Source organism: Mycobacterium sp. NGS16 (assembly GCF_059813225.1).
The window spans coordinates 112270-573642 of record NZ_JCALEE010000002.1; the positions used below are offsets into that span (position 1 = coordinate 112270).

Annotated in this window: 399 protein-coding genes, 7 tRNA genes, 8 pseudogenes and 1 riboswitch (2 of these 415 cut by a window edge); of the genes and pseudogenes, 198 read left to right on the plus strand and 216 right to left on the minus strand. The window is 68.5% G+C overall.

Annotated elements, in window-relative coordinates; all coding sequences use genetic code 11:
- The 3 genes from AC5Y4Q_RS06305 to AC5Y4Q_RS06315 form a co-directional block, all read right to left on the minus strand.
- Positions 1-279 carry the 5' end (the start) of a DNA polymerase domain-containing protein gene (locus AC5Y4Q_RS06305; RefSeq protein ID WP_499958417.1) on the minus strand. It extends 738 nt beyond the left edge of the window, so the window shows 279 of its 1017 coding nt (coding positions 1-279); it begins with the start codon at positions 277-279; its stop codon lies beyond the left edge, outside the window.
- Between the two features lies 1 nt (position 280).
- The gene (locus AC5Y4Q_RS06310; RefSeq protein WP_499958419.1) at positions 281-1315 is read right to left on the minus strand and encodes an ATP-dependent DNA ligase; all 1035 of its coding nucleotides are present in this window, start codon (positions 1313-1315) and stop codon (positions 281-283) included.
- Positions 1316-1486: 171 nt separating this feature from the next.
- Positions 1487-2404 (minus strand): haloalkane dehalogenase, encoded by a 918-nt coding sequence (locus tag AC5Y4Q_RS06315; RefSeq protein ID WP_065018852.1) that lies wholly within the window; start codon positions 2402-2404, stop codon positions 1487-1489.
- Positions 2405-2480: 76 nt separating this feature from the next.
- Here AC5Y4Q_RS06315 and AC5Y4Q_RS06320 point away from each other — a divergent pair, with 76 nt between their 5' ends.
- The 3 genes from AC5Y4Q_RS06320 to AC5Y4Q_RS06330 are packed head-to-tail and all read left to right on the plus strand — an operon-like array spanning position 2481 to position 4902.
- Entirely contained in the window at positions 2481-2897 is a 417-nt protein-coding gene (locus AC5Y4Q_RS06320; protein ID WP_125225923.1) for a DUF302 domain-containing protein, read from the plus strand.
- Between the two features lie 12 nt (positions 2898-2909).
- A complete protein-coding gene (locus AC5Y4Q_RS06325) occupies positions 2910-3047 on the plus strand; it encodes a DUF8730 family Cys-rich protein (protein ID WP_165604277.1) in 138 nt (45 codons plus the stop codon).
- A 22-nt stretch (positions 3048-3069) separates the two neighbouring features.
- Complete coding sequence (locus AC5Y4Q_RS06330; protein ID WP_185746738.1) at positions 3070-4902, plus strand: fatty acyl-AMP ligase; 1833 nt, start codon at positions 3070-3072, stop codon at positions 4900-4902.
- Here the strand turns inward: AC5Y4Q_RS06330 and AC5Y4Q_RS06335 are convergent.
- Together AC5Y4Q_RS06335 and AC5Y4Q_RS06340 are read right to left on the minus strand one after the other, a co-directional pair.
- Positions 4899-5372 (minus strand): NUDIX hydrolase, encoded by a 474-nt coding sequence (locus tag AC5Y4Q_RS06335; RefSeq protein WP_064919841.1) that lies wholly within the window; start codon positions 5370-5372, stop codon positions 4899-4901. The genes AC5Y4Q_RS06330 and AC5Y4Q_RS06335 overlap by 4 nt on opposite strands.
- A 3-nt stretch (positions 5373-5375) precedes the next feature.
- Positions 5376-6734: a WS/DGAT/MGAT family O-acyltransferase gene (locus AC5Y4Q_RS06340; RefSeq protein WP_065018850.1), complete on the minus strand. Its 1359-nt coding sequence runs from the start codon at positions 6732-6734 to the stop codon at positions 5376-5378.
- Between the two features lie 82 nt (positions 6735-6816).
- On the opposite strand from AC5Y4Q_RS06340, the gene AC5Y4Q_RS06345 reads away from it, so the two are divergent.
- From AC5Y4Q_RS06345 to AC5Y4Q_RS06355, 3 genes are all read left to right on the plus strand, one after another.
- Positions 6817-7515 (plus strand): Rv3717 family N-acetylmuramoyl-L-alanine amidase, encoded by a 699-nt coding sequence (locus AC5Y4Q_RS06345; RefSeq protein WP_234786318.1) that lies wholly within the window; start codon positions 6817-6819, stop codon positions 7513-7515.
- On the plus strand, positions 7515-8972 hold the full coding sequence (locus AC5Y4Q_RS06350; protein WP_499958423.1) for a neutral zinc metallopeptidase: 1458 nt from the start codon (positions 7515-7517) through the stop codon (positions 8970-8972). Before AC5Y4Q_RS06345 ends, AC5Y4Q_RS06350 begins: the two co-directional genes overlap by 1 nt.
- 265 nt (positions 8973-9237) lie before the next feature.
- Positions 9238-9543 (plus strand): DUF4333 domain-containing protein, encoded by a 306-nt coding sequence (locus AC5Y4Q_RS06355; protein ID WP_499958425.1) that lies wholly within the window; start codon positions 9238-9240, stop codon positions 9541-9543.
- 82 nt (positions 9544-9625) lie between these two features.
- Here the strand turns inward: AC5Y4Q_RS06355 and AC5Y4Q_RS06360 are convergent.
- The 3 genes from AC5Y4Q_RS06360 to AC5Y4Q_RS06370 form a co-directional block, all read right to left on the minus strand.
- Positions 9626-9716, minus strand: a tRNA-Ser gene (locus AC5Y4Q_RS06360).
- Positions 9717-9745: 29 nt separating this feature from the next.
- The gene (locus AC5Y4Q_RS06365; protein WP_499958427.1) at positions 9746-10213 is read right to left on the minus strand and encodes a nucleoside deaminase; all 468 of its coding nucleotides are present in this window, start codon (positions 10211-10213) and stop codon (positions 9746-9748) included.
- Positions 10210-10731, minus strand: a complete 522-nt coding sequence (locus tag AC5Y4Q_RS06370) for a tRNA adenosine deaminase-associated protein (protein WP_064924190.1) — start codon at positions 10729-10731, stop codon at positions 10210-10212. The genes AC5Y4Q_RS06365 and AC5Y4Q_RS06370 overlap by 4 nt, the downstream gene beginning before the upstream one ends.
- Positions 10732-10815: 84 nt before the next feature.
- Here AC5Y4Q_RS06370 and AC5Y4Q_RS06375 point away from each other — a divergent pair, with 84 nt between their 5' ends.
- Complete coding sequence (locus AC5Y4Q_RS06375; protein WP_065019148.1) at positions 10816-11757, plus strand: prephenate dehydrogenase; 942 nt, start codon at positions 10816-10818, stop codon at positions 11755-11757.
- On the opposite strand, the gene AC5Y4Q_RS06380 is transcribed toward AC5Y4Q_RS06375, so the two are convergent.
- Complete coding sequence (locus tag AC5Y4Q_RS06380) at positions 11723-12313, minus strand: putative glycolipid-binding domain-containing protein (RefSeq protein WP_065019147.1); 591 nt, start codon at positions 12311-12313, stop codon at positions 11723-11725. The genes AC5Y4Q_RS06375 and AC5Y4Q_RS06380 overlap by 35 nt on opposite strands.
- A gap of 106 nt (positions 12314-12419) precedes the next feature.
- On the opposite strand from AC5Y4Q_RS06380, the gene AC5Y4Q_RS06385 reads away from it, so the two are divergent.
- Positions 12420-12743 carry a LapA family protein gene (locus AC5Y4Q_RS06385; RefSeq protein ID WP_064919905.1) on the plus strand — a complete coding sequence of 108 codons (324 nt, stop codon included), beginning with the start codon at positions 12420-12422 and terminating at the stop codon, positions 12741-12743.
- A 9-nt stretch (positions 12744-12752) separates the two neighbouring features.
- Here AC5Y4Q_RS06385 and AC5Y4Q_RS06390 read toward each other — a convergent pair whose 3' ends face one another.
- The 6 genes from AC5Y4Q_RS06390 to AC5Y4Q_RS06415 are packed head-to-tail and all read right to left on the minus strand — an operon-like array spanning position 12753 to position 17872.
- Positions 12753-13394: a histidine phosphatase family protein gene (locus tag AC5Y4Q_RS06390; protein ID WP_064919904.1), complete on the minus strand. Its 642-nt coding sequence runs from the start codon at positions 13392-13394 to the stop codon at positions 12753-12755.
- A gap of 33 nt (positions 13395-13427) precedes the next feature.
- On the minus strand, positions 13428-15296 hold the full coding sequence (locus AC5Y4Q_RS06395; RefSeq protein WP_065019146.1) for an alkyl/aryl-sulfatase: 1869 nt from the start codon (positions 15294-15296) through the stop codon (positions 13428-13430).
- Positions 15297-15345: 49 nt separating this feature from the next.
- On the minus strand, positions 15346-15483 hold the full coding sequence (locus tag AC5Y4Q_RS06400) for a hypothetical protein (RefSeq protein WP_165604324.1): 138 nt from the start codon (positions 15481-15483) through the stop codon (positions 15346-15348).
- A 6-nt stretch (positions 15484-15489) separates the two neighbouring features.
- Positions 15490-15654, minus strand: coding sequence for a hypothetical protein (locus AC5Y4Q_RS06405; RefSeq protein WP_165604323.1), 165 nt, complete (start codon positions 15652-15654; stop codon positions 15490-15492).
- A 39-nt stretch (positions 15655-15693) separates the two neighbouring features.
- Positions 15694-17190 carry a sensor histidine kinase gene (locus AC5Y4Q_RS06410; protein ID WP_065019145.1) on the minus strand — a complete coding sequence of 499 codons (1497 nt, stop codon included), beginning with the start codon at positions 17188-17190 and terminating at the stop codon, positions 15694-15696.
- Positions 17168-17872 carry a response regulator transcription factor gene (locus tag AC5Y4Q_RS06415; protein ID WP_064919901.1) on the minus strand — a complete coding sequence of 235 codons (705 nt, stop codon included), beginning with the start codon at positions 17870-17872 and terminating at the stop codon, positions 17168-17170. Before AC5Y4Q_RS06415 ends, AC5Y4Q_RS06410 begins: the two co-directional genes overlap by 23 nt.
- Positions 17873-17987: 115 nt before the next feature.
- Here AC5Y4Q_RS06415 and AC5Y4Q_RS06420 point away from each other — a divergent pair, with 115 nt between their 5' ends.
- The 7 genes from AC5Y4Q_RS06420 to AC5Y4Q_RS06450 all read left to right on the plus strand — a co-directional run bounded on the left by AC5Y4Q_RS06420 (position 17988) and on the right by AC5Y4Q_RS06450 (position 23432).
- Positions 17988-18332 carry a nuclear transport factor 2 family protein gene (locus tag AC5Y4Q_RS06420; protein ID WP_064919900.1) on the plus strand — a complete coding sequence of 115 codons (345 nt, stop codon included), beginning with the start codon at positions 17988-17990 and terminating at the stop codon, positions 18330-18332.
- Between the two features lie 7 nt (positions 18333-18339).
- Complete coding sequence (locus AC5Y4Q_RS06425; RefSeq protein WP_125225890.1) at positions 18340-19359, plus strand: phosphotransferase family protein; 1020 nt, start codon at positions 18340-18342, stop codon at positions 19357-19359.
- Between the two features lie 3 nt (positions 19360-19362).
- Positions 19363-20793 (plus strand): amidohydrolase, encoded by a 1431-nt coding sequence (locus tag AC5Y4Q_RS06430; protein WP_499958432.1) that lies wholly within the window; start codon positions 19363-19365, stop codon positions 20791-20793.
- Between the two features lie 77 nt (positions 20794-20870).
- Positions 20871-21179 carry a hypothetical protein gene (locus AC5Y4Q_RS06435; RefSeq protein WP_064919898.1) on the plus strand — a complete coding sequence of 103 codons (309 nt, stop codon included), beginning with the start codon at positions 20871-20873 and terminating at the stop codon, positions 21177-21179.
- A 28-nt stretch (positions 21180-21207) separates the two neighbouring features.
- Complete coding sequence (locus AC5Y4Q_RS06440; RefSeq protein ID WP_064919897.1) at positions 21208-21963, plus strand: hypothetical protein; 756 nt, start codon at positions 21208-21210, stop codon at positions 21961-21963.
- A gap of 9 nt (positions 21964-21972) precedes the next feature.
- On the plus strand, positions 21973-22710 hold the full coding sequence (locus AC5Y4Q_RS06445; protein ID WP_064919896.1) for a hypothetical protein: 738 nt from the start codon (positions 21973-21975) through the stop codon (positions 22708-22710).
- Positions 22707-23432: a hypothetical protein gene (locus AC5Y4Q_RS06450; protein ID WP_065019144.1), complete on the plus strand. Its 726-nt coding sequence runs from the start codon at positions 22707-22709 to the stop codon at positions 23430-23432. Before AC5Y4Q_RS06445 ends, AC5Y4Q_RS06450 begins: the two co-directional genes overlap by 4 nt.
- A gap of 85 nt (positions 23433-23517) precedes the next feature.
- Here AC5Y4Q_RS06450 and AC5Y4Q_RS06455 read toward each other — a convergent pair.
- Together AC5Y4Q_RS06455 and AC5Y4Q_RS06460 are read right to left on the minus strand one after the other, a co-directional pair.
- Positions 23518-23590, minus strand: a tRNA-Arg gene (locus tag AC5Y4Q_RS06455).
- Between the two features lie 40 nt (positions 23591-23630).
- Positions 23631-23721 (minus strand) — tRNA-Ser (locus AC5Y4Q_RS06460).
- 88 nt (positions 23722-23809) lie between these two features.
- Between AC5Y4Q_RS06460 and hisC the strand changes: the two genes are divergently transcribed.
- From hisC to AC5Y4Q_RS06480, 4 genes are all read left to right on the plus strand, one after another.
- Positions 23810-24856: a histidinol-phosphate transaminase gene (gene hisC / locus AC5Y4Q_RS06465; protein ID WP_065019173.1), complete on the plus strand. Its 1047-nt coding sequence runs from the start codon at positions 23810-23812 to the stop codon at positions 24854-24856.
- 11 nt (positions 24857-24867) lie between these two features.
- Positions 24868-25281, plus strand: a complete 414-nt coding sequence (locus AC5Y4Q_RS06470; protein ID WP_064919894.1) for an SRPBCC family protein — start codon at positions 24868-24870, stop codon at positions 25279-25281.
- An 88-nt stretch (positions 25282-25369) separates the two neighbouring features.
- The gene (locus tag AC5Y4Q_RS06475; RefSeq protein WP_064919893.1) at positions 25370-25849 is read left to right on the plus strand and encodes a DUF4334 domain-containing protein; all 480 of its coding nucleotides are present in this window, start codon (positions 25370-25372) and stop codon (positions 25847-25849) included.
- Positions 25850-25879: 30 nt separating this feature from the next.
- On the plus strand, positions 25880-26068 hold the full coding sequence (locus AC5Y4Q_RS06480; protein ID WP_064919892.1) for a hypothetical protein: 189 nt from the start codon (positions 25880-25882) through the stop codon (positions 26066-26068).
- Here AC5Y4Q_RS06480 and AC5Y4Q_RS06485 read toward each other — a convergent pair.
- Together AC5Y4Q_RS06485 and AC5Y4Q_RS06490 are read right to left on the minus strand one after the other, a co-directional pair.
- Entirely contained in the window at positions 26065-26979 is a 915-nt protein-coding gene (locus AC5Y4Q_RS06485; RefSeq protein WP_065019143.1) for a TerC family protein, read from the minus strand. The genes AC5Y4Q_RS06480 and AC5Y4Q_RS06485 overlap by 4 nt on opposite strands.
- Positions 26980-27035: 56 nt before the next feature.
- Positions 27036-27611, minus strand: coding sequence for a TIGR03086 family metal-binding protein (locus AC5Y4Q_RS06490; protein WP_065019142.1), 576 nt, complete (start codon positions 27609-27611; stop codon positions 27036-27038).
- A gap of 22 nt (positions 27612-27633) precedes the next feature.
- Between AC5Y4Q_RS06490 and AC5Y4Q_RS06495 the strand changes: the two genes are divergently transcribed.
- From AC5Y4Q_RS06495 to lipE, 4 genes are read left to right on the plus strand one after another with little or no spacing between them, the layout of a single operon-like run.
- Positions 27634-28458 (plus strand): crotonase/enoyl-CoA hydratase family protein, encoded by an 825-nt coding sequence (locus tag AC5Y4Q_RS06495; RefSeq protein WP_065019141.1) that lies wholly within the window; start codon positions 27634-27636, stop codon positions 28456-28458.
- Positions 28458-28781, plus strand: a complete 324-nt coding sequence (locus AC5Y4Q_RS06500) for a DMT family transporter (RefSeq protein ID WP_065019140.1) — start codon at positions 28458-28460, stop codon at positions 28779-28781. The genes AC5Y4Q_RS06495 and AC5Y4Q_RS06500 overlap by 1 nt, the downstream gene beginning before the upstream one ends.
- The gene (locus AC5Y4Q_RS06505; RefSeq protein ID WP_064919887.1) at positions 28778-29650 is read left to right on the plus strand and encodes an acyl-CoA thioesterase; all 873 of its coding nucleotides are present in this window, start codon (positions 28778-28780) and stop codon (positions 29648-29650) included. Before AC5Y4Q_RS06500 ends, AC5Y4Q_RS06505 begins: the two co-directional genes overlap by 4 nt.
- A 14-nt stretch (positions 29651-29664) precedes the next feature.
- Positions 29665-30906, plus strand: a complete 1242-nt coding sequence (gene lipE, locus AC5Y4Q_RS06510) for a lipase LipE (RefSeq protein ID WP_064919909.1) — start codon at positions 29665-29667, stop codon at positions 30904-30906.
- A gap of 65 nt (positions 30907-30971) precedes the next feature.
- Here lipE and AC5Y4Q_RS06515 read toward each other — a convergent pair whose 3' ends face one another.
- The 8 genes from AC5Y4Q_RS06515 to AC5Y4Q_RS06550 form a co-directional block, all read right to left on the minus strand.
- Positions 30972-35198: a PGRS repeat-containing protein gene (locus AC5Y4Q_RS06515; RefSeq protein WP_499958437.1), complete on the minus strand. Its 4227-nt coding sequence runs from the start codon at positions 35196-35198 to the stop codon at positions 30972-30974.
- Positions 35199-35257: 59 nt separating this feature from the next.
- A complete protein-coding gene (gjpA, locus tag AC5Y4Q_RS06520; protein WP_065019138.1) occupies positions 35258-36406 on the minus strand; it encodes an outer membrane porin GjpA in 1149 nt (382 codons plus the stop codon).
- A 587-nt stretch (positions 36407-36993) separates the two neighbouring features.
- On the minus strand, positions 36994-37620 hold the full coding sequence (locus tag AC5Y4Q_RS06525; RefSeq protein ID WP_342707963.1) for a MarR family winged helix-turn-helix transcriptional regulator: 627 nt from the start codon (positions 37618-37620) through the stop codon (positions 36994-36996).
- A 230-nt stretch (positions 37621-37850) separates the two neighbouring features.
- Positions 37851-38369, minus strand: a complete 519-nt coding sequence (locus AC5Y4Q_RS06530; RefSeq protein ID WP_064919883.1) for a MarR family winged helix-turn-helix transcriptional regulator — start codon at positions 38367-38369, stop codon at positions 37851-37853.
- A 202-nt stretch (positions 38370-38571) separates the two neighbouring features.
- A tRNA-Ser gene (locus AC5Y4Q_RS06535) sits at positions 38572-38658 on the minus strand.
- 99 nt (positions 38659-38757) lie between these two features.
- Positions 38758-41193, minus strand: coding sequence for a PGRS repeat-containing protein (locus AC5Y4Q_RS06540; RefSeq protein ID WP_064919882.1), 2436 nt, complete (start codon positions 41191-41193; stop codon positions 38758-38760).
- A gap of 129 nt (positions 41194-41322) precedes the next feature.
- A complete protein-coding gene (gene gjpA, locus AC5Y4Q_RS06545) occupies positions 41323-42417 on the minus strand; it encodes an outer membrane porin GjpA (RefSeq protein WP_064919881.1) in 1095 nt (364 codons plus the stop codon).
- A 449-nt stretch (positions 42418-42866) separates the two neighbouring features.
- The gene (locus tag AC5Y4Q_RS06550; RefSeq protein ID WP_165604321.1) at positions 42867-43874 is read right to left on the minus strand and encodes a MarR family transcriptional regulator; all 1008 of its coding nucleotides are present in this window, start codon (positions 43872-43874) and stop codon (positions 42867-42869) included.
- 43 nt (positions 43875-43917) lie between these two features.
- Here AC5Y4Q_RS06550 and AC5Y4Q_RS06555 point away from each other — a divergent pair, with 43 nt between their 5' ends.
- Complete coding sequence (locus tag AC5Y4Q_RS06555; protein ID WP_064919907.1) at positions 43918-44886, plus strand: NAD(P)H-quinone oxidoreductase; 969 nt, start codon at positions 43918-43920, stop codon at positions 44884-44886.
- Positions 44887-45068: 182 nt separating this feature from the next.
- On the plus strand, positions 45069-45683 hold the full coding sequence (locus AC5Y4Q_RS06560; protein WP_234786437.1) for a GNAT family N-acetyltransferase: 615 nt from the start codon (positions 45069-45071) through the stop codon (positions 45681-45683).
- Between the two features lie 123 nt (positions 45684-45806).
- On the opposite strand, the gene AC5Y4Q_RS06565 is transcribed toward AC5Y4Q_RS06560, so the two are convergent.
- Together AC5Y4Q_RS06565 and AC5Y4Q_RS06570 are read right to left on the minus strand one after the other, a co-directional pair.
- The gene (locus AC5Y4Q_RS06565) at positions 45807-53204 is read right to left on the minus strand and encodes a PE family protein (protein ID WP_499958749.1); all 7398 of its coding nucleotides are present in this window, start codon (positions 53202-53204) and stop codon (positions 45807-45809) included.
- Positions 53205-53729: 525 nt separating this feature from the next.
- Positions 53730-54851 (minus strand): annotated as a pseudogene (locus AC5Y4Q_RS06570) (PGRS repeat-containing protein); the annotation flags it as partial.
- A gap of 351 nt (positions 54852-55202) precedes the next feature.
- Here AC5Y4Q_RS06570 and AC5Y4Q_RS06575 point away from each other — a divergent pair.
- The gene (locus tag AC5Y4Q_RS06575; RefSeq protein WP_234786580.1) at positions 55203-55820 is read left to right on the plus strand and encodes a GNAT family N-acetyltransferase; all 618 of its coding nucleotides are present in this window, start codon (positions 55203-55205) and stop codon (positions 55818-55820) included.
- A 26-nt stretch (positions 55821-55846) separates the two neighbouring features.
- Here AC5Y4Q_RS06575 and AC5Y4Q_RS06580 read toward each other — a convergent pair whose 3' ends face one another.
- From AC5Y4Q_RS06580 to AC5Y4Q_RS06605, 6 genes and pseudogenes are all read right to left on the minus strand, one after another.
- Positions 55847-63196, minus strand: a complete 7350-nt coding sequence (locus AC5Y4Q_RS06580; protein WP_499958751.1) for a PE family protein — start codon at positions 63194-63196, stop codon at positions 55847-55849.
- A 21-nt stretch (positions 63197-63217) separates the two neighbouring features.
- Positions 63218-64870: pseudogene (locus tag AC5Y4Q_RS06585) on the minus strand (PGRS repeat-containing protein); the annotation flags it as partial.
- A 470-nt stretch (positions 64871-65340) separates the two neighbouring features.
- Positions 65341-67725, minus strand: a complete 2385-nt coding sequence (locus AC5Y4Q_RS06590; protein ID WP_064922416.1) for a hypothetical protein — start codon at positions 67723-67725, stop codon at positions 65341-65343.
- 67 nt (positions 67726-67792) lie between these two features.
- The gene (locus tag AC5Y4Q_RS06595; protein ID WP_499958442.1) at positions 67793-70114 is read right to left on the minus strand and encodes a hypothetical protein; all 2322 of its coding nucleotides are present in this window, start codon (positions 70112-70114) and stop codon (positions 67793-67795) included.
- A gap of 396 nt (positions 70115-70510) precedes the next feature.
- On the minus strand, positions 70511-72379 hold the full coding sequence (locus AC5Y4Q_RS06600) for a fatty acyl-AMP ligase (protein ID WP_234786526.1): 1869 nt from the start codon (positions 72377-72379) through the stop codon (positions 70511-70513).
- 339 nt (positions 72380-72718) lie between these two features.
- Entirely contained in the window at positions 72719-73915 is a 1197-nt protein-coding gene (locus tag AC5Y4Q_RS06605; RefSeq protein WP_064924442.1) for a cysteine desulfurase-like protein, read from the minus strand.
- Positions 73916-74043: 128 nt separating this feature from the next.
- On the opposite strand from AC5Y4Q_RS06605, the gene AC5Y4Q_RS06610 reads away from it, so the two are divergent.
- From AC5Y4Q_RS06610 to AC5Y4Q_RS06635, 6 genes are all read left to right on the plus strand, one after another.
- Entirely contained in the window at positions 74044-75990 is a 1947-nt protein-coding gene (locus tag AC5Y4Q_RS06610) for a DUF6541 family protein (protein WP_499958753.1), read from the plus strand.
- Positions 75932-76510 (plus strand): bacterial proteasome activator family protein, encoded by a 579-nt coding sequence (locus tag AC5Y4Q_RS06615; protein ID WP_109535791.1) that lies wholly within the window; start codon positions 75932-75934, stop codon positions 76508-76510. The genes AC5Y4Q_RS06610 and AC5Y4Q_RS06615 overlap by 59 nt, the downstream gene beginning before the upstream one ends.
- Before the next feature lie 5 nt (positions 76511-76515).
- Positions 76516-77325: a galactan export ABC transporter ATP-binding subunit Wzt/RfbE gene (gene wzt / locus AC5Y4Q_RS06620; protein ID WP_064924440.1), complete on the plus strand. Its 810-nt coding sequence runs from the start codon at positions 76516-76518 to the stop codon at positions 77323-77325.
- Positions 77322-78230 carry a galactofuranosyltransferase GlfT1 gene (gene glfT1 / locus AC5Y4Q_RS06625; protein WP_064924439.1) on the plus strand — a complete coding sequence of 303 codons (909 nt, stop codon included), beginning with the start codon at positions 77322-77324 and terminating at the stop codon, positions 78228-78230. Before wzt ends, glfT1 begins: the two co-directional genes overlap by 4 nt.
- Positions 78227-79057 carry a galactan export ABC transporter permease subunit Wzm/RfbD gene (gene wzm / locus AC5Y4Q_RS06630; protein ID WP_064924438.1) on the plus strand — a complete coding sequence of 277 codons (831 nt, stop codon included), beginning with the start codon at positions 78227-78229 and terminating at the stop codon, positions 79055-79057. The genes glfT1 and wzm overlap by 4 nt, the downstream gene beginning before the upstream one ends.
- 373 nt (positions 79058-79430) lie before the next feature.
- A complete protein-coding gene (locus AC5Y4Q_RS06635) occupies positions 79431-79847 on the plus strand; it encodes a GtrA family protein (RefSeq protein WP_064924437.1) in 417 nt (138 codons plus the stop codon).
- Here AC5Y4Q_RS06635 and AC5Y4Q_RS06640 read toward each other — a convergent pair.
- The 6 genes from AC5Y4Q_RS06640 to AC5Y4Q_RS06665 form a co-directional block, all read right to left on the minus strand.
- Positions 79804-80793 (minus strand): fatty acid desaturase, encoded by a 990-nt coding sequence (locus AC5Y4Q_RS06640; RefSeq protein ID WP_125225885.1) that lies wholly within the window; start codon positions 80791-80793, stop codon positions 79804-79806. The two genes, AC5Y4Q_RS06635 and AC5Y4Q_RS06640, sit on opposite strands and share 44 nt — an antisense overlap.
- 173 nt (positions 80794-80966) lie before the next feature.
- The gene (locus tag AC5Y4Q_RS06645; protein ID WP_065019041.1) at positions 80967-86444 is read right to left on the minus strand and encodes a beta strand repeat-containing protein; all 5478 of its coding nucleotides are present in this window, start codon (positions 86442-86444) and stop codon (positions 80967-80969) included.
- Positions 86445-86560: 116 nt separating this feature from the next.
- Positions 86561-86992, minus strand: a complete 432-nt coding sequence (locus tag AC5Y4Q_RS06650) for a hypothetical protein (protein WP_131809636.1) — start codon at positions 86990-86992, stop codon at positions 86561-86563.
- Between the two features lie 48 nt (positions 86993-87040).
- The gene (locus AC5Y4Q_RS06655; protein WP_499958448.1) at positions 87041-88936 is read right to left on the minus strand and encodes a PE family protein; all 1896 of its coding nucleotides are present in this window, start codon (positions 88934-88936) and stop codon (positions 87041-87043) included.
- Positions 88937-89399: 463 nt separating this feature from the next.
- A complete protein-coding gene (locus AC5Y4Q_RS06660; RefSeq protein WP_499958450.1) occupies positions 89400-95627 on the minus strand; it encodes a beta strand repeat-containing protein in 6228 nt (2075 codons plus the stop codon).
- A gap of 948 nt (positions 95628-96575) precedes the next feature.
- Positions 96576-97133 carry a hypothetical protein gene (locus AC5Y4Q_RS06665; protein WP_234786371.1) on the minus strand — a complete coding sequence of 186 codons (558 nt, stop codon included), beginning with the start codon at positions 97131-97133 and terminating at the stop codon, positions 96576-96578.
- Positions 97134-97211: 78 nt separating this feature from the next.
- Between AC5Y4Q_RS06665 and dprE1 the strand changes: the two genes are divergently transcribed.
- The 3 genes from dprE1 to AC5Y4Q_RS06680 all read left to right on the plus strand — a co-directional run bounded on the left by dprE1 (position 97212) and on the right by AC5Y4Q_RS06680 (position 101421).
- Complete coding sequence (gene dprE1 / locus AC5Y4Q_RS06670) at positions 97212-98594, plus strand: decaprenylphosphoryl-beta-D-ribose oxidase (protein ID WP_499958452.1); 1383 nt, start codon at positions 97212-97214, stop codon at positions 98592-98594.
- The gene (dprE2, locus tag AC5Y4Q_RS06675) at positions 98595-99359 is read left to right on the plus strand and encodes a decaprenylphospho-beta-D-erythro-pentofuranosid-2-ulose 2-reductase (RefSeq protein WP_499958453.1); all 765 of its coding nucleotides are present in this window, start codon (positions 98595-98597) and stop codon (positions 99357-99359) included.
- A gap of 199 nt (positions 99360-99558) precedes the next feature.
- Entirely contained in the window at positions 99559-101421 is a 1863-nt protein-coding gene (locus AC5Y4Q_RS06680; protein ID WP_499958455.1) for a galactan 5-O-arabinofuranosyltransferase, read from the plus strand.
- On the opposite strand, the gene AC5Y4Q_RS06685 is transcribed toward AC5Y4Q_RS06680, so the two are convergent.
- Complete coding sequence (locus AC5Y4Q_RS06685; RefSeq protein WP_499958456.1) at positions 101375-102070, minus strand: alpha/beta hydrolase family protein; 696 nt, start codon at positions 102068-102070, stop codon at positions 101375-101377. The genes AC5Y4Q_RS06680 and AC5Y4Q_RS06685 overlap by 47 nt on opposite strands.
- 38 nt (positions 102071-102108) lie before the next feature.
- On the opposite strand from AC5Y4Q_RS06685, the gene AC5Y4Q_RS06690 reads away from it, so the two are divergent.
- The 4 genes from AC5Y4Q_RS06690 to AC5Y4Q_RS06705 all read left to right on the plus strand — a co-directional run bounded on the left by AC5Y4Q_RS06690 (position 102109) and on the right by AC5Y4Q_RS06705 (position 112327).
- On the plus strand, positions 102109-105327 hold the full coding sequence (locus tag AC5Y4Q_RS06690) for an arabinosyltransferase domain-containing protein (RefSeq protein ID WP_109535790.1): 3219 nt from the start codon (positions 102109-102111) through the stop codon (positions 105325-105327).
- Between the two features lie 135 nt (positions 105328-105462).
- Positions 105463-105780, plus strand: coding sequence for a hypothetical protein (locus AC5Y4Q_RS06695; protein WP_499958457.1), 318 nt, complete (start codon positions 105463-105465; stop codon positions 105778-105780).
- A 125-nt stretch (positions 105781-105905) separates the two neighbouring features.
- Entirely contained in the window at positions 105906-109172 is a 3267-nt protein-coding gene (locus AC5Y4Q_RS06700; RefSeq protein ID WP_499958458.1) for an arabinosyltransferase domain-containing protein, read from the plus strand.
- On the plus strand, positions 109169-112327 hold the full coding sequence (locus tag AC5Y4Q_RS06705; RefSeq protein WP_125225069.1) for an arabinosyltransferase domain-containing protein: 3159 nt from the start codon (positions 109169-109171) through the stop codon (positions 112325-112327). Before AC5Y4Q_RS06700 ends, AC5Y4Q_RS06705 begins: the two co-directional genes overlap by 4 nt.
- A gap of 32 nt (positions 112328-112359) precedes the next feature.
- On the opposite strand, the gene AC5Y4Q_RS06710 is transcribed toward AC5Y4Q_RS06705, so the two are convergent.
- Entirely contained in the window at positions 112360-112659 is a 300-nt protein-coding gene (locus AC5Y4Q_RS06710) for a cytochrome C oxidase subunit IV family protein (RefSeq protein WP_499958460.1), read from the minus strand.
- Between the two features lie 22 nt (positions 112660-112681).
- Between AC5Y4Q_RS06710 and AC5Y4Q_RS06715 the strand changes: the two are divergent.
- A pseudogene (locus AC5Y4Q_RS06715) lies at positions 112682-112897 on the plus strand (TetR/AcrR family transcriptional regulator); the annotation flags it as partial.
- Here the strand turns inward: AC5Y4Q_RS06715 and AC5Y4Q_RS06720 are convergent.
- The 13 genes from AC5Y4Q_RS06720 to glf form a co-directional block, all read right to left on the minus strand.
- Positions 112887-114425 (minus strand): MFS transporter, encoded by a 1539-nt coding sequence (locus AC5Y4Q_RS06720; protein WP_499958461.1) that lies wholly within the window; start codon positions 114423-114425, stop codon positions 112887-112889. The pseudogene AC5Y4Q_RS06715 and the gene AC5Y4Q_RS06720 overlap by 11 nt on opposite strands.
- Positions 114426-114670: 245 nt before the next feature.
- Positions 114671-115912, minus strand: a complete 1242-nt coding sequence (locus AC5Y4Q_RS06725) for a PE-PPE domain-containing protein (RefSeq protein WP_125225067.1) — start codon at positions 115910-115912, stop codon at positions 114671-114673.
- Positions 115913-116122: 210 nt separating this feature from the next.
- Positions 116123-117676, minus strand: coding sequence for an acyl-CoA carboxylase subunit beta (locus AC5Y4Q_RS06730; protein WP_064922654.1), 1554 nt, complete (start codon positions 117674-117676; stop codon positions 116123-116125).
- Positions 117673-123003: a polyketide synthase Pks13 gene (gene pks13 / locus AC5Y4Q_RS06735; protein ID WP_165604378.1), complete on the minus strand. Its 5331-nt coding sequence runs from the start codon at positions 123001-123003 to the stop codon at positions 117673-117675. The genes AC5Y4Q_RS06730 and pks13 overlap by 4 nt, the downstream gene beginning before the upstream one ends.
- Positions 123004-123026: 23 nt before the next feature.
- A complete protein-coding gene (gene fadD32 / locus AC5Y4Q_RS06740) occupies positions 123027-124940 on the minus strand; it encodes a long-chain-fatty-acid--AMP ligase FadD32 (protein ID WP_064922656.1) in 1914 nt (637 codons plus the stop codon).
- A gap of 314 nt (positions 124941-125254) precedes the next feature.
- Positions 125255-126244, minus strand: a complete 990-nt coding sequence (gene culp6, locus AC5Y4Q_RS06745) for a carboxylesterase Culp6 (protein ID WP_419179727.1) — start codon at positions 126242-126244, stop codon at positions 125255-125257.
- A gap of 193 nt (positions 126245-126437) precedes the next feature.
- Positions 126438-127331: an esterase family protein gene (locus AC5Y4Q_RS06750; RefSeq protein ID WP_064922689.1), complete on the minus strand. Its 894-nt coding sequence runs from the start codon at positions 127329-127331 to the stop codon at positions 126438-126440.
- Positions 127332-127495: 164 nt separating this feature from the next.
- Positions 127496-128479, minus strand: a complete 984-nt coding sequence (locus AC5Y4Q_RS06755) for an esterase family protein (protein WP_064922658.1) — start codon at positions 128477-128479, stop codon at positions 127496-127498.
- A gap of 300 nt (positions 128480-128779) precedes the next feature.
- Positions 128780-130789 (minus strand): terminal beta-(1->2)-arabinofuranosyltransferase, encoded by a 2010-nt coding sequence (gene aftB, locus AC5Y4Q_RS06760; RefSeq protein WP_064922659.1) that lies wholly within the window; start codon positions 130787-130789, stop codon positions 128780-128782.
- The gene (locus tag AC5Y4Q_RS06765; protein WP_064922660.1) at positions 130767-131678 is read right to left on the minus strand and encodes a decaprenyl-phosphate phosphoribosyltransferase; all 912 of its coding nucleotides are present in this window, start codon (positions 131676-131678) and stop codon (positions 130767-130769) included. The genes aftB and AC5Y4Q_RS06765 overlap by 23 nt, the downstream gene beginning before the upstream one ends.
- Positions 131671-132207 (minus strand): phosphatase PAP2 family protein, encoded by a 537-nt coding sequence (locus AC5Y4Q_RS06770; RefSeq protein WP_064922661.1) that lies wholly within the window; start codon positions 132205-132207, stop codon positions 131671-131673. Before AC5Y4Q_RS06770 ends, AC5Y4Q_RS06765 begins: the two co-directional genes overlap by 8 nt.
- The gene (locus AC5Y4Q_RS06775) at positions 132200-134083 is read right to left on the minus strand and encodes a glycosyltransferase (protein WP_064922662.1); all 1884 of its coding nucleotides are present in this window, start codon (positions 134081-134083) and stop codon (positions 132200-132202) included. The genes AC5Y4Q_RS06770 and AC5Y4Q_RS06775 overlap by 8 nt, the downstream gene beginning before the upstream one ends.
- Positions 134080-135291: a UDP-galactopyranose mutase gene (gene glf, locus AC5Y4Q_RS06780; RefSeq protein ID WP_499958756.1), complete on the minus strand. Its 1212-nt coding sequence runs from the start codon at positions 135289-135291 to the stop codon at positions 134080-134082. Before glf ends, AC5Y4Q_RS06775 begins: the two co-directional genes overlap by 4 nt.
- A 329-nt stretch (positions 135292-135620) precedes the next feature.
- On the opposite strand from glf, the gene AC5Y4Q_RS06785 reads away from it, so the two are divergent.
- Positions 135621-136493 carry a hypothetical protein gene (locus AC5Y4Q_RS06785; protein WP_064922664.1) on the plus strand — a complete coding sequence of 291 codons (873 nt, stop codon included), beginning with the start codon at positions 135621-135623 and terminating at the stop codon, positions 136491-136493.
- A gap of 153 nt (positions 136494-136646) precedes the next feature.
- Positions 136647-138338 (plus strand): N-acetylmuramoyl-L-alanine amidase, encoded by a 1692-nt coding sequence (locus AC5Y4Q_RS06790; RefSeq protein WP_185746621.1) that lies wholly within the window; start codon positions 136647-136649, stop codon positions 138336-138338.
- A 60-nt stretch (positions 138339-138398) separates the two neighbouring features.
- Here AC5Y4Q_RS06790 and AC5Y4Q_RS06795 read toward each other — a convergent pair whose 3' ends face one another.
- The 4 genes from AC5Y4Q_RS06795 to AC5Y4Q_RS06810 are packed head-to-tail and all read right to left on the minus strand — an operon-like array spanning position 138399 to position 141585.
- Entirely contained in the window at positions 138399-139220 is an 822-nt protein-coding gene (locus AC5Y4Q_RS06795) for an HAD family hydrolase (RefSeq protein ID WP_125225062.1), read from the minus strand.
- The gene (locus AC5Y4Q_RS06800) at positions 139220-140014 is read right to left on the minus strand and encodes a lysophospholipid acyltransferase family protein (RefSeq protein ID WP_064922667.1); all 795 of its coding nucleotides are present in this window, start codon (positions 140012-140014) and stop codon (positions 139220-139222) included. The genes AC5Y4Q_RS06795 and AC5Y4Q_RS06800 overlap by 1 nt, the downstream gene beginning before the upstream one ends.
- Before the next feature lie 2 nt (positions 140015-140016).
- Positions 140017-140790, minus strand: coding sequence for a lysophospholipid acyltransferase family protein (locus AC5Y4Q_RS06805; protein ID WP_064922668.1), 774 nt, complete (start codon positions 140788-140790; stop codon positions 140017-140019).
- A 6-nt stretch (positions 140791-140796) separates the two neighbouring features.
- Entirely contained in the window at positions 140797-141585 is a 789-nt protein-coding gene (locus AC5Y4Q_RS06810; protein ID WP_064922669.1) for a lysophospholipid acyltransferase family protein, read from the minus strand.
- 81 nt (positions 141586-141666) lie between these two features.
- Here AC5Y4Q_RS06810 and AC5Y4Q_RS06815 point away from each other — a divergent pair, with 81 nt between their 5' ends.
- The 4 genes from AC5Y4Q_RS06815 (at position 141667) to AC5Y4Q_RS06830 (ending at position 146137) form a co-directional block, all read left to right on the plus strand.
- Positions 141667-143238, plus strand: a complete 1572-nt coding sequence (locus tag AC5Y4Q_RS06815; protein ID WP_064922670.1) for an MBL fold metallo-hydrolase — start codon at positions 141667-141669, stop codon at positions 143236-143238.
- Positions 143235-143561, plus strand: a complete 327-nt coding sequence (locus tag AC5Y4Q_RS06820) for a hypothetical protein (RefSeq protein ID WP_064922671.1) — start codon at positions 143235-143237, stop codon at positions 143559-143561. Before AC5Y4Q_RS06815 ends, AC5Y4Q_RS06820 begins: the two co-directional genes overlap by 4 nt.
- Before the next feature lie 70 nt (positions 143562-143631).
- On the plus strand, positions 143632-145611 hold the full coding sequence (locus AC5Y4Q_RS06825; protein WP_499958469.1) for a putative alpha/beta hydrolase: 1980 nt from the start codon (positions 143632-143634) through the stop codon (positions 145609-145611).
- A gap of 61 nt (positions 145612-145672) precedes the next feature.
- On the plus strand, positions 145673-146137 hold the full coding sequence (locus AC5Y4Q_RS06830) for a lipoprotein LppJ family protein (RefSeq protein ID WP_125225058.1): 465 nt from the start codon (positions 145673-145675) through the stop codon (positions 146135-146137).
- 1 nt (position 146138) lies between these two features.
- Here AC5Y4Q_RS06830 and AC5Y4Q_RS06835 read toward each other — a convergent pair whose 3' ends face one another.
- On the minus strand, positions 146139-147713 hold the full coding sequence (locus AC5Y4Q_RS06835; RefSeq protein ID WP_499958471.1) for a phytoene desaturase family protein: 1575 nt from the start codon (positions 147711-147713) through the stop codon (positions 146139-146141).
- A gap of 67 nt (positions 147714-147780) precedes the next feature.
- Positions 147781-148422: a TetR/AcrR family transcriptional regulator gene (locus tag AC5Y4Q_RS06840; RefSeq protein ID WP_499958473.1), complete on the minus strand. Its 642-nt coding sequence runs from the start codon at positions 148420-148422 to the stop codon at positions 147781-147783.
- A gap of 83 nt (positions 148423-148505) precedes the next feature.
- Here AC5Y4Q_RS06840 and AC5Y4Q_RS06845 point away from each other — a divergent pair, with 83 nt between their 5' ends.
- The gene (locus tag AC5Y4Q_RS06845; protein ID WP_499958475.1) at positions 148506-149000 is read left to right on the plus strand and encodes a DUF2834 domain-containing protein; all 495 of its coding nucleotides are present in this window, start codon (positions 148506-148508) and stop codon (positions 148998-149000) included.
- A gap of 56 nt (positions 149001-149056) precedes the next feature.
- Positions 149057-149617 (plus strand): TetR/AcrR family transcriptional regulator, encoded by a 561-nt coding sequence (locus AC5Y4Q_RS06850; RefSeq protein WP_064922680.1) that lies wholly within the window; start codon positions 149057-149059, stop codon positions 149615-149617.
- Between the two features lie 7 nt (positions 149618-149624).
- Here AC5Y4Q_RS06850 and AC5Y4Q_RS06855 read toward each other — a convergent pair whose 3' ends face one another.
- Together AC5Y4Q_RS06855 and AC5Y4Q_RS06860 are read right to left on the minus strand one after the other, a co-directional pair.
- Complete coding sequence (locus AC5Y4Q_RS06855) at positions 149625-152522, minus strand: MMPL/RND family transporter (RefSeq protein WP_499958477.1); 2898 nt, start codon at positions 152520-152522, stop codon at positions 149625-149627.
- Positions 152519-152944 carry an MmpS family transport accessory protein gene (locus AC5Y4Q_RS06860; protein WP_064922683.1) on the minus strand — a complete coding sequence of 142 codons (426 nt, stop codon included), beginning with the start codon at positions 152942-152944 and terminating at the stop codon, positions 152519-152521. The genes AC5Y4Q_RS06855 and AC5Y4Q_RS06860 overlap by 4 nt, the downstream gene beginning before the upstream one ends.
- A 240-nt stretch (positions 152945-153184) precedes the next feature.
- Between AC5Y4Q_RS06860 and AC5Y4Q_RS06865 the strand changes: the two genes are divergently transcribed.
- A complete protein-coding gene (locus tag AC5Y4Q_RS06865) occupies positions 153185-153742 on the plus strand; it encodes a TetR/AcrR family transcriptional regulator (protein WP_064922685.1) in 558 nt (185 codons plus the stop codon).
- A 9-nt stretch (positions 153743-153751) separates the two neighbouring features.
- Here AC5Y4Q_RS06865 and serS read toward each other — a convergent pair whose 3' ends face one another.
- Positions 153752-155005, minus strand: coding sequence for a serine--tRNA ligase (serS, locus tag AC5Y4Q_RS06870; protein ID WP_064922687.1), 1254 nt, complete (start codon positions 155003-155005; stop codon positions 153752-153754).
- 82 nt (positions 155006-155087) lie between these two features.
- On the opposite strand from serS, the gene AC5Y4Q_RS06875 reads away from it, so the two are divergent.
- Genes AC5Y4Q_RS06875 through AC5Y4Q_RS06885 form a run of 3 tightly spaced genes read left to right on the plus strand, consistent with a single transcriptional unit; the run spans position 155088 to position 156792 of the window.
- On the plus strand, positions 155088-156197 hold the full coding sequence (locus AC5Y4Q_RS06875; RefSeq protein ID WP_328589406.1) for a septum formation family protein: 1110 nt from the start codon (positions 155088-155090) through the stop codon (positions 156195-156197).
- Complete coding sequence (locus AC5Y4Q_RS06880; protein WP_065019440.1) at positions 156194-156544, plus strand: metallopeptidase family protein; 351 nt, start codon at positions 156194-156196, stop codon at positions 156542-156544. Before AC5Y4Q_RS06875 ends, AC5Y4Q_RS06880 begins: the two co-directional genes overlap by 4 nt.
- 59 nt (positions 156545-156603) lie before the next feature.
- On the plus strand, positions 156604-156792 hold the full coding sequence (locus AC5Y4Q_RS06885) for a hypothetical protein (protein WP_064923686.1): 189 nt from the start codon (positions 156604-156606) through the stop codon (positions 156790-156792).
- A gap of 7 nt (positions 156793-156799) precedes the next feature.
- Here AC5Y4Q_RS06885 and AC5Y4Q_RS06890 read toward each other — a convergent pair whose 3' ends face one another.
- Positions 156800-157489, minus strand: coding sequence for a histidine phosphatase family protein (locus AC5Y4Q_RS06890; protein ID WP_125225056.1), 690 nt, complete (start codon positions 157487-157489; stop codon positions 156800-156802).
- Positions 157486-158361 carry a prephenate dehydratase gene (gene pheA / locus AC5Y4Q_RS06895; RefSeq protein ID WP_064923688.1) on the minus strand — a complete coding sequence of 292 codons (876 nt, stop codon included), beginning with the start codon at positions 158359-158361 and terminating at the stop codon, positions 157486-157488. Before pheA ends, AC5Y4Q_RS06890 begins: the two co-directional genes overlap by 4 nt.
- A gap of 149 nt (positions 158362-158510) precedes the next feature.
- Between pheA and AC5Y4Q_RS06900 the strand changes: the two genes are divergently transcribed.
- Positions 158511-159341, plus strand: coding sequence for a DUF2470 domain-containing protein (locus tag AC5Y4Q_RS06900; RefSeq protein WP_125225055.1), 831 nt, complete (start codon positions 158511-158513; stop codon positions 159339-159341).
- Between the two features lie 22 nt (positions 159342-159363).
- Positions 159364-160116, plus strand: a complete 753-nt coding sequence (locus AC5Y4Q_RS06905; RefSeq protein WP_064923692.1) for a CPBP family intramembrane glutamic endopeptidase — start codon at positions 159364-159366, stop codon at positions 160114-160116.
- 5 nt (positions 160117-160121) lie between these two features.
- Here the strand turns inward: AC5Y4Q_RS06905 and AC5Y4Q_RS06910 are convergent, their stop codons facing one another.
- Positions 160122-162452 (minus strand): cellulase family glycosylhydrolase, encoded by a 2331-nt coding sequence (locus AC5Y4Q_RS06910; RefSeq protein WP_499958482.1) that lies wholly within the window; start codon positions 162450-162452, stop codon positions 160122-160124.
- Between the two features lie 115 nt (positions 162453-162567).
- The gene (locus tag AC5Y4Q_RS06915) at positions 162568-163281 is read right to left on the minus strand and encodes a DUF1275 family protein (RefSeq protein WP_235663963.1); all 714 of its coding nucleotides are present in this window, start codon (positions 163279-163281) and stop codon (positions 162568-162570) included.
- Between the two features lie 359 nt (positions 163282-163640).
- Here AC5Y4Q_RS06915 and AC5Y4Q_RS06920 point away from each other — a divergent pair, with 359 nt between their 5' ends.
- Positions 163641-164792 carry an LCP family protein gene (locus AC5Y4Q_RS06920; RefSeq protein ID WP_125225607.1) on the plus strand — a complete coding sequence of 384 codons (1152 nt, stop codon included), beginning with the start codon at positions 163641-163643 and terminating at the stop codon, positions 164790-164792.
- Positions 164793-164933: 141 nt separating this feature from the next.
- The gene (locus AC5Y4Q_RS06925; protein WP_125225606.1) at positions 164934-165473 is read left to right on the plus strand and encodes a ferritin; all 540 of its coding nucleotides are present in this window, start codon (positions 164934-164936) and stop codon (positions 165471-165473) included.
- Positions 165474-165494: 21 nt separating this feature from the next.
- On the opposite strand, the gene AC5Y4Q_RS06930 is transcribed toward AC5Y4Q_RS06925, so the two are convergent.
- Together AC5Y4Q_RS06930 and AC5Y4Q_RS06935 are read right to left on the minus strand one after the other, a co-directional pair.
- Positions 165495-166310, minus strand: coding sequence for a glycerophosphodiester phosphodiesterase (locus tag AC5Y4Q_RS06930; protein ID WP_064923698.1), 816 nt, complete (start codon positions 166308-166310; stop codon positions 165495-165497).
- Positions 166311-166314: 4 nt separating this feature from the next.
- Entirely contained in the window at positions 166315-167403 is a 1089-nt protein-coding gene (locus AC5Y4Q_RS06935; RefSeq protein WP_064923699.1) for a DUF4328 domain-containing protein, read from the minus strand.
- A 479-nt stretch (positions 167404-167882) separates the two neighbouring features.
- On the opposite strand from AC5Y4Q_RS06935, the gene AC5Y4Q_RS06940 reads away from it, so the two are divergent.
- The 11 genes from AC5Y4Q_RS06940 (at position 167883) to AC5Y4Q_RS06990 (ending at position 175101) form a co-directional block, all read left to right on the plus strand.
- A complete protein-coding gene (locus AC5Y4Q_RS06940; RefSeq protein WP_165604377.1) occupies positions 167883-168041 on the plus strand; it encodes a hypothetical protein in 159 nt (52 codons plus the stop codon).
- Between the two features lie 182 nt (positions 168042-168223).
- Positions 168224-168844 carry a superoxide dismutase gene (locus AC5Y4Q_RS06945; RefSeq protein WP_046282829.1) on the plus strand — a complete coding sequence of 207 codons (621 nt, stop codon included), beginning with the start codon at positions 168224-168226 and terminating at the stop codon, positions 168842-168844.
- Between the two features lie 187 nt (positions 168845-169031).
- Positions 169032-169568, plus strand: a complete 537-nt coding sequence (locus AC5Y4Q_RS06950; RefSeq protein ID WP_064923700.1) for a hypothetical protein — start codon at positions 169032-169034, stop codon at positions 169566-169568.
- 122 nt (positions 169569-169690) lie between these two features.
- Positions 169691-170380, plus strand: a complete 690-nt coding sequence (locus tag AC5Y4Q_RS06955) for a TMEM165/GDT1 family protein (RefSeq protein WP_499958486.1) — start codon at positions 169691-169693, stop codon at positions 170378-170380.
- A 338-nt stretch (positions 170381-170718) separates the two neighbouring features.
- Positions 170719-171117 carry a helix-turn-helix transcriptional regulator gene (locus tag AC5Y4Q_RS06960; RefSeq protein WP_064923702.1) on the plus strand — a complete coding sequence of 133 codons (399 nt, stop codon included), beginning with the start codon at positions 170719-170721 and terminating at the stop codon, positions 171115-171117.
- Positions 171118-171182: 65 nt separating this feature from the next.
- Positions 171183-171842 carry a DUF6474 family protein gene (locus tag AC5Y4Q_RS06965; RefSeq protein WP_064923703.1) on the plus strand — a complete coding sequence of 220 codons (660 nt, stop codon included), beginning with the start codon at positions 171183-171185 and terminating at the stop codon, positions 171840-171842.
- A gap of 167 nt (positions 171843-172009) precedes the next feature.
- The gene (locus AC5Y4Q_RS06970; RefSeq protein ID WP_082952736.1) at positions 172010-172681 is read left to right on the plus strand and encodes a YcnI family copper-binding membrane protein; all 672 of its coding nucleotides are present in this window, start codon (positions 172010-172012) and stop codon (positions 172679-172681) included.
- Positions 172678-173223 carry a copper resistance CopC family protein gene (locus AC5Y4Q_RS06975; protein WP_125225604.1) on the plus strand — a complete coding sequence of 182 codons (546 nt, stop codon included), beginning with the start codon at positions 172678-172680 and terminating at the stop codon, positions 173221-173223. The genes AC5Y4Q_RS06970 and AC5Y4Q_RS06975 overlap by 4 nt, the downstream gene beginning before the upstream one ends.
- A gap of 178 nt (positions 173224-173401) precedes the next feature.
- The gene (locus AC5Y4Q_RS06980) at positions 173402-173905 is read left to right on the plus strand and encodes an Rv3852 family protein (protein ID WP_499958758.1); all 504 of its coding nucleotides are present in this window, start codon (positions 173402-173404) and stop codon (positions 173903-173905) included.
- A 6-nt stretch (positions 173906-173911) separates the two neighbouring features.
- The gene (gene rraA / locus AC5Y4Q_RS06985; protein WP_064920540.1) at positions 173912-174385 is read left to right on the plus strand and encodes a ribonuclease E activity regulator RraA; all 474 of its coding nucleotides are present in this window, start codon (positions 173912-173914) and stop codon (positions 174383-174385) included.
- Positions 174386-174390: 5 nt separating this feature from the next.
- Entirely contained in the window at positions 174391-175101 is a 711-nt protein-coding gene (locus tag AC5Y4Q_RS06990) for a YggS family pyridoxal phosphate-dependent enzyme (RefSeq protein ID WP_499958491.1), read from the plus strand.
- A gap of 28 nt (positions 175102-175129) precedes the next feature.
- Here AC5Y4Q_RS06990 and AC5Y4Q_RS06995 read toward each other — a convergent pair whose 3' ends face one another.
- Complete coding sequence (locus AC5Y4Q_RS06995) at positions 175130-176599, minus strand: flavin-containing monooxygenase (RefSeq protein WP_064920538.1); 1470 nt, start codon at positions 176597-176599, stop codon at positions 175130-175132.
- A gap of 76 nt (positions 176600-176675) precedes the next feature.
- On the opposite strand from AC5Y4Q_RS06995, the gene AC5Y4Q_RS07000 reads away from it, so the two are divergent.
- Positions 176676-177311, plus strand: coding sequence for a TetR/AcrR family transcriptional regulator (locus tag AC5Y4Q_RS07000; protein WP_064920537.1), 636 nt, complete (start codon positions 176676-176678; stop codon positions 177309-177311).
- A gap of 11 nt (positions 177312-177322) precedes the next feature.
- Here AC5Y4Q_RS07000 and AC5Y4Q_RS07005 read toward each other — a convergent pair whose 3' ends face one another.
- Positions 177323-177748, minus strand: coding sequence for a hypothetical protein (locus AC5Y4Q_RS07005; RefSeq protein WP_499958760.1), 426 nt, complete (start codon positions 177746-177748; stop codon positions 177323-177325).
- A gap of 110 nt (positions 177749-177858) precedes the next feature.
- On the opposite strand from AC5Y4Q_RS07005, the gene AC5Y4Q_RS07010 reads away from it, so the two are divergent.
- Positions 177859-178734: an LLM class F420-dependent oxidoreductase gene (locus AC5Y4Q_RS07010; protein ID WP_064920536.1), complete on the plus strand. Its 876-nt coding sequence runs from the start codon at positions 177859-177861 to the stop codon at positions 178732-178734.
- Between the two features lie 373 nt (positions 178735-179107).
- Here the strand turns inward: AC5Y4Q_RS07010 and AC5Y4Q_RS07015 are convergent, their stop codons facing one another.
- Both AC5Y4Q_RS07015 and gltB read right to left on the minus strand, forming a co-directional pair.
- Positions 179108-180559, minus strand: a complete 1452-nt coding sequence (locus AC5Y4Q_RS07015; RefSeq protein WP_499958494.1) for a glutamate synthase subunit beta — start codon at positions 180557-180559, stop codon at positions 179108-179110.
- Positions 180552-185165 carry a glutamate synthase large subunit gene (gene gltB / locus AC5Y4Q_RS07020; protein WP_499958762.1) on the minus strand — a complete coding sequence of 1538 codons (4614 nt, stop codon included), beginning with the start codon at positions 185163-185165 and terminating at the stop codon, positions 180552-180554. The genes AC5Y4Q_RS07015 and gltB overlap by 8 nt, the downstream gene beginning before the upstream one ends.
- A 261-nt stretch (positions 185166-185426) precedes the next feature.
- Here gltB and glnA point away from each other — a divergent pair, with 261 nt between their 5' ends.
- On the plus strand, positions 185427-186851 hold the full coding sequence (gene glnA / locus AC5Y4Q_RS07025; RefSeq protein WP_064920533.1) for a type I glutamate--ammonia ligase: 1425 nt from the start codon (positions 185427-185429) through the stop codon (positions 186849-186851).
- Between the two features lie 139 nt (positions 186852-186990).
- The gene (locus tag AC5Y4Q_RS07030) at positions 186991-188007 is read left to right on the plus strand and encodes a MinD/ParA family ATP-binding protein (RefSeq protein ID WP_499958764.1); all 1017 of its coding nucleotides are present in this window, start codon (positions 186991-186993) and stop codon (positions 188005-188007) included.
- Here the strand turns inward: AC5Y4Q_RS07030 and AC5Y4Q_RS07035 are convergent.
- Together AC5Y4Q_RS07035 and AC5Y4Q_RS07040 are read right to left on the minus strand one after the other, a co-directional pair.
- Complete coding sequence (locus tag AC5Y4Q_RS07035; RefSeq protein WP_064920532.1) at positions 187995-188450, minus strand: MaoC family dehydratase; 456 nt, start codon at positions 188448-188450, stop codon at positions 187995-187997. The genes AC5Y4Q_RS07030 and AC5Y4Q_RS07035 overlap by 13 nt on opposite strands.
- A gap of 18 nt (positions 188451-188468) precedes the next feature.
- A complete protein-coding gene (locus AC5Y4Q_RS07040; RefSeq protein WP_125225599.1) occupies positions 188469-189671 on the minus strand; it encodes a CoA transferase in 1203 nt (400 codons plus the stop codon).
- 202 nt (positions 189672-189873) lie between these two features.
- Between AC5Y4Q_RS07040 and AC5Y4Q_RS07045 the strand changes: the two genes are divergently transcribed.
- On the plus strand, positions 189874-190866 hold the full coding sequence (locus AC5Y4Q_RS07045; protein WP_064920530.1) for an esterase family protein: 993 nt from the start codon (positions 189874-189876) through the stop codon (positions 190864-190866).
- Positions 190867-190949: 83 nt separating this feature from the next.
- On the opposite strand, the gene AC5Y4Q_RS07050 is transcribed toward AC5Y4Q_RS07045, so the two are convergent.
- Both AC5Y4Q_RS07050 and AC5Y4Q_RS07055 read right to left on the minus strand, forming a co-directional pair.
- The gene (locus AC5Y4Q_RS07050) at positions 190950-191630 is read right to left on the minus strand and encodes a YoaK family protein (protein ID WP_064920529.1); all 681 of its coding nucleotides are present in this window, start codon (positions 191628-191630) and stop codon (positions 190950-190952) included.
- A 36-nt stretch (positions 191631-191666) separates the two neighbouring features.
- The gene (locus AC5Y4Q_RS07055; RefSeq protein WP_064920528.1) at positions 191667-192713 is read right to left on the minus strand and encodes a S1C family serine protease; all 1047 of its coding nucleotides are present in this window, start codon (positions 192711-192713) and stop codon (positions 191667-191669) included.
- Between the two features lie 129 nt (positions 192714-192842).
- Between AC5Y4Q_RS07055 and AC5Y4Q_RS07060 the strand changes: the two genes are divergently transcribed.
- The 5 genes from AC5Y4Q_RS07060 to AC5Y4Q_RS07080 all read left to right on the plus strand — a co-directional run bounded on the left by AC5Y4Q_RS07060 (position 192843) and on the right by AC5Y4Q_RS07080 (position 197638).
- Positions 192843-193250: a TIGR03668 family PPOX class F420-dependent oxidoreductase gene (locus AC5Y4Q_RS07060; protein WP_064920527.1), complete on the plus strand. Its 408-nt coding sequence runs from the start codon at positions 192843-192845 to the stop codon at positions 193248-193250.
- A gap of 26 nt (positions 193251-193276) precedes the next feature.
- Positions 193277-194086 (plus strand): HugZ family pyridoxamine 5'-phosphate oxidase, encoded by an 810-nt coding sequence (locus AC5Y4Q_RS07065; protein ID WP_064920526.1) that lies wholly within the window; start codon positions 193277-193279, stop codon positions 194084-194086.
- 129 nt (positions 194087-194215) lie between these two features.
- Complete coding sequence (locus AC5Y4Q_RS07070; protein WP_064920525.1) at positions 194216-196318, plus strand: elongation factor G-like protein EF-G2; 2103 nt, start codon at positions 194216-194218, stop codon at positions 196316-196318.
- 28 nt (positions 196319-196346) lie between these two features.
- Complete coding sequence (locus tag AC5Y4Q_RS07075) at positions 196347-196829, plus strand: hypothetical protein (RefSeq protein WP_064920524.1); 483 nt, start codon at positions 196347-196349, stop codon at positions 196827-196829.
- Positions 196830-196867: 38 nt separating this feature from the next.
- Positions 196868-197638 carry a L,D-transpeptidase gene (locus AC5Y4Q_RS07080; RefSeq protein ID WP_064920546.1) on the plus strand — a complete coding sequence of 257 codons (771 nt, stop codon included), beginning with the start codon at positions 196868-196870 and terminating at the stop codon, positions 197636-197638.
- A 10-nt stretch (positions 197639-197648) separates the two neighbouring features.
- Here AC5Y4Q_RS07080 and AC5Y4Q_RS07085 read toward each other — a convergent pair whose 3' ends face one another.
- The 4 genes from AC5Y4Q_RS07085 to AC5Y4Q_RS07100 all read right to left on the minus strand — a co-directional run bounded on the left by AC5Y4Q_RS07085 (position 197649) and on the right by AC5Y4Q_RS07100 (position 204814).
- On the minus strand, positions 197649-197825 hold the full coding sequence (locus AC5Y4Q_RS07085) for a hypothetical protein (protein WP_165604367.1): 177 nt from the start codon (positions 197823-197825) through the stop codon (positions 197649-197651).
- 311 nt (positions 197826-198136) lie between these two features.
- Positions 198137-201658, minus strand: a complete 3522-nt coding sequence (gene car / locus AC5Y4Q_RS07090; RefSeq protein ID WP_064920522.1) for a carboxylic acid reductase — start codon at positions 201656-201658, stop codon at positions 198137-198139.
- Between the two features lie 157 nt (positions 201659-201815).
- Entirely contained in the window at positions 201816-203873 is a 2058-nt protein-coding gene (locus tag AC5Y4Q_RS07095) for an SGNH/GDSL hydrolase family protein (protein ID WP_109535581.1), read from the minus strand.
- A gap of 146 nt (positions 203874-204019) precedes the next feature.
- Positions 204020-204814, minus strand: a complete 795-nt coding sequence (locus AC5Y4Q_RS07100; protein WP_125225596.1) for a rhomboid family intramembrane serine protease — start codon at positions 204812-204814, stop codon at positions 204020-204022.
- Positions 204815-204854: 40 nt separating this feature from the next.
- Between AC5Y4Q_RS07100 and AC5Y4Q_RS07105 the strand changes: the two genes are divergently transcribed.
- The gene (locus AC5Y4Q_RS07105) at positions 204855-205496 is read left to right on the plus strand and encodes a class I SAM-dependent methyltransferase (RefSeq protein WP_125225595.1); all 642 of its coding nucleotides are present in this window, start codon (positions 204855-204857) and stop codon (positions 205494-205496) included.
- A 29-nt stretch (positions 205497-205525) separates the two neighbouring features.
- Positions 205526-205975, plus strand: coding sequence for an Rv1352/Rv1906c domain-containing protein (locus AC5Y4Q_RS07110; RefSeq protein WP_064920519.1), 450 nt, complete (start codon positions 205526-205528; stop codon positions 205973-205975).
- Positions 205976-206022: 47 nt separating this feature from the next.
- Here AC5Y4Q_RS07110 and AC5Y4Q_RS07115 read toward each other — a convergent pair whose 3' ends face one another.
- The 4 genes from AC5Y4Q_RS07115 to AC5Y4Q_RS07130 form a co-directional block, all read right to left on the minus strand.
- Positions 206023-206376 (minus strand): DUF732 domain-containing protein, encoded by a 354-nt coding sequence (locus tag AC5Y4Q_RS07115; protein WP_064920518.1) that lies wholly within the window; start codon positions 206374-206376, stop codon positions 206023-206025.
- The gene (locus AC5Y4Q_RS07120; protein ID WP_499958766.1) at positions 206373-207680 is read right to left on the minus strand and encodes a PPE family protein; all 1308 of its coding nucleotides are present in this window, start codon (positions 207678-207680) and stop codon (positions 206373-206375) included. The genes AC5Y4Q_RS07115 and AC5Y4Q_RS07120 overlap by 4 nt, the downstream gene beginning before the upstream one ends.
- Positions 207680-208957, minus strand: coding sequence for a PPE family protein (locus AC5Y4Q_RS07125; RefSeq protein WP_064920516.1), 1278 nt, complete (start codon positions 208955-208957; stop codon positions 207680-207682). The genes AC5Y4Q_RS07120 and AC5Y4Q_RS07125 overlap by 1 nt, the downstream gene beginning before the upstream one ends.
- A 194-nt stretch (positions 208958-209151) precedes the next feature.
- A complete protein-coding gene (locus AC5Y4Q_RS07130; protein WP_235663936.1) occupies positions 209152-209940 on the minus strand; it encodes a TetR/AcrR family transcriptional regulator in 789 nt (262 codons plus the stop codon).
- A gap of 123 nt (positions 209941-210063) precedes the next feature.
- Between AC5Y4Q_RS07130 and AC5Y4Q_RS07135 the strand changes: the two genes are divergently transcribed.
- The 4 genes from AC5Y4Q_RS07135 (at position 210064) to AC5Y4Q_RS07150 (ending at position 215604) form a co-directional block, all read left to right on the plus strand.
- A complete protein-coding gene (locus AC5Y4Q_RS07135; RefSeq protein WP_125225203.1) occupies positions 210064-210501 on the plus strand; it encodes an MmpS family transport accessory protein in 438 nt (145 codons plus the stop codon).
- Positions 210498-213443 (plus strand): MMPL/RND family transporter, encoded by a 2946-nt coding sequence (locus tag AC5Y4Q_RS07140; protein ID WP_125225204.1) that lies wholly within the window; start codon positions 210498-210500, stop codon positions 213441-213443. The genes AC5Y4Q_RS07135 and AC5Y4Q_RS07140 overlap by 4 nt, the downstream gene beginning before the upstream one ends.
- A gap of 84 nt (positions 213444-213527) precedes the next feature.
- The gene (locus tag AC5Y4Q_RS07145; RefSeq protein ID WP_082952489.1) at positions 213528-214940 is read left to right on the plus strand and encodes an FAD-dependent oxidoreductase; all 1413 of its coding nucleotides are present in this window, start codon (positions 213528-213530) and stop codon (positions 214938-214940) included.
- On the plus strand, positions 214933-215604 hold the full coding sequence (locus AC5Y4Q_RS07150) for a maleylpyruvate isomerase family mycothiol-dependent enzyme (RefSeq protein WP_064920513.1): 672 nt from the start codon (positions 214933-214935) through the stop codon (positions 215602-215604). The genes AC5Y4Q_RS07145 and AC5Y4Q_RS07150 overlap by 8 nt, the downstream gene beginning before the upstream one ends.
- A gap of 2 nt (positions 215605-215606) precedes the next feature.
- On the opposite strand, the gene AC5Y4Q_RS07155 is transcribed toward AC5Y4Q_RS07150, so the two are convergent.
- The 3 genes from AC5Y4Q_RS07155 to AC5Y4Q_RS07165 are packed head-to-tail and all read right to left on the minus strand — an operon-like array spanning position 215607 to position 218574.
- Positions 215607-216227 carry a hypothetical protein gene (locus AC5Y4Q_RS07155; RefSeq protein ID WP_125225205.1) on the minus strand — a complete coding sequence of 207 codons (621 nt, stop codon included), beginning with the start codon at positions 216225-216227 and terminating at the stop codon, positions 215607-215609.
- 28 nt (positions 216228-216255) lie between these two features.
- The gene (locus AC5Y4Q_RS07160) at positions 216256-217098 is read right to left on the minus strand and encodes an LLM class flavin-dependent oxidoreductase (protein WP_125225206.1); all 843 of its coding nucleotides are present in this window, start codon (positions 217096-217098) and stop codon (positions 216256-216258) included.
- Positions 217099-217116: 18 nt separating this feature from the next.
- Complete coding sequence (locus AC5Y4Q_RS07165; RefSeq protein WP_125225207.1) at positions 217117-218574, minus strand: aldehyde dehydrogenase family protein; 1458 nt, start codon at positions 218572-218574, stop codon at positions 217117-217119.
- A gap of 246 nt (positions 218575-218820) precedes the next feature.
- Here AC5Y4Q_RS07165 and AC5Y4Q_RS07170 point away from each other — a divergent pair, with 246 nt between their 5' ends.
- Positions 218821-219450, plus strand: coding sequence for a TetR/AcrR family transcriptional regulator (locus AC5Y4Q_RS07170; protein ID WP_064920509.1), 630 nt, complete (start codon positions 218821-218823; stop codon positions 219448-219450).
- On the opposite strand, the gene AC5Y4Q_RS07175 is transcribed toward AC5Y4Q_RS07170, so the two are convergent.
- A complete protein-coding gene (locus AC5Y4Q_RS07175; protein WP_065019387.1) occupies positions 219410-220354 on the minus strand; it encodes an oxidoreductase in 945 nt (314 codons plus the stop codon). The genes AC5Y4Q_RS07170 and AC5Y4Q_RS07175 overlap by 41 nt on opposite strands.
- A 50-nt stretch (positions 220355-220404) precedes the next feature.
- On the opposite strand from AC5Y4Q_RS07175, the gene AC5Y4Q_RS07180 reads away from it, so the two are divergent.
- Complete coding sequence (locus tag AC5Y4Q_RS07180; RefSeq protein WP_065019388.1) at positions 220405-221631, plus strand: cytochrome P450; 1227 nt, start codon at positions 220405-220407, stop codon at positions 221629-221631.
- 81 nt (positions 221632-221712) lie between these two features.
- Here the strand turns inward: AC5Y4Q_RS07180 and AC5Y4Q_RS07185 are convergent, their stop codons facing one another.
- Entirely contained in the window at positions 221713-222216 is a 504-nt protein-coding gene (locus tag AC5Y4Q_RS07185) for an SRPBCC family protein (protein ID WP_065019389.1), read from the minus strand.
- 27 nt (positions 222217-222243) lie between these two features.
- Positions 222244-224007, minus strand: a complete 1764-nt coding sequence (locus AC5Y4Q_RS07190) for an N-acyl-D-amino-acid deacylase family protein (RefSeq protein ID WP_064920505.1) — start codon at positions 224005-224007, stop codon at positions 222244-222246.
- A gap of 83 nt (positions 224008-224090) precedes the next feature.
- Here AC5Y4Q_RS07190 and AC5Y4Q_RS07195 point away from each other — a divergent pair, with 83 nt between their 5' ends.
- Entirely contained in the window at positions 224091-224684 is a 594-nt protein-coding gene (locus AC5Y4Q_RS07195) for a TetR/AcrR family transcriptional regulator (protein WP_065019390.1), read from the plus strand.
- Between the two features lie 153 nt (positions 224685-224837).
- On the opposite strand, the gene AC5Y4Q_RS07200 is transcribed toward AC5Y4Q_RS07195, so the two are convergent.
- Positions 224838-225197 carry an Rv2640c family ArsR-like transcriptional regulator gene (locus AC5Y4Q_RS07200; protein ID WP_064920503.1) on the minus strand — a complete coding sequence of 120 codons (360 nt, stop codon included), beginning with the start codon at positions 225195-225197 and terminating at the stop codon, positions 224838-224840.
- 101 nt (positions 225198-225298) lie between these two features.
- On the opposite strand from AC5Y4Q_RS07200, the gene AC5Y4Q_RS07205 reads away from it, so the two are divergent.
- Both AC5Y4Q_RS07205 and arsB read left to right on the plus strand, forming a co-directional pair.
- Entirely contained in the window at positions 225299-225769 is a 471-nt protein-coding gene (locus AC5Y4Q_RS07205) for an ArsI/CadI family heavy metal resistance metalloenzyme (protein WP_064920502.1), read from the plus strand.
- Between the two features lie 30 nt (positions 225770-225799).
- Positions 225800-226870, plus strand: a pseudogene (gene arsB / locus AC5Y4Q_RS07210) (ACR3 family arsenite efflux transporter); the annotation flags it as partial.
- Positions 226871-227037: 167 nt separating this feature from the next.
- Here arsB and AC5Y4Q_RS07215 read toward each other — a convergent pair.
- From AC5Y4Q_RS07215 to AC5Y4Q_RS07225, 3 genes are read right to left on the minus strand one after another with little or no spacing between them, the layout of a single operon-like run.
- A complete protein-coding gene (locus AC5Y4Q_RS07215; protein ID WP_082956806.1) occupies positions 227038-229833 on the minus strand; it encodes an MMPL/RND family transporter in 2796 nt (931 codons plus the stop codon).
- A gap of 26 nt (positions 229834-229859) precedes the next feature.
- Complete coding sequence (locus AC5Y4Q_RS07220; RefSeq protein WP_064920499.1) at positions 229860-230303, minus strand: MmpS family transport accessory protein; 444 nt, start codon at positions 230301-230303, stop codon at positions 229860-229862.
- Complete coding sequence (locus AC5Y4Q_RS07225; RefSeq protein WP_125225209.1) at positions 230300-230770, minus strand: hypothetical protein; 471 nt, start codon at positions 230768-230770, stop codon at positions 230300-230302. Before AC5Y4Q_RS07225 ends, AC5Y4Q_RS07220 begins: the two co-directional genes overlap by 4 nt.
- Positions 230771-230895: 125 nt before the next feature.
- On the opposite strand from AC5Y4Q_RS07225, the gene AC5Y4Q_RS07230 reads away from it, so the two are divergent.
- Complete coding sequence (locus AC5Y4Q_RS07230) at positions 230896-231465, plus strand: TetR/AcrR family transcriptional regulator (RefSeq protein ID WP_082952488.1); 570 nt, start codon at positions 230896-230898, stop codon at positions 231463-231465.
- 96 nt (positions 231466-231561) lie between these two features.
- Positions 231562-232743 (plus strand): acyl-CoA dehydrogenase family protein, encoded by a 1182-nt coding sequence (locus AC5Y4Q_RS07235; RefSeq protein ID WP_065019396.1) that lies wholly within the window; start codon positions 231562-231564, stop codon positions 232741-232743.
- 10 nt (positions 232744-232753) lie between these two features.
- Here AC5Y4Q_RS07235 and AC5Y4Q_RS07240 read toward each other — a convergent pair whose 3' ends face one another.
- From AC5Y4Q_RS07240 to AC5Y4Q_RS07260, 5 genes are read right to left on the minus strand one after another with little or no spacing between them, the layout of a single operon-like run.
- Positions 232754-234022 (minus strand): amidohydrolase family protein, encoded by a 1269-nt coding sequence (locus AC5Y4Q_RS07240; protein WP_125225210.1) that lies wholly within the window; start codon positions 234020-234022, stop codon positions 232754-232756.
- Between the two features lie 7 nt (positions 234023-234029).
- Positions 234030-235358 carry an amidohydrolase family protein gene (locus tag AC5Y4Q_RS07245; RefSeq protein ID WP_419179732.1) on the minus strand — a complete coding sequence of 443 codons (1329 nt, stop codon included), beginning with the start codon at positions 235356-235358 and terminating at the stop codon, positions 234030-234032.
- A complete protein-coding gene (locus AC5Y4Q_RS07250; protein ID WP_125225211.1) occupies positions 235312-236526 on the minus strand; it encodes an amidohydrolase family protein in 1215 nt (404 codons plus the stop codon). The genes AC5Y4Q_RS07245 and AC5Y4Q_RS07250 overlap by 47 nt, the downstream gene beginning before the upstream one ends.
- Before the next feature lie 4 nt (positions 236527-236530).
- Positions 236531-237334: an acetoacetate decarboxylase family protein gene (locus AC5Y4Q_RS07255; protein WP_125225212.1), complete on the minus strand. Its 804-nt coding sequence runs from the start codon at positions 237332-237334 to the stop codon at positions 236531-236533.
- A complete protein-coding gene (locus AC5Y4Q_RS07260; RefSeq protein ID WP_185746646.1) occupies positions 237331-238266 on the minus strand; it encodes an SDR family NAD(P)-dependent oxidoreductase in 936 nt (311 codons plus the stop codon). The genes AC5Y4Q_RS07255 and AC5Y4Q_RS07260 overlap by 4 nt, the downstream gene beginning before the upstream one ends.
- Before the next feature lie 75 nt (positions 238267-238341).
- Between AC5Y4Q_RS07260 and AC5Y4Q_RS07265 the strand changes: the two genes are divergently transcribed.
- Complete coding sequence (locus AC5Y4Q_RS07265) at positions 238342-239232, plus strand: IclR family transcriptional regulator (RefSeq protein ID WP_125225214.1); 891 nt, start codon at positions 238342-238344, stop codon at positions 239230-239232.
- 1 nt (position 239233) lies between these two features.
- On the opposite strand, the gene AC5Y4Q_RS07270 is transcribed toward AC5Y4Q_RS07265, so the two are convergent.
- Positions 239234-239986, minus strand: coding sequence for an SCO6745 family protein (locus AC5Y4Q_RS07270; protein ID WP_125225215.1), 753 nt, complete (start codon positions 239984-239986; stop codon positions 239234-239236).
- A 138-nt stretch (positions 239987-240124) separates the two neighbouring features.
- Between AC5Y4Q_RS07270 and AC5Y4Q_RS07275 the strand changes: the two genes are divergently transcribed.
- From AC5Y4Q_RS07275 to AC5Y4Q_RS07295, 5 genes are read left to right on the plus strand one after another with little or no spacing between them, the layout of a single operon-like run.
- The gene (locus AC5Y4Q_RS07275; RefSeq protein WP_125225216.1) at positions 240125-241609 is read left to right on the plus strand and encodes a cytochrome ubiquinol oxidase subunit I; all 1485 of its coding nucleotides are present in this window, start codon (positions 240125-240127) and stop codon (positions 241607-241609) included.
- A gap of 20 nt (positions 241610-241629) precedes the next feature.
- On the plus strand, positions 241630-242682 hold the full coding sequence (gene cydB, locus AC5Y4Q_RS07280) for a cytochrome d ubiquinol oxidase subunit II (RefSeq protein ID WP_064920488.1): 1053 nt from the start codon (positions 241630-241632) through the stop codon (positions 242680-242682).
- A 56-nt stretch (positions 242683-242738) separates the two neighbouring features.
- Complete coding sequence (cydD, locus tag AC5Y4Q_RS07285) at positions 242739-244352, plus strand: thiol reductant ABC exporter subunit CydD (RefSeq protein ID WP_065019403.1); 1614 nt, start codon at positions 242739-242741, stop codon at positions 244350-244352.
- Positions 244339-245985, plus strand: a complete 1647-nt coding sequence (gene cydC / locus AC5Y4Q_RS07290) for a thiol reductant ABC exporter subunit CydC (RefSeq protein ID WP_125225217.1) — start codon at positions 244339-244341, stop codon at positions 245983-245985. Before cydD ends, cydC begins: the two co-directional genes overlap by 14 nt.
- Before the next feature lie 52 nt (positions 245986-246037).
- Positions 246038-247066 carry a fused (3R)-hydroxyacyl-ACP dehydratase subunits HadA/HadB gene (locus AC5Y4Q_RS07295; RefSeq protein WP_065019405.1) on the plus strand — a complete coding sequence of 343 codons (1029 nt, stop codon included), beginning with the start codon at positions 246038-246040 and terminating at the stop codon, positions 247064-247066.
- Here the strand turns inward: AC5Y4Q_RS07295 and AC5Y4Q_RS07300 are convergent.
- Positions 246993-247634, minus strand: a complete 642-nt coding sequence (locus AC5Y4Q_RS07300; protein ID WP_064920484.1) for a TetR family transcriptional regulator — start codon at positions 247632-247634, stop codon at positions 246993-246995. The two genes, AC5Y4Q_RS07295 and AC5Y4Q_RS07300, sit on opposite strands and share 74 nt — an antisense overlap.
- Positions 247635-247690: 56 nt before the next feature.
- Between AC5Y4Q_RS07300 and AC5Y4Q_RS07305 the strand changes: the two genes are divergently transcribed.
- Together AC5Y4Q_RS07305 and AC5Y4Q_RS07310 are read left to right on the plus strand one after the other, a co-directional pair.
- Positions 247691-248185, plus strand: a complete 495-nt coding sequence (locus AC5Y4Q_RS07305) for a hypothetical protein (protein ID WP_064920483.1) — start codon at positions 247691-247693, stop codon at positions 248183-248185.
- A complete protein-coding gene (locus AC5Y4Q_RS07310) occupies positions 248182-249054 on the plus strand; it encodes an alpha/beta fold hydrolase (protein ID WP_065019406.1) in 873 nt (290 codons plus the stop codon). The genes AC5Y4Q_RS07305 and AC5Y4Q_RS07310 overlap by 4 nt, the downstream gene beginning before the upstream one ends.
- Here the strand turns inward: AC5Y4Q_RS07310 and AC5Y4Q_RS07315 are convergent.
- Together AC5Y4Q_RS07315 and AC5Y4Q_RS07320 are read right to left on the minus strand one after the other, a co-directional pair.
- Positions 249014-249526, minus strand: a complete 513-nt coding sequence (locus AC5Y4Q_RS07315; RefSeq protein WP_064920481.1) for a nuclear transport factor 2 family protein — start codon at positions 249524-249526, stop codon at positions 249014-249016. The two genes, AC5Y4Q_RS07310 and AC5Y4Q_RS07315, sit on opposite strands and share 41 nt — an antisense overlap.
- Positions 249519-250388, minus strand: coding sequence for an LLM class F420-dependent oxidoreductase (locus AC5Y4Q_RS07320; RefSeq protein WP_065019407.1), 870 nt, complete (start codon positions 250386-250388; stop codon positions 249519-249521). Before AC5Y4Q_RS07320 ends, AC5Y4Q_RS07315 begins: the two co-directional genes overlap by 8 nt.
- Before the next feature lie 112 nt (positions 250389-250500).
- Between AC5Y4Q_RS07320 and AC5Y4Q_RS07325 the strand changes: the two genes are divergently transcribed.
- The 4 genes from AC5Y4Q_RS07325 (at position 250501) to AC5Y4Q_RS07340 (ending at position 254197) form a co-directional block, all read left to right on the plus strand.
- On the plus strand, positions 250501-251343 hold the full coding sequence (locus AC5Y4Q_RS07325; RefSeq protein WP_064920542.1) for an SDR family NAD(P)-dependent oxidoreductase: 843 nt from the start codon (positions 250501-250503) through the stop codon (positions 251341-251343).
- Entirely contained in the window at positions 251324-251938 is a 615-nt protein-coding gene (locus tag AC5Y4Q_RS07330; RefSeq protein WP_065019408.1) for a TetR/AcrR family transcriptional regulator, read from the plus strand. Before AC5Y4Q_RS07325 ends, AC5Y4Q_RS07330 begins: the two co-directional genes overlap by 20 nt.
- 278 nt (positions 251939-252216) lie before the next feature.
- A riboswitch (M-box (ykoK) riboswitch) is annotated at positions 252217-252389 on the plus strand.
- 282 nt (positions 252390-252671) lie between these two features.
- Entirely contained in the window at positions 252672-252971 is a 300-nt protein-coding gene (locus AC5Y4Q_RS07335; protein ID WP_064920478.1) for a PE family protein, read from the plus strand.
- 14 nt (positions 252972-252985) lie between these two features.
- Complete coding sequence (locus AC5Y4Q_RS07340; RefSeq protein WP_065019409.1) at positions 252986-254197, plus strand: PPE family protein; 1212 nt, start codon at positions 252986-252988, stop codon at positions 254195-254197.
- Positions 254198-254228: 31 nt separating this feature from the next.
- Here the strand turns inward: AC5Y4Q_RS07340 and AC5Y4Q_RS07345 are convergent, their stop codons facing one another.
- The 7 genes from AC5Y4Q_RS07345 to AC5Y4Q_RS07375 form a co-directional block, all read right to left on the minus strand.
- On the minus strand, positions 254229-254924 hold the full coding sequence (locus AC5Y4Q_RS07345; protein ID WP_234786534.1) for a DUF1906 domain-containing protein: 696 nt from the start codon (positions 254922-254924) through the stop codon (positions 254229-254231).
- Between the two features lie 107 nt (positions 254925-255031).
- The gene (locus tag AC5Y4Q_RS07350) at positions 255032-255622 is read right to left on the minus strand and encodes an HD domain-containing protein (protein ID WP_065019411.1); all 591 of its coding nucleotides are present in this window, start codon (positions 255620-255622) and stop codon (positions 255032-255034) included.
- A gap of 30 nt (positions 255623-255652) precedes the next feature.
- Positions 255653-256576: an LLM class F420-dependent oxidoreductase gene (locus AC5Y4Q_RS07355; protein ID WP_064920474.1), complete on the minus strand. Its 924-nt coding sequence runs from the start codon at positions 256574-256576 to the stop codon at positions 255653-255655.
- Positions 256577-256587: 11 nt separating this feature from the next.
- Complete coding sequence (locus AC5Y4Q_RS07360; RefSeq protein ID WP_065019412.1) at positions 256588-257412, minus strand: SDR family NAD(P)-dependent oxidoreductase; 825 nt, start codon at positions 257410-257412, stop codon at positions 256588-256590.
- 34 nt (positions 257413-257446) lie between these two features.
- Positions 257447-258844: an aldehyde dehydrogenase family protein gene (locus AC5Y4Q_RS07365; protein ID WP_065019413.1), complete on the minus strand. Its 1398-nt coding sequence runs from the start codon at positions 258842-258844 to the stop codon at positions 257447-257449.
- Positions 258841-259461 (minus strand): VOC family protein, encoded by a 621-nt coding sequence (locus AC5Y4Q_RS07370; protein WP_065019414.1) that lies wholly within the window; start codon positions 259459-259461, stop codon positions 258841-258843. Before AC5Y4Q_RS07370 ends, AC5Y4Q_RS07365 begins: the two co-directional genes overlap by 4 nt.
- A complete protein-coding gene (locus AC5Y4Q_RS07375) occupies positions 259458-260426 on the minus strand; it encodes an acyl-CoA thioesterase (protein WP_065019415.1) in 969 nt (322 codons plus the stop codon). The genes AC5Y4Q_RS07370 and AC5Y4Q_RS07375 overlap by 4 nt, the downstream gene beginning before the upstream one ends.
- A 101-nt stretch (positions 260427-260527) precedes the next feature.
- Here AC5Y4Q_RS07375 and AC5Y4Q_RS07380 point away from each other — a divergent pair, with 101 nt between their 5' ends.
- On the plus strand, positions 260528-261181 hold the full coding sequence (locus tag AC5Y4Q_RS07380) for a TetR/AcrR family transcriptional regulator (RefSeq protein WP_065019416.1): 654 nt from the start codon (positions 260528-260530) through the stop codon (positions 261179-261181).
- A gap of 9 nt (positions 261182-261190) precedes the next feature.
- Here the strand turns inward: AC5Y4Q_RS07380 and AC5Y4Q_RS07385 are convergent.
- From AC5Y4Q_RS07385 to AC5Y4Q_RS07400, 4 genes and pseudogenes are all read right to left on the minus strand, one after another.
- Positions 261191-261630 (minus strand): annotated as a pseudogene (locus AC5Y4Q_RS07385) (nitroreductase family deazaflavin-dependent oxidoreductase).
- A gap of 53 nt (positions 261631-261683) precedes the next feature.
- Positions 261684-263132 (minus strand): NAD-dependent epimerase/dehydratase family protein, encoded by a 1449-nt coding sequence (locus AC5Y4Q_RS07390; protein ID WP_065019417.1) that lies wholly within the window; start codon positions 263130-263132, stop codon positions 261684-261686.
- A 36-nt stretch (positions 263133-263168) separates the two neighbouring features.
- Positions 263169-263606 (minus strand): nuclear transport factor 2 family protein, encoded by a 438-nt coding sequence (locus tag AC5Y4Q_RS07395; protein ID WP_065019418.1) that lies wholly within the window; start codon positions 263604-263606, stop codon positions 263169-263171.
- Between the two features lie 163 nt (positions 263607-263769).
- Positions 263770-263940: pseudogene (locus AC5Y4Q_RS07400) on the minus strand (cytochrome P450); the annotation flags it as partial.
- A 558-nt stretch (positions 263941-264498) separates the two neighbouring features.
- Between AC5Y4Q_RS07400 and AC5Y4Q_RS07405 the strand changes: the two are divergent.
- The 3 genes from AC5Y4Q_RS07405 to AC5Y4Q_RS07415 all read left to right on the plus strand — a co-directional run bounded on the left by AC5Y4Q_RS07405 (position 264499) and on the right by AC5Y4Q_RS07415 (position 266544).
- Positions 264499-264663 carry a hypothetical protein gene (locus AC5Y4Q_RS07405; RefSeq protein WP_499958519.1) on the plus strand — a complete coding sequence of 55 codons (165 nt, stop codon included), beginning with the start codon at positions 264499-264501 and terminating at the stop codon, positions 264661-264663.
- A 292-nt stretch (positions 264664-264955) separates the two neighbouring features.
- Positions 264956-265561: a TetR/AcrR family transcriptional regulator gene (locus AC5Y4Q_RS07410; RefSeq protein WP_234786532.1), complete on the plus strand. Its 606-nt coding sequence runs from the start codon at positions 264956-264958 to the stop codon at positions 265559-265561.
- Between the two features lie 275 nt (positions 265562-265836).
- The gene (locus AC5Y4Q_RS07415; protein WP_082956805.1) at positions 265837-266544 is read left to right on the plus strand and encodes a TetR/AcrR family transcriptional regulator; all 708 of its coding nucleotides are present in this window, start codon (positions 265837-265839) and stop codon (positions 266542-266544) included.
- Here the strand turns inward: AC5Y4Q_RS07415 and dmpG are convergent.
- From dmpG to AC5Y4Q_RS07465, 10 genes are read right to left on the minus strand one after another with little or no spacing between them, the layout of a single operon-like run.
- Positions 266532-267575 (minus strand): 4-hydroxy-2-oxovalerate aldolase, encoded by a 1044-nt coding sequence (gene dmpG, locus AC5Y4Q_RS07420; RefSeq protein WP_499958522.1) that lies wholly within the window; start codon positions 267573-267575, stop codon positions 266532-266534. The two genes, AC5Y4Q_RS07415 and dmpG, sit on opposite strands and share 13 nt — an antisense overlap.
- A gap of 5 nt (positions 267576-267580) precedes the next feature.
- Positions 267581-268510 carry an acetaldehyde dehydrogenase (acetylating) gene (locus AC5Y4Q_RS07425; protein WP_499958524.1) on the minus strand — a complete coding sequence of 310 codons (930 nt, stop codon included), beginning with the start codon at positions 268508-268510 and terminating at the stop codon, positions 267581-267583.
- Between the two features lie 53 nt (positions 268511-268563).
- Positions 268564-269415, minus strand: coding sequence for an SDR family oxidoreductase (locus tag AC5Y4Q_RS07430; protein WP_082956728.1), 852 nt, complete (start codon positions 269413-269415; stop codon positions 268564-268566).
- A 40-nt stretch (positions 269416-269455) separates the two neighbouring features.
- Complete coding sequence (locus AC5Y4Q_RS07435) at positions 269456-270214, minus strand: hypothetical protein (RefSeq protein WP_234786341.1); 759 nt, start codon at positions 270212-270214, stop codon at positions 269456-269458.
- Between the two features lie 14 nt (positions 270215-270228).
- Entirely contained in the window at positions 270229-270795 is a 567-nt protein-coding gene (locus AC5Y4Q_RS07440) for a nuclear transport factor 2 family protein (RefSeq protein ID WP_499958527.1), read from the minus strand.
- On the minus strand, positions 270792-271673 hold the full coding sequence (locus tag AC5Y4Q_RS07445) for an LLM class F420-dependent oxidoreductase (RefSeq protein WP_065018927.1): 882 nt from the start codon (positions 271671-271673) through the stop codon (positions 270792-270794). The genes AC5Y4Q_RS07440 and AC5Y4Q_RS07445 overlap by 4 nt, the downstream gene beginning before the upstream one ends.
- 1 nt (position 271674) lies before the next feature.
- Positions 271675-272469 carry an SDR family NAD(P)-dependent oxidoreductase gene (locus AC5Y4Q_RS07450; RefSeq protein WP_065018928.1) on the minus strand — a complete coding sequence of 265 codons (795 nt, stop codon included), beginning with the start codon at positions 272467-272469 and terminating at the stop codon, positions 271675-271677.
- 3 nt (positions 272470-272472) lie between these two features.
- Positions 272473-273318 carry a mycofactocin-coupled SDR family oxidoreductase gene (locus AC5Y4Q_RS07455; protein ID WP_065018929.1) on the minus strand — a complete coding sequence of 282 codons (846 nt, stop codon included), beginning with the start codon at positions 273316-273318 and terminating at the stop codon, positions 272473-272475.
- On the minus strand, positions 273315-274112 hold the full coding sequence (locus AC5Y4Q_RS07460; protein WP_125225534.1) for a mycofactocin-coupled SDR family oxidoreductase: 798 nt from the start codon (positions 274110-274112) through the stop codon (positions 273315-273317). The genes AC5Y4Q_RS07455 and AC5Y4Q_RS07460 overlap by 4 nt, the downstream gene beginning before the upstream one ends.
- Entirely contained in the window at positions 274112-275686 is a 1575-nt protein-coding gene (locus tag AC5Y4Q_RS07465) for a flavin-containing monooxygenase (protein WP_185746677.1), read from the minus strand. The genes AC5Y4Q_RS07460 and AC5Y4Q_RS07465 overlap by 1 nt, the downstream gene beginning before the upstream one ends.
- 167 nt (positions 275687-275853) lie before the next feature.
- Here AC5Y4Q_RS07465 and AC5Y4Q_RS07470 point away from each other — a divergent pair, with 167 nt between their 5' ends.
- The 6 genes from AC5Y4Q_RS07470 (at position 275854) to lipP1 (ending at position 282570) form a co-directional block, all read left to right on the plus strand.
- Entirely contained in the window at positions 275854-276915 is a 1062-nt protein-coding gene (locus tag AC5Y4Q_RS07470; RefSeq protein ID WP_125225532.1) for a ferredoxin--NADP reductase, read from the plus strand.
- A gap of 72 nt (positions 276916-276987) precedes the next feature.
- Positions 276988-278169 carry an acyl-CoA dehydrogenase family protein gene (locus AC5Y4Q_RS07475; RefSeq protein WP_065018958.1) on the plus strand — a complete coding sequence of 394 codons (1182 nt, stop codon included), beginning with the start codon at positions 276988-276990 and terminating at the stop codon, positions 278167-278169.
- Between the two features lie 11 nt (positions 278170-278180).
- Entirely contained in the window at positions 278181-279089 is a 909-nt protein-coding gene (bphC, locus tag AC5Y4Q_RS07480; protein WP_125225531.1) for a biphenyl-2,3-diol 1,2-dioxygenase, read from the plus strand.
- Positions 279086-280546: an FAD-dependent oxidoreductase gene (locus AC5Y4Q_RS07485; protein WP_125225530.1), complete on the plus strand. Its 1461-nt coding sequence runs from the start codon at positions 279086-279088 to the stop codon at positions 280544-280546. The genes bphC and AC5Y4Q_RS07485 overlap by 4 nt, the downstream gene beginning before the upstream one ends.
- Positions 280547-280729: 183 nt before the next feature.
- Complete coding sequence (locus AC5Y4Q_RS07490) at positions 280730-281611, plus strand: IclR family transcriptional regulator (protein ID WP_065018961.1); 882 nt, start codon at positions 280730-280732, stop codon at positions 281609-281611.
- Positions 281608-282570, plus strand: a complete 963-nt coding sequence (lipP1, locus tag AC5Y4Q_RS07495) for a LipP1 family hormone-sensitive lipase (protein WP_125225529.1) — start codon at positions 281608-281610, stop codon at positions 282568-282570. Before AC5Y4Q_RS07490 ends, lipP1 begins: the two co-directional genes overlap by 4 nt.
- Here the strand turns inward: lipP1 and AC5Y4Q_RS07500 are convergent.
- Positions 282521-283762, minus strand: a complete 1242-nt coding sequence (locus AC5Y4Q_RS07500; RefSeq protein WP_499958532.1) for an NADH:flavin oxidoreductase — start codon at positions 283760-283762, stop codon at positions 282521-282523. The two genes, lipP1 and AC5Y4Q_RS07500, sit on opposite strands and share 50 nt — an antisense overlap.
- 102 nt (positions 283763-283864) lie before the next feature.
- Here AC5Y4Q_RS07500 and AC5Y4Q_RS07505 point away from each other — a divergent pair, with 102 nt between their 5' ends.
- Both AC5Y4Q_RS07505 and AC5Y4Q_RS07510 read left to right on the plus strand, forming a co-directional pair.
- Positions 283865-284224, plus strand: coding sequence for a hypothetical protein (locus tag AC5Y4Q_RS07505; protein ID WP_499958534.1), 360 nt, complete (start codon positions 283865-283867; stop codon positions 284222-284224).
- On the plus strand, positions 284217-284849 hold the full coding sequence (locus tag AC5Y4Q_RS07510) for a Dabb family protein (protein ID WP_125225527.1): 633 nt from the start codon (positions 284217-284219) through the stop codon (positions 284847-284849). The genes AC5Y4Q_RS07505 and AC5Y4Q_RS07510 overlap by 8 nt, the downstream gene beginning before the upstream one ends.
- A 21-nt stretch (positions 284850-284870) precedes the next feature.
- On the opposite strand, the gene AC5Y4Q_RS07515 is transcribed toward AC5Y4Q_RS07510, so the two are convergent.
- Together AC5Y4Q_RS07515 and AC5Y4Q_RS07520 are read right to left on the minus strand one after the other, a co-directional pair.
- Positions 284871-285758 carry an SDR family NAD(P)-dependent oxidoreductase gene (locus AC5Y4Q_RS07515; RefSeq protein WP_125225526.1) on the minus strand — a complete coding sequence of 296 codons (888 nt, stop codon included), beginning with the start codon at positions 285756-285758 and terminating at the stop codon, positions 284871-284873.
- Complete coding sequence (locus AC5Y4Q_RS07520; RefSeq protein WP_499958537.1) at positions 285755-287677, minus strand: NAD(P)-binding domain-containing protein; 1923 nt, start codon at positions 287675-287677, stop codon at positions 285755-285757. The genes AC5Y4Q_RS07515 and AC5Y4Q_RS07520 overlap by 4 nt, the downstream gene beginning before the upstream one ends.
- A 118-nt stretch (positions 287678-287795) precedes the next feature.
- Between AC5Y4Q_RS07520 and AC5Y4Q_RS07525 the strand changes: the two genes are divergently transcribed.
- The 10 genes from AC5Y4Q_RS07525 to AC5Y4Q_RS07570 all read left to right on the plus strand — a co-directional run bounded on the left by AC5Y4Q_RS07525 (position 287796) and on the right by AC5Y4Q_RS07570 (position 298850).
- Positions 287796-289379, plus strand: coding sequence for an acyl-CoA synthetase (locus AC5Y4Q_RS07525; RefSeq protein WP_185746675.1), 1584 nt, complete (start codon positions 287796-287798; stop codon positions 289377-289379).
- A 168-nt stretch (positions 289380-289547) separates the two neighbouring features.
- Entirely contained in the window at positions 289548-290666 is a 1119-nt protein-coding gene (locus AC5Y4Q_RS07530; protein ID WP_499958539.1) for a zinc-binding dehydrogenase, read from the plus strand.
- Positions 290667-290689: 23 nt separating this feature from the next.
- Positions 290690-292111, plus strand: a complete 1422-nt coding sequence (locus AC5Y4Q_RS07535) for an aldehyde dehydrogenase family protein (protein WP_065019013.1) — start codon at positions 290690-290692, stop codon at positions 292109-292111.
- A gap of 64 nt (positions 292112-292175) precedes the next feature.
- Positions 292176-292961, plus strand: coding sequence for a crotonase/enoyl-CoA hydratase family protein (locus tag AC5Y4Q_RS07540; RefSeq protein WP_125225524.1), 786 nt, complete (start codon positions 292176-292178; stop codon positions 292959-292961).
- Positions 292961-294112, plus strand: coding sequence for an acyl-CoA dehydrogenase family protein (locus AC5Y4Q_RS07545; protein ID WP_125225523.1), 1152 nt, complete (start codon positions 292961-292963; stop codon positions 294110-294112). Before AC5Y4Q_RS07540 ends, AC5Y4Q_RS07545 begins: the two co-directional genes overlap by 1 nt.
- Positions 294109-295146, plus strand: a complete 1038-nt coding sequence (locus AC5Y4Q_RS07550) for an acyl-CoA dehydrogenase family protein (protein ID WP_065018971.1) — start codon at positions 294109-294111, stop codon at positions 295144-295146. Before AC5Y4Q_RS07545 ends, AC5Y4Q_RS07550 begins: the two co-directional genes overlap by 4 nt.
- Before the next feature lie 122 nt (positions 295147-295268).
- Positions 295269-295775 carry a nuclear transport factor 2 family protein gene (locus AC5Y4Q_RS07555; RefSeq protein WP_125225522.1) on the plus strand — a complete coding sequence of 169 codons (507 nt, stop codon included), beginning with the start codon at positions 295269-295271 and terminating at the stop codon, positions 295773-295775.
- 3 nt (positions 295776-295778) lie between these two features.
- Positions 295779-296663: an SDR family NAD(P)-dependent oxidoreductase gene (locus AC5Y4Q_RS07560; RefSeq protein WP_235663955.1), complete on the plus strand. Its 885-nt coding sequence runs from the start codon at positions 295779-295781 to the stop codon at positions 296661-296663.
- A gap of 10 nt (positions 296664-296673) precedes the next feature.
- Complete coding sequence (locus AC5Y4Q_RS07565) at positions 296674-297630, plus strand: alpha/beta hydrolase (protein WP_065018973.1); 957 nt, start codon at positions 296674-296676, stop codon at positions 297628-297630.
- Between the two features lie 143 nt (positions 297631-297773).
- Positions 297774-298850, plus strand: a complete 1077-nt coding sequence (locus AC5Y4Q_RS07570; protein ID WP_065018974.1) for a hypothetical protein — start codon at positions 297774-297776, stop codon at positions 298848-298850.
- Between the two features lie 66 nt (positions 298851-298916).
- Here AC5Y4Q_RS07570 and AC5Y4Q_RS07575 read toward each other — a convergent pair whose 3' ends face one another.
- A complete protein-coding gene (locus AC5Y4Q_RS07575; RefSeq protein ID WP_065018975.1) occupies positions 298917-299201 on the minus strand; it encodes a hypothetical protein in 285 nt (94 codons plus the stop codon).
- A complete protein-coding gene (locus AC5Y4Q_RS07580) occupies positions 299185-300360 on the minus strand; it encodes a 3-ketosteroid-9-alpha-monooxygenase, oxygenase component (protein ID WP_125225521.1) in 1176 nt (391 codons plus the stop codon). The genes AC5Y4Q_RS07575 and AC5Y4Q_RS07580 overlap by 17 nt, the downstream gene beginning before the upstream one ends.
- 135 nt (positions 300361-300495) lie before the next feature.
- Here AC5Y4Q_RS07580 and AC5Y4Q_RS07585 point away from each other — a divergent pair, with 135 nt between their 5' ends.
- On the plus strand, positions 300496-302175 hold the full coding sequence (locus AC5Y4Q_RS07585; protein WP_125225520.1) for a 3-ketosteroid-delta-1-dehydrogenase: 1680 nt from the start codon (positions 300496-300498) through the stop codon (positions 302173-302175).
- Positions 302176-302191: 16 nt separating this feature from the next.
- Here the strand turns inward: AC5Y4Q_RS07585 and AC5Y4Q_RS07590 are convergent, their stop codons facing one another.
- Positions 302192-302860 (minus strand): PadR family transcriptional regulator, encoded by a 669-nt coding sequence (locus AC5Y4Q_RS07590; RefSeq protein WP_065018977.1) that lies wholly within the window; start codon positions 302858-302860, stop codon positions 302192-302194.
- Between the two features lie 130 nt (positions 302861-302990).
- Between AC5Y4Q_RS07590 and AC5Y4Q_RS07595 the strand changes: the two genes are divergently transcribed.
- From AC5Y4Q_RS07595 to AC5Y4Q_RS07605, 3 genes are read left to right on the plus strand one after another with little or no spacing between them, the layout of a single operon-like run.
- A complete protein-coding gene (locus AC5Y4Q_RS07595) occupies positions 302991-303518 on the plus strand; it encodes a flavin reductase family protein (RefSeq protein ID WP_125225519.1) in 528 nt (175 codons plus the stop codon).
- Positions 303511-305052: an FAD-binding protein gene (locus AC5Y4Q_RS07600; RefSeq protein ID WP_185746674.1), complete on the plus strand. Its 1542-nt coding sequence runs from the start codon at positions 303511-303513 to the stop codon at positions 305050-305052. Before AC5Y4Q_RS07595 ends, AC5Y4Q_RS07600 begins: the two co-directional genes overlap by 8 nt.
- Entirely contained in the window at positions 305049-305660 is a 612-nt protein-coding gene (locus AC5Y4Q_RS07605) for a PaaI family thioesterase (protein WP_125225517.1), read from the plus strand. The genes AC5Y4Q_RS07600 and AC5Y4Q_RS07605 overlap by 4 nt, the downstream gene beginning before the upstream one ends.
- A gap of 11 nt (positions 305661-305671) precedes the next feature.
- Here AC5Y4Q_RS07605 and AC5Y4Q_RS07610 read toward each other — a convergent pair whose 3' ends face one another.
- Genes AC5Y4Q_RS07610 through AC5Y4Q_RS07630 form a run of 5 tightly spaced genes read right to left on the minus strand, consistent with a single transcriptional unit; the run spans position 305672 to position 310369 of the window.
- Positions 305672-306049, minus strand: coding sequence for a nuclear transport factor 2 family protein (locus tag AC5Y4Q_RS07610; RefSeq protein WP_125225516.1), 378 nt, complete (start codon positions 306047-306049; stop codon positions 305672-305674).
- 29 nt (positions 306050-306078) lie between these two features.
- The gene (locus AC5Y4Q_RS07615; protein ID WP_125225515.1) at positions 306079-307089 is read right to left on the minus strand and encodes a zinc-dependent alcohol dehydrogenase; all 1011 of its coding nucleotides are present in this window, start codon (positions 307087-307089) and stop codon (positions 306079-306081) included.
- Positions 307090-307128: 39 nt separating this feature from the next.
- Positions 307129-307878 (minus strand): SDR family NAD(P)-dependent oxidoreductase, encoded by a 750-nt coding sequence (locus tag AC5Y4Q_RS07620; RefSeq protein WP_125225514.1) that lies wholly within the window; start codon positions 307876-307878, stop codon positions 307129-307131.
- A complete protein-coding gene (locus AC5Y4Q_RS07625) occupies positions 307875-309119 on the minus strand; it encodes an alkyl sulfatase dimerization domain-containing protein (protein WP_499958543.1) in 1245 nt (414 codons plus the stop codon). Before AC5Y4Q_RS07625 ends, AC5Y4Q_RS07620 begins: the two co-directional genes overlap by 4 nt.
- A complete protein-coding gene (locus AC5Y4Q_RS07630) occupies positions 309116-310369 on the minus strand; it encodes a sulfotransferase family protein (RefSeq protein ID WP_065018984.1) in 1254 nt (417 codons plus the stop codon). Before AC5Y4Q_RS07630 ends, AC5Y4Q_RS07625 begins: the two co-directional genes overlap by 4 nt.
- 49 nt (positions 310370-310418) lie before the next feature.
- Between AC5Y4Q_RS07630 and AC5Y4Q_RS07635 the strand changes: the two genes are divergently transcribed.
- Entirely contained in the window at positions 310419-311324 is a 906-nt protein-coding gene (locus tag AC5Y4Q_RS07635) for a helix-turn-helix domain-containing protein (protein ID WP_065018985.1), read from the plus strand.
- A 45-nt stretch (positions 311325-311369) separates the two neighbouring features.
- Here AC5Y4Q_RS07635 and AC5Y4Q_RS07640 read toward each other — a convergent pair whose 3' ends face one another.
- The 4 genes from AC5Y4Q_RS07640 to AC5Y4Q_RS07655 all read right to left on the minus strand — a co-directional run bounded on the left by AC5Y4Q_RS07640 (position 311370) and on the right by AC5Y4Q_RS07655 (position 313573).
- The gene (locus AC5Y4Q_RS07640) at positions 311370-311969 is read right to left on the minus strand and encodes a hypothetical protein (RefSeq protein ID WP_499958545.1); all 600 of its coding nucleotides are present in this window, start codon (positions 311967-311969) and stop codon (positions 311370-311372) included.
- Positions 311966-312655, minus strand: a complete 690-nt coding sequence (locus tag AC5Y4Q_RS07645) for an Rv1363c family protein (RefSeq protein ID WP_125225512.1) — start codon at positions 312653-312655, stop codon at positions 311966-311968. Before AC5Y4Q_RS07645 ends, AC5Y4Q_RS07640 begins: the two co-directional genes overlap by 4 nt.
- A gap of 122 nt (positions 312656-312777) precedes the next feature.
- Complete coding sequence (locus AC5Y4Q_RS07650; RefSeq protein WP_234786359.1) at positions 312778-313167, minus strand: Rv2576c family protein; 390 nt, start codon at positions 313165-313167, stop codon at positions 312778-312780.
- A 10-nt stretch (positions 313168-313177) separates the two neighbouring features.
- Positions 313178-313573 (minus strand): hypothetical protein, encoded by a 396-nt coding sequence (locus AC5Y4Q_RS07655; protein WP_499958547.1) that lies wholly within the window; start codon positions 313571-313573, stop codon positions 313178-313180.
- Positions 313574-313709: 136 nt separating this feature from the next.
- Between AC5Y4Q_RS07655 and AC5Y4Q_RS07660 the strand changes: the two genes are divergently transcribed.
- Positions 313710-314222 (plus strand): Rv2253/PknI dimerization domain-containing protein, encoded by a 513-nt coding sequence (locus AC5Y4Q_RS07660; protein ID WP_125225510.1) that lies wholly within the window; start codon positions 313710-313712, stop codon positions 314220-314222.
- Between the two features lie 16 nt (positions 314223-314238).
- Here AC5Y4Q_RS07660 and AC5Y4Q_RS07665 read toward each other — a convergent pair whose 3' ends face one another.
- Genes AC5Y4Q_RS07665 through AC5Y4Q_RS07700 form a run of 8 tightly spaced genes read right to left on the minus strand, consistent with a single transcriptional unit; the run spans position 314239 to position 323453 of the window.
- Positions 314239-315801 carry an MCE family protein gene (locus AC5Y4Q_RS07665; protein WP_499958549.1) on the minus strand — a complete coding sequence of 521 codons (1563 nt, stop codon included), beginning with the start codon at positions 315799-315801 and terminating at the stop codon, positions 314239-314241.
- On the minus strand, positions 315801-317012 hold the full coding sequence (locus AC5Y4Q_RS07670) for an MCE family protein (RefSeq protein ID WP_065018990.1): 1212 nt from the start codon (positions 317010-317012) through the stop codon (positions 315801-315803). Before AC5Y4Q_RS07670 ends, AC5Y4Q_RS07665 begins: the two co-directional genes overlap by 1 nt.
- 2 nt (positions 317013-317014) lie before the next feature.
- Positions 317015-318466 carry an MCE family protein gene (locus tag AC5Y4Q_RS07675; RefSeq protein ID WP_499958771.1) on the minus strand — a complete coding sequence of 484 codons (1452 nt, stop codon included), beginning with the start codon at positions 318464-318466 and terminating at the stop codon, positions 317015-317017.
- Positions 318466-319548: an MCE family protein gene (locus AC5Y4Q_RS07680; RefSeq protein WP_065018992.1), complete on the minus strand. Its 1083-nt coding sequence runs from the start codon at positions 319546-319548 to the stop codon at positions 318466-318468. Before AC5Y4Q_RS07680 ends, AC5Y4Q_RS07675 begins: the two co-directional genes overlap by 1 nt.
- Positions 319548-320579 carry an MCE family protein gene (locus AC5Y4Q_RS07685; protein WP_065018993.1) on the minus strand — a complete coding sequence of 344 codons (1032 nt, stop codon included), beginning with the start codon at positions 320577-320579 and terminating at the stop codon, positions 319548-319550. The genes AC5Y4Q_RS07680 and AC5Y4Q_RS07685 overlap by 1 nt, the downstream gene beginning before the upstream one ends.
- Complete coding sequence (locus AC5Y4Q_RS07690) at positions 320576-321763, minus strand: MCE family protein (protein WP_065018994.1); 1188 nt, start codon at positions 321761-321763, stop codon at positions 320576-320578. The genes AC5Y4Q_RS07685 and AC5Y4Q_RS07690 overlap by 4 nt, the downstream gene beginning before the upstream one ends.
- A gap of 15 nt (positions 321764-321778) precedes the next feature.
- Positions 321779-322627, minus strand: coding sequence for an MlaE family ABC transporter permease (locus AC5Y4Q_RS07695; protein WP_499958552.1), 849 nt, complete (start codon positions 322625-322627; stop codon positions 321779-321781).
- Positions 322628-322640: 13 nt separating this feature from the next.
- A complete protein-coding gene (locus AC5Y4Q_RS07700) occupies positions 322641-323453 on the minus strand; it encodes an MlaE family ABC transporter permease (protein WP_065018996.1) in 813 nt (270 codons plus the stop codon).
- A 252-nt stretch (positions 323454-323705) separates the two neighbouring features.
- Between AC5Y4Q_RS07700 and AC5Y4Q_RS07705 the strand changes: the two genes are divergently transcribed.
- The 3 genes from AC5Y4Q_RS07705 (at position 323706) to AC5Y4Q_RS07715 (ending at position 327285) form a co-directional block, all read left to right on the plus strand.
- A complete protein-coding gene (locus AC5Y4Q_RS07705; RefSeq protein WP_125225103.1) occupies positions 323706-324479 on the plus strand; it encodes an SDR family NAD(P)-dependent oxidoreductase in 774 nt (257 codons plus the stop codon).
- A 51-nt stretch (positions 324480-324530) separates the two neighbouring features.
- Complete coding sequence (locus tag AC5Y4Q_RS07710) at positions 324531-324983, plus strand: hypothetical protein (protein WP_125225079.1); 453 nt, start codon at positions 324531-324533, stop codon at positions 324981-324983.
- A 151-nt stretch (positions 324984-325134) separates the two neighbouring features.
- A complete protein-coding gene (locus AC5Y4Q_RS07715; protein WP_082956738.1) occupies positions 325135-327285 on the plus strand; it encodes a cellulase family glycosylhydrolase in 2151 nt (716 codons plus the stop codon).
- Here AC5Y4Q_RS07715 and AC5Y4Q_RS07720 read toward each other — a convergent pair.
- Positions 327263-328183: a carotenoid biosynthesis protein gene (locus AC5Y4Q_RS07720; protein WP_499958555.1), complete on the minus strand. Its 921-nt coding sequence runs from the start codon at positions 328181-328183 to the stop codon at positions 327263-327265. The genes AC5Y4Q_RS07715 and AC5Y4Q_RS07720 overlap by 23 nt on opposite strands.
- Before the next feature lie 36 nt (positions 328184-328219).
- On the opposite strand from AC5Y4Q_RS07720, the gene AC5Y4Q_RS07725 reads away from it, so the two are divergent.
- Both AC5Y4Q_RS07725 and AC5Y4Q_RS07730 read left to right on the plus strand, forming a co-directional pair.
- Complete coding sequence (locus AC5Y4Q_RS07725) at positions 328220-329020, plus strand: DUF1906 domain-containing protein (RefSeq protein WP_064920468.1); 801 nt, start codon at positions 328220-328222, stop codon at positions 329018-329020.
- 246 nt (positions 329021-329266) lie between these two features.
- Positions 329267-330901 carry an FAD-binding protein gene (locus tag AC5Y4Q_RS07730; RefSeq protein ID WP_499958557.1) on the plus strand — a complete coding sequence of 545 codons (1635 nt, stop codon included), beginning with the start codon at positions 329267-329269 and terminating at the stop codon, positions 330899-330901.
- Between the two features lie 36 nt (positions 330902-330937).
- Here AC5Y4Q_RS07730 and AC5Y4Q_RS07735 read toward each other — a convergent pair whose 3' ends face one another.
- Positions 330938-333115, minus strand: coding sequence for a cellulase family glycosylhydrolase (locus AC5Y4Q_RS07735; RefSeq protein WP_499958559.1), 2178 nt, complete (start codon positions 333113-333115; stop codon positions 330938-330940).
- 143 nt (positions 333116-333258) lie between these two features.
- Here AC5Y4Q_RS07735 and AC5Y4Q_RS07740 point away from each other — a divergent pair.
- A pseudogene (locus AC5Y4Q_RS07740) lies at positions 333259-333351 on the plus strand (DUF1906 domain-containing protein); the annotation flags it as partial.
- Positions 333352-333705: 354 nt separating this feature from the next.
- Here the strand turns inward: AC5Y4Q_RS07740 and msrA are convergent.
- From msrA to AC5Y4Q_RS07800, 12 genes and pseudogenes are all read right to left on the minus strand, one after another.
- Positions 333706-334224, minus strand: coding sequence for a peptide-methionine (S)-S-oxide reductase MsrA (msrA, locus tag AC5Y4Q_RS07745; protein ID WP_109535662.1), 519 nt, complete (start codon positions 334222-334224; stop codon positions 333706-333708).
- Complete coding sequence (gene msrB / locus AC5Y4Q_RS07750; protein ID WP_064921846.1) at positions 334221-334712, minus strand: peptide-methionine (R)-S-oxide reductase MsrB; 492 nt, start codon at positions 334710-334712, stop codon at positions 334221-334223. Before msrB ends, msrA begins: the two co-directional genes overlap by 4 nt.
- A gap of 43 nt (positions 334713-334755) precedes the next feature.
- Positions 334756-335526 carry an SDR family NAD(P)-dependent oxidoreductase gene (locus AC5Y4Q_RS07755; RefSeq protein ID WP_499958562.1) on the minus strand — a complete coding sequence of 257 codons (771 nt, stop codon included), beginning with the start codon at positions 335524-335526 and terminating at the stop codon, positions 334756-334758.
- A 197-nt stretch (positions 335527-335723) separates the two neighbouring features.
- Entirely contained in the window at positions 335724-336134 is a 411-nt protein-coding gene (locus tag AC5Y4Q_RS07760; RefSeq protein WP_064921844.1) for a cupin domain-containing protein, read from the minus strand.
- A gap of 46 nt (positions 336135-336180) precedes the next feature.
- Complete coding sequence (locus AC5Y4Q_RS07765) at positions 336181-336939, minus strand: SDR family oxidoreductase (RefSeq protein WP_064921843.1); 759 nt, start codon at positions 336937-336939, stop codon at positions 336181-336183.
- A 70-nt stretch (positions 336940-337009) separates the two neighbouring features.
- Positions 337010-337540, minus strand: a complete 531-nt coding sequence (locus AC5Y4Q_RS07770) for a cupin domain-containing protein (protein WP_235663919.1) — start codon at positions 337538-337540, stop codon at positions 337010-337012.
- A gap of 16 nt (positions 337541-337556) precedes the next feature.
- Positions 337557-337826 (minus strand): annotated as a pseudogene (locus AC5Y4Q_RS07775) (SDR family NAD(P)-dependent oxidoreductase); the annotation flags it as partial.
- Positions 337827-337988: 162 nt separating this feature from the next.
- Positions 337989-339398 carry a dihydrolipoyl dehydrogenase gene (gene lpdA, locus AC5Y4Q_RS07780; protein WP_125225084.1) on the minus strand — a complete coding sequence of 470 codons (1410 nt, stop codon included), beginning with the start codon at positions 339396-339398 and terminating at the stop codon, positions 337989-337991.
- Positions 339395-339889, minus strand: coding sequence for a YkgB family protein (locus AC5Y4Q_RS07785; protein ID WP_065019020.1), 495 nt, complete (start codon positions 339887-339889; stop codon positions 339395-339397). The genes lpdA and AC5Y4Q_RS07785 overlap by 4 nt, the downstream gene beginning before the upstream one ends.
- 146 nt (positions 339890-340035) lie before the next feature.
- Positions 340036-340491 carry a DUF5709 domain-containing protein gene (locus tag AC5Y4Q_RS07790; protein ID WP_065019008.1) on the minus strand — a complete coding sequence of 152 codons (456 nt, stop codon included), beginning with the start codon at positions 340489-340491 and terminating at the stop codon, positions 340036-340038.
- A gap of 168 nt (positions 340492-340659) precedes the next feature.
- Positions 340660-343047 carry a LuxR family transcriptional regulator gene (locus AC5Y4Q_RS07795; protein WP_125225085.1) on the minus strand — a complete coding sequence of 796 codons (2388 nt, stop codon included), beginning with the start codon at positions 343045-343047 and terminating at the stop codon, positions 340660-340662.
- A gap of 227 nt (positions 343048-343274) precedes the next feature.
- Positions 343275-346040 carry an ATP-binding protein gene (locus tag AC5Y4Q_RS07800; RefSeq protein WP_125225086.1) on the minus strand — a complete coding sequence of 922 codons (2766 nt, stop codon included), beginning with the start codon at positions 346038-346040 and terminating at the stop codon, positions 343275-343277.
- A gap of 285 nt (positions 346041-346325) precedes the next feature.
- On the opposite strand from AC5Y4Q_RS07800, the gene AC5Y4Q_RS07805 reads away from it, so the two are divergent.
- The 6 genes from AC5Y4Q_RS07805 to AC5Y4Q_RS07830 all read left to right on the plus strand — a co-directional run bounded on the left by AC5Y4Q_RS07805 (position 346326) and on the right by AC5Y4Q_RS07830 (position 350852).
- Positions 346326-347795 carry an MFS transporter gene (locus AC5Y4Q_RS07805; RefSeq protein WP_125225087.1) on the plus strand — a complete coding sequence of 490 codons (1470 nt, stop codon included), beginning with the start codon at positions 346326-346328 and terminating at the stop codon, positions 347793-347795.
- 183 nt (positions 347796-347978) lie between these two features.
- Positions 347979-348899, plus strand: coding sequence for an NADP-dependent oxidoreductase (locus AC5Y4Q_RS07810; protein WP_064921834.1), 921 nt, complete (start codon positions 347979-347981; stop codon positions 348897-348899).
- Positions 348900-348945: 46 nt separating this feature from the next.
- Positions 348946-349380, plus strand: coding sequence for a cupin domain-containing protein (locus AC5Y4Q_RS07815; protein ID WP_064921833.1), 435 nt, complete (start codon positions 348946-348948; stop codon positions 349378-349380).
- A 42-nt stretch (positions 349381-349422) separates the two neighbouring features.
- The gene (locus AC5Y4Q_RS07820; RefSeq protein ID WP_125225088.1) at positions 349423-349812 is read left to right on the plus strand and encodes a Rid family hydrolase; all 390 of its coding nucleotides are present in this window, start codon (positions 349423-349425) and stop codon (positions 349810-349812) included.
- A 62-nt stretch (positions 349813-349874) separates the two neighbouring features.
- Positions 349875-350480, plus strand: coding sequence for a nitroreductase family protein (locus AC5Y4Q_RS07825; RefSeq protein ID WP_235663920.1), 606 nt, complete (start codon positions 349875-349877; stop codon positions 350478-350480).
- Positions 350481-350606: 126 nt separating this feature from the next.
- Positions 350607-350852: a DUF8691 family protein gene (locus AC5Y4Q_RS07830; RefSeq protein ID WP_125225105.1), complete on the plus strand. Its 246-nt coding sequence runs from the start codon at positions 350607-350609 to the stop codon at positions 350850-350852.
- A 140-nt stretch (positions 350853-350992) separates the two neighbouring features.
- Here AC5Y4Q_RS07830 and AC5Y4Q_RS07835 read toward each other — a convergent pair whose 3' ends face one another.
- Both AC5Y4Q_RS07835 and AC5Y4Q_RS07840 read right to left on the minus strand, forming a co-directional pair.
- Positions 350993-351403, minus strand: a complete 411-nt coding sequence (locus tag AC5Y4Q_RS07835) for a DUF4267 domain-containing protein (RefSeq protein ID WP_064921830.1) — start codon at positions 351401-351403, stop codon at positions 350993-350995.
- Positions 351404-351439: 36 nt separating this feature from the next.
- The gene (locus tag AC5Y4Q_RS07840; RefSeq protein WP_125225090.1) at positions 351440-352159 is read right to left on the minus strand and encodes an NUDIX hydrolase; all 720 of its coding nucleotides are present in this window, start codon (positions 352157-352159) and stop codon (positions 351440-351442) included.
- A gap of 141 nt (positions 352160-352300) precedes the next feature.
- Between AC5Y4Q_RS07840 and AC5Y4Q_RS07845 the strand changes: the two genes are divergently transcribed.
- On the plus strand, positions 352301-353212 hold the full coding sequence (locus AC5Y4Q_RS07845; RefSeq protein ID WP_125225091.1) for an MBL fold metallo-hydrolase: 912 nt from the start codon (positions 352301-352303) through the stop codon (positions 353210-353212).
- Between the two features lie 341 nt (positions 353213-353553).
- On the opposite strand, the gene AC5Y4Q_RS07850 is transcribed toward AC5Y4Q_RS07845, so the two are convergent.
- On the minus strand, positions 353554-353682 hold the full coding sequence (locus tag AC5Y4Q_RS07850; protein WP_268966990.1) for a hypothetical protein: 129 nt from the start codon (positions 353680-353682) through the stop codon (positions 353554-353556).
- A gap of 131 nt (positions 353683-353813) precedes the next feature.
- Here AC5Y4Q_RS07850 and AC5Y4Q_RS07855 point away from each other — a divergent pair, with 131 nt between their 5' ends.
- Both AC5Y4Q_RS07855 and AC5Y4Q_RS07860 read left to right on the plus strand, forming a co-directional pair.
- Complete coding sequence (locus AC5Y4Q_RS07855) at positions 353814-355313, plus strand: bifunctional phosphatase PAP2/diacylglycerol kinase family protein (protein ID WP_064921850.1); 1500 nt, start codon at positions 353814-353816, stop codon at positions 355311-355313.
- Positions 355310-356404 carry an NAD(P)/FAD-dependent oxidoreductase gene (locus tag AC5Y4Q_RS07860; protein WP_185746626.1) on the plus strand — a complete coding sequence of 365 codons (1095 nt, stop codon included), beginning with the start codon at positions 355310-355312 and terminating at the stop codon, positions 356402-356404. Before AC5Y4Q_RS07855 ends, AC5Y4Q_RS07860 begins: the two co-directional genes overlap by 4 nt.
- Before the next feature lie 4 nt (positions 356405-356408).
- On the opposite strand, the gene AC5Y4Q_RS07865 is transcribed toward AC5Y4Q_RS07860, so the two are convergent.
- The 4 genes from AC5Y4Q_RS07865 to AC5Y4Q_RS07880 form a co-directional block, all read right to left on the minus strand.
- Positions 356409-357788: an acyl-CoA dehydrogenase family protein gene (locus AC5Y4Q_RS07865; protein WP_125225092.1), complete on the minus strand. Its 1380-nt coding sequence runs from the start codon at positions 357786-357788 to the stop codon at positions 356409-356411.
- Between the two features lie 101 nt (positions 357789-357889).
- Positions 357890-358375, minus strand: coding sequence for an SRPBCC family protein (locus tag AC5Y4Q_RS07870; protein WP_064921826.1), 486 nt, complete (start codon positions 358373-358375; stop codon positions 357890-357892).
- 3 nt (positions 358376-358378) lie between these two features.
- The gene (locus AC5Y4Q_RS07875; RefSeq protein WP_064921825.1) at positions 358379-358720 is read right to left on the minus strand and encodes an ArsR/SmtB family transcription factor; all 342 of its coding nucleotides are present in this window, start codon (positions 358718-358720) and stop codon (positions 358379-358381) included.
- A 39-nt stretch (positions 358721-358759) separates the two neighbouring features.
- Complete coding sequence (locus tag AC5Y4Q_RS07880; protein ID WP_125225093.1) at positions 358760-359740, minus strand: PE-PPE domain-containing protein; 981 nt, start codon at positions 359738-359740, stop codon at positions 358760-358762.
- A 213-nt stretch (positions 359741-359953) separates the two neighbouring features.
- Here AC5Y4Q_RS07880 and AC5Y4Q_RS07885 point away from each other — a divergent pair, with 213 nt between their 5' ends.
- Positions 359954-360931: a PE-PPE domain-containing protein gene (locus AC5Y4Q_RS07885; RefSeq protein WP_125225107.1), complete on the plus strand. Its 978-nt coding sequence runs from the start codon at positions 359954-359956 to the stop codon at positions 360929-360931.
- Positions 360932-360955: 24 nt separating this feature from the next.
- On the opposite strand, the gene AC5Y4Q_RS07890 is transcribed toward AC5Y4Q_RS07885, so the two are convergent.
- Entirely contained in the window at positions 360956-361378 is a 423-nt protein-coding gene (locus tag AC5Y4Q_RS07890; RefSeq protein WP_064921219.1) for a type II toxin-antitoxin system VapC family toxin, read from the minus strand.
- The gene (locus AC5Y4Q_RS07895; RefSeq protein ID WP_064921218.1) at positions 361362-361607 is read right to left on the minus strand and encodes an AbrB/MazE/SpoVT family DNA-binding domain-containing protein; all 246 of its coding nucleotides are present in this window, start codon (positions 361605-361607) and stop codon (positions 361362-361364) included. The genes AC5Y4Q_RS07890 and AC5Y4Q_RS07895 overlap by 17 nt, the downstream gene beginning before the upstream one ends.
- A 94-nt stretch (positions 361608-361701) precedes the next feature.
- Between AC5Y4Q_RS07895 and AC5Y4Q_RS07900 the strand changes: the two genes are divergently transcribed.
- Together AC5Y4Q_RS07900 and AC5Y4Q_RS07905 are read left to right on the plus strand one after the other, a co-directional pair.
- On the plus strand, positions 361702-363222 hold the full coding sequence (locus tag AC5Y4Q_RS07900) for a serine hydrolase domain-containing protein (RefSeq protein ID WP_235663922.1): 1521 nt from the start codon (positions 361702-361704) through the stop codon (positions 363220-363222).
- Positions 363223-363278: 56 nt separating this feature from the next.
- A complete protein-coding gene (locus AC5Y4Q_RS07905) occupies positions 363279-364307 on the plus strand; it encodes a CobW family GTP-binding protein (RefSeq protein WP_125225094.1) in 1029 nt (342 codons plus the stop codon).
- Between the two features lie 12 nt (positions 364308-364319).
- On the opposite strand, the gene AC5Y4Q_RS07910 is transcribed toward AC5Y4Q_RS07905, so the two are convergent.
- The 4 genes from AC5Y4Q_RS07910 to AC5Y4Q_RS07925 all read right to left on the minus strand — a co-directional run bounded on the left by AC5Y4Q_RS07910 (position 364320) and on the right by AC5Y4Q_RS07925 (position 368162).
- Entirely contained in the window at positions 364320-365447 is a 1128-nt protein-coding gene (locus tag AC5Y4Q_RS07910; protein ID WP_064921215.1) for a mechanosensitive ion channel family protein, read from the minus strand.
- Positions 365448-365592: 145 nt separating this feature from the next.
- Positions 365593-366537, minus strand: coding sequence for an alpha/beta fold hydrolase (locus tag AC5Y4Q_RS07915; RefSeq protein ID WP_235663923.1), 945 nt, complete (start codon positions 366535-366537; stop codon positions 365593-365595).
- 307 nt (positions 366538-366844) lie between these two features.
- Positions 366845-367471, minus strand: a complete 627-nt coding sequence (locus tag AC5Y4Q_RS07920; protein ID WP_499958574.1) for a hypothetical protein — start codon at positions 367469-367471, stop codon at positions 366845-366847.
- 91 nt (positions 367472-367562) lie between these two features.
- Complete coding sequence (locus AC5Y4Q_RS07925) at positions 367563-368162, minus strand: TetR/AcrR family transcriptional regulator (RefSeq protein WP_082952568.1); 600 nt, start codon at positions 368160-368162, stop codon at positions 367563-367565.
- Between the two features lie 69 nt (positions 368163-368231).
- Between AC5Y4Q_RS07925 and AC5Y4Q_RS07930 the strand changes: the two genes are divergently transcribed.
- From AC5Y4Q_RS07930 to AC5Y4Q_RS07960, 7 genes are all read left to right on the plus strand, one after another.
- Positions 368232-370433 carry a molybdopterin-dependent oxidoreductase gene (locus tag AC5Y4Q_RS07930; protein ID WP_125225095.1) on the plus strand — a complete coding sequence of 734 codons (2202 nt, stop codon included), beginning with the start codon at positions 368232-368234 and terminating at the stop codon, positions 370431-370433.
- Positions 370434-370444: 11 nt separating this feature from the next.
- Positions 370445-371389, plus strand: a complete 945-nt coding sequence (locus AC5Y4Q_RS07935) for an NADP-dependent oxidoreductase (RefSeq protein WP_185746627.1) — start codon at positions 370445-370447, stop codon at positions 371387-371389.
- Positions 371390-371395: 6 nt separating this feature from the next.
- Positions 371396-372370, plus strand: coding sequence for an LLM class flavin-dependent oxidoreductase (locus tag AC5Y4Q_RS07940; RefSeq protein WP_064921210.1), 975 nt, complete (start codon positions 371396-371398; stop codon positions 372368-372370).
- Entirely contained in the window at positions 372357-373004 is a 648-nt protein-coding gene (locus tag AC5Y4Q_RS07945) for a maleylpyruvate isomerase family mycothiol-dependent enzyme (protein WP_125225096.1), read from the plus strand. The genes AC5Y4Q_RS07940 and AC5Y4Q_RS07945 overlap by 14 nt, the downstream gene beginning before the upstream one ends.
- 187 nt (positions 373005-373191) lie before the next feature.
- Positions 373192-374151: a TNT domain-containing protein gene (locus AC5Y4Q_RS07950; protein ID WP_125225097.1), complete on the plus strand. Its 960-nt coding sequence runs from the start codon at positions 373192-373194 to the stop codon at positions 374149-374151.
- A 253-nt stretch (positions 374152-374404) separates the two neighbouring features.
- Positions 374405-374677 carry a type II toxin-antitoxin system Phd/YefM family antitoxin gene (locus tag AC5Y4Q_RS07955; protein ID WP_125225098.1) on the plus strand — a complete coding sequence of 91 codons (273 nt, stop codon included), beginning with the start codon at positions 374405-374407 and terminating at the stop codon, positions 374675-374677.
- On the plus strand, positions 374674-375081 hold the full coding sequence (locus AC5Y4Q_RS07960; RefSeq protein ID WP_125225099.1) for a type II toxin-antitoxin system VapC family toxin: 408 nt from the start codon (positions 374674-374676) through the stop codon (positions 375079-375081). The genes AC5Y4Q_RS07955 and AC5Y4Q_RS07960 overlap by 4 nt, the downstream gene beginning before the upstream one ends.
- 305 nt (positions 375082-375386) lie before the next feature.
- Here the strand turns inward: AC5Y4Q_RS07960 and dnaB are convergent, their stop codons facing one another.
- The 5 genes from dnaB to rpsF form a co-directional block, all read right to left on the minus strand.
- A complete protein-coding gene (dnaB, locus tag AC5Y4Q_RS07965) occupies positions 375387-376763 on the minus strand; it encodes a replicative DNA helicase (RefSeq protein ID WP_064921205.1) in 1377 nt (458 codons plus the stop codon).
- Positions 376764-377247: 484 nt separating this feature from the next.
- Positions 377248-377706 carry a 50S ribosomal protein L9 gene (rplI, locus tag AC5Y4Q_RS07970; protein WP_064921204.1) on the minus strand — a complete coding sequence of 153 codons (459 nt, stop codon included), beginning with the start codon at positions 377704-377706 and terminating at the stop codon, positions 377248-377250.
- 31 nt (positions 377707-377737) lie between these two features.
- Positions 377738-377992, minus strand: a complete 255-nt coding sequence (gene rpsR / locus AC5Y4Q_RS07975) for a 30S ribosomal protein S18 (protein WP_019736050.1) — start codon at positions 377990-377992, stop codon at positions 377738-377740.
- Between the two features lie 33 nt (positions 377993-378025).
- Positions 378026-378532: a single-stranded DNA-binding protein gene (locus AC5Y4Q_RS07980; RefSeq protein WP_064921225.1), complete on the minus strand. Its 507-nt coding sequence runs from the start codon at positions 378530-378532 to the stop codon at positions 378026-378028.
- Between the two features lie 76 nt (positions 378533-378608).
- Complete coding sequence (rpsF, locus tag AC5Y4Q_RS07985; protein ID WP_064921203.1) at positions 378609-378899, minus strand: 30S ribosomal protein S6; 291 nt, start codon at positions 378897-378899, stop codon at positions 378609-378611.
- A gap of 206 nt (positions 378900-379105) precedes the next feature.
- On the opposite strand from rpsF, the gene AC5Y4Q_RS07990 reads away from it, so the two are divergent.
- Entirely contained in the window at positions 379106-379753 is a 648-nt protein-coding gene (locus AC5Y4Q_RS07990) for a sensor domain-containing protein (protein ID WP_064921202.1), read from the plus strand.
- Between the two features lie 13 nt (positions 379754-379766).
- Here the strand turns inward: AC5Y4Q_RS07990 and AC5Y4Q_RS07995 are convergent, their stop codons facing one another.
- From AC5Y4Q_RS07995 to AC5Y4Q_RS08020, 6 genes are all read right to left on the minus strand, one after another.
- On the minus strand, positions 379767-380564 hold the full coding sequence (locus AC5Y4Q_RS07995) for a sensor domain-containing protein (RefSeq protein WP_125225100.1): 798 nt from the start codon (positions 380562-380564) through the stop codon (positions 379767-379769).
- A 34-nt stretch (positions 380565-380598) separates the two neighbouring features.
- The gene (locus tag AC5Y4Q_RS08000; protein ID WP_185746629.1) at positions 380599-381324 is read right to left on the minus strand and encodes a sensor domain-containing protein; all 726 of its coding nucleotides are present in this window, start codon (positions 381322-381324) and stop codon (positions 380599-380601) included.
- Between the two features lie 92 nt (positions 381325-381416).
- On the minus strand, positions 381417-383009 hold the full coding sequence (locus tag AC5Y4Q_RS08005; RefSeq protein WP_125225101.1) for a glycosyltransferase family 87 protein: 1593 nt from the start codon (positions 383007-383009) through the stop codon (positions 381417-381419).
- Positions 383006-385228 carry a transglycosylase domain-containing protein gene (locus tag AC5Y4Q_RS08010; protein ID WP_499958581.1) on the minus strand — a complete coding sequence of 741 codons (2223 nt, stop codon included), beginning with the start codon at positions 385226-385228 and terminating at the stop codon, positions 383006-383008. The genes AC5Y4Q_RS08005 and AC5Y4Q_RS08010 overlap by 4 nt, the downstream gene beginning before the upstream one ends.
- Positions 385229-385380: 152 nt before the next feature.
- Positions 385381-387942 carry a transglycosylase domain-containing protein gene (locus tag AC5Y4Q_RS08015; RefSeq protein WP_419179720.1) on the minus strand — a complete coding sequence of 854 codons (2562 nt, stop codon included), beginning with the start codon at positions 387940-387942 and terminating at the stop codon, positions 385381-385383.
- On the minus strand, positions 387860-388285 hold the full coding sequence (locus AC5Y4Q_RS08020) for a DUF5318 domain-containing protein (RefSeq protein WP_064921198.1): 426 nt from the start codon (positions 388283-388285) through the stop codon (positions 387860-387862). The genes AC5Y4Q_RS08015 and AC5Y4Q_RS08020 overlap by 83 nt, the downstream gene beginning before the upstream one ends.
- A gap of 112 nt (positions 388286-388397) precedes the next feature.
- Here AC5Y4Q_RS08020 and AC5Y4Q_RS08025 point away from each other — a divergent pair, with 112 nt between their 5' ends.
- From AC5Y4Q_RS08025 to AC5Y4Q_RS08065, 9 genes are all read left to right on the plus strand, one after another.
- A complete protein-coding gene (locus AC5Y4Q_RS08025) occupies positions 388398-389240 on the plus strand; it encodes a DUF1707 SHOCT-like domain-containing protein (protein WP_125224939.1) in 843 nt (280 codons plus the stop codon).
- 174 nt (positions 389241-389414) lie between these two features.
- Positions 389415-389957 (plus strand): PadR family transcriptional regulator, encoded by a 543-nt coding sequence (locus AC5Y4Q_RS08030; protein WP_064921196.1) that lies wholly within the window; start codon positions 389415-389417, stop codon positions 389955-389957.
- A gap of 76 nt (positions 389958-390033) precedes the next feature.
- A complete protein-coding gene (locus AC5Y4Q_RS08035) occupies positions 390034-391125 on the plus strand; it encodes an inositol-3-phosphate synthase (RefSeq protein WP_125224940.1) in 1092 nt (363 codons plus the stop codon).
- Between the two features lie 70 nt (positions 391126-391195).
- Positions 391196-392080: an Rv0045c family esterase gene (locus tag AC5Y4Q_RS08040; protein ID WP_064921194.1), complete on the plus strand. Its 885-nt coding sequence runs from the start codon at positions 391196-391198 to the stop codon at positions 392078-392080.
- Positions 392081-392111: 31 nt separating this feature from the next.
- Complete coding sequence (locus AC5Y4Q_RS08045) at positions 392112-392909, plus strand: LLM class F420-dependent oxidoreductase (RefSeq protein WP_125224941.1); 798 nt, start codon at positions 392112-392114, stop codon at positions 392907-392909.
- Positions 392910-393066: 157 nt separating this feature from the next.
- Entirely contained in the window at positions 393067-394734 is a 1668-nt protein-coding gene (locus tag AC5Y4Q_RS08050; protein ID WP_234786335.1) for an ABC transporter substrate-binding protein/permease, read from the plus strand.
- Positions 394731-395477 carry an amino acid ABC transporter ATP-binding protein gene (locus AC5Y4Q_RS08055; RefSeq protein ID WP_064921192.1) on the plus strand — a complete coding sequence of 249 codons (747 nt, stop codon included), beginning with the start codon at positions 394731-394733 and terminating at the stop codon, positions 395475-395477. Before AC5Y4Q_RS08050 ends, AC5Y4Q_RS08055 begins: the two co-directional genes overlap by 4 nt.
- A 57-nt stretch (positions 395478-395534) precedes the next feature.
- On the plus strand, positions 395535-396056 hold the full coding sequence (locus AC5Y4Q_RS08060) for a MarR family winged helix-turn-helix transcriptional regulator (protein WP_064921191.1): 522 nt from the start codon (positions 395535-395537) through the stop codon (positions 396054-396056).
- The gene (locus tag AC5Y4Q_RS08065; protein WP_064921190.1) at positions 396056-396721 is read left to right on the plus strand and encodes an SDR family oxidoreductase; all 666 of its coding nucleotides are present in this window, start codon (positions 396056-396058) and stop codon (positions 396719-396721) included. Before AC5Y4Q_RS08060 ends, AC5Y4Q_RS08065 begins: the two co-directional genes overlap by 1 nt.
- Before the next feature lie 46 nt (positions 396722-396767).
- Here AC5Y4Q_RS08065 and AC5Y4Q_RS08070 read toward each other — a convergent pair whose 3' ends face one another.
- Both AC5Y4Q_RS08070 and AC5Y4Q_RS08075 read right to left on the minus strand, forming a co-directional pair.
- Entirely contained in the window at positions 396768-397415 is a 648-nt protein-coding gene (locus AC5Y4Q_RS08070) for a sensor domain-containing protein (RefSeq protein WP_185746609.1), read from the minus strand.
- A 66-nt stretch (positions 397416-397481) separates the two neighbouring features.
- The gene (locus AC5Y4Q_RS08075; protein WP_064921188.1) at positions 397482-398144 is read right to left on the minus strand and encodes a sensor domain-containing protein; all 663 of its coding nucleotides are present in this window, start codon (positions 398142-398144) and stop codon (positions 397482-397484) included.
- A gap of 158 nt (positions 398145-398302) precedes the next feature.
- Here AC5Y4Q_RS08075 and AC5Y4Q_RS08080 point away from each other — a divergent pair, with 158 nt between their 5' ends.
- Genes AC5Y4Q_RS08080 through AC5Y4Q_RS08100 form a run of 5 tightly spaced genes read left to right on the plus strand, consistent with a single transcriptional unit; the run spans position 398303 to position 401769 of the window.
- Positions 398303-399016, plus strand: a complete 714-nt coding sequence (locus AC5Y4Q_RS08080; protein WP_125224942.1) for a sensor domain-containing protein — start codon at positions 398303-398305, stop codon at positions 399014-399016.
- Entirely contained in the window at positions 399013-399822 is an 810-nt protein-coding gene (locus tag AC5Y4Q_RS08085) for a sensor domain-containing protein (protein WP_064921186.1), read from the plus strand. The genes AC5Y4Q_RS08080 and AC5Y4Q_RS08085 overlap by 4 nt, the downstream gene beginning before the upstream one ends.
- 19 nt (positions 399823-399841) lie before the next feature.
- Complete coding sequence (locus tag AC5Y4Q_RS08090; protein ID WP_499958589.1) at positions 399842-400537, plus strand: sensor domain-containing protein; 696 nt, start codon at positions 399842-399844, stop codon at positions 400535-400537.
- A 27-nt stretch (positions 400538-400564) separates the two neighbouring features.
- A complete protein-coding gene (locus AC5Y4Q_RS08095) occupies positions 400565-401182 on the plus strand; it encodes a hypothetical protein (RefSeq protein WP_064921184.1) in 618 nt (205 codons plus the stop codon).
- A gap of 8 nt (positions 401183-401190) precedes the next feature.
- Positions 401191-401769, plus strand: coding sequence for a hypothetical protein (locus AC5Y4Q_RS08100; protein ID WP_125224944.1), 579 nt, complete (start codon positions 401191-401193; stop codon positions 401767-401769).
- Positions 401770-402017: 248 nt separating this feature from the next.
- Here the strand turns inward: AC5Y4Q_RS08100 and AC5Y4Q_RS08105 are convergent, their stop codons facing one another.
- Complete coding sequence (locus AC5Y4Q_RS08105) at positions 402018-403511, minus strand: hypothetical protein (protein ID WP_499958592.1); 1494 nt, start codon at positions 403509-403511, stop codon at positions 402018-402020.
- A 5-nt stretch (positions 403512-403516) separates the two neighbouring features.
- Positions 403517-406393, minus strand: a complete 2877-nt coding sequence (gene leuS, locus AC5Y4Q_RS08110; RefSeq protein ID WP_065019422.1) for a leucine--tRNA ligase — start codon at positions 406391-406393, stop codon at positions 403517-403519.
- Between the two features lie 185 nt (positions 406394-406578).
- Here leuS and AC5Y4Q_RS08115 point away from each other — a divergent pair, with 185 nt between their 5' ends.
- Together AC5Y4Q_RS08115 and AC5Y4Q_RS08120 are read left to right on the plus strand one after the other, a co-directional pair.
- Positions 406579-407457, plus strand: a complete 879-nt coding sequence (locus tag AC5Y4Q_RS08115; protein ID WP_499958594.1) for an LpqN/LpqT family lipoprotein — start codon at positions 406579-406581, stop codon at positions 407455-407457.
- Positions 407458-407485: 28 nt separating this feature from the next.
- Entirely contained in the window at positions 407486-407923 is a 438-nt protein-coding gene (locus tag AC5Y4Q_RS08120) for a hypothetical protein (RefSeq protein ID WP_064921179.1), read from the plus strand.
- Positions 407924-407941: 18 nt separating this feature from the next.
- Here AC5Y4Q_RS08120 and AC5Y4Q_RS08125 read toward each other — a convergent pair whose 3' ends face one another.
- Positions 407942-408547, minus strand: a complete 606-nt coding sequence (locus tag AC5Y4Q_RS08125; RefSeq protein ID WP_064921178.1) for a YqgE/AlgH family protein — start codon at positions 408545-408547, stop codon at positions 407942-407944.
- Positions 408548-408677: 130 nt separating this feature from the next.
- Here AC5Y4Q_RS08125 and AC5Y4Q_RS08130 point away from each other — a divergent pair, with 130 nt between their 5' ends.
- Together AC5Y4Q_RS08130 and AC5Y4Q_RS08135 are read left to right on the plus strand one after the other, a co-directional pair.
- On the plus strand, positions 408678-409985 hold the full coding sequence (locus AC5Y4Q_RS08130; protein ID WP_109535628.1) for an MFS transporter: 1308 nt from the start codon (positions 408678-408680) through the stop codon (positions 409983-409985).
- Entirely contained in the window at positions 409972-410745 is a 774-nt protein-coding gene (locus AC5Y4Q_RS08135) for a TIGR03084 family metal-binding protein (protein WP_064921176.1), read from the plus strand. The genes AC5Y4Q_RS08130 and AC5Y4Q_RS08135 overlap by 14 nt, the downstream gene beginning before the upstream one ends.
- A gap of 165 nt (positions 410746-410910) precedes the next feature.
- Here the strand turns inward: AC5Y4Q_RS08135 and AC5Y4Q_RS08140 are convergent, their stop codons facing one another.
- The 3 genes from AC5Y4Q_RS08140 to AC5Y4Q_RS08150 form a co-directional block, all read right to left on the minus strand.
- A complete protein-coding gene (locus tag AC5Y4Q_RS08140; RefSeq protein WP_064921175.1) occupies positions 410911-411777 on the minus strand; it encodes a PE-PPE domain-containing protein in 867 nt (288 codons plus the stop codon).
- Between the two features lie 325 nt (positions 411778-412102).
- Complete coding sequence (locus tag AC5Y4Q_RS08145; protein WP_064921174.1) at positions 412103-412642, minus strand: hypothetical protein; 540 nt, start codon at positions 412640-412642, stop codon at positions 412103-412105.
- A 25-nt stretch (positions 412643-412667) separates the two neighbouring features.
- Positions 412668-414110, minus strand: coding sequence for a CCA tRNA nucleotidyltransferase (locus AC5Y4Q_RS08150; RefSeq protein ID WP_064921173.1), 1443 nt, complete (start codon positions 414108-414110; stop codon positions 412668-412670).
- A 139-nt stretch (positions 414111-414249) separates the two neighbouring features.
- Between AC5Y4Q_RS08150 and AC5Y4Q_RS08155 the strand changes: the two genes are divergently transcribed.
- The 8 genes from AC5Y4Q_RS08155 to AC5Y4Q_RS08190 all read left to right on the plus strand — a co-directional run bounded on the left by AC5Y4Q_RS08155 (position 414250) and on the right by AC5Y4Q_RS08190 (position 424823).
- Positions 414250-415014, plus strand: a complete 765-nt coding sequence (locus tag AC5Y4Q_RS08155; protein ID WP_235663904.1) for an NUDIX hydrolase — start codon at positions 414250-414252, stop codon at positions 415012-415014.
- Between the two features lie 98 nt (positions 415015-415112).
- Positions 415113-417422 (plus strand): hypothetical protein, encoded by a 2310-nt coding sequence (locus AC5Y4Q_RS08160; protein ID WP_082952567.1) that lies wholly within the window; start codon positions 415113-415115, stop codon positions 417420-417422.
- A complete protein-coding gene (gene murJ, locus AC5Y4Q_RS08165) occupies positions 417419-420817 on the plus strand; it encodes a murein biosynthesis integral membrane protein MurJ (protein WP_499958599.1) in 3399 nt (1132 codons plus the stop codon). Before AC5Y4Q_RS08160 ends, murJ begins: the two co-directional genes overlap by 4 nt.
- Before the next feature lie 87 nt (positions 420818-420904).
- Positions 420905-421513, plus strand: a complete 609-nt coding sequence (sigM, locus tag AC5Y4Q_RS08170) for an RNA polymerase sigma factor SigM (RefSeq protein WP_064921171.1) — start codon at positions 420905-420907, stop codon at positions 421511-421513.
- A 32-nt stretch (positions 421514-421545) separates the two neighbouring features.
- Positions 421546-422049, plus strand: coding sequence for an RsmA family anti-sigma factor (locus AC5Y4Q_RS08175; protein WP_064921170.1), 504 nt, complete (start codon positions 421546-421548; stop codon positions 422047-422049).
- 73 nt (positions 422050-422122) lie between these two features.
- Positions 422123-423124 (plus strand): thioredoxin-disulfide reductase, encoded by a 1002-nt coding sequence (gene trxB, locus AC5Y4Q_RS08180; protein ID WP_064921169.1) that lies wholly within the window; start codon positions 422123-422125, stop codon positions 423122-423124.
- On the plus strand, positions 423121-423456 hold the full coding sequence (gene trxA / locus AC5Y4Q_RS08185) for a thioredoxin (RefSeq protein WP_064921168.1): 336 nt from the start codon (positions 423121-423123) through the stop codon (positions 423454-423456). Before trxB ends, trxA begins: the two co-directional genes overlap by 4 nt.
- Positions 423457-423602: 146 nt before the next feature.
- Positions 423603-424823, plus strand: a complete 1221-nt coding sequence (locus AC5Y4Q_RS08190; protein WP_064921167.1) for an N-acetylmuramoyl-L-alanine amidase — start codon at positions 423603-423605, stop codon at positions 424821-424823.
- Between the two features lie 52 nt (positions 424824-424875).
- On the opposite strand, the gene AC5Y4Q_RS08195 is transcribed toward AC5Y4Q_RS08190, so the two are convergent.
- From AC5Y4Q_RS08195 to rpmH, 9 genes are all read right to left on the minus strand, one after another.
- On the minus strand, positions 424876-425670 hold the full coding sequence (locus AC5Y4Q_RS08195; RefSeq protein ID WP_125224956.1) for an acetyltransferase: 795 nt from the start codon (positions 425668-425670) through the stop codon (positions 424876-424878).
- 226 nt (positions 425671-425896) lie between these two features.
- Positions 425897-426919 (minus strand): ParB/RepB/Spo0J family partition protein, encoded by a 1023-nt coding sequence (locus AC5Y4Q_RS08200; protein ID WP_064920004.1) that lies wholly within the window; start codon positions 426917-426919, stop codon positions 425897-425899.
- A 31-nt stretch (positions 426920-426950) separates the two neighbouring features.
- Positions 426951-427946, minus strand: a complete 996-nt coding sequence (locus AC5Y4Q_RS08205) for a ParA family protein (RefSeq protein ID WP_082952449.1) — start codon at positions 427944-427946, stop codon at positions 426951-426953.
- Positions 427943-428674 carry a 16S rRNA (guanine(527)-N(7))-methyltransferase RsmG gene (gene rsmG / locus AC5Y4Q_RS08210; protein WP_499958604.1) on the minus strand — a complete coding sequence of 244 codons (732 nt, stop codon included), beginning with the start codon at positions 428672-428674 and terminating at the stop codon, positions 427943-427945. The genes AC5Y4Q_RS08205 and rsmG overlap by 4 nt, the downstream gene beginning before the upstream one ends.
- Positions 428675-428737: 63 nt before the next feature.
- Entirely contained in the window at positions 428738-429283 is a 546-nt protein-coding gene (locus AC5Y4Q_RS08215) for a Jag family protein (protein ID WP_499958606.1), read from the minus strand.
- Between the two features lie 55 nt (positions 429284-429338).
- A complete protein-coding gene (gene yidC / locus AC5Y4Q_RS08220) occupies positions 429339-430382 on the minus strand; it encodes a membrane protein insertase YidC (RefSeq protein WP_499958777.1) in 1044 nt (347 codons plus the stop codon).
- A gap of 43 nt (positions 430383-430425) precedes the next feature.
- Complete coding sequence (gene yidD, locus AC5Y4Q_RS08225) at positions 430426-430761, minus strand: membrane protein insertion efficiency factor YidD (RefSeq protein ID WP_109535552.1); 336 nt, start codon at positions 430759-430761, stop codon at positions 430426-430428.
- Entirely contained in the window at positions 430740-431117 is a 378-nt protein-coding gene (rnpA, locus tag AC5Y4Q_RS08230; protein WP_064920000.1) for a ribonuclease P protein component, read from the minus strand. The genes yidD and rnpA overlap by 22 nt, the downstream gene beginning before the upstream one ends.
- A 17-nt stretch (positions 431118-431134) precedes the next feature.
- Positions 431135-431278: a 50S ribosomal protein L34 gene (rpmH, locus tag AC5Y4Q_RS08235; protein WP_019735309.1), complete on the minus strand. Its 144-nt coding sequence runs from the start codon at positions 431276-431278 to the stop codon at positions 431135-431137.
- 626 nt (positions 431279-431904) lie between these two features.
- Between rpmH and dnaA the strand changes: the two genes are divergently transcribed.
- The 9 genes from dnaA to AC5Y4Q_RS08280 all read left to right on the plus strand — a co-directional run bounded on the left by dnaA (position 431905) and on the right by AC5Y4Q_RS08280 (position 443364).
- Positions 431905-433377, plus strand: a complete 1473-nt coding sequence (gene dnaA, locus AC5Y4Q_RS08240) for a chromosomal replication initiator protein DnaA (protein ID WP_064919999.1) — start codon at positions 431905-431907, stop codon at positions 433375-433377.
- 528 nt (positions 433378-433905) lie between these two features.
- Positions 433906-435102, plus strand: a complete 1197-nt coding sequence (gene dnaN / locus AC5Y4Q_RS08245; RefSeq protein ID WP_064919998.1) for a DNA polymerase III subunit beta — start codon at positions 433906-433908, stop codon at positions 435100-435102.
- Between the two features lie 36 nt (positions 435103-435138).
- Positions 435139-436299 carry a DNA replication/repair protein RecF gene (gene recF, locus AC5Y4Q_RS08250; RefSeq protein ID WP_064919997.1) on the plus strand — a complete coding sequence of 387 codons (1161 nt, stop codon included), beginning with the start codon at positions 435139-435141 and terminating at the stop codon, positions 436297-436299.
- The gene (locus tag AC5Y4Q_RS08255) at positions 436296-436853 is read left to right on the plus strand and encodes a DUF721 family protein (protein ID WP_064919996.1); all 558 of its coding nucleotides are present in this window, start codon (positions 436296-436298) and stop codon (positions 436851-436853) included. The genes recF and AC5Y4Q_RS08255 overlap by 4 nt, the downstream gene beginning before the upstream one ends.
- A 244-nt stretch (positions 436854-437097) precedes the next feature.
- Positions 437098-439113 (plus strand): DNA topoisomerase (ATP-hydrolyzing) subunit B, encoded by a 2016-nt coding sequence (gyrB, locus tag AC5Y4Q_RS08260; RefSeq protein WP_064919995.1) that lies wholly within the window; start codon positions 437098-437100, stop codon positions 439111-439113.
- Positions 439114-439164: 51 nt separating this feature from the next.
- Entirely contained in the window at positions 439165-442245 is a 3081-nt protein-coding gene (gene gyrA, locus AC5Y4Q_RS08265) for an intein-containing DNA gyrase subunit A (protein WP_064919994.1), read from the plus strand.
- A gap of 55 nt (positions 442246-442300) precedes the next feature.
- A complete protein-coding gene (locus AC5Y4Q_RS08270; RefSeq protein ID WP_064919993.1) occupies positions 442301-443134 on the plus strand; it encodes a DUF3566 domain-containing protein in 834 nt (277 codons plus the stop codon).
- A 71-nt stretch (positions 443135-443205) separates the two neighbouring features.
- A tRNA-Ile gene (locus AC5Y4Q_RS08275) sits at positions 443206-443279 on the plus strand.
- A 12-nt stretch (positions 443280-443291) separates the two neighbouring features.
- Positions 443292-443364, plus strand: a tRNA-Ala gene (locus AC5Y4Q_RS08280).
- 8 nt (positions 443365-443372) lie between these two features.
- On the opposite strand, the gene cwsA is transcribed toward AC5Y4Q_RS08280, so the two are convergent.
- Positions 443373-443798 carry a cell wall synthesis protein CwsA gene (gene cwsA, locus AC5Y4Q_RS08285; protein ID WP_064921854.1) on the minus strand — a complete coding sequence of 142 codons (426 nt, stop codon included), beginning with the start codon at positions 443796-443798 and terminating at the stop codon, positions 443373-443375.
- A 40-nt stretch (positions 443799-443838) separates the two neighbouring features.
- Here cwsA and AC5Y4Q_RS08290 point away from each other — a divergent pair, with 40 nt between their 5' ends.
- A complete protein-coding gene (locus AC5Y4Q_RS08290) occupies positions 443839-444387 on the plus strand; it encodes a peptidylprolyl isomerase (protein WP_499958611.1) in 549 nt (182 codons plus the stop codon).
- 8 nt (positions 444388-444395) lie between these two features.
- Here the strand turns inward: AC5Y4Q_RS08290 and AC5Y4Q_RS08295 are convergent, their stop codons facing one another.
- Both AC5Y4Q_RS08295 and crgA read right to left on the minus strand, forming a co-directional pair.
- On the minus strand, positions 444396-444803 hold the full coding sequence (locus tag AC5Y4Q_RS08295; protein WP_064921856.1) for a PH domain-containing protein: 408 nt from the start codon (positions 444801-444803) through the stop codon (positions 444396-444398).
- A 164-nt stretch (positions 444804-444967) separates the two neighbouring features.
- Complete coding sequence (crgA, locus tag AC5Y4Q_RS08300; RefSeq protein WP_064921857.1) at positions 444968-445249, minus strand: cell division protein CrgA; 282 nt, start codon at positions 445247-445249, stop codon at positions 444968-444970.
- A 93-nt stretch (positions 445250-445342) separates the two neighbouring features.
- On the opposite strand from crgA, the gene AC5Y4Q_RS08305 reads away from it, so the two are divergent.
- Positions 445343-446092 (plus strand): DUF881 domain-containing protein, encoded by a 750-nt coding sequence (locus AC5Y4Q_RS08305; protein WP_064921858.1) that lies wholly within the window; start codon positions 445343-445345, stop codon positions 446090-446092.
- A 19-nt stretch (positions 446093-446111) separates the two neighbouring features.
- Complete coding sequence (locus tag AC5Y4Q_RS08310) at positions 446112-446801, plus strand: aminodeoxychorismate/anthranilate synthase component II (protein ID WP_064921874.1); 690 nt, start codon at positions 446112-446114, stop codon at positions 446799-446801.
- Between the two features lie 33 nt (positions 446802-446834).
- Here AC5Y4Q_RS08310 and pknB read toward each other — a convergent pair whose 3' ends face one another.
- From pknB to AC5Y4Q_RS08345, 7 genes are all read right to left on the minus strand, one after another.
- A complete protein-coding gene (pknB, locus tag AC5Y4Q_RS08315) occupies positions 446835-448709 on the minus strand; it encodes a Stk1 family PASTA domain-containing Ser/Thr kinase (RefSeq protein ID WP_064921859.1) in 1875 nt (624 codons plus the stop codon).
- Positions 448706-449938, minus strand: a complete 1233-nt coding sequence (locus tag AC5Y4Q_RS08320; protein WP_064921860.1) for a protein kinase domain-containing protein — start codon at positions 449936-449938, stop codon at positions 448706-448708. Before AC5Y4Q_RS08320 ends, pknB begins: the two co-directional genes overlap by 4 nt.
- The gene (gene pbpA, locus AC5Y4Q_RS08325) at positions 449935-451413 is read right to left on the minus strand and encodes a D,D-transpeptidase PbpA (RefSeq protein ID WP_064921861.1); all 1479 of its coding nucleotides are present in this window, start codon (positions 451411-451413) and stop codon (positions 449935-449937) included. The genes AC5Y4Q_RS08320 and pbpA overlap by 4 nt, the downstream gene beginning before the upstream one ends.
- Positions 451410-452819, minus strand: a complete 1410-nt coding sequence (locus AC5Y4Q_RS08330; protein WP_125224964.1) for an FtsW/RodA/SpoVE family cell cycle protein — start codon at positions 452817-452819, stop codon at positions 451410-451412. Before AC5Y4Q_RS08330 ends, pbpA begins: the two co-directional genes overlap by 4 nt.
- 59 nt (positions 452820-452878) lie before the next feature.
- Positions 452879-454345 (minus strand): PP2C family protein-serine/threonine phosphatase, encoded by a 1467-nt coding sequence (locus AC5Y4Q_RS08335; RefSeq protein ID WP_125224959.1) that lies wholly within the window; start codon positions 454343-454345, stop codon positions 452879-452881.
- A complete protein-coding gene (locus tag AC5Y4Q_RS08340; protein ID WP_064921863.1) occupies positions 454342-454809 on the minus strand; it encodes an FHA domain-containing protein FhaB/FipA in 468 nt (155 codons plus the stop codon). Before AC5Y4Q_RS08340 ends, AC5Y4Q_RS08335 begins: the two co-directional genes overlap by 4 nt.
- 145 nt (positions 454810-454954) lie before the next feature.
- Positions 454955-456502 (minus strand): FHA domain-containing protein, encoded by a 1548-nt coding sequence (locus AC5Y4Q_RS08345; protein ID WP_499958616.1) that lies wholly within the window; start codon positions 456500-456502, stop codon positions 454955-454957.
- Positions 456503-456752: 250 nt separating this feature from the next.
- On the opposite strand from AC5Y4Q_RS08345, the gene AC5Y4Q_RS08350 reads away from it, so the two are divergent.
- Positions 456753-456835 (plus strand) — tRNA-Leu (locus tag AC5Y4Q_RS08350).
- Between the two features lie 93 nt (positions 456836-456928).
- Here AC5Y4Q_RS08350 and AC5Y4Q_RS08355 read toward each other — a convergent pair.
- A complete protein-coding gene (locus AC5Y4Q_RS08355; RefSeq protein ID WP_064921865.1) occupies positions 456929-457543 on the minus strand; it encodes a TetR/AcrR family transcriptional regulator in 615 nt (204 codons plus the stop codon).
- Between the two features lie 127 nt (positions 457544-457670).
- Between AC5Y4Q_RS08355 and AC5Y4Q_RS08360 the strand changes: the two genes are divergently transcribed.
- The 3 genes in view from AC5Y4Q_RS08360 to fadD1 are tightly spaced (at most 9 nt apart) and all read left to right on the plus strand, a layout consistent with a single transcriptional unit that may run on beyond the window.
- Positions 457671-459035, plus strand: coding sequence for a flavin-containing monooxygenase (locus AC5Y4Q_RS08360; RefSeq protein ID WP_064921866.1), 1365 nt, complete (start codon positions 457671-457673; stop codon positions 459033-459035).
- The gene (locus tag AC5Y4Q_RS08365; protein WP_064921867.1) at positions 459032-459952 is read left to right on the plus strand and encodes an alpha/beta hydrolase; all 921 of its coding nucleotides are present in this window, start codon (positions 459032-459034) and stop codon (positions 459950-459952) included. Before AC5Y4Q_RS08360 ends, AC5Y4Q_RS08365 begins: the two co-directional genes overlap by 4 nt.
- Positions 459953-459961: 9 nt before the next feature.
- Positions 459962-461373, plus strand: the 5' portion of a protein-coding gene (gene fadD1 / locus AC5Y4Q_RS08370) for a fatty-acid--CoA ligase FadD1 (RefSeq protein ID WP_499958620.1). Its footprint extends 193 nt past the window's final position; the window shows 1412 of its 1605 coding nt (coding positions 1-1412); its start codon is at positions 459962-459964; its stop codon lies off the right edge, out of view.

Below are 461373 nucleotides of genomic sequence, written 5' to 3' on the forward strand. Positions count from 1 at the left end.
GGACGGAAACGTCACCCGGCAGGACGCCAGATCGTCGGGATGCCCACGCGGCAGCCGCTTCTGGTAGACCTCGGCACCTTCGATGCCGTCCGGGAACCGCTGCAGGTGGGTGGGCCGGTCGGTCAGCGTCGGCAACAACGGCCCGCTGGCCACCGCCAGGTAGTAGTCGGCCAGCGCTCGCTTGGTGCCGGCCGAGCCGAGCCGGGGAAAGTACACCTTGTCGCCGCTGGTGAACCGGACGGCCGTGCCGTCGACGTCCAACTCCTCGGCCGTTCCCATGTCAGGACTCCAGCACGTCGGCGAGTTCGTAGTTGAGCGGGACGTCGAGCTGGTCGAAGGTGCAACTGGCCGGGTCGCGGTCGGGGCGCCACCGCAGCAGCTTCACGGTGTGGCGGAAGCGGTCGCCCTCCATCTGGTCGTAGGCGACCTCGGCGACGCGCTCCGGGCGGATCGGGACCCACTGTTTGTCGGCCGCCGAGTTCCACCGGCTCGCCTCGCCCTCGCGGACGTCGCCGAGGCGCAGGGGTTCCAGCTCTTCCAGCAGGGCCAGCCGGTCGGCGTCGGTGAACGACGCCGCGCCGCCGACCATGGCCAGCTCGCCGTCGGGGCGGTACAGGCCCAGCAGCAGCGAGCCGATGCCGGCGCCGCTCTTGTGGATGCGGTAGCCCATGACCACGCAGTCGGCGTCGCGGCGGTGTTTGACCTTGACCATCTCGCGCTTGCCGGGCAGATATGGACCGTCGGTGCGCTTGGCCACCACCCCGTCGAGCCCGGCACCCTCGAATGTGGTGAGCCAGTGCATGGCCTGCTCGGGGTCGGCGGTGGCGCGGGTGACGTGACAACTGGGGCCACCGGTGATCAGCTCTGCCAGCGCCTCCCGACGCACCTGGAACGGCTCGGTGAGCAACGATGCATCTCCGGTGGCCAGCGCGTCGAAGCCGATGAACTGCGCCGGGGTCTGCTCGGCCAGCATCCGCACCCGGCTCTGCGCGGGATGGATCCGCTGGCTCAGCGACTCCCAGTCCAGCCGGGTGCGTCCGCCGATCTGCCGCGGCACGACCACCTCCCCGTCGAGGACGCAGCGCGGGGCGACCTCGGCGCGTAGCGCGTCCAGCAGTTCCGGAAAGTAGCGGCCCAGTGGTTTGCCGTTGCGCGATTGCAGCAGCACGTCGTCGCCGTCGCGAAAGACGATGGCGCGAAAGCCGTCCCATTTGGGTTCGTAGGACCAACAACCGGACTCCTCCGGAACCTTGGCAGCCGCTTTGGCGAGCATCGGATCCACCGGAGGTGTGACGGGCAGGTCCATGGTGTCCATGATGGATGCTGCGGCCCCATCTGTCACAGACGCCACGGCCGGCGGGAGATGTGTGTGTTGCCCGGCTTTGCGCGACAACACGTGTTAGGTCGCGTGTGCGCGGGGGTGTTGTCGCTCGTAGCCGGGCAACTCGCCGTATGGTCCCGGCGCCGGCTGGTCTGCGCCGGCCGCTCAGCGGCGCAGGAACTCCACGATGTGGCGGGCCAACTCCTCGCCGGCGTCCTCCTGCAGAAAGTGGCCGGCGTCGTGGATCACCGGGTGCGCCCGACCGTGGGCACCGGCCATCTCGCGCTGAAAGATCGGGGCCATCGCGCCGGTGATCGGGTCGCCGTCACTGAACGCGACCAGCATGGGAATCTGCGAGGCGCACAGCGTGGCCCACGCCGCCCGGTTGGCCGGGGCGGCGGGATCCTCGGGGGTGGTCGGGATCAGCGACGGCATGGTCCGCGGACCGACGCAATAGCTGTCGTCGGGAAACGGCGCGTCGTACCCGGCCCGCACCGCTTCGCCCATTGGCTTGCGGCACCCGGACTGCACGAACCATCCGACGTCGATCGTCGGTGCCGTCTGGATCGCTTCCCGGAAGCGCCACCAGATCTGCGGCATCGGGATGTCCCCGGTGGGCAGGCCGGTGTTGGCCACGACGACCCGGCTGAACCGATCCGGGTTCTCGGCGACCAGCCGCAGCCCGATCAGCCCGCCCCAGTCCTGGCCGACCATGGTCACCCGCTGCAGGCCCAAGACGTCGAACGCCAGCGCCCGCATCCACTCGACATGGCGGGCATAGGTGTGGTCCTGCGCGCGCGTCGGCTTGTCCGAGCGACCGAATCCGACCAGGTCCGGGCAGATGACCCGGTGGCCGGCCTCGACCAGAATCGGGATCATCTTGCGGTACAGATACGACCACGACGGCTCGCCGTGCAGCATCAGGATCGGGTCGGCATCTTCGGGACCGTCCTGCACCCAGGCCACCCGCAGCGTGCCGCCGGGCTCGTCCTCGTCCAGGTCATCGAGGTCGCAGAACCGGGGCGGGTAACCGAAATCGGGGAGGTTGACGAACCTGTCGTCGGGGGTACGCAGGGTCTGCATGAGGTGACGATACCGCGTTGGTATATACCCGCCGGGGTATCCGGTAGACTGCAGGCACGACAATAAAGGAGGCCTCATGTCCGTTGCGATGAGTACCGCGGTGCCCGGCGTCGACTTCGACACGGTAACCGCGAAGACGCGAGAGTTGCTGAAGGACAACGGTTTCGGTGTACTGACCGAGATCGACATGCAGGCGACACTGCGCGCCAAGCTCGGCGAGGAGATGGAGCGCTACCTGATCCTTGGCGCCTGTAACCCGCCGTTGGCGCACCGCGCGGTGACAGCCGACAAGCGCATCGGTGTGCTGCTGCCGTGCAACGTCGTGGTCCGCGAAGACCCGCAACACCGCGAGACGGTGCTCGTCGAGGCGATGAACCCCCAGCTGATGGCCCAAGTCGTCGACAATCCCGCGCTGGCACCGATCGCCGACGAGGTAACCGAGAAGATCCGCACCGTCATCGATACCCTGGCTGTTGCGTTGCGCACCGCCTGAAAGGATTCGCTGATGTGCTACCCCGTACCGTGCCGGGTTTGCGGCAAGACCACCTGGGACGGCTGCGGCGAGCACATCGCCGACGTCCGCGCGCAGGTGCCGCCCGAGCAGTGGTGCGAGGGGCACCCGGAGGCCAGACGCCACCCCTGAGCGAACCGATTATGGTGTGTGGATGCCGGAGCAGTCCACACCACCAGTGCCCAGCCTGGTGGAGTTGCTGCGGCTGCAGGCCGACCGGTTCGGCGACAAGATCGCGTTCAGTTTCGCCCCCGACGGTAAGAAGGTCACCGCCCGCCTGAGCTACCGGGAGCTCGACACCAAGGCGCGCGCCATTGCGTCCGCTCTGCAACATCAGGGCGCGGCCGGGCAGCGGGTGCTGGTGATCTGCCGCCCGGGTCTGGACAGCATCGCCAGCCTGTTCGGCTGCTTCTACGCCGGCGCTGTTGCGGTGCCGGTGGACACCCCGCTGGCCCGGCTGAAGCTGGTCGCCCCCGATGCGCAGGCCGCCTTCGCGGTCGCGACCTCCGACACCCGGACCCAGCTGCAGGCGCTGGCCGCCGACGTGCCCGGCATGTCGACCCTGCAATGGTGTGCCAGCGACCGGGCCGGCGACCCCGATGACTGGACACCGCCCGACGCCGATCCGAGCGCCACCGCCCTGCTCCAATACACCTCCGGCTCAACGAAATCGCCCAAGGGTGTCGTGCTGACACACGACAACCTCATGCACAATCTGGAGGCCATCCGGCGAGCGTGGCGCGGCGACGAGAACGCCAAGAGCGTCTACTTCCTGCCGCAGCAGCACGACATGGGACTCATCGGCGGCGTGCTGGAGATGATCTATGTCGGCTGCAGCACCGTGTTGATGTCGCCGATCGCCTTCTTCCAGCGCCCCCTGCTGTGGCTGGAAGCGATGTCGGCGCACCGCGCCACCACGACAGCAGCTCCCAACGCCGCATACCGGCTGTGTGTCAAACACAGCACCGCCGCCCAGCGTGCGGCGTTGGATCTGTCGCGCTGGTCCACCGCCGCCATCAGTTCCGAGCAGGTGCACGCGTCGACGATGCAGGAGTTCGCCGAGGCGTTCGCCCCGGCGGGGTTCCGGCTGCAGGCGTTTCGCCCGGCCTATGGGTTGGCCGAGGCCACGCTCTTGGTCTCCGGAGACTCCGGTCCTGCCGTCGCCGGCGTCCGGTACGTCGACCGCGACGCACTGGCCCAGAATCGGGCCGTCGACGTCACTGCCGATGCCACGGCCGTCCCCCTGGTCAGCTGCGGTCCACCGGTATACGGCCAGCGGGTCGTGATCGTCGATCCGGAGACCCGCCGCCAACTCGGACCCGACGAGGTCGGTGAGATCTGGGTGTCCGGGCCCAGCGTGGCGCAGGGCTACTGGGCACGCCCGAAAGAGAACGCGCACACCTTCGCAGGCTTCCTCGCCGGCACCGGCGAAGGCCCGTTCCTGCGCACCGGGGACCTGGGTTTCCTATGCCGGGGCGAGGTATTCGTCACCGGGCGGTGGAGCGACCTGCTCACCCTGCACGACAGCAACTACTACCCGAACAACATCGAACCGACGGTGCAGGCGTGCCATCCGGCGTTGCTGGCAGACCGCGGCGCGGTCTTCGCGGTGCAATCGAAGCCGAACGCCGACAGCCACCTGGTTGTCGTGCAGGAAGTCGACCATCAGCACCGGGTCACCGAGCCGGAATTCGCCGGCATCATCGACGGGATCCGGGCGGCGGTCAGCGAGCAGCACGGCCTTGAGGCGCACGATGTGTTGCTGGTACCGGCGATGCGGCTGCCCACCACCTCGAGCGGCAAGATCCGGCGGGGCGAATGCCGGCAGCAATTCCTCGACGGCAACCTGGAGGCGCTGGCCGAATGGCATGCCCCGGCGGTGCCGGTCGAGCGCACGCCGAACGCGACGGGCGCCGGCGCGCTGGCCCGGATGATCGTGGGCGGGCTGGCGCAGCTGCAGCAGCAACGCAACACCCCGCCGACTTAGGGCCTGGTCTTCAGGTACTCCGCCAGCCGGTCCAGCACGGGCCGCTGCCCGGCCAGCAGCTTGATCCGCGCCTGCTCCAGGGCGAACCAGCCGACCCGGTCCACCTCGGGAAACTCCTGCCGTTTTCCCGACCGCGGCGGCCACTCCAGTTCGAAGGTGTTGCTGCGGGCGTCGGTGACGTCGAGGTCGCCGTGCACGGCGAACACCGTGACCAGCTTTCCGCCCGCCTGTCGCACCACACCGAGATCCAGGCGCTCGCCGTCAGGCGGATCCAGGCCGATCTCCTCGACGAATTCCCGTCGCGCGGTGAGCCACGGGTCCTCGCCGTCGGGTTGCTCGCCCTTGGGGATCGACCACGCCCCGTCGTCCTTGCGCGCCCAGAACGGGCCGCCAGGATGGACGATCAGCACCTCGACGGCGTCGTCGGCGCCCGACCGGTACAGCAATAACCCGGCGCTGCGCTTGGCCACGACTCACACACCCACAGCGCGTTCCAGGTCTTCCAGCGAGGTGTCCAGGTGCCCCAGCAGGCGCTGCAGGTGCGGAACCGAGCGACGGCAGCCGACCAGCCCGAAGTCGAGATTGCCGGCGTTGCTGACCACGGTCATGTTCAGCGCCTGCCCGTCCAGGGCGATAGACAGCGGGTAGTTGCCGTCCAGGCGCGCGCCGCGCCAGTACAGCGGCTCGGCCGGGCCGGGGACGTTGGAGATGACGATGTTGAACGGCGGAGGCGCCGCCGACACGAAGCCCGGAATCGCCGCCAGGGCCAACGGCGCCATGTTGGCCGCCGATAGGGCCAGCGCCTGGGCGCGGGGCAACTCGGAAAACACCTTCTTGTTACGGCACATCGACTCACTGATGGTCTCCAGCCGCTGCGCCGGATCCTTCAGGTCGGTGGCCAGATTGCACAAGATGGTGCCGACCATGTTGCCGCCGGAATCGGCGTCGGCTTCGTTGCGCAGGCTCACCGGAACCATCGCCACCAGCGGATGCTCCGGCAGGGCGTGTTGTTCCTCCAGGTAGGCCCGCAGCGCCCCGGCGCACATCGCCAGCACCACATCGTTGACGGTCACCCCGGCGGCCCGCTTGATCGCAATGACGCGCTCCACCGGCCAGGACTGCGCCGCGCACCGGCGCGCACCGCCGATCTTGACGTTGAACATGGTGCGCGGCGCTTCGAACGGCAGGGTCAGCTGTTGTTCGAGCAGGGCGGCACGTGCCAGCTTCACCGTCGAAGGGCCCAGGGCCGCAACGCCTTTGACCATTCCGGTCAGCTCTCGCAACCGGGACGGCGCAGCGGGACGCGGCCGCGACGGCGGCGCCAGCGACCACGGGGTGCGCAGTTCGGCCTCGCGCGGGTCGATCGACAAGGTGCGGCGCAGCAGCCGCAGCAGCGAGACACCGTCGATCAAGCTGTGGTGGATCTTGACGTACACCGCGAATCGGCCGTCGCTAAGACCCTCCACCAGGTGCGCCTCCCACAGCGGGCGGTGCCGATCGAGCAGGCTGCCGTGCAGCAGCGACGTCAACTCCAGCAGGTCGCGTACCCGGCCCGGAACCGGCAGCGCCGAACGGCGCATGTGGTACTCGATGTCGACCTCGTCGTCGAAGGCCCACCCCACACTTGCGATTCCGCCCAACAGGGTGGCCGGGCGTTTCCGGAACGCGGGCTGCAGATCACGGGCGCCCAGCAAGCCCTGGTAGATCTCGCCGACGAATTCCAGACCGGCGCCCTCCGGCGGCTCGAAGAGCATCAGGCCGCCGACATGCATGGGGTGCTCGCGGGTTTCGGCCAGCAGGAAGACCGAATCGGTCGGCGACATCAGCTGCATCGATCCATTACACCCCGGCCGGCCCCCGCATGCTTGCTAGTCTTTGGCGGTGCGTCGCCGGACCATTGTCTGTGTCGCCTTCATCGCGTGCTTCGGGGCGACGACCACCGGTGCGCCCACCGCATCCGCCGACGCCGATGTCGCCGGCAAGACGGTGTTTCTGGATCCGGGACACAGCGGCGCCAACGATTCCTCGATATCCCGGCAGGTGCCCAACGGACGCGGCGGCACCAAGCCGTGTCAGACCAGCGGAACCAGCGCCGACGACGGCTACCCCGAGCACAGCCTGAACTGGGATGTGACCAACCGGATCCGCGCGGCCCTGGACCAGCTGGGCGTGCACACCGAACTCTCCCGGGCCGACGACACCTCGGTGGGCCCGTGCATCGATGCGCGGGCCGCCGCCGCCAACGCCGCTCGCCCGGATGCCATCGTGTCGATCCACGCCGACGGCGGGCCGGTGTCGGGCCGCGGCTTTCACGTCAACTACTCCACCCCGCCGCTCAACGACGCCCAGTCCGGGCCGGCGGTGCGGCTGGCCGGTGCCATCCGGGACTCGCTGGCGGCCGCGGGCATCCCCGAATCCAGCTACCTCGGCGCCGACGGGCTCTACGGCCGGGCGGATCTGGCCGGGCTGAACCTGGCTGAGTACCCCGCTGTGCTGGTCGAACTGGGCAACATGCGCAACGCCGATGACGCGGCGTTGCTGGGCAGCCCCGATGGGCGTGCCCGCTACGCCGCGGCCGTCACCAACGGGATCGTCGCGTTTCTGAGCAGGTGATGATGTCGGGTGTCGGCGTAACCGCCAGAACGCTTTTCGGTGTGGCCTGCCTGCTGCTGGCGTTGGCGGGCTGCGCGGACAGCACCCCGACGGTGGTGGCCGGGCGTGCGATGGCAATGCTGTATGACCCGGGCCGAGTCGGGGGTTTGCCGGTTTCGGAAGGCCCCAGCGGCCCACGGGGCGACCCGCCGCCAGTGACCCCGCGGGTGGTCAACAGCGACGGCGGACAGATCGACCGGTTGTCGCTGCTGGCGATCGACGACATCGAGGACTTCTGGGCCCAGCACTATGGGCAGTCGCTGAGCGGACACTTCACGCCGGTGTCGACGCTGATGTCGTATTCGTCCACCGACCCGAACGGCCCTCCGGTGTGCGGTGGCGACGTCTACCACCTGCCGAACGCGATGTACTGCCGGCGGATGGACACCATGGCATGGGATCGGGCCAAGTTCTTGCCGACCGCCCGAAAGTACTTCGGCGACATGGCAATCAACGGCACCCTGGCCCACGAGTACGGGCATGCCCTGCAACACATGGCCGGCATCGTCCACCCGTTTACCCGAACCCTGGTGCGCGAACAACAAGCCGACTGCTTCGCCGGGGTGTATCTGCAGTGGGTGGCCGCCGGCAACTCGTCGCGCACCCAGTTGAGCACCGCCGACGGACTCAACCATGTGCTGGCCGGGCTGATCGTGATCCGCGACCCGGTGTCGACTTCCGACAATCCGATATCGATCTCCGACGAGCACGGCACCGCCCTGGATCGGGTCGGCGCGTTCCAGACCGGCTTCGACGGCGGCGCCGAGATGTGCGCCAAGATCGACACGGGCGAGATCCGCAAGCGCCGCGGGAATCTACCGCGCTCGCTGTTCGATTCGGAGAACCCGCAGAGCGACCTGACCATCGACGCGCAGGTGTTGGCGACGCTGATGGAGCAACTGGGGCAGATCTTCGGCTTGTCCCGTCCGCCGGCGCTGGCCACGTCGGGCAAGTGCCCCAGCGGCCACCACCCCGACCCGGTGGCCTACTGCCCGGAGACCAACACCGTCGTCGTCGACCTGGCCGGCCTGCAGGACATGAGCGCACCGACGGATCAATCGACACTGGGCATGCCCCAAGGCGACAACACCGGGCTGTCGGCCGTGACGTCACGGTATGCGCTAGCGGTGCAAGCCGAACGCGAGGTCGGACTGGAGTCGGCAACAGCGGCGCTGCGCACGGCGTGTCTGACCGGGGTGGCCCAGCGTCAGATGGCAGAGCCGATGACGTTGTCATCCGGCCCGGGCCTGATGCTGGCCGGCGGTGACCTCGACGAAGCGGTCACCGGGCTGCTGATGAACGGCGTGGTCGCCAGCGACGTCGACGACAACACCGTGCCGGCCGGGTTCACCCGGATCCTGGCGTTCCGCTCCGGACTGCACGGCGATATCGACGGCTGCTTCGAGCGGTTCCCGTGATCGAGGTGCCATGAACCGTCGACCCGAACCTCCCGAGCCGCCCGAGCGCCGGACCACGCCGATCCCCCGCCGGTCACAGCCGCCGCGGGCACCGCAGCCGCCCCGCCGGCCTCCGCCACGTGCCGAGCAACCCTGGTACCTGGAATTCCGGCGCCCACCTGGCCCGCAGCCGCCCCGCCCGCAGCCGCCCCGGCCGGCTCCTGCTCCCCCGCGACCACCCGCCCCGCAGCGTCCGTCGAACCGGACGGTGCTGATCGGCGCGGGCGTGACCGGGCTGCTCGCGGTGGCGCTGCTGGTGATCTCGGTGCTGCGCGGCGTGGTCGGCGGCTCCGGACCGGTGCAACTCGACGTCGGCCGCGCCCAGGACGGTGTGCGCTCGGTGCTCACCGATCCGATCAACGGCTACGGGCGCGACGACGTGAGCCCCGTGCGCTGCAACAACGGGGTCAACCCGACGGTGCGCAAAGGAGGCACCTTCACCTGCGCGGTCACCGTCGACGGCGCCCAGCGCCAGGTGCTGGTGGAGTTCACCGACGACGCCGGGACGTATGCCGTCGACCGGCCGCGGTGATGGGCAAGACGTCCAGTGTGCGGTTTCATACGCCGACCCCGGCGGGTCGCGTACGAAACCGCACACTCGGCGCGATTTCACATGGCGGTGGCGGAGGGATTTGAACCCTCGGTGGGGGGTTACCCCACACACGCTTTCGAGGCGTGCTCCTTAGGCCGCTCGGACACGCCACCGCGGGACAGCCTACCCAACGACCGTGCCGTCAGCCCAATCGCTGGCGGGCGAAGAACTCCCCCAGTGGTGCAGCACACTCGGCGGCCAGCACCCCACCACGCACCTCGGGGCGGTGGTTGAGCCGGCGGTCGCGCACCACGTCCCACAGCGAGCCGACCGCCCCGGTCTTGGGCTCGAAGGCCCCGAACACCAGCCGCGCCACCCGGGCGGCCACCAGCGCGCCGGCGCACATGGTGCACGGCTCCAGGGTGACGGCCAACGTGGCGCCGGTCAGCCGCCAGCCGTCGCCGAGCACCGCGGCCGCATCGCGGAGCGCCAGCATCTCGGCGTGCGCGGTCGGGTCGGCGAGGGCTTCGCGGGCATTGGCGGCCGAGGCCAGCACGGTGCCGTCCGCGGCAACCACCACCGCCCCCACCGGAATATCGCGGGAGCCGGCCTGCCGGGCAGCCGCCAACGCCGCGCGGATCAGCTCCTCGTCGGTGGATAGGCCGGTCACCGCTTGCGTCGCGGCAGGGCCGCCGAGAGCTGCTCGTCGAACCCCATCTCGGCGGCGATCCGGTGCAGTTGCTCATCGACGGCCAGATCGGACTCGTCGAGAATGACGCCGAGCACCGCGGCGGGCAGCCCGATATCGGACAGCAGGCCCAGATCGCCCTCTTCGAACGGCTCGGAGTCCTCCAGGTCCTCGGCGTCGATGTCGGCGTCGAGCTCGTCGAGCACCTCGTCGGCGATGTCGTAGTCGAGTGCGGCCGTCGCATCCGAGAGCAGCAGCCGGGTGCCGGCCGGCCCCGGCCGGACGATCACGAAGAATTCGTCGTCGACGTTGAGCAGACCGAAAACCGCGCCGGCGCTGCGCAACTCACGCAGTTCCGTCTCGGCGATCGACAGACTGGTCAGTGCCGCGGCACGCATCGACGTGCAACGCCACTTGCCGTCTTCACGCACAACAGCCACCCCGAAGCCGTCCAGCGTGTCCGCCGGCCGGCCCTGTGCGGACGCGCCCTGTGCTCCCATGGCCGCCTACGGTAGTCGCCGTTCACGCCCTTGACCAGCGTGTGCCAACCTGGACAGGTGGTGGCAGGTGCAGGGAAAACTCCGGTGTGCGTCTTGGGGCTCGGCCTGATCGGCGGTTCGGTGCTGCGGGCCGCCGCAGCAGCCGGCCGGGTGGCCTTCGGCTACAACCGGTCCGCGGACGGGGTGAAGGCCGCCGTCGCCGACGGGTTCGACGCGACCACCGACCTGGAGGCGGCATTGACCCGCGCCGCGGAGACCGGTGCGCTGATCGTGCTGGCCGTCCCGGTGCCGGCGTTGTCGATGCTGCTCGACCACATCCGCCGACTGGCACCGCAGTGCCCGTTGACCGACGTCACCAGCGTCAAGCAGCCGGTGCTCGACAGCATCACCGCCGCCGGACTGCAGGCCCGGTTCGTCGGCGGCCACCCCATGGCCGGTACCGCGCACTCCGGCTGGCCCGCCGGGCACGCCGGGCTGTTCCAGGGAGCACCGTGGGTGATCAGCGTCGACGACCACGTGGACCCGACGGTGTTCGCAACGGTGCTGGAGCTGATCCTGGACTGCGGCTCGGTGGCGGTGCCGGCGCGCTCCGAGGAGCACGACGCGGCCGCGGCCGCAATCTCGCACCTGCCGCACCTGCTGGCCGAAGCGCTGGCTGTCACCGCCGCGGACGTGCCGCTGGCGTTCGCGCTGGCCGCCGGATCGTTCCGGGACGGCACCCGGGTCGCCGGGACGGCGCCGGAGCTGGTCCGGGCGATGTGCGAGGCCAACTGGCTGCAACTGTTGCCGGTGCTGGAGCGCGCCATCGCGCTGCTGGCCGACGCGCGGGATTCGCTGTCGGCCGCCGATTCGGTGGCCGAGCTGGTCAACCATGGGCACGCCGCTCGCACCCGCTACGACAGCTTCCCGCGCCACGAGATCGTCACCGTGGTCGTCGGCGAGAACGACTGGCGCCGCGACCTGGCCGCCGCCGGCCGGGCCGGCGGGGTGATCAGATCCGCGCTGCCAACCCGGGATAGTCGATGACGAACCCGTCGTCGTCCACGGTGATGGTGGTGCCTTCGGGGTCGGTGCCCGGGGTGATGGCCCGGATACCGGTCTCGGTGCTGCCGTAGCTGGCGGTCGCTGCGACCACCGTCATCTCCGGCAGCCACAGGTAGACCGTCGGCACGGTGACCGTGGCCGTCCGCTCATGCAGCCCGGCTCGCCGGATCGCCAGCGTGTTAAAAAACGGACTGAACACCACGTCGACGTCCAGCGCCCCGTCGTAGCCGGCACGGGACTGCCCGCGGGCATCGGTGATCAGCCACATGTTCTCTTCGTCGCGGGCGATCACCAGCTGGCGGTCGCGTTCGGCCACCGTGACGGTCAGCCCCAGCCGCTTGGTGGCCCCGGACTCGTCGGTCTGCAGGTCGTAGTAGGCGCTGAACGCCGGGTGGGTGTCGGTGGCCGCCGCCACGATCCGGCCGTTGGCCTTGATCCGGTTGCCGGACAGCTGCACCCGCACCGATTCCATCCGGGGGGCGTCGGGCGCCCGCCAGGTCAGGATCGCCGGCCACGAGCCGGACGGGACTGCGCTCACCGGACCACCGTAAGCGACCGGTCGGCGATCCGCAGCTTCATAACCCGACGGCAGAAACTGACCAGAACGCGTTTATAACCCGCAGCGAAGCGGCAAGATGGCACTCATGAGCAGCGATCCCAACGTGCCAGCCGACCCGTCGCATGGCCAACCCGGTGCGCCGCCGCCAGGGATGCCGTTCACTCGCGCCGGCGCGCTGTGGAGCGCGCTGATCGCCGGTTTTGTGGTGCTGATCGTGCTGTTGGTGTTCGTCACCCAGAACACCGGACCGGTCGACCTGACGTTTTTGGGGTGGACGTGGAGCCTGCCGCTGGGCGTGGCGATCCTGCTGGCGGCCGTCAGCGGGGGGCTGATCACCGCGTTGGCCGGCACCGCGCGGATCTTCCAGCTGCGGCGCGCCGCCAAGAGAACGCTGGCCGCGCGCCGCTAACCGGCCGGTCTAGCCCGCCGCGTCGGCGGCGTCGTTACCGGGCAACCGCGATTGGTTACGCGGCAACAGATCCCAGACATGCTCGGTGCCGTTGGTCGAGGCCACCGCAGCCTGCCCGGAGCGGGAATACAGCAACCGCGTGACTGACACATAATCGATGGGAAACGACAGCAGCCGCGGGGTGCCCAGAATCTGGTGCAGCACCACATTGATCACGCCGCCGTGGCTGAACACCGCCACGGTGTCGTCGGCGTCGGCGGCGGCCACCACATCAGCGACGGCCGCGGCCACCCGCGCACAGAAGGCGGCTTCGTCGACGTCGGCGGGCAGGTGCCCCTGCGCCATCCGGGCCCAGTCCTGCGGCCGCTCGGTGCGCAGCTGCTCGACGGGCAGATAGCCGGCCAGGTCACGGTCGTATTCGGCGAACCGCTCGTCGATGTCGATGGTCAGGTTGCGCTTGCCCGCCAGCGGTTCGGCGGTCTGTACCGCCCGGCGCTGCGGGCTGCTGACCAGCCGGGTGATCGGGTACCGCGCCAACGCGTCGGGCAGGCGCAGTGCCTGCTGGTGGCCGGTCTCACTCAACTCGGGGTCTGAGCCCTGGCCGTACTCGCTGCGCAGCGGCAACGCGTGGCGGATAAGCAGCAACTGCACGCTGCCACCCTAAGGGGCGCATCCGGCCCCGCGTCACGGGGTGACGATGTTGAAAGCCGGGTCGGCGGTGTCGAGTACGGCCCGCAGTTTCGCCCACGCTGTCGGGTCGCCGGTAATCTCCGGTGCGCCCTCCCCCAGCAGCGCCCCCAGCAGCGCCAGCTTGGTGGCCGCCGTGACGGTGGCATCCGCACTGTCGGGGGCGGCCGGCGCTTTGCGGTGAACCAGCACGCCGTTGCGCAGGGTGAGGCGGTAGTTGACGCCGGTGTCGGCGAACGAGACGTCCAGGGCCACGTCCAGGTCCCAGGCGCGGGGCCCGTTCACCCGGATGGCCAGGCTGTCGAAGAGCTGCTCGGGGCTGAGCTGCGACAGCAGCGCCATCGAGGTGACCTGCCCGGCGGTGCCGAACACCCCGCTGCGCAATTCGGTGGCACCGGACAGGAAGAAGTTGCGCCAGGTGGCGTTCTCCGAGCCGTAGGCCAGCTGCTCAAGGGTGTCGGCGTAGAGCCGGCGCGCCCCGGCGTGCTCGGGTTCAGCGAACACCGCATGGTCGAGCAGTGTTGCCGCCCACCGGAAATCGCCGCCCTTGAACGCTTCGGCCGCCAGGTCGACGACGCGGTCCACCCCGCCCAGGGCCGCGGTGTAACGGGTGGCCAGCGCCTCCGGTGGGTGCGGCCAGAGCCGGGCCGGGTTGCCGTCGAACCAGCCCAGGTAGCGCTGGTAGACGGCCTTGACGTTGTGGCTCACCGAACCGTAATAGCCGCGGGCGTGCCAGGCGCTTTCCAGCGCCGGGGGCAGCTGGAACTGTTCGGCGATCTCGGTCCCGGTGTAGCCCTGGTTCAGCAGCCGCAGCGTCTGATCGTGCAGATAGGCATACAGATCGCGTTGCAGCGCAAGGTATTCCGCGATCCGCTCGGTACCCCACATCGGCCAATGGTGCGAGGCGAAGACGACGTCGGAGCGGCCGGCGAAGGTGTCGATGGCCTCGGTGAGGTAGCCCGCCCAGGCGCGCGGGTCGCGGACCAGCGCGCCGCGCAGCGTCAGCAGGTTGTGGTGGGTGTGGGTGGCGTTCTCGGCCATGCACAGCGCCCGGAATTGCGGAAAGTAGAAATGCATCTCGGCCGGGGCTTCGGAGCCGGGCGCCATCTGGAACTCGATCTGCACCCCGTCGACGACGCGGGTCTCACCGGTGCGGCAGATGGTGTCGGTCGGGACGATGACGGCCACCTCTCCGGTCGAGGTGTTCTGGCCCAGGCCGCAGCCGACCTGTCCGTACGGGCCTCGCGCCAGCGTGGTGCCGTACATGTAGCTGGCGCGGCGCAGCATCGCGGTGCCGGCGTAGACGTTCTCGGCCACCACATGGTCGATGAAGCCCTCGGGGGCGAGGATGGCGACCCGGCCGGCGTCGACGTCGGCCTGCGAGGTGACGCCCAGCACGCCGCCGAAATGGTCGACGTGGCTGTGGGTATAAATAACCGCGCTGACCGCACGATTCCCGCGGTGTTGGCGGTACAGCGCCAGGGCGGCGGCGGCGACCTCGGTGGAGATCAGCGGATCGATGACGATGACGCCGCTGTCGCCCTCGACGAAGGTGATGTTGGAGATGTCGAAGCCGCGGACCTGGTAGATGCCTGCGACGACTTCGTAGAGCCCCTGTTTGGCCGCCAGCTGGGACTGCCGCCACAGCGCTGGATGCACCGAGGTCGGGGCGTCACCGGCCAAGAAGCCGTAGCTGTCGTTGTCCCACACCACCCGGCCGTCGGCGGCGGTGATGACACACGGCGCCAGCGCGGCAATGAAACCGCGGTCGGCGTCCTCGAAATCCGTTGTGTCCCCGAAGGGCAGGGTCTTGCGGTGTGCACTGTGGGCGGCCTCGACTGCCGCGCTGACCGGTCGGTGCTCCATGGCGATCAGACTGCCACCGATCCGCGCGGCGCGGTGGCAGTCGCCGCGCTCAGTGGCGCCGCCGGGTCAGGGCACCCAGGGCGTCGCGCAGCCGCGTCCACAAAGACGGGGGCTTGACCCGGTCGTGCGTCTCCTGCGCCTCGTGGGCGTAATCGGCAATGGATTCGTCGCCTTCTTCAGCACGCATGAGCGCTCACTCCTCCGGTGGGTCTTCGGGCACCAGCCGCTCCGGCGTCTCTTCGGGCGCCAATCGTTCCGGCGGGTCCTCGGGTACCAGTCGTTCCGGCGGGTCCTCGGGAACCCGCCGGTGGGGTGGTTCTTCCGGTGTTCCCGGTTCGGGTGGCATTTCGGGATTCATCCATGTCGCCTACCCCGCACCCGGGGGAAGGCAAACGCGCTAGATGGGCAGGCGGACGGCGAACTCGGTGTGGCCGGGCCTGCTGGTCACCGCGATCGTGCCGCGATGGGCCCGGACCACCGCCGACGCGATCGCCAGCCCGAGCCCGGTGCTGCCGCCCTTACGGGACCTGGAGGTGTCACCGCGGACGAACCGCTCGAAGATCTCCGGTTGGAACTCCTCTGGAATGCCCGGGCCGTCGTCGGTCACCGTCAGCACCGCCTCGGCGCCCTCGACACTCAATCGGGTCCGCACCACCGTTCCCGCGCCGGTGTGCACCCGGGCATTGGTGAGCAGGTTGGTCAGCACCTGATGCAACCGGGCGGCGTCGCCGGGCACCGTCACCGGCTCCTCGGGCAGGTCAAGCTGCCACTGGTGGTCGGGCCCGCCGACGTGGGCGTCGCTGACCGCGTCGACCGCCAGCCGCGACAGGTCCACCGGCTCGTGCTCCAGCGGCCGGCCGGAATCCAGCCGGGCCAACAACAGCAAATCCTCGACCAGGTGCGTCATCCGCTCGGTCTCGGACTGCACGCGGCTCAGCGCGTGCGACACGGCTTCGCTGTCATGCGGAACGCGTTGGGCCAGTTCGGTGTAACCGCGGATCGCGGTCAGCGGAGTACGCAACTCATGGCTGGCGTCGGCGACGAACTGACGCACCCGGGTCTCGCTGGCCTGCCGGGTCGACAGCGCGGCGGCGATGTGGTCGAGCATCCGGTTGACCGCGGCGCCCAATTGGCCGACCTCGGTGCGGGGGCTGGTGTCGGATTCGGCGACCCGCACCGGCAGTGTCGCCTCCCCCCGGTCCAACGGCAGGCCGGCGACCTCGCCGGCGGTCTGCGCAACGCGGCGCAGCGGGGCCAGCGCCCGCCGGGTGACGACACTGCCGGCGGTGGCCGCGGCGGCCACCGCGACCAAGGTGACCAGCCCGAAGATGAGTAGGACCCGCACCATGGTGGCGTCCACGGCAGCCAACGGCAGCCCGGTGATGATGATCTCCTCACCGTGGCGGGCGGGGGTCGCGACCAGCCGGTAGCGGCCGACACCGTCCAGACGCCGGGTGACCGGTGCCGGTTCGGCGGCGACGCCGACCAATTGCGTTGTCGCCGAAGGACTCAGCCCCTCACGCAGGCCGGAGGTGCCCAGACAGCCCGCGTCGATCATCGGGCCCGAGCCGTCCATCACCGCACCGACCATGCCGACCGGCTGACCGGGGGCGTCGAGAAAGTCCGGCCCCGGGCCTGGCCGGGGGCGATGGCGGCGGTGCCATGCCGGTGGCGGGGGCTGGCCGTGCAGCCGCGCCGAACGGCGGGCGGCGTCGTAGAGCTGATGGTCGAGTTGGCTGACCAGGTACTGATACAAGGCCAGCTCGGTCACCGCGCCGATGCCCAGGCAGGCCACCGTCAGCAGCGCGATCTGACCGGCCAGCAACCGCGCCCGCAGCGACCAGGGCCGTCGAGCACCGGCTCGCAACGATTTACACGGTCGGTTTGAGCACATAACCGGCGCCGCGCAACGTGTGGATCATCGGTTCCCGGCCGTTGTCGATCTTCTTGCGCAGGTAGGAGATGTACAACTCGACGATGTTGGCCCGACCGCCGAAGTCGTAGTCCCACACCCGGTCCAGGATCTGCGCCTTGGACAGCACCCGTTTGGCGTTGTGCATCAGGTAGCGCAGCAGCTCGAATTCGGTGGAGGTCAACGTGATCGGGTCGCCGCCGCGGGTGACCTCATGGGAGTCCTCGTCCAGAACCAGGTCGCCCACCACGATCTGCGCTCCGGCCTCGGCGGTGCTCACACCGGTGCGGCGCAGCAGCGCCCGCAGTCGCAACACCACCTCTTCGATGCTGAACGGTTTGGTGACGTAGTCGTCGCCGCCGGCGGTCAATCCGGCGATGCGGTCCTCCAGCGCATCCTTGGCGGTCAAGAACAGCACCGGCAGCCGCGGGTTGACCTCGCGCAGCTTGCGCAGCACATCCAGCCCGCTCATGTCCGGCAGCATCACGTCGAGCACCACCACGTCGGGACGTTCGGCCTTCGCGGCGGCGATCGCCGAGGCGCCGTCGCCCGCGGTCGCAGTGGTCCAGCCCTCGTAGCGCAGCGCCATCGACACCATCTCGGCCAGCACCGTCTCGTCGTCGACCACCAGCACCGTGATCGGCTTGCCGTCGGCACGCGCCATCACGACACGTTCCACCGATCCCCGTGGCGCAGTCATCGCATTCCAGTATGTCCAACCCCTTGTGCCATCGGTGTATCGACGCTATGGACGCGCTGTGAACCGTTATCGTCACGTCATGGCCCGTACACCACAGGAGATCTTCGACCACCACCTGCACGCTTTGGTCGCCCGCGACGTCGACGACCTGCTCACCGACTACACCGACGACTCGGTGCTGATCACCGCCGCCGGCGTCGCGGAGGGCCGCGACGGCATCCGGGCCGCGTTCAGTCAGTTATCCGACGCGCTGGCCTCTGCGGTGTTCGACATCAAGTCGAAGACCTACCACGGCGATGTCCTACTGCTGGAGTGGACGCTCGACTCGCCGGGGTTCCAGGTCGACGGGGTGGACACCTTCGTGTTCGGCGCCGACTCGATCCGGGTGCAGACCATCTCCCAGCTGGTACGCCCCAAGGGCTGAGCACCGCATGCAGCTCGAACCGGTCGCGCAGTGGATGTCTGAGCGGCGCCTCGGCGACGGTCCGCTGGAGGACGTCACCGAATTGTCCGGCGGAACCCAGAACGTCATGCTGCGGTTCACCCGGTCTGGCCGCAGCTATGTGTTGCGCCGTGGGCCACTGCATCTGCGCCCGCGCAGCAACGAGGTGATGCTGCGGGAGACCCGGGTGCTGGCCGCACTGGCCGACACCGACGTGCCGCACCCGCGGTTGATCGCGGTCTGCGACGACCCGGCGGTGCTCGGTGACGCGGTGTTCTACCTCATGGAGCCGATCGACGGGTTCAACGCCGGTGAGGAACTTCCCGAGCTGCACGCCGGCGACCCGGCGATCCGGCACCAGATGGGCCTGTCGATGGCCGACGCGCTGGCCCGCCTCGGCGCCGTCGACCACGTCGCGGTGGGGCTGGCAGACTACGGCAAGCCGGACGGATTCCTGGAACGCCAAGTGCCGCGCTGGCTTTCGGAGCTGGACTCCTACCGCCAGTTCGAGAACTACCCGGGTCCCGAGCTGCCCGGCATCGACGAGGTCGCCTCGTGGCTGCAGCGCAACGTGCCGAAATCCTGGCAGCCGGGCATCCTGCACGGCGACTACCACGTGGCCAACGTGATGTTCTCCCGCAGCGGGCCGCAGGTGGCGGCGATCCTGGACTGGGAGATGTCGACGATCGGCGATCCGCTGCTGGACCTGGGCTGGCTGTTGGCGACCTGGCGCCAAGACGACGGATCCAGCGTGTTCAGCCACACCCTGACCGGCATGGACGGCCTGGCTTCGACCGGTGAGCTGTTGGAGCGCTACGCCGCGGGCAGCTCCCGCGACCTGTCGCAGATCGGCTGGTACACGGTTTTGGCCTGCTTCAAATTGGGCATCGTGATCGAAGGCACGCTGGCCCGGGCGTCGGCGGGCAAGGCGCAGAAGGAAGTCGGCGACCAGCTGCACGATGCGGCGGTGTGGCTGTTCCAACGCGCGCGAACGTTGACGGAGGGCTAGGCGATGACCGAGCACCGCGGTTCAGCGAGGCTCGACGGAGGAGAGGCGAAGCTGGGACCGCGGCATGAACACCGCGGTTCAGCGAGGCTCGACGGAGGAGAGGCGAAGCTGGGACCGCGGCATGAACACCGCGGTTCAGCGAGCCTCGACGGAGGAGAGGCGAAGCTGGGACCGCGGCATGAACACCGCGATGAAGTCGAGGCGATCGTCGCCGACGACACGCCCCGGCTGATCGAGGTGTTCAAGGATCTGCACCGCAACCCCGAACTGGGCTTCGCCGAGGTGCGCACCGCGCGGATCGTCGCGCAGGCACTCACCGATCTCGGGTTCACCGTGACGACCGGGACCGGCGGCACCGGGGTGGTGGCGATCCTGGAGCGCGGCCAGGGCCCGGTGGTGATGTACCGGGCCGACATGGATGCGCTGCCGGTGCGCGAGGCAACCGGCCTGGACTATGCAAGCACCGTGCAGGTCACCAACGACGACGGCAGCCAGACACCGGTCGCGCACGTCTGTGGCCACGACGCCCACGTCACCTGGATGCTCGGGATGGCCAAGGTACTCGCGCAGACCACCTGGTCGGGCACCGCGGTGCTCATCGGCCAACCTGCCGAAGAGCCGATCTCCGGCGCCCAGGCGATGGTCGACGACGGGCTCTACGCCGTTGCCCCACGGCCGGATTCATTCGTCGCCATGCACACCGCGCCGGTGCCGGTGGGCATGGTGGCCGCCGCCGGCGGTGAGCGGATGGCCGGCACTGACCAGCTCGAGATCACCTTCCACGGCGTCGGCGGGCACGGCTCGCTGCCCCAGCTGGCCAAGGACCCGGTGCTGATGGCCGCCCAGGCCGTGGTGGGTTTCCAGAGCATCATCAGCCGCAGCATCGCCCCGCACGAGAGCGCGGTGCTGACCGTCGGCTCGGTGCAGGCCGGCTCGACCTACAACGTGATCCCGGACCGGGCCCGGCTATTGGTGAACCTGCGCTGGTACAGCTCCCAGGTGCGCGACCAGCTGCTCACCGGAATCCGGGCGATCAGCGAGGGCATCGCCCGCGGCTTCGGCCTGCCCGACGAGCTGATGCCGGTCATCACGATGGGCGGCGGCTCCACCCCCCTGGTCAACGACGCCGGCCTGACCGCCCGGCTGGCCGAGACGCTGCGCGGTGTGCTCGGCGAGCACAACGTCATCACCGATCTTCCGGCGGTCACCGCGTCGGAAGACTGTCACCTACTCAAAGGCCCGCATCACGACGTGCCATTGGCTTACCTGATGGTCGGCGTGGCCGATCCGCAGGTGTACGCCGATGCCGCTGCATGCGGCAAAATGTTCCCTTACTCGCCGCACTCGCCGGATTACGTCGTCGACCTCGCCGCAATCGCGGTGGGCACCCGGATTGCGAGCCGGGCGATGCTGGAGCTGTTGTCTGTAGGGTGATTCGGCGGGCGATTTTCGCACCGTCGTTATTGCCGAATAGTTGTGTGGTCTACGAAGCGGAGCTAAGGTTTATTGCTGTGGACGATCGTCACAAAGACCCCACCGTCGTGCTGCCTTACCTCGTCGGCAGGCCGCTCGGAGCCACCGAGGTCTACGAGGCATTCGGATACCGCAAGTCGGCCTACTACAAGGCGGCCCACGAGGGCCGGCTGATCAGTGCCGACAATCTGATCCGGGTCGCCCGGTACTTCGGGTTGAACCCGGTTGATTTGCAGGTCCGGTTCGGATTGATTGAGCACGAAGCGGTCGCGGAATACCTGGAATCGTCGTCGCGGCCGCTGCGCATCGGAGATCTCAAGGCGGATCTGGACAAACCGCCGGTCTAAGCGGACCTGCGGGAAGTACCGTCGACGCATGACGTCGGCCTGCATCGGCGCCACCGTGCTCGTGGCGCTCTACAGCTTGTGGGTGCGCCGCGATACATGGTGGTCGCGCTGGGAGATCGGCATCACCCTCGCCATCGCGCTGGAGGCCTGTGCGCTGGTGCTGATGTCGCCGTGGGCGGCCGAGACGATCGGGCCGTGGGTGCAGCGCGCCACCCGGATGTGGAACCTGCAGCAACTGGCCGGCCACATCTGCTTCGTGATCGCGATCGCGGCCAACATCTATCACGTGCTGCCGCGCCTGGCCGACTTCGACCGGATCCGGCCGTGGTACCGCAGGCATGTGGAGTGGCCGGTGCGCGTCGGCGTGGTCGCGCTGGTAGCAGTCTTCATTACCGCCGACGCCGGCTACCGCCCGGACGGTTTCTCGACCAGTGGCGGCGGCGGCGCGTGGGCGAGCGTGTACTGGGTGTTGTTCTGCGGTTTGCTGATCTTCCTGTCCAGCTACGCGACCCGGCTGCTGCTGCTGGTGCGCTCCGATCCCCGCGCCAAGGAGACCGTCGAGCTCTACACCGCCTCGTCGGCGTTTGCGTTAGCGGCGTTGGTGGCACAGTTGAGCACCACCTGGACCAGAACCGACGTGAGTTCGCTGGTCTGGTTGTGCGGGTGCGTGTCGGTGGCGATCTTCGCCTACGGCTCGGCCCGGTCCTGGCAAGCGAAAGCGGCGTGGTTCGCCTCGGGCGGTCGATCGGTCAAGGAGCCCAACCCGCCGCAAGCGCTGTCTTGAGAGCGCGCCATGACGTCGGTACTCATCGTTGCCACCCTGGCGCTGATCGCCTACAGCTCGTGGATTCGCCGCGACACCTGGTGGTCGCGCTGGGAGGCCGCCGCCTCACTGGCACTGGTGCTGGAAGCCGGTGCGCTGCTGTTGATGTCGCCGTGGGGCGCTACCGCAATCGGCCCGATCCTGCGCCGCGGGCTGGGAGTGTGGAACGTGCAGCAGATGCTCGGCCACCTGTGCCTGATCGCGGCCGTCGTGGCGAACATCTACCACATGCTGGTGCGCCTCGCTGATCCCGCACAGGTGCGCTCGATCATGCGCCGCCATCTGACTGTCCCGGTATGGCTCGGCGTCGCGCTGATGGTGCCGTCCTATCTGCTCGCCGACCAGGAGTACCGCCTGGACCTGTTCGCTGCCGCACACACCGATTCCTGGCTGATCGCCTATGAGGTGGTGGGCTGCGCCGTGCTGCTCTACCTCAGCGCCTACGTCAGCCGGCTGATGCTGACGCTGCGAGAGGATCCGCGGGCCAAATCGACCATCGACCTGTACCTGGTGTCGATGACGTTCGCCTCCGCCGGCTGTCTGATCGTGATCGGCTCGGCGTGGGTTGAGGGCGGTGCTGCCAGCCCGGCGATCTGGACGTGCATCTGCCTGTCGGTGGGGACCTTCGCCTACGGGTCGGCGCGATCCTGGCAGGCGAAGAGCGCATGGTTCACCTCGGGGGGCGGCACGGCGATCGGTGCGCAATGACATCGGTATTCATCACCGCCACCCTCGCGGTGATCCTCTACAGCCTGTGGGTACGCCGCGACACCTGGTGGTCGCGCTGGGAGGCCGCCGCCACTTTCGCGATCGCGATGGAGGGCTGTTCCCTGGTGCTGCTGTCGCCGTGGGCCGGCGCCGAACTCAGCCCCGTGCTGCACCAGTGGCTGGGAATGTGGAATGTCCAGCATCTGCTCGGCGGCCTGTGTCTGATCGTGGCGGTGATCGCGAACATCTATCACATGCTGGTGCGGCTGGCCGATCCCGATCAGGTGCGCCCGCTCATGCGCAAACACCTACAGCTGCCGGTGGGGCTGGCCGTCGTGGTGTTGCTGGCCAGCTTCGTCAAGATCGAACGCGGCCATGAGCCCGATATGTTCGCCAGCCTGACCGGCGATGGGTGGCTGACCGCCTACGAGGTGGCCGCGTGCGGCATCGTGCTCTACCTCAGCGGCTACGTCGGTCGGCTGATGCTGGCCCTGCGGCACGATCCGCGGGCCAGGACGACGGTCAACCTGTATCTGGCGTCGATGCTGTTGACGGTGGTGGCCTGCCTGATCGCGATCATCTCGATCTGGAGGGGCGGCTACGCCGGGCCGGCGATCTGGGCCTGCATCTGCCTGTCCGTGACGATTTTCGCCTACGGGCTGGCCCGGTCCTGGCAGGCCAAGCAGGCTTGGTTCTCGCCGGATGCGTCGGCGCCACGGTGAACTCGGCCGGTTGACTCTGCGCCCACGGCGTAACCCACTCGCACTTTCCCGCCCTAGGCGCAGAGTGAACGCCGAAATTCTTTTGTGCGCCCGAAGGGATTCGAACCCCCAACCTTCTGATCCGTAGTCAGATGCTCTATCCGTTGAGCTACGGGCGCCGGTCTTCAGTTGTACTGCTCGGACGAGCAAGCTCGACCGTGGCGGAGGCGAGAGGATTTGAACCTCCGGTCCCCGGTAAGAGGACAACTCATTAGCAGTGAGTCCCATTCGGCCGCTCTGGCACGCCTCCTCGAACTCGTTGAGGGTACCGGATCAATGCCCCGGCTTCGAAACCGCGGGTTCATGCGGCGGCCACCGGCGCACATATGCTGTGGTCCGTGACCGCCCGCCTGCGCCCGGAGATCGCCGCATTGCCGGCCTACGTCGAGGGCAAGACGGTGCCGGGCTCGATCAAGCTGGCCAGCAACGAGACGGTGCTGCCGCCGCTGCCCAGCGTCGTCAAGGCCGTCGAGAAAGCCCTGGCCGGGACCAACCGCTACCCGGACAACGGCTACGCCGCGCTGCGGGCCCGGCTGGCCGAACACGTCGGATTCGCCCCGGAGCATGTCGCCGCGGGCGCCGGGTCGGTGAGCCTGTGCCAACAGTTGATCCAGATCAGCACCGGCGCGGGTGAGGAGGTGGTGTTCGGCTGGCGCAGCTTCGAGATCTACCCGCTGCAGGTGCGCACCGCCGGCGGCGTGCCGGTGCAGGTGCCGTTGCGTGAGCACACCTACGACCTGGACGCGATGCTGGCCGCCATCACCGACCGCACCCGGCTGATCTTCGTCTGCAACCCGAACAATCCGACCTCGACCGTCGTCGACCCCGACGCGCTGGCCCGGTTCGTGGCCGCGGTGCCGCCGCACATCCTGGTCGCCATCGACGAGGCCTATGTCGAGTACATCCGCGACGGCATGGTGCCCGACAGTCTGGGACTGGCCCGCAAATACCCGAACGTGGTTGTGCTGCGGACGTTTTCGAAAGCCTACGGGCTGGCTGGGCTGCGGTTGGGCTATGCGGTCGGAGACCCGGAGATCATCACCGCACTGGGCAAGGTCTACGTGCCGTTCACGGTGTCGTCCGTGGCGCAGGTCGCCGGGATCGCCTCACTGGACGCCGCCGACGAGCTGCTGGCCCGCACCGATGCGGTGGTCGCTGAACGGGTCCGGGTCGGCGCGGCGCTGCGGGAGGCCGGGTTCGAGTTGCCGGATTCGCAGGCCAACTTCGTGTGGCTGCCGCTGGCCGAGCGCACCGCTGACTTCGTGGCCGCGGCTGCGGAGGCCCGCATCGTGGTGCGCCCGTACGGCGCCGACGGGGTGCGGGTGACCATCGGCGCGCCGGAGGAAAACGACGCGCTGTTACGGTTCGCTCAGGCGTACCGCTGAGGAGGAACTCTATGCACGCGACCGCTACCGCCACCGTCGCCGCGCCCGCGGCCCGGGTGTGGGCGGTGCTCTCGGACTACGAGGGCATGTCCGCCTGGGCGCCCGGCCTGCAGATCACCCTGGCCCGGCCCGGCTCCCCCGAGCCCAATGGTGTCGGCGCCCAGCGTCGTATCAAGGCGGTGCCGGGGATGGCGCCGCTGGTTGAGGAGATCATCGCGTTCGAGCCGGATCAGCGGCTGAGCTACCGGGGCGTCTCGGGCATCCCGTTTCGCAACTATGTCGGCGATGTGGTGCTGCGGCCGTCGGGATCGGGCACCGAGATCAGCTACACCATCAGCGCCGACAATCCGCTGCCGGGGGTGGCCGCGGTGCTGGCCAACGTGCTGCTGTTCGGTCTCAAGCGGGCCGTGAAGAAGGCCGGGTGAGTCCATACCACCGCCGAGCGTGAAGTTGGCTTCACGTTCGACCGCGAGCGTGAAGTTGGCTTCACGTTCGGCAAAGAAAGGCAGGCACATGAGCGACGAACTGGCCCGCAAGACGTTCACCGCGCTCAAACAGCGCACCGACACCATCGCCGACGCCGAGCTCGACGAGTTCTGGGCGACGCTGCCCCCGGCCACCGTCGAGGGCATGATCGGCGAGTGGCGCGGCGGTGAGTTCGTCACCGGCCACAAGATGAACGGGCTGCTGGAGAAGGCGCGCTGGTTCGGCAAGACGTTCAACTCGGTCACCGACGTGCAGCCGCTGGTCTGCCTCGACGAGAACGGCAACAAGTTCTCCAACACCCGCCTCGGCAAGGGCGAGGCCAGTCTGTGGGCCGAGGAGTTCCGCGGCGAGGTGGTGGCCACCATGGTCTACGACGGCCAGCCCACCCACGACCACTTCAAGCGCGTCGACGACGACACCGTGATCGGCATCATGAACGGCAAGGGCGTGCTCGATAACGGCCGCTACTTCTACTTCTACCTGGAGCGGGTGGAGCGCCACGCTTAAGCGCGGCAAACGGCGGGAACCCTGCCACGCATGTCTACCTACCGAGTGCTGGACCCCCACGGCGACGTCGTGGCCACCAAAGACATCGCCAGTGCCGAAGACGCGCACGCCTGGTTCGTCGACGTCAAGGCCGATAACTCCGAACTGGGGTGGCGGATGGAGGTCGATCTCGACGGCCAGTGGCGGTTCTTCGACGACACCGAAGGCGACCGCGCTTAAGCCACTGGAACCCGCTCGCGTTCACTCTGGGCGGCCTCCTTGGAACCGCTGCGCAATGAGGCGACCACGGTGACCACCAGCACGCCGATGATCACCAGCAGCGACGGGCCCGTGCCGACCTCGATGACGCCGACGCCGTCTTCGTGCAGCGCGTGCAGGATCAGCTTCACCCCGATGAATCCGAGGATCGCCGCCAGGCCGTAGGACAGGTAGACCAGCCGGTCGAGCAGGCCGTCGATCAAGAAGTACAGCTGGCGCAGGCCCAGCAGGGAGAACGCCGTCGCGGTGAACACGATGTAGGTGTTCTGGGTGAGACCGAAGATCGCCGGGATCGAGTCGAGGGCGAACAGCACGTCGGTGCCGGCGATCGCGGTCATCACCACCAGCATCGGGGCCGCGACGACCTTCTTCGCCAGCCGGACGACGCCATCGGCGGCGAGGTGGGACGCTTCCCCGCGGGGAGCCTTGAACATGTTGCGGGCCGTCAACAGCAGGATCAGCCCGAAGAAGTAGAAGACCCAGGAGAACGTGTTGATCAGCGCCGCGCCGAGAAAGATGAAGCCGGTCCGGGCGGCCAAGGCAAGGGTGATGCCGAACAGCAGCACCTTCTGCTGATCCTCGCGCGGCACCCGGAAGCTGGCCATGATGACCAAGAAGACGAACAGGTTGTCCACCGAGAGCGCCTTCTCGGTGACGTAGCCGGCGAAGTACTCCGAGCCGGCGTCGGCCCCGCCGAACACGAGCATGCCGACCCCGAACAGCACCGCGACGCCGACGTAGGCGCCGGACCAGACCGCGGCTTCCTTCAGCGTCGGCACGTGCGGCTCGCGGACGTGGAAGACGAAGTCGAAAACCACCAGCCCGGCCAGGCCGACGACCGTCAGCCCCCATACCCAACCGGCAATGTCCATGTGCCACCCACGGTAGGCGGCCTAGGCAAAGCCGGATTGGCGTGCAGGTTGCGGGGCTATGACCGCCCGGTGAATGCGATCAACCGCTGCAGGGCCGGCGCGGAGTCGGGCACCGCGACGGGCTCGTCGAATCCCGCCCGGACCCGGCCCTCCGGCGTGATGATCGCCTGCGCCAGGCCCAACACATACTCGGCCAGCGGTTCGGGCACCTGCATGGTGCGGCTGGTCGCCGTCGCATAGTCCCAGGCGTGCACCAGGAATTCGACCGCCAGAATGCCCGCAGCCACCCTCGCCGGGAACTCATTCGAGCCGATGGTGACGGTGCCGTCCAGGCCACGGCCGTGCCAGGCGTCCAGCGCGGGCCGGGCCGCGGCGATGACCTGCCGTTCCGGCGACTCGGTGGCCTCGCGGGCCGGAAACTGCGCGCCGGCCGCGCCGCCGAGGAGGGTGATGGAGCCCAGCAGATGCTCGGTCAGCTGCGCGACGTCGAATTCCGAGCACGGCGTCGGATTGGACAGTTCGTCACTGCCGATGTGGTGCAGCACCTGCGCCAGCACCGCAAGGGTGGCTTCGGCACCCGCCAGCTCGTCGGTGGGGGGCGCGTCGGGACCGGGTCGCAGATCATGGGCCATGTTCCCAGGCTACGGTTCACCTATGACAGAGTCGTATGAATCCGTCACCGTCGAGATCAAAGACCACGTCGCCCAGGTGACCCTGATCGGCCCGGGCAAGGGCAACGCGATGGGTCCGGCGTTCTGGTCGGAGCTGCCGCAGGTGTTCGCCGCGCTCGACGCCGACCGCGACGTGCGAGCGATCGTGCTGACCGGCTCCGGCAAGAACTTCAGCTACGGGCTGGATCTGGCCGCGATGGGCGGGACGATGACGCCGATGCTGGCCGAGGGGGCGCTGGCCCGGCCGCGGGCGGACTTCCACCGCGAACTGCAGCGCATGCAGGGTGCGATCACCGCGGTCGCCGACTGCCGGACCCCGACCATCGCGGCGATTCAGGGCTGGTGCATCGGCGGTGGCGTCGACCTGATTTCGGCGGTCGACATCCGCTACGCGTCGGCCGACGCCAAGTTCAGCGTGCGCGAGGTCAAGCTGGCCATCGTCGCCGACGTCGGCAGCCTGGCCCGGCTGCCACTGATCCTGTCCGACGGGCACCTGCGCGAGCTGGCGCTGACCGGCAAGGACATCGACGCCGCCCGGGCGGAGAAGATCGGCCTGGTCAACGACGTTTATACCGACGCCGAGGCCTGCCTGGCCGCCGCGCACGCCACCGCCGCCGAAATCGCCGCCAACCCGCCGCTGACCGTGGCCGGGGTCAAGGACGTGCTCGACGAGCAGCGCACCGACCGGGTGGCGGCCAGCCTGCGCTACGTCGCGGCGTGGAACTCGGCGTTTTTGGCGTCCAAGGACCTGCTGGAGGGCATCGGCGCCATCATGGGCAAGCGCACGCCGAAGTTCACCGGCGAGTGATGGCCTGGCTCCTGCTGTTCGGAGCGATCGGCTTCGAGGTAGCCGGGACGCTGTCGATGCGCGCCTCCGACGGCTTCAGCCGATGGCAGTGGGCGATCCCGGTGGCCGTCGGCTACCTGGTGTCGTTCGTGTTGCTGGCTTTGGTGTTGAAGCGCGGCATGCCGGTCGGGGTGGCCTACGGGGTGTGGTCGGGCGTCGGGGTGGCCCTGACCGCGGCGCTGGCCCGGTTTTTCTTCGCCGACCCGTTCACGCCGGTGATGGCCGGCGGGGTGGTGCTGATCGGCGCCGGGGTGTACCTGCTGGAGTACGGGGCGCACGCGTGACGGCCTTCCGGCAGCCGGGCTTGGCCGACCTGGTCGCCACCCTCGACGTCGAGCGTGTCGACGACGAGCACTTCGTCGCCACCCAACTGGACAACCCACACCATCACATCGTCGGCGGGCACATCGCGGGCCAGGCGCTGATGGCGGCCAGCCGCACCGCCCCGGGCCGCAGCCCGCACAGCATGCACGTCTACTACGTGCGGGCCGGGGATGCCCGCCGCCCCGTCGACCTGCACGTGGATGTGGCCCGCGACGGCGGCACGCTGTCGACGCGGCAGGTCACCGCCCGCCAGGACGGTGAGATCCTGCTGGAAGTGCTCTCGTCGTTCAGTGCGGAGGTCGACGCGCCGGAGTACCAGCAGCCGATGCCCGAGGTGCCCGACCCGGATTCGCTGCCGCCGGTGCAAGACCAACTCGCCGACTACGCCGACGAGCTGGACGGCTACTGGGTGCAGCCGCACCCGTTCGAGCAGCGCTACATCGACCCGCACCCGCGGGCGGCCCTTGAGCTCGGCGAGTCGTCGCCGCGGATCCGGTTGTGGTGGAAGCCTTCTCAAGCAGTGCCTGCTGACGCTGCGTTGCACAGTGCGCTTTTGACCTATCTGTCCGGCACCAAGATGGTCGAGACGGCGGTGGCCATGCGCCGGGGCACCCCGGCCAGCGCGTTCAACGCGCTGATCGATCACGCACTGTGGTTTCAGCGGCCCGTGGACCTGTCGGATTGGGTGCTGTCCGACCAGTTCTCGCCCAGCGGTGTCGCCGGGCGCGGGCTGGCGACATCCACGATGTACAACCGGGCGGGGCAGCTGGTCTGCGTCGCGACCCAGGAACTCTATTTCGGCCGGGGCAAGGGCAGGGAGCGGCGGTGAAGATTCCCGAGATCTTGACACCCGATGGGCGGATCCGGGTTCCGGCCGACCTGGACGCGGTGACGGCGGTCGGCGAGGAGGATCATTCCGGTATCGATCCTGTTGCGGTGGAACGGATCTGGCAGGCCGCGCGGCACTGGTATTCGGCCGGTATGCACCCGGCGATCCAGCTGTGCCTGCGCCACAACGGCCGCGTCGTGCTCAACCGCGCGATCGGGCACGGGTGGGGCAATGCGCCCACCGATCCCGCCGACGCCGAGAAGGTGGCGGTGCGCATCGACACCCCGTTCTGCGCGTACTCGGCGGCCAAGGCGATCACCTCCACCGTGGTGCACATGCTCGTCGAGCGCGGCTGCTTCTCACTGGATGACCGGGTGGCAGACTATCTGCCCGGCTACGGCCGGTACGGCAAGGGGCGCACCACGATTCGTCAGGTGCTGACGCACAGTGCCGGGGTGCCGTTCGCCACCGGGCCGCGGCCGGACGTGACACGGGTCGACGACAGCGAGTACACCCGGCAGCAGTTGGCGAACCTGCGCGCGATCTACCCACCGGGGTGGGCGCACATGTACCACGCGCTGACCTGGGGACCCTTGATGCGCGAGATCGTCTCAGCGGCCACCGGGCGGCAGATCCGGGACATCCTCGCTGAAGAGATTCTCGATCCGCTGGGCTTCCGGTGGACGAATTTCGGTGTGGCCCAAGAGGACGTCGCGCTGGTGGCGCCCAGTCACGCCACCGGCCAGCCGCTGCCCGGGCCGGTGGCTGCGGTGTTTCGCCGGGCGATCGGCGGCACCATGCACGAGATCATTCCGTTCACCAACACCCCGCTGTATCTGACCAGCGTCATCCCGTCGTCGAACACCATCTCGACGGCGTTCGAGCTGTCTAAGTTCGCCGAGATCTGGCGCCGCGGAGGCGAACTCGATGGCGTGCGGGTGGTCTCGCCGGAGACCATGGCCGCCGCAACAGCGCAGTGCCGGCGGCTGCGCCCGGATGTGGCCACCGGCTTGGTGCCGTTGCGCTGGGGCACCGGCTACATGCTGGGCTCGGAGCGGTTCGGCCCCTTCGGCCGTGGTGCACCATCGGCGTTCGGACATCTGGGACTGGTCAACGTCGCGATCTGGGCGGACCCGGCGCGGGGGCTGGCCGCCGGGCTGATCTCCAGCGGCAAGCCCGGTCGCGATCCGGAGGCCAAGCGCTACGCCGCGCTGATGGACACCATCGCCGCGGAGCTGCCCCGCTCCGTGCGGTGACACTGCACTCAGGGCGCAAAAGTGCGAGTGGGTTGCGCCCTGAGTGCAGTGTGAACGGGGTGCTGTCAGCCGGGGAGGCCGTTGTTGCCGTTGGCCCCGTTGGCGCCGTTGCTGCCGGGGCTGGCGCCGGGACCACCGGCGGCACCGCCGGTCCCGCCGGTGCCGCCGGTACCGCGAGTGCCGCCTGCGCCACCGGGGGTGCCGCCGTTGCCGCCGTTACCACCCTTGCCGCCGGCCGGTCCGTTGCCGCCGTTGCCGTTGGCGCCGTCGTTCCCGCTGGTGCTGTCGCCGCCGGTGCCACCCTTACCACCGGTACCGCTGTTGCCGCCGTCGCCGCCGTTGCCGCCAGCCTGGCCGACACCGGCGTTGACGCCGCCCTTGCCACCGGTGCCACCGGTGCCGCCCGCGCCGCCGGCACCACCGACACCGCCCTTGCCGCCATCGCCGGTTACCGACGTGCCGCCGGTACCACCGACACCACCGTTGCCGCCGTTGCCGCCATCGGTTGCGTCGCCGCCGGCCGTGGTGGTTCCCGCGGTTCCGGCCGTGCCCGCTCGGCCGGCGCCACCGCTCCCGCCGGTCCCGCCGTTGCCGCCGTTGCCGCTGGTCGAGGCGCCACCGGTGCCACCGTTACCGCCGTTGCCACCGGTGCCGGCAGGCCCGCCACTGGCAGGGACGCCGCTCATCCCGCCGGCGCCACCGTTGCCGCCGTTGCCGCCGTTACCGCTGCCGGAGATACCGCCGGAGCCGCCGTCGCCGCCGTTACCGGAGGCCCCGCCGCTGGTTCCGATACCACCGGAACCACCGTTGCCACCGTTGCCACCGTTGCCGTCGAGACCGCCGTTGATGCCGGCACCGCCGGCGCCACCGGCGCCACCGTCGCCACCGCGCAGGCCGTTCCCGGCGGCATTGACCCCACCGGTGCCACCGGCCCCACCGGCGCCACCGGCGCCGGCAAGTCCATCGGCGCCGGTGCCGGAGGCACCTCCCGAACCGCCCTTTCCGCCGTTTCCGCCGTCGCCACCAGCGGTTCCGGACGCAGCGCCATTGAGACCGGCGCCGCCGGTGCCACCGACGCCACCGTTACCGCCGGTGCCGCTGCCGGAGGTACCACCGTTACCGGCGTTTCCGCCATTGCCGGCCGATCCGCCGATGACTCCGGCACCGCCGGCACCGCCGGCGCCACCGACGCCACCATTACCGGTGCCGGAGGTGCCACCGGTGCCACCGTTGCCACCGTCACCGGAGTCCCCGCCGTTGGTTCCGACGCCGCCGGCTCCACCGGCGCCACCGACGCCACCGGTGCCGTCCAGGCCACCGTTGACGCCGGCCCCGCCGGCACCACCGTTGCCGCCGTTGCCACCGTTCAGGCCGTTGCCGTCGGCGTCGACGCCGCCCACGCCGCCGGCACCGCCGGCACCACCGACGCCGGCGGCGCCCCAGGTGCCGCTGGTGGATGCCCCGCCGGTACCGCCCTTACCGCCATTGCCGCCGTCCCCGCCGACGGTCCCGGTGACGGTGTCGCTTCCGACCACACCCGCATGGCCGGCGCCACCGGCGCCGCCCACGCCGCCGGCACCACCGGCGCCGCTGCCAGAGGTCCCGCCGGCGCCACCAGCGCCACCGTTACCGGAGGACCCGCCGTTGACGCCGACGCCACCGGCGCCGCCGGCGCCACCCGCGCCACCGGCGCCGTCGAGTGCGTCGGTGCCCGCGGTCCCGTTGGTGCCGCTGGTGCTGATGCCACCGGCCCCGCCGTGGCCTCCGGTTCCACCAGCGCCGCCCTTACCGCCGTTGCCGCCGTCAAGGCCATTGCCGTTGGCATCGACACCGCCGACGCCGCCCTTACCGCCGACGCCACCGCTTCCGCCGACGCTGCCGTTGCCGCCGGCGCCACCGTTACCGGTGACCGCGCTGCCGCCGGCGCCGCCGTTTCCGCCGTTGCCGCCGTTGCCGGCGTCGTAGCCGTCGCCACCGGCCGCCCGTGGGTGCGGAATTCCCGCGGTCCCGGCACTCGCGGAGCCGCCGAAGAGGCCGGCATTGCCGCCGTTTCCGCCGTTACCGGTACCGGTCGCCGCGCCGCCGTTTCCACCGTCTCCGGCATTGCCGCCCGTGACGCCACCGCCACCGAAGCCACCGGTCCCGCCGTTACCGCCGTTGACCGCGCCGGCCCCGGTGCCGCCGGTGCCACCGGTGCCGCCGTTACCGCCGGGGCCCGGCGGGAAGCTGCCGCCCGCCGAGGAGCCCCCGTTTCCGGCGTTGCCGCCGTTGCCGGCATGGCTGGCGCCGAAGGGGTTGTTGGGGTTGGTGGCGCCAGCACTGTTGCCACCGGTACCGCCGTCGCCCCCGTCGCCGCCGGCCAGCTGCCCGCTGCCACCGGAGCCACCGTTGCCGCCGGTCCCACCGGACGCGGTGCCGTCGCCACCGGATCCGCCGTTACCGCCGACGCCGGCGAAGCCACCGCCCGACGACAGGCCCGCCGCGGCGGCGCCGCCGGTGCCGCCGGCACCGCCGTTACCGCCGGTGCTGATGACGCCGGCGCCAACCGCCCCGTCGGCGCCGTTTCCGCCGTCACCACCGACCCCGGCGATGCCGTTGGCCTTGGCGCCGCCGCCTGTTCCGCCGTTGCCACCGTTGCCGCCCTTGCTGAAGACGGTGCCGTCCCCGGACTTCCAGCCGGTGCTCTGCGCGCCGTCGGCGCCGGTGCCACCGTTCCCGCCGCTGCTGAAGGTGCCGGCACCACCGTTGCCGCCGTTGCCTCCGTTGCCGCCGACGTAGGTACCGGTGCCAGCCGCGCCGCCATCGCCGCCCTGACCACCCCAGCCGTTGACACCGCCCAGGACGAGCGGGACGTTGCCGCCGACCCCGCCGTTGCCGCCGTTGCCGCCGTTGCCGCCGATGGTCTGGACGGTGTTGTCGTCGGTCGCGGCGTCACCGGCGGCGCCACCGGCGCCGCCGCTACCGCCGTGGCCGTCTTCGGCGGTGTTGTTGCCGCCATTACCCCCGTTGCCACCGTTGCCGCCGTGGAGTGCACCGAACCCACCGGCGCCGCCATCGGCACCGTTGCCGCCCACGCCGCCGACGCCGACCCCGGCCCCGCCGTTGCCGCCGGCGCCGCCGGCCCCACCGGTCAGGCCGGCACCGCCATTGCCGGCCGCCCCACCGTTACCGCCCAGAGGTCCGGCGCCGCCGGTGCCACCGGTACCGCCGGCACCGCCGTTGCCGAGGTAGTCCCCGTTGGCGTCCTTGAAAGCGTCCCCGCCGTCGGTCCCGGCCGCCCCGGTGCCACCGACCCCGGCCGCACCGGCGCTTCCGTAGGAACCGTCGAACTTTTCGCCGCCCGCGCCGCCGGCGCCGCCAGCGGCACCCGCGCCGCCGTTGGCACCGTTGAGGTGCGCTGCGATGCCGTCGTCGACGCCGTTGGCGGAGGTGCCGGTGCCACCGGCGGCGCCGCCGGCCCCACCGTTGCCGCCATTGCCGTAGAGGAAGCCGCTACGGCCGCCGGCACCACCGGCCCCACCGGTGCCGCCGGTGCCGCCGATGCCGGTACCGCCGTTGGCGTAGCTGCCGTTGGCGCCCGCGGTGCCATTGCCGCCGGCGCCGCCGTTGCCGCCGTTGCCAAAGAACCAGCCGACCGCGTCGCCACCGTTGCCGCCGGCACCGCCGCTGCCGCTCACACCGACACCCATACCGCCGGCACCACCGTCACCGCCGATGCCCATGAAGGAGCCGCCGGCACCGCCGTTGCCGCCCGCACCGGTCTCGAAGCCGTCACCGCCGGCACCGCCGTTGCCGAACCATCCTGCGGCACCGCCGTTTCCGCCGGCCAGCGCCGCGTCATTGCTGTCCCAGCCGGCACCGCCGTCACCGAACCACAGACCGCCGTCGCCGCCATCGGGGTTCTCGGCCGTCCCGGCCGCGCCGTCGCCGATCAAGAACAGCCCGGAGGACTCATTGATCCATCCGTTGACCAGCTCACCGAGATCGCTGTTGATCCAAGCCTCCACACCGAGGTGGATCGGTTGGTAGAACCATTGGTCGATAATGCTGGTCATGTCGAATTGGCTGCTGTCGGCGGCCAGTGGGGTATCTACCGATGCGGCGGGGCCGAACAGGTCCATCAGCCAGTCCATCCCGTCGTCGGCCTGCGCCGACGGAAGGCCCGCCAGCGGCATCATTCCGAACGCCAAGAAGGCGGTGGCCGCACCACCGGCACCGATCGCCCGCCTGTGACGCGATTGACCGGCCTGCTGATGACCGCGGCGCCGGGTGCTGCTGTGACGACGACTCATTGAGGAACACCTTTCATCAGATGTAAAACCTTGGGGTAGTGGAGTTTTGGAGAGGCGGGTCAGCCGAAGATGCCGTTGAGCAGGTCCTGCAGCCCGCTGAACGCGTCGGTGGCCTGTGCGCTCAGTCCGCCGTCGTCAAGGAAGTCGTCCGGGATGGTGGGCAGCTCGACACCGACCCCGGGCGGCGTCACAACAACGGGGCCCTTACCGTCCCAGCCCGAGCCCAGCAGCGCCCCGACGATCTGTCCCCATGCCTGCATGGCGCCGATCGGGCCAACGCCCACGCCGTCCACCGCGATCTTGCCGAGAACCGGGACACCCACCATCTCCAGTCCGAGCGAGTTGAAGATGGAGCCGCCCACCGCGGGAACAGCGGCCTCGATTTCGCCGCCGGCGCCGAGCACCTGATAGGGGCCGACGGTCACCGCGCCCGGGCTGAGCAGGCCACCGAAGGCCACCTCCAAGTGGTCCAGGCTCATGCCGTTCGGGAGGAACCCCGCGTCATTGATCATCGGCAGGATCGAGTCGAGGTTGAGCGTGGCGCCGTTGAGGAAGCCGCCGTAGGTCGCGGCGAGGACTTCGTTGAAGCTGTCGCCGTCGTTGATGCTGTTCATCATGGCGATCCAGGGGCTGATGCCCGGCCCCAGCGAACCCATGATGATTCCGGACAGCGGTGAAGCCAGGAAGTTGAGAACCTGCGACACCATGTCCTTGTCCACGTCGGGCGGCAGAAAGCCCGGGACCTGACCGAACAGGAAGAGATGGCCCGTCGGGGCCGAGCCCCCGTTGAGGGTGTGGTGACTGACGATGTCCGAAGTCGCCTTGTCGACGTCCCCCAGCAGCGTGTAGCCGTCGCGCACCGCCACCCAGTGCTCCTGGATCGCCGTGTTGATGGCGGCGAGCGTGCTGCTGCTCGGGTCGTCCAGGAACTGCTGCGCGTAACCCATGACGTTGGCGTACAGCTGCTGGAACGCCACTTCGGGCGCCAGCATGTAGTTGTTGAGCAGGGTCGTGGCGTTGGCGGAGGCGGTGTTGAACACGTCCACCCACGGGTCGGCCAGCTCAGGCAGGCCCCCACCCGCGGTGAGCGCGACGTCAACGACCGTGGGGACCGCGGGCGCCGGCGACACTACCGGTGTGGCCGCGATCAGGCCGGTCCCGGCGATGACGACACCGGCCGTGGCGTAGGGGCGAAGAATGGCGTGCAAGGGGGACTCCTTCAGTCTTGTGACTCAGCACACGAAAAGTAACTGAGGCGAACCTGAAAAACACGTCGCTGACGGGTCAGTTCTCGAAACTGTGCCGCCGCCTACTTCTTCGGCAATGTGACCACTGCGGCAAATCCGCAGGTAATGCGGATCGCTCGCGGCGACAGCAAATGATTCCCGAAGGCCGGATGGTTCGACTGGAAATTACCGGGCGGTAGTAACTGGAACACGTTCATCCCGCCGGATTTCGCGTCTCGTCGGCGCGTAATTGCCGCTGAACTGGGGATGTAGTGGCGGTAGACCACCGCCCTGCGAGGATTTCGGAAACAGGTGTCAAGTATTGAAATCGCAGCGCGCCCGCTGATACGGGCAAACTATCGATAACCGCGGGAACCCGGGCTACCCGGGCCCGAAGATGCACTCCTCGCCGTGGATCGACCGGCTTAAGGGGAGGAACATCGGATGCTGGGATGGATGGCAGTGCGAACGTACTGAGAAACTCGCAGGATTTTGCCAGCCATGTCCCAGCCGTGAGCCGGGCGACGCGTGCGGCGGCACCGCCGGCCGTGAAGCCAGGGCAGGCGCGCTCAGCGGTGCCCGGGCTTGGCCGGGAGACCTGCTGCCTTCAACGACGTGTTGATCTGATCGCAGCTGGCGCCGAGGGCGAGCATCTGTTGTCGAGACATCCGATTCACGTAGAGCAACCGAACCTGCTGGGCGTAAGTCTTGGTGGCCTCCCTGACCCGCATCCGTCCATCGGGAGTGATCTCGGCCAGCACTCCCCGACCATCTCCGGGGCTGCGAACGCGGTGGAGGAGCCCGCGGACTTCCAGGCGGCCGGTCAGCCAGGTCACCCGACTGCGCAACAGCATCAACTCCTCGGCCAGTTCGCTCATCCGGGCAGACCCGTTGTCAGATTTGGTCAGAAAGTCCAGCAACCGGAGTTCGAACAGATTGAGCCGGTGCTGTTCCATCAGGTGCCGGTTCAGCACGGCCAACAGGCCCATCGACGCCTCGACAAACTGCTGCCATGTTTCTTGCTCGACGTCATCGAGGCCCGGCAGCCGAATCATCGACGGCTCAATACCTGTCCGCTCCACGCCGGGCGACGGTACCGAACGAGATCCCGCAGCGGTTGCGGAAATCGACGTGGCAGCAACGCTTTCCGCAAAGATCTGGCGTAACTCCGAGGGGGCCGCAAACTTGTGGAACACTCGTCAGCGCTGCTGACGGTGCCTGGCGTCGCCGTCCCCGCAAATAATCCAAAGTATCCTGGTTAATTCAACCGGAAAATAACTCCTGGGTAACTTTCTTCCAATCTGGTCCTAGCGCATTCCGCAGCGTAACCGACGCCCCGGGACCCGCGGTTCATTACTGCACCGAGGTGTTGTGAAGCCGGGTCTTCGTTAACCACCGACAGCACGGCCCGCGGGCTGGGCAAGGTCTATCCCAACGCCTCGGGGATCGGCGAGGCAGAGCTGTCCGGCTTCAGCCCGGAGGTGATCCGTCGGCAGTTCTCTTCAAGGGTAGAAAGCTGCCGCCGCGACAACGAGCCGATGAGATGGGTCCGGACACCGTGGGCGTAGCTGTGGCTGGCCACCGCCACCACCTGCCGGCCCTCGTCGGTGATCCTGGCCACCACGCCGCGCCGATCCAGAGAATTCGGCTCGCGGTGTACGAACTGGCGTTCCTCCAACCGCTTGATCCGCTTGGTCATGTGATGCGGGTTGGCGGCCAACGCCTCAGCCAGGTCACCCATGCGTGCGGTGCCGTCGGCGGATCTGGCCAGGATGTCCAACACTCGTATGTCGATCACTGAGAGCTGATGCGCCCCTGCGAGCTGCCGGTCCATCGCGGTGTGAAACCGCAGTGCGGCATCCAAGAAGTGCTGCCAGGACTTGCGTTCGGCGATGTCCAATCCAGGCAGGTCACTGGCGGTACGACGACGGTAAGGACGCTGCATGCCGTCATGCTAATCGAGCCCCGCTGGCCGACTGGGTTCCGTTTTGTCGGAAATTTTTCGCGTCGGGTTGTCCCGTTCGAGGGCAATGGTTGTCGCCGGGAGCCGGGCACTACGGCGCACAGTTCCGGCACGCTAGCCACGGCAGCGCACCCGACCAAAGACCGGGGTGATCTGTCACCGATGACGCGACTCATCACAACGGCGGTGGCGGAGGGATTTGAACCCCCGGACGGTTTTAGCCGTCTCTCGCTTTCAAGGCGAGTGCATTAGGCCGCTCTGCCACGCCACCGCGGGAATCGTACCTTGGCCATGCCGGTGCACCCGAACTGTCGCAAACTCGTACGCATACGGGCGTTTTGGTGCGAGTTTGCGACTGCTCGTGGCCGATTCAGCCGGGCTGCCCACTGCCGCCGTCGGTACCGGGCTGACCCGGCGGGGTGCCGGTGCCCGCCACGCCGCCGGCGCCGCCTGCTCCGGCCGCCCCGGCTGCGCCGTGCGCCCCGCTGGTGCCGCTGGTGCTGGTGCCGCCCGCGCCGCCGGCCGCGCCGTTGCCGCCGGTGCCGCCGTCGCCACCGTTGCCGCCGGGCAGGGTGTTGCCCTCGGCATCGGTGCCGCCGTTGCCGCCGCGGCTGCCGGCGCCTCCGGTGCCGCCCTTGCCGCCGGCACCGCCGTTCCCGCCGTTGCCGTCGACTGCGCTGCCGCCGGCGCCGCCTTGGCCTCCATTGCCTGCGACGCCACCGTCGTGGCCGTTGCCGCCGGGTGCGTGTGCGGGATTGGTTGCCGGCGCGCCCGTGTAGCCGGTTCCGCCGACGCCGCCGTTACCGCCATTGCCGGCGTCGACGCTCCCGAGGGCACTACCACCGGTCCCGCCGGACCCGCCCTCGCCGCCGACGCCGACGGTGCCGGTGCCACCCATGCCGCCGTCGCCGCCGTCGCCGGCGTGGCTGGGGCCGGTGCCATAGGGGTTGTTGGCGGGCATCATGACGCCGCCGCTGTCGCCGCCGGTGCCGCCGGCACCGCCGTCGCCCGCAGTGCCGCCCGACCCACTACCGCCGAGTAGGACCATGCCCGCGCCGCCACTGCCACCGGTGCCGCCATTGCCGCCCGATGCCGTGCCGCTTCCGCCGTTGCCGCCTACACCGCCGGTACCGGCGTTGCCGCCGCCGTACGCGGTGCCGCCGGCGCCGCCGCTGCCGCCGTTGCCACCCACGCTGATGACACCCGGCCCGGTCGCCCCGGCACCGCCGTTGCCGCCGCTGCCACCGGCCGCAGCATCACCGGCGTAAGAACCACCGCCGGACGAGCCGCTACCGCCGTTACCGCCGTGGCTCCAGATGGTTCCGGTTCCGTCGTCCCAGCCGGTGCTGTCGCCGCCGTTGCCACCGCGGCCGCCGGCCCCGCCGGTGGCACCCGATCCGGCACCGAAGAAGCTGTCACCACCATTACCGCCGGCATAGGTTCCGGCACCGCCGTCCCCACTGTCGCCGCTGGCCCCACCGACCCCCGTTTGGCTGCTTCCGCCCATACCGCCACCGCCGCCGTCGCCGCCAATGGTCTTGACGGTGTTGTCGCCGGTAGCCCCATTGCCTCCAGCGCCACCATTACCGCCCGCACCACCGGCACCGTCTTGGGATGGAGCGCCCCAGCCGCCCCAGCCGCCGTTTCCGCCAGTGCCCGCGGTGGCATCTCCGCCGGCTCCGGCATTTCCGCCGGCGCCGCCGGTGTTGTTGCCGGCGGACTGGCCGCCGTTTCCGCCCCAGCCGCCGGCGCCACCGTTGAGGCCGTTGCCGCCGTGGCCACCAAGGCCGCCGTTGCCGCCGACGTTGCCGTTGCCGGCGATCCCGCCGTCGCTGCCGGAACCACCGTTGCCCAGGTAGTGGCCATTCACGTCTTGGTAGGCGTCGCCGCCGTTACCAGCGTCGCCACCGTCGCCGCCGTTGCCGAGCTGCCCGACGTGCCCGTACATGGGGCTGGTGTAGATGGAGGAGCCGCGCCCGCCGGCCGCACCGCCGGCGCCGCCACCCCAGGACCAGCCACCGTTCCCGCCGTCGACGTGATCGACGGTGCCGGTGGCGCCGTCGCCCCCCTTACCGCCGGCTCCGGCGTTGCCACCGTTGCCGCCGTTGCCGAACATGAAGCTGCTGCGCCCACCGGCGCCGCCGTTGCCGCCGTAACCGCCGGCTATGCCGTTGCCGTCGCCGCCGTTGGCGAATGTTCCTGCGGCGCCGGCCAGCCCATCGGCCCCGTTACCGCCGATCCCGCCGTTGCCGAAGAACCACCCCGACGCGTTGCCGCCGTCGCCGCCGTTGCCGCCAGCAACAGCAGGATCCAGGGCTATCCCACCGTTGCCGCCGGCGCCGCCGTTGCCCATCCAGATCCCGCCGGCCCCACCGTCGCCGCCGTTCGCGCCCGCGCCACCATCACCGCCGGCGCCACCGTCGCCGAACCAGCCAGCCGCATTGCCGCCAGCGCCGCCGGCTACGCCGGCTTCAGTGCTGTCCCAACCGTTTCCACCGTCGCCAAACCACAAGCCGCCGTTGCCGCCATCGGGATTCTCGGCGGTGCCGTCGATCCCATCCCCGATCAGGTATTGACCCGCAGCGGTGTTGATCCAGCCGTTGACCATCGACCCGAAATCACTGTTGATCCAGGCCTCCATCGAGGCGTGAATCGGGTCGTAGAACCACTGATCGATCATCGAGGTCCAGTCGAAGGCGCCCGCATCGGCCGGGCCAGCGGCCAGCCACGCCGAGGAATCGAAAAGATCAGCAAACCAATCGAATTCATCAGCCTGGGCCGGCGGTGCCGCGGTCAGTGGCGCCATTCCGATAGTCAGGAAAGCGCCCACGGTACTGGCGAAGCCGATCGCTCGCTGGTGACGGCGGCTGGTGTGGTGACGAATCATGTTGTGGGTTGCCTCTCTAAGCAACTAAGGGGACAGGGTTTTGGGAGATCAGAGGCCGAGCAGGTCGCCGAGCCAGCCGAACGCGTCGGTCGCGGCGCCGCTGCCGCCGTCGTCGAGGGCATCAGTAGGCAGCAGCGGCAGACCGGCGCCGGCCAGCGGCGGGGTCACCACCACCGCGCCCTTGCCATCCCAACCCGACCCCAACAACGCGCCGACGGTTTGGCCCCAGGCCTGCCACGCGGCGATCGGCCCGATGCCGGCGCTGTTGAGGTCGAGGGTGCCCAGGACTGGCACGCCGCTGAATTCGATGCCCACGCTTTGGAAGATCGATCCGCCGACCGCGGGCACCGAGGCGGCGACCTCACCGCCGGGACCAAGAACCTGATACGGGCCCACCGCGACGGCACCCGGGGACAGCAGCCCGCCGAAGGCGATGTCGAGGTGGTCCATGTTCATCCCGGCCGGGAAGTATCCGGACTCGTTGATCATCGGCAACAACGCATCCAGATTCAGGGTGGCGCCGTTAAGGGTGGCCCCCCACATATTGGCCAGGGTGTCGCCGAAACTGTCGTGGTCGGTGATGCTGTTGTACAACGCGATCCACGGGCTGATCGCCGGGCCGAGCATGCCCATCAGGACCGCGCTGGCCGGGGAGCCCAGGTAGTCGATGATCGGCATGATCATCGACTTGTCCACATCGGCCGGGATATAGCCCGCCACCTGACCGAACATCAGCTGATGGGTGCCATCCATGGTGTGGTTGAGCACGGTGGCGTGGGTGGCGTCGGTCTCGTTCTGCAGCGCCCAGCCCGAGATCACCGCGTTGAGATGCGTCTGAATCTCCTCGTTGACCGCATTGGTCGAACCCGATGGGTCATTGGCCAACTGGTCCCAGTAGTCCAGCTGGTTGGCCCAGAACTGCTGCATGCCGACCCCAGGCGCCAGGTACCAGTTGTTCAACAGGCTGGTCATGTTGGCCGAGGCGGCATTGAGCACGTCATCCCACGCACTGGTCAACGCCACCGCCCGGGATTGGACGTCACGCAGCGCGGGCAGCGGCGCGGACAGCGGGGTAACCGCGACGAGACTGGCTCCGACCAGTGCCACACCAGCGGTGGCGTAGGGGCGAATGGTGGCGTGCAAGGGGAACTCCTCGACAGGTGAATGTGGTGACGCTCTGAACAGCGCTGAACGTAACTAAGCGGGGGCTGAGTGTCTCTAATCGAACGTTGTTATTCGCGAACACGTTTGGTGGCGCGATCGTCTGTACGTCCGGCTGGCCCCCGCGAATGCCCACGTCAGCGCCGTAATTGGGGCAGCCGATGTAACGGCGGGACCACGCGGAAACTACTTCAAGTGGTAACTACTCGCGGGTAACCGGTTCCGGTTGCCCCCCAGGCGAAGCAGCGACCGATGATGCAGCAAATAATGAGAACGGTTCTCGTAGAAATCATCGCGCCGCGCCGGCCGTGGCCTGGGACGAACGGTGAATACCGTTGGCGCACAGTGCTTGTCATGTCAACGGGCGGAGCGGGCGATGGGGCATCTGACAGCCGTGGAGCGCCTTGCGCCGCCGCCTTCCGGCGAACGGGTCAGGCCGGGCGCCCTGCCCCGGATTTCAGCGGAACACTGATCCGGCGACACGCGTCGCCGAGGGCGATCGCCTGCGGGCGCGACATCGGATCCAAGTACATCCTGCGAATCTCCTTGGCGTAGCAGGCAAGCGCAGACCCCAATCGTGCCCGCCCCGGAGCGGTGATCCCGGCGACCACACGGCGCCGATCGCCCTGCCCCGGTCCTCGGCGCACCAGGTCATCGGATTCCAGCCGGGCGATGTGCTGGGTGACGCCACTGGGCGTCAGCGCGAACGCCTCGCCCAACGTGCTCATCGGCACGGCGCCGCCCGGCGATTTGGCGATTCGGTCCAGCAACAGCACGTCGATCAACGCGAGCCGATGGGCGGCATGCAGGCGGTCATGCATCGCCGGAAACAGCGCCTCCGCCGATTCGAGGAACTCGTGCCAACACCGCTTACCCGCATCGTCGACCCCCGGCATGTAGCAGCTCGGGGCCTCCGGAAAGGTCTGATCGGATGCGACGACGCCATGTTGCCGATCCGGGGCGCTCAGGGCTTGCCTGATGCGCCAACAGTTCTCCGCGATCGTATTCATCTGCCGGGCCGACAGTGGACCGAGCAGGTGGGTCGCCACACCTCGCGTGTAGCTGATTCGCGCCCGGTCGACCATGGCGCGGCCGTCATCGGTGACGAGCGCGACCACCCCGCGCCGGTCCTGCGGGTCTCCTTCACGCTGCACCAGCCCGCGCGCCTCCAGGCGGTCGATCCGCTTGGTCATCTGGCGCCGGGTCGCCGCCAACGCGCCGGCCAGATCGCCCATCCGACCCGATCCGTCGGCGGACTTGGTCAAGATGTCCAGCACCCGCAGGTCGATCACCGACAACTGATGCTCCGCGTTGAGCAACCGGTTCAGCAGCGCATCGAAGCGCAGCACGGCATCCAAATAGTGTTGCCAGGCTTGTCGTTCGGCGAGGTCCAAGCCGGGCAGGTCACTCCCGGTCCGGGGGCGTTCGCGGCGCTGCACAGCGTCATGCTAAGCGATTCCGGCTGGTAGTAGCGTGTTCGGCATGCGTGCCATCGTCGCTGAGTCCCCCGAGGTGTTGTCCTGGCAAGAGGTCGCCGACGTGCGGCCAGCGGCCGGCGAGGTGCTGATCCGGGTCGCCGCGGCCGGGGTGAACCGGGCCGACCTGCTACAGGCGGCCGGCAAGTATCCGCCCCCGCCGGGGGCCAGTGACACCATCGGGTTGGAGGTCTCTGGGGTGGTCGCCGCCGTCGGCGATGGGGTATCCGATTGGGTTGTCGGGCAAGAGGTTTGCGCGTTGCTGGCCGGCGGAGGCTACGCGGAGTACGTCGCGGTGCCGGCCCCGCAGGTGCTGCCGATTCCAGGCGGCGTGGACCTGGTCGATGCCGCCGGCCTGCCGGAGGTGGCCTGCACGGTGTGGTCGAATCTGGTACAAACGGCGGGGCTGACCGAGGGACAACAGCTGCTGGTGCACGGCGGGGCGAGCGGGGTGGGCAGCCACGCCATTCAAGTGGCCCGACAGCTCGGGGCGTGGGTGGCCGTCACCGCCGGCTCGGAGGCCAAGCTGGCGTTCTGCCGCGAGCTGGGCGCCGACGTCACCATCAACTATCACGACGAAGACTTCGTCGCGAGGATCCGCGAGGCCGGCGGCGCCGACGTGATCCTGGACATCATGGGCGCGGCCTACCTGGACCGCAATATCGACGCGCTGGCCGATGACGGGCGCCTGATCGTCATCGGAATGCAGGGCGGGGTCAAAGCCGAAGTGAACTTGGGCAAGCTGATCGGCAAACGCGCCGGAGTGATCGGCACCGCCTTGCGCGGCCGGCCGGTGGAGGGCCCGCACGGTAAGGGCGCCGTCGTGGCCGCGGTGACCGGCAAGGTGTGGCCGATGCTCGCCGACGGCCGGATCAAGCCGGTGATCGGCGCGCGGGTGCCCATCGAGCAGGTCGGCGAGGCGCACCGGCTGCTGTCCTCGGGTGAGGTGACCGGCAAGGTTGTGCTGACGCTCTAGCGTCGAATGTGCGGGGTGTCATTTCGACCGGGATTGCGGAGCCGATACCGGTAGGTCAACGTAGCATCAGTGGCGAACCCATTGGCGACGGCGCTGCCGTCAACGGATTCCCAGGAGGCACTTGCCATGGCTACCGAAACCGCTTCGGCTACACCGAGTTCCGGTGCACGATGAGTTCACTCATGCCGCGGCAACGGCCCGACGTCACTGACGAGGTTCGCACGGTTCCGCCGCCCCCGCTGCCGGTACTGGCAGAGCCGTACAGCATCCGCTTCGCAGACCCGGCCGGCGACGCCGAGATGATCTCCGAATGGATGAACCGGCCGCACCTGGAAGCAACGTGGGACTACGCTTATCCGGCCGACGAATGGCGGCGCCACTTGGAGATCCAATTCGAAGGCAGCTACTCGCGTCCCTACGTCTACAGCGTCGACGGGCGGCCGCTGGGATACATGGAATTGTTCCGCGCCGCACAGGACGACATCTCTACCGTGTACGACGCCCATCCCTACGACGTGGGGTTGCACGGCGCCATGGCTGACCCCGACATGGTTGAAAAAGGCCACGGGGCGAACATCTTTGGCCCGTTGGTCTCCAGCATCTTCCGGGCTGAACCGCAGTGCCGACGGATCATCGGAGATGCTCACGCCGCCGGCTCGTATGGACGTCGGTTCTGGGAGCGGCGGGGTGGGGTTTTCCTCGGCGAACACTACATGGCCAAGTGGGATCAGCAGATCGCGCTGTTCGCCTGGCCGAGAGACCCCCAGGACGTTCCGGCCTATCGCCGTACGTCGTAGCGCGGCCGACGGGACATTTCCGCACGCCCACGGCAACGTCTGTGAACGGGCGAGGGCCCGGCCCGACACACTCGTCGGTCCGGGCCCTCGCTCGTTTGCGGGAAGTCCCTGCGGCGCAGGCCCTTACGGGGCCCCCGTACCGCCGGCGCCGCCGGCGCCGCCAGTACCGACGGTGCTACCGCTGGAATTGCCGCCCGGGACACCGGCCGTGCCTGGCGACCCGAGGACGCCGTCGCCATTGGCACCACCGGCACCACCGTTGCCGCCGTTGCCGCCCCGGCCGGCAAAGCCGGCCTTGCTGGGCTTGCTGGCACCGTTGGAGCCCTTGCCACCGGCACCGCCCTGACCGCCGGAGCCGCCCTGACCATGGGTGCCGTCGGTGTTGACGCCGCCCTGACCGCCGGTGCCGCCGGTGCCGCCGTTGCCGCCGGCACCACCAGCGCCACCGCCACCGGTGCCCTGGCCGACGAGGCCGTTGTAACCGGCGCCACCGGCGCCGCCCGCGCCGCCGACCCCGGCGTTACCGCCCAGGCCGCCCTTGCCGGCCACACCGCCGGCGCCGTGCGCACCGGACTGACCGTCACCCAGCGCAACACCACCGGCGCCGCCCTGGCCGGCGTTGCCGCCGACACCACCGTCGCCGCCCTGGCCGCCCTCACCGCCGGTACCGCCTTGGCGCCCGGGCAAGCCGAGGGAGCCAGCACCACCGGTACCGCCGACGCCGCCGTTGCCGCCAGTGCCGCCCTTACCGCCGGCACCACCGTTGCCGCCGAGGCCGCCCTGGCCGCCGTCGCCGGAGACGGTGCCGCCGGCACCACCGACACCGCCGGTGCCGCCGGCGCCACCGGCGAACCCGGTGGCACCCTTGGCGCCATTGCCGCCGGTCCCGCCCGCCATGACCTGGCCCTGCGGGTCCTTGGGCGCATTGACGCCGGCCGCGCCGTTTGCGCCGACCGAGGTGTTCGCCCCGGCTGCCCCGCCGCTACCGGCGTTGCCGCCGTTGCCGCCGGTGCCGTGCTGGGCGGCCGCACCGCCGTTGCCGCCGTTGCCGCCGGCCGCGCCGGCGCCGTTGGCGGCATTGGTTCCGGAGGTGCCGGCGGCGCCGTTGCCGCCGTTACCACCGGCGCCGCCGTTACCGAACTCGCCGGTGGCATTGCCGCCGACGCCGCCGTTGCCGCCGGCCTGCGCGAGGCCGCTGCCCAGCGTCACACCGTTGCCGCCGTTGCCGCCGGTGCCACCGACGGCGATCGCGCCGCCGGCACCGGTGGCGCCACTGTCGGCCTGGGTGACGCCGTCGCCGGCGAGACCGCCGGCCCCGGCCGCGCCGCCGGCACCCGCGGTGCTGCTGCTATTGCCGCCGCGGCCGCCGCTTCCGGCAATGGCATTGGTGCCGCCACCGGCGCCGTCGCCGCCGCGGCCGCCGACACCGGCGTTGCCGCCTGCGCCGCCGTCGCCGCCATGGCCGCCGTCACCGTCGGCACCGTTGTTGCCGACGTTGGCCACACCGCCGGCGCCACCCGTACCACCGGTACCGCCGGCCCCGCCGTTACCGGCCGCGCCGGTGGCGTCACCGCCGTTGCCGCCGTTGGCGCCGCTGCCGGCCGCCGCGTTGGCTCCCGCGGTGCCGTTGGCGGCATTACCGCCGACACCACCGGCACCACCGAGACCGCCCTTGCCGCCGGCACCGCCGTCGCCGGAGACGGTGCCGCCGGCACCACCCTGGCCGCCGTTACCGCCGGCGGCGCCGGCCGCGCCGTCGGTGCCGTTGCCGGAGGCGTCGGTGGTTCCGGCCAAGCCGGCCGCACCGGCCCCACCGTCACCGCCGGCGCCACCGTGGCCGATCGTCCCGGCCGCGCCGCCGGAACCACCGTTGCCGCCGGCCTGGCTCACGCCACCCACGATCTGACCGTTGCCACCGGCGCCGCCGTCGCCGCCGGCGCCGCCGAGTATGGCGCCGTCCTGGCCGTTTCCGGCCGCAACACCGGCACCGCTGAGACCGCCGGCACCACCCTGGCCGGCCGTGCCCGCCGTGCCGCCGTGGCCGCCGTTACCGCCGTTACCGGCGGTGTCGTTGGCGCCGCCGCCGGCCCCGGCACCGCCATTGCCGCCATTGGCGCCGTCACCGGTGTTGCCGCCGGCACCACCGATACCGCCGGCCCCGGACACCCCGGCGTTGCCGTTGAGGGCTTCACCGCCGGCCCCGCCGTTACCACCGTGGCCACCGGCGCCACCGTTGCCGTTGGTGCTGGTGGCGTCGCCACCGTTGCCGCCGTTGCCGCCGCTGTTGGCCGCGGCATTGGCACCGTCGGCGGCGTTGACGCCGGCACCGCCGTGGCCACCGGCTCCACCGGTACCACCGACACCGCCGGCGCCACCGTTACCCGAGGTGGTACCGCCGGCGCCGCCCTGGCCGCCGTTACCGCCGTTACCGCCCGCGGTGCCGTGGGTGCCGTCGCCGGAACCATCGGTGATTCCGTTGAGACCGGCCGAACCGACGCCGCCGTCACCGCCCGCGCCCCCGTTGCCGATCGCGCCGGCGTTACCGCCCTGGCCGCCGACACCACCGTCTTGAGCGGTGCCGTCCGCCAAGGCCTGGCCGTGACCGCCGTTACCGCCGGCGCCGCCGTCGCCGCCCGCGCCGTTGCTACCGCCCTGGCCGTTGGCAGCCTGGGCGCCACCCTGGCCGGTACCGCCGGCCCCGCCGGCACCGCCCAGACTGCGGTCGCCGCCGGTGCCACCGACACCACCGTTACCGGCGGCGGCTCCGGTGCCGCCGTTGCCGCCATTGCCGCCGGCGCCACCGTTGCCGGCATTGCCGGCGTTGCCGCCCGCACCGCCGACACCACCGGCACCGTGGGCGGCATCGCCACCCAGGCCACCGGCGCCGCCAGCGGCTGCGTTGCCGCCCAGACCTCCGTTGCCGCCGCTGCTTCCCGCGGCCCCGAGGACGCCGTCGCCACCGTTGCCGCCGCTGCCGCCGTTACCACCGGCACCACCGGCTCCCGCGGCGCCTGACGTGGTGCCACCGGCACCACCGTTGCCGCCGGCACCGCCGACACCACCGCTGCCGCCGGTGGTTCCGTTGCCGTCGCCGCCGGTCACGCCGATCACGCCGTTACCGCCGTGGCCACCGGCACCACCGACGCCACCGGTGCCGATCGCACCGGCCGCGCCACCGTTACCGCCGTAACCACCGGCCTGGCCGGTCATCCCGTCGGCCAGGAGCGCGCCATTGCCCCCGGCGCCACCGGCGCCACCATTGCCACCGCCCGCGGCCGCGCCGGCCGCGCCGTCGTTGCGGTAGGTGACGCCGTCACCGTTCAGGCCGCCCTTGCCGCCGGCCCCGGCGGTGCCACGGTCGCCACCGGCACCACCATTGCCGCCGTGCCCGGCCGTGTCGTCGGCGCCCCCGCCGGCACCGGCCCCGCCGCGGCCGCCGTTGCCGGCGTCTCCGCCTGCCCCACCGGTGCCGCCGATACCACCGGAGCCGTTGAGGCCGGCGGTGCCGTGGGTGGCGCTGCCGCCCTGGCCGCCGTTACCGCCGTTACCGCCGATACCACCGTTACCGCCGTTGCCGCCGTCGGTGCCATCGCCGCCGTTGCCGCCGCTGCCGGCCGCCGCGTCGGCCCCGGCCAGACCCTGCACGCCGGAGCCGCCCGCACCACCGTTGCCGCCGGCCCCGCCGACACCGCCCTGACCGCCGTTACCGGAGATCGAGCCGCCCTTGCCGCCGCTGCCGGCGTTACCACCGGCGGCGCCGTTGCCCCCGGTGCCGCCGTTGGCGGTAGCCGTCGATCCCACCGCTCCGGCTGCGCCGGCGCCGCCGTTGCCGCCCGCACCACCGTTGCCGATCGTTCCGGCGTCACCGCCGTGACCGCCCGCGCCGCCGGCCTGCGCCGTGCCGTCCCCGAGGAGCACGCCGTTGCCGCCCTTACCGCCGGCGCCACCGTTGCCGCCGGTCGCGGCGGTACCGGCGTGCCCGCCGGCCGCCTGGCTGGTGTGACCGGCGTTCCAGCCGCCTGCGCCGGCCGTGCCCGCGGCGCCGCGATTGCCGCCGTCGCCGCCGTTGCCGCCGGAGCCCGCGACCGCACCGGTGCCGCCGCCGGTACCGTCGGCGCCGCGGCCGCCGTTTCCGGCGTTTCCGGCGTTGCCGGCGTTGCCACCGACCCCGCCGGCTCCGTCCGCGCCCGCGCTGCCGTGGCTGGCGGTGCCACCGGCACCCCCGTCGCCACCTACACCGCCGTTACCGCCGATGCCGCCATTGCCACCGTCGGTTCCGTCGGCGCCGGATGCGCCGCTCCCGGGAGTGACCGGGGTGCCGCCGATGCCGTCCGCGCCGTGGCCGGCGTTCCCACCGGCACCACCGGCGCCGCCTTGACCGCCCGCGCCACCGTTGCCGGACTCGGTTCCGCCGGCACCGCCCACACCGCCGACGCCGCCGGCGCCGCCGTGGGTGCCGTCGGTGCCGTTGCCGTCCGCGCCGGTGACCCCGGCTATGCCGGCCGCACCGGCTCCACCGGTTCCACCGACACCACCGTTGCCGGCCGATGCCGCGTTGCCGCCGGCGCCGCCGGCACCACCGCCCTGGCCGGTGTCGGTGCCGCTGATCACGCCGGCGCCGAGCCCGCCGTTGCCGCCGGCGCCACCATCGCTGCCGAGACCGGCGGCGCCGTCGTTGCCGGCCACGCCGTCTGCATCCGTGCCGGTGCCGCCGAGGCCCGCGACGCCGGCCGCGGCGCCGTCGGCACCGTTACCGCCCGCGCCACCGGCGCCCGCGTTGCTGCCGCCGCCACCGCCGAGGCCCGTACCGCCAGCCCCTGCCGCACCACCGGCGCCACCATCGCCGGCGTCACCGCCGGCCCCGCCGATGCCGGCCCCGGCCGCACCGCCCTGGCCACCGTTACCGCCCGCGCCGCCCGCGCCGGCGTTGCCGCCATTACCGCCCGCGGTGTCCGCCACGGTCGCGTCCGCGCCCGCGCCGCCGGCGCCGCCCTTACCACCGGCCCCGCCGTTGCCGCCGGCGCCACCGTTACCGGAGGTGGCGCCACCGAGGCCACCGGCGCCGCCGTCGCCGCCGGCACCGCCGACCGCGCCGGCGGTGCCGTTGCCGTCAGCGCCGGTAATGCCGTCGACGGTCGCACCGATACCGCCGCTACCACCGGTACCACCGTTGCCAACCGATGCCGCGTTGCCGCCGGCACCACCGTTGCCGCCGCCTTGGCCGGTGTTGGTTCCGTCGTCGATCAGACCCGCGCCGGCGCCGCCCTGGCCACCGGCGCCGCCATCGCTGGCGACGCCGTCCTGGCCGGCGAGACCGTCGGCGCCGTTAGTGGTGCCCGCTCCACCGGTCCCGACGGTGCCGGCCAGGCCACCGTCGGCGCCGTCACCGCCGTTACCGCCGTTACCGGCGGTCTCGCCGCCGCCGCCACCCAGTCCCTTGCCGCCGGTGCCGGCGACGCCGCCGTTGCCGCCGTAGCCGGAGTTGCCGCCGGCGCCGCCCGTGCCGTTGGTTGCCGCGCCGCCCTGGCCACCGTTGCCGCCCACGCCGCCGGCTCCGGCGTTGCCGCCGTTGCCACCGTCGGTGTCGGCGGCCGTGGCGTCCGCGCCGGCTCCGCCGTTACCACCGTTACCGCCGATACCGCCGACGCCGCCCGCCCCACCGTCACCGGAGACGGTGCCACCGGCGCCGCCCTGGCCGCCGACGCCACCGGCACCGCCGACGTACCCGTTGGTGCCGTTGCCGTCGGTGTCGGTGAAGCCGTGGTTGGTTGCACCGGTGCCACCGGTACCACCGACACCGCCGTTTCCGACTGCGCCGGCGTTGCCGCCCTGGCCACCGGCGCCGCCGCCCTGCCCGATGTCGGTGTTGAGGATGAAGCCGTAGCCGTCGCCGCCGCGACCGCCGTCGGCGCCGTCGGCGTTGGTGCCGGCGCTGCCCGCAGCACCGTCGGCGCCCGGGCTGGCGCCGTTGCCCCCGACCCCGGCGTTGCCTGCCGCGCCACCGACGGCGCCGTCGCCGCCGTTGCCGCCGCTACCGGCATTGGCGCCACCGCCGCCGCCCGCGCCCTGACCGCCTTCGGCTGCGGTGCCGGCATTGCCGCCGTTGCCTGCCGCGCCGCCGGTTCCGCCGGTCCCGTGGACCGCCGTCCCGCCGGCACCACCGTCGCCGCCCGCGCCGCCGGCACCGGCGCCGCCACCGTTGCCGCCGGCGGTGTCGAAGTTGTCGGCTTGCAGGGCCGCGCCACCGTTACCCCCGGCGCCACCGTGCCCACCGGCACCACCGTCGCCGCCGTTGCCGGAGTTCGTGCCGCCGGCGCCACCCTGGCCACCGTTACCGCCCGCCGAGCCGGCCCCACCGGTCGTGCCGTTGAGGCCGACGGTGGTGCCGTCGACTCCCGCGACGCCGTTGCCGCCGGCACCGCCGACGCCACCATCGCCATCGTTGCCCGCGGCGCCACCGGCACCGCCGTTGCCGCCCGCCTGGGGGATGTTGCCCGCGAGGAGCTCACCGTCGCCGCCGCGGCCGCCAGCGCCGCCGTGACCGCCGGCGCCCTCCGCGCCGGTCGCACCGTCGTCGGCCTGGGCGGTGTTGTCCGCGTTCCAGCCACCGGCACCGCCGGCCCCGGCCGTGCCGCGGTTACCACCCTGACCGCCCTGGCCGCCGGATCCTGCCGTGGCGTTATTGCCACCGCCCGCGCCGTCGCCGCCGCGCCCGCCGTTGCCGGCGTCTCCGGCCGCACCGCCGATGCCGCCTTGGCCACCGAGACCGTCGGCGCCGGCGTTGCCTGCGGAGGCGGTGCCCCCGGCGCCGCCCTGGCCGCCGACGCCACCTTGACCACCATCGCCGCCGTGGCCGCCGCCGACACCGGTGCCGCCGTCGCCGCCGCTACCGGCCGCCGCATCGGTGCCCGCCTGGCCGTCGAGGCCGCCGCCGCCGGCCCCACCGGTGCCGCCTACGCCGCCCGCGCCACCGGCGCCGCCGTTGCCCGAGGTGGTGCCGCCCGCACCACCGGTACCGCCGGCCCCACCGGCGCCACCGGTGCCGCCCGCGGTGCCGTTACCGCTGATGTTGGTGTAGCCGTTCTCGCCGGTGGCGCCTTGGCCGCCGGTGCCGCCGGTGCCGCCGTTGCCGACCGCGCCGGCATCCCCGCCGTCGCCGCCGCGGCCACCGGCCTGCACGGTGCCATCACCGAGGACCTCGCCCTTGCCGCCGACGCCGCCGTTGCCACCGTTGCCGCCTGTGCCGTCGGCACCCGTGGCACCCGAAGCCGCTTGCGAATCACCGCTGGAGCCACCGGCGCCACCGGCCCCGCCGGTTCCGACCGCACCGCCGGCACCACCCTTGCCACCGGCGCCGGCCTGCGCGGCGCTGCCACCGCCGGCACCGGCACCGCCGTTGCCGCCGTTGCCCGCGTTGCCGCCCGCGCCACCGTCGCCACCGATGCCACCGGCACCGTGCGCACCGGCGATGCCGTGCGCCGACGCGCCACCAACACCACCGTTACCGCCGGCACCGCCCACGCCGCCGGTACCACCGGTGCTGTTCGCATCACCACCGTCTGTGCCGTCTGCGCCGCTGCCGGCGATGGCATCCGCGCCTGTGACGCCGTCGGCGCCGGCACCACCGACACCCCCGGTGCCACCGCGGCCCCCGGCCCCACCGGCGCCACCGTTGCCGGCCAGGGAACCACCGGCACCCCCGGCGCCACCCACACCACCGTTGCCACCGGCGAGACCCGTGCTGCCGTTGCCGGTGTTGTCGGTGTGCCCGGCAACCCCGGCCGCGCCGTCACCACCGTTGCCACCGGCGCCACCGTTGCCCAGGTTGCCGCCGTCTCCCCCAGCACCACCGGCACCGCCGGCAGCGCCGGCAATCGTGGCAGTAAAGCCGTCGCCGCCGCGGCCGCCGTTACCACCACCGGTAGCCGCCGCACCCCCAGCACCCGCGCTGCCGTTGGTGACACCCTGGCCACCATTGCCACCAGCACCGGCCACACCCGCATCACCACCACGGCCACCAGCACCACCATCGACATAGGTGCCATCACCATCAGCACCATCACCACCATCGCCACCCTGGCCCGCAGCACCACCAATACCACCATCACCACCGCGACCAGACACCCCCGCCGCACCCAACAAGCCCCCGGCACCACCAGCACCGCCATTGCCGCCATGACCGGCCGCACCACCATTGCCACCATCACCAGCAACACCACCAGCAGCACCCGGCGCAGTGGCATCCACCCCATCGCCACCTACACCACCATTGCCACCGTTGCCGCCCTGACCGCCGGCACCACCCTGGCCACCGGAACCGATCAGCCACGAACCCTTACCGCCGGCACCACCATTGCCACCATTGCCCCCGGCCTGACCCACCGCGCCGTCTAACCCGGCAAGACCAGCAGCACCGGCCGCCCCGACCGCACCATCACCACCGACGCCACCATTGCCACCCACCCCATACATCAACCCAAGACCAGCACCACCAGCACCACCCTGGCCGCCGGCACCACCATCGACACCAGCGCCACCAGCACCACCGGCACCACCAACACCCATCCACCAGCCACCAGCACCACCAGCGCCGCCATCACCCCCATCAAGACCCGCACCACCGGCGCCGCCATCGCCGAACATCCCCGCCGCACCACCAACACCACCGACGCCATCAGCCGAGGTGCCACCAGCACCACCATCGCCGAACCACAACCCACCAGCACCACCAGCAGCCTGCGCCAACGTGCCGCCATCAATCCCATCCGCACCATTGCCGATCAGGATCTGACCAAACCCGAACGTCGCATTGATAAACGAATTGACCTCAGCACCAAACGGACTCAAAATCCACTGCTGCCCCAAATCATGCAACGGCTGATAAAACAACGACCCAAACCAGTCATCAGCAGCCGCCGACCCCGGCAACGAAGCCACCGACGCATCAAACGACAACCCCACACTGGCCAACAACGGCTCCCACGACGCCGCATCAAACAACGCCTCCCACGACGACGCCTGACTCAAATCCCCCAACGCCGACGCCAAATCCGCACCCAGAAAATCAACAACCCAATCCAACTCATCAGCAGCCGCCACCGGCGCCACCACCACCGGCGCCACCCCAAACGCCAAAAACGCCCCCACCGCACTAGAGGCAGCGGCCACCCGGCGGCGCCGGCGGCCAACCGCGCCAGTGAGACCGCGACGCCCTCTGCCGTGCTGCTTGTCAGTCATGTGGGACTCCCTATTCTGCGACGAACCCATGTCAGTGTTGTTGTCTCGGTTTATGTTTGGCGGTTATCGGCGCCGGCATCTGGGCACCGCTGAAGAAAGGTCTGTTGCCTGTTCGAGCCTTTTCCGGGCGGCACTTCGACGCTGACACCCGCCAGGGGACGTGGCATCATTGGCAAACCCATTGACGACGGCGCTGCCGTCGACGGCATTCCTGGAGGCACTTGTGATGGTTACCGAAACCGGTTCGGTTACAACGGATTCGGTTGCGCTATGACGGCGCGAATGGCACGGCAACGTGTTGATGTGCCCGACGAGGTCTGCGCGGTTCCCGCCCCGCCGCTGCCGGTATTCCCGGAGCCGTACAGCGTGCGCTTCGCCGACCCGGACGGCGATGCCGAGATGATCTCCGAGTGGATGAACCGGCCGCACCTGGCCGAAACCTGGCACTACAACTACCCGGCGGACCAGTGGAGCCAGCACCTGGCCAACCAATTCGCGGGCAACTACTCGCGCCCGTACGTGTGGCTCCTCGATGGGCGACCGTTCGGATACATGGAGCTGTTCCGCGCCGCGCAGGACGAGGTGTCGACCGTCTACGACGCCGACCCCTACGACATCGGATTGCACGGCGCCATGGCCGATCTCGACATGGTCGAGCAGGGTCACGGGGCGATCATGTTCCGCGGATTCGTGGAGAGCGTCTTCGAGATCGAACCGCAGTGCCGACGGGTGATCGGCGACACCTTCGCCGGCGAGGGCTCCTACGGGCGCCGGTTCTGGGAGCGGCGCGGCGGGGTGTTCCTCGGCGAGCACTACGTGCCGAAGTGGGACCAGCGCATCGCGCTGTTCGCCTGGCCGAGAACGCCCGACGACGTTCCGGCCTACCGCCAAGAGGCCTGACGCCGGTCGCCAGGGGCGGCGGATCATCATGATCCGCCGCCCTTGCCACCGGCACCACCGGCGCCGCCCTGGCCGGGTGTGGCGTTGTCGGTACCGCTGGCGGCGCCGCCTGCGGAGCCGGTGCCGCCGGGGAGACCGGCCTGGCCGGTGCCGCTCGTCCCGCCTTGACCGCCGGTACCGCCTTGACCGCCAGCACCGCCGGACCATCCGTTCTTGCCGGTGCTCCCGTTTCCGCCGATGCCGCCCTTGCCGCCGTTGCCGCCGTCGCCGCCCTTGCCCACCGCGCCGTCGGCACCGTCAGCGCCCACCGTGCCGCTGCCGTTGCGAACTGCGCCGCCGGCACCGCCCTCGCCGCCGGCGCCTCCGGAGCCGCCGGCCCCACCGGTGCCGCCGGTCCCGCCGGCACCGGCGGTGTTGCCCTTGGAGCCGGCGCCACCGGTCCCGCCAGTGCCGCCCGCGCCGCCCTTGCCGCCGTCGGCGCCGGCACCGCCCTGGCCGCCGGCACCGCCGTTTCCGGAGATGGTGCCGCTAGCCCCGCCGGCGCCACCCGCTCCGCCGGAACCGCTGGCTTTGCCGGCCGTACCGGCACCGCCCGTGCCGCCAGGCGCCTTGGAGGCGCCGGTGCTACCGGTGCCACCAGCGGTGCCATCCGCACCCTTACCGCCGGCACCGCCCCGGCCGCCACTGCCGCCGTCGCCATTGAGCGCGGCGTCACCGCCCTTGCCGCCAGCACCGCCGGACTGCCCGGTGCCATCCGCGAGCTGCCCGCCGTTGCCGCCGTTGCCGCCGGCGCCGCCGTTGCCGTTGGCGCCGGCCGCCCCGGCGGACCCGCCGGCCGCCTGCGCGGAGTGGTCGGCGTTCCAGCCGCCGGTCCCGGCCGTGCCCGCGGTTCCCGCAGTGCTGGAGCTGTTACCGCCGTTGCCGCCCGATCCCGCGACGGCGTTGGCACCGCCACCGGCACCGTCGCCGCCGCGGCCGCCGTCACCGGCGTTACCGGCGTTACCACCGTTGCCGCCGGCGCCGCCGGCACCGTTGGCGCCCGCGGTGCCATGGGCGGAGCTGCCGCCGAAGCCGCCGTTGCCGCCATTACCGCCAGCCGCGCCGTTGCCGGCTGTGCCGGTGGCGTCGCCGCCGTCGGTGCCGTTGCCGCCGCTGCCCGCGGCCGCGTTGACGCCGGCCGTGCCGTCGGCCGCGTCACCGCCGTGACCGCCGCGGCCGCCCGCGCCCCCGACGCCGCCGGCGCCGCCGTTGCCGGCCTGGCTGCCGCCGGCGCCGCCGTCACCGCCCTGACCGCCGTTACCGCCGATGACGCCGTTGGTGCCGTCCCCGGATGCTTCGGTGATGCCGTCGGCACCTGCCGCGCCCGCGCCACCGTCGCCGCCGCGGCCACCGCTACCGACCGCGCCGGCAGCGCCGGCGTTTCCGCCGTTACCGCCGTGCTGCGCAAAACCGTCACCGAGCATCACGCCGGCGCCGCCCTTACCGCCGTCACCGCCGTTGCCGGTGGCGGCGTTGCCGTCGGCCCCGGACCCGCCGTTGGCCGCGATCAGCCCGTTGCCGCTCACGCCGCCATGGCCGCCGGCACCACCGGTGCCGGCGTAGCCGCCGTTACCGCCGTTACCGCCGTTACCCGCGGTGTGGTCGGTGCCGCCGCCGGCACCCGCGCCACCATTGCCGCCGCGCCCGGCGTCGCCGCCGGCGCCGCCCTGACCACCTTGGCCGCCGGCGCCCGCGCTGCCCTGGGTTCCGTTGGTCGCGGTGCCTCCGAGGGCACCCGCTCCGCCGTGGCCGCCGGCGCCGCCGTTACCGCTGACGCCCGCGTCGCCGCCGTCCTGGCCGTCGCCGCCGCTGCCGGCAACCGCGTTCTGCCCATCGGTCCCTTGCGCGACGCCACCGATGCCGCCGGTACCACCCGCTCCGCCGCGACCGCCAGCGCCACCGTTACCGGCGAGGCTGCCGCCGGCACCGCCGACGCCGCCGTTGCCGCCCATGCCGCCGGTGGCCCCGTCGGTGCCGTTGCCGCTGGCGTCGATGATCCCGTTTGCGCCGGTCGCCCCGGCCCCGCCGTTCCCGCCGGCGCCACCGTCGCCGATCGTTCCGGCCGCGCCGCCCTGGCCACCGTTACCGCCGGCCTGCGACGAGCCGTCCGCGAGCACCTGACCGGTGCCGCCGTTGCCGGCCGCACCGCCGTTGCCACCGGTTCCGCCGGCACCGTCGGAGCCGTGTGCCGCCGGGCCACCCTGACCGATCCCGCCGGCACCTCCGAGGCCGGCCGCTGCGCGGTCACCACCGTGGCCGCCGTCGCCCCCGGAGCCGGCGATGGCGTTGTTGCCGCCGCCCGAGCCGTTGCCACCGGTGCCGCCGTTGCCCGCGTTGCCGGCATTGCCGCCGTTACCGCCGGCCCCTGCGATGCCGTGCGCGGCGTTGCCGCCCGCGCCGCCGGCCGCGCCCGCACCGGCATTGCCGCCGGCGCCGCCGTTGCCGCCGCCGCCACCGCCGGTGCCCACGGCGCCGTTCCCCCCGTTACCGCCACTGCCGCCGTTACCGCCGGTGCCGCCGGCACCGCCGTTGCCGGAGAGGGAGCCGCCGGCCCCGCCGTTGCCGCCCCGGCCGCCGGCGGTGCCCGTACCTCCGTCGGTGCCGTTTCCGTCAGCGCCGGTGACTCCGGCCGCCCCGATAGTTCCGTTGCCGCCGTTGCCGCCCGCGCCGCCGTTGCCGACGTTTCCACCGTCGCCACCGTTGCCGGCTTTGCCGCCCGCTTGGGTCGTTCCGGCTTGCGCGTTGCCACCGTTGCCGCCGGCGCCGCCGTTGCCGCCGTGCGCGGCCGCGGCACCGTCGGTGCCGTCTGCTCGCTGGGTGCCGTCGCCGTTGAGGCCGCCGGTGCCGCCGTTGCCGGCCGCGCCGATGTTGCCGCCGGTGCCGCCGTTGCCGCCGGATCCGGCCACGCTGTTGACCCCGCCGCCTGCGCCATGGCCACCGCGACCGCCATCGGCGCCGGTTCCGGCGTTCCCGCCGTTGCCGCCGACGGTCCCCAGACCGTTGCTGCCGGCGATGCCGTTGGTGGCGGTGCCACCGGCGCCGCCGTTGCCGCCGTTGCCGCCATTGCCGCCATTGCCGCCGTTACCGCCGGCGCCACCGTTGCTACCGACGCCGCCGGTGCCGGCCACCGCATCGATGCCGGCCTTGCCCTGGGCACCGTTGCCGCCGTTACCGCCGTTGCCTGCCGCGCCGGCACCGCCGCCAGCGCCGCCGTTACCGGCGATGGAGCCGCCCTTGCCGCCCGCGCCGCCGTCGCCGCCTGATCCGCCGGATTGACCGTCCTGCCCGTTGACCTGGCCGAGCGTCGTGCCGTTGGCGCCGTTGCCGCCGACACTGCCGGCCCCGCCGGCGCCACCGGCACCACCGTTGCCGTAGGTGCCGGCGTCACCGCCGGCCCCGCCGTAACCGCCGCTCTGGGGGTTGCCGCTGGCCAGCACCTGGCCGTTGCCGCCACGGCCGCCGGCGCCGCCGTTGCCGCCGGTGGCCGAACCGCCGTTGCCGCCGTTGACGGCCTGGTGGCCGTCACCGCTCAGGCCGCCCTTACCGCCGAGGCCGATCGCGCCCCGGTCGCCGCCGGTGCCACCGTTGCCGCCATGTCCGGCAACGGCATTCGTGCCGCCGCCGGCGCCGTTGGCACCGTTGCCGCCGTTACCGGCGTTGCCCGCCGCGCCGCCCTGGCCGCCGGCCCCACCGGCGCCGGCCGCACCGTCGTTGCCGAGCGTGGCGGTTCCGCCGACACCGCCCTGGCCGCCCTGGCCGCCGTTACCGCCGCTGCCGCCGTCGCCGCCGTAACCACCGTCGGCGCCGGACGCGCCGCTGCCGAAGGCTGCGTTGGTGGCGTGGGCACCGTTTGCGCCGTGACCGCCGCGGCCGCCGACGCCGCCGGCGCCACCCTGGCCGCCGGCACCGGCATCGCCCGATTCGCTGCCGCCGTCACCGCCCTTGCCGCCGTTGCCGCCCGCGCCGCCGGAGCTGCCGCTGGTGCCGCTGCCGCCGTTGCCGTTGGCATCGACCACGCCGTCGACGCCGGCCTGGCCGGCCGAGCCGGTACCGCCATTGCCGCCCGCGCCACCGGTGCCGATCGGACCGGCCGCCCCGCCGTTGCCGCCGTCGCCGCCGGCCTGGGCGGAACCGTCCGCCCGGATCAGGCCCACGCCGCCGTGACCGCCGGCACCGCCGTTGCCGCCGATTGCCGCCGCGCCGGCCGCACCGTCCTCGGCCTGCTCGGTGTGGCTGGCGTTCCAGCCACCGGCACCGGCGCTGGCGCCCGCCTCGCCGCGGACACCGCCCTGGCCGCCGTTGCCACCGGCTCCGGCCGTGGCTCCAGCGCCTCCGCCGGCGCCGTTACCGCCCTGGCCGCCGTTACCGGCGTTGCCCGCGTTGCCCGCGTTGCCGCCGACACCGCCGGCGCCTTCGGCACCCGCCGCGCCGTTGGTGGCGCTGCCGCCGGCACCACCGTCACCACCCTGGCCGCCGCTGCCGCCGGATCCACCGTTGCCGCCGTTGCCGCCGTCGATTCCGTTGGCGCCGCTGCCCGCGACGGCATTGGCGCCGTTGGTTCCGTCGGCGCCGTGACCGCCGTGGCCACCGTCGCCGGCCGCGCCACCGTTACCGCCCGCACCACCGTCGCCGGAGGTCGTGCCGCCGGCGCCACCCGCGCCACCGGCACCGCCGTTGCCACCGTCGGCGCCGTCGGTGCCGTTGCCGTCACCGCCGGTGATGCCGTTCACCGTCGCACCGACGCCACCGTTGCCGCCGGCACCACCGTTGCCGACCGATGCGGCGGCACCGCCGGCGCCGCCGGACCCACCGGCCTGGCCGGTGTTGGTACCGCCGATCAGACCGACGCCCGCACCACCCTGGCCGCCGGCACCGCCGTCGCTGCCGATGCCGGCGTTACCGGCCGCACCCGCGGCGCCGGCCTGCGTGCCGTTGCCGCCCACGCCGGAGACGCCCGCAATGCCGCCGTCGGCGCCGTTACCACCGGCACCGCCCGCGCCCGCGCTGGCGCCACCGCCGCCGCCGAGACCCTTACCGCCCGCGCCGGCCGTTCCCGCGTCGCCACCGCTGCCGGCGTTGCCGCCGGCGCCGCCGGCGCCGTTGTTGGCCACACCGCCGGCGCCACCGGTACCGCCCTGGCCACCGGCCCCGGCAGCGCCGCCGTTGCCACCCGCGGCGTCGGCGACCGTTGCGTCCGCGCCGGCACCACCGGCGCCGCCGTTGCCGCCGTTGCCGGCGTTACCGCCCTTGCCGCCGTCACCGGAGATGGTGCCGCCGGCACCACCGCTGCCACCGTTGCCGCCGGCACCACCGACTGCGCCCGCGGTGCCGTTGCCGTCGCCACCGGTGCTGCCAGCGACGGTCGCACCGATGCCGCCGTTACCACCGGCACCACCGTTACCGATCGATGCCGCGTTGCCGCCGGCGCCGCCGGCGCCACCGGCCTGCCCGGTCACACCGTCGCTGGCCAGACCGAGACCGGCGCCGCCGTCACCACCGGCCGCGCCCGCACTGCTGAGCCCGGCCTGGCCGGCTCCGCCGTCAGCCCCCTGGGAGGCGCCGGCACCGCCAGCCCCGACGCTGCCGGCCGCGCCGCCGTCGGCACCGTTGCCGCCGCTGCCCCCGGCACCGGCCGCGTCCAGGCCGCCGCCGCCAAGTCCGTGACCACCGGCGGCCGCGATGCCGGCAGCACCACCGTTGCCGGCGTCACCACCGGCGCCACCGGTCCCGTGGGCCGCGGTGCCGCCGGCGCCACCGTCGCCGCCCGCGCCACCGGCACCCGCGCTGCCGCCGTTGCCGCCCGCGGCGCCGGCCACCGTGGCATCGTCGGCGGCGCCGCCGTTACCGCCGGCCGCGCCACTGCCGCCGGCACCACCGGCGCCACCATCGCCGGAGTTGGAACCGCCGGCGCCGCCCTGCCCACCGGCACCGCCGGCGCCACCGGTCCCTCCGGTCGTGCCATCGCCGCCGACGGTGCTTCCGTCGGCGCCTCGGGCACCGGCTCCACCGGCTCCACCGGCACCGCCGTTGCCGTCGGTCGCGGCGCTGCCGCCCTGGCCACCGGCACCGCCGGCCTGCCCGGTCAACCCGTCACTGGCCAAGCCGAGACCGGCACCGCCATTACCGCCGGCCGCGCCGTCGCTGCTCAGCCCCGCCTGACCTGCACCGCCGTCGGCACCCTGGCCGATGCCGACTCCGCCGGTACCGACGTTGCCGGCCGCGCCGCCGTCGGCGCCGTTACCACCGCTGCCCCCGGCACCGGCCGCATCCAGACCGCCGCCGCCAAGGCCGTGACCACCGGCGGAGGCCAGCCCGGCTGCGCCACCGTTGCCGGCGTCACCGCCCACACCACCGGTGCCGTGGGCCGCGGTGCCGCCGGCGCCACCGTCGCCGCCCGCGCCACCGGCACCGGCGCTGCCGCCATTACCGCCGGCATCACCCGCCACCGTCGCATCCTCGGCGGCGCCACCGTTACCACCGCGGCCGCCCTGGCCGCCGGCACCGCCGGTGCCGCCGTCGCCGGAGTTCGAACCGCCGGCACCACCTGCACCGCCCGCGCCACCGGCACCGGCCTTGCCACCGGCGGTACCGCTACCGGTGTTGTCGGTGCTGCCGTCCGTGCCGTCCGCGCCGCGACCGCCGGCGCCGCCGGTGCCGCCGTTGCCGTCGGTGGCCGCGTTGCCGCCCTGGCCGCCGGTGCCACCGGCCTGACCGGTGAGGCCATCGCTGGCCACGCCGACACCGTCGCCGCCGGCGCCCCCGGTGCCGCCGGTGCTGCCGGCCCCGACATTGCCCACGGCGCCGGACGCGCCACCATCCGTGCCGGCGCCGGCGTTACCGGCGGAACCGCCATCGGCGCCGTCACCGCCCTGGCCACCGGCACCGGCCGCATCCAAGCCACCGCCGCCGAGCCCGCGGCCACCTGCGGCAGCCTGGCCCGCCGCGCCACCATCGCCCGCGGCGCCGCCGGCACCACCGACGCCGTTCGTGGCGGTACCGCCGGCGCCACCGTCGCCACCGATACCGCCGGCACCGGCGCTACCGCCGTTGCCACCGGTGCCGCCGGCAACGGTCGCGTCGTCCGCCGCGCCGCCGTTACCGCCGGTGCCGCCTACGCCGCCCGCGCCACCGGCGCCGCCGTTGCCCGAGGTGGTGCCGCCCGCACCACCGGTACCGCCGGCCCCACCGGCGCCACCGGTGCCGCCCGCGGTGCCGTCGCCATTGGCATCGGTTTCACCGTGAACCCCGGTGGCGCCTTGGCCGCCGGTGCCGCCGGTGCCGCCGTTGCCGACCGCGCCGGCATCCCCGCCGTCGCCGCCGCGGCCACCGGCCTGCACGGTGCCATCACCGAGGACCTCGCCCTTGCCGCCGGCGCCGCCGTTGCCACCGTTGCCGCCGCCACCGACCGCGCCCGTGGCGCCCGAGGCGGCCTGGGTGGCGCCGCTGAAGCCTCCGGCGCCGCCGGCGCCACCGACACCGGCAACAGCGTCGGTCGCATTACCGCCCCGGCCGCCGGCGCCGGCTGCAGCTTCGGTACCACCGCCGGCACCGGCACCGCCGTTGCCGCCGTTGCCCGCGTTGCCGCCGGCGCCACCGTCGCCACCGATGCCACCGGCACCGTGCGCACCGGCGATGCCGTGCGCCGACGCGCCACCAACACCACCGTTACCGCCGACGCCACCGACACCACCGGCGCCACCGATGCTGTTCGCATCACCACCGACGCCACCGTCATCACCACTGCCGGCGATGGCATCCGCGCCTGTGACGCCGTCGGCGCCGGCCCCGCCGACACCCCCGGTGCCACCGCGGCCCCCGGCCCCACCAGCGCCACCGTTGCCGGCCAGGGAACCAGCGGCACCCCCGGCGCCACCCACACCACCGTTGCCACCGGCCAGGCCGGTAGTGCCATTGCCACTGACATCGGTGTGCCCGGCCAGACCGGCCGCGCCGTCACCACCGTTGCCACCGGCGCCACCGTTGCCCAGGTTGCCGCCGTCTCCCCCAGCACCACCGGCCCCACCGGTGGTACCAGGGGTGACGGCGTCGAAGCCGTCGCCGCCGCGGCCGCCGTTACCACCACCGGTCGCCGCCGCACCCCCAGCACCCGCGCTGCCGTTGGTGACACCCTGGCCACCATTGCCACCAGCACCGGCCACACCCGCATCACCACCACGGCCACCAGCACCACCATCGACATAGGTGCCATCACCATCAGCACCATCACCACCATCGCCACCCTGGCCCGCAGCACCACCAATACCACCATCACCACCGCGACCAGACACCCCCGCCGCACCCAACAAGCCCCCGGCACCACCAGCACCGCCATTGCCGCCATGACCGGCCGCACCACCATTGCCACCATCACCAGCAACACCACCAGCAGCACCCGGCGCAGTGGCATCCACCCCATCGCCACCTACACCACCATTGCCACCGTTGCCGCCCTGACCGCCGGCACCACCCTGGCCACCGGAACCGATCAGCCACGAACCCTTACCGCCGGCACCACCATTGCCACCATTGCCCCCGGCCTGACCCACCGCGCCGTCTAACCCGGCAAGACCAGCAGCACCGGCCGCCCCGACCGCACCATCACCACCGACGCCACCATTGCCACCCACCCCATACATCAACCCAAGACCAGCACCACCAGCACCACCCTGGCCGCCGGCACCACCATCGACACCAGCGCCACCAGCACCACCGGCACCACCAACACCCATCCACCAGCCACCAGCACCACCAGCGCCGCCATCACCCCCATCAAGACCCGCACCACCGGCGCCGCCATCGCCGAACATCCCCGCCGCACCACCAACACCACCGACGCCATCAGCCGAGGTGCCACCAGCACCACCATCGCCGAACCACAACCCACCAGCACCACCAGCAGCCTGCGCCAACGTGCCGCCATCAATCCCATCCGCACCATTGCCGATCAGGATCTGACCAAACCCGAACGTCGCATTGATAAACGAATTGACCTCAGCACCAAACGGACTCAAAATCCACTGCTGCCCCAAATCATGCAACGGCTGATAAAACAACGACCCAAACCAGTCATCAGCAGCCGCCGACCCCGGCAACGAAGCCACCGACGCATCAAACGACAACCCCACACTGGCCAACAACGGCTCCCACGACGCCGCATCAAACAACGCCTCCCACGACGACGCCTGACTCAAATCCCCCAACGCCGACGCCAAATCCGCACCCAGAAAATCAACAACCCAATCCAACTCATCAGCAGCCGCCACCGGCGCCACCACCACCGGCGCCACCCCAAACGCCAAAAACGCCCCCAACGCACTAGAGGCACCCAGCAGTCGCCGGCGCTGCTGCCGACCCCGCCGACCGTTGCCCGAAGTGTTACGCCGTACCGCCATTTGGGATTTCCTATCTGTGCTGGCCCACAGTTGTGCTAGCTCTGGTTGTCGTTTCAGTTCTCATACAGCGGGTTGATTCAGCAGCAGGGTCAGCCGAAGAAGCCCAACGCCTCGGCGATCTGTTGCGGAATGTCGTTGAGCCACTGGGGGATCAGACCGTAGAAGTCGGCGTTGATATCGACCAGACCCAGATCCGACAGGCCGAGCCCGCTGAGCAGGTTCTCGATCGTGGTGGTACCCAAGCCCAAATCGGTGAGCAGCGAGTTGATCGTCACGCCACCGAGGCCGAGATTGGCGACGATGGTGTCCAGATCGTTGCTGTCCAGTCCCAGCCAGCCCAGCAGCGTTCCCAGCGTCGGGTCGCCGAGAACGCTGGTCATCAGGTCGGTGATGAAGGTGTCCAGGTGCACCTCGTCGAGACCGAGACCACCCAGCATGCTGCCGATCGAGACCCCGCCCAGGAGATCGTTGATGACCTCGTCGAGGTGCCTGGTGTTCATGCCCAGATCGCTGAGCAGACCAGCAATCGAGATGCCGCTCAAGCCGATTCGGTCGATGAACATGTCCAGGTCGATGTTGTTCAGGCCGAGAGCGCTCAGCATCGACGCGATGTTGAGGTTGTCCAGGCCGAGGCTGTCGATCAGGTTCTCCAGGCCGATGCTGCCCATCCCCCAGCTCTCGAACAGGGAGAGCAGCGTGGTGTCGCTCAGCCCCAGCCCTTCGAGGATGCGGTCCATGAGGTCCGTCAGGGTCGGGTTGAAGCCGATGTCGGTGAAGAACTGCTCCAGCGTGACGTTGCCGGTCAGGTTGGCCAGGCCGTTGAACAGGGTCTCCAACTGGTAGTTGGACAGACCGACCGCCTGGACCATCTGGCTTACCGTGGCGTCGTAGAGGTGCAGGTTGGACAGGGTCTGACCAACGGTGTTGGTGCCCAACAGCGCGTTGAGCGTCGGGTTGCCGATCTTCTCGATCAGGCTGGCGTTCTCCGGTGACAGGGTGGCCAGCGGTGTGTCGCCGATGCCGGCGATCGTCATCAGCTGGGTGAACTTGATGTCGGTCAGCGGGGTGAGCGGATCGATGCCCAACGTGTTCACCCCGACCGGCATGGCCGACAGCACCTGGCCCAGGGTCTGGTTGCCGTAGTCGCCGATGAAGTCGTTGAAGGTGGTGCCGGGCGGGAACATCGAACTCAGCAGCGCCAGCAGGCCGGTGTTGCCGGTGATGTCCGGGCCCAGGAACCCGTTGTTGAGCAGGTCCAGCAGGGTGTCGTCGCCCATCTCGCCGAACAGGCCGCCGAGCGCGCTGCCCAGCGTCATGCTGCCCAGGCCCAGTTGCTCGAAGAAGTCGGTCAGCGGGGGGTTGCCCACCATGTCGGTCAGCAGGCCGCCGACGGTCCAGCTCGGGTCGACCAGGCTGGCTAGGGATTCGGTGCCCGAAGCGCCGAGCAGGTCCTTGATCAGCCCTCCGACCGACTGGTCGTCGCCGCCGACGAGTTGCAGGATCAACTCGGAGAGCGTGGGATTGCCGATGTCGGTCGAGTTGAGCAGGGCGATCAGCAGGCTGGCGATCGAGTCGTCCGGGCTGATGCCGCCGATGTCGGTCAGCAGCTGAGCGATGGTGGGGTTGCCGATGCCGGCCTCGTTGAACAACCCGATGAGCAGGTTGGACAGCGACTCGGTGCCGATCCCGAAACTGTTGAGCAGGTCCACCGGCGTCATGTGACCGAAGCCGACCTGGTCGAGGAGGTCGATGATCAGGGTGTCCAGCGGGGTGTCGCCGATGCCGATCTCGCTGAGCAGGCCGGTGAGCGTCTCGTTGCCCATCCCGCTGGCGTCGACGATGGTGCCGATGTCGATGTTGATGCCGAGCGGCTGACCCGCGGTGAGCAGGCCGTTGAACAGCGGGATGCTGAAGCCGCCGATGTCGAAGGTGTCGTGGCCGTTGAGGAAGGCGTCCAGCAGGATCGCCGGCGCACCGAACAGCGCGGAGAGCGCCGCCATGGGGTCCTCGAAGTTGAAGATCTGGCCCATCAGATCTTGCATGGCGTTGAAAAGCGTTATCCACGGGCCCATTCCGGCGAGCATCGAGCTCAGCCAGGTGGGCAGCTGCACGCTGATGTCCGCCGGGAACGGCAGCAGCTGCGCGTCGATGGTGGGCAGCGGGTTGGTGAAGATGTTGATGACGTCCGGGATACCGGCCAGGGCCTGCTGCGGGTTGGTGAAGATGTGCTCCAGCAGCCCCCACATGTCGACGGAGTTCTGGTTCAGCGCCTGCAGGTTGGCCGCGGTGTGGTTGAACAGGTCGGTGTACGGCGAGAAGAAGTCACCCCCCGCGGTCAGCTCGACGGCCCGCTGCTCGACGACCGCAAGGCTGTGCAGCCGCGGCAGCTGCGACGCCACCGGCGGAACCGCGACCAGGCCCACCCCGACGATGGCCAGGCCGGTGGTGACGTATGGACGAAGCGCTTGCTGCATGTTGCCCTCCCGGACGGACGTTCCGAAGTTGCTAGGCCGGCCAGGCCGCTCACGCCGCTCGAGTCGCTTAAGCACCGAGCACCGCCGCGATCTGGTTCGGCAGGCCGTCGAGGAAGTAGGCCATCGAGCCGAAGAATTCTTCGATCTGGGCGTTGATCACCGTGAGATCGCCCAGACCCATTGACGCGAGTAACTCGTTGACGGTCTGGGTGCCGAAGTCGCCGAGCAGCGAACTGACCGTCGACGTACCGAACAACGAGTCGATCAGCTCGTTGAGCGTCTGATCGCCCAGGCCCAGATCGATGAGCCCGTCGTGCAGGGTCATGTCGCCGAAGAACTGGTCGAACAGGTCGCCCAGGGACTGCCCACCGATGCCGAACTGGTTGAGCATGTCGTTGAGGCTCTGGCCGCCCAGCGCTTGGCGGATGATGTCGTCGAGGTGCATGCTGCCCAGACCGCCGTCGTCGAGCGCCCCGGCCACGGTGGTGTTGCCGAGCAACTGATCGAGCAGCTCACTCAGGTGCTGGTCGCCGATGCCCGCCTGGTTGAGCAGGTCGACGATGGTCTGGCCGGAGGGGACCAGCTGGTTGATCAGGTCGGCCAGGGTGGTGTTGCCCATGACCCCGAGCAGCTCCGACAGCGGCTGGTCGGGCATGTTCGCCAGCACCAGGTCATTGAGGGTCATATCGGCGAAGCCGGATTGAGCGAGCATGTCGGCCAAGGTCATCGAGAAGTTGGCCTGGATCATCTGGGCCAGTGTTTGGGTGCCCATCTCACCGAGCAGCTCGCTCAGCGGCGAGTTGAGCATGCCTTGCTGGTCGAGGATCGAGCCGATGGTCTGGCCACCCAGCGCGGAGATCAGTGTGGTGTCGCCGCCCTTGTCCAGCGGGGTGCCGCCGGTGGCGGCGATGAAGTCGTTGATCGTGAGGTTCCCGATGATCCCCATCTGGTTGAGGTTGCCGAACACGGTGCCCAGCGACAGATTGGTGATGCCCAGGAGGTCGGTGAAGTCCTTGACCGTGACGTTGGCGAAGCCGGCCGCGTCCAGGACGTCGATCATCGACGTGTTGCCGGCGTCGCCGAGGATGCTGACGAAAAGCTGGCCCATGTCGGCGTCGGCCAGGCCGGCCTGACTGATCAGGTCCATCATCGATTGGTTGCCCAGGCCTAGGCCGTTGAGCAGCGAGGTGATCACCTCGTGGCTGGTCAGGTCGCCGCCGCCCAGGGCGTCGAGCAGCGACGCCGGGGTCTGGCCGCCCAGGCCCAGCGCGTCGACGGCGGTGATCAGCAAGCCGTTCAGCGTCAGGTCGTCGGCGCCGATCTGGGCGAGCAGTCCGCTGACCGTCGGGTCACCGATGCCCAGCGCGTTGAACACGTGCATGCCGAGGTCGGCGAGCTTGAGGTCGGCCACGCCCAGGTCACCGGCGATACCGGTGATGGTCGGGTTGTCGAAGCCCAGCGCGTGGGTCAGGTCGATGACGAGGTCGGCCACCTTGACGTCACCGATGCCCAGCTGGTCCATGATGTCGGTGATGGTGGGGTTGCCGATCCCGACGGCGTCGAGCACGGTCGACAACACGCTGGAGATCTGCTGGTCGCCGAGCCCGAGGGTGTCGAGCACGTCGACAGGCGTCTGGTTGCCCAGACCCAAGCTGTCCAGCAGCCCGGTCAGCATGCCGGCCACCGAGATGGTGCCGATCCCGGTCTGGTCGAGCAGGCCGGCTACGGTCTGGTCACCGATCTTCAGGCCGTCGACGACGTCACTGGCGCTCAGGTCGATTTCCAGGTTGTGGCCGGGGACCAGGATTCCGTTCCAGGCGGGGATGTGGATGCCGAGCACGTCCAGGGTGTCGGTGCCGTTGAGGTAGGCGTTGAGCAAGACCGCCGGGGCGGTGAAGATGGCCGCGAACGGGTCCATCGGGTTGGTCGGGTTGAAGATCTGCTCGTTGATCTCGTGCCAGGCGTTGTTCACGGCGACCATCGGGCCGATCAGGCCCATCCCGAGGGTCAGCAGCGGCGAGAGCATCACCATGATCGGGTCACTGCCACTGATCTGCGGCATCGGATTGGTCAGGAAGTCGATTACTTCCGGCAACTTCGACAGCGACGACGGATCGGTGAGGATCTGCATGATCAGGTTGCCCCAGCCGTTGTCCGACCCCATCGCCGCCAGGTTGGTGGCGGTGTTGTTGAACAGGTCGACATAGGGCTGGAAGAAGTCCGGGCCGGCGGTGAGCGCCACCGGACGGTGCTGGACGTCGGGCAGGGCCTCGCGGACCTCGGCCTGCGGCTTGAGCACGGCCGTCGGAACGGCCGCATTGACTGCGACGAGCGTGGCGCCCGCAATGACGACGCCGGGCGTGACGTACGGGCGAAGCGCCAGCTGCATCATGTTCTCCTACGGAAACTGACCATGGACGTTGCTGAACTTTACATGAGTTTTTGACTTTGTCGACGCCGATTTTTTCTCATGAAAAATCGCCCAGGATCGCCAAGAAATCGCACGTGAGGCGATATACGTCCGGCACAGCGGACATCTGTAGCCCTATCACACCGATGCTTCCGGCCGGGCCGAAATCGATTTCTTAGCTTTTGTTAATCGCGATTCGGAGAGGGACGGCCAACGTCGGGCGACATGAGGTCCGCGACCGACCTTGCCGAGCCCGCGGCAGCACCAGGTCGAGCCTCAGCTGACAAGGTGTTCGGCGTGGCCCCGCGACAGCGGGGCCGGCTACCCGTGCGAGGCGGGGGCCTGCGCAGCGGCGGCGCTCCCCGTGGCCGAAGGTCAGCCTTGCCGGTCCCCTGCCGACCTGCGCCGCTGCGCCAATCCGGTCGCGGCGAGCCGTACCAGGCTGCCGACCAGCGCACTCTTGACGTCGGGTGTGTCGTCTTGCGGGATTGGCGCCTGCCACTGCGCCAGCGGCACCAGCTCGCCAGCGAGGTACTGATCGCGGCATGCGCTGCGCTGGATCTTGCCGCTGGTGGTCGTCGGTATCCGCATCGGCTTGAGCAGCACCACGGTCTGCGCCTCGATCCCGTGGTGCGTGCGGATCGCCTCCCGGGCCGCCTCGATCAGGTCGTTGGGGTCGACACCGGCAGCATCGTGGTGGTGTACCTCCTGCACCACGACCAGGTGCTCGGGGGCGTTGCGCTTGGTCGGCAACTGGAACGCCGCGCCGCGGCCGGGCAGCAGCGCCGGGTGGCAGTCCTGCACGGTCATCTCGATGTCGTTGGGGTAGTGGCGATAGCCGCCGATCGACATCAGGTCCTTGCAGCGGCCGGTGACATACAGCTCGCCACCGCGGAAGAAGCCCAGGTCGCCGCTGCGCAGATACGGGCCCTCCCCGGTGCCGGCCAGCCGGGCGTTGAAGGCGTGCTCGGTCTCCTCCGGCCGTCCCCAGTAGCCCACGCCGACGCTGGGCCCGGCCACCCAGATCTCGCCCACCTCATCGGGGCCGCAGCGCAGCCTGGTCTCCGGATCGACGATCAGGACGTCCTGGCCGCCTTGCCGGCTGCCACAGCCCACCAGCGGCACCGCGCTCTCGGCGGCGGCGTCGTTGCCGTCCACCTCGACCACCCGGTCCTCGGCGAGCGCGGCGCGGTCGATGTGCCGGATCACCGGCACCGCGGAGTTCGAGACACCCGAGACGCCCAGGGTCGCCTCGGCCAGGCCATAGGCCGGGCGGAATGCCTCGGGCCGGAAACCGGCGGGGGCGAACGCCTCGCTGAAGGCCCGCAGGGTGGCCGGGCGGACCGGCTCCGCGCCGACCACGGCGATCGACCAGTTCGACAGATCCAGTGCCGCGCGTTCCTCTGGCGTGCTGCGTTTGACGCAGGCCTCGTAGGCGAAGTTGGGGGCGGCACTGATCACCGCCTGGTAGCGCGACATCGCCTGCAGCCAGCGCATCGGGCGCATCAGGAAGGCGCTTGGTGACATCAGCACCGTGGTGCGGCCGCCGTAGAGCGTGCCCAGGATGCCGCCGACGAAGCCCATGTCGTGGTACTGCGGCAGCCACGACACCCCGCTGACCGGACTGGAGAACACCGGATCGTCGGAGCGGGGATCCCAGGCCTGACGGATGATCTCCAGGTTGTGCACGTAGTTGCGGTGGGTGAGCACGCAGCCTTTCGGCACGCCGGTGGAACCCGACGTGTACTGGATCATCGCGACGGTGTCTTCGTCGACGTCTTGGCGCACCCAGGTCGCGCCGTCGCCTTCGACCTCGTCCATCGCCAGCCAGGTCACGTCACCGTCGGTCAGCCCGGCCACCGCCGCTTTCATCTTGGCCTGGGTCTTGGCCGTCGCCAGCGCGAACCGGGCCTGCACTTGGGGGACGACGGTCTCGACCCGCCGGATCGGCCAGTGCTCGTCGACCGGAACGGCGACGGCGCCGGCGTAGAAGCAGCCGAATAACCCGGCGATGCTGTCCACGCCGGGGCGGCACAGCACCAGCACCCGCTCACCGGCGGCGCCGCGGCGCTGCAGGCTCGAGGCGATCGCGCGGGCCCGCTCGTCGAGTTCGCGGTAGCTGATCCGGGCCTGTTCGTCATCCCCTTCCGGGCAGAAGATGAACGCCGGCGTGTCCTGATGACGTGCGGACTGCTGTTCCAGCAGCTCCACCAGGGTGTCCGGGGTGGTCGCGGGTGTCGTCAACTCTGCCAACGTCTGACCTGTCTCTGCGGGGAATCGCCCACAGCGTAGCGGCGATCGCACGGCGGCGGAGCCGGTCGATGCGGGCCGCCGCCGAATCCAGCCGGTGGGACAACGCAGCCGGAACCATAGGGTGATGTGCCCGCCTTCGAGCGACAACGACCGTTATGTAAAGCGCCCGGGCGCTGATTGGCCTGACATAACGAGGGTTGTCGCTCGAAGGCGGGCAATCGCCACATCCCGCCTCCCCCGTTATTGGTGGGGCGCAAGGGATTCAGCGGGGCGCCCGGTTACCGTGGGGCCTGAGGGATTTCCGGTGCGGCGAACGAGATTCGAGGACCGTCAGCCCAGCGACGCCAGCGCACGCACCAACTGGTCGACCTCCGAGGCCGTCGAGTAGTGGCTCAACCCGACCGTGACCGCTCCCCCGATGTCGTTGACCCCGATCACGTCGAGCACCCGCGACCCGGCGTTGGCGATCGCCAACACCCCGTTGTCGGCCAGCCGCTGCACCACCCGCTCGGCCGGCACGTTGCGCACCGCAAAGCTGACCACCGGAATGCGGACGTCGGGTTGACCGATCAGCATCACCAGCGGCAGCGACCGCAGCGACCCGAGCAGATAGTCGAACAGCCGGTTCAGATACTGACCGGCCGACTGCATGGAGATCGCCAGCCGCTCGGGCCGGCTGCCCCGGGCGGATTCGTCGAGCGAGGCCAGATATTCGACGCTGGCCACCACCCCGGCCAGCAGGCCGAACTGGTGCAGGCCTACTTCCAGGCGTGCCGGGCCCACGGCGTGCGGGTTCAACGACACCGACCCGAACGTGTCGATCAGCGCCGGGTCGCGGAAGACCAGCGCACCGATCGGCGGGCCACCCCAGCAGGCCGCGTTGAGCGCCACCACGTCGGCCTCGATGTCGTTGATGTCGAGCAGCTGGTACGGCGCCGCCGCGCAGTGGTCGACCACGGCCACCCCGCCGACGTCGTGCACCAATTTGGTGACCGGCCGCAGGTCGGTGACGGTGCCCAGCACCCCCGACGCCGAAGTGACGGCCACCAGCCGGGTTGATCCGGTGATCAGGTTCTCCCACTGCCAGCTCGGCAGCTCCCCGGTCTCGATGTCCACCTCGGCCCATTTGAGCTTGGCCCCGTAGCGGTTGGCGGCGCGCACCCAGGGCGCGATGTTGGCCTCGTCATCGAGGCGGCTGACCACCGTCTCGTAGCCCAGGCTCACCCGCGACGACGCCGCATCGGCCAGCGCGCTGAGCAGCACCGCCCGGTCGGGCCCCAGCACCACCCCCGCGGGATCCCCGCCGACCAGGTCGGCCACCGCCTGGCGCGCCGCGACCAGCACCGCGGCGCTACGCCGGGCCGCCGGGTGCGGGCCCCCCGCCGTCGCCAACGAGCCCCGGAAGGCGGTCGAGACCGTGGTCGCCACCGAGTCCGGGATCAACATGCCCGTAGGCGCGTCGAAGTGCACCCAGCCGCCACCGAGCGTCGGGTGCAGTCCGCGCACCCGGGCGACGTCGAAGGCCATGTCAGCCACCTTAGAACTTCTCAAGATCGGGTGATCGGTGAAAGTATCGGATAACCGGATAGCTCCCCCGCAGCGCTGAGCCGTGTCACCTTGGCAGACATACTAGTGCAGTGCTTCTCGGGTTCGGAATGGTTGCCGCGCTGCTGCTGCTGGTCCTACCGGGGGCACTCGTCGCCGCCGGCGCACGGCTGACCTGGCCACTGGCGATCACGGTCGGCCCGGCGCTGACCTATGGGCTGGTCGGCCTGGCCATCGTGCCATTCGGTGCATGGGGAATCCCGTGGAATGCCGGCACCGCCCTGGCCACCCTGGTGGTGGTCGGCGCCTTGGTGGCCGGCCTGGCCCGAGGCGTTCGGGGGTTGCTGGACCGTCGTCCCGGCATCCATGTGGCCGCGCCGTCGACCGCCGTCGGGCCCACCCTCACGGTGGCGGCCGGAGTGTTGCTGGGCATGCTGCTGATCGGGTGGGCGGCGGTGCGGGGGCTGCCGAATTGGCAGAGCATTCCCAGCACCTGGGACGCGGTCTGGCACGCCAACACCGTCCGCTTCATCCTCGACACCGGCCAGGCCTCCCCCACCCACGCCGGGGAACTGCGCAACGTCGAAACCCACGCCCCGCTCTACTACCCGTCGGCGTTTCACGCACTCACCGCGGTGCTGTGCCAGCTGACCGGTGCAGCACCCACCACCGGCTACACCCTGGCCGGGCTGGCCGCCTCGGTGTGGCTGTTCCCGATCAGCGCCGCGCTGCTCACCTGGAATCTGCTGCAGCGCGTCGCGAGCACCGCGCTGACCGCACTGTCGGCGGCGACCGCCGCGGCGCTGTCGGCATCCTTCACCGCGCTGCCCTACGTCGAATTCGGTACCGCGGCCATGCCCAACCTGGTGGCCTACGGGCTGGTGGTGCCGGCATTCGCGCTGACCACCGCGGTGCGCACCATGCGTGACCGCATCGGCGTCGCGGTGCTGGCGCTGGTCGGGGTGTTCTCGGTGCACCTGACCGGGGGCGTGGTCACGGTCTTGCTGCTGACGGCCTGGTGGCTGTGCCCGAAGGACGGGGCGCTGTGGAACCCGTTGCGCGGCAAGCGCCGTGACACCCTGGCCCTGGCGGCCGTCCTGATCCCGACCGGTCTGCTGCTGTTGCCGCAGCTGCTGAGCGTGCGCAAGCAGGCCGACATCATCGCCGGGCACTCGTTTCTGACCCACGAGGGCCGCAAGTCCGGACTGCGCGACGCGCTGCTGCTGCACACCCGCCACCTCAACGACTTCGGAATCCAGTACACCCTGGTCGGCCTGTGCGTGGTCGGGGCGGTGCTGCTGATCGCGAAGAAGGTGTACTGGCCGCTGGCGTTGTGGGCGGTGCTGGTGGTCGGGGTGGTGCAGTCCTCCGCGCCGCTGGGCGGCCCGGTGGGCGAGGTGGTGGGCGCGTTCACCGACCTGTTCTACAGCGACCCGCGCCGGATCATGGCGGCGATGACGTTGCTGCTGGTCCCGATGGCCGGGATCGGGCTGGCGTGGCTGGTCGCGCTGGTGGTCAAGCCGGCACCGGGGCGTTCCCGAAGCGTGCTGACCGGGGTACTGCTGACCGCGACGACGGTCGGGCTGGCCTGGCATTACCTGCCGCGGCACGCGTTTTTGTTCGGCGACAAGTACGACTCGGTGATGATCGACAAGCGCGATCTGGAGGCGTTCGCCTATCTGGCCGCGCTGCCCGGGGCCCGCGACACCGTGATCGGCAACGCCAACGTCGACGGCAGCGCCTGGATGTACGCCGTGGCCGGCCTGCACCCGCTGTGGACGCACTACGACTACCCGCAGCAGCAGGGCCCCGGGCCGCAGCGGTTCATTTTCTGGGCCTACGCCGACGACGCCGACACCGATCCGCGGGTCGCGCAGGCCGTGCGTTCTTTGGGTATCCGGTATGTGCTGATCAGCAGTCCGACGGTGCGCGGGTTCCCCCTGCCCGACGGGCTACTGTCTCTGGAGATATCGCGGTCCTGGACCAGGATCTACGACAATGGCGGGGCGAGCATCTACGAATGGCAGGGAGGCGGTGGCGGTGAGCACCGGCAATAACGACGAAGATGGTGTCGAGATCATCAGCGGCGCGGACCCGCGACTGCTTTCGGCCGGGGCGTCGGGCGGCACCGGCTCCGACGACGAGCAGTCACTGACCGACCTGATCGAGCAGCCCGCCAAGGTGATGCGGATCGGCACCATGATCAAGCAGCTGCTCGAGGAGGTGCGCTCCGCCCCACTGGACGACGCCAGCCGGGTGCGGTTGCGTGAGGTGCACGCCGCTTCGATCCGTGAGCTCGAAGATGGGCTGGCCCCGGAGCTGCGCGAGGAACTGGACCGGCTTACGCTGCCGCTGCGCGAGGACGCCGCCCCGTCCGACGCCGAGCTGCGGATCGCCCAGGCCCAGCTGGTCGGCTGGCTCGAAGGGCTGTTCCACGGCATCCAGACCGCGCTGTTCGCCCAGCAGATGGCCGCCCGCGCGCAACTGGAGCAGATGCGCCACGGCGCACTGCCGCCCGGTGCCACCGCCGGCGGGCACAGCGGGCAGGGCCACACCGGCTCAGGCCAATACCTGTAGTCACGTTGTCCGCCACCGATCCACGCATCGAGACCCGGGACGCCTGGGTCGAGTTCCCCATCTTCGACGCCAAGTCGCGGTCGTTGAAGAAGGCGTTCCTCGGCAAGGCCGGCGGGGCGATCGGACGCAACAACTCCAACGTGGTGGTGGTCGAGGCGCTGCGCGACATCACCATGTCGCTGTCGCTCGGCGACCGGGTGGGGCTGGTCGGACACAACGGCGCCGGCAAATCGACACTGCTGCGGCTGCTTTCGGGTATCTACGAGCCGACCCGGGGTTCGGCGAGCGTGGTCGGGCGGGTGGCGCCGGTGTTCGACCTGGGCGTGGGCATGGACCCGGAGATCTCCGGCTACGAGAACATCATCATCCGTGGGCTGTTCCTCGGGCAGACCCGCAAACAGATGACCGCCAAGGTCGACGAGATCGCCGAATTCACCGAGCTGGGCGACTATCTGGCAATGCCGCTGCGCACCTACTCCACCGGCATGCGGGTGCGGCTGGCGATGGGGGTGGTCACCAGCATCGACCCGGAGATCCTGCTGCTGGATGAGGGCATCGGCGCGGTGGACGCCGAGTTCTTGAAGAAGGCCCAGACCCGGTTGCAGAAGCTGGTGGAGCGCTCCGGAATCCTGGTGTTCGCCAGCCACTCCAACGAGTTCCTCGCCCGGCTGTGCAAGACCGCGATGTGGATCGACCACGGCACCATCAAGATGACCGGCGGCATCGAGGAAGTGGTCGGCGCCTACGAGGGGCCCGACGCCGCCCGGCACGTGCGCGAAGTACTCGCCGAGACCCAGGCCGGGGACAAGGCGTGACCCAAACCGTCTATGCGGTCGTCGTCACCCACCGCCGCGTCGACCAGCTAGCCGAGTCACTGAAGGCGCTGGTGACCCAGAGCCGGCCACCGGACCACGTGATCGTCGTCGACAACGACAACGACCCCGCGGTAGCCGATCTGGTGGCCAGCCAACCGGTGGCGTGCACCTACCTTGGATCGCAGCGAAACCTCGGCGGCGCAGGCGGTTTCGCGCTGGGCATGCTGCACGCCCTGGCGTCCGGCGCCGACTGGGTGTGGCTGGCCGATGATGACGGGCGACCGGCCGATTCCGGTGTGCTGTCGGCGCTGCTGGCCTGCGCCGCCAAACATCACCTGGCGGAGGTGTCGCCGATGGTCTGCAACATCGACGACCCGTCCCGGCTGGCGTTCCCGCTACGGCGCGGGTTGGTGTGGCGCCGCGAGGTCAGCGAATTGCGCAGTGGCGCAACCCAGGATCTGCTGCCCGGCATCGCGTCGCTGTTCAACGGGGCGCTGTTCACCGCCGATGCGCTGGATGCGGTGGGGGTGCCGGACCTGCGGTTGTTCATGCGCGGCGACGAGGTGGAGGTACACCGTCGGCTGGTGCGCTCCGGTCTGGCGTTCGGGACGTGCCTGAACGCGGCCTACCTGCACCCGTGCGGGTCGGCGGAGTTCAAGCCGATCCTGGCCGGGCGGATGCACACCCAGTACCCCGACGATGCGGCCAAACGCTATTTCACCTACCGCAACCGCGGCTACCTGATGTCCCAGCCCGGCATGCGCCGGCTGTTGATCCAGGAATGGCTGCGGTTCGGCTGGTTTTTCCTGGTGTCGCGCCGCGACCCGGCCGGGTTGCTCGAGTGGGTCCGGCTACGTCGGCTGGGACGCCGGGAGCAGTTCGCCAAACCCAAGGGGCAGCAATGAGTTTCACCGATGTGGCCGCGGAGTCCAAGAGTTTCGCGCGGGCCCGTGCCGATCTCGTGGACGGGTTCCGCCGCCACGAGCTGTGGCTGCACCTGGGCTGGCAGGACATCAAGCAGCGCTACCGGCGCAGTGTGCTCGGGCCGTTCTGGATCACCATCGGCACCGCTACCACCGCGGTGGCGATGGGCGGGTTGTACTCCAAGCTGTTTCATCTCGACCTGGCGGTGCACCTGCCGTACGTGACGCTGGGGCTGATCGTGTGGAACCTGCTCAACGCCGCCATCCTGGAGGGCGCTGATGTGTTCGTCGCCAATGAGGGGCTGATCAAGCAGTTGCCGACACCGCTGTCGGTGCACGTCTACCGGCTGGTGTGGCGGCAGATGATCCTGTTCGCCCACAACATCGTCATCTATGTGCCGATCGCCCTGATCTTCCCGAAGCCCTGGTCGTGGGCGGATCTTTCGGTGATCCCGGCGCTGGCGCTGATCGCGTTGAACTGCGTGTGGGTGTCGCTGTGCTTCGGGATTCTCGCCACCCGCTACCGCGATATCTCGCCGCTGCTGTTCTCGGTGGTGCAGCTGCTTTTTCTGATGACGCCGATCATCTGGAACTACGACACGCTGCGCGCCCAGGGTGCGTCCCGGTGGACGGCGGTGGTGGAGTTCAACCCGCTGATGCATTACCTGGACCTGGTGCGGCTGCCGTTGCTGGGCGCGCATCAGCCGCTGCGGCACTGGGCGGTGGTGTTGGTGTTGACCGTGGCCGGTTGGGCGGTGGCGGCGATGGTGCTGCGCCAGTTCCGGGCGCGAGTGGCCTACTGGGTGTAGCGGTCGCGTTCTGAGCGCAGCGGTCTCCTTCCTCGAGCCACACCAGTCACTTGGGCACCGTCGCGGGACCATGCGGGTGTTGCCGAATCGGATAGCGCCGGCGATAGCAGGGTGCTCGGCGGATGAATTCGGACGGCGCAGATCCCCGGCTACGGCGCCGTCGCTATCACAGGCGCTATCCGATTCGACAACATCTGTAGGTCGACTTGCCGGTGCGGAAGTGACGCATGTGGCAGGGGGCACGAGGCGGGCCGCGGAGGTCGGAATCACGAATCGGGCCGCGGAGGTCGCATGAGCGGGATGCGCAGCGCGATCGCCTCGGCTCGGCGATGACGGCGGGCATGGCGTTCGGCGGAGGACTTAAGCTTCCCGGGTGACCGAGACTGCTTCGCCGAACACGGGCCTGCCGTTATCGACACAGGTGTGGCGCTTTCTGGTCACCGGTGCGATCTCGGCTGTGGTGGACTTCGGGCTATACCTGCTGCTGTATCTGGGCGCAGGCGTCAAGGTCGACCTGGCCAAAGCGGTCAGTTTCGTCGCCGGGACCATCACCGCGTACCTGATCAACCGACGCTGGACGTTTCAGTCCTCGGCGCACACCGGGCGGTTCGTCGCGGTGATGGCGCTTTATGCGTTGACCTTCGGCGTGCAGGTGGGGATCAACCACCTGGTGCTGGACCTGCTGGATTATCAGCGCTGGGCACTGCCGGTGGCGTTCGTGGCCGCGCAGGGCACCGCGACCGTCATCAACTTCGTCGTGCAGCGGACGGTGATCTTCCGGGCGCGCTGAGCACAGATCTGGCCGCATTCCATTCCCGGTACTGTTCGGGGGTCAGTTCTCGGCCGAAGACGGTTGCAATGGCTGGATCCCGGTCCAGGTAGGCGTCCTCGTTACCCCGCCAGGCCTGCGCGTACCGATAGAACGGCAACCAGGGGTGCAGGTGGTGCACCAGGTGATAGGTCTGAGACAGCATGATCGGGATCAGCAACCCTTCCATACCGACCCGGTTTCGGGTGGCACGGTAGCGATTCTCCTGCTGGGTGTGCTCCAGCCCGTGGTGCGGCAACCAATCGAACCACCAGCCCAGGATCACCATGCCGATGCGCTGCGGGATCAGCACGACGGTCGCGAGGAGCCAGAAGTGCCCGGTGATGACCGCGGTGCCGATTGCCGCGACCGTCACCGAGAACACCACCGCTGTTTCGGCGACCTCGGTCAGCGGACGACGCCGGGACTGCTGCAGCCGCCGCTTCAGCTGCCGGCAGTACCAGATGGCATAGAAGACATCCATCAGCGCCCAGCGGAACGGCAGCTGCCAGGCCGGCGCGTGGGTGGCGAACATGTCCGGGTCGTTGTCGCCGTCGTTTGCGTTGCGGTGGTGCTGCAGGTGGACGTAGCTGAACGCCGGCAGCGAAAACGCCGGCGCGACAAAGAGCCAGGCCGCCCGCCCGACCACCGAATTCACCCAGCCCGCCAACGAAAGCGAGCGGTGCAGCGCGTCGTGGGCCACCATGAACATCGCGTAGACCACCGCGGTGTTGACCGCGATGGTGAGCCACATCGGAGCGTGATGGCCCACGGCCGCGGTTGTCGAAAGCACAAAGATGATCAGGGCGCCCGCCCCCAACGCGAGCGTGGGCCAGGCAAAGGCCGGTATCGACTCGACGGGGCGCGGGTGTCGTTGGCGTACAACGGTTTTCGACGACGCATGATCCATCGCCTCGAGCGGTGGCATGGGCCTCCTCAAATAGGCGACGATGCGAGCACGGGATAACCTATGGCAGATAACAGGTTACGCGGTTCCGGAACTAACCTTTCCGCACGCGCACCCGACGTTCGGTCAAGAAGTCATCACGGTTTCGCATCGGCCGCCCAGCGCCGAAAGGCGCTGGGCGGTACCGATTTCCACTACGGCGTGGCCGGGCTGTTCGCGCCGTTGTCACCGCTCGCGACCGTGCCGTTCGTCTGGGTGCCGCCGGTGTTGACGATGTTGCCGTCGGTGCCGTTGCCGCCGGTGTTGCCGACCCCGGTGCCAGTGCCGCCGTGGCCGCCGGTGGCGGTGCCGTTGGTGGCCGTGGAGGGGACGGCGGGGTCGGCGCCGTTGTTGCCGAAGGCGTCGAGCCGGCTCGACCCGCCGAGACCGCCGGCGCCGCCGTCCAGGCCGTCACCACCGTTACCGCCGGTCGACGTTCCGTTGGCCAGGTTGTCCGAGTCACCGCCGGTGGCGATGCTGGCCTTGCCGCCGTTGCCGCCGGTGCCGGCGTTACCGTCGGCATCGGTCGTGGCGTTGCCGCCGTTACCGCCGTGCGCGGTGCCGCTGGCGGTGCCGCCGGGACCACCCAGCGATCCGGTCACCTTGGAGCTCTGGATATCCGAGCTTCCACCGTTACCGCCGTGACTGCCCGCGCCGCTGGCGTTACCGCCGTCACCGCCGGTGGAGGTGCCGTAGGAGTTGCCGCCCGCAGCACTGGCCTGCCCGAGTTCGCCGGACTCCAACTCGCCCCAGCCGCCTTTGCCGCCGACGCCACCGTTGGTACCGGAGCCGCCGTTGCCGCCCTGGGCCACCGCGTCGTTCCCGCCGCCGCCGATCGATCCGCCGGCATTGTCGACGACCAGGTAGCCCGCGCCGCCGTCGCCACCGGTGCCGTTGTCACCGAGACCACCGGTGCCGCCGGTAGCGCTACCGGTGATGGTGCTGTCCGCACCGGTCGCCGAAGCAATGGCCTCGCCGCCCGTGCCGCCGGTTCCGGCGTTGACGCCGGCGCCGCCGTCGCCGCCGGTGACCTCGGTACCGGTGATCGAGCTACCCGCGTTCGCATTGACGTAGCCGATCGCGCCGTTACCGCCGACACTGCCCTCGCCGGTTCCGTCGCCGCCGTTGCCGCCCTGCGCGGTGTTGTCGGTCCCGGTCGCGTTGTCGCCGAAGACGTTGATCTGGCCACCCATTCCGTTGCCGCCGGTGCCGCCGGCGAGCCCGTCGCCGCCGCTACCGCCGTGAGCGGTGCCCGACGCCTCGGCGCCGTTGCCGCCGGACAGGATGCTGCCGTAGCTGCCGTTGCCGCCGGTGCCGCCGCCGGTGGCGTTGCCGCCGTTACCGCCGTGGGCGGTGCCGTGCGAGGTGCCGCCACTGCCGCCGCCCTCGGCGCGAGCGCTCTGAATGTCGCCGTTGCCGCCGTGACCACCGGTGCTGCCCGCGCCGTCGGCGCTGCCGCCGTCACCGCCGGTGGCAGTGCCGTACGAGGTGCCGCCGGTGCCGGTCGCGCCGGCGTCCTGACCGGCCTCGAGTTCACCGAAGCCGGCCGTACCGCCGTGGCCGCCGTTGGTGGCGGCGCCACCGGTGCCGCCGACGGCGGTGGCGCTGGCGGGGTCGCCGCCGTTGCCGATGGTGCCGCCGGCCTGGTCGACCACCAGGTAGCCGGCGCCGCCGTCGCCGCCGATGCTGCCGGTGCCGTCGCCGGTGCCGCCGGCGCCGCCGGTGGCCGTCCCGGTGATGGTGCTGCCGGCCCCGTGGGCTTCGGCCGCAGCCGCACCGCCGCTACCGCCGGTGCCGGAGTTGCTGCCCGCGCCGCCGACGCCGCCGGTGACGGTGGCCTGGTCGATGACGGCGCCGTCGGCGGCCGTGATGGCGGCCGTGCCACCAGCGCCGCCGTTGCCACCGGTGGTGCCGACGCCGGCGTTGCCGCCGGTTGCGTGGCTGTTGGTGATCGCGCTGCCGGCGCCGGTGGCGGTCAGGCTTGCTGCGCCACCGTCGGCGGTTGCGCTGGCGTCACCACCGGTCACCGAGCTGTGCGAGATGCTGCCGCCGTTACCGACGTTGACTGTGGCGCCGCCGCCGACGTGATCGCCGACGTTCTGGCCGCTTTGAACGGCGACGTCGGAGACGGCACCGCCACCGTTGTTGATCAGCGTGTTGTTGGCGCCGTCCTGGCCGTTCACACCGTTGGCGCCGCCGTTGGTGGCGTTACCGCCGGCGACGTTGGCGCCGTCGATGGTGCTGCCGTCGCCGTCGGCCTGGATGCCGGCGTAGCCACCGGTGCCGCCCTGACCGCCGACGCCCGTCAGGCTGCCCGCGCCACCGTCGCCACCGTTGCCGCCGGTCGCGGTGCTGTTGGTGACGGTCCCACCGTTGGTCTGCTGGATGATGGCGCCACCGCCGCCACCACCGCCGCCACCGCCCTGGCCGGCGGTTGTGCCGTCAGCGGCAGCACCGGTGCCGCCGTTGCCGCCGGTGCCGCCGGTCACGGTGTTGCTGTCGTCGCCGCCGTTGATGGCGCCGCCGTTGGCGCCGGCACCACCGTCGCCGCCGTTACCGGCGGTGCCAGTTCCGGCGTTGCCGTCGCTGTCCACGACCACCGCGCCACCGTTGCCACCGGCGCCGCCGTGGCCACCGGTGAAGCTGCCGGTGCCGCCGTCGCCACCGGTGCCACCGTCGCCGGCGGTGCCGTTGACCGTTGCGCCACCGTTACCGCCGGTGCCGCCGGAGCCGCCGGTGCTCAACACCGGGTTGTTCGCGTCGTCACCGGCGGGTGCGCCGGTGCCGCCGTGGCCGCCCTTACCGCCGGAGCCGGCCGCGCCGTTCTCCGAGGAACCACCGACGCCGCCGTTACCGCCGTGGCCGCCGGCGAAGGTGGCGTCCGGGCTGGATTCCTGGTCCGCAGCACCGGTGGTGTTACCACCGGCGCCACCGTCACCACCGTTGCCGGCGGTGTCGTCGCCGGTCGCATTGGCACCGGCACCACCCTGGCCGCCGTAGCCGCCGTGGCCGGAGCCGTCACCACCGGCGCCACCGGTACCACCGTTGCCGCCGATGCCGTTGCCGCCGTCGGCCTTCGAAGTCACCGCGCCACCGGTACCGCCGTTGCCACCGGTGCCGCCGTAGACGCCTTGGCCACCGGCACCACCGGCGCCGCCGGTGCCGGCCGCGTAGCCGGAGCCGCCGCTGCCGCCGTTACCACCGGAGCCGCCCACCCCGGTCGCGTTGTCGTGCGCCGGGCTCAAGCCGTTGCCGATGAAGTTGCCCTCGGCGTCGGTGGCCGCGTTTCCGCCGACACCACCGGCGCCGCCGTCACCGCCATCACCGAGCCGGCCGAGGTTTCCGTCGGACCCGTTGGTGTGGCCGTCGCCACCGCCGGTGCCGCCCTGGCCGACCACCGCACCGGCCGCGCCGCCGTCGCCGCCGTTGCCGCCGACGCCACCGGCGCCAAGCGGGTTGGACAGGGTGTTGTCGGTCGCCCCGTTGGCGCCCTTGCCACCGGCACCGCCGACACCACCCTTGCCGCCGTTGCCGGTGTCGCCACCGTTGCCGCCGTTGCCGTTGGTCGCATTACCGCCGTTGCCGCCGGCGCCGCCTACGCCGCCATTACCGGCGTTGCCACCGGCTCCGCCGGCCACCGTCGGGTCTGTCGAGTCGGCACCGGTACCACCGGTGCCGCCGATGCCGCCAACACCGCCGGCGCCACCGTTACCGCCGTTGCCCGACACCGAGCCTCCGGCACCACCGGTACCACCCGTGCCACCGGCACCCCCGGCGAAGCCGTCGCCGCCGGCGCCGTTACCGCCATTGTCGAAGCTGCCGGCCGCGCCCTCGCCACCTTGCGAGCCGGCACCGCCGGCACCACCGTTACCGCCGTTGCCGTGGTCGCCGCCGGCGCCACCGTTGCCACCATTACCACCGGCCACCCCGGTGCCGTCCGCGTTGAGCCCGTTGCCGGCACCACCGGTACCGCCGTTGCCGCCGTTGCCCGAGACCGTGGCCGGCAGCGTGCCGTCGGCACCGTCGGCGCCCGCGTTGCCCGGCGTACCGCTGAAGAGCAGCCCGGCGGCGGAGCCGGCCGCGCCACCCTTACCGCCGGCACCGACCGTGCCGAGGTTGCCGCCGTTACCGCCGGCACCGCCGTTGCCGCCGCCGACCAAGCCGGTCGGGGCCGCGTCGGCGCGGGCCGCCACTCCGGCGGTACCGGCCGCCCCGGCACCACCGCCGGAACCGCCATTGCCTCCGTCGCCGCCGTTGCCGGCCAGACCGGAACCGCCACCGGCACCACCGGCACCGCCGTTGCCCGCCGCACCCGCGGTGTGAATACCGAAGAAACCACCGGCGCCACCGTTACCGCCGGCGCCGCCCACGCCCCCGGCGCCACCGGATCCGGCGTTGCCGCCGTTGCCGCCCGCACCGCCGTCTCCGCCGGGACCGGTCGGGTCCGCGGCCGCGCGGATGAGGTCGGCGGTGCCGCCGCCCACCGGCTGGGTGTTGTCGTTGCCGTCGCCGCCGGTACCGCCGTCACCACCGTTGCCGCCGACGCCACCGTTACCACCGGCGCCACCGGTACCACCGGCACCGGACGTGCCGAACAGACCGGCCGCGCCGCCGTTACCACCGACACCACCGGCACCACCGGCGAAGCCATCCCCACCGTCGGTGCCGTCGGTGCCGTTGACGCCGGCCGCGCCGTCACCACTGCCCGGGAAGCTCAAGCCGTCCAGGCCGCGGTCGCCGTTCGTCCCGGCGGCACCGTTACCGCCGGCACCACCGGTGCCGCCATTGCCGCCGTTGCCGAACAGGAAGCCACCGGTACCACCATTACCGCCGGCCAGGCCGGCCCCGCCGACCGCGGCCACCCCGTCGGCGCCGAACGCGCCCGCGCCGCCGTTGCCGCCGTTACCCAACAACCAACCGCCGGCGCCGCCGTCACCACCGATCAGGCCGAGGCCGTCGCCGCTGCCACCGGCGCCACCGTCGCCGAGCATGCCGGCGGCACCACCGTCGAGGTCGATCGAGCTGGCGTTGGCGAACGAGTAGGTGCCGTTCTCAACGTCGGCCAGCGTGATCACATCACCGTCAGCGTCGGTCAGCGCCGAGCCGTCCGCGCCGATCAGGTCGCCGTCGGCGTTGACGAAGCTGCCGCTACCGCCGTCACCGAACAGGAACCCACCCGCGGTGGCGGCGTGGTAGATCAGGTCGCCGTCGTCGCCGAAGCTGACGTAGGCGTTGGCGCCGTTGGCCAAGACACCGTCGAGGGTGAACCCGCTGCTGATCAACATCTCGCCGAGGCTGTGCAGCGGCTGGTAGATCACCATGTTGATCGAGTTGGCGACCAAGTCATCCAGCCACTGCAGCGGGTCGACCATCTGGCCATCCGCCGAGCCGGGCAGGTCCCCACCGAACAGGGCGCTCCAGTCGGTGACTGACGATTCCAGCGCCGAGGAGTCGAACCACGTCGATGCCTGGCCGAACAAGGCGTCGAACATCTCGTCGAACCCGTCGGCGCGCGCCGGCGCGGCCGTCAGCGGCGTCATCCCGAAGGCGAGGAAAGCTCCGACCGCACTTGTGGCGCCCAGCGCGCGGCCGGCCCGGCGCTTGTTCTTCCCGAAGTAATTCTTCGTCGACATGATTTCTCCTTGAGGCGGGGGGGTCCTACGAGCAGTTGACGGAGATGCAAAAGACTTATTTCGACTTAAGGTAACAGAACCTACGTCGAACATGAAGCCTTATCCGAACATCCCTTTCAGCGCCAGTCGCCTTGCCGGTCGGGCCTCTCACCAGCGATATCGTCCGAGATTTGCCGGGTAATTTTTTGGGAGTCGGCGCCACACGCCGGGTTTTGGAAACCTGATAGGCAGTCGATTGATCGCTTATGTAGCTCGGTTATTTTCTTTGCTGACCACCTGAGCCGACCGGTTGGTTGATTCGCCAGGGCAGGCTGAAAAGCACCGGCAGCGACGGTTTTCGCGGTCCCACCGGTATGGGTACCGCCTCCCGCCGTCAGGCGGCCGGCGAATTTACTGCCGGCGGACTTCTCCAGCACGGCGATCCCGCCGCGCGGCTGGTCGCGCGGCGGCGGGGCCACGACGTCGTTCCGTGAGTTGCCGGCGAGATAGTTAACGTTCCGCATTTGCGGGACATCGCTGACCTGCCATGAGGTCAGGCCGAACGGCAACGGTCCCCTGCCACCCCTCGTGGGGCAGGGGACCGTCGCGAGGTCTGCCTAGGGCGCCGGTATGCCGGGTTGGCCGGGCTGCCCGGGCGGCGTGCCGTGGGTGCTGCCCACGCCCGCAGCACCGCCCACGCCGCCGTCGGTTCCGTTGCCGCCGTTGCCGCCGTTGCCGCCGGCCCCCTGCTGCTGGGCGCCGTTCCCGCCGTAGCCACCGTCACCGCCTTGGCCGCCGTTGCCCCCGCCGACGCCGCCAACGCCCTTGCCGCCGTTGCCGCCGGTTCCGCCGGTTCCGCCGCTGCCGCCGGTGGGGTCTGGGGACTGCGGGGTGGCCTGGCCTCCGGTGCCGCCCTGGCCACCGTCGCCGCCGGTGCCGTTGGCGCCCCGGTGGGCACCGTTTCCGGTGCCGGTGCCGGCAGTGCTGTTCCCGGTCCCCCCTTCGCCGGCGTTGCCGCCGTCGCCGCCCTTGGCGCCGGTAGTGCCGTTGGCGGCCGCACCGGTGGCGCCCTGCGCGGAGACACCCGCGGTTCCGCCCTCACCACCGGTCCCGCCGTTTCCGCCGGCACCGCCGTCGGTCGGATTGTCGCCGACGCCGCCGTTGCCCCCGACGCCGCCATGACCGCCGAGGCCCCCGACGCCGCCTTGTGCTCCGGCGGTCTTCTCGGCGTTATTGCCGGAACTGCCGTGGCCCCCGTGCCCGCCGGTACCGCCGTCACCGGCGTTGCCGCCATTGGTGGCGTGGGCACCGCTGCCACCGGCACCGCCGTTGCCTCCGCTGCCGCCGACGCCGCCGGCGCCGCCGTTCTGCAGGGCGGTGTCCTGGCCCCAGCCGCCACGTCCGCCGTCGCCTCCGTTGCCCCCGTCGCCCGCGTTGCCGGCGTCGCCCGCGTTGCCGGCGTGGCCGATGAGTGAGGAGCCGGCGGCACCACCGTTGCCGGCGGCGCCACCGGTGCCGCCGCTGCCGCCGTGCCCGCCGGCCTGGGCGTCGGGACCGCTCGGGTGCGGGATCGGCGGATGACCAGGCGGCTGCGTCCGCCCGTCAGCACCCCAGGCGCCGTTGCCGCCATCGCCGCCGACGGCGCCATTGCCGCCGTGACCGCCGTTACCGCCGGTGCCGTCCACGAGGCCACTGGCACCGCCGGCGCCACCGTTTCCACCGGCGCCACCGTCGGTGCCGTCGCCGCCGGCCTTGCCGTAATTGACCGGGGTGTTGTATTCGTCGCCGTAGCTGATGCCGTCGGCGCCCCTCATGCCGTCGCCGCCGGCGCCGCCCGCGCCGCCGTTGCCGTAGAGCATGCCCCCCATACCGCCGGCACCGCCGTTGCCGCCGCTGTCGCCCGGATCGGTTGCGTCAGCACCCGCACCGCCGTTGCCGCCGTTGCCGAACAGCCAACCGCCGGCGCCACCTGCACCGCCGTTGCCGCCGTCGTCGCCGTCGCCACCGGTACCGCCGTAGCCGAACAAGCCGGCGGCGCCGCCCGCGAGGCCGTTCCCGTTGTCATCCACTCCGCCGGCCGCGCCGTCACCGAAGAGCAATCCGCCATCGTGGAGATTGCCGAGGCCCAGCCACGCCAGTGGTGCATCGTTGGTTCCGTCCCAGCCGGCGTCGCCGTTGCCGATCAGGTTGCGGCCGAACAGGTCCACCCACGGCTGGTTGATACCGGCGATCAGGGCCGCGTTGTCGGTGTCGGCCAGCCAGGCTTCCAGGTCGGTATGCAGGTGGGTGAAGACGGCCATGGCGTCATCGCCGTTGAGGAAGCTGATGTCGCCGGAAGCCGTCCCGAACAGATCGGTGTTGAGGAGCTCGAATAGCGCATCGAGGCCGTCCAGGTCGGCGTGCGCCGCGGGCGCGCCGGCCAGCGGCGTCATCCCCACGGCCAGAAAGGCTGCGGCGGCGCTGCCGGCGACCAGCGTGCGCCGAGGGCGTCCGCGACCAGATCGATGGGCCATCCCCCCGCGACGCTGAACAAACATGGCGCCCTCCCCCAAATTGCTAAAGCGCTCGATGAAAAACTCTCATCGATCGCTCACGTTAATCACGATTCCGGTGGCGTCAACCCTGTATCACGACCTTTCGCTAGCCGCGGGCGCCGACACTGCGAGGTAAGTCGAGTTATGCATTTGCCCAGGTCAGTGGCTTTGATGTGCTAATCACCGGCTCTTAGCTGCCACATCAGCGGACCGGGCCGATGCCGACGGTAGTGAACACTGAGCCCCGCCGTTACCTCCGGACCCGAAAATTCTCAGGAAAGCCTGTCCGACGATCCGGTAGCGGCGGCAACTTGTGTCACTCCTGCACCTGCCGTGGGTGATATGGGTGAAGTCGAATCGGATATCACCGCCGATAGCGCTCGTCGGAATGCCACCGCGGCCCGGTCGCAAGGCCGGGCCGCGGGTGGGTTGGCGGATTGGGTTAAGGGTTGTTGGCGCCGTTGGGGCCGATAACCGTTTGATCGCTATTCGGGTTAGGCCACCCCTGGTTGGTTTGTCCGTTATTGACCGCGTAGACATCGGCCTCGGTGCCGTTGCCGCCGGTGTGACCTGGTCCGCCCAGCCCGCCGCTTCCGCCGACGACCGTGTTGTCGTTAGCGGTCGGGTGGTCGCTGGCGCTCCCGGTGTTGGTGAGCGCGGCCCCGATGTTGCCGTCGGCGCCCTTGCCGCCGGTGCCGCCGCCGGTGCCCTTACCGCCGTCGCCGCCGGTCGCGCTGCCTCCGGTAGATGTGGTGTTCTCGCCCAGTGCGGTAACCCGGCTGTAGCCGGCGTTGCCGCCTTGGCCGCCGTCTCCTTCGCCACCGGTGCCACCCTTAGAGATGCCGCTGGCCAGAGCGTTTTCGCCACCGGCAGCAATACTTGCCTTGCCGCCGTTACCGCCGTGGCCGCCGTTGCTGGCGCTGCCACCATCGCCGCCGGTCGACGTACCATGGGCCGTCCCGCCCGGGCCGCCGAGGCTCGGGTCACCGAAGCCGCTCGTGGTCTTGGCACTCTCGATATCCGAGCTTCCGCCGTTGCCACCGACGCTGTTCGCGCCCGTGGCGTCACCACCGGCACCGCCGGTGGACTGACCGTAGGAGTTGCCGCCCGCGGCGTCGGACTCGAGTTCACCCCACGACCCATTGCCACCCCGGCCACCGTCGGTACCGGCACCACCGGCACCGCCGACCGCCGTGGCGGTGTTCCCGCCGCCGCCGATGCTGCCGCCCGCGCTGTCGACGATCAGCTGGCCGCTGCCGCCTTCGCCGCCGGTCCCGTTGTCGCCCAGCCCGCCGACCCCGCCGGTGGCGCTCGCCCCGGTGATGGTGCTGCCGGCCCCGGTCGCCGCGGCCAGGCCGAACCCGCCGAGGCCGCCTTGTCCGCCGTCGGTGCCGGCACCGCCCACACCGCCCTTCACGGTGGTGTCGGTGATGTGGGCGCCGTTGATCGCGGTGAGGCCGGCCCAGCCGCCCTGGCCCCCGGTGCCGCCGTTGGCGTCGCCGACGCCGGCATTGCCACCGGTGACGTGGCTATCGGTGACGATGCTGCCCGACCCGACGGTGGTGATATCCGCGGTACCACCGGAATTGGTGTCGCTGCCTTGCCCACCGGCGGCAGAGCTACCCGAGATCCCACCGCCGTTGGTCGCATTCAGGGACGCGGCGCCGCCATCGCCGCCGACACCAGCGTTACCGCCGGTGATGCTGCTGCCACCGACGAAGCTGTCGTCCCCATTGAGGGTGATGGTGGCAGCACCGCCGGCACCGCCGTCGGTCGCATTGCCACCGACGGCATTGGTGTCGACGACAGTGCCCCCGTGGACGAGGAAGTTGCTGGCGCCGCCGCCGTGGCCGGTGGCGCCGTCGCCACCGGTGGCGGTGCCGCCGTTGATGGTGGTGCCGGTGCCAATGGCCTGCAAGGAGCCCCGTCCGCCTGCGCCGCCGTCGACGCCGTTCTGGCCTGTACCGCCGGTGCCGCCGGCAGCGGTACCGGAGGCATGGCTTCCGACGCCCTGGGCCTGGATCCAGCCGGTCGAGCCGGCGCCGCCCTTGTTGCCGACGCCGATGCCGTTGCCGGCGTTGCCGCCCTGAGCGGTACCGCTGGCCGTGGCGCCGTTGGCGGTGGCGGCCACCTGGCCGGTGCCGGCCGCGCTGGCGTCGCCGCCGGTGCCGCCGTTGATACCGTCGCCACCGTTGGCGCCGACCGCGGTGCCGCTGGCGTTGGCTCCCAGGCCGTTGGAGAGGACTACTCCGAAGGCGCCCTTTCCTCCGATGCTGTTGTCCCCGGTGGCGTCGCCGCCATTGCCGCCGGTGGCTTCGCCCGAAGCCGTGCCGCCAAAGGCGTTGAGGCTGTAGCCGGCTTGGATCTCGCCGTCATTGCCGTCGCCACCCTTGGCATTGGCCCCGGTGGCGTCACCACCGTTGCCGCCGGTGCCCGTGCCACTGGCAGTGCCGCCGGTGGTGCCGTGTGCGTTGGCGTTCACGTCACCTTGGCCGCCGGCGCCGCCGACGCCGCCGTTGGTTCCGTCGCCGCCCTGGCCGCCGATGCCGGTGCCGTGCGCCGAGCCGTTGGTGCCGACGACGAAGATGGCACCCGTGCCGCCGGCACCGCCGGTCCCGTTGTCGCCGGCACCGCCAGCACCACCGTGCGCCTCGCCTCCGGCCGCGTTGCCGGCGCCGTCGGCGGTCACAAATCCAAGCCCGCCCGCGCCGCCGGTACCACCGTGGCTGCCATCACCGCCGGTGCCACCTGTCACCGTCGCGGTGTCAACGGCACCGCCGTTGGTTGCCGAGGCGGCGGCGTTACCACCGGCGCCGCCGGTGCCCGCCCCGTTGGCGCTCAGTCCCGATCCCGCTGCGCCACCGGTTACGTGGGTGTTGGTCACGGTGCTGTTTGGCCCGTCGGCAGTCACGGTCGCCGAACCGCCGGCAGCAGTGTCGCTGCCGTCGTTGCCGGTCGCAGAACTGTTGGTGATGGTGCCGCCGTTGCTGGCCGCCACCGTGCCGGCACCGCCACTGCCACCGCTGCCGCCGTTACCACCGGCCGCCGAGCCGTTGGTGATGGTGCTGCTCGTACCGACATTGGCGGTGACGTTGGCCGCACCACCAGAGGCGCCGTGTACGCCTGCCCCCGCGGCGCCGCCGTCGCCGCCGGTGCTGTGCGCCCCGGTGATGGTGTTGCCGGCGCCCGCAGTGATGTAGCCAAGATTGCCGCCACCGCCGACCGCACCGGCACCGGTACCGGCACCGCCGTCGCCGCCCTGCGCGGTGCCGTCGGCCTTGGCATTGGCACCGAACGCGTTGACCTGACCGCTCAGAGCGTCACCACCGGTGCCACCGGCCAGGCCGTCACCGCCGTTGCCGCCGGTGCCGGTGCCGGAAGCCTCCGCGTCCGCACCACCGGACAAGATGCTGCCGTAGCTGCCCTTACCGCCGTGGCCGCCGCCGGTCGCGTCCCCGCCGTTTCCGCCCTGTGCGGTGCCGTGCGAGGTGCCGCCTGTGCTTCCGCCTTCGGCACGAGCGCTCTGGATGTCGCCGTTGCCGCCGTGGCCGCCGGTGCTGCCGGTGCCGTCGGCGGTACCACCGTTCCCGCCGGTGGCGCTGCCGTACGAGGTGCCGCCGCTGCCACCGTCATTGGCGTTGCCGGTCTCCAGCTCACCGAAGCCGGCGGTACCGCCGTGACCGCCATTGGTGGCGTCACCACCGATGCCGCCCTGGGCCGCTGCGGCATTGCCGTCCCCGCCGATGGTGCCGCCGGCGTGGTCGACCACCAGGTAGCCGGCACCGCCGTCACCGCCGATGCTGCCCGCGCCGTCGCCGCTACCAGCGGCGCCGCCGGTGGCTGCACCCGTGATGGTGCTGCCGGCACCGATCGCTGAAGCAGCGCCGGCACCACCGATACCGCCGGTGCCGCCGTTGCTGCCCGCACCGCCGATAGCTCCCTGCACCTTGGTGTCACTGATGACAGCACCCTGGCTGGCGTTGATAGCTGCCGCGCCACCTGCGCCGCCGGTGCCACCGTTGCTGCCGGAACCACCCGCACCGCCGGTCGCACCATCGGTGCCGGTCGCAGTGCCGCCGTTGGTCGCCAGGACCGTCGCGTCGCCACCGGCGCCGCCGGTCCCGTCGTCGCCCGCACCACCGGCCCCACCGGTCGCGTCGCCCTTAGCGGTGGCCGTTCCGCTGTTGCCGGTGCCGACGGCTTCGATCCAGCCCCTGCCGCCGTCACCGCCAGTTCCGCCGTTGGTGGCGTCACCGCCCGCGCTGCCGATTCCGGTGCCGCTGCCGCTGCCACCGTTCAGGCCGATGACCGAGCCGCTGCCACCAGCGCCGCCTTGGCTGTTGGCGCCGGTGCCGGTGCCGCCGGCCCCACCGGTGGCGGTGCCGTCAGCGCTGGCATTGGGTGTCGGGGCGGGGCCGCTGGGCGTGATCTGGCCGTAGCCGGCGTCGACGATGCCTTCGCCGCCGTTGCCGCCGGCACCACCGTCGACGCCGTCACCGCCGGCCCCGCCGGTCCCGGTACCGGTCGCGGTGGTGTTGTCGCCGACCGCCTCGACATAACCGATGCCGCCGGCACCACCTGTGCCGCCGTTGATTCCGTCACCACCGGCGCCGCCGATAGCGGTGGCGTCGTGCGCGACGCTGTTGGTGGTGCCGAATCCGCCGAGGATCTCAGCCAGGCCGCCGTCACCACCGGTGCCGCCGTTGGTGCCACCATTGCCGCCGCTGCCGCCGGTGGCGGTGCCGTCAGCCTTGCTGCCGGTACCGAACGCGGAGATGTTGCCCTGACCGCCGGTGCCGCCGTGCCCACCGGCCGCGGTGGCGGTACCGGCGCCACCCGCACCGCCGTCGCCGCCCGTGGCGGTACCGGTTGCGGTGGCGTCACCGTCGTCGAAGACGCTGCCGCCGCCACCGCCGCCGCCACCGCCACCGCCGTAGCCCGGCCCGGTGGCATCCGCTTGGCCGCCGGCCCCGCCGGCGCCGCCGCTGCCGCCGACCCCACCGGTGCCTTCGCTGGCGCCATCACCACCAGCACCGCCGGCACCACCATTGCCGTTGGCGCTGCCATGGGTTCCCGCACCACCCATACCGCCGGTGCCGCCGATGCCGCCCGCCTGGGCGTCGCCGTAGGCGTCGTAAGTGCCCTTGCCGTCACCACCTCGACCGCCCTGGCCGCCCTCGCCACCGGCAGAGGATCCGGCCGTGCCGCTGGCAGCCGTGCCATTACCGTCGCCGTTCGCCCCGCCGGCGCCACCGGCTCCGGCCGTGCCGCCCTGACCGCCGGCCCCGCCGTCGCCACCATTTCCGGCAGCCTCATTGGTGCCGCCGCCGGCACCCTTGCCTCCGGCGCCACCGACGCCGCCCTTGGCGTCACCGCCGGCACCGCCCTGGCCGCCGGCTCCGGCGGTCGCGGTGGTGCCGTTCGTCGAGGTGCCGGCAGCGCCACCCTTACCGCCCGCACCGCCGTCACCGGCGACACCGCCATTGCCGCCGACACCGCCGTTGCCCCCGGCCGCACCACTGCCGTCAACAGCGTCCTGGCCCACATTCCCGGTCACACCGTTGGCGTTGCCACCGGCACCGCCGACGCCACCCTCGCCACCGTTGCCGCCCGTGGCTCCCGCGCCGGTCGCGCCCGCGCTGCCGAGCCAGCCACCGGCACCGCCCGCACCACCCGTGCCGGCGTCGCCGCCCGCGCCGCCCTCGCCACCTTTGCCGCCGTCGGTCGCAGCAGCAGACGCGGTCATGTCGGAGCCGGCGGCGCCTTCCCCACCGGCGCCCCCCTCGCCGCCGTTACCAGCCGCGCCGCCCTTGCCGCCGGCGCCGAACAGCATCGAGCCCTTACCGCCGGCACCACCGTTACCGCCCGCGCCGCCAGCTTTGCCGTTGCCGCCGTTGCCATCACCGCCGTTGGCGAAGCTGCCGGCAGCACCGGCCGCACCCATGGCCCCGTCGCCACCGTTACCGCCGGCCCCCGCGGTGCTGAAGAAGCCCCACTGGGCGGCGTCACCACCGGCACCACCGGCGCCGCCGTCGCGACCCGCGGTAATCGCCGCGCCACCGTCACCACCTGCGCCACCGTGGCTGAACCAGGAGAACGGTCCGGCCGCACCACCGTCGCCACCGTCCCCACCGTCGTAGCCGTCACCACCGGCACCACCGTCGCCGCCGAATAGACCGCCCTGGCCGCCGTTACCACCGTCGATGGGATCGGCGCTCGGGCCCGTGCCGTCGGCGTCCCAGCCCGCGCCACCGTTGCCGAAGATCCACCCACCGGGGCCGCCGTCCGGGTGCGCCTCGGTGCCCGGCGCGCCGTTACCGAACGGCTTCAGCCAGTCGATCTGGTTCCAGTCGAACGCGGCGGCAGAACCCGGCAGGTCGGCGACGGCCGAGCCGGCGGCATTCAAGTTGAGGTCGGCCAGCACCGCATCCCACGTGCTCTGACTGCCGAGGCCGTCGAAGAAGGTCGACCAGCTGGCTGGGTCCAAGACCACCTCCCAGGCGGCCTGATCACCCCAATTGGTACCGAGGTTGGTGACGGCGTCACCCAGACTCTGACCGAGCAGGTCGACGAGGACGTCATCGAAGTCGGCGCTCGCCGCCGGGGCGGCCGCCAACGGGGCCATCCCGAATGCGAGGAAGGCACCAACCGCGCTACTGGCACCGATCACCCGGCTACGGCGACGACCTTTGGATCCACGTTGACCCTGACGAGACATGGCAGCTTCCCCTTAGCTTGCACATAACGGCGGCATAACGAGCCCTGTGGGGAGTTAGGTTAACGGCTATTCTGATCGCGTCAACCCCAGTGCAAAAAGGTGGAACCGTGCAGGTTACCGATTGGTAATGGGCGTTAACATGGGATTATAGCGGTGAATCCACGCCGTCGGCCCGCCAAAATTTCTTAGAAAAGTTCTGGACTCTCAGAAAAATTCCTCCTGTCCCAACCCTCACCTGGGCAGGCCCTGGCGTGACCCGCTGACGGGGAAGCCCAGGTCAGCGAGGCGTGCGATCCCTCCGCGGTTCGGCGCCCCAGACTGTCGACCGCGCCCAGCGGTCGCAGCGGGCGTCGTCGAGCGACGACCGGTCGGCGAAAAAGCTGCGGCTCCGTCAATTTAGTGCACCTGTGGTGGACTAAACCTTCAAAAGGCATTCGGTCTGACAGGCAGCGCGTTGGATGTCTGCCATTGGCCGCGTAACCGTAAGAATTCGGCTCGGCATTAACTTGGCGCAGGAACGCTTCTTGCCGGTTATCCGTAATCGCGCTCGGCGCGCCTAACGTCTGCCGCCTCGTCGACGCTGTACGTGAGCAGCATGGATCCGTGTCATGGCCGGCGCGGGGCACCACCGCTTGACCGCTCTGCATATTCGTCCAGGCTGTCGAACCTTCTCCCCCGGTTGTTGACAGCTAGTCGGCTAACCACAACCCAGGCCGGCGAGGGCGCGCTGCGGATGACCCCGGCGCCGCAACGCAGCCGGTGGCGGAAAACGTACCGTTGTCCACCAGGCAGTGCCCAGGCTGACCGCCTCCGGCGGACGCGCTTCTCCGCCCCGGCCCGCAAAACGGTTCAGCACCGGCTGCGCCATGCGCAACCGGTGCTGAACCGGAGAACGGGCTACTACGACTGGCAGAGGTTGTCGAGCACGTCGATCTCGCCGCGCAGCTGGTCACGCAGCGGCTGCTGCACCGCGTCGTCAGGCGAGTGCCCGGCCAGGTAGTTGATGCTCAGTGCCTCCAGGGTGTCGGCCATGTCGCCGACGGCCTTGGCCAGATCGGCCGGGACGGCCGGGTTGGCTTCCAGGCGCTGGTGCAGGAACGCACCGCCGGCGAACAGCGACAGCCGGGCATTGGTGCCCACCGCCAGGTCACCGGCCAGGTCGCCAGGAACCGGGTTCTGCAGGTTGGTGTTGAACTGGGTGCCTTGGCGCACGACGGCCTGTGCGTCGCAGATCTTGCCCTTGGCTTCGTCGCGCTGGTCGCCGGAGAACTTCTGACTCGTCGACGGGTGGAACCACCCGAAGATGGCTAACACGATGCCGAGCACGGCCAAGGCCAAAGCGGCGATCGTCGGCACCGACAGGCCCTGCGAAGAAGTGGAAGATTTCGGAAAACCCGCGGTCTTGGGCTTGGTGGGCTTGGTCGATGACGGCGAATCAGTGGGGGGAGTCTCAGGCATTGCGCGATCGTAACGGTAGTCACCCGAATAGTCACGCGAAACCGGGCAGCGGCGCGTTGGGCGGTACCCTCATGTGCGATGTTCAGCACTGAGCTGCCGACCACCGCGCGGCGACTGACCGGTTGGGGCCGCACCGCGCCGAGTGTGGCGCAGGTGCTGTCGACCCCGGATGTCGAGGTCATCGCCAAGGCCGTGGCGCGGGCGTCCGATGACGGGAGCCGGGGCGTGATCGCCCGCGGGCTGGGCCGTTCTTATGGCGACAACGCCCAGAACGGCGGCGGCCTGGTGATCGATATGACCGCGCTGAACCGGATCCATTCGATCTCTTCGGATCGCGGCGTCGTCGACGTCGACGGTGGGGTGAGCCTGGATCAGTTGATGAAGGCGGCGTTGCCCTTCGGGTTGTGGGTGCCGGTGCTGCCCGGGACTCGCCAGGTCACCATCGGTGGAGCGATCGCCTGCGACATTCACGGCAAGAACCACCACAGTGAAGGCAGCTTCGGCAACCACGTGGTGTCGATGGAGTTGCTGACCGCCGACGGGTCGGTGCGGCACCTGACGCCAGCCGGCCCCGAGGCCGAGCTGTTCTGGGCCACCGTCGGCGGCAACGGCCTGACCGGAATCATCCTGCGCGCCACGATCGCCATGACGCCGACCGAGACGGCGTATTTCATCAACGACGGCGACAACACCGCCACCCTTGACGAGACCATCGCCTTCCACAGCGACGGCAGCGAGGCCGACTACACCTATTCCAGTGCGTGGTTCGACGCCATCAGCCCGCCGCCGAAGCTGGGCCGCGCCACCATCACCCGCGGGCGCCTAGCGCTGCGCGACGAACTGCCGGCCAAGCTCGCCAAAAACCCGCTGAAGTTCGACGCACCGCAATTGATGACGGTGCCCGATGTCTTCCCCAACGGGTTGATGAACAAGTTGAGCCTGAGCGCCATCGGTGAGCTGTACTACCGTCGCGGCGGCCACTATCGCGGCAAGGTGCAGAACCTGACGCAGTTCTATCACCCGCTGGATCTGCTCGGTGAGTGGAACCGCGGCTACGGTCCGGCCGGCTTCGCGCAGTACCAGTTCCTGGTGCCCACCGAGGCCGTCGAGGAGTTCAAGAGCATCATCATCGACATCCAAGCCAGCGGGCACTACTCGGCGCTGAACGTGTTCAAGCTGTTCGGACCGGGAAACCAGGCGCCGCTGAGCTTCCCGATGCCCGGCTGGAACGTCTGCCTGGACTTCCCGATGAAGCCCGGCCTCAACACGCTGCTCAATGAGCTCGACCGCCGGGTGCTCGAGTTCGGCGGGCGCCTCTACACCGCCAAGGATTCCCGCACGACTGCGGAGATGTTCCACGCCATGTACCCCCGCATCGACGAATGGATCGCGATGCGCCGCAAGGTCGATCCCGACGGGATTTTCGCCTCGGACATGGCCCGACGTTTGGAGCTGCTGTAGATGGTGCTTGACGCCACCGGAAATCCCCAGTCCATCCTGCTGCTGGGCGGCACGTCTGAGATCGGGCTGGCGATCTGTGCACGCTACCTGCGCAACGCCTCGGCGAGCGTGGTGCTGGCCTGCCTGCCCGGTGATCCCGGGCGGGACGGCGCGGTGGCGGCGATGGAGGCCGCCGGCGCCAAGTCGGTGCAGGTGATCGACTTCGACGCCCTCGACACCGGGTCGCATCCGGCGATGATCGAGAAGGCGTTCAGTGCCGGCGACATCGATGTCGCGATCGTCGCGTTCGGCATGGACGCCGACCCCGAGGAGCTCTGGCACAACCAGGCCAAAGCCGTGCAGGTCGCCGAGATCAATTACACCGCAGGGGTTTCGGTGGGTGTCCTGCTGGCGAACAAGATGGGCGCCCAGGGCTTCGGGCAGATCATCGTGATGAGCTCGGTGGCCGGTGAACGGGTGCGCCGGACCAACTTCGTCTACGGCTCCACCAAGGCCGGGCTCGACGGCTTCTACCTCGGCTTGGGTGAGGCACTGCGGGACGACGGGGTGCGGGTGCTGGTGATCCGGCCCGGACAGGTCCGCACCCGGTTCTCCGCGCACGTCAAGGAAGCGCCGTTGACCGTCGACAAGGAGGACGTCGCCGAGCTGGCGGTGACCGCCGCCGCCAAGGGCAAGGAATTGGTTTGGGCGCCAGGGGCTTTCCGCTACGTCATGATGGTGCTGCGGCACGTCCCGCGGGTGATCTTCCGCCGGCTGCCCATCTGATCCCGGTCGCCTTCCCTATGCCGAGCACCCCGCACCGCCGCCCCCCATCGAGTGTGCGTCTTGGCACGAAATCACCGGGATCTCGCGCCCAAACCGCACGCTCGGCGCGCTGCCACCCCCAGGCCGCCACCCGTTGTCGCTCAAAGGCGGGCAACGGCCACACCTCCTCCGCCGCCGCCGACTCGATGGGCCGCCGCTGATGCGCACGGCGCTGGCCACCGTCGGGCAGATGGTCCTGGCGAGCCTCATCGCCGTCGTCGTCGCAGTGGTCGCCCTGGTGGCGATCGCCCGGGTGCAGTGGCCGGCCTACCCGTCGTCGAACCAACTGCACGCGCTGACCACCGTCGGGCAGGTCGGTAGCCTGGCCGGGCTGGCCTGCGCCGCGTGGCTGTGGCGACGGGGGCGCCGCGCGCTGGGCTGGCTGGCGGCGGTGGCGTTCACCAGCGCGTTCTCGGTGGTGACGCTGGCGATGCCGCTGGGCGCCACCAAGCTCTACCTGTTCGGGATCTCGGTGGACCAGCAGTTCCGCACCGAATACCTCACCCGGATGGCCGACAGCCCGGCGTTGGCCGACATGACCTACCGCGGGCTGCCGCCGTTCTACCCGCCGGGCTGGTTCTGGCTGGGCGGGCGGGCCGCGGCGCTGACCGGGCTGCCGGCTTGGGAGATGTACAAGCCGTGGGCGATCACCTCGATCGCCGTGGCAGTCGCGGTCGCGCTGGTGCTGTGGAACAAGATGATCCGCTTCGAGTACGCGCTGCTCGTCACGATCGCGGGCGCAGCGGTGACGCTGGCCTACAGCTCGCCGGAGCCCTACGCGGCGATGATCACCGTGCTGCTTCCGCCGGTGCTGATCCTGGCCTGGTCGGGCCTGCGCGCCGGCGGCGCCAACGGCTGGGGGGCGGTCGCCGGAGCCGGCCTCTTCCTCGGCTTCGCCGCCACCTTCTACACCCTGCTGGTGGCCTACAGCGCGTTCACCGTGACGCTGATGGCGCTGGTGCTGGCCGGGCTCAACGCCCGCAACGGCATCAAAGCCGCACTCAACCCCCTGGCCAGGCTCACCGTGATCGGGGTGCTCGCGGTGGCCATCGCCTCGATCACCTGGACGCCGTACCTGCTGCGCACCCGGCATCACCCGGTCAGCGATACCGGCAGCGCCCGGCATTACCTGCCCGGCGACGGCGCCGAGCTGAGCTTCCCGATGCTGCAGTTCACCCTGCTCGGAGCGCTGTGCCTGCTAGGCACGCTGTGGCTGGTGGCCCGGGCCGGCAAGTCAACCCGGGCGGGGGCGCTGGCGATCGGGGTCGTGGGGGTCTACGCCTGGTCCATGCTGTCGATGTTGTCGACGCTGGCGCGCACCACGCTGCTGAGTTTCCGGCTGCAGCCGACGCTGACGGTGCTGCTGGCCACCGCCGGGGTGTTCGGCTTCGTCGAGGGCGCCCGGGCACTCGGCCGGGCCGCGACCGGTTGGCACACCATCGTGTATCCGGTCGCCACTGCGGTGGGGCTGGCGGGGGCGCTGGCGTTCAGCCAGGACATCCCCGAAGTGTTGCGGCCCGACATCACCGTCGCCTACACCGACACCGACGGGCACGGCGAACGCGGCGACCGGCGCCCGCCCGGAGCGGCGAAGTACTACGAGGCCGTCGACGCTGCCATCACCAAGGCCACCGGCAAGCCCCGGGACGAGACCGTGGTGCTCACCGCCGACTACAGCTTCCTGTCCTTTTATCCCTATTGGGGTTTCCAGGGCCTGACGAGCCACTACGCCAACCCGCTGGCGCAATTCTCCGCGCGGGCCGCCGCGATCGAGGCCTGGTCGAAGTTGGAGACCACCGAACAGTTCACCCGCGCGCTCGACGACCTGCCGTGGCCGGCGCCGACGGTGTTTCTGATGCGCCCCGGATCGGGGAACACGTACACGCTGCGGCTGGCCAAGGACGTCTACCCCAACCACCCCAACGTGCGCCGCTACACCGTCGACCTCGCTGCCGAGCTGTTCGACGGGCCGGCGTTCAGCGTGGAGAAGATCGGTCCGTTTGTGCTGGCGGTGCGGCGGTGATCCGGTTCGCCACCTCGGCGGCAACCGTCAACGTATGGCGGTCGGTAGCGGCCGCATAGCGGTCGGTCTCGGGGTCGTAGGTGGCCCCGGCGATCGAACCGTGATCGGCGGACAGCTCGCCCAACTGCACCGGCCACCGGTGGTGTGCCAGGGCGGCGGCGAACTCGCGGCTGGCCGTCACCGGAACGACGTCGTCGGATGTGCCGTGCAGCAACGTGATCGGGCAGCGCCGATCGCCCGGCAGCCCGGCCGCCGGGGCCTTGCCGCTGATCGGGTCGGGCACCATGAACGCGCCGGCAAGGCAGACCACGTGGGAGAAGCTGACGCCGTACCGGCTCGCGTGAATCGCCAGCCCTGCCGCCGCGGCGCCGCCCATCGACCAGCCCACCAGAACCAGGCCGTCGGCGTCGGCAGCCCGTTCGCGCGCGAACTGCACCGAGCGCAGCAGATCTGCGCGCCCGCCGTCGTCGTTGTGGGAATTCCAGTCCGGCACCAGCACATGCAAGCCGTGACCGGCCACCAGTTCGGCGAGCGGCCGGACCGCCGAGCGGGCGTCGGGCTGCTTGCCGTGCCACAGCAGAGCGGCCCGACGGCAACGCTCACCGAACACATCGACCAGCCGGCCGGGGGCGTACTCGAGTGTCTCCACCATGCAAGTCTGCCCGGCCGACACACCAGGCGGCGCCGCTGAGGCCACCGATAGCATCTAGGTCCGTGACCGATACGCGCGCCGACTTCCGGATCGCTCGGGCCGTCGCCGTCGTCGCCGGCGTACTGGGCACCTTGCTGGCGATCCTCACCCCGCTGTTGCCGGTCAAGCAGACCACCGCCGAGCTGAACTGGCCGCAGCACGGCGCGTTGACCAGCGTGCAGGCACCGCTGATCAGCTATGTGGCCACCGACTTGGATATCACCGTGCCGTGCCAGGCCGCGGCCGGACTCACCAAGACCAAGACCGTGCTGCTGTCCACGGTGCCCAAACAGGCGCCCAAGGCCGTCGACCGCGGACTGCTCATCGAACGCGTCAACGATGACCTGGTTCTGGTGGTCCGCAACGTGCCGGTGGTGGTGGCACCGCTGTCGGCGGTGCTCGGCCCGGACTGCCAGAAGCTGACGTTCACCGCGCACGCCGACCGGGTCACCGCCGAGTTCGTCGGCCTCAAATACGGGCCCAACGCCGAACACCCCGGCTCGCCGCTGAAAGGCACCCGCAGCGGCTATGACTTCCGGCCGCAGATCGTCGGCGTCTACACCGACCTGGACGGGCCGGCACCGGACGGGCTGGACTTCACCGCCACCGTCGACACCCGCTACTCCAGCGCCCCGACCCCACTCAAGCTGGCCGCGATGATCCTCGGGGTGGCGCTGACCGTCATCGCGCTGATCGCCCTGCACATCCTGGACACCGCCGACGGCACCCGGCACCGCCGTTTCCTGCCGGCCCGCTGGTGGTCGATGTCGCCACTGGACGCCCTGGTCACATGCGTGCTGGTGTGGTGGCACTTCGTCGGCGCCAACACCAGCGACGACGGCTACATCCTGACCATGGCGCGGATCTCCGAGCACGCCGGCTACATGGCCAACTTCTACCGCTGGTTCGGCACCCCCGAGGCGCCGTTCGGCTGGTACTACGACCTGCTGGCGGTATGGGCGCACGTCTCGACCACCAGCATCTGGATGCGGCTGCCCACCCTGGGTATGGCGCTGGCCTGCTGGTGGCTGATCAGCCGCGAGGTGATCCCGCGACTGGGTCACGCCGTCAAGCACAGCAGCGCGGCGGCCTGGACCGCGGCGGGGCTGTTCCTGGCGTTCTGGCTGCCGCTGAACAACGGGCTGCGCCCCGAGCCGATCATCGCGCTGGGCATCCTGGCGACCTGGTGCTCGGTGGAACGGGCGGTGGCCACCAGCCGGCTGCTGCCGCTGGCGATCGCCTGCATCATCGGTGCGCTGACACTGTTCTCCGGGCCAACGGGCATCGCCTCCATCGGTGCGCTGCTGGTGGCGATCGGGCCGCTGCGCACCATCTTGCACCGGCGCTCGGCGCAGTTCGGGCTGGCGCCGCTGCTGGCGCCGATCGCCGCCGCGGTCTCCATCACCGCGATCGTGATCTTCCGCGACCAGACCCTGGCCGGGGAGATCGAGGCCAGCACGCTGAAGTCCGCAGTCGGGCCCAGCCTGGCCTGGTTCGAGGAGCACGTCCGCTACGAGCGGCTGTTCCTGGCTACCCCGGACGGGTCGGTGGCGCGCCGCTTCCCCGTGCTGGCGCTCGGTGTGGCCCTGGTGGTGAGCGTGGCGATGGCGTTACGCAAGGGGCGGATTCCCGGCACCGCGGCCGGGCCGAGCCGGCGCATCATCGGGATCACCATCATCTCGTTCATCGCGATGATGTTCACCCCCACCAAGTGGACGCACCACTTCGGGGTGTTCGCCGGGCTGGCCGGGTCCCTGGGCGCGCTGGCCGCCGTCGCGGTGGGTGCCGCGGCGATGCACTCGCGGCGCAACCGGACGCTGTTCGCCGCGCTGGTGCTGTTCATCACCGCGCTGTCGTTCGCCAGCGTCAACGGCTGGTGGTACGTCTCCAACTTCGGGGTGCCGTGGTCGAACGCGTTCCCCAAGTGGCATCTGGCGTTCGCCACCATGGGGGTGGGGCTGACGGTGCTGGCCCTGCTGGTGGCGGCCTGGTTCCATTTCGTCAACGGCGAAGACCGGCCACCGCGCTTTCCTGCGCTGTCCGGCTATCCGCTGGCGATCGCCTCCTGGGTGCTGATCCTGTTCGAAGTGGTGTCGCTGACGGCGTCGATGCTCGGCCAGTACCCGGCGTGGACGGTGGGCCGGTCCAACCTGGACGCCCTGACCGGCAAGACCTGCGGGCTGGCCGACGATGTGCTGGTCGAGCAGGACCCCAACGCCGGAATGCTCACCCCGGTCGATACCCCGGTAGCCGACGCCCTGGGCGCGACGTTCTCGACCGGGTTCGGTCCCAACGGAATCCCCGCCGACGTCACCGCCGACCAGGTGATCGGCCCGCCTGGACTGGGCCGGCTCGCCGACGACGACGCGGAACCCACCGGCGAGAACACCGGTGAGGCCGGCACCGAGGGCGGCGTGAGCGCGGCCGAGGGGATCAACGGGTCCCGGGCCCGGCTGCCCTACAAGCTCGACCCGGCCCGGGTGCCGGTGCTGGGTAGCTGGCGCCCCGGCATTCAAGTGCCGGCACTGCTGCGCTCGGCGTGGTACCGGCTGCCCACCGACCGGGCCAACGCCGGGCCGCTGCTGGTAGTGGCGGCCGCCGGCCGCTTCGACCGGGGCGAGGTCACCGCGCAGTGGGCCACCGAGTCCGGCGCCGCGAACGACAAGCCGGGCGGCACCATCGAATTCGGTGACATCGGCGCGGTGCCGGCGTGGCGCAACCTGCGCGCGCCGCTGTCCGCGATCCCGCCCGAGGCCACCCGGATCCGGTTGGTGGTCCGCGACGACGACCTGGCGCCCCAGCACTGGATCGCGGTGACCCCGCCGCGCGTTCCGCAGCTGAGTAGCCTGCAGCAGGTGGTCGGCTCTTCGGATCCGGTGCTGTTGGACTGGCTGGTCGGGCTGGCGTTCCCCTGCCAGCGCCCGTTCGGGCACCGCAACGGGGTGACCGAGGTGCCCAAGTGGCGGATCCTGCCGGACCGGTTCGGCGCCGAGGCGAACTCGCCGGTGATGGACAACAACGGGGGCGGCCCGCTGGGCATCACCGAACTGCTGGTGCGCGCGACCACGGTGCCCAGCTATCTGGCCGACGACTGGTTCCGCGACTGGGGAGCCCTGCAGCAGCTGACGCCGTACTACAAGGCGACGCCGGCTGAGCTGGAGCTGGGCACGGCCGTCCGGTCCGGGTGGTGGAGCCCCGCGCCACTGCGGCACTGATCTCCACCACCCGTTTCACCTCTTCCGCCATCCGCCTCACTTTCCCCACCCGCCACCGGACCAGGGATATGTGGCAGTTGCCCGCCTTTGAGCGACAACTCGCGTTATGTCAGCCCGTGGTGACAGGGTCCGGTCATGACGAACGCGATAACACTGCGCGGCATTGAACTGCGCTACGTATTGACCCATTACCTGCATCACCACGGGCCGGCCGACATCACCGAACTGGCCGCGGAACTGGACTCTCGCGGCTTCGCCGTCCAGGGGCGCCCGTCGAAGGCGATCTCGGACGCCCTGCGCTGGGAACGCGAACACGGCCGGGTGTTCCGGGCCGGCCGGGGCCGATACCGGCCGGCATCCATGCCGCGCAGCACCGAGTACCGGATCCACCGGCGGGTGATGGCGCTGCGGGCTCAGGCCGCGGGACAGGGCCCCCGCCACAAGCTGACATAACGTGAGTTGTCGCTCAAAGGCGGGCAACAATCACATATCTCCGGCTGGCGGCAGGGCAACGAGGACGGCCTCCCCGCGGGGCGGGGTCCCGGCTTCGCGGCTCCCGTCGCATAACATCGAGGCTCGTGTCCTCCCCCCACGACCGGCCCAATTATCGGATCGCCCGGCTGATCGCGGTGGTCGCAGGCATCACCGGCATATTGCTGTGCGGCATCACCCCACTGCTCCCGGTCAAGCAGACCACCGCCACCATCGCCTGGCCGCAGGGCGTCGACGCCGACGGCCATATCACCGACGTCACCGCTCCCCTGGTGTCCGGCGCCCCTAAAGGCCTCGACATCACCATCCCCTGCTCGGCCATCGCCACCCTGCCGGACAAGGGCGGCCTGGTGCTGTCCACCGTGCCGGCCGGCGGCGTCGACGCCACCGCACACGGTCTGTTCGTGCGGGCCAACAAGACCGCCGTGTTCGCCGCCTACCGCGACCACGTGGCCGCGGCCGCCCCCCGCGACAAGCTCGCCGACTGCGCCCAACTGCACCTGTGGGCCAACGCCGGCGAGGTCGGCGCGGAGTTCGTCGGCATCCCCGGCGCGGCCGGCACCCTGCCGCCGGAGAACAAGCCGCAGATCGGGGGCCTCTTCACGGAGCTGAAAGTCGGCCCGCAGCCCGGCTTGAGCGCCCACATCGCCGTCGACACCCGGTTCATCACCAACCCCACCATGCTCAAGACCGCCGTGATGGCGCTCGGCCTGATCGCGGTGCTGGCGTCGATCCTGGCCCTGGCGGAGCTGGACCGCCGGCACACCCACCGGGCCCCGCGCAGCTGGCGGCATTGGCTCAAGGCCAATCCCATCACCTGGCTGGCCGACATCGGTGTGCTGGCCACCCTGGCGCTGTGGCACGTCATCGGCGCCATCTCCAGCGATGACGGCTACAACCTGACGATGGCCCGCAACGTCGCGCACGCCGGCTACGTCGCCAACTACTACCGGTTCTTCGGCGCCAGCGAGGCCCCGTTCGACTGGTATCCCGCACTGCTGGGCCAGTTGAGCCAGATCAGCACCGCCGGGGTGTGGATGCGCCTGCCGGCGACCGCCGCCGGGATGGCCTGCTGGCTGATCATCAGCCGGGCGATCCTGCCCCGGCTGGGCCGGCTGTCCGGCAACCGGGTCGCGGTGTTCACCGCCGCGATGATGTTCGCCGCGGCCTGGCTGCCGTTCAACAACGGCCTGCGCCCGGAGCCGCTGATCGCGCTGGGCACCCTGGTGGTCTGGATGCTGGTCGAGCGCACCATCGCCACCCGCCGGCTGGTGCCGACGGCCTGCGCGGTCGTGGTGGCCGTCTTCACCGTCACCCTGGCCCCGCACGGGCTGATCGCGCTGGCCCCGCTGCTGACCGGCTCCCGCAAGATCGAAGCGGTGATCCGCACGCGCCGGGGCACCGACGGGCTGGCCGCTCCGTTGGCGGCGCTGGCCGCGGCGGCCTCGGTGATCGCCGTGGTGGTGTGCCGGTCGCAGACCCTGGCCGCCGTCGCCGAGTCGGCCCGGATCAAATACGTCGTCGGGCCGACCATCGCGTGGTACCAGGAGTTCCTGCGCTACTACTTCCTGACCGTCGAGGAGAACGTCGACGCCTCACTGACCCGCCGCTTCGCCGTGCTGGTGCTGCTGTTCTGCATGTTCGCCATGCTGGTGGTGCTGCTGCGGCGCGGCCGGATCACCGGGGTGGCCAGCGGGCCGGCCTGGCGGCTGATCGGGTCGACGGCGGTGGGCCTGCTGCTGTTGACGTTCACCCCGACCAAGTGGGCGGTGCAGTTCGGCGCGTTCGCCGGGCTGGCCGGGGCGCTGGCCGCGGTCACCGCGTTCACCTTCGCCCGGGTCGGCCTGCACAGCCGACGCAACATGACGCTCTACGTCACGGCGCTGCTTTTCCTGGTGGCCTGGGCGACCTCCGGGGTCAACGGCTGGTTCTACGTCGGCGGCTACGGGGTGCCGTGGTTCGACATCCCGCCGGTGATCGCGAGCCGGCCGGTGACGTCGATGTTCCTGGCGGCTTCGATCGCCACCGGGCTGCTGGCCGGCTGGCAGCACTTCCGGTTGGACTACGCCGGGCACACCGAGGTCACACCGAACCGGCGCAACCGGATCCTGGCCTCGACACCGCTGTTGGTCGTCGCGAGCCTGATGGTGCTGCTGATGGTCGGTTCGATGGCCAAGGCCGCGGCTGGCCGCTACCCGGCCTACACCACCGCCCGGGCCAATGCCGAAGCCCTGACGTCGGGCCTGTCCTCGTGCGGCATGGCCGACGACGTGCTGGCCGAACCGGACACCAATGCCGGTCTCCTGCAACCGGTCCCGGGCCAGACCTACGGTGAGCTCGGCCCGCTCGGCGGCGCCGACCCGTACGGGTTCACCCCTAACGCCGTCGACGACGACCTGACTTCACTGGCGGTGATCGCCAAACCCGGCGTGCCCAACGCCGACGCCTCACCGAACAAGCCCAGCGCCAACCAGAGCGACGCGGCGGGCACCGCCGGCGGCCGGCTGCCCGACGACGCCCCGGCCGGGGTGAACGGCTCCCGGGTGGCGCTGCCGTTCGGCCTGGACCCGGCGGTCACCCCGGTGCTCGGGTCCTACCAGGAGCAGGTGGCCGCGCACGCCACCTCGGTCTGGTACCGGCTGCCGGAACCGTCGAAAGACCGGGCGCCCATTGTCGTGGTCAGCGCCGCCGGGGCCATCTGGTCGCACGGCGAGGACGGCAAGCTCGACTACGGCCAGCCGCTCAAACTGGAGTGGGGTATCAGCGCGCCCGACGGCACCGTGAAGGCCCAGGGCGAGGTGGAGCCAATCGACATCGGGCCGCAGAACTCCTGGCGCAACCTGCGTTTCCCGCTGGCCTGGGCGCCGCCGGGCACCGACGTGGTCCGCATCGTCGCCAACGACCCGAACCTGTCCACCGAGCAGTGGATCGCCTTCACCCCGCCGCGGGTCCCGGTGGTCAAGACCATCGGCGAGTTGATGGGCTCGCAGACCCCGGTGCTGATGGACATCGCCGTAGCGGCGAACTTCCCCTGCCAGCGGCCGTTCACCGAACACCTGGGCGTCGCCGAACTCCCGGAGTACCGGATCATGCCGGATCACAAGCAGACCGCGGCGTCGTCGAACCTGTGGCAGTCGGCCGAGGACGGCGGGCCGTTCATGATCACCCAGGCGATGCTGTGGACGACCACCGTCCCGACCTATCTGCGCGACGACTGGTATCGCGACTGGGGGGCGGTGGAGGCCTACCACCGGTTGATCCCGGCCAAGACCGCGCCTGATGCACACGTCGAGCAGGGCACCATGACCGTCACCGGCTGGAGCCGGCCCGGACCGATTCGAGCACTGCCATGAGTATTCGCACCACGCGCCTGGTAGCGATCATCGCCGGCCTGGTCGGCTTCCTGCTGTCGGTGGCCACCCCGCTGCTGCCGGTGGTGCAGACCACCGCGACGCTGAACTGGCCGCAGCATGGGCAGCTGAACAGCGTTACCGCGCCGCTGATTTCGCAGACCCCGATCAGCATGTCGGTGAAGGCGCCGTGCGCACTGGTGCGCGAGCTGCCCGCGGAGGGCGGGACGCTGCTGTCCACCGCCCCGGCCAAGGGCAAGGACGCCGCGCTCAACGGGCTGTTCATCAGCGTCACCGAGAAGCGGGTCGACGTCACCGACCGCAACGTGGTGCTGGCCACCGCGCCGCGGGCCAAGGTGGAAGGCCCCGGATGTACCGACATCGAGGTCACCTCCTCGCACGCCGGAACGTTCGCCACCATCGGCGGGATCACCCAGCGCTACGGCTGGCCCGACCCCAACCTGCGCCCGCAGATCGTCGGGGTGTTCACCGATCTGGCCGGTCCCGCACCGGCCGGCCTGGAGCTGACCGCCGACATCGACACCCGGTTCTCCACCAAGCCGACGGCGCTCAAGCGCGCGGCGATCTACGCGGCGATCCTCGCCACGGTGGTCGCGGTGCTGGCGCTGTGGCGCCTCGACCGGCTCGACGGGCGGCGGATGCACCGGCTGATCCCGGCCCGCTGGCGGTTCTTCTCCACTGCCGACGTCGCGGTGGTGCTCGGGTTCGTGGTCTGGTACGTGATCGGCGCGAACTCCTCCGACGACGGCTACATCCTCGGTATGGCCCGGGTGGCCGACCACGCCGGCTACATGAGCAACTACTTCCGCTGGTTCGGCAGCCCCGAGGACCCCTTTGGCTGGTACTACAACCTGCTGGCGTTGATGACGCACGTCTCCGATGCCAGCATCTGGATCCGGTTGCCGGATCTGGTCGCCGGGCTGGTGTGCTGGCTGCTGCTTTCCCGCGAGGTGCTGCCGCGGTTCGGTCCGGCGGTGGCGGCCAGTAAGCCCGCACTGTGGGCGGCCGGGATGGTGCTGCTGGCGGCGTGGATGCCGTTCAACAACGGCCTGCGGCCCGAGGGCATCATCGCGGTCGGCTCGTTGATCACCTACGTGCTGGTGGAGCGGGCGATCATCTCCAGCCGGCTCACCCCGGCCGCGTTGGCGATCATCTGCGCGGCCTTCACCCTGGGCATCCAGCCGACCGGGCTGATCGCGGTGGCCGCCCTGCTGGCCGGTGGCCGGCCACTATTGCGGATTCTGGTGGGCCGCCACCGTGTTCACGGCACGTGGCCACTGGTGGCGCCGCTGCTGGCGGCTGGCGCGGTGATCCTGACCGTGGTCTTCGCCGACCAGACGATCCGGGCGGTGTTGGAAGCCACCAGGGTTCGCACCGCGATCGGCCCGAGTCAGGCCTGGTACACCGAGAACCTGCGCTACTACTACCTGATTCTGCCCACCGTCGACGGCTCTCTGTCGCGGCGGTTCGGGTTCCTGATCTGCGCGCTGTGCCTGTTCACCGCGATGTTCATCATGTTGCGCCGCAAGCGGATCGCCGGGGTGGCCAGCGGCCCGGTGTGGCGGCTGATGGGGGTCATCTTGGCGACGATGTTCTCGCTGATGTTCGCCCCCACCAAATGGGTGCACCACTTCGGGCTGTTCGCCGCGGTGGCCGGGGCGATGGCCGCGCTGACCACCGTGCTGGTATCCCGGCAGGTGGTGCGCTGGTCGCGCAACCGGATGGCGTTCGCGGCAGCGGTGCTGTTCCTGCTGGCCCTGTGCTTCGCCACCACCAACGGCTGGTGGTACGTCTCGAGCTACGGGGTGCCGTTCAACGCCGACATGCCGCGGATCGGTGGAATCACCGTCAGCACAATCTTCTTCGCATTGTTCGCCATCACCGCCGGGTGGGCGGCGTGGCTGCACTTCGCGCCCCGGGACCGCGGCGAGGGCCGGGTGGCGCGGGCGCTGACCGCCGCACCGGTTCCGGTCGCGGCCGGGTTCATGGTGTGTGTGTTCGTGGCCTCGATGGTGGCCGGCATCATCCGCGAATACCCGAGCTACTCCAACGGTCTGGCCAACGTGCGCGCCTTCGTCGGCGGCTGCGGGCAGGCCGACAACGTGCTGGTCGAACCGGACCCCAACGACGGCGCGCTGACGCCGCTGCCGGGTATGTACGGCGAGCTCGGGCCGCTGGGCGGCAGCGATCCGGTCGGGTTCAGCGCCAACGGGGTGCCGGAGAAGATCGTGGCCGAGTCGCTGCGGATGTCGATCACCCAGCCGGGCACCGACTACGACTGGGATGCCCCGAAGAAGCTGACGACGCCGGGCATTAATGGTTCCAGGGTCCCTCTCCCTTACGGGCTGGACCCGGCCCGGATTCCGCTGGCCGGCAGCTACAGCACCGACGGCCAGCAGGAAGCCAAGCTGACCTCCGCCTGGTATGCGCTGCCCCCGGCCGACGATGCCCACCCGCTGCTGGCGGTGACCGCGGCGGGCACGATCGCCGGCAACAGCGTGCTGAAGGGCTACACCACCGGCCAGCAGGTGCAGTTGGAGTACGGGCTGCCCGGTCCCGACGGCGCCGTCGTGCCCGGCGGGCGCCTGGTGCCTTACGACCTGTTCGGCGAATGGCCGCGGATGTGGCGCAACCTGCGCTATCCGCGAGCGCAGATCCCCGCCGACGCCGTCGCGGTTCGCATTGTGGCTTCTGACAAGTCGCTGAACCCGCGGGACTGGATCGCGTTCACGCCGCCGCGGCTGCCCGAGGTCAAGACCATTCAGGAGTACATCGGCTCCGACCAGCCGGTGCTGCTGGACTGGGCGGTGGGCCTGGCGTTCCCGTGTCAGCACCCGATGCTGCACGCCAACGGTGTCACCGAGGTGCCCAAGTACCGGATCACCCCGGACTACAACGCCAAGAAGCAGGACACCGACACCTGGCAGGACGGGGTCAACGGCGGGCTGCTGGGCATCTCCGACATGCTGCTGCGGGCGCACGTGATGGCCACCTACCTCAACCATGACTGGGGCCGGGACTGGGGCTCGCTGCGCAAGTTCGACGAGGTCACGCCGGCCTCGCCCGCGGAGCTGGAGCTGGGCAGTGCGACCCGCAGCGGCTGGTGGTCGCCCGGGGAGATTCGCATCAAGGCCTGACCCCGCGCCGTGGGCTCGCGACCCCTGGCGGCTCAGAACAGGTAGATCACGAAGGTCGTCGCGATCAAGGCGGCCAGCCAGCCGTCGGTGGCACGTCTGAGCCAGGGCGGCGCGGTATGGATTTCCATGAAGTGGCCGATGATCATGCGCGACTTGACGAATGTCAGCGCCAGCACCAGCGCGGTGACCGGCACGTTGGCTTGCGCGACATGGGTGATGTGCGCTGGCGCCAGCGGCCAGGATCCGATGGTGATCGCCACCAGCACGAGCCAGACCCGGGTCAACGACCGCTCGGTCTCATGCCGATGTTGGCGGTAGCCGAAGACCGTCATGCTCACCTCATCACGGCCCACGCACCCGGTGATCGTGGCGGTCATCGAGGAACTGGAGCGGGCCCGCGACCGCGGCGAGATCCCGGCCGAGGTCGACGTCATGCACAACGGCATCTCGTTTCTGGTCGGGCTGTACGCCTTGCTCATCACGATCCCCGAGGCCAAGGAGGTCCGGGCCCCGGTGATCGAGGAATACCTGACCACCTACCTCTATGGCATGCGGGTGATCAGACCCTGATCCGGGGGCCGCTGACACCGGCGAGTTGCGGGACACCGCGATAGCCGGCGGGCGTGCGCTGCTGTGGCCGGAGGTACTTGTCTACGGCCCATACCCCACCGATCAGCGCGTTTCGGTTCACCCAGCCCGGCCGCTCCGCGGTCAGGGCGGACAGCTCCCGCTCGAGGTCGCCCTGCTCACCGGGAATTCCGGTGCCGCGCAGCGAGTATCCGACTGTCTCCGGCAGGAACCGCAGCGCCACCAAGCCGATCAAGGCGGCGAATACCAGGTAGGCGGCCGGGAACAACTGCCACCCGGTGCGCTCGATGACGGTGTCGGCTACCACCGGCGCGGTGCCGCCGAACACCGCCACCGCCGCGTTGTCGGCGATCGCGAAGCCGGCATAGCGCACCTGGGTGGGGAACAGCGCCGGGAAGGTCGCGGCCACCGTCGCCAGCGGCGCCGCGAACAGCGCACTCAGGACGGTGAAACCTGTGATTGCCCAACCGAATCCCTGCCCCATCAGCCAGTACATCGGCACGGCCAGCACAGCGAATCCGAGCAGCGAGCCGCGCCACAGTGGCTTGCGCCCGATCCGGTCCGACCAGGCGCCGGCAAACGGGATGCAGGCCATCATCGCCAGTTCGCCGATCAGCACCACCGTGGTTCGGCTGCGCTCGTCGAGTCCGGCCGAGGCGTGCAGGTAGGTCGGCTGGTAGGTGACCAGGGTGTAGTCGATGATGTTGAGCACGACGAGCAACGCGAATGTCACGGCGATCGGCCGGGTGTAGTTGGTCAGCAGATCCACCAGGCGATCCCACGCCGAACCGGTGATCTCGTCGCAGGCGACGCACTCGGCGAAGACCGGCGTCTCTTCCATGCGGCTGCGCAACGCCAGGCCCACCACTCCCAGCGGCAGGGCGAGCAGGAACGGGATCCGCCAGCCCCAGGCCACCATCTGCTCGTGGCTGAGCATCGCTTCCAGAGCAAGCACGACCGCGCTGCCGACGACGAACCCGCCGACCGCCCCGAACTCCAGGAAGCTGCCGTAGGTTCCGCGTTTGGCGTCGGGTGCGCTTTCGGCCATAAAGGTTGCGGCGCCGCCGTATTCGCCGCCGGTGGAGAACCCCTGCACCACGCGCAGTGCGATCAGCAGTCCGGGCGCCCACCAGCCGGCGGTGGCGTAGGTGGGCAACACGCCGATCAGGGTGGTCGCCACCGCGATCAGCGCAATGGTGGCGACCAGCACAGTCTTTCGCCCGAACCGGTCCCCGATCGGGCCCCAGATCATGCCGCCCAGCGGACGCAACACGAAGGAGACCGCGAAACCGAGCATGGTGCCGAGGTTGCCGAGCGCGCCCGGAAAGAACGCGCCGGTGAGGTAGGTCGCCACGACGGCGTAGACGCCGTAGTCATACCACTCGGTGGCGTTGCCGACCGCGGACGCCATAATCGCCTTGCGCAGCACCCGGTTACGTTCATCAGCGACGCTGCGGCGCTTTGCCCCGGCCGGCGCCGGCGGCCGCGGCGCCGGCAACAGTAGGCTCATCGCTGCCCGTCGCTAAGACACACGCCGTCCCCCTCATCACACCACCAGAGTTCCTCTGGGCGATCCGCGCAGCGGGGAACCACGTTGCGGCCCGTTCATCTGGAACCTCGGCGTTCGGCCCTGCATGGGATCGCCTGGGGGAAACGATAATTGGTTTGAGGCGGAAGTTGCGCATGTTGCTGAAGCGTTACGCAACACTTACCTGCCCGAGACCGGGTATTGGGCGCGTCTCGCGCGGCGGTGCCCTAGGACGGGACCGCGAAAAGACCGCCCACGAGCGAGGACCACATCATGTTGGTCAACCCGGCGAGCAGGTCTGCCACCGACGTGTCGTCCGAGCCCGCGAGGCCCGCAGCGAATCCCGCGTCCAGCAGGCCTGCCAGCGCGGGGTTGTCGACCAGCGCCGGGATGGCAAAGATGTCGTAGGTCGCCGGGTCCATCACGTCGGCGACGAAGGCATCCCAGCCGGTCTGCGCCGCCTTGGCAAGCGCGTCGGAGACCTCCGCCCAGTCCATGTCCGGCCCGTCCACCGACACCGGCGTCGGCACGTCGGGCGGGCCGTCATTCCAGCCGTGATCGATGTTGCCGTAGCCCAGATTCACCAGGATCCGCATGGTGGGTTCCATCAGGTCATAGAGCGGCTGACCGATCACCGGCACGAACAACAGCGGCCACAGCAGCGGCAGATACTCGCTGGGGATCATGTAGGAGTTGATCAGGCTGTCGGGGCTGGACTCCAGCAGCGTCGCCTCCGCGAGCTGCTCGGGCGTCAGGCCGAGGTACGCGATGTGCTGGGTGGCCAGGCCCATGATGGCGTTCATGCTGGACAGCAAGTTCATCGGATAGCGCGGGAAGTCGGCGTAGCCGTCGTACTCCAGGGTGTAGATGTCGGTGGGGTACAGGTCATTTGGCGTCGGATGACCTAACGTGACCCCGCCCTGCTCCAAGGAGTCGAAGATGCCCGGCATATTGGCGAAGCCCACCAGCATGCCGCCGTTGGGATACGCCGAATCGCCGATCAGCACGAAATGCACGGCTGAACTCGGCACGCCGGCGTCATTGAGCTGCTGCATCGCCAGCGTCGTCAGGGCAGCGCTTTGGGAGTAGCCGAAGACCGTCACCGGATGCTCGGCGTCGGCCTGCCCGTCGGCGAGCAGCCCCTGCACCCGGTCGACCAGGATCTGGGCTCCCTCGGCCAGCGACTTGTCCAGGTTGTAGGGCGACGCGGGTGTGGTCAGCACCTCGAGTTCGCCGGCGAAGCCGCGGGGCTGCAGAAAGAGCGCATCGACGGTGTCGGCGTACTGCTGGCTCGGCGTCGGGATCATGCTGGGGCCCATGATCAGCGCGATGTTCGACCCGGCGAGTGAATCGGTGGCGGTCAGCGCAATGCCGGCAGGCGCCACGGCCGCCGGCGCCGACACCGGTATTCCGATGAGACCGGCGGCCAGCGCGACGGTGCCTAAGGCAGCTCGCGGCGCATCAAACATCCAGACTTCCTCGTTGAGGTCTCACGTCCGCGCGGACACGGGCCGCTGTCGGAATGGATGATTTCAATCACACTCTGTTATGTCAAATTTAGCTTCGCCGGGCGGCGATTCGGCCACTGACCAGGCGTTTTTTCAGACCGTCAAAACGGCAGACTATGCTAAACTGAGCGTTAACTTAAGGCGCGACCGGCGCGAGCATCCGCGCCGGCTCTAAATCGGGAGCAGCCCGTGCTTGCGCTGCACCTTCCGGGTGTTCTGCTTGTCGACGAGCAATCGCAGCGACTTGCGCAGCAGCAGCCGGGTCTCGTGCGGCTGGATTACGCCGTCGATGTAGCCCCGCTCGGCGGCCACCCACGGAATCGCCATGTTCTCGTTGTAGCCGGCGATGAAGTCCGCCTTGATCTTCTGCACCTCGGGCGCGGTCGGATCCGGGAAGCGCTTCACCAGAAGCTGAGCCGCGCCTTCGGCCCCGATCACGGTGATCCGGGCGGTCGGCCAGGCGAAGTTGAGGTCGGCGGAGAGCTGCTTGGAGCCCATCACCGCATACGCCCCACCATAGGACTTCCGGATGGTGATGGTCACCTTCGGCACGTCGGCCTCCACCACCGCGTTGAGGAACCGGCCGCCGCGCTTGATGATCCCGCCCTTCTCCTGCTCCACACCCGGCAGGAACCCGGGAGTGTCGACGACGAAGACCAGCGGCAGGTTGTAGGAGTCACAGAACCGGATGAAGCCTGCCGACTTGTCCGACGCCTCGTTGTCGATGGCACCGGACATGTACATCGGCTGGTTGGCAATCACCCCGACCGGGTGCCCGTCGACACGGGCGAACGCGGTGATCATCGCCTGCCCGCGTTGCTGACCGACCTCGAAGATGTCACCGTCGTCGAAGATCCGCAGCAAGATCTCGTGCATGTCGTAGGCGGTGTTGTCGGAGTCGGGAACGATCGAGTCCAGTTCCAAGTCGTGCGGGGTGATCTCCGGCTCCAGGCCCGGGTTGATGATCGGTGGATCGTCAAAGGTGTTGGCTGGCAGGAACGACAGATAGTCGCGGACGTATTGGAAGGCCGCGGCCTCACTCTCGACCACCTGGTGGATATTGCCGTACCGGGCCTGCGCGTCAGCGCCGCCGAGCTCGTCGAGGGTGACGTCCTCGCCGGTGACGTCCTTGATGACGTCCGGGCCGGTGACGAACATGTAGCCCTGGTCGCGCACCGCTACCACCAGGTCGGTCTGGATCGGCGAATATACCGCTCCCCCAGCACATTTGCCCAGGATGATGGAGATCTCCGGTACCAGGCCGCGCAGCAGTTCGTGACGACGCCCCAGCTCGGCGTACCAGGCCAGCGAGGTCACCGCGTCCTGGATGCGGGCACCGGCCGAGTCGTTGATGCCGATCATCGGGCAGCCGGTCTTGGCGGCCCACTCCATCAGCGCAGCCACCTTGCGGCCGAACATCTCCCCGACCGAACCCTGGAACACGGTCTGGTCGTGGCTGAACACGCAGACCGGACGGCCGTTGATTCGGCCGTGGCCGGTGACCACGCCGTCGCCGTAGAGCGCGTTCGGGTCGCCGGGGGTCTTGCACAGCGCCCCGATCTCCATGAAGCTGCCCGGGTCCACCAGCGCGTTGATGCGGGCGCGGGCGCTCGGGATGCCCTTCTTCTCCCGCTTGGCGACGGCCTTCTCACCGCCGGGTTCCTTTGCCAGCTCCAGTTTCTCGCGGAGCTCGGCCAGCAGTTCGGCGGTGGTCTTGTTGCTCACTGCTCTCCCTGAATGCGGTTGATGGCTTCACTCATGTGTGCACCCACTTTGGCAATGTACGGCTCGTCGATGGCTTGGATGTGCTCGCCCCCGATCGGCACGATCTCGAGATCGGAGATGTATTCGCCCCAGCCGCCGTCGGGCTTGCGGGTCGCGTACGCGGGCTCGAAAACGATGGCGTCATCGTGGTAGCGGTCGGCCATGTAGAGGGTGACGTGCCCGTCGTAGGGCTGGATCTCGATGGTGTCCAGCGCCCGGTTATCCAGGTACGACGTGCGCTGGTGTTCGATGATCCCGCCCGGGATCTGCACACCGCTCTGCGCGACGACGTCGAGGACGAACTTGACCTGGCCCTCGTCGTCGAGCTTCTCCAGCTCCTCGTAGGGGATCTCGGGAACCTCGACGTTGAAGGTGCGCTCGGCGAACCGGGCGTAGCGGTCCCAGCGCGCGCGCATGCCCTCTTTGCTCTGGTCGATCGGCTCGCCCGGCAGCACCAGGTCGATCAGCCCGACGTAGCGCACGTCAGCACCGGCCCGCTTGAGCCCGATCGCACACGCGTAGGCCAGCGCCCCACCCAGCGACCAGCCGGCCAGCAGGAACGGCCCATTGCCGCCCAGTTCCAGCAGCTTGGGCAGGTACTCGGCGGCGCGCTCCTCGATGGAACCCTCCACCCGCTCGATGCCGTAGACCGGCAGGTCGGCGGGCAGGCGCTTCATCAGCGGTTCGTAGACCACGGTGGAGCCGCCCGCCGGGTGGAAGACGAACAGCGGAACCTGGTCCGAGCCTTCGGGTTTGGCCCGCAGCGTGCGGACGAAACCGTCCACCACACCCTCTTCGAGGTGGTCACGCACGACGGTCGCCAAGCCCTCGATGGTGGTGGCCGACTTGACGTCGTCGACGGTGATGGTGCCCTCGGCCCGCTCGGACAGCCGCGCGGCGACCTGCTCGGCCACTGCGTCGTCGAGTGCGGGCAGCTCGTTGAAGATGCCACCGGGCGACTTGCCGGTGACGATCGCCCAGGTCGCGAACGTGACCCGCTCGGCGGCGTCCCGCGGCGGCACGTCGGCACCGAGCGCCTCGGTCACCGCCTCCTGGGTGAGCACCTTGGCGGCCGCAGCGGCAGCTGTCGCCTTGGACGGGCCAGATGGGCCGGACGGGTCGGTGGGCGGGGGCGGCACCGCGGGACCGGCCGGGTTCGTCGGCGGCGGCGGGATCGGGATATCCGAAACCGGGGGTGCCGCTTGGGTTTCCGGCTCGGCCTGCGGATCCGGCGCGGGCGCAGCGACGGTGGCCTGGGTGGCGCCCGAGATCAACGCGGCCTGCTCAGCGGCGATCTCCTCAGGCGTCATGGTCTTCTGGTGTTCGTGCAGCGCCTGGACCTCGTCGCGGTGCTCGACCGCGTACTTGATCATCTCCGCGACGTTGTAGAGATTGGCGTCGCGGACCGCGGTCAGCTGGATCGGCGGCATGTCGAAGTCGTATTCGACCCGGTTCTTGATCCGCACCGCCATCAGCGAATCCAGGCCCAGCTCGATCAGCGGCACCTCCCAGGGCAAGTCTTCGGGCTCGTAACCCATTGCGCCGCCGACGATCGCGCCCAACCGGTCGGCGATGGTCTCACCCGAATCCGGTGACCACTTGGCGAAACCGGCCCCCAGGTTCGCGCCCTGGGTCAGGTTGTCGTGCAGGATCGCCGCATCGTCAGTATCCTCGGCCTCCGGACCGACCGGCGCCGCAACGGTTTCGGTTGTCACCGCGGTGCCGGCACCTACTGCCACCGGCAAAACCCCAGCCGCACCGCCACGCGAAACCAGGGCGTCGTAGACCAGCGTGAACGATTCGCCGATGCGGGAGTGCACCTGCACGGCCGCCCCACCCGGGTGCCGGGTCAGCGTCGTCACCAACCGGGACCCCTCGGCCGGCACCGCACGCTGCTCGGAGGCCACCAGCGTGGCGTCCGGAAGCACCGCCGCCGCAGCCGATTTCACCAGCGCAGCCAGGTCCACCTCCGGACCACGCGCGGCGTATTCGAAGACGTGCCGGCCGTCCGGGGTGCAGATGTGCGAACCGGGCATGACGCCGGTGGCGTCGCCGGAGAAGTGGGCGTCGAGCCAGTGCGGCTTGCGCTTGAACCGCGTCGGCGGGATGTTGGCGAACTCCGCCGGGCTGACCGGCCCGTCGGCGCGCCGCGGGAACAGCGTGCGCATGTCCAGGTCGTGGCCGTGGACGTAGAGCTGGGCCATCGCCATCGTCATGGAGTCGACTTCATCGGCCTTGCGGGCCAGCGTGGCGATCAGCTGCGCGTCCGGCAGCCCCGCGTCGGCGGTGGTCAGCCCCACCTGCATCAGTGCCACCGGGTTGGGCGCCAGCTCCAGGAAGGTGGTGTAGCCGTTGTCGACGGCGTTGCGCACCCCATGGGTGAAGTACACCGAGTGGCGCAGCCCCTTCTTCCAGTAGTCCACGTCATGGATCGGCTCGGCGCCGGGACGGATGTAGCTGCCCTCATGCACGGTGGAGAAGTAGCCGCAGGTCAGCGGCATCGGCTCGATGCCCTGCAGATCCGCGGTGAATTCGCCGAGCAGCGGGTCCATCTGCGCGGTGTGGCTGGCGCCCTTGGTCTGGAACTTGCGGGCGAAGCGGCCCTCGGCCTCGGCGCGGGCGATGATCGCGTCGACCTGCTCGGGCGGTCCGCCGATCACGGTCTGGGTGGGCGCGGCGTAGACGCAGACCTCCAGGTCGGGGAAGTCGGCGAACACGCCTCTGATCTCCTCGGCGGAGTACTCCACCAGCGCCATCAGCCGGATGTACTCGCCGAACAGCATCGCCTCGCCCTCGCCCATCAGCCGGGCGCGCGGCACGATGATCCGGACGGTGTCGCGCAGCGACAGCCCGCCGGCGAAGTAGGCCGCGCCCGGCTCGCCCAGCGATTGGCCGATCATCGCCGCCGGCGTGGCGCCGTGCGCGCGAAGCAGCTCACCGAGCGCGATCTGGATCGCGAAGATCACCAGCTGGACCGCTTCGATCGGGTACTCGACGGTGTCGCCGGTGTAGTCCACCGCGTCGTCGAGGATCATCTCCAGAATCGAAATGCCGCGCTCGTCCTGAATCAGCGCGTCGACGCGTCCGATCCACTCGGCGAAAATCGGATCGCGCAGGTAGAGCTCCTTGCCCATCTTGCGGTGCTGCGCACCGAATCCGGCGAGCACCCACACCGGCCCGTTGGTCACCGGGCCGTCGGCGGAGTAGATGTTGGGCTTCGACTTGCCCTCGGCGACCGCCCGCAGACCGGCGACGGCCTCATCGTGATCGTGGGCCAGCACCACGGCGCGAGACCGGCCGTGGTTGCGCCGGGACAGCGCCCGGCCGATCGACTCCAGCGGGGTGGCGCGCCCTTCCTCGCTGTCGATCCAGTCGGCCAACTCGGCGGCGGCGGCTTTCTTGCGGGACGTCAGGAAGGCCGAGATCGCCAAGGGAATCAGCGGTTTGGCGGGCTCGCGGGCGGCCAGCTCGGCCAGCGCGGCCTCCTTGAGCCGCACCGCCTCCTCGGTCAGGCCGGGCAGCTCGTATTCCTCGTCGCCGGTCGCGGCCGGCTCGTCGTGGATGAACTCGCCGTACTCATCGAAGCGGGGCGCCTCGTGCTCGAGCACCGGATCGGCAACCTCTTCGGCGGCAGGCTCTTTCGGCTCCGGCTCCTTTTCGATCACGTCACGCGGCAGGACCTCGCGCACCACCAGGTGGGCGTTCGCCCCGCCGAAGCCGAAGCCGGAAACCCCGGCCACCGCGTAGCCGCCGTAGCGCGGCCAGTCGGTGACGGTATCGGCGACCTTGAGGCGGGTGGCGTTGAAGTCGATATAGGGGTTGGGGCCGGCGTAATTGATCGACGGCGGGATCTTGTCGTGCTGCAACGCAAGCACGATCTTGGCCAAGCTGGCCGCCCCAGCCGCCGATTCCAGGTGCCCCACATTGGATTTCACCGCGCCCAGCAATGCCGGCTTGTCCGCGGCGCGGCCCCGTCCCACCACCCGGCCCAGCGCCTCAGCCTCGATCGGGTCACCCAGGATGGTGCCGGTACCGTGCGCCTCGATGTAGTCGACGGTGCGTGGGTCGATGCCGGCGTTCTTGTAAGCCTTGCGCAGCACGGCCTCCTGCGCGTCCGGGTTGGGCGCCAGCAGTCCGTTGGAGCGGCCGTCGTGGTTGACCGCCGACCCGGCGATCACCGCGAGGATCTGGTCGCCGTCGCGGCGCGCGTCGTCGACCCGCTTGAGCACCAGCACACCGCCACCCTCGGCGCGCGAGTAGCCGTCGGCGTCCGACGAGAACGACTTGATCCGCCCGTCGGCGGCCAGCACCCCGCCCACCTCGTCGAAACCGACCGTCACCAGCGGAGTGACCAGCGCATTGACACCGCCGGCCACCACCACGTCGGCCTCGCCGTTGCGCAGCGCCTGCACGCCCTGGTGCACCGCCACCAGCGACGACGAGCAGGCGGTGTCGACGGTCACCGACGGCCCGCGGAAGTCATAGAAGTAGGACACCCGGTTGGCGATGATCGAGCTGGAGTTGCCGGTGATGGCGTACGGGTGGGTGATGCTCGGGTCGGACAGTGCCAGGTTCTGGTAGTCGGCGTTGGACGAGCCCATGTAGACCCCGACCGCTTCGCCGCGCAGCGCCGAGGCTGGGATGCGGGCGTGTTCCAGTGCCTCCCAGGTCAATTCGAGCGCCATCCGCTGCTGCGGGTCGATGTTGTCGGCTTCCATCTTCGACAGCGCGAAGAACTCGGCGTCGAAACCCTTGATGTCGGACAGGTAGCCGCCGCGGGTGCGGGCCTTGCCGACCCGCTCGGCGATCCGCGGCTCCTCCAGGAACTCGCTCCAACGGCCCTCCGGCAGGTCGGTGATCGCGTCGAAGCCCGCCAGCAGCTTGGCCCAGGTCTCCTCCGGGGTGTTCATGTCGCCCGGGAAGCGGGTGGCCAGACCGACCACGGCGATGTCGGCGACATCGTCCTCCCGCGACCAGTCCTCGTCGCCGGAGTGGTCAACGACCACCGGCTCGCCCTCGATGATCACCGTGGCCAGCGCCTCGATCGTCGGGTGCCGGAACGCCACCGTGGCCGACAGCGTCACACCGGTGTAGTCCTCGATGTCAGAGGCCATCGCCACCGCGTCACGCGAGGACAACCCCAGCTCGATCAGCGGGGCGGTCTCGTTGATCTTCTCCGGCGACTGCGCGGTGGCATTGGCCACCCAGTTGCGCAGCCAGGCCCGCATGTCGGCGACGGTCAGGTCGGTGCGGCTGGTGCCGCGCAGGATTGCGTCATCGCCGGTCATCTGCGGTGCCTCACTCATCGGACTTAAGCCTGGTCGGGGAAGGAGTTCGGTGCGGTGGTGCCGCCGCGCAGGCTGCCGTCGAGGTAGGCGGCCCGGCAGGCGCGCCGGCCGATCTTGCCGCTCGAGGTGCGCGGCACGGTGCCCGCCGACACCAGCAGTACGTCACGCACGGTTACGCCGTGGCGCACCGCGATGGCCGCCCGGATGTCGTCGGCGATGGGCTGGTACTCCAGCTTGTGGGCGCCCGGGGCGCGCTCGGCGACGATCACCAACTGCTCTGAGGTGTCCTCCGGGTCGAACTTCAGCCCGGAGTGCGGGTTGTCGAACGCCGACTGCGGCAGCTGGTTGGCCGGCACCGAGAACGCCGCGATGTAGCCGGCCCGCAGCGCCCGGCTGGCCTCCTGCGCGGAGTACTCCAGGTCCTGCGGATAGTGGTTGCGGCCGTCGACGATCACCAGGTCCTTGACCCGGCCGGTGATGTAGAGGTCGTCCTTGTAGTAGGCGCCGTAGTCGCCGGTGCGCACCCAGAAGCCGTCCTCGTCGGAGCCCTCGGCGCGCGACGGGCTGGTCCGCGACTTCAGCACGTTGCGGAAGGTGTCGGTGGTCTCGTTGTCCCGGTTCCAGTAGCCCGAACCCATGTTGTTGCCCTGCAACCAGATCTCACCGATCTGGCCGTCGGGCAGCTCGGCACCGGTCTCGTAGTCGACGATCACCGCCCATTGGTCGACGCTCACCCGGCCGGCCGAGGCCTGCGCGACCGCGTTGGGCGCGTCGGCGGGCACCTCGATGAACCGGTTGCCGTTGTTGAGCTGCTCGCGGTCGACGTAGATGATCCGCGGGCCCTCGTCGGGCGGGGTGGTTGACACGAACAGGGTGGCCTCGGCCAGCCCGTAGGACGGCTTGATCGCCTCCGGACGGAAACCGAACGGCGCGAACGCTTCATTGAACTTGCGCACCGAGGCCGCCGACACCGGCTCGCTGCCGTTGAGGATCGCCCGGACGTTGGACAGGTCCAGCGGCGGGTCGCCCTCCTTGGGCAGGCCGCGGGCCGCGGCGTGCTCGAAGGCGAAGTTCGGGGCCACCGAGAAGCACTCGCCGGTCTCGCCCTCCTTGCGCGACATCTCCTTGATCCACCGGTAGGGCCGGCGGACGAACGCGGCCGGGGTCATGAAGGTGAACTGCTGACCCAACACACACGACAGCAGGATCGTGACCAAGCCCATGTCGTGGAAGAACGGCAGCCAGGTGACGCCGCGGTCACCCTCGCGCCCCTTGAGAGCGTCCAGCAACTGCACGACGTTGGTGGGCAAGTTCAGATGGGTGATCTTCACCCCGGTCGGGGTGCGGGTGGAGCCGGAGGTGTACTGCAGGTAGGCGATCGTGTCCCGGTCGGGTTCGGGCATCACCCAGGTCGAGCCCACCTCGTTGGGCACCGCGTCGACGGCGATGACGCGCGGGCGGGCGTTGGCCGGGCGGCTGCGGAAGAACTTGCGCACCCCCTCGGCGGAGTCGCTGGTGGTCAGCACCGCCGATGGGGTGCAGTCATCGAGCACCGCGTGCAGCCGGCCCACGTGACCGGGTTCGCCCGGGTCGAACAGCGGCACCGCGATCCGGCCGGAGTACATGATCCCGAAGAACGACACCAGGTAGTCCAGGTTCTGCGAGCACAGGATCGCCACTCGGTCGCCGGGCTCGGTGACCTGCTGCAACCGGGCCGCCACCGCGCGGTTGCGGGCACCGAAGTCCGCCCAGGAGATGTCGCGGGCCAGGCCGTCCCGCTCGGTGGAGTAGTCCAGGAACCGGTAGGCCAGTTTCTCCCCGCGCAGCGCAGCCCAGCGCTCGACGGTCCGCACCAGGTTGGCGTTGTCGGGGAACCGGATCTTGCCGTCTTTGATGAACGGGTTGTGGTAGGCGGCCTGTGCTGGTGCCGGGGCCATGCAAAATCTCCTGTCGCGAACATACGTTCTCATCGGCTGCCGGGCGCGGCCGGCCACGTGGTGTGGTCCGTCACGCGGGCCCGGGACCTCACAGATCGTAGCGGGATCCCGATCCCCTCGACCCGCGCTGCCGGCCCCGCGGCCACGAGCCGCACGCTCTTAAATTCTTCTTAATGTTAGAGGTCGGTGCCGCCCGTGCCAAATCAAACGGTACCGCGTGTGACGGCCATCGCTGGGTCACGCGACGGTTCCAGCTTCGCCTCTCCTTCGTCGAGCCTCGCTGAACCGCCGGGGGTCACGCGACGGTTCCAGCTTCAGCCGTGTGGCGGATGCGGCGCGTTGTCCACGAGGCCACGCGCCCAGTTCAGCGTCCACTCGGTCGCGGACTCACCGTCGGAGCTCCAGACGTCGGTGGTGCCGTACAGCGCATGCACCGGCTGGCCGGCCCCGCCCGCCAGCGTCTCCAGGGTGGCGGGCAGCTTGCCGATGCTGAACGCCTCTTGCGGTGCGGCACAGATCAAGTCCCCGCGGGCGCAGATCTCGTAGGTGCGCTGGTCGAGGTCACCGAAACCGCCTTCGCGGGCACCGGTCATGGTCAGCCCCATGCCGGACAGGATCGGCAGTTCGTGCAACGTCACCTCGGCGCCCTGACCCGGCGGGGTCGGCGGCACGTTGATCCCACTGCCCGGGCCTTCCTGGCGGCGGCCGTCGGCGATCAGCGTCACGCCCAGCACCAGGTCCTCGTCGACCGGGCCGCGTCCGTTGCCGATGTCGCTGGCGACATCACCGGCGATCACCGCACCCTGCGAGAAGCCGATCAGCACGTAGCTGGTCAGCGGGCAGCGCTCGTTCATCTCGGTGATCGCCTTGATGGTCGCCCGGGTGCCCTCGGCGCGACTGTCGTTGTAGCTCATCTGCTTATCGGCCGACAGCGGATTGTGGAACTGCGCGGTGTAGGGAACCGTGTAGGTCTGCACCCGGGACGCGTCGAACTGCTCGGCGATCGGGCGGGTGACGGTCAGGAGCAGCGCCCGAGGGAACTGGGTGGGGTTCAGCGGGTCGTCGGTGGGCGAGGTCTCCCAGGTGCCGGGCACCGACACCAACTGCACGTCCGGGCAGCTGGCGTCCTGATAAGCCGGGCGCGGCTTCTTGACCCGCGGCGGCACCGAGCCGCTCGGCGGCACCCCCTCCGACGGCGGCTCGGCGATCGGCGGCGAACCCGGGTGACGAATCCAGATCACCAGCACCACCGCGACGAGCGCCACCGCCAGCGCCATCGCACCGGCCGCCACCCACGCCAGCATGCGGCGACGGTTGCGGAGCGATTTCGGCGCGGATTTGCGAGGGGATTTGCGCGGTGATTTCGCGGGCTTCTTGTTGGCCATAGCGCCTCTCACGGTACAGACCGGTCGCGTTGGCCCGTGACGGCCATTGACTCAGCGTCCAGGGCGTGCGCGACTCGCACTTTTGCGCCGTGAGCGCAGACTCAAGGCAGAATCAGCGGATCGCGCCGACGATGTCGCCGGACATCGCGCCCAGCTGCGAGGCCCACGACCCCCAGCCGTTGTCACCGGCCGAGAAGTCGAAATGCCCGTTTTTGCCACGCACCTGGCGGTACTGCATGTTGAAGAACCGGCCGCTGCCGGCCGCCTCGGCCGGGTCGCCGATCATCGCGGCCGGGTTGGAGGCACCCCCCAGCGGGCTGTAGATCCAGACCCGGGTGTTGTTCTGCGCCAGCAGCGTGGCGTGCACGGTCGGGTCGTGCCACTTCCAGCGGCCCAGCTGGGGTGCCCCCCACATGCCGTAGGGGTCGACGCCGCCGAAGTTCTCCAAGCCGGCGCTGATCACCCCGCTCTCGGTGGTGTTGGACGGGCCGAGGAAGCCCGACATCGATCCGGCGAAGCCGAACCGGTCGGGGTGGAAGGTGGCCAGCGCCAGCGCTCCGTAGCCGCCCTGGGCCGCGCCGACCACGGCGTGGCCTCCCGGCGCCAGCCCCCGGTTGGCCGCGAGCCAATCCGGCAGCTCCGTGGACAAGAAGGTGTCCCACTGCTTGCTGCCGTCTTGCTCCCAGTTGGTGTACATGCTGTAGGCCCCACCGGCGGGTGCGACCACCGAAATGCCCTTGCCGGCCAAGGTGTTCATCGCGTTGCCGGCGGTCACCCAGTTGCTCACCTCGGGGTGGGCGTCGAAGGCATCGAGCAGATACACCGCGTGGGGTCCCTGGTTGAGGAAGGCCACCGGGATGTCGCGGCCCATCGACGGCGACGGCACCATCAGGTTCTCGAACTGTGCGGCATGCGCGGTCGCGCCGACGATCACGCCACCGCCCCACATGCCCAGAGTCAGCACGGCCACCCACAGCGTCCGCAGCAACTTCGACAGTCCGCTCATATCCACCTCGCTCGTCGGCACAGCTTCGTGATGATCCACCCGCGGGTCGCGCGCCCCGACCACGCAAGGTAGTCAATCACACGGGGCTCGCAGCCAGGCCGGAAACTACCGACGGCGGCGACCCATCGGGGTCGCCGCCGTCGGCGGTGCGTTTCGGTGCGGGACTACTCGCCCGAGCTGCTGCTCTCGCCGCTGTTCGGCGAAGCGCCCAGGTGGCTCTGCAGGTCCGGCTTCATGGCCTGCAGCTGCTGACCCCAGTACTCCCAGCTGTGCGTGCCGTACTCCGGGAAGTTGAAGATCGCGTTGTTGCCACCGGCTGCCAGGTAGAGCTCCTGGAACTTCTTGTTCGCGCCGATCATGAAGTTCTGCTCCAGGAAGACGGCCGGGATGTTGTCGCCGCCGAGCTCGTTGGCCTTGCCGTTGCCGCAGAACACCCACAGCCGGGTGTTGTTGGCCACCAGCTTGTCGACGTTGACCGTCGGGTCGTTGCGCAGCCATGCCGGGTCGTTGTCGTCGCCCCACATGTCGTTCTTCTTGTAGCCGCCCGCGTCGCCCATCGACAGGCCGATCCAGCCCTTGCCGGTGGACGGGTTGAGGTAGCCCGACAGCGAGCCGGCGTAGGTGAACTGGTTGGGGTGGTAGATGGCCAGCGTCAGCGCCGACGAACCAGCCATCGACAGGCCGACGGCGGCGTTGCGGGTCTGGCTCACGCCGTACTCCGAGGCGAGGTAGGCCGGGAGCTCACTGGTGAGGAAGGTCTCCCACTTGTAGGTCTGGCAGCCGACCTTGCCGCAAGCCGGCTTGTACCAGTCGCTGTAGAAGCTGGACTGGCCGCCGACCGGCATGATCACCGAGATGCCGGAGTTCAGGTACCACTCGAACGCCGGGGTGTTGATGTCCCAGCCGTTGAAGTCGTCCTGCGCCCGCATGCCGTCGAGCAGGTACAGGCCCGGGGAGCCCTGGCCACCGCTCTGGAACTGGACCTTGATGTCGCGGCCCATGGACGACGAAGGCACCTGCAGGTACTCGACCGGCAGTCCCGGCCGGGAGAAGGCGTTTGCCTCCGCGGTGTCGCCGACGACACCGACCAACCCCGCCAGCAGGGCCGCGCCGGCGGCGCCGACCATCAACCTGTCAAGCAGCTTCATTCTGGACATCCTCATTCGTCTTGTTGCCGTGCTCTGAGTGGGTGGCCCGAGTCGGACCAAATCTGCGCGCGCGAGTGCGGCAGTGCCGGTGTAGTCAACCACAGAAAGCGGCCACGGATCTCTTACGGTTCTGGCACGCGACCGGTGAATCGGCCCGAACCGGTCTTTTCCGTGCCCGGCGCGCTGCGCTCGGGAGGCCATTGCAGCCGGTGAGACCGGACGCGGCCGGTAGCTGCGACGGGCAGAACATGACGTCGATCACATTTTCGGCCGGGGACGTTCGCTGGCGGTTGGGCGCCGTCACGGGACGTCGGGCGGCATCCCGGTATAGGGCGGGCGGGTCGGTTCGGGCACGGCCAGGCCGCATCGGATCAGTTCGTCGCGCGGCACCCGGTCGATCCGGTACCGGGTGTAGCTCGCCGAATGCAGCACGTTGGACAGGAACCGGCGTGGGCCCATCGGCGCGCGCACCGATCCCAGCACCGCCGCGGTATCGGGGCAGCGCAGGGCGGCCTCTGCCTGGGCGATCCAGTCCTGATCCAGGTAGCCCGGGATCAGCGGATACCACTTGGCCCACGGGCCGTCGGCCACCACCCAGTCCCGGAACAGGTCCTTGTCGTGGCCGATCCGGCCGTGTTCGAGCCGTTCGGTATGCGCCGCAATCGGATTGGCCAATCCGATCTGGTCGAGCAGCCGGACGTCGAGGCCGGTGTTCATGCCCAGCATGCCCAGGTTGGTGAAGAAGACGGTGTGCGGTCCGCCGTCATCGGGATGCTCGGGGACGCCGATCCCCGGTGGCGGCGGCAGGATGACCGGGACGACGTCCCACTGGTCATAGTTGCCCGAGGGCAGCAGCAGCGCGCCGTCGGGGGTGGCCGCGATCGTGGTCAGCACCGCGCGCATCCGCGGGTAACCGAGGTAGTCGGCGGCGGTCAGCGGGTGGGCGTGGCCGGTGGCCTGCGAGTAGAACCGGCGCTCGTCGACGATGCCGGAGTAGGTGACCCGGGTCGCGTCGTAGCCCATTCCCGGGGAGTTGGCCGCCCACAACGCCCAGCCGGCCACGGCCAGCCACAGCAGGCCCACCGCGCCGCTGAGCGGGTAACCGGCCTCCCGGTGAAAGCGCGCCCCGTCGGGCAGCTGGACCGGGATGACGGCCACCGGGGCCAGCAGGCAGAACAGCGGTGCCAGCAGCACCCGGCCGTGCATGAAGTCGCCGCCCTGGCGAATCCAGTAGGCGCCCTGCAGCACACCGCTGAGTACGAAGAAGCAGACCACCGCACCCGGGCTCTGCACCAGCCGGGCCCAGGTGCCGACGCCGCGGGGCACCGGGCGGCGGGGACGGTAGCGCACTGCGGCGCCCACCCACAGCGCCGCACCCAGCGCCGTCAACAGCACTGCGGGCACCCACAATGCGTAGGGCGCGTTGAAGTTCGCCAGGTAGATCATCCCTTGCGACCACTTGTCGCCGGCGGCGTCCTTGGCCAGCGCGGTGCCCGGCACCAGCAGCGCGTAGTAGCCCATCCGGAAGATCTGGTAGGCCACCGGCAGTGCGCCGCCGGCCACCAGGATCAGCGCCCGGGGTCGCCAGTCCCGCGCCGCGATCAGCAGCATGATCAGCACGCCGCCGCCGATCAGCGCCAGCTCGGGGCGCACCAGCACGCTGCAGCCCGCCACGAACGCCAGCGCGGCGGTGAATCGCGTTCCGCGGGCTCGGGATCGGGGCATCCGCAGCGCCTGCGACCAGCAGACCAGCATCCACCACAACAGCCCCAGGTAAGCCAGCACCAGCCCGCTCTCCAGCCCGGAGGTGGCGAAGTCCCGGGCGGGCGGCACCGCGATGTAGACCAGTGCCCCGGCCGGCAGCAGCAGCGCGCGGCGGCCCTGCAGCCCCGGCGCGTACAGCCGGGTGGCGCCGAACATCAGCAGCGCCACCCCGGCCAGGCTGAGCGCCAGCGCGAACGTCAGAGCTACGTACTCCATGCGCACCGGCCCGCCCAGCCAGCTGCCGACATACATCAGGTAGGTCCATGCCGTGGAGGTGTTGGCCTCCACCCGTTCGCCGGCGTTGAAGACCGGCCCGTTGCCGGCCAACAGGTTTCGCACGGTGCGCAGCACGATCAGTCCGTCATCGGAGATCCAGCGCCGCCGCCACGCGCCGATGCCGAACAGCAGCAACACGATGGCCACCCCGGCCCACGAACTCAGCCGCACCGACGTGCTGTAGGCGACCGCCGGCCAGCCCAGCGGCCGGACCCGGGGGTCCGGCGATCCGCCGAGCGCCGACCGGCTAACCGAAAGCGACGGCAGCACCGATGGTTCCGATCCAGGCCAACGCCATCAACTGCAGCACCCGGTCGCGCCGCAGGATGTCCTCGGGCTCACCGGCCATGCCACCGTCGACGTCGACCGCATACCGCAGGATCGCGATCGTGATCGGGATGATCGACACCGCGTACCAGGAACCCGACCCGCTGTCGCGCTCGAAGGCGAACAGGCTGTAGCAGACCAACATCGCGGTGGCCGAGGCCGTCCACACGAAACGCAGGTAGGTGCCGGTGTAGCTCTCCAACGATTTGCGGATCTTGGCGCCGGTCTGCTCGGCGAGCTGCAGTTCGGCGTAGCGTTTACCGGCCACCATGAACAGTGACCCGAATGCCATCACCAACAAAAACCACTGCGACAGGTAGATGCTGGTGGCTGCGCCCCCGGCGATGGCCCGCAGCAGATACGCCGACGACACGATGCAGATATCCAGCACCGCTTGGTGTTTGAGCCCGAAGCAGTAGGCCAGTTGCATGGCGAGGTAGATCGCCATCACCAGCGCCAGATTGGGGCTGAGCCACCAAGACACGGCCAGCGAGGCCACGCCCAGCACGATCGCCAGGCCGTAGGCCAGCGGCTCGGGGACCACTCCGGCCGCGATCGGCCGGAACCGCTTGGTGGGGTGCGCCCGGTCGGCTTCCACATCGCGTGCGTCGTTGACCAGGTAGATCGCCGAGGCCGCCAGCGAGAACACCACGAAGGCGATCAATACCTTGAACGCCAGGTCGGCGTAGTCGTAGTGCACACCGCGGCCCAGCGCGCCCAGGGGCGCCGCCACCACCAGCACGTTCTTCACCCACTGGCGGGGCCGCATCGCCTTGATGGCTCCGGTGACCAGGTTGGCCGGCGGGCCCGCCACCCGGGTGTCCTCACTCATAGCGCGACTCCATCCGTTGCACGGCTGCGGCGACCGCGGCTCCCACCAGCACGCCGGTGGCGACATCGCTGGGGTAGTGCACCCCCAGCACCATGCGCGACAACGCCATCGGCGGCACCAGCACCGCCGGCAGCGCCCACCCGCGCAGGCCGGCCGCCCGTCCCACCAGCACCGCCGCGGCGGTGGTGGAGGTGGCGTGCGCGGAGGGGAAGCTCAGCCGGCTGGGCGTGGCGACATTGACCGCGATCGCCGGGTGGTGCGGCCGTTCGCGGCGCACCAGCCGCTTGATCACCACCGCGGCTGCGTGCGCGGCGAAGGCCCCCGCGCCGGCGGCCAGCCAGGCCCGGCGCCGACGCGGCTGCGCCAGCGCACCGAGCGCCGACACCGCCAGCCAGCCCAGGCTGTGCTCCCCGAAGTGCGACAACGTCCGCGCCGTCGGTAGCACGCCGCTGCGGCCGGTGAGCGCGGACTGCACGGCGACCAGCACGGCGTCCTCACCGTGCGGCGGGCCGACCGCCGGTTCAGTCATGGCTCTCCAACAGGACCGTCTCCCATTGCTGTTTGCTGGCCAGCTGCGGCAGGGCCCGGCGGTAGGCCCGGCGCAGGTCGTCGAAGCGGCGGCCCAGCTGGTACTGGCGGCGCAGCGACTCGCGCAGCAGGGCGAACATCTTCTCCCGGTCGCGCTGACGGTAGACCACGCCACGTCCGTCGGCGGTGGTGACGGTGACGCCGTCCTGGGTGCACAGCAGAAACCACCGGGCGTCCTGAGTGGGCACGTTGAGCTGCGGGCGCTGATGGTGCTCGGCCGCGGTGGCCTTGAGATTGTGAGCGATGCCGCGGGCCAGCCGGTAACCGATCGACAGCGGCTGCACCGGCGGGTGCATCGGCCTGCGGCGCTGCGACGGGGCGGGCAGCTGGCTGGCCGCCGGCAGCACCACCGCGTCGGGATAGTTCTTGCGCAACGCGTGGACGTCCGGCAGCGCCGACTCCAGGATCGAGAAGATGTGCTCGGGGCCGGCCATGAAGTCGTCCAGCGCCTTGTTCTGCACGGCGACCGTCGAATACTCCAGGCAGGCAAGGTGTTTCAACGTCGCCTTGAGGTGGCTGCGGATCAGACCGGAGATCTTGCCGTCCCAGTGCAGCGCAGCCACCATCAACCGGTTGCGCAGGTGGAAGTAGGCCTGCCAGTCGATCGCGTCGTCCTTGTCGCTCCAGGCCATGTGCCAGATCGCCGCGCCCGGCAGGGTGACCGTGGGGTAGCCGTGCTTGCCGGCCCGCAGCCCGTACTCGGCGTCGTCCCACTTGATGAACGACGGCACCGGCTGGCCAACCTCCTCGGCGACGGCGCGCGGGATCATGCACATCCACCAGCCGTTGAAGTCGACGTCGATGCGCCGGTGCAGCTCGGGGCTTTCGGCCAGCGACTTTTCGGCGAAGTTGTGGTCGTACTCGGTGTGCGGGGCGTTGGTCCACATGAACACGTCGGGGTCGACGACCTCGCCCATGACGTGCAGGTGCGACGGCTCCTGCAGGTTGAGCATGTGCCCACCGACCAGAGTGGGTGTCTTGGCGAACCGGCTCAGGGCGAGTGCCCGCAGGATCGAGTCCGGTTCGATGCGGATGTCGTCGTCCATGAACAGGATCTGTTCGCAGCCGGTGTTTTTCAGCGCCTCATACATCACCCGGCTATAGCCGCCGGAGCCGCCGAGGTTGGGCTGGTCGTGGACCGACAGCCGGTCGCCCAGGGCGGCGGCCGCCGCGGGAAAGCCCGGATGGTCACGCACTTTGCGGGTGCCCTGGTCCGGGACGATCACCGCGCTGATCACCTCGTCGACGCACGTGTCGGAGGTGAGCGCGGTCAGCGCGTTGACGCAGTCCTCGGGCCGGTTGAACGTGGGGATCCCAACGGCGACGTCAGCGCGCCCGGGCGCTTCGGTCGGCGCGTACCAGCCACCGCCGATCAATGTGACCGCGGTGTCGGTGGTGATGTCGAACCAGATCCAGCCGCCGTCCTCGAAGGGCTGCAGGCCGACCTCGAACTCGATGATCGCCGGGGTGCCACTGCCGTCAAAGGGCTTGCCGTCCACCGCGATCCGCGCACCGGTCGCCTTGGAGCGGTAGACATCCACGCGACCGGACCCGGTGAGCTCCAGGCGCAGCACCACCGACTCCACCGTCGACCAGCGGCGCCAGTAGGAGGCCGGGAAGGCGTTGAAGTACGTCGCGAACGACACCTCCGACTCCTCGCCGATCTCCAGGCTGGTGCGGGTGAGCGGATGCGCCCGGCGGCTGTTGGTCTCCGACTCCTCGATGTAGAGCTTGCGGACGTCCAGCGGCTCACCGTGGCGTGGCAGGATGATTCGCGAAAGTCGGCTCACCGCACGCGAACTCGTGGCCTTGGTCATCGGTTGTTTTCCCTGTTGTTCTCGTGCAGCGCAACACCGTCGGCGAGGTGCGGCGCCAGGATGTTGTCGTACATGCTCAGCGCACTGGCGATGGCCATGTGCATGTCCAGATATTGATAGGTGCCCAGCCGCCCGCCGAAGAGCACCTTCGCCGACTCCATCTCGGCCTTGGCCAGCCGGCGGTAGGCCTCGACCATGGCACGGTCGTCGGGGGTGTTGATGGGGTAGTACGGCTCGTCATCGTCACGCGCGAATCGACCGTATTCGCGCATGATCACCGTCTTGTCGGTCGGATAGGACCGTTCCGGGTGGAAGTGCCGGAATTCGTGGATGCGGGTGTAGGGCACGTCGGCGTCGTTGTAGTTCATCACCGGGGTGCCCTGGAAATCCCCGGTCGGCAGCACCTCGACCTCGAAGTCCAGGGTGCGCCAGCCGAGCCGGCCTTCGGCGTAGTCGAAGTAACGGTCCAGCGGTCCGGTATAGACCACCGGCGCGTCGGGGCTGGCCGCCCGCAGTTCCTGGCGGACGTCGAACCAGTCGGTCTCCAGGCGGACCTCGATGTTGTCGTGCGCCGCCATGTTCTCCAGCCACGCGGTGTAGCCGTCGACCGGCAGCCCCTCGTAGGTGTCGTTGAAGTAGCGGTTGTCGAAGGTGTAGCGCACCGGCAGCCGGGTGATGTTGGCCGCGGGCAGCTCGGTGGGGTCGGTCTCCCACTGCTTGGCGGTGTAGTGCTTGACGAATGCTTCGTAGAGCGGGCGGCCGATCAGGCTGATCGCCTTTTCCTCGAAGTTCTTCGCCTCCTTGGTGTCGACCTCGGCGGCCTGCTCGGCGATCAGCGCCCGGGCCTCGTCCGGGGTGAAGTAGCGGCCGAAGAACTGCGACACCAGGCCCAGTCCCATCGGGAACTGGTAGGCCTGCCCGTTGTGCATGGCGAAGACCCGGTGCTGGTAGCCGGTGAAGTCGGTGAACTGCCGCACGTAGTCCCAGACCCGCTTATTAGAGGTATGGAACAGGTGGGCGCCGTATTTGTGGACCTCGATGCCGGTCTGGGGCTCGGCCTCGGAGTAGGCGTTGCCGCCGATGTGGTGGCGCTTCTCGACGACGAGGACACGCTTGCCGAGCTGCGTGGCTGCGCGCTCGGCGATGGTCAGGCCGAAGAATCCAGAACCCACAACGAAGAGGTCAAAACGAGCGGTCATCGGCGCCAAGGGTATCTGAACAGCGGCCGCGAGCAGCGTCGGCGCCCCGCCGCCTGCCCCGTCCGGTCGGCCCCGCCGCCGGCCGGGCCGCCGCGTGCCGCGCCGCCCGGACCGCGAGATTGCGCTCACGCAGGCAAAACGCCCCGATCGCCTGCACCAGGGCGATCTCGGCGCGCAGCCGGGGCCTCCGCACTGCGGGAAAGCGCTGGTCGCAGTTTCCTCACGATTCGATCTCGTCACTCTATTCACAAGAGTCACACGCGTACCGTCGACCGGGTAGGCAGTAAACGCCCGTGCGGCTCCCCGGGCCCAGGGCAAAACATATTGAGGAGACTTCCGTGCCGAACCGCCGTCGACGCAGGCTCTCGACCACCATGAGCGCAGTCGCCGCCCTGGCGGTCGCGAGTCCGTTTGCAGTTGTCGCTGTATCCGAGCTGGCGGCCCGCGCCAACGCACCGCAGCACCACGACTTCGTTGCGGCCGCATCGGTGGCCGACCTGCCCAATGAGCTGATCTCGGCCCTGTCGCAGGGCCTGTCCCAGTTCGGAGTGAACCTTCCGCCGGTGCCCGGCTTCGGGGGCGGGACGGGTTCGTTGACCTCGCCGGGGATGTACCCCGCCTCGCCGGGGATGTACCCGGCGTCGCCGGGCCTGACCTCGCCCGGCCTGACGCCGGGGCTGACCTCGCCCGGCCTGACGCCCGGGCTGACCTCGCCGGGGCTGACCGACCCGTCGCTGACCACCCCGTCACTGTCGACGCCGCCGGTGGGCACCCCCGGGGTGACCACCTCCGGCCTGACCTCGCCGGGGCTGACCACGCCGTCGCTGGGCACGCCCGGGCTGACCTCACCGGGTCTGACCACGCCGTCGCTGTCCGACTCGTCGCTGACCAGCCCCGGGCTCACCAGCCCCGGTCTGACCAGCCCGGACACCGGCCTGCTGGGTGCCGGCGACATGCCGCTCACCTCTCCGGTGGGCCTGGACCCGGGTCTCGACGGCACCTACCCGATCCTCGGCGACCCCTCGCTGGGCATGCCGGAGAGCAGTGGGAGCGGCGGCGTCGTCAGCGACCTGATGAGTGCGGCCAACCAGCTGGGTGCCGGACAGGCCATCGATCTGCTCAAGGGTGTGGTGATCCCGTCCATCGCGCAGGCCGCGCAAGGTGCCGCGCCGGCCGCCGCGGCCGCACCCGCCCCGCTGCCGGCCCCCTGATCCCAAGGAGACCTGTTTCCCTAACGGCACCGCAGAGTCAGCCCGCCCAGCCGGGCACCCGTGAGACTCTGCGGTGCCGTTAACAATGGGGCCGCTCGACAAGGCCGCGTGTCGCATCACTAACAACACAAGGCACATACGTAACATCAGCACGTGCCAACCCGTCGTCCGCCGCCGACGATCAAGCTGACCGCCACCGTCGCGACCGTGCTGATCCTGCCGTGGGCGGTGGCCGATGGACCGGGATCTCAGCCGGCTGTCATCTCAAAGACGCCGAGCGCCGCCGCCACCAAGCTGAACCACCAACCACTGCCCGATCTGGAACCGGGGACCACCGTCCGTGAGCTCACCCAGGACGAGCCGTTCACCATGGTCGCGCTCACCGGTGCCGACTTGAGCGGCACCACGGCAAAGATTCGCGCCCAACGCGCCGACGGGTCGTGGGGGCCCTGGTACGCCACCGCCCATGAGGCCGCCGACCATGGCCCGGCGGTCGATCACGCGCCCGCCCCGGGCCCGCAGGGCACCGAGCCGGTATTCGTCGGCCGCACCACCGCGGTGCAGATCGCGGTCACCCGGCCGGCCCGCGCTGCGAAAGCACACCCCGAACCGGCGGCCCCGGCAACGCCGAAGCCCAAATCCGGTGCCGCACAGCCCAAGCCCGATCTCGGCTACATCCCGGCCACCGCCGAACAGCCGTTCGCGCAGAACATCTCCGCGGTGTTGATCACCCCACCGAAAGCCCCGGTCGATGCCCAGTGGTCGCCGCCGAGCGCGGTGCTGGCACCGGGACAGCCGCCCAACATCATCCCGCGCAGCCAGTGGGGTGCCGGTGCGCGCGGCCGGTGCGGCAAACCGGTGGAGAGCGGCCCGGTCCAGGCGGCGGTGGTGCATCACACCGCGGGCTCCAACGACTACTCCCCCGAGGACTCCGCGGCGATCATCCGGGCCATCTACGCCTACCACACCCGCACCCTGGGCTGGTGCGACATCGGCTACAACGCGCTGGTGGACAAGTACGGCCAGGTGTTCGAGGGCCGAGCCGGCGGCGTCACCAAGGGCATCGTGGGCAGCCATGCCGGCGGGTTCAACAAGAACACCTGGGGGGTGTCAATGATCGGCACCTTCGACGACGCCCCTCCCCCACCGATTCAGCTCGAGACCGTCGGCCGGTTGCTGGGCTGGCGACTCGGGTTGGACCGCACCGACCCGCGGGGCACCGCGCAGCTGACCTCCGGCGGCGGCTCGTCCACCCACTTTCCCCGCGGCTCGGCGCTGACACTGCCGGCGATCATCGGCCACCGCGACCTCGACGCGACCGAGTGCCCCGGTGAACAGGGCTACGTCGCTCTCAACGAGATCCGCGAGATCGCGGCCCGCTTCGGCGACCCGCCCGGTCCTGAGGACCTCGCCAGGACGATGCAGGGCGGCGCCATCCACACCCGCTGGCTGGAGCTGGGCGGCGCCGACGGCCTGCTCGGCGCCGTCACCTCGCCGGAGGCGATCGGCGCGGGTTCCACCAAGTACGCCACCTTCGAGCACGGCGCGGTGTACTGGTCACCGGAGACCGGCGCCCAGCCGGTCACCGGGGCGATCTACGACGCCTGGGCGTCGCTGGGCTACGAGCGCGGCATGCTGGGGCTGCCCACCAGCGGCGAGATCCCCGAACCGGAGTGGATCGGCCAGAACTTCCAGCACGGCACGCTGAACTACCACCGGGCCAGTGGCAGCGTCATCCGGGTCATCGACGGCAACGCCGAAGAGCTGCCGCCACCGCCGCCGGAGGGCCCGCCGGTGCAGTTGGAGCGCTTCTCCCGGGTGGTCGATCCGTTCCCGGTCGGCTAGCCCCGTTGACTCTGCGGCCAGGGCGGAAAAGCGCGAGAAGACCCCGCCCTCAGCGCAGAGTCAACGCGCAAAAATGCGTTCCAGCACCCGCGCCAGTCCGTCATCGGTGTTGGGCGCGGTGATCTCGGCGGCGGCGGCCAGCACCTCCGGATGCGCATTGCCCATCGCCACGCCGTGCCCCGCCGCCAGCAACATCGGCAGGTCGTTGGGCATGTCGCCGAAGGCCACCACCTGCTCGACGCCGATGCCCAGCGGCGCGATCAGCTCCTCGATGCCGGTGGCCTTGGTGATACCGGCCGGCACCACCTCGACCAGGCCGTTGTTGGTGGAGTAGGTCAGCTCCGCGGCGCTGCCGATATGCGGCGCCAACTGGGCCGCCATGTCGGCGCTGGCCGCCCCCGCCTTGCGGATCAGCAGCTTGATCGCCGGCTGCGACAGCAGGTCCTCTTTCGAAACCTCAGTGTTGTCCGGATTGAGCCAGGCGTGTTCGTAGCCCGGTGAACTGACGAATTGCGGCGTCGCCGCGTCGTGTGCGCGCTCGCCGATGCGTTCCACCGCCAGGCCGGCGCCGGGGATGATGCGGCCGACGACCTCGGCCAGCTTGACCAGGCTGTCGGCCGACAACGTGCGCGCCGAGATCACCCGGTCGGTGTCGGGGTCATAGATGACCGCGCCGTTGGCGCACACCGCCATCGGGGCGAACCCGAGCGCGTCGACGACCGGCGGGATCCAGCGTGGTGGGCGCCCGGTCGCCAGGACGAAGCCGGATCCAGCTTCAATGGCGGCGTGCACCGCCGCCCGGGTGCGGGCGGTGATGTTCTCGGTGTCGTCGAGCAGGGTGCCGTCGACGTCGCTGGCAATCAGCGCGGGGAGATCGTGCATCAATGCCGACTCAGACCGGCCAGCGCGCGCCGAAGCCGGCCACCGTTGCCCTGCTCCAGCCGTTTGCGATCGCGTTCGGCGAGCTCGGCTTCGCGCATCGCCAGGGCTTCGGCCATGGTGGGGGCGCTGCCGCCGAGCCGGCGCGGCACCCAGTAGGCGCCGGCCGGGTGCGGGTACTCCAGTTGCGCCTGTTCGAGCATTGCGGCCATGGTGTCACGCAGCTCGGCGGTGGCCGCCACGATGTCGTCGGAGACGTCTATCGGCCGGCCGATCTTCACCAGCACCGGAACGTGGTTGCGCCACAGCTGCTTGGGGTGATCTTTGGTCCATACCCGCTGAATACCCCAGACGATGACCGGGATGATCGGGACACCGGCGGCGTGGGCCATCCGGGCGGCGCCGGTCTTGAACTCGCGCAGTTCGAAGCTGCGGCTGATGGTGGCCTCGGGGTGCAGGCCGACCAGCTCGCCCTCGCGCAGCCGCTGGACAGCCACGTCGTAGGCACCGGCCCCGGCGGAGCGGTCGACCGGGATCAGCTTGATGTGCTTGATCACGTAGTTGATCACCGGCACCTCGGTCATCTCGGCCTTGATCATGAACCGCAGCCGGCGGTGCCGCCGCAGCGCCGCGATCGAGGCCGGATACCAGTCCAGGTAGCTGGTGTGGTTGAGGGTCAGCACCGCCCCGCCGCGTTCGGGGATGTTCTCCAGGCCCTCGAAGGTCGGGTGGGGCCCGTTGGCCTTCGCCAGCGCCGGGATCACGATCTCCAAAGTGCGGAAGAGGGGTTCAGCCATGCTCACTGCTCCATGCTCGAGGGGTCCGGCCGGCCACCCGCGCCCCTACGCGCCCGCTGGGCCAGTTCCCGTTCGTCGAGAACCCTGGCCTCCTCCGGGGTGGGTGCGGCGCCGCCCATGCGTCGCGGCACCCAGTACTGGCCTGCCGGGTGCGGATATTCCTGCTGGACCGCGGCCAGCATCGGCGCCATCTGCGCACGCAGCGCGGCGCTGAGCGTCGCGGCGTCGCCGGCCGGCGTCAGCGGCGGGCCCGCCAGCACGGTGATCGGCATCCTGCTGCCGATCAACCGGGCCCTCGGGTGGTCTTTGGTCCACAGCCGGTGGGCGCCCCAGACGATCAGTGGGACGATCGGCACCTGCGCCTCGATGGCCATCCGGGCGGCGCCGGACTTGAATTCCTTGAGCTCGAAGCTGCGGCTGATGGTGGCCTCGGGGTAGACGCCGACCACCTCCCCGGAGCGCAGCGCGGCCACCGCATGCCGGTAGGCATCGGATCCGGCGCCGCGATCCACCGGGATGGTGCCGGTGTGGTTGATCAGAAAGTTCACCACCCGGACCTGCTGCATCTCGGCTTTGATCATGAATCGCATCCGCCGGCCCCGGCGATAGACCGCCAGCGCCGCCGGCAAGAAGTCGACGTAGCCGGTGTGATTGATTGCGATCACCGCGCCGCCCTCGGCCGGGATGTGCTCCAGCCCGCCGAAATCGATGCGGGCGCCGGTGACCTTCACCGCGGTCACCGCTGCCAGCTCCAGCGCACGAAAAACCGGCTGCATGCAGGCTTACTCCGCAGCACCCGTCGCGCTCGGCGGCTGCTGGTGCCGGGCCGCTCGTTCCTCGGCCTTGCGGGCGGCCTCTTCGGCGTCGAGCCGCAGCGCCTCGGCCGGGGTGGGCGCACCGCCGCCGAGGCGGTGCGGCACCCAGAACGCATCGGCTGGATGTTCGGGATAGGCATCTTGCGCCTGCTCGAGCAGGTGCTGCATGCGGGTCTGCAGCAGCGCGCGCAGGTCGTCGACGGGCAGCGTCGGCGGTATCGGCTCACCGACCACCACCGAGATCGGCACTTTGGAGCGCCCCAGCCGCCTGGGGTGGTCCTTGGTCCAGATCCGCTGGGCGCCCCACACGATGTGCGGAATGATCGGCACCTGCGCCTCGATGGCCATCCGGGCGGCGCCGGACTTGAACTCCTTGAGCTCGAAGCTGCGGCTGATGGTCGCCTCCGGGTAGACCCCGACCAGTTCACCCGCCCGCAGATACTCCACCGCAGCGGCGTAGGCGTCGGCTCCCTGGCTGCGGTCCACCGCGATGTGCCGGCAGCCGCGCATGATCGGGCCGGTGAACCGGTTGTCGAAGGTCTCCTTCTTGGCCATGAACCGCACCCGGCGCCGCGGGTGGTTGTCGTAGGCGGCCAACCCGGCGAACGCGAAATCGAGGTAGCCGGTGTGGTTGATCGCGACCACCGCACCGCCGCTGGGGGGCACGTTCTCCGCGCCGGTGACGGTGATCTTCACCCCCTGGAAGCGCCACAACGTGCGCGCAACGGTAGCGACACTTCCGTACCACGGCTCCACAGTCGTCCAGCCTAAGCGATGTCACCGGCCGCGCCGCCGTTAAGCTCGGGTGGAATCGCCTACAGCGTCGGGAAGGTACAAGTGCGGGTCACCAGCGTCGGACACGCCGGCTTCCGGATCGAGACCGCCGCGGGCAGCATCCTGTGCGACCCGTGGGTGAACCCGGCCTACTTCGCGTCGTGGTTTCCGTTCCCGGACAACTCGGCCCTGGACTGGGACGCCCTGGGCGACTGCGACTACCTCTACATCTCGCACCTGCACCGCGATCACTTCGATCCGCGGCACCTGGCGGCCCATGTCAACAAGGACGCGGTGGTGCTGCTGCCGGACTATCCGGTGCCCGACCTGCGCGGGGCACTGGAGGAGCTGGGCTTCCACCGGTTCTTCGAGACCGCCGACTCGGTGCGCCACACGGTGCGCGGCCCCAAGGGCGAGCTGGATGTGATGATCATCGCGCTGCGCGCCCCGGCTGACGGCCCGATCGGCGACTCCGGGCTGGTGGTTTCCGACGGGGTGACCACCGTGTTCAACATGAACGACTCGCGTCCGATCGACCTGGACGTGCTCCAGGCGTTCGACACCGTCGATGTGCACCTGCTGCAGTACTCCGGGGCGATCTGGTACCCGATGGTCTACGACATGCCGGCCCGGGCCAAGGAGGCGTTCGGCACCCAGAAGCGGCAACGGCAGATGGACCGCGCCCGCCAATACATCGCGCACGTCGGTGCGACCTGGGTGGTGCCGTCGGCCGGCCCACCGTGTTTTCTGGACCCCGAGCTGCGTTACCTCAACGATGACCACGGCGATCCGGCCAACATCTTCCCCGACGAGATGGTGTTCCTAGATCAGCTGCGCCGCAACGGCCACGACGGCGGACTGCTGATGATCCCCGGCAGCAGCGCCGAGTTCACCGGGGCGCGACTGGATGCGCTGACCCACCCGCTGCCCGACGACGAGGTCGAGGCGATCTTCACCTCCGGCAAGGCGGACTACATCGCCGACTACGCCGATCGGATGGCACCGGTGCTGGCCGCCGAGAAGGCGTCTTGGGCGCCGGCGGCCGGCCCGGCGATGCTGGGACAGCTGCGTGCGCTGTTCGAACCGATCATGGCCCAAAGCGACGAGATCTGCGACGGCATCGGCTATCCGGTCGAGCTGGTGCTGGACGGGTCGGATCAAAGCGGAGCCCACACCGAAACCGTCGTGCTGGACTTCCCCAAACGCATGGTGCGCCAACCAGTTCCGGGCGAGAAGTTTCGCTACGGCTTCGGTATCCCGCCCGAGCTGGTGCGCACCGTGCTGCGCGACGGCGAACCCGACTGGGTCAACACCATCTTCTTGTCCACCCGCTTCAGAGCATGGCGGGTCGGCGGCTACAACGAATACCTCTACACATTCTTCAAGTGCCTCACCGAGGATCGGATCGTCTACGCCGACGGCTGGTTCGGTGAGAGCCATGATGACTCAGCGACGATCACCTTGTCCGGCTGGCAGATTCAGCGGCGCTGCCCGCACATGAAGGCCGACCTGTCGAAGTTCGGGGTGGTCGACGGCGACACGCTTACCTGCAATCAGCACGGCTGGCAGTGGGACCTGAACACCGGCCGCTGCCTGACCGCCAGGGGCCACGAGCTGCGCAGCGAGAAGCTGTGAGCAGTTCCTACGATGACGGACTGGTCGCCCTAGACCACAAGGCGATCACCTTGCGGCGCTACCACTTTCCCTCCGGGACTGCCAAGGTGATCCCGCTGAGCGCGGTCCGCGGTTACAAAGCCGAGCCGCTGGGCATAGCTCACCGGTTCCGGATCTGGGGCAGCTCGGATCTGCGGCGCTGGCTGCCGCTGGATGTCAAGCGGCCGTTGCGATCCACGTTGATCACCCTGGAGATACACGGCCAGTCATGGCCCCGGCCGGCGTTCACGCCGGCCGACCCGAAGGCATTCCGGGACCTGCTCGACGAGCTGCTGGCCCGCTGAACCGGAAGTGAATTGCTCCTGGGCGAGGCGGTGGTAGCGTTGATCGCCGCCGAAAGCTAAGGGGTGATCGATGCAGCTGGAGTCGATCAGCATCCCGCTGCTGGTCGCCGAAGCCGGTGGTGATCCGTGGGCGATCAACGCCGCCCTGCAGCACGGCCGGCCCGCCCAGATCGACAGCCTGGCCCAGGCGTTTCACAACGCCGGCCGGTCCGCCGCGGAGGCCGATACCACCTTCGAGCAAGCGCGCAAGCGGTTCGAGGGCGCCTGGAACCGGGAGAACGGCGACCATCCGATCAACGATTCCGCCCAGGTGCAGCTGGTCACCACCTCGCTGGGCGTGCAGGCCGAACAGCTGCCGAAGATCGCCGCGGATCTGGAGAGCATCGCCGCGGCGCTGGCCGAAGCGCAGCAGGCGTCGGCGGCGTGCAGCTCCGAACTGGAAGAGGTGCTCGAGGGCATCGACCGCAACCTGACGCACCTGTTGGAGGTGGACCAGGACCCGAATCTGACTGCCGCACAGCGCAAGCAGGTGCACGACGAGATCGCCGGTCTTCAGCAGGCGGCGATCGACGACACCACTGAGACGCTGCGCCGGATCACCGTCATCCGTGACGCCTACCTGGCCACGCTGCGCGCCACCGAAGCCCAGCTGCGCGCCGAGGGCTATGACCCGGGGCTGGTCAAGAACCTCGACCAGCCCAGCTCCCCGCTGGGCGATCCGCTGATGCCGATCCCCCCAGCCGGCACCGACCCGCAGGCGGTCACGAACTGGTGGAACGCGCTGACGCCGCAGCAGCGAGCGGCGTATCTCGCCCAACACGACCCGGGCTTGGGCAACCTCAACGGCATCCCTGCCGACGCCCGCAACGAAGTCAACCTCGCGGTGATGCACGACGACCTCAACCGGGTACGCGACCTGGCCAACCTGCGGGGCGTCTCCGTCGACGACATCCTGAAGAACCCTGCCGCGTACGGACTGCCGGCCAGTGACGCCACCCGGTACGCCAACGCGGTGCAGACCGAGAAGGGCTTACGGCACCTCGCGGGCGATGTGAACCCCGACGGCACCACCACGCGCCAGGCCATGCTGTGGGCTTACGACCCGCTGGCGTTCAACGGGCAGGGTCGGGCGGCGGTCGCACTCGGCAACCCCGACCATGCCGACAACACCGCCGTGGTGGTGCCCGGCACCGGCAACAGCGTGCAGCAGGGCTGGCTGGAAAGCAGCGACGCGACCAACCTCTACGACCAGATGCGGTTGGCCAACCCCGCCGAGTCGACCTCGGTGATGGCCTGGATGGGCTACGACGCCCCGGACAGCCCCGAGGACCTGCGGATCGCAACACCCTGGCTGGCGCGCGACGGCGGCGCCATGCTGGCGGCTGACGTCAACGGACTCTCGGCGACGCATGACGCCGGGTTGTCGTCGCACGTGACGGTGATCGGCCACTCCTACGGTGCCACGACGGTGGCCGACGCGTTCGCCAACAGCGGGATGCAGGCCGGCGACGCGGTGCTGATCGGCTGCCCCGGAACGGATGTGGCCAAGAGCGCCGCCGACTTTCATCTCAACGGCGGCCACGTCTACGTCGGAGCCGCGTCCAGTGACCCGGTCTCCTGGCTGGGACAGTCCGGGCTGGCGGCGGACTTCATCAACCACACGATGCACCACCCACTGGGCGACATGGCCGGGCTGGGCACCGACCCGGCCGGAGATTCCTACGGATCGGTGCGATTCCAGGCCGAGGCGGTCGGCCACCAGGGGCTGGCCTTCGGCGATCATTCCCGCTATTACGACATGGGCAGCGAATCCTTGCGCGCGATGACCGACATCGCCGCCGGCAAGGCGCCGTCCCTGGCCGACAACGGCCTGATCGCCGAGGGCCGCCGCCAGGCCCACCTCGGCCTGCCGGAGCAGGTTCACGTCCCGTTCGTCGGTGATGTCAACCTGCCGCACGTGGACACCCGCATCCCCGGAACCCCAGCACTGGTCGACCCGGAAGGCAAACGTGCACCAGGAACGATCACCGATGACCACCAATACCGCTGACCGCACGTGGCGCCGGGTCGTGGCGCTGCTTGCAACCGCACTGGCGATAGGAGGGTGCGCGATGTCTGCCCCTGACCGGCGAAGCGAACTCGAAGGACCGGAACTGACCGACGAACAGAGCAGGGCCCAGGTTGTCGAGCCGGCCAAGCAGATCGTGCGAGCCGCCGGCCTCCACGATTTCACCGCGTCGTTTCGGTTCGAGTCCTGCAACGACCAGAACGAGGCGCCCTACCGTGGTGTCGCCACAGTGATTTTCACGTTTCCCACCGATGCCGACAAACAGACCTATATCGGTCAGGTCGCGGCGACAATGACGGGGCTCGGGTGGGACGACGGCCCGCCGGCGGGCAAGATGCCCTACGGCCGGGTACTGCACCGGGGCCAGATGATGGCGATCATGGCACCGGAGCCCGATCACCCGCGCTTCGGCAGCCTCAAGATCTACGGCGAGTGCCGAAACCTCACCGATCAGCGAAGCCGCGGCGGGCTCAGCCGCCAGGACATCGCCGGTGAGCTGACCGGCTGAGCTAGCTGCGGTCGGCCAGCACCGCATGGGCGGCGTTGTAGCCGGGGATGAACGTGATGCCGGGCCCGCCGTGACAGCCCGCACTGCCCAGATACAGCCCCTCGACCGGCAATGGCTGCCCGACGAAGCCGCGGGCCCCGGGACGGTTGGGTCCGATCTGGTCGGGGTTGAGCAGGCCGTGGCAGTAGTCCCCGCCCGGCGCTCCGAACATGGTGCCCATATGGCGCGGGGTGAAGGTGGTATGGCGGGTGATGCTGCGCTCGAAATTCGGTGCCAGCCGGGTGATCTTGTCGATCACCCGCTGACCCATCTCGACTTTCATCTCACCGTAGTTGCCGTCGCCCTCGATCGGGAACCACAGCGCGAACGCCGACGCGGCGTGCTTTCCGGCCGGCGCCAGTTCCGGGTCGTGCAGCGACGGGATCTGCAGCACGACGGTCGGATCGGCCGGCACGATCCCGCGCCGGGCGTCCTCCCACTGCTGCTGCACCTCCTCGGGCGTGCAGAAGATGCCCAGCGAGGCCTGCATCGCGGGGTCGTTGAGCGCCTCGTAGGGGGCGGCGAACTCGGGGGCCTCCTCGAGCGCGAAATGCATCTGCAGGTAGGAGCCGCGATGGTCGGTGCGGGCGTATCGGGCCCGAACGTCCTCGGCTAGGACGCCGGCATCGATCAGTGACGTCACGGTGACATCGGGGGCGATGGCGGACACCACCACCGGTGCGGTCACGGTGTCACCGGCGTCGGTGCGCACCCCCGCCACCTCGGGTCCGGCCGGGTCGACGAGGATCTCGGACACCTTGGTGCGCAGCCGCAGTTCACCGCCGAGCCCGGTGAACGTCTCGTGCAGGTGCCCGGTGAGCGCCCCGATCCCACCGCGCAGTTTCTTCATCAGCACGGTGTTCTCGTCGGGAACACCGAGACCGTAGGCCAGGGCGGCAGCGCTACCGGGGGTGGCCGGCCCGCGGTAGAGGGTGTTGACGGCCAGCACGGTGAACGAGCCGCGCAGCGCCGCGTGCTTCTCCCGGTCGGGCAGGTAGCGGTCCAGCACATCGGTGACCGATCCGAACAGCATGTCGTCGATGGCCGAACGCTCGAATTCGTTTGCGGCACAGGCATACATTTCGTCGAGCGTCTTCGGCGGGCGGCCGGCTTCGAACCGGCCCAGCGCGCGGGTGGGGGCTTGGCTCCACGCCAGCAGGCCCGCCATGCCGTTGACGGCTTCGGCGCCGTGCACCTCACTGAGGTGGGTGAACAGCTTCATCGGGTCGGTGTACTGGATCAGCGGCGCGTCGCCGACACCGCGCAGCGCCACCGACATGACCTCGAGATCGATGCCGTCCAGGGCGTCCAGGCCCAGTTCCGCGCTGACCGCCGCCGACGTCGGGAACTGCACCGAACCGGCGATCTCGAAGCGGTAGCCGTCGAACAACTCCACCGTCGAGGCCATCCCGCCGGCATAGCGCCCGGCCTCCAGGCACAGCGTGCGCAGCCCGGCGCGCTGCAGGATCAGGGCCGCGGCCAACCCGTTGTGCCCGGCACCTATGACGATCACGTCGTAATCGGTCTTGGAACTCACCCTTGCACTCGCCTTCCGTTGAGCCGAGGCTGACACGGCGACGCCAGTTTTGTCAATATTGACGTAACTAGAGGTTCTGTAGTGAATTCAGTGCGGTCCGGCACATCCGGGCCAAGTCGGCCAGCGAACGGTCCTCGCCCAGCATCCAGACCTCCATCGCGGCGAACACCGCGGCCGCGATGCAGCGGGCGGTCACCGCGATGCGCAGCCGGTCGTCGGCAGTTTCGTACGGCGGTCCCAGCTTCGCCTCTCCTGGGTCGAGCCTGGCTGAACCGCCGGCGCCGGCTCCGGTCACTCGCAGCCGCTCGGCCACCGCGTCGGCGAAGTCGGCTTCAACTTGCCGGATATGACGCACGATCCGGTCCGGGTCGAGCTCTTCGGCGCGCAGCGCGGCGATGCGCGTTACCGCCTCAACGTCATAGGGAAAGGCGAAGATCGCGGCCTGCACCGCCTCGATCGTCGGCTCGGACCGCGGTCGGGCGGCCAGCGCGCTGCGGAACCACTGCAGCCCGGCGTCGTAGTCGGCGAACAGCAAGTCGTGCTTGGAGGTGAAATGCCGATAGAAGGTGCGCAGCGAGACGCCGGCGTCCGCGGCGATCTGCTCGGCCGAGGTGTCCTCGACACCCTGGGCCAGAAACCGGACCAGCGCTGCCTGGCGCAACGCCTCGCGGGTGCGTTCACTGCGCGCGGTCTGCGGCGCTCGGGGCATGCGGCTAAACGTACCGCAGCACCCACCGCCGCGCCGTAATGACAATATTGACAAAACTGCCGGGTCATGGTGACACTGACCGCATGATCTCGCTCCTCGTGCATGCAGTGCTGGGCCTGGCGACCGTCGGCTGGATCGTGGCCTCCAACCGCACGGTCTTCGCGAAACCCGCTGGCGGCGGGGCGTTCTCGCCGCTGGAAGTCGTCTACTACGTGATCGGCATCGCCTCGATCTTGCTGGGCTGGTACTTCAACATCCGCTTCGTGAACGAGTACGCGCAGAGCCCCAACCACAACCCGATCTGGGGGCCGGGCAGCTGGACGCAGTACATCCAGCTGATGTTCACCAATCCGGCGGCCGGCTCGGCGAGCCAGGACTACACCATCATCAATGTCATTCTGCTGCCGCTGTTCACCATCATCGACGGCTACCGGCGTGGGCTGCGGCGTCCCTGGCTGTATTTCGTGTCGAGCTTGTTCACCAGCTGCGCGTTCGCCTACGCGTTCTACTTCGCGACCATGGAACGCCAGCGCCGCCACGCCGCGACACCGTCGATCATGGAGGCCGCCGGCAGGTAGCGCTGCGCCGGCCTCGCGATCACCGATAGGCTGGCCGCGACGACGGGAGGGATGTCGTGGCCAAGCCGGTGGCGCCGCGCGGGTCTGCGCGCGATCGGGTGCTGCAGGCGGCATTGGCCCTGTTCATGGAGCACAGCGTGGGCGGCACGTCCATGCAGATGATCGCCGACCGGTTGGGCGTGAGCAAACCGGCCGTGTACTACCAATTCCGGTCCCGGGACGACATCGTCATCGCCCTGGTGGAACCGATGTTCGACGACATCGTGCGGGTGATCAAGATCGCTGAGGCGATGCCCACCCAGCAGGGCAAGCGCGATGTGGCGGTCAGCGGAGTGGTCGAGCTCGCCGTGCGATACCGCCGGCTCACCTTCTTGTTCTATGACCGCGCCGTGGAGCACGCCGTGCGGTCCCGGGAGGATTTCATGGCCGCCGGCCAGGAGGCCGCGGCGATCCTGCAGGGGTCCGAGCCGGATGCGACGGCCCGCGTCATCACCACCGCCCTGATGGCGGGAACCTTCACCGCCGCGGCCGATCCCGAACTCGACGACATCGCCGATGAAGACCTGCATCGCATCCTGCTCGACACTGCGCGGCGGGTGATGGAGCCGCTGACCTGAGCGGCCCTCACCACCGTCGGTGGGATCCGCCACCGGATCCGACCAGAGCCTCCCCCGGATTCCGCTGCAGCGGCGCGGGCCACGGCGCCGGCTCCGGCCGCAGGCGCGGCACCTGCGGCCACCAGAACCATTTGCCGAGCAGGGTCGCGATCGACGGCGTCATGAACGACCGGATGATCAGGGTGTCGAGCAGCAGTCCCAAACCGATGGTGGTGCCGACCTGGCCGATCACCCGCAGTTCGCTGACCGCCATCGTCATCATGGTGAAGGCGAACACCAGTCCCGCCGCGGTCACCACCGATCCGCTGCCGCCCATGGCGCGGATCATGCCGGTATGCAGTCCGGCGTGGATCTCCTCGCGCAGCCGCGACACCAGTAGCAGGTTGTAGTCGGCGCCCACGGCCAGCAAGATGATCACCGCCATGGCCAGCACCATCCAGTGCACCGGCAGGCCGATGATGTTCTGCCACAACAACACCGAGAGACCAAAGGCGCTGCCAAGTGACACCACCACGGTGCCCACGATCACCAGCGCGGCCACCACGGCGCGGGTGATCAAGAGCATGATGATGAAGATCAGGCACAGCGCCGCGACGCCGGCGATCATCAGGTCGAAGTTGGAGCCCTCCTGCATGTCCTTGAACATCGCCGCAGTACCGCCGACGTAGATCTTGGAACCCTCCCAGGGGGTGGTCTTGATGGCCTCCTTGGCCGCGAGCTTGATCGCGTCGATGTGCTCGATGCCGTCGGCGCTCAGCGGATCGCCCTCGTGGGTGATGACGAACCGCACCCCGTGCCCGTTCGGGGAGATGAACATCTTCATGCCGCGCTGGAATTCGGCGTTGTCGAAGATCTCCGGCGGCAGGTAGAAGGAGTCGTCGTTGCGGGCCTTGTCGAAGGCCTCGCCCATCGCCGCGGGATCCCCCTGGGCTTCCTGAGCCTGCTTGGCCAGCCCGCTCTGGGTGGCATAGGTGGTCAGCATCATGGCCTTGGTGTTCTTCATCATCTGGATCATTGGCGGCATCAAGGTGAGCATCTGCGGCAGTTGCGCGGCCATCGCGTCCATGTCCGGAACGATCTGCTTGAAGCTGTCGGTCATCGTGTCGACACCGTCCATGGCGTCGAAGACCGACCGCAGCGCATGGCAGATCGGGATGTCGTAACAGTGCGGCTCCCAGTAGAAGTAGCTACGCATCGGCCGGAAGAAGTCGTCGAAATTGGCGATCTTGTCGCGCAGGTCCTCGATGTCGGAGACCATCAGGTGCATCTTGCCGACCATGCGGCCCATGGTGGCGTTCATATCCTCCATGAGCTCGATCATCTTCGTCATCGTGTCGATGTTGACCTGCATCTCCTCGGCCTGGGCCAACATCTCCGCGGTGCGGTCGTCGTTGAATTTGCGGGTCATGTCCTGGCTGACCGCCTGCATGCCGAGCAGGTAGCCGAAGGTGGAGTGCTCCATCGGCATGCCCTGCGGCCGGGTGATGGACATGACCCGGGAGATGCCGGGTACTGTGGTGACCCGCTTGGCGATTCGCTCGATGACCAGGAAGTCCGCCGAGTTGCGCACGTCGTGGTCGGTTTCGATCATCAGCATCTCGGGGTTCATCCGCGCAGAGGGGAAATGCCGGTCGGAGGCCAAGAAGCCCTGGTTGGCGGGCAGGTCGGCCGGCATGTAGGCGCGGTCGTTGTAGCCGGGCCGGTAGCCGGGCAGGGCAAGGATGCCGATCATGGCGGTCGCGGTGGCGGCGATCAGGATCGGTCCGGGCCAACGGCTTACCGCCGCACCGATTTTGCGCCAGCCCCGGCCCCGGTTGGCCCGCTTGGGTTCCAGCAGGCTGCCGAACCGCCCGGCCACCGAGATGACCGCCGCCCCCATCGTCAGCGAGGTGATGACGACGACCGTCATCCCGATACCCAGTGGAATACCCAGGGACTGGAAGTAGGGCAATCGGGTGAAGTGCAGGCACAGCGTGGCGCCCGCGATCGTCATCCCCGAACCGAGCACCACATGAGCGGTGCTGCGAAACATGGTGTAGTAGGCGCTTTCCCGGTCCTCGCCGGCGCTGCGCGCCTCCTGGTATCTGCCGATCAAGAAGATGGCGTAGTCGGTCGCGGCGGCGATCGCCAGGGTCACCAGCAGGCTGGTCGCGAACGGCGAGAGCCCGATCAGGTTGTGATAGCCGAGCAGGGCAACGATGCTGCGGGCGGACATCAGGCCGGTCACCACCATCGCCAGCGCCAGCAGCACGGTGGTGATCGAGCGGTAGACCAGCAGCATCATCGTGATGATGACGACGAACGTCAGCGATTCGATGACGTGCATGCTGCGGGTGCCGGCCTTGTCTTGATCGGCGGCCAGCGCCGCGCCGCCGGTCACGTAGGCCTTGACGCCGGGCGGGGCGGTGACGCTGTCGACGGCGTCCTGGACCGCCTTGACCGATTCGTTGGCCAGCGCCTCGCCCTGGTTGCCGGCGGTGTAGATCTGCACGTAGGCGCACTTGCCGTCGGGGCTCTGGGCTCCCGCGGCGGTCAGCCGATCACCCCAGAAGTCCTGGATGTGTTCGACGTGGGTGGTGTCGGTCTTGAGTTTGGCGATGATCGCGTCGTAGTAGTGGTGAGCGTCGGCGCCCAGCGGCTGCTCGCCTTCGAGCACCAGCATCACCGAGCTGTTGGAGCTGAACTCTTCGAACAGCTGGCCCTGGCGTTTGACCGCGATCATCGACGGCGCCTCGTCCGGGGTCATCTGCACGGCGCGCATCTCGGCGACCTTCTCCAGCTGGGGAACGGTCGTGTTCGCCAGAACGATGATCGCGACCCAGCCCAGCATGATCGGGATCGCCAGGCGCCGAATCCATTTGGCGATGGTGCCGCGCTCGGCGCCGGTGGAGGTGTGCGTGTTCATGCGGATTTCACCAGACAAAAGGTCAGGGCGCTGACGCCGGTGGCGGTTCGTTCGTCTTTGAGCTCGTTGTCGATGCTGATGCGACACCCGAGCATGGAGCCCTTGCCCTGGGCGTAGAGGTTGGGCGACACCGCCGACAACGTGGTGCTCAAGGTCAGCGTCCAGGGCAGCGGTGCGGCGTCGACGCGCTGCGGCCTGCTGTCGAGGTCGAGGTAGCTGATATCGGCGGTGGCGCCGGGCTCACCGAAGACCTCGTAGGTGACGACTTTGGGGTCATAGGGCTTGGTGTCGTCGACCTTGGTGCTGACCAGGTTGGAGTTCTCGCCGCCGAAGTAGGTCCGTAGCCGCAGCACGGTCGCCGTGCCCAGCAGCACCACCACGATGATCAGCAGCGGCAGCCACCCGCGTTTGAGCGCTGTCATCACCGGAGTTCCGCGACGCTGGGGCCGGGCACTCCCGGCAGCTGCGACGGCTCGGCAAGGTTGTGCACCCAGGCGTCCGGCATCGGCGACGCTCCCTTCCCCCGCGGTTGTGGTTGCGCGTGACAAAAGGCGAAGTTATACGACTAGTAAAGTAGAATCAAGCGATTAGTCAGTTCAACTCTGCGGTGTAGCTCACTGTGACTCAGCGCGCGTGAGGCCTGAAGGGCCGGGAGGTAGGCGGTGGCAAGGGCGGTGGCACCGCGTGGATTCGCGCGGGACCGGGTGCTGGAGGCAGCACAGGAGCTGTTCACGCAACACGGGGTGAGCGGCACGTCGTTGCAGATGATCGCCGACCGACTGGGCGTCAACAAGTCGGCGGTGTACTACCAATTCCATTGCAAGGACGACATCGTCGCCGCGGTGTTCCGTCCGGCGTTCGAGGACATCGCCCGAGTGGTCAAGATCGCCGAAGTGATCCCGTCGCCGCAGGTCCGGCGGGAGGCCACCATCAGCGGCATGATCGAGCTGGCCGTCCGGCACCGTCGTACCACCGCACTGGTCTACGCCGATCCCGCCGTCGCCGTGGTGATCGAGGCGGTCGCGGAGTTCCGGGACGCCGTCCGCCGGCTGCAGGCCATCCTGGCCGGCCCGGAGCCCGACCCGACTGCGCGCACGGCGGTCGCGGTGCTGGTGTCGGGGATCTTCGGCGCGGCAGCCGATCCCGCCGTCGCCGACATCCCCAACGAGGAGCTGCACCGGATGCTGCTGGACTGCTCGCGCCGGCTGTTCGCGGCCTGACGCCGGAGCCTAGGGTTCGAGCACCTCGGCACCGACATACGGCACCAGCGCCTGCGGCACGGTCACGCTGCCGTCGGACTGCTGGTGGTTCTCCAGGATCGCCACCAGCCAGCGGGTGGTGGCCAGCGTGCCGTTGAGCGTCGCGGCGGTCTGCGGCTTGCCGTTCTCGTCGCGGTAGCGGGTGGCCAGCCGGCGCGCCTGGAAGGTGGTGCAGTTCGATGTCGAGGTCAGCTCCCGATAGGTGCCCTGCGACGGCACCCAGGCCTCGCAGTCGAATTTGCGCGCCGCCGAGGAACCCAGATCGCCGGCGGCGACGTCGATCACCCGGTAGGGCACCTCGATGCGGGCCAGCATGTCGCGCTGCCAGCCGAGCAGCCGTTCGTGCTCGGCCTCGGCCTCGGCGGGCCGGCAGTAGACGAAGCCCTCCACCTTGTCGAACTGGTGCACCCGGATGATGCCGCGGGTGTCCTTGCCGTAGCTGCCGGCCTCCCGGCGGAAACACGACGACCACCCGGCGTAGCGCAGCGGCCCGCCCGACAGATCCAGGATCTCGTCGGAGTGGTAGCCGGCCAGCGGCACCTCGGAGGTGCCGACCAGATAGAGGTCGTCGGCTTCGAGCCGGTACACCTCCTCGGCGTGCGCACCGAGGAACCCGGTGCCGGACATGATCTCCGGCCGTACCAACGCGGGGGTGATCATCGGTGTGAACCCGTTGTCGACCGCCACCCGCAGCGCCAGTTGCAGCAACCCGAGCTGCAGCAGCGCACCGCGGCCGGTCAGGAAGTAGAACCGCGAGCCGGAGACCTTGGCGCCCCGGCCCATGTCGATCAGGCCCAGCGACTCCCCGAGCTCCAGGTGGTCGCGCGGGTTCGCCATCGCCGGCGGCTCACCGACCACATCGAGCACCGTGTAGTCGTCCACCCCGCCGGCCGGCACCCCGTCGAGGACGACGTTCGGGATGGCCATGTGCGCGCGGGCAAACGTCGCCTCGGCGTCGGCCTGGGCGGCTTCGGCGGCCTTGACCTGCTCGGCCAGTTCCTTGGCCCGCGCCAGCAGCACGGGGCGCTCCTCGGGCGACGCGGCGCCGACGGACCGGCTGGCCGCCTTCTGTTCGGCGCGCAGGTTGTCGGCCGCCGCGATCGCGGCGCGCCGGGCGGTGTCGGCGGCCAGCAGGGCATCCACCAGGCCCGGGTCCTCGCCGCGACCCACCTGGGAGCGGCGGACACGGTCGGGGTCTTCACGCAGCAGGTTCAGGTCGATCACGGCGCAACCCTACAACCCGGCCGGTGGCATCACTTTCGCATCATTTGTCACGCATCGTTGGCTGCCTGTCAGAATGGATCCGATGTCAGAGGCAGCCGACCAGGAAAATCCACCCGCCCAGCGGGTGTCTTGGCTGCGCACGCTGCAGGCGGCCGCCACCCGCCGCACCCTGCTGCTGACCGCCCTGGGCGGGCTGCTGATCGCCGGGCTGGTCACGGTGGTTCCGGTGCTCGGCGACGGGCACGGCGGGCTGCTGGGGCACCTGAACACCGAGCCGGCCGCCGGCCCGGGCGGCAAGGGCGCCGGTCCCGGGCTGGGCCTGGGGATCGGCAAGGGCAACGAGGCGATCGACCGCGCGGTCGCCGGCGACTGCCTGAACTGGCCGGAGAACGATCTGGACGGCGCGACGGTGGTCAGCTGCGCCGACGAGCACAAGTTCGAGGTCGCCGGGCCGGTGGACATGAAGATGTTCCCCGGCGCCGAGTACGGCCCCGACGCCCCGCCGCCGACGACCGCCCGCATCGAGCAGATCACCCAGGAACAGTGCGAGTCGTCGGTGCGCCGCTACCTCGGGGTCAAGTTCGACCCGCACAGCAAGTTCGTCGCCAGCATGCTGTGGGCCGGCGAGCGAGCCTGGCGCCAGCACGGCGAGCGCCGGATGCTGTGCGGCCTGCAGCTGCCCGGCGTGGGCGGCCAGCAGATCGCCTTCACCGGCAAAGTCGCCGATATCGACCAGTCCAAGGTCTGGCCACCCGGCACCTGCCTGGGCATCGACCCGGCCACCAACCAGCCCAACGATGTTCCGGTCGACTGCGCCGCCCCGCACACCAAGGAGGTCACCGGCACGGTCAACCTGGCCGAGCGGTTCCCCGACGGGCTGCCGCCCGAACCCGAGCAGGACGCCTTCATCAAAGACACCTGCACCCGGCTCACCGATACCTACCTGGCGCCGGTGCAGTTGCGCGACACCACGCTGACGCTGACCTACGCCACCATCTCGCTGCCGAGCTGGTCGGCGGGCAGCCGCGAGGTGGCGTGCAGCCTCGGCGCCACCCTGGGCAACGGCGGCTGGGCGGCCCTGATCAACAGCGCCCGGGGGCAGCTGCTGATCAACGGCCAGCCCCCGGTCCCGCCGCCGTCGATTCCCGCGGAGCGGCTCAATCAATTGCCCATCGGTAGCCAGCCACGGTGAGTGTGCAGATGGACCCGCGCCGGTTCGACGAACTCGTCGCCGACGCCCTGGATCTGATCCCGCCCGAGCTGACCGCCGCCTTCGACAATGTCGTGGTGCTGGTGGCGGATCGCAACGCCGAGGAACCCGACCTGCTCGGGCTCTACGAAGGGGTGGCGCTGACCGAGCGCGACTCGAACTATGCCGGATCGCTGCCGGACACCATCACGATCTACCGGGACGCGCTGCTGGAGATGTGCGGCTCCGATGACGAGGTCGTCGACGAAGTGCGGATCACGGTGATCCACGAGATCGCCCACCACTTCGGCATCGACGACGACCGGCTGCACGAACTGGGCTGGAGTTGAGCCGGCCCGCCGCGGCGCGGCAAAACGCCGTTGTCGGCAGGCAGTGCTAGGAACTACCCATGGATGACCACTGCCGAGCCTGCCGGGCGGGGTTGGACCACTGCCACGGCACCCTCATTCACCACGTGCTGCATGCCGCCGAGTGCACCGAGGACGGCTGCCCCGGCGAGGTGCTGCTGCATTCGTTCGCCGTGGACTGCGAGGCGGTCGGCTGCCGCTGCGCCGAGGTCTACGCGCTGGCGATCTAACCCAGATCTAACCCATCGGGTCGGTATCGGAGCGCAGCGCGTCGCCGACCGGGTCCGCCTCGGGTTCGGGATAGAACGGCGGCGTCAACGCGCCCCACTGCACGCAGCTCCACCGGCCGTCGGTGATCGGTGACAGCACCACCGCCTCGGCGTTGTCCAGGTGGTGATTCAAGACGAAACCGCCGTCCACCCCCGCCAGCGTGGCCGCCGCCAGGCGAATCGCCGCGCCGTGGCTGACCACGACGATGTCGCCGGTCCAGTCGTCGTCGTCGAGGTAGCGCATCCGCAGTTCGGTGACGACCGGCAGATAACGGTCCAGCACCTCCTCGGCCGTCTCGCCGCCGGGCAACGCGACCCCCGGTTCACCGGAGTGCCACCGTTGATAGATCGCATTGAATTCGGCGATCGCGTCGTCGTCGTTGCGGTTCTCCAGCGCACCGGCCTGCACCTCGTGGATGCCGTCGAGGGCGCGGGCGGGCAGCCCGAAGCGGCCGCTGATCTCCGCGGCGGTCTGCACGGCGCGGGTGGCCACCGAGTGGGTGACCAGCGCCGGGCGGTGCAACCCGTTGCCCGCGAATGCCCGGGCCTGATCGCGGCCCAACGGGGTCAGCTCCGATCCGGGCGGGCGGGTGTCGAGCCGGCGCTCAACGTTGCCGTAGGACTGCCCGTGCCGCACCAGCACCAGCCGGCCGCTCACGTCGGCGCCTCCGTCCGACCGGCCGGCCCTGCGGGCCACGACCCCAGATATCGCACGTCGGCGCAGCTTTGGCGCAGCGCCTGCAGCGCCTCACCGACGGCGGGGTCGTCGATGTGCCCCACACAGTCCAGGAAGAAGAGGTAGGTGCCCAGCTCCGTGCGGGTCGGCCGGGACTCGATCCGGGTCAGATCGATTCCGCGGCTGCCGAATTCGGTCAGTGCGGCCGCCAGGGCGCCGGGCGCGTTATCCAGCCGCAGCACCACCGACGTCCGGTCGGCACCGGTGCGCCGCGGCGGCGGCGCGGGTGTGCCGACCAGCACGAAGCGAGTGCGGGCGTTGGGTTCGTCGATCACGCCGTCGGCCAGGGTAGGCAGTCCGCGCTGCTGCGCGGCCAGTGCGGTGCTCACCGCGGCGTCGGCTTCGCCGTCGCAGACCTGCTGCGCGGCAGCGGCATTGGAGTTCGCCGGCACGATGTGAGCCTGCGGCAGGTGCTCGGCCAGCCAGCGTCGCACTTGGGCGCCGGCCACCGGGTGGGCGGCCACGGTGCGGATGTCGGCGACCGTCCGTCCCGGCGCGACGACGACCGAGAACGCGACATCCAGGGTGGTTTCGGCGAACACCTGCAGCGGCGAACCGACCGCCAGCCCGTCGAGGGTAGGCGTCACCCCGCCCTCGATCGAGTTCTCGATCGGCACGCAGGCGTACTCGACGGCGCCGGTACGCACCGCCTCCAGTGCGGCCGGCGTGCTCTCGGCCGGCACGGCGCGATGGTCGTGATGGTCACAGCCGGGAACCAGCCCGGCGCCGGTCAACGCGAGCAGCGCCGTTTCGGTGAAGGTCCCCGCGGGGCCGAGATAGCTGATGCGGGTCACGGCTCAACCCTATCGGCCATGGCACGGTCGGGCGGCCGGCGCCGCGTGCAACGGGGGCGGCGCCGCGAACCGCTCCGCAGATTTCCTGTTGCGCCGAAGGGGGCCAGTTAATTAAGTTAGGCTTACCTCACTTACTGAAAGGGTGATCGATGGCAACCACCACAGCGGTAACCGTCCCGACCGCCGCGGAGCGGATCCGCAGCGCCTGCGTCCGGGGTCAGGCACTGCTGGCGATCGCCGACACAGTCGACGCGGCGCCGGTCAACGCACCGCTGTGCCACCTGCTGTCGGACGGGTCTCTGGTGGTCGCGGTGCCTGTCGGCGATCCGGTCGCCGAGGCGGCCGCCGCCGAGACCGGCGTCTCGGCGATGCTGGAGCTGACCGACCACGCCCCGCTGCGGCTGCGGGAACGCGTCCGCGCGCTGGCGTGGATCCGTGGTCGCCTGCAGACGGTGCCCGCGCCGAAGATCGCCGCACTACTCGACCGGATCGCCGCGGTCGACCCGAACCCGGCGCTGCTGCAGGTGATCTCACCGCGCTCGACCGCCGCGGCATCCGACGGCCCGAGCCTCGGTGACGCGGACGGCAGTTACGCACTGCTGCAGCTCACCCCGGACTCGGCGGTGTTGGCCGATGCGACCGGGGCCGAGGCGGTCGCCGTCGAGGATCTGCTGGCGGCGCGCCCCGACCCGTTCTGCGGGATCGAGGCGCACTGGCTACACCACCTGGACTCGGCGCACCCCGAGCTGGTCGCCCGGCTGGCGACCACCAAGCTGCCGCCGCAGCTGCGGCGCGGGCGGCCCCGCCCGCTGGCGGTGGACCGCTACGGCATGTGGCTGCGGGTCGAGGCCCCCGACGGCGATCACGATGTCCGGCTGAGCTTCCCGCGCCCGGTCACCGACGTGTTGAGCCTGAACCGGGCGGTGCGTGCCCTGATGGGTTGCCCGTTTCTCAACGGGTTGCAGCCCCGCCCCCGGTAGCGGCCCGGGTTACCGTGTCGAGGTGACCGAGCCGGCGGCCCAGCGACGCGCGCTGTGTCTGGAGATCGCCGTGGTGCTGGCGGTCACCTACGGGCTGAGTGCCGTCACCGCGATTCTGCAGCTCGCCGACGCGGTGCTGCGCGACCTGAGCGCCCAGCGGATCCCGCTGAACCCGCGCCGGTCCTATTTCGGGCTCATCGACTTCGGCCTCAACGCGGCGTGGGCGGCGCAGCTGATCGCCTGGGGAGCGCTGGCGCTGTATCTGCTGTGGCGCAGCGGATACGGCCCGGCTCGGGTCGGGCTGAACCGCAGGCCGAGCCGCCGCGATCTGGCCGGTGGCCTGGGCTTGGCCGCACTGATCGGGCTGCCCGGGCTGGTCCTGTACCTGTTGGCCCGAACCCTGGGCCTCAACGCCGACGTCATCCCCGCCGCGGTCACCGACACCTGGTGGCGCGCGCCGATGCTGATCGTGATCGCCTTCGCCAACGGCTTCGCCGAGGAGGTGATCGTCGTCGGCTATCTGCTGACCCGGCTGAGCCAACTGCGGGTCGCCCCGCTGGTGGCGCTGACCTGTTCGGCCCTGCTGCGCGGCACGTACCACCTCTACCAGGGCTTCGGCGCCGGCCTGGGCAATGTCGCGATGGGCCTGGTGTTCGGGTACGCCTGGCAGCGCACCGGCCGGCTGTGGCCGTTGATCCTGGCCCACGGCCTGATCGACACCGTGGCGTTCGTGGGCTACGCGCTGTTCGCCGACAAACTCGGGTGGCTGCGCTGACCCTGCTACCCGCCCGCGACGGGAGTCACGGTGACGGTGATGCTGCTGGCCCCGGCACTGGATTCGATGACCAGCACCGAGGCATTGTTCGCCGAGACGACTTCGCCGCCGGTGACGCTGACCTGGTAGCCGTTCGGGAACTGGACGTCCGGGATGGAGATCCTGGTTTCCGACCCGGCGGCGAAGTTGCCCGAGCCGTCGGCCATGGCCGTGGAGTAGCTGAACGAGAAGACGCCGCCCTGGAACGACCAGCTGCTCGGGACGCCGGCGATCACCTGCGGGTACGGCTGGGCCAGTGTCGCCACGATGGGCCCGTCGACGTTGTCGCCGGTCGGCGCCATGTTGGTGTTGTGCACCAGCGACCCCGCCTCGTTGGTGTAGCCCCAATACAGCCAGCCGAACCGGTGCGGGTCCATCGAGCCCAATTGGCTGCCGATGGTGTCGATGTTGTGGGTGGCACCGAACTCGGTCACCACTCCCGGGACGCCGTACTGGTCGATGTAGCGCTGCGCACCGTCCATGATCATCCCGTCCCAGAATGAGCAGCCGGTAGCACTGCCACCGCCCAGGGCGTCGAAGATGCAGTAGTCGTGGAACGCGAAGACCGCGTTGTCGTCGTCGACCCCGCCCAGGTGGGTGACCGCAGTGGCGTTGCCGAACAACACATTCGGTTCGTAGTACACCGTGGTGTTCGGGTCGACCGACCGGATCGCCGAGATCACCTGGTCGTAGAACGGGGTCAGTGTCTGGGTGTCGAAGTGCGGGTTGCCGAGCAGGCTGCCCAGCCATGCCGAGCCCAGCCACGGCTCGTTCATGAGTTCGTAGCCGGCCACGCCCGGGGTGCCGCCTAGGTAGTCGGCGACGGTCTGCCACATCCGGGCGTAGGCGTTCTGCAGCCCGATGCCGTTCACCTTCTCATTAGCCCAGAAGGCATCCCAGGCCTGGTTCTGCGCCGGGTTGAGCGCATAGGCGAACGGGAACGGCTGGCTGGTGTCGTTGTCTCCCGCGTTGAACAAGGTCGCCCAGTCCGGCGCACCGTGGCCGCCGACCTCGGCGCTGTAGAGATCCTGGTGCATGTCGATGACGCTGACGATGCCGTGCGCCTTGAGGGTCTCGATGGTCTCCTTGACCGACGCAAGGTACGCCCAGTTGTATGCCCCGGGCTGCGGCTCGATCTGGTCCCAGTACAGGCCCAGCCGAACCGCGGTGAAGCCGTTGGCGGCCAGGAAAGCCGCGTCGTCCTCGTCGAAACCGTTGCCGCCCGGCGAGAACGGCGCCGACTTGTATACCTGGTTGACGCCCTGCAGGATGACCACCCGGCCCTGGTCGTCGACGATCCAACTGCCGGCGGTGCCGAGTTCAGCCGGGCCCTTGTCCGGGGCGCCGTCGAGCGTGCCGAAGTGGCCGACGGCGCCGTGGCTGCCCAGCGCGCCGCCGACGCCGCCGGCCCCGCCCAGGGCGGGCAGATCACCTTGGCCGAGGTAGACGCCGTGGCCGGCGCCGCCGCCGGCACCGCCGCTGCCGAACCACGCTGAGCCGTTACCGCCGTCACCGCCGTTACCGCCGATATGGGTGCCGTCGCCGCCGGCACCACCGGTGCCGCCGACACCGAGCAGCCAGCCGACCCCCGCACCACCCGCGCCACCGATCCCGCCGGTCACCCCGCCGCCACCGGCACCGCCGGCCCCGCCGACACCCATGAACCATCCGCCGGCCCCACCGACACCACCGGCGCCTCCCTCGCCACCGGCGCCGCCGGCGCCACCGTTGCCGAAGAACCCGGCGGCACCGCCGGCCCCGCCGACACCCTCGGCCGCGGTGTTGTCCCAGCCGGCCCCGCCGTCACCGAACAACCAGCCCGCCGCGCCACCGTCGGCATGCTCCTGCGTGCCGGCCGCGCCGTCGCCGATCATCGTTCCCGCGCCCAGCGCGGTGCTGAGCTGATTCAGGCCGGCGACGATCGGCGCCGCGCCGGCGCTGTTGATCCAGCCCTCGATCCCGGTGTGCAGCGGGGTGTAGATGAGGTCCTGCAACCATCCCGTCGGGTCGGTAGGCAGGCTGGCCACCGCCGCCCCGGCCAGCAGGTCGTCCCAGTGTCCCGGGTCGAAGAACGCGTCCCAGGCCGCCGGGCTGAACAGCGCGTCCCAATCCAGGCCGCCGGTAGCGGCATCGACGAACGGCGCCAGCACCTGGTCGAACACGGCATCGAAGCCCTCAGCAGAGGCCGTCGGCGCCCCCGCCAGCGGGGTCACCCCGAACGCCAGAAACGCCCCGACGGCGGTGCCCAACCCGACAGTCCGACGATTCCGCTTCGAGGTGGTCGGACGCGCCATCATCGGGTAGACCTCTTTCCGTAGCGACGGAGAACTCGCGGCCAAGATAACAGCTGGGTGCGAAAATCACGAGCAATACCTGAGAAAAGGCGAAATCGGTGGACCCCGTCGCGACGGCTCAGTCCCGGAGCCGGCGATGGCCGGCGCAGAAATAGCTGTATCCCGTCGTCAGTGCACAGATCAGGCTGGCGATCGCCAACATGTAGGTACCGCCGGCGACCAGGCCGATACCCCCGCCGATGGCGGCGCCGAGCACAAAGGATCCGAACAGCAGGAAATATCCCAGCCAATCGGCGAGTCCGCCGCCGCTGACGTGGCGCTCGATACCTTGGCCCATCTTCACCAGCGTGCCGGTCACATAGCTCAAGGGGATCGAGACCTCACCGTTCCGGTCGACGAAGGTGGTGTTGAGCGCGCCGATACCGAACGTCATCAACACGATCGGGAAGAACGGCAAGGGAAGCTCGGGGCCGCCCAACAGCACGGCGTCAACCACGGTGGCCAGCACCAGCGCCAGGGTGGTCAGCACGGTGGTGGCATAGGGCCGCGTCGGCCACAGGTGCCGCCGGCATAACGACGCGCTCACCACCCCGGCGACAAACGCTGCCAGAAGCAGCGCCGCCGAGACCGCCAGCCAGGGCGACGCCGCGACCCAGTCATCCTCGGCGTAGTAGCCCATCACGGCGCGCTGCGCGTTGCCGGTCATGAAGGTGACGAAGTATCCGGCGGAGTGGGTAAACGCCGTGGCGCCCAATAGGCCCGCCAAGCCGGCCAACACCCACGACAACTTCGTCTCGCTGTCATATCGTTGACGAATTCGCTTGCCCGACAGCGGGTCAGCGCATCGCTCGGCAGAGATTTCGTCGGGCACCAGTGTGCTTCCTTCCAGTCATCGGCACGGTCAGCCGGCTTGACAGCCGGACAGCCAAGGCGGTCACTCCGCCTGCTATCCGAGCTGGAACATCATGGGGTGCAGCAGGAATCGCGAAGCGCCGGAAAGTCGGACGCCGCCGCGCCCAGCTGTGCCGCCCTGTCACCCGACGGCACGATCGCTTGGTCGATATGCATCGACATCGCGTCACTGGTCCCACCATTTTTAAAAACGCGAACCGGGCATCGCCATGGTGTTTGACACCCATTTGCGGGCCAATGGTTCGCGTATACGAATCGCCGGCCGCGTAGATTGGGCAGGTGAACGGCGATCGCAGACCCGTGGGGCCGCGGCGGCCCTGGGATCGGCAGCCACCGCCTCGCCCGCCGCGGGAGCCGCCGCCACTGCTGCACCGCCATCCGTATCGGCCCGCATCGCCGATGCACCGGCCGGCGCCTTCCCCGCCCGCGCCGGTAGTACACCGGCGGCGCCCACCGGCCCGACCGCGCGCACCGCGGCGGCGATCCTGGCTGCGCCGCCTGACGGTGCTCGCGCTGCTGGTGGTGCTGCTCGGCGCGGCCGGCCTGGTCGGTGGTGCCGTTTGGCTCGACTCCGCGCTGCACCGCGCCGCGGTGTTCTCCGGCTACGCCGATCGGCCGGCGCCCGGCCGAGGTACCACCTGGCTGCTGGTCGGCTCCGACAGCCGCGCGGACCTCACCGTCGAGCAGCAGCAGCACCTGACCACCGGCGGCGACGTCGGCAACGGACGCACCGACACCATGCTGCTCATCCACCTGCCCGATGCGGGCTCGGGCTCACCGGCCGCCGTGGTGTCCATCCCGCGCGACTCCTATGTGCCCATCCCCGGCTACGGCGATGACAAGATCAACGCCGCGTTCGCCCTCGGCGGCGCGCCACTGCTGACCCGGACGGTGGAGCAGGCCACCGGACTGCGGCTGGACCACTACGTCGAGATCGGGTTCGGCGGGTTCGCCGCGCTCGTCGATGCCCTCGGCGGGGTCACCCTATGCCCGGGCGAACCGATCGACGACCCGCTGGCCGGGCTGACCCTGCCGGCCGGCTGCCAGCAGCTGGCCGGCCAGGCCGCCCTGGGCTTCGTGCGCAGCCGGGCCACACCACGCGCCGATCTGGACCGGATGGATCACCAGCGGCTGTTCCTGTCCGCGCTGCTGGCGCGCATTGCCGATCCGGCGGTCTGGCTCGACCCACGACGCTGGTATGCCGTGCCCAACGCCGTCGTGCGGGCGCTGACGGTGGACTCCGGGGTGGGCGTGTCGGAGCTGGCAGCGCTGGGCTGGGCGCTGCACGGCCCGACCACGATGCGGACCGTGCCGATCGGAGAGTTCACCTACACGGACTCCGGCGACGCGGTGGTGTGGGACCACCAGCAGGCCGCGCGGCTATTCGATGCGCTGAGCCGCGACGAGCCGCCGACAACCGACACCCGGTAATGAACGACAATTCCCGATCTGCAATTACCGACGCTCTGGAAGAACCATTTCAGCCTATCCTATCTTTACTTAGGCAAAGCTGCCCTATATAAGCCTCGCCTTGGATGCGCACCGGGTCTGACCAGGGGTAGCATCGCGCTCATGTCCGAGACTGATAACCACACGTCGAAATTCCATGCACTGCTCCAGGAGCAGATCTACCACGAATTCACCGCGGCACAGCAATACGTCGCCGTTGCCGTATATTTCGACGGCGGCGATTTCCCGCAATTGGCGAAATTCTTTTACGCCCAGGCCGTCGAGGAACGCAGCCACGCGATGATGATGGTGCAGTACCTGCTCGATCGCGGCGTGGCGGTCGAGATCCCCGGGGTGGACGCGGTCCGCAACCGCTTCGACGCCCCGCGGGACGCGCTGGCGCTGATGCTCGACCAGGAGCGCACCGTCACCGAGCAGATCAGCCGCCTGACCAGCGCGGCCCGGGATGAAGGTGACCACCTCGGCGAGCAGTTCATGCAGTGGTTCCTGCGTGAGCAGGTCGAAGAGGTGGCGACCATGACCCGGCTGCTGCGGGTGGCCGATCGTGCCGGCCACAACCTGTTCGACCTGGAGAACTTCATCGCCCGCGAGATCGGCACCGGCAGGCCGGAAGCCGGCGCGCCGCGCGCCGCCGGCAGCTGACGCCGCTCCCACACCGGCTGATCAGCCCGCCCGCAACCGCGCCTTGGTTCGGGCGGGCTGATTGGTGGCGATCCACGCGACGCCGACATCTCGACAGAAGTCGACGTCCTCGTCGCGGTCGACGGTCCAGCAGTACAGCGCGCGACCGCGCGCGGCGGCATGGTCGACCAGCTCGGGGTGCTCACGCAGCGTTGCGATCGAGGGACCGATGGCGGTCGCCCCGACCGTGGTTGCGGCGCTGCCACCCAGATAGCGGGCCGCCGACCCCAACAGCACCGTCGGCAGCAACGGCGCCGCCCGGCGGATCCGCCACACCGCCGCCGCGGAGAACGACATGACCACCGCACGCGAGCGGGTCGCCGACGCCGGTGAGGCGATCCCGAATCGGTGCAGCAGCGCAAGAACTTTTCGCTCGACCAGCGCGCCGTAGCGCACCGGGTGCTTGGTCTCGATGAAGATCTTCACCGGCCGTTGCCAGTCCAGGACCAGCGCCACCAGCGCGTCGAGGGTGAGCAGTCCGGCGTGCCGGGGATCGGCGGCCTGCGGCGGTCCGATCGGCCGGCTGTTGTGCCAAGCCCCGTAGTCGAAGCTCTGCAGCTGCGACAGCGTCATCTCACTGACCAGCCCCGCCCCGCTCGACGTCCGGTCCACCCGCCGGTCGTGCACGCAGACCAGGTGACCGTCACTGGTCAGCCGCACATCGCACTCGACGCCGTCGGCGCCCTCCTGCAGCGCTAGGTCGTAGGCGGCGAGGGTGTGTTCCGGGCGGTCGAACGACGCGCCCCGGTGCGCGACCACGAAGGGGTGCTGCGCCACCACATCGTCGGCCGCTGCCATGGGTTTATGCTGCCGGTTCCCGTCCGCCGGGCCCGCCAACGGCGGCCGGTGTCGCCGCGGTTTCCGGCTCCGGAGCCCCCGCGGTGTCCGGCGGCGCCGTCGGCGCGGTGTCGCGGTCATCGGCGACCACCACCCAGTGGTGGGCGGGCCGCCCCATCGATCGCTGTTCGAATCCCTCAACCACCCGGGCCACCGCTACCACCGCGGCCAGCCCAAGCAGGTAGGCGACCACCGTCGCGACCATGTTGTTGGCGATGCCCTGAGCGTCGTCGGCCCAGCGGGTTGCCGTGGCGAAGACGGCGGCCGCGGTGCTGATTGCCCACACCAGCCACCACACCACGATGGGTTTGCGCAGCCGGCCCAGCCGATCCTCGCGCCCGGCCAGCTCGAGCGCGTAGACCGGGGCCCAGGCCAGGTTGACCAGCGGCACCAGGCAGCCGGTCCACAGCGCCCAGGCCGGCCGTGACTCGGGCAGATGCAGCCGGGCGAACGCCGCCGACCGGCGGGCGAGCAGCCAGCGGGTCAGCACCACGGCGCAATGGATAACCGCCGCGATCGCGGCCAGGCTGGCCAGGCGGCCCAGCCAGACCGCACCACCGGCGAGCAACGGATGCAGCAGCCGGGTGCGGTTGATGATCATCAGGACGTAGATCAGCGCGTGTACCAGCGCAGCGATACCCAGCGCGGCGACCGCGCCTCCCAGCGCCCTTTCCAGCGACCGCGAAGACGGCGCGGCCCGCTCCTCCTGTTTCGCTGCCGCGGCGGCGGGGCCGGGTGCGCCCATCAGAGTCCAGCGTGGCATCACCGAGTAGCGCGGAGTGGGGCCCAGCGGGCGGCGCCGACGACGCTGCGGAGGCGGCGGACCCGGTCGCACTGCGATCCAGCGATAACCGGGGCCCAACCGGGGCGGTGAATCGGGCGGCGCCATGGAGTGGCTGGCCGGCGCGGGCGGTCCCGGCTGGGCCCACTGCAGCTCCGCTTCCTGCGCGGGTGTCAGCGGCGCCCACAGCGCGCCATTGCAGCGCGGGCACCAGGCCCGCCGCCGGTCGCGCACATTCCACCGCGTGCCGCAACGGGAGCACACCTGAATCACCGCACCAGCGTAACGGCGATCGCAAGGTCGGCGGAGCCGACCGCAGCGGGTCGCCGCCACCGGCACCGCGGCGATGCGACGGGTCCGGGATGCGGCCCAAGCCGGGTCGGAACCCGTTCAGCTACACCTAGCTATCCACAGTTTCCACAGGTTTATCCACACACCGGTCCGGGGTAGGAAGGCCGATGAGGTGCTTTTGTGCCGCGCTCGAACGGGCGACTGTGGATAACGAGCAGTCGCCGAGGTGAGCTGATTAACAGCGTCGAGCGAAATCTCTTGATTCACTAACCAGCTGTCCCGGCCGCCCGCCTGGACGCTATGCGGACGGCATCGATGCAGGCAGACGGCTGATACCAGTCGTATTTTTCTCCCGGGCCGACAAAGCGCTATGATCGCCGTCACAGAACGGTTGTGATGCGCCTCACGGGGGTGGGCGCGACGGTGAGCTTTGGGGGCACAGCGATGTCGAGGGCAGCGGCATGACGGCACGTCCGATCGGACCCGGCCCCGTCGCCACGGCGACGGGCTGGCACGCCGGATCATCGACCTACACGCGCGGCTATCTGCTGGCCTCGCTGCGCGCCGGCGTGATCGCGCTGGTGCTGCTGACATTCCTGCTGGCGATTGTTCTGATTTAAGCGCTGCGCCTGGCCGCGGCGGCCCGACCGGTTGTTGCGGTACACCCGGTGTTGGAGCAGTGTTGGTCGAGGTGGCCTCACCACATCGCGGCCGCGTTGCCGGTGGGTGCCGCCAGAACGTCAACGCACGTCGACAATGATCAACGGTGATCGACACCGGATCGACCGAAGGAAGGAACCCCGTGGCCGACTACACCTTGCCGGACTTGGACTGGGATTACGGAGCCCTGGAGCCGCACATCTCGGGCCAGATCAACGAGCTGCACCACAGCAAGCACCACGCCGCCTACGTCTCCGGCGCCAACAGCGCCCTGGAGAAGCTCGCCGAGGCACGCGCCAACGACGACCACGGCGCGATCTTCTTGAATGAGAAGAACCTGGCGTTCCACCTCGGCGGGCATGTCAACCACTCGATCTGGTGGAAGAACCTGTCCCCCAACGGCGGTGACAAGCCGACCGGCGAACTGGCCGCCGCCATCGACGACGCATTCGGGTCGTTCGACAAGTTCCGCGCGCAGTTCACCGCGGCTGCCAACGGCCTGCAGGGGTCGGGCTGGGCGGTGCTGGGCTACGACACCCTCGGCGGCAAGCTGCTGACCTTCCAGCTCTACGACCAGCAGGCCAACGTGCCGCTGGGCATCATCCCGCTGCTGCAGGTCGACATGTGGGAGCACGCCTTCTACCTGCAGTACAAGAACGTCAAGGCGGACTACGTCAAGGCGTTCTGGAACGTGGTCAACTGGGCTGACGTGCAGTCCCGGTTCGCGGCCGCCACCTCGAAGACCTCGGGTCTGATCTTCTAGTCCGTCGCAGAGCCTGACGTGGGGCGTCGCGCCGTTGGCGCGGCGCCCCACGTGCGCTTTCCTCACCGATTCGTTACCCGTCGCGCCGCCGTGTCCGCTTGCGCCGGTCCGCCGGCTGTCGCATGCTGCCAGGCAACCCACCCGCTGGAATGCGAGCAGACGAACCAAATGTCGCGGAGGGTGTGCGATGGCGACGACAGGATCCGGCCGGGCGATCGAAGTCGCCCCCTTCCATTCCCACGGCGAACTACACGGATTCGTGGTCTTCGGCCGCTGGCCGGATTCGACGAAGGAATGGGCGCAGCTGCTCAGTATCGCGGTCCGGGTCGCCTCGATGCCCGGATTGCTGGCCACCACAACGGTATTCGGCACCCGAGAAGAACTTCCTGACAACCCGGGACCGGGCACCGTCGGATTGCTGCTGGCCGAAGGCACCGTCTCCGGGGAATCGGCGATCGCGCCGGGGTACTTCGCCGGCCATCAGCCCGCTGCGCTGCTGATGCTGCACCCGCCCTCGGAAACCATTCCGTCGCTGCCGGAATGCCGGGGCGCGGCGTCGGGATGTGTGCTGCTGCCCGGCCTGCCCCATCTGGGCCTGGAGCACCGGGCGGCGTGGGTCGAAGCCGAATCCGACGGCACCGTCACGTCGATGGTGAGCCGGGTCGGCGTCGACCCCGTCAGCCACCCCGACACCGCGATTCTGGCCATGCTCCTTGCTGCATAAGGCAATTCAAATCGCGGGATCCCTGCGCCGGATCGCCGAATTCGGGTCGCCGAAATCCCCGCAGCGCTGGCGGGCGGGCCGAGCGGTCACTAGCCTCGGCAGCTGACGAAAGGTCGTCCCGCATGCTCGCCGCCGTGCTGATCAGCCTTCCAGTGGTGTTCTTGGCTGAACTCGGCGACAAATCGCAGCTGATCACCATGACCTACGCCCTGCGGCACCGCTGGTGGGTGGTGTTGAGCGGAGTGGCCATCGCGGCGTTCGCGGTCCACGGCATCTCGGTGACGGTCGGGCACTTTCTGGGGCTGACGTTGCCCGCACGCCCCATCGCCGCCGTGGCCGGGGTGGCGTTCCTGGGTTTCGCCGCGTGGACGTGGCGCGAGGGCAACACCGCTGACGCCGGCGAAACGGCGGTGCCGGAGCCGCGGTTCGCGCTGCTCGCGGTGGTGTCCTCGGTGCTGCTGGCCGAACTCGGCGATAAGACGATGCTGGCGACGGTGGCATTGGCCAGTGACCGCAACTGGCTGGGGGTCTGGCTCGGCGCCACGGCCGGCATGGTGCTGGCCGACGCGGTGGCCATCGCGGTCGGCACGGTGCTGCACCGTCAGCTGCCCGAGCATCTGCTGCACGAGGCGGCCGGCCTGCTGTTCGCCGCCTTCGGCCTGTGGATGCTCCTCGACGAGGCGCTGGGCCGGCGCCCGTTGGCCATCGCCGCGGTCGCCGGATTGATCGTGCTGGCGTCCGGGGCAGCGCTTCGGCGGGCCGCCCGGCGACGGCGGGGACAGACCGCCGGCGACGGATCCGCGGCCCGGTAGCAAATATCCCCGACGACTCTGCGTGCGGTGCGAACTTCACTTCGCCGGACGGGCGTCCGAAGCCGGGGACCGACGGTCGATCCCGGGCGGCGTCGGGCAGCAGCCGCGGGCGACGCAATTGTGCTTGTTAGACCGCGAAACTGCGGCCGCAATGGCCGATCCGGCCGGCGGATGAACCACGCGTAGCACCGCCTGACATCAAGATCGGATTCGCTGCCGAATCACCCTTGGTTGTGTGGGTATCTATGGCTACGATGATCAGCAAATCATCAGACGTGACGGCTCCCCCCTCGCCGAGCGTCTGTCGACCGCTTTGCCGACCCTTGGAGGTCCTATCGATGAGCGCGACCTTCGCTGTCCGCTTGAACCGCCTTTTCGATGTGGTCTATCCGCCCGGACGCGGGCCACACACCTCCGCCGAGGTGATCGCGGCACTCAAAGCGGAGGGCATCACGATGTCGGCTCCCTACCTGTCCCAGCTCCGCTCGGGAAACCGGACGAACCCGTCGGTGGCCACCATGGCCGCGCTGGCCAATTTCTTCCGGATCAAACCGGCGTTCTTCACCGACGACGACTACTACGCCAAGCTCGACGCCGAATTGACCTGGCTGGACAGCGTCCGCGACGCCGGGGTGCGCCGGATCGCGACCCAGGTTGTCGGGCTGTCGCCCGAGGCCCAGCAGGACATCCTGGACCGCATCGACGAGCTGCGCCGCAAGGAGCACCTCAGCGCCTGAGCCGTCGACGCCGCGATTAGGGTGGCTGAATAGGTTCCAGCGAGACACCGGGGAGGCGGCCGCGAATGGGCCTGTTCAGAAAACGCAAGAGCCGCGCCACCCGGCGCGCCGAGGCGCGGGCGCTGAAGGCCGGGGCCAAACTCGAGGCGCGGTTGGCCGCCAAGGGCGAGGCGAAACGCTTCAAAGCCGCCCAGCGCGCTGACGCCAAAGCCCTGAAGGCGCAGCTCAAATCCGACCGGAACCGCGACCGCACAGCGCTCAAGGCGGCGGAGACTCAACTCAAGGCCGCCCGCGACGGCAAGCTGCTGTCGCCGGCCCGGATCCGCCGGACCCTGGTGGTGTCGCGGATGCTGGCGCCCATCGCGGTGCCGCTGGTGTACCGTGCCGCCATGGCCGTCCGCGGCCTGATCGATGAACAGCGGGCCGACCGGCTCGGGGTGCCGCTGGCCCGCCTCGGCGAGTTCTCCGGCAACAGCGCCCAGCTCTCGGCGCGGATCGCCGGGGCGGAGAAGACGCTGCGCCTGGTGGCCGAGCGCAAGCCCAAGGACTCCGAGACCCGGCAGTTCGTCACGGCGATCACCGCACGGTTGAGCGACCTGGCCACCGCGGTGACCGCGATCGAGACCATGCCGGTGGATCGGCGCCGCGCCGCCTCCGCGGCGATCAGTGCACAGCTCGACGGCATCGACGCCGATCTGATGGCCCGGTTGGGGCTGCCGTCATGAGCCCGGCGGTTCAGCGAGGCTCGACGGAGGAGAGGCGAAGCTGGGACCGCCGCATGAACCCGGCGGTTCAGCGAGGCTCGACGGAGGAGAGGCGAAGCTGGGACCGCCGCATGAACCCGGCGGTTCAGCGAGGCTCGACGGAGGAGAGGCGAAGCTGGGACCGCCGCATGAGCCGCGCGGGCGCGCTTGCCGCGGCGATCGTCGCCACCGGTTGGGCCGTCGGTACCGGACCGGCCGGGGCGCACGTGCACGCCAGCAGCCCCGGAGCGGTGCGCGGCGGCGTCGCGATGGTCACCTTCGAGGTGCCCAACGAATCGCCGACCGGTTCTGCCACAACCGAACTCACCGTGACGCTGCCGGATGTGGCGTCGGCGCGCACCGAGACCAAGCCCGGCTGGACGGCCCGGCTGGACCGTGACGCCAAGTCCGGGGCAGTGCGTTCGGTCACCTGGACGGCCGACGCCGGCGGTATCGGCGCCGACCAGTTCGGACTGTTCCGGATCGCGATGAAGCTGCCCGACGCCGACACGGTGGATTTCCCGTCGGCGCAGCGTTACGCCGACGGCACCGTGGTGCGCTGGGATCAGGCGCCCCCGCCCGGCGGCGGCGAGGCCGAGCGCCCGGTACCTTCGCTGCACCTGGCGGCCGGCCCGGCAGCCCCGCCCGAACACCACGCCCAGCATCCGGCGCCGGCCGTGTCCGCAGGCCCGGCACCGACGACCGAATCCGGGTCCGGTGGCTCTCAGCACGCCGACAATGCGGCCCGGCTGCTCGGCGGCGCCGCGCTGCTGGTCGCCGCGCTGGCCGCCGCCCTCGCGCTGGTCCGGCGGCGGGCATGACGGGGGCCGTGCGACGCGCGCTGGCCGCGCTGTTCACCTTGACCGCGCTGTTGGCGCCGGTGGCGGCCCCGGGGGTGGCTGCCGCGCACGCAGTATTGGTGTCGGCCGATCCGGCCGGCGGGGCCGAGCTGTCGCGCGGACCCGAACGCGTCAGCGCCACCTTCAACGAGCAACTGCAGACCAGTTTCGCCGCCATGACCGTGGTGGGACCGGACGGGCACCTGTGGTCCACCGGCGAGACACAGGTCCAGGGGCCCGTCGCCAGCGTCGCGGTGCGCCCGCTCGGTCCGGCCGGCACCTACACCGTCAACTATCGGGTGACCTCCGCCGACGGTCATGTGGTGTCGGGTTCGTGGCCGTTCCGGTTGACGGTGGCCGGCACGGGCGAACCCGGCCCGGCTGTGACCGAGCACGGCGACGCACCGCCGCCGCTTCCCCGGCGATACGCCGACCCCGAGGGTGACCTGCCGATATGGCCGTTCGTGGCCGGCGCGGTGGCACTTGTCGGGGCTGGCCTCTGGCTGAATCGGCGCCGATCTTGATTGCTGCCCATCCCATGGCCGCAGGCAGATGCTGGCATGATGGGCAAAGTCGCCGGTGTCGCCGAGTTGATCTGAGACGAGAACGCGCCAGAGGAGCTGCCGTATGACCGACCCGCAGGGCCACCCCGATCACGAATCCGCCGCCGCACCCGAACCGCCTGCGCCGTCCGAACCCGCTGTGCCGTCCGCCGCCGAACCCGCCGAATCCGCTGCACCTGCCGCGCCCACCGCGCCGGCTGAGCCGGCTGGAGCCGCGGGGCCCGCCGAGCCACCGGCCAAGAAAGCCCCCGCCGAGCCACCGGCCAAGAAGGCCGCCAAGAAGGCACCGGCCAAAGCCGCCAAGAAGGCACCGGCCAAAGCCGCCAAGAAGGCACCGGCTAAGGCGGCCAAGAAGGCACCGGCCAAGAAGGCACCGGCGAAGAAGGCACCCGCCAAGAATGCACCCGCCGCCGCCCCCTCACCCGCTCCGCGGCCCGCCGGCACCAATGGTTCGGGCCAACTCACCGATGGCGCCAAAGAAACGGCTGCCCAGGCGAAGTCGACGGTCGAGGCAGCCCGCAACCCGCTCACCCCGTCGGTGCCGCCGTCTCGCCGGTCGCCCGGCGCGGTGCTGGCCGCCGGCTTCCTCGGCCTGCTCGGCCTGCTGCTGATCCGCCGGCTGTTCCGCGCGCGCCGCGGCTGAGCCCCGGTGACCGTAGCTTTCCGGCCCACCGCCGACCTGGTCGACGATATCGGCGCCGCCGTACGCAGCTGCGACCTGCAGTTCCGTCAACTCGGCGGCCGCACCGAATTCGCCGGCCGGATCAGCACGGTTCGCTGCTTCCAAGACAACGCCCTGCTCAAATCGGTGCTGTCCGAACCCGGCGACGGCGGGGTGCTGGTGATCGACGGCGCCGGGTCACTGCACACCGCCCTGGTTGGTGACGTCATCGCCGAGCTGGCCCGCAGCAACGGCTGGGCCGGGCTGATCGTGCATGGCGCGGTGCGTGACGCCGCGACGCTGCGCTCGCTCGACATCGGCATCAAGGCGCTGGGCACCAATCCCCGCAAGAGCACCAAGACCGGCGCCGGCGAACGCGACGTCGTGGTCGAACTCGGCGGCATCGCGTTCGTGCCCGGCGAACTCGCCTACAGCGACGACGACGGCATCGTCGTCGTGTAACGCAGATGGATGACACCCTGCGGGCACGCTGGGAACGGTTGCGAGAACGCGTCGACGACGCCTGCCGCGCCGCCGGCCGCGATCCCGGCGAGGTCACCGTGCTTCCGGTGAGCAAGACCTTCGGCCCGGACCTGATCCGGGAGGCTGTCGGCTTGGGGCTGCACCGCTTCGGCGAGAACAAGGTCCAAGAGATCCGGGACAAGTCCGAGGCGCTGGCCGAGTGCGCCATCGACTGGGTGATGATCGGGCACCTGCAGACGAACAAGGCCGGCGTGGTGGCCCGGCTGGCCACCGAGCTGCAGTCCCTGGACCGGCCCAAGCTGGCCGCGGCGTTGGATCGGCACCTGCGCACCGAGAACCGTGTCCTCGACGTACTGGTGCAGGTCAAGACCTCCCACGAGCCCAGCAAGTACGGGCTGGACCCGGCGCAGCTGCTGGGATTCCTCGACGAGCTGGCCGGTTACCCCACGCTGCGGGTGCGCGGCTTGATGACGCTGGCCATCAACACGTCCGACCCCGATACGGTCCGCGGCTGCTTTCGCCGGTTACGGCAGCTGCGCGACGACGCCGCCGCCCGTGGCCACGACCTGCCGCGGCTGTCCATGGGGATGAGCGGAGACTTTGCGCTGGCCATCGCCGAGGGCGCCACCGAGGTGCGGATCGGCACGGCGATCTTCGGCGCCCGCCCCTACCCCGACTCCCATTACTGGCCCTGAACCCGGGGGGCCGGGGCGGGCGCTGCGCTTACGCCGCGACCGCGGCCCGGTGCTTGGAGAAACGCAGAACGTCGTCGTCGACCTTGCCGCGCCGGATCAGCTGGAGATCCAACAGGTAGTTCTGCTTGAGCCGCCAGGGTGCGCGTGATCCGGCCTTGGGCAGGTAGTCCAGCGCCCGAAGCACATAGCCGGGGGTGAAGTCCATCAACGGCCGGTCCTCGATATCGGCACCGGGCCGTCCCGGCACCACGGTGTCGAATCCGCGCTCGTCCATGTAGTTGAGTAGCCGGCAGACGAACTCCGATACCAAGTCGGCCTTCAGCGTCCAGGACGCATTGGTGTAGCCGATGGTGAAAGCCATGTTCGGCAGCCCGGTGAGCATCAGGCCCTTGTAGGCCATGGTGTCGTTGAGGCAGACCGGTTCACCGTTGCGCCGCACCTCGGCTCCACCGAACAACTGCAGGTTCAGCCCCGTCGCGGTGATGATGATGTCGGCGGGCAGTTCCGCACCGGAGCTCAACTTGATACCGGTCTTGGTGAAACGCTCGATGGTGTCGGTGACGACGTCGGCCTGTCCGCCCCGGATGGTCTTGAACAGATCACCGTTGGGAGCCAGGCACAACCGCTGATCCCACGGCTTGTAGCTGGGACCGAAGTGCTTCTCGACGTCGTAGCCCTTGGGTAACCGGCGCTGGGCCATGGTCAGCAAGGTCTTACGCATGAAGTTCGGGAAGCGCCGCGACAGCTGGTACTGGAAGGTGCTGAAACCGATCGCCTTCCAACGGTTGGCGACGTGCGCCGCGTGCGCCGGCAACAGCTTGTTGGCCCGCTCGGCGAAGGGATCGACCAGCGGGAGCGAGCCGATGTAGGTCGGCGAGCGCTGCAGCATCGTGACATGCCCGGCACCGGTGTTCACCAGACTCGGGATCAATGTCACCGCGGTCGCGCCGGAGCCGATCACCACAACCCGCTTGCCCGCATAGTCCAGGTCCTCGGGCCAGTGCTGCGGGTGCACGATGGTGCCCTCGAAGTCTTGCGCGCCTTCGAACTTCGGCGAATAGCCCTCGTCATAGTTGTAGTAGCCACTGCAGGCGAACAGGAACGAGCAGGTGAGCTGGCTCTGCTTACCGTCGCTTTCCACGGTCACCGTCCACTGGCCGTCGTCATCCGACCAGTCCGCGGCCACCACGTGCTGCCGGTACCGGATGTGGGAGTCGATGCCGTTCTCGGCAGCCGCCTCCTTGATGTAGGCCTTGATCGAGGCGCCGTCGGCGATCGAGTGCGCCGAGCGCCACGGCTTGAACCGGAAACCGAGGGTGAACATGTCGGAGTCGGAGCGGATGCCCGGGTACTTGAACAGATCCCAGGTACCACCGAGGTCGTCACGGCGCTCCAGGATCGTGTAGCTCTTGCTCGGGCAGCGGTTCTGCAGGTGCCAGGCCGCGCTGATACCGGAGATGCCGGCACCGACGATCACAACATCGAGGTGTTCAGTCATGGCGCCAGGTTATCAACGGGGTGTCGAGTCGGTCAACACCCTGTTGAATTTGTCGACATCATGTAAGGTAGCGGTCATGGCCAGCCCGAATGCGACCCGTCACGGACGCCGTGCGGTGCGGCCGTCCGGCGATGATCGTGAGCTGGCGATCCTGGCGACCGCCGAACGACTGCTCGAGCAACGGCCGCTGGCCGAGATCTCCGTCGACGACCTGGCCAAAGGCGCCGGGATCTCCCGGCCCACCTTCTACTTCTATTTCAAGTCCAAAGACGCGGTGCTGCTGTCGTTGCTGGAGCCGCTGATCGCGGCCGCCGACTCGGAGTTCGTCGGCGCTGTGCAACGGCTGCCGACCGACCCGCGCCGGATCTGGCGCAGCGGTATCAAGGCGTTCTTCATCGCGTTCAGCTCGCATCGGGCGATCGCCCGGGCCGGCACCGAGGCGCTGGCCACGAGTCCGGAATTCAAGGCGATGTGGAACGGCTTCATGCAGAAATGGATCGAGCAGACCGCGGCGATGATCACCGCCGAGCGCGAGCGCGGCGCGGCGCCGCACACCATTCCCGCGCTCGACCTGGCGACCTCGCTGAATCAGATGAACGAGCGCACCATGATGGCGGCCCTGGTCGCCGAGGAACCGTCGATCGCCCATGACCGGGTGGTCGACACCTTGACCCACATCTGGGTCAGCAGCATCTACGGCGAAGCGCTGTAACGGCTTTCGCCTCAGAACTCGCCGATGCCGAACCCGGCCAGCAGCACCGCGAAGCCGCCGATCTCACCGACGATCAGCAAGGCCATGCCCAGCTTCATGAGCCGGCCGGCCTTCTCGAACTGGTTGGTGGTGTCGCGCAAGGCGCCGTGCAGCATGTAGCTGGCGATCGCGGTGACGAAGAAGTACACCATCACCATCGCCGCGGTCATGTTCACCCAGGTCGGCCAGCCACTGAGCTCGACGAACACCGCGACCAGCAGCGTGGCGAAGGAGTACAGCAACGCCGCCCGGTGGGCGATGTCGACGTAGATGTGAGCCTGGTGGTTCTCCGAGGTGGCGATCTGCTGGTATTTCCAGACCCCCAGCAGCAGCGCCAGCAGGAAGATCAGCCCGGCCGCCAACAGCGTCACCTTGGTGTCGATCCCCAGAGTCACCATGTCCACAGCGGGAGCCTATCGGGCGCCGACGTCCCTCCGCCGCGCAGACGCCCACGCCCCCATGGCGGCTTTCATGACTGGACGCGGGAAAAAGCACTAACCTCGGCGGAATGCGCTTCGCGTTCAAGACCTCACCGCAGAACACCACCTGGGCCGACATGCTGGCGGTCTGGCAGGCCGCTGACGGCATCGACGTCTACGAGTCCGGCTGGACCTTCGACCACTTCTACCCCATCTTCACCGACTCGACCGGACCCTGCCTGGAGGGCTGGACCACGCTGACGGCGCTGGCCCAGGCGACCTCCCGGCTGCGGCTGGGCACCTTGGTCACCGGCATCCACTACCGCCACCCCGCCGTGCTGGCCAATATGGCCGCGGCCCTGGACATCATCTCCGGCGGCCGGCTGGAGTTGGGCATCGGCGCCGGGTGGAACGAGGAGGAATCCGGCGCCTACGGAATCGAGCTGGGCAGCCTCAAGGAGCGCTTCGACCGGTTCGAGGAGGCCTGCGAAGTGCTCGTGAGCCTGCTCAGCCAGGAGACGACCGATTTTGACGGTCGCTACTACCAGCTCAAGTCCGCTCGCAACGAGCCCAAGGGCCCGCAGCGCCCGCACCCGCCGATCTGCATCGGCGGCAGCGGCGAGAAGCGCACGCTGAAGATCACCGCCCGCTACGCCCAGCATTGGAACTTCGTCGGGGGTCCGCCGGCCGAGTTCGCCCGCAAGCGCGAGGTGCTGGCCGGACACTGCGCCGACATCGGCCGCGACCCCAAGGAGATCACCCTCTCGGCGCACCTGCGGCTGGAACCCGACCGGGATTACCGCAAGGTGGTCGATGACGCCGCGGCGCTCGGCGCCGAAGGTCTGGACCTGGCGATCGTTTATCTGCCGGTGCCCTATGACCCGGCGGTACTGGAACCGTTGGCCGAGGCGATCCGGGATTCCGGCCTGTGGACGCCGGCCTCGTCAGAAGTCACGCCGCGGTAACGCCGCAGCAAACTTTCCCGCTCGGGTCGCCCCGCGCAGACCCGAAAACCTACGTCGCGTAGCGCATCAACTCGTCGGCCGTGATCAGGCGCTCATGCTTGGCCGGAAACTCTCGGCTCCGCCGTGGATGCCGCAGCAGTGACCAGGCCATTCGGCCCATCCGGTATCGATATAACGGGTTGACGTACACGGTGAAAAACCCCCGCCCCGGCTCGGACCAGATCGGAATAACGCCGACCATGTTAACACGCTGTTAACGCGGCAGCTATTGCTGACCATTAGACACCGCAGCGTTGGCAAACAGAACCCGACGCGCCGAAATGTGATGCAGATGTTATCTACGAGGTTATTGAGGTTTAGGCGGGGATCTGAGTCAGCGGATCGGCGTCGCCGTCGGCTTGATCGGAGCGGGTAACGCCGTCTTGCCCATCAGATACCGGTCGGCGCCCGCCGCAGCGGCACGACCCTCGGCGATCGCCCAGACGATCAGCGACTGCCCGCGCCCCATGTCTCCGGCGACGTAGATCCCCGGCACGTTGGTGGCGTAGTCGCCGTCGCGGGCCACGTTGCCGCGCTCGGTGAACTCCACCCCCAGGTCCGCCAGCAGCGCCGACCGTTCCGGGCCGACGAATCCCATTGCCAGCAGCACCAGGTCGGCTTCGAGTTCGAAGTCGGTGCCGTCGACCTTTTCGAATCCGCCGCCCTGTCGGCGCACCTGATGGGCGCGTAGCCCGGTGACATGTCCGTCGCGGCCGAGGAATTCCTCGGTGTTGACCGAGAACACCCGCTCGCCGCCCTCCTCGTGGGCAGCCGAAGTCCGCATGATCAGCGGCCACATCGGCCAGGGCGTGGACGGGTCGCGGGTCTCCGGGGGACGCGGCATGATCTCGAACTGGTGCACGCAGGTGCCGCCCTGGCGGTGCACGGTCCCCAGGCAGTCGGCACCGGTGTCGCCCCCGCCGATGATGATCACCTTCTTGCCGTGGGCGGTGATCGGCGGCTCGGACAGATCACCGGCCTGCACCCGGTTGGCCCACGGCAGGTACTCCATCGCCTGGTGGATACCGTCGAGCTCGCGGCCCGGGATCGGCAGATCCCGCCAGGCGGTGGCCCCGCCGGCCAGCACCACCGCGTCGAAGTCACTACGCAACTGATCGGCCGTCACATCCACGCCGACGTTCACGCCGGTCCGGAACACGGTGCCCTCACCGGTCATCTGTTCCAGCCGCCGGTCGAGGATGCGCTTTTCCATCTTGAATTCCGGGATGCCGTAACGCAGTAGGCCGCCGATGCGGTCATCACGCTCGAACACCGTCACCGCATGCCCAGCCCGGGTGAGCTGCTGCGCGGCGGCCAGCCCAGCCGGCCCGGAACCGACCACCGCGACCGCCTTCCCAGTGCGCACCGACGGCGGAATCGGTTGCGCCCAGCCCTCTTCGAAACCACGCTCGACGATCTCGTACTCGACCTGCTTGATGGTCACCGGGGGCTGGTTGATGCCCAGCACACAAGCCGGCTCGCACGGCGCGGGGCAGAGCCGCCCGGTGAAATCCGGGAAGTTGTTGGTGGCGTGCAGCCGGTCGAACGCCTCGCGCCAGCGCCCGGTGCGGACCAGGTCGTTCCACTCCGGGATCAGGTTGCCCAGCGGGCAGCCGGTGTGGCAGAACGGGATACCGCAGTCCATACAACGGCCCGCCTGCTGACGCAGCGCGTCCTCGCTGAACTCCTGATACACCTCGTTCCAGTCGCCCACCCGTTCCGAGACGGGCCGGCGCGACGGCAGGATGCGCAGCGGGTATTTGATGAAGCCTTTCGGATCAGCCATGAGCTGCCGCCATGATCGCCTCGTTCGGATCGGTGCCGCTGTCCTTCGCCTCGGCGATCGCGGCGAGCACCCGCCGGTAGTCGCGCGGCATCACTTTGACGAAGTGGCGGCTGTGCTTGCCCCAGTCGGCCAGGATGGTTTGGGCGGGTACGGAATCGGTGGCCTGGGCGTGGGCGGCCAGGATGTCGCGCAGCCAGCTGACGTCGTCGGCATCGAAATCGTCGAAGGCGTCCAGCTCCACCATCTCGGTGTTGAGCCTGCCGGGCAACTCGCCGTTCGGGTCATAGACGTAGGCGATTCCACCGGACATTCCGGCGGCGAAGTTGCGCCCGGTGCGGCCCAGCACCACCACCTTGCCGCCGGTCATGTATTCGCAGCCGTGGTCGCCGACGCCCTCGACCACCGCATGTGCCCCGGAGTTGCGGACCGCGAACCGCTCCCCGACCACCCCGCGCAGGAAGACCTCGCCGCTGGTGGCGCCGAACAGGATCACGTTGCCGCCGATGATGTTGTCCTCGGCGACGTATCCGTCGGGCGCATCGGCCGGTGGCCGGATGACGATCCGGCCACCGGAGAGGCCCTTGGCGACATAGTCGTTGGCGTCGCCGAGGACCCGCAGGGTGATCCCGGGGGGCAGGAAGGCCCCGAAGCTGTTACCGGCCGACCCGGTGAAGGTGATGTCGATGGTGTCTTGGGGCAGGCCTTGGGCGCCATAGGCTTTGGTGACCTGGTGGCCGAGCATGGTGCCGACGGTCCGGTTGACGTTGGAGATCGCGGTCGCGAACCGGACCGGGGTGCCGGAGTCGAGCGCCTCGCGGCTCATCACGATCAACTGCTGATCCAGCGCCTTGTCCAGCCCGTGATCCTGGCCGGAGCTGCAGTACAGGTCCTGGTTCATGAACGCCGACTCCGGCTCGTGCAGCACCGGCCCCAGATCGAGCTTGTGGGCCTTCCAGTGCGCGCGTGCCAACGTGGTGTCCAGTGCGTTCACCTGACCGACCGCTTCGTTGATAGTGCGGAAGCCCAGCGCGGCAAGGTATTCGCGTACCTCCTCGGCGATGAACCAGAAGAAGTTCTCGACGAACTCGGGCCGCCCGCTGAAGCGGCTGCGCAGCTCCGGGTTCTGGGTGGCGACCCCGACCGGGCAGGTGTCCAGGTGGCAGACCCGCATCATGATGCAGCCCGACACCACCAGCGGTGCGGTGGCGAAGCCGAACTCCTCGGCGCCCAGCAGCGCGGCGATCACCACATCGCGACCGGTCTTGAGCTGCCCGTCCACCTGCACCACGATCCGGTCCCGAAGGCCGTTGAGCAGCAACGTCTGCTGGGTTTCGGCCAGGCCCAGCTCCCACGGCGCACCCGCGTGCTTGAGTGAGGTCAGCGGCGCCGCGCCGGTGCCGCCGTCATGCCCAGAGATCAGCACCACGTCGGCGTGCGCCTTGGACACGCCGGCCGCCACCGTCCCGACACCGGTCTCCGCGACCAGTTTGACGTGGATACGAGCATCCGGGTTGGCGTTCTTCAGGTCGTGGATCAGCTGTTTGAGGTCCTCGATGGAGTAGATGTCGTGGTGCGGCGGCGGCGAGATCAACCCCACACCGGGGGTCGCGTGACGCACCTCCGCGATCCAGGGATAGACCTTGTTACCCGGAAGCTGGCCGCCCTCACCGGGTTTGGCGCCCTGGGCGATCTTGATCTGGAGGTCCGTGCAGTTGACCAGGTAGTCGCTGGTGACGCCGAACCTGGCAGAGGCGACCTGTTTGATCGCGCTGCGCCGCCAGTCGCCGTTCTCCTCGGGCAGGTAGCGGTCGGCGTGCTCACCGCCTTCGCCGCAGTTTGACCGGCCGCCGATCCGGTTCATCGCGATCGCCAGGGTCTCGTGGGCCTCGGCGGAGATCGAGCCGTAGCTCATCGCGCCGGTCGCGAACCGCTTGACGATCTCGGTGGCCGGCTCGACCTCCTCGATCGGAACCGGCGGGCGCGCCCCGGTTTTGAACCTCAGCAGGCCGCGCAGGGTGGCCAGTCGCTCACTTTGGTCGTCGACCAGCTTGGTGTACTCCTTGAAGACGGCGTACTGCCCGGTGCGGGTGGAGTGCTGCAGTTTGAACACCGTCTCGGGGTTGAACAGGTGGTACTCCCCCTCGCGGCGCCACTGGTATTCACCGCCCACCGGCAGCTGCCGGTGGGCGCGCTCCTCGGGCCGGTCGAAGTAGGCCAACCCGTGGCGCGCGGCGACGTCGGCGGCGATGTCGTCGAGGGTGATGCCGCCGATCGGGCAGTACAGGCCCCTGAAGTATTCGTCGAGGACGTCCTGGGAGATCCCGACCGGCTGGAACAGTTGCGCGCCGGTGTAGGAGGCGCGCGTCGAAATGCCCATCTTGGACATGACTTTCAGTACGCCCTTGGCGGCGGCCTTGGCATAGTTGGCCAGCGCCTTCTCCCGGTCGAGACCTTCGAGCAAACCCTGATCGAGCATGTCCTCGACGGACTCGAAAGCCAGGTAGGGGTTGACGGCGGCGGCGCCGAAGCCCAGCAGCGCCGCCAGGTGGTGCACCTCCCGGGCATCGCCGGATTCCACCACCAGCCCCACTTTGGTGCGGGTGCGCTCGGCGACCAGATGATGGTGCACCGCGGAGGTGGCCAGCAGGGACGGGATGGGGGCCAGCGTCTCATCGGATTCCCGGTCGGAGATCACGATGAAGCACGCGCCGTCCTCGATCGCCGCCGAAACCCGGGCACACACCTGCTTGAGTGCCGTGCGCAGCCCAGCCCCACCCTCGGCCACCGGATACAGGCAGTTGATGACGGCGGTGGACAGGCCATGCGGCCCCCGGGAACCGATCCGCTGATCGGGGTGCAGGTTGATCAGCTTTGCCAGATCGGCGTTGCTCAGGATGGGCTGGGGCACCACGACCTGCCGCCAGGTGGGTTCTCCGGTGCTGAGCAGGTCACCCTCCGGCCCGACGGCGCCCTGCAGGCTGGTGATCACCTCTTCGCGGATGGCATCCAACGGCGGATTGGTGACCTGGGCGAACATCTGCTGGAAGTAGTCGAAGAGCATCCGCGGCCGCGCGGACAGCACCGCCACCGGGGTATCGGTGCCCATCGACCCGATCGGCTCGGCGCCGGTCCGGGCCATCGGCGCGAGCAACAAGTTGAGTTCCTCGTAGGTGTAGCCGAACACCAGTTGGCGCAACAGGATCCGGTGGTGTTCCATGCGCGGTGCGGGACCGGGCGGCAACTCGTCGATTCCGATCAGCGCCTCGTCGATCCACTGCTGGTAGGGGCGCTCGGCCGCCAGCGTCGACTTGATCTCGGCGTCGGAGATGATCCGGCCGGCGGCCGTGTCCACCAGGAACATCCGCCCGGGCTGCAGCCGCTGCCGGTGCACCACGGTGGCCGGATCCAGGTCCAGCACCCCGGCTTCCGACGCCATCACCACCAGGCCGTCGTTCGTGACCCAGATCCTCGAGGGCCGCAGTCCGTTGCGGTCCAGCACCGCGCCCACCAGGGTGCCGTCGGTGAAGGTCATCGAGGCCGGGCCGTCCCAGGGCTCCATGAGCGAATCGTGGTACTCATAGAACGCCCGGGTGGCCGCGTCCATGCTCTCGTGGCGCTCCCAGGCTTCCGGGATCATCATCAGCACCGCGTGCGGCAGGCTGCGGCCGCCCAGGTGCAGCAGTTCGAGCACCTCGTCGAAGCGGGCCGTGTCGGAGGCGCCCGGCGTGCAGATCGGGAACAGCTTGTCGGCCGTGTTTTCCGCGGTCGCGGAGCCCGGATCGCCGAAGACGTCGGTGCGGATCAGCGCCTCCCGGGCCCGCATCCAGTTCTCATTGCCGGTGACGGTGTTGATCTCCCCGTTGTGCGCGATACGCCGAAACGGATGAGCCAGCGGCCACGATGGAAAGGTGTTGGTGGAGAACCGGGAATGCACGATGCCCAGTGCACTGTGCAGCCGGTCGTCGGCCAGATCGGGATAGAAGGCCTTGAGCTGCGGGGTCGTCAGCATGCCCTTGTACACCATTGTCCGGCCGGAAAGGCTTGGGAAATAGACGGTTTCCCGGCCCGGGCCGTCCTGGCCGGGCCCTTTGCTGCCCAGCTCGTGTTCAGCACGCTTGCGGACCACGTAGGCGCGCCGCTCCAGGGTCATCCCGGATGCCCCGCCGATGAACAGCTGCCGGAACGTCGGCATCGCGTCACGTGCCAGCGCGCCCAGCGACGAGTCGTCGATCGGCACGTCGCGCCACCCGAGCACCCGCAGCCCCTCGGCTTCGACGATCTTCTCCACCGCGGCGCAGGCCGCGGCCGCGTCTTTGGCCGACTGCGGCAAGAACGCGATGCCGGTGGCGTACGCGCCTTCCTCAGGCAGTTCGAGATCAGTGACCGCGCGCAGGAACCGGTCCGGCACCTGGATCAGGATGCCGGCACCGTCGCCGCTGTGCGGTTCGGCTCCGGCGGCGCCGCGGTGTTCAAGATTGAGCAGCGCGGTGATCGACTTCTCGACGATGTCGCGGCTACGTCGGCCATGAATGTCGACGACCATCGCGACTCCGCACGCGTCGTGTTCGAACGCGGGGTTGTAGAGCCCGACCCGGCTGGGTGCCATCACCACCTGACCCTTCGCACTTCGGCCTCAATTCGTCTGACCTAGACGATCGATTGCGGGTTGGTCCGTGCGACATTGAACGGCGGTTCGCCTGAAATTCTTCACAGGCAACGTCACGATATACCCGGAGCTGCGCAGCGTGCCACCTGCTGAATAAACGCCCGGCGGTGAGCTTTGTGTTACCTGCGCGCAATAACTGGATGATGTTCAGGAAATGTGGATTGCCTATCGTCTGGCTGTCTGCGCGCAAAGGAGACCTCTATGGCCGGCGATATTTTCCGACTCGTCGCCGACGAGTCGGTCGAGTATGTCGACATTCGGTTCTGCGATCTGCCTGGCGTGATGCAGCATTTCTCCATTCCGGCCTCGGCGCTGGACGAGAGCATCTTCGAGGACGGGTTGGCGTTCGACGGTTCCTCGATCCGCGGCTTCCAGTCCATCCACGAGTCGGACATGCTGCTGCTGCCCGACCCCGACACCGCGTGGATCGATCCGTTCCGGGCGGCCAAGACGCTGAACCTGAACTTCTTCGTGCACGACCCGTTCACCCGCGAGCCCTACTCGCGCGACCCACGCAACGTCGCCCGCAAAGCGGAGAACTACCTGGCCACCACCGGGATCGCCGACACCGCCTACTTCGGCGCCGAAGCCGAGTTCTACATCTTCGACTCGGTGAGCTTCGACTCTCAGATCAACGGCTCGTTCTACCAAGTGGATTCGGTCGCCGGGTGGTGGAACACCGGGCGGGCCACCGAGCCGGATGGCAGCCCCAACCTCGGGTACAAGGTCCGGCCCAAGGGCGGCTACTTCCCGGTAGCGCCCAATGACCAGTACGTCGACCTGCGCGACGCCATGACCACCAACCTGACGAACGCCGGCTTCCTGGTGGAGCGGGGCCACCACGAGGTCGGCACCGGCGGCCAGACCGAGATCAACTACCGGTTCAACACGCTGCTGCACGCCGCCGATGACCTGATGCAGTTCAAATACATCATCAAGAACACCGCCTGGGCACACGGCAAGACCGTCACCTTCATGCCCAAACCGCTCTTCGGTGACAACGGCTCGGGCATGCACGTGCACCAGTCGGTCTGGCAGGACGGCGAACCGCTGTTCTACGACGAGGCCGGCTACGCCGGGCTCTCGGACACCGCCCGCTACTACATCGGCGGGATTCTGCACCACGCGCCGTCGCTGCTGGCGTTCACCAACCCCACCATCAACTCCTACAAGCGGCTGGTGCCGCACTTCGAGGCACCGATCAACCTGGTCTACAGCCAGCGCAACCGCTCAGCGTGCGTGCGCATCCCGATCACCGGCACCAACCCGAAGGCCAAGCGGCTGGAGTTCCGCTGCCCGGACTCCTCGGGCAACCCGTATTTGGCGTTCGCGGCGATGCTGATGGCCGGCATCGACGGCGTCAAGAACAAGATCGAGCCGGCCGCTCCGGTCGACAAAGACCTCTACGAACTGCCGCCCGACGAGGCCGCCGCCATCCCCAAGGCGCCCACCCAGCTGGCCCACGTGATCGACAATCTGGAAGCCGACCACGAATACCTCACCGAGGGCGGGGTTTTCACCCCGGACTTGATTCACACCTGGATCGACTACAAGCGCGAGCACGAGATCACCCCGATCAACCTGCGCCCGCACCCGTATGAGTTCGCGCTGTACTACGACTGCTGAGGACTGCGGACCCGGGGCGGACGCGCTATCGGCGCCTGCGCGATTAAGCTGCAGGATTGTTGGGCCACCTGACCATGCCGCTGCCGGATGCCTCGAGGAGCCTATGAACGCCGACGACGACTTCTTGCGGGGCAACTTCATGCCTAGCAGCGTCCCGCCGCAACAACAGCCCTGGGGCCAGCCCCTACAGCAGCAACCGGCCGGGCAGGCGCCCCATCCGTATCCCGGTCCCCCGCCTCGGCCACGCCCGACCCGCGGCTGGCGGCGCGTGGTGTTGGCGGCGACGCTGGGGCTGGTCAATCTGGGCCCGTCGGCGGCCGAGCGCGAGGAGGCCGCCTACGAGGCGGCCATCCGATCCATGCCCAACGGCAGTTACAAGGTCGGCGTCCTGGGCAAAGGCGGCGTGGGCAAGACGACGGTGGCGGCCAGCGTCGGTTCGATATTCGCCGCGCTGCGCCGCGCCGACCACGTGGTGGCCGTCGATGCCGACACCGCCTTCGGCCGGCTCGGCAGCCGTATCGACCCGCGCGCCACCAGCTCCTACTGGGACCTGGCAGCCGATACCAGCATGCAGTCGTTCGCCGACATCAGCAGCCGGGTGGGCGCCAACGCCGCGGGGCTGTACGTGCTGGTCGGCGAGCCGGCCGCGGGGCGGCGCCGGGTCCTCGACGCGGCGCTGTACCGGGAGGCGGCGCTGCGCCTGGACCGGCACTTCACCATCTCGATCATCGACTGCGGTTCCACGATGGACTCAGCGGTCACCCAGGAGGCGCTGCGCGACCTGGACGCATTGATCGTGGTCTCGTCGCCGTGGGCGGACGGGGCGGGCGCGGCCGCCAAGACCATGGAATGGCTAGCCGACCGCGGCCAGGGCGGTCTGCTGCAGCGCAGCGTGGTGGTGCTCAACGACTCCGACGGCCACGCCGACAAACGCACCCGCTCCGCGCTCACCGCGCAGTTCCTGCAGCACGGGCAGGCGGTGGTCGAGGTGCCGTTCGATCCGCACCTGCGGCCGGGCGGGGTGATTGACGTGGTCAGCGAGATGGCGCCGGACACCCGCCGGCGCTTCCTGCAGATCGCGGCGATCATCGCGCGGCACTTCTCTGCGCGCCCCGGCGGCCGGGAAGCCAAGAGCGGCCCGAGTCAGAGCATGTAACGTACGACACTCTCGGCGACGCAGGCCGGCTTGGCGCTGCCATCGATGGACACCGTGGTCGACAAAGTCACCTGATGGGCGCCACCGCCGGCGTCGGTCACCTCGACGACGGAGGTCTCCGCCCGGATCTTGGAGCCGACCGGCACCGGAGCCGGGAAGCGCACCTTGTTCAATCCGTAGTTGATCGCCAGTTTGACGCCTTCGAGCCGGTAGATCTGGTGCATCAGCTGCGGCAGCATGGCCAGCGTCAGATACCCGTGGGCGATCGTGGTTCCAAACGGCCCGCCGGCGGCCCGCTCCGGGTCGACGTGGATCCACTGATGGTCACCGGTCGCGTCGGCGAACAGGTTGACGGCGTCCTGGGTGACGGTCACCCAGTCGCTGTGGCCGATCGGCTCGCCCTGGCATGCCGCGAGTTCCTCGATCGATTGAAAGGTCCGCATTGGCCTTGCCTCCTTTGTCTAATCCGTTGCCACCGTGCCGCTTTGGCGCAGTAGGTCGATATCGTCGGGTGTCATTCCCAGCGCGGCCAGCACCTGGCCGGTATGGGCGCCCAGGCTGGGCGCGGCGACCGCGGGCGGGTGGGTGCCGTCCAGGGACGCCGGCAGCCCGGCCGCCAGGTACTCCCCGACCCGGGGCTGATGCAGCGCGGTGAACATCGGGTTGTCGCGCAGGCGCTCATCGGCGGCCACCTCAGCGAAGCTGCGGTAGCGGTCCCACAGCAGCGATGTGCCGGCCAGCGCTGCTTCGATCTGCGCGCCGGTCCGCTCGGCGAACCAGCCGTCGAACAGGCCGGTGAGCACATCGCGGTGACGGTAGCGCTGGCCCTCATCGGTGAAGTCGATATCGCGTGCCTGGGCCAGTGCGGCAATGACTTTCGTTGTTCCGGTCAATTCCGTCAGGTCACGGAAGTGCCGGTCGGTGAGCGTGACGACCATGAAGGAGACCCCGTCACTGCCGGTGAAGGTCTGGCCGTACTGACCGTAGAGCGCGTTGCCGATGCGTTCACGCCGGGTGCCGTTGACCATCGCCTCGGTGAGGAAACCCAGCGCACTGGCGGTGCCCAACGCGACGTCTTCGAGCGCCAGCCGGATCCGGCACGGCTCGCCGGTGCGGTCCCGGCGGTGCAGCGCGGCGACCACCGCCAGTGCACCGTGCAGCCCGCAGGCGATATCCCAGGCCGGCAGGACGTGGTTGATCGGCGCACCGTATGCCGCCGGACCGGTCACCAGCGGAAAGCCGACACCCGCATTCACCGTGTAATCGACGGCGGTGGAGCCGTCGGCACGTCCGAGCACCTCGAGGTGAATCAGATCGGGGCGTTGCATCACCAACGTGTCGAAGGAAAGCCATTGCCGGCCAGTCATATTCGTCAGCACCACACCGCTTTCGGCGATCAGGCGCTGCACCAGACGCTGCCCTTCCGGCGTGCGCAGGTCGGCGACCACGGAACGCTTACCCTTGTTGAGCCCGGTCCAGTAGAGGGACGTACCGTCGTCGGTGACCGGCCAGCGGCGGTAGTCGGCCGCCCCTCCGATCGGGTCGACCCGCACCACGTCGGCGCCCAGCTGTGCCAGTGTCATGCCGGCGAGCGGCACCGCGACGAAGCTGGCGATCTCGATGATGCGCACTCCGGCCAGCGGTCGCGCGGCAGTGGGCTGCATGACCTGCTCCTTGTGTCGATGATTACGTCGACTATATGCCCACGCAGATGGCGGCTCCGCGGGGTGCGAGTCCGTGCCGAATCTCAATCGTTGCCGAACCGCGATATGAAAACCCGTGGCGGCGAACGGGTCACGGGCCGCCACCGTGTTTGACTCCGTGCAGAAGGGCTAGACCGCACGACATTGGGATGGGAAACAAGCTATGAAGAGCGTCAAGAAGTTGGGGCACGCGGCGAGCCGGCTACCGCGCCGGCTGATGGTCGCGGCGGTGGGGGCCGCACTGCTGAGCGGCCTCGTCGGGGTCGTCGGTGGTTCGGGCAACGCGTCGGCGTTCTCCCGTCCGGGGCTTCCGGTGGAGTACCTGCAGGTGCCCTCGGCGGCCATGGGCCGTGAAGTCAAAGTGCAGTTCCAGCCCGGCGGCACCCACGCCGTCTACCTGCTGGACGGCCTGCGTGCCCAGGACGACTTCAACGGCTGGGACATCAACACCCCGGCGTTCGAGGAGTACTACGGCTCGGGGCTGTCGGTCATCATGCCGGTCGGCGGCCAGTCCAGCTTCTACTCCGACTGGTACCAGCCGGCGTGCGGCAAGTCCGGCTGCCAGACCTACAAGTGGGAGACCTTCCTGACCCGGGAGCTGCCGGCCTGGCTGCAGGCCAACAAGAGTGTCTCGCCCTACGGCAACGCGGTGGTCGGCCTGTCGATGGCGGGCAGCTCGTCGCTGACACTGGCGGCCTACTACCCGCAGCAGTTCACCTACGCCGCAGCGCTTTCCGGCTTCTTGAACCCGTCCGAGGGCTGGTGGCCGACGTTGATCGGGATGGCCATGAGCGACGCCGGCGGCTACAACGCCTCCAACATGTGGGGTCCGTCCTCCGACCCGGCGTGGAAGCGCAACGACCCGATGGTGCAGATCCCGCGGCTGGTAGCCAACCGCACCCGGATCTGGATCTACTGCGGCAACGGCACGCCCAGCGAGCTCGGCGGCGACAACCTGCCGGCGAAGTTCCTGGAGGGCATGACGCTGAGCACCAACAAAACGTTCCAGCAGAACTACACCGCCGCCGGCGGCAACAACGGGGTGTTCAACTTCCCGTCCGACGGCACGCATGACTGGCCGTACTGGAACCAGCAGCTGGTCGCGATGAAGGCCGACATCCAGCGGGCGCTGGGTGTGGGTGTCGACCCGACCTGATCCCCCTCAGCCGAGACCGACGTTTTGCAGAAGAAACCCGAGAGCGGGCCTGCAAAACGTCGGTCTCGGCGTTTGGGCCGGCACTACCGCCACACGTCGCGGCGGTCGACGTAGCGGTGGGTGAACCAGATGGCCAGCACGCAGACGACCGTGGCGATGCCCAGCATCCAGGTGCCGCCGGCGACCAGGCTGATGCAGCCGCCGATGGCCGCGCCCGAGGTGTAGCCGACGAAGAGCATGAAGTGCCCGAGCCAGTCGTGGACGGTTCCGCCGCTGAGGTGGCGTTCGATGCCCTGCCCCAGTTTCACCACCGTGCCGGTGACGTAACTCAAGGGAATCGACACTTCGCCGTCGCGCACGAAGGTGGTGTTCAGCGCGCCGACTCCGAATGCGACCAGCAGGATCGGCAGCAGCGGCAGCGGCAGCGTCGGACCGCCCTCCAGGATCCAGTCGACCAGGGTCGCCGTCAGCAGCGCGGTTGCGGTCAGCAGCAGCGCACCGTGCGGATGCTGAGGCCAGACGCGACGTCGGCAGATCGATGCGGTCACCACTCCGGCCAGAAAGGAGAACAACAGGGCCGCGGCCGAGATCGACAGCCACTCGTTACCGTCGAACACCCCGAGCACCGCACGTCCGGCATTGCCGGTCATGAACGTGACGAAGTAGCCCTCCGAATGGGTGTATGCAGTGGCTGCCAGCACTCCGGCAAGCCCGGCAAGCGCCCAGGACAGCTTGGTTTCGCTGTCGTAGTGCTGGCGTATCACGTGCGCCTGGTACTGATCGGCTCTGCGGGCTTGGCCTCAGCCGACCGGGCCCGGAACCAGGGTGATATCGGCGCTGTGGTCGCCGCCCATCGGGCTGCGCCACGTCAGCGTGACGGTGTCGCCCGGGTGGCGCTGGTCGAGCACGTCGGTCAGATCGGTGGCCGAGTTCACCGGCCGGCCGTTGACCGAGGTGATGATGTCGTCGCGGGCGATGCCGCTCGCAGCGGCGGGGGTGCCGTCGAGCACCTGGGCGACGCGTGCCCCGCCGCCGTTGTTGTCCACCACGCCGACACCCATGAACGCCGTCTCGCCGATGTGCACGGTGGGCGACGAGACACCGGCCCGGATCTGGTTGGCAATGGCCATCGCCTGGTTGATCGGGATCGCGTAGCCTTCGCCGCCGGGCTGGGCGAACTTGTAGTTGTCCGACGCCGCGGTGTTCATCCCGATCACCTGGCCGGCCGCGTTGACCATCGGACCGCCCGAGTCACCGGGGCGGATCGCGGTGTCGGCCTTGATCATGTTGGTCAGCGTCTCGGTGCTGCCGGTCAGCTCATCGGCGGCCGAGACCGTCTGGTTCAGGCCGATGACATTGCCGGGCACCGCACTGGGCGTACCGCCCTGCCCGCCGGCGTTGCCCATCGCGACCACCGGGTCCCCGACGGCGACCCGCGACGAGTCGCCGATGTTGGCGGCCGGCAGGCCGGCGGCGCCGCGCAGCTGCAGCACCGCCACGTCGTGGCTGCGGTCGAAGCCGAGCACGTCGACCTCGTAGCTCTGGCCGTTGCCGACCGACACCGCGGTCAGCCCGGTTGCGCCGGCGATGACGTGGTTGTTGGTCAGCACGATGCCGTTCGGATCCAAGACGATGCCGGTTCCGGCGCCGACCGCACTCTGGTAACCCATCTGCGTGTCGATGTTGACCACCGCCGGGCCCACCTGAGCGACCATCGCCGAAGGGTCGAGCGGCGGCTTGGGCAGCGTCGGCGCCGCCTGAACCGGCGCCGTGGCCAGCCCAAGACCGGCCACTACCGCTGACACGCTGAGCAGCCACCACCGGCTAGGGCGATGCGATCCGCTCATTGGGTTACCTCCTGAGGTCAAGGTCAGGCGCCCCGCCAATACCCTGCGCGCCGCTCACGGTGGGTTAGCGAAACAAACACAGAAAGCTTACCGGAACCACCGGTATTGGCGGCTGGCTAGGCTGGCCGGATGGGCGGCCTCGACCCGCAAACCCGCTTTGCCGGGGCCCGCGTGGCCCGGCTGGCGACCATGGCGCCCGACGGCGGGCCGCACCTGGTGCCGATAGTTTTCACCCTGGCCGACGATGTGATCTACACCGCGGTGGATGCCAAAGCCAAGACCACGCGGCGGCTGCGCCGCCTGACCAACATCGAAGCCAACCCGCGGGTCAGCGTGTTGGTGGATCGGTACGACGACGACTGGTCGCAGCTGTGGTGGGTGCGCGCCGACGGGACGGCGACCGTCCACCGCGACGGCGCCGCCTTGCATACCGGCTATGCGGCCCTGCGAGCGAAGTATCCGCAGTACCGGTCGGTTGCATTGGTCGGGCCGGTGATCGCGATTACCGTCGAACACTGGACGGCATGGCGGGCCTGATCAGCACGGCCGGGTAGTGTGCCGGCATGGCCAACCGGGATCACGGCGACCCGGGCGACGCGCCCTCGGTGCCGCCGGCGCTGACTCCGCTGGCGAACGACGCCCGGCCGTCGGCGGCCGAAGAAGCCCGCACGATCACCGCCGCCACCAACGCCGCCACGCTGGCGACCCTGACCGCGGACGGTGACCCGTGGGCCTCGCTGGTCACCTACGGGCTGCTGGGCGGTGCGCCGGTGCTCTGCGTATCGCAGCTGGCCGAACACGGCCGCAACCTGGCCCGCGATCCGCGGGCCAGCCTCGCGGTGGTGGAGCCGGGCGCACACTCCGACCCGCTCGCCGGCGGGCGCGTCACGCTGGCGGGGGTGGTTCAGCAGCCCGTCGGCGACGACTACGCCGCGGCCCGCGACGCCTACCTGGCGCAGGTGCCGGCCGGCAAGTACTACATCGACTACAGCGACTTCTCACTGTGGGTGTTGCAGGTGCAGCGGGTGCGCTGGGTCGGCGGATATGGCCGGATGGATTCGGCGACCGGCGCGGAATACGCTGCCGCACAGCCGGATCCGGTTGCCCCGCGCGCGGCTGGTGCGATCGCCCACCTCAACGCCGACCACGCCGGGGCGTTGCTGGCGATGGCGAAGACACTGGGCGGGTACCCGGACACCACCCAGGCCACCTGCACCGGCGCCGATCGCTACGGCTTGGATCTCAAGGTCGTCACCGAACGCGGCGTGGCCTACACCCGGGTCGGCTACCGGCGGCCGCTGCGCGCCGCTGACGAACTGCGCGAGGCAACCAAGGAGTTGGCCCGGTTGGCCCGGGCCGGATCTGGCGAGTAATCGCCGGCGCTGCGTGCCCGGCGGCGCCGATGAGCAGATCGGGGCGGCTTTGGCCGTATTCCTTGTGCTGGGCGGTGGTTGGGGGAAGGGTGGCTATCAAACGATTGCCGGACCCCAGGAGCGGCACAGATGGCAGACAAGACGACCCCGCCGGGAAATGGTTCCGCGCCGCCCGCCGACAGCCCCGCCGCCATCCGTAACGTCGTGGTAGTCGGCCCGTCCGGCGGCGGGAAGACCACGCTGATCGACGCGTTGCTGGTCGCGGCCGGGGTGCTGTCGCGGCCCGGGTCGGTGGCAGCCGGCACCACGGTCTGTGATTACGACGACGCCGAGATCCGCCAGCAGCGATCGGTGGGCTTGGCGCTGGCTTCCCTGCCCCATGCCGGCATCAAGGTCAACCTGCTCGACACCCCCGGGTACGCCGACTTCGTCGGTGAGCTGCGGGCCGGATTGCGCGCCGCGGACTGTGCCCTGTTTGTCATCGCCGCGAACGAGACAATCGATGCCCCGACCAAAGCGCTGTGGCAGGAGTGCGATCAAGTCGGCATGCCACGGGCGGTGGTCATCACCAAATTGGATCATGCCCGGGCGAACTACCCTCAGGTGCTGGCCGCCGCACAAACCGCCTTCGGCGGCAAAGTATTACCGCTGTACCTTCCGGGCGGCGACGCACTGATCGGGCTGCTGAGCCCGGACGCGGCGCACGTCGAGTCGGTCGCGGAGCAGCGCGGCGCCCTGATCGAGGGGATCATCGAAGAGTCCGAAGACGAGTCGCTGATGGAGCGCTACCTCAGCGGTGAGCAGATCGATCGCGAAGTACTGATCGACGACCTGGAAAAGGCCGTCGCCCGCGGCTCCTTCTTCCCGGTGATCCCGGCGTGCAGCACCACCGGGGTCGGCCTGACCGAACTGCTGGACGTCGCCACCAGCGCCTTCCCCTCGCCGCTGGAACATCCGCTGCCGGAGGTCTTTACCCCGCAGGGCGCACCGCATCACAGTCTGCGCTGCGATTGCGCCGAGCCACTGCTGGCGGAGGTGGTCAAGACGACGTCGGACCCCTACGTCGGCAGGATCAGCCTGGTCCGGGTCTTCTCCGGAACCATCCGGCCCGATGCAAGCGTCCATGTGTCGGGTCACTTTTCGGCTATTTTCGGCGCGCCGAGCACCCATGTCGACCACGACGAGGACGAACGCATCGGCACACTGTCGTTCCCGCTGGGTAAACAGCAGCGGCCGGCGCAGACCGTGGTGGCCGGTGACATCTGTGCCATCGGCCGGCTCAGCCGGGCCGAGACCGGCGACACGCTGTCGGACAAATCGGAGCCGCTGGTGCTCAAGCCGTGGACGATGCCCGACCCGCTGCTCCCCGTCGCCGTGCAACCCCGGGCCAAAACCGATGACGACAAGCTGTCGGTCGGGTTGGCGCGGCTGGGCGCCGAAGACCCGACACTGCGCATCGAACAGAATCCGGAGACCCATCAGACGGTGCTGTGGTGCATGGGCGAGGCACATTCGGGCATGGTGCTCGACACGCTGGCTAATCGCTACGCAGTGGCAGTAGACACCGTTGCGCTCCGCGTGGCGCTGCGGGAGACGTTCGCCGCCAAGGCCAAAGGCCACGGCCGGCACGTCAAGCAGTCCGGCGGACACGGCCAGTACGCGGTCTGCGACATCGAGGTCGAACCGCTTGCGCAGGGCTCTGGTTTCGAGTTCGTCGACCGGGTGGTCGGCGGGGCGGTCCCCCGCCAGTTCATCCCCAGCGTGGAGAAGGGCGTCCGCGCGCAGATGCAGCGGGGGCTCACCGGCGAGTCCGGCGAGGGATACCCCGTGGTCGACATCCGGGTCACGCTGCTCGACGGCAAGGCACACAGTGTGGACTCCTCAGACTTCGCGTTCCAGATGGCGGGGGCGGCGGCGCTGCGCGACGCCGCCGCCGTTGGCCGGGTGCGGCTGCTCGAGCCGATCGACGACGTCACGGTGCTGGTGCCCGACGACCTGATCGGTGCGGTGATGGGCGATCTGTCGGCCCGTCGCGCCCGGGTGCTGGGCACCGATAAAGTCGGTGCCGACCGCACCTGTGTGAAAGCCGAAGTGCCCCAGATCGAGCTGATCCGCTACGCGGTCGACCTGCGTTCGCTGACGCACGGAGCCGGTTCGTTCACCCGCGGGTTCGCCCGATACGAGCCGCTGTCGGAGTCGGCGGCCGCGCACGCCGCCGGCAGCAGCGCCTGACCCCGCGCTGGAAAACGAAAGGGCATCGATGTCGACAATCGCCGGGCTGCCCGCCCACGTCCTGCTGCTGCACTTCGTGGTGGTGCTGGTGCCGCTGACCGCGATCCTGCTCATCGTGTGTGCGGTGTGGCCGGCAGCCCGCCGGCGGCTGGTCTGGCTGGTGGCCACACTGGCCGGCCTGACGCTGCTCGTCACCCCGGCGACGGTCACCGCCGGCGAATGGCTGGCCGACACCGGCAAGGTCGGCGGATCGCCTGACCTCGACCGGCATATGGCTGCCGGCGAATACGGCCTCTACATGGCGCTGGGCCTGACCGCTGCGGCGGCACTGCTGGCCGGCCTGCACGTGGCGGTGTCCCGCGGCGGCAGGGTGGCGCCGGCGGTGCGGGTGGGCATCGTCGCGGTGGTGATCGCCTTGGCCGGAGCGTCGATGTTCGCAATCCACACCATCGGCGAATCCGGGACCAAGGCGGCCTGGGGCAGCCTGCTGGCGCCGGCGGAGAATCGCTAGATCTGCGCCGCACCCTTGCGCTTGGCACAATGGAGACCATGCACAAGGTGTGGCGGGGGTTTTTGGCGATGGCCGGGTCGGTGGCCCTGGTGATGGGAGCGTCCACCGGCGTCAGCCAGGCGGCGCAGACATCGCCGGCGCCGGGCTTCGCCGTCGCGGCGATCGAACCGGCCGACGGTTCGGTGGTAGGGGTGGCCTATCCGGTGATCGTGCGGTTCGCCGGGCCGGTCGGTGACCGGGCCGGCGCCGAGCGTGGCATCCACATCGCGGCGTCCGGGAAACCGGTGTCGGGGACATCCGCCGGGCACTTCGAGTGGGTCGGCGACGACGTCGTGCACTGGGTTCCCGATGGCTACTGGTCACCGCACAGCAAGATCAGCATCGACGCCCACGGCATGTCGACGGGTTTCGAGACCGGTGACGCCGTGCTGGGAGTCGCCGATATCTCCGACCACACCTTCACCGTCAGCGTCAACGGCGAGACCCTACGGGTGATGCCGGCGTCGATGGGTAAGCCCAAGCGCCCCACCCCGATCGGTTCGTTCACCGCATTGTCGAAGGAGCGCAAGATCAAGTTCGATTCGCGCACCATCGGCATTCCGCTCAACGACCCCGAGGGTTACCTGCTCAACGGCGAGTACGCGGTTCGGGTGACGTGGAGCGGGGTGTATGTGCACTCGGCGCCCTGGTCGGTGGACTCGCAGGGCTACTCGAACGTCAGCCACGGCTGCATCAACCTCAGCCCGGACAACGCAGCGTGGTACTTCGACACCGTGCACCTGGGCGACCCGATCGTGGTGCAGGCCTAGAGCGCGGCACTCAGCAGGCGCCCAGTACGGCCGTCGGCATGTGCGCCACGTAGCGCTCGGTGCGCTGCTGCGGGCTCATCTCCAGCGGCGCGCCCAGGTGGCGCAGCCGGCCGACCACGCGGCGGCTCGCCTGGCGGACCGCCGACCCGTGGATCGTCGAAATACGGTGGGTGACAACGAAGGCCATGATTTTCTCCTGCCGGGACGCCCGACACAACCCTTCCGGGTCGGCGGAATTCGCGGTTCAGGCCGCGGCGGAGACGCCGGGGCCGGTGAGGGACAGACGGGTTGAACACGGATACGGACCGTCACTGGGACTCACTTCGCCCTCACCTCCTTCCGGCCGAGACACACGGGGATGTCGTTGCCGTCCATCGTGGCATCGAAATCCGGGGCCGTCAAACGCAAACGCGCAGAAGCCTTTAAGCGCGCGCAGTCGCGAAAGCCCCCTGCGGGGGTTCCGTCAGGGAGCTTTCGCGGCTGCTCGCCGGGGTTAGGTCACAGCAACCCGAGCAGCTGCAGGTCGGTGATGTACTTGACGATCACCGCCGGCGTGACGTGCGGGATGTCGTTAGCCGCACCGATCCTGGCTTCCTGCACCGCTGCCCGGAAGCGATCGGTCGGTGCGATCGACCCGCAGATCGGCGGCTGCGGCTTCTGGTAGTTGTGCAGCAGCGGTAGCAGGGACGCCTGGCGCTGCCGCTCCGGCAATGCGCGCAGGGTGGTCTCGAACCGCTGCAGCCAGTCGCCGTAATCGTCGATCCGCCGAATCGGGTAGCCGGCCTCGATCAGCCAGTCCACGAACTCGTCCATGCCCAGGCCGTCGTCGTACGGGTTCATCACGTGGTACGTGGCAAACCCGTCACCGGCGCCGGCACCCAAGGTGGTGGACGCCTCGGCGATGAACTCCACCGGCAGCCCGTCGTAGTGGGCGCGCTGACGGTTGCCGTCGGCGTCCAGTTCGTAAAACGAACCGGGGGCGACACCGGAGGCGACCAGGCTGAACATCATCCGGGTGAACATGTCCGGCAGGTTGAGCTGGCCGGCGTAGCTGGTGTCGGCCAGGATCATGTCGCAGCGGAACACCGCTACCGGCAGGCCGCACAGGTCGTGGGCCTCGCGCAGTAGCACCTCGCCGGCCCACTTGCTGTTGCCGTAGCCATTGGCGTAACCGTCGTTGATCGCCCGCACCGGGCTCATCACCCGCACGTCGGCGTCCTCGGTGAACTTGCCCAGCGGGATCTGGTCACCGACACCGATGGTGGAGAAGTAGGTGAACGGCTTGATCTTGCTGGTCAGCGCGACCCGGATCAGCTCGGCGGTGCCGACGGCGTTGGGGCCGAACAGCTCGCTGTAGGGCAACACGTGGTTGACCAGGGCCGCCGGGTCGACAATCACGTCGACGGTATCGGCGAGCCGCTGCCAAACCTCTTGCTCCAAGCCGAGATTCGCCTCGCCCTTGTCGCCGGCGATGACTTCCAGGTGCTTGGCCGCCAGCTCGCTGTAGCGGGCCAGCAGCTTCGCGTCCCCGCTGTCGAAAACAGCGTCGAGGCGGCGGCGGGCATCGGCGTCGGAGCGCGCCCGCACCAGGCAGATGAGCTTGCCGTCCACCGGCGCCAGCCGCTCGAGCCACTCAAGGGCCAGGTAGCGGCCGAGGAAGCCGGTCGCGCCGGTCAGCAGCACGGTGCTCACCTGCTCGGACGGACCGGGCAATGAAGGTGCCGCCGCCAGGGTGGCCTCGTCGAGGAACTTGTCCAACGTCAGGTCGGCGGCAGCCACCTCGACGGCATCCCGACCGTGCACCGAGGCGAAGCTGGGCTGCCTGGACCCGGCTTGGGCTCCGCGCCGCTGCTCCTCGATGTAGACGGCGAGTGACGCCAGATCGCTTGCCGGGCTGACGATCACACCGACGGGCACGTCGACGTCGAAGATATCGCGCAGCAGGTTGCCGAAGGTCAGCGCGGACAGCGAGTCCCCGCCCAGATCGGTGAAGTGGGCGTCGGGCGCCAGGTCGGCAGCCGAGGCGCCCAGCAGCGCGGCGGCGGCCCGGCTGACGGTCTCCAGCGCGGGGCGGTCCGCTCCATGCGCCCGCAGTTCGCTCAGCTCGTTGGCCTGTCCCTCGGCCAGCTCGGCGTAGAGCCGCTCAAGGCGATCACCGTAGTGCGCCTTCAACTTTGGCCACGCCAGCTTGCGGATGCCGGTGAGCAGTCCGTTCTCCAGCGTGAACGGTTCGGTCTCGACGATGAAGTCGCGCGGCACCTCGTAGGACTGCAGGTCGGCGTCGCGAGCCACCTGCTGCAGGGAGTCGGCGATCGCCGTCTTGAGCCCGGCGGAATCCGGGAAGCGCGTCACCGCGTCCTCGGTCGGCACGACCACAGCCAGCAGGTAGGGCTGGGCGCTGTTGCCGTAGACGTAGATCTGGCGCACCAGCGGACTGTTGCCGAACTCCGCCTCCAGCTTCGCCAGCGTGACGAACTCGCCCTGGGCCAGCTTGAGCACGTTGTTGCGCCGGTCGACGTAGACCAGCTGGTCGGGTCCGACCTCGGCGACGACATCACCGGTGCGGTAGTAACCGTCGGCGTCGAACACCTCGGCGGTGATCTCCGGGCGCTTGTAGTAACCGGGGAACAGGTTCTCGCTCTTGAGCAGCAGTTCACCGCGCGGGTGCGGCGTGTCGGTGGAGAAGTAGCCCAGGTCGGGTACGTCGACCAGCTTGTAGTCGAGCACCGGGGGCCGCTGCACCACACCGTCGAAAAGCACCATGCCGGCTTCGGTGGATCCGTAGCCGTTCAGCACGTGCTGTTGGGTGAGTTCGGAAACCCAGGAACGCAAGTCCTCGGAGATCGGCGCGGAGCCGGTCATCGCGAAGATGCAGCGGCCGCCGAGCAGCTCGCGGCGCATCCGGTCCAGCACCTGCGCCTCGGCGGCCGGGTCGCCTGCAGCGCCGTCCACTTCACTCTGGAAGTGCTGGTAGAGCATCTCCCAGATGCGGGGCACGAAGTTCATCTCGGTGGGCCGCACCAGCGCGAGGTCCTCGAGGAAGGTGGAGAGGTCACTGCGGGCGCTGAAGTAGGCGGTACCGCCGTTGCCGAGGGTGCCATAGAGGATGCCGCGGCCCATGATGTGGCTCATCGGCATAAAGTTCAGCGTGATCGACGCGGCACTCGGGCCGAACCAGTTCTTGGCCGACCGCACCCACATCCGCGCCACATTGCTTTGTGGGTACATCGCGCCTTTGGGGGCGCCGGTGCTGCCGGAGGTGTAGACCAGCAGGGCCAGCGGGTCGCGGTCCGCACCGGGGTCGGGGGCCGGGAGGTTTGCCGGCGACAAGGCCCGGCCACGGCTGAGCATCTCGGCCAGCGGCTCGACGACGACCTCGACGCCGGCCAGCTGCGCACGGGCGTCGGCCAGTGCTTCCCGGTGGTCATCGACCTGCTCGTGGTAGTCGAAGACCACCAGGCGGGTCGGGGCGGGGCCGGATCGCACCAGCTCAACCGCGTCGGCCAGCGAGTCGACGCTGGCGGCGATGATGCGCGGTTGGGTCTCGGCCACGATCGGGGTCAAGGTGCTGACTGACGCGGAGGTCTGCAACGGCACCGAGACGGCACCGATCTGGCCCAGCGCCACGTCGATAACGGTGTAGTCGACGCTGGTGAAGCCCAGCACCGCGACACGATCTCCGGGCCGGACCGCGGCGGCGACCAGGGCGGCGGCCAGGGCGCCGATCCGGTCGGCCAGCTCACCGTAGGTGATGGTGTCGAAGTGGGGCTGCAACTGTGCGACGGTGCGGCCGGTCGCCGGGTCGGCGACGAAGTCGACGGCGCGCTGGCCCAGCGCGGGCCGCTCGGCGTAGCCGGCCAGCACGGTCTGCACGAGCTGCGGCAGGGCCAGTCCGGGCTGCGCGGCGGCGTCGGCGACGGCTGGGTCGGGTTGGGCGGCGGCGAATTGGGGGTCGGCGGCGGCCAGCTCGGCGACGCGGCGGGACTGCTGGTCGTTGGCAAAGGGGGTAGTAGTCGTCATAACGCAACCTCTAAAGGGATATCTCGCAGAAGTGTTTTTTGAAGGGGCGCGACGCTGCGCCGATAAAAACTACGTTAGCAAAACTAATTTTATTCCGGCACCTCGAGACCGCTGTGACGTTGCACTCAATGCAGGTCAGAGCCGGTGCTCGGCCACATCAGCTGATCGATTCCTCCAGCCACGGCAGCAGCCACTTCACCCCTTCGGGCGTGAGGTGAATGCCGTCGCTGCGCACCTTGATCCCGTCGATTTTCGCGGTGTAGGTGCCGTTCGGCCCCAGCTTCTTGTTCAGATCCATCACCGTCACGGCCTCACGCCCGGCGACCACTCGGCGCAGCAGGGCGTTCCAGCGGTCGACGCGTTTCGGATCGTCCTCCGGCCACAGGCTGCCGTCGGGCCGCTCGCCATAGCGGCTGTAGGGCACCGTCGTCACCACAACGCGGCTGCCGGCGGACTCCAGCACGTCGAGGGCGTGCCGCAGCTCCGCGGTCAGGTAGGCGTCAAACGTCGGGTCACCGATGTGGGTCCACTGGCCCTCGTTGACGCGGTCCACGGTCTCCCAGCGGCCGGCGAACAGCAGCACCACGTCGGGCTGGTCGGCCTTGACCTGCCGCGCCCACCGCGCCGGCCACCCGTCGCACTCGGACCCCTGATCGATGGTCTTGCCGGCCCAGCGGTAGGGCCCGGCCCGCACGATGCTGCAACCGACGACGGTGTGGTCAATGAAGTGGTAGCCGGGGGTGGGCGGCAGATAGTGCATCACGGTCCACCCGATCGAGTCACCGAACACCGAAACGGTGCGCGGCCGGTTGGGGTCATGGCGCACCGGCGCCGGACGCTGGCGGCTCGGCGGCGACGGGGACACCGCCGCGGCCGCGGCCACGTCGGGAATCACGCCGGTCTCGGCGGTGGGCCGCTCGACGACCGGAACCACGAACACCGTGACCGCCACCGCGGTGGCGCTCACCGCCGCACCCAGCGGCAGCAGGGAGACCTGCGCCGGCCGCCAGCGGCGGATCGGCTCCTCGATGGCCCACCAGGACACCCCGGCCACCACCAAGGTGACGGCGCACCGCGCGGCGAACAGCGTCCATCCCGACCATCCGGTGCGCTCGCCGGTGAGCACCAAAAAGACCGGCCAGTGCCACAGGTACACGCCGTAGGAGATGGTCCCCAGCCAGACCAGCGGAGCCCAGGCCAACGCGCGGGCCACCAGCCCGCTCTGGTGCAGCGCGACCGGCGCGATCACCGCGATCGCGGCGACGGCGACGGTGGTCAGCAGACCGCCCTGGAACTCCGCGGCGCTACCGGTGGCGCGGTGTGCGGCCACCGCCAGCACGGCCAGCCCGGCCAGCGGCAACAGCCGGGCGACCCAGCGGCCCCGGCGGGTGCGGACCACCGACCAGCCGGCCGTCAGCGCGGGCCAGTCCGCCACCAGCAGCGCCGCGGCCGCGGCGCCGATCAGCAGCGCTTGCGCCCGGGTGTCGGTGCCGAAGTAGACGCGGTCGCGGGTGGCGTCAGAGGCCAGCACCTCGGCCGCTGTCGCCGACACTGCCGCGCCGGCGCTGGCCAGCAGAAAGACCGTCAGGCGCACCCCGCCGACGGTGGCCAGGCGGCCGTGGCGCCGGGCCCGAAACGCCAACAGCAGGGCAACGGCGATGAGCAGCAGCGGCCAGAGGAAGTAGTACTGCTCCTCGACACCCAGCGACCAGGTGTGCTGCAGCGGTGACGGCGTGCCCGCCTCGGTGAAGTAGTCGGTGTGCTGGGCGACGAATCGCCAGTTGGCCACCCAGAAAAACGCCGCGACCGCGTCCTCTCGTAGCCCCACCACCGCGTCCGACGGCAGCAGCTCGTGGGCGATCGCGACGGTCAGCACCATCAGCACCAGGGCGGGCAGCAGCCGTCGGCCGCGCCGGATCCAGAATCCTCTGAGGTCGATTCGCCCGGTCCGGTGCAGCTCGTCGACCAGCAGCGAGGTGATCAGGAATCCGCTCAGCACGAAGAACAGATCCACGCCGATGAATCCACCCGACACCCCGGGGACGCCACCGTGATCGGCCAGCACCAACGCGACGGCTACCGCGCGCAGGCCGTCGAGGGCGTGAATGCCCGGCCGTCGCCGCTCCCGCCGAATCCGGTCCGCGGCGCGTGCAGTGGTCAACCGGGCGGCACGCGGGGCCGGCGCAACCCAGCGGGATTTGCCCGAGGTGCGCATCGTGGTGGCCCGGCGAGTCCGGTTCCCGACCGGTCGACTCATCTCATCCTGGTCGCCGTTGGCGCCGATTGGTCGATCCTCTCGCTGGTGGACCACCGAAAGCTTAGGGGGCAAGCAGGCGTCCTACCGGGAGGACACGCTTGAGGTCAGGCGACCAATTCGGCAGTGCGCCACCAGATCAGCGCAACGAACAGCGCCAGCAGCGCAAGACTGGCCCAAGCCTGGATGCGAGTCCGGCTCTGCTGCGGGGGATACACGTAGGCCAGCGCGACCACCAACCCGGTGAGCAACCCGCCGACATGCCCCTGCCAGCTGATCCGCGGGATGGTGAAGGTGAACACCAGGTTGATTCCGATCACCGCGGCGACCCAGCCCACGTCCATCCGCAGCCGTCGACCGACAATCAACGTCGCGCCGAACAAGCCGAAGATGGCGCCCGAGGCGCCGGCGGTGGCGGTGTTCAGCGGCGCCAGCAGATAGACCGCGACCGAGCCGCCCAGCGCGCTGAGCAGGTACAGCGCACTGAACCGTATCCGGCCGAGCATGCCCTCCAACGACGGGCCGATCACATACAGCGCCCACATGTTCAGCAGCAGATGCATCGGGCCGTAGTGCAGGAACGCCGACGTCAGCAGGCGGTAGAGCTGCCCCTCGGCGACCGCTGGTGACCAGAGCACCAACTCGGAGTCCAGCTGGTGAGACGACATCTGCCCGATGAAGGCCAGCACGTTCAGCGCGATCAGCCCGTAGCTGATCACCGGCGTCCCAGAGGCGGCCCGGACCAGCGGGCGGGACCGGCGCGGCGCGGCGTCCTGCTGGGCACAGTCCACACAGTGCTGCCCGACGGCGGCGCTACGCATGCAGTCGCCGCAGATGTAGCGCTCACATCGGGTGCAGCGCAGCGCGGTGGGCCGGTCGGGGTGCCGGTAGCAGACGGTCATGGTTACACCTTCTCATCGGCGCGGCGGTAGATTTCACGCCGTGGCAGCTCCCATCCCGCGCAGAGGATTCAACCACGCGATCACCCGGTTCTGGACCTGGGCTGCGCCCGCCTACGATGCCCGCTACCTGCAACGCTGGGTGTATCGGCCGGCCCAGGACGAGCTGGTCGCCGCGCTGCGCACGCACCAACCGTCCCGCGTCGCCGACATCGCCTGCGGCACCGGCATCCTCGCCGACCGCATCGAACGCGAATTGCGGCCCGAAGCCGTCTACGGCGTGGACATGTCCACCGGGATGCTCAACGAGGCGCGGGCGCGCTCGACGCGGGTGCAGTGGCTGACCGGTCCGGCCGAGCGCCTGCCGTTCGATGACGGGGCGCTCGACGCGGTCGTGACCAGCTCGGCGTTTCACTTCTTCGACCAGCCGGCGGCAGTACGGGAGTTCTATCGGGTGCTGGCGCCGGGCGGGATGGCGGCGGTCACCGCGCTGAGCCCCCGCCACCGCATTCCGCTGCGCCGGTTGCTGGGCGGCCGGTGGAGTCCGGCACACCAGCCGACGCCGACCGAGATGCGCACGCTCTTCACCGACGCCGGGTTTACCGTCGCCGACCAGCACCGGGTGGCGCGGCCGGCCTGGACGCTGCTGGTGTCGGACCTGCTGACGGTCGGCGTCAAGCCGTAGCCTCCTCCGGGTCGGTACCCTCACCTGGTATGAGACCGAAGAAGTTGGCCGGGCCGGCGGCGGCCGTGCTGGCGATGACCTGGGCGGCCGGCGGGGTCGCCGGGGCCGAACCGACGCCGACTCCCCCACCGGCGCCGAAGTCGGTGATCGACACCGACGGCACGTTCACCGTCGGCAAGGACATCGCCCCGGGGACCTACCGCTCCGACGGGCCGCGCGACGGCAATGCCTGCTATTGGCGCCGGGTCAGCGGCGACAAGATCGTCGACAGCGCAATGACCAAGAAGGCGCAGGTGGTGCTGATCGAACCCAGCGACACCGCGTTCCGGACCGACCGCTGCGCGCCCTGGCAGTTGACCGAATGCCCGCCGACCTGCGCTCCGGCACCGCAGCAGTCGGTGGGCCTGCCCGACGTCCTGAAGGGCTTCGTGCCCCAGCCCCGGCCGCCCGCCCCGTCTCCCGCTCCCAGCGGCGGCTAACTGGAGAACAGGTCCTGCCGGGTGCTGCTGCTCGTCGGACGCGGCCGTCACTTCTTGATCAGCTGGTGCGGGCAGTAGGTGTGCGCTGCGATGGCGGCAAATTGCGCCGCACCGTCGGTGGTGAAACCCGGATTGTTGTCCTTCAGGTCGGAGAGCACCTGTAGGGCGGGTTCGCCCCGGTCGACCAGGCCGCAGACCGCGCGAGCAGCCTCGATGGCCTGACCGGAGCTGCTGTAGGTGATCCCGGCGGCCCGCAATGACTCCAGGAAGGCCGCGTCGTGGATAGCGCCGGCCGCGTCTTCGGGATCGGGATGGGCGCCCCGTTCGGGGTCGGCGTACCCGGGAGCCGCACCGGCAAGGCAGAGTCCCGCCGTAACAGCCAGGGCCAGTAGCAGTTTCACGGGCCCGCTACCGTCGCTGCGGCCGAGCCTGCGGCCCCGGTGGCGCCGCTGTCTTTGGCGGCCTTCTTCAGGTGCACCGCGTGGAAGCCGGGTTTCTTGGACAGTTCCTCGAGCAGGTCATCCAGGCCGGCCTCGTCGATCTGCCAGTGCTGGACGGCGTCCTTCTGCTTCTGCAACTGGGCGATGACGCGGTCGAGCTGCACCGGGGCCTGGCCCTTGCCGGGTTTGCCGGATCCGCGGAGGTTGGCGCCGTTGATCAGCTGCGAGCCGGGAGCGCCCAGCGCGCCGCCGGTCAGCGCGCCCAGGGCGGCCGGGTTGAGCAGGCCGGTCGCCGCGGCCATCGGTGTCGCGGCGGCGCCGGCCGCCGGCAGCGAGGCCGCGGCCAGCCGGATGGCGGGGGTGGCGGTGGCCCAGCCCTGGGGCACCGACAGTGCCCCGACCGACGGCGCGGTGCCCACACCGGCCGTCACCGCGCGAGTCATGCCGGCGTTCATCCCGCTCCCGCCCAGCCCAGCTATCCCTTTCCCGCCCAGCCCAGCTATCCCTTTCCCGCCCAGCCCAGCCCCCAGCGCGGACTTGGGAATCTCCGGCAGCACCGCCTGTGGCTTGTAGAACGTCTTGAACTGGACCATGCCGAAGTTGGGCCCGCTCAGCACGAAGTTGCCGAGGCCGCCGAACTTCATCACCCCGCCGAGAGTGCTGAACAGCCCCTCATAGATCCCGGCGATCTCGGAGGCGTCCCCGGCAGCGGCGGCACCCGGTCCGGTGTTGCCGGCCGGGTTGCCGGCCTGTGGCGGCGGCGCGAACGGTGTCAGCCGGGTGGCGGCCGCCGCGGCGGCCTGATAGGTGAACATCGCCGCGGCGTCCTGGGCCCACATCTGCGCGTACTGCGCGTCGGCGGCCGCGATTGCCGCGGTGTTCTGCCCGAAGGTATTGCTCGCCAGCAACGCTGCCCGCAGGCTGCGATTGGCCGCGATCACCGGCGGCGGCACCACCGCGGCCAGCGCCACCTCGAATGCGCTGGCCGCGGCACCGGCCTGCACCGCCGCTTGGGTCGCCTGCGCGGCCGCGGTCGACATCCACTCCACGAACGGCGTCGCCGCGGCGATCATGGCCGCCGCCGAAGTGCCGACCCACGCCTCGCCGGTCAAGCTGGTGAGCACCGCCCGGTAGGAGGTCATCGTCGAGTGCAGCTCGGCGGCCAGCCCCTCCCACGCGGTGGCGGCGGCCAGCAGCGATTCGGCGCCCGGGCCGGTGTACATCTGGCCGGAGGTGACCTCCGGCGGTATCAGCGCGAAATCGATCACGGCGCACCTCCGTCCTCGGGCACCGGGATGACCAGGATGGTGGCCGTGGTCAGGGCCTCGGTGTCGGGCGCCTTGTCGATCACGCGGCCGGCGCCCCCCGCGACGGACTGCACGGCGGTGCCGCCGACGGCGCGGCCGGCCAGGCTCGACAGCGCCATTTCGTTGAACATCGCGCTCGATGAGCCCTCGACGGCGAACGCCGAGGCACTGGAACTGACCGAGCTGCCCGACAGTACCGCCGGCAGTGCCTTGCCGGCCGGAGCCGCGGTGGACCAGCTCGCCGGTACCGACAGCGACCCGACCAAACCCGCCTGTCCGGTGCTGGCCGCCACGGTGGCACTACCCGCCGAGCCCAGCGCCGAGAGTGGCAGCTGGGAGGAGATGTAGCCACCCGACAGCGGCCCCAGGGCACCGGTGATCGGAGCCGGACCGCTGAGCAGGCTGGCCACCCCGGGCGGGTTCTGGGCCAAGCCGACCAGCTGCCCGGCGATCAACCACCCGCTGCCGAGGTTTGCCAGATGTCCAAGCGGCGAATACGGCCCCGCGAGGTCACCCAGGAACTTGGCGAGATCCCCGAGGCCCGAACCCACGTCGCCGAGTGATGGCGCGGCTTGCGCCGGGGACGAGGTGAGGTCACTCAGTGTTCTGGGCACCGCCGACAGCAGCTGCGAAACCTTCGACGGGGCGGCCGAGGCGGTCCGGGCCCCGGCCGCCTCGGCCGCGGCGACCAGCTGGGTCGAATCAGAGGCCAGGTCGGCGGCTTCCGGCGCCGGGTCGAACACGCTGAGCTGCGTGGCGGCCGCCGCGGAACCCGCGTAGCCGTACATGGCGGCGGCGTCCTGTGCCCACATCTCCGCGTAGAGGGCCTCGGTGGCCGCGATCGCCGGGGTGTTCTGGCCCAGCAGGTTGGTCGCGACCAGAGTCAGCAACAGACTGCGGTTGGCCTCGATCACCGGGGGCGGAACGTGTGCCGCGAATGCCGCCTCGTATGCCGCGGCCGCCGACGAGACCTGGGCAGCGGCGTGCTCGACGCGAGACGCGGTGACACTGATCCATTCCGCATACGGGGTGGCGGCCGCGGCCATCGCCATCGCGGACGGCCCGTGCCAGATACCGGCCAGGTCGGCGATCACCGATCGATAGGCCGCAGCCGCCGTGTGCAACTCGCCGGCGAGCGCCTGCCACGCGGCCGCGGCGGCCAACAGCGGTCCGGGCCCGGCGCCCGAGTACATCAGGCCGGAATGGACCTCCGGCGGGATCGCTCCAAATTCCATGTCATCCGGCCTCCGCGTTTGGCGCTATTTGGTCATGCATGTAACAAGAAGATGAAGTTACGGTTACCAGCTGGAAGGTAGCCGGGAAGAACCTGTGAGCGATCCTGCCGATTCGTGTGGCAGCGATCACATAGGACAGCGGACGCGGGGGCGGACCCCGCCACCGTTGGCGCACGTCGGCGCCGGTGATGGGCTCAGGCGCGGGCCAGCAACAAGGTCGCGGCGTCGACCAGGGTCCGGATCACCTCGTCGGTGCTGAAGTCACTGAGCCACAGATTCGGCGCGTCGCTGCGGTGCAGCATCGCCACGCCGTGCAATGCCACCGACAGCGCGGCGGCGATCCGGTCGGAGTCCGGATCCGAACCGGCTTCCGGCGGTTCAGCGAGGCTCGACGAAGGAGAGCCGACGCTGGAACCGCCGTAGGAGGAACCCGGCGGTTCAGCGAGGCTCGACGAAGGAGAGCCGACGCTGGAACCGCCGTACGACGAACCCCGCGGTTCAGCGAGGCCCGACGAAGGAGAGCCGACGCCGGAACCGCCGCACGGGGAACCCGGCACTTGTCCCCGGCAGGCCAGCAGCCCGCGGGTGACCACTGCGAGCGCCTGGCGCGCGGCCGGCGGCGCATGACCGTCCTGGGTCATCAGGGCATAGCGCAACGGATGGCGTTGGGCGAAGGACACATAGACCCGGCAGCCGATCAGCAGGCGCTCCCGGGGGTCGGTGGCCGCCTGCACGTGGTCTGCGATCTCCTCGGAGACCTGGACCCAGCTCGCTTCGGCGACGGCCTCGAGGACCCGGTCGCGGTCTTCGAAGTGGGCGTAGACCGACGGCGCCGCGATGCCGGCCTCCCGGGCGATGCGCCGCAGCGAGACCTCGCCTTCGCTGTCGGCGCTGTCGATCACCCGGGTGGCCGCCGCCAGGATCTCCTCGCGCAGCAACCCGCCGTGACCTCGCAAATTACGCCGCCGAGTGGGACCGGGCACGCCTTCATCCTAACGACCGTTAGCTATGCCGCGCCGGCGTGCTGAACAACACCCGAGAGTGCTGGTGTGAGCCGCCACAACTAACTTTACATGTGTTTCCTTATGGTCGTAAGGTTAGCGGTCATGAGCGCACTGCATAAGCTCCTTCAGCGGCTGTGGATCGTGCTGGTGATCGTCCCGGTCGCGGCCGTGGGCGCGCTGGTCATCTACCGGTTCCACGGCGTCTTCGGCGCCGGCCAGTCGGCGACCGCCGCCGGCGCGGGCGGTGAGATCGTGTCCACCGTCCCGAAGTACGTCACCTACGAGATCTACGGCCCCCCGGGCACCGCGGGGATGGTCAGCTACGTCGACCAACGCGCACAGGCCCAGGAGGCGAGGTTTGACTCCCTGCCGTGGTCGGTGACGTTGACCACCACGCAGCCGAGCGTGTTCGCCAACGTGATGGCCCAGGGCGACAGCCACGAGCTGGGTTGCCGGATCACCGTCAACGGCGAACTCCGCGATGAGCAGCAGGCCGATGGCCACAGCGCGGCGACGTTCTGTGTGGTCAAGGCCGCATGAGCGGCCAGCACAGCACCGGGTCCTCCGCGGTCAAGCCGCCGCTGTTTCCGCGGCTGATCCGTGTCCTGGCCGTCCCGATCATCCTGTTCTGGCTCGCCGCGGCCGCCGCAACCAACCTGCTGGTACCGCAGCTGGAGATCGTCGGCGCCGAAAACGCCGTCTCACTCTCGCCGCAGGATGCGCCGTCGGTGATCGCCATGAAACACAGCGGGGAGAAGTTCGGCGAGTTCACTTCCGATTCGGTGCTGATGATCGTGCTGGAAGGCGACACCGAACTGCGTGACGACGCCCACCGCTACTACGAACGGCTGGTGGCGGCCCTGCAGGCCGACACCGCACACGTCGAGCACGTGCAGGATTTCTGGGGCGACCGGGTCACCTCGGCGGGGTCGCAGAGTGAGGACGGCCGGGCCGCCTACGTGCAGGTGCACCTCGCGGGCAACCAGGGCTCCGCCCAGGGCGTCGAGTCGGTCGACGCGGTGCGCGACATCGTGGAGCACTCCGCGCCGCCGGTCGGCCTGCGCGCCTACGTCACCGGTCAGGCCGCCCTGGTCGCCGACACCAACGAGGCCGGCGACGCTTCCATGGTGAAGATGACCGGCATCACCATGGCCGTCATCGCGGTGATGCTGCTGGTGGTCTACCGCTCAATCGCCACCACCGTGATCGGGCTGCTGGTCGTGGTCACCGAGATGAGCGTGGCCCGTGGGCTGATCGCGGTGCTGAGCAACGCCCACGTCTTCGCGATCTCGACCTTCGTGGTCAGCATCCTGACCGCACTGGCCATCGCAGCCGGAACCGACTACTGGATCTTCCTGATCGGGCGCTACCACGAGGCACGCAGCGCCGGCGAGGATCCCGAAACCGCCCAACGCACAACGCTATCCAGCGTCAGCCACGTCATCCTGGGTTCCGGGTTGACCATCGCCGGTGCGATGCTGTGCCTGCACTTCACCCGGCTCAACTACTTCAACACCTTGGCGGTGCCGTGCGCGCTGGGGATGTTCACCATCCTGGCGATGGGGCTGACCTTCGCACCGGCGGTGCTCGCGGTCAGCAGCCGATTCGGGCTGCTGGACCCGAAGCGGGCCACCCGGACCGGCGGCTGGCGCAAGGTGGGGACGGCCGTGGTGCGCTGGCCACTGCCGATCCTGGCCGCCGCCAGCGCCGTTGCCGCCGTGGGCGTCCTGGTGCTGCCGGGTTACAAGACCAGCTACGACAACCGGCACTACATCCCTGCTGACGTGCCGTCGAATATCGGCTACGCCGCAGCGGAGAAACACTTCAGCTCGGCGCGGATGAACCCGGACATGCTGATGGTCGAGTCCGATCACGACATGCGCAACCCGCGCGACATGCTGGTGCTGGATCGTATCGCCCGCAGCATCTTCCGGGTTCCCGGCATCGAGCGGGTGCAGTCCATCACCCGGCCGCTCGGCCCGCCGATGGAACACGGGTCGGTGCCGTTCCAAATCAGCGCGCAGGGCGTCACGATGCGCGAGAATCTGCAGTTCTTGCACGCCCGCCTCGACGACACCGAAACCATGGCCGATCAACTCTCCGCAATGGTCGCGGTGCTGGATCGGCTACACGGCCTGACCGTGCAGCTGTCCGACGCCACCCACGGCACCGACCAGGCCACCCACGACATGCAGAGCACTATGGCCGAAGTCCGCGACCATATCGCCGACTTCGACGACGAGGTCCGACCGCTCCGCAACTATTTCTATTGGGAGCCGCACTGTTTCAACATCGGCGTGTGTAACGCGTTCCGGTCGATGTTCGACGCCACCGACGGCTTCGACAAGCTGGCGGAGAACACCCAAGCGCTGGCCGATCAACTGGACCGGGTCGACGGGATCACCCCGGCGATCGCCGACCAGATCCCGCCGATGATCGCCATCGCGACCAACATGCGCGACCTGATGCTGACCATGCACAGCAGCTTCGGCCAGGTGGTGACCCAGCTCGAGCAGATGACCGACACCGCCGCGGTGATGGGACAGGTCTTCGACGACGCCAAAAACGACGACATGTTCTACCTGCCACCGGAAGCCTTCGACAGCCCCGACTTTCAGCGCGGGATGGAGCTGATGATGTCACCGGACGGCCAGGCCGCCCGCATCCTGATCACCCACGACACCGATCCGGCGACGGTCGACGGCATCGCGCACGTCGACGCCGAACTGTCAGCCGCCAAGGAGGCCGTCAAGGGCACCCCGCTGGCCAAGGCGAAGTTCTACCTGGGCGGCACCGCCGCCACCTACTCCGACATCCAGACCGGCGCACACTATGACCTGCTCATCGCCGCCATCGCCGCGATCATCTTGATCTTCGTGGTGATGCTGCTGATCACCCGGGCGCTGGTCGCGTCCATCGTGATCGTGGGCACCGTGGTGTTGTCACTGGCCTCCTCATTCGGACTGTCGGTGCTGTTGTGGCAGTACGTGTTCGGCATCGAGCTGCAGTGGCTGGTGATCGCGATGAGCGTGATCGTGCTGCTGGCGGTGGGCTCGGACTACAACCTGCTGGTGGTCTCGCGGATGAAGGAGGAGATCGGCTCGGGGTCCAAGGCGGGCTTGAAGACCGGGCTGATCCGCGCGATGGGCGCTACCGGCAAGGTGGTCACGGCGGCGGGCATGGTGTTCGCGTTCACCATGATCGCGATGATCGCCAGTGACCTGCGTTCGGTCGGCCAGATCGGCACCACCATCGGGCTGGGCCTGCTGTTCGACACCTTCATCGTCCGCAGCCTGATCACCCCGTCGGTCGCGGCACTGCTCGGCCGGTGGTTCTGGTGGCCGATCAACGTGCACCGGCGGCCGTCCACCGCCCCCGCCGAGACCGACACCCCCGCCGAACGTGAAGCTGCCTTCACTCCCGGCGCCGAAGGTGAAGGCAGCTTCACGTTCGGCCCCGCAGCCCCGCTCCCGGCGAGCTAAGAATCTTACTGTTACGCCAAGATACTCTTATTTTTCTTAATTTGTGTGTATCGTGGGTCCCTTGGTCGCGGAGAGGGGCTTACGTTGAGCGAATCGAGGGCGTCGGCAGTCGTGCTGGGAGCCGGGATGGCCGGGCTACTGGCGGCACGGGTGGCATCGGAGTTCTACGACTCCGTCACGGTGGTAGACCGTGATCGGCTGCCCGATCACCCGTCCCACCGCAAGGGAGTACCGCACGGACGGCACTTGCACAGCTTCCTGTCCCGCGGGACCGGTGTCCTCGGCGAGCTGTTCCCGGGCATCCTCGATGACCTCGCCGCCGCCGGCGCGGTGGTCATCGACCACGCCGACCTGTCCGGGCGCTATGCCCGCATCGGCCGTCACGAGCTGAACCGGACCGGCAGGCTCGCCGACCCCCGGGCCCTGGCCGTCTACAGCGCCAGCAGGCCGTTCGTGGAGTTTCACGTGCGAGAGCGCGTCGACAAACTCGGCAACGTCGCGTTTCTCGACGACCACGACGCGCTCGGGCCGGTGCATGAGCGTGGAGTCGTCACCGGGGTGCGGATCAGGAATCGGCGCAACCGACTGACGCAGATTCTGCACGCCGATCTCCTTATCGATGCGACGGGGCGGGCTGCCCACACCGCCGAATTCGTGACCGAGCACGGGTTCGGCAGCGTGCCCGAGCAGCGACTCCGGCCGGCCTGGGGCTATTCCAGCCAGTTGCTGCAGGTTGCGCCCGGACGGATCACCGACAAGATGGTCTTCATCAACCAAGGCCGGGCCGCCCCGATGCTGCTGCTGATGGCCTATGAGCAGGACACCTGGATGCTGGCCATCGCCCGCCACGGCGACTACGGCGCTCCCCCAGCCGATTTCACCGCCATGCTGGCTGCAGCCAAGCAACTTCTTCCGCCGGTCATCATGGCCGGACTGCGCGACGCCACCCCGGTGGGCGACATCGCGGTCTCGCGCGACACCGGGGCACTGTGGCACCGCTACGACCGGATGCCGCGCTTCCCCGCCGGAGTGGTGGTGATCGGCGATGCACTGTGCCGGCTCAATCCGATCTACGGGCAGGGCATGACGGTGGCCGCGCTCGAGGCGCTCGCGCTGCGCGACTGCCTGCGCGAACGCGGTTCAGACCTGCCGCAGCGATTCTTTCGGGCGGCGGCCCGCCAGGTCGCACCGATCTGGGCCGCGAACGCCGCTAACGGTTCATCGCCGGGTCGCCCGCACCCGATCCGCCACCGACTGCGCGGGTGGTTCGCCGCCGCGGTGGCCACCGCCGCCACCCGCGACATCGCGGTCACCGAACGCTTCCTTCGGGTCCGCAACCTCGTCGACCCGCCCGCGCGGCTACGCGACCCGGTGCTGCTGTGGCGGATCCTGCGCGCGAACCTGCCGGGCGCCCAGCACACCACCCGCCCGGCACCCACTGGAACGCGTTTGGGCACACTGACTCCGATACCGACTGCGGGAGGCTCCCATGCTTGACGCGATCTACCGCGCCGCTCGCGACCGGATCGGGAATTTGGCTGCCGGCCTCGGCGACCACCAGCTACGTACCCCGGTTCCGGCCACGCCCGGCTGGACGGTGCACGACGTGCTGGCCCATCTGGTCGGTGGTGCCGCCGATGTCTTAGCCGGCCGGCTTGACGGCGCACCGGGCGATTCCTGGACCGCGCGGCACGTCGCCGAACGGCGCGATCACCCGGTCGAGGAGTTGCTCGCCGAGTGGGAACGCGCGGCCCCGGCGGTCGAAGCGAGCCTGCCCAAGCAGCACACCGGCCCGAACCTGGCCGCCGATGCGATCTGCCACGAAGCCGACCTGCACGAGGCGCTGGGCCTGCCGCGCACCGACCGTGCGCACTGGCAGCCGTTACTGGAGGTGATGGCCCGTTTTCCCGGCAGGCGGTTGGGTGACACCGCGACACTGGTGATCATCGACGAGCTGGGCCAGCAATGGCGTAGCGGCTCAGGAGAATCCGTGACCCAGCTGCGCGCCGACGGCTACGAGCTGATGCGGGGCGTGTTCAGCCGGCGCTCGCGTCGCCAGATCGCCGGCTGGGATTGGTCACCGGAACCGCCCAGTGCAGTGGTCGACGGTTTCGGTGCGTTCGGGCCACGCGACGACGACCAGCCGGTGCCGACCGGCTGAGTTCACCCGGCGCAGGAGGTGAGCCGCGGTGGGGAGAACGTCACCGAGCCGACGCCACCGACGATCATCCCGTTCTCGGCCAGCGCCATCGCGGTCACATACGAGCAGGTCTGAATCTCGGTCAGCCCGTTGAGATAGACGACGTCGAAGGTGTAGGCGAAGTTGCGCACCAACTGTCCGGCCGTCCACGGCACGTCGACGACGAAACCCAACGACGACCCCGACGGTGCGCCGAGCACCCGGGGTCCCCGCTCACCGATGTGTGGCGTGATCGAGAACGGCACGCCGTCACGTTTAGTGCCGGTCAGACCGGCGCTGTTGATCCGGTAGCCGGTGGCGGCCGCGGGCACCGACGGCCCGGGCCGGATGTTGGTGCTGAACAGAATGGAGTAGTTCGTGCCGCCGGCGACGGCGGTGGTGCTGAAGCTGGTCGAGGTGAACTCTTCGGGTAGCTGCACCACGCAGTTCTCGATCAGCTCGGTCGGATCACCGCAGTCCTGCGAGCCGGGCGGCGCCGCCCGGGCGCGCGGCGCAGCCAGCGCAATCGCCACCGCGGGCACCGACCAGGCGGCGCCGCGCACGAAGGAGCGTCGGGAGAGGGCGTTGTTCGCAAAGTCGATCACGGGTGACCCCTTCTTCTGAGCGACGCGGTCATTCCCCCAGTGCCGAAATTACCCGCTTTCCGAATTCGGCAATCGTCTCCGGCGCAGCGAAATCGGCGAACCAGACGTAAAACCGCTGCGCGCCTTGACTGCGCAGGCCGGCGAAGTAGTCGATCAGTTCGTCGGCGCGGCCACACACCAGCCCCGGGCCGAGCTGACTGAAGCGGCGTCGCGCCTTACCGGTCACCGCATCGGCATCGGCACCGTCCCCGATGAAGCCGACCATCTGCTGCACCGACACCCGCGCCGAGCCGACCCTGGCCGACAGGTCCGGCAGTTGATCGACGTGGGTCGCCGGAAGATTCCACCAATCAGCATGACGGGCAACCAGTTCCAGCATCCGCGGTCCCCGGCCGGCCAGCAGCAGCGGGATCGGATTGCTCGGTGCCGGCAGCTGGGTGTCGGCGCCGCCGGCCCAGTAGCGCCGCAGGGCGGTCACGGTCTGTTCCAGGGCGCTGACCCGCTGGCCGGCGGTGGGCGCACCGAGCCCGAACCGGGCCAGCTCGTCGGGCATCGACCCGGACCCCAGCCCCAGCTCGAAACGTCCTCCGGAGGCTTCGGCCAGCGTCACCGCCTGCTTGGCCAGCACCGCCGGATGCCGAAAGGCGTCGCAGAGCACCAGATGGCCGATCCGCAGCCGCTGCGTGTGCGCGGCGACCCAGGTGGCAATCGTCATCGCCTCCCAGATCGGGGCGTCGGGGGCCATCGGCGTTTCCAGGTGGTCGATGAACGCCACCCCGTGAAAGCCACTGGCTTCGGCGGTGCGTGCCCGCGTCACGATGTCGTCGATGCCCAGCCTGCTCTGTGGCAGGAACAGGAACCACTCGATCATTACGAGCCCCCGCCGGCTCTACAGCGCCGCCCAGATCGACTTGGTCTTCAGGTAGGCCTCGATGCCCTCGTAGCCGAACTCCTTGCCGATGCCGGACTGTTTGTAGCCGCCGAAGGGCACGTTGTGGTCGAACGTCAGCTGACAGTTCAGTCCCACCATGCCGGCGTTGAGCCGCTTGCCCAGGTTGTGCGCGCGGGCCAGGTTGGTGGTCCAGGCGGTGGCGGCCAGCCCGTAGCTGGTGTCGTTGGCCATCGCGACGGCCTCGTCGTCGTCGTCGAACGGCAGGATCGTGACGACGGGGCCGAAGATCTCCTCCTTGTACAGGCGGCTGGTGGCCGGGTCAACGCCGGTGACCACAGTGGGTTTGATGAAGTAACCCTTGCGGTCCAACCGGTAACCGCCGCTGACGATCTCGACGCCGTCTTGGCGGCCCTGCTCGATGTAGCCCATGACGCGGTCGAGCTGCTTCTGGCTGACCAGCGGGCTGATCATGGCACCCTCGTCCTGGGGCCCACCGAGCACCAGGTTGTCGCCGATCATCGCGATGCCGGCCACCACGCGCTCGTAGACGCTGCGCTGCACGAAGACCCGCGAGCCGCACACGCAGCCCTGCCCGGAGTGCACGAAGATGCCCATCGAGGCCATCATGATCGCCATGTCCAAGTCGGCGTCGGAGTAGATCAGCACCGGAGACTTGCCGCCCAGCTCGAGGGTGACCTTGTTCAGGTGGTCCGCGGCGTTGCGCATGATCTGCTTGCCGACCTCGGTCGAGCCGGTGAAGGCGACCTTCTCCACGTCGGGGTGGGCGGTGATCGCCGCGCCGGCGGTGGCGCCGTAGCCGATCACGAAGTTGGTAACGCCCTCGGGCACACCGGCTTGCGTGATCAGCTTCTCCAGCAGCACCGCTGACAGCGGCGTCTCCTCGGCCGGTTTGACGACGCTCGAGCAGCCCGCCGCCAGCGCCGGGGCGACCTTGGCGCAGGCGTTGAACAGCGGACCGTTCCACGGGTAGATCAGGCCGACGACCCCGTAGGGCTCCTTGTGGGTGTAGGCGTGGAAGTTGGCGTGGGTGCTGTTGACCCCGCCCTCCATCTGCACCTGGTAGCTGGTGCCATTGAGCTTGGTGCACCAGCCGGCGTAGTAGCGGAAGAACTCCGCGCAGGTGGAGACGATCATCTCGGCCTGAGCCGGCGGCATCCCGGCGTCCAGGGATTCCAGCTCGGCGAATTCCTTGGCATGCTCGTCGATCAGGTCGCCGAGGCGCCACAGCACCTTGGCGCGCTGGCGGGCCGGGATGTCGGTCCACACACCGGACTGGTAGGCGGCCTTGGCGCGGGCGACGGCGGCGTCGACGGCTTCGGGGCCGGCGTCGCGGAACTCGGTGATCTGCTCCTCGGTGGCCGGGTCGATCACCGGGATCACCTCGCCGGTGCCGGGGCGCTTCGCCAGATCATCGATTACCGACTGCAGTGCCATGGCGGGACCCTTCTAACGACGACAGCGGAGGTGCTGTGCATCTGCTTAGCATCCGGCGGGCGGCCGGGTCAACAGTGAGACAGTTTATCCACAGTTTGTAACGCTGCGGTATGTGCTGGCGCTGGTCAGGACAACTCCCGGGTAAGGACACCGAAACGGTGCGCCTTTGCCGTGCAGCTTCCGGCTGATCGCGGTGGGTACCGTTCCGGCTATGAAGCGACGTCGGCCCCGGGCACGGAGGCTCTGATGCGTACCCGAGGTTGGGGCGGCGATGTGCCCGCCAGCGATGAGGAGGCGGTGGCGCGGATTCTCGACGCCACCCGGCGCACCATCGACGAACGCGGCGAGCAGACCAGCATCGCCGACGTGGCCCGCACCCTCGGCGTAACCCGCCAGACCGTCTACCGGTACTTCCCCAGTACCGAGGAGCTGCTGTCGGCCACCGCGATCGACGGCGTCGGGGATTTCCTGGATCAACTCGCCGCGGCACTGGCCGGCATGACCGACCCCGGCGATGCGGTCGCCGAAGGTGTCGCGCTGACTTTGGAACGGCTCCCCGACGATCCCTACGTCGGCCTGCTGCTGCGCGCCCAGCAGCCCAGTGCCTTTGCCGTCACGGTAACCACCGATACCGGCCGCACCTTCGGGCATTCGCTGCTCGAGCGGCTCGATGTCGACTGGACCGGGTTCGATGACCAAGCCATCGACGACATCATCGAGATGGTGCTGCGCACCTTACAGTCGTTCATCCTGGCGCCGCTGCCGGCCCCGGGTGACGAGTTGCGGCGCCTGCTGCGCCGGTGGATCGCGCCGGCGGTGACGGCCGCCCGCGGCGCTACGAAGGTTCGCGGGTCATCGGGTAGGTCACGCCGGTGAGGTCTTCGGCGATCTTCCAGAGTCGCTGCTGAGCTTCGATGTCCTGGGCCCGGCCGGCGGCGCGGACCAGCACCGGCGGCCCGATCTGCTCGAAACGCCCTCCGGGACCGTAGAACTGGCCGCCCGTCGCGGCGGGGTCGGTGGCTGCCCGCAGCATCGGCAGCGCACCGCCGGTGGGGTCTTGGGTGAACCATCCCGTCAGATGGCGGAACCGGCGGTTGAACACCCAACGCACCGAACGGGGTTGCTCGCGCAGGATTCCCGTGCGGGTTCCGCCGGGGTGTGCGGCCAACGAGATCGCCGTGCTGCCAAGCGCTTCTAGCCGACGCTGCAGTTCGAACACGGCCATCAGCTGGGCGAGCTTGGACTGGGTGTAGGCCACCGCCGGGGTGAACGACTTCTCCAACTGCAGATCGTCGAATGCGATCCGGCCGCCCCGGCTGGTCTTGCTGTTCACCGCGACGATCCGCCCGGCCGGTGAAGCCAGGACGCGGTCGAGCAGCAACCCCGTTAGGGCAAACGGCCCAAGGAAATTCGTCCCGAAGTCGCCTTCGAAACCATCGGCGGTCAGCTGCCGGCTCTGGTGCATGACACCGGCGTTGTTGACCAGGACGTCGATGACGGGGTAGCCGGCCCGCAACTCCTCCGCGCAGGCGCGCACCGAGGCCAGGTCAGCGACATCCAGGGCAACGACGTCGATTCGCGCGCCCGGAACGGTCCGCAGAATGTCGTCGCGGGCCGCCGCCGCAGCATCGCCGTTGCGGCAGGCCAGCACCACGGTGGCCCCCAGTGTCGCCAGTCCCCGGGCGACTTCGAGACCGACGCCGGTGTTCGCGCCGGTCACAACGGCGGTCCGGCCATACTGAGGCGAACCCTGCTCCAAGGTCCAGTCCGTCGCACTCACACGCCGAACTATAGACGGGACACCAACACCTGTGTGTATGGTCCTCGTTGATGCACCACGACATCGACCTCACCGACCTGGACCGCTTCACATCCGGATTCCCGCACCACGTGTTCGACGTGCTGCGCCGCGAATCCCCGGTCTGGTTCCATCCGGCGACGGCGCACTCCCCCGGCGGTGAAGGATTCTGGGTGCTCAGCCGCTACGCGGACATTGTGGCCGCGGCCACCGATCAGCAGACCTTCTCCTCGGAGACCGGTGGCGGGCGCGACGGCGGCGGCACCACCTTAGAGGACATGCCGCTGCGTTTCGCGGTCGGTGCACTGTTGAACATGATGGACGATCCGCGGCACGCGAAATTCCGAAAGCTCCTGATGCCCAGCATGTCTCCGCGCGCCCTGCGCCGGATCGAGCAGGATCTGCGCCGGCGTGCGGTCGCGATCGTCGAGGCCGCCCTGGCCAAGCGGGAATGCGACTTCCTGGTCGATGTCGCCGCGGAGCTGCCGCTGCAGGCGGTCGCGGAGCTGGTGGGCGTCCCGCAGGAAGACCGACACGAGCTGATGAACTGGGCCAACGTCACGCTGGACTACCAGGATCGTGAGATCGGCGAGGTGAATGACCGGATGGTGCAGGCCCAGGCCCGGATGTTCGCCTACGGCGCGAACCTCTTGGAGCGCAAACGCGCCCAGCCCGCCGATGACCTGCTGTCGGTGGTGACGCACGCGGTGATCGATGGCGAGCCGCTCACCGACAACGAGCAGCAGATGTTTCTGAGCTTGATCATGGCTGCGGGCAGTGAGACGACGCGCAATTCGATCGCGATCGGGATGGCGGCGCTCAGCGAGCATCCCGAGGCGTGGGAGCGGTTGCGCCGGGACCGTGCGCTGCTACCGGTCGCCATCGAGGAACTGTTGCGCTGGGCGTCGTCGACGCCGTACAACCGGCGGACCGCCACCCGAGACGTCGAACTGCACGGCCGGCAGATCCGCGCCGGTGACAAGGTGAGCCTGTGGTGGGCCTCGGCCAACCGCGACGAAACCGTGTTCGCCGATCCCTACACCTTTGATATCGGCCGAAACCCGAATCCGCATTTGACGTTCGGCCGCGGCGCGCACTTCTGCCTCGGTTCCACGCTGGCCCGCATGGAGATGCGGGTCATCTTCGACGTGCTGTTGGACCGGGTTGGGGCGGTGACCCTGACCGGGCCGATCGAATACGTCCGCAGCAACAAGCACACCGGAGTCCGGCACATGCCGGTCGTCGTCGACCCGCGCTAACGCGTTAGACGCCGAGCGTGCGTGCCTGTACGCGACACGCCGACGTCCGGCGTACAACGGCGCACACTCGCGCCCAGTGCATTACCCGCGCCCGGCCGTGACGAACCGCGTGTCGGTGTAGCGGCGCAGGTTGGACAGGAAGCGGCGAAACGCCAGATTCATCAGCGGTGCACTCACCGGGGAGAACAGCTTCGCCGGTCCGGTCAGCCGGTTGGCCAGGGTCCACGTGAGCCGACAGCCCTGCGCGGTAGCTTCGATGCGGTAGTCCTCGACGAAGACCGCCAACGCCGAGGTCGAGCTCGCGTTGAAGCGAAAGGCCATGTGCCGTCCCGGATCCCAGGCCAGGAACTCCTCGTCACCGACAATGCCGCCCAGCATGTCGACGAGTCGGGTCGTGCCGACACCGTGCGGCTCGGGGCTGGTCCAGGTCACGTTGGTGATGACGGACGCCCAGTGCGGCCAGGCTTCGGCATCGGTGAGGACCTCCCAGACCTCGTCGGGCGTCACGGCCAGATCGACGCTGTTGCTGAACCGCTGCGGCGCGCGCTGGAGAAATTCCAGGCCGACCTGCTCACACGGATACATCCGAGACAACTGTTGATTCCTTTCCCGCTAGCGCGCTCCGCGCACCAGACGCCCCGGCCGTGCACCGGTGTCGACGCCGTTGCGCCGGGTGACGGTACCGCTGACGATCGTCGCAACATACCCGCTCGCCCCCTGCAGCAGGCGGCGCCCGCCGGCCGGCAGGTCATAAGCCATCCGAGCCGGGAGCAGGGTCAGCGCGTCCATGTCGATCACGTTGATGTCGGCCTTCTTGCCGACCTCGATGACGCCGCGATCGGTGAGGCCGAACAGCTGCGCGGTGTCGCGGCACTGTTTGCGCACCAGGTACTCCAGCGGCAGCTTGTCGCCGCGATGCCGGTCCCGGGCCCAGTGGGTGAGCAGGTAGGTGGGATAGGAGGCGTCGCAGATCATTCCGCAGTGCGCTCCGCCGTCGGAGAGCCCCAGCACGCAGGCGGGGTGGGTGAGCATCTCGCGGATCGCGTCGTGGTTGCCGTCGGCGTAGTTGAAGAACGGCAGCATCAGCATGGCGCCGGCATCGGCCTGCAGCATCACGTCGTACAACGTCGCCAGCGGGTCCTCGCCGCGCGCCGCGGCGATCGCCGCCACCGAGCGCTCCGGGGTGGGCTCGTAGTCCGGCGGGTCACCCAGGTCGTAGATGCGATGCAGCGAGTGTTGCACCAACGCGAACATGGCGTCGAACTGCACGGAGGGGTCCACCGGCAGGTCCTCTTCGGACAGGATCGCCGCCTTCACCGCCGGTTCGGCAAGCCGTTGCGCGAGTTCGGCGCGGCTGCATTCGGCCTTCAGCCGCCGGTAGGTCGGCCGGTGGGTGAACGCGTGATGCCCGGGGAAGCCGAGCAGCATGCCGAACGGCCGGGCGGCGATCTGCGGGTACAGCGCGCTGCCCGCCTGGTGGGCAGCCGCGGAGATATCCAACTGCTCACGCCACAGATTGGGGTCGGCGTCGACCTGGATCAGCGCGAACGACACCGGCCGGTCGATCTCGGCACCGAGGCGCTGCATCCATTCCAGCTCCTTCTTCGGCGCGACGATATCCTCCCCGGCCGCCCCCTGCGGGGCCAGTTCGAAGACCGCCTGCCCGCCGGCCGCCATGGCCCGGCCCAGGCCGAACAGTTCGTCTTCGGCGGCGAACGTCCCCGGCACCGGCTCGCCGTCCATGGCCCGATGTGCCAGGGTGCGCGACGTCGAAAATCCCAGCGCCCCAGCCTCGACGGCTTCCTGCACCAGGCGGCTCATCGCCGCGATGTCGTCGGGCGTCGCCGGCTCGTTGCGGGCACCCCGCTCGCCCATCGCGTAGGCGCGGACCGCCCCGTGCGCGACTTGGCTGCCGACGTCGACAGCAAAGTGCTGCCGGTCGAGCACATCAAGGTACTCGGGATAGCTCTCCCAGCCCCAGGTGATGCCCTCGGTCAGCGCGGTGCCCGGAATGTCCTCGACGCCCTCCATCAGCTTGATCAGCCATTCCTCGCTGCCGGGCCGGACCGGGGCGAACCCGACCCCGCAATTCCCGCTGACGATCGTGGTCACGCCGTGGCCGCTGGACGGCTCCAGGAGGCTGTCCCAGCTGACCTGCCCGTCGTAGTGAGTGTGGATATCGACGAACCCCGGCGCGACGACTTTCCCAGTGGCATCGATCGTTTCGGCCGCCGGCCCCGCCAGTCCCGGATCGTCGGGTCCGGTGCGGCGCTGCACCGCCACGATGCGCCCGCCCCGGACCCCCACATCGGCCAGGTAGCGGTCGGCTCCCGTTCCGTCGACGACGGTGCCACCGGTGATCGCGAGGTCATACACAGCCGTCTCCTTGAAGTCGTGGTGCTCGGGGCGCGCCCGAGCCGGCATTGATCAATTTGTACACATCTCGATAATGTGTGCAAGTGCCCGGTGAGAAATCGTCGAAACCGCTTTCCGCGCCGTTGCTGAAGGCTGCCACCGAGACCCTGCGCCAGCTCGGCCCCCGGCGCTTCAGCCTCACCGCGGTCGCCGAAACGGCGGGCGTGTCGCGCGGCACCGTGCACAACGCCTTTGGTACCCGCGATACCGCCATCGCCGCCGCACTCGACCATCTGTCCGCGGCGTTCATCGAAACCATGGCCGCCGAGGTCAACGAGCTGGACACCCTGGCCGAGCAGGTCGCGGCGGCCGCGGTGCTGATTTCGGCGCATCGCCGGAGATCGGCTGCCGAACCGCGGGCGATCAATCAGAGCGTGCTGGTCCTGCTACTCGAACACGGCGGCGACGACCTGATGCAGCGCTCGGTGGCGCTGTGGATGCCACTGGTGCGCGCCGCGCAACGCCGCGGTGAAGTCGACGACACCCTCGATGCGGGCCGCGCCGGCGAATGGATCGTGCGGATGCTGTTCAGCTTCGAACTGCTGCCGCCGATGCGGGTGAACCTGGACAGCCCCCGAGCCGTGCGCCGCTTCGTCTGCGACCACATCGTCGCCGGGCTGAGCGGAGCCCGGCCGTGAACGGGCCCGAGCCGGGGCCCATCGGCCGCGGCGGCACTTCGCCCGGTCGAAACAACCGGCGACCTTCGCCGCCGACCTGGCGGCGTATCCGTCTAGCGCTGGGGGCGAGGTCGGGGCGTGCGTAACTGGGCAGGTGCGACGCCGCTGGACCTGCTAAGTGCAGCAGTTGGGATCAATCGCAGTGCACAACGCCTGCAATGCCTCCCGGTGGACGCGGTGGAATACGTTCATCCCGCGCCGCTCCGAGATCACCAGCCCGGCTTTGCGCAGCTGCGTCAGATGGTGGCTGACGGTGGACTCGCCCAGACCCAGCACCGCGGCCAAGTCACCGGAGGACTCCTCACCGGCGGCCGAACTGAACAGATGCGATATGACTTTGACGCGCACCGGATCAGCTAATGCCTTGAGCCGCAACGCAATCTGCAGCGCATCTGCATCACTCAACGGTCCCGAGGCAACCGGTGCGCAACACACCGGCGCGGTCATGTCGATCACTGGCAATGCTTTGGGCATGCGGCCATTCTGCCACACCTTGTTGACATATGTCGAAAAGGTGGGCACGCTGGGCCACGTCCCCAAGTCCGATATGCGTCTTACAGCCGGAGGTGGTTGTCATGTCCCGCATTCAGCTCGCCCTCAATGTCGATGACCTCGACGCCGCGATCGCGTTCTACTCCAGGCTGTTCCACGCCGAGCCGGCCAAGGTCAAGCCCGGCTATGCCAACTTCGCGATTGCCGACCCGCCGCTGAAGCTGGTACTGCTGGAGAACCCGGGCCAGGGCGGCACCCTGAACCATCTCGGCGTCGAAGTGGCCTCGAGCGATGTCGTGCGAGCCGAGATCGCTCGCCTGTCGGAAGCGGGCATGTGCACCGAACAGGAGAGCGGCACCACCTGTTGCTTCGCCACCCAGGACAAAGTCTGGGTGACCGGCCCCGGCGGGGAACGCTGGGAGGTCTACACCAAACTTGCCGACAGCGACAGCTTCGGCGCCGGCCCACAACAGCTCGACGGCGATCAGCACGCATGCTCGCACAGCTCCGCGGGATCCGATGAGTCCGCGGCCGCGCCGGCCCGTTGCTGCTGATCGCAGTGCCGAGCCCACAGGCGGTGAGCGATGATTGACAACGCAACGGCGATACACCCGGTGGCGACACGGCTTTCCACCCTGGACCGGCTGCTGCCGATCTGGATCGGGCTGGCGATGGCCGCCGGGCTGGTTCTGGGACGCAGCATCCCCGGGCTGGGCGGCGCGGTGAGTGCGGTTCAAATCGACGGGATCTCACTTCCGATCGCTGCCGGGCTGCTGATCATGATGTATCCGGTGCTGGCCAAGGTTCGCTATGACCGCCTCGGCACCGTCGCCGCGGACCGGCGACTGCTGACCAGCTCGCTGGTGCTCAACTGGGTCCTGGGCCCGGCGCTGATGTTCGCGCTGGCTTGGCTGTTGCTGGCGGATCTGCCCGAGTACCGCACCGGTCTCATCGTCGTCGGGTTGGCCCGTTGCATCGCCATGGTCGTCATCTGGAACGACCTGGCCCATGGGGACCGCGAAGCCGCCGCCGTGCTCGTAGCGCTGAACGCGATCTTTCAAGTCGTCATGTTTGCGGTGCTGGGCTGGTTCTATTTGGCGGTGTTGCCCGGCTGGCTGGGGTTGCCACAAGCCAGCATCGACGTCTCCCCGTGGCAGATCGCGAAATCGGTGGTGATCTTCCTCGGCATCCCGCTGGCCGCCGGCTACCTGTCTCGCCGCGTGGCGGAACGCAGCAAGGGCCGGGACTGGTATGAGGTGCGGTTTTTGCCGCGTATCGGCCCGTGGGCGCTTTACGGGCTGCTGTTCACGATAGTGATTCTCTTTGCGCTGCAAGGCGACCAGATCACGCGCCAGCCCCTTGACGTAGTGCGGATCGCCATCCCCCTGTTGGCCTACTTCGCGATCATGTGGGGCGGCGGCTACCTGCTGGGCGCCACGCTGGGCCTCGGGTACGGACGCACCACCACGCTGGCGTTCACCGCCGCCGGCAACAACTTCGAACTGGCCATCGCGGTGGCAATCGCCACGTGGGGCGCCACCAGCGGGCAAGCCCTTGCCGGCGTCGTCGGGCCCTTGATCGAAGTCCCCGTCCTGGTGGCCCTGGTCTATGCCTCGTTAGCGTTGCGCTCCCGCTTCGCACGACCCGGCACCACCGTGACGATCTGATGCACCGTCCCCCGGTCGACGCCGCCGGCGAACGCGGAACCCGGTGGGCTGTGCGTCGGTGGCAATCGTCCCGACAACACTGAACCCGGCGACAAGCTCGCCTCGGCGCGGTGCGGAGCCAGGCGCGTCTCTGCGGCGCTGGGTGGCGCCCGGCCTCACACCGGCGCCGGCGGTTGAGCCCGCTGCCGTCGCGGACGCCAAGGCACGATCGTCGGCCACCAGAACCACGGCCCGTAGATGCGCACCAGCGACGGCACGATGAACGACCGCACGATCAAGGTGTCCAGCAGCAGTCCGATGCACACCGTGGAACCGAGCTGGCCGATGGTCCGCAGGTCGCTGGCCAGCATTGCCAGCATGGTGAACGCGAACACCAGGCCCGCCGACGTCACCACACCGCCGGTGCTGCCCAGTGCCCGGATCAGGCCGGTATTGAGCCCGGCGCCGAGTTCCTCTTTGAGCCGGGCGATCAGCAGCAGGTTGTAGTCCGAGCCGACCGCCACCAGGATGATGAACGTCAGCGGCAGGATCAGCCAGTGTAGGTGCAGCCCGATCAAGTGCTGCCAGATCAACACCGACAACCCGAACGCCCCGGCGTAGGAGAACGCGACGGTGCCGGGAATCACCAACGCGGCCACCAGGCTCCGGGTGATGACCAGCATGATCAGGAAGATCAGCACGAAGGCCGCGATGGCGGCGATCAGCAGATCCGAGCGCGAATACTGCTGAATGTCTTTGTTGTTCGAGCCGGATCCGCCGATGTAGATCTTCGCGCCGGCCAGAGAGGTCTCCTTGAGCGCGATCTTGATCGCGTCGGGGAACTTCTCGACATGCTCGATGCCCTCAGGCCCCATGGCGTTGCCCTCGTGGGTGACGATGAATCGAGCGGCTTTGCCGTCCGGCGACATCATCAGCTGCATCCCGGTCTTGATGTCTTCGTTGTCGAAGGCCGGGCGCGGTATGTAGAAGAAGTCGTCGCTGCGGGAGGCGTCGAAGTCGTTGCCGACGTTGATCATGTCGTCGAACGTCTGATCGGTGTTGCTGGCCTGGATGTCCGAGGGGCCGTAGGTGTTGACGATCAGCGACCGCAGTGTGATCTGGTCCTCGGCCATGATGTTGAGCTGGCTGACCAACTGGGGCAGCAGCGTGTCGACGACCTCCAGATGCGACACCGCGTTCTTGATGTTCTCGGCCAGTTTGTCGACGCTGTCCATCATGTCCCACAGTGACCGGAACGCCCAGCACACCGGGATGTCGTAACAGTGCGGCTCCCAATAGAAATAGCTCCGGATCGGTCGCATGAAGTCGTCCAGATTGGAGATCTCCTCATCCATCTGCTCGGTGAGGGCCTGCATCTCCTCCATCGTCAGCACCGTGGAATGCATCTCGTCGGCCAGCTTCTGCGTCAGTGCGATCGTGGTCTGCAGCACCTCGACGGTGTGGCCCATGATCTGCGCCTGCTTATCGGTGTTGGCATTCTGCTCGCGGGTGAACGGCAGCTGCTGACCGTTGGCGCTGCCCTGCATGGTGAACAGGTATGGCAGGGACGCGTGCTCCAGCGCGCGGCCCATCGGCCGGGTGATGCTCTGCACCATCGCGACACCGGGGAGCCGGATGAGGGCCTTGGCGGCACGGTCCAGCGAGATGAAGTCCGCCGAGTTGCGCATGTCGTGGTCCGACTCGATCATCAGCATCTCGGAGAACAGTTTGCTCTTGGGGAAGTGCCGATCTGCGGCGGCGAACCCCTGATTGGCGGCGGAATCGCGCGGCTGGTAAGTGCGGTCGTCGAAGCTGACCTGATAGGTCGGCACAAAGACGGCGCCGGCTGCCACCAGCGCGGCGCTGGCTGTCAGTATCGGCTTGGGCCAGCGCACCACGCTGGTCGCGATCCGCCGGTACAGCCGCGCCTTGACCTGCTGACGGGGATCGAAGAGTCCGATCAGGCTACCGACGCTGAGCACGGCCGGCCCGAGCGTCAACGCCCCCAGGACGGTCAGCACCATGCTGATGGCTACCGCCGGCCCCATCGTGTTGAAGTAGTTCAGCCGGGCGAAGCTCAAGCAGAAGGCCGCACCGGCGATCGTCAGTCCGGAGCCCAGGATCACGTGCGACACACCGCGATAGGCGGTGTAATACGCCTCCTCACGGCTTTCGCCGTTCAGCCGTGCCTCGTGATAGCGACCCATCAAAAAGATGCCGTAGTCGGTTCCGGCACCGAGGGTCAGCGCGACAACCAAGTTCACCGCGAACGACGACAGCTCGATGAAGCCGAAATGGCCGAGGGCGGCGATCACGCCCTTGGCGGCCAGCATCAGGATCAGTACGCCGAACAGCGGGACCAGCATGGTGACGTAGGAGCGGTAGACCATCAGCAGCATGAAGATGATCAGGAAGATCGTCGCGATGGTGATGTTGTTCAGGCTCCGGTTGGCGGTCGCCACGGTGTCGGCGGCCAGTGGCGCCGCGCCGCTCACATAGACGCTCAGGCCCGGCGGCGGGTCGGAGGTGTCGACGGTGTGCCGCACCGCGGCGACGGAGTCGTTGGCCTCCATCTGGCCGATGTCGCCAGCCAGCCGCAGCAGCACATAGGCAGCCCTGCCGTCGAGGCTCTGGGCGCCGGCCGCGGTGATCGGTTTGCCCCAGGTGTCCATGACGTACTGGACATGGTCGGTGTCGGCCTGCAGGGTGCGCACCAACGCGTCGTAGTAACGGTGCTCGGCGTCCCCGAGCGGGTGATCGGCCTCCAGCACCAGCATCGTCATGCTGGTCGAGTCGGATTCCTGGAACTTCTCGCCGATCGCCAGCATCGCGGCCTGCGAGGGCGCATACGTCGGGACCATCGGGCCGGCGAGTTCCTCGGCCACCCGTTCCACCTGCGGCACAAAGGTATTGGTGACCACGGCCAGCAGCGCCCAGAAGACGATGATCGGAATCGCCAGCAGCCGCACCATCCGGGCCGCCAGCGGACGACGCCGGCTCATGCGGACTTCACCCGGCAGGTGATGTCGGCGTTCGCCCGGGTGTTGGTGTGCTCGTCGCGGACCACGTCGTCGACGAGGATCCGGCAGCCGACGTACTCCCCGCCCACCTGCACCGAGATGCTCCCCGAGACCACCGTGAGCATCGTCGTCTCATGATGCGTCCAGGGCAGGGCGTCCAATTCGACGGTGTGCGGGTGCCCGTCGATATCGAGGTAGGAGACCAAGGCGCCCTGCCCGACCGACCCGAACACCTCGTAGGTGAGCCTCTTGGGGTTGAACTGCTCAGGCGCTTGGGGCAGGTTGACCGTCAGAACCGGTCCGGGAGCAGACATCTGGTGCACCTTCCACATCCCCAGTGCCCCGATGCCCACCGCGATCACCGCGACCAGCGGCATCCAGATGCGCGCCAGCAGGGACCGGCGCGGCGAGCGGGGACTCACTCGGCTTCCCCTTCGGCTGCGTGCCCAGCCGCGGGCAGACGCTTCTTCAGCTTGGCCGCCCGCACAAGCTGAGCGGTTACGTTGACTGACCCGAGCATGGGGATCACCCCGAGGAACGTGCGCTCTGAGGGGGTGGCGCCGTGCAGCTGCTCCAGACTGCCGAGCACGTAGAAACAGCCCAGCGAGAAGATGGCGGCGGGAATGCAGAAGGCCAGCGGGGTGCGCTGATCAGTGATGACGCGAGTGGCGAACTGCAGCTCTTGTGCCGACAACGGTTCGCGCTTGCGCACCTTGGCCAGCACTGCCTTTCGGGCCCCGATCCCTTCGCTGATCGGCAGCGGCGGGCGACTCTGCAAGCGCCGGATGTAGAGGAAGACCCCGGTCACAAACAGCAGCAGCGCCACGAAGGCGCCGACGGCCAGGTCCCCGAACAAGCGCCAGTTCGTGCCGAAGATATTCCAGTTCATTCCGCCCTCAGCCCTCTCCGCGGCGCACCCCTTAGCGAACGCAACATCCGGCGATGGAAACTACACGTCTAATAATCGGACGTCAACGTCTCATAATTGGGCGTGCTTGCGGCTATCATCGTGGAATGGACGTCGACGGCCGGGAGCTGACCGGTGCGCAATCGCGCACCCGGGCGGCGATCCTCGAGGCCACGGCATCCGTGCTCGCCCGAGACCGCACCGCCACGCTGCCCGAGATCGCCGCGGCCGCCCAGGTCGCCCGCTCCACCCTGCATCGCTATTTCGCCGACAGGGACCGGCTGATCTACGAAACCACCCTGGATTCCATCCGTGTCATCAGCAGCATCCTCGCCGCCGCGGCCACCGCAGAAGGCCCGGCGATCGACGCGATGCGCCGGGTGATCACCACGCTCGCCCCCGAGGGCGATCGCATCGTGTTCCTGTTCGCCGATCCCGCCGTCCTGCGCGACATCCCGGCCGAGCATCTGCCGAACTCCGCGCCGGTCCTCGAACTGATCATCCGCGGTCAGCAAGAGGGGGCCTTCGACCCCGGGCTGACACCCGAGTGGATCCGGATCGCCCTGTTCGGCATGCTGGTCAAGGCATGCAGCGAAGCCGCACACGGCACCGTGCCGCGCCACAGCATCGTGCCGTCGCTCATCCGCATCTTCGAGCGCGGCGTGGCGGCCGGCTGATCTCCGTTTCTTTTCGCCAGACACCGGCCGTCGACGGTGTCATCATCACCTGCAGCAGACCATCGTTTTTCCAGTCCACAACCTAAGGACGACGACATGGGTGAGCGGGTGATCGACCGGCTGATGGAGATCGCCGACCAGTTGCGCGAGCAGGCCGGCGAAGCCGAGAAGATCGGTCGGCTGACCGATCAGACGGTCAAGGCGATGAAGGACGCCGGCTCGATCCGGCTGTTGCAGTCAGCCAAGCACGGCGGGTACCAGGTGCACCCCCGTGAATGGGCGGAAACGGTGATGGCCACCGCGGCGCTGGACCCTTCAGCGGGCTGGGTCACCGGTGTGGTCGGCGTGCACCCCTACCAATTGGCCTATGCCGACCCGCGGGTCGGTGACGAGGTATGGGCCGACGACATCGACACCTGGATGGCCTCGCCGTATGCGCCGCAGGGCGTAGCCAAGCCGGTCGATGGGGGGTACCTGTTCAACGGCCGGTGGCAGTTCAGTTCCGGCACCGACCACTGTGACTGGATCATTCTGGGCGCCATGGTCGGCGGCGCCGACGGTATCCCGGTCATGCCGCCGGCCATTTTGCACATGATCCTGCCGCGCACCGACTACGAGATCGTCGACGACTCCTGGGATGTGGTGGGGCTGCGGGGAACCGGCTCCAAAGACGTCATCGTCAAAGACGCGTTCGTCCCCGACTACCGCACGATGGACGGCCTCAAGGTGATGGACGGCAGCGCTCAGCGCGACGCCGGGATGACCGACCCGCTGTATCTGATGCCGTGGTCGACGATGTTTCCGCTCGGGATCTCCTCGGCGGTGATCGGTATCGCCGAAGGGGCACTGGCCGCCCATCTGGACTATCAGCGGGCGCGGGTGAGCGCCACCGGGACCGCGATCAAAGACGATCCTTACGTGATGTACGCGATCGGCGAGGCGGCCGCGGATATCAACGCCGCCCGCCAGGAGTTGCTGGCCAACGTCGACCGGATCTACGACATGGTCGCCGCCGGCAAGGAGGTCGGCTTCGCCGACCGCGCCGCGGGACGCCGCACCCAGGTGCGTGCGGTGTGGCGTGCGGTGGGGGCCGTCGACCAGATCTTCGCCCGCTCCGGTGGCAACGCGTTGCGGATGGACAAACCGCTGCAACGGTATTGGCGCGACGCACACGCCGGGCTCAATCACGCGATCCACGTGCCCGGCACCACATTCCACGCCTCCGCGCTGAGCTCCTTGGGCATCGAACCGGAGGGCCCGTTGCGGGCCATGATCTAAAACGTTGGCCCTAGCGGCGTGCCGGGGCCAGCCGCTTCAGTGCCAGCCCACCCTCGAATGGCCGGTAGCCGAACCCGCCGGGGGCCACGTAACCGGTGTCACCCAACGGTGTTGCCACTTCGGCGACAGTGGGTCCGATCTTGGCGGCAACGGGCGCCAGTGCATCGAGGTCGAACCGGTACAGCCGAGCTGCGGTGCCGCCGAGGATCCTGCGGCACTCGTCTTGCGTCCGGTCATGCAAAGCCCAGCGGATGGCCAGTTTGGAATGCGGGGTGAAACCCTCCTCATGGGGATAATCACTGCCCCACATGATGTGGTCAGCGCCCAGGTAATCGATCGTCGCCACGTCGTAGGGTGTCAGCTCGCTGGCCAAATAGCAGTTCCGGCGGGCGTATTCGCTGGGAGCCAGGGTCATTTCGTCGACGGATGATCCGCCGAACATCCCGTAGGTGCGATTGTTCGCCTCGGACTTCATCGTGGGCACCATGGCGTCGAGCATCATCAGTTGCTGGTGCACCCACAGGGTGCCCTGCTCGGTCGGTACGAACCGTAGCGTCGGATGCCGCTCGAAGACCCCGGCGAGGATGAGGTGGCTCAGCGTGCGCTGAGCCCACAGTGCCATCTCGGTGATCAGTACCGCGTTGGAGGCCGGCTGGTCCATCGGCATCTCGGGACTGCCCGCGCCGGCGTGCTGCACCACCGTCAGATCCAGGTCCGCGCATAGTTCCCAGATCGGCTCGTAGCGTGTGTGAAACAGCGGGGCCACCTGCGGGTCCCCCGGCGATACCGGCGGGATCAGCACACCGCCGAAGCAGGCCTGCGCGGCGCCCCAACGAATCTCGGTGAGCGCCAGCTCGATGTCGTTGGGAAAGACCTGTATCAGGCCGCGACGCCGGGTCGGCGCCAGCCCGCAGAAGTCGACCTGCCAACGGTTGTGGGCCTGCACGCCGGCCCAGCGCTTCTCGAACTCCGCACGCGTGCGCGGCAGGTTGATGGTGATGTTGGGAGTGGTCGGGAAGAACGGTGGAACGGTGTTGGGCAGCAGTACCTCTGCGGCGACCCCGTCGTCGTCCATTTCGGTAATCCGCAGGTCGTGGTCCCAGTTGCGGTTGGCGGTGGCGACGATCAGGTCGTCGAACGGGCTGGCATAGGCCTTGGCCCAGGCATCGAACTCGTCGTGCAGTGAGGCGGGCAGATATGGCTTGTAGCCGTAGAGGTCGGCTCCGGCGTGGGTGTCCGTGGAGATCACGACGTAGCGGTCATCGGAAGTTGCAGCCATGGTGTCCTCAGTTCTGCACCAGGTCGGGGATCGGCTCGGCGTCGGTCAGCCAGTGTCGGCCGGCCTGTCGGGCTGCCTCCCACTTGGGGATGCTCACCGCATCGTCTTGCCCAAGGTCCTGCGGGGTGGGGCCGATGCGCTCAGCCAGCGGCGCCAGCGCGTCCAGATCGAAGTTGTACAGCTCGGCCGCCGCCAGGCCCAGCATCTGCCGGGTCTCCTCGACCGGAATGTCCCAGAAGGAACGCCGCAGCCAGTCGCGGGTGTGCGGCCACGTCCCCTCCGGGTGCGGAAAATCGTTGCCCCACAGCAAGTTGGAGACGCCGATCTCGTAGCGTCGGGCCAGTTCCCTACGCTCGGTGGTGGTGGCCCCGATGAAACAGTTCCGGTCGAAGTAGGCCGACGGCGGCATCGTCAGATCGCCCTCCATCTGGCGGCTCATCTTCTTGGCCGAGTGCTCACGCAAAAACCGGGTGTCCATCAGCCAGAGCAGATCGTTGGCCCAGAAGGCACCGCATTCGGTGACCCCCCAGCGCAGCCCGGGAAAGCGCTCGAACACCCCCGACCACAACGCGAACCACAACGGCCGCGCACCCCACCAGCGCACCTCGGTGACATAGATGCCCAGGTGCCCGCCGTACTCCTCTTGCGGGGCGGGCCCGGAGTGGGTGTGCACCGGCATCTGCAGGTCCTGGCAGGCCGCCCACACCTTGTCGTAGCGCCGGTCGTGGTACGGCGGGTAGCCGACCCAGCGTGCCGGGATCAGGATCCCGCCCCGCAGGCCGGATTCTGCCGCGCGGGTGATCTCGGCCACCGCCGCGTCGACATCCGCCAGGATCGGAACCACCGCAACCCCGGCGCGGCGCTCGGGGCTGTGGCTGCACAGCTCGGCCAGCCAGCGGTTGTGGGCCCGCGCTCCGGCCATAGCGCGCCCCGGGTCGAGGTCTCCCGACTGGCCCAGGCCCGCCCCGAACGGAGCCCCGGCAACTCCGGTCACCGCATCGGCGTCGGGGAAGATGACCTCGCCGACCACTCCGTCACCGTCGAGTTCCCGGTCCCGCAGGGCGACATCCCATCCGCCGGCGATTCCGTCACCGTGCTCGGAGAACCACTCGTGGGCGAATTCCTCGTCGATGAATCCACCGGCCTTGGCCGCGGCGGTCTTCTCGGCCAGGTACGCCTCGAAGTCCTCGGCGTATTCGGGGTCGACGTACTCGCGGTATCGCTCGGTCGGGAGTTCGGCGTGAGTGTCGGCGGAGATGATCAGATACGGTTTCACAGTTAGCCTTTCGCTACCAGGTGCGGATGGGGTCGGGCTCGAACACGGTGCTGCTCGCATCGGCGGGCACCTCGGCCAGCGGCTCGGCGACCTCGGCCACGGTCGGGCCGATGCGGGCCGTCAACGGCGCCAGAGCCGCCAGGTCGAAGCGGTAGACAGCCGCTGCATTGCCGCCCACCATGGCCGCCACTTCGGCCGGCGGGACGCCGGCGAAGGTGTAGCGCAACGCTTCCCGGGTATAGGGCGCGGTTCCCTCGTAGTGCGGGTAGTCGCTACCCCACATGATCTTCTCGACGCCGATGGCGTGCCGCTGCGCGCACTCGATGGGGCGCATGAAGCTGGCGCCGACGTAGCACTGCCGGAACCAGTACTCGCTGGGTTGGCGGCTCAGGGAGCCGGCGGTGGGCCCGGCGAAGCGGGCGATCGCCGAGCTCGGTCGCGCATAGCGGGCAGCCGCGACGTCGAGCGAGTCGAGTGTCGCCGGTATCCACCCGGCGCCCTGCTCGGTGAAGACCACGGTGAGGTCTGGATGACGATCCAGGACACCGCTGAAGACCAGGTGCCACAACGCCCGATGCGCCCACCAATGGGTCTCATACACCCAGACGGCGAACGAGCTGCCCCACCCGTCGATCGGGGATGGTCCGGCGTTGCCACCGTGGTGGTTGACCACCACCCCCGCTTCGTCGCAGGCAGACCACAACGGTGCCCAGTGCTCGGCGTAGAGCGGGGGGATGCCGGTGCCCGGGGCGACCCCAGGCAGCAGCACACCGCCGCGCAATCCGAGTTTGGCGATCTGCGCTATTTCGGCGACGGCTTGGTCAAGGTCGCCGAGCAGGATCTGGCCGACCCCGGCGCGCCGCTCAGGCGATAGGGCGCAGAAGTCTGCCAGCCAGCGATTGTGCGCACGCAAGCCGGCCCAGCGCAGTTCGAGTTCGCGGGCGGTCTCTGGCGGTGGAGCGGCCAGGCTCCCCTGGGGAAAAAACGGCGGGACGGTGTTGGGGTAGATGACTTCGCCGGCAATGCCTTCGGTGTCCAGGTCGGCGTTGCGTCGCTCACTGTTCCAGTTGCGCTCAGCCTCCGGCTCGGTGAGGTCGCCGAACGGGTTGACGTATTCCTTGGCCCAGCCGTCGAATTCGTCGCGGTAGCCCGGATCCAGGTACTGGCGATAGTCGAGCAGGTCGGCACCGGCGTGACAGTCGGCCGAGATGACGGTGTAGCGGTCCATGCGCTTATGCCCGCGCCGACTCGGGGCTGGGGGCGGCCAGCAGGGCCACATCGTCGTAGCGCTGATGGACGTAGGGCAGCAGCCATTCGGCCGGAACCCGCTCCACGATCCGCCCCACCTGGATAGTGCGGCGGCGACACCAGGTGATCGACCGGAGCTCGCGGATCACGATGTCGGCCACCGGATCCAGCGGGGAGTCTCCTAACTCGCACGTACCCTCGATCGTCTCCAGTAACTCGTAGTGCCGGTGGTATTCGCCGTAGACCAGGTGCGGGTCGGTGATGCCGCCGCCGTCGGGGGCACGCAGGAACTTGAAGTAGAACTCGGTGTTCACCTGGTCGGGAGGCAACTGTCCCGGACCGGTCACCCGGCCGCTCACCCGGATCAGCTGGTGGCCCAGCCGGTCCACACCCGCGGTGACGCGGTCGCCGTCGCGCTCGACCTCGATGTGGGCCAGTTTCTTGGGCTCGCCGAAGGTTTCGCGTCCGCCGGTGACCGATTGTTCGGTGGACTGGGGCATGAACAGCGGATAGTCGCCCTCGGTGTCGCCGTGCCGGGCGGTCACCGAGAACACCGCCGACCCGAACGGCGCTCTGCCCGTCAGCCGCACCCGCTGGACCTGGATGCGCACCAGCGGTTCGGCGGCCGGTTCTAGCGGTTTGGGCAGCACGGCCGCGACGATCTCCGGATCGGTGAGATAGGTGATGGTCACCGCCTCGGTGGCAATCGGCGCGGTGGTGGCGTCGATCTCGTGGTCGACCCGCTCCTCGGGTGGACGAGGGCCGTAGCGTACTGCAGTGGCGCTCAACGCTTTTCTCCTTCCTCCGTCGCGTTCTGGGCGTGCCGGCCCAGGACGTCAACCAAGTAGTCGGGCTCGCCGCGCGCGAGAATCGACGCCGCCTTGCTGGCCACGACCTGATCCGAGGCGGTGGGCGGGCCCATCATCCAGAAGCGGTCCGCTTGTATTCCGTCCACGACCTGATCGGCGACGGTCTCGAGCGGGGTGAACTCGACATGTGCGCCGGCGGCCTCGAAGCGGGCCACCACCGCGGCCAGGGTCGCCTCGGGGGTGCGCCGTTGCTGGGTGGCGGCGTAGCGCTGCGGTCGGTGCCGCCACGACTCCCAGATGCCGGTGTTCAAAAACCCGCCCGGGAACAGGACATGCGCCCGTACCCGTGTCCCGGTCATCTCCAGGTGGCTGTAGAGGCTTTCGGTCAGGCAGAGCACCGCCGCCTTGGTCATCGGGTAGACGGCGGTGGCCGGCCCGCCCATGGCCCCGCGGGCGATCGGCGCGAACCCACCGTTGCCCGAGCAGGTGTTGACGACGTGCCCCTCGCCCTGCTCGAGCAGGATCGGCACGAAAGCCTTGATGCCGTGGATGACGCCCAGCACGTTGACGTCGATTCCCCAGCGCCAATCGGCCAGGTCGTGCTCCCACAGGTAGCCCTCGGAGACCGCTCCGGTGCCGGCGTTGTTGCACACCACATGGACGGCACCAAAGCGTGCCAACGCCTCCTTGGCCAGCGACTCGACCGAGGAGTAGTCGGTGACGTCGGTGACCACCCCGACGGCCGCAATGCCCTCGTCGGTCAGGACCCGGGTCGCCTCTTCCAGCGGTTGGGCGAGGACATCGGCGAGCACCACGCTCATGCCTTCCTGGCCGAAGCGCCTGCCCATCGCCCGGCCGATGCCGCCGGCTCCACCGGTTACGACCACTACCTTGCCCCGAAGGTCCATCATTGTGGCCATCGTCACATGGTCGCGTATACCACCGCAAGGAGTCGCACTATGCGACTGTCGGGCTACGGTTGTTCCATGGCGCCGCGTCCCTCCCCGCAGACCGAGCGGGTCGTGAACCTGTTCGACCACCTGGCGGATCTGAGGAACGAGGGCATGACGCTGGCCGAGATATCGCGCCATTTGAGCGTCCACAAGGCCAGCTGCCACTCGATGTTGGCCGAACTACTGCGGGCCGGGTGGCTGCTACGCGACCCGGTTCGCAAGACCTACCACCTCGGCCCCGCTCTGGTCCGGCTCGGCCGCGAAGCGTCCGGCCGCTACCCGGCCCTGGTGCTGGCCCGCTCGGCGATGTCCGAGCTGTCGGCGACCACCGGTGCGCACTGCGTCGCCTTCTCGGTGAGCGACGACTACTCCACCGTCGTCGATCAGGTCCGCAGCCCCCAGGGCGGCGGTCACCCGATGCCCATCGGCACCCAGTTTCCGCACCGCCCGCCCTACGGGGCGTCGATCGTGGCCTGGTCGGGGCCGGGTGCGCGGGAGCGGTGGCTGGCCGCGCTGCCCGCGGACGTACGCCACCGCTACCGCCAGGCGCTGGCCGCCGCCGAACAACGTGGCTACGCGGTCGGGCTGCACATCCTGCCCGACCTACGCCTGCAGGAATTGGCGCTGATCGTGCGCAGCGCCGAGGTGCGTTCCACCCGCCTGAGCCAGCTGGCGCAGGCGTTGACCGACGAACTGATCCACACCGAGGAGTGGTTCCCGGCCAGCCTCGCTCCCGACCGCAGCTACAAGGTCAGCCACATCGACTCGCCCATCCTGGGGCCGGGATCCCGTATCGCGCTGATGTTGAGCCTGGTTCCCAGCGCCGACCCGCTGAGCGGCGCGGCGGTCACCCGGCTGGGAACGCAGCTGCACGCCGCGACCCGACGACTCAGCGCCGCTCTCGCCGACGAGACTGCGGGCTAGCTCAGCCCGGAACGGCGGCCTGCAACGACGCCAGCGCGTCGGTGCTCAACCGGGCCAGCTCCTCGGCTTCGGTCGCGGTCAGGGCGGCTGCGAACAGCTCCGCCATGCGCCGGTTGGTCCCCTGTTCGATCTGGTCGTAGCGGTCCTTCTTGTCCGCGCCGTCCGGGAACGGTTCGGGCCAGCCGAACATCGCGGCGTACTGCGGTCCCTTGTTGAGCATGTGCGCCTCGATCGGGGTGATGCCGGAGATCGCAAGCGCGTTGAAGTGCACGCCGGCCCGCAGTTCACGCAGGATGAACATCACCTGCAGCGCCCGCGCGGCAGCGTCGTCGGCCAGCGGCATGGCGCGCCAGCCGGCGAACAGCGGCAGCCCGGCGATCGGCGTCGCGGCGACGACCTTCTCCCCCAGTGCGGTGATCCGGTCCAGCCCCTGGGCATCGGCGAGGTACTTGCGGCCGAATTCAGCCGTTTGGGCCCAATACTGTTGCGCCGCACCAGCCGCGCCGCGCACCGCGACGCCGTCGTCCCACATCGCGCTCAGCGCGGTCGGTTCGAATACCGCGAACACCGCGCCGACGGTGGCCCCGGTGGTCTCGCCCAGTACTCCGGCGCGTCCGGCAACGTAGCCGGCCAGCGGATTCTGGTACCCGGCGGCGATGCTGTCGGCGAAGGTCTCCGGGTGGAGCATGAACACCGCGACGGCCTGCTCCATCGCCGCTCCGGCGGCCGCGGCCGAGGTCTCGATATCGCTCATGGGTTCGACTCCTTCTTCGGGTGTCTCATCGCGCATCACCGGCCCGGATCCTACTGGCTCCATAACAAACTAGTGCCGGCTCGGCATTACTACTACACTCTGTCGTAGCACCTGCTCTGCAGCTCCGGGAGATCGCCCATGGACGTCGTCGACGTATCGCGGTGGCAATTCGGGATCACCACCGTCTACCACTTCATCTTCGTGCCGCTGACCATCGGTTTGGCGCCGCTGGTGGCGGTGATGCAGACGGTGTGGACGCTCACCGACAACGTCGCCTGGTACCGGCTCACCAAGTTCTTCGGCAAGCTGTTCTTGATCAACTTCGCGCTCGGCGTCGCCACCGGGATCGTCCAGGAATTCCAGTTCGGGATGAACTGGAGCGAATACTCGCGGTTCGTCGGCGACGTATTCGGCGCACCGCTGGCCATGGAGGGCCTGGCCGCCTTCTTCTTCGAATCCACCTTCATCGGCCTGTGGATCTTCGGCTGGGACCGGTTGCCGCGAGTGGTGCACCTGTTGTGCATCTGGGTCGTCGCCATCGCCACCAACGCTTCGGCGTTCTTCATCATCGCCGCCAATTCGTTCATGCAGCACCCGGTCGGGGCGCATTTCAATCCGGAGACCAAGCGTGCCGAGTTGGACAGCATCATGGCGCTGTTCACCAACAACACCGCCCAGGCCGCGTTGTCGCACGCGGTCGCGGGCGCGTTCCTGACCGCGGGGACGTTCGTCGCCGCGGTCTGCGCCTGGTGGATGGTGCGGTCGCGAGCGGGTGTCGCCGCGGGCGGCGGCGGCCCGCACGCCGCCGGCGTCGACGCGGCCAGTATGTATCGCCCAGCAACCATCCTGGGGTGTTGGGTCGCGCTAGTCGCGGCAGTCGGGCTGTTCTTCACCGGCGACATCCAGGGCAAGCTGATGTTCGTCCAGCAGCCGATGAAGATGGCCTCGGCGGAATCGTTGTGCGACACCGCCACCGATCCGCATTTCTCGATCCTGACCGTCGGCCGGCAGAACAACTGCGACCACCTCACGCGAGTGGTCGAGGTGCCCTACGTGCTGCCGTTCCTGGCCGAGGGCCGGTTCAGCGACGTTCGGCTCGAGGGTGTGCGCGATATCCAGCAGCGCTACGAACAGCAGTTCGGCGCGGGCGACTACCGGCCGAACCTGTTCGTCACCTATTGGTCGTTCCGCGCGATGATCGGCCTGCTGCTGGTACCGGTGGCCTTCGCGATGGTCGCGTTGTGGTTGACTCGCCGCGGCCAGATCCCGAATCAACGCTGGTTCGCCTGGTTTGCGCTCTTGAGCATCCCCACCCCGTTCCTGGCCAACAGCGCCGGCTGGGTGTTCACCGAGATGGGCCGCCAGCCCTGGGTCGTGGTCCCCAATCCGACCGGCGATCAGAATGTGCGTCTCACGGTGGCCGAGGGGGTCTCGGGCAACTCCGTCGGCGTAGTCGTCACCTCCCTGGTGTTGTTCACGCTGGTCTATGCGGTGCTTGCGGTGATCTGGTGCTGGTTGATCAAGCGCTACGTCGTCGAGGGACCGCAGGAGCACGACGCCGAACCCGCGCCGCCGGCGCCGCCCGCCGACGACGAGGTGGCGCCGCTGTCGTTCGCCTACTGACTTGCAAGGAGGTCACCGGAGTGGGACTGCAACAGGTGTGGTTTGTGCTGGTCGCTTTCCTGTTCCTCGGTTTCTTCATCCTGGAGGGCTTCGACTTCGGGGTGGGGATGCTGATGGCACCATTCGGCCGGGTCGGACCACCGCATAGATCCGGTGACCCCGAGGCGCACCGCCGTGCGGCACTGAACACCATCGGCCCGGTCTGGGATGGCAACGAGGTCTGGTTGATCACCGCCGGCGGAGCGATGTTCGCCGCCTTCCCGGGCTGGTATGCCACCGTGTTCTCGACGCTGTACCTGCCCCTGCTGGCGATCCTGCTCGGCATGATCGTGCGCGTCGTGGCGATCGAGTGGCGCGGCAAGATCGACGACCCGAGTTGGCGGGCGTGGGCGGATCGCGGGATCGCCGCCGGATCCTGGCTTCCCGCGATTCTGTGGGGAGTGGCGTTCGCGGCCCTGGTCCAGGGCCTGCCGGTCGATGCCGACCATCACGTCCGGTTGACGGTCGGCGACGTGATCAACGCCTACACGCTGCTGGGCGGGCTGGCCACCGGTGGGTTGTTCCTGTTCTACGGCGCGGTGTTCACCGCGCTGAAGACTGCCGGCGCCATCCGCGACGATGCGCACCGCTTCGCGGTCTGGTTGGCGCTGCCGGTGACCGCACTGGTCGCCGCCTTCGGGGTGTGGACCCAGCTGGCGCACGGCACCCGATGGACCTCGCTGGTGCTGGCGTTCGCCCTCATCGCCCAGCTGGCGGCGGTGCTGCTGGTGTGGCGCCGGGTGTCGGACGGCTGGGCGTTCACCTGCACCGCGCTGGTAGTGGCTGCAGTGGTGATCCTGCTGTTCGGCTCGCTGTACCCGGCGCTGGTGCCCTCCACCCTGGATCCGCAGTGGAGCCTGACGATCTACAACGCGTCGTCGACTCCCTACACGCTGAAGATCATGACCTGGGCGGCGGTGATCTTCGCCCCGCTGGCCATGGTGTATCAAGGCTGGACGTATTGGGTGTTCCGCCAACGGATCTCGGCCGAACAGATCCCGCCGTCCATCGGGTTGGCGAGGCAGCCGTCCTGACTACCCGGGGTTCGCGGGCCCCGCTGGACCCGCGTCTGTGGCGGGCCTCAACGCAGGTGCGCCGCTTCCTGGCCGCCACGGTGAGCTGGGGTGCACTGATTTCGGTCTGTGCGATCGGATCGGCGATCCTGTTGGCGCACATTGTGTCTCATGTGATCACGGATCCGTCCACCCGCAGCGTCGGGCGCTGGGCGCCGTTGCTGGCGGTGCTGCTGGGGGTGTGGACGGTGCGCACCGTGGCGCAGTGGGCCCAGGCGCGGCTGGGCCAGCGTGGGGCCAGCGCGGTGATCGCCGACCTGAGCGGGCAGGTGCTCGCCGCGGTCACCGCGCGCTCCCCCAACCGGCTCGCCGCCGACCGCGACGCGGCGGCAGCGGTGGTCACCCGAGGCCTGGACGGTCTGCGTCCCTACTTCACCGCCTACCTGCCCGCGCTGGTGCTGGCTGCGGTCCTTACCCCGGCCACCGTGGTGGTGATCGCCTGCTACGACCGCAAAGCCACCCTGCTGGTGGCGATCACCTTGCCGCTGATCCCGGCGTTCATGGTGCTGATCGGCCTGGCCACCGCGGACCGGTCGGCGGCGGCCCTGGCGGCCATGACGACGCTGCAGGCCCGGCTGCTGGATCTGATCGCCGGCATCCCCACCCTGCGGGCGCTCGGCCGCGCCGCCGGCCCGGAGCACCGCATCGCCGAACTGTCCGCCGCTCACCGCCGATCGGCGATGGCCACCTTGCGCATCGCCTTCCTGTCGGCGCTGGTACTGGAACTGCTGGCCACCCTCGGCGTGGCGGTGGTGGCCGTGAGCATCGGGCTGCGGCTGGTGTTCGGGGAGATGAGCCTGACCGCCGGATTGACGGTATTGCTGTTGGTGCCCGACGTGTACTGGCCGCTGCGCCGCATCGGGGTGGAGTTTCACGCCGCCCAGGACGGGCGGGCCGCCGCGGAGCAGGCATTCGCGTTGATCACCGAACCGGACCGGCGCACGCCCGGGCGCCGGGTCGTGACGGCACGCGGCGCGCAGATCCGCCTTGAGCAGCTCAGCGTGGCGGGCCGCGACGGTGTTGCGCCCGCCGACCTGGCCGCGGAGATCGAGCCCGGCCGGGTCACGGTGCTAACCGGAGCCAACGGCGCGGGCAAGAGCACCACACTGGCGGCGATCGCCGGACTGGCCACGCCCACCGCGGGACGTATCACGGTGGCCGGTGTCGACATCGCCGACCTCGACCCCCCGGCGTGGTGGCGCCAGTTGTCCTGGCTGCCGCAGCGTCCCGCCCTGATCCCGGGCAGCGTCGCCGATAACCTGGCGTTGTTCGGCGAACTCGTCGATGCCGAGGATGCCTGCGCCGCAGCCGGATTCGATGCGGTCCTGGCGCAACTGCCCGACGGCCTGCACACCGGCTTGGGCCGCGGCGGCGTCGGGTTGTCGTTGGGGCAGCGGCAGCGGTTGGGTCTGGCGCGAGCATTGGGGTCGGCGGCGCCCGTGCTGTTGCTCGACGAACCGACCGCCCACCTGGACGCCGCCACCGAACAGCGGGTGCTGACGGCCCTGGTGCAGCGCGCCCGCACCGGGTCGACGGTCGTGGTCGTCGGGCACCGCGCACCGGTTCTGGCGATCGGCGACCGGATCATCACGGTGCACCGTCAGGCAGGGGTCGGCGATGCGCCGCTCTGATCCGCTCTGCACCGCCTTCGGGCTGCTGCGGCCGCGGCTGCCCCGGCTGGTGCTGGCCGGTGCGCTCGGCGTGCTGTCGCTGTGCAGCGCCCTGGCGTTGGCCGGGGTGTCGGCCTGGCTGATCACCCGCGCTTGGCAGATGCCGCCGGTGTTGGATCTGACGGTCGCCGTGGTGGCGGTGCGGGCGCTGGCGATCTCCCGGGGGGTCCTGCACTACTGCGAGCGGCTGGCCGGCCACGACGCTGCCCTGCGTGCGGCAGGAACGGCCCGCGCACAGATCTATCGGCGCCTGGCCCGCGGGCCGGTGGAGGGCGCGGCCCGGTGGCACAGCGGCGAGCTGGTCGCGCGGGTGGGCGCCGACGTCGATGCGGTGGCCGATGTTCTGGTGCGCGCCCTGCTGCCGATCGGCGTCGCGGCCGTGTTGAGCGTGGTCGCCACCGTGGCGATCGCGGTGATCTCGCCGGCAGCCGCCGCCGTGCTGGCCGGGTGCCTGCTGATCGCCGGGGTGGTGGCGCCGTGGTTGTCGGCGCGGGCCGCCGCCGCACAAGAAGACGTGGCCCGCCAGCACCTTGCCGAGCGTGACGTCGCGTCGATGTTGGCGCTTGACCACGCGCCCGAGCTGCGCATCGCCGGGCGCCTGCCCGCCGTCATCGCCGAATCGCAGCGCCGGCAGCGCTCCTGGGCTGCGGCCGTGGACGCCGCCGCCCGTCCGGCCGCGGTCGCGACCGCGATGCCCACCGCCGCCATCGGGGTCAGCGTGCTGGGGGCCCTGGTGGCCGGGATCGGGCTCGCGGGCACCGTGGCACCCACCACGGTGGCGATCCTGATGTTGTTGCCGCTGTCGGCGTTTGAGGCCACCACCGCCTTACCGGCCGCCGCGATCCAGCTGACTCGTTCGCGGATCGCGGCGCGGCGACTGATCGAGGTGGCACCGCCGGAGCAGGCGCCCGTTGCGGCGCACCCCCACCCGGTCGCCGGCCGCCGGCTGCGCGCCGATGTGCGCTGCGGGCACCGCGAGGACCACGCGGTGCGGGTGCGGCTGGATCTGGCCCCCGGTGACCGATTGGCGATCACCGGGCCGAGCGGGGCCGGCAAGACCACCCTGCTGATGACCGTGGCCGGCCTGCTGGCACCGCGGGGCGGGCAAGTGGATCTGGACGGTACCGCGCTGCAGGAACTCCCCGAGGACCGGTTACGGGCGGCTGTCGGCTTCTTCGCCGAGGACGCGCATCTGTTCGCCACCACCGTCCGGGACAATCTTCTGGTGGTGCGTGGCGACTGCCACGACGACGAACTGGTCGCCGCGCTCGACCGGGTCGGCCTCGGCAGGTGGCTGGCGGGGCTGCCGGACGGTTTGGCCACCGTCTTGCCCGGCGGGGCCCACGACCTGTCGGCGGGTCAGCGCCGGCGGTTGTTGCTGGCCCGGGCCATGCTGTCCCCCGCCCGGATCGTGTTGCTCGACGAACCGACCGAGCATCTCGACGCCGCCGACGCGGACGACCTGCTGCGCGCCGTGCTGCAGTCCCCGGGCCTGTTCGGCGCGGAGCGCACCGTGGTGGTGGCGACTCATCACCTGCCCGGCGGGGCTCGGTGCCGGCGCCTCGACATCGCTGGTGCTGCGGTGGCGCGCTAGGGTGCTCTGGTCAGCCTCAGCAAACAAGCCGACAGAACGGTTGAGTCCATTCATGACTGCAGCAGAGACATCGGCGATGGAAGCACGGGTCGGCCACTACTACCAGATGGACGGCACCTACCTGGTCGGCCGGGAGAAGGTACGCGAGTACGCCCGCGCGGTACAGGACTACCACCCCTCGCACTGGGACGTCGCCGCCGCTGCTGAGTTGGGCTATTCCGACGTGGTGGCGCCGTTGACGTTCACCTCGACCCCGGGCATGAGCTGCAACCGCGAGATGTTCGAGTCGGTGGTCGTTGGCTACGACACCTACATGCAGACCGAGGAGGTCTTCGAGCAGCATCGGCCGATCGTCGCCGGCGACGAACTCAAGATCGATGTCGAGCTGACGTCGGTGCGCCGGATCGCCGGCCGCGACCTGATCACCGTGACCAACACCTTCACCGACGCCGCCGGCGAGCGGGTGCACACCCTGCACACCACCGTTGTCGGGGTGACCGCCGAGGACATCGATCCGGCCATCAAGACGGCCGTGCACAACGCGATGATGCACGACGTCAACATCATGAACATCGGCGAATCCGACGCCGCCTATGTGAAGACGGTGCGTCCCGAGGGCGAGATCCGGGTCTCCCAGGGCGGTCTGACCCGGACCCCTGCGACCCCGTCCTTCGACGAGGTGAAGGTGGGCGACGTGCTTCCGGTACGCCACACCCGGCTGTCCCGCGGGGATCTGGTGAACTACGCCGGCGTGGCCGGTGACGCCAACCCGATCCACTGGGATGAGGAGATCGCCAAGCTGGCCGGGCTGCCCGACGTAATCGCCCACGGCATGCTCACCATGGGCTTGGGCGCCGGCTTCGCCTCCGCCTGGACCGGTGACCCGGGGGCAGTCACCCGCTATGCGGTGCGGCTGTCGGCGCCGGCCGTCGTGTCGGCCAAAGAGGGCGCCGACATCGAGTTCAGCGGCAAGATCAAGTCGCTGGATCCGGAGACCCGCAGCGGTGTCATCCTGGTCGGCGCGAAGTCCGCTGAGAAGAAGATCTTCGGCCTGGCGACGTTGCACGTGCGCTTCCGCTAGCCAACAATCTGCGGGCCACGTCGGCAGCCAATTCCACAGCGTCGTCATCGGGGCCGCCGGCCGCGAAGCTGCGGCGCACCAGGGCCAGGGGCGCGTCGATGACGGCCAAAAGCACCCGGTCGCGGTCGGCGGCCGGGAACCGGGCCAGGAAGCGGTCCAGCGCTTCGGCGGCGCGCCGGTCCAAGGCATCGGCCTCGGTCAGCACGGCGGCCGAGCAGTCGGCGCTGACGAAATCGGAGCGGCTGTAGCGGGCCAGCAGGGCGGCTGCTTCGTGGTGGTCGGCGCTCCAGCGCAGCACGTGGCTCGCGGCCGCAATGCCGATCGCGACCGGGTCGCCGTCGGCCGCGAGCAACGGCAGGAAGTCCTCTTGGAAGCGGCGCACGGGTGTCAGCCAGGCCGCGGCGAGCAGATCGCGGCGCGTCGGAAACCGGTGGTACACCGAGCCGCTGGGCGCTCCGACCACCTGGGCGACCGCACTGGCGGTGGCGGCGCCCGGCCCGCCCTCCAGGATCAGCCGGATGGCCGCGTCGACGAAATCGTCGGCGGTGAACTTCCCTGGCATCGGCATGAAGTAGAGAGTACTCTCTAATCAATTAGCGACGGGTCTCTAGATTGGAGGGTAGGATGCGAATCGACAATGTGCACAGCCGGGTGTTCGCCGCCGATAGCCTCGAGCAGGTGGGCACGTTGATAGACAGCCTCGCCGGTGACGACGACCGCCTATGGCCACGGGAGAACTGGCCGGCGCTGCGGTTGGACCGGCCGTTGGGTGTCGGTGCGACGGGCGGGCACGGACCGATCCGTTACGGCGTCACCGAATACGAGCCCGCTCGGCGGATCCGGTTCGCCTTCACCAAACCCGCCGGGCTTGACGGCTATCACGAGTGGGAGGTTCGACCGGTGTCCGGCGGCTACGAACTGCGCCACCGCCTCGTCGCGGACACCGTGGGCTCGACCCGGGTGAGCTGGCCGGTGATCTGGCGCTGGCTGCACGACGCGCTCGTCGAGGACGCCTTGGACAAGGCCGCTGTAAACCTGGGCTGTCGCGGGCCCCGCAGCTCATGGCCGGTGTATGTCCGGATGCTGCGCCGGGCCGTGAGTCTACGGGGCCGGCCGTGAGCGACCCGTTCGACAACCATGCCGACCTCACCGTCTGCGGTGGGCCGGTGCGGTGCTACCGCGGCGGTGAATCCGGACTGCCGGTGCTTCTGCTGCATGGGGCGATGCTCGACACCGCGCAGGGGGTGTGGCGCCGCGTCGCGCCGGCGTTGGCAGCCGATTACCGGGTTCACCTGATCGATCTGCCCCGCCATGGGGCCAGCCGGCCATGGCACGGTGTGCTCGATGACGCCTTCTTCCGCCGCTTTCTCGCCGACCTGCTCGATACGCTCGAGCTGCCGCAGGCGGCGCTCGTCGGGCTGTCGCTGGGGGCCGGTATCGCCACCGGCTTCGCCCTGGAGCACCCGCAGCGGGTGAGCGCTGTGGTGGCGGTCGGCCCCGGCGGGCTCGGCGCCAAGCGCCCGGCGCAGTTCCTGACCTGGCTGGCCATGCGCACACCCGGGCTGCTGCGCGCCGCCACCTGGTACCTGGCCCGCTCCCCCTCCGCCATCCGCCGGTCCATGATCGCCAATCTGGTTGCCGGAGAGCATACTCCGGATTTCGACGCGATCATCGCCGCCGCGGTGCGCGAGGCCCGTGCCAAGCACCGGTACGGCGAGAAGGCACTGGATGACTGGCAGATCGCGGCCTACGGCCCGACCGCGATGCGGCTGAACCTGCTGCCCGAGCTGCCGCGGCTGTCGGTGCCGACCCTGTGGGTCCGCGGCGCCGAGGATCCACTGGTCGGGATAGCGGAACTGGCGACGGCCCATGCCGCTGCACCGAATTCGCGCCTCGTCACCATCGCCGGCGCCGGGCACATCGTCACCTACGACCGGCCCGACGAGTTCACTCGCCTGGTGCGGGAGTTTCTCGAATCCGTCCCATAACTCCGTCCACCAAGAGGGCACGGCCATCCGCGGTGCCGTCGAGGCGTCGGGTGACCCGCTTGACGATCTGCCACTGCCCGGTTTCGGTTTCCCGCCGCAGGTGGAAGTAGTTGGCGCCCCCGCGCGCCACCTGGTATCCGGTTTCCCGCTTCACCAGCAGGGTCGACGCGCAGACCGCGACCGCGTCGTCGCCGTGGACGGTGACCACGGCGGGGCCGAGGAAGTGTACGCAGCCGCGGTTGATCAGATCCTGATGCCCCGACGAGCGCACCATCGCCTCGATGTCGTTGCGGCCCTGCATGAGCCAGTCCTCGACGTCATACACCCCGTCGTCACACCAGAGTGCGGCGGCAGCTTCGGAGTCGCCGGCATCCACCAATGGGCCGTAGCTGGCGATCAACCGTTCGATCGCGCGTTCGTCCTCGATCCGTTGCAGCCGGCGTTCCAGTTCGGCGAGCCGTTGCTCATTCATCGGCGCTCCGTTCCCGCGAGCTGGTGAGCTGCGCCAGAGCCGCCAGCTGCTCGCAGAAATGCGCCGAAGACCGTGCCGAGATCACACAGCTGACGTCGGTGGCGCCGGCTTCGGCCAGCCGGTCGATCTGTTCGCTCGCGTGCTGCGGGGCACCGATCGGGTCGAGCGGCGGTGTCGCCAGCACGACGGTGAAGCCGTCCGGAAGGTCGACGGAGTCCAGCAGTTTCGCCACCTCGGCCGTGGTCAGGCCGAACGGTGTCCAGCCGTCACCTAATTCCACGGCGCGCCGAAGCGAGCGCCTCGTACGCCCACCCACCCAGATCGGCACCCGCGGTTGCACCGCGCAGGGCTCCACGATCAGCCCGTCATAGCGGTAATAGGGTCCGTCATAGGCTGGCCGACTGATCGACAAGCACCCACGCAGGGCCTTCATCGCGTCGTCGGCGCGCGCGCCGCGATCGTCCCACGCGCAGCCAAGCAGATCGAACTCCTCGCGCAGCGAACCCACACCCACGCCGAGCGTGAGCCGGCCGCCGCTGATCCGGTCGAGGGTCCCGTAGCGCTTGGCGATCTCCAGCGGATGGTGATAGCCCAGCACCACCACCGAGGTCACCAGCCTGATCCGCGTGGTGCGCGCGGCGAGAAACGCCAGGGTGGCCAACGGATCCCAGTATGTCCCGCCGCGGACGGCCGCCACCTCGACCGGCACCGCGACATGTTCGGAACACGTGAGGTAGGCAAAGCCGAGGTCGTCCGCGGTCGCGGCGATCTCGGCGATGTCGTCGATCCCGCCGCCGGCTTCCCAGTCGGATGCTGTGCCGGGCACCTGGATCACCACCGGCGTGAATAGGCCGACGCGCATCAGCGAGCCCGGTAAACGTCGTACCGCAATGGCGTCATGCACTTTCCTTGCGCCGTGTGGCTGAGGTAGCCTCGTCCGAAACTGGAATGAATTTTAGTTATGGAGGTAGGTGTTGTCCAGCGGTTCCGATCAGGCGTGGGCGCGGCAGTACGGGCCGTGGGCGGTGATCGCCGGGGGCTCCGAAGGCGTCGGTGCGGAGTTCGCGTTCCTGCTGGCCCGGGCGGGGATCCACCTGGTTCTGATCGCCCGCAAGCCGAAACCGCTGCGCGACACCGCTGATCGCTGTCGCGAACTCGGCGTGCAGGTCCGCGAACTGGCCCTGGATCTGTCGCGGCCGGACAGTCTCGAGAAGATCGTCGCGGCCACAACGGGTCTCGAGGTTGGGCTGTTGGTCTACAACGCCGGGGCCAATACCCACAGTGCGGAGTTCCTCGATGGTGACCTGGCGGCCTTCCAGCAGGTGATCGATCTGAACGTCACGACGCCACTGGCGCTGATCCATCACTTCGCCGGCCCAATGCGTGCTCGCCGCCGTGGCGGCGTGATGTTGATCGGCTCCCTCACCGGCTATCTGGGTTCGGCGCGGCACACCGTGTACGGCGGGGTGAAGGCATTCACCCGGATCTTTGCCGAGGGCCTATGGCTGGAACTGCGAGACTACAACGTGCACGTTCTCGAACTCGTGCTCGGCGTCACCAAGACACCGGCCATGCAACGGGTCGGGCTCAATTTCGACGTGCCGGGACTGCGCGTGTCCGATCCGGCCGATGTGGCTCGCGAAGGCCTCACCCAGCTGGCCCGTGGGCCGGTGCACGTCGTCTCCGACCACGCCGACAACCCGGCACTGCACGCCGGCCCGGATCGGGCCGAAGCCGTGCTGGGCTCCCACCGGTGGATGCAGAAACTGCTGCAGCGCAAGCCTGGCCAGACCTCCGATGCCCCGCCCCCCGAGTGATCGCGAGCCCGCGACCCCCAGGACGCCCGCGCAACGCCAACGCTGCGACCGGATCCTGGCCACCGCGGCCCGACTCGGCGCCCGCGATGGGCTGGAAGCCGTCCGGATGCAGGACGTCGCGGATCAATCCGCGGTCTCGATCACCACCGTCTACCGCTACTACCCGACCAAACACCATCTGTTCGCCGCACTGCTGGAGCACTACACCCGAGCGGTGCGGGCCCCACATGCGGTCACCGGACGTGCCGCAGCCGATGTCGCCGAACTCATGGTCGGGATCTGCCGCAGCATGCTGGCCCGGCCCCTGCTGGCACGAGCGATGATCGCCTCGGTCAACGCCCGGCGGGCTGAATCCAGCACGACCGGCGACTTCAACCTGCGGGAGAACATTTTGTCGGTCGCTGCGATCACTGAGCCGTCGCCGCAGGACGCGCAGATCGCTCTGCTGGTCGAACAATGTGCCTACGGCATCCTGTCGTGGGCCGTGATGGGCGCGACCACGCCCGCCCAGGCCGAGTGCGACATGCGCCGCGCGTGTGAGCTGCTGTTGGCGCCCTGGGGTGAGAGGCCCGAAGGCGGCGTTAGGAGCGCATAGCGTGTTGGCACAGTGCGCACAGCAAGTTCTACGCACTTTCCACGACGCCGCAGCTCGGCGGGCCTCGCTCTCCGGCGAACCGGGCTGATGCGCAGCATATTTCGGCAGCCATTGCACAGTTCTGGGTTTTGCATCGGTCGTTTCATGCCGGGTCGCTACGAAAGCTGTAGCGCGCCAGTGCCTCTCGGCCTGCTATCGGTCTCGGGCGAGACGAACGACACGCCTGAGGCGTGCCGCTCGAGTTGACTCTGTGCACCGTTGCTGCCACCATGGCCGCGAACGCACCTCGCTAGGTGAGGCGTCTGTGCGGATACAGGCCACTGACCTCCAACGTCGAGAGACGCCCAGGGTCAGGACAGCTCTTCCCGGCTTAAGGGTTGAGCCCAAGTGGCTTCCGGCTTCTGACCGGATACGCCGTGCAGTGCCGAAGCTCTGACGAGAGGGGTGCCGGCCGGCTCTTCTGCCGGCACGACTCGCCCCGCTGTGCACGCCGCAACGGCATCCCCGTGTGCCCTGGCCGTGAGGAGGTGAGAGCGACATTGAGTCCGAGCGATAGTCCTTATCCGAGTTCGACGACCACTTCGTTCGAATCCGTTCCCGGCGCCGCCTTCACCCTCTGAATCGGTTTACGCCGTACCGTACCCGCGCTGTCCGACCGCACCGTCCAGCGCGGTTTCAGCGCGCGAGTTTGCCTGCCGAATCGGCGTAATTCGCCATGTCCAAAGGAGTTTCGATGTCTTTTGTATCCGCCCTGCCCGAAGAACTGACCGCGACAGCGGCGGATCTGCGTGGCATCGGCGCCGCTGTGGCCGCACAGAGCGCCGCAGTCGCGGCGCCGACTACCGGTCTGGTTCCAGCGGCAGCAGATGAAGTCTCGGCGCTGACCGCCGCTCAATTCGCCATCCACGCGCAGATGTATCAAGCGATCAGCAAGCGTGCCGCGGAGGTGTACGAGAGGTTCGTGGACACGCTGCAGATGAGCGCGCACTCGTATGCGGCGACTGACGCCGCCAACGTCATTTCGGTCTACTGAAAGGTTGTTTAGCGATGGATTACGGATCGTTTCCACCGGAGATCAATTCGGCGCGGATGTACGCCGGGCCGGGAGCCGGGCCGATGCTGACCGCAGCGGCAGCCTGGAACCAGCTTGCCGCTGAACTTCGGTCGGCGGCAATATCTTTCGAGTGGTCGGTGGCAAGTCTGGTGAGCCAGGGGTGGTGGGGTCCGTCTGCGTCGGCGATGCTGGCGGCAGCCGAGCCTTACATGACGTGGATGAGTCTCACTGCCGAACAGGCTGAGCAAACCGCGGCACAGGCGAATTCAGCGGCCGACGCCTATTTGTCGGCCTACGCCATGACGGTGCCACCGGCGGAAATCGCGACCAATCGAGTGATGTTGGCGGCATTGGTCAAGACCAATGCCCTCGGACAGAACACGCCTGCTATTGCAGCGACCGAAGCGCGCTACGGCCAGATGTGGGCCCAGGACGCCGTTGCGATGTACGGCTATGCCGCCGCTTCCGCGGCCGCCGCGAAACTGGTCCCGTTCACTGTCGCACCGGAGACCACCAGGCCGGAAGAGCAGGGCAGTTCCGGCGGCGTCCCTGCCGACGCCGCCAATGCGCACTCCCACGTGCCGAGCGCATTGCGGAGCATGGCGTCGCCGGCAGAGGGCACGTCGCCCTCGTCACCCGATTGGGACTGGACGAAGTTTTTCGATGGCCTGTTCGGAGATACCTGGGGCAGCGACGACGGATCCGGGCTGAATATCAATGCTCAGCTGTGGAACACGATCGCCGCGACCGGGATCTTCGACCCCGGTGGCAACATCGAAGGGTTTTCCGGTTTGGCGACACTCGGTTTTCTCGCCCGAGGTATGGACGGCGGCACGGCCGCCCTGTCCCGCGGCGGCCTCGGCGCCGCGCCAGCCATGTCGCTCGCGTCGTCAGCCACCAGCGGCCTCGACGTCGCCGGGCGTGCTGCCGGCGGCGCAAGCGCAAATGTGTCGGCCGGAGTGGGCCGTGCCACCCTGGTCGGATCGCTGTCCACGCCCCCGAGCTGGGCAACGGCGGTCCCGGCGGCGGCTGCCAGCACCGGATCGGCCAGCGGCTGGAGCGTCGCCCCGGAGAGCAGGTCCATGACCGCCATGCCTCCGCCGATACCGCCGGGCGGCGGCGGGCGCAACGGCGGCTCCGGTTTCGGGCTGCCGCGCTACGGCGTCAAGCTCACCGTCATGCCGCGCCCGGTCGTGGTGGGCTAGGCATCTCCGTGCCCCGCCAGGGAGCCGTCCGTCACCGGGTTAGATCCCACTGCCCGAAATCGGCCGCCAAGACGTCGTCGACGTCGACGTGGATGTCGTCGATCATGAAACCCGGGTCGGTTGCGGTGACCACTTCCCGCTGGAACAGCACAGCCGCCGGTTCGCGTTCGCCGCCGGACCACGCCTTGGTCTGCCACGCCCAGCGGTAACCGGGGCTGGTCGAGTGCCCGACGACGCCGTCGGCGATCGCCCAGCCCAGCTGGCGGGCACCGCCATAGATTCCGGTGCGCTCGTCACCGAGCACCGAGTTGATGCCACGGAACCAGTGGAGCGCGAGGCCTTTCCAGGTCTTGGCGTCGATGTCTTCGTCGACGCTGAAGAAGATCGGGGCCGAGTCCGGGCCACCGGCCGCACTGTGCAGCCGCAGCGCTGTGCGGGCGTCGGCCACTCCCCCGTCGTAGCCGCGGGTGAAGTCCGACGGGGAGTTCGCCCATCCTGGCTTGCCGAACTGGTAACAGCTGACAACCTGTAAACCGGCGGCGCGCAGGCGATCTGCATAGTCACGGGTGACGGGCTTGAAATCGAATGTGGCGCCCGGCCGCAACTCCGAGACGTAGACCAGTGCCCCGGCAAAGTCCGCCGCTCTGATCTGTTCGGGCTGCACCAACCGGTCGGCGAAGTCGATGAGCTGCAGTCCGTCGGCGGCGGCCGTGGGGGCGCCGGCCATCGCCCCGAGGACACCGGGGACGGCCAGCGCCGGTACGAGCAGCGTGGCATAGCGCAGGGCTTCGCGCCGGGAGACCGATCGCGTCACAAGGGGAAGGGTAGCCGCCGTCAACGTCCGGCGTGGCCCGAGCGGATCAGGGCGTTGCCCGGGCGCAAGAACCCGGGCTGCTGGAACCGGCGGACTGCACGCACGATCCCCGATGGGATCACCCGGGTGAAGAAGACGCTGGCGTCGAAGGCGCCGCGCACCTCGGTGACGTAAGACCGCGGAAGGCCGAATCTGATGAGGCCCTGGCTCACGTCGACGAGGTCGGCGCGGCGCACCGCCTCGACCAGCGGTGCGTACGGACGGGATGGACCGTAACCGGCGAGCCGGTGATGCTGGGCGACGATGAGCGCCAATTCGTCCGACCACACCTCGCGGCCGGTCTGCTGCAGCCACGCGTCCTGCGCCTCGATCGACGGCACCAGATAGTCGATCGTGTCGAACGCGGCCAGATCGTGAAATGCTGCGGCGATTGCCAGCTTGTCGTCCCGGTCGGGGTGCTCCGGCGCCAGCGCGCGGGCGAAATTGAAGATCCGGTACACGTGCGCTTTGTATGCGTCCCAGCCGATGTCGTCGCGGCCGGCGCGGTGGCGGTGCGACTCGAGGATCTCCTCGGCCAGCGGCACACTGCGGACGATCTCCGGCACGGTCACCCCGTCACATTAGCGCCGCCAGGGCGCCCCTTACGGGGCCTTCGTGATCACCGCGTCACCGAAGTGCTCTATCGCCTCGATCGCGTGCGTGAAGCTGTCGCCGGGGACGGCGACCTGTACCCAGGTGACGCCCACCTCAGCGAGATGACCCAGACCGTCCAGGTAGGCGCTCGCGTCGAAGTCGTGGTAGCCGAGGCGGCCGCCGGCCAGGTTGGAGAAGCAGATGTCGATGGCCGACCAGTCCCGGCCCGCCTCATCACAGCGCCGCCGCAAATCCTCGATACCTGCGGTCAATGCGTCGAGGGAATCCATGGCGGCGGTGCGGGCCGTGCTGGCCAGGCCCGGCGGCGCGGCGAACGGGACCCAGCCGTCCCCCCGGGTGGCGACGCGTTGCCGGGCGTTGCCGGTGTTTCCGCCGATCCAGATCGGCGGATGCGGCCTGCTGATCGGGCGCGGATGCGCGGTGATTCCCCTGGCCCGGAAGTGCCTGCCCTCGAACGACACGTCATCTCCGGTCCAGATGGCTCGAATGACGTCCAGGCTCTCCTCGACCAGCTCGGCGCGCTCATCGAAATCAACTCCGAGAGCGGCGAATTCACCCTTGAGGTAGCCGACACCGACAGCCAGCGTGAACCGTCCACCGGAGAGCAGGTCCAGCGTCGCCCCGGACTTCGCCACCACGAACGGGTTGCGGTACGGAAGGACGACGACGTTGGGGACGAACCGCAGCGTCCGGGTGTGCGCTGCGGCGAATCCCATGGCCACGAAGGGGTCAAGGCTGTCGTGGCCGCCGGCGTCGAGCCATCGTTGTGTCGGCGCCGGGTGGTCGGTAAAGCCCATCGCGTCGAATCCAGCGCCTTCGGCGGCCTGCGCCACGGCGGTGACTCCTTGCGGGGATACCAGTTGCGGGTCGCAGGGATGCGTGATGATCGGATAGGTGAACGCGAAGCGCATGCGTGTCCCTTTCAGCTCTCCAGGTTCGGCCGGGGCGGCCCGAGAATGTAGTCACCGCTGCCCGGATGGTGATACCACCCACCGGCCGCGTGCGTACCGCCGTCGACGTGCAGCGTCTGGCCGGTCAGGTAGGAGCTCAGATCGCCGGCCAGAAACAGCGCGGCGCCGGCCATCTCTTCAACGTGGCCGGGACGGCCCATCGGGATCATGTAGCGCGCGTTGGCCAGCATCTCGGGCGAGCCGACGCGCTCGATACCTTCGGTGAGCGTGAGGTCGGGGGCCAGACAGTTGACCCGGATACCGTGCGGGGCTAACTCCAGCGCCGCCGTCTTGGTGAAGTTGATGACTCCTGCCTTCGACGCTGCGTAGGCCGCATAGCCAGGAGCGGCGCGGGTGCCCTCGATGCTGGCGATGTTGATGATGCTGCCCGGCACACCCCGCTGCACCAGTGCCTGCGCGACGCGCTGCGTGCAGAGCAGGACGTGGGTGAGGTTCGAACGGATCAAGGTGTCCCAGCCCTTCGGCGCGGTCTCCAGCAACGCAGACGCGAACACCCCGCCGGCATTGTTGACCAGAACCGTCGGCAGGCCCACCTGCGCGACGGTCCCGGTCAAGGCCGCATCCACCTGATCGGGATCGCGGACATCGACCACGCAGGCCAGACCGCCGACGGCGGCGGCCGCGCTGTGCGCGGTCGCGGGATCCTTTTCCCAGATCACCACTTGGGCACCGAATTCGGCGAACGTCTCGGCGATGCCCCGGCCGATGCCGGAGCCGCCGCCGGTGACGACGGCTACTCGGCCATCGAGGGTCGCGGCGTCTTTCTGCAGGACCACAAGCCACCTCCGGGCGGGTTCGCCATCAAGGGGGTCACAGGCTGATGTAGACCGACTTGGTGTTGAAGTAGGCCTCCAGGCCCTTGCGGCCCCGCTCACCGCCCCAACCGGATTGCTTGTGCCCGCAGATCGGCATGGACGGGTCGGCGGCCAGTGCGCAGTTCACCCAGATCTGGCCGCCGCGAAGCTCGTTCGCGACGCGGTGGGCGCGGCTGAGGTTCTCGGTCCAGATGGCGCCGGCCAGCCCGTATTCGGTGTCGTTGGCGGCGGCGATCGCCTCCTCCTCCTCGTCGAAGGGAATCACTGATCCGACCGGCCCGAATATCTCCTCACGGATCAGCCGCATATCGGGAGTCGTGTTGGTGATGATCGTGGCCTCGTAGAAGTAGCCGCGCCGATCCATCGGCTTGCCGCCGGTGATCACTTGCGCTCCGGCGGCCATCCCGTCGGTGACGATGCCTGCTACGCGTTGACGCTGTTTCTCGCTGATCAGCGGCCCGAGCACCGAATTGGGGTCGTCGCTGCCGCCCATCGGCAGCATCTTGGCGAAGTTCGCCAGGCCTTCGACGACCTGGTCATAGATGCCGCGCTGAACGTAGATCCGCGAAGTGCAGGAACAGTTCTGGCCCGAGCCGGCCAGCAGCCCCATCCCGGCCATCATGATGGCCTTGTCGAGATTGGCGTCGTCGAACATGATCAGCGGCGACTTGCCGCCGAGTTCCAGGGTGAGGCGCTTGAGGTTACCGGCGGCCGCCTTGACGATCAGCCGTCCCACCTCAGTGGACCCGGTGAACGAGATCTTGTCGACGTCCGGGTGGGCGGTCAGTGCGGCACCGGTGGTTTCGCCGTAACCGGTCACCACATTGAGCACACCGTCGGGAAGACCCGCCTCGCGGAAGATCTCCTCGAGTTTGAGTGCGGTCAACGGGGTTTCCTCGGCGGGCTTGAGCACGCAGCTGCAGCCGGCCGCTAGCGCCGGGGCCACCTTGAGCATTGCGACGAAGAACGGCCCGTTCCACGGGATGATCAACCCGACGACGCCGACCGGCTCGAGCTGGGTGAAGGCGTGGTAGGTCTCGAAATTGCCGAGCAGGCCGTCGGAGACCAGGTTGCTGGACTCGCCGTGGATCTTGCCTACCCAGCCGGCGTAGTAGGTCAGCATCTCCTGGGAGACCTTGATGATCTGGCTCGCCCCCATCGCGGTCATTCCGTTGTCGCGGGACTCGATTTCGGCGAGTTCGGCGGTGCGTTCTTTGATGATCTCCGCGGCGCGGAACATGATCTCGGCGCGACGCGCAGCGGGCAGCTTGCGCCACACGCCGGATTCGAAGCTCTCCCGAGCCCGGGCGACCGCCGCGTCGACGGCTGCCTGATCGGAGTCGGGGACCTCGGCGATCTGCTCCTCGGTTGACGGGTTGAAGACCGGGATCATAGTGCTGGCCACTGGTTTTCGTCCTTTCGTAGGATCGGTTCGTCGGGTAGGCGGTAACCGTTGCGGGTCAGGATCCGGATCGGGTCGGTGCCGTCCCAGGTTTGGCAGGTGTGCGCAATCGTGGTGACGTAGTTGCGGAAACTGGGATTGTCTTCGACGATCTCGGTGAAGAATCCGAATTCGGCGAAGGTGTCGATGAATGCCACGCGTTGCCCGACATTGGACAGCTCGCAGGCCACTTCGTAGTTCTGGGCGAGGTAGCCGGCGACTTTGGCGTCGTAGTCGCGGGTGAGCGTGGAGACCTGGTGGAAGCCGAACGGGCGACTGCCGTGCCGGGTCGCCATCTCGGCGAACACCGAGCCGCCGTCAGTGTGGTCCTGGATCAGCTCGACCTGTACGGGTCCGGCCTGTGCCACACCGATCTGGACGTCGATAGCGGCGTCGGTGCCGCGGTAGCGGCAGGTGCTCTGCACCCGCGGCATGATGTGAAACGGGCCGACGCCGAAGACCTGCGCCCAGCGGCCGGCAGCGCTGAGGAGCTCTGGCACCACAAAGCCGAGTTGGAATAGCTGGAACTCCCCTTTGGGCCACTGGTGTTCAAACAACGGAGCCTTCATGCAGGTTGCTCCGGACCCGTGCCACGCGGTCCGCTCATCGGCCGAACGAGCACCTCCTGAGCGGTGCTGGCCACGTGCCGACCGTCGATGTCGACGATGGTTCCCTGCACCAGGGCGCGGTGGCCGCCGACAGCAACGGTCTGCTGGGTGTAGCTATGCCAGCGGTCGAAGCGCACCGGGCGGTGCAGCCAGACGGTGTGGTCGAGGGTCAGTCCCCGGTGGCTGGCATAACTGACAGGTCGCGGGTGGGAGCGCAAAGCCATATCCACCAGCAGATAGTCGCTGGCGTAGGCAAGCAACGCCGCATGTGTCGGCGGGCCACCGTCGATCCTGCGCGGCAGCCGCATCCAGTGGACTCGCGGTCCGGGGGCTTGTTTGCCACCGAGGAAGATGGGTGGTTCGCCGATGCGCATCTCCAGCGGAGGTGGGGTGTCAATCCAGGTACTTCCCGGGGCGGCCAGGCCAGCCGGGGCGAGCTGCGCCCAGTGCTGCAGCAGCGGCAGCGATTCCGGCGCCGTCGCGCCCTCCGCTGCGGTGACGGCATCGGCACTCTCGGAATGCGTGTCGAAGGACACCGTCGCCGTCACGAGCGCGTTGCCGTCTTGTTCGACGACGACCTGGCGCACCGACATCGAACGGCCGTCGCGGGTGTGGTCGACTACGATGTCCAGCGGCGCGGCCGAGTCGCCCGGACGCACGAACGACACGTGGATGGAATGCGGGCACAGCTCGCTGACCGTGGCCGAGGCCGCCGACATCGCCTGGGCGACGAGCTGGCCGCCGAAGATGCGGCCGAATCGGGAGACCTCGCTGCCCGCGCGGAACCGGTCGGCGCCGGCCGGCTGCAGCGTCAAGACTTGTTGCAGCTCGTCGAGCGCACCGAGCGTGGCGGTTTCCAGCCGACTGCCGGTAGCGCGCAGCGGGCCGGTGAAGTCAGGCTGGACGGTGACCTCGGGCATCGACATTGTGGCCCTCCTCGACGGTCTGCCGACTCGGCGAACCGGCGGTCTCGCTCATTTAAGTCAAACGTTTGACTTAGGTCAAGGGCGGGCTGTTGACTTACGCCATGCCGACGTCCATCCGCAGCCCGCGTTCCACCCGCGCCGTCGGCACGCGGGGGGCGCTGTTGGCCGCGGCCGAGCGGTTGATCGCCGAGCACGGGGTGGAGGCGGTGACGCACCGGCAGATCGTCGAGGCTGCCGGTCAGGGCAACAATGCCGCCGTGGCCTATCACTTCGGCACCAAGAAGGACCTGGTACGCGCCATCGACGACAGCCATGCCGGGCACATCGAAGCGCTGCGCACCGCCCGGGTGGCCGCCACCGGCGAGTCCGCGGAGCTGCGCGACTGGGTGGGCTGCCTGGTGCAGCCACTGACCGATCACCTGGCGTCGCTGCCGCGGCCGACCTGGTACGCCCGTTTCGCCGCCCAGGTGATGACCGACCCCACCTATCGGCGGGTGGTCACCCAGAACGCCCTGGAATCAGAGTCGCTGCGCCACGTCGTCGACCGCATCGGCCGGGGCGTTCCCGATCTCGCCAAACATGTTCGCGCCGAACGCAACGTCATGATGCGCACCATGCTCATGTACACCTGCGCGGAGATCGAGCGCGGCTTCGCCGAGGGGAGCGAAGGACCACGGTCGGACTGGCCCGGCGCTGCCGGCGGCCTCGTCGACGCCCTCGTCGGCCTGTGGCAGGCCCCGGTCACCGATCGATGACGCGTAACTCTACGCAGCAGGGCTGACCGGAGTGATTACGAAACCGGAATCTGCCTTTCAGTCTTGCGTTGGTAGTCCGTCCGGATACGCCTCGACGGCACGCTGCCACCACTCAGCTCTTGTGTCGCCGTAGATCTCGCATGTCTTGTACTCGCCGTCCGTCTCGCCGTCTTGCAATTCGACGCACGGGTGAGCTTTGACGTTGTGGTACCAGACAGGGTGTTTCGACGCGCCACCCATCGAAGCGACGATTGCGTACTGCCCGTCGTGTTCAACCCGCATCAACGGCGTCCAGCGGATCTTGCCGGTCTTGGCGCCGATCGGCGTCAACAGGATGACGGGTTTGCCCTTCATGTCAGTACCGGCGGTAACGCCGGACTTCATGATGTGTCCGCGTGATCATGCACCCGCTGCCACGGGCTGGGCTCGTAATCTCCGGTTAAAGCCATGTACGGGTCTCCTTGTCAGCGTCTTCGGCCAGACGGTGTACGCGGATCTCCGATCAGGTAGCGACTATCGAATCGCTGGGTTCGAGTTGTGCCAGAAACTGGTTGCGTTCGGCTTGCTTTCGGTATCCGGACGTATCACAAACGCAGTTCGGGCACCAATGACCGCCTCGCAGAACCAGTCTGGGGCTACCGGTGAAATCGTGCGCAAGGGCGCATCGCCATGCCAATGGCGTTGCGATATCACCCGTGGCCACGTCGGTTGACAGCAGCTGTCCACCACGGAAGTCGGCGGCTGCCGCATAGTCCTCCGCACTCCATGCCGCCCGTTCCTTGGTTTCGTCATAGCCGTGCTCCAGCAATCTTGGGGTTCGGTCCGGCCGTGGTGGCCAGAAGGTGGACCAGTCCCCGATTTCCTCCCACTCACGACGCGACCCGAAGTACGCGTTGATCTTTGCCTCTTCCTGGTCACGGATGTAGGCCATGGTGCCGCGTGGTTTCGTGGTGAGGGGTTTGAGGATGAGGTGCTTGACGATCCAGGGCGAGATCCTGCCGGCCAGCTTGAGGGACGGGTTGGCGGCCACCGCCCGGCTGAGGGCCGTATCGAAGGTCTCGCCGCGGAAAGGGACCAGTTCCTCCAGCTCGTCTGAATCGGTGTACCACTGACCATGGAAGTTTCGGGTGGCGAACCAATTGCGCTCGTACCACTTACGTACGTCGCTCACACCGAACGCCGCCGTCATGCGTGTCTGCAATTCCCAGTTCGTCAGCCGCCATGCCTCGCCGCCGCCGACGTTGTAGATGTGGCACCAAAACTGCTGTGGCACGTCATCTTCGCAGATGTTTGCGACCAAACGTGCTGAGTCTTCGACTGCGACCCACTCCATGACACCTTCGAACGGGGAGTGAGTCATGATCGGATCGCGGATGGCCAACATGCCGGGATGGAAGATGCCTGTTTGACGCAACCATGCCCATTTCGGCAGACCGGAATCGACCAGGACCCGTTCGGCGGCAATCTTGCTCTGTCCGTAGCCATCGAAATGACCGGCGCGCAGCGGGTCACCGATTCGGCCCCAATGGTGTGGCGGGTTGCGATCGCCGGTCTGAGCGACCGTGCCGATACCGACGACGCCGACCGCAGCCGGATCCGGCTGCGCCTGAACGGCCCGCACGATGTTGCGCATGCTTCCGACATTGACCCGATGCGCCAACTCCGGGTCGTCATCGCCGACCGGCGACACGATGCCGCCCAGGTGAACGACGAAGTCCGCCCCATCGACACATGCTTTGACGGCAGCGAAGTCGGTGAGATCGCCAAAACGCACCTCAAGGTTCGGCATGCCTTCGTAGCGGCGGATCACTGCGGTGTCCACTGGCGTGGGTAGCACCAATGCGACGACGTCGAACCTATCTGAGCGACTATGGAATTCATCGAGCGTGACACGCCCCCAGTTCCCGGTCGCCCCGGTCAGGAAGATTCGCTTGCGCGTCCGTGTGGCCATCGACGCTCCTCCTAGCTTCGTAGTGGCAGTCACTGCTCAGCCAGCGAACACGTCAAGAGACCCGACGGTGCCACGGTTGTCCTTGATGCGTTCGACCAACCGCCACCGACCGTCACGGCGCTCCCAGCGATCGTGGTAGTCGCCGAGAGTGTGGAACGTCAGGTCTGGATTACTGCGCGACAGGTGGAGATCCTGCACGTAGGCCCTGCTGGTAGCCCGGTCGCCGTCGACGTCGACTAGCACATTGCCAAGTAGATGCTGGGTCACTCCGCAATTGTCCAAGAACCCGCGGATCAGTTCGATGATCGCCGCGCTTCCTTCCAGCCGCCCAGTGCCGAGTTCACCGACAGCATCGTCGGCAAGGATCTGCGAAAGTCCTTCCCAGTCCCGGTCATCCATGGCACGGGCGAACCGGATCAGAGCTCGTTCGATGTCGCGCTCATCGTCTACCGGACCTGTTTCACTTGCATTCATCGATCATTCCATTCCGTAACGGGTCTTCTATTGCCTAGTCAAGCGCCCTGCACCGCCAATTCTGGCGTGTCCTCTCGTACTTCCAACGGGCTTGCCCATTGGTCGGATACACACTCACGACGAGTGCGTGTCGACAACTTCCTTGATCAGCCGAAATGGGGGCCTCCATCTCTCCGTAATCAACGGCCAGGCCCTGAGCCGATGAAAACGTCCCTGCGTCCCGGGCCGCGGCCAAGACGTCGGCATGTCGAGACAGCACCCAGTAGTCCTTATCCGGGGCATCGTCGGGGACCACGTGATGCACCGGGTCGTGTTCACGCAATTCCGCGTACATTGGATACGGGTCACGCCACGCAGCGCCACCACCCGGCGTGAACGCCACCTTTTGATTGCGCACGGTCGTAGTCAATTGAGCCTCCTGAGCGAAGACGAATCTCTTTGTGGCTTGCTGCGGTCGGGCTCAGTGTGTTGGGCCGCAAGGTGACCCGACGCCGAACTTCCCGCTGAACGGGATGAATTTGTAGTCGTTGACTACATTTGCTGTTGCTGGCCAACGGCGGCTTGCGGTACGAATCTTTGGAGGTGATGGCCGCAATCCTCGGACCGGCCACCGAAGCCGATCCCATTCGCGCTCGCGCACCCGCCGGGCGCTACCGAGATGCTCAGCGGCCCCATGTAATTGCACGGTGGTACCGGGCTCGCTGCCGCCCATCATCGGTACGAATCGTGTTGATCCGGCTCGGAAACCGGCGTGCTCGGCCGGCTGCAGCCGGTGCGTCGCCGCTATTAGCTACAGAGTTTGCAAGATCAGCTATCGGTCTGCCCAGCGCCCGGTCGGTCGCGCTAGCCTGCGCCCGCACCACTTGCTACTGGGCTCACGACGACGTTGGCGGTGGTTGCGCCGGGTCCTGAGGCGATGATCAACTCAGGAGAGATTGCCAGCCGCACCGCCGAGCAGATCACTGGTCAGATCACCAATGCCGAAATCATCAGCGTACACAGACGACGAGAAGATGAATGGCAACGTTCCGAACGCCAGGAACGCACCGACACCTGACACCAGGCGGCCCACACGCCCGCGACATGCCGTGCCATTCCACACTCGACGATTCCGAATCCCACTGCGCCAACCAGCCATCATCGAAACTTCCTGCGGTAGGAACCTTTAGGCACTGCCGACACCGTTTTCAGTCGGAATCGCTGAGCAGCGTGAAACGAGAACAAGCGGCGTCGAACACTTCGTTCCACCGAGCGGGGAAATCTCTAGTCATCGACTGCACTTGAGGGGGATGGTCCCGGTCACGGCCCAGACTTCCGAAACTCCAGCACAATCGATAGGGTCAAACACCGTGACCGGACGCGCGACATCGGGGCGCTCCCCTGCCGGCGGCCGGCCCTATGGCAACGTGGAAGTGAAGCCGGCAATCCTCAACGCGGCGCTCGACTTATTCACTGAGCGCGGCCCTGCGGCGACTTCGATTCGCGACATCGCTGCACGCGCAGGCGTCAACCATGGACTGGTCTTCCGTCATTTCGGCACTAAACAGCAGCTGATCGGCGCCGTGCTCGACCATCTCGACCAGCTGGTGTTCGACAGGATCGCCGAGGGCGGCCCCGAACTCGACTGGGCTATCGGCCTGCAGTCCCAACTGGTGGCGCAGGCCTCGCTCGCCGGGTATTCACCCGGTGAACTGCAAAGCCACTTTCCCGGAATCGCCTTGTTGGTCAAGCGGCTACAGAGCCAAGGTGCAGATCTCACTGAGGCTCGCGCCACCGCAGCCCACATCGTCGCCCTGCAGTTGAGTTGGCATCTGTTCGAACCGTACCTGCGGTCATCGGCCGACCTCCAGGCAATGGACGCCGAACAACTCCATCAATCCATCCGCGCAGCCATTGACCATATCGCCGCGCCTTACTCGGTCGAACCGGACAACGATGCCGACATTGATGAGTGATCTTCCCTCAGTCAACGGACACGCAGATTTCCGCACTGTCCGCCCCGCCAAGCCCCAAGATTAACTGGGCGGATTCGTCCGCTTAGATTGAGGCGGCCGCCGGTAAGGGTTCCAGTCAGTGAGAACTCATCACCCATCCACTCTCGGCACACCCTAATGTTGAGTCCTTGGAATTGCTTCGACGACAGGGGTTTTCAAGATCCTTTCGCACCTGAAGGGGAGAGCGATGCGTACCTCACTCCGCTTGTGGCGCCCACTATGCGGGCTCGACGTAGATGGAAAGCCTGTTCAACTTGGAGTCGATGCGGCTTCCCCAGGCAAGCCGGGGCTACAGACCCGCCGAGCGGATCGGAGGCGCCCCGGTGGCTCTGCCTGAAGGTGCGCGTCGTGCCCGTATCCTGAGTTCTGCATTGCGCCAAGCTGTCAATGGCTACGACGCGGTGCGGATCCGAGCCGTGGCAGAGGCCGCCGGCGTCTCGGCGAGCGCTGTCTACCAGTATTTTTCGTCCAAGGATGGGTTACTGCTGGAATGTCTGCATGGCTGGCTGAGTGAGTTCGCCGACCAGGACGCAATCGCTATCGTACCGGCGGCCGCGTCGGGCCATCGCCTCCTAATCGTCATCGAATCGCTCACCGAACGGCTGGCGTCGACGCCACGGCTCGCGGACGCCGTAGCACGCGCCTATCTCCACGCGACCGGGCCAGCTGCCGACAAAGCGGATCTTGTGCGGGACAAGCTGATACAGATCTTCGCAGACGCTCTGCGGCAAGACCATCCCCGTCGCCCCGACCACAATCGACAGGTCGCCGAGCTGGTGGCGGATGTCTGGATCGCGAATATCCTCGCGATCGCCCAGAAGCGGACAACAGCGCGCGACCTTCGGCTGCGGCTGGAACACGCCATTGCGGCCGTCAGCAGGAATGCCGGCCACCTAACTCGGGTGCCCGGCTTCGGGGCGACGCTATCGTTTCAGGGCGCCTGAATCCGACCCTGCTGGTGCTCTCGTTGGATCTCTAGTGCGATGTCGATGAGTTGGTCTTCTTGGCCGCCGATGAGTTTGCGTTGGCCGGCGCGGTGCAGCAGCTCATGGGCGGGCACGCCGTAGCGCTCACCTTGGCGTACGGCGTGTTTGAGGAAGCTGGAGTACACCCCGGAGTAGCCCATGATCAGCGCGTTGCGGTCCAGCACGCACTCGGCCGGCATGGCGGGGCGTACCACGTCCTCGGCGGCATCGGCGATGTCGAAGAAGTCGATGCCGGTCTTGATCCCGACCTTGTCGAACACCCCGATCAACGCCTCGACCGGGGCATTGCCCGCACCGGCGCCGAACCGGCGCACCGAGCCGTCGATCTGCTTGGCACCAGCGCGCACCGCCTCCAACGAGTTGGCCACCCCCAACCCGAGGTTCTCATGCCCATGAAAGCCCACCTGGGCGTCATCACCGAGTTCGGCGACCAACGCAGCCACCCGATCCCGCACCCCTTCGAGCACCAGCGCCCCGGCCGAATCCACCACATACACGCACTGGCAGCCCGCATCGGCCATGATGCGGGCCTGGCCGGCCAGCTTCTCCGGGGACACAGTGTGAGCCATCATCAAAAACCCGACCGTCTCCAGCCCGAGCTCACGGGCCAGCCCGAAGTGCTGAATGGACACATCGGCCTCGGTGCAGTGGGTGGCGATCCGACAGATCTGACCGCCGTTGCCCTGCGCGGTCTTCATGTCGTCCTTGGTCGCCACCCCGGGCAGCATCAAAAACGCGATCTTGGCGTCCTTGGCGGTCCGCGCCGCCAACGCGATCAGCTCCTGATCCGGGGTCTTGGAAAACCCATAGTTGAAGCTCGAGCCACCCAGGCCATCACCGTGGGTGACCTCGATGACCGGCACCCCGGCCGCGTCAATCGCCGCAACGATCGCCGCGACCTCCTCGGCACTGAACTGGTGACGCTTGTGATGCGAGCCGTCCCGCAAGCTGGTGTCGGTGATCCGTACATCGAAAATGTGATCAGACATAGTCCCTACGCTCCTGCGGCCTTGGCGGTCGCCATCTCACGGGCGATCTCCTCACCCACCTTGGTGGCCGCCGCCGTCATGATGTCCAGATTGCCCGCATACGGGGGCAGGTAATCGCCGGCACCCTCGACCTCCACGAAGGTGGTGACCACCGCCCGTCCGCCGGAGTTCAGCGACGGCGCGTCGAACTGCGGCTCGTTGAGCAACCGATAACCCGGCACATAAGACTGCACCTGAGCCACCACCTCCTTGATGGATGCGGTGATCGCGGCGTGGTCGGCGTCCTCGGGGATCTGGCAGAAAATGGTGTCGCGCATGATCATCGGCGGATCGGCCGGATTCAAAATGATGATCGCCTTGCCCTGCTGCGCCCCACCGATGGTCTCCACCCCCCGCGACGTGGTCTTGGTGAACTCATCGATATTGGCCCGCGTGCCCGGCCCCGCCGACACCGAGGCCACCGACGCCACGATCTCCGCATACGGAACGCTGCCGCCCTGCTCTGCCACCGCCCGAGTCACCGCATACACGATCGGGATGGTGGCCTGCCCCCCGCAAGTGATCATGTTGACGTTCGGGGCATCCACATGCTCATGCAGATTCGCCGGCGGGATCACCGCCGGACCCACCGCCGCCGGCGTCAAGTCAATCGCCCGGATCCCCGCCGCCTCATACTTAGGCGCATACGCCTTATGCACATACGCGCTGGTGGCCTCAAAAACAAAGTCCGGCAACTCATTCTGGGCCAACAACCAATCCGCCCCCTCGGCAGAGGTCTCCAAACCCAACCTGCGCGCCCGAGCCAAACCCTCCGACTCCGGATCGATACCGATCATCCACCGCGGCTCGAGCCACTCCGAACGCAACAACTTGTACAACAGATCGGTACTGATATTGCCCGACCCCACAATCGCGACACTGGCTTTAGACGCCATGTCGACCTCCTTTACTTGAAAATCGTTCGGACGGGGATCAACGGTCATCGAGCTCAGGGTTTGGACCGCCCATAGCCGAAGAAGCGCACCAGGTAGCGAGGCAGACTCCTGGCGGGCACGGCGACCGGCCAGGAATCGGCGCGGAAGTAGGCATCAGATCCTCCGTCGACGAAAACGACGCTGCCGCACATGAAGTCAGCTGCGTCGGAGAGCATGAACAGCATCCAGTCGGCGAGCTGGCCGGCGTCGCCGTAGCCGCCAACCGGGACCGGGAATGCCTTGACCGCCTTGGCTTCTTTGGGATCTGCCAGCTGTTCGGCCAGCAGGGGGGTCATGATCGCTCCCGGAGCGAGCGCGTTCAACCGAATGCCGGCACCGGCCCACTCGCCGGTGACCGCGTGGCGGCGCACCCAGCGCGATACCGCGATCTTCGACGCCGCATAGATGATGGCCGCCGAATTCTTTCCGAAGACCCGGGCCGCGCGCAGCGCCTTGTCCACGTCACCGGCGAGCAGGGCGCGGATCGCCCGGCGGGGCACCAGCGGAGTTGTGGTGGTGGAGTTGCTGGCGATCACGACCACCTTGGCGCCCTCGGCGCGCGCCAATGCGGGCCGCAGGGCCATCAACAATTCGATAACGCCGAAGTAGTTGACCTGTGCGATCGGCCGTTGGCGGCCGGGGATGGGGCCCAGTCCCGCGGCGAGGACTGCCCCGTCCAGAACGCCACCACAGGCAGCCAGCGCCGCTTCGGCGGCCGCCCGGCGTCCCACCGTTGTCGACAGGTCGGCCGTGACCTCCGCGTCTTTGATGTCTATTCCGATGACGCCGTGCCCTGCGGCACGGAGCTTCTCGGTCGCTTGCCGCCCCATGCCCGATGCCGATCCGGTTACGACATACGTTCCCACAACGCGCCTTCCATTCCATCGATGGACTTCAAAGACATAGTCACCAGTCCAACCACGGATTGATGGCGCGCAAGGGGGTATCGAGCACTGTTTCGCCAAGGTCGGGCTGCGTTCGCGAGCCACTCATTTCCGCGATCCGGTCGCGCACCCGAACGGTCGTGGCCAGCGGATCGTCATCGAGGTAGAGCAGCCGCATCCGCAGCGCGCCCGCGGTATCGGAGGCTTCTTGCGACCGCAAGCCCATGGCGTTTTCCTGATGGCGATCGAGCGTGAAGGTCCAGGCGCCCGCCACACCGGGAAGCTGGAGCAACTCGGGAATCACAACCTGATCTTGTAGCCGGTACTCCTCGTGCGTATCGGTACCGAGCGGGTCGTTGTAGCGGGTGAGTGTCAGGTACAGACCCTGGTTGGGCCGGTAGGGAATCGCCGCCGGCGACACCAGCGACGACGGGGCCGAGTATCCCTTGACCGGCCGAAAGAAGGCCAACAGCGTTCGCCGCACCCCCGGGATCATCGGCCCTCTGCCCCACTGGAACGAATCGGAGCCAAGCCGCTCCCACTCCCGGACCGACCGGTCAACCGGTTCCCGAAACCAGTACATCGCTACGTAATCGACGCTCGCCTGCTCCGCAGTCGCCGTGGACATCTCTTTGCAGTCCGCGGGCCTTCGCCAGCGCTCTCCCGCGGCCACCCCTGGCAGCGCCAGATTCTCCGGGCGATGATCCAGCTGGTGCCACTCGTTGTAGCGACGATGGTCATCGGGGCCCGCGTTATGCAGCGAGATGAACGAGAAGAACACCAAGGGACATTCGCTCACGATCGGCTCGCATCCCGGTTGTGAAGTGGCGCGCCGCTCAGGCCCTTTCTCAGCATCCGGTGGGCGCCTTCGCTCCCTGCGAGCAAGGCGCTGGTCCGGCGGGAGATTCGCCAACCCACCTCGGACCGGACCAGTTCGAAGTGATTCACGCTGGCCCGCCAGACCATATATTCCTGAGCCGAGGATTTCCACGCCTGGCCCTCGAAGACGCTGTCCGGTAGCGGTTCTGGGCGGCGTACCAGTACCAGCGATTCACAAACCGCCACCGCCGTCTCGCCATTGACCGTGATCACGGCCGGTCCCAGAAAGTGGCAACATCCGGAGTAGACCAACTCGCGGTGCGCTTCGGACCCGACCATGGCCTGCACGTCGGAGCTGCTATTCATATACCAGCCGTCGACATCGTAGATTCCGTCGGAAATCCAAAGTCCGGCCGCAGTATCTGCATCTGCAGCGTCGACCGCGGGTCCGTAGGAGGTGATCAGTCTCGCGATGTCGCGTTCATCCTCGAGCCGCTGTAGGCGTGCGATCAGACTTGCGATGTCGGGATCGTTGTCGGTCATCTGGATGTCTCTTCGTGGTCGCTTCCCAATGCCGTGGCTATTTCTGCAAGTCGGATGATCTGCTGGCAGTAGTGCTCGGCCGAGCGGGCCATGAGACTGCACGAAACGGTAGTGGCCCCTGCCGCGGCGAGTTCGATCAGCCGATTCCGCACGCCTGCGCTGTCCCCGGTTGGATCGAGTGCACGACCGGATCCCAGAATCACCTCGAAGCCGCTCGGCGCGGCCTCTTGACGGAGCAGGTCTCGGATCTGCTCCGATGCCAGCCCGAACGGCATCCAGCCGTCCGCTAGACGCATGGCGCGTTGTAGCGATGCACGTGACCGGCCTCCAACCCAGATCGGCACCTGCCGCTGCAGCGCGTGCGGCTGTACCGTCATACCCGAGTAATCGAAGAATGCGCCCTGATAGACCGGCTCTTCCACGCCCACAGAGGCCCGTAACGCTTGGATCGCCTCGTCGGCGCGCTGCGCTCGAGATGTCCAGTCAGCTCCGATCAAGTCGAACTCCGGTGCCAGCGAGCCGATACCGACGCCCAGTAGCAGACGGCCGCCACTGATCCGGTCCAACGTTCCGTGTTGCTTGGCAATCTCCAGCGGATGGTGATAGCCCAAAACCAGAACCGCCGTGGCGAGACGGATTCGGCAGGTATGAGCTGCGAGAAAGCCCAACGTAGCCAAGGGGTCCCAATACACCGCACCGCGCGAGGCCACTTCGGCACTGGGAACGGCCACGTGTTCCGAGCACGTCAGGAACTCCAGGCCCGCTTCGTCGGCGGTGCGTGCGATTAGGGCGAGATCTTCGGCGGTTCCGTCGGCTTCCCATGCAGATGCCACGGCGGGGACTTGCACCACCACCGGTGTGGACAGTCCGATACGCATGCTAGTTCCGCTCATTCACCAGCGAAAGAATCTGCTCATGTGCCCTGAGAACGACGTCGGCGCGATCAGGCGCACTGTTGGCGACCGCGGTCGGTAGATTCCCTCCTGCGACATGGACAGGACCGTCAGCTAGGTGCGCAAGGCCTTCGGCAGCAACGTCGGCCGGATCATTAACGATCATTCCGGGAACGTCGAAATTGAGACCGACGCGTTCCATCGCCGGGGTCCGGGTCACGCCCAGAACCAACTCCAATACGTCGACATTACGGTCACGCAGCTCCAGCCAGAGGCTCTCGGCGAATATCCGAGAGAACGCCTTAGTGCCAGCGTATACGGTGTGACACCATGCTCCCATATAGCCGGCGAGCGAGCCGACGAGCAGGATGCCACCGCGTCGCCGATCCGACATCGCCCGGCCGAAGTGTTGAACCAGTTCGAGCATACGAGTGACATTGAGGTCGTTGACCTTCTTGAGCTCCGTCAACGACGCCTCAAGGAAGGGTTCATTACATGTACTTGCTCCGGCGTTGTAGATCAGCAGACCCACATCGAGTTCGGCAGTGGCCATCACGATCTGCTCGACCGCCGAGGTGTCCAGAAGGTCGACCGACAGCGTACGCACGTCGGCGCCCAACGCTCGGCAGCGCTGTGCCGTATGTTCCAGCGGCTCCGGCTTGCGGGCGATGAGCATTAAGTTGAATCCGGCCTCGGCAAGGAGGCGAGCGAACTCCTCACCCACTCCCTCGGAGCCACCGGCGATCAATGCCCACGGGCCATATTTACTCAGGTCAACCATGTTTCACTTCCTTTGTCGCTGAGTACTGCCGGCGTCCACAGGCAGGGTGACGGCCGTGATGTAACGGGCCTCGTCGGAGGCCAGGAACAAGCACGCATTCGCCACATCCACCGGCTCCACCCACGGGACATCGATCATGTTCATCGACCTCGCCGACTCGGCGAACTCCTCGCGGGTCGGTGGCCGGTCGAGGTCGGGCCGGAACGCGCTGCGGACCGCGTCGTTCTGGATCAGCGGGGTGTCGACGTTCGTCGGGTGAACCGTGTTCACCCGAACCCGGTGCGGCGCGAGCTCGTTGGCGAGGCTACGCATCAGACCCACCACCCCGTGTTTGGCCGCGGTGTAGTGCGCCACCCCGACCAATCCCTGAAGCCCTGCTATCGAACTCACCAGGATCATCGCACCGCCTCCACGCGCGATGAGATGCGGTGCGGTGACCTGGCAGGTGTGGAACACCCCGGTTAGGTTAACGTCGAGCATGGTGCGCCAGGTCTCCTCTGGCAGCTCAGCAGCCAACCCGCGCGAGGTGATACCGGCGGTGGCGCAGACGATGTCGAGTCCGCCGTATTCGCGGATCCCGCTGTCGATGGCAGTCCGTAACAGCTCTCGTTCGCGCACATCGGCAACCGCGGTGACCATCCGCCCGCCAACAGCCCGCACCTGCGCCGCTGTCTCGGCGAGGTCGTCGTGCGTGGACGGCGGCACCACAACGGTGTCGACCGGCCCGCACAGGTCGATCCCGATGATCTCGGCGCCCTCCTGGGCGAACCGCAGCGCCTGCGCGCGGCCGATTCCACGAGCAGCGCCGGTGATGACGGCTACCTTTCCGGCGAGTCGGCCGGTGGTCATGTCTTCTGGGTCAAGCCGGCGTCGACGACAAGCTGGGCTCCGGTGATGTAGCGGGCGTTGTCCGAAGCCAAGAAGACGACAGCGTCTGCCACGTCGCGTGGCTCCACCCACGGCACCGGCAGCAGGTTGCGTGCAGCAAGGACCTTGATCGCGTCGGCCTCGGTCGGATTGTCGATATCGGGGCAGAGTCTTCGGTAGGTGGCCGCGTTGCGAACCGTGGGTGTCGCCACCGCGCCAGGGTGCACCGTGTTCACCCGGATCCCCAGCGGGCCGAGCTCGTTCGCAAGCGTTCGAGCCAACCCCACGATCGCATGTTTGCTGGTCGTGTAGTGCGCGGTGTTGGCAGTGCCGCGAAGTCCGTTGGTGGAGCCGATGATCACTATCGCACCGCCGGCGCTCAAGTGTGGTGCGGCTGCCTTGACCGTGTGCCAGACGCCGGTGACATTGACATCGAGCGCCTCTTGCCAGACCTCGCTGGTCAGCTCCCAGGCGGGTGCGCCGGGGGCATGGACGCCGGCGTTGGCGACAACGACATCCAGCCCACCCAGCGCGGCCACTCCTGCGTCGATCGCCTCCATCACGGCGCGGAGGTCTCGAACGTCGGCAGTGCTGGTGAAGCAGCGCCGGCCACGCGCTGCGAGAGCTGCCGCCGTACTCGCCAGATCATCGGCCGCCGCAGCGGTATCGACGGCGATAACGTCGGCGCCCACGTCGGCGAGGCGTTCGCAATGCGTGCGACCGGTCCCGCGGGCGGCGCCGGTCACCACAGCGACTTTGTCGGCGAGGTTCAGCATCAGGAGGCCTTGAGCAGATTGAACCCCTTGTATCCGGCACTCGCGACCTCGGCGCAGATCTCGAGGTAGGTGGCGAATCCACCGATGAACAGCATGAAGACGCGGGGTTTTCCAGGGACGTTGGCGCCCATATACCAGGAGTTCGCCCTTGGGAAGAGCGTGGCGTCGGCGCGCTGGTTGCACTCGGCGATCCAGTCGTCGACGGCGTCTGCGGTGGCCTCGATGGCCGCGTATCCGTGCTGGTCGAGATATGCGATGGCGTCCGCTATCCAGTTGATGTGTGCCTCGGCGTGCAGCACCATGTTGGCCAGCACCGCAGGCGCTCCGGGTCCTGACACCAGGAAGAGGTTGGGAAAGCCGTCCACCCCCAGCCCGAGATAGGTGCGAGGCCCATCGGCCCAGTCGTCGGCCAGCTTCTGCCCGTTGCGTCCGACGATGTCGATCTTGGCCAACGTTCCGGTCATTGCGTCGAATCCCGTGGCCAACACGATAGCGTCAAGATCGTAGTGCGCCGCAGTTGTCCTGATACCGGACTTGTCGATCGCCTCGATGGGTGTCTTGCGGACACTGACCAGTGTCACGTTGGGCCGGTTGAACGTCTGGAAGTAGTTGGTATCGGTGCAGATTCGCTTGGTGCCGATAGGGTGATCGTTCGGGATCAACAGCTCCGCGACCTCCGGGTCGTCGATCTCGGCACGGATCTTCTCCTCGTAGAACCTGCGGGCTTCTTCGTTCGCCTCCAGACTGATCATCTGGTCAGGGAAGGTCTTGGAGAAGAGCACGCCGCCCAGCTGCCAGCGTTCCTCGAATGCCGCACGGCGCTCTTCGGGGGTGACCTCCATGGTCGGCTTGGGATGTGTCACATGCGGAGAGCCTCCACCGCTACGCCATGACATCTGCCGGCGTTGGCCGTAGGTGTCCTTGGCGTGCCGGATCTCGTCGGCGGTCAGCGGACGGTTGCCGGCCGGGACACTGTAATTGGGCGTGCGCTGGAAGACATAAAGATGGGCGGCCTGCTCGGCGATGATCGGGATCGACTGGACCCCTGATGATCCGGTGCCGATCACACCGACACGCTTTCCAGCGAAGTCCACGCCGTCGTGCGGCCAGTGGGCGGTGTGGTAGGTGTCGCCGGCGAAGGTGTCCAAGCCGGGGATGTCAGGCGTCAAGGGCGAGGACAACGGTCCAGTGGCCATCACCACGAACCGCGCCGTCACCGTCTCACCTGTGTCGGTGGCTACGGTCCACTGCACCGCATCTTCGTCGAAGACGGCCGACGCCACCCTGGTGTTGAAAGTGATCCCCGGCCGCAGGTCCAGCTTGTCGGCGACCCACTTGATGTATTCGAGGATCTCGCCTTGCGTGGCGTACTTCTCGGTCCAGGTCCACTCCTGCTGCAGTTCATCGGAGAACGAGTAGCAGTAGTCCAGGCTCTCGACATCGCAGCGCGCTCCCGGATACCGGTTGAAGTACCAGGTACCCCCAACCTCCGGTGCCGCTTCGAAGGCGCGGACCGCCAGCCCTTGTTGCCGGAATTTGTACAGGGCGTACAAGCCACCGAATCCTGCGCCCACCACAACGACATCGACATGACTTCCGGTCGCCCTGCTCACGACGGCTAGGTTAGGCAGACCCTGAGCTGCGGCCGGTAGGCGTTTCCCGGTCAACGGGCATCGAGATTTTCTCCCGTCCACCGGTGAGGGCCGGCCGCCGAATCCTCGCCGCTGCTCAAGATGTCACCATGACGGACGCAGAATCCCCGAGCCGATCCGGGGCCGGCCCCCGCGCCGCAATACTGACGATCACAGAGGTTATCGAGGAGAGCCACGACACGAAGTCACTGGTGCTCTCCGTTCCCGACGAGCACCGGCCACGGTTCGAGTATCGGCCGGGGCAGTTCCTGACCCTGCGCATCCCCAGCGATGTGACCGGCTCGGTGGCTCGCTGCTACTCGCTGGCGAGTTCTCCCTACACTGACGACGCTCCCAAGGTGACGATCAAACGTACGGTGGGCGGCTACGGTTCGAACTGGTTGTGCGACAACGCGTCCGTCGGCGCGCAGATAGCCGTACTGCCCCCGGCCGGACTGTTCACTCCGCACGATCTGGACGCCGACTTCTTGCTGTGGGCCGCCGGCAGCGGGGTCACACCGGTAATGTCCATCCTCAAATCGGTACTCGCCGCGGGCAACGGCCGGGTGGTGCTGTGCTACGCCAACCGCGACGAACGGTCCGTCATCTTCGCCGCCGAGCTGCGCGAACTGGCTGCCCGTTACGCCGGCCGATTCACCGTTCTGCACTGGCTGGAGTCGATCCAGGGCCTACCGACGCGCGCTCAACTGGCCGGGTTCGCCAACATGTTCACCGGGTACCACTCGTTCATCTGCGGCCCTGCGGCGTTCATGGCGGTGGTCAGCGAAGCGCTCACCGAAGTCGGCGTGCCTCGGGAGCAAATCCACCTAGAAGTCTTCCGGTCACTCACCGGCGATCCGTTCGCCGAGGTAGTCGACCAAGACATCGACGACGGGGGCGAGGTCGCCGAGGCCCAGATCGTCCTCGACGGAGAGGTTCACCACCTGCGCTGGCCCAAAGGACGCAATCTGGTCGACGTCATGCTCGCCGCCGGACTCGACGTCCCGTTTTCCTGTCGGGAGGGCAACTGCGGATCCTGCGCCGCAACGATGGTCGACGGAGAAGTCGACCTGGGTAACGCCGCCATCCTCGAGGAGCAGGATATCGCCGAGGGGCTGTTCTTGGCGTGCCAAGCACGCCCCCGGACTGACACGCTGAAGATCGAATTCTGATCGGCGGGTCTCGATCCCGCTCACTGGGATCGCGCGGCCTTTTGCACGCCCGCGACGTCCACCATCGTTGGCATGACTAAACGGGTGATCGACAGCGTCGCCGAGCTCTCCGAGCAGCTTCGCGGCCAGGCAACGGAAGCCGAGAAGATCGGCAAGCTGACCGACGACACGGTCAAGACGATGAAGCAGCTCGGCAATATTCGGCTACTGCAGCCGAAACGCCATGGCGGACTGGAGGTTCATCCGCGGGAGTTCGCCGAGACGGTGATGCTCACCGCCGCGCTGGACCCCTCCGCGGGCTGGATCAACGGCGTGGTCGGGGTGCACCCCTACCAGTTGGCGTACGCCGATCCCCGAGTCGGTGCCGAGATCTGGGCCGACGATGTCGACACCTGGGTGGCGTCGCCGTATGCACCCCAGGGGGTTGCGCGGCCGGTCGACGGCGGCTACCTCTTCAGCGGCCGTTGGCAGTTCAGTTCCGGCACCGACCACTGCGACTGGATCATCCTGGGCGCGATGATCGGCGACGCCGACGGCAAACCGGTGATGCCGCCGCAGATGTTGCACATGATTTTGCCCCGCAAGGACTACCAGATCGTCGAAGACTCGTGGGACGTCGTGGGACTACGCGGAACCGGGTCCAAGGACGTCATCGTCTCCGATGCATTCGTGCCGGCCTACCGAACGATGGACGCGCTGCAGGTCATGGACGGCACGGCGCAGCGGGACGCCGGGATGACCGAGCCGCTCTATCTGATGCCCTGGTCGACGATGTTCCCGTTGGGCATCTCGGCGGCCACCATCGGTATCGCCGAAGGCGCGCTCGCTGCCGCTCTCGACTACCAGCGTGAGCGGGTCAATTCCAGCGGCGTGGCGATCAAGGACGACCCGTATGTGATGTATGCGATCGGGGAAGCCGCCGCCGATATCAATGCCGCCCGTCAGGAACTGCTCACCAACGCCGACCGGATCTACGACATGGTCGCCGCCGGCAAGGACGTCTCATTCGAGGACCGGGCAGCCGGCCGGCGGACGCAGGTCCGCGCGGTGTGGCGCGCGGTGTCCGCCGTCGACGAGATCTTCGCCCGCTGCGGGGGAAACTCCGCCAGGATGGACAAGCCGCTGCAACGTTATTGGCGCGATGTCCACGTCGGGCAGGCGCACGCCATCCATGTGCCGGGAACGGTGTATCACGCGTCGGCGTTGAGCTCACTTGGTGTGGACCCGCAGGGCCCGCTGCGAGCGATGATCTAGGGAGTAGACCCGTGAGCCCGATCAAGAGCCTTGGATACGTCTTCGTGCAGACGAGCGACATCGAGCGATGGCGCCACTTCGCCTTCGGTGTGCTGGGTTTCGCGCAGGGCAGCGGCCCCGACGAAGGCGCGTTGTACCTGCGCATGGACGAGCGGGCCGCACGCATCATCGTCACCCCGGGTGATACCGACAAGATCGTCACCGTCGGCTGGGAGGTGCGAGACCACGCCGCATTGACCGATGTCGAAGACTCGCTGGGGGCGGCCGGCATCGCGTACCGGAAGCTGTCGCTGTCCGAATCCGATGCTCGCCGCGTGGAAGAGGCCATCGCATTCGACGATCCCGCCGGCACCCACCTCGAGGTGTTCCACGGCCCGGTGCTCGACCACAGTCCGGTAGTCACCCCGTTCGGTGCGAAGTTCGTCACTGGCGATCAGGGCCTTGGCCACGTGGTGCTGCCCGCGCTGGACGTCAACGGACTGTTCGAGTTCTACACCGCGACACTGGGCTTCAAGTCACGGGGCGCATTCCGGGTCCCCGCTCCGCCGGAATTCGGTCCGATACGCGTACGGTTCCTCGGCATCAACCAGCGACATCACAGCCTCGCGCTGTGCCCGGCAGCCACGCTGCGCGACCCTGGGCTGATCCATCTGATGGTCGAGGTCGACACGCTCGACGCCGTCGGCCAGGCACTCGACCGGGTCAACAAAGACGGCTTCCAGCTTTCTTCGACACTGGGGCGGCACACCAATGACAAGATGGTGTCCTTCTATGTTCGCGCCCCCGGCGACTGGGACGTCGAATTCGGCACGCAGGGCATGCGCGTCGACGAAAGTCATTACACCGCCGAAGAGATCACTGCCGACAGTTATTGGGGCCACCAGTGGGTGGATGACTTTCCTGCGGCGATGCGCCCATGACGGCTGACGTCTCCCCGGTTGCCGCCGCAGTTATCCGCAGCTGGGACCACGAGGCCGATGTCGTCATCGCCGGGTTCGGGGTGGCGGGCGCCGCTGCGGCCGTAGAGGCCGCGCGCGCCGGCGCCGACGTCCTGGTGCTCGAGCGCACCGGATCATGGGGCGGGGCAGCGGCGATGGCCGGCGGATTCATCTATCTCGGCGGCGGGACGCCGTTGCAGGCGGCGTGCGGCTTTGAGGATTCGGTCGACAACATGGCGACATTCCTGAATGCGGCCATGGGCCCGGGTGCGGACGAGACCCGCATCGCCGACTACTGCGCGGGCAGCGTGGCGCACTTCGATTGGCTGGTCGGCTGCGGAGTGCCATTCAAGGCCGAGTTCTTCGGCGAGCCCGGCTGGGAACCGCTGGGCGATCACGGGCTGATGTACTCCGGCGGGGAGAATTCCTACCCGTTCAACACGATCGCCGCTCCGGCACCGCGCGGGCACATCCCGCAGATGGCCGACAAAAAGCAGGGCGAGGCCAGCGCCGGCTACATGCTGATGAAGCCGCTCGTCGACACCGCCCTGGCCGCGGGCGCCCGGGCGCTCTACGACATTCGCGCGCAGCGGCTCGTCGTCGAGTCCGACGGCCGGGTCGTCGGCGTCGTCGCGCGCCAGTACGGCACCGAGATCACGCTCCGTGCCCGCCGCGGAGTGGTGCTGGCGACGGGCAGCTTCGCCTACAACGACGCCATGGTGGCGCAGTTCGCTCCCCGCATCGCGGGCCGGCCGGCGGCATCGGTGGAGCAACACGATGGTCAGTCGATCCGGATGGCCCAGGCGCTGGGCGCCGACCTTGCCCATATGGATGCCACCGAGGTCGCCATCTTCATCGACCCGCAGCAACTGGTGCGCGGCATTGTGGTCAACGGTCGGGGTCAGCGCTACGTGGCCGAGGACACCTATCCCGGTCGGATCGGACAGCTGACGCTCTACCACCAGGACAACATCGCCTACCTGATCCTCGACGACGCCGCCCAGGAAGCCGCGATGGCCTCGGTTTCACCGAAACTCATGATGCGGCCACCCACCTGGGTGGCTGACACCGTCGCCGATCTCGAATCCGAGTTGGGCATGGCCCCCGGCGCGTTGCAAGCCACGGTTGCCGCCTACAACGAGGGGGCGGCCCGCGGGATCGACCCGTTACTGCACAAGAAGCCGCAGTGGCTCAAGCCCATCGGCTCTCCGATCGGGGCCATAGACCTTCGCGAATGCACCGGCGGGTTCACTCTTGGCGGTCTGGCCACCACGCTCGACGCGGAAGTACTGCACGTGAGCGGCACGCCGATCCCCGGTCTCTTCGCAGCGGGACGTTCGGCTGCCGGGCTGGCCGCGTGGGGTTATGCCAGCGGGATCTCGCTGGGCGACGGCAGCTTCTACGGCCGGCGGGCCGGGCGCAGCGCCGCACAAGCCTGATCAGGCGCGGACGCCGCGGCTGTGCCGCAATCCGAATCCGGCGGTTCAGCGAGGCTCGACGGAGGAGAGCCGAAGCTGGGACCGCCGCATCAATCCGGCGATGGGTGTGACAGCAGGCACACACATGTGGTAGACATATGCCCATTAGGCATATGTCTATTAGTAATAGGGACGGAGACCTCAATGCCCCCCGCAACCACGTTGCCTGCAAGAGCACCTAAAAAGGCGGCGGCCGAAACCCCCAGCGCCGTCATCGACCGGGTCTCCCTGGTTCTCGACGCGTTCGACGGACCTGGGCGCCTGACGTTGGCTCAGATCGTGCGCCGGACGGGTCTGCCGCGTTCCTCTGCGCACCGGATGCTCGAGCGCCTGGTGCAGCTGCGCTGGCTACGCCGCAACGGACGCGACTACGAGCTGGGGATGCGGCTGGTCGAACTCGGTTCGCTGGCAGTGCACCAGGACCGCTTGCACAAAGCGGCCATCCCCAAGCTGCACGAGCTGCACGCGGCGACCGGCCTGGTGGTCCACCTCGCCGTCCTCGACGGGTCCGACGTCGTGTACATGGAAAAGGTCGGCAACCGGATGACGGCAGCGCTGCCGTCCCGGGTCGGGGGTCGCCAGCCGGCGCATTGCACTGCACTGGGCAAGGCGATGCTCGCCTTCGCCGACGAGTACGGCGCCGACGCCTTGGATGCCGGTCTGCTCCCCCGGCAAACCAAATACTCGATCTCCACACCTGCTCAACTCCGTAACGAGCTACTCAAAGTGCGCTCCCGCGGCATTGCCTTCGACCGCGAGGAATCGCTGCCCGGGTTCGGCTGCGTCGCCGCGCCCATCGGCGACCCGGGTGAAGCCGTTGCAGCGATTTCGGTCTGCGGGCCGATGAACCGGATGATGTTCGACCAACGCCTGGTCGCCCCGGTGCGAATCGCCGCGATGGGCATCTGGCAAGCCGTGGACTGCGGCCCCATCCGCGTGGCACCGACGCTGCAGCAGATGCGGCCGCTCCGGGGCGGCCCGACCACCCGCTCGGCGATGCACAGCACGAGCCTGCAGCTCGCATGATTCTGGATCCGCAGATCGCCGACATCATCGAGGTGCTGGACGCCGGCTTCCCCCCGGTCCACACCATGACCGGCGACGAGGCCCGCGCCGCTATCAGCGCCCGTTTCACACCGTCGGCGAATCCCGAACCCGTGTCCGAGGTGCACGACCGCACCATCGCCGGTCCGGACGGACCGGTGCAGATCCGGGTCTATCGCCCCAGCGCGGCAAGCCAAACCTCGGTCCCGACTCTGGTCTACGCTCACGGTGGCGGTTGGGTGTTCTGCGATCTGGACAGCCACGACGGCCTGTGTCGCGATTTCGCCAATCGCCTTCCGGCCGTGGTTGTCTCGGTGCACTACCGACGTGCATCAGAGGAGGGCCGCTGGCCCGCTGCGGCGGAGGACACCTACGCCGTCACCGCCTGGGCGGCAGACCACATCGGCGAACTCGGTGGTGACCGGGACCGGTTACTGATCGGCGGCGACAGCGCCGGCGGCAACCTCGCCGCCGTAACGGCGTTGATGGCGCGTGACCGGATGGGGCCGCGCCTGGCCGGGCAGCTGCTGCTGTATCCGGTAATGGCCGCTGACTTCGATACGCGGTCCTACCGCCAGTTCGGCCGCGGCTATTACAACCCGCTGCCTGCGCTGCAGTGGTATTGGGATCAATACGTGCCCGACATTGCCGACCGCACCAACCCGTACGCGTCGCCATTGCATGCCGCCGACCTCTCCAGGCTTCCTCCGGCAGTCGCGGTGATCGCCGGCCACGACCCGCTACGCGATGAGGGTCTCGCCTATGTCGAGGCGTTGCGGCGGGCGGGCGTGCCCACGGTGCAGCGCTACTTCGAGGGTGCCGTGCACGGATTCATGACGATGCCCAGCCTCGACATCTGTGAGCGGGCGCGCAAGCAAGCGTGTGCCTACCTCACCGGGCTGCTGCCCCGGCCGGCCAGGACGGAACGTCAACGGGCATAGCGGTGCGGTAACGCTGGTCGGGGTCGAGGACGCAGTGCGTGCGTGCGAAGACCGTCACCATGCACTTGTTGCAGTGGGTGCAGCGGCTGCGCACCTCGGCGTCCTCGACCATCCTGTTGACCAGATCCGGTTCGCGCAGCAGCGCCCGGCCCATGGCCATGAAGTCGAATCCCTCGCGCATACCGGTTTCCAGGTGTTGACGGTTGGTGATGCCGCCGAGCAGGATCAGCTTGGTATTGCGCATCACGGGTACGAACTGACGTGCCGCCGAGAGCATGTAGAGATCCTGGTAGGGATAGTCGCCCATCGCCCACTTGCCCACCATCCGAACCCCGGGACGCATCGCGCGCGGCATCACCCGGGCGAATTCGCGGACCGGTACATCACCGCGGAACAGGTACATCGGCTTGAAAACCGACGAACCCTGGGTCAATTCGATAGCGTCCAAGGTCGCGTCGGCGTCGAGGAGTTGAGCCGTGCGCAACGCCTCATCGATCCAGATGCTGCCCGGCAGGCCGTCATCCATGTCGAGCTTCGCGATCACCGCGATATGGCCCTGCACGACGTCCCGGACGCGTTCGGCGATCTCGCGCACCAGCCGTGACCGGTTGTCGATCGTCCCACCGTAGTCGTCCTTGCGACGGTTGATCAGCGGGCTCAGGAAGGAGCTGGGCAGATATAGGTGGCCGAAGTGCAGCTCGACCGCGTCGAATCCGGCGTCGACCGCCACCTGTGCCGCGGCGGCGAATTGGTCGATGACAAACCGGATCTCGTCACGGCGGATTTCGCGGCAATAGGCGAACGACGTGGGGTTGACAAAGCGGCTCGGGGCGACCGCGGTCACGCCGGTCAGCTTCTTCTGCGCCACCACACCAGCGTGACCGAGTTGCGCCGAGATGGCCGCACCCGCGCCGTGCACCGCGGCGGTCAGCCTCTTCAGGCCCGGCAAGGCCCGCGAATCCATGACAATCTGCCCCGGCGCGCTGGCACCTTGCGGGGACACACAGCAGTAGGCCACCGTGGTCATCCCGACGCCGCCCTCGGCGAATCGGAGGTGGAAGTCGATCAGGTCATCGGTGACCAGCCCATCGGGTGAACGGCCCTCGGATGTCGCGGCCTTGATGACCCGGTTACGCAGGCGCACCGGGCCCAGCTCGGCCGGGGCGAACGGATTCGGGCTGAGATCTGCCATGCGTCAACAGTCGTGGCCGCGGGCCGTCGGCGTCAACGGTGGTCTCCCGATATCCGGGACTGCAACCGCGGACCGGGCCGGCCGGTCCCTAGCCTGACTGCCATGGCTGAGGTGTTCGTGATCGACCGGGTGCTGACCAAGCCGGGCCAGGCTCGGCGATTCGTCGACCGCTACCTCGCCGAATACGCGCCCGGGGCGCGGGAACGCGGCATGACGCTGCGCAATGTACTGGTCAGTCCTCCGATCTGGTTCACCGACCAGTCGAATTCGGTCACGATCACCTGGTCGTTGCCCAGCCCGCTGGCGTGGTGGCAGATGACCTGGCAGGGGCGGCCGGATCCCACTCTGGGCCCATGGTGGTCGTCGATCGACGAGTTGGTGGTGGAGCGGACCCGCTCGGTCGCGGCGGCCGCCGACGACGTCGACACGCTGTGCGACATGGAGGCAGGGCCCGATGTTTAACGTCACCCGGCTCCTGGACGTCGAAGCACAAGATCGCAAGCGGATGCTTGCAACAATCCGTGCGGCCGCCGAGCACAGCGGGGCGCTGCGCTGGGTCGTCGAGCCGACCGAATCCGGTTCCCGCAACGGTGGTGACGTGCTGGCGCACCTTCGCTTCGCCGACCGCGGGCACTGGCAGGCCGCGGAGCCGGGTTTTGCCCGAGCGCTGAGCGATCCGGCGATCACTCGGGTCAACGGGGCGACTTATCGTGGAGACGCCGCCTGCGGAGGCAGCCCGGGCACGGTGTACCGAACACTGCTGCTGCGCGTGCAGCCCGATACAGCGCCGGACACCGTGGCTCGTTTCGAAGCAGAGTTGGCCTTAATGACGAACTACATCACCACGATTCGAGCCTGGCAGCTCAGCCGGGTGCTCGAGCCGGTGGGCGACAGTGACTGGACGCACGTTTTCGAGCAGGAGTTCACTGACGTCGACGGGCTGATGGGACCGTACCTGATGCACCCGATCCATTGGGCGGTGGTGGATCGCTGGTTCGATCCGGAGAGCACCGACATCATCATCCGCGACCGGGTCTGTCACAGCTTCTGCACCCTGGATCGCCCCGTCTTGCATCCGCCCCGATGAACAGCACGCGGGGTGGGCCGGTCAGAGACCGGCGGGCAGGATATTGGGGTTGGCGGCCGTCGGCGGCTCGAGCGGTGGCAGGCGTGTAGTGCCGTCGAGGCTGTGCACAGCCAGCTGCTGTGACCACGGGTAGTGCAGGCTGAACGCCACCAGGCCGGTGCGCTCGGCGGCCGGAAGGTGACACATCGCCAGCACGGTCTCGGCGAGGTACTCCACCGGTTCGGTCGGAAACTCCTGGGGTATCAGGCTGTCGGCGCCGGGGGTGCGTACCGCGCTGGAGGGACCCACGACGTTCACGGCGATGTTGGAGTCCAGCAATTCAGCTGCGATTCCCTGGGTGAGCCGGTGCAGTGCCGCCTTCATCGACGCGTAGACCACGTCCCCGGATGACTTGTTGTACTCGCGGTAGGGCCGTGCCGGTGCCAGCCCGGTGACCGACCCGATGTTTACGATCCATCCCGCGCCTTGCCGGCGCATATGTGGAATCGCCTGCTGCATCAGTACGAATGGTGTACGCACATAGTGTTCGACCGTGCGATCGAAGGTTTCCATCGACATCTTCTCGACGATCGAGTAATCGGCATAGCCGGCATTGTTCACCAGGATGTCGAATCGCCCGGTACGCTCGACCACCTGGTCAATCAGTTCGGCCCGCTGCCCGGCATCCTCCAGGTCGGCGGCAATACCGAAGGCCGAACCACCGGCGGCCGCGATCAAATCGACGGTCTCGGCGATAGTGCCGGGTAGCGCTGTCGTGTGTCCGGCGCGCGTCGACGGCGAAGGTTGGTGCGAACGGGCCGTCACGGCCACCGTCGCGCCTTCAGCAGCCAACCGCTGCGCGATCGCCCGTCCGATACCTCGGCTGCTGCCGGTCACCAACGCCGTTCTACCACTGAGTAACCCGCTCACCGGAGCCTGAGATCCTCTTCGACGGGGGCCCGGTGGCTGCGCCACACGTCGATCAGCCGGAACGGAAACGCAGTGACGATACGGCCGCCGCCGGCGCGATAGTAGGTGTGCGCGGTCGGGGTGTGGCACCAGACCGTTCGGGACATCGCGTCGTCGATCTGCCGGACGTAGCCCTCGAACGCCTCTGGCTTGACTTCGATGGTCGACGCGTCGCGCAGCGCCATCAATTGCAGGCATTCCATCACGTAGTGCACCATCACCTCGACGCCGAAGTTATGGCCGGCGCCATGGCCCGGGCTGTAGTTGGGTGCCGAGGAGATGAACAGGTTGGGGAATCCGGGCACCATGCCGCCCCGGTATGCGCTCGGATTGTCTCCCCAAACCTCGCTGAGCTTGAGCCCGTCGCGGCCCCGGATATCCACGGTGGAAAGGAAATCCAGGTAGTAGCCGGTGGCGTAGATGATGACGTCCAGGTCGATCTGCCGACCGTCGTGCGTGACGATCCCGCGGTCGTTGACCCGAGCAGGCTCGCTGGCCTCGACATCGACGTGGGGTTCGGTCAGCGCCGCGTAGTACCCGCCGGGGTCACGGATGATCCGCTTGCCATACGGCGCGAAGTCAGGGGTGACCTTCTTCGCCAACTCCGAGTCCGCCCCGAACACCCGGTCGATGTAATCCAGGCACAGCTTCAACAGCACGTCATTGGCCGGCGAGATCGACAGGTGCTCGGCAGCCCAGTCCGGATCCCGCACAATGACCGGATAGTTGTTGTCCGCGGTGCCCCAGAACGACTTGAGACGGTTCCAGTTGGCGTAGAACGGGATGTGGGTGTTGAGCCAGCGGCGGTGATCGGGCACATCGTCGGTCGGACGTTTGCGCGGCGCCACCCAGTGCGGCTGGCGCTGGAACACCGTCAGGTGCTCGACGTCGCCGACGCACGCATCCACGATCTGTACCGCGGTGCAGCCCGCTCCGATGATCGCTACCTTCTTGCCGCGCAGGTCGAGCGCGCGATCCCACTCAGCGGAGTGGATGCTGACCCCGGCGAAGGTGTCCCGGCCCGGAAGATCCGGATACCGGGGGCGGTTGAGGTAGCCGGCGGCCGGGATGACGACGTTGGCGTAGCTGAGATCGCGCTCGCCGTCAGCATTTACCGAGTGGATCTGCCACTGTAGACGGTCTTCGTCCCACCACAGAGCCTTCACTTCGGTGCTGAACCGGGTGTGATCGCGCAGGTTGTTCTTGTCGGCCACCGACTGCAGATAGTTCTGGTATTCGGCGCCTTGCGGATAGTAGCTCGACCAGTCGCCTTTGATATCGCGCGACAGCGAGTAGTAGGCGGACGGCGTGTCGACGCCGATGCCCGGATACACAGTGGTGTACCAGGTGCCGCCCACCTCATCGTTGCGGTCGATGATCTCGTAATCGATACCGGCAGCGGCGCATTCCAGTGCCGCGGCCATCCCAGCGATACCGGCGCCGATGATGACCACCTTGAAATCGGCCGGAAGCGTGGCGGTCCGCGGCAACACCGGCTGTGACGGCTGGAAGCCGCCCTGCTCGAGCAGCAGGCCGATGTATTCTTCGTCCACCGACGTACCCAGCGCCAGCGGGGCGATGCGGGCGAAGAGATTGGGGTCGTCGTAGGGCAGGGCGCCCCGCGGACGCGGCGTGCCAAGTGCCGCCGCCACCGCGTCCACCAGCAGGGCACGCGTCTCAGTGTCGGTGACGCCGACCTGCTCGGGTGGGTCGGGCTCGAACGAGATCTTGTCCGCGAACTGGTCGACAACGGCAGGGTCACCGGTCAGCTGCGCCAGCACGGCGACCAGAACGCCGGCGTCCGCCTGTCGCAGATTGGCCCGCAGCTCCTCGGGTTCCAAGCCTGTGCGGTCGGCCGCCACCGTCGCGTCGGTCGTCATCGAACCTCCTTGCTCGCAACGCCAGTATCCGATCGCCGGCGGCGAAGTACCGGGCTCGTGTCTACTCAGCGGGACGCTGTTTGGTCGTGAATCGACCGCTGGGCCTACAGTCCCGGTCATGAACGAGCTCGACGCTGTGCTCGCATCGGCCCGTAGTCACGCGCTCGGCGACATTCCGCGGCGCCCGGCCCGCAAGCACCCGAACAAGGTCGCTGTGATCGACGGCGAAGTTTCGCTGACCTTCGCTGAATTCGAGCACCTGGTCGATCGCGCTGCAGCTGCGTTGCAGGACCGTGGACTCGGCCCCGGTGATCGTGTCGCGGTACTGGCGCACAACTGCTGGCAGTACGCGGTGCTCGCCTTCGCCACCGCTCGCGCCGCAGTGGTGCTCGTTCCGATCAACTTCATGCTGACCGCCGAGGAGATCGCGTTCATCCTCGAGCACAGCGGGGTCAGCGGATTCATCGTCGAAGCCGAGCTGGCTGCTACGGCGCAGGCCGCGATGCAATGCAGCGGGTCCGTGCGTACCACGGCGGCCTTGGTACCGCCCGGCCAGATGCTGCCGTCGGGTTGGAGTGACTTCACGCAGTGGCTGCAGACCACCTCAGCGGCTCCGGAGCCGCATGTCGCCGACGATCAATTGATCCGGCTGATGTACACCAGCGGAACCGAGTCGCAGCCGAAGGGCGCGATGCATTCCACCCGAAGCCTGATGGGCAACTACATCAGCTCGATCATCGCCGGTTCGATGACGGGCACTGACATCGTGGTCCACTCCCTGCCGCTGTACCACTGCGCGCAACTGGATAATTTCTTGATCCCGGCCGTCTACCTCGGTGCCACCAGCGTCATTCTTCTCCGACCAGCACCTGAGATGGTCCTGCGAACGATCGAAACATACGCCGCTACAAGCTATTTTGCGCCACCGACGGTATGGATCTCACTGCTCCGGTCCCCGCTTCTCGAACAGGTCGACCTGTCCAGTCTGCGTAAGGGGTACTACGGCGCCTCGGCAATGCCGGCCGAGATCCTGGCCGAGATGCGTGAGCGACTGCCCGAACTGCGGTTGTGGAACTTTTACGGCCAGACCGAAATGGCGCCGCTGGCATCGGCTTTGGGACCAGAAGACCAAGACGCACACGCCGGATCGGCAGGCCGACCGGTAATCAATGTGGAAACGGTAATCGCCGACGACGAGGGTACCCCGGTGGACACCGGCGTGGTGGGCGAGATCGTCCACCGCAGCCCACACCTGATGCTGGGCTACCTCGACGACGAGGCGAAGACCGCGGATGCGTTCCGCGGTGGCTGGTTCCACTCCGGTGATCTCGGCTACTACGACACCCACGGGCTGCTGCACGTGGTGGACCGCAAGAAGGACATGATCAAGACCGGCGGCGAGAATGTCGCCAGCCGCGAAGTCGAAGAGGTCATCTACCGGCATCCGGGCGTCGAGGAAGTTGCGGTATTCGGTCTGCCCCACCCGCGATGGGTGGAAGCGGTGGTCGCCGCGGTGGTCGCCCGCGACGGAAGCGTGGTCACCGAAGACGAACTCCTCCGCCACTGCCGTACGCATCTGGCCGGATTCAAAACTCCCAAGCAGCTGTTCTTCGTCGACTCGCTACCCAAGAACCCGAGTGGAAAACTGTTGAAGCGCCTGTTACGCGACCGGTTCAGCCGCGAGCAGAACGCGGTGGGATGAGCGACTGACCGCTGGGCGGGAAGGACGAAGCCACCCGGCCCGGTTGGCGAATACGGTGCCGCAAGGACATCGCTGCGCGCCTACAAGCGCCGCCAACGGTCGCATCGGCAACGCCTGCTGAGCGGGCGCGCTGCGTCGAATCTGGCTTTGACCGAGAGGAATCCGCTCGTGAGTACTGGTCCGCGCACAGGGCGTATCGCCCGCTTCGACGACCCCGGCAAGCCGTTCCAGATCGACACCGTCCCGGTACCGGAGGTCGGCCCGGGCGAGATTCTGATCCGGGTGGCGCGCGCCAATATCTGTGGGTCGGATGTGCACGCCTGGCACGGCACCTTCGCCACCCGCGGCCTCGGCGGGCAGCTCCCCACCGTCTTGGGTCACGAAATGGTGGGCTCGGTCGCAGAACTCGGCGCAGGCGTCACCACCGACGCCAACGGCAAGCCGCTGGACGTGGGTACCCGGGTGGTGTTCCCCTACTTCTTCTGCTGTCACACCTGCCGCAACTGTTTGGCCGGGCGCCGCAACGGCTGCCTCAACCTGAAGATGGCGATGCTGGGCCGCGCCGACGAACCGCCATACTTCGTCGGCGGTTACGGCGACTACTTCCTCCTGCCGGCTGGGGCGGTCGTCTACACCGTGCCGGATTCGGTGCCGGACGAGATCGCCGCCGGCGCCAATTGCGCTCTGTCGCAGGTAATGTACGGGCTGGAGCGAGTCGAGCAGCAACTCGGTGAATACGTCGTGGTCCAGGGTGCGGGTGCGCTGGGGCTGTACGCGATCGCGGTGGCCAAGGCGCGCGGTGCTGCCAAAGTGATCGCCATCGACGGTATCGCCGAGCGCCTCAAGTTGGCGGCAGCGTTCGGCGCCGACGCCGTCATCGACATCACCGAGGCCACCACCGACAAGGAGCGCGCCAAGATCGTCCGGAACCTCACCGACGGGCAGGGCGCCGACGTGGTGGTGGAGGTGGTCGGCCATCCGGCCGCCATCGACGAAGGGCTCAAGCTGCTCGGTCAGTTCGGTCGCTACGTGGAGATCGGCAACATCAACATCGGCAAGACATTCGAGTTCGACCCATCACGCTTCGTGTTCGGCAACAAGACCATGGTCGGCGTCTCGCTCTACGATCCGGCCGTGCTGTCCCGGGCATTGGACTTCCTGGCGGACTACCAGAACAAGCTACCTTTCGAGCTGCTCGCATCCGCCTGTTACTCGCTCGATGACATCAACGAGGCCTTCGCGGCCGCCGACGGCCGACGCGACGTCCGAGCCAGCATCGTGCCATGAATTCACCCGACCGGAAAGCGATGATGAGCAACCACGACTACGCCCGCAGCAAACTCTTCATCGGCGGACGGTGGGTCGAGCCCGCCGGCACCGCCACCATCGACGTGATCGACCCCGCGACCGAACAGGTATGCGGCTCGGTGCCCAGCGGCACCGAAGCCGACGTCGATGCCGCCGTCGCGGCGGCACGCCGCGCGTTCGACCCGCTGATCAGCGTCGACGAGCGGCGGGAACGCCTGGAAGCGGTGATCACCGCGATGGAGAAGCGGCTGCCTGACATCGCCGAGACGATCACACAGGAGATGGGCGCCCCGATCCGCATCGCGCAAAGCGTGCAGACCCAGGTCCCTCTTGCCGTCGCCCGTGGGTTCGCCGACGCACTCGCCAGGTACGAGTTCGAGGAGCGGATCGGCAATTCGCTGGTGCTTCGTGAGCCCTACGGTGTGGTCGCGGCCATCACGCCGTGGAATTACCCGCTGTACCAAGTGGTCGCCAAAGTCCTGCCGGCCATCGCCGCCGGGTGCACCGTCGTGCTCAAGCCCAGCAACGACGCACCACTGTCGGTGTTCGAGTTCGTCGACGCCCTGGAGGACGCGGGCCTACCGCCCGGTGTGGTCAACCTGGTCTCCGGGCCCGGCCGGGTGATCGGTGAGCGGATGGCCGCTCATCCCGAGGTCGACTTCGTGTCCTTCACCGGCTCCACCGGCGTCGGCAGCCGGGTCGGTGAACTGGCCGGCCAGTCCATAAAAAAGGTCGCCTTGGAGCTCGGCGGCAAGTCGGCCAACGTGATCCTCGACGGCGCGGACCTGGCCACCGCGATCAAAGTCGGCGTCGGAAACGCCTTCCTCAATGGCGGACAGACCTGCATGGCCTGGACGCGGATGCTGGTGCCGCTGTCCCGCTACAGCGAAGCGCTGGATCTGGTGCAGGCAGCGGTGTCGAAGTACTCCGTGGGTGACCCGTGGGACCCGGGTACCCGCATCGGCCCGTCGGCCTCCGAAGCGCAGTACCAGACGGTGCTCGGGTTCATCGAGCGGGCCCCGCAAGACGGGGCGCGGCTGGTGACCGGCGGTGGACAGAAAGTCCGCGACGTGGGCTACTACATCGCTCCCACGGTCTTCGCCGACGTCGACCCGGCCTCCGAATTGGGGCAAGAAGAGGTGTTCGGGCCGGTGCTCGCCGTCATCCCGTTCCGCGACACAGACGAGGCGCTCACCATTGCCAACGGCACGCCGTACGGTCTGTCCGGTGCCGTGTGGGCCGCCGACGACGACACCGCGATCGCCTTCGCCCGCCAGGTGCAGACCGGCCAGCTCGATATCAACGGCGGCAAGTACAACCCCGCGGCACCGTTTGGCGGCTACAAGAAATCCGGTATCGGGCGCGAACTGGGACGGATCGGCTTCGAGGAGTATCTGCAGACCAAGTCGCTCCAACTACCGTGAGACCGGTATCAGGCACGCCTGACGCACCGACCGCTCACCCGATGAGAATTCGAGGTTCCCAGCCATGACCACGTCAGCCGGACCTCTGGTCATCACGACAGAGAACGCCATAGCGGTGTGGACCATTAATCGGCCCCACATCGGCAACGCCATCTCCGACACGGAGTTCGTCACCGCCTTCGAGGCCGCCGTCGACGCCGCGAATCGCGACGCATCGGTGCGGGCGGTGATCTTGACCGGTGAAGGCAAGATCTTCTCCGCCGGCGGCAACGTCAAAGAGATGGCCGACCGGGAGGGAATGTTTGGCCTCGACCCGCTCGCCCAGCGCTATGCCTACGTCGACGGAATTCAGCGTCTGCCCCGTGCCCTGGCCCGACTCGAGGTTCCGGTGATCGCCGCGGTCAACGGCGCGGCGATCGGCGCCGGTTGTGACCTGGCCGCCATGTGCGACATTCGGATCGCCTCCGAACGGGCTTCGTTCGCGGAGAGTTTCGTTCAGATCGGCCTGGTTCCCGGTGACGGCGGCACCTGGTTTCTGCAGCGGGCCGTCGGCTACGAGCGGGCCGCCGAGATGACGCTGACCGGCGACCGTATCGACGCGGCGACCGCGCTGGCGTGGGGACTGGTCAGCCGGGTCGTGCCGCACGACGAACTCCTCAGCGCGGCCGAGGATCTGGCCGACCGGATCGCCAAGAACCCGTCGCATGCGCTGCGCATGGCCAAGCGCCTGCTGCAGGAGTCGCGAACCGGCCCGATGGAGTCGACGCTGGCGATGGCGGCCGCCATGCAGCCGTTGGCCCATCGCGACGCCGAGCATGAGCGTCGCATCGCCAAATGGCGGAGCTCCTGATGGCACTTCCCCGCTTGGTTCCGGCAGCCACCGCGGAGTCGGCGAGCAGCGCGGTTCTACGCGCCGAGGTCCGCGCGTTCCTTGCCGAGCAGCTCGCCGCCGGCAGATTCACCCCATCAGTGGATGCCTGGTTGTGCGGTTGGGACGAGGCCTTCACCGCAGCGCTCGCTGCACGCGGCTGGCTCGGCATGACCGTGCCGAAGGAGTACGGCGGCCAGGGCCGTTCGTTCGTCGACCGGTTCGTGGTGACCGAGGAGCTGCTGGCCGCCGGCGCCCCGGTGGCAGCGCACTGGATCGCCGACCGCCAGATCGTGCCGTCGCTGCTCAAGTACGGCACCGAGTCACAGAAGCAGGAGTTCCTGCCGAAGATCGCGGCCGGGGAGTGCTTCTTCGGTATCGGTATGAGCGAACCGGACTCCGGTTCGGATCTGGCCAGCGTGCGCACCCGCGCGGTGCAGACCGACGGCGGCTGGAGACTGACCGGTACCAAGGTGTGGACATCCGGTGCGCATCGCGCGCACGCCTTCATCGTCCTGGCCCGCAGCGCACCGGTGGATGCCGGCCACCGGCACGCCGGTCTGAGCCAGTTCATCGTCCGTCTTGACGGTCCCGGTGTTCAGGTGCGGCCTATCGTCTCGATGAGCGGAAGCCACCATTTCAACGAGGTCATTCTCGACGACGCGTTCGTTCCCGACGCCATGGTGTTCGGCAAGATCGGCGAGGGCTGGAGCCAAGTCACCTCGGAACTGAGCTTTGAGCGCAGCGGACCGGAGCGGTTGTTGTCCACCTTTCCGCTTCTCGCCGCCTCGGCACGGGCCATGGCCGAGCAGCAGATCCCGCATGACGCCGCCCTGGGTCGTTTGGTGGCCAGGACCGCTGGGCTGCACCAGATGTCGACCGCTGTGGCCGGGGCACTGGAACGCCGCCAGTCCGCCGACGTCGCGGCAGCCGTGGTCAAGGTCCTCGGCACCAGCACTGAGGGCGACATCGCCGACTTCGCCGACCTGCACACCGGCGACAGCTCGGGGGTCGAATCCTCCTACCGGGAACTCGTCGCGGCCGCGGTGGACCAACGCCCCGGCTTCACGCTGCGAGGCGGAACCAATGAGGTGCTGCGGGGCGTGATCGCGCGTGGATTGGGGATGCGATGACCACCTCCGAACTCAACACCAGCGGTGTCGACCGCCAACTGGTCGACATGATGGATGCGGTATTCGCCGACTACCGGGACACCCACCCGCCCACCGGGCCGGTCCGCCGTGACACCGAATTGTGGTCCAGGCTGGATCAATTGGGCTTGGTGCGGTTGTCCGGCTCCGAAGAGGCCGGGGGAAGCGGCGCGAGCTGGTATGACGCTGCCGAACTGATGTCGGCGGCGGTGCGGCACGGCGTGCGGGCTCCATTGGCCGAGCACGATGTCCTGGCCTGTTGGCTCCTCGAGGCAGTCGGGGCGCCGATCGACGGGGCCGCGCGCACCGTCTGCACGCTCGATGCCTCCGGCACCGCCACCGCGGTGCCCTGGGCCTCGGCCGCCGAGAAGATTGTGGTGATCTGGCGGGACAAGGACATTCATCTGGTAGCCGATGCCGACTGCGCCGATCTGCGAATCACGCCGGGCTGCAACCTTATCGGCGAACCACGCGACACCGTCTCCGCCGAGGTCTCGGCGCTCACCGGTGTCGCGGCGACCCAGGAGCTTCTGACGAAGCTTCGGCTCCGCTCCGCGTTGGTGCGTTCGATACAGGTCTGTGCGGCCTTGGACAGGATCCTCGAGCTCTGCGTCGAGCACACTTGCTCCCGAACCCAGTTCGGGCGGCCGCTGTCGAAGTTCCAGGCGATCCAGCATCTGATCGCCGATATCGCCGCCGAGGCCGCGCTGGCCCGGGCGGCAACCGAAACCGCCCTGGCAGCGGCCATCGGTAGCGACTGGTCGGCACCAAACCTGGGGTTTCTCGTCGCGGTGGCGCGGTCCTGCGCCGGCCACGCAACCTCGGTGGCGGTCCGAAACGGCCACCAGGCGCTCGGAGCGATCGGCACCACCATCGAACACCGGCTGCCTGAGTACACCCGGGCCGCACTGGCGTGGCGCTGCGAGTTCGGGTCGGTCCGACACTGGGACGAGGAGGTCACCCGGGAGGCGCTGGCCGCCGGGGCCGCCGGCCTGTGGAGCTTGATCACCGACTGAGCGAGCACACAGTCCGGTGCCGGTGTTCCACTGACCGGTTATCACCCATGCGTAGCCGGCCGATCGGCGGTTGACTCTGAGGAGCACCTGGTTTCCGCACTTATACTTGGGAGACATGTTCCGTGAGCACTGACAACACCATCTCGCTGACCGAGCTGCAGAACTTCATCGGCGAATTCTGGTACCACTACGATCGGGCCGACTACCCGAAAATGGGTGCCGCTTTCGCCGCGGATGCCACCTACCTCAGTCGAAGTGACTCCGGCGCATGCCCCTTCGAAGAATCCCTCGCTGCTGACCTGACCACTGCCGCGGAGGTAGTGCCGTGGCTTATCGAGCATCGCAACGCAAGTCCATACCCCCTGCGCCACCACACGACGAACCTGCACATCACCGGTCACGAGGGTGACGTCACCTTCGCGCGCTTCTACCTCTTCGTCAACCAGGTCACCAACTTCGTTCCCTTCGCGGTATCCAGCGGAGTTACCGAGGTCGGTGTCCGGCGCGGAGGCAGCAGTCCCAGCGGGCTTGAATTCACCACGATGTCGGTCATCCTCGACGTCACGAACTCCGAACCATTGGTCGGCGGCGGGCTTCCCGGCGCTGAGAACGCCTCGGCGAACACCTGACCGGTGGGCACCGGTCCCTTGAACGACGTCTTCGGCGGCGGAGTCGCCGTCATCACCGGAGCCGGCGCCGGAATCGGCGCCGGCCTCGCCCGGCAGGCACACCGGCTGGGCATGTCGCTGGTACTGGCCGACATCGATGGCGCTGCCGTCGCAGCGCTGCGGGACGAACTTACCGCCGACGGCGGAACGGCCGTCGACGTGGTGTGCGACGTCCGTGACCCGGCCGCGGTGGACGCGCTCGCCGAGCGGACCTACCGCGACGTCGGCCCGGTGCGGCTACTGGTCAACAACGCGGGAGTCGAGCAGTTCGGCTATCTGTGGGACACCCCGGTGACCAATTGGAATCGGGTGATGGACATCAATGTCAGTGGGGTCTTCCACGGTGTCCGTTCCTTTCTGCCCAGGATGATCGCCGCCGGCACCCCGGCATGGGTGTGGAACCTGTCGTCGATCGGCGGGGTGGCGACCGTCCCGCTGCAAACGCCCTACATCGTCAGCAAACACGCGGTGCTGGCGCTGACCGAATGCCTGCGGATGGAGGTCGCGCTGGCCGGCCATGCCGATCACATCCATGTTCAGGCGGTCCTGCCCGGAGCGGTCAAGTCCAACATCTTCGAGGCCGCCGGCGGTGTCGACGCCGACGGATCCGGTGCCGACGTCACCGCGGCGGAGTCCCAGCGTGAAGCCATGCTCGACGTCAAAGCCGGCGCGCTAGATCCCCTCGACGCGGCCGAGGCGGTGTTCGCGCAGTCTGCGCTGGGCGGGTTCTACCTGTTGACCCAGCCCGAACAGGTCCGCTCGGCGATGGCCGAGCGGGCGCAAGTGCTGACCACGCTGGTGCCGCCGCAGCTGCGCAGCCGGTCCCGCTTCGATCCCGCCAAACCCTAGGGAGCTCACCGTGATTGCGTCGCGTCGCCGCGTGCTGGATCCCGATGCCGAGGCCCGGCTGGCAGCGTTCGGCCCAGCCATACCGCTGCGGGAGCGGGGACTGGCGGCGGTGCGTGCTTCGCTGGAGGCCGCGCCCCCGCCGGCCGACATGCCGGAGATGGCCGACATCGCCGATACCGCGGTACCCGGTCCCGGTGGCCCGGTGCCGATCCGCATTTACCGCCCGGAGTTCACCGGCGGGCTGTCACCGGTGATCGTCCACCTTCATGGCGGCGGCCTAGTGATGGGTTCCAATCACTCGTTCGAACCGATGGCCCGGGCGATGGCCGCAACAAGCGGCGCGGTGGTTATCGCGGTCGATTATCGCCTGGCGCCGGAGAATCCGCCGCCGGCACAGTTCGAGGACGCGTGGGCCGCCACCGAATGGGCTGCCGCCAACGCCAAGGAGCTGGGGCTGGATCCGCACAAGCTGGTCATTGCCGGCGACAGTGCCGGCGGCGGCGTGGCAGCAGCAGTCGCGTTATGGGCGCGAGATCATGGTGGCCCCAAGCTCTTCGCCCAGGTCCTGATGTATCCGGGCGTAGACCGAGACATGGCAGCGGCGTCGATAGTCAGCCAACCGGATGCTCCGATGCTGGCCCACGATGACATCGTCTACCTACATGAGCTCGCCGATGTCGGAGCGGGCGCCCCGCATGACATCCATCGCGTACCCGCTTACGCCACCGACTTGAGCGGTCTACCGCAGGCCATCGTGGTCACCGCTGAGCTGGACCCGATCTCCGACTGGGGCGAACGCTATGCGCGGCGCCTGCGCGACGCGGGAGTGCAGACCACGATCACCCGCTATCCCGGTATCTACCACGGTTTCTTGATGCGATCCGAAGCGACCGCGCGGGGACGTCTGGCGATGGCCGAGATCGGGGCGTTGCTGCGGGCCAAATTCGCTCATCCACTGCCCTTCTAGGAGATTCCCACACCGCAGTCAGCGGCCCGGCAACGTCCCAGTGGCCGGACACCATGGGTACGCGACGCCGGTGACACCGCAGACAATCGAGAACAGCAATGGCGCGCAACGACGCCGCCAGCACACCAGAAGGAGTCCTTGTGATGCTCACCGACGAGCGGCGAACGGAGCTTTCCGACATCCTCCGCCCCGCTTCGCCGCCCCGCGAAATCGACAACGTCTACACCGACGACCAGCGGGAACGCCTCCTCGATGTAGTCCGCACGGATGGCCCGTGGAAGCTGATCCTGGCTCAGCATTTCGCGTCGCCGGAAGAGCTGATCGCCACCATGAGCGGCCAGTTCCCCGAGGGATACACGCCTACTCTGGACCTCTTCCTGACGCCGACCTTCCGGGGTTTCCTGGCCAACCACGGCACGGTGCTTTATCCGGAACTGCACGACTGCTTCTACAACGCCGAGTTCCTCGACATGGCGAAGTCATATTGGAACGCCCAGTACGCCAAGCCGCAGATGATGCTGTTCAACATCAACGGCCCCTGCGCCAACCGCGACCCAGGGCACCTCGACTCGCCGAGCTTCCGCGGTGTTCGGTATGAGAACGCGCCCACTTGGCTGGTCAGTGTGATGGGCAAGTCCGGATTGTTCACCGACTACCTGATCAAGATGGCGCAAGTCATCACCTGGTTCTCCTTGGATGAGGGCAGTGGATTCACCTATTGGCCCGACGGTCCGCTCAAGGCGCCCAAACGTATTCAGCCGCCGATGTACAACCGGGGAGTCGTGGTTCAGAACGAGATGCTGGTCCACCGGGGCGAGGCCAACGGTCCGCTCGACCAGCAAGTGCCCGCCGGCTTGGCGTTCGACACCGTATTCGCCGGCGATCCCCAGTCACGCGATCATTGGGTGCTCAAGAACGGCGATGACGTCATCGCGCGTCATCACACCGATGAACTGCGCTTCCTGGTGCACTGGTCATCCGAGGTCTACCACGACTACGACGAGCTCAAGAAAAACATGGACCACACCGACGACCTGACCATCGACAAGGCCATCGACATGATGGTCGACGATCTCAGCAAAAAGGGTGTCAAGCTCGACATCCCGAGCGCTCCGCTGCACGATCCCGCCTTCATCGGCGCCCTGAACGCCGGCTACGACCTCGGCGGCCCGGCAGTCTACCCGGACGAAGCCCCCTTGAGCGCATTCCAGTTCAGCTGAGGCCCAACGTATTCCGGAGTGGCCCTGCGGTCCAGTCCGCAGGGCCACACCAGGACTAGGGCGCTATCAGAGCTCGTCGAGCACCGGTAACGAACCCGCGTCCGCAGCCGCCTCGATCGAGGCGCGCAGGCCTGCACACACGAGGAAGATGCCCTCCCGCAAGACCGCACCTTCGATCGACGTAGGCTCGTCCACCCGCTGGCGCTCGCGGCACCGACTGATGGCCGCACCATTCCACTGCACGCTGGTCTGCTCCCAGCTGCTTTTGCGAGCCAGCACCTGCGCCCCGCACGACCCGCAGGTCACCGGCGTCATCGGTGCGTCATTCAGGCGATTATCGCGGCGCATCAGCGTGTTTGGTCAAGCCCACCAGACGCGGTAGGCGGTTGTTAACGAGGTTGTCCTCGACTTCGTTCATCCACGCCTCGCGGGGACGGGTGGTGTCGATTTCGAACTCGAATCGGTCGACCATATCGGGGGTGACATCGTCGACGTCGACGTAGAACTGTTCGTACCACCGGCGTACCTGGTAGACCGGCCCGTCCTCTTCGCACAGCAGCGGATTGTCGATCCGCGCCTTGCGCCGCCAGATGGCCACATCCTGCTCGAAGCCCATCTTCACGAAATCTCCCAGCGCGACTGCCATCTGCATCGCGGCGTCTTCGGGCAGCATCTCCGATTTCTCCACCGTGATCCCGTATTGCAGGACAAACGAATTCGCATCGATCGGGTAGTGGCAGTTGAGCAGAACCGTGCGTTGATCTCCGTGCTCGTAGTGATAGGTCAGATCGTCGATCATGAACGATGGCCCGTAGTAGGAGGCCACCGACGTCGTTCCCAGGATCGTGGCTCCCTCACCGGAGCCGAGATCCGGTCGCGCTTCGCTCTTGTAGTACTGGGTGGCGACGTGGCCCTCGAATACGTTCTTGAAGCTGGTGGGAAGACCGCCGTGAATGTAGAAGAAGTGTGCCATGTCGACGATGTTGTCGATGATCTCGCGGCAGTTGGTGTTGACGATCGTGGTGTACCAATGCCAGTCCGTCCACTGCTCGCCCCCGACCCCTTCGATACGCGGAATTGTCACGTCGGTCGGCGGAGCCTTCTTCTCCGGGTCGTTCCAGACGAACAGCATGCCGTCTTGCTCCAGGGTGGGCCACGCCGCTGTGCGGGCCAGCTTGGGAACCCGTCGGCTGTACGGGATCTTCTTGCACCGGCCATCGCCACCCCAACGCCAGTCGTGGAACGGGCAAGCGATCTCATCGCCCTTGACCTCACCATCCGACAGATCGCCGCCCATGTGCCGGCAGTAGGCGTCGAGGACATTGATCTTCCCGTCCGCTCCGCGGAAAGCCACCAACTTGCCGCCGAACGCGGTGACAGCGTGCGGTTTTCCATCGCCTAGATCGCGGGTCAGCCCGAGGCAGTGCCAGCCGCGTGCAAAGCGGGTCGGTGCGGCCTGCGCCTCGATCTGACGAACCTCTCCGAGGCAGTCGGGCTCTAACGCTGTCATTTCGGACATCCTCGCTGTTCATCGCTGGTAGGAACCGTTGCTGTTGTAACACCGCCACACTCGTCGATCAGCGCTGTGTTCCACTGACCGGGCATAGCGGGGGCATGTTGTGGCTAGTGGCCCCAGAATCGGCCGGTGACCGATCCGCACACCATCACCGTCGACCTTCTTGTCGTTGGCTCCGGAACCGGGATGGCGGCCGCCCTAGCGGCCCACGAACTCGGCCTGTCGGCGCTGATCGTGGAGAAGACGGGCTACGTCGGAGGCTCGACCGCGCGGTCGGGCGGCGCGTTCTGGATGCCGGCCAACCCGATTCTCGTCGAGGCGGGTTCGAATGACACCCCCTCTGCCGCGCGCGCCTATCTGGACGCGGTCGTCGGTGACGCCGCCCCTCATGATCGCGCCCACGCCTACCTCGACCACGGCGCGGCGACGGTCGAGATGCTGCGGCGTACCACACCGATGAAATTCCAGTGGGCCAAGGGCTACTCGGACTACCACCCGGAAAGGCCCGGAGGCAGCGCGCTCGGACGTACCTGCGAATGCCGACCATTCAACACTGCGATGCTCGGCCCGGAGTTGTCGCGGCTTCGTCCCGGGGTGATGAAGTCCTCGTTTCCCATGCCGGTGACCGGGGCCGATTATCGCTGGCTCAATCTCATGGCGAGAACTCCGCTGAAGGCGTTGCCCCGCATCATGTTACGTGCGTTCCAGGGGATCGGCGGCCTCTTCCTGGGTAGACGCTATGCCGCGGGAGGCCAAGCGCTGGCAGCGGGAATGTACGCCGGGATATTGCGGGCCGGCATCCCGGTGTGGACCGATTCACCGGTCTGCGATCTGATCGTCGACGGCGACCGGGTCACTGGGGCCGTCGTTGACCATAACGGCACGAGAGTCTCGGTCACCGCCCGGCGCGGCGTGGTGCTGGCAGCCGGTGGCTTCGACCATATGATGAGCTGGCGGCACAAGTTTCAGTCCGAAAGGCTCGGTGAACACGCCAGTCTCGGCGCCGAGGGAAACACCGGCGATGCCATTCGCCTTGCCCAAAACCTGTGCGGCGCCGACACCGCACTGATGGACCAGGCGTGGTGGTTTCCCGCCTTTGCGCCCCTGCCCGGGGCCGAGCCGACGGTCATGCTCGCCGAGCGGTCCCTGCCCGGCTGCCTGCTGGTGGATCAGACCGGCCAACGCTTCGTCAACGAAGCCATCGACTACATGTCCTTCGGCCAGAAGATGCTCGAACGCGAGCAGGCCGGGAACCCGGTCGAGGTCATGTGGATGGTCTTCGATCAGAAGTACCGCAACAGCTACCTTCTTGCCGCAGAACTGTTCCCACGCATGCCGATACCCAAAGCGTGGTACGACGCGGGTATTGCGCATCGCGCCGACGATCTGCCGACGTTGGCGACCGCCATCGGCGTCGACCCGCTCGTGTTCGTCGCCACCATGGATCGCTTCAACGCGATGTCTCGCGCCGGTGTGGATGCCGACTTCAATCGCGGCGTGAGCGCATACGACCGTTACTACGGGGATCCGACCATCAGCCCCAACCCCAACCTGCGGCCTGTCGAGGGCGGGCCGTTCTACGCGGTGAAGGTTGTACTGAGCGACTTGGGTACCTGCGGTGGCCTTCGCGCCGATGTCCGCGGTCGGGTACAGCGCGAGGACGGCTCGGTGATCAAGGGTCTCTACGCGATCGGTAACACCGCTGCCAATGCTTTCGGCGCGAGCTATCCCGGCGCCGGCGCCACCATCGGGCAGGGTCTGGTATTCGGCTACATCGCGGCGCTGCACGCGGCCGGCAAGCTCGAGTGATCCGACTCCAGGCGGGTTATGCCTGGTCGTCGTCCTCGGCGGCACGGCGTTCGACCTCATACCAGTAGTCGCGCACCGGGAACTTCGTGCCGTCTTCAGTGACCTTGGCGAATATCTCTTCGACCTCGTCCAGGTCTTTGATCATCCGCAGCGCCAGCTCCCGTTCTGCCGCGTAGTAGTCCTCTGACCACCGCAGCGCCAATCGTGCATAAGCCCACGCCGGTTCCTCACCAGCCAGCCGGGCATCGGTCGCCGCGGCCCGATGCATCTGCTCGACGTGGGCGACGTGCGCGGTGAGCACCTCCCGCAGCCGGCCGGGGTTCATCAGGTGACCGAAAATAACCCGTAACAACGGGTTGTGTTTGAGAGTGGGTGGCTCGACCGGCTCATCGTTGGCCCACCGCGTCACCGCGGTCAGGCCCAGCTTGGTGATCTGGTACATCCGGCGACTGCGCACCCCGGCATCGACGCGAGACGTGACCAGACCCTGCTGCTCAAGCCGCTTCAACTCGGAATAGATCTGGCTGTACGCCGGACTGGAGTAGAAGAATCGGACGGTCCAGTTGAACCACTTCTTGATGTCATAGCCCGACAGCTCGTCCCCGCCGGACAGCATGCCCAGCAAAGCCCACCCCGTCGGCGACACATTCAATCCGTCGGGAACATCGTCGGTGGCTTCGCTCACTGAACAAGGCTAACAATCTCCGGCACGCTGGAAAGTCCACGACTACCGCTGATCGGGAGCCTGCGTTGCGCCGCCAGCTCCCCGGGGCCGAAGGTAGCAAGCAGTGATGTCCACTAGCGCGAGGAGAGGCATGCCCAACAAGGCCACCGGAGCCCAGGCCGGTCAACTACTCACGCCGCTCCCACCGGAGATGCGTCGCGTACTCGGTCACTTCTGTACCGGGGTAGCCGTCATCACCGCCCATGACGGACAGCGTCCGCTCGGCTTCACCTGCCAATCGGTCACCTCGGTGTCGTTGGACCCGCCGTACATTTCCTTCTGCCCGGCCAACACCTCAAGCAGCTGGCCCCTGATCCGACAGGTCGGCACCGTGTGCGTCAACATCCTGTCTGAGCAGCAGGGCCCGCTGTGTGCGCAATTCGCCGTCCGGGGCAGCGACAAGTTCGCCGGGGTGAGTTGGCTGCCGGGCGCCAACGGTGCGCCCGCGCTGGAGGGCGTCCTCGCTTCGATCGAGGCCGACGTGGAGTTCGAACACGCAGCAGGCGACCACACCATCGTGGTGGCGCGGGTAACCGGTCTGCAAGCTCACGAGAAGCGGGGTCCGCTGTTGTTCTACCGCGGCGGATACGGCGGATTCGACGGTGGCCGCCGTGCCTGACTTCGACTTCGATGTGATCGTCGCCGGCTCAGGCGGCGGTATCGCCGGTGCCTATACCGCCGCGCGCGAGGGCCTTTCGGTGTTACTGGTCGAGGCCACCGAACAATTCGGGGGCACCACCGCCTACTCCGGCGGAGGCGGAGTCTGGTACCCGTGCAATCCGGCACTGCAGCGCGCCGGCACCGACGACACGATCGACGAGGCCCTGCAGTACTTTCACGCGGTTGCCGGCGACCGAACCCCGCGCGACCTCCAGGAAACTTATGTCCGCGGTGGCGCCGGATTCATCGAATACCTAGAGAAGGACACGGGATTCGAGTTCGCGTCCTTCCCGTGGCCGGACTACTACGGCTCGGTCCCCGGCGCGCGCAACGACGGCTACCGCCACACCGTCCCGGTGCCCTTGCCCGATAGGGAGCTTGGACGCTACACCGGCTTGGTACGCGGACCGCTCGACACCGAACGGCTCGGTTCGCCTGCGCCCGATCTCCTGGTCGGCGGTCGCGCCCTGGTCGGCCGGTTCCTGGCGGCACTCGACAAACTGCCGAACGCCTGCTGCTGGCGCAACGCCCCCCTGACCGAGCTGATCGTCGATGGCGGCCGGGTGGTCGGCGCGGTGGTCGAGCGCGACGGCACCCCCGTACGGGTGCAGGCCCGCCGCGGTGTCCTGCTCGCCTCGGGCGGTTTCGAGCAGAATGCGGCGATGCGCACCCAGTACGGAGTGCCCGGTAACGCGAACGACACGATGGGCGCCCCCGGCAATATCGGACTTGCTCACCGGGCAGCCATGGCGATCGGCGCGGCGGTCGATCTGATGGACCAGGCTTGGTGGTCACCCGGGATGATCCACCCGGACGGACGTGCGGCATTCGCTCTGTGGTTCACCGGGGGCATCTTCGTCAACCAGGACGGCCGCCGATTCGTCAATGAGTCGGCCCCCTACGACCGGCTTGGCCGCGAGGTGCTCCGCCAGGTCGATGCCGGTGACGCAGCGCTGCCGTTCTGGATGGTCTATGACGACCGCGCCGGCGACATCCCACCGGTGGCTGCCACCAATGTGTCAATGGTCGACGCCGCCGACTACCGCAAGGCCGGACTGTGGCACACCGCGGATAATCTCATTGACCTCGCCGCGGCCATCGGTGTGCCGGCAGGCAATCTGACCACCACGATCGAGCGGTTCAACAAGTTCGCATCGCTGGGCACTGATGAAGACTTCGGCCGGGGCAACGAAGCCTACGACCGGATGTTCACCGAGGGCGCGTCACCGCTTGTGCCCATTGACACGCCGCCGTATCACGCTGCCGCCTTCGGCCTTTCGGATCTCGGCACCAAAGGCGGGTTGCGGACCGACACACACGCCCGGGTGCTCGCCGCCGACGGTTCCCCGATTCCGGGGCTCTACGCGGCCGGGAATACCATGGCGGCCGTCAGCGGAACCACCTATCCCGGTGGTGGCAACCCGATCGGAGCATCCATGCTGTTCAGCCACTTCGCCGCGCTCGACATGGCCGCGCCGGAGATCAACAGGTGAGCCGACACGTCACCCCGGAGGAAGTGCAGCGCGGCGAGGCCGTCTTCGGTCCGTTGACGCAGTCGCTGCGTGAACTCATCGACGTCGCGATTCGTAGCGATGCCGATGCGGACGACGCCCGCCGGGCACACGCGCTGATCGAGGAAGCGACCGCACTGCTCGGGACCCGGCTGGACCCGAAACCGTTCGGTGTTCCCAGCACCGGCGATGGCCGATACCTGCCGTGGGGCAACGTGGCGATGGGCCTGCGCAATGCGATCGCCCCTCCGCTGATCATCCAACGCGACGACAACGACAGAGTCGCAACGGATCTGGTTCTGGGTGCGGCCTATGAAGGCCCGCCCGGACAGGTACACGGTGGCATGTGCGCGCTGGTCCTCGACCACCTGCTGGGTGCGACCGCCCATCGCGCCGGGGCGCCGGCTTTCACCGGCACGTTGACCCTTCGCTACGTCGCGCCCACGCCACTGGGCCGGTTGCGGGCCGAGGCCTGGATAGAACGCGAGGACCGCGGAAAGACCTTTGCTGCGGGCCACATCCTCGATGCGCAGGGTGTCGCCACCGTCCAAGCGGAAGGGGTCTTCATCAGGCCCAGAGGTAACGCCTGACCAGGCGCCGATCAGACGGGCGTCATATCCGAAGGGGCGAAGTAGCTTCGCAAAGAACGGATCTCGCCGTTGGCGTTGAACATCACGGTGTCGATCGGTTGCAGGCACAGCGGCGTGTCTCCGGCTGTGAACGTGATCGTGAAGGCGAAGGCCGCTTCATCCGCCACGACTCGGAGAATCGTCAGTTCCGTTCGGCGTTCCAGGTTCTCCAGCGTGTTGAAGAACTCGCGGATCGACTCGCGCCCTGAGCGAACCGCGCTTCCGACTGGGTCCTCCACGGTGGCGTCCTCGGCGAACAGCGCGACGAGATCATCCGCGCTACCTGACTCCAGGAGCGACACGTAGCGACGGATCGTGTCCGCGGCGGCGTCGTTGGTGTGTGTCGACATGGCTCTCCTCTTCCCGCTCCGAATGCCGGTCAATCCAGTGTGATGACGACCTTGTCGGCGGCGCCGGGCGTGCCGACACAGCGCAATGCCTCGTCCAGGTCGTCGAACTCGAAGGTGTGGCTGATGATCACGCGGTACGTCTCCCAGTTCTCGACGATGTCCTTGGTGACCTCGAAGATCTCGCTGGGGTAACCCATCGAGCCGACGACAGTCAGCTCATTGCTCATCACGTTCATTAGGTCAAGGCTGACGGGTTCCTTATGAACGGCGACGATGCCGAGCTTGGCGCCACGTTGAGCGACACCCAACGCCGTGTCGATCACCGCCGGCACGCCGGCGGCGTCCAGGAAGATGTCGGTGGCCGCCCGGCCGGGCCACATCGAATCGCCTTCACCGTGCAGCTCGATCAACCGCGCGGGTAGGTCCTCCGCATTGGAGTTGATGACGGCGTCGGCACCGACCTCCAGTGCCTTGTTCAACCGGTCGGGGAGGACGTCGGCCACGACAACATGTTTGACCCCCCGCGATTTCAACGAGATGGTGATGCCCAGCCCGATGGGGCCCGCGCCGAAGACCAGCACCTGGTCTGTTGGCCGGGGCGCCACTTGGTTGACCGCATGACGGGCCACAGCCATCGGCTCGTTGAGCGCGGCTACTTCATACGGAATGTGTTCGGGAACCACTTCAATACTGCGGCCCCGCACCGCGTCTTTGATGAGCAGATAATCGGCGAGGGCGCCGGTCGAGCCCCCGTTACCGATGATGTCGTCGGGCACGGCCATCGGGTTGATCACCACGCGGTCGCCCACCGCGATGTCACGCACGTCCTTGCCGACCTCGACCACCTCACCGGCCGGTTCGTGCCCGATCGGCATGCTGCCCTGGCGTGGCGGCAAGCCGCCGATGGATATGTAGAGGCTGTCCGATCCGCAGATACCGCACGCCCGGATCTTGACCAGGACGTCGGCGGGACCGGGCGCCGGAGTCGGCACCTCGATGATCTCGGCCTTCTCGGGAGCGGTGATGATGGCGGCTCTCACGCTGAATTCTCCTTTATGTCAATACCTTCGGGGTGTCAGTCACAGCACGCTGTAGCCGCCGTCGACGACCAGCGCCGACCCGGTGCTGTATGCCGCGTTTGCGCTGCACAGGTACAGGATCGGGCTGGCGATCTCCTCGGGCCTGGCGAACCGGCCCAGGGGTGTGTGGTCGATCTGCTGCTGCTTTACCTCGGGCACGTAGTCCATCGGCGCGGTCATGCGGGTGGCGACGATACCCGGAACGACGGCGTTTACCCGGATGCCGTCACCGGCCCATTTCGCGGCGAGGTTGCGGGTCAGCGAGAGCATTCCCGCCTTCGCCGACCCGTATCCGGGTACTACGGGTACCGCGCGGATCGCGGCCATGGATGCGAACATCACTACGCTCGCACCGCCGTCGGCCTTCGACGCCCGCAGCGCACCGTGCAGGCGTTCGGTCAACCGGTACGGCGCCAGCAGATTGACGTCCACAGAGGCTGCGAACCCCTCGGCGGTCGATTCATCCAGGCCGCCGGGGAAGTTGGCTCCGGCGTTGTTGATCAGGATGTCCAACTCCGTAAAGGAATCGGCGAGTGCTTCGATCCCGGCGGAGTCGTCCAATGCCAGCTGACGGTACGTCAGGCCAGACAGGTCGACGTCATAATCCTCGGGCCCCGGCCGGGTTCCGGTGATGGTGACGTGCGCGCCGCTGTCCCGCAGGAGCGTTGCCGTGGCATGACCGATGCCGCTCGTGCCGCCGGTGACCAGCGCTGTCGAGCCGGTGAAGTCGAACCGGACGCGGTTGGTCATGTCAGTCTCTCGATCTGCTTGCGAAGCCAGGCGGCTTCCCAGAAATTTGTGCTGCTCTGCAGCAGAGCCTCGTGAGCCGTGATCAGCACCTGTTTGGCCTCCTGGTTGTCGGGTTCGGCGCGGTCGGCGATTTCGGCGAGCCGGATCGCCCGCACCGGGTGGCCGGCGTCGAGGAGCTGGCGGGCTCGATTGAGAATTGCTGCCACGCCTACCAGTTCGAGGAGATCCGATTCGAACCGGTCCGGGCTTTCGGCATAGAGTTCAGACGTGGACCGATGATGGAACCAGCCCGCATAGCTCTCCCAGATGGCGCGTACGTTCCACCGCACCGTTCCGTACCCTTGGCCGACCTCGAGTTCACGCGGCAGCACCACCTCGCGCATGAGCGTGTGGACGTCCTTGCCGGCGTTCATGCCTTCGACCGTGCGGTCGTGGATGTAGGCGACGGCATCACGGAGTCGCGTCAGTTCGCGTCGGATAACGTCTTTTCCGACGATCGGGCCGAAGTGGCCGGTGAGCAGGGTCTCGGCGCCGAGGCCGCGGACCCGGTCGATGGATTCCACGACCGTCAGCGCATCGCGATAACGGTCGCCGCGCATGGTGACCAAGTTCGGGATGTGGCCGAAGAGTGCTCCGAATACGTTGCCGCACAAGCAGACGCCTTCATCGGGTAGCCACGCCACCAGGCTGTCGGTGGTCTCACCACCTGGTGTGGCGTACAGCTCGATGACCCGGCCCCCCAGTTCGATGGCGAATTGGTCCTCGAAGGTGATCGTCGGCACCGGAACGCTCTGCGGGGGCACCGTCCCGAATCGCGCTGCCGTCCGCTCCACCGTGGCCATCACCTTGTCGACCCATGCGAACGCGGAGTTCTGCGCGCGGAACTGCGCCAGAAGTTCGTTGTCGCGTCGCCACGTCTGCCAGTTCTGTTGGGCCACGATGTCGCTGTCGGGGTCGGCGACGGAATCGAGTCCTCCGACGTGGTCCACGTGTCCCTGGGTGAGAATCACGTATCGGACGGGTGCAGTGCTGACGGCGTCATAGTTGGCGCGGTGCACCGGCCCCTCGAAGCCCATTCCGGTGTTCAGCACGATCCGGCCCTCGTCGGTCGTGAGCATGAACGAATTGGACAGGCCGGGCGACATCCAGATCCCCGGGCTGACCTCCTCCGCGGGCGCGCCCGCACCAACGATGTCCTCGGCGCCGGGTCGGGACAGGTATACGGGCTGGTGCGGGCTCACCCTTCCTCCCGCACGTCGAACCGGTCGAAGTAGAAGCCGAAGCGCGAACGGATGTCCTCGGCCGATCGCCCGAAGTGGCCTTGGAGGTCATACCGCAGCCTGCCGTGCTTGCCGCGCGGGTTCGCGCCGAGGTATCGCTGGAAGGCGGTTCGCGCCTCGGTGGTCAACTCCGTGCCGTTCTTGGCGTAGAGCATCTCCAGAATCGTCATCTCGTTACCGTTGAGCTGGTGGAAGGAGATATCCAGGCTCTGGCCGGCGGCCACCATCTCGCGGTCGCGCACACAGGCGCGCAGCAGCTGTTCGACGCGGTCGACCCAGTACTCCACCAGCCCTTCCGGGTCGATCTCCCTGCGGCGGATGCGATCGCCGTAGGCCAGCATGGTGATCGCAGACTGGATGACGGCCACCGGATCGCGGTGGGTGAAGGCGACGGTGGCATCGGGGAAGGTGCGGATCAGCGGTCCCAGTTGCTCGCAGTGCTGCGGTGACTTGAGCACCCACTGCCGGGGGCCCCGCAGAAACGTCAACGCCTTGAGAATGGTCCGCAGATAGGCGTAGTGGGCGTCTTGATCCAACGTGAGATAGAAGTCGCGCCACTGTGGCACCCGGGCATGCCACTCCAGCACATAGCTGGCGAAGTCGAGGTCGAGAAGCTCGACCTCCTCCTCGATCGCCTGCGGAAACCGGTCGTGCATCGCCTGTACGAGGGGTGTCATCACCATCGCCGACTGGTGCTCGAAGACGCTGCGGGTGAACCGAGGGTCGACACCGTTGACGTCGGGACCCTCGCCGCGCAGCGTGAAAGGTTCCTGGCTCTCCCAGTACGGCAGCGCCCGCCGTCGGGTATCCGCCGCGATGAGGTTGACCAGATGCGTGGTGCCCGAGCGCGGCAGGCCGACGACAATGATGGGTCGCTCGATCTCGATGTCATGGATCTCGGGGTAGCGGCGCAGCAGGTCGGTCAACAGCAGCCGCTGCGAGAGCAGTCGCAGGATTCGATTACGCAGAATCAGACGATTCAGGTTCGTGTTGCCACCATCGGCGTCGGCGGCAGCGGCGTACGCGTCGAGGCGGGAACGAAAGTCCGCAGGCCCGAAGTCATTCAGCCCCGTCTTGGCGATCGCCTCGTCGATCAGCGCTGCGGGGTTCAGGTCCACGGTCAGTCCATCGAGCTGTTCGAGGATCTGGCGTTGTGAGGAGTTCAGTACCGGGCGCGTCAGGTCGTCGATGGTCAGTGTGGCGCCGGGCATCGGGCCTCCATTTCGCGCATGCCGAATATTCGTCGTAGGATCCGAATATATGGACGCCAAGTTAGGATCGGCGCGGGGGCCGAGTCAAGACCCTTCACCGCCCACCCGCCGCGTCGTCGCCGTCATCGAGCTCCTCGCGACGGCTCCCGCGACACCATTGACGCTGGCCGATATCTGCCGTGACCTGGGCATCACCCGATCCACCGGGCACGCGATCCTGGCCACACTGTGCTCCTATAACTGGGTTCTGCGTGACCCACTCAGTGGGACGTACACCCTCGGCAGCGGCTTTCCCCGACCCCAATCCGTCGACATGCCGATCATGGGGAAGTTGCGCGGTCCGCTGCGGCAGCTGTGCGCGACGCTGGGTATGCCCGTCTGCGTCTCCGAGGTCAACGCTGGGCACATCACCGTCATCGCATCGGTGGCTCCGGATGCCGCGCACGCCTATGTGCAAGCCGGCCAGCGACTACCCTTCGTTGCACCGTTCGGGCGCGAATTCGTGGCGTGGGCATCTGCGGCTGCGCAGCAGATGTGGCTGGACGCGGCGGGGCCGGTGAACGACATCTACCGAGCCCGTATGCCCGAGGTGCTCAACGAGATTCAACATCGCGGGTATGGCATCGAACGGCTCAGCGATTCACTGCTCAAGGTGTACGCGGCACTGCTTGCCCTGGAAGCCGGTAACGTGCCGGACCCGGTAGCGGTGCGGCTAGCCGCTGCTGTCGCCGACCTGACGATCGTCGACTTCCTCCCCGGTGAGCTGGCGCAGATTGAGCAGTCCGCACTTGCGACCATCTCGGCGCCGATCTTCGACCATCACGGTGAGGTGGTGATGACGGTGTCGGCGCAGCCGTACAAACAACTGACCCTGGAGCAGGTGCGCAGTATCGGCGATCATATTCGGGAGTTCGCCGGGCACGCCGGTTCGCTGATCGCCGGCGGCAGCCCCTGATCCGCGCGGAACGTTGCGTCCGTGGGTGATCGAGGCCGGAGATGCCTATACCGGGTCCAGCGCGGAGACAAGCCATTCGTTGCCCGTCTTCGTCAGACTCACCACCACACTGCTGGCGGTGCGTGCCGGCTCTGGCCGGTCCCGGCTGACGGTCTCCTGATTGAGGAACACCAACACCTTGGCATCATTCGGCCGGATCTCCATCAGCGCGGTGCTCAGCACCTGGGCAGAAGCTCTGATTCCTTTGCTCCGCACGGCCGGAGCGACGACATCGGTGGTGAATTTTCCGTAGTAGGTCGAGAAACCACCGGTCATCAGCGCCCGCGCCCTCTCCATGTCACGATCGAGGGTCTCGGGGGCGTAGGACAGCAACGCCACCGTCCCCGTCGATGCGGCGTCGACGACGCTCTGCGCGGCCGCAGCACCAGACTGGCGATCGGATCGGTGGACGGTGGTGTAGAGCGCTCCCGCCAACGCCGTCGTCGCCGACAGAAGTGCCGCGAGAGCCAACGTCTTCCAACGTGCGGTGAGCGCAGTCTTGGTTCTCGCTGCCAGACCGGGCGCCGCGGTCGGTTCGTCGGCGGGATCGGCCTGCGTGCCGGCGCAGTCGGTGCGTTCGGCGTCGACTGTCTCGTTCACCGTCACGGTACGAACTCCACCTTCGACATCTTGATCTGATCTCCCTCACGCTGCAGGTCCACCGTGAGCCGCCACCGTCGCGGCGTCTCCTGTGCGCCTGCCGCGTTGGTCACGGTCGAGGATGCGGCCACCAGCACCACCGCGGAATCCGGTGTCATCGACTCGACGGCGGCGGCATTCACCGTCGCTTTGGTGGTCACCTTCGCGTCCTTGGAGACCTTGATGAAATCCTCGGCGGCGCCCTGGAATTCGGTACGGAACGGGCCGGTGGAGTTGTCGACGATGCGCTGCACGTTGGCTTCGGCGTCGTTGTAGTCGATCGACATCAACGTGACGACGGCCTGGCGTGCGACCGCGACGAACTCAGCGCGGTGCCGCTGGTCGGCCTGGATGTGCTGATGTTGCCGGATCATCCATGCGCTGAAGGCCAGCAGCGCACAGCTACTCACCACGACCGCCACCGCGGCTAGCCGTCGCCAGCCGGGCACGAGATCTCGGACACCGGCGAATCGGGACACGCCGGCATTGGCCGGTGGGTCGGCAGCACTGGGGCGCGGCTGGTCGTCTCCGTCGGCGCCGGCGTTCTGTGCCTCCTGCAACCGGATCGCCCGTGCGCGCGCCTTCGCCGCCACTGCCTCGGCTTCGGCGGCCTCAGCTTCCGCCAGTGCCACCAGCGTCCCGGTTCTCGACATACCGCCCACCGGTGTCCCTTCATTGCCGGGCCGGCCATTCGCGGGCCGGCGTAGGCACCGTAATCCGCGGCGCTGCCGCTCGATCGCCGGATTCCCACCCAGTGGGCGGTGTCAACGGCGGATCACCAATGCCGCAGGGCGCACAACGCGCCCTTGGGGCCGTCCGCGGTGGCGACCACGGCCCCGTCCACCGACAACTCGCAGTGAAACATCGGCTCGGCCGGCAATCGGCCGCTCGTCGCTGTCACCATCGCCCAGCGCTGCGGGTCGATCAGGGTGGCGTGCAGCACCCATGGCTGTCCCGGGCCCACTTCGACGCGAGCCTTGGGGCTGAACTCGTACGGGTTGTGGCTGTAGTCCGCCCAGGTCGGCGGGTCGACGTCGCGATAGTAGATATCGGCGGTGACCGGGGTGGCAGCGGTGACGGTATAGACGACGTGGTGCGGAGTCGGCGTGTCCGCGTGCGCGGCCACCACGGCGGTGAGCCCGCCGGCAGCGCCCAGCAGCGCCACCAGCGCGAGCCTAGCTATCACCGCGACTCCACCGCGCGGTGCCGTTCTTGGACTGGCAACTCAGGAACAGCCCGTCGGGAGCTTGTGCGACCCAGTTTTCGTAGCCTTCACAGCTGGAGTCCAATTGCTTGACGCCGGCCATGGACGGCGACCGGAAGTATCGCGGCTCGTATCGGCGCGGTGAGCCGCAGAACACCAGCCGCCCGGGCTGGATGGACGGGCCCGCAACTGCGGTGCCGAAGACGTAGCGTTCCGTGTCCGGGCACGGCGCACCGAGGGTGACACCGGGAGTGATCCCGGGGACGCACGCCGGCTCGTCACAAGAGATCGGGTCCGCACCGGCGTGAACCGGGATCGCCACCGTCGAGACCACGGCTGCCGCAGCCAATACCACTGTTCGCCGCATACCGCGGCACTCTGTCAGGCCTCCCGAGCCCGCGGACGACGATGGTCCACTCAGCGGACATGTTGAGTCGTCGGCTGCGGCCGACGGTGTTTACTTTCCCAGCACCACCGTTTTCGTGCCTGTCCGAGGAGGGGCAATGCTGCGTGCGCCCGCCGTCGCGGCGACCGCCGCGGTCCTGATGCTCAACGCCGTGTCCACCGGTGCGATTGCGGCGGCCGACCACCCGGACTGGGGCCTCAACGGCACCTACACCGCCACCTCCAACGGCGAGTGGGCGCGTAAGAACGAGGTCTTCTACGAGCAAGAGAGCCGGCGCAGCACCTGGACGATCACCACACAGTGCAGCTACCCGGGCGAATGCACCGGCACCGTGCACAGTGATGGCGGCTGGACGGCGCCGATCTATCAGCGGAGCAACGTCTGGTACGTCAAACACCCTGTCGACAACTGGATTCCGTGCCCGGATGGCGGAACCGCCCCCGGGTTGCAGACTTTCCGGTTCAAGGCGATGACGCCCGAGGGCGCCTATGCGGACCCGGCATCGACCACACTGACCGGCGAAGACGTCACTACCGGCCCCAGCGGTGCATGCGGAGTGAACAAGCCGGTGTACATCAACATGCCCTTCAAACTCGTCAAGATCGGCTGATCCACCGCGCAACGCGTCACTTCGGCAGCAGGTCTTCCCAACTCTGGGCGGCCGGCCGCACCAGGTCGGTCTGGCGGTACACCTTGCCGTCGGGCGTCGCGTACTGCCCGGTCCGCGGGTTGTAGGTGGCAACGGCCACCGAAGGTCCCGCTACTCCCGCGGCGAAGCCGCTGGGCGCTGCCGCAGGCGTGCCGTCGACCGGCGCCGTGGGCGGGCCGACTGGCGCCTCAGCGGCCGGCGGCCCGCTTCCGTCCGCCGCGGCCGGAGGGGGCATCGGCGTGCCCTCGACGGGCCCGAAGATCTGGCCGTCCAAGGTGATTCGATCATCGGGGGGCACGCCCTGCGCGATCAGGTTGGGATCGATCGGGTACGGCCCGGTGACGTGCTGGCGCATCGCCAGCGGTTCGTATGGGCGGTCGCTCTCGCAGATCTCGACGGTGGGCGCACGTTTGCCAGGCTGAGCCATACACGGGTAGTTCCGCGCCCCGCGCACGCCGATCGGGGAGTCCTGCGGCAGTTTGCAATACAGCCCGTCGGGGGTGTCGACATCGCTGAGATCCGCCGGTGAACGCCACGACGAGGGCGGCAGAAATCCGACCGAACAGGCCGGCGGGTCGCCAAGGGTGAGGGTGAACTCGGCCAGCGCCATGCCGGTTGGGTTGTTCAGCGACGATCCGTAGGACTGGGTGGCGGCCAGATAGGGCGGTAGCAGCACCAGCAACTGTTCGATCGACGGGTGGTAGGTGAGGCCGATCTGGCCGACCGCGGTGAGATTGGCCAACAGCACCGGCAGCGTCGGCTTGACCTGATCGAGCAGACGGGATGCCTCATCGGCGGCGCCGGATCCGGTGCGCAGGATGGTCCGCACCTCCGAATCGCGCGCGGCGACCTGTTCGGTGATACCGGCCAGACTGCGCGCCCAGGTTCGGATGGCATCGGCGCTGTCGGCCTGACCGTCCAACAGCGGGCGGCTGTCGTCGATCAATGCCCGAGTACTGTCGGCCACGCCGTTGAGGTCGGCCGCGAGCTGGCTCGACGACTCGAACAGTGCGCCGAGGTCGTTACCGGTTCGGTTGAGCGCCTTGAAGGATTCATCGAGCAGGACACCGAGCTTTCCGGTCGGGATGCTGTCCACCAATGTGTCCATCTGATCGAGCATCGGGCCCACCGGTTTCGGCAGCGACGCGTTGGCGGCGCTGATGGTGGATCCGTTTTTGAGATAGGGCCCGCTGTCCGTGCGCGGCACCAGGTCGACGTACTGTTCGCCGACCGCCGACACGCTGCGCACATTGGCTTGGAGGTCGGCGGGGATCTTCGGCGAAGGCTTCAGCGACATCACCACTTCAGCGCCGCCACGAGTGGGCCGGATGTCGGTGACCTTACCGACCTCGACGCCCCGGTAGGTCACGTTGGAGAACTGGTACAGGCCTCCGGTGGAGGGCAGTTGGAGTTTTACCGAGATACGGCCGAGGCCGAGCAGCACGGGGGCTTGCAGGTAGACGAGGACCATGGTCCCGACGCCGATCACCGAGGCGATCGCGAAGATGATCAACTGATTTCGGACGAAACGGGTCAACATCAGCTGCCCCCTTGGCCCGGGTCCTGGTCGGTCCGAGGCGCCACCGGCGCTGGCTCGGCGGCACCTTCCGTGGGTGCGTCGACGAGCGGCGGTACGGTGGCCACCTCGCTCGGTGGTGCGGTCAGCGGGGCTTTGAGCGGATCGCGCGTGTAGGTGGAGTACCAGGGGTCGCCCGGTGCCGGCACCAGCGAGGCGCCCGGTTCGCCCCATCTGGTGCCGAGCAGGAGCCCGTTCTTCAGCCGGGGAATGGTGAAGTCGAACACGATGAACTGATTCATGAAATCGCCGCGGATCCCCCGATCGATGAACTCCTGCGTATACGGGTACGTCGGCAGGTAGGCCAGCGCGGTAGCCAGATCGGGACCCACATCGGCCAGTGCCCGCACCGTCGGTTCCAGGTTCTTGAGGTTGCGGACGATGTCGGCATGCGAGTCATGGAGGAGTTGTGTTGCGGTGGTGCTGAACTCGCCCAACTTCGTCAGGGCGGTGGTCAGCTGTGGACGCTGCTTGTTGAGCACGTCGAGCGCTGCCGGGATGCGGTTCAGGGCGGCGGTGAGGACGTCGCGCTGGCCGGCGAAGGTCTCGGCCAGTCGGTTCAGCGATGCGATCGACGCGATGATGTTGTCGTGCTGGGTGTCCAGCAATGTCACCACGGTGTTCATTCGGGTCAGCAGATCGCGAATCTGGACCTGCCGGCCGTCGAGCGCTGCGGTGAAGTTGCGGACGATGTCGCCGATCTGGGTCAGTCCGCCACCGTTGACCACCACCGACAGCGACGAGAGGGTCTGCTCGGTGGAGGGGTACGTCGAGGACTTGGAGATCGGGATGGTCGCGCCGGGACGCAAACGCCCAGTCGCAGCCTCGCCCACGGGGGGATCCAACGCCAGATGCATCGATCCGAGCAGGCTGGTCTGGCCCACCCTGGCGACCGCGTTGGCGGGGATGGTCACGTCGGCTTTGACCGAGATCTCGACGTTGGCACGCCAGTTGTCAACGACCATCCTGCGGACCGTACCGACGATGACGTCACCGACCATGACCGGTGAGTTCGATTCCAGCGAGCCGACATTCGCTATCTGCACGTGATAGGTGGTAGCGCCGGCGCCGGTTCCGACCGTACCGGGAAGAGGTAGCGAATTGAGGCCGTCGAAGGAGCAGCCGGAGCACCACAGGACCACGCTGCATGCGACAACGGCAAATCGTCGCGTCATCCTCACGGTGTGCCTCCCGGCGATGTCAGTCCCGCTTCGGTGGGCAATAGCAACTCGGGAAGGCTCGATGCGGCCGGCGCCGGGGGCGCTGCTGCCGGGACACCGGGGGGAATGGGAGCGCCCGGGTACAGCGCCGGGTGCGGGTCGGCGGGCAAGCCGTTGGGGGCGTATGCCCCGGGCGGGTGTGGTGGGTCGGTCCACCCGGGCGGCGGCGGCATATCGCCGGCTCCGGTATATGCCGACACCGCGGGCGGTATCTCCGCCGGGCTCGGGGCAGGCCCTGCGCCGCCTGGTGCCAGTTTGGGGTCGGAGTAGATGACGTTCTTCGGGGCCGGCCCCAGATAGGCGTTGAAGGGCAGCGGAAGGTAATTGAAGTTCATCAGTCGCAGCGCCGGACCGAGATACTCCACGCACGCCTTGCCGGACGCCTCCGCGGTGACATTCTCCACCGCTGCGATCGCCGAGCAGATCGTGGCGACGGGGTTCGCGAAGTTGTTCATGGTGAAGGAGCCGCGGGGCCCGCCGGTGTCGGGGTTGTAGATGTTGTAGCCGTTGACCAACGCGTTCGGCGCCGCGTGCAGGATGTTCTTGACCACCATGCTGTTGTCGGTCAACACCTGCGTCACGTTGGCCAGTCGCTGGATCTGCTCGGCGGTCTGGTCCCGGGAACCGGCAATGAATCGCTGCACCTTGCCGATTGCGCCCGAGAGCTCGTTGATGGCCGAGTCGAGGTCAGCGCGACTGCCGTCGATCACACTCGTGACATCGGCAAGGCGGTCCTGGAATTCCACGATCTGGGTGTTGCTGTCGCGCAAGGCGGTGACGAAGACCTGCAGGTTCTTGATGACGCTGACGATGTCACCGCTGCCTTGCCCGAGGATGCGTCCGACGTGCGACAGTTGGGTGATGGTTTCCCGCAGTTTGTCGCCGTTTCCGGCCATGGCATCGGCGGTGGTGTCGATGAAGCGGCCCAACGACGTGTTCGACACCCCGCTGGACGGGCCCAACTCGGCGGCAAGCCGGGTGAGCTGCTCTTTGATCTCGTCCCACTCGACCGGAATGGCCGTGTGGTCCTCGCTGATCTCGGCTCCGTCGGCCATGGTGGCGCCGCTCGCCTGCGGACTCGATCCGTATGCGGGGGTCAGCTGCACATAGCGGGCCGACACGAGGTTCGGCGCCACGATGATGGCTTTTGCGTCGGCGGGTATGGGTACGGCGCGATCTACTGCAAGGGTGATCCTGGCCCGCGTCCCCAGCGGGTCGATGGATTTGATGGTGCCTACCCGCACTCCCACCACCCGCACTTCGTCCCCGGGATAGATCGCCGTCGCCGACTTGAAGTAGGCGATGATCGTCTTGGGGCCGAAGAGTTTCTGGTAGCTGACATACCCCGCAGCTGCTGCCAGCAGCGCCGCCACGGCGATCACCAGCAGCTTGGTGGCCCGCCGCCCGATCACCGCGAACCTCCAGGAATCCCGTTGTAGGGGAAGGGGAACTCTGCGCGAGGCCCGGCGTTGTCGGGAGGTTGCCCGGCGTTGACGCCGCGGCGGAACCCGAGTGCGTAATCGAGGAAGGGTTGAATTGCCTGGGCCGGAAGCAGGTTTGCGGGGAATCCGTAGTAGTAGAACCCGTTGTTGACGGCCTCTCCCTGCGTCAGCTGGTATTTGGACAGCCCCTTGAGGGACTTCTCCAAGTTGTCGCGGTTCTGTTCGAGCATCGCCGACACCTTGTTGAGCTGCTCGAGCGTAGGAGCCAGTTCCTGCTCGTTGTCGTCGACAAGACCGGAAAGCTGCTGAGCCACAGCGGTGGTGTTGGCAAGGAGGTCGACGATCGCACGGCGGCGGTCCTGTAGCACGCCGAGCAGGTCGTCGGCGTTGAGGATGAGCCGGTTCACCTGGTCGCTGCGTTCGGACAGGATCCCGGTCACGTTGGATGCGGCCGTGAGCAGACCGGCCAGCGACTCATTGCGGTTGTTCAGTGACCTGGACAACCGGCTGATTCCGTCGAAGGTGGGGGCCAGTTGCGGTGCGAGTCGTTCGACGGTCGCCGAGAGCGTGTCCAGCGACCGGTTGATGGCGGCGGTGTCGGTCGAGGCGGTGTTCGATGTGAACTCACCGAGTGCATCTGTCAATGAGTACGGCGAAGCGGTGCGCGTCAACGGGATGATGCCTCGCGCGCCGATGCGACCGCTGCCGCGCGGTTCGATCACCAAAACCCGCTCGCCGAGCAATGTTCCGATGCCGATGTGTGCCGTGGTGTCCTTGCCGAGTCGGACGTTGCTGTCCACGGCGAAGGTGACCAGCGCTGTGCCGTGGTCGAGTTCGACAGCGGACACCGCGCCCACGTTGACGCCGGACACCTTCACGTTGTTGCCGGCGGCCAGCCCGCCCGCCTCGGCGAAGACCGCCTGATATCGGATCGACGTCGCCATCGCCAAGAGCTGTTTGGGATGCAATCCCACCAGGATGATCAGCACCGCCAGCACCAGACCGACGAGCCCGGTACGCACTAGCGCGGAATCGCGATACTTGAGCATCAGGGTTCTCCGCACCTTCCGGATTGTTGGATAATCCAGGGGAACTGTGCGGTGCGGCCCTGCAGATCCGTCACCCGTACTGCGATTCCGCAGAGGTAGAGGTTCAGCCAGCTGCCGTATGAGCCGAGGCGCACCAGTTTGCGGTAGTTCTGCGGTGTCTTGTGCAGCAACAGGTCAAGCCGGGCGAGGTCGGTTTCGTTGGAGAGCAGCGGGGCGACCCGGGTCAGCTGATCGACGGTTCCCGACAGGGGTGGCCGCGCTTCGGTGAGCAAAGTGGCCAGCGACGCACTTCCGTTGTCCAGCGCCGTGATGGCCTGACCGATCGGATCACGCTCCTGGGCAAGGCCGCTGACCAGCCGCTCCAGCCCGTCGACCGCATGGGAGAACTTCGCGCCGTCCTTGGCCAGCACACCCAACGTGTCGTTGAGGTTCTCGATGAGCCGTTCGACGGTCTGCCCGTTGTCGGCCACGGTGTTGGTGAACGACGATGTCCTGGCGAACAACGACTCCAGGTCACCGCCCTGCCCCTGCAGGATCTGAATCAAGGAGCTGGTCAGCGCGTTGACGTCGTCGGGGTTGAGGCCTTGGATGACCGGCTTGAGGCCGCCGAGCAGCAGGTCGAGGTTGAGGGCCGGCTCGGTTCTGTCGGTTTCGAAGCGGGAGCCCGGTGGCCGGATGCGGGCCGGCCCGGGGGCGTCGATGAGCTCGAGGTAGCGGTCACCGACGAGGTTGAGGTAGCGCACCGCAACCTTGGTGCTCTCGGTGAGCCTCACGTTGTCGTCGGCATCGAAGGCGACCAGGGCGGTATTGTCCGGCTGCAGTGCGACCTTGCGGACGGTGCCGACGCGGATACCGGCGACGCGAACCGAGTCACCTGACTTCAGGCTCGAGACATCCTGGAATACCGCCGAATAGGCGTTGGTGGAACCGGACCGGTACTGGCTGAAGATTACGAGCAGGCCCGCGGTCAGCACCACCATCGTGATCCCGAACGAAGCCAGCTTGACGGCGGTCTTGCCGAGCCCACTCATCCGGGATGCCCGATCTGTGCGCTGTTGCGTGGTGGTCCGTCGATCGGCCCGTACAGCAACTGCTTGAGGCCGTCGGAGTTCAGCAGGATCCCCTCATTGCCGTACTGCGCCGGGTTGGCGTTGACGTCGGTGATCACGAACGGTGGGCGCTTCTGAAACCCGACTTTGGGCAGATCCGTGCACTGCGGCCCGCCCGTTGCGGCCACTTTGGGCAGATTCTGCGGATACCGGTAGCGCTCCACGCCTAAGACCACCGTCTGCAGCAGAAGGCCGCCGGGCACGGGAGTGCCCGGGGCTTTGGCCAATTGGACGGCCCCACCCAGGCCGCAGGTGAGCGCCTCGTGGTACTGGTTGGTGAGGTCGGTGGTCGGGCCGAGCAGTGCCATGGTGTCGGTGATTGCCTGGCGGTTGGTGCCGACGACGTCGTTACCGGTGTCGGCCAGGCCGATCACGCTGATCAGCAAGGCGTCTAGGTGGTGCTGTTCGCTGACGGTCAGATCGCTCATTCGGGTCGCCGCGTCGGCAGTGCTGATCAGGCCCGGTGCCGCATCGGCATACGCCTCAGTCACACGGGGGGCCACGGTGAATTCGCGCTCCATGGCCGTCAGGCTCGGGTCGACCCGGGCCAGAAAGTCATCGAGGTCGGCCATCATCTGCCCGATCCGATCGCCTCGGCCGTCCAGCGCGGTCGACAACGCCCCGAGCGTCTCGTTGAGTTTGGTGGGTTCGATCTTCGCCAGTACCTGCGACAGCCGCTCGAAGACCGTATTGATCTCCACCGTGACGTGATCGGCGTGCAGCACCTGACCCGGCTGCAGAGCGCCTTCGGAGGGTTCTGCCGGTGGAATCAGGTCGACGTACTTGGAGCCGAACACTGTCGAGGAGGCGATGTCGATCCGGACGTTTGCCGGGATGACCTCCATATAGGTCGGGTCCATGGCTAGGTGCAGGGCCGCGCGTCCGTCGGGCAGTGATTCGATCGACTTCACCGAACCGACTTGCGCACCATGCAGTTTCACTTTGGCATCGGCGTTCATGACCAGCCCGGCCCGGCTGGACAGCACGGTGACAGGAACAGTGCTGGTGAAGCTTCCCCGAAACAGTCCCACTGCGAGTGCGACCGTGGCCGCGGCGACACCCACCGTGGCCAGTCCCGTCATGGCCCGTCTGACGCGTAAAGTCATTGCCATCGCGCTGACCTAACCGGACAGGTTGAAGTTGCCGTTGGAGCCGTAAACGGACAGTGACACCAGCAGAGTCACCGAGATTACGACGATGAGCGATGTCCGCACGGCGTTGCCGACGGCCAAACCCACGCCGGACGGCCCGCCGCCGGCGAAGTACCCGAAGTAGGTGTGCACGAGCAGCACCGCGAGGGCCATCAGGATGGCCTGCAGAAACGACCACAACAGGTCTTTGGGGTTGAGAAACGTCCCAAAATAGTGGTTGTACAGTCCGGCCGACTGCCCGAACATCACCACCGCGGTCAGCTTGCTGGCCGCGAACGACAGGATCACCGCGATGGAGTAGAGCGGCGCGATCGCCACCATTCCGGCCACGATGCGGGTGCTCACCAGGTACTCGACCGCGCGGATGCCCATGGTCTCCAACGCATCGATCTCTTCGTTGATCCGCATGGCGCCCAACTGTGCGGTGACACCTGCGCCGAAGGTGGCGGCCAGCCCGATGCCGGCGACCACGGGCGCAGATATCCGGACGTTGATGAAGGCGGCCAGGAAGCCGGTCAGCGCTTCGATGCCGATGTCGCCGAGCGAGCTGTAGCCCTGCACCGCCAGCGTGCCGCCCGCGGCGAGGGTGAGGAATCCGACGATGACGACGGTGCCGCCGATCATCGCCAAGGTCCCTGCTCCCATGCTGATTTCGGCGATAAGCCGAATAACTTCGCGGCGGTAGCCGGTGGCGGCGTGCGGCACACCCGCCAAGGCGCGGCCGTAGAAGGCAGTGTGGTCGCCGAGTCGGCTGAGGGTATCGATCGGTCGGTTCAGCTCCCGCGCCACCTGCGGGTACAGCACACGGAGGCCAGTCATCGTCGTATCCCGGCTAATCCGATGTCAGCTGGATGCCGATGGCGGTGACCACCACGTTGACCACGAACAAGGCCATGAAGGCGTACACCACTGTCTCGTTGACCGCGTTCCCCACCGCTTTGGCGCCGCCTCCACTGATCGTCAGACCGCGATAGCAGGCCACAACCCCGGCGATCAAACCGAACAGTGCGGCCTTCACGCAGGAGATGATGACCTCGGGAACTCCCGTGAGCAGCGTGATCCCGGCTGCGAAAGCCCCGGGATTGACGCCTTGGATAAAGATGGAGAAGGTGTATCCGCCCAGGATCCCGATGATGACGACCAGGCTGTTGAGCAGCAGCGCCACCACGCCCGACGCCAGCATCCGGGGCGCCACCAGCCGCTGCACGGGATTGATGCCGAGAACTTCCATCGCATCGATCTCTTCCCGGATGGTGCGTGACCCCAGATCGGCGCACATCGCCGTCGCCCCGGCGCCGGCCACGATCAACACCGTCACCATCGGACCGACCTGGGTGACCGCGCCGAACGCCGCACCGGCACCCGAAAGGTCCGCCGCACCCAATTCACGCAACAAGATGTTCAGGGTGAAGCTGACGAGAACGGTGAAGGGAATCGCGACCAGCACCGTGGGCATCAGCGACACCCGCGCCACGAACCAGGACTGCTCCAACAGTTCCCTGCCCTGAAAGGGCCGGTGGAACAGGAACTTCACCGCGTCGACCGACATCGCCAGCAGGCCGCCGACCGCCCGCAGCGGTCCGGATGTGCCGGCGCCGATCGTGGCCAGCCCCGAGTACCAGCTGTCGTGGGCATTACTCGCCATGTGCCGCAAAACCCTCCGGACCGAACGCCGTCGCTTATGCCGCCCGAGTCAGCGGCTTCCCAAGACGGTGACAGCCGAACATGACCGGCGACACGCTACGTCCCATCCACCGGGAAGGGTCACAGCGCCGGAGCGGCTGGGGCGGGAACGTAGCCTGCTGTCGACGTGCACGACCGATAAGAGCGACAGGAGTCTCCCGTGTCCCAGCCCACCGAACAGTCACCCGGCCTCTCGCGGTACGCCGGCCGCCGAGTGTTGATCACCGGTGGCGGTTCCGGGATCGGACAGGCATGCGTTCTGCGGATCCTCGCCGAGGGTGGCCGGGTAGTCGCCGCCGACATCAGTGCCGACGGCCTGGAGGACACCGTCGCGAAAGCCGGCGAGCTCGAGAGTCGCCTGTCGACCGTGGTGATGGACATCGGTGACGAACAGTCGGTCCGCGCCGGCGTCACCACCGCGGTGGAGTCCTTGGGCGGGCTGGACACCCTGGTCAACGCCGCAGGCATCCTGCGCTCCTCCCATTTGGCACAGACCACACTGGCTGACTTCGAGCAGGTGCTGCGGATCAACCTGGTGGGGACGTTCCTAGTAACACGTGAGGCCATCGGCGCGCTGCACGAGGGCAGGTCCCCGTCGGTCGTCAACTTCAGCTCGACGTCCGCGCACTTCGCTCACCCGTATATGGCTGCGTATGCGGCCTCCAAAGGCGGGGTGTTGGCGATGACCCACGCCTGGGCGATGGAGTTCGCGAAAGCCGGTATCCGGTTCAATTCGGTTCAGCCTGGTTCAATTTCGTCAGGAATGACCGACGGGACCGGCGCATCCCGGCAAAGCGTCGGCCCCGGGCTTCCCGAGGACGCCGATTTCACGCTGTTCGGCAAGGTGGCGCCGATGTTGCCGCTGGGCGGCGGCGCCATCTTCGCTGCCCCGGATGCAGTCGCGGGCGTGGTGGCGATGCTGGGAAGCGATGACGCCTCTTTCATCACCGGTACCGAGGTCCGGATTGACGGTGGCTCGCATATGTAAGGGCACCGGTGTTCGGCTGAGCGAGCCAGGTACGACCGACGGAGGACGGTAATGAAGGTCGCAGGTCTGCTGGGGGCGCTTGCTGCGGTTGTAACGACCGGGTTATTCGCCGCCCCGCCAACGCATTCCGAGCCGTTCTTCGCGAACTACCAACTTGTGTTGCCGGATCGCTTCGACTTCCACACCTGGACGTGGGCGGTATCGCACTGTGTGTCGGCGGCGGAGAACTGTGCGCACATCCAGGCGATTCCGATGCCGGTGGCCAAGGCGTTTGAGTACTCCGGCGACGCGCACCTCGCCGACGGGCGCTATACCCTGACCGTCGATGTACCGGACGGATTGCGCTGCGGCAACGTCTACTACGGGTCCCTCGTTTCAACGCGTGACGTGTACTCCTGGGACGCGACGACGTTGCAGGGGACGTTGACGTCGTCGCCGGCCAGTGGATGCGACGGCGGGCCCGGCGGTGTCCTCAGCTACCCGTTCAGCTTGGTTCGGCTGTGATCAACGGCACCGGGTCTGGCGGCGTTGCTCCCAGTGAGTGGAACGGTCCGTGTCTGACCGAGCCTTGCCTCTACATGCTTTATCGCTAGGCCCAGACCGAGGAAGGCCTGGGAAGAACCTGAAAGTCCCTACGGTGCATGGGAGATGGGCGATGTCCGGTCAGCGCAGCAACACCAACACCCCGCCACGAGATGTCCGGGCGGGCCGTCGGCGCGCCGTCAGCCTCGGTGCAAGCGCCGGCGCATTCGTGGCAGTCGGCCTGTCCGCGCTGTCCACCTCTGCTGCCGCCTATGCCGATGATTTCGGCTTTGGCGATTGGATCACCGACCTGTTCGGTCATCTCGATGACGGTTCGCTGGGGACTGCCGATGCGGTCGGGGATAACGGCGCGCTGGCCGCCCAAGCGGCGTTGGCCACCGTAGAGCCAGTCAGTACGGCTATGGACACCGTGACCGCCCCCGCAGAGGCCTGGTTCCAGCAGTTGATCTATGCGCCCATCCACACCGCCATCGAGGACTGGATCAACAGCCCGGTCGGTGAGCAGGTCGGCGGATTCATCAACCAGATCTCCGGGCAGTTCCTGATCGGCGACGGCGCGGACGGAACAGCAACGCACCCTGATGGCGGCGCCGGCGGATTGTGGTTCGGCGACGGCGGTGATGGCTACGACCAGAGTGGTAACGCCGGTGTGGCCGGCGGTGCCGGCGGCGACGCAGGCTGGTTCGGCGACGGCGGCGACGGCGGAGCAGGCGGCGCTGGTGCCGCCGGTGGTGACGGCGGCGACGGCGGAACTGTCTTCGGTATCGGCGGTGATGGCGGTAACGCCGGCGATGGAGGTGACGGGCTACCCGCCCTGGGCGGGGCCGGCGGCAACGCCGGCATGCTCGGTATTCACGGCACGGTCGGCCATTACGGCACCCTGGCCAGCGGCCCGCCAGTCCAGGACAGTGGCGGCTTGAGCACCACGGACTCCTGGCTCACCAACAGTGATGGGAAGGTCGTTATACCCCACGGGTTCAACTACTCGATGGAGTACGCCGGCACCGGCAGCGACAGCGAGGCCGTAATCAGCGACGCGAACGCAGCCTTCCTCGCCGACAACGGTTTCAATGTCGTGCGGCTGGCCATCTCCTGGGCCGCAGTGGAACCCGAACCCGGGGCGTTCAACGACGCCTACCTCGCGTCTGTCGATCAAACAGTACAAACCCTGGCTAGCCACGGCATCCGCACCATCATCGACATGCACCAGGACGCCTACAGCAGCGTGTTCGGCTATGACGGTGCACCCGCGTGGGCGGTGCAGGATGGTGGGCTACCCAACCCCTCGCTGTCCTTCCCGCTCGCCGTGTTCTTCAATCCGGCGGAGAACCACGCCTGGGATGCGTTCTGGGCCAATGCCGATACCTCAAACGGACTGGGACTGCAGAACCACTACGCGCTGATGTGGGAATACGTGGCGGCCTACTTCAAGGGCAACGCCGGCTTGGCTGGCTTCGAGATCATGAACGAACCCTACTCGGGTTCGCAGACCCTGCCGAGCCTCCTCGGCAGTCCCTTCTTCGAGGCCCAGCAACTTACGCCCTTCTACGACCAGGTGACATCAGCGATACGGTCCGTCGACTCCACGACGCCGGTCTTCTTCGAACCGAGCATGCTTCCGGCCACCGCGGGCTATCCCACCGCCCTGGGCACTGTGGACTTCCCCAACACCGTCTACTCGTTTCACGACTATTGCGAGTTCCCCTTAGGGGCACTCGGTTGTCTGCCTAACGTCGCCGGAATCGTGTCAAACGCCGCTACCTACGCCCAGGCACACAACATCCCGGCGTTCATGACCGAGTTCGGATTCAGCACCGACAACACCAGTATCGCCGCCACAATGCAGCCCGCCGACCAGAACATGATGGGCTGGGCGGAGTGGGCCTTCAGCGGACAAGGCCCCAACTCGTTGGTTTACGATCCCAGCCAGCCACCCGTCGGGGACAACGTCAACACCGCCCAGTTGGAAACACTGGCCCAGCCCTATCCGCAGGTGGTTGCCGGCACCCCCGAGTCGTATTCCTTCGACAACGGCACCTTCCACTTCAGCTACTCCACCGAACGCGTCGACGGCTCCGGGGACTTCCCCGCCGGCTCTCGCACCGAGATCGCGCTCCCGAAGATCCAATTCCCCGACGGGTATCAGGTGAGCGTCGTGGGCGGCCACGTCGTCTCCGATGCCAATGCACCGGAACTGGTCATCGCCTCCGACGCGGGAGCCACTACCGTCAATGTCACCGTTACGGCGTCACCGGCAACGTAAGGCGGGTCTGCGGTGCCGGGGTGGCGGCATACAGCCGCGCCACGCTGATCGCCACCACCAGGCCCATCGTGAACCATGCAGCGGCAGAACAGGTCGCATAGATATCGGATACCGGAACGACCCGGCCGCCTTGCAGCGTCGCGGTGGCATCACCTGCGCGCAGCATCTCCAGGTTGACCTGCAGGGCGAGTCCGAACCAGATGACGACCGGCATCAGCAGTGCCGATCGGGGCGAGGCAACGGGCTCCCGCCGCCACCGCCGTTCCAGCAACGAAAACAGCTGGAACAGCACCCATCCGGTGAACACCCAGCCGAAATAGTTACTCAACGGGACACCGAGAGCGCCACTTGGCGACCCATAGGAGTACAGCCCCCGCGCGTACGCGGCGATCGGATCGATCACCAGGTCATACCCGCCGAGGATGAGCGTGGCCACGACGGGCGTCACGACCACGGACACGCGCCGGTCGCGATACTCCCCCACGATCACCCGGGCCAGCACCCACGCCAGCCAGGCCAGCACCACCCAACCGAACACCACCGTGAACGGCACCCCGAGCAACCGGGGCCCCTCCAGGTGGTGAACGTAGGAGCCGAACGGGAAGCCGGTCGCCACACTGCATGCCTCGAAGCCGAACGCCACGACCACGGCGATCGTGAGGTAGCCGATGACGCCCGCGGGCTTGTACAGCGTGTGGGTATGCAGCACCACGAACACTGCCAGGCAGGCACCGTAACCGGCTTCGGCCCCAGCCTGTAGCGCCGATCCGCCACTTAAAGCCGCGATCATAGTCGCCGCCAACCAAAGCGCGACGAGACACCAGCCGGCCACGACCTGCCATCGAGTACGTGTCGACACGGGCGCATCGTATCTGTGGACCTCGCCCGGCGTGGGCACCATCGGTAACAGTAGCCACATTGTTAACATCGGGCGATGCCCGACAATCCGCTGCCCAGTCGCGCGTCGCGTCTGGTTTCCCGACGTGATGTGCTGCGGTACGCATCCGCCGCGGCGCTCACCGGGGCCGGCGCTGTATCCGCGGTCGCCAACACACCCCCGGCTTCCGCCGCCGCACCCACGCTGATCGACTACGCCATGCGCCAGATCCCGGCGCAGGACATCCGGGCAGCCGGCCATGCCGGGGTGATCAACTACGTATCGACGTCACGTCCCGGCTCGAACTTCGGCGCCAAACCGATCACCCGCCCCTATGCCGAGTCACTGACCGCCGCCGGACTGGTGATCGTCAGCAACTACCAGTACGGCAAGCCGGGCGGGACGGCACCGTCGGACTTCACCCGCGGCTACGCCGGCGGCGTCTCCGATGCGCAGACCGCCTGGAATCTGCACACCGCCGCCGGTGGCGGCCGCAGCGCGCCGATCTTCTTCAGCGTCGATGACGACATCAACCGTGACACGTGGAATAATGTTGCGCTGCAGTGGTTCCGGGGAATCAACTCCGTGATCGGAGTCCAGCGGACCGGTGTCTACGGGGGGGTCAACGTGTGTCAGTGGGCCGCCGCCGACGGGGTCATCGGGAATTCCCGCACCCCCGGTCACCGCTGGGCCTGGCAGACCCGATCTTGGTCGCGCGGGCAACGATTTCCTGGGGCGGTGCTGTTCCAGCGCATCGTGAGCACCGCGTCGACGCCCGGCCCGATCGTCGGCGGGATCGAGGTCGACGTCAACGACGTGCTGGCCCAGGACTGCGGGCAGTGGAACCTGCACCCGTGACGCCGCGAACCAGGCGGCGCTGGTAGACGAAGCGTCCCGGTAGTCGGGAGCCTGGCCGCGTAGCGTCGCGAATGGTCCTTAGTGTCACGTGCATGCGGCGCGACAACCGACGCCTGACGCCGACGCCGCGCCAGCGCCTTGCCGCCGCGGACCACAACCACTGATGGCCCCGCGCCGGTTTGGCGGGCAGACCATTCGCACACTGCGCGATCTGCCGCTGCAGCAGTCCGAAGACGAGGAACCATCATGAAATCGGCGGATCAGTACGATGTCATCGTCGTGGGCTACGGAGCGGCGGGGGTTTCCGCCGCTATCGAGGCCGCCGATGCCGGGGCGCGCGTGCTCGCATTAGACCGCGGGTACGGCGGAGGGGCAACCGCTCTTTCCGGCGGAATCATCTACGCGGGCGGCGGAACACCCGAACAGCGCGCCGGCGGCTACCGGGACACCGTCGAGAACCTGCGCGCATACCTACGGCAAGAAGTCGGCGATGCCGTCACCGCGGAGACGCTCGACCGATTCTGCGACCAAAGCCCGGCGATGATCGCTTGGCTCAAACACCAGGGTGTGGAGTTTCGGGGCGGCGAAGTCTCCGCCTACAAGACGTCGTACCCGACCGACCGCCACTATCTTTACTATTCGGGAAACGAGAAAGCCCACCCGTATGTCCAGCACGCGACACCCGCCCCGCGCGGCCACCGCGTTTTCGCCCCCCGCATGAGTTCGGGCAAGGTGCTCTACGAACGCCTAGGCGCATCAGCGAAAGCAAAAGGGGTGGATTTCATCCCCCTGGGCCGAGTAGATCGCCTCCTCATGGAAGACGGTCGCGTCGTCGGCGTCCGTTACCGTTCAATGGATCTGTCGCATCCGCATGTACGCCGCCATTCTGTACTCACCAGAGCCACCGGAAAGCTCGGCAACTGGCTGCCCGGCCTCGTCGAGGGCGCCGTGTCCCGGGCAGAACGCCTCTGGTCAGATGCCGCAGTCGAACGCACCGCGTATGGCCGCACCGTCATTCTGGCCGCCGGCGGATTCATCTACAACCGGGAATGGGTCAAGCAGTATGCGCCCGGATTCATGAAGGTCTCTCCGCTCGGCACACCAGGCGACGACGGCACGGGTATCGCTCTTGGCCTCGACGCCGGCGGCATGCTCGACAAAATGGAAAACGTCACGGCCTGGCGCTTTTTGGCGCCGCCCAGCGCCTTCCTCGAAGGCCTAACCGTCGGGACCGATGGAAGCCGGATCGCCAACGAGGACCTCTATGGCGCCACCCACGGCGACGTCCTCATGCGGCGATTCAACGGAGCCGGCTGGGCCGTCTACGACGCACCCACCTGGCGGAAGATCAAAGCGCAAGTCCGCGAACAGACCCAGCTGTTCCAGCGACTCCAGCTGATCTATCTCTTCACCACTGGACACAAGAAGGCCGACACCATCGAAGACCTGGCCCGTCGCAACGGCATCGACGCCGCCGGCCTCCGCCGCACGGTAGACGATTACAACCACAGCCTCCGCCGTGGCGACGGTGATCCTGCGCATAAGGCGGCGGAACTGTGCCGCCCTTTGACAGTCGGGCCCTTCTACTCGATCAACATTTCCGCCGACGCGTCGATGTTCTACCCGATCCCGGGGCTGACCCTCGGCGGACTCGTCGTCAACGAGAGCACCGGCGAACTGCTACATCGTGACGGCGGAACGATTCCCGGGCTGTACTCGGCGGGCCGCAATGCGGTCGGCATCTGCTCGAGCAGCTACGTCAGCGGGCTATCCCTTGCCGACTGCATCTTCAGCGGAAGGCGAGCCGGAGCGCATGCCGCGGGTATCGCCCTCGAGCGGTCGGCGCACCAGCAGACTGCCCACGACCAGCTCACCGATTAGCCAGGTCCGCCAACGCGATTGGCCGAATCCCTTGGTTTACCCCGTGGCCGCCGGGCTCACCGTGACGCTGACAGCGGTGGCGCCGGCATTCGAGGCGATGATCAGTGCCGGGGCGTTCGGCGCCGAAATGACCTCCCCGCCCGTCACGGTCACCTGATACCCGCTCGGGAATTCGACGGTTGGCACCGAGATAGTGGTCTGCGAGCCGGCGGCGAACGCGCCTGTGCCGTCGGCGTGCTCGGTGGAGTAGCTGAACTGGAAGACGCCGTTGTCGAACGACCAGGAGTTCGGTGTCCCGGCAACTACCTGAGGATAGGGCTGGGCGAGTGTCTCCAGGTTGGCGGTATTGACATTGTCACCGATCGGCGGCTGGGTGGGGTCATAGACCAAGTCGGGCGAGGTGCCGTCGAGGCCAACACCCGATTGTGGGCCGCCATAGACCCATGCCGTCCAGCCGATCATGTTCTGGTTGGCGGGAGGCAACGCAGCCGCAAGCGTTGACTGGTTGCTGGTGGAGCCGAACTCGCTCATAAACGCCGGGATATCATGCGCTTTCGCGTACGAAATAGCATTGTTCATGACTCCGGTGACGTCTGGCAGGCAACCCAGGGGACCGAGGTTCGCGTAGCAGTAGTCGTGGAACGACAAGACGCCGTTGGAGGCGTCCACGTCGCCCAACTGGATCGGCAGACCCGCCGTGGCGAGGATGTTTGGCTCGTAGAAGATCGGTGTAGTCGGGTCGACGGAGCGGATCGCCGACGAAACTTGGTCATAGAAGGGAGTGAGCTGCTGTGCGTCGAAGAACGAGCTGCCAAAAACGGTCGGCAGGAACTGAGAGCCCGGCAGTGGCTCGTTCATGATCTCGTAGCCGAGCACATTGGAGTTCCCATTGAAGTAGTTCGCCAGGTACTGCATCATCTGCGCGTAATGATTCTGCAGCCCAACCCCATCCGGTCCGGTGGTGTTCGCCCAGAACGCATCCACGGCGTGGTTCTGCGCGGGATCGAAGAACATGCTGAGCGGGAACGGCAAGTTGGCGCTGGGCAGTCCGCCGGTGTCGATCGCCCACGCGGGCCCCAGCTGCTGGTGCAGGTCGAGCAGGCTGACGATGTTGTGGTCCCCGAGGGTCTGCACGGTCTGAGCTATCGACGCCAGGTACGCGTCATCGAAGACGCCGGGCTGAGGCTCCAAAAGGGACCAGTCGACGCCAACCCGCACCGCGTTGAAGCCGTTGGCCGCCAAGAATGCGGCGTCGTCATCGCCGAACCCGACGCTGGCCGGCGAGCCCAGGGGCGGCACGATGATCACCTGATTGAACCCGTGCAGCGTGACAACCTTTCCGTCGCTGTCGGTGAACCAGGTCCCGGTCGTGCTCAAACCGTCGATGCTGCCAGATGGCGGTCCTCCAGGTAGCGTGCCGGCATTACCGACGTCACCGTGGACGCCCAGCATGCCGGCGTTGCCACCGGCCCCACCGAGGGCAGGCAATCCGCTGACGGTATCGCCGGCGCCACCGTCGCCGCCGTTGCCGCCGATACCGAGAAGCGATCCGCCATCTCCGCCATCGCCGCCACTTCCTCCGGCCCCGCCATCGCCGCCGTCACCGCCGTTGCCGAACCAGCCCGCGTCGCCGCCGGCGCCGCCGGCCACCCCAGCCTGAGTGCTATCCCAGCCCTGGCCACCGTCGCCAAACCACAAGCCGCCGGCACCGCCATCGGGATGTTCTGCCGTCCCGGCGGCTCCATCGCCGATCAAGAATTGCCCAGAGATCTGGTTGATGAACCCAGCGACTTCCTGACCGAAATCACTGCTGATCCAAGCCTCGACGGCGCTGTGGATCGGGTCGTAGATCAGCTGTTGGAACCACATGTCCGCCGGCACGCTGAGCATATCGGCGGCCGAGGCGATGCCGGCCACCGCCGATGCCTGATCAATGCCTTGGGCGCCAACGTCGAGCGCGCTGAAGAGACCATCGGCGGGAGCGCTGGCCACGGCCCCAGCTGCTGCCGTCGCATCACCGGCTCCACCGAACAGCTCAAGGATCCACTCGCCCAGGCCTAGGTCGTCAGCTTGGGCGAGCGGCGGTGCGGACAACGCCGTCATGCCAAACGCCAAGAATGTCCCGACGCCCGTGCCGAGGCCGACTCCGCGACGGCGCCGCTCTTCGGCACCCTTCGAGCGATGATTGCGCTTGTTTTCGCGGTGGCTGACCATCATCTACCTCCGATGCGACGCAGGGCATTCCCATATGTTGCTGAAACCGCGCTTAGCAGCACTTGTGGTGAAGCATGGAGTCGAGGAGTTAAGCGCGGAACGTCACGTTCCATTCAGTGGGAAGCCTGCGCCAGATGCCGGGACCGTCACCGGTACCGGTCGGCGGTATCGAGGTCTACGTCAATGACGTGCCGGCCCTGGACTGCGGGCAGTGGAACCTGCACCCGGTGAGGTGAGTTCCGCGCTACAGCATCACCACGACTTGCAGGATGTCCATAGCGGATCGGATCGGCCGGCCGCAGCTCGGGCACCGACCCGTGTGGCGGTACAGCAACCGGCCGAGGACCGACGGCTGCAATTCTCGCCAGCTGCACTCAGCGGTGTACTCAAACGCCGCGAGATGCTGGGCACACAAGTAGCCGCATGCATTGCCGTGCTCATTGCAGTCGAAGCGTTTGCAGTATCCCACCATATGGAACTCGACATACGCCGCTGCCGGCTCAGAACAGCGAAACCCGCTGTCCAGGAAGGCGACCCAGCATTCGGGGGTGAAATCGAGATGCTCGATCCCCAAGGGGTCGACTAGCGGCTTACGCACGGGAGTGACTCTTGCCGGGCAGCTTCCAGTCCGGCCGGATGAAGTGGCAGGTGTAGCCGTACGGGAAGTGCTGCAGGTAGTCCTGGTGCTCGGGCTCGGCTTCCCAGAATTCGCCGGCCGGGCTCACCTCGGTGACCACCTTGGCGGGCCACAGGCCCGAGGCATCGACATCGGCGATGGTGTCCAACGCGATCTGCCGTTGCTCGTCGTTGAGATAGAAGATCGCCGAACGGTAGCTGGAGCCGACATCGTTGCCCTGGCGGTTGACGGTGGTCGGATCGTGAATCTGGAAGAAGAACTCCAGGAGTGTCCGGTAGTCGGTCCTGTCCGGCCGGTAGGTGATCTCGATGGCCTCGGCGTGGCCGGGATGGTTGCGGTAGGTGGGGTGCGCGTTCTCTCCCCCGGTGTAGCCGACCCGGGTCGATACCACCCCGGGTTGTCTGCGGATCAGCTCCTGCATACCCCAGAAGCACCCACCGGCCAGGACCGCTACCTCGTCGCGCACCGTCATGGCCGGTCCTCGCGGACGGCCGCCGGGCCGCGCCGTACCGGAGCCGGTTTGGTGAACAGCTCCAGGTACTGCCCGTAGCCCTCGGCTTCGAGGTTGTCGCGGTGGATGAAACGCAATGACGCAGAGTTGATGCAGTAACGCAGGCCGGTTTCGCCCGGGCCGTCGGGGAACACGTGGCCGAGGTGGCTGTCACCGTGGGCCGACCGCACTTCGATGCGCTCCATGAAATGGCTGCGGTCGCGCCTTTCAACGATGTTGTCGGCCTCGATAGGCCGGGTGAAGCTGGGCCAGCCGGTGCCGCTGTCGAACTTGTCGAGGGAGGCGAACAGCGGCTCGCCGGAGACCACGTCGACGTAGATGCCGGGTTCCCTATTGGCCCAGTACTCACCGGAGAACGCTCGCTCGGTCCCGTTCTCCTGCGTCACGTGGTACTGCTGCGGATTCAATGCGTCGATCGCGGCCGCGTCCTTGCTGTACTGGTGCGACATATCTTCTCCTTTTGTCATCAGGTGCGCTGTGTGACCGGACTAGCTAGTTGTGGCCGGCCATGATGCCGCCGTCCACGTTGAGGATCGCGCCGGTGACCCAGCTGGCCTGGTCGGACAGCAGATAGGTGACCGCATTGGCGACATCGGCGGGCGTACCCACTCGCCCCAGCGGATGAAGCGGCGCAAACGTCGCCAGGGTGGCATCGATCTCGCCCTTCGGGATGAACCCTTCATACAGCGGGGTCTTGACGACCGCCGGTGCTACCGCGTTGACGCGAATGTTGTACTCGGCGAGCTCAATTGCGAGATTGTGGGTGAGCGCATGCAGCCCGGCCTTCTGCATCGAATACGCCGACGACGGCGTCAGCCCGATGGCCTGATGTGCCCACATGCTGCCGATGTTGACGATGGAGCCGCCTTCGCCGTTGGCGATCATGCCGGCAACGACGGTCTGCGTCAGGAAGAACAAGGCGTAGTTGAGGTCCATGTATGAGTCGTAGAACTGCGCGTCGTACTCGAGAAATGGTCTCGGGATGAAGAATCCGGCCGCATTGACCAGCAATGTCGCGTCGCGGTGCTCCTCGGCGAGCGCCCGCTGCACGTCGGCGACCGCGGCGCGGTCCGTCAGGTCGGCGGTGATCCCGCTGACCGTTCCGTGGCGGCCGGTCAGCGTGGCTACGGTCTCATCGACCCGGGTCTTGGAACGTCCGACGATCACGGCGCTGCCGCCGTGGTCGACGACGTCGGCCGCAACCTGCCGGCCCATCCCCGCGCTGCCGCCGACAACAATGACCTTCTTGGCCTCGAAGTGCATGCCTGGACTTCCCTTCCTGTCTGACAGTCGATGCCCGCGACGGCCCGTGGGTGCTGCCCCAAGTTCGCCGGGATCCGCTCCCGTCCGAGATTGCCGCCGATCGGGGTGAACCGTCATCACCCCCGTGCTCTGTTCACCCGGGTGATCGAGCCGAAAAAGACTCGCCTGTCGCCTTCCCGCTCGAGGGCCAGCCCGCGTCAGCTTGTGATGCGCAGGGCTTTACGGTCTTCGAGCTCCTCTTCGGTTGCCCATTCGCGGAGCGGCTTCCCGGGAACGAACAGCATTGTGAGTACGAAAGTGCAAGGGATGTCAGTCCGGTTGTTCGCGTCCTGATAGTGGATCTGATCGCCGCCGGGCGCCCAGAAGGCGTCTCCCGCGCGCAGGACGCGGGGAGCGTGACCTTCGAGCTCGAACAGCATCTCGCCGTCGATCATGTAACCGAATGCCGGCCCACCCGGAATGCGATGCGGCGGGTAGCCGGGGGCGCCCGGTGGATGGTTGATGACAACGGTCAGCACCTGGGCATCGTCGGGTATCGTCGGCGGTCGCACCTGTTGCACTACGGTGATCGTTGATTCCGAATGGGAGTCAGGCGGCTTATGCACCATCGGTTATCCCTCTTGTTATCGGCCGGTGGCCGTCGGCGGCCTAGCCTCAGCTGCGCGGGCTGAGGTGTGTCTCGATCCAGTCGGAGTATCGCGTGGTGAAGATGGTGGCGTTCTCCGCCGGCGCGAGGCTGTGATCGTCGATCACCGCTCCGAAGTACGGGGCCTGCACGTCGGTGACGACGCTGCGCCGATCGCCGACGGCGGCAAGGCCTTTGCGGACGAACTCGTCCATCGGCATTGTTTCCGGTCCCGCGATCTCGGTCACCCCATTGGTCGGTCGGCCGACTGCCGCTCGGGCCACAGCCGTGGCGACGTCGTTCGCCGCGATGGGTCTGAATGATGCCGGTGGCAGCGTGACAACATCACCGTCGGTAGCGGAATCGGCCAAGCCGACGGCGAATTCGTAGAACGGCGTGGCCCGCACGATCGAATAGGGCCGGCCCGACTCCCGGATCAGCTTCTCCTGCGCCGCCTTTGCGGTGTTGTAGCCGCTGTCCGGCATGACCTGCGCACCGACCACGGACAAGGCGACATGGTGTTCGACTCCGGCTTGCAACTCCGCGGAGAGCAGGTTCCTCGTCGTAGTTGTGAAGAAGTGCATCACGGGCTCATCGTCGAACAATGGCGAGTCGGCAACGTCAACCAGAGCATCGGCACCGGCAAGGGCCTGCGTGAGGCCCGCGCCGGTGAGCGCGTCAACCCCTGATCGTCGCGAGGCGGCAAGTACGTCGTGTCCCTGCACGCTGAGCTTGGACACCACTTTTGAGCCGATCAAACCACGGCCACCGATGACTACGATCTTCATGATCAGACCTTCCAGAGTTTTGCGTTCGACTGGCTGCCGGTGATCGAGCCTGCGTAGCGAAGCTCGTTTCTCACATGGGTTCGCCCGGGAATTTCAGGCCGAAGCGTCTGCACAGTTCCGGGACACTGTCGACATCCATCTCCAGGTCGTAGCGCGCACAGAGTTCATCGAGCTTCTCCGCCGATATCGTGTCCACACCGCCGAGGGCGGCGACGTCGTCGAAGAACTGCTCAAAGCCTGCGGGAGAGATGATCTCGAGGATACGGGCCGGCTCGTCACCGGCGTTCCAGAAGGTGTGCCACTGGCCTCGTGGCTTGAAGATGAAGTCGGCGGGTCCACCATGGAGCACTTCGTCGCCGAGCAGAGCGCCGATGCGTCCCTCGATGATCCAGCTGTACTCGTCCTCGTTGTGGTGGCGATGAAGCGGTGCGCCCAGCGCATGCGGCGACATCGGATGTTCGAGAACCGAGAAGCGACCGTCCGCCTGAGCCTTGTCGACGATGTGGCGGGCACCGATGGTGCCAAAGAACACGGATCTGCCTTCGGTGCGGCCGACAGACTTGGCCGGCGGGCCACCTGGCCTCAAAATGTCGTTTGTCATGTCAATCTCTCCCGGTTCAGTTGCGGCCGGCCATGACGCCGCCATCGACGTTGAGGATCGCGCCAGTGACCCAGCTGGCCCGGTCGGAGAGCAGGTAGGTGACGGCGTTGGCAACATCGGAGGGGACGCCGACCCGCCCCAGCGGATGAAAGGGCGCGAATGCGTCGAGCGTGGCATCGATCTCGTCCTTCGGCACCCATCGCTCCAGAGCGGGCGTCTTCACCGCGGCCGGTGCTACCGCGTTGACCCGGATGTTGTGCTCGGCGAGCTCGATTGCGAGATTGTGGGCGTCCGATGATCACCGCACTGCCACCGTGGTTGACGACATCGGCCGCGACCTGCCGCCCGATGCCGGCACTACCGCCGACAACAATGACCTTCTTTGACGCGAAATGCATTTCCGGGCTCCTTTCTGTCCTGGCGTCCCGACTACTCGGCCCTCGGTTGCCTACAGATTGATGGCACCCCCGGCCAGGGCGTGGAAGCATTCCTGCAGCCCTTCACCGAGTGTCGGATGGGTGTGGACGTTTCGCGCCAGTTCGGTGGCGGTGAGGTCCCAGAGTTGAGCCAACGTCAGCTCGGGGAGAAGCTCGCTGACTTCGCTGCCCACCAGATGCGCTCCCAGCAGCTCGCCGTGCGCATCGTCGGCAATCAGTTTGATGAAGCCGCCGCGGTCGCCCAGTCCGTGGGCTTTGGCGCTGGCCCGCATGGGGAAGGTAGCGACTCGAATCCGGTGGCCCGCGGTGCGTGCCTGCTCTTCGGTGTAGCCGAAGCTGGCGACTTGCGGCTGGCAGAAGGTGACTCGCGGCATCATCGGGTAGTTCAACGGCATCGTCTCGACCCCCGACATGGTTTCGGCGGCGATTACCCCTTGCGCCGAGGCAACGTGGGCGAGTTGGACTTTGGCGGTGACGTCACCGACTGCATAGATGTGCGGTTCGGACGTGCGCATGTGGTCGTCGACGTCGATGGCGCCCGTTGCGTTGAGAAGCACGCCGGCGGCGTCGAGCCTGATCCCTTCGACGTTGGGGCAGAAGCCAATGCAGATGAAGGCCCGGGTGGCCTCTGTGGTGGAGGATGTTCCGTCGGCTCCGGTATAGCTGACGGCGACGTGCCCGCCATGGTCGACAACTTTGTCTACCCGGGTGGAGGTACGGATCGTCATCCCGCGCCGCACGTAGTGGCGCTGGAGTTCCCGGGAGACGTCAGCGTCCTCGTTGGGGAGAACGCGGTCGGCGAATTCCAGTATCTCAACCTGCACGCCATAGCTGTGCAGGATGTAGGCGAATTCCATACCGATTCCGCCGGCTCCGATGATCACGATGGACTCGGGCAGTTCAGCGCTGAGGATCTGCTGTTCGTAGGTCACAATGTTGTCGCCGACAGCAACTCCGGGCAGCATGCGCACCCGCGATCCGGTCGCGATGACAGCGTGCCCGAAGGTCAGCGAGCGACGGCCTCCCCCAGGCAGCGCAACACTGAGGCTGTGCGGACCGGTGAAATGGCCACGGCCGTCGATCTCGGCGATGTTGTTCTTGCGCATCAGAAAATGCACGCCGCGGACCCGGGCGTCGGCGACTTCGCGGCTGCGCGACACGGCACGCGCATAGTCGAGACTCACGTCGCCGGAGATGCCGAAGGTAGCGGATTGGTGAGTGATGATGGAAGCGATCTCGGCGTGGCGCAGCAGCGCTTTTGACGGGACGCAGCCGGTATTGAGACACACCCCGCCCCAATAGCGCTCCTCGACGATCCCGACGCTCATCCCGAGTTGGGCGGCGCGGATAGCGCAGACATACCCTCCTGAGCCTGCGCCGAGGACGACGAGGTCGTAATGGTCCTTGGCCGGCGGCGTCATCTCGGGGCTCGGGTGGCGTCGACCGCATCCGCCAGCAGCCACAGCGCCAGGCCGAGCAGTGCGATGTCCTTCATCAAGAACTCCCCGTCGGCGGAGAGCACGGGAAAGCCGCCGGCAGACGCCTCACCGGTGCCGGGGGTCGTGACCATGAAACTCAGCGTGGTCACGAAGAACAAGGAGGCGACGATGCCGCCCGCCACGGACACCTTCGGGTACCACGGCTTGGCAGCCAGCAACACCGCGGTTATCAATTCCACTGATCCGTTCAATCGACCGAACGCATCGATGGACATGAAGTGGTAGACCCAGCTCATCGCGGGGCTGTTGGCCACCCAGTGTGAAATCCCGTCGGATTCATAGTGAGTGAACTTCATCGCGCCGAACCAGACCAAGACTATGACCAGGCCGTACCGTGCGAGCAGGGCCGCCATGTCGCTCACGCGAACCTGGACAGCCTCTTCCACCGTCGTTGTGGCCCCACCGCGTGACATACCGCCTCCGTTCTGCATGACTGGTTCCACTCCACGGTCGGGGCACACCGGGTGAGTTGTCCTCATCCGCGCCCGGAATTCACCCGGGTGAGAAGCCCATGCCCCGGTCTGCGATAGGTCTTCGCGGCCCGGTCGCATCCCGCCGGTCATAGCAGTCCCCACCGTTCTTCGCCGTCGGTGTCCTCGTCGACGACCACATGCATCGCGGCTTCCTCAGCCGACGCCGCACCACCGTCAATGCCGACGTCGTAAGCCCGGTAATCGGAGCCGGCGTCGGTGGGATCGAAGTCGAAGGCGACGAGCCGACCGGCCCGCCAGTCGCCGACCTGATCATCGATCGGTTCGCCATCGCTGTCGGCGCTATCGCCGATCCCGTCACCGTCCCCTTGATCGGTCACGTCGGGAACCTCGCGGGCCAACCGGCGCGCCAGACTCTCCCCGAGGCGCGCCTCACGTGCAGTCAGGCCCCATGCCCGTAATTCCAGCGGGCGTTCCGGGGGCGAGTAGCCTTCATCCAGGTCGACACCCGTCAGCTCTGAGTCCACGGCCTCTTCCGGCTCGAGCAGATGGGCCGCAACGTCATCGAATTCAGAAGTCCCCATCGCCGCGGTCTCCGTTCCCTATCCCCTATGTCAGGCCTGCGCAGCGCATCCCAGCGATCCGCCCGGGCAGCCGAACCCGGCCGCGCAAACGTCCGGTATCACAAGCCTGGCCTGCAGGAGGGTGAATTGTCCTCGCCCGTCGCGGGAATTCACCCCGGATGACGACGGCTAGAACAAGCCGAGTTCGCGTGCCCGCCTGACCGCTGCGGCGCGGTGCTCAACGCCGAGCTTGCGGTAGATGGCGCGCTGGTGGGTCTTGACGGTATTGAGCGAAACATACAGCCGCGCACCGATCTCACGGCGGGAGAGCCGGGTAGCGAGCAGCCGCAGCACCTCTAGTTCCTTGGGGGTCAGCTGCTCACCGACCGCGCCCACCACCATGCGCGGACCGCCCGCGCCGGCTGCGCTCGGCTCGACCGAAGCGAGCAATGTCGCGGTGATTCCGACGTCCGCGCAACCACGGATGAGCGTGCGGGCCTCGTCGAGGACGGCGTTCGCGGACTCCTGATCGCCGAGGCGCTCGAACACCCCCGCTTTCACCAGCAGCGCTTTGGCTACCTCCAGGCTCGCTCCACCGTGGCGCGCGGACATGACGGCCCTGTCGGCGGCCACCGCCGCGGCAGGTATGTCACCGCGCGTGGCCAGGAGTTGGGCCGCGGCAAGCGCCACCATCGCGTCTACGAAGTGTTCCCCGTCTTCCAGGTTTCTGGAGCTGCCGGAAGCGCGGCGGATCTGACGCTCGGCGTCTGCGAGCTGACCACGTTCCGCCGAAATGAGCGCCAGATAGCCGAGTGCGTAGCTGTGGACGCGACGGTCGCCCACCTTCTCGGCCAGTTGCGCGGCCCGCTCGAAGGCGGCCCGCGCCTCGTTGGTGCTGCCGGAAAAATACAGCGCGGACCCATAGGTGCTGTGGGCGCTCGATCGGCTCAGCGGCGCGGTGCGCAGATCGAGAGAGATGGCCCGGCGAGCCCCCTCGAGTGCGGCAGCGACTTCAGCCGTCTTGAATGAGTGGACCGCGCGCAACACCACGACTTGGGCGCTGATCGCGTCATCATCGGCCGCGGCGGCCGCCTCGACTGCCTCGATCCATTTGGCGGCGTCGTCGAGTTGACCCGTGCTCAACGCGAGCCACGCGCGGGCCAGACTCAACCGCGGATCCTGTAGGACGGTGTCTCCGGGAAGCAGATCCAGCCAACCCGAGACGGTCGACAGCCCGCCGCCGTTGAACTCATTGACCCAGTCCCCAGCGATCAGATCGGCGGCATGCACTGTCTCGCCGGCTGGAATCAGGTGGCGGACCGCCTCGTCGACGAGGCCTTCGGCCTCATACCAGGCTGCGGCGCGTCGGTGCAGGTCGGCGACGAGGTCGGGCTCGGCGCGGTGCAGTTCGGTGCGTAGCAGCTCACCGAACAGCTGGTGGTAGCGATACCAGTGGCGCGACATGTCCAGCGGCACCACGAACAGGTTGTCGCGCTCGATCTTGTCCAACACCGAAGCCGAGCCGGACGTTTGCAGCGTGGCGTCGCACAGCGCGCCGCTGAGCCGTCCCAGAACCGAAGTCCGGAGCAAAAAGCTGCGTATTTGCGGTGGCTGACTCTCCAGCACCTCGGCCATCAAGTAGTCGACGATGTGCCGGTTATCGCCTGCGAACGTCCTGATGAACGCTGCGGTATCAGAACGCCCGGCCAGCGACAGGGCGGCGAGGTAGAGGCCGGCTGCCCAGCCTTCGGTGCGGCGGTGCAACAGCTGGATGTCGGCGTCCGGCAAATCCAGCCCGAGCACTTCGTTGAGCAGCCGGTTCGCTTCACCGGCACCGAAGCGTAGGTCGGCGGTTCGCACCTCGGCAAGCTCGCCGCTGGCCCTCAGCCGAGCCAACGGCAACATCGGATCGGATCGGGTGGCCAACACCAAGTGGAGATTTGTCGGCATTCGGCTGATGACGAACGCCAGCTGTTCGTGAACCGTTCGATTCACCACCAGGTGGTAGTCGTCAAGAACGAGCACGATGGGGTCAGTGATCGTCTCCAGATCGTTGAGCAGCGTAGGCAGAACGACCTGGGTCGGATCGGCGCCCATCGTCAACAGTTCGACTGCGCGACTTCCGATCTGGGCATCGATCTTCTGCAGCGCGGCGACCACGTACATCCAAAACCACACCGGGTCGTTGTCGGAGGAATCCAGCGACAGCCAGCCGAACCGCCGGTCCTCGCCCGCACCCGCGGCCCACTGAGCGAGCAATGTTGTCTTGCCCCAGCCCGCGGGCGCACTCAACAAGGTCAGCTTGCGGCGGCGTCCCGCCGATAGTGCTTCGAGCAGCGGAGCCCGGTGGACGAGCTGGGACCCGAGGGTTGGGACATGCACCTTGGTGTCGAGCAGGACTGCTCGGGCGACCTCTCCAGCATCGCCGTCATCGTGTTCGGTTGAGTCGGTCACGCCCGACCTCCTCGACTCCCTTGAACCCAGAAGCAAAGTCGTGAAACACGGTGTGGAAGCGGCGCCGGTGCCAACCGGCACCTTTCCAGCCCCGTTGGTCTCTGCCGGCCCCGACTGGTCCATGCCCGACAATCGCGGTGATCCCATTGAATCAGACCGGACAGTCAGGTTTACCCCGAGCGCTGGCCGGCGATACTCGTTTGCCGTGTGCCCGCTCACCGTCCTCCCCTTTGCTTCACATGGATGTAATGACTACGTTGGCAGCCTCACCCTGCCGTCACCATCGCCCAGCGGGTGATCTTTAGGGCAGAGTCGGGGTATCTCCAGGCACCCGATATTTGACGATCCGGTCAATCCGTATCGCGCGTGAGCTGTGTCAGTTGAGTCCGGGAGGTGACGCCGAGTTTGGCGAACGCATTGCGTACGTGGGTTTTCACCGTGTGAGGAGAGAGCTGCAGCTGCTGGGCGACGTAGCGGTTGGTCGCGCCTTCGGCGATCAAGTTGATGACCTTGAGTTCGGAATCGGTGAGGCTGTCCCAACCGGTTCTGGCCCGCGAGTGCATGGCAATACGCCGCTGGACACCCAATCGGCGCAGCGTGCGGCCGACCCGGCGGGCATCGGCAGTCGCTCCGCACTCGATGTAGGTGTCAAAGGCGGCGTTGAGCTGATCGAGCGCCTCAGCGTTGCGGTGTCCGCGACTCAGCTCACACCCCGCATCCTCGGCGGCGCTGGCATAAAGAAGCGGGCGCGACGACGCGCGGAGCAACTCCGCAACAGCCACCAACGCCTGGGCATCGTGTTCGAGGATCGCGCGGGCATACCCGGCCACGGTCGCCAACATCGGCAGTGCGGGCCGCTCGCGCTCCAGTATCTCGGTGGCCTGCAGGACCCGCGCGCGCAAGCCGGCATCACCGGCGGCCGAGGCCACCCGCGCACCCAAGACCAGCCGAACCAATGCATGCGGGAAAAATGGTGTCGCCAGTAGGATGACGTCGCCGAGCCAGCGCATCGCATCATGAACGTCCTCGCGCTGCCACGCCGCCCGCGCGAGCACATACGCCGACCCTCGACGTATGCCGGCGGAGCCGGTGGAGTGGGCATCGCGCGCATCATTGACCATCTGCTGCAGCAAGTTCCGGTCATCGGTGTGCGCCGCCACCTCGGCGAGAATCACCATGCGAAGTACGTCATGCTCGGTTGCCCCCGTCGGCTGTGGGGGCGGAAGGGACTCCGTGGCATCGCGAGCGGCCGACAGCCGGCCCGCAGCGAGGTCGACGAGCCCGCTGAAGACGGCCCACAGGCCGAGGGCCATCGCGTTGCCTTCCCGGCGGGCTTGCTCTATGCCATCGGCGACTCGGGCTGTCGCGTCGTCCAGCCGGCCGACCACTGCCAGCAGATTTGCGTCGTACATTCCGGCATAGGCATGCGCCAACGCCGTTTCATTCGTGTGAGCGAGCGGGCGGAGCTCTTCGAAACGGCGTAGTGCGCGGGACGTGTAACCCTCGCCAGCATCGAGCAGAGCGCGGGTGACGTCAGCCATGATCGTGGCCTCGAGATCACCGGTTGCTAACGCGGCCGCGGCAGCCGCGTCGGCGGCCGCGCGCCGTTGCCCACCTTCGTCGAACACCAGGTTGTACGCCAGCCACGCCAGATGCCGGGCCCGGGTGATGTCGCTGATGCCGCTCAACTTGAGCGCACGCCGATTCTCCGCCACCCGCCGCTGGTCAGTGTGCTTGGCATGCACGGGTAGCCGGAGCCGGATCTCGGCCTCGACTTCGGGCGAGGCCGCCTCCGACAACGCCACGACGGCCAATTTTTCCGCCTCGCCGTGTCGGCCGGCCCTGTTGAGCCACTCCACCGTTTCGGCGACCAGGGATCCATGCTCCGCGTCGTCGGTGGGCAACAACTCCAACGCGCGGTGGCTCAAGTCCGCGGCGCCGCTTGCATCGCCGCGGCCCACCGACTGCGCGGCCTGGCGTAGTGTCTCAATCGCCTCCCGGTCGCCGGGCTCGGCGCTGCGTGCCAGTTGGGTGGCCACCTCGGCGGGGCTCGCGCCGATACGCAGCATGAGCGATGCGGACTGGCGCTCCATTGCCCGCCGCAGCGACTGCGGCAGGGCCTGCCGGGTGGCTTCGCGCAGCAGGTCGTGCCGAAACCTCAACTGCTCACCGTCTTCGACGATGAGATCCGCGCGCACTGCTTCCTCCAGCGCCGACAGCAACGAGACCGGCTGGCGGTCCAGCATCGCGGCGAGCAGCCGGACCGAGAACCGGTCGGGCAGCACGGCGGCTACCCGCACGACTTGGCTCGCAGGGTCGGAGAGCTGGTCCAGTCGCTGCTGCATGCTGTCGCTGAGCCGTCGCGGCAGCGTGTCTCCGGTGGCAACCGCGCACCCGCCGGTGACATCGAGCCGGCCTTCCTCGTCGAGTCCCCGTAACAGTTCTGTCAGCAGGAACGGGTTGCCGTGTGCCTTGTCGGCCAGACTGACCAGCGACGCATCCGCGTTGGCTCGCACGGTGTCTTGGACGATATCGACGACCGCATCCGGTGTCACGGCCGTCAACCGCAGAAACGTGGCGTCTTCGTGTTCCAGCGCGCTCAGTGTCTCGCGGACGGCCGGCCCGCCCGCGCCGGTTCGCGCGGTGAGCACCCAGAGCACCGGGGCGTCAGGGCGCGCCGCGGCCAGCGACCGCAGTGCCAAAAGAGTGGCGTTATCGGCCCAGTGGATGTCCTCGAGGACGATCGTCAACGGCGTTCGGGATGCGGCTTGGTGGATCGCGGCCTGCAGATCGCGCACCACCCAGTAGCGGAGATCGGCTGACGAGCCCAAGCGACGCAACGCCTCGGCATCACCGACCGGGGGATCGGCATGCAGCGTCGCCATGAACAGCGAGAAAAACGGCACGGTCTGCTGGTACTCGAACGCCTCGCCGAACAGCGCCCGAACACCGGCCTTCTCGGCGAGCGCCAAAACCTCGGTCAACAAGCGGCTCTTCCCGATGCCCGGCGGCCCCTCGATGACCAGCGCCCCGCCGCGCCCTCGCGCCACCCCCGCGATCGCGGCGCTGATCGCTTTCAGCTCGTCCCCCCGCCCACGAATCGGCGGTATGCGCATCTTTCCCGACGCCCTCGCCGCACTCACGCGAATCGCCGCCCGCCAACAAGAAATAGGCGGGTGAAGGATGTCCCCGATGTGCTGTCCACAGTCCTCGTCACCGCTTGCGCTGGCAAACAGTGTAGGCAAGTTCGCCGGCGAGCATCTGCAATCGCAACGTGCGAATCTCACCCGGGTGAGACGGCCCGCCGGGTGATGACGACGCAGGCCGCGTCGGGGCACGCTGCTCACAGGAGGCGGCGGTCAGACCGCCCCGGCTCCGTCACCCACCGAAGGGTCCCGACAGTGACGTTGCGCGATGCGGCCCCGACCAGCCGCGCGATGGTGGTCGCGGTGATGGTGTCGATGGTCGCGTTCCTCGACTCCACTGTGATCAACCTGGCCTTGCCCGCCGTCGAACGCGACCTTGGTGGCGGCCTGGCCCTGCAGCAATGGGTCGTCGACGGCTACTTGTTGGCGATGGCCACGGTCATTCTGCCCGGTGGGTCGATCTCGGATCTGCTCGGCCGCATTCCGGTGATGCGGTGCGGCCTGCTGGCTTTCGGGGTCGGCTCGGTTCTGGCGGCGGCCGCAACGTCGCCCGCGGCGCTCGTCACTGCGCGCATCATCCAGGGCCTCGGCGCGGCTTTCCTCGTGCCGGGCTCGCTGGCGCTGATCAACACGGTGTTCGACAAAGCGGCCCGATCCGCAGCGATCGGCGTCTGGACCGGGTGGACGGGGACCGCCTTCGCGCTGGGCCCTTTGTTGGGCGGGATATGCGTAGATTTTCTCGGCTGGCGCTGGATTTTCGTGTTGTCAGCGATCCCTATGACGGTCGGGTATGCGCTGACGTTCTGGTTGTGCCCGATGTCCGATCGGGTGGAAGGCGCCCGCGTCGACACCGTCGGGATGGCGCTATCGGCGGCGGGGCTGGCCGCGACGGTGTATGCGTTGATCGAAGCGCAACACTACGGCTGGACTGACCCGGAGGTCGTCGCCAGTTCGGTGGTCGGGATAGCCGCACTTGCCGGCTTCGTGAGTTGGCAGCACCGCAGTAGGTTTCCGATGCTTCCGTTGCCGCTGTTCGCCTTTCGTAATTTCGCTGCCGCGAACCTCGTCACCGCGCTCGTCTACGGCGCGTTGATCATGGGATCGCTGGCCATCGCCCTGTACACCCAAGAAGTCGGCGGCTACTCAGCCACCGCCACTGGGGTGGCCACCCTACCGATTCCGCTGCTATCCTTCGCGCTCGCCCGTCGCGTCGGGCGCATGGCAGATCAGGTGGGACCACGCGTGTTTCTGATCACCGGGCCGGCGTTGGCGGGTGTCGGGCTGTTGTTGATCCGGCCGAAACCCGATGGATTCCATGCCATCACCGACCTGATTCCCGGGATGCTCGTGCTGGCCACCGGCCTGGTCGCGACCATCACACCGCTGATGTCGGTCACACTGGCCTCGGTGCCAGCCGAATACGGCGGCCTGGCATCGGCGATCAACAACGCTGTCTCGCGGCTGGCTGCGCTGGTGGCGATCGGGTCCGTGGGTCTGGTCAGCGCGGGCACGACGAATGCCGCCGGTTTCGCCCGCGTGTTAGAGGCGGGTGCCGCACTGTTCGCCCTGGCGGCGTTGTGCGCCGCACTGTTGATCGCCAATCCTCCTGCCGGGTACCGCCCCGTGCCCTGCGACATCGCGGCACTGTGCCGCGACCGGCCGGGTGTACAGCCAGCACTGGCCAGCGGTCCCATGGCCGCGGCGGGGCCGTCCCGGTCGCCGTAGTCGCTCCTTCGGTTCACCCGGGTGAACTGGCTCGCCGGGTGATGACGAATCACCCCGCGTCGGCCAATGCTGGCTTGCTAGACGGCCAGCGGCGCACACGCTTCCGACACCGGAGCCATCGCCAACGGATACACCCGCGCTATCAGTGCTCGTGCACGCAACACCCATCAGAAAGGACCTGCAATGCAAGCCATCATCGTCAAGGACCGCGAGGCCGGTGTCGCCGGCCTGTCGCTCACCGACCAGCCCTACCCCGAGGCGGCCGACAGCGAGGTCATCGTTCAGGTACACGCCGCGGGTTTCACACCCGGCGAGCTCGACTGGCCGCACACCTGGACCGACCGCGCGGGCCGCGACCGGACACCGAGCATTCCCGGCCACGAGCTGTCGGGCGTGGTCGTTGAGTTGGGCTACGGCACCACCAGTTTGAGCATCGGTCAGCGGGTGTTCGGGCTCGCCGATTGGGCCCGTAACGGCTCGCTGGCTGAGTACACCGCTGTCGAAGCCCGCAATCTCGCACCGCTACCATTCGACATCGATCACACGGTCGCCGCAGCCCTGCCGATCTCTGGTTTAGCCGCCTGGCAGGGCCTGTTCGACCACGGACGCCTCACCGCGGGACAGACGGTCTTGATCCACGGCGCCGCAGGAGGGGTCGGGTCACTCGCGGTGCAGCTCGCCCGCGAGGCCGGGGCGCGTGTCATCGCTACCGGCCGGACACCAGATCGGGATCGAGCCATTGCGCTGGGTGCCCATGACTTCGTCGACATGGGTACCGAGACGCTCGAGGACGCCGGCGCAGTCGACGTGGTGTTCGACGTGATCGGTGGCGAGGTCCTCGCCCGCTCAGCCGCATTGGTGCGGGCCGGCGGAACGCTCGTCACGATCGCCGAGCCGCCCGCGACCCGCCCGACGGACGGTCGGGCCGTCTTCTTCGTCGTCGAGGCCGATCGATCTCAGCTTGCCCAACTCGCCGCGCGAGTGCGCGATGGACGTCTCACACCGGTGGTGGGTGCTGTGCTGCCCCTTGCCGACGCTGCTGCCGCCTTCGCTCCCGAACAGCGCATCCACGGCAAAACGATTCTTCGGGTTGCCGAAGGCTGACCCCGGACCCTGAGTCAGACTCCGGCTCTCGGAAGGGAATTGAACTATGGCGCTGAAAATGCGGCTCGCAGTCGTGATCGCCGGTGTGATCCTCGCACCTGCGGCACACGCCGAGCCGACCCCGCAGACGCCAGGCGAAACCCCCGTCGTCCGCACCGTTTTCGATCGACCTAGCAACGTGCCCGGCAAATCGCTTGAAGCGGTGGCCGTCAGTTATCCGCCAGGAGCCAGGAGCGCTGCTCACCACCATGCGAATTCGGCGTTCATCATGGCTTACGTCATCTCCGGGCGAATTCGCAGCCAACTCGAAGGAGAGCCGGTGCGGGTGTATCACGCCGGCCAGACGTGGAGTGAGGCACCCGGGGCGCACCACGTGATCAGCGAGAACGCCAGCGCCACCGAGCCCGCTGAATTGCTCGCGGTCTTCCTTGTCGACACCGGCGATGGCCCTTTGACGACCGACGACAACGCGGAACGCTGAACCTCAGCGGTAAAGAAACTCCCCCTACCAAGGAGCTTTGAGATGACCACCGTTACACCGATATTGACCGGAGTGGCTGCACACATCGCCAAGTACGCCGATGCTGTTGCCGTACCCGGTGGCGGTACCCAGATATTCGTCTCGGGAACGCCCGGGCTGCGCGAAGACGGCACTGCGCCGGAGGACTTCACCGAGGAGGCCCGGCAGTGTTGGGCCAACGTCGAAGCCGCACTCGCCAAGGCCGGCGCCAAACTGACCGACGTCGTCAGCATGCGGCAATGGCTGACCAACCGCGACGATCTGCCGGCCTACATGGCAGTGAACCGGGAGTTCATCCGCCACGAGCCGGCCGGCATGCTCGCCATCATCGACGGGCTGGTCTGGCCCAACCTCCGGGTAGAAGTCGAAGTCGTCGCTGTCTTACCGGCCTGATCGTGAACCGTTGCCCAATCGTCGACTTGTCGCCCGACGAACTACTGACTACGACGCGCTCGGTGCGCAAGCGTCTCGATTTGACCAAACCGGTTCCCATTGCCCTGATCCGGGAATGCCTGGAGATCGCGGTGCAGGCGCCGACGTCCTCCAACTTGCAGAATTGGGGATTCGTCGTGGTCACCGACGCCGCACAGCGTCGCGCGATCGCAGATGTGTACCGCCGCACATGGGACTGGATCGTTGCCTCCCCGTTCGCGGTCGCCGACCGGTTCAGGAACGACCCCGCGCGCAATCGCCAGCAGCGCAAAGTGTCCGACAGCGCGCAGTACCTCGCCGACCACTTCGGTGACGTCCCCGTTTTGGTGGTCCCGTGCGTCGAGGTCATCGACGGTGACGGCACATTGACGGCTGAAAACGCCAACCAGTATTGGGCGTCGATCATGCCTGCGGCATGGAACTACATGCTCGCGGCCCGTTCGCGAGGACTGGGAACCACCTGGACCGGGGTGACCGTGATGGCCGAGGAGGAGATGCGGAATATCCTCCGGCTGCCCGATAACGTCTACCACGCCACGACGATCCCCACCGCCTACTACACCGGCACAACTTTCCGTCGTGCCGAACGAATTCCGCTTGACGACGTGGTGCATCTCGAAAGGTGGTGAGTCGCCGGCCTGATTCGGGCGGGATGCTCGCCCGGGCGATTTGACTTGCCGGATGAGGACCGCTCACCCGGCTACGGCGAAGGCTGAGTCAGTAGATGACGAACGGAGTGCCCAGTGGAGCCGACGATGTACCGGATCTGCGTTCGGGGTTGCGTCTCCGAACGGCTTGGATCGGCATTCGAGGGGATGCGACTTGAGCCCGGCCCGGGAGAAACGGGATTCGCCGGAGAAATCTGTGACCAGTCGCAGCTTTTCGGCCTTCTCGACCGAGTCCGTGATCTGGGTCTTGAACTGGTCAGCGTGCAACCGCAGGAGGCGGCTGTCCGGCCGGAAGACTCCGTACCGGACGTCACGGTCCAGGACGGCCGATAGCGGAACCTGCGACCGTGAGGTGAAGGAAGGCCGCGGTCTATCTCAGATGCTGGGCGCGGGCGCCAATTCGGCATACACCTTGATCTGTTGGAACTGTTCGAGTGCGTGCGGACCGTAGACTCCCCCGGCCGACGGCTACCTCAGCTCGGCCCGGAACGCCGGCCCGCAGCGCTGCCGGCACTCCGATCGCGCCGCGTCGCGCCCCACAGCCCCACGCCGATGCCGACAACCGCTCCACCCAGGCCGATGAGCTGCTGTCCGCGGGTGAGATCGGCATGCACGCTCATCCCGCCCAGTAGGTCGGCCGCGTCGGCGCCACCGGATGCCAGGAACCACCCGCGGGTGTCCCGGCCGCGCAACGCCGCGCTCAGAAGCAACCCTCCGATCAAGGCGTCGCGGTAACCCATGGAACGAAGCAGCAGCCGCGCGGACGGGCCCGGGTCATCCGGCTCGCCCCACCACCGGTTCGCCCGAAGCGGATCCACCAGGAAGGAAAGACCCGAGGCCAGCCGGATGGTGCCCGCGACCAGCGCGGCGCGGTCTTTGATCATGCACCGCAGCCTAGGGCCGGCCGCCGGCTTCCGGGCCTACTTCCAGGCGAACACGGGCTGTTCCAATTCGTCGACCCGGTCGGATCGGCCCTCCAGGCACAGCCACCGCAGCTGCAGCAGCACGGCACCGGTCGGCGCGTGGATAAGGTCATTGCCCAAGGGGATCTGCACGACCGGGCGTGAGCTCTCCGGGATGCTGATGTAGCGCGGCGAATCCTCACGCTGCAGCTGGTGCAATCCGACCCGGTAAACGGCCACCACCTCGTCGGGCGCGGGCCGAGGATCCAGCCGGCCACCGCCCCAGATCACCACCGGCGTGATGACGTATCCCGACCGGGTCGGGTAGTCGTCGAGCAGGCCCAGCACTGCCGAGTCGGGCAGACTGATGCCGACCTCCTCATCCAACTCGCGCAGCGCGGCCTCAACCGCGGTCTCGCCCGGATCCAGCCGGCCACCAGGCAACGCCCACTGGGCGGCATGCGAATTGAGGCGCGACGCTCGGCGGCACAGAAAGAATGCGGCGCCTCCGGATACGTCGATCATGCGGCCGTCGAGACCGGCATCCGGCAGGGGCCGCCCGGCGATCCAGTCGTCGACCGGCGCCGGATCGACCCGGTCCTCCCCGATGTCGGAGTCCACGATCACCACCGCGACGGCCGCGTGCCGCTTGGTCGGGTCGGTCACGGCCCGGCGGTCGTGCCCGCGCAAGTGTGTCCGGATCTGCTGACGCAGTGCCCGGTCGTAGCTGATTGTCACCGTTTGACCATAGGCAGCGCACGGACTACGCACTTTCCAGGGCGCGCTCGACCGCACGGGCCGGCAATCGTCAATCCCGGATCGCATCAGCTCACCGCGGCACCGATCAACGGTCATGCCGCATCGATCGAGGAGACGACTATGAGCTTGGACAATGCCTTACGCCCCGGTACGCGCGCCCCGGAGTTGGTGCCGTCGCGCTACGCGGTACAGGTCGGCGAGATCGACGTGCTGATCATCAGCGATGGCGTGCTGCCGATCACCGCAGCGACGATGGCCACCAACGTCGACTCCGCGGACCTGACGCGCTGGCTGGACGACAGCTTCCTGCCGCCGGACGTGATCAACTGGCCGCTGAACGTGGTCGTGGTGCGTACCGGCGGCCGAACCATCCTCGTCGACGCTGGCCTGGGCGTGGAGTTCCCGGACTTCCCGCGGGCGGGGCAGACCGTCCAGCGCCTCGAGGCCGCCGGCATCGATCCCTCCTCAGTGACCGATGTGGTGCTAACCCACCTGCACATGGACCACGTGGGTGGCTTGCTGAGCGACGGGCTGAAGGCCCGTCTGCGCCCGGATCTGCGGATCCACGTGGCGGCCGCCGAGGCTGAGTTCTGGGAGGCCCCGGATTTCTCCGGCACCCAGATGCCCGCGCCGGTGCCCGGCGCGCTCCGATCGATCGCGACGCGGTTCCTGGACGAGTACCGCAGCCGGCTGCGTCCGTTCGAGACGGAGCACGAGGTCGCACCGGGAGTGCTGGTCTGCCGCACCGGTGGCCACACCCCCGGGCACAGCGTGGTCCGTCTGGCCTCCGGCGGCGACCGCTTGACCTTCGCCGGCGACGCCATCTTCCAGGTCGGCTTCGAGAATCCGGAGTGGCGCAACGGGTTCGAACACGACCCCGAGGAGGCGGCACGGGTCCGGGTTCGTCTTCTACAGGAACTGGCCTCGACCGGCGAGTCGCTGGTGGCCACCCACCTGCCGTTCCCCTCGGTGTGCCGGGTGGCCGCCGCCGGCAACGCCTTCCGGTGCGTACCGGCGGTCTGGGACTACTGATGGCGGGCGCCGGGCCGCCCGCCTATTGTGCAGACGCTGGCGACGCTCGACTAGGCGCCTGTTGACAGGAAGAGTGCCAAGGTAAGCAGCACGACGCACGCGATGCACGTCCAGACTCCCAGGCTCGCTGACGCCATAGGTCGGTTCCTATCTGTGATGAGTCGGTTGGTCTCGGTTGGTTCAAGGCCGGTCTGCGCAGTTCGCGCAGGTGAAGGCCTGCCGGATGGTCACCAAGCTAGCCGTACGGCTTGGTGGACGTCAAAAGGGGCCGTCCCGCGACGAAGTCGGCCGGAGGGGTCCGACATGCGTTGCCAGGCGTACCGAGGTTCGCGGTGACCTTCTCAGTCGACGAACTGGTATGGCACTTCGAGTACCCGATAGGTGCGCCTGCTGTCGGGGGTGACGCCGAGCGCCGCCCGCAGCGCTTCGGGAATGACCAGCCGGCCCAGGCGGTCCACCCTCAGGTTCATGGCACCGAATCACCGGTTCATTGGCGAATCGGTCGCGGCGGTGCGTTTCCCGGCCGGTAAGCGGGTATAGGGCACCCCGTACGGCACCTGCAGTGGGGCCGGCGGACGGAGGAATCACTGCTGTGGTCACGATGGCGCCATTGCGGCGGCGGCGCTCCGGGCTCCGCCGGATCACCAAAGGTCTCGGCGAGCTCGACGCCGAGGTGTTCACGGCGATCGCGCGCTCACCCAGCCGACTCCTCGACACCACCATGCCGGCGCTGACCCGCGCCGCCGACCACTCCAAACTGTGGTTGGCCCTCGCGGCGGGGATGGCTCTGACCGGCCGCCCCGCCGCCCAGCGCGCCGCCGCCCGCGGGGTGGTCAGCCTGGCACTCACCAGCCTGGTGACCAACCAGGTGGTCAAGCGGATTCGGCCCCGGTCACGCCCGGACATCATGCAGGTGCCGCTGCTGCGCCGCGCCCGCCGGTTGCCGCTGTCGAACTCGTTGCCGTCGGGCCACTCCGCCAGTGCGGCGGCCTTTGCCACCGGAGTCGGGTTGGAGAACCCGCTGCTGGGCCTGCCCGTCGCCGCGCTGGCCGGTCTGGTGGGACTGTCGCGGATCGCCACCGGCGCCCACTACCCCGGCGACGTGCTGGCCGGACTGGGCATCGGGGCGTCGATCGCGGTCGCTGGGGCACAACTGGTGCCGCCGATCGCGTCCCCGCCGCTGCCACGCGCCGATGCGCTGCGGGTCGACTGTCCCGCACGCCCGGACGGCACCGGCGTGACGTTGGTGGTCAACCCCCGCTCCGGGGGCGGGCGCGCCGGCGAGGTCGCCGAGCAGGTGCGTGAAGCGCTGCCGGGCATCAGCGTCGTCGAACTCGGTCCCGACGACGACGTGACGCAAGCGCTGCGCCGGGCGGCCGAGTCCGCCGAGGTGCTGGCGATCGCCGGCGGCGACGGGTCGGTGGCCGCGGCGGCCGGTGTGGCGGTGGACCGCGGTCTGCCGCTGGCGGTATTTCCCGGCGGCACGTTGAACCACTTCGCCAAGGACATCGGCTGCGATACCACCGCGAAGACCATCCGGGCCATCGCCGACGGCAGCCTGTCGCGGGTGGACGTGGTGCGGTTCAACGCTGAGACGACCGTGGTCAATACGGCCAGCATCGGCGCGTACCCGACGTTCGTGCGCCGTCGGGAGCGGTTGCAGCACAAGGTCGGCAAGCCGGTGGCCAGCGTGTACGCGATGCTGTTGACGCTGCGTCGTGAACAGCCGGTGCGCATCAACTACGACGGCAAGACCCTGCAGACGTCGCTGTTCTTCCTCGGCAATTCGGCGTATCAGCCGGCCGGATTCGCTCCGGCCGTACGGCACCGGATGGACGACGGGCTGTTGGACGTGCGGATCCTGGAAACCGGCCGGCCGTGGTCCACGCTGCGGATTCTGGCGGCACTGCTGACCGGACGGCTGCAGCGCAGCCGGCTCTACCACGAGCTGCGGGTTCCGCAGTTCCGGTTCACCGCGGTCGACGGTCCGGTGCCGCTAGCCCGCGACGGGGAGGTCGACGAGCCCTGCGCGGAGGCCGAGTTCGCCGCGTGCTACCGCGCGTTGCAGGTGTTTCGGCCGCTGCCGCCGGGGCCGCGGTGACGGCCGTCGACGTCGGTGTGGTCGGCGGTGGGATCGTCGGCCTGAGCACCGCGTACGCCCTGACCGAGTTGGGTGCCACGGTGCGGGTGTATGAACGGGGCGTGCCGGGCGACGGGCAGTCCGGCGGCGAATCCCGGATCTTTCGGCACGCCCACGACGACGCGCGGCTGGTGGCGCTGGCGCGGGCAAGTCGCGCGATCTGGACGCAGTGGGCCGAACGCGCCGGCACCGAGCTGGTCTCGTCCGACGGCGCGGTCGCGATCGGTCCCGCGGTAGAACGCCGGCTGGCGGTACTGGAGAAGGTGGGCGGCGTACCGGTGCGCCGCATCGACGGCACACAGTTGCATAGCCTGCTGCCGCCGCTGGCCGGCTACGACGGGCCGGCGATGCTCGACCAGGCCGGCGGCGCGATTCGCACCCGGGCGGCGATCGGCGCGCTGACCGGATGGCTGGGTGAGCGGCTGGTCGCCGACGAGGTGCTGGCGGTGCGCTCGACCGGCAACGGAAGGGCCGAGGTGCTGACCGGCGGCGGGCGCGCCGAGCATTCCACGGTGGTGGTGTGCGCCGGGCGGGGCACCGCCGGGCTGGCGCGCGGCGTCGGGTTGGCGCTGCCGGTGCGGTTATCCGCGCACGTCCGACTGACCTTCGCCGTCAGGCAACCCGCGCCGCGGTTGGCCTGCCTGCAAGACAGCAGCGGGGCCTTCGGGGAGACCGGCACCTATGCGGCGGCGCTGCCCGGCAACCGCTATTACGGCGTTGGGCTCAGCGAGAGCGTCGGCGTCGATCCCGACGGCGGCTTCGCCGATCCCGGGGAACTGACCGCCTTGGCCGACCGGGCGGTGGCCTACGTGCGCCGTGCGCTGCCCGGCCTGGACCCGGCGCCGGTCGGTTACCGGCACTGCTGGGTGACCCGGGTGCCGTGGAGCGACGACGGTTTCGCGACCTGGCAGCAGGAAGGGTTGGTTTTCGTCGCCGGCCACAACCTGTTCAAGCAGGCGCCGGCGATCGGGCGCGCGCTGGCGCGACTGGCGCTCGGTGAGCAGCCCGAGGTAGACCTGGGGCCCGAGTGCCGGCTGGGCGCGGGCTCCTGATCGGCTATCTCGGGGGACGCAATAGTTTCATGGCGCCCCGCAGCACCGGTTCGGGGATGCGGTCGCGCATCGCCAGTGCGCCGGCGGCGGCGCGGGTGCGCAGCGGCGTGCCGCGGCCGAACATCCGGTTGAGCGGTCCGCCGGTCGGCTCGATCTCGACGTGCAGCGGCGGTGTGCCGACCGCGGCACCGAGGGCTTGGGCGATCACCATCCGCTGGATCTCGCTGGTGCCTTCAAAAATGGTGTACAGCTTGGCGTCTCGGTACCACTTCTCCACCGGATGGTCACTGATGTAGCCCCAGCCGCCCAGGGTTTGCACGGCACGCTCGGTGACCCGCACCGCGGTCTCGCTGGCGGCCATCTTGGCCATCGATCCCTCACCGCGGCTGAACTCGATGCCGTTGACCGCCATCCACGACGCCCGCCAGGTCAGCAGGCGCGCGGCGTCGATCGCGGTGGCCAACTCGGCCAGCGGAAACGCGACGCCCTGGTTGTCGATGATCGGGCCGCCGAAAGCTTCCCGGCGGGTGGCGTAGTCGGTCGCGTATTCCAATGCGGCGCGGGCAATGCCGATCGCCTGCGCGGCGACCATCGGCCGGGTCTGTTCGAAGGTGCCCAGCGTCGCCGAACCCGATGACGCTGCGCTGGAGAGCCTTTCGCGGGCCTTGGCGAGCTTGTGCTCCAGCTTGTCCTGCCCGCCGAGCAGGTGGTCGGCCGGGATGCGGACGCCGTCGAAGCGCAGTTCGGCGGTGTGCGAGGCCCGGCAGCCCAGCTTGTCGAGCTTGCGCACCATCTCCAGGCCGGGTGTGCCGCCGGGGACGATGAACAATGCCTGGCCGCGGTGGCCCAGGTCCGGGTCGACGACGGCGTTGACCACGTGGACGTTGGCGATGCCGCCGTTGCCGATCCACATCTTGTGGCCGTCGATGATCCAGTCGTCGCCGTCGCGACGAGCAGTGGTGCGCAGGTTACGGACGTCGCTGCCGCCTTCGGGCTCGGAGATCGCCAGGGCTGCGAGCTTGAGATGGCCTGGCGTGCCGAAGCATTCGGGCGCCCACTGCAGCATCTGTTCGGCGGTGGCGGCCTGCCCGATCGCCGACAGCGCCAACGCGGGCATCACGATCGCCAACCCGATTCCGGCGCAACCCCAGAACAGTTCTTCCATGAACATCGGCAACGACAATCCCGTCGAGTCTCCGATCAGGTCGCGGTAGAACAGCGGGCTGTAGAAGCCTTGGGAGGCGGCCTCCTCCAGCACCGGCCACGGGAACTCCTGGCGCTGGTCGTAGTCGAGTGCGACCGGCCGGATGATCGATTCGGCGAATTGGTGGGCGCGGCGGGCCAGGTCGTGCTGCGCCGCCGTCGGCGTGAGGTCGAAGCCCATGGACCGTCCCTTGAGGCGTCAAGGTCGGCGTCGGCGTCGCCGGCCCGAACATCTGGGATTGCCGGTTCGCCGGCGCGTCAAACGCCGCGGCGGCGGGCGGGTCAGGAGGCGATCACGGCGTCGATCTGGTTGAGCGCCGACGTGGTGCCCTCGATGACGCCCATGTCCAGCACCTTCTGCAGGTCCTCGACCGAGGCGAACGTGGTCACGTAAGTCGCACGGGTGCCGCCGTCGTGCTCGGCGAAGGTGTAAACGTTGCTGGCGACCGGCGTCCCGGGGATCGGGTTGAAGTCGGCGTCGGCGAAGCCGTCGACGAAGGAGAAGCTCCGCGGCTCGTCGACGGCGGTGATCTGCCAGTACCCGGCGTACTTCTCGCCATCGGGCCCGGTCATGAAGTACGTCGTGCGGCTCCCGGGCGTGAGGTCGTGGTCGACCACGGTCGCGGGGTGCGACGGCGGTCCCCAGATCTTCTCCAGCTGACGCGGGTCGGCGTAGATCTGCCAGATTCGCTGCACCGGCGCGGCGAAGTCGGCGCTGATGGTCAGGGTGAGGTTCTCGAGGTCTTGCTGGACGTCGATCACGGGCATGGTTCAGCCCTCCTTGATTTGCTCGGATGAGATGAGTTCGTCGATGCGTGCGATGCGGCCACGCCAAACCTGTTCCAGTTCAGCGAGCATCGAGGCCACCGACCGTACCGCCTCGACGTCTCCGCGGGCCAACTGCTCGCGGCCGCTGCGTCGCTTGGTGAGCAGTCCGGACTTCTCCAGCACGGTTACGTGCTTTTGTACTGCGGCGAAGCTCATCTCGTAGTTTCCCGCGAGCGCGGAAACCGAGTGCTCCCCGACCAGCACGCGGCGCATGATGTCCCGCCGGGTGCGGTCGGCGAGCGCGTGGAACAGGGCGTCCACCCGGTCCTCGTCGAGCACGGCCACGTGCCGATCGTACAACCGAATGGTTGTACGTTGTCAAGGTCAGGCGTCGGGGAACCAGTAGTCGAGTGTCTGCTCGACCCCGCCCCAGTCGATACCCATCCAGTCGGTGAAGAAGCCTTCGATGTTGCCGAAGGCGCTGTACACAAGTGCCACAATCGAATTGAACAGGGCGTCTATCCCGGCGCTGTCGAGCAACCCGCTACTGAAGGCGTTGAGCCAGGCGCTGAACTGGTCGATGTCACCGGAGATGTCGATGTTGGTGAGCATGCCGTCGGTGCTTGCGATGTGGTCGGCGACCTGTTCGGGAGTGAGCCCCAGGTACATGACGTGCTCGTAGAACAAGCCGAGCATCGAGTTGGAGCTGGCATCGGCGACGGGGTCACCCGGGAATGTGTAAATGGTGGCCGGGTACGCCTCGTTGGGTGTCTGGATGCCGTTGAGGATCGGCATGTCGAAGAGCCTGTCGAAGAGCGTGTCGCTGTGGTTGTTAGGCGTGACGCCGTCGGCGTCGGACGGATCGCCGATGAACACGAAGTGCAGCAACTCCGGGGGGACGCCGTCGTGGGCCAGCTGCGCCATCGCGATCGACCCGGCCGTGGCCCCTTGCGAGTAGCCGAAGATCCACAGCGGGTTTTCGGCATCGTAGGTACCCGGGTTGGCTTCCAGCTGGGCATGCACCGCCCGCACGATCTCGGCGGCCCCGACGAAGCTGCTGTGGCCCTGCAGGATGAGTTGCGGGGTGGAGAGCACCTGCAGCGGCGAATCGCAGGTGCCGACGCCGATGACGCACACCGTCGGATCATCGCCGGCGTCGAAGCCCAGTGGCTGCAGGAAGAGATCGGCCGCGGTCTGCGCGAAGGCCGCCGACGGCGTCGGCAACATCGTGCCGCCGACGAAGATCGCGGTGTCCGACAGCAGGGCCACCCGGGCGAATGTCGTTTGGACGACCGGAGCTGCGGCGACGCCAGCGGCGATCACGCTCGCGGCGGCGAGCGGGGCGAAAGCTTTGGTTACGTTCATTCCGACACACCTAGTTTTTATGTAAGAGCCGGCCGACAGGACATGAAAAGCCGATAATGGCATTCTCGCGTGACGAGAGTCAACGGCGCCGCGGTGGTAGGAGCCCGGAATAGCGGCCGTCCCAGATGGCAGTCCATTGACTTCTGTCCGGCGTCGCTGCCATGATCGCCCTCAGGAATTCTTTAGCTTCTGCGGTGAAGGGGACGCCCCGTGATGCTGACCAAGGCCTTGACGCCGATTGCGATTGCCAGCACCGTCGCGGGCGGGGTGCTCGCCGCGCCGGCGGTCCACGCCACCTATACCGACGTCAACCTGCTCGCCGATACCGCGTTCTTCATCGGCCCGACCACCTTGTCCACGCCGTCACCGACCTTCGCCCAGACCGCGGCCGATCTCTTCCTGCAGCCGCTGGGCTTCGACGTCGGCGATGACCCGGCCTCGTGCGTCGTCGGCTCCGGTGACTGTGACGCGCCGCTGCGGGTGCTGTCCACCCCGGCGCTGATCCAGCAGGGCCACAGCAGCTTTGTCGGGGCCGCAGAGATCGTGCGGGCGGTGCACGCCGAACTCGATGCCAACCCCGACGCCTACGATGCCGACCACCCACTGTGGGTCTTCGGTTGGTCGCAGGGCGCCACCGCCGGGTCGATCGCGATGGCGCAGCTGGCCCACGACGGCGTCCCCCCGGAGTTGCTGCACTTCGTGTTCATCGGCAATCCGGTGGGGGCGGACACCGCGTCGCTGGACGGGGGCGGGGCCTCCTCCCCCGACTTCTTCGACACCGCTCTGCTGTCCGGCGTCCAGACCCCGAACAACTGGTTCGCGGTAACCGACTACACGATCCCCGGCGACCCGGTCACCGACCCCAACTCCACCTCCGAGCTCGGCTTGTTCTACGAGCACATGATGTATCTGGGGCTCACCCCCGAGCAGGTGGCTAACCACATCGCCACCACCGACGGCATGATCACCGACGTCGACATCTCCGGTGACTTCGACCAGTTCAGCGCCTGGCTCAACGCCTGGCCCCACGGGCTGGTCGACAGCGGCTGGTGGGAGGGCCTGTTCTACTCGGTGGTGGCGTTCTTCTACAGTGCCTTCGGCAACATCGAGGACTTCTTCGGCGACTGGATGGGCATCCCGTGGAGCGGCGTCGAGGACACCCTCGACTTCTGGTTCCCAGCGGAGGCCTAGCGCGGACCGGGTCAGTCGGCCTGGTCAGTCAACGAACTGGTAGCGCACACCGAGTGCGCGATAGGTGCGCTCCGCCCGACAGTCGCGGGTCAGCAGGACGCGCCGATTCGTCGAGGCGGCCTGACCGACAAGAGCGTCATAGACCGACCCGCCGACGATGCCGAGGTCGGCGAGCCGCTCGAAAAGATCGCCGGTCGCTCGTGCGTCAAGCCAACACGCGGCCGGGAATGCCTTCGCCAGTACCGAGCCGGCCTGAGTTGCGTTCAGGCGCAGCGGAAGGGGCAGGCGGGTCAGCACCGAATACGTCTCGAACGCCGCGTGACCCGCAAGCGCGGGTCGACGTTGAACAAGGGCGTGGCGGCAGGCCGCGTGGGCTTCGTGGGCCGAGTCAAGAGCGGCGACGGCAACGCTGGTGTCGCAGGCCCAAAGGTCATCGTTGGATGTCATCACGAAGTCGGCGCACATCTTCGTCGGTCAACACCGCACCCTCCACCCGGCCGAGTACCGGAAGACCGTCGCGGGTCTCGATCGGGCGGGCACGCCGCTGGACGGGCTCAATCCGTAGGCCAGCTCCGTCCGGAATCAGTTCGAGCTGCGTGTCGGGGGTGATCCCGAGCGCCACCCGCAGCGCTTTGGGGATGACCAGCCGTCCTAGTCGATCCACCGTCACAGTCATGGCACTAAGTTACCATCTAATTGGCAAAATGGCCGTTACCAGGTATTTTGCGAGGCGGCAGTTCGCACCAACCAGGCCCGGCTAGCGTCGACTCGTGGCGGTGTCGAGATTGTGCGTCGCTCGGGCCTGCGCCGTTGGAAGCGTCTTGTTCGCTCTTGCGGCGGCCCCGGCATGTGACCGCCTGGAGCCCCCACCACCTGCTGTCAGCACTGCGACAACCACCGCGGCGGCATTGGTGCCGCGTGCCGACGCGCCCTACCTACCGCGCCCCGAGCTGATCGCTCCGGTCTCTCAGCTGATGAACGACGCGATCGCGGTTCCCCGGCTGCCGGGTGCGGTGGTCCGGATCGGGCACGCCGGCACGGTCGCCTTCAGCCAGGCTTTCGGCGCGCGCAGGCTGGCAGACGAACCCGCGCTTGACGGCTCGCCCGCACCGGCCGAGCCGATGACCGAGGACACGATCTTCGACATCGCGTCGTTGACGAAGTGCCTCGCGACGGCCGTCGCGGTCCTACAGCTCTATGAACAGGGCCGGGTGGCGATCGACGAACCCGTCCAGACCTACCTGCCGGAGTTCAACGAGGCAGGCGACCCCCGACGCGCCCAGGTGACGTTGCGCATGCTGCTCACCCACACCTCGGGCATCGGTGGGGATCTGAGCCACCAGGGGCCGTGGGGCCTGACCGAGGCCGACCAGGACGGTGGTGTGCATCGGGCACTGACCGCGCCGCTGGAGTTCGGCCCCGGCGAGATATTCCACTACTCGGACATCGGTTTCATCGTCCTGGGCGTACTGGTCGAGACGATGACCGGCCAACCGTTGGACACCTACGTGCAGGACCACGTCTTTGCGCCGCTGGGCATGACCGACACCCGCTACCTGCCCGCCGTCAAAGCCTGTGGCCCCCACCGGATCCGCGGTACGGCCATCGCATTCGACACGAGCCTTGCTCAGGGCGGTGGGTGCCCGGCGGACAGCTGGAGCACCGACCTGTTGGCCCGGATCGCGCCGACGGCCCATGACGAAGACTCCCCCGGGATCAACCCCGACTACGACCAGCTGCTGCGTGGCACCGTGCAGGATCCGACGGCACGCCGCATGGGCGGGGTGGCCGGCAGCGCCGGAGTGTTCTCGACCGCCGCCGACATCGGCAGGTACGCCCAGGCGCTGCTCGATCGGCTCGCCGGGCGCCCCAGCCCGTTTCCGTTGCGGCAATCGACCCTGGAGTTGATGACGACACCGCAGCAACCCGGGCACGACGCCGCACAGCTGGCGGGTGCGAACGCCGCTGCGCAACAGGCGAATGCAACGTCGCCCAACAGAGCCGATCCCCTGCTCTCCGCGCAGTATCCGGCGATCATCGGACAGGATCTCCGCGGTTTCGGCTGGGATATCGATACGCCGCACTCCCGGCCGCGCGGCATGATCTTTCCAATCGGCAGCTTCGGGCACACCGGATTCACCGGCGTGACGCTGTGGATCGACCCGGGATCGGATAGCTACGTGATCGTGCTCGCGAACGTGATCCATCAGCGCGGCGGTCCGCCCATCGCAGGGCTCAGCGGCGATGTGGCCACCGTGACCGGCCGGGCGCTGCATCTGTACGGCAGCTGAGGGACCTGCCACCCCGTGGTCGCAGCCGGCCGCGCGCACCTGGCGATAATGGCCGGGTGGCCGATCGCAACGCTCCCGCTATCCCCGTTATCGCGTTGACGGGGTATCTCGGGGCGGGCAAGACCACGCTGCTCAACCATGTGCTGCGCGCTCCGGGCGCTCGAATCGGAGTCATTATCAACGACTTCGGCGAACTCAACGTCGATGCCGGCCTGGTCACGGGCCAGGTCGACGAGCCGGTGTCGATCGCCGGTGGCTGCATCTGCCATCTGCCGGATGAGGGTGGGCTTGACCAGGCGCTGGAGAAGCTGGCCGACCCGAAGCTCGCGCTCGACGCGATCATCATCGAGGCGAGCGGGGTGGCCGAACCCGCCGACGTGTCGCGAGTGATTCGGTTCAGCGGGGTGGAGCGGATACGCCACGGCGGTGTTGTCGACGTCATCGACGCAGCGGAGCATTTCGACACGGTCGACACCGGATCCGCCCCGCCGCAGCGTTACGGCGTGGCCTCCCTGGTCGTGGTCAACAAGCTGGATCGGATCGCCGAGGATGCCCGCGAAGAGGCCCTCGCTCGGGTTGAAGCCCGTGTGCGAGAACTCAATCCGCACGCACACGTGGTGGGTGCGACAGGAGGACGCGTGGATCCCCGGTTGCTCTACGACGTCAGCGACGGCGGTGAGACCGGGCAGATGTCGTTTCGGGAACTGCTCCTCGACGCGGCCGCCGACGCCCACCAGGAGCACCACGATCACGTGCATGCGGCATCGGTGACCGTCGTCGGCGGCGGCACCGTTGACCCGGGACCGCTCATCGACCTGCTCGAACAGCCGCCGCAGGGCGTCTACCGGATGAAGGGAACGGTCGCGATCGGCAAGCGCCACTACCTGGTCAACGTTGTCGGCACCTCCGTCCATGTGGTGACCGCGCCTACGGGGTCAGGGGCCAGCCATCTCGTCGCGATTGGTACGCACCTCGACATCGCGGGCGTTCGCGCACGACTTGAAGAAGCTCTTCGCCCGGCCGGCGAGAAGGTGGCCGCCGCCGGGATGCGACGGCTGCAACGGCTGCGGCGCTACAGCATCTAGGCCGCGTCGCCGCTAATGCGCGTAGGCAGGGGTGTTCGTGTCGCTGTCCAGACCGGAATCGCCGGCGGCGGCACTCGCCGATGGTTGCTCGACGCGCCAGCGCGGCAAAGCCGTGGGATGCGTGCGCTGCAGCCACTCGACCATGCCTTCACGGACAGCGCATCTGAGGTTGAACAGCGCACCGGAATCGGCCGCGCTCACCGTGATCCGCACCCGGAGGTAGCCGTCGACGGCGTCGGTGACCACCAACCCGCTGGATCGACCATCCCACATGTCGCTCGCTGAGAGCAGTCGGTCCAGCTCGGCGCGCATCGGCTCAACCGGTGCAGTGAAGTCCACATCGAGTTGAACGGTGCCGAGCAAGTCCGTCGTTCGGCGGGTCCAGTTTTCGAAGGGGGTCTTGGTGAAGTAGGTGGTCGGAAGGATCAGGCGTCGCTGATCCCAGATCTGGACCACGACATACGTCAGCGTGATCTCCTCGATGCGTCCCCACTCACCTTCGAGCACGACGACGTCGCCGACCCGGACGGCGTCGGAGAACGAAATCTGCATGCCGGCGAACACCGAGCCCAGGGAGGTCTGCGCGGCCAGGCCGGCGACCACCGAGAGAATCCCGGCCGAGGCGAACATCGTGGTGCCGATCTGGGTGAAGGACGGAAAAGTCATCAACGCCGCGGCCGTGCCGAGGACGACAACGACGGCGATCGCGAGCCGCCGCAACGTGGTGATCTGGGTTTTGACCCGCCGCTGGAGCCGGTCGGCATCGCTGACCTCCAGCTCGCCGCCGGCGAAGCGGGCGATGGCGCGCCGCTCCGCCAGCAGCGTGAACGCGGCAACCAACCAGGTCATGGCGGCAATCATCAGGATACGGAACAGTTGATCGACCCAGCCACGGCCCGGCGCCGATGCCAGAACAGTTGCACCGACCGCGATGCGCGCGGCAATCACCATCAGGATCACCCGAACCGGCATTCGGGTCAAAGCCGCGAAGTCGTTGACCAGGGCGCTACGCCGGCTGACGCGCTGCAGCAGCCAATACAGCGCCCAACCGAGCACCCAGGCGCCGGCGATCGCGCCCGCCAGCCACGCGGTGGTGGCAGCAAGGTGGATCGCGGAACCTCGATCGAGTTCTTCTGGCATAGCCATATCACCTCTTTCGGTCGGATTCGGATCGCCCGTGCGTCTCGGTGAGATCGCCGTTGCGCCGCCGATGCTGCGTGCCGGTGCGACGCGACAACGCCGGTGCGAAAACGCCCGTACCGCAATACCCCGTTGGGGGTGTTTTTCAAACGGTCGCGGGGCCGATGAACTCGACGCCCGCGCGAATTGCGGGACGGTGCCGCAAGATTCGGAAATGCGCCAGCCGGCCGAGACCCGACGTCGTCATCAAGTTGGCGCCAGGCCAGGACGCGACGACCCGTTCGCTCGTCTCGTAGGGCGTCTCGGGATCATCGGGGTCGTGGATGAGCAGCAGCGGAGGATAGCCGGTCTTCTTGGCGACCCGAACCATGTTGGTGTCCTCCAGCGACATGCCGATGCGGCGTTCCAGGCGTCGATGCAGGCCGGTGCGGATCCGTCGGCCGAAGTTGTGGCGCGCGGCGAACAGATCAAGGTAGATCGGGAACTCGCCCATCGGCGCGAGGAATACCAAACGTCCGACCGTCGCACCCCACGACGCCGCGAACGCGGTCGCGTTGGCCCCGAGGGAGTGGGCGACAACCGCGCGGGCCGGCCCATGGGTCCGGATCATGGCGGCAACCGCTTCGGCGCACTCGATGGCGGTGGTGCGGCCCGGTGCGAGCGCACCCGGATCTGACTCGTTATGGCTCGGCAGGTCGAACGCGATGACCCGATGCCCGGATTCGACGAGAGGTTTGATGAACATGCCGAGGTGCGGGCGACGCCCACCCCAGCCGTGCACCAGGTAGACCGGCGGCCCCTCGCCCCAGGCCTCGCCCACCACCCGGTGCCCGTCCCAGTGCGCCTCCAGCGGCTGACCGGGCGGCACGCCGGGCGGCATCCGCAGGCTGGACTCCATCACCGGTGGGGTGCACCACAGTTCAGTCGCCCACCGCGACCCGATTGCCGGGGCAACTCGCTCCAGCAGCCAGAAGGCCCGACGCACCCGCGGCGCGACCGGCGGTTGGACGCCGGAGCCTTCCACATCCAGAACGATGGGGCTGGGAGAACTGGCATCCCTTCGAGTGGTCGGGTTCGCTGGATCTGCCACACATCGAGGTTAGCGAGATGAGGCAGCCCGAGCCATCCTCCAGCCGGTAGCGGTTCACGCCTGAAGTGTTGGCGTGATCGCCGCATCGATGCTTGTGGTGTCGCGGATGACGGTGGTCAGATTGCGGCGTAGCGCCTCGGCGTCGATGACCCGAGCGAACAGGTCGCGGTGTTCTGGTCGCTGAGGATCACGGCTGCCGGCCGAACCGCGCGGTGCCGCGCTGATCGAGACGAGCTGCGCGACGGGCCGACCATGGCTGGTGAGGGTGAATGACGCGCCGGCCTGGACGTCGGGGGATGACGCGATGTCAGAACGAAGTCGGTGCGTCGGAAGAACGCAGTTCACCGATCTGTTCGGGCTCGTCGCTCGCGGCTCCGAGGGCACGAGCAAGTTCTGGCAGGACGGCTCGGTCTTTCCGGTCGTGCCCGTCGAAGCAAATCACCTCGCCGTCCTGGTGGAACCTGACCCAGAGCTGGGGCCGGTCGCGCCAGGTCGACTCCCAGGATTCTTTCCACACGACGTAACGGACCGTCGCGCGATCAAGCTTCCACGCGTAGAGGCTCCCGCGGGGGCGTTCGGCGATGGCACCGTGCTCGAACACGTACACACGGGCGCCCTTGACCCGGACCATGCCGACCAGCAGCGGTACGGCGAGCCACACGGTGCAGCCGAGGAAGAACAATCCGGCGATGCCGGAGGCGACCATGCCGGGCAGGGACGGGGCATCGTTTCCGCTCCACGGCGAGGCGAACCACGCCATCCAGGAAAACACGCCGGCCCCAACCGGCAACATCAGCACCGCGATCGCCAAATGCCGGTCGCTCATACGGTTTACCCGAAACGATGCCTGATACGCCCCGTACCCTTGCTCTCCGGCGATCGCCGCCGCACGCGGGGTGAGGTCATCCTGCGGCGCTGGAAGTCGTGCAGTCATAAGGCCCGGTCTCGTCGGGTGCGGCGGCCCGGGTGGGCCACCCGGCCTAGTGTGCGCCTCTGTCCGACCACACCGCCGGTGCGCCTTCGCGTCATCGGCCAACGACGATACCGTTGAGCAGGTTTTCCAGGGCCACGAGGGAATCCTTGCTCGCGCGCTTCGGGTCCGCTGAGCGGGCAACCGTCATCGCGGCTTCGCACATCGCGCCGTGAATAAGGTGCGCCAGCGGCTCCACGCGCTGGCGGCCGAGGTGGCCGTCGGCGATCGCTTGCGACAGGCCCTGCCGCAGCAGGGAAGTGACATGCTCGTCCTCAAGCTTGCGCATCATCTCCCAGCCGAGGACAGCGGGCGCGTCGATCAGCGTGATGCGCTGAACCCCCGGATCCAGCACAGCGTCGAAGAACGCTCGGCAGCCGGCCAGGAAATTCTGCCAGCTGCTCTTGCCGCCTCGGGCAGCGCGCAGCACCGCCTGGCCGATCGCGGCCTGCTCGGCTTCGTAAACCGCGGCGAACAGCGCGCGTTTGCCGGCGAAGTGGTGGTAGAGGGCGCCCTTGGTCATGCCGGCACGTTCGACGATGCCATCGACGGAGGTGGCGTCGAAGCCGTCATCGGCGAATGCGCGGCGCGCCACCGACACGATTTGCTCGATGGTGACGCGCGTGCGTTCTGCCTGGGTACGCGGGCCGGTCACAGCGGTCAGCATAACGTACTTGAGGTACATACTTGCGGTACATACCGGCAGTATGTTTATACTGCCGGTATGCAAATCCGACGGCATGTCTGTTCGCTCTGCGAGGCCGGTTGCGGTTTGGAGAGCAGCGTGGACGGGGGCGCGGTCGTCTCGATTCGCGGCAATCGTGACCACGTGTTGAGTCGCGGACATGTCTGCCCGAAAGCCTTCGGGCTCAAGGAGCTTCACGTCGATCCCGACCGGTTACGTACACCGCATCTTCGCGGCGCCGCCGGGCGGCTCCAGCCCACGTCCTGGCAGGAGGCGTTCGCGGTCGTCGATCAACGACTCACCGCGGTGATCGACCGGCACGGTGCAGATGCCGTGGCCGTGTACCTCGGCAACCCGGTGGCACACGACTTCGCCACGACGCTGTATGCCAGTGCCGCGATGCGGGCCCTGGGCTCACGCAATATCTACACCGCCAACACCGTCGACGCGATGCCGAAATTCGTTTCCTGCCAGCTGATGTTCGGCGGGATGTACACGGTGCCACTGCCCGACGTCGACCGCTGCTCCTATCTGTTGATCTTGGGCGCGAACCCGGTGGTGTCCAACGGAAGCCTGCTCACCGCTCCCGGGATGCGGGCCCGGCTACGCGCACTGCGTCACCGCGGCGGACGGTTGATCGTGGTCGACCCCAACCGGACTCGAACCGCCCAGGAGGCCGACGCGCACTACTCGATCCGGCCGGGGACCGACGCGCTGCTACTGGCGTCGTTAGTGCAGGTGCTGTTCAGTGAGGGTCGAATCGATCTTGGTCGGCTGGGCCCGCACGTTCGCGGCGTCAAGACCGTGGAGGAGGTCGTGCGCGAGTTTTCTCCGGAGACCGTTGCGCCCTATTGCGACATCCCGGCCGAGGAGATCCGCGGGCTCGCACGTGATCTCGCCGCCGCGCCGGCCGCGGCCGTGTACGGCCGTACCGGCACCTGCACTCAGCGATTCGGGACCGTGACGAGCTGGCTGGTCGACGTCCTCAATGTGCTGACCGGCAACCTCGATCGGCCCGGCGGTGCCATGTTCGCCCGCCCGGCGGCCGATCTGCGACTGGTGACGGCGGGGCGGACGGGCAGCACGATCGGGCGGTGGCGCAGCCGGGTGCGGGGCGCCCCCGAAACGCTCGGCGAGCTGCCGCTGGCGTGCCTTGCCGAGGAGATCGACACGCCGGGAGCAGGGCAGGTGAAGGCGCTGATCACCGTAGCCGGAAATCCGGCGCGCTCAGCCCCGAACAGCTCTCGCCTCGCGGCGGCGTTGGAGCAGCTCGAGCTCATGGTCAGCCTGGATCTGTACCGCAACGAAACGACCCGGCACGCGCACGTAGTGTTGCCGGCGCCCTCGCCGCTGACCAAGCCCCACTATGACTTGTTTTTCGGCCATTTCGCGATCCGCAACACCGCGACCTATTCGCCGCCGGTGCTGCCCGCGCAGCCGGGCGACCAGGCGGACTGGCAGATCTTGCTGCGCTTGATCGGAATCCTGGCACGGCAAGGCGCCGCAGCCGACCTGAATGTGATCGACGATATGGTCGCCGAAACGCTGAACCGTGCCGTCTACGGGGCCGGGGAAGCTGGCGCCGATTCGCCGGCCGAGCTGGGCGGCCCGGAACGTCTGCTGGACATGTTGTTGCGGGCCGGGCCGTACCGCGACGGTGACCAACCGCTGACCCTGGCCCGAGTGCGCCAGTACCCCGACGGGATGGATTTCGGCCCCCTGACCCCACAACTGCCCGGGATACTCAACACGCCGTCGGGGCAGATCGAGCTCGCCCCGCCACCGCTGGTCGACGATGTCGCCCAGCTGCGTACCAGGCTGCTCCGGTCCCCGAAAGGCAGCATGGTGTTGATCGGGCGGCGTCACCTGCGGTCGAACAACTCGTGGATGCATAATCTGCCCACGCTGGCCAAAGGACCAGACCGGTGCACGTTGCAGATTCACCCGACCGACGCCGCACGCCTGCAGCTCAGCACGCACGCCCGGGTAAGGTCGCGTGCCGGCGTCGTCGACGCCCCGGTGGAGGTGACCGACGCGGTGCGCCCCGGCGTGGTCTCACTACCGCATGGGTGGGGACATGACGAACCCGGAACGGTTGCCGCTTTCGCGGCACAACAGCCGGGAGTCAACAGCAACATCCTGGCTGACGGTCTAGAACTCGATCCGCTGTCCGGCACCGCGGTGCTCAATGGCATCCCGGTGCAGATCACTGCGGCCCCCGCACCGGCGACCAAACCGTAACTGAGGAGGCAATGTTCGTGCGCGCCATCATCCAACATGCGTGGGACGGCCCCGCCTCGGTACGGTTAGCGGAGGCCCCTGAACCGCGGCCGGCTCCGACCGAGGTGAAAGTCCGGGTCCACGCCGCAGGTGTCAACCCGGTGGACTACTACACAAGTGCAGGTCGGGCATACAATCGGGTGCTCACTCTGCCGTTCATTCACGGCTGGGACGTGGCAGGGGTCATCGAGGAGATCGGCTACGGCGTCAACCGATTCCAGGTCGGCGATCGGGTTTTCGGAATGCCGTGGTTCCCGCGGCAAGCGGGCGGGTACGCCGAGTTCGTCACCGGGCCGTCACGGCACTTCGCGGCGATGCCCGCCGGATTAGACTTCACCGAAGCAGCCGCCCTTCCGCTCGCCGGGCTCACCGCATGGCAGATGCTGGTCGACGTCGCCCATGTTGCGCCCGGCCAGCGCGTGCTGATATCGGGAGCCGCTGGGGGCGTTGGGCATTTGGCGGTCCAGATCGCCAAGGCGCGCGGCGCCTACGTCATCGGCACCGCCCGCGCCGCCAAACACCGTTTCCTTGCCGAGCTGGGTGTTGACCAGGCGGTGGATTACACGGTCACGCCGGTCCACGAGGCGGTCCGCGAGGTCGACGTGGTGATCCAGATGTTCGGGGGTGATGCCGGTATCGAGGCATTGGCGTGTCTTCGTCCCGGCGGGATCCTGGTCAACGCTCAAGCTGCCTGGACGCCAGGGCTTTACGAGCGTGCAAAGAAGCTCGGCGTTCACGCCCGCGGCTACCTGGTCGAGCCCGACGCGGCCGGCCTGCAGAGCCTCGCGCAACTCGTCGAATGCGGACAATTGCGGGTGCATATCGCCGAGCAGCTCCCGCTCTCCGCCGCCGCACGTGCCCTGACCATCAGCAGCCAGGGCCGCACCAGCGGCAAGATCATTCTCACCGTGGCGTGACCGACCATGACTTCTCATGCATTGCGTGTCGGGGTGGTGGCGCTGCTGGCCGCCGACCAGTGGCCGGGTACCGAACCTGGCCAACTCGTCCGTATGGTGCGAACCGTCGAGGATCTCGGCTTCGACTCGCTGTGGGCCAACGACTCGTTGATTGGCCCCCGTATCGAAGCACTGACATTCCTTGCGGCCGCCGCTTCGGTGGCTGAGCGGCTAACACTGGGCACCGCCGCGCTTCTTCCCGCATTACGCAGACCTGTGCAAGCCGCGCAAACGCTGGCCTCCCTCGATCGATTGGCGCAGGGTCGACTCGTCGTCGCCGTCGGTGCCGGCTTTCCGGGGCTATCGGAGACCGAATACGCGGTGTCGGAAGTATCCTGGCGACGCCGCTCCCGGCGGCTCGATGAGACCGTTGCGCTCTGGCGGCAGCTCTGGGCCGGAGCGGGCCCGAGCACGTTTCGCGGCGAAACGCTGAGTCTTAGTGACATCCCCTCTGGCATAACGCCGTTCAATTCGGGCGGGCCGCCGGTCTGGCTTGCCGGCGACACTGCGCGCGCCCGTGCCCGCGCGGGGTCGACCTATGACGGTTGGCTGCCCTACCCGCCGACACCATCGCGTTTCGCGACCGGTCTCGGTGAGGTTCACGCCGCAGCCGCGCTGGCTGGGCGAGCGACTGACGCCGTCACCCCGGCGCTCTTTGTGACGGTCCTGGTGACGGACTCGCCAGATGGCGGCCGATCCGAACTTGATCGATTCACCACCGCTACGTATGGATTTCCGCTGGCGGCCGTCGAAAGTATCCAGGCCTTCGCCGCCGGGTCCGCTGAGGCGGTTGCGGCCAAGCTGGCGACCTACATCGAGGCCGGAGCGCGTCACTTAGTCTGCCGTATCGGAGTGCTCACGCAGGACGCGTTCCAGGTGCAGCTGAGGCGGCTGCGAGATGTGCAGGAACGCTTGGAGGAGTCGTCCTGTGCTCACCCGTGAGCGCACGACGGCCGGCTTGCTCCGCGAGTACCAGAGCTTCGCGGATCTGCTGGCCACGCTCGATACATCGATGTGGACTTGTGCCAGCCGCTGCACCGGTTGGCAGGTGCGCGACGTCGCCGCCCATGTGGTGGGTCAGGCGCTCGACACCGTCACGGGCGCAAGCGGGACGCGCAACGCCGATAAGCAGGCGGCGTCGCTGCGCGCCCAACCGCCCACCGGCCTTGCCGCCCAGATGCGGAAGATCGGCGAGGCGATGGCCGAGCTGGTGGCCGCCTTCGACGACCACATCTGGGCCCGGCCCAGCCCCTTACCGCGTTTCACTATTGGTGAGGCGATACATGCGCTCTTGATGGACGCCTACGTGCACGCCGACGACATCCGCAACGCCATCAAGGCGCCATCGGATTTGGGCGAGGGGCTTGATGACAGCCTGGATTTCGTCCTTGGCGCCCTACGCCGCGACCCGATCGCTGCGGCCGACTCGGGCTTGGCCCGCCTGCTTGCGCTACCGGCCGCGGCATTCCCGGAGGAAAGCGGAATCGACGCCCACGAATTCCTTCTCGCTGCTACCGGGCGCCACGACCCACGCACCCTGGGACTTCGCGAGACAGTCAACATCTTTCGGGTGTGACCGGTGACGGTGCCGGCAACTCCGTAGCCGAGATACTCGGGCACGGGGCGATGCGTTCCCAGCCTGCGCGACATCCGCCGGCGCTTGCCGCATGGCCTTCCGGCTGCCAGGTTGCCCGATGACTGAGCCCCGCGCGCCGGCGGCGTTCCGTGCGGCGCATCGCAGGGAAGTTGGTTAGCCTGAGTCGGTGATCGTGGAGCTCAACGGGAGCCAACGGGGAGGGTGGCTCTATGCCGACGGCACCCCTTATGCGCAGCGATCGCTTCCTCCCAATCTAGCGATCAGAGAATTCTCTCGGTTCGAGCTCGCCAGTGGCAGCGAGCTTCCCCTCGGATGGCATATCGAGTCGTTCGTCGCGGCTCCATGGTTCGGCCAGCCTGGCGGTGGTACTGCGTATCGGCTGCTCGATCAGAACAACCACACCGGCCCCTTGTTACGGCTCATCGATGCCGGGCTCGCGAGACCGACGCGTGCCGAGATCGCGTCGCTCCCCCTACCCCCGGACCACATCGCAGTTCCCAGGGTCGATCTGCGTGCCTACCCCGAGCCGTACCGCCCTGTCGCCCAGGCATGGTTTCAGTGGCGGATTATCGCGACCGAGGGCAGGCACCCGTTTTTCGACGCCGAACGATTTCCTTGGCTGCCTGCGGACTTTGGGCCTTTGTTGACGGCCAGCGAGAGACTGTGGGGTGAGGAGCACCCGTCAGTCACCGATGGCATGCTCACCTTCAGTCTGGGCGGTATTGAGTTCGGGTTATTTCTCAACTCCGACGACAGATGGGTTGTACAGCAACGTGATCGCAATACCTGGCGCCAGAATTGGGGGTTCCTCCTACTCGACGACGCTCAGAAGTTCCTGTTGTTCCTGATCGCAGAGGAAGCCAGAGCCTTGCGCGGACTACCGAACATCGGCACCAGCTGGTACCGCGACAAGCCGGCTCGCGGAATCGAATTCGTTCGATACCAGCAGGACTCGCGCGCAGGGGCGGTGTTCGTACGGACTGCGGGGTCCATGAGTGAGTACTTGGCGTGGATGGACGAGTGGGATGCCACCCGGTTCGCACCCGCTTTCGGGCACAGCTACGACGAACTGCACACGGTTCTCAGCCAAGATATTCCACCCGCGTGGTTCGTCGAACTCGAGTGAGCCGCTGCATGAAGACTGCCCCCGCCCGCATGACACGAGTTGAGACGTACGGCCAGGGCATGACACCGTCACGCCCCGTGAGGCACTAAAGAGCAACGTGCGCGACATCGCGTTCAATCTTGTCGAGCACGCCTTCTCCGCGACGATCCCGGCGTAATAGCCGACGCGATTGCGCCATCTCGCCGCTGGGCCGAGGACGCCAAGTGCCGTACCCGCACGTGCTGGTAGCACTTTATGTGCTACAGTCCGGGGCGTGAACGTTATTGGGGTCCGCGAGTTACGACAGAACGCGAGTAAGTACCTGGCCCGGGTCGAAGCGGGTGAGGAGCTGTCGGTAACGATGCGGGGCCGGTTGGTAGCGCGGCTGGTTCCGGTCACCGCCACTGACCGCACCCGAGACAGCCTCATCGCCAGCGGTTCCATGAAGCCGGCCCGCCGGCGCGGCGGTCTCGCTTCGATCGAGACCGAGGGCCTGCCACGGCGGGACTTGAGTGCGGTCCTGACCGAGTTGCGCGAGGACCGATGATCTACATGGACACCTCCGCGCTGGTGAAGCTGATCGTGCGGGAGCCCGAGTCGGCCGATCTTCGGCGGTGGCTGGTCAGCGCCCAGGACCGCGACCATGTCACCAGTGCCGTGGGGCGCGTGGAGTTGATGGGAACCGCGCTCCGGAGCGGGGACACCGAGATCGTCGCCACCGCGCGGCGCATCCTGGACGAGGATCTCGACATCCTTGCCGTCACCGACGAGGTGGTCGAGATGGCCCAAACGATCGGACCGGAGACGCTGCGCTCTCTGGACGCCATTCATCTCGCGTCCGCTGCCCAGCTGGGTGATGCGCTCACTGCTGTCGTGACCTACGACCACCGACTGATCGAGGGCTGCCGCGAGCTCGACTACCCGGTCGAAAGTCCTGGAGCAGTCCGGTGAGGCTACAGCCATCGGAGACCGACGTTTAGGCGCGGCCTCGAACGGAGCCCGGGCAGGCGCGCTCGAACGAAGCCGGGCATTTCACGCGGCTATCCTGGCTGCCGCCACGGACATTGGCCTTGCTTTGTAATCAATTCCATTTCTACTCATTCCTATTGGCGCCCGCTCGCGTCACGACTGCTAGCGGGGCCGGTGCGAGCTACATGGGTGCGGGCGCGCGACACGTTCGTGAGACACATGACAAGGACGTGACACGGCCGCGGAGAATATGACACGCAGCGTAAGACCCTACAAACTGGCAGTCCCTAGTGCGCCATATTCGTAAACCGCGACAAGTGCAGTTGATGCGCCACCGTTACGGTCTTCGTCGGCCCATTGCGGTGCTTGGCCAAAATCAGGTCGGCCTCTCCCCCGCGGGGGTCGTCGCGCTCGAAGGCGTCAGGGCGGTGCAAAAGTATAACCATGTCCGCGTCTTGCTCCAAACTTCCACTTTCGCGGAGATCTGCCAGCATTGGCTTCTTGTCGGTGCGCTGCTCGGGGCCACGGTTGAGCTGGCTAAGGGCGATCACCGGCAGCTCCAGCTCCTTAGCCAAAAGCTTGAGATGCCTTGAGAATTCAGAGACCTCGATCTGCCGCGACTCCACCTTTTTGCCGGAGGTCATCAGCTGCAGGTAGTCGACGACCACCAGGCGCAGGTCGGCCTTCTGCTTGAGCCGGCGGGCCTTGGCGCGGATCTCCATCATGGTCAGGTTCGGCGAATCGTCGATATACAGTGGCGCTTCGCTGATTTCGCTCATCCGCCGCGCCAGCCGGGTCCAGTCGTCGTCGGTCATCCGGCCCGAGCGCATGTCGCCCAGCTTGATCTTTGCCTCGGCCGAGAGCAGCCGCATGACGATCTCGGACTTGCCCATTTCCAGCGAGAAGATGACGCTGGGCAGGCGGTGTTTGATCGAGCACGACCGCATAAAATCCAGTGCCAGAGTCGATTTGCCCATACCCGGCCTCGCCGCGATGATCACCATCTGCCCCGGGTGCAGCCCGTTGGTCACCTCGTCGAGGTCGGTGAAGCCCGTCGGCACGCCGCGCGCGATCCCGCCGTGCGAGGCGATCGCGTCGATCTCGTCCATGGTGGGCTGCAAAAGGTCTTCGAGCGGGACGAAGTCCTCGGACAAGCGCCGGTCGGCGACGTCGTAGATCTCGGCCTGGGCCCGATCGACGATCTCGGCCACATCGGCGCCCTCGGCGCCGGCGTAGCCGTACTGCACCACGCGGGTGCCGGCCTCCACCAGCCGGCGCAGCAGCGCCTTCTCGGCGACGATGCCGGCGTAGTAGCCGGCGTTGGCCGCCGTCGGCACCGTCGAGATCAGCGTGTGCAGATACGGAGCCCCACCCACCCGGCGCAGCAGGCCGCGGCGGTCGAGTTCGGCGGCCACCGTCACCGGGTCGGCCGGCTCGCCGCGCCCGTAGAGATCCAGAATCGCGTCGTAGATGTTCTGGTGCACCGGCCGGTAGAAGTCGCCGGGCCGCAGCCGCTCCAGCACGTCGGCGATGGCGTCCTTGCTTAGCAGCATGCCCCCGAGCACCGACTGTTCGGCGGCGACATCTTGGGGCGGCTGGCGGCCGACATCCTCGCGGGGCGGCTCCTCGAGCTCAGAGTGCCCACGATCGTCGACCACTGCCATACGCCCCACCTCCTCCGCGGCACGTTCGAACGTCTATTCGACGCTGATGCCGCGACCATAATCGCGGGCACCGACACCCCCGTCGCTTCGTGCCGGGTTGACGGTAGGCGTTGCTGGCGGACGCACCAAACGCGCTTGTTCACAAAGCTGTGGATGAAGTGTGCACACCGGTCCTCCACTTGTTTGGGACGGTGGGGAAGACCTGTGGATTGTTCCCTTCCGTTCCGCTATCTCCGCAGGTAAGCGCACCACACCGAGGCGTTGGAGCTGTGGAGGACAATCTCTTCGGCGTGTCGTTTCAGGTTGCCATCTTGGGCGTGTTGCCTTGCGAGCAGGTGGACGGCGCTCCACGACCCGGTAAATAGCACCAGGACTATGCACGTGCCCAAAAGTTAGCCAGAGTTAACCGACGTTAACCGGATCCGAGCACAGCAAAACCCCGGCGGAGCCGACCAGGGCCCGCCGGGGCTGTGCGGGTAAGCGCTTAGTTCGCCGCGGTGACGTCGAGCGTGACGTCGACGTCGACGTCGGGGTGCAGGTGCACCGACACCGGGTGGCTGCCGACGGCCTTGATGTGGGCCTTGGGCAACCGGACGATCCGCCGGTCGAGGTTGGGCCCGCCGGCCTTCTTGATCGCCGCGACCACGTCGGCGGCGGTCACCGAACCGAACAGCTTGCCCGAGTCGGCGGCGGTCTTCATCGGCAGGGAAACGGTGCCCAGCGCCTGCAGAGCCTCCTTGAGCTCCTTGGCGTGGTCGAGGTCGCGCACCTGCTTGGTCTCGCGGGCCCGGCGGATGTCGTCGGCCTGCTTCTGCGCGCCGCGCGAGGCGACGATCGCCAGCCCCCGCGGGAGCAGGTAGTTGCGGCCGTATCCGTCCTTGACCTCGACGGTGTCTCCGGCCGCCCCGAGGTGATCCACCTCAGCGGTCAAAATCAGCTTCATCGTTTCGTACTTTCTCGGCTGGACTGATCGGCTAGCGCGCCGACGAGGTGAAGGGCAGCAACGCGACCTCGCGGGCGTTCTTCACCGCGAGCGCGATGTCGCGCTGGTGCTGAACGCAGTTGCCGGTCACACGGCGGGCGCGGATCTTGCCCCGCTCAGAAATGTAGGTGCGCAGCAGCGAGGTGTCCTTGTAGTCGATCACCTGCTTCTTGTTGGAGCAGAACGCGCACTTGCGGGTCTTGATCGGCTTTTCGGGAGCCGGCCGCCGCTTGTTGGATTTCGCCATCTATCTATCTCTTTCGTGCTGTGGTTCGTTGGTCTAAAAGGGCGGTTCGTCGTCGGCGCCGCCGAACGAGCCGGACGCCGGAGCACTGCCCCACGGGTCTTCGGCGGGCGCGCCGCCGGACGGGCCCGCCGAGGCCGGCATGCCGCCGCCCCCGCCGAAACCGCCTCCGCCGCCGCCGCGGCTGACCTTGTTGATCTTGGCGGTGGCGTACCGCAACGAGGGGCCGATCTCGTCGACCTCCACCTCGTAGACGGTGCGCTTCTCGCCCTCGCGGGTTTCGAAGGACCGCTGCCGCAGCCGCCCGGTGACGATCACCCGCGATCCGCGGGTGAGGCTCTCGGCGACGTTCTCCGCGGCCTCACGCCAGATATTGCACCGCAGGAACAGCGCGTCGCCGTCCTTCCACTCACCGCTCTGCCGGTCGTAGACCCGCGGGGTGGACGCCACCGTGAAGTTGGCGACCGCCGCCCCCGACGGGGTGAACCGCAGATCCGGGTCCGCGGTCAGGTTTCCGACGACGGTAATCGTGGTGTCACCAATAGCCACGGGGCCCTCCTAGGGTCGGTGTCGACGCTGCATGTGTCAGCTGAGCCTACGCAACGGCGGCGACAGCCTGCTACGACTTGTCGGTCCGCATCACCTTGGTGCGCAGCACTGCCTCGTTCAGGCTGAGCTGACGGTCAAGCTCGGACACCGTGGCCGGGGCGGCCTTGACGTCGATGACCGCGTAGATGCCCTCGGCATGCTTGGCGATCTCGTAGGCCAGCCGGCGCTTGCCCCAGATGTCGACCTTCTCGACCGTTCCGCCGTCCTTGCGGATGACGTTCAGGAACGTCTCCAGGGACGGGGCGACGGTGCGCTCGTCGAGGGTGGGGTCAAGGATGACCATGATTTCGTATGGACGCATGGGAACCTCATCACCTCCTATGGTCGTAGTGCGGCCGTGGATCTGACCACGGCAGGAGGGTCGCCTGCGTCGGCAACCCGGCTAGGTTACCGGAGGCAGACCGCCGGTGCGAAATCGGTCGGACCTGCCCCCCGATTAGGCTCACCGCCATGGTGAGACTCCGTCATGGCCGCGCTGTCCCGTCACGCCACCGCCGATCATGCGTCGTGGGGGCGATTGCCGCTGCGGCACTGGGCGCGTTTCCGGCTCCGGCGGTCGCCGACGACAACTGGGTGCAGCCCGGCCAGGTCATGACGCTGATCCCGTCCGACGACGAGGTCAGCGGCTACGCCGGGATGCCCATGTCCAGCACGGGTCCGGTGAGCATGGTGCCGGCGCCGCCGGAACGGCTCCGCCAGCGAGATGACTGTCGGGCGTTCTACGAGGTGGGCACCACCGAGCTGGTGGGGAGCAACTATGCATCGCACCGATGGCAGCGGTGGGAGAACCGCTCCCAGGACGCAGCCGCGGTCGTCGCGGTGACGACCTTTCCGTCGGTGGCGGAGGCGGACGCGGCGTTCACCAACACCTACAACCGGCCCGCGATCGACCGCTGCCGCAATGCACGGCTGGCTGGGGCCGATGTCGATCCGGGCGTCACCATGGACCTGGTGCACATCGAATCCAACCCGGACGCGAGAGTGATCTCCTGGCTGCTCTCGGCTCGCCACAACGGCGCGAATATGGGATTCACCTCTGCGTTCCTCGTCGCCGTCGGCGCCAACTTCATGATCGAGGTGATGACCAGCCAGTGGGGCAACGCCGCGGTCACGATGGATCGGCTCAGCCAGCACGTCTTGGACCGGGTGCACTGACCCCGGCCGCGGGTCAGACGGCCGGGATCCAGACCATCAGCCGCTCGGCGAGTCGGGCCGCCTCCTCAGCCCCGCCGCCGTCGCGCCGGCACAGCGAGGTGTACAGCAGCACATTGCTTTTGACGTCGGCCTCATAGGCGCAACTCCAGTCGACCGGCTTACCGTCGACCAGCTGCACGCGACTCCACTGCGCGCGGGTGCCCTCGACGGTGGTGACGTGGAACTGCCAGCTGAGGTTGGCGGCGGTGTCCCGTGGGTTGTGCACCGCAACCCCGTCGCACTTGCGCAGCTCGGCGGGGAACGCCGCGGCGAACGCGGCGCGGGCCTTGTCCGGGTCGGGGTAGGACGCCACGCCCTGACCGACGACGGTGTCGGCGTTGTCTTCCCGGTCCTTCTGCTGGGCGCCCTTGTAGGCCGTCCACTCGAAGCCGAAGGCGGGCATGGCCGGGCCGAGCAGCACCGCGCACTCGGCGTGCTCGCCCAGATCCACCGGTGGGGCGGGCTGGTCGTAGCGCTTCTCGAAACCCAATGGTGACCCGACGATGGGGCCGGAGACGTCGGGCGGCAACAGCAGCGTGCGCAACCGATCCGGCAGCACCAGCGGTGGCGGAACCGGGGTCATCGAGGAACGGGCGGCGGGCTCCCCGGTGGGGGCCACCGCCTCGGACGTCTGGGCTTTGGTGGTCTCCCCCGGGGCCGGCAGCCGGACGGCCTGCGCGGGTTCGTCGGCCGGGTCACCGTTGTGCGAACACCCCAGCAGCGCCATCGCCGACAGAGCCGCCGCACCCATCCCTGCAAAAACCCGCTTCATCAGGCCACTCCTGGACGATTCGTCGTTCACCTAATCAGCCACCGATCCGGTCTGAGATCAGATCCGCCATCTGTTGTGCGGTTGCCACCGGGTTACCGAACTGGCATGCCCCAGCGCGCTGCATCACGTTGCGCTGCACGCGGATCCGCGTTGAGCAGCGCCATCCGGTCATCTGTTGGTGACGGATTTCCGACAGCGTCACGGACAATGCGGAGCCGGTCACCGTGAGCGAATCGACACGCCACGTCGTCTGCTCATCGTTCTCGGCGGGCAGCGTCGCCGTTTTGCAGCGCGCCTGCAGACCGGGGTTGATGCTGCGCTGAAACACCCGGGACGCGGTTCGGGTGTCCTCGTAGGTTGCGGCACCCTGCCACGCGAAGAAGTTCACCTCGTCGCTGTCCTGATGTGCGACCTGCCGGTAGGCGGTGAAGTCACTGGTCCACAGATCCTGGTCGGAGACCGTCAAGACCTTGCAGTCGTTGCGATCCCGCAGCGTGACCACAGCACCGGGCCTTTTCCAGCTGCCGGTCGGCTGCATCGGCAGCCCGACGATGTTGCTGATCGTGTCGTCGGAGAGCAGCAGGGCACCGAGGCGCCCGGGCGGCAGCCCGTCAGGGGGCGACGCGGCGGTGGTCTTGGCGGCCGAAGACACATCGGCCATCATCGCTTCGACGGGGACTCCTGCCGTGGTCGTGCTACAGCCGGCCGTCGCCAGCAAGACCAGCGAAGAGCACGCCGCGACACGAACTGCACGGTTCATCGGATATCCCATATCTCTCGGTAGCAGCGCCGGGTCAGATCGTCATGATCGTAGCGGCTACTCGACGGCGGAGGGCTGTTCTGCCATCGGGTTCATGCGGCGGTCCCGGCTTCAGCTCCCCGCCGTCGAGCCGCGCTGAACCGCCGGGCATCGGGCGCCCGGTCGAACACCCCGCCGGCGGGGTCGTCGACGCCGCGCTCGCGCACCAGATCCAGCTGCGGGCGATAGATCTGCCGAATCACCAAGGCGCACAAGCCCAACACCGCCAGATCACGCACCAACACCGTGGTGGTGAACCACTGCTCGGGCAGACTGCGATCCGGGACGCTATAGAGGTAGTACATCCGCGGCACCCACACCAGCGCGTCGACGGTCATCCAGGCCAGCAGCACCCGGCGGTGCGGCAAGGCCAGCACGGCCAGCGGGACCAGCCACAGCGAAAACTGCGGACTCCACACCTTGTTGGTCAGCAGGAACGCGGCGACTACCAGAAAGGCCAGCTGGGCCAGCCGTGGCCGCCGCGGCGCGGTCAACGCAATGTAGCCGATCCCGACGCAGCACAGCCCGAACAACACCATGACCACGCTGTTGAGCACCGTCGGGGGTTCCCACAACCCCAGTTCGCCGTCGAAGCCGCGCCAGCCGGTCAACGACTTCACCACGTTGTACAGCGAATCCATGTCGTCGCCGCGGCGGGAGTTGAGCCGGAAGAATTCACTCCAGCCGCGCGGCGCGACCACCAGCACCGGCAGGTTCACCACCGCCCAGGCCACCACCGCCGCCACCGCCGTGCGCCTGACTTCACCCAGCCGCCCGGTCCTCAGCCCCAGCACCAGCAGCGGGAACAGCAGCAGCACCGGATACAGCTTGGCCGCGGTGCCCACCCCGAGCAGCACCCCGGCCGCCATCGGCCGCCGTCGCGCCCAGGCCAGCAGCCCGCACCCGGCGAACGCGGTGGCCAGCGCGTCGAAGTTGGTGAAGATCTGGAAGATGACCAGCGGTGAGGCGGCCACCAGCGCCGCATCCCACACCCGCCGCCCGGCCAGCGCGGCGGTGGACCACACCGTCGCCAGCCAGGCCAGGGCCAATCCCAGCGCGACGACGTCGAAGAACACCACCACTTCGGCAACCCCGCTGAGCGCCGGGATCTTCACCACTTTGCTGATCGCCGTGTAGGTCTTGGCCAGCGCCATCGCCGAGTACTGGTAGAGCCCGGTCACCACCGGATACTCCATGTAGCGCTTCGCGGGCTGCCCGTCGTAGCGGATCTGCTCCTTGCCGGAGGAGTCCTTCTCCACCCAGCTGGACTTGTAGGGGAACTTGCCCTGGTTCAACAGCTCGGCGGTGTAGAGCGGTACGACGTCGGAGTAACACAACTGGAAGTAGGCGCGTTCGTTGTTCCAGTTGGCCACCCGCTGATCGGGTCCGCCGCTGCCGATGCTCTGCAGGCATGGCGACTTGGTCGTCCAGCCCAACGCCAGGAACAGCACGGCGATCAGGAACATCACCCGCAGCGGCGTCATGAACCGACTGCGCCCGATCAGCGCGTGCCGGCCCACCGGCCCGCCGATGGTGTTGGACAGGGCGTGCACGATTGCGTCGGTGCGGCTGGGCAGGTCGCGGTCGTCGGCGCTGCGCAGATCAGCGGCCAACGGCTGCGGCGAGCAGACCGTGCGTTCCGTCACGGCAGAGCCTCCGGTGGCGGTGGCGGTGGCGGGAACATCTCCGGCAGCGGGAAGGGCGGCGGCGGAGGAAGTTCCGCCGGCTCGTCCGGTGGCGGTGGCGCATACCAGATCGGCGGCGGGGGCGGCGGCGCCGCGGGCACCCCGGCGAAGCCTCCGATCGCGGCGGGCTTGGGGAAGCCCCGGATGGGGGTGCCCGACAGCGCACCGTCCATGCTGGCCTTCCAGATCTGCGCCGGCAGGCCCGCGCCGTACACCGGCCCGCCCCACTTGTTCGTCAGCGGCTCATCTCCCTTGTCGGTGCCGACCCAGACCGCGGTCGACAGAGTCGGTGTGTAGCCGACCATCCAGGCGTCCCGGTTGGCACCGGTGTTACCGAGCTGGGTGGTGCCGGTCTTGGCGGCAGCGGGCCGCCCGCCGGCCAGCTCGTGCCCACCCGCCCAACCCGGGATCGCCTTCATGGCGTCGGTGACATTGTCGGCCACCGCCGTGGGGATGCGCTGCTCGCCGGTGTCCCGGGCGGTGACTGTGACGTCGAACAGTACCCGGCCGTCCGGCCCGGTGACCTTCTGGATGAAATGCGGCCGGTGATAGACGCCCGAGTCGGCCAGGGTGGCGTAGGCCGAGGCCATGTCGATCACCCTGGTCTGGTACTGGCCGAGCACGATGCCCGCCGCCGGCGGCCCGCCGCGGCCGTCCTCGGACAGCGTGTAGGGCACACCTGGGAAGCTCTCGGCGATGCCGGCGGCGTGGGCAGCATCGGCGACGTCTTGCGGGCCGTGCTCGAGCTTGAGCATCAACCGGTAGTAGGCGGTGTTCAAGGAGCGCTTGAGCGCCTCGGCGATGGTGCAGACCCCGCAGCTGGCGCCGCCCACGTTGGTGATCGTGGTCCCGCCGACCGTCAACGGTGCGCTATCGACTCGGTAGCCCAGGCCGAGGCCTTGCTCCAACGCGGCGACCAGCGCGAACACCTTGAACGACGACCCGGTCTGCAGCCCGGCCTGGGCGAAGTCGAAACCTGCCGGATCGGCTCCGCCGTAGTATGCCCGGACCGCGCCGCTGGTCGGGTCGATGGCGACCACCGCGGCGCGCAGCGCCGATTTCTGCCCGGCCATGACCGCGCCCACCGCCTTCTCCACCGCCCGTTGCGCTTTCATGTCGATGGTGGTGGTGATCCGCAGCCCCTGCATGTTCAGCGTCTGCTCGTCGATGCCGAACATATCGAGCAACTCGGCGATGACCTGACGCTGAATCAGCCCGCTGGGCCCGGACGCCTGGTCGGCGTTGCGCGCCTGGTCCGGTGGGATGGTGGCCGGGAACCGCTGCCGGGCCCGCTCGGCGAACGTCAACGCACCAGTCGTCACCATCCCGTCAAGCACCCAGTTCCACCGGTTGACAGCGCGTTCGGCGTTGATCGCGGGATCCAGGGCCGACGGCCGCTGGATCAGCGCCGCCAGCAGAGCACCCTCGGCGACGGTGAGTTCCTCGACGGGTTTGCCGAAATAAGCCCGTGCCGCCGCGGCGATCCCGTAGGCGGTGCGGCCGAAGTAGATGATGTTGAGGTAGGCCTCCAGCACCTCGTCCTTGGGCCACGCCTGCGACATCTTGGTGGCGACGACGAGCTCTTTGCCCTTGCGGACCACGCCGGCGACACCGGCGCGCTCGGAGCCGACCAGCGCGTTCTTCACGTACTGCTGGGTGATGGTCGAACCGCCCTGGGTGTCGCCGCCGAGCAGGTTGTTCTTGACCGCCCGGAACAGTCCCGGGAACGAGTAGCCGGAGTTGGTGTAGAAGTCGCGGTCCTCGGCGGCCAGCACCGCATCGCGCACATGGACCGGCACCTGGTTGATCATGACGTCGATCCGGTTGCCTTCCGGCGGAACGATTCTCGCCAGCTCGGTACCGTCGGCGGCGAGGATCGTCGATACCTGATCGGTGTGGATGTCGCCGGGGTCGGGAATCTCGACGGTGCGGTAGGCCATCCCGAAGGTCACCATCGGGGCCACCAGCACCGTCGCAGTGACGGCATAGAGGCCCCGCCGGATCCAACGCCAGTTGCCTCGCCGGCGGTCCACGGTTCCCCGGGAAACCCTTGCCGAACACGGCTTTTCGGGCAGCGGCCGCTCCAGGGCCGCGACGACCAGCTCGATGGGGTCGCGCAGATCCGGTTCGTCGGCGATGGTGCTGTCGAGACCCGGCGCCGCCGGGCCCCCGTTCTTCACCGCAGGTGCGCGCAGCGGCCGGAAGTCACCCCGGTCAACGGCGAAGCGCCTGGAAGCCCGTCCTCCCGCATGCGTCGCTGCAGTCGCATGCTCACCAGCGTACGTCTGCGGCGGCCGGCGTCGCGCTGAATCCAGACGCCGAAAGGCGCTGGCTAGGGCGCTGGAACCGCCGGTTCGGCCGGCGCGGGCGCGGACTGCTCAGGTCCCCCCGGAGACTGTGGTTCCTGGGCCGTGGACGGCGCCGGTGGTACGGCCGAGATCGTGGTGGGCGGACCGATCGGGATGGTGATGCCCGGCGCGATCTCGATCGTCGGCTGGATGACTGTCTCCGAGGGTTCGGTCGGCGGCGCGGACTCCGGCGCCGGCGGCGGTGGCGCGGCGGCCGGCACGCCCGCGTAGCCGCCGATCTCGGTGGGCGTCGGGAAGGATTCGTTGGAGGTGCCGCGCAAGGCGCCGTCCATGGTGGCCTTCCAGATGTCGGCTGGAATGCCCGCGCCGTACACCGGCCCGCCCCACTGATTCACCAGTGGCTCATCGCCGCCGGTGGTGCCGACCCACACCGCGGTCGACAGCGACGGCGTGTAGCCGACCATCCAGCCGTCCCGGTTGGCCCCGGTGTCACCGAGCTGAGTGGTGCCGGTCTTGGCCGCCGACGGCCGGCCCCCGGCCAGGTTGTGCCCGCGCGACCAGCCGGCGATGGGCTGCATGGCCGCGGTGACGTTGTCGGCGACCGCCTTGGGGATGCGCTGCTCGCCGGTGTCTTCCGAGGTCTGCGCGTCGAACAGCACCTGGCCCTCGGCGTTGACCACCTTCGCGACGAAGTGCGGCGGGTGGTAGACCCCCGAGTCGGCCAGCGTGGCGTACGCCGAGGCCATGTCGATCACCCTGGTCTGGTACTGGCCCAGAACGACGCCGCCTTCGGGCGGGCCTCCGTCTTGGGAAAGGGTGTGCGGCACACCGGGGAAACTCTTGGCGACGCCGGCGGCGTGCGCCGCGTCGGCGACGTCCTGCGCACCGTTCTTGAGCTTGAGCATCAACCGGTAGTAGGCGGTGTTCAGGGAGCGTTTGAGGGCCTCGGCGATGTTGCAGACTCCGCAGCTCTCGCCCTCGGAATTGGTGATCTTGGTTCGGCCGTTGTCGAGGGTCAGCGGCGAGCTGTCGATCTGATACCCCAGGCCGATGCCCTGTTCCAGCGCGGCCACCAGCGCGAACACCTTGAACGACGACCCGGTCTGCAGGCCGGCCTGGGCGAAGTCGAAGCCGTTGGCGTCCGAGCCCCCGTAGTAGGCGCGCACCGCGCCGTCGCGCGGGTCGATGGAGACCACCGCCGAGCGCATGTTGGGGATCTGGTCTTTGAGGTAGGTCTCCACCGCGTCCTCGGCGGCCTTCTGCGCCTGCGGGTCGATGGTGGTGGTGATCTGCAGGCCCTGGGTGTTCAGGGTCTGCTCGTCGATATTGAACAGCTCCAGCAGTTCCTTGGTGACCTGGCGCTGGATCAGCCCGTTGGGCCCGGTGGTGATGTTCTGGGAGCGGGCCAGCTCGGGCGACACCGTGTCCGGGAACTGTTGGGCGGCACGCTCACCGGCCGTCAACGCTCCGGTCTCCACCATGCCGTCGAGCACCCAGTTCCACCGATCGAGCGCACCTTCGGGGTCGACGGCCGGATCCAGGGTGGACGGACGCTGGATCAGCGCGGCCAGCAGCGCGCCCTCGGCGACGTCGAGCTGTTCGACGGGCTTGTCGAAATAGGCCTTGGAGGCCGCGGCGATCCCGTAGGCGCCGCGGCCGAAGTAGATGATGTTCAGGTAGGCCTGCAGCACATCGTCCTTGCGCCACGCGCTGGACATCTTGGTGGCGATCACGAGTTCTTTTGCCTTGCGGACCAACCCGCCCAGACCGGCGCGCTGCGATCCGACCAGCGCGTTCTTGACGTACTGCTGGGTGATCGTCGAACCGCCCTGGGTGTCACCGCCGAAGAGGTTGTTCTTGATCGCGCGGGCGAACCCGGACACCGAGAAGCCGGGGTTGGAGTAGAAGTCGCGGTCCTCGGCGGCCAGCACCGCGTTGCGCACGTGCACCGGCACCTGGTTGATGTCGATGTCGACCCGGTTGCCTTCCGGCGGAACGATTTTGGCCAGCTCGGAGCCGTCGTTGGCCAGGATCGTCGACACCTGGTTGGTTCGGATATCCCCCGGCGAGGGCACGTCGGTGATGGAGTAGGCCATCGCGAAGGTGATGATCGGCAGCAGCAGCATCACCGCGACGGCGATGTAGAGCCCGCGCCGGATCCACTGCCAGTTCGGTGGGTGCCGGCGCAGCCAGTCCCGCAGGTCGGGTGCAGCGGGCCGCTCCGTCTGCTCGGACCGCGTGGTTCGCCGCGGCAGCACCGGGGCCGGTTCCTCCGGCGGTGGCCGCCGGGAACTGCGTCCGCTCAGCGCCTGCTCGCGTTGCCGCGGCGCACCGTCGAGAGCCGCCTTGACGGCGTCGATCGGGTCGCGCAGGTCGGCGGTGACGGCGTCGTCGACGGCCGGGATGATCGTGGTCTGCCGGTCATCGGGCGCCGCCGGCGCGCGGCGAGCCCCGACGTCGGAAGACCCGGCCGAGGAAGCCTCCGGCCGGTCGTCGCGGTGTTTACTCACTGGCGGTACGGGCTCCGCTGCGTGCCGTCCGCCGACCCCGGGACCCCTTCGGCGGGCGCGCGAGGCCCAGCACATATGACTTCACCAGATGATTCCAGCTGCAGGTCCGGCACACCTCGACCACGTGCACCGAGAACTCCGGGTAACGGGTGGCCAGCAGGACCAGTTCCTCGGCGGAACGCGCCGAACCCGACACCGGCCCCAGGTCGTCGCCGTAAACCCACGAGACCAGGGTGAGCTGCTCCTTGCGGCAGATGGGGCAGACCACCGCACTGGGCTTGCCGTGGAACTTGGCCGCCCGAAGCAGATACGGGTTGGCGTCGCACACCTCGGACACCCCGGTACGCCCGGAGTAGACCTCGGCCAGCAGGGAACGGCGCCGAAGCGCGTAGTCCACCACCTGTCGCTGCAATCGCACGGTGACCAGAGTACGTCGGGTCCGCGCGGGCGGGTGTGACGAACGCCCCTATCCCGCACCGACCGGCGGATTCGCCGGCCCTCGTTGGCCTCGGGCTTCTAGCATCATCGCCGTGGCAACGCGGCAGACGCCCGGAACCCGGGCCAAGGACAGTGACCGAGATGACACCTGCCGGATCCTCGATGCCGCTCTGGCCGACGGCCAGTTGTCGTCCGAGGAACACCGGGAACGGATCAGCGCGGCCACCCGCGCGGTCACCCTCGGCGAGCTGCGCGACCTGATCACCGATCTGCAGACCGCCAGCGCGCCGGTGCAGCTGCCGGTCCTGGCCAAGCCGTTGAAACTGCCCGGTCGCGGTATCGCCGCGGGGGCGTTGGTCGCCGCCGGCCTGCTCGGGATCGGGATCGGCTGGGGCGTCTACGGCAACACGAGTTCCCCGCTGGATTTCACCAGCGACCCCGGAGCCAAACCGGATGGCGTCACCCCGGTGGTGCTGACCGCGCCCCGGCAGCTGCATTCGCTGGGCGGGTTGAGCGGCCTGCTGGAGCAGGCACGCCAGAAGTTCGGTGACACCGTGGGATACCGGCTGGTCATCTACCCCGAATACGCGTCGCTGACCCGGCCCGATCCCGCCGAGGCCCGCCGCGAACTGAACTACACCTATCGCGGTGGCTGGGACGACCCGTCCAGCTCGGCCAAGAGCAGCGATGCCGTCGCGGTCGACCTGAGCGGGTTCGACCCCAAAGCCGCGGTCGGAATCCTGCGCGGAGCCCCCGAAACGCTGGGGATCAAGCCCTCCGACGTCAAATCCACCTATCTGATCGTCGAGCCGGCCCGGGATCCGACCACACCGGGCGCGGTATCGCTGTCGGTCTACGTCTCCAGTGACTACGGCAGCGGCTACATCGCCTTCGCCGGCGATGGCACCGTCAAGCGCATCAATTACCCGTCCTGACCGGCCGACTACGGCGGGCGGTGTAGTTCGGCGAGCACGAAATCCGGCTGGCAACCTCGCCCCGGTGAACGTTGGGCGAACGCTAGGCCACTTGGGTTCGGTTATATCGGCGCGATACTATGGCCCGAACCGTCGAACGGTCGTAGCTAACTCATCAAAACGGGAGGTGAATCGGTGCTTGAGCTTGCCATACTCGGCTTGCTGCTCGAGTCGCCGATGCACGGCTACGAGTTGCGGAAGCGGTTGACCGGTCTGCTGGGCGCGTTCCGGGCGTTCTCCTACGGCTCGCTGTATCCGGCGCTGCGGCGCATGCAGACGGCCGGGTTAATCGCCGAGGACGCTGCACCGGCCGGGACCCCGGTGCGCCGGGCCCGGCGGGTGTACCGGCTGACCGACGCCGGCCGTCAGCGCTTCAACGAGCTGGTGGCCGACACCGGACCGCAGAACTACACCGACGACGGCTTCGGGGTTCACCTGGCCTTCTTCAACCGCACCCCCGCCGAGGCGCGGATGCGGATCCTCGAAGGCCGCCGCCGCCAGGTGGAAGAACGCCGCGAGGGCCTGCGCAACGCCGTGACGCGGGCCAGCAACTCGTTGGACCGCTACACCCGCCAACTGCACCAGCTCGGGCTGGAATCCAGTGAGCGGGAGGTCAAATGGCTCAACGAGCTGATCGCGGCCGAACGCGTCTCGCAGGGCCGAGCCGAATCCTCTTGAGCCTGCACGGCGCGGGTCTCAGGACAACACAAACAAGCACGTCAGCAGTGACAGCAGAAAAAGGAGAACGTCGGAAATGACTGAGCAAACGACGGATGTGCGGGTCGCCATTGTCGGCGTCGGTAACTGCGCCTCCTCGCTGGTCCAGGGCGTCCAGTACTACCAGAATGCCGACGACAGCTCGACGGTGCCCGGCCTGATGCACGTGCGATTCGGTCCCTATCACGTCCGCGACGTGAAGTTCGTCGCTGCGTTCGACGTGGACGCCAAGAAGGTCGGCTTCGACCTGTCCGAAGCCATCTTCGCCTCAGAGAACAACACCATCAAGATCGCCGACGTGCCGCCGACCAACGTGGTGGTGCAGCGTGGCCCGACCCTGGACGGTATCGGCAAGTACTACGCCGACACCATCGAGGTCTCCGACGCCGACGCCGTCGACGTGGTCGCGGTGCTCAAGGAGGCCAAGGTCGACGTGCTGGTCTCCTACCTGCCAGTGGGCTCGGATGAGGCCGACAAGTTCTATGCCCAGTGCGCCATCGACGCCGGGGTGGCCTTCGTCAACGCGCTGCCGGTGTTCATCGCCTCGGACCCGGTCTGGGCCAAGAAGTTCACCGACGCCGGCGTGCCGATCGTCGGCGACGACATCAAGAGCCAGGTCGGCGCCACCATCACCCACCGGGTGATGGCCAAGCTGTTCGAGGACCGCGGCGTCACCCTAGACCGCACCTACCAGCTCAACGTCGGCGGCAACATGGACTTCAAGAACATGCTCGAGCGCGAGCGGCTGGAGTCGAAGAAGGTGTCCAAGACCCAGGCCGTCACCTCCAACCTGACCGGCTCGCTGGCCGGCAAGGTGGAGGACAAGAACGTGCACATCGGGCCGAGCGACCACGTGGCCTGGCTCGATGACCGCAAGTGGGCCTACGTGCGGCTGGAGGGCCGGGCCTTCGGTGACGCGCCGCTGAACCTGGAGTACAAGCTCGAGGTGTGGGACTCGCCGAACTCGGCCGGCATCATCATCGACGCGGTGCGCGCCGCCAAGATCGCCAAGGACCGCGGCATCGGCGGGCCGATCATCCCCGCCTCGGCATACCTGATGAAGAGCCCGCCCAAGCAGCTGCCCGACGACGTTGCCCGGGCCGAGCTCGAGCAGTTCATTGTCGGCTAGGCGTTGACTCTGCGCTGAGGGCCCGGTCTACTCGCACTTTTCCGCCGTGGACGCTGAGTCAACGCCCAAGATGACTGACGACGAGCTGGCCGGGCTGGGCGAGTTCGCGCTGCTGGCCGGCAACGCCGAACAGGCCGGCGTGACCGGTCCGTTGCCCGCCGTACAGCGCATTCAAACCGCAGACGTCAGCGCGCTGAGCTGGGGGACCGCGCCGCCGCGGGTGGTGTTCCTGCACGGTGGCGCGCAGAACGCCCACACCTGGGACACCGTCGTCCTGGGCCTCGGGCTTCCCGCGCTGGCGGTGGATCTGCCCGGTCACGGCCGTTCCGCCTGGCGCGACGACGGCGACTACTCCCCGCAGCGCAACGCCACTGCCCTGGCGCCGGTGCTGCGCGCGCTGGCGCCGTCCGCGGAGTTGGTGGTCGGAATGTCGCTGGGCGGGCTGACCGCGATCCGGCTGGCGGCCACCGCGCCGGAGCTGGTTCGCCGCTTGGTGCTCGTCGACGTGACTCCCTCGGCGCTGCAACGGCATTCGCAGATGAGCGCCGCCGACCGCGGCACCGTGGCGTTGGCCCAGGGCGATCGGACGTTCGATGATTTCGGCTCGATGCTGGCCGCGACCACGCTGGCCGCACCCCACCGCGACCCGGAATCGCTGCGCCGCGGGCTGTTCCACAACAGCCGGCGGCTGCCCGATGGCCGCTGGACCTGGCGGTACGACAACATCCGCAGCGTCGGAGATTTCAGCGAACTCTGGACCGACGTCTCGGCGATCACCGCACCGACCACCTTGATCCGCGGTGGTGACTCGGCGTTCGTGTCCGCCGAAGACATCGCCGAGTACGCCCGGCGCTCGCCGGGCCTGACCACCCACGTGGTGGCCGGCGCCGGCCATTCGGTGCAAAGCGATCAGCCCCGGGCCCTGGTCGAGTTGCTGCGTGCAGCACTCACCTGATAGCGGCCGATTCCGGGGATAGGGTGGCGAAATGACCCGACCTATCCGCATCGGGGTGCAACTGCAGCCCCAGCACGCCCCGCAATATCGCGCGATCCGCGACGCCGTCCGGCGCTGTGAGGATCTCGGTGTCGACATCGCCTTCAACTGGGACCATTTCTTCCCGCTCTACGGCGACCCCGACGGGCCGCATTTCGAATGCTGGACCATGCTGGCGGCCTGGGCTGAGCAGACCTCGCGCATCGAGATCGGCGCGCTGGTCTCCTGCAACTCCTATCGCAATCCGGAGCTGCTCGCCGACATGGCCCGCACCGTCGACCACATCGGCGGCGGCCGGCTGATCCTGGGCATCGGCTCGGGCTGGAAGGACCGGGACTACCACGAATACGGCTACGACTTCGGAACCGCCGGTAGCCGGCTCGATGACCTGGCGGCCGCACTCCCGCGAATCAAAACCCGGTTGGGGCAACTGAATCCGCCGCCGACCCGGGCGCTGCCGATACTGATCGGAGGTGGCGGCGAGCGCAAGACCCTGCGCATGGTCGCCGAGCACGCCGATATGTGGCACAGTTTCGCCGACTCCGACGTCTATCCGCGCAAGGCGGCGATCTTGGCCGAGCACTGCGCCGCGGTCGGACGCGACCCGGCCAGCATCGAACACTCGGCCGCGTTAGGCGGCGACCAGACGCAGGGCAATGTGACCGACTTGCTCGCCGAGGCCGAGCTGTTGACCGGCCTCGGGGTGCGACTGCTGACCCTCGGCTGCAACGGCCCCGACTATGACCTGACCGCCGCCGAGGCGCTGTGCCGATGGCGCGACCAGAACTAGCCGCCCGCGTTAGCGTTGCCTAGTGAGGTCCCGCGCGCACCGGGTAGCGCTACTGGGCAGGAAACTGTCGGCCCTGATCGCCGCGTTGGTGATCGTGGGCAGCCTGGCAACGGCGCCACCGGCGGTTGCCGGACCCGATCAGTGCGCACCGCCGGGCATGGAGGGCGCCGTCGTGCTGCCCCACCAGCTGGCCACCGCCAAGCGGCCGCGCGAGGACAAATACACCACGGCCGGCGTCGAACCGTTGAGCTCGATCGACGTGACCAAACTGGGCCTGGCCACCCCCGGGGTGCTGACCGTCGGCACCCTGACCGAGAGCCCGCCGACCAACTGCATCAACGCCAAGGGCCGGTACACCGGCTTTGACAACGAGCTGCTGCGGGCCATCGCCAAAAAGCTGGGCCTGCGGATCCACTTCGTCGGCACCGATTTCTTCGGGCTGCTGGCCCAGGTGGAGTCGGGACGCTTCGACGTCGGTTCGGCCTCGATCAACGCCACCGACGAGCGCCGCCGCACCGTCGGGTTCACCAACGGCTACGACTTCGGGTACATGGCCCTGGTGGTTCCGGCCGGCTCGGAGATCACCGGCTTCGACAAGCTGACCGCCGGCCGGCGAATCGCGGTGGTGCAGGGCACCGTGGAGGACGCCTACGTTGTCGACACCCTGGAGCTGGAACCGGTGCGGTTCCCCGACTCGATCACGCTGTATGCCAGCTTGAAAAGCCATCAAGTCGACGCATGGGTGGCGCCGTCGCTGACCGCGATCAACCTCCAGCGGCCCGGCGACCCGACCGAGATCGTCGGCTACACCTTCAGCCCGGCCGGCTTCGAGGCGTACGCGGTGGCCAAAGAGAACCGGGCGCTGATCTCGGCGTTGAACTCGGGTCTGGATGCGGTGATCGCCGACGGCACCTGGCCGCAGCTCTACACCGACTGGGTGCCGCGGCCGTTGCCGCCGGACTGGCAGCCGGGCTCCAAGTCGGCGGCTACCCCGCACCTGCCGGACTTCGTGGCCATCGCCGCACGCCACCACAAGGCCGAGTCGCAGCCGTACGCGCCCAAATCGACTCTGGCGCAGCTGCGCGACTCCTTCTTCGACTGGCAGCTGTACCGCGAAGCCCTGCCCGACCTGCTCAAGACCGGCCTGCCCAACACCCTGCTGCTGACCGTGAGCGGCGGCATCATCGGCTTGGTGGCCGGGCTGGGCCTGGCCGTCGCCGGGATCTCGCGCACCCGGTGGCTGCGCTGGCCGGCCCGGGTCTACACCGACATCTTCCGTGGCCTGCCCGAGGTGCTGATCATCCTGCTCATCGGCTTGGCGGTCGGGCCGCTGGTGAGCGGGCTGACCCATAACAACCCGTACCCGCTGGGCATCGCGGCGCTGGGACTGACCGCCGCGGCCTACATCGGGGAGATCCTGCGCTCAGGCATCCAGAGCGTGGAGTCCGGCCAACTGGAGGCCGCCCGGGCGCTGGGGTTCGGCTACCCCGAGTCGATGCGCCTGGTGGTGATTCCGCAGGGCATCCGGCGGGTGCTGCCGGCGCTGGTCAACCAATTCATCGCGCTGCTGAAAGCCTCAGCGCTGCTGTATTTTTTGGGCCTGGTCGCCGGCCAGCGCGAACTGTTCCAAGTAGGCCGCGACTTCAACGCCCAGACCGGCAGCTTGTCCCCCCTGGTGGCGGCCGGTGTCGTGTACCTGGCGCTGACCATCCCGTTGACGCATCTGGTGAACGTCGTCGACCACCGGCTTCGGCGTGGGCGGCCCGCCGAGCCCGACGATTCGGTTGAGCTGAGCCCGGCGCTGTCCAGTCAGGAGATGACGTGACCGCGGCAGCCTCCCGTGAGCCGGTGTCGTTGGTGGCCAAAGGGATTCAGTTGTCCTTCGGGAAGAACGCCGTGTTGCGCGGCGTCGACCTCGACGTGCCGGCGGGCAGCACCGCGGCGGTGATCGGGCCGTCCGGCTCGGGTAAGTCGACGATGCTGCGCACGTTGAACCGGCTGCATGAGCCCGACGCCGGCGACATCCTGCTGGGCGGTCGATCAGTGCTCGGCGACGATCCCGACCAGCTGCGCCAACGGATCGGCATGGTGTTCCAGCATTTCAATCTGTTTCCGCACCGCAGTGTGCTGGACAACATCAGTCTCGGCCCGCGCAAGCTGCGCGGGATGTCCCATGAGGCCGCGCGCGAGCTCGCGCTGAGCCTGCTGGAGCGGGTCGGGCTCAAGAACAAGGCGGCCGCGCGGCCCGCGGCGCTCTCGGGCGGGCAGCAGCAGCGGGTGGCGATCGCCCGGGCGTTGGCGATGGCCCCCCAGGTGATGCTCTTCGACGAGGCCACCTCGGCGCTGGACCCCGAGTTGGTCAAGGGGATCCTGGCGCTGATCGCCGAACTCGGCGCGGACGGCATGACCATGGTGGTGGTCACCCACGAGATGGCCTTTGCCCGGTCGGCGTCGGACACCGTGGTGTTCATGGACCGCGGGAAGGTGGTGGAATCGGGTCCGCCGGAGCAGATCTTCGACAACGCCGAGACCGAGCGGCTGCAGAAGTTCTTGTCCCAGGTGCTCTGACAGCAACCTGCGCGACCTATCCCCCCTCATGAGAACCACAGGTTAGACTGGCGAACTATGGCGGAGAGCAAAGCCGATACGCCGCAGGTGACGGCGGTCGCAGAAGGCTTGCATCGTTCGCTGTCGAAGCTGTTCTCGATACTCCGGCGCGGCGAAATCAGCGGCGGCGAGAAGACCGGTGAATTGACGCTGGCTCAGCTGTCGATCCTGGTCACGCTGCTGGACCGTGGGCCGATCCGGATGACCGAACTGGCTGCCCATGAACGGGTGCGTACCCCGACCACCACGGTGGCGATCCGCCGGCTGGAGAAGATCGGCCTGGTCAAACGCAGCCGTGACCCCTCGGATCTGCGGGCGGTGCTGGTCGACATCACCGAGGAGGGTTTGGCGAGTCACCGTCAGTCGCTGGCCAACCGGCATGCAGCCCTCGCGGCGATGCTGAGCCGGCTCAGCCCGGAGGACTTGGACACCCTGACCCGGGCGCTGGAACCCCTGGAGCGGCTGGCCAACTGCGGTGCCGCCGACGTGGCCGCTGCGTCCGGGGACGATGCGGCGGACTGCCCGCTGGATTGCGGTTGATGCCGACCGCGCTGATCACCGGCGCCGGCGGCGGGATCGGTTCGGCGATCGCGACCGCCCTGGCGCCCACTCACACGCTGCTGCTGGCCGGCCGGCCGTCGGCACGCCTGGACGCCGTGGCCGAACGGCTCGGCGCTACCACCTGGCCGCTGGACCTCGCCGACGCCGAGGAGATCGAGTCGGCCACCGAGATCGTCGACCAGCTCGACGTGCTGGTACACAACGCCGGGGTGATGCTGCCCGGCGCGGCCGGCGAGTCCTCGATCGAAGAGTGGCGGGCCACCTTCGAGGTCAACGTCTTCGGCGCGGTCGCCTTGACGTGCGCGCTTCTGCCCGCGCTGCGGCAGGCTCGCGGACAGGTGGTGTTCATCAACTCCGGTGCCGGACAACGGGTTTCGCCCGGGATGGCGTCGTATTCGGCCAGCAAGTTCGCGCTTCGGGCGTTCGCGGACTCGCTGCGCAACGACGAGCCTGCGCTGCGCGTGACCACGGTCTACCCCGGCCGCGTCGACACCGAGATGCAGCAAGACCTGGTCGCCTACGAGGGTGGTGAGTACGACTCGGGCCGCTTCCTGCGTCCCGACACCGTCGCCGAAGTGGTGGCTGCCGCGGTGCACACCCCGGCCGAGGCGCAGCTGCAGGAAGTGGTGGTGCGGCCGCGCTAGCAGGCCTCCGCCGGCAGTCGCCGCGAGTGGTGGTGCCGGCCGGAGATCAGCCGGTGATCTCCGCGCGGACCCGGTCCGCGACCTTCAGCGCCTGATCGGACATGATCCCGGTGGTGCACGCCAGCACCTCGATGGCCACATTGGCCTTGCCGGTGATCACGTGTGAGCAGGTCGAGTGGTCCGATACTCGGTTGGTCCGCACCGCGAACGCGTCGCCGGCTTCGCCCGGCGTCTGCACATACCATTTCTCGTCGTCCTGGCCGGCCAACGTCAGGTTGACCTCTTCACCGCTGCAGTTCTGCCAGGACTGTCCGGTCTCGCTGACGAACGCCGTTGCGGCTTCCTCGGTGGGGAACGCCGCGATCGCCGTGGTGACCCGCACCCGGACCGGCCCGGTGGTGTCGCTGGTCAGGGTCTGCACATCGATCGCCCGGTAAGAACTGCCCCCGTAGGCCGATTCGGTCCCGGGGTAGACCGCCCCGACGCAGGCCCGCTCGGTGGACACGTAGTTCTGCAGCCCGGTGGAGTGGCCGGTGACCGTCAGCGACGGATTGCGCAGGCCCGGGCCGGCGAAGAGGTCGTTGAGTGCGGCCGGATCGGGCTGCAGACCGGCCAGGTCGCCGGTGTCGACCGGCGCCGCGAACGCCGGTGCGGCACACAGCAATCCAGCTGCGGCGATGACGGTGGTGAACATGCCGAGAGGGTGCGAATCGCGCATGGGGAAGCGGACCTTTCCTGGTTCGGAGGTTGCCGATTGCGGCTAGCCGAGGTTGCGGACGATCTGCGAGCGCAGGCTACGTCCCTTGCCGCCGGGGTTGGTGTCGTTGCAGAGCCGGACGTCGACGACGTAGTTGTTCTTGGCCTGCAATACCCGCTCGCAACCGGCGCTGCCCTTCATGGGATTGGTGAACAAGGTGGCGACCAGCTCCAGCCCTCCCGCGGTCACGACCCCGGCCTTCAAGTCCGCGGTCATGCCATTGGTGTATTCGGCGGTGAACGGGGTGCCCTTGCAGTTCTTCCAGATGCCGGCCTGCTCGTTGAGGTAGGTCTGCGCCGCTTTGGCGTCAGCGAATTCGGCTACGGCCTGAACCACATTGGGGCTCACCTCCCCCCCGGGCTGGCGAAGGGTCTGCACCACGATGTCGGTGTAGCCCGAGCCGTCGTAGCCCGCCGCGGATCCGGGCGCATACACCGAGGCGCAGTTGGCCGGCGTGGTGGTCGGGGTGGTCAGGGGACGGGTGCCGGACTCGGAGCTGATCACCTGCATCGGGGTGTCCATCCGCTCGCTGATGTCGTCGGCCGAGAGCAGCACCGTGGCCAGATCCGCCGCTTCCGGGGCGGCGTGCGCGTGCGCGCCGGTCAAAGTGCCACCGATCAACGCCGCGGCCGAGACTGCCACCATCGCGGCCAGCTGAATACGCATCGCACACCACTCCGTTTCGCCGTCCTGAGTCCCCGGCCGGCGGCCGGGGCTGTCCGCATGCTAACCCGGTGTTCGTGGTGGACCGCAGGCGAACCCACCCCCGAATATGGTTCTATTCGGTGGAGGAAAGGCCACAACCCCAACGTGAAGGACGTGCAATGCAACGGGACGACACTGACCGGTGGAGCGTCGGTTACCTGGCGCTCGCGGCCGTGACCTGCGCCGTCGGGGCGCTCACGGTTCTGCCCGGACCGGCCTCGGCCACCCCGGGAGCCCCCGGGATCGACAGCATCACCAGCGTCGACCTGGCCGCCCTGCAACTCACCTCCGCGGAGGCGGCGCCCATCGTCAAGTGGCCATCCGACCCGCCTCCGGAGCTGACGGTGTACAAGACCCAGACCGCGCCGATCACCGGTTCGGCCGGCACCTCCGATGCCCAGTGCGCCTCGGCGGTCTACGCCGGTTTGGACAGCACCTATGACGGCACCGGCTTCACCGACCTGAACTACCAGGAGCTCACCGGATTCGGGTCCAAGAACAGCTATTCGGTGGTCTCGGTGGCCTCAAGCTACGACGACGAGCACGCCGCGGCCAACATGGTCGCCAACACGATCCAGAAGTGGAATGACTGCAACCGCAAGAAGGTGACCGGCGATCTGAGCGGCGCAAGCGAGACCCGGACCGTCAACAACGTGGTCTCCACACCCGACGACATCTACCTGGTCAACAACGTCGCCGAAGGCGGCGCCTGCTCACACGCCATGACCTCGCAACGCAACGTGGTCGTGGAGGTCTCGGCCTGCCGGACCAATATCGGCCTGGTCAAACAGGGCCTACAACTGGCCAACAAGATGCTGGTGAAGCTGCCATGACACATCGACTTCTCGCCGCCTGCTGTGTTGGGCTGGCCGCTTGGGCGCTCGCCGGCTGCTCCGGGGACGACCCCGACCGCGACGACGCCGCCGCCGCGGTGGCACCCGCCGCCGCCGCGGCACCGAGCCTCCAGCAGGACCCGACGGCGCCAGCGGCGCCCGCCGCGGAACCGAGCGCACCGCGGGAGGCATCTCCGACGCCGGCGGCCGGACCCCGCCTGGTAACACCGGGCAAGCTCAGCGCCCTGCTGGTGCCGGTCGAGGAGCTCAACGACCTCGTCGGCGCGAAACTGGGCTTCGAGACGGTGTTCAACAGGCCCGCTGCGCCGGCCGGCGGACTCGGCGACAAATCGGGATGCGCGGTGTTGTTCGGATCGAACTCCGACAGCTACGCCAACCAGTACACGGGCTTCCGGCGGCAGAGCGTGCGGGACGGCGAGGACAGCTCGCAGCACTTCGTCGCCCAAGAAGTGGCCACCTTCGCCGATGTCGCCACCGCCACCGAGAACTTCGGCAAGGCCTTCGACAAGACCGCGCTGGCCGGCTGTGACGGTGCTGTCGTGCACCGCCAGGGCGACGACGACCGCATCACGTGGCGGATCAACGTGACCGGCATCGGCGCCGACGACGCCCGCTGGACGCTGACGCAGCACGCTGACGGCAAACCCAACGACTGGATCTGCGCCCACCAGGCCCGGACCCGTAGCAACGTCGAGTTCGCCGTTACCGTCTGCCAATTCGGCAATGGGGCACCCGCCGCCACCGCAATCGGCAACCAGATCGCCGACTGGATTCCGCAACCGTGACCGAGGAGATGGGGCAACCATGAAGGGACCGAAGCGTTCGCGTCTTGCGATAGGCGGCGTGGCGTGCCTGGCCGTGCTGTCCGCCGGCTTCCTGCCCACCGCCGCGGCCGACTCGGCCGATCCGTACGTGCCGGCCGGCAAAGTGGAGTCCCTGCTGGTGCCCGCCGAAAGGATCGGCGACATCGTCGGGGTGACCTTCGAATACCAGAAGTCCAATCGGCGGCCGTTCCGGTCCGACGACCTCGGCAAGGACTCGGCCTGCGCGATGATGATGGGCCCCGACGTCGAAACCTTCGGCCGGGACTTCACCGGATACCGGTTTCGGGTCGACCGGGACACCGCCGAGGACGCCGATTTCATCGTCCAGCAGCGGGTGGCGACCTACGAGGATTCCGCCACCGCGGCACAGGCCTTCGGCAAGACGTTCAACAAGGGCGTGCTGGCCAAATGCAACGGCAGCGTCGTCGCGATCAAGGGCGACGACACCGATACGCAGTACCGGCTGCGGATTCAGTCGCTCACCCCTACCTCCGCGCGGTGGGTGAAAGACCAACTGCTGCGCGAAGAGCCGATGGGCTTCAGCTGCTCGAACGTCGCCGGGGTGAAAGGCAACGTGCTCTATAGCGCCAAGGTGTGCCAATTCGGCAACGGCGCGCCCGCCGCGGCCACCATCGCCGAGCGCATCACCAGTCAGGTGGCCGGCGTCCGCGCCTGATCGGGCACATCAACCCTCCGAGAATCCATGGCCCCGAACAACTTCGAGCACCGCACCGCATCGCTGGGCCGGTGGCTGCGCGGCGAGCTCAGCCGGCTCAAGCTCGGCCAACTGCGCTCGGTTGCCGCCGGGTTGATCCTGGCCGTCGCCGGATTCTTCGGCGGGCTGGACACCGTCGATTCCGGCCCGACGGTGTTCGCCGCCGACGAACCCCACAGCGACGGCCAGTACACCCTGACCGTCGTGCGCGCCACGGTGGTCGACGAGCTGCGGGCCGGTCGGCGGCTCATGGCGCCGGCGCAACCCGGTCTCCGCTATCTCGGTGTGGTGAGTACCGTTCGCAACGACGGGACGATCCCCGGGCGGTTGCTGGGCGAATTGCAATTGGTCGGCCAGCCGCAAAGCACCCCCGTGGGGGTGTTCCGGCTGGCTGACGGCGCCCCCGCCACCCAGTTGGGGCCCGGCCTCGAGGACAAGCTGGTGTTCGTGTGGCGGATCCCGGACAGCGCGATCCATCCGGATCTCGAAGTGACCCTGCGGGTCCCGCAGAAGCGCTTCACCGAGTTGCTGGTCACCTACGGCAGGAATTGGGTGGACAGCCCGACCGACTACGCCGAGATCACTTTGCCGGTGACGGTCAAATGAACGCCCCCGTGCGGCGACCACCGCGGGGACTGACCGCCCTGTGGGCGGCGCCGATCCTGGTGGCCGCCGCGCTGCTCTGGCAGCACCTGCCGGACAGCACCCAGGTTTACGCGCCGTTCGACGTGTACGGCCGGTTCGGTGCCCCGGCGAGCGGGCGGGCTCTGACCGTCACCGTTGACGACGTGCGGCTGGCGCCGAAGGCCCAGGGATCGGCACGGTGGGCGCTGCCGCCGCCGGTCACCCCGGCCGGCCGGTGGTTGGTGGTGCGCGCGACCGTGTCGGCAACACGGCAGACGGTGCTAGCCAACGCGCAGCTTCGGGTCGGCCCCAACACCTACCGGCCGTCGGACCGGTTCCCCGGCTACGCGATGGGTGACCGGGTCGATCCGGGAATCAGCCAGCACGGCAGCTGGGTATTCGATGTCCCGCCCGGCCTGTTCGACCCGCCCGGCCCCGACCCCTTCGAACTCCTGGTGTGGCCGGGCCTCGACGAGCGCCTCGATGACCGACTGGTCATCACCCTGCGCGGCCACCTGCAGTCCGAATCGGACACCGTCACGGTCTTCGCCCCCGAGGTCAGCGGATGACGCCCCGCACGCTCATGCTGTGGCAGCGCAACGTGATCGGTCTCGCGGTGGCCGCTGTGGCCATGGTGGTTCTCGGTATCACCGACTTGTACCCGCACTGGTCGGCCTACCGCGCCGGCATCACCCCGGCCCGGGTGATCGCGAAAGGGGACACCGCGACCGTTGACGGACAGACCTGGCGGGTCGGGGCGATTCATCACCTCAACGCGGTGCCGCACGCTCGGGAGCGTCTGCCGGCCCATACCGCGCTAACGGTCGTCACCGTCGAGCGGACCGGTACCCCACCGCCCCGGGAATGCACTGCCGTCATCACCGACGGGCGGCGTCGCTGGCAGACCGCTGCCCTCTCGAACCGCGCGCCACTGGTCGGCGGCGCCACCGACCGGTGCAGCAGGCCCGGCCCACTGCAGCTGAGCTTCCTGCTGCCCTCCGATGCGGTCCCCACCGCCGTGGACCTGATCGATGCCAACAACGCCATCATGCTGCGAATCATGTTGTGAGCCGGCGACTTCACCGGCGGCGGCGTTGGCGCGGTACACGCAGTAGGCGAACATCGCGGCGATAAGGGTGATCCGCAGCGGTTGCACGATCAGCTGCGAGATCAGGCTCATGGTGCCGCCGAATGCCGACCAGAACTCCGGGCCGTGCGGTCCGACAAGCTTGGCCATGCCCCGGAATAGATAGCCTTCGGTCAACTGGGTCCGGTAGAAGCTGCCGCGCATGTCCAGCCACGCCAGCACGAGATAGGCCAGTATGTAACCCGACAGGGCGACCGGGCCGCCGTGCAGGATCAGCCGGGCGGCATCGACGATCGGGCCGAACCTCCCGGTCTTCGACCGGGCGTACTCCGACGCCCGCGACCGCAGCTGTTCCGGTGCCTGACGCCAGCGCTGCGCGAACCCGGCCGCCGCGTCGCCGGGAGCCGGCCGCCGCAGCATCGCCGGCCAGTGGATCTGCGTCGACACCCCATAGACGATTCCGGCTGCGGCCAGCCACATCAGCGGAACCGCGGCTCCGCCGAACGCCGTCCGCACCAGCCACATCAGGCCCTGCCATCCCGACTCCAACGGTTGAACGTGCGAGAACGCTTCTGCGCGTAGGTTGTTGAACCACACCACCAGCCGACGGTGACTGAGCCACTCTCCCGGCTTGATCAGGAAGGTGATGCCCGCCGCCAGCGAGAAGGTCAGCACCAGAAACACCCACAGCGCGTCGATGTAGACCCGCACCGCGGTCAGCGCGGCCGGCAGCCGGCCGCTGAAGTGCGCCAACACGAATCGGGCTGCCAACGCAGCACCCACCACCACCCAGGTGACCCGGGAGATCGGCAGCATCTCGGTGTTGACCCCGCTCATCGCGTCGGCCACCCGATAGTTGAGCGCCAGGCGCTGGTAGGCCAGCCAGTCTTCCTTGAACATCTGCCAACCGAGATAGATCGCGAAGAACGGCACGATCACGCCGGTGAACAGATCTACGCTGCGCAGCGACCGGCGCGGCATCCCCGCCAACGCCGGGATTCCGGTCCGCAGCACCAAAAACATCGCCACATACGAGCCCAGCTGGGCCAGCCCGGCGCAGGGCATGATCAGTGCCGCCCAGAGCGGATTACTGTGTCCGGTCCAGGCGGCCGCGGCGATCACCACGCGGCGGACGACCAGGCCGACCAGATAGCACGCTGCCAGCTGCGGCCAGTACCGCCACCACAACGTGAAAGGCGTCAGTAGGTTCCGCAGCACCGGCATCGTTCTCACACCACCAGATTCACCAATCGGCCGGGCACCACGATCACCTTCTTCGGGGTGGCACCGGACAGGAACGCCTGCACCTTCTCGTCGGCCAGCGCAGCGGCCTTGATCTCGTCCTGGCCCGCGTCGGTGGCTACCGTGACCAGTCCACGCTTCTTGCCGTTGACCTGCACCGGGTATTCGACGGTGTCGGTTACCAGATAGGCCGGGTCGGCCACCGGGAACGGTCCGTGCGCCAGCGAAGACGCGTGGCCGAGCCGCTGCCACAGTTCCTCAGCCAGGTGCGGGGCCAGTGGCGCGAGCATCAGTGCCAACGGCTCGACAGCAGCGCGTGGAACGCCGTCCCGGTGCTCCTTGGTCAGGTGATTGGTGTACTCGATCAGCTTGGCTGCGGCGGTGTTGTTGCGCAGTGCGGCATAGTCTTCCGAAACGCCCACGATTGTCCGGTGCAGCAGGCGCAGCGTCTCGGTGTCCGGCTCGGAGTCGAGCACCCGGGTGGCGCCGGTCTCCTCGTCGACGACCAGGCGCCATACCCGCTGCAGGAAGCGATGCGCGCCGATCACGTCCTTGGTGGCCCACGGCCGCGACATGTCCAGCGGACCCATCGACATCTCATAGACCCGCAGGGTGTCGGCGCCGTAGCTGTCGCAGATCTCGTCGGGAGACACCGAATTCTTCAGGCTTTTACCCATTTTGCCGTATTCGGCGAAGACTTCGGTGTCACCGTCGGCGCCCGGGAGGTAGAACTTCCCGTCGCGTTCCACGACATCGGCGGCCGGCACATAGGACCCGCGGGAGTCGGTGTAGGCGGCCGCCTGGATGTAGCCCTGGTTGACCAGGCGGCGGTAGGGCTCACGCGAGCTGACGTGCCCGAGGTCGAACAACACCTTGTGCCAGAAACGGCAGTACAGCAGGTGCAGCACCGCGTGCTCGGCACCGCCGACGTAGAGGTCCACGCCGCCCGGATCATCGGGACCGTGCTCGGCAGGCCGCGGGCCCATCCAATACGCCTCGTTCTCCGGCGCGCAGAACTGCTCGGCGTTGTGCGGGTCGGCGTAACGCAGCTCGTACCAGGAGCTTCCAGCCCACTGCGGCATGACGTTGGTGTCTCGGGTGTAGGACTGCAGGCCGTCGCCGAGGTCCAGCTCGACGTGAACCCAGTCGGTGGCCTTGGCCAATGGCGGCGAGGGTTCGCTGGCGGCGTCGTCTGGGTCGAACAGCACCGGCGAGTAGTCGGCGACGTCGGGCAGCTCGACCGGCAATGCCGCGGAGTCCAGCGGGTGCGCGCGGCCGTCGGTGTCGAACACGATCGGGAACGGCTCGCCCCAGTACCGCTGCCGGGCGAAAAGCCAGTCCCGCAGCTTGTATTCGACGCGGGCCCATCCACGGCCATCGGCCTCCAGCCGTTGCGTCATCGCCTTCTTGGCGTCGGCGACGGTCATGCCGTCCAACGGGCCGGAATTGACCAGAGTGCCGTCCCCGGCATACGCGGCCTGCGAGATGTCGCCGCCGGCAATGACTTCCAGTACCGGCAGGCCGAATTCGGCGGCGAACTCCCAGTCCCGCTGATCGTGGCCCGGCACGGCCATGATGGCCCCGGTGCCGTAGCCGGCCAGCACATAGTCGGCAATGAAGATCGGTATCTGCTTGCCGTTGGCCGGGTTGGTGGCGTAACTGCCAAGGAACACCCCGGTTTTGGCCTTGTTCTCCTGGCGTTCCAGATCGGATTTCGCCGCGATCGCCTTGCGGTAGGCGGCCACGGCTTCCGGCGGCGTGGCGGCTCCGAACGTCCAGCGTTGATCAACTCCCGCTGGCCATTCCGCGACGGTCAACCGATCGACCAGGTCATGTTCGGGGGCGAGCACCAGGTAGCTGGCGCCAAACAGCGTGTCCGGACGGGTGGTGAATACCTCGATGTCCACTGCAGCGCAGTCGGTGGTGTCGGCGCCGAACAGCGCCGCCGCCCCGGTCGAGCGCCCGATCCAATTGCGCTGCATGGTCTTGACCTTCTCCGGCCAGTCCAGCACATCGAGGTCGTCGAGCAGCCGGTCGGAGTAAGCGGTGATCCGCATCATCCACTGCCGCAGCCGCTTCCGGAACACCGGGAAATTACCCCGGTCGCTTCGCCCGTCCGCGGTCACCTCTTCGTTGGCCAGCACGGTGCCCAGCCCCGGGCACCAGTTGACCATCGAGTCCGAGCGGTAGACCAGCCGGTAGCCGTCGATGATGTCGGCCCGCTCCCCGGCCGACAGCTGCGCCCAGTCCCGCCCGTCGTCGAGTGCCCGGGTGCCGGCATCGAATTCGGCGACCAACTCGGTGATCGGGCGGGCTTTGTTGGCGCTGGTGTCGAACCAGGCGTTGTAGATCTGCAGGAAGATCCACTGGGTCCATTTGTAGAAGTCGACGTCGGTGGTGGAGAAGCTGCGCCGACTGTCGTGGCCGAGCCCCAGGCGGCGCAGCTGCCGGCGGAAGTTCTCGATGTTGGCCTCGGTGCGGATACGCGGATGGGTGCCGGTCTGCACCGCGTACTGCTCGGCGGGCAGGCCGAACGCGTCGAAGCCCAGTGCATGCAGCACGTTGTGGCCGGTCATCCGGAAGTAGCGGGCGTAGACGTCGGTGGCGATGTAGCCGAGCGGGTGGCCGACATGCAGGCCGTCGCCGGACGGGTAGGGGAACATGTCCTGGACGAACATCTTGTCGGCGGGCACCGCGGAACCGTCCGACGGTGCCAGCGTGCCGACCGGGTTGGCGACGTTGAAGGTCCCCGCCCGCTCCCAGTGTTCCTGCCAGGCGCCTTCGATGCGCCCGGCCAGTGCCGCCGTGTAGCGATGCGGGGGTGCCTGGTCGCCGGGTTCCTGGGTGGTCGGGGCTTCGTTCACCTCAACAGGGTAAAGGGCGGGGTTCGCCAGGCCGCTCGCCACAGCTTGATATCGGTTGCGTTGCAGGCCGATGAGGGGTTCGTTCCAGCTCGGTTGCAGCCCTGGTGGGGTGCCGCACTGCTGGTTACCGTCGAGGCACGGTCGGGGCTCCCTTGCCCGGCCCGTCGGTGGAAGGACCTGAGGAGATGACGAACACCGTCCGCCGTTGGCGGCTACTGGTCGGCTTCGCGGCTGTCACAGCGGCAGGCTTCGGCGGCCCGGTGGGGATCCCGGCCGCCCTGGGCGACCCGCTGCTGCCGACGCCGCCCAACCCGTACGGCCCGGCTGCGCAACCGGCTGCCGTGCCGGTGACCCCGCCGCTCCCGGGGGTACCGCGGCTGGTGCCGCCGCTGCCGGCGGCGCCCGGACCGGCCGTCGTACCGGGATCTGCGGTGCCCGCCGCGGCCCCGGCTGCGCTGGTTCCGGCGACCTCGGGAACGTTGCGGGACTACTTCGCCGCCAAGAACGTGCAATTGGAGCCGCAGCAGGCCGCGGGCTTCACTGCACTCAACATCACCCTGCCGATGCCGGTGGGCTGGACCCACGTGCCCGACCCCAACGTGCCGGACGCGTTCGCGGTCATCGCCGACCGGCGCAGCGGGTCGCTCTACACCCCCAACGCGCAGGTGGTGGTCTACCGCCTGGTCGGGCAGTTCGACCCGAAAGAGGCGATCACCCACGGGTTCGTCGACAGTCAGAAGCTGATGGCCTGGCAGACCACCAATGCCTCGCTGGCCGACTCCAACGGGTTCCCATCCGCGGTGATCGAGGGCACGTACCGCGACGCCGACATGACCCTGAACACCTCCCGGCGCCACGTGATCGTGCCGACGGACGACACCGCCTACCTGGTGTCGCTGACCGTGACCACCGGGGCCGGGCGCGCGGTGGGCAATGCCCCGGCAACCGACGCGATCGTGAACGGCTTCCGGGTGGAGCGCCCCGGCGTCGCCCATCTACCGAACGCGCCGCACGGACCCGTGGCGCCGGCCCCGGGGCAGCTGCGGACGGGCACCGCAGGCTGACGGTCCGTCCCCTCGTATCCTGGAGCCCATGCTGATCATGGGTGTGTTGTGCCTGATTGGGGCCGTCGTGTCCCTGGTGTTCGGAGTGCGGACCCTGGCGCGCCCGCTCACCGGCGACCCCGAGCAGTTGGTGCTGCGGGCGGTCGCACCCGCTCAAGTCGCCGTCGGGGTGGTCCTGGCCGTGGGCGGGGCACTGGTACTGGCCGGCCCGCCCTCGCTGGCGCTGCTGGCCCTGATCATCTCGATCACCGGCGCGTTGGCCATCCTGGCGGCCGGCGCCTGGCAGGGAGCGCGCTACGCGGCGCGCCAGGCCGAGGCGGCGGCATCCGGTGGCTGCGGCTCGGGCTGCGGCTGCGGCGACAGCGCCCCCGCCGACGAGGTTGGCTGCGGACCCGGCTGCGGTTGTGCCGAGAGCGCACCGCCGGAGCCGGCGTCGGGCTGCGGCAGTGGTTGCGGCTGCTCGTAACCGGCTTGCCGGCGCCGCTCAGTTGCGGCTGATGTCGATCGGATGGGTGGCCAGCAGCGCCGTGGGCCACGGCTGGCGCCGCAGCGCCCGGCCCCACAGATCCACCCGCGGCGGCACCAGCACGTCCGACGGCAGCGCCGACAGCACGATCCAGTCATCGCGCTCGATCTCACCCTCGAGCTGGCCGATGGTCCAGCCGGCGTAGCCGGCGAAGATCCGCACCCCCTCCACATGGGGGGCGATCGTCTCGGGTTCGGCGTCAAGGTCGACCATCACCAGCCGGCCGTCGATGTGGCGCAGGCCCGGGACACCCTGGGGTTCGGCACCGACGCGCAACAAGCCGACACACAGTGCGGCGTCGCGTTTCACCGGGCCGCCGATGAACATCGTCTTGGGCTTGGCGGCCAGCTCCGACCATTGCGGCAGCACGTTGTAGACCGCGGTCTCGCTCGGGCGGTTGAGCACCACGCCCAGCGTGCCGCCGTCGTTGTGCTCGACCACATAGATCACGGTGCGGCGAAAGGTGGGTTCGAGCAGGTCGGTGTTGGCCAAGAGCAGCGTCCCGGCCCGGACCCGATGCGCAGCGGGCGCGACGTAGTCCTCGGGGTCTTCGGGATGCGCCACCCTCCCATAATGTCACCCGAACCCGGTGAACGTGGGTCAGCTGTGCCAAACGCCAAGCGACCTCGAAGATTTGTACTCTGGTTTGGGGCCGGTGCCGCGCCGCCGCCCGCGTCCGGAAGTAGGTCTTGTGGTGGACACCCGCGCACCCGCATCGCTGTGGCGATCGGCGCGCAGCCTGCCGGAATTCTGGCGGCTGCTGGAACTGCGGGCGGCAAGCCAGTTCGGTGACGGCCTGTTTCAGGCCGGCCTGGCCGGCGCCCTGCTGTTCAACCCGGACCGGGCCGCCGCCCCGTGGGCGATCGCCGGGGCCTTCGCGGTGCTGTTCCTGCCGTATTCGGTGTTGGGACCGTTCGCCGGCGCGCTGCTGGACCGCTGGGACCGGCGACTGGTGCTGGTGGTGGCCAATCTGGCCCGGCTGGTACTGGCGCTGGGCATCGCGGCGCTACTGGCGATCGGCGCCGGTGACCTGCCGGTGCTGTGTGCGGCGCTGATCGCCAACGGGTTCACCCGGTTCATCGCCTCCGGGTTGTCGGCGGCCCTGCCGCATGTGGTGCCACGTGAGCAGGTCGTCACGATGAACGCGCTGGCGATCGCCACCGGTGCGGTGGCGGCGTTCCTGGGCGCCAACTTCATGCTGGTGCCGCGCTGGCTGGTTGGCGCCGACGACCGCGGCGCGGCCTCCATCATCGCCGCGGTGGCGGTGCCGGTCACGATCGCGCTGGTCCTCGCGCTGCGCTTCGGATCCCGCGTACTCGGCCCCGACGACACCAAGCGCGCGATCCATGGATCGGTGCTCTATGCGGTGACCACCGGCTGGCTGCACGGCATCCGGACGGTGCGGGCCCGGCCCACCGTCGCGGCGACGCTGTCCGGGCTGGCCGCGCACCGGATGGCGTTCGGGATCAACACATTGCTGGTGCTGGTGCTGGTGCGCCACGTCGGCGAGCACACGGTGTCCGGGCTGGGGACCACGGCGTTGTTCGTGGCCGCCGCCGGCGCCGGCTCGTTTCTGGCCACCGTGCTCACCCCGCCGGCAGTGCACCGCTGGGGCCGGTACGCCACCGCCAACGGAGCGCTGGCGGCCGCGGCGGTGATACAGCTCGCCGGGGTCAGCCTGTATCTGCCGGTGCTGGTGCTCTGCGGATTCCTGCTGGGAGTGGCCGGGCAGGTGGTCAAACTCTGCGCTGACACCGCCATGCAGATCGATGTCGATGACGCCCTGCGCGGACACGTGTTCGCGGTGCAGGATTCGCTGTTTTGGGCGTCGTTCATTCTTGCGGTGGCCGGCGCCGCGGCGGTGGTGCCCCCCGATGGCCAAGCGCCGGTGCTGATCGTGGCCGGGACCCTGCTGTACCTGGCCGGTCTGGCCGGGCACAGCCTGATCGGGCGGCAACGGGATCCGGTGGGCGGCATACAGTACGGGCATGGCAGAAACTGAACCGATCGTTGCCGACCTGAGTGCCGAGAGCGACGACCTGGACACCTTGGTGGCTCCGCTCACCGACGGCCAGTGGGGGGCACCCACGCCGGCGGCGGGCTGGAGCATCGCCCATCAGATCGCTCATCTGCTGTGGACCGACCGGCTCTCGCTCAAGGCCATCACCGACGAGGCCGGGTTCGCCGAGGAACTCGCGGCGGCGATGGAGAACCCGACCGGGTTCGTCGACGCCGGGGCCGCCGAATTGGCGACGCGGGCGCCGGCCGAGCTGCTGGCGGACTGGCGCTCGACCCGGGCGCGGCTGCACGAGGCGCTGCTGGGCGTGCCCGACGGGCGCAAGCTGCCGTGGTTCGGTCCGCCGATGAGCGCGGCGTCGATGGCCACCGCCCGGCTGATGGAGACCTGGGCCCACGGCCTGGATGTCGCCGATGCCCTCGGGATTCGGCGGGCCCCCACCGCGCGGTTGCGGTCGATCGCGCACCTGGGGGTGCGGACCCGCGACTATGCATTCACCGTCAACAACCTGACGCCACCGGCCGAACCGTTTCACGTGGAACTGCACGCCCCCGGCGGCGGGGTCTGGGCGTGGGGACCGGTGAACGCCGGGCAGCGGGTGACCGGGTCGGCCGAGCATTTCTGTTTCCTGGTCACCCAACGTCGTGCACTGGCTGATCTGGACGTCGCAGCGCACGGGGATGACGCCCAGCGCTGGTTGGAGATCGCTCAAGCCTTCGCGGGGCCTCCCGGCCGGGGGCGATGAGCGCGCCAGCGCGAAGAGAGACCCGGCCGCACCACCACCGCCGGGGGCGATGAGCGCGCCAGCGCAACTCCCCTCCCCGACTGGGAATTCGCCGAGGTACTCGCGGCGTGGCGCGTGGTCGGATTCCCACTCGGCGGTACCGTCGCAGCACTGGCGCCGCGCGGCTCAGAACCAGGCCAAGACTCCGCCCACGATCATTTCGGCCGAGTTCAGCAACGCCTGGAACATGTTCACGTTGGCGGAGTCGATCATGTGGTACGTCGTGTTTCCGATCACCTCGTCGGTTGCGGAGCTGATCTCCTCCGGCGACAAGCCCAGGTACGCCAGGTGATCGCTGAACATGCCGAACGTTTGGTGGCCCTCGTCCCAGTTGGCGAACCCGTCGCTGGACAGGGAGTACACATCGGTCGTGAAGAGGTCACTTGGGGTCACCAGGCCGATGACTGAGTCGATGTGCATCATCTCGGCAAACTGATAGACCATCTTGATCACGTCGTCATGCCACGACTCCGGAAACCAGCCGAGCAACGTGGGCAAAAACCCGCTCAGGAATCCGCCCTGCGCCGCGCTGTTCCCCACCATCACGAAATGCAGCGCATCCAAGGGCATGTCGGGATATTGCTGATGGAGTTGTTGCTCAGCCAGCCCTGCAGCGGCGTTGGCCTGCGAATAGCCGAAGATGTATAGCGGATCCTCTGCGCTGAAGCTGCCCTCTCCGTCGTTCCACCGCTCCGCGATGGCGTCGACCAGGATCTTGGTCGCACCGGTGATGCTCGCGTTCAGGTCAGAAGTCTCGGGCACCTGCAGGAACGTCGCGGTGCCATTGCTGGGAAACCCGTTCGGTTCCAGATACAACTCTTTGCTCAGATCGAGCCAGTTCTGGTTCATCGCCGGGATCATCACCAGGGCTTCGGCGGCCAGCGCGTAGTCCAGGATCAGATGATCGCTGCCGGCGGCGGGTGCCGGGGCAGCCGTCGCGCCCAAGACGACTACCGGTGCCGCCAGCAGTGCCCCCACGGTGGTCTTGTTCACTGGTCCTCCCCGTTGCGGCGTGTTTCTAAGAGCCAGCGGAATGTTCCGGCGCCGTCATTAACTTAGCCGATCCGACATGGTGGAGTCCACTAAAGCGATCTTGCGCCGCGGAATCCGCTCGAACTCCCACAAAAATGGTGGTGAGTGTCGCAAATGTGTTCGGCATCCGTCCGGAGCGTCGCGCCGGGCTCCCAGCCGCCGCGCAGAACCGGCGTTTTGGAGTTGTCCACGCCGGCTGCCTCAGCCGGCCGCAGGATCAGTATCCGCGTCCGGAGCGCTGCGATCAACGGAATGCAGCGGCGAAAACCGGCGACGCTTGCCGGCCTCACAAGCGGGCGGCGCCGTCAGCGGCGCCGTCACCGTCGGCATCGGTGAGTTTGACGTCCCACCGACCGTCGCCGTCGGTGTCGACGTAGGCCGCCCGGTAGCCGAGAGGCCCGTCCACGTCGTTGCCGATCAGCACCCGGTCGGCGCGTCCATCACCGTCGGAGTCGAGCAGCAGGTCATTGATGCGTCCATCGCCGTCGAAGTCCACCAGCGGCCCACCGGTGTGCTCGACCTCGTCGAGCCCCCACCAGCGCAACCCACCGGACCGGTCTGCTGAGCCCGCCGCGACACCGTGGCCCCAGGTGCCGGAACCGTCGTCGGTGAAGGAGGCCTCCGGGCTCCCGTCGTCGTCGAGATCGAGCATCAAGTGGTCGGCCACCCCGTCGCCGTCGAGGTCGACCAGCGCGTCGTCGCGCAGGCCATCGCCGTCGAAATCGAGGCTGATCGCATCGGCGATCCCGTCGCCGTCGAGATCAAGGTCGGGCGGGCCGGTCCACATCGTCGCCGCGCCATCACCATCGCCGAGGCAGTAGTCCATACCCGAATCAGACGAACTCGCGCGGCTATTGGTTCCCCTGGTCCTGCCACCACGCCAGCAGTTCGGCGGTGGCCTCCTCGCGCGACAGTGGCCCGCGCTCCAGGCGCAGCTCCTTGAGGTAGCTCCAGGCGCGGCCCACCTGCGGACCGGCCGGGATGCCGAGCAGTTCCATGATCTCGTTGCCGTCGAGATCCGGCCGCACCCGCTGCAGATCCTCCTGCTCGGCCAGCACGGCGATCCGTTCCTCGAGCTGGTCGTAGCTGGCCTGCAGGCGAGCCGCCCGCCGCTTGTTGCGGGTGGTGCAGTCCGCGCGGACCAGCTTGTGCAACCGGCCCAACAGCGGTCCGGCATCGGTGACGTAGCGGCGCACCGCCGAATCGGTCCACTTGCCGTCGCCGTACCCGTGGAAGCGCAGATGCAGATACACCAGCTGCGAGACGTCGTCGACCATCTGCTTGGAGTAGCGCAGCGCGCGCATCCGCTTGCGGACCATCTTCGCGCCCACCACCTCGTGGTGGTGAAAACTCACCCGGCCGTCGGCCTCATGGCGCCGGGTGTCCGGCTTGCCGATGTCGTGCAGCAGCGCCGCCCAGCGCAGCACTAGATCGGGGCCGTCATCCTCAAGGTCGATCGCTTGGCGCAGCACGGTCAGGGAATGCTGGTAGACGTCCTTGTGCTGGTGGTGCTCGTCGATCGCCATCCGCATGGCACCGACCTCGGGCAGCACCACCTCGCCCATCCCGGTGGCCACCATCAGGTCGATACCGGCGGCCGGGTCGGCGCCCAGCAGCAACTTGTCCAGTTCCGTGGCGACCCGCTCGGCGGTGATACGGGACAGCTCCTGGGCCATCTCCTCGATCGCCGCACGCACCCGCGGCGCCACGGTGAACCCGAGTTGGGCCACGAACCGGGCGGCGCGCAGCATCCGCAACGGGTCGTCGCCGAAGGAGTCCTGCGGCGCCGTCGGGGTGTCGAGCACCCCGTCTCGCAATGCGGCCAGCCCGCCCAGCGGGTCGAGGAACTCCCCCGGGCCGGCCGGGGTGATGCGGACGGCCATCGCGTTGGCGGTGAAATCCCGGCGCACCAGGTCTTCGTCGAGCGAATCGCCAAAGCGCACTTCGGGATTGCGGGACACCCGGTCGTACTGGTCGGCCCGGAAGGTGGTGATCTCCAGGCGCTGGCCGCCCAGGGCGGCCCCGATAGTGCCGAACTCGATGCCGGTGTCCCACATCGCCTCGGCCCGGCCCCGCAGGATGCGCTGCACCTGCTCGGGGTGGGCGTCGGTGGTGAAATCCAGATCGGGGCTGGGCCGGCCCAGCAGGGCGTCGCGGACCGATCCACCGACCAGGTACAGCTGGTGGCCGGCGGCGTCGAACATGGCGCCGAGGTCACGCAGCAGCTCGGCGTGCCGGTTCAGCACGACGGCCGCCGTTGTCAGCAGGTCGACGTCCTGATGGGTTTCGGGCACGTTCGATGAGCCTAGCGGTGGTCGCAAGCGCGGCGGAGCCGGGCGCAGCGGGCCACCACCATCGACACCACCACCGCCAGAACCGTCAGCCCGGCGAGGGACGCGGGTTGACCCGCTGGTGCCAGCTACTATCGCATGGGTGTCGGCCGACGGCGGAGAAGCCAATTCGGGACGGCGCCGCAGGCGGCGCCGCGGTCGACGCACGTCAGGTCCGCAAACCAACCACACCGAGCCCACGGCCAGCGACGGCAACACCGGTGCGGCCGCGACAACGGCTCGCTCGGCGCAGCGCCGGCCCCGCAGCGCACGGCACGGGCCGGCGCGACTGCGCACCGTGCACGAAACCTCCGCCGGCGGTCTGGTCGTCGATGGCATCGACGGGCCGCGGGAGGATCAGGTCGCCGCGCTGATCGGGCGCGTCGACCGGCGGGGCCGGATGCTGTGGTCGCTGCCCAAGGGCCATATCGAGGTCGGCGAGACCGCCGAGCAGACGGCGATCCGCGAGGTCGCCGAGGAGACCGGCGTCCAGGGCGACGTGCTGGCGGCCCTGGGCAGCATCGACTACTGGTTCGTCACCGACGGCCGCCGGGTGCACAAGACGGTGCACCACTACCTGATGCGGTTCTCCAGCGGGGAGCTGTGCGACGACGACGTGGAGGTCACCGAGGTGGCGTGGGTGCCGATCCGGGAGCTGCCGTCCCGGTTGGCCTACGCCGACGAACGCCGCCTCGCCCTGGTCGCCGACGAACTGATCGACCGGCTGCAGGCCGACGGCCCGGCCGCGCTGCCGCCGCTGCCGGTGACCACGCCCTGGCGGCGCCCGCAGACCCATTCCCGCACCCGCCACTCTCGACCCGACGAGCACGCACCGGACCGGAAGAACGGTCGCGGGCTGGACCCGTGAGCCGCACCCGACGCAGCGGCCGGGGTCACGTGCCCGCCTTCGCGCGGCCCCGCACGGCCCCGCTGGCGGTGGTGGCCGCCTTCCTGATCGCCCTGGGCATGGCTCTCGGTGCCGCCGCCGCCCCACCCGCCACCGCCGGCGAGCCCGGCGCGGCACCGTTCGTCCAGATCCGCATCGACCGGGTCACCCCGGAGGTCGTCACCACCTCCAGCGACCCGGTCGTCACCGTCGCCGGCACAGTGAGCAACGTCGGCGACCGACCGGTGCGCGATGTGATGGTGCGCCTGGAGCAGGCCGCCGCCGTCGCGTCCTCGGCCGGCCTGCGCACCAACCTCAGCGGCGCCAACGACCAGTACCGGCCGGTGGGCCCATTCAACACGGTCGCGACCGAACTGCAACGCGGCCAGGAAGCCCGTTTCACGCTGTCGGCCCCGCTGCACTCGTCGAGCCAACCGGCACTGAACGTCGACCGTCCCGGCATCTACCCGGTGCTGGTCAACGTCAACGGCACCCCGGACTACGGCGAGCCGGCCCGCCTCGACGACGCCCGCTTCCTGCTGCCGGTGGCCGGCCTGCCGAAAGCCGAGGCCGACTCCGGTCCCCTGGCCGGCGCCATCGCGCCGGACACCTCCCAGCCGGTGCGACTCACCATGTTGTGGCCCCTGGCCGACCGTCCCCGGCTGACACCCGGGGCGCCCGGCGGCACACTGCCGGTTCGGCTCACCGACGATGACCTGGCGACCTCGCTGGCCCCGGGCGGCCGGCTCGACGCCCTGCTGTCCGCCGCCGAGTTCGCCACCAGCCCGACCGTCGACGGTGGCGGGGTGGTTAACCAGGCGCTGTGCCTGGCGATCGACCCCGACCTGCTGGTCACCGTCAACGCGATGACCGGGGGCTACGTCGTCGCCGACTCCCCCGAGGGCGCCACCTCCCACCCCGGCACCGGACGCGCGGCGGCCACGACGTGGCTGGAGCGACTGCGCCGGCTGGCGCGCCACACCTGTGTCACCGCGATCCCCTACGCGCAAGCCGACCTCGACGCACTGGCCCGCGTGGGCGACCCGAAACTCGACGCGATCGCGGTGAGCCGGCCGGCCGAGGTCGTCGACCGGATCCTGCAGGTGTCGTCGACCCGCGGCGCCGTGGTGCTCGGCGACGGGAAACTCACGGCCGGCGCCGCGAAACTGATCGGCGCGCAAGGCGATGCGGTGGTGATCACCGCCGGCGACTGCTCGGCCCACGACTCGGTCACCGGCGCGTCGGCCACCGCCGACGTCACCCCGCGGCGGCTGTCCCCGCAACTGGTGGCCGCGCCGTACGACCCGGCCGTCGGCGCCGCCCTGGCGGCGTTGGGCACCGACCCGGTGGCCCCGACCTACCTCGACGGTTCCCTGGCGGTCCGGTTGCATCACGACTCCGCGCTGGCTCGCCGGCAAGACGCCCTCGGGTCGATGTTGTGGCGCGCGCTGGAGGCCCCCGACGGTCCCGGCGCAGCACGCAACGAGATCCTGGTGCCACCGGCGTACTGGAAGCCGCGGGCCGACGACGCCCAGGCGGTGCTGACCACGTTGGCCACCGCACTGCGATCCGGACTGGCCGTGCCCCGTCCGCTCAGTGCGGTGATCAGCGAGTCCCGGGGCGTCACTGCGGCCCCAGCGCATCCGCTGCCGGCCGAGCAGACGGCGGGCGGTTTCGGCCCGGAGATCGTCGCCGCCGTGGCCAGTGACATCGGCCGGCTCTGGGGATTGACCTCCGCACTGACCACCGACGTCCGCACCGGCTTGACCGGCGAGGCCTACACCGCGCCGCTCGCCGAGGACATGCTGCGGGCGCTGAGTCAGTCCGAGCCGCTCGACGTGCGCGGCGGTGTGGCAGCGCAACGGCTGACGATCGTCGGCGACACCGTCGCGGATCTGATCAGCGCGGTCACCATCGTCAACCCGGCCGGCTCCTACACCCTGGCCACCGAGCACAGTCCGCTGCCGCTGGCGCTGCGCAACGATTTGGCGGTGCCCATCCGGGTGCGCCTGCACGTCGACGCGCCGCCCGGCATGACGGTGGCCGATATGGGAGACCTGGAGCTGCCGCCCGGTTACCTGCCGCTGCGGGTTCCGGTGGAGGTTCGGGTCAACCAACACTTCGTCGTCGACGTGGCCCTGCAAACGCCCGGCGGGCTGCCGCTGGGCGAGTCCGCGCGGTTGTCGGTGCATTCGAATGCCTACGGCATGGTGCTGTTCCTGCTCACCATGACGGCAGCGGCGGCGCTGACGGTACTGACCGGGCGGCGACTGTGGCACCGCTTCCGCGGCCAGCCCGACCGCGCCGACTTGGACCGCCCCCGCACGCCGGGCCCGGACCGCCCGCCCGCGGCAACCGTGGGCCGGCCCGACCGGGGTGCGGGCCGGTGAACGCGCCGGCGCCGCAGCCGGCGCGCCCGGAGCTGACCGACGCCGCAGTGGTGTCGCGGTCGTGGGGCATGGCGCTGGCCACCCTGATCAGCCGCATCACCGGGTTCGTCCGCATCGTATTGCTGGCCGCGATCCTGGGTGCGGCGCTCTCAAGCGCCTTCTCGGTGGCCAACCAGCTGCCGAACCAGATCGCCGCGCTGGTGCTCGAGGCGACGTTCACCGCGATCTTCGTGCCGGTGCTGGCCCGCGCTGAACGCGACGACCCCGACGGCGGCGCCGCGTTCGTACGGCGCCTGGTCACGCTGGCCACCGCGCTGCTGCTGGCCACCACGGTGATCTCGGTGGCCGCGGCGCCGTTGCTGGTCTCGTTGATGCTGGGCGGTGACCCGCAGGTCAACCAGCCGCTGACCACGGCGTTCGCCTATCTGCTGCTGCCGCAGGTGATCTGCTACGGACTGTCCTCGGTGTTCATGGCAATCCTGAACACCCGCAACATCTTCGGGGCGCCGGCCTGGGCGCCGGTGGTCAACAACGTCGTCGCGATCGCCACGCTGGTCGTCTACCTGCTGGTGCCCGGGGAACTGGCCGTCGACCCAGTGCGGATGGGCAACGCCAAGCTGCTGGTGCTGGGCGTGGGCACCACAGCCGGTGTGGTCGCCCAGACCGCGGTCCTGCTGGTGGCGATCCGGCGGGAGCGCATCAGCCTGCGCCCGCTGTGGGGTATCGACGACCGGCTCAAGCGTTTCGGGGCGATGGCCGCCGCGATGGTGCTCTACGTGCTGATCAGCCAGATCGGCCTGGTGGTGACCAACCAGATCGCAGCCACCTCGGCCGCCTCCGGCCCGGCGATCTACTACTACGCCTGGCTGCTGCTGCAACTGCCGTTCGGGATGATCGGGGTGACGGTGCTGACGGTGGTGATGCCGCGGCTGAGCCGCAACGCGGCCGCCGGCGACGACCCCGCGGTACTCGCCGATCTGTCGCTGGCCACCCGGTTGATGATGATCACGCTGATCCCGATCGTGGCGCTGATGACCGTGGGCGGGCCGGCGATCGGTAGCGCGCTGTTCGCCTACGGCAACTTCGGCGACGTCGACGCCGGCTATCTGGGCGCCGCCGTGACGATGTCGGCGTTCACCCTTATCCCCTATGCCCTGGTGCTGCTGCAGCTGCGGGTCTTCTACGCCCGCGAGCAGCCGTGGATCCCGATCGCGATGATCGTCGTGATCACGACGGTGAAAATCGTCGCCTCGGTGGCCGCCCCCCACCTGACCGACAATCCGGAGTTGGTGGCCGCCTACCTGGGCCTGGCCAACGGCGTGGGCTTCTTCGCCGGCGCCGCCGTCGGGCACGTCCTGTTGCGGCGCGCGCTACGCCCCGTCACCGGTCACCTCCTCGGCCCGGAGGTGGTGCGCACCGTGTTGGTCACGGTGACAGCATCCCTGCTGGCGGGGCTGGTCGCCGAGGTGCTCGACCGGGTGCTCGGGCTGCGCGGTCTGACCGATCACGGCGCAGCCGGATCGATGCTGCGCCTGGTGGTGCTGGCCGCGGTGATGCTGCCGATCATCGCGGCGGTCATGGTCCGCGCCCGGGTGCCCGAAGCCGAGGCGGCTCTGGCCGCGGTGCGCCGCAGGCTCGGTGCGCAACGCCTGGATATCAGCGCGTCAAACCGGCCGTCCCGCGATCCCCGCGTCCCGTACGCTGAGCACAACCATTTGCCCACACCGGGCGGGGACGTGACGAACGCTTCCGCCCGGCGCATGCCTCCGGAGCACGTCGCCGGGGGCTGGACACCGAAAGGTACGGAGGTGGCCAACAAACCTTCGGAGGGTCCCGGGGCTGGCGCGGCGTCGCGATCGGTTGCTCCGCCGCAAACCCCGCGGCCCGCCGGCGGCCCGGCCACCCCCGAGCCGGCCGTCGACGCTCAGGCCGGGGATCCGCTGACACCGGGGCTGAGCATCGCCGGCGGACGCTACCGGCTGCTGGTACGCCACGGCGGCACCGCGGTGCTGCAGTTCTGGCAGGCGCTGGACACCGCGCTGGAGCGGCAGGTGGCGCTGACCTTCGTCGACCCGGGGCAGACCATGGCCGAGGAGCAGTTGGCCGGCGTCCTGTCGCGCACCCAGCGGCTCAGCCAGATCGACCTGCCCGGGATCGCCCGCGTGCTCGACGTGGTGCGGATCGGCACGGGGGGGCTCGTCGTGTCCGAATGGGTCCGCGGCGCCTCCCTGCAAGAGGTCGCCGGCACGGCGCCGTCGCCGATCGGCGCGGCCCGCGCGATGCGGGCCCTGGCCACCGCCGCCGAGGCCGCCCACCACACCGGGGTCGCCCTGTCCATCGACCACCCGGCCCGGGTCCGGGTCAGCATCGACGGCGACGTCACCTTGGCCTTCCCCGCCACGCTGCCCGAGTCCAAGCCCGAGGACGACATCCGGGGCATCGGCGCCACCTTGTACGCGCTGCTGGTCAACCGGTGGCCCCTGGATTCCGGCGCCGGCTGCGGGATCGCCCCGGCCGACCGGGACGCCGCCGGTAATCCGGTCAACCCCGACGCGGTCAACCCGGAGATCCCGTTCCAGATCTCCGCGGCCGCCAGTCACGCGATCCAGCCGGACGGCGGCATCCGCGGCGCCTCGACGTTGTCGAACCTGCTACAGCAGGCCACCGCCCTGCACGAACAGACCGAGCTGCTGGGGCCGATCGACGACGAGCCGCCCGCGCCACGGCGCGAACCGCCGCCGTTGGATGCCGAGAAGCGCGCCGAGCGGCGCCGCCGGGTACTCATCGGGGCCGGGATCGGCGGCGCCGTCATCCTGGTCGCCCTGCTGGTGCTGGCCTCGGTGCTCAACCGGATCTTCGGCGACGTCAACGGGCTCGACAAGACGGAGCTGGGCCTGAGCAGCCCGTCGGTGTCGTCGTCGCGGTCGGGTTCGGCCAGCCCGGGCAGCACCGTGAAACCCGTGCAGGCGACGGTCTTCTCGCCCGGCGGCGAGGCCGACCGGCCCCAGGACGCCGGGCTGGCCATCGACGGAAACCCGGCCACCTTCTGGTCGACGGACACCTACTCCGATCCGGTGCCGTTTCCGAACTTCAAAAGCGGTGTCGGGCTGGTACTGCAGCTGCCCAAGCCCACGGTGATCGGCAGCGTCGGGATCAACGTCTCCAGCACCGGGACAAAGGTGGAGCTGCGCTCCGCCTCGACTCCGAAGCCGACCCGGCTCGAAGACACCACGCTGCTGGCGCCCGCCAAGGCGCTGCAACCCGGCGCCAACAAGATCTCGGTCGACTCGTCCTCGCCGACCTCCAACCTGCTGGTCTGGATCACCACGATGGGCAGCACCGGCGGGGAGAGCCGCACCCAGATCTCCGAGATCACCGTGCAAGCGGCGTCGTAGGGCGACGATCGCACGCGGGTCGCCGAGACGGCTCACCCTGTGCATAGCCGAAGTGCCGTCTGGCCGCCGGCTGGTTAGTGTCCGGCCATGGGGCACCCAGACCGCAGCGACGCCGAACTGCTGGCCGCGCACATCGCCGGTGACCGCGACGCCTTCGGCGAGCTCTACCGCCGCCACCAGCGCCGGCTGCGCCGGCTGGCCCGGCTCACCACCGGCTGTCCCGAAGATGCCGAAGACGCCCTGCAGGAGGCGATGCTCTCGGCGCACCGGGGCGCCGGGTCGTTTCGCCACAACGCCGCCGTCGCCAGCTGGCTGCATCGCATCGTCATCAACGCCTGCCTGGATCGGCTGCGGCACAGCCGGATTCACCGCACCGAAGCGCTCGGCGAGCATGTCGCCGTCAGCGATCGCACTGCGGAGGTGGAGACCGCAATGGAGGTGCACGCCGCGCTGCGCCGGTTGCCGGCAGCACAGCGCGCCGCGGTGGTGACCGTCGACATGCACGGCTACTCGGTCGCCGATGCCGCCCGTGCCCTCGGCGTGGCGCAGGGCACGGTCAAGAGCCGCTGCGCCCGCGGCCGGGCCCGGCTCGCGGTGCTACTGAGCCAAGGCCATACCGGTGTGCCCGGCGGCGGCGGCCGGATAGCCTTGACAGCTGACGGCGCCATGCACAGCCGGATCGACGACTGCGCATAGCCACCAGGTCGAGCGGAAGCAGCGGCACTGCCATGGATGCAGGTGATCGAGAAGCCCCCGAACACGCAGGGCATCCGGCGCATGCCAGCCGGCCGCTGCCCCGGTTCAACCGGATCGCCGCGGCGGCCGGGACCGCGGCGGCCCTGCTCGCGATCGGATTGGGCACGACGGGCTTGATCCGCTTCCCCGCTGACACACCCAGCGGCCCGCGGTCCTTCGACGCGATTACGGTGGCGTCCGAACCGGACCCGGTGCTGCCGCTGACCGAAGCAGAGCTCCTCGAGTTGCTCGACCGCAGCCCCGAATACGGCGCGCTGGCCGACCCTGGACGCCGCACCGGCTGCCTGGCCGGGCTGGGCTATCCGGCGTCGACCCGCGTGCTGGGCGCACGCGAAGTCGCCGTCAACGGGCATCCCGGGATCGTGCTGCTGCTGCCCGGCGCCGCGACCGGCACGATCGTCGCGCTGGCGGTGGCGCCCAACTGCAGTTCCGCCGATACCGGACTGCTGGCCGACACGACCGTTCGCCGACCGTAGCGGCTCGGGGAACAACCGCCGCCTACGCTGACGTTGATAGCCCCTGTAACCGACCCGAGCGGAAAGGCTCTCGATGCCCTCGCTGCCTGAGACACCGACCATCCACGATGTGATCATCATCGGTTCCGGCCCGGCCGGGTACACCGCGGCCATCTACGCCGCCCGGGCACAACTGGCTCCGCTGGTGTTCGAAGGAACCTCGTTCGGCGGGGCGCTGATGACCACCACTGAGGTGGAGAACTACCCCGGCTTCCGCAACGGCATCATGGGTCCCGACCTGATGGACGAGATGCGCGAACAGGCGCTGCGCTTCGGCGCCGACCTGCGCATGGAAGACATCGAATCGGTGGTCCTGGACGGCCCGGTCAAGTCCGTCGTCACCGCCGACGGCGAAACACACCGGGCGCGGGCGGTCATCCTGGCCATGGGGGCCGCCGCCCGCTACCTGAACATCCCGGGCGAGCAGGAACTGCTCGGCCGGGGCGTGAGCTCGTGCGCCACCTGTGACGGATTCTTCTTCCGGGACCAGGACATCGCCGTCATCGGCGGTGGTGACTCGGCGATGGAGGAAGCCACCTTCTTGACCCGGTTCGCCCGCAGTGTGACCCTGGTGCACCGCCGCGAGGAGTTCCGCGCCTCCAAGATCATGCTCAACCGGGCGCGCGAGAACGACAAGATCCGGTTCCTGACCAACACGGTCCCGGTCGCAGTGGAGGGCGAGAGCACGGTGACCGGGCTGCGGGTGCGCGACACGGTGACCGGTGCGGAGTCCACGCTGCCGGTGACCGGGGTGTTCGTCGCGATCGGCCACGACCCCCGTTCGGAGCTGGTGCGCGGAGCGGTCCAGCTCGACGCCGACGGCTACGTGCTGGTCCAGCAGCCGAGCTCGCGGACCTCCCTGGCGGGGGTGTTCGCCGCCGGCGACCTGGTGGACCGCAGCTACCGACAGGCGATCACCGCAGCCGGCACCGGCTGTACGGCCGCCATTGACGCCGAGCGCTGGCTGGCCGAATCGGCCGAGATCGACTATCCCCAGGACACCACTACCGAAACCTTGATGGGAGCACCACAGTGACTGACAACGGCCACCACACCGTCACCGTCTCCGACGCCACCTTCGCCACCGACGTGCTGGGCAGCAGTAAGCCGGTGCTGGTGGACTTCTGGGCGACCTGGTGCGGCCCCTGCAAGATGGTCGCACCGGTGCTCGAGGAGATCGCCGCCGAGCAGGCCGGCCAACTCACCGTCGCCAAGCTCGACGTGGACGCCAACCCCGAGACCGCTCGGGAGTTCAACGTCGTCTCCATCCCGACGCTGATCCTGTTCAAGGACGGTCAGCCGGTCAAGCGGATCGTCGGCGCCAAGGGCAAGGCGGCCCTGCTGCGAGAGCTTTCGGACGTCAGTTAGCGCCCCGAGCGGGCGGTTGCAACCGGCACCGTTCTGGCCTCGTCGTTTTCAATAATCCGGCCAGCATCTGAGACAATGCTGACTAACCCGCTGGTAACCGCCAGCGACGTTTTGGCAGCCACCAGCGACGACCGGAGGGCTCAGTGATGTCGGGTCGGCACCGCGGCGCGGACGACGTGCTGCGCCGCGGCGACCGCAGCAGCGCCGTGGTCGAGATCCGCGAGACGCTGGCCACGCTGGGCCTGCTCGATAGCCCGGATGCGGATCTGACCACCGGCAAACACGTCGCGCTGGATGTGTTCGACGACGATCTCGACCAGGCGGTGCGCGCCTTCCAGCAGCAGCGCGGGTTGCTCGTCGACGGGATCATCGGCGAGGCCACCTACCGCGCGCTCAAAGAGGCGTCGTATCGGCTGGGTGCGCGCATCCTCAATCACCAGTTCGGCGCGCCGATGTACGGCGACGATGTGGCCACGTTGCAGGCCCGCCTGCAGGATCTGGGCTTTTACACCGGAATGGTCGACGGCTACTTCGGCATCCAGACGCACAATGCGCTGATGTCCTACCAGCGGGAGTACGGCCTGTACGCGGACGGCATCTGCGGGCCGGAAACGTTGCGGTCCTTGAACTTTCTGGCTTCACGGGTGACCGGAGGATCGCCACACGCGATCCGTGAAGAAGAGTTGGTGCGGCGCTCGGGACCGCGGCTGTCCGGCAAGCGGATCGTCATCGATCCGGGCCGCGGCGGCAGCGACCACGGGCTGATCACCCAGACACCGTCGGGCCCGATCAGTGAAGCAGACATTTTGTGGGACTTGGCAAGTCGTTTGGAAGGCCGGATGACGGCCATCGGAATGGAGACCTTCCTGTCCCGCCCGAACGGCCGCAGCCCGTCGGATGCCGAACGCGCCGCCACCGCGAACGCCGTCGGCGCCGACTTGATGATCAGCCTGCGCTGCGCGACCCACAGCAGTCCGGCGGCCAACGGGGTCGCGTCGTTTCACTTCGGCAACTCCCACGGCTCGGTGTCCACCATCGGCCGTAACCTTGCCGACTTCATTCAACGAGAACTCGTGGCGCGCACCGGATTACAGGATTGCCGTGCCCACGGTCGGACGTGGGACCTGCTGCGCCTGACCCGGATGCCGACCGTCGAGGTGGACGTCGGCTACATCACCAGCCCGCGCGATCGCGGGATGCTGGTCTCCCCCGCGACGCGTGACGCCATCGCCGAGGGAATGCTGGCCGCGGTCAAGCGGCTGTACCTGCTCGGCAAGAACGACCGGCCCACCGGCACCTTCACTTTCGCCGAATTGCTGGCCCACGAGCTGTCGGTGGAGCGGACCGGCCGGCTCAGCGGCGGTTAGCGAGGCTCGACGAAGGAGAGCCGAAGCTGGGCCGCCGCAGCAAACCCAGCGGTTAGCCAGGCTCGACGAAGGAGAGCCGAAGTTGGGCCGCCGGATCAGCCGAGGTTGCTGACCGACACGCGGCCGCCGAGGCCGCCGGGGCACCCGCTCCCACCGGCTGCTCCAGTTGGGCGCTCTCCAGTAGCCGCTCCAGCGCCGCCTCCACCTCCGCCTTCCAGCCCAGACCCTTGTCGAGCTCCAGGCGCAGCCGGGGGAAGTACCGGTGCGGCGCCACCACAGTGAATCCGACATCGGTCAAGAAGTCTGCGCCGATGATGCAGTGCTCCACCGAGCAGTCACCCAGGGCGTCGAGCACCGGTGCGACATCGGGCTGCACGTTGGCCGGGTCCAGTAACTCCCCGACCGCCGGGCTCCGGCCGAATGCCTCCAAGGCCCGGACGCCGCGGCGGACCAGTTCGTCGACCGCGCCGGCGATCAGGTCCTGCGGCAGACCGTCGGCCAGTGGAGCCGGTTCGACCCCTATCGACGTCAGCAGCACCGCGTCGGCCGACACCGGTGCCGTGGGGAACCGATGGGCCCGCGGCACCGCTCGGGGCGGGGCGTAAAGCACATAGCCGAGGCACGGCGAGTCTTCGGCGCCGGAAGCCGACGGGGTGGCAACCTGGCCGCAGCAGCCCCACTCCAGCATCACCATCGACAGCCAGGCTTCTTTTTCGAACTCCGGATCCGACAGGTGATCGCCGCGTCCGAGGGTTGCCGGATCCACCTCCCAGAACACGCATCGACGTGCGTGCTTGGGAAGCTGCTCGAAACACTCGAGCCTCAGCGGTGCGATTCGCACAGACACGCCCACTCCCGGTCTTCACCTGTGCTGCCAGCAGAGGACAGCCCCTTAAGGATAGGAGGGTTGAGCCGCCGGATGCCACCATCGGCGCCGGCCAGCGTTCCCGTCCCCCGAAAATTCGAAAATCGTTGTCTGTCAGTATGTTTCGCTACGGCCCCAGCCGCCCCGGCGGCCTACCGTCACAGTGACGTAATTGCCATGGGGCCTTGGTCGTGGCCGAACGCCGGTGTCAGGCGGTTGCGGAGTCCATCAGCGCGACGATGCGCTGCAAGTCGTCGACGGACCCGAATTCGACCACGATCTTGCCTTTACGCTTGCCGAGGCTGACCGTGACGCGGGTGTCGAAAGCCGTCGACAGGCGCTCGGCGACATCCTGGAGACCGGGCATCTGGATCGGCTTGCGCCGCGGCGGCACGGGCGTCGCGGTGTCGCCGCGGTTGGCCAGGGTGACCGCCTCCTCGGTGGCGCGCACCGACAGGCCCTCCGCCACGATCCGGGCCGCCAGCTCCTCCTGCGCCTCCGACCCGCCCTCCAGCGACAGCAGGGCGCGGGCATGACCAGCCGACAAGACCCCGGCGGCCACTCGGCGCTGGACCGCGATCGGCAGCCGCAGCAACCGGATCATGTTGGTCACCAGCGGCCGCGAACGACCCAGGCGAGTGGCCAGCTCGTCGTGGGTCACCCCGAACTCGTCAAGCAGCTGCTGGTAGGCCGCCGCCTCTTCCAACGGGTTCAGCTGGACGCGGTGGATGTTCTCCAGCAGAGCGTCGCGCAGCAGATTGTCGTCCTCGGTCTCCCGGACGATCGCCGGGATCGTCTCCAGGCCGGCCTGCTGGGAGGCCCGCCAACGGCGCTCCCCCATCACCAACTGGTAACGCGGTGCACCGGGCGCGGCACCGGGCAGCTCCCGCACCACGATCGGCTGCATCAGCCCGAATTCGCGGATCGAGTGGACCAGCTCGGCCAACGCCTCGTCGTCGAACACCTGCCGGGGCTGACGCGGGTTCGGCTCGATGGCGGTCGGGCTGATCTCGCGGTAGACCGCCCCCACATCCGCGGCGGGGCCGGCCGGGACCGTGGTGCCCGCGCTCCCCCGGCTTCCCAGCACCACGTCGGCCGCGGCGTCACCCATCCGCGGCCCCATGCCGGCTCCGCGTTCCCCGGCAGACGCGGGTCCCTCACCCGGCCCGGTCGGGATCAGGGATGCCAGGCCGCGGCCCAAGCCGCCCTTCTTACGCGACGGTCCGGTCATATGTGTCGTTCCTTCTTGCTAACGGCGGGCATCAGCGCCGCCCCTCCTGCGCGCCGGCGGTGTCCCGTTCGACGAGTTCGCGGCTGGCGTCCAGATAACTCATCGCCCCGCGCGAGCCCGGGTCGTACTCGATGATGGTCATGCTGTATCCCGGCGCCTCCGATACCTTGACGCTGCGCGGGATCACGGTCCGGAGCACGCGGTCACCGAAGTACCGCCGGACTTCGTCCGCGACTTGGTCGGCGAGTTTGGTGCGCCCGTCGTACATCGTCAGCAACACGGTCGTCACCTCCAGGCGCGGGTTGAGGTGAGCCTTCACCATCTCGATATTGCGCATCAGCTGCGACACACCTTCCAGGGCGTAGTACTCGCACTGAATCGGGATCATCACTTCCGGCGCCGCCACCAAGGCATTGACGGTGAGCAGGCCCAGCGATGGCGGACAGTCGATGAAGACGTAGTCGAAGTCGGAGCCGTCCAGCTCGGCCAGCGCATTCCGCAACCGGTTCTCGCGCGCGACCATGCTCACCAACTCGATCTCCGCGCCGGCCAAATCGATGGTGGCCGGAATGCAGAACAGCCGCTCGTTGTGCGGGCTCTGCCGAAGCGCGGCGTGGACCGGCATCTCCCCGATCAGCACCTCGTACGACGACGGGGTGCCGGATTGGCGGTCGGCGATGCCCAGCGCGGTGCTGGCGTTGCCCTGGGGGTCCAGGTCGATCACCAGGGTCTTGATTCCCTGTACCGCAAGGGCGGCCGCGAGGTTGACCGCGGTGGTGGTCTTGCCGACTCCCCCCTTCTGGTTGGCCACGGTGAAGACCCGGCGCCGCCGCGGGCGCGGGAGGCGGTTATGGGTGTGCAGCACCTGCATGGCGCGCTCGGCGGCCGCGCCGATCGGGGTGTCGAACTCCGATGCTGTTTCACGTGAAACCGGGGCCGCCGATGTTTCACGTGAAACCGCGCTCGTTCGGCGGTCCGCGTGCTTGACCGACGGCGGCGGGGCGGCGGGGCCGACGGGTCTGGTCATGTGGGCCTCCTGGTGGCCCGCCGCGGCGGGCTTCCTGTCCGACGACGGTCGCGCGCCGTCTTGGGCTCTCCCCGCAGCGCCATCACCACGGTCGCGGGCGGGGTTAAATAATTCACGCCACATCTCACCACCCTTACGTCGTTCGCGCCTAGTCCGATCATCACACGGCGGTGCTCCTCGACCTCGGCCTGTGCCCGCTCGCCTTTCATCGCGAGCATCCGCCCATTCATCCGGAGCAGCGGCAGGCTCCACCGGCTGATCTTGTCGAGGCTGGCGACCCCCCGCGAGACCACGGCATCGCGCTCCCGGAACTCGTCGCGCACCGCCCGGTCTTCCGCCCGTCCCCGCACCACCGCCACGTTTCCGAGAGCCAGCTCCTCGACCGCCTCGCGCAGAAACTCGCTGCGCCGCAGCAGTGGCTCCACAAGCACCACCTGCAGATCCGGCCGGGCAATCGCCAACGGGATCCCCGGCAAACCGGCGCCGCTGCCGATGTCGGCCACCCGCTCGTCGACGTCGAGCAGCTCCCCAAGCGCCGCGGAGTTGAGGATGTGCCGGTCCCAGAGCCGGTCGACTTCGCGGGGCCCGAGAAGGCCGCGCTCCACGCCGGGCCCGGCCAATAGTTCCGCGTAGCGCCGCGCGGTTCCGAGCCGGTCGCTGAAGACGTCGGCTGCCGCCTCAGGCGGTGCGGGCGCCGGCGTTCCCCCGACATGTTTCACGTGAAACATTCCTCCGGCTTCCCGGGCCGCGGTGCGGAATTACCCGAATGTAATTCCGCGCGGTCAGTCCCGTCAGTCCCGCCGAACCACGACACGGCGCGACGGCTCGACGCCCTGACTCTCGCTGTGCACACCGGCGACGGCGGCCACCGCATCGTGGACGATCTTACGTTCGAACGGGCTCATCGGAGCCAGTTCCTCGTCCTCCCCGCTCGCCAGCACCCGGCGGGCGACCTCATCGCCCAGCGCGGTGAGGTCGTCCCGGCGGCGGCGGCGCCACCCGGCGATGTCGAGCATCAGTCGGCTGCGCTCGCCGGTCTTCTGGTGCACTGCCAACCGGGTCAGCTCCTGCAGGGCGTCGAGCACCTCGCCCTTGCGGCCCACCAGCTTGCTGAGGTCGTTGCCGCCGTCGATGCTCACCACTGCTCGGCGGCCCTCGACGTCGAGGTCGATGTCGCCGTCGAAGTCCAGCAGATCGAGCAACTCCTCCAGATAGTCGCCGGCGATCTCCCCCTCGGCCACCAGGCGCTCTTCCAGGTCGGCCGCCGCCGTACCGCCCGAGTCCAGGGCTTGGCGCTCGGTGGTGTCGGCGTCGTTCGTGTCGGTCATGTCGGTCATGTCGTCTCCCTCTGTGCCCGGCAGCTCACGCGCCGGTTGGCTTGTCGCGGGTGGGTCACCGCTTGCGTTTCTTCGGCTTGGCGCCGGCGCCGGAGCGGCCACCCCGCGCCGCGGGCCGGCCCGGGTTCCGCTTGGCGGCGTCGGTCTTCGCCAGCTGGCCAGCTTCCGGCGCGGCCGTGTCGGTCGCTGCCTCGGTTTCGTCGGGGGCCGCGGTGTCGGCGTCGGCGGTTGCCGTGCGGCCGGCCCGCTTGGGTTTGGCACCGGGCGCCGGGGCGTTGGCCGCCCGGCGGCGCAGCGCCTCCTCCTTCTTCGCCTCGTCCTCCTTGGCGATCAAACCGAACACGTAGTGCTGCTGCGCGAAGGTCCAGATGTTGTTGGAGAACCAGTACAAGATGATGGCCAGCGGCAGGAACGGTCCACCGACGACCACGCCGAGCGGGAACACGTAGAGCGCCAGCTTGTTCATCATCGCCGTCTGCGGGTTGGCCGCCGCCTCCGGACTTTGGCGTGCCACCGACGCCCGGCTGTTGAAGTAGGTCGCGATACCGGCAGCGATCATGATCGGGACACCGACCGCGATCACCGAGATCCGGTTGAACTCGGCGAAGGCGTCCAAACCGGTCCGTTGGATCATCGTCGCGCCCAGCGGTGCCCCGAACAGGTTGGCGTCCAGGAAGTTACCGACGTCCTCGGCGCTGAAGAAGTAGTTGCCCAGTTGCCGGTTCAGGTCCGGCGATAGCCCCAGCTGCCCGATCCCGGTGCTGGTGCGGTTGAACGAGCGCAGCACGTGGAACAGCCCCAGGAAGACCGGGATCTGCGCCAGCATCGGCAAACAGCCCAGAATCGGGTTGAAGCCGTGTTCCCGCTGCAGCTTCTGCATCTCCAGCGCCATCCGCTGACGGTCTTTGCCGTACTTCTTCTGCAGCGCCTTGATCTGCGGCTGCAGCTCCTGCATCTGCCGGGTGGTCCGGATCTGCTTGACGAACGGCTTGTAGAGCAAGGCCCGCAGCGTGAACACCAGGAACGTCACCGACAACGCCCAGGTAAAGAAGCTCGCCGGCCCCAGTAGAAGGCCAAAAGCCTTGTACCACAACCACATAATGCCCGATACCGGGTAGTAGACGTAGTCCAGACTCCGGGGATCAAAGGACACCGCGTTCACCCTCCGCTCGGTTGTCCGAGGCGTTCCCGGACCGACAGTCGCATCCAGCACCACCCTGGGACCGCTCCGGTATCGGATCCCAGCCGCCTTGATGCCACGGCCCACACTTTGCCAGGCGCACGGCGGCCAGCCAGGTACCCCGGATCAGCCCATACTCGCTCAACGCATCCACCGCGTACTGGCTGCAGGTTGGCATGAAGCGGCAACTGGGCAGCCGCAGCGGCGAGATCATGTGCCGGTAGAGCTGGATGAGAAAGATCAGTCCGCGAGCCGGAGCCGCCGCGACACCATGGCTCACCGCGCCACACCCCCGGATCGGTGCAGCGAGCGCAGCCCGGCACGCAACTGGGTCCGCAGCGCGTCCGACGTGGCCCCGTTACTGCTGGGCAGCGCCCGGATCACCACTTGTTCGCCGGTTCGCAGCTCCCTGAGCATGTCCCGGGCCACATGACGCAGCCGACGGGCCACCCGGTGCCGATCGACCGCCGAACCCACCGACTTGGCGATGATCAGGCCGACTTGTGGCGGCGCCGTCGCGGAGGTCTCGGGGGCGCGCCGGTCACCGGCCACTCGGCTGTACACGATGACGTCGGGCTGCACCGCCCTTCGGCCCTGTTTGACCGTCGCACCGAAATCCGCCGACCGTCTCATCCGGGATTGAGCCGGGAGCACCGCGGTGCTGCCTGTGCTCAAGCAGTCAGCGAGCGACGGCCCTTGCGACGCCGGCCCGAGACGATGGCGCGGCCAGCGCGCGTACGCATCCGCAGGCGAAACCCGTGCACCCGGGCCCGACGTCGGTTGTTGGGCTGGAAGGTCCGCTTGCCCTTGGCCACGGCACACTCTCCTCGTTGCGTCTTGCGTCACGTCTGCGCCCGACACACCGGAAGCCCGTTGTGCCTGCCGCACGCGACGCACTCGGTAAGCTCGGTGAACTTCTGCGTCTTGCTGGTAACCGGCGCGGTCTCCGACCAGAGGCCGGTCGCTGCCGTATCGCCAACGTTCGGGCGACTGTTCGAGGGTACTGATGCAGGTTCGCCGGGTCAAACCCCGGCACTCTCCGCACCCGATGCCCGCTGCAGCCGCCTCATCGCACCGCTTCGAGACCGGTGGGTACGGTCCCCATCATTCACAGTGATCACACCCGCCACGGCTGTTGTGGGCACGGCCATTTTTGACCGATTCATCTCGAAGAAATGAGTAGTCGCCCGCGCGGAAACCTGTTAACTTGCTTGCCAGCGCCGAGTCGCGACTGGAGCGGGTTTCGGCCGTAATCGAAGAGGACGAAGCGGCCTGCGCTTCAGGTATCGCCTGACCGTCTGGAGTGGCCGTTGCCGAGCAACTGGCCTGGAGGGCCTCAACGGGGTATGCGCACCTCATCCACACCTGTGGATAACTGTGTGGATAGCATGTCACCGCACGAGATCCGTGCAGCACGACTTCGAGCCGGGGGGATGAGGCATTGACCGATGACCCCGGGTCTGGGTTCCTGACCCTGTGGGACGAGGTTGTCGCGGAACTCAACGGTGAAGCCCCCGCGCCCGATGTCTCGGCCCCGGTCCTGACGCCCCAGCAGAAGGCCTGGCTCAACCTGGTGCACCCGTTGGCGATTGTCGAGGGCTTCGCGCTGCTGGCGGTTCCGAGCAGTTTCGTTCAGAACGAGATCGAACGGCACCTGCGCACCCAGATCACCGCTGCCCTGAGCCGCCGGCTCGGCCACGACATCGAGCTCGGTGTGCGCATCGCGCCGACGCCCCCCGACGACGGGCCCGCCTCGTCCGACGGTGTGGCCCCGAGCCGCAGCACCGACGACGAAGACGACGAAGACGAGCCCACCGACGTCGAGTACGACTGGCCCAAGTACTTCACCGAGCGGCCCAGTGACGATTCGGCGACTGCCGACGGCGCCAGTCTCAACCGGCGCTACACCTTCGACACGTTCGTGATCGGCACTTCCAACCGGTTCGCCCACGCCGCCGCCCTGGCCATCGCCGAGGCGCCGGCTCGGGCCTACAACCCGTTGTTCATCTGGGGTGAGTCCGGCCTGGGCAAAACCCACCTGCTGCACGCGGCCGGCAACTACACCCAGCGGCTCTTCCCCGGGATGCGCGTCAAGTACGTCTCCACCGAAGAGTTCACCAACGACTTCATCAACTCGCTGCGCGACGACCGCAAGGTCGCGTTCAAACGCAGCTACCGCGACATCGATGTCCTGCTGGTCGACGACATCCAGTTCATCGAGGGCAAAGAAGGTATCCAGGAGGAGTTCTTCCATACCTTCAACACGCTGCACAACGCCAACAAGCAGATCGTGATCACGTCTGACCGGGCGCCCAAACAACTTGCGACACTGGAGGATCGGCTCCGGACCCGGTTCGAGTGGGGCCTGATCACCGATGTTCAGCCGCCGGATCTGGAGACCCGGATCGCGATTCTGCGCAAGAAGGCGCAGATGGAACGCCTCGATGTGCCCGGCGACGTGCTCGAGCTGATCGCCACCAGCATCGAGCGCAACATCCGCGAACTCGAGGGCGCGCTGATCCGGGTCACGGCGTTCGCGTCGCTCAACAAAACCCCGATCGACCGGGCGCTGGCCGAGATCGTCCTGCGCGACCTGATCGCCGACGCCAGCACCATGCAGATCAGCGCCGCGATCATCATGGCGGTGATCGCCGAATACTTTGACACCAGCGTCGAGGAACTGCGCGGCCCGGGCAAGACCCGCCCGCTGGCCCAATCCCGGCAGATCGCCATGTACCTGTGCCGCGAGCTGACCGATCTGTCACTTCCCAAGATCGGCCAAGCCTTCGGCCGCGACCACACCACGGTGATGTATGCCGAGCGCAAGATCCGCGGGGAGATGGCCGAGCGCCGCGAAGTCTTCGATCAGGTCAAAGAGCTCACCACGCGGATCCGGCAACGCGCCAAGCGCTGATCTCGGCGTGCCCGCCGCGGACTGCTTGCAAAAAACTTCCGACCCACTGGCACCACCCGTTTCGGTCGCTGCCTGTGGATACCGTTGCGGACAACTTGTCCATGAACCGACTACGAACCCACCGCGGATACACAGCGGCTGGTCCATGCACAGCCGGCCCGGCCCGCCCCGGCGTGTTATTCACCGTTGGTCCCCAGCCCGATCGGCCCGCCCAGCAGCACCGATGCCCCGCTGTACCCACCATGCACAGGCCTTACTACTAATACTGAGATCTCTTCGCCGAATCTCTCTCAAAACAGGCCGTTGGGGATTCTCGTCGCAGGGAGCTGTTCACAACCGCCGCGCGTCCGCTGCGCGCAGGGCCCTTCTCAGGCCCCCGGTGTCATGGATTAACTTTCACGACGGGCTTCTAGGCTCTACGGTTGGTGACCTACCGCCCTTTTTGTCGGGGGCGATGCACGGCCGCAGGTGGGGGTGTTCACCGGTCGCCGCGGGGTAGAGCTCGATATCGGGTGACGAGAGGACACGATGGACGCGGCGACGACGAACGCGAGTCTGACCGACTTGAGATTCCGCCTGGACCGAGACGACTTCGCCGATGCGGTGGCGTGGGTCGCGAAGTCCCTGCCTGCCCGGCCGACTGTGCCGTTGCTGGCCGGGGTGCTGTTGACCGGCTCCGACAACGGGCTGACCGTCTCCGGTTTTGATTACGAGGTATCGGCCGAGGTCCAGCTGGCAGCCGAAATTGCTTCTCCCGGAAGCGTTTTGGTGTCCGGTCGGCTGCTGTCGGATATCACCCGCGCCCTTCCGGCCAAGCCGGTCGAAGTCCAGGTGGAAGCTACCCGGGCGTCGTTGACGTGCGGCAATGCCCGGTTCTCGCTACCGACGATGACGGTGGAGGACTATCCCACGCTGCCCACGCTGCCCGAGGAGACCGGGGAGTTGCCCGCGGACCTGTTCGCCGAGGCGATCGGCCAGGTGGCGGTGGCGGCCGGCCGCGATGACACGCTGCCCATGTTGACCGGCATTCGCGTCGAAATCTCCGGCAACACTGTGGTTTTGGCTGCCACAGACCGGTTCCGGCTGGCGGTACGTGAACTGACCTGGTCCGCGGCACCGGGCACCGAAGCTGCCGTGCTGGTTCCGGCCAAGACGCTGGCCGAAGCCGCCAAAACCAGCAGCGACGGCACCGAGGTACATCTGGCGCTGGGAGCGGGCCCGACGGTCGGCAGCGAAGGCTTGCTGGGTATCACCAGCGGGGGCAAACGCAGCACCACCCGACTGTTGGACGCCGAATTCCCCAAATTCCGTCAGCTGCTGCCCAGTGAGCACCTGGCGGTGGCGACCATCGGGGTGGCGGAGCTGACCGAGGCGATCAAACGTGTCGCCCTGGTCGCCGACCGTGGTGCGCAGGTCCGCATGGAGTTGTCCGAGGGAACCCTGCGGTTGTCCGCCGGCGCGGAGGATGTCGGCCGGGCCGAAGAGGATCTCCCGGTGGACTTCGTCGGCGAGCCGCTCACCATTGCGTTCAACCCGACGTATCTGACCGACGGTCTGAGCTCGCTGCACAGCGAGAAGGTCTCGATGGGATTCACCGATCCCAAAAAGCCCGCCGTGCTGCGGCCGGCCAGTGCCGAGGACCCGGTGCTCAGCGGGGCCGGCCCGTTCCCGGCCGTACCGTCGGACTACGTCTACCTGTTGATGCCGGTTCGCCTGCCTGGCTGACCGGCGCGGCCGCCACGACGGAGGGTTGGATTCGCGGTGTATGTCCGCCACCTGGGCCTGCGCGATTTCCGGTCCTGGGCGCACGTCGACCTCGAACTGGAACCGGGGGCGACGGTTCTGGTCGGCCCCAACGGTTACGGGAAGACCAATCTTGTTGAGGCGCTGTGGTATTCGTCAACCCTCGGTTCGCATCGGGTGGCGACCGACGCCCCGCTGATCAGATCCGGCGCCGATCGTGCGGTGGTGTCCACGATCGTCGTCAACGAGGGCCGCGAACTGGCAGTGGATCTGGAGATCGCGGCGGGACGAGCCAACAAGGTTCGGCTGAACCGGGCTCCGGTGCGTCATGCCCGCGAGGTCGTCGGGGTGCTGCGCGCGGTGTTGTTCGCGCCGGAGGACCTGGCGCTGGTCCGCGGCGACCCCGGTGAACGACGCCGCTACCTCGACGAATTGGCCAGCGTGCGCCGACCGCGGGTGGCGGCGGTGCGCGCCGACTACGACAAGGTGTTGCGGCAGCGCACGGCACTGCTCAAAAGCGCGCCGGCCGCGCTGCACCGTGGTGACCGGTCGGTGTTGGACACCCTCGACGTCTGGGATGCGCAGTTGGCCGCGCACGGCGCCGATCTCATGGCTGCCCGGATCGACCTGGTCAACCAGCTGGCACCGGAGGTCGAGAAGGCTTACCAGCTGCTTGCGCCCGGTACCAGGAACGCGGCGGTCGCCTACCGGCCCAAGCTGGAGATCACCGGCGACGGCGCCGAGGACGGGGCGGCCGAACTTCAGGAACTGCTCTTGGCGGAGTTGGGTCGCCGGCGGCGTGCCGAGCTGGAACGCGGGGTATGTCTGGTCGGTCCGCACCGCGACGAGTTGGAACTGCGGCTTGGCGACCGGCCGGTGAAAGGCTTTGCCAGCCACGGAGAATCGTGGTCGATGGCGCTGGCACTGCGGTTGGCGGCCTATCAACTGCTGCGCAGCGAGGGCGCTGAACCGGTGTTACTGCTCGACGACGTGTTCGCCGAGTTGGACGCCGCGCGCCGGCGGGCACTGGCCGATGTCGCCGGGTCGGCAGAGCAGGTTCTGATCACCGCCGCCGTCGCCGAGGATGTGCCGACAGACTGGCGGGCCCGTCAGATCCGCATCGCGGTAGTCGAGGGCGATCACGGCCGGGTCTCCGAACTGAACGGGGGTGGCTCATGAGCGATTCCGAGGTGGATCCGCCGGCACACCTGGCCGGGCTGGCCGGCATGGATCTGGTCCGGCGGACCTTGGCCGAGGCCCGCGAGGCGGCACGCAGCCAGGGCAAAGACGTCGGGCAGGGACGCCGGGCGCCGCTGCGCCGCCGAACGCCCGGTAGCGGCGGCGGCCGCCGCAGCTGGTCGGGGCCGGGGCCGGATCGCCGCGACCCCCAGACCCTGGGCGCCGCCACCCGCGACCTGGCGCAGGCGCGGGGCTGGTCGGCGCAGGTCGCCGAGGGCACGGTGCTGGGCCGATGGCGGGCGGTCGTGGGCGAGGACATCGCCTCGCACGCGACACCGACCAGGCTCTCCGAGGGGGTGTTGAGCGTGTCGGCGGAGTCAACGGCCTGGGCCACCCAGCTGCGGTTGGTGCAGGCCCAGTTGCTGGCGAAGATCGCCGCCGCGGTCGGCGACGGGGTGGTGACGGCACTGAAGATCACCGGACCGACGGCACCGTCGTGGCGCAAGGGCCCGCTGCACGTCCCGGGCCGCGGCCCACGCGATACCTACGGCTGATCCGGGACGGGCGACCGACGATCCGCGGCTCAGCGGCGCTACGAGCCCGAAAATTGCTTCGGCCAGCGGCCGGACACATGGTTGAGCGCGATATCGGCGTCACGGCCCAATCAGATGGGTGGAAACGCCACAAGAAAATGCCCGCCGTCGGTTCGTCACGGTAGACTGTTCCGGTATCCCCCGCGCATCCCATGATGTGGTGCGCCGATTGCTTGCTTGCGACTCTGAGGAGAGCTCCCCGACCGTGGCTGCCCAAAACCAGTATGGTGCCGATTCGATCAAAGTTCTCGAAGGCCTCGAAGCCGTCCGTAAACGACCTGGTATGTACATCGGCTCCACCGGTGAACGCGGTCTGCATCACCTGATCTGGGAGGTCGTCGACAACGCCGTCGACGAGGCGATGGCCGGATTTGCGACCAAGGTCGCGGTGCGCATTCTCGAAGACGGTGGCGTCGAGGTCGCCGACGACGGGCGCGGTATCCCGGTGGCGATGCACGCCACCGGCATCCCCACCGTGGATGTCGTCATGACGGTGCTGCACGCCGGCGGAAAGTTCGAAGAGGGCGCATACAGCGTCTCCGGTGGTCTGCACGGCGTTGGCGTGTCGGTGGTCAACGCGCTGTCGACGCGGTTGGAAGCCGACATCCACGTCGACGGGTACGAGTGGTTCCAGACCTACGACAAGTCGGTGCCGGGGACCTTGAAGAAGGGCGGCAAGAGCAAAAAGACCGGTACCACGATCCGGTTCTGGGCCGACCCGGAGATCTTCGAGACCACCAACTACGACTTTGAGACCGTCGCCCGGCGGCTGCAGGAGATGGCCTTCCTCAACAAGGGCCTGACCATCGAGCTCACCGACGAGCGGGTGCGTACCGAAGAGGTCGTCGACGAGGTGGTCAGCGACACCGCCGAGGCGCCCAAGTCCGCTGAGGAGAAGGCCGCCGAAGCCCAGGCACCGCACAAGGTCAAGCACCGGGTCTTCCACTATCCGGGCGGCCTGCGTGATTTCGTCGCACACATCAACCGCACCAAGACGGCGATCCACCCGACGATCGTGGACTTCGACGGCAAGGGAACCGGCCACGAAGTCGAGATCGCGATGCAGTGGAACGGCGGCTATTCGGAGTCGGTGCACACCTTCGCCAACACCATCAACACCGCCGAGGGCGGCACCCACGAAGAGGGCTTCCGCTCGGCGCTGACCAGCGTGGTGAACAAGTACGCCAAAGACAAGAAGCTGCTCAAGGACAAGGACCCCAACCTCACCGGCGAGGACATCCGCGAGGGGCTGGCGGCCGTCATCTCGGTCAAGGTGTCCCAGCCCCAGTTCGAGGGCCAGACCAAGACCAAACTGGGCAACACCGAGGTGAAGTCATTCGTGCAGAAGGTCTGCAACGAACAGCTCGGACACTGGTTCGAGGCCAACCCCGCCGAAGCCAAGGTGATCATCAACAAGGCGGTCTCCTCGGCGCAGGCGCGCGAGGCGGCACGAAAGGCCCGGGCCTTGGTGCGCCGCAAGAGCGCCACCGACCTGGGCGGGTTGCCCGGCAAGCTGGCCGACTGCCGCTCGAACGACCCCAGCAAGTGCGAACTGTATGTGGTGGAAGGCGATTCAGCCGGCGGCTCGGCCAAGAGCGGCCGCGACTCGATGTTCCAGGCGATTCTTCCGCTGCGCGGCAAGATCATCAACGTCGAGAAGGCCCGGATCGACCGGGTGCTGAAGAACAACGAGGTCCAGGCGATCATCACCGCGCTGGGCACCGGGATTCACGACGAGTTCGACATCGCCAAGCTGCGCTATCACAAGATCGTGCTGATGGCCGACGCCGACGTCGACGGCCAGCACATCTCGACGCTGCTGCTGACGCTGCTGTTCCGTTTCATGCGGCCGTTGATCGAGCACGGACACGTCTTTCTGGCTCAGCCGCCGCTGTACAAACTCAAGTGGCAGCGCGGTTCGGACCCGGAGTTCGCCTACTCCGACCGGGAACGCGACGGCCTGCTGGAGGCGGGCAAGGCGGCCGGAAAGAAAATCAACATGGACGACGGCATCCAGCGCTACAAGGGTCTCGGTGAGATGGACGCCAAGGAGTTGTGGGAGACCACGATGGACCCGTCGGTGCGGGTGCTGCGCCAGGTGACCCTCGACGACGCCGCCGCGGCCGACGAGTTGTTCTCCATCCTGATGGGCGAGGACGTCGAGGCGCGGCGCAGTTTCATCACCCGCAATGCCAAAGATGTTCGCTTCCTTGATGTTTAGCGACGTTTAGCGGTATCTGACCTTCCCGACAGCTGACTGAACGAGGAACAGATGACAGACACCACGCTGCCACCCGGAGACGACTCGCTGGAACGGATCGAGCCGGTCGACATCCAGCAGGAGATGCAGCGCAGCTACATCGACTACGCGATGAGCGTGATCGTGGGCCGCGCGCTGCCCGAGGTGCGCGACGGCCTCAAGCCGGTGCACCGCCGGGTGCTCTACGCGATGTACGACTCCGGGTTCCGCCCCGACCGCAGCCACGCGAAATCGGCGCGCTCTGTTGCCGAGACGATGGGTAACTACCACCCGCACGGTGACGCCTCGATCTACGACACCCTGGTGCGGATGGCCCAGCCGTGGTCACTGCGTTACCCGCTGGTCGACGGCCAGGGCAACTTCGGTTCGCCGGGCAACGACCCGCCAGCGGCGATGCGGTACTGCGTGACGGGCGATACCTTGATCGGGTTGCCCCAAGAACGCTCGGTGCGGATCGCCGATATCGTGCCAGGTGCACGGCCGAACTCCGATACCGAGATCGAGCTGAAAGTTCTTGACCGGCACGGAAATCCCGTAGTGGCAGACCGGCTTTTCCACTCCGGTGAGCACCAGACGTACACAGTGCGGACCGCCGAAGGTTACGAAGTAACCGGTACGGCCAACCATCCGCTGCTCTGCCTGGTGGACGTCGCCGGCGTACCGACGCTGCTGTGGAAGCTGGTCGAAGAGGTCCGTCCGGGCGACTACGCGGTGCTGCGCCGCGCCGACTGTGTCGGTTCTGGCAAGGGATTCGGTGAGATCGCGACCACAACATGCACAGTCGACGAGGTCCCCGGGCTTGCAAGGTTCTTGGCAGACTTCGGTGCTGATCCCGACGCCACGGCGATCGCCACCGATCTCACCGACGGCCGGTTCTACTACGCCGAGGTCGCCAGCGTTACCGATGCCGGTGTTCAACCCGTCTACAGCCTGCGGGTCGACACCGAGGACCATGCCTTCATCACCAACGGGTTCGTCAGCCACAACACCGAGGCGCGGCTCACCCCGTTGGCCATGGAGATGCTGCGTGAAATCGACGAGGAAACAGTCGATTTCATTCCGAACTACGACGGTCGGGTGCAGGAGCCGACGGTGCTGCCCAGCCGGTTCCCGAACCTGCTGGCCAACGGCTCCGGCGGCATCGCGGTCGGCATGGCGACCAACATCCCGCCCCACAACCTGCGCGAGTTGGCCGAGGCGGTGTTCTGGTGCCTGGACAACTACGACGCCGACGAAGAGGCCACCCTGGAAGCGGTGATGGAACGGGTCAAGGGCCCGGACTTCCCCACCTCCGGGCTGATCGTCGGGTCGCAGGGCATCAACGACGCCTACCGGACCGGTCGCGGCTCCATCCGGATGCGCGGCGTGGTCGAGATCGAAGAGGACTCGCGGGGGCGGGCCCTGCTGGTCATCACCGAGCTGCCGTATCAGGTGAACCACGACAACTTCATTACGTCGATCGCCGAACAGGTGCGCGACGGAAAGTTGGTGGGAATCGCCAACATCGAAGACCAGAGCAGTGACCGGGTGGGCCTGCGCATCGTCGTCGAGATCAAACGCGACGCGGTGGCCAAGGTGGTGCTGAACAACCTCTACAAGCACACCCAGCTGCAGACCAGCTTCGGCGCCAACATGCTCTCGATCGTCGACGGGGTGCCGCGCACGCTGCGGCTGGATCAGATGATCCGCCACTACGTCGCCCACCAGCTCGACGTGATCGTGCGACGCACTACCTACCGGCTGCGCAAGGCCAACGAGCGGGCGCACATCTTGCGCGGTCTGGTCAAAGCCCTCGACGCCCTCGACGAGGTCATCGCGCTGATCCGGCGGTCGGAGACCGTCGACGTGGCGCGCCAGGGCCTGATCGAGCTGCTCGACATCGATGAGATTCAGGCGCAAGCGATTCTGGACATGCAGCTGCGCCGGCTGGCCGCCCTGGAACGCCAGAAGATCATCGACGACCTGGCCAAGATCGAAGCCGAGATCGCCGACCTGGAAGACATCCTGGCCAAGCCGGAGCGGCAGCGCGCGATCGTGCGCGAGGAGCTCGCCGAGATCGCCGACAAGTACGGCGACGACCGGCGGACCCGGATCATCGCCGCCGACGGCGAAGTCAGCGACGAGGATCTGATCGCCCGCGAGGACGTCGTGGTCACGATCACGGAGACCGGCTACGCCAAGCGCACCAAGACCGACCTGTACCGCAGCCAGAAGCGCGGCGGCAAGGGCGTGCAGGGTGCTGGGCTCAAGCAGGACGACATCGTCGCGCACTTCTTCGTCTGCTCCACCCACGACTGGATCCTGTTCTTCACCACGCAGGGCCGGGTGTACCGGGCCAAGGCCTACGACCTGCCGGAGGCGTTGCGCACCGCACGCGGCCAGCACGTCGCGAACCTGCTGGCCTTCCAGCCCGAGGAGCGCATCGCCCAGGTCATCCAGATCAAGAGCTACGAGGACGCGCCGTATCTGGTGCTGGCCACCCGCAACGGGCTGGTCAAGAAGTCCAAGCTGACCGACTTCGACTCGAACCGGTCGGGCGGCATCGTCGCGATCAACCTGCGCGACGGTGACGAGCTGGTCGGTGCGGTGCTGTGCTCGGCCGAGGATGACCTGCTGCTGGTGTCGGCCAACGGCCAGTCCATCCGGTTCTCGGCGACCGACGAGGCGCTGCGGCCGATGGGCCGGGCCACCTCCGGGGTTCAGGGCATGCGCTTCAACGCCGACGACCGGCTGTTGTCACTCAACGTGGTCCGGGAGAACACCTATCTGCTGGTGGCCACCGCCGGCGGCTTCGCCAAGCGGACCGCGATCGAGGAGTACACCGCGCAGGGTCGCGGCGGCAAGGGCATCCTGACCATTCAGTACGATTCCCGGCGAGGCCGGCTGGTCGGGGCGCTGATCGTCGACGATGACAGTGAGCTCTACGCGATCACCTCCGGTGGCGGGGTGATCCGTACCGCGGCGCGGCAGGTCCGCAAGGCCGGGCGGCAGACCAAGGGCGTTCGGTTGATGAACTTGGGTGAGGGCGACACACTGATAGCGATCGCGCGGAACGCCGATGAGGAGTCGACCGACGAGGAATCGGGTAGCTGAACCGACCAGAAGCCAGCCGCCGGGCGGCTCGGATACACCAGCGAAGGAGCCGTGGGTGAGCGCACCGAAGGAACCGGGGCACCCGGGCAACGGTCCGGGTAAGGCCGAGTCCCCGGCCAGCGGGTCGGTCGATGCCGCTGGTCAGCGGCCCGCGGGCCGGCCCGGCCGGATCACCGAGACCGGGGAGGCACCGCCCTGGCAGCGCGGGGGCCAGGGCCGGCAGCCGGGCCCCTCCCGGGCGGCCGACCCGGCGCGCCCGGCCGATCCGGGCGCTGCGCACTCCCCCGGGGTTGACGAGCGACTGCGCCGGTTCATCTCCGGTACCGCCGCGCCCGCTGCGGCGCAGCCCGCGTCGGCCAAGCCCGCCAAACCGGCCGGCCAGCAGTCGGCCAAACCGGCGGGCCAGCAGTCGGCCAAACCGGCCCAGCCTTCGGCATCGGAGGACGCCTACGGCAGCGAGTTGCCGGATCTGTCCGAACCGGCCCATCGGCGTCCGGCCGCCCGGCGCCCGCCGGTCACGGCCGGACCGCGCGGCCCGGTGCGGGCCAGCATGCAGATCCGGCGGATCGACCCGTGGAGCGCGCTGAAGGTGTCGCTGCTGCTGTCCACGGCGCTGTTCTTCGTCTGGATGATCGCCGTCGCCGTGCTATACGTCCTGCTCGGCGCGATGGGGGTCTGGAGCAAGCTGAACAGCAACGTCGGTGACTTGTTGACCAACAACAGTGCCGCAGAACTGGTTTCGGGCAGTTCGATCTTCGGCGGCGCCGCCTTGATCGGGCTGGTCAACGTTGTCGTGCTGACCGCGATGGCCACCCTCGGCGTGGTGATCTACAACCTGAGCACCGACGTGGTCGGCGGTGTCGAGGTGACCCTGGCCGACCGGGACTGACCGGCATCGCGGGCCATTTTGGCCGGGGGGCTCGGGTGCGGTAATCTCGGCGCTCGGTCGTAGTCGACATTGGGCCTATAGCTCAGGCGGTTAGAGCGCTTCGCTGATAACGAAGAGGTCGGAGGTTCGAGTCCTCCTAGGCCCACGAGTCCCATCAGGGGCCTTAGCTCAGTTGGTAGAGCGCTGCCTTTGCAAGGCAGATGTCAGGAGTTCGAATCTCCTAGGCTCCACAAGCTTGTCAAATCTTGGGTTGCGACTCCACGCTCGGCGGCCGCGGCGACGGCTCCTCGGCCCCGTTCGAGCGGCGAACCAGCAGCACCACCCCACCGGCCAGCAGCGCCGCCCCGGCGACGCCGGCGATCACCCAGGAACGCCGAAGCCGCCGACGCCGCGGCTCGCCGTACGCGAGTACGTCGGGCAGCCCGGAGACCACCTCCTGCGCGGCGGCCAGCTCCCGCGCGGCGGCGTCGGCGGCCTCGGCGACGTGGTCGGCCAGCCGGCTCTCCCGGTAGCGCCGGCGCAGTTCGACCGCACCGCGCTGCACCGCGGCCCCCCCGAGCCCGACAGCGCCCCGGGCTACGTCGACCGGCCCACCGGCGGTGTGTGCCAGGCCCCGGGTCAGGCGTTCGCGGTGGGTCAGCTGGTTCTGGGTCGACAGGCGCATGAGAGCAACGCTACCCGTGACGCAGCCCACTACGCCGCGAATGGCACACTGTGATCCCATGACCACCAGCCCCATTGCCACCGCAACCGCCACGCTGCACACCAACCGCGGCGATATCAAGATCGCGCTGTTCGGCAACCACGCTCCCAAGACCGTCGCCAACTTCGTCGGGCTGGCCCAGGGCACCAAGGAGTACTCGACCACCAACGCCTCCGGCGGCTCGTCGGGCCCGTTCTACGACGGCGCGGTGTTCCACCGGGTGATCAGCGGCTTCATGATTCAGGGCGGCGACCCGACCGGCACCGGTCGGGGCGGGCCCGGATACAAGTTCGAGGACGAATTCCACCCCGAGCTGGTGTTCGACAAGCCCTACCTGCTGGCGATGGCCAACGCCGGCCCCGGCACCAACGGCTCGCAGTTCTTCATCACCGTCGGCCAGACCCCGCACCTGAACCGCAAGCACACCATCTTCGGTGAGGTCGTCGACGCGGACTCGCAGCGCGTCGTGGACGCCATCGCCTCCACCGCGACCGACCGCGCCGACCGGCCCACCGAGCCCGTCGTCATCGAATCGGTGACGGTTTCCTAAAACTTGCGTCAGCGGCCGGTGTAGCCGGCCGCTGCCAGCGCGTCGAACACCTCGCGCGGATCCGTGCCCAGATCCCACCGGGACAGGATCAGCAGCTCGTCGGCGTTGGTCTCGATCTCCAGCAGCCGCTGCGTGCGCCCGATCCGCTGGAACTCCGTGACGCGGACCCGGGTGAGGCTGCCCGGCGCCAGCAGCCGGGTGCGCCACCAGCCGCGCAGGGCCAGACCTTGAGCGGTCAAGGCCAGCTTGGGTCGGGCCCGCCAGGAGAGCCCGGCAAACACCAGCATGCCGACCCCGGCAATGCCGGCCAGAACACGTCCGGGCAGGTCTGTGGCGACGGTCACAGCACTGATAGCTAACACCACGCCGGCAAGCGCGCAACCAGCGATTCCGGCGGCGGGAGGCGACCATTCCATTTGCTGGTGCCCATTCTCAGACAAGGCGACCTGCGATTTCGGAGTTATTCACAGGGGTTGTCCACAGTGGGGATAAATCACATCGTTGTGATTGAGCAACCGCTTGGTTACCCGGCTGGCATCGCCGACCCCGCGACATAACCAAAACCCGAGGCCAGGGCCGCTCAACGCCACCGCATCGTGAGCAACAGCCCGGCGATCATGAAAGCAAACGCGATCGCGTAGTTCCACGGACCCAGTTCACTCATCCAGTTGAGCGCCGCGGGGGTGTCGAGCCCGGTAGCCGCCAGCTGATACACCATCAGCCACACCAGCCCGAACAGCATCAACCCCAGGAACAGCGCGACGAACCACACGCTCGACGGCCCGGCTTTGACTTTGACCGGGGTACGGCTCACCGCCGAGGGGCTGAAGCTGGTCTTCTTGCGAACCTTCGACTTGGGCATCGGTACCTCGGGACAGTGCGGCGGTGAAGCTGCGAGTATTAGGTCGGTACGAGATTAACCCAGCCGGGCAACCCGCCGAGAATTGGAGAGCCGATGGAGGTCCCGTCCGGGCGTCGCTCCCCTTGGCGCATGGGCGTGCCCGTGGTGTGCCTGCTGACCGGGTTGCTGCTGGCGGCCACGCACGGCGTGTCCGGCGGAAAGGAGATCCGCCGCGGCGACGCGCCCCGCCTGGTCGACCTGGTTCGCGCCACCCAATCCACCGTGGCGGAGCTGACCGACCAACGGGACGGTCTGGCGTCCGCCGTGGCATCGGTGCACGGCCGCGGGGCCGGCGCGGCGCTGTCGGCGATGCGCCACCGCACCGACCAGATGGCCGAGGCCGCCGGCCTGGAGGCGGTGCACGGACCGGGCCTGGTCGTGACCCTCACCGACGCCCAGCGCGACGCCAACGGCCGGTTTCCCCGCGACGCCTCCCCCGACGATCTGGTGGTGCACCAGCAGGACATCTCCGCAGTGCTCAACGCGGTGTGGAGCGCCGGCGCCGAGGCGGTCCAGATGCAGGACCAGCGGATCACCGCCGAGTCGGCGCCGCGGTGTGTCGGCAACACCTTGCTGCTGGGCGGCCGCACCTACAGCCCGCCCTATGTCATCACCGCGATCGGCGACCCGGCTGCGATGCAGGCGGCGCTGGCCGCTGCTCCCCTGGTCACGCTGTACAAGCAGTATGTGATCCGGTTCGGCCTGGGCTACAGCGAACAGGTCGGCACCGATCTGCAGGTGGCCGAGACGCCCGGGCCCGCCCGGATGCGCTACGCCGTCCCGGCCGGCCCGGTCGACTACTGAAGCCCGGTAGCCTGTGAGCGTGCGGATCCTGGTCGTCGACAATTACGACAGCTTTGTGTTCAACCTGGTGCAGTACCTGGGCCAGTTGGGCGTGCAGGCTGCCGTCTGGCGCAACGACGACGCCCGCCTGGCCGATCCGGCCGCCCTGGACAAGGTGGTCGCGGATTTCGACGGGGTCCTGCTCAGCCCCGGCCCGGGCACCCCGGAACGCGCCGGGGCGTCGATTGCCCTGGTCGGCGCGTGCGCGGCGGCACGGATCCCGGTGCTGGGAGTGTGCTTGGGCCATCAGGCGATCGGCGTCGCCTTTGGCGGCACCGTGGGCCGGGCACCGGAGCTGCTGCACGGCAAGACCAGCACCGTCTTCCACACCGACACCGGTGTGTTGAAGGGGCTGCCGGACCCGTTCACCGCCACCCGCTACCACTCGTTGACGATCCTGCCCGAGACGCTGCCCGCCGTTCTGGAAGTCACCGCGCGCACCCGCGGCGGGGTGATCATGGGGGTGCGGCACACCGAGCTGCCCATCCACGGGGTGCAGTTCCACCCGGAGTCGATCCTCACCGAGGGCGGCCACCGGATGCTGGCCAACTGGCTGGACTGCTGCGGCTACCGGTGCGACGAGGCCCTGGTGCGCCGATTGGAGGACGAGATCGCCGCCACGGTGCAGACCGCGCGGGTGGGCACGCCGGTGATCGCAAGCGGGGCGTAGTCCGGCGCAGCGGGAGCCGGTGGTAGGACCCAGCTACTGGCCGAAGCGCAGGGTGATATTGCCGTCGGTGTTGACGCCCTGGCCCGCGGCCGGGCTCTGGTAGAGCACCCGGTTGTGGCCAGAGCCGCCCGCGTCGACGTCGGCGCCCTTGATCAGCATCCCGGTCCAGCCCAACGCGCGCAGCTGCGGTTCGGCATCGGTCCAGAACATCCCGGTCAGATCCGGCATGACGAACTGGTTGCCGCGCGACACCCGCAGCTCGATCACCCCATCGACGGGCGCGGTCTCCCCGGTCGGCGGGCTGGTGGCGATCACCTCGCCGGCCGGACGCGGGCTGTCCACCGTCACCTCGGTGATCTTGGTGAAGCCGTAGACAGTCAGGTTCTTACTTGCCAACTCCACGGTCTGGCCGGTGACGTCGGGAACCGGCTTGGTGGCCGGGCCGCTGCCGATCACGATCACGATCTCGTTGGTGACCGCGGTGGTCTGGTTGGCCGGCGGGTTGGTGCCGACCACCTTGTCCTTCAGCTCCGGGGTCGACGGCGAGTTGACCTGCTTGAACTTGCCGAACCCGGCAGCGGTCAGCTTCTTGACCGCCTCGGCGTAGCTCAGCGACGCCACATCGGGCAGCTGGCGCTGCTCGGGCCCGTAGGAGATGTTGACGGTGATCTTGTCGCCCTTGTTCGCCGGGGCACCCGCCGGCGGGTCGGTGCTGATCACGTGATCCGGCGGCACCTCGGAGTCGGCGCGCTGGTCGGTGCGGGTCTTGAAGCCCTTGTTCTGCAGTTCGGCGATCGCGTCGACCGACGCCCGACCGCGCACATCGGGAACCTGGATCTGGTGGGTGCGTCCGCCGAAACTGTTGATCGACACCGTGACGATGACGGTCAGCACCGCCAGCACGATCGCGGCGACCAGCCACCGCCCCACCGAACCCGGCCGCTCCTGACCGAAGTCGAGTTCTTGGCGCGGCAGCGGGTCGGTGTGCGCTGCGTGGGCGTCGCCCGGCCGGGCCGCCATCATCGAGGCGCGGTCGGCGTCGGTGAGCACCCGGGGGGCCTCGGGCTTCTCCCCGTTGTGCACCCGCACCAGGTCGGCGCGCATCTCGGCGGCGGTCTGGTAGCGGTTGTCCGGGTTCTTCGCCAGCGCCTTGAGCACCACCGCGTCCAGGTCGGCGGGCAGGCCGGGCAGGCGCTGCGACGGCGGCACCGGGTCTTCACGCACGTGCTGGTAGGCCACCGCAACCGGCGAGTCGCCGACGAAAGGTGCGTCGCCGGTGAGGATTTCATACAGCACGCACCCCAGCGAATACACGTCGGAGCGGGCGTCGACGCCCTCGCCGCGGGCCTGCTCGGGGGACAGGTACTGGGCGGTGCCGATCACCGCCGCCGTCTGGGTGACGCTGTTGCCGGCGTCGGCGACCGCGCGGGCGATGCCGAAGTCCATCACCTTCACCGCGTTGTGCTTGTCGATCATGATGTTGGCGGGCTTGACGTCGCGGTGGATGATGCCGTGCTGGTGGGAGAAGTTCAGTGCCTGGCAGGCGTCGGCGATCACCTCGATGGCGCGGGTGGGCGGCATCGGGCCGTCGTTGTGCACGATGTCGCGTAGCGTGACGCCCTCGACGAGCTCCATCACGATGTAGGGCAGCGGACCGGCCGGGGTCTCGGCTTCGCCGGTGTCATAGACCGCGACGATCGCCGGGTGGTTCAGGGCGGCAGCATTCTGCGCCTCCCGCCGGAACCGCAGATAAAAGCTCGGGTCGCGGGCCAGGTCGGCGCGCAGCACCTTGACGGCGACGTCACGGTGCAGGCGGGTGTCGACCGCGCGGTGCACCTCGGACATGCCGCCGAAGCCGAGGATCTCGCCGAGTTCATAGCGGTCGGAGAGCCGCTGCGGGGTGGTCATCGTGAATTCCTGGTCCAGGTCCAGCCGGAGGAGTGCGCGGGGGGCCCCGCGGGGTGCGACTCAGAGGTCGACGACTCGATCGGGGGTCCACCGGTGTCGGTGACGGTGGCCGGCGCCAGCGAGCCGCCCGGACTCTTGGCGTTGACCACGATCAGCACCGCGATGATGATCGCCAGCGTGCCCAGCACCCCAGCCGCCCACAGCAACGCGCGCTGCCCGGCGGTGAAGGCGCGTCGCGGCGCGGGCGGGCGGTGATTGCCGGTACCGGGCCGGGCCCGTCGTGCCGCGGTGGCGCGTGCCGACACCGGGGGCGCGACCCGGGTGGCGGCCGTCGACGGGATCGCCGACGGGGCGGCCCGCCCGGGCGGCAGCGATTGGCTGGGCCGGGGCGGTCGCCGGCCCGAGCGCACCGCGGCGACCGCGTCGGCGAATGGGCCGCCGCTGCGGTAGCGCATCCCCGGGTTCTTGGCCAGGGTGATCTCGATGAGCTCCCGCACGTTGGGCGGCAGCTCGGCCGGCAGCGGCGGGGGCGGCTCCTTGATGTGCTTCATGGCGACGGTCAGCGCGCCGTCACCGGTGAACGGGCGGCGCCCGGACAGTACTTCATACCCGACGACACCCAGGGAGTACACATCGCTGGCCGCGGTGGCGTCCTGCCCGAGCGCCTGCTCGGGGGCGATGTACTGGGCGGTGCCCATCACCATGCCGGTCTGGGTGACCGGCGCGGCGTCGACGGCCTTGGCGATGCCGAAGTCGGTGATCTTCACCTGGCCGGTGGGCGTGATCATGATGTTGCCCGGTTTGACGTCGCGGTGCACCAGCCCGGTGCTGTGGGCCACCTGCAGCGCCCGGCCGGTCTGCTCCAGCATGTCCAGGGCGTGCCGCAGCGACAGGCGCCCGGTCCGTTTGAGCACCGAGTTCAACGGCTCGCCGTTGACCAGCTCCATCACCAGGAATGCGGTGCGGCCCTCACCGTCGAGATCGGTCTCGCCGTAGTCGTGCACACTGGCGATCCCCGGATGGTTGAGCATGGCGGTGTTGCGTGCCTCGGCGCGGAACCGCTCGATGAATTCGGGGTCGGAGGAGAACTCGGGCTTGAGTACCTTGACCGCCACCCGGCGGCCCAGCCGATTGTCGACGGCCTCCCACACCTGCCCCATGCCGCCGGTGGCGATGAGTCGCTGCAACCGGTAGCGCCCGGCCAGCGCCGCGCCGACCGCCGGACTCATGATCGCCCCTGGAGTGCGGCTTCGATGACGGCCCGGCCGATCGGTGCGGCCAGCGCGCCGCCGGTCGCGGCCAGGCGGTCGCCGCCGTCCTCCACGACGACGGCGACGGCCACCTTCGGGGCGCTGGCCGGGGCGAAAGCGATGTACCACGCGTGCGGCGGAGTGTTCCGCGGATCGGGACCGTGCTCGGCGGTGCCGGTCTTCGACGCGATCTGTACGCCCGGGATGGCCCCCTCCTGCTGGGTCACTTTTTCGGCGTCGATCATCAGTTCCGTAAGCTTAGCCGCGACCTGCGAGGACACCGCACGGCGTTGTTCGCGCGGTTGCGTCGTCGCGATCCCGGCCAAGTCCGGCCCCTCCAGCCCCTCGACCAGGTAGGGCTGCATGGTCAACCCGCCGTTGGCGATCGTTGCTGCGATCACCGCATTCTTCAGCGGCGTCACCGCGACATCCTTCTGGCCGATGCTGGTCATTCCCAGTGCGGCGGCATCGCGGATCGGGCCGACAGTGGACTCGGCCACCTGCAGCGGGATGGGTTCGGGCGTGATGTCCAGCCCGAACCCCTGGGCGGCGGTGCGCAGGGCATCGGCCCCGGTGCGCAGCCCGAGCTGGACGAAGGCGGTGTTACAGGATCGGGCGAACGCCACCCGCAGCGACACGGTCGCCTCGTTGCCTTCGCAGGTGTTGCCGCCGAAGTTCTCCAGCTTGACGGTGCTGTCGGGCAGGGCGATGCGCGCCGCGTTGGTCAGCTGCTCGTTCTCGCCGACGCCGGACTGCAGCGCGGCCGCGGTGGTGATCACCTTGAATGTCGAACCCGGTGGGTAGGTCTCGCTGAGGGCGCGGTTGGTCAGCGGCGAGCGGGGGTCGTCGCGCAGCCGCTGCCAGGCCTGGCCCTGTTGCGCCGAATCGTGCGAGGACAGCTGGTTGGGGTCATACGACGGCGCCGAGACCAGCGCCAGGACCTTGCCGGTGGACGGCTCGAGAGCCACCACCGCACCGCGGCAGCCGCCGGCGCAGCCGTTGCGCATCGCCTCCCAGCCGGCCTGCTGCACCCGGGGCCGGATGGTGGTCTCCACGGTGCCACCGCGGGGACTGCGGCCGGTGAAGAAGTCGGCCAGCCGCAGCCCGAACAGCCGCGGATCTGACCCGTTGAGCACGGTGTCCTCGGCCCGCTCGAGGCCGCTGCTGGAGTAGCGCAGCGAGTAGAACCCGGTGACCGGCGCGTACACCGCGGGGTCGGGATAGATGCGCTGGTATTTAATCCGGTCGTCGGTGGCGACCGAGTAGGCCAGCAGTTGTCCGGCGGCGGTGATCTGGCCGCGCTGGCGGGAGTATTCGTCGAGCAGCACCCGCTGGTTGCGTGGGTCGGCGCGCAGCCCGTCGGCGGCGAAGACCTGGGTCAGGGTGGCGTTGCCCAACAGCAGCACGATCAGCGCCATCAGGGTCATCGTGACGCGGCGCAGGGAGGTGTTCATACGCGCTCGATCACCGCCGTGCCGGTATCGCCGATCGAGGGCGTGCGCTTCGGCTGGGTGCTCAGCGGCCGGCGGGCGGCGTGGGAGACACGCAGCACGATCGCCAGCAGCACATAGTTGGCCAGCAATGACGACCCGCCGTAGGACAGCCAGGGCGTGGTGAGCCCGGTCAGCGGAATCAGCTTCGTGACGCCGCCGACCACGATGAACAGCTGGATCCCCAAGGTGGCGGCCAAGCCGGCGGCCAGCAGTTTGCCGAAGCTGTCGCGGACCGCGATCGCCGTCCGCATGCCGCGCACGATCACGATGGTGTACAGGATCAGCACCCCGGCCAGCCCGACCAGACCCAATTCCTCGCCGAACGCGGCAATGATGAAGTCCGTCGACGCCGCGGGCACATAGCCGGGCTGGCCGTTGCCCAGGCCGGTGCCGAAGATGCCGCCGGTGGCGAAGCTGAACAGCGACTGCACCATCTGGTAGCCGACGCCCTCGGGGTCGGCGAACGGATCCAGCCAGGTCTGCACCCGCACCCGGACATGGCTGAACATGAAGTAGGCGGCGATGCTGCCGAACGCGAACAGCAGCAGCCCGATCACCATCCAGCTGAACCGGCGGGTGGCCAGGTACACCATCACCAAAAACGAGGCGTACAGCAGCAGCGACGTGCCGAGATCCTTCTCGAAGATCATCACCCCGACCGAGATCACCCAGGCGGCCAGCAGCGGGGCCAGGTCGCGTGGGCGGGGCAGGTTCATCCCCAGCACGTGTTTGCCGGCGCTGGTGAACAACTGGCGTTTGGACACCAGCACCGCGGCGAAGAAGACCAGCAGCAAGATCTTGGAGAACTCCGCGGGCTGAATCGAGAAGCCGGGCAACCGGATCCAGATCTTGGCCCCCTGTCGTTCCGAGAGCGAAGCCGGCAGCAGGGCGGGGATCACCAGCAGCACCAGGCCCACCAGCCCGCAGACGTAGCCGCTGCCGGCGAGCCGGCGGTGGTCCTTGAGCAGTTCGAGGACCAAGGCGAACACGATGACCCCGACCAGCGTCCACAGCATCTGGGCGCTGGCACCCGGGCGGGTCCCGGCGCCGTCGAGCCCGGCACCCAGATCGATGCGGTGGATCATCACCAGTCCGAGGCCGTTGAGCAGCGCCACCACCGGCAGCAGCAGCGGGTCGGCGTACCGCGCCGAGCGGCGGATGACCAGGTGCGCGAAGGCGAACAGCACCAGAAACGCCGCCCCATAGCCGACCAGATCCCAACGCAGACCCTGTTCGTGGCCGGCCTCGACGATCAGCATCGCCACCGCGATGATCATGGTCGCAAAGCACAGCAGCAGCAGTTCGGCGTTGCGTCGATCCGGCAGCGCCGGGGTCAGCGCCACCGGCGGCTGCGGCGCTGTGCTCAATTTGCGCCGCTCCTGCTCATCGCTTCGCACGCCCCGCTCCGCGTCGTCGCCGGCGCGGGTCATGAGGCCGCCCGGCAGTCGGTTCCCGGTTCGGGCGGGGCCGGCGGCAGGTTGGTCAGCGTGGGCAGATGTGGCACCCCGGAGGCCGAGGTGGGCTGCGGCGGGCCGGGCCGGGGACCCGTCGGGCCCGGGCCGGGATCCGGCGCGCGCGAGGTTGTCGCACCGCTGCCGCCCGCCTTGCCCGCGCTGGTACGTGCCGGGCACGGCGGCAGCAGGGAGTCCCGCGCCAGGTTGCGCAGCTGGGTGATCGCGTCGTCGAGGGTGCCGGCGGGCAAGCCGTTGCTGACCTGCTGGCGGGCCGGCAACCGCAGATCCTGCAACGTCATCAGCCGGCAGGCCAGCTTGTCGCCGGACTGGCTGAAGCTGATCTGCACCAGATCGCCGCGGCTGTCGAGGCAGCCGAGCAGGTAGGGCTCCTGCAGCGGCACCCCTAGGATCGAACCCTGCACGCCCCGCATGATCGCCACGGTGCCGCCGTAGGCGGTGACGTAATAGTTGGTGCGGACGATCGCCCGCCCGATCAGCAGCGCGGCGGCCAGCAGCGCCAGCAGCAGTATCGCGATGAGGATCTTGCGGCGCCGCGACCGGGGCGGTGCGGCCAGGGTCTCGATCCGGGGCAGCACCCGCTTGGCGACGGTCTTGCGCGGGGAGATCGCCGAAGCCCGTCCGGCGGCGGTGTTGAGAACGGTGGTGTGGTCGTCGTCGTTGTCGGAGACCGCCCCGGCCAGGATCGGCTGGGTCTGGCCGTAGTCGACGTCGACGACGTCGGCCACCACCACCGTGACGTTGTCGGGTCCGCCGCCGCGCAGCGCCAACTCGATCAACCGCAGCGCGGCATCGTTGACGTCGGGAATCTCCAGCGCCTCATGGATGGTCTCGGTGCTCACCGGGTCGCTCAATCCGTCGGAGCACAGCAGGTAACGGTCGCCGGCCTGCGCCTCGCGCATGATCAGCGTCGGCTCCACCTCGTGACCGGTCAGCGCCCGCATGATCAAGGACCGCTGCGGATGGCTGTGCGCCTCCTCGGCGGTGATGCGCCCCTCGTCGACCAGGGTCTGCACGAAGGTGTCGTCCTTGGTGATCTGGCTGAGTTCGCCGTCGCGCAGCAGGTAGCCGCGCGAGTCGCCGATGTGGGCCAACCCCAGCCGCGGGCCGGCGAACAGGATCGCGGTCAGGGTGGTGCCCATGCCCTCAAGTTCCGGATGCTCCTCGACGTAGGCCGCGATCGCCGAGTTGCCTTCCTGCACAGCGGATTCCAGTTTCGCCAGCAGGTCACCACCGGGCTCGTCGTCGTCGAGGTGGGCCAGCGCTGCGATCACCAGCTGGGAGGCCACTTCGCCGGCGGCATGTCCGCCCATACCGTCGGCCAGGGCCAGCAGGCGGGCTCCGGCGTAGACGGAGTCCTCGTTGTTGGAGCGCACCAGGCCGCGGTCACTGCGGGCGGCGTACCGCAGAACCAGGCTCACCGGCGGAGCTCGATCGCGGTCTTGCCGATTCGTATCGGCGTCCCGATGGGAACCCGTACCGCTGTGGTCACCTTCACCCTGTCAAGGTAGGTGCCGTTGGTCGAGCCGAGGTCTTCGACATACCATTCCGACCCTCGTTGAGATAGTCGGGCGTGCCGGGTGGACGCGTAGTCGTCGGTGAGCACCAGCGTGGAATCGTCGGCGCGGCCGACCAGAACCGGCTGATCGCCGAGCGCGATCCGGGCTCCGGTCAACGGTCCCTCGGTCACCACCAGGTGGCGTGCACCGGTGCGTGGTTGACGCGATGGCAGCAGCACGCCGCGGATCGACAGGCCGCGGCGCACCATCACCGCGCCGGTCGGCGCGTAGATGTCGGTCCGCAGTATCCGCAGCACCGACCAGATGAACAGCCACAGCAACGTCAAAAAACCGGCTCGCGTCAGCTGCAGCACGAGTCCCTGCATCCGGCGTCCTCTCCGTCCTTGCGCCGTCCATGTCGTGCTCATCGCGCGGAGCACTTCGGCAAAGTCACGATACTTGGACGTGGGTGGCCGTAGGGCGAAGCGGGAGCGCTTCGCTATCTACCAGGCGGCGTGGCTCCGGTTGTCCCTAGTGAACCCGGACGATGATTTCGGAGTGACCGAGCCGGATCACGTCGCCGTCGGCCAACTGCCATTCCTGGACGGGGGCGTTGTTCACCGTGGTGCCGTTGGTGGAGTTGAGGTCGGACAGCAGAGCCACCCGCCCGTCCCAGCGAATCTCGAGGTGACGGCGTGACACCCCGGTGTCCGGCAGCCGGAACTGGGCGTCCTGGCCGCGACCCACCACGTTGGTGCCCTCGTGCAGCTGGTAGGTCCGGCCACTGCCGTCGTCGAGCTGCAAGGTGACCGTGGTCGGAGCCGAGTAGGCGCGCTGGCCGTAGCCGCCGCCCGGAGCGTCATAGCCGCCCGGCGCCGGGGGCTGACCGTAGTCGTAGCCCGCTTGCGATTCGCCGTAGCCGCCCTGCTGGCCGTAGTCGTAGCCGGCCGGGGCGCCCTGCTCGCCGTAGCGGTAGTCGGGCTGGCCGTAGTCCTGCCGGCCGTACGACGGCGCGCCCTGGTCGTAACCGCCCTGGTCCGGGTAGGAGGGGCGCTGCTCGGGCTGGGCCTCGGGGTAGGCCCCCGGCTGGGAGTAGTCGTCGTGGCGGACCGGGGGGCGCTCGTAGTCGCCGTACCCGTGCTGGCCGCCGCCGCCCGGGTATGCCGGCGGAGGCTGCTGGTGCGGGTAGCCCGGTTCGTAGCCGGTGGGGGCGCCATAACCGCTCGGCGGGCGCTGCTCGTAGGACTGCGGGTAACCGCCGCCCTGGCCGCCGGGGTAGCCGCCGTGGTCGGGGTAGCCACCCTGCTCGGGGTAGCCGCCCTGCTCGGGGTAGCCGCCCTGCTCGGGGTAGCCGCCCTGCTCGGGGTAGCCGCCCTGCTCGGGCCGCCGCGGCGGGGCATAGCCACCCGGGCCGCCCTGGCCGCCCGGGCCCTCGGGGTAGGCGCCGACGCGCTGGTCCTGCTGGTAGGGCTCGGGCTCCGGGGCGTAGTGGCCACGAGGGTCCTGACCGCCGCGGGCGTCGTCGGCCGGGCGGCCGTAACGCGGGTCGTAATAGTCGTCGCCGGGACGGTCCTGTTGCCCGTGGGCGCCGCGGTAGCTCGGGTTTTCGGTCATCGGTGGCACTCCTGATTCTGCGGTAAACGCATGATCTGATTGTGGCGGGCGGGATTCACTGACCGTCTGGTGGGGGCGGGCGTCCGGATTGACAGCTCCCCGCGTGCGAACCTGACCGGTACGCAGACTCGGTGACTGTTCGAACCGGACAACCACATCACCATACGTTTGCCACCCCTGCTCGCCGATATATCCCGCTAAATGCCGGGCGAAGGCCTTCGACGTCAAACCCTGGTCGGCGCCCACATTGTCGTAGTCGTCCACACCGAGGGTAATGACGTATTCGTTCGGTGCCAAAAGCTGATTTCCGGCCAACGCCCGCACCCCCGCGGCGGCCTCCCGCCGCAGCGCGGCCTCGACCTCCTCGGGGACGACGGCCCCGCCGAAGACCCTGGCCATCGCATCCTCCACGGCGGATTCGAGCCTGCGCTCGATGCGCTGAACCAGCCCGCGCTGGCTGTCCATCCGCTGCCGCCTCACTCGCCGCCGTCAAATCGTCGTGCCGGGGGACGCGTCGCTGCGGCGTGTCGCTGCGCTGCATCCGCCCTGGACATGGTATCGACCCGGTATGCCGCCGCGGCACCCTTGTCCGGCGGAGAATCGGATAAGAGCAGGTCACGAAGGGGTCACGGCAGCCTGCGCTACGGTGGGCTGCGGATACCGAACCGGGTCGGAAGCACCCGTCGGGAGCCGTGATAGGCTCCCCCGGTCGCTCGGGCGAGTGGCGGAATGGCAGACGCGCTGGCTTCAGGTGCCAGTGTCCTTCGGGACGTGGGGGTTCAAGTCCCCCTTCGCCCACAATTTTTGTTCGGCAGCACCCCGGCCTTCTTCGGCCGGGGTTTTCTGTTTGCTGGGCCGGTTGCGGAAACGGGCTGCACCAGGCGCCCAGCGCTAGGGACCCGCCCCCGGCGCCTGCCGCAGCCCCGGCAGCACGTACCGGCGCAGATGCCGTCGCACCGCCGCCGGGTCGTCGGGATCGATGTGATTGCCCGGGACGCTGCCCAGGCTGATCATCACCCGGGCAATCCACTCGCTGGCCTCCGGCAAGTCGGTGTCGCGGTGGATGTCCCCGGCGGCGGCGGCCGTCTCCAAAAACGGATACCAGAACGCCGCAAGGTCGGGAACCAGGCCACGTACCCCGGCTCCGGCACACGCGGTGAACTCCTCCGGTTCCGCGGTGCGCAGCCGCATCAGCAGCGTGCCCGGATCGTCGTAGGCGCGGCGGCCGATCTGCACGCCGGCTACCAGCTGCTCCTCGAAACCGGGCAGCGTCGAGAGCTCGGCGCGCGATTGCGCCCAACTGGTCTCGATGAGCCGGATGATCGCGGCGCCGACCAGCGAGGGCTTGTCCGGGAAGTTCCGGTACAGCCAGGCGCGGGACACCCCGGCGCGCTCGGCGACGTCGATCATCGTCGTCGCCCGGATCCCCTTGTCGGCCAACAACTGCTCGGTCGCGTCCAGCAGCCGATCGGTTGTCGACGACACCGATCCCGGCTTTGCGTCCACGAGGCACCTCCTGGCCGGCAAGCCTAACAAGGGAGTAGACAGATTCGAAGATCTGTGTACTATTGCCACCCATTAGGTAGACACTTCGTCCGAACCTGTCTACTCCCCCGACGCCGGAGGTTCACCCGTGTCCGCACCTCGCACCGCGATCATCGGCGCCGGCATCAGCGGCCTGACCGCCGGAAAGATGTTGTCGGACTACGCGATCGACTACACCTGCTTTGAATCGTCCGACCGGATCGGGGGCAATTGGGCGTTCGGCAATCCCAACGGGCATTCCAGTGCCTACCGGTCGCTGCACATCGACACCTCCAAGCACCAGCTGTCTTTCAAAGACTTTCCGATGCCTGCCCACTACCCGGACTTCCTGCACCACACGCTGGTCAAGGAGTACCTGGAGTCCTACGCCGAGGCCTTCGCGCTCAAACGCCACATCGAGTTCGACACCGAGGTCGCCCACGCCCAGCGGCTGCCCGGCGGTGGGTGGGAGCTGGAACTGGCCGGCGGCCAGCGCCGCCGCTTCGACCTGTTGGTGGTCGCCAACGGCCACCACTGGGACCCGCGCTACCCCGACTTCCCCGGCGAATTCAGCGGGCAGACCCTGCACGCGCACCACTACATCGACCCCAAGACACCGCTGGAGTTCACCGGCAAGCGCATCCTGGTCGTCGGCCTGGGCAACAGCGCCGCCGACATCGCCGTGGAACTGTCGTCGAAGGCGCTCGACAACGAGCTGACCTTGTCAACGCGCTCGGGCGCCTGGATCGTGCCGAAATACCTGGCCGGCAAGCCCGCCGACAAGTACTACCGCACCAGCCCCTACCTGCCGTACTCCTGGCAGCGCAAGTTCGCCCAGTGGGCCCAGCCGCTCATCGCCGGCCAACCCGAGGACCTCGGGCTGCCGACACCCAACCACAAGTTCTTCGAGGCACACCCCACCCAATCGGTGGAGTTGCCGTTGCGACTGGGATCCGGCGACGTCATCGCCAAGCCCAACATCAGCCGATTAGACGGCGACAGAGTGCATTTCACCGACGGCACCAGCGGCCCGTACGACGTCATCATCTACGCCACCGGCTACAACATCACCTTCCCGTTCTTCGACCCGGAGTTCATCAGCGCACCGGACAACCGGATCGACCTGTACAAGCGGATCTTCTACCCCGGCATCGACGACCTGGTGTTCGCCGGATTCGCCCAAGCCACCCCGACGCTGTTTCCGTTCGTGGAGGCCCAGGCCCGGCTGATCGGCGCCTATGCCGCCGGCCGCTACCGGCTGCCGCCGGTCACCGAGATGCGCCGGGTGATCGAGGCCGACATGCGTAAGTACACCGGCCACATGCTCGACCGGCCCCGGCACACCCAGCAACTCGATTACTTCCTCTACGAACACGACCTGCGCACCGCTGAGATCCCGCGCGGCGCGCGGCGGGCCGCCGAACTCGGCGCGCCGGCCTGGGCGGGGGTGCACACGATGGGAGCATCTGCGTGAACACGGTCCGTTTCGACAGCGGCGGCACCAGCTGTGTCGGCCGGTTCTTCCCGGCCGCCGCGGGGCGCAACGACGGCGACGGGGCTCCGGTGGTGGTGCTCGGGCACGGCTTCGGCGGCACCGTCGACTCGGGACTGATCCCGTTTGCCGAACGACTGAGCGCCGCCGGCTTCGCCGCCTTCGCCTTCGACTACCGCTATTTCGGAGCATCCGACGGCCAGCCGCGACAACGGTTTTCGATCAAAGAACAGCTCGCCGACTTTCGCGCGGCCTGCACCGCGGCGGCACGCCGGCCCGGTGTCGATCCGCAGCGGCTGGTGGTATGGGGCGTCTCGCTGGCCGGTGGGCACGTCTTCGAGGTGGCCGCCACCACGCCCGGCGTGGCGGCCGCCGTCGCGCTGACCCCGCTCGTCAGCGGACCGGCCGCCGCCGTCGCGGCGCTGCCGCACCACCGACCGTCGACGTTGCTGCGCTCGACGCTGACCGGCTGGCGCAGTGCGCTGGCCCAGCGGGCAGGCCGCGGGCCCGCGACGATCCCACTGGTGGGCCGGCCCGGTGAGCTGGCCACGCTGACCGCCGAGGGCTACTACGAGGCCTACCTCGCGATGGCCGGGCCCACCTGGCGCAACGAGGTCGACGCCGGAGTCGGCCTGCAGTTGGGCGGCTACCGCCCGGCCGCCAAGCACGCCGCGGCGATCCGCTGCCCGATGCTGGTGCAGATCGCCGACTTCGACCGCGGTGCTCCCCCGCAGGCCGCGGCGAAGGCGGCGTTCGCCGCCCGCGCCGAAGTCCGGCACTATCCGTGCGACCACTTCGACGTCTTCGCCGGCGGCGACTGGTTCGACCACGTCGTCGATCACCAGATCGCCTTTTTGGCCAGGCATCTGGCCGTACCGACCGCTACCGTCACGGGTTAGGAGGGCGCGATGGCCGAGACGATGCAGCAACTGCTTACCGAACGCGCAGACGCCGACGGGCCGGCAGTGCTCTACAACGATGCCCGCGGCGGGCAGCTCCGCTGGAGCTGGCGCGAATACATCGCCCGCGCGGCCCGCCATGCCGCCGCGGTGCTCGCCCGCGCCGATACCGACCGCCCGATGCACGTCGGTGCACTCTTGGGCAACACACCGGCGATGCTCACCGCGGTGGCCGGCGCCGCGCTCGGTGGCTACGTGCTCTGCGGGGTCAACGACACCCGGCGTGGTTCGGCGCTGGCCGCCGACCTGCGCACCGCCGACGTGCAGATCCTGCTGGTCGACGCCGAACACCGCCCGCTGCTGCAGGGCGTCGACCTGACCGGCGTCGCCGTCATCGATGTCGACGACGCGGCCTGGCAGCAGACGTGCGACGGCGCCGGCGAGCTGACCCCGCACCGGCAGGTGCAAGCGAGCGACCCGTTCATGCTGATCTTCACCTCCGGCACCAGCGGCGACCCGAAAGCCGTGCTGGTCAACCACCTGATGGTGCTGGTCGCCGGGCAAGCCCTCACCGAACGGTTCGGCCTGGGCTCCGACGACGTCGTCTACCTGTCCATGCCGTTGTTCCACTCCAACGCGATCGCCGCCGGCTTCGGGCCCGCGGTCGCCGCCGGCGCGGCGATGGCCCCGGCCAAGTTCTCCGCCTCGCGCTTCCTCGCCGACGTCCGGGGCTACGGCGCCACGTACATGAACTACGTCGGCAAGCCGCTGGCCTACGTGTTGGCCCACCCCGAGCAGTCCGACGACGCCGACAACCCGCTGCGGGTCGCCTTCGGCAACGAAGCCTCCGAACGCGACATCGGCGAGTTCGCCCGGCGGTTCGGCGTCCAGGTCGTCGACGCCTTCGGCTCCACCGAGAACGCCGTCACCATCACCCGCGACGAGGGCACCCCGCCCGGCTCGGTGGGCCGCGGGTTTCCCGGGGTAGCGATCTACCACAGCGATCCCGTCGCCGAATGCGCGCCCGCGATCTTCGACGAACACGGGATGCTGACCAACCCCGACGAGGCGATCGGGGAACTGGTCAACACGACCGGCGCCGGCTTCTTCTCGGGCTACTACAACAACGAGGCCGCCACCGCGGAACGGATGCGCGGCGGCATGTACTGGTCGGGTGACCTGGCCTACGCCGATGCCGACGGCTGGATCTACCTGGCCGGGCGCACCGCCGACTGGATGCGGGTCGACGGGGAGAACCTCGCGGCCGCGCCGATCGAACGCATCCTGATGCGGCATCCCGACATCAACCAGGCCGCGGTGTATGCGGTGCCCGACGGTAACGTCGGCGACCAGGTGATGGCCGCGCTGGTGTTGCGCGACGACGCCGGACTGACCCAGGACGAGTTCACCGATTTCCTTGC

What these genes read in the sequence shown, in the direction of transcription:
- AC5Y4Q_RS06310 (WP_499958419.1), bottom strand. Translation starts at nt 1,315, where the DNA reads ATGGACACCATGGACCTGCCCGTCACACCTCCGGTGGATCCGATGCTC.
- AC5Y4Q_RS06315 (WP_065018852.1), bottom strand. Translation starts at nt 2,404, where the DNA reads ATGCAGACCCTGCGTACCCCCGACGACAGGTTCGTCAACCTCCCCGAT.
- AC5Y4Q_RS06320 (WP_125225923.1), top strand. Translation starts at nt 2,481, where the DNA reads ATGTCCGTTGCGATGAGTACCGCGGTGCCCGGCGTCGACTTCGACACG.
- AC5Y4Q_RS06325 (WP_165604277.1), top strand. Translation starts at nt 2,910, where the DNA reads ATGTGCTACCCCGTACCGTGCCGGGTTTGCGGCAAGACCACCTGGGAC.
- AC5Y4Q_RS06330 (WP_185746738.1), top strand. Translation starts at nt 3,070, where the DNA reads ATGCCGGAGCAGTCCACACCACCAGTGCCCAGCCTGGTGGAGTTGCTG.
- AC5Y4Q_RS06340 (WP_065018850.1), bottom strand. Translation starts at nt 6,734, where the DNA reads ATGCAGCTGATGTCGCCGACCGATTCGGTCTTCCTGCTGGCCGAAACC.
- AC5Y4Q_RS06350 (WP_499958423.1), top strand. Translation starts at nt 7,515, where the DNA reads ATGATGTCGGGTGTCGGCGTAACCGCCAGAACGCTTTTCGGTGTGGCC.
- AC5Y4Q_RS06370 (WP_064924190.1), bottom strand. Translation starts at nt 10,731, where the DNA reads ATGGGAGCACAGGGCGCGTCCGCACAGGGCCGGCCGGCGGACACGCTG.
- AC5Y4Q_RS06385 (WP_064919905.1), top strand. Translation starts at nt 12,420, where the DNA reads ATGAGCAGCGATCCCAACGTGCCAGCCGACCCGTCGCATGGCCAACCC.
- AC5Y4Q_RS06395 (WP_065019146.1), bottom strand. Translation starts at nt 15,296, where the DNA reads ATGGAGCACCGACCGGTCAGCGCGGCAGTCGAGGCCGCCCACAGTGCA.
- AC5Y4Q_RS06400 (WP_165604324.1), bottom strand. Translation starts at nt 15,483, where the DNA reads ATGCGTGCTGAAGAAGGCGACGAATCCATTGCCGATTACGCCCACGAG.
- AC5Y4Q_RS06405 (WP_165604323.1), bottom strand. Translation starts at nt 15,654, where the DNA reads ATGAATCCCGAAATGCCACCCGAACCGGGAACACCGGAAGAACCACCC.
- AC5Y4Q_RS06410 (WP_065019145.1), bottom strand. Translation starts at nt 17,190, where the DNA reads ATGTGCTCAAACCGACCGTGTAAATCGTTGCGAGCCGGTGCTCGACGG.
- AC5Y4Q_RS06415 (WP_064919901.1), bottom strand. Translation starts at nt 17,872, where the DNA reads ATGGCGCGTGCCGACGGCAAGCCGATCACGGTGCTGGTGGTCGACGAC.
- AC5Y4Q_RS06420 (WP_064919900.1), top strand. Translation starts at nt 17,988, where the DNA reads ATGGCCCGTACACCACAGGAGATCTTCGACCACCACCTGCACGCTTTG.
- AC5Y4Q_RS06425 (WP_125225890.1), top strand. Translation starts at nt 18,340, where the DNA reads ATGCAGCTCGAACCGGTCGCGCAGTGGATGTCTGAGCGGCGCCTCGGC.
- AC5Y4Q_RS06430 (WP_499958432.1), top strand. Translation starts at nt 19,363, where the DNA reads ATGACCGAGCACCGCGGTTCAGCGAGGCTCGACGGAGGAGAGGCGAAG.
- AC5Y4Q_RS06440 (WP_064919897.1), top strand. Translation starts at nt 21,208, where the DNA reads ATGACGTCGGCCTGCATCGGCGCCACCGTGCTCGTGGCGCTCTACAGC.
- AC5Y4Q_RS06445 (WP_064919896.1), top strand. Translation starts at nt 21,973, where the DNA reads ATGACGTCGGTACTCATCGTTGCCACCCTGGCGCTGATCGCCTACAGC.
- AC5Y4Q_RS06450 (WP_065019144.1), top strand. Translation starts at nt 22,707, where the DNA reads ATGACATCGGTATTCATCACCGCCACCCTCGCGGTGATCCTCTACAGC.
- AC5Y4Q_RS06470 (WP_064919894.1), top strand. Translation starts at nt 24,868, where the DNA reads ATGCACGCGACCGCTACCGCCACCGTCGCCGCGCCCGCGGCCCGGGTG.
- AC5Y4Q_RS06475 (WP_064919893.1), top strand. Translation starts at nt 25,370, where the DNA reads ATGAGCGACGAACTGGCCCGCAAGACGTTCACCGCGCTCAAACAGCGC.
- AC5Y4Q_RS06480 (WP_064919892.1), top strand. Translation starts at nt 25,880, where the DNA reads ATGTCTACCTACCGAGTGCTGGACCCCCACGGCGACGTCGTGGCCACC.
- AC5Y4Q_RS06485 (WP_065019143.1), bottom strand. Translation starts at nt 26,979, where the DNA reads ATGGACATTGCCGGTTGGGTATGGGGGCTGACGGTCGTCGGCCTGGCC.
- AC5Y4Q_RS06490 (WP_065019142.1), bottom strand. Translation starts at nt 27,611, where the DNA reads ATGGCCCATGATCTGCGACCCGGTCCCGACGCGCCCCCCACCGACGAG.
- AC5Y4Q_RS06495 (WP_065019141.1), top strand. Translation starts at nt 27,634, where the DNA reads ATGACAGAGTCGTATGAATCCGTCACCGTCGAGATCAAAGACCACGTC.
- AC5Y4Q_RS06500 (WP_065019140.1), top strand. Translation starts at nt 28,458, where the DNA reads ATGGCCTGGCTCCTGCTGTTCGGAGCGATCGGCTTCGAGGTAGCCGGG.
- AC5Y4Q_RS06515 (WP_499958437.1), bottom strand. Translation starts at nt 35,198, where the DNA reads ATGAGTCGTCGTCACAGCAGCACCCGGCGCCGCGGTCATCAGCAGGCC.
- AC5Y4Q_RS06530 (WP_064919883.1), bottom strand. Translation starts at nt 38,369, where the DNA reads ATGCAGCGTCCTTACCGTCGTCGTACCGCCAGTGACCTGCCTGGATTG.
- AC5Y4Q_RS06540 (WP_064919882.1), bottom strand. Translation starts at nt 41,193, where the DNA reads ATGGCGCCACTGACCGCGGCACCGCCGGCCCAGGCTGATGAATTCGAT.
- AC5Y4Q_RS06555 (WP_064919907.1), top strand. Translation starts at nt 43,918, where the DNA reads ATGCGTGCCATCGTCGCTGAGTCCCCCGAGGTGTTGTCCTGGCAAGAG.
- AC5Y4Q_RS06560 (WP_234786437.1), top strand. Translation starts at nt 45,069, where the DNA reads ATGCCGCGGCAACGGCCCGACGTCACTGACGAGGTTCGCACGGTTCCG.
- AC5Y4Q_RS06575 (WP_234786580.1), top strand. Translation starts at nt 55,203, where the DNA reads ATGGCACGGCAACGTGTTGATGTGCCCGACGAGGTCTGCGCGGTTCCC.
- AC5Y4Q_RS06590 (WP_064922416.1), bottom strand. Translation starts at nt 67,725, where the DNA reads ATGCAGCAAGCGCTTCGTCCATACGTCACCACCGGCCTGGCCATCGTC.
- AC5Y4Q_RS06595 (WP_499958442.1), bottom strand. Translation starts at nt 70,114, where the DNA reads ATGCAGCTGGCGCTTCGCCCGTACGTCACGCCCGGCGTCGTCATTGCG.
- AC5Y4Q_RS06605 (WP_064924442.1), bottom strand. Translation starts at nt 73,915, where the DNA reads ATGGCCTTCGACGTCGCCCGGGTGCGCGGACTGCACCCGACGCTCGGT.
- AC5Y4Q_RS06610 (WP_499958753.1), top strand. Translation starts at nt 74,044, where the DNA reads ATGGTTGCCGCGCTGCTGCTGCTGGTCCTACCGGGGGCACTCGTCGCC.
- AC5Y4Q_RS06615 (WP_109535791.1), top strand. Translation starts at nt 75,932, where the DNA reads ATGGCGGGGCGAGCATCTACGAATGGCAGGGAGGCGGTGGCGGTGAGC.
- wzm (WP_064924438.1), top strand. Translation starts at nt 78,227, where the DNA reads ATGAGTTTCACCGATGTGGCCGCGGAGTCCAAGAGTTTCGCGCGGGCC.
- AC5Y4Q_RS06640 (WP_125225885.1), bottom strand. Translation starts at nt 80,793, where the DNA reads ATGCCACCGCTCGAGGCGATGGATCATGCGTCGTCGAAAACCGTTGTA.
- AC5Y4Q_RS06645 (WP_065019041.1), bottom strand. Translation starts at nt 86,444, where the DNA reads ATGTCGACGAAGAATTACTTCGGGAAGAACAAGCGCCGGGCCGGCCGC.
- AC5Y4Q_RS06655 (WP_499958448.1), bottom strand. Translation starts at nt 88,936, where the DNA reads ATGGCCCATCGATCTGGTCGCGGACGCCCTCGGCGCACGCTGGTCGCC.
- AC5Y4Q_RS06665 (WP_234786371.1), bottom strand. Translation starts at nt 97,133, where the DNA reads ATGCCTGAGACTCCCCCCACTGATTCGCCGTCATCGACCAAGCCCACC.
- dprE1 (WP_499958452.1), top strand. Translation starts at nt 97,212, where the DNA reads ATGTTCAGCACTGAGCTGCCGACCACCGCGCGGCGACTGACCGGTTGG.
- dprE2 (WP_499958453.1), top strand. Translation starts at nt 98,595, where the DNA reads ATGGTGCTTGACGCCACCGGAAATCCCCAGTCCATCCTGCTGCTGGGC.
- AC5Y4Q_RS06680 (WP_499958455.1), top strand. Translation starts at nt 99,559, where the DNA reads ATGCGCACGGCGCTGGCCACCGTCGGGCAGATGGTCCTGGCGAGCCTC.
- AC5Y4Q_RS06695 (WP_499958457.1), top strand. Translation starts at nt 105,463, where the DNA reads ATGACGAACGCGATAACACTGCGCGGCATTGAACTGCGCTACGTATTG.
- AC5Y4Q_RS06705 (WP_125225069.1), top strand. Translation starts at nt 109,169, where the DNA reads ATGAGTATTCGCACCACGCGCCTGGTAGCGATCATCGCCGGCCTGGTC.
- AC5Y4Q_RS06710 (WP_499958460.1), bottom strand. Translation starts at nt 112,659, where the DNA reads ATGACGGTCTTCGGCTACCGCCAACATCGGCATGAGACCGAGCGGTCG.
- AC5Y4Q_RS06720 (WP_499958461.1), bottom strand. Translation starts at nt 114,425, where the DNA reads ATGAGCCTACTGTTGCCGGCGCCGCGGCCGCCGGCGCCGGCCGGGGCA.
- AC5Y4Q_RS06725 (WP_125225067.1), bottom strand. Translation starts at nt 115,912, where the DNA reads ATGTTTGATGCGCCGCGAGCTGCCTTAGGCACCGTCGCGCTGGCCGCC.
- pks13 (WP_165604378.1), bottom strand. Translation starts at nt 123,003, where the DNA reads ATGACCGGCGATGACGCAATCCTGCGCGGCACCAGCCGCACCGACCTG.
- fadD32 (WP_064922656.1), bottom strand. Translation starts at nt 124,940, where the DNA reads ATGGCCCCGGCACCAGCACAGGCCGCCTACCACAACCCGTTCATCAAA.
- culp6 (WP_419179727.1), bottom strand. Translation starts at nt 126,244, where the DNA reads ATGCTGGCGTGGGTGGCGGCCGGTGCGATGGCGCTGGCGGTGGCGCTC.
- AC5Y4Q_RS06750 (WP_064922689.1), bottom strand. Translation starts at nt 127,331, where the DNA reads ATGAGCGGACTGTCGAAGTTGCTGCGGACGCTGTGGGTGGCCGTGCTG.
- AC5Y4Q_RS06755 (WP_064922658.1), bottom strand. Translation starts at nt 128,479, where the DNA reads ATGAAGCTGCTTGACAGGTTGATGGTCGGCGCCGCCGGCGCGGCCCTG.
- AC5Y4Q_RS06765 (WP_064922660.1), bottom strand. Translation starts at nt 131,678, where the DNA reads ATGAGTGAGGACACCCGGGTGGCGGGCCCGCCGGCCAACCTGGTCACC.
- AC5Y4Q_RS06770 (WP_064922661.1), bottom strand. Translation starts at nt 132,207, where the DNA reads ATGACTGAACCGGCGGTCGGCCCGCCGCACGGTGAGGACGCCGTGCTG.
- AC5Y4Q_RS06775 (WP_064922662.1), bottom strand. Translation starts at nt 134,083, where the DNA reads ATGACCAAGGCCACGAGTTCGCGTGCGGTGAGCCGACTTTCGCGAATC.
- AC5Y4Q_RS06795 (WP_125225062.1), bottom strand. Translation starts at nt 139,220, where the DNA reads ATGCACGATCTCCCCGCGCTGATTGCCAGCGACGTCGACGGCACCCTG.
- AC5Y4Q_RS06800 (WP_064922667.1), bottom strand. Translation starts at nt 140,014, where the DNA reads ATGGCTGAACCCCTCTTCCGCACTTTGGAGATCGTGATCCCGGCGCTG.
- AC5Y4Q_RS06805 (WP_064922668.1), bottom strand. Translation starts at nt 140,790, where the DNA reads ATGCAGCCGGTTTTTCGTGCGCTGGAGCTGGCAGCGGTGACCGCGGTG.
- AC5Y4Q_RS06825 (WP_499958469.1), top strand. Translation starts at nt 143,632, where the DNA reads ATGCAGCTGGAGTCGATCAGCATCCCGCTGCTGGTCGCCGAAGCCGGT.
- AC5Y4Q_RS06830 (WP_125225058.1), top strand. Translation starts at nt 145,673, where the DNA reads ATGTCTGCCCCTGACCGGCGAAGCGAACTCGAAGGACCGGAACTGACC.
- AC5Y4Q_RS06840 (WP_499958473.1), bottom strand. Translation starts at nt 148,422, where the DNA reads ATGCCCCGAGCGCCGCAGACCGCGCGCAGTGAACGCACCCGCGAGGCG.
- AC5Y4Q_RS06845 (WP_499958475.1), top strand. Translation starts at nt 148,506, where the DNA reads ATGATCTCGCTCCTCGTGCATGCAGTGCTGGGCCTGGCGACCGTCGGC.
- AC5Y4Q_RS06855 (WP_499958477.1), bottom strand. Translation starts at nt 152,522, where the DNA reads ATGAACACGCACACCTCCACCGGCGCCGAGCGCGGCACCATCGCCAAA.
- AC5Y4Q_RS06860 (WP_064922683.1), bottom strand. Translation starts at nt 152,944, where the DNA reads ATGACAGCGCTCAAACGCGGGTGGCTGCCGCTGCTGATCATCGTGGTG.
- AC5Y4Q_RS06875 (WP_328589406.1), top strand. Translation starts at nt 155,088, where the DNA reads ATGTCAGAGGCAGCCGACCAGGAAAATCCACCCGCCCAGCGGGTGTCT.
- AC5Y4Q_RS06885 (WP_064923686.1), top strand. Translation starts at nt 156,604, where the DNA reads ATGGATGACCACTGCCGAGCCTGCCGGGCGGGGTTGGACCACTGCCAC.
- AC5Y4Q_RS06900 (WP_125225055.1), top strand. Translation starts at nt 158,511, where the DNA reads ATGGCAACCACCACAGCGGTAACCGTCCCGACCGCCGCGGAGCGGATC.
- AC5Y4Q_RS06910 (WP_499958482.1), bottom strand. Translation starts at nt 162,452, where the DNA reads ATGATGGCGCGTCCGACCACCTCGAAGCGGAATCGTCGGACTGTCGGG.
- AC5Y4Q_RS06925 (WP_125225606.1), top strand. Translation starts at nt 164,934, where the DNA reads ATGTCCGAGACTGATAACCACACGTCGAAATTCCATGCACTGCTCCAG.
- AC5Y4Q_RS06930 (WP_064923698.1), bottom strand. Translation starts at nt 166,310, where the DNA reads ATGGCAGCGGCCGACGATGTGGTGGCGCAGCACCCCTTCGTGGTCGCG.
- AC5Y4Q_RS06940 (WP_165604377.1), top strand. Translation starts at nt 167,883, where the DNA reads ATGACGGCACGTCCGATCGGACCCGGCCCCGTCGCCACGGCGACGGGC.
- AC5Y4Q_RS06950 (WP_064923700.1), top strand. Translation starts at nt 169,032, where the DNA reads ATGGCGACGACAGGATCCGGCCGGGCGATCGAAGTCGCCCCCTTCCAT.
- AC5Y4Q_RS06955 (WP_499958486.1), top strand. Translation starts at nt 169,691, where the DNA reads ATGCTCGCCGCCGTGCTGATCAGCCTTCCAGTGGTGTTCTTGGCTGAA.
- AC5Y4Q_RS06960 (WP_064923702.1), top strand. Translation starts at nt 170,719, where the DNA reads ATGAGCGCGACCTTCGCTGTCCGCTTGAACCGCCTTTTCGATGTGGTC.
- AC5Y4Q_RS06965 (WP_064923703.1), top strand. Translation starts at nt 171,183, where the DNA reads ATGGGCCTGTTCAGAAAACGCAAGAGCCGCGCCACCCGGCGCGCCGAG.
- AC5Y4Q_RS06970 (WP_082952736.1), top strand. Translation starts at nt 172,010, where the DNA reads ATGAGCCGCGCGGGCGCGCTTGCCGCGGCGATCGTCGCCACCGGTTGG.
- AC5Y4Q_RS06975 (WP_125225604.1), top strand. Translation starts at nt 172,678, where the DNA reads ATGACGGGGGCCGTGCGACGCGCGCTGGCCGCGCTGTTCACCTTGACC.
- AC5Y4Q_RS06990 (WP_499958491.1), top strand. Translation starts at nt 174,391, where the DNA reads ATGGATGACACCCTGCGGGCACGCTGGGAACGGTTGCGAGAACGCGTC.
- AC5Y4Q_RS06995 (WP_064920538.1), bottom strand. Translation starts at nt 176,599, where the DNA reads ATGACTGAACACCTCGATGTTGTGATCGTCGGTGCCGGCATCTCCGGT.
- AC5Y4Q_RS07000 (WP_064920537.1), top strand. Translation starts at nt 176,676, where the DNA reads ATGGCCAGCCCGAATGCGACCCGTCACGGACGCCGTGCGGTGCGGCCG.
- AC5Y4Q_RS07005 (WP_499958760.1), bottom strand. Translation starts at nt 177,748, where the DNA reads ATGGTGACTCTGGGGATCGACACCAAGGTGACGCTGTTGGCGGCCGGG.
- AC5Y4Q_RS07010 (WP_064920536.1), top strand. Translation starts at nt 177,859, where the DNA reads ATGCGCTTCGCGTTCAAGACCTCACCGCAGAACACCACCTGGGCCGAC.
- AC5Y4Q_RS07015 (WP_499958494.1), bottom strand. Translation starts at nt 180,559, where the DNA reads ATGGCTGATCCGAAAGGCTTCATCAAATACCCGCTGCGCATCCTGCCG.
- gltB (WP_499958762.1), bottom strand. Translation starts at nt 185,165, where the DNA reads ATGGCACCCAGCCGGGTCGGGCTCTACAACCCCGCGTTCGAACACGAC.
- glnA (WP_064920533.1), top strand. Translation starts at nt 185,427, where the DNA reads ATGGCCGGCGATATTTTCCGACTCGTCGCCGACGAGTCGGTCGAGTAT.
- AC5Y4Q_RS07030 (WP_499958764.1), top strand. Translation starts at nt 186,991, where the DNA reads ATGCCTAGCAGCGTCCCGCCGCAACAACAGCCCTGGGGCCAGCCCCTA.
- AC5Y4Q_RS07035 (WP_064920532.1), bottom strand. Translation starts at nt 188,450, where the DNA reads ATGCGGACCTTTCAATCGATCGAGGAACTCGCGGCATGCCAGGGCGAG.
- AC5Y4Q_RS07040 (WP_125225599.1), bottom strand. Translation starts at nt 189,671, where the DNA reads ATGCAGCCCACTGCCGCGCGACCGCTGGCCGGAGTGCGCATCATCGAG.
- AC5Y4Q_RS07045 (WP_064920530.1), top strand. Translation starts at nt 189,874, where the DNA reads ATGAAGAGCGTCAAGAAGTTGGGGCACGCGGCGAGCCGGCTACCGCGC.
- AC5Y4Q_RS07055 (WP_064920528.1), bottom strand. Translation starts at nt 192,713, where the DNA reads ATGAGCGGATCGCATCGCCCTAGCCGGTGGTGGCTGCTCAGCGTGTCA.
- AC5Y4Q_RS07060 (WP_064920527.1), top strand. Translation starts at nt 192,843, where the DNA reads ATGGGCGGCCTCGACCCGCAAACCCGCTTTGCCGGGGCCCGCGTGGCC.
- AC5Y4Q_RS07065 (WP_064920526.1), top strand. Translation starts at nt 193,277, where the DNA reads ATGGCCAACCGGGATCACGGCGACCCGGGCGACGCGCCCTCGGTGCCG.
- AC5Y4Q_RS07070 (WP_064920525.1), top strand. Translation starts at nt 194,216, where the DNA reads ATGGCAGACAAGACGACCCCGCCGGGAAATGGTTCCGCGCCGCCCGCC.
- AC5Y4Q_RS07075 (WP_064920524.1), top strand. Translation starts at nt 196,347, where the DNA reads ATGTCGACAATCGCCGGGCTGCCCGCCCACGTCCTGCTGCTGCACTTC.
- AC5Y4Q_RS07080 (WP_064920546.1), top strand. Translation starts at nt 196,868, where the DNA reads ATGCACAAGGTGTGGCGGGGGTTTTTGGCGATGGCCGGGTCGGTGGCC.
- AC5Y4Q_RS07085 (WP_165604367.1), bottom strand. Translation starts at nt 197,825, where the DNA reads ATGGCCTTCGTTGTCACCCACCGTATTTCGACGATCCACGGGTCGGCG.
- car (WP_064920522.1), bottom strand. Translation starts at nt 201,658, where the DNA reads ATGACGACTACTACCCCCTTTGCCAACGACCAGCAGTCCCGCCGCGTC.
- AC5Y4Q_RS07095 (WP_109535581.1), bottom strand. Translation starts at nt 203,873, where the DNA reads ATGCGCACCTCGGGCAAATCCCGCTGGGTTGCGCCGGCCCCGCGTGCC.
- AC5Y4Q_RS07100 (WP_125225596.1), bottom strand. Translation starts at nt 204,814, where the DNA reads ATGACCGTCTGCTACCGGCACCCCGACCGGCCCACCGCGCTGCGCTGC.
- AC5Y4Q_RS07110 (WP_064920519.1), top strand. Translation starts at nt 205,526, where the DNA reads ATGAGACCGAAGAAGTTGGCCGGGCCGGCGGCGGCCGTGCTGGCGATG.
- AC5Y4Q_RS07125 (WP_064920516.1), bottom strand. Translation starts at nt 208,957, where the DNA reads ATGGAATTTGGAGCGATCCCGCCGGAGGTCCATTCCGGCCTGATGTAC.
- AC5Y4Q_RS07135 (WP_125225203.1), top strand. Translation starts at nt 210,064, where the DNA reads ATGAGCGCACTGCATAAGCTCCTTCAGCGGCTGTGGATCGTGCTGGTG.
- AC5Y4Q_RS07140 (WP_125225204.1), top strand. Translation starts at nt 210,498, where the DNA reads ATGAGCGGCCAGCACAGCACCGGGTCCTCCGCGGTCAAGCCGCCGCTG.
- AC5Y4Q_RS07150 (WP_064920513.1), top strand. Translation starts at nt 214,933, where the DNA reads ATGCTTGACGCGATCTACCGCGCCGCTCGCGACCGGATCGGGAATTTG.
- AC5Y4Q_RS07160 (WP_125225206.1), bottom strand. Translation starts at nt 217,098, where the DNA reads ATGATCGAGTGGTTCCTGTTCCTGCCACAGAGCAGGCTGGGCATCGAC.
- AC5Y4Q_RS07165 (WP_125225207.1), bottom strand. Translation starts at nt 218,574, where the DNA reads ATGGCACTGCAGTCGGTAATCGATGATCTGGCGAAGCGCCCCGGCACC.
- AC5Y4Q_RS07170 (WP_064920509.1), top strand. Translation starts at nt 218,821, where the DNA reads ATGCGTACCCGAGGTTGGGGCGGCGATGTGCCCGCCAGCGATGAGGAG.
- AC5Y4Q_RS07180 (WP_065019388.1), top strand. Translation starts at nt 220,405, where the DNA reads ATGCACCACGACATCGACCTCACCGACCTGGACCGCTTCACATCCGGA.
- AC5Y4Q_RS07185 (WP_065019389.1), bottom strand. Translation starts at nt 222,216, where the DNA reads ATGTATCCGTGTGAGCAGGTCGGCCTGGAATTTCTCCAGCGCGCGCCG.
- AC5Y4Q_RS07200 (WP_064920503.1), bottom strand. Translation starts at nt 225,197, where the DNA reads ATGCCCAAAGCATTGCCAGTGATCGACATGACCGCGCCGGTGTGTTGC.
- AC5Y4Q_RS07205 (WP_064920502.1), top strand. Translation starts at nt 225,299, where the DNA reads ATGTCCCGCATTCAGCTCGCCCTCAATGTCGATGACCTCGACGCCGCG.
- AC5Y4Q_RS07215 (WP_082956806.1), bottom strand. Translation starts at nt 229,833, where the DNA reads ATGGTGCGGCTGCTGGCGATTCCGATCATCGTCTTCTGGGCGCTGCTG.
- AC5Y4Q_RS07225 (WP_125225209.1), bottom strand. Translation starts at nt 230,770, where the DNA reads ATGAACTGGAATATCTTCGGCACGAACTGGCGCTTGTTCGGGGACCTG.
- AC5Y4Q_RS07230 (WP_082952488.1), top strand. Translation starts at nt 230,896, where the DNA reads ATGGACGTCGACGGCCGGGAGCTGACCGGTGCGCAATCGCGCACCCGG.
- AC5Y4Q_RS07235 (WP_065019396.1), top strand. Translation starts at nt 231,562, where the DNA reads ATGGGTGAGCGGGTGATCGACCGGCTGATGGAGATCGCCGACCAGTTG.
- AC5Y4Q_RS07240 (WP_125225210.1), bottom strand. Translation starts at nt 234,022, where the DNA reads ATGGCTGCAACTTCCGATGACCGCTACGTCGTGATCTCCACGGACACC.
- AC5Y4Q_RS07245 (WP_419179732.1), bottom strand. Translation starts at nt 235,358, where the DNA reads ATGCGAGCAGCACCGTGTTCGAGCCCGACCCCATCCGCACCTGGTAGC.
- AC5Y4Q_RS07250 (WP_125225211.1), bottom strand. Translation starts at nt 236,526, where the DNA reads ATGGACCGCTACACCGTCATCTCGGCCGACTGTCACGCCGGTGCCGAC.
- AC5Y4Q_RS07260 (WP_185746646.1), bottom strand. Translation starts at nt 238,266, where the DNA reads ATGATGGACCTTCGGGGCAAGGTAGTGGTCGTAACCGGTGGAGCCGGC.
- AC5Y4Q_RS07265 (WP_125225214.1), top strand. Translation starts at nt 238,342, where the DNA reads ATGGCGCCGCGTCCCTCCCCGCAGACCGAGCGGGTCGTGAACCTGTTC.
- AC5Y4Q_RS07270 (WP_125225215.1), bottom strand. Translation starts at nt 239,986, where the DNA reads ATGAGCGATATCGAGACCTCGGCCGCGGCCGCCGGAGCGGCGATGGAG.
- AC5Y4Q_RS07275 (WP_125225216.1), top strand. Translation starts at nt 240,125, where the DNA reads ATGGACGTCGTCGACGTATCGCGGTGGCAATTCGGGATCACCACCGTC.
- cydC (WP_125225217.1), top strand. Translation starts at nt 244,339, where the DNA reads ATGCGCCGCTCTGATCCGCTCTGCACCGCCTTCGGGCTGCTGCGGCCG.
- AC5Y4Q_RS07295 (WP_065019405.1), top strand. Translation starts at nt 246,038, where the DNA reads ATGACTGCAGCAGAGACATCGGCGATGGAAGCACGGGTCGGCCACTAC.
- AC5Y4Q_RS07300 (WP_064920484.1), bottom strand. Translation starts at nt 247,634, where the DNA reads ATGCCGATGCCAGGGAAGTTCACCGCCGACGATTTCGTCGACGCGGCC.
- AC5Y4Q_RS07305 (WP_064920483.1), top strand. Translation starts at nt 247,691, where the DNA reads ATGCGAATCGACAATGTGCACAGCCGGGTGTTCGCCGCCGATAGCCTC.
- AC5Y4Q_RS07315 (WP_064920481.1), bottom strand. Translation starts at nt 249,526, where the DNA reads ATGAATGAGCAACGGCTCGCCGAACTGGAACGCCGGCTGCAACGGATC.
- AC5Y4Q_RS07320 (WP_065019407.1), bottom strand. Translation starts at nt 250,388, where the DNA reads ATGCGCGTCGGCCTATTCACGCCGGTGGTGATCCAGGTGCCCGGCACA.
- AC5Y4Q_RS07330 (WP_065019408.1), top strand. Translation starts at nt 251,324, where the DNA reads ATGCCCCGCCCCCCGAGTGATCGCGAGCCCGCGACCCCCAGGACGCCC.
- AC5Y4Q_RS07335 (WP_064920478.1), top strand. Translation starts at nt 252,672, where the DNA reads ATGTCTTTTGTATCCGCCCTGCCCGAAGAACTGACCGCGACAGCGGCG.
- AC5Y4Q_RS07340 (WP_065019409.1), top strand. Translation starts at nt 252,986, where the DNA reads ATGGATTACGGATCGTTTCCACCGGAGATCAATTCGGCGCGGATGTAC.
- AC5Y4Q_RS07345 (WP_234786534.1), bottom strand. Translation starts at nt 254,924, where the DNA reads ATGGCCGGCGCCCCCACGGCCGCCGCCGACGGACTGCAGCTCATCGAC.
- AC5Y4Q_RS07355 (WP_064920474.1), bottom strand. Translation starts at nt 256,576, where the DNA reads ATGCGCTTCGCGTTCACCTATCCGATCATCACGCATCCCTGCGACCCG.
- AC5Y4Q_RS07365 (WP_065019413.1), bottom strand. Translation starts at nt 258,844, where the DNA reads ATGATCCCGGTCTTCAACCCGTCAACCGAGGAGCAGATCGCCGAGGTC.
- AC5Y4Q_RS07370 (WP_065019414.1), bottom strand. Translation starts at nt 259,461, where the DNA reads ATGAAGGCTCCGTTGTTTGAACACCAGTGGCCCAAAGGGGAGTTCCAG.
- AC5Y4Q_RS07375 (WP_065019415.1), bottom strand. Translation starts at nt 260,426, where the DNA reads ATGTCGATGCCCGAGGTCACCGTCCAGCCTGACTTCACCGGCCCGCTG.
- AC5Y4Q_RS07380 (WP_065019416.1), top strand. Translation starts at nt 260,528, where the DNA reads ATGCCGACGTCCATCCGCAGCCCGCGTTCCACCCGCGCCGTCGGCACG.
- AC5Y4Q_RS07390 (WP_065019417.1), bottom strand. Translation starts at nt 263,132, where the DNA reads ATGGCCACACGGACGCGCAAGCGAATCTTCCTGACCGGGGCGACCGGG.
- AC5Y4Q_RS07395 (WP_065019418.1), bottom strand. Translation starts at nt 263,606, where the DNA reads ATGAATGCAAGTGAAACAGGTCCGGTAGACGATGAGCGCGACATCGAA.
- AC5Y4Q_RS07415 (WP_082956805.1), top strand. Translation starts at nt 265,837, where the DNA reads ATGGAAAGCCTGTTCAACTTGGAGTCGATGCGGCTTCCCCAGGCAAGC.
- dmpG (WP_499958522.1), bottom strand. Translation starts at nt 267,575, where the DNA reads ATGTCTGATCACATTTTCGATGTACGGATCACCGACACCAGCTTGCGG.
- AC5Y4Q_RS07425 (WP_499958524.1), bottom strand. Translation starts at nt 268,510, where the DNA reads ATGGCGTCTAAAGCCAGTGTCGCGATTGTGGGGTCGGGCAATATCAGT.
- AC5Y4Q_RS07440 (WP_499958527.1), bottom strand. Translation starts at nt 270,795, where the DNA reads ATGACCGACAACGATCCCGACATCGCAAGTCTGATCGCACGCCTACAG.
- AC5Y4Q_RS07445 (WP_065018927.1), bottom strand. Translation starts at nt 271,673, where the DNA reads ATGCGTATCGGACTGTCCACACCGGTGGTGGTGCAAGTCCCCGCCGTG.
- AC5Y4Q_RS07450 (WP_065018928.1), bottom strand. Translation starts at nt 272,469, where the DNA reads ATGGTTGACCTGAGTAAATATGGCCCGTGGGCATTGATCGCCGGTGGC.
- AC5Y4Q_RS07455 (WP_065018929.1), bottom strand. Translation starts at nt 273,318, where the DNA reads ATGACCACCGGCCGACTCGCCGGAAAGGTAGCCGTCATCACCGGCGCT.
- AC5Y4Q_RS07460 (WP_125225534.1), bottom strand. Translation starts at nt 274,112, where the DNA reads ATGCTGAACCTCGCCGACAAAGTCGCTGTGGTGACCGGCGCCGCCCGC.
- AC5Y4Q_RS07470 (WP_125225532.1), top strand. Translation starts at nt 275,854, where the DNA reads ATGACGGACGCAGAATCCCCGAGCCGATCCGGGGCCGGCCCCCGCGCC.
- AC5Y4Q_RS07475 (WP_065018958.1), top strand. Translation starts at nt 276,988, where the DNA reads ATGACTAAACGGGTGATCGACAGCGTCGCCGAGCTCTCCGAGCAGCTT.
- AC5Y4Q_RS07485 (WP_125225530.1), top strand. Translation starts at nt 279,086, where the DNA reads ATGACGGCTGACGTCTCCCCGGTTGCCGCCGCAGTTATCCGCAGCTGG.
- AC5Y4Q_RS07490 (WP_065018961.1), top strand. Translation starts at nt 280,730, where the DNA reads ATGCCCCCCGCAACCACGTTGCCTGCAAGAGCACCTAAAAAGGCGGCG.
- lipP1 (WP_125225529.1), top strand. Translation starts at nt 281,608, where the DNA reads ATGATTCTGGATCCGCAGATCGCCGACATCATCGAGGTGCTGGACGCC.
- AC5Y4Q_RS07500 (WP_499958532.1), bottom strand. Translation starts at nt 283,762, where the DNA reads ATGGCAGATCTCAGCCCGAATCCGTTCGCCCCGGCCGAGCTGGGCCCG.
- AC5Y4Q_RS07505 (WP_499958534.1), top strand. Translation starts at nt 283,865, where the DNA reads ATGGCTGAGGTGTTCGTGATCGACCGGGTGCTGACCAAGCCGGGCCAG.
- AC5Y4Q_RS07510 (WP_125225527.1), top strand. Translation starts at nt 284,217, where the DNA reads ATGTTTAACGTCACCCGGCTCCTGGACGTCGAAGCACAAGATCGCAAG.
- AC5Y4Q_RS07520 (WP_499958537.1), bottom strand. Translation starts at nt 287,677, where the DNA reads ATGACGACCGACGCGACGGTGGCGGCCGACCGCACAGGCTTGGAACCC.
- AC5Y4Q_RS07525 (WP_185746675.1), top strand. Translation starts at nt 287,796, where the DNA reads ATGAACGAGCTCGACGCTGTGCTCGCATCGGCCCGTAGTCACGCGCTC.
- AC5Y4Q_RS07535 (WP_065019013.1), top strand. Translation starts at nt 290,690, where the DNA reads ATGAGCAACCACGACTACGCCCGCAGCAAACTCTTCATCGGCGGACGG.
- AC5Y4Q_RS07540 (WP_125225524.1), top strand. Translation starts at nt 292,176, where the DNA reads ATGACCACGTCAGCCGGACCTCTGGTCATCACGACAGAGAACGCCATA.
- AC5Y4Q_RS07545 (WP_125225523.1), top strand. Translation starts at nt 292,961, where the DNA reads ATGGCACTTCCCCGCTTGGTTCCGGCAGCCACCGCGGAGTCGGCGAGC.
- AC5Y4Q_RS07550 (WP_065018971.1), top strand. Translation starts at nt 294,109, where the DNA reads ATGACCACCTCCGAACTCAACACCAGCGGTGTCGACCGCCAACTGGTC.
- AC5Y4Q_RS07570 (WP_065018974.1), top strand. Translation starts at nt 297,774, where the DNA reads ATGCTCACCGACGAGCGGCGAACGGAGCTTTCCGACATCCTCCGCCCC.
- AC5Y4Q_RS07580 (WP_125225521.1), bottom strand. Translation starts at nt 300,360, where the DNA reads ATGACAGCGTTAGAGCCCGACTGCCTCGGAGAGGTTCGTCAGATCGAG.
- AC5Y4Q_RS07595 (WP_125225519.1), top strand. Translation starts at nt 302,991, where the DNA reads ATGCCCAACAAGGCCACCGGAGCCCAGGCCGGTCAACTACTCACGCCG.
- AC5Y4Q_RS07610 (WP_125225516.1), bottom strand. Translation starts at nt 306,049, where the DNA reads ATGTCGACACACACCAACGACGCCGCCGCGGACACGATCCGTCGCTAC.
- AC5Y4Q_RS07620 (WP_125225514.1), bottom strand. Translation starts at nt 307,878, where the DNA reads ATGACCAACCGCGTCCGGTTCGACTTCACCGGCTCGACAGCGCTGGTC.
- AC5Y4Q_RS07630 (WP_065018984.1), bottom strand. Translation starts at nt 310,369, where the DNA reads ATGCCCGGCGCCACACTGACCATCGACGACCTGACGCGCCCGGTACTG.
- AC5Y4Q_RS07635 (WP_065018985.1), top strand. Translation starts at nt 310,419, where the DNA reads ATGGACGCCAAGTTAGGATCGGCGCGGGGGCCGAGTCAAGACCCTTCA.
- AC5Y4Q_RS07645 (WP_125225512.1), bottom strand. Translation starts at nt 312,655, where the DNA reads ATGTCGAGAACCGGGACGCTGGTGGCACTGGCGGAAGCTGAGGCCGCC.
- AC5Y4Q_RS07655 (WP_499958547.1), bottom strand. Translation starts at nt 313,573, where the DNA reads ATGCGGCGAACAGTGGTATTGGCTGCGGCAGCCGTGGTCTCGACGGTG.
- AC5Y4Q_RS07660 (WP_125225510.1), top strand. Translation starts at nt 313,710, where the DNA reads ATGCTGCGTGCGCCCGCCGTCGCGGCGACCGCCGCGGTCCTGATGCTC.
- AC5Y4Q_RS07665 (WP_499958549.1), bottom strand. Translation starts at nt 315,801, where the DNA reads ATGTTGACCCGTTTCGTCCGAAATCAGTTGATCATCTTCGCGATCGCC.
- AC5Y4Q_RS07670 (WP_065018990.1), bottom strand. Translation starts at nt 317,012, where the DNA reads ATGACGCGACGATTTGCCGTTGTCGCATGCAGCGTGGTCCTGTGGTGC.
- AC5Y4Q_RS07680 (WP_065018992.1), bottom strand. Translation starts at nt 319,548, where the DNA reads ATGCTCAAGTATCGCGATTCCGCGCTAGTGCGTACCGGGCTCGTCGGT.
- AC5Y4Q_RS07685 (WP_065018993.1), bottom strand. Translation starts at nt 320,579, where the DNA reads ATGAGTGGGCTCGGCAAGACCGCCGTCAAGCTGGCTTCGTTCGGGATC.
- AC5Y4Q_RS07690 (WP_065018994.1), bottom strand. Translation starts at nt 321,763, where the DNA reads ATGACTTTACGCGTCAGACGGGCCATGACGGGACTGGCCACGGTGGGT.
- AC5Y4Q_RS07695 (WP_499958552.1), bottom strand. Translation starts at nt 322,627, where the DNA reads ATGACTGGCCTCCGTGTGCTGTACCCGCAGGTGGCGCGGGAGCTGAAC.
- AC5Y4Q_RS07700 (WP_065018996.1), bottom strand. Translation starts at nt 323,453, where the DNA reads ATGGCGAGTAATGCCCACGACAGCTGGTACTCGGGGCTGGCCACGATC.
- AC5Y4Q_RS07710 (WP_125225079.1), top strand. Translation starts at nt 324,531, where the DNA reads ATGAAGGTCGCAGGTCTGCTGGGGGCGCTTGCTGCGGTTGTAACGACC.
- AC5Y4Q_RS07715 (WP_082956738.1), top strand. Translation starts at nt 325,135, where the DNA reads ATGTCCGGTCAGCGCAGCAACACCAACACCCCGCCACGAGATGTCCGG.
- AC5Y4Q_RS07725 (WP_064920468.1), top strand. Translation starts at nt 328,220, where the DNA reads ATGCCCGACAATCCGCTGCCCAGTCGCGCGTCGCGTCTGGTTTCCCGA.
- AC5Y4Q_RS07730 (WP_499958557.1), top strand. Translation starts at nt 329,267, where the DNA reads ATGAAATCGGCGGATCAGTACGATGTCATCGTCGTGGGCTACGGAGCG.
- AC5Y4Q_RS07735 (WP_499958559.1), bottom strand. Translation starts at nt 333,115, where the DNA reads ATGGTCAGCCACCGCGAAAACAAGCGCAATCATCGCTCGAAGGGTGCC.
- msrA (WP_109535662.1), bottom strand. Translation starts at nt 334,224, where the DNA reads ATGACGGTGCGCGACGAGGTAGCGGTCCTGGCCGGTGGGTGCTTCTGG.
- msrB (WP_064921846.1), bottom strand. Translation starts at nt 334,712, where the DNA reads ATGTCGCACCAGTACAGCAAGGACGCGGCCGCGATCGACGCATTGAAT.
- AC5Y4Q_RS07755 (WP_499958562.1), bottom strand. Translation starts at nt 335,526, where the DNA reads ATGCACTTCGAGGCCAAGAAGGTCATTGTTGTCGGCGGCAGCGCGGGG.
- AC5Y4Q_RS07760 (WP_064921844.1), bottom strand. Translation starts at nt 336,134, where the DNA reads ATGGTGCATAAGCCGCCTGACTCCCATTCGGAATCAACGATCACCGTA.
- AC5Y4Q_RS07765 (WP_064921843.1), bottom strand. Translation starts at nt 336,939, where the DNA reads ATGAAGATCGTAGTCATCGGTGGCCGTGGTTTGATCGGCTCAAAAGTG.
- AC5Y4Q_RS07770 (WP_235663919.1), bottom strand. Translation starts at nt 337,540, where the DNA reads ATGACAAACGACATTTTGAGGCCAGGTGGCCCGCCGGCCAAGTCTGTC.
- lpdA (WP_125225084.1), bottom strand. Translation starts at nt 339,398, where the DNA reads ATGACGCCGCCGGCCAAGGACCATTACGACCTCGTCGTCCTCGGCGCA.
- AC5Y4Q_RS07785 (WP_065019020.1), bottom strand. Translation starts at nt 339,889, where the DNA reads ATGTCACGCGGTGGGGCCACAACGACGGTGGAAGAGGCTGTCCAGGTT.
- AC5Y4Q_RS07790 (WP_065019008.1), bottom strand. Translation starts at nt 340,491, where the DNA reads ATGGGGACTTCTGAATTCGATGACGTTGCGGCCCATCTGCTCGAGCCG.
- AC5Y4Q_RS07795 (WP_125225085.1), bottom strand. Translation starts at nt 343,047, where the DNA reads ATGGACCAGTCGGGGCCGGCAGAGACCAACGGGGCTGGAAAGGTGCCG.
- AC5Y4Q_RS07800 (WP_125225086.1), bottom strand. Translation starts at nt 346,040, where the DNA reads ATGCGCATACCGCCGATTCGTGGGCGGGGGGACGAGCTGAAAGCGATC.
- AC5Y4Q_RS07810 (WP_064921834.1), top strand. Translation starts at nt 347,979, where the DNA reads ATGCAAGCCATCATCGTCAAGGACCGCGAGGCCGGTGTCGCCGGCCTG.
- AC5Y4Q_RS07815 (WP_064921833.1), top strand. Translation starts at nt 348,946, where the DNA reads ATGGCGCTGAAAATGCGGCTCGCAGTCGTGATCGCCGGTGTGATCCTC.
- AC5Y4Q_RS07820 (WP_125225088.1), top strand. Translation starts at nt 349,423, where the DNA reads ATGACCACCGTTACACCGATATTGACCGGAGTGGCTGCACACATCGCC.
- AC5Y4Q_RS07830 (WP_125225105.1), top strand. Translation starts at nt 350,607, where the DNA reads ATGTACCGGATCTGCGTTCGGGGTTGCGTCTCCGAACGGCTTGGATCG.
- AC5Y4Q_RS07835 (WP_064921830.1), bottom strand. Translation starts at nt 351,403, where the DNA reads ATGATCAAAGACCGCGCCGCGCTGGTCGCGGGCACCATCCGGCTGGCC.
- AC5Y4Q_RS07845 (WP_125225091.1), top strand. Translation starts at nt 352,301, where the DNA reads ATGAGCTTGGACAATGCCTTACGCCCCGGTACGCGCGCCCCGGAGTTG.
- AC5Y4Q_RS07850 (WP_268966990.1), bottom strand. Translation starts at nt 353,682, where the DNA reads ATGAACCTGAGGGTGGACCGCCTGGGCCGGCTGGTCATTCCCGAAGCG.
- AC5Y4Q_RS07855 (WP_064921850.1), top strand. Translation starts at nt 353,814, where the DNA reads ATGGCGCCATTGCGGCGGCGGCGCTCCGGGCTCCGCCGGATCACCAAA.
- AC5Y4Q_RS07865 (WP_125225092.1), bottom strand. Translation starts at nt 357,788, where the DNA reads ATGGGCTTCGACCTCACGCCGACGGCGGCGCAGCACGACCTGGCCCGC.
- AC5Y4Q_RS07870 (WP_064921826.1), bottom strand. Translation starts at nt 358,375, where the DNA reads ATGCCCGTGATCGACGTCCAGCAAGACCTCGAGAACCTCACCCTGACC.
- AC5Y4Q_RS07880 (WP_125225093.1), bottom strand. Translation starts at nt 359,740, where the DNA reads ATGAACGTAACCAAAGCTTTCGCCCCGCTCGCCGCCGCGAGCGTGATC.
- AC5Y4Q_RS07885 (WP_125225107.1), top strand. Translation starts at nt 359,954, where the DNA reads ATGCTGACCAAGGCCTTGACGCCGATTGCGATTGCCAGCACCGTCGCG.
- AC5Y4Q_RS07890 (WP_064921219.1), bottom strand. Translation starts at nt 361,378, where the DNA reads ATGACATCCAACGATGACCTTTGGGCCTGCGACACCAGCGTTGCCGTC.
- AC5Y4Q_RS07895 (WP_064921218.1), bottom strand. Translation starts at nt 361,607, where the DNA reads ATGACTGTGACGGTGGATCGACTAGGACGGCTGGTCATCCCCAAAGCG.
- AC5Y4Q_RS07910 (WP_064921215.1), bottom strand. Translation starts at nt 365,447, where the DNA reads ATGCCAGAAGAACTCGATCGAGGTTCCGCGATCCACCTTGCTGCCACC.
- AC5Y4Q_RS07920 (WP_499958574.1), bottom strand. Translation starts at nt 367,471, where the DNA reads ATGACTGCACGACTTCCAGCGCCGCAGGATGACCTCACCCCGCGTGCG.
- AC5Y4Q_RS07930 (WP_125225095.1), top strand. Translation starts at nt 368,232, where the DNA reads ATGCAAATCCGACGGCATGTCTGTTCGCTCTGCGAGGCCGGTTGCGGT.
- AC5Y4Q_RS07935 (WP_185746627.1), top strand. Translation starts at nt 370,445, where the DNA reads ATGTTCGTGCGCGCCATCATCCAACATGCGTGGGACGGCCCCGCCTCG.
- AC5Y4Q_RS07940 (WP_064921210.1), top strand. Translation starts at nt 371,396, where the DNA reads ATGACTTCTCATGCATTGCGTGTCGGGGTGGTGGCGCTGCTGGCCGCC.
- AC5Y4Q_RS07960 (WP_125225099.1), top strand. Translation starts at nt 374,674, where the DNA reads ATGATCTACATGGACACCTCCGCGCTGGTGAAGCTGATCGTGCGGGAG.
- dnaB (WP_064921205.1), bottom strand. Translation starts at nt 376,763, where the DNA reads ATGGCAGTGGTCGACGATCGTGGGCACTCTGAGCTCGAGGAGCCGCCC.
- rplI (WP_064921204.1), bottom strand. Translation starts at nt 377,706, where the DNA reads ATGAAGCTGATTTTGACCGCTGAGGTGGATCACCTCGGGGCGGCCGGA.
- rpsR (WP_019736050.1), bottom strand. Translation starts at nt 377,992, where the DNA reads ATGGCGAAATCCAACAAGCGGCGGCCGGCTCCCGAAAAGCCGATCAAG.
- rpsF (WP_064921203.1), bottom strand. Translation starts at nt 378,899, where the DNA reads ATGCGTCCATACGAAATCATGGTCATCCTTGACCCCACCCTCGACGAG.
- AC5Y4Q_RS07995 (WP_125225100.1), bottom strand. Translation starts at nt 380,564, where the DNA reads ATGAAGCGGGTTTTTGCAGGGATGGGTGCGGCGGCTCTGTCGGCGATG.
- AC5Y4Q_RS08000 (WP_185746629.1), bottom strand. Translation starts at nt 381,324, where the DNA reads ATGAACCGTGCAGTTCGTGTCGCGGCGTGCTCTTCGCTGGTCTTGCTG.
- AC5Y4Q_RS08015 (WP_419179720.1), bottom strand. Translation starts at nt 387,942, where the DNA reads ATGTGCTGGGCCTCGCGCGCCCGCCGAAGGGGTCCCGGGGTCGGCGGA.
- AC5Y4Q_RS08035 (WP_125224940.1), top strand. Translation starts at nt 390,034, where the DNA reads ATGACTGAGCAAACGACGGATGTGCGGGTCGCCATTGTCGGCGTCGGT.
- AC5Y4Q_RS08040 (WP_064921194.1), top strand. Translation starts at nt 391,196, where the DNA reads ATGACTGACGACGAGCTGGCCGGGCTGGGCGAGTTCGCGCTGCTGGCC.
- AC5Y4Q_RS08045 (WP_125224941.1), top strand. Translation starts at nt 392,112, where the DNA reads ATGACCCGACCTATCCGCATCGGGGTGCAACTGCAGCCCCAGCACGCC.
- AC5Y4Q_RS08050 (WP_234786335.1), top strand. Translation starts at nt 393,067, where the DNA reads ATGGAGGGCGCCGTCGTGCTGCCCCACCAGCTGGCCACCGCCAAGCGG.
- AC5Y4Q_RS08060 (WP_064921191.1), top strand. Translation starts at nt 395,535, where the DNA reads ATGGCGGAGAGCAAAGCCGATACGCCGCAGGTGACGGCGGTCGCAGAA.
- AC5Y4Q_RS08065 (WP_064921190.1), top strand. Translation starts at nt 396,056, where the DNA reads ATGCCGACCGCGCTGATCACCGGCGCCGGCGGCGGGATCGGTTCGGCG.
- AC5Y4Q_RS08070 (WP_185746609.1), bottom strand. Translation starts at nt 397,415, where the DNA reads ATGTTCACCACCGTCATCGCCGCAGCTGGATTGCTGTGTGCCGCACCG.
- AC5Y4Q_RS08075 (WP_064921188.1), bottom strand. Translation starts at nt 398,144, where the DNA reads ATGCGTATTCAGCTGGCCGCGATGGTGGCAGTCTCGGCCGCGGCGTTG.
- AC5Y4Q_RS08080 (WP_125224942.1), top strand. Translation starts at nt 398,303, where the DNA reads ATGCAACGGGACGACACTGACCGGTGGAGCGTCGGTTACCTGGCGCTC.
- AC5Y4Q_RS08085 (WP_064921186.1), top strand. Translation starts at nt 399,013, where the DNA reads ATGACACATCGACTTCTCGCCGCCTGCTGTGTTGGGCTGGCCGCTTGG.
- AC5Y4Q_RS08090 (WP_499958589.1), top strand. Translation starts at nt 399,842, where the DNA reads ATGAAGGGACCGAAGCGTTCGCGTCTTGCGATAGGCGGCGTGGCGTGC.
- AC5Y4Q_RS08095 (WP_064921184.1), top strand. Translation starts at nt 400,565, where the DNA reads ATGGCCCCGAACAACTTCGAGCACCGCACCGCATCGCTGGGCCGGTGG.
- AC5Y4Q_RS08105 (WP_499958592.1), bottom strand. Translation starts at nt 403,511, where the DNA reads ATGCCGGTGCTGCGGAACCTACTGACGCCTTTCACGTTGTGGTGGCGG.
- AC5Y4Q_RS08115 (WP_499958594.1), top strand. Translation starts at nt 406,579, where the DNA reads ATGACGAACACCGTCCGCCGTTGGCGGCTACTGGTCGGCTTCGCGGCT.
- AC5Y4Q_RS08120 (WP_064921179.1), top strand. Translation starts at nt 407,486, where the DNA reads ATGCTGATCATGGGTGTGTTGTGCCTGATTGGGGCCGTCGTGTCCCTG.
- AC5Y4Q_RS08135 (WP_064921176.1), top strand. Translation starts at nt 409,972, where the DNA reads ATGGCAGAAACTGAACCGATCGTTGCCGACCTGAGTGCCGAGAGCGAC.
- AC5Y4Q_RS08145 (WP_064921174.1), bottom strand. Translation starts at nt 412,642, where the DNA reads ATGGACTACTGCCTCGGCGATGGTGATGGCGCGGCGACGATGTGGACC.
- AC5Y4Q_RS08160 (WP_082952567.1), top strand. Translation starts at nt 415,113, where the DNA reads ATGGCTCTCGGTGCCGCCGCCGCCCCACCCGCCACCGCCGGCGAGCCC.
- sigM (WP_064921171.1), top strand. Translation starts at nt 420,905, where the DNA reads ATGGGGCACCCAGACCGCAGCGACGCCGAACTGCTGGCCGCGCACATC.
- AC5Y4Q_RS08175 (WP_064921170.1), top strand. Translation starts at nt 421,546, where the DNA reads ATGGATGCAGGTGATCGAGAAGCCCCCGAACACGCAGGGCATCCGGCG.
- trxB (WP_064921169.1), top strand. Translation starts at nt 422,123, where the DNA reads ATGCCCTCGCTGCCTGAGACACCGACCATCCACGATGTGATCATCATC.
- AC5Y4Q_RS08190 (WP_064921167.1), top strand. Translation starts at nt 423,603, where the DNA reads ATGTCGGGTCGGCACCGCGGCGCGGACGACGTGCTGCGCCGCGGCGAC.
- AC5Y4Q_RS08200 (WP_064920004.1), bottom strand. Translation starts at nt 426,919, where the DNA reads ATGACCGGACCGTCGCGTAAGAAGGGCGGCTTGGGCCGCGGCCTGGCA.
- AC5Y4Q_RS08205 (WP_082952449.1), bottom strand. Translation starts at nt 427,946, where the DNA reads ATGACCAGACCCGTCGGCCCCGCCGCCCCGCCGCCGTCGGTCAAGCAC.
- rsmG (WP_499958604.1), bottom strand. Translation starts at nt 428,674, where the DNA reads ATGTTTCACGTGAAACATGTCGGGGGAACGCCGGCGCCCGCACCGCCT.
- AC5Y4Q_RS08215 (WP_499958606.1), bottom strand. Translation starts at nt 429,283, where the DNA reads ATGACCGACATGACCGACACGAACGACGCCGACACCACCGAGCGCCAA.
- yidC (WP_499958777.1), bottom strand. Translation starts at nt 430,382, where the DNA reads ATGTGGTTGTGGTACAAGGCTTTTGGCCTTCTACTGGGGCCGGCGAGC.
- dnaN (WP_064919998.1), top strand. Translation starts at nt 433,906, where the DNA reads ATGGACGCGGCGACGACGAACGCGAGTCTGACCGACTTGAGATTCCGC.
- AC5Y4Q_RS08255 (WP_064919996.1), top strand. Translation starts at nt 436,296, where the DNA reads ATGAGCGATTCCGAGGTGGATCCGCCGGCACACCTGGCCGGGCTGGCC.
- gyrA (WP_064919994.1), top strand. Translation starts at nt 439,165, where the DNA reads ATGACAGACACCACGCTGCCACCCGGAGACGACTCGCTGGAACGGATC.
- cwsA (WP_064921854.1), bottom strand. Translation starts at nt 443,798, where the DNA reads ATGCGCCTGTCGACCCAGAACCAGCTGACCCACCGCGAACGCCTGACC.
- AC5Y4Q_RS08290 (WP_499958611.1), top strand. Translation starts at nt 443,839, where the DNA reads ATGGCACACTGTGATCCCATGACCACCAGCCCCATTGCCACCGCAACC.
- AC5Y4Q_RS08295 (WP_064921856.1), bottom strand. Translation starts at nt 444,803, where the DNA reads ATGGAATGGTCGCCTCCCGCCGCCGGAATCGCTGGTTGCGCGCTTGCC.
- crgA (WP_064921857.1), bottom strand. Translation starts at nt 445,249, where the DNA reads ATGCCCAAGTCGAAGGTTCGCAAGAAGACCAGCTTCAGCCCCTCGGCG.
- AC5Y4Q_RS08305 (WP_064921858.1), top strand. Translation starts at nt 445,343, where the DNA reads ATGGAGGTCCCGTCCGGGCGTCGCTCCCCTTGGCGCATGGGCGTGCCC.
- pknB (WP_064921859.1), bottom strand. Translation starts at nt 448,709, where the DNA reads ATGACCACCCCGCAGCGGCTCTCCGACCGCTATGAACTCGGCGAGATC.
- AC5Y4Q_RS08320 (WP_064921860.1), bottom strand. Translation starts at nt 449,938, where the DNA reads ATGAGTCCGGCGGTCGGCGCGGCGCTGGCCGGGCGCTACCGGTTGCAG.
- pbpA (WP_064921861.1), bottom strand. Translation starts at nt 451,413, where the DNA reads ATGAACACCTCCCTGCGCCGCGTCACGATGACCCTGATGGCGCTGATC.
- AC5Y4Q_RS08340 (WP_064921863.1), bottom strand. Translation starts at nt 454,809, where the DNA reads ATGCAGGGACTCGTGCTGCAGCTGACGCGAGCCGGTTTTTTGACGTTG.
- AC5Y4Q_RS08345 (WP_499958616.1), bottom strand. Translation starts at nt 456,502, where the DNA reads ATGGACAGCCAGCGCGGGCTGGTTCAGCGCATCGAGCGCAGGCTCGAA.